The sequence below is a fragment of the Patiriisocius marinus genome (assembly GCF_008974325.1).
Classification (GTDB): Bacteria; Bacteroidota; Bacteroidia; order Flavobacteriales; family Flavobacteriaceae; genus Patiriisocius; species Patiriisocius marinus.
This window is the reverse complement of sequence record NZ_BKCG01000001.1, coordinates 1-461373: the sequence shown is the minus strand read 5'-3', so window position 1 is coordinate 461373 and position 461373 is coordinate 1. Positions and strand designations below refer to the sequence as shown.

The 461373-nt window shown below is 33.4% G+C and carries 408 protein-coding genes, 3 tRNA genes and 3 pseudogenes (1 of these 414 only partly in view); 235 read left to right on the top strand and 179 right to left on the bottom strand.

The window, feature by feature from the left end; translation table 11 throughout:
• Nucleotides 1-271, bottom strand: the 5' portion of a protein-coding gene (locus GBH57_RS02050; protein ID WP_151672387.1) for an SPOR domain-containing protein. The gene continues 119 nt to the left of window position 1, outside the view; 271 of the gene's 390 nt are visible here — the first part of the coding sequence; the start codon lies at nt 269-271; its stop codon lies off the left edge, out of view.
• Nucleotides 272-496: 225 nt separating this feature from the next.
• Here GBH57_RS02050 and GBH57_RS02045 point away from each other — a divergent pair, with 225 nt between their 5' ends.
• From GBH57_RS02045 to GBH57_RS02010, 8 genes are all read left to right on the top strand, one after another.
• Nucleotides 497-1831, top strand: coding sequence for a cytochrome c3 family protein (locus GBH57_RS02045; RefSeq protein WP_151672386.1), 1335 nt, complete (start codon nt 497-499; stop codon nt 1829-1831).
• 150 nt (nt 1832-1981) lie between these two features.
• On the top strand, nt 1982-5038 hold the full coding sequence (locus GBH57_RS02040) for a TAT-variant-translocated molybdopterin oxidoreductase (protein WP_151672385.1): 3057 nt from the start codon (nt 1982-1984) through the stop codon (nt 5036-5038).
• 23 nt (nt 5039-5061) lie between these two features.
• The gene (locus GBH57_RS02035; protein WP_151672384.1) at nt 5062-6840 is read left to right on the top strand and encodes a helix-hairpin-helix domain-containing protein; all 1779 of its coding nucleotides are present in this window, start codon (nt 5062-5064) and stop codon (nt 6838-6840) included.
• 2 nt (nt 6841-6842) lie between these two features.
• Nucleotides 6843-7379, top strand: a complete 537-nt coding sequence (locus GBH57_RS02030) for a DUF3341 domain-containing protein (RefSeq protein WP_151672383.1) — start codon at nt 6843-6845, stop codon at nt 7377-7379.
• Between the two features lies 1 nt (nt 7380).
• A complete protein-coding gene (locus tag GBH57_RS02025; protein WP_151672382.1) occupies nt 7381-8049 on the top strand; it encodes a c-type cytochrome in 669 nt (222 codons plus the stop codon).
• A gap of 27 nt (nt 8050-8076) precedes the next feature.
• Nucleotides 8077-9426 carry a quinol:cytochrome C oxidoreductase gene (locus GBH57_RS02020; protein ID WP_151672381.1) on the top strand — a complete coding sequence of 450 codons (1350 nt, stop codon included), beginning with the start codon at nt 8077-8079 and terminating at the stop codon, nt 9424-9426.
• A gap of 25 nt (nt 9427-9451) precedes the next feature.
• Nucleotides 9452-10519, top strand: a complete 1068-nt coding sequence (locus GBH57_RS02015; RefSeq protein WP_151672380.1) for a cytochrome c oxidase subunit II — start codon at nt 9452-9454, stop codon at nt 10517-10519.
• Nucleotides 10520-10537: 18 nt separating this feature from the next.
• The gene (locus GBH57_RS02010) at nt 10538-12364 is read left to right on the top strand and encodes a cytochrome c oxidase subunit I (RefSeq protein ID WP_151672379.1); all 1827 of its coding nucleotides are present in this window, start codon (nt 10538-10540) and stop codon (nt 12362-12364) included.
• A 204-nt stretch (nt 12365-12568) separates the two neighbouring features.
• On the opposite strand, the gene GBH57_RS02005 is transcribed toward GBH57_RS02010, so the two are convergent.
• A complete protein-coding gene (locus GBH57_RS02005) occupies nt 12569-13078 on the bottom strand; it encodes a peroxiredoxin-like family protein (protein ID WP_151672378.1) in 510 nt (169 codons plus the stop codon).
• Between the two features lie 169 nt (nt 13079-13247).
• Here GBH57_RS02005 and ruvB point away from each other — a divergent pair, with 169 nt between their 5' ends.
• From ruvB to tsaB, 26 genes and pseudogenes are all read left to right on the top strand, one after another.
• The gene (gene ruvB, locus GBH57_RS02000) at nt 13248-14270 is read left to right on the top strand and encodes a Holliday junction branch migration DNA helicase RuvB (RefSeq protein WP_151672377.1); all 1023 of its coding nucleotides are present in this window, start codon (nt 13248-13250) and stop codon (nt 14268-14270) included.
• Between the two features lie 2 nt (nt 14271-14272).
• Nucleotides 14273-15613 carry a cytochrome P450 gene (locus GBH57_RS01995; RefSeq protein WP_151672376.1) on the top strand — a complete coding sequence of 447 codons (1341 nt, stop codon included), beginning with the start codon at nt 14273-14275 and terminating at the stop codon, nt 15611-15613.
• Nucleotides 15614-15666: 53 nt separating this feature from the next.
• Nucleotides 15667-16596, top strand: a complete 930-nt coding sequence (gene queG, locus GBH57_RS01990) for a tRNA epoxyqueuosine(34) reductase QueG (RefSeq protein ID WP_151672375.1) — start codon at nt 15667-15669, stop codon at nt 16594-16596.
• A gap of 93 nt (nt 16597-16689) precedes the next feature.
• Nucleotides 16690-18987 (top strand): annotated as a pseudogene (locus GBH57_RS01985) (NADP-dependent malic enzyme).
• A gap of 242 nt (nt 18988-19229) precedes the next feature.
• Nucleotides 19230-19811 (top strand): Holliday junction branch migration protein RuvA, encoded by a 582-nt coding sequence (gene ruvA, locus GBH57_RS01980; protein WP_151672374.1) that lies wholly within the window; start codon nt 19230-19232, stop codon nt 19809-19811.
• A 3-nt stretch (nt 19812-19814) separates the two neighbouring features.
• Nucleotides 19815-27092, top strand: a complete 7278-nt coding sequence (sov, locus tag GBH57_RS01975; RefSeq protein ID WP_373865826.1) for a T9SS outer membrane translocon Sov/SprA — start codon at nt 19815-19817, stop codon at nt 27090-27092.
• Between the two features lie 23 nt (nt 27093-27115).
• Complete coding sequence (gene gcvH / locus GBH57_RS01970; protein WP_151672373.1) at nt 27116-27496, top strand: glycine cleavage system protein GcvH; 381 nt, start codon at nt 27116-27118, stop codon at nt 27494-27496.
• A complete protein-coding gene (locus tag GBH57_RS01965; RefSeq protein ID WP_151672372.1) occupies nt 27462-27857 on the top strand; it encodes a VanZ family protein in 396 nt (131 codons plus the stop codon). The genes gcvH and GBH57_RS01965 overlap by 35 nt, the downstream gene beginning before the upstream one ends.
• Before the next feature lie 70 nt (nt 27858-27927).
• The gene (locus tag GBH57_RS01960) at nt 27928-28653 is read left to right on the top strand and encodes an energy transducer TonB (protein ID WP_151672371.1); all 726 of its coding nucleotides are present in this window, start codon (nt 27928-27930) and stop codon (nt 28651-28653) included.
• 206 nt (nt 28654-28859) lie between these two features.
• On the top strand, nt 28860-29666 hold the full coding sequence (locus GBH57_RS01955) for an energy transducer TonB (RefSeq protein ID WP_161596052.1): 807 nt from the start codon (nt 28860-28862) through the stop codon (nt 29664-29666).
• Between the two features lie 105 nt (nt 29667-29771).
• Nucleotides 29772-31892, top strand: a complete 2121-nt coding sequence (remB, locus tag GBH57_RS01950) for a gliding motility outer membrane protein RemB (protein ID WP_151672369.1) — start codon at nt 29772-29774, stop codon at nt 31890-31892.
• A gap of 161 nt (nt 31893-32053) precedes the next feature.
• On the top strand, nt 32054-32947 hold the full coding sequence (gene cyoE, locus GBH57_RS01945) for a heme o synthase (RefSeq protein WP_151672368.1): 894 nt from the start codon (nt 32054-32056) through the stop codon (nt 32945-32947).
• Between the two features lie 59 nt (nt 32948-33006).
• Complete coding sequence (locus GBH57_RS01940) at nt 33007-33588, top strand: cytochrome c oxidase subunit 3 (protein WP_151672367.1); 582 nt, start codon at nt 33007-33009, stop codon at nt 33586-33588.
• 126 nt (nt 33589-33714) lie between these two features.
• Nucleotides 33715-34698, top strand: a complete 984-nt coding sequence (locus GBH57_RS01935; RefSeq protein WP_151672366.1) for a cytochrome c oxidase subunit 3 — start codon at nt 33715-33717, stop codon at nt 34696-34698.
• A gap of 62 nt (nt 34699-34760) precedes the next feature.
• Nucleotides 34761-35204: a cytochrome C oxidase subunit IV family protein gene (locus GBH57_RS01930; protein WP_151672365.1), complete on the top strand. Its 444-nt coding sequence runs from the start codon at nt 34761-34763 to the stop codon at nt 35202-35204.
• 224 nt (nt 35205-35428) lie between these two features.
• The gene (locus GBH57_RS01925; RefSeq protein ID WP_151672364.1) at nt 35429-36076 is read left to right on the top strand and encodes a hypothetical protein; all 648 of its coding nucleotides are present in this window, start codon (nt 35429-35431) and stop codon (nt 36074-36076) included.
• 13 nt (nt 36077-36089) lie between these two features.
• Nucleotides 36090-36881, top strand: a complete 792-nt coding sequence (locus GBH57_RS01920) for an SCO family protein (protein WP_151672363.1) — start codon at nt 36090-36092, stop codon at nt 36879-36881.
• Nucleotides 36882-36883: 2 nt separating this feature from the next.
• A complete protein-coding gene (locus tag GBH57_RS01915) occupies nt 36884-37405 on the top strand; it encodes a DUF420 domain-containing protein (protein ID WP_151672362.1) in 522 nt (173 codons plus the stop codon).
• A gap of 17 nt (nt 37406-37422) precedes the next feature.
• Complete coding sequence (locus tag GBH57_RS01910; RefSeq protein WP_151672361.1) at nt 37423-37653, top strand: CAMCR motif-containing small membrane protein; 231 nt, start codon at nt 37423-37425, stop codon at nt 37651-37653.
• 244 nt (nt 37654-37897) lie between these two features.
• Nucleotides 37898-38620, top strand: a complete 723-nt coding sequence (locus GBH57_RS01905) for an ABC transporter ATP-binding protein (protein ID WP_151672360.1) — start codon at nt 37898-37900, stop codon at nt 38618-38620.
• The gene (locus GBH57_RS01900; protein WP_151672359.1) at nt 38613-39857 is read left to right on the top strand and encodes an ABC transporter permease; all 1245 of its coding nucleotides are present in this window, start codon (nt 38613-38615) and stop codon (nt 39855-39857) included. The genes GBH57_RS01905 and GBH57_RS01900 overlap by 8 nt, the downstream gene beginning before the upstream one ends.
• A 1-nt stretch (nt 39858) precedes the next feature.
• Nucleotides 39859-41121, top strand: a complete 1263-nt coding sequence (locus GBH57_RS01895; RefSeq protein ID WP_151672358.1) for an ABC transporter permease — start codon at nt 39859-39861, stop codon at nt 41119-41121.
• Nucleotides 41122-41217: 96 nt separating this feature from the next.
• On the top strand, nt 41218-42381 hold the full coding sequence (locus GBH57_RS01890; RefSeq protein ID WP_151672357.1) for an efflux RND transporter periplasmic adaptor subunit: 1164 nt from the start codon (nt 41218-41220) through the stop codon (nt 42379-42381).
• Between the two features lie 69 nt (nt 42382-42450).
• Nucleotides 42451-43893: a TolC family protein gene (locus tag GBH57_RS01885; RefSeq protein WP_151672356.1), complete on the top strand. Its 1443-nt coding sequence runs from the start codon at nt 42451-42453 to the stop codon at nt 43891-43893.
• A 1-nt stretch (nt 43894) separates the two neighbouring features.
• Complete coding sequence (locus GBH57_RS01880) at nt 43895-45172, top strand: efflux RND transporter periplasmic adaptor subunit (RefSeq protein WP_151672355.1); 1278 nt, start codon at nt 43895-43897, stop codon at nt 45170-45172.
• A complete protein-coding gene (gene tsaB, locus GBH57_RS01875) occupies nt 45172-45843 on the top strand; it encodes a tRNA (adenosine(37)-N6)-threonylcarbamoyltransferase complex dimerization subunit type 1 TsaB (protein ID WP_151672354.1) in 672 nt (223 codons plus the stop codon). Before GBH57_RS01880 ends, tsaB begins: the two co-directional genes overlap by 1 nt.
• On the opposite strand, the gene GBH57_RS01870 is transcribed toward tsaB, so the two are convergent.
• Both GBH57_RS01870 and GBH57_RS01865 read right to left on the bottom strand, forming a co-directional pair.
• Nucleotides 45833-46558 carry a hypothetical protein gene (locus GBH57_RS01870; protein WP_151672353.1) on the bottom strand — a complete coding sequence of 242 codons (726 nt, stop codon included), beginning with the start codon at nt 46556-46558 and terminating at the stop codon, nt 45833-45835. The two genes, tsaB and GBH57_RS01870, sit on opposite strands and share 11 nt — an antisense overlap.
• A 173-nt stretch (nt 46559-46731) precedes the next feature.
• A complete protein-coding gene (locus tag GBH57_RS01865; RefSeq protein WP_151672352.1) occupies nt 46732-47769 on the bottom strand; it encodes an endonuclease/exonuclease/phosphatase family protein in 1038 nt (345 codons plus the stop codon).
• A 181-nt stretch (nt 47770-47950) separates the two neighbouring features.
• Here GBH57_RS01865 and GBH57_RS01860 point away from each other — a divergent pair, with 181 nt between their 5' ends.
• From GBH57_RS01860 to GBH57_RS01825, 7 genes and pseudogenes are all read left to right on the top strand, one after another.
• Entirely contained in the window at nt 47951-49423 is a 1473-nt protein-coding gene (locus GBH57_RS01860; RefSeq protein ID WP_151672351.1) for a T9SS type A sorting domain-containing protein, read from the top strand.
• Between the two features lie 19 nt (nt 49424-49442).
• Nucleotides 49443-50672 carry a BaiN/RdsA family NAD(P)/FAD-dependent oxidoreductase gene (locus tag GBH57_RS01855; protein ID WP_151672350.1) on the top strand — a complete coding sequence of 410 codons (1230 nt, stop codon included), beginning with the start codon at nt 49443-49445 and terminating at the stop codon, nt 50670-50672.
• Nucleotides 50673-50707: 35 nt separating this feature from the next.
• Nucleotides 50708-51109, top strand: a pseudogene (locus GBH57_RS16190) (DUF4174 domain-containing protein).
• A gap of 26 nt (nt 51110-51135) precedes the next feature.
• Nucleotides 51136-51693: a DUF1697 domain-containing protein gene (locus GBH57_RS01840; protein ID WP_151672348.1), complete on the top strand. Its 558-nt coding sequence runs from the start codon at nt 51136-51138 to the stop codon at nt 51691-51693.
• Nucleotides 51694-51730: 37 nt separating this feature from the next.
• A complete protein-coding gene (locus tag GBH57_RS01835; RefSeq protein WP_151672347.1) occupies nt 51731-52819 on the top strand; it encodes a diphosphomevalonate decarboxylase in 1089 nt (362 codons plus the stop codon).
• 143 nt (nt 52820-52962) lie between these two features.
• Nucleotides 52963-53901 carry a mevalonate kinase family protein gene (locus GBH57_RS01830; protein ID WP_151672346.1) on the top strand — a complete coding sequence of 313 codons (939 nt, stop codon included), beginning with the start codon at nt 52963-52965 and terminating at the stop codon, nt 53899-53901.
• 292 nt (nt 53902-54193) lie between these two features.
• Nucleotides 54194-55096: a geranylgeranylglycerol-phosphate geranylgeranyltransferase gene (locus GBH57_RS01825; RefSeq protein ID WP_151672345.1), complete on the top strand. Its 903-nt coding sequence runs from the start codon at nt 54194-54196 to the stop codon at nt 55094-55096.
• Here the strand turns inward: GBH57_RS01825 and GBH57_RS01820 are convergent.
• From GBH57_RS01820 to GBH57_RS01805, 4 genes are all read right to left on the bottom strand, one after another.
• On the bottom strand, nt 55061-55795 hold the full coding sequence (locus GBH57_RS01820; RefSeq protein WP_151672344.1) for a haloacid dehalogenase type II: 735 nt from the start codon (nt 55793-55795) through the stop codon (nt 55061-55063). The genes GBH57_RS01825 and GBH57_RS01820 overlap by 36 nt on opposite strands.
• Nucleotides 55796-55957: 162 nt before the next feature.
• On the bottom strand, nt 55958-56251 hold the full coding sequence (locus GBH57_RS01815; RefSeq protein ID WP_151672343.1) for a chaperone modulator CbpM: 294 nt from the start codon (nt 56249-56251) through the stop codon (nt 55958-55960).
• Nucleotides 56248-57141: a DnaJ C-terminal domain-containing protein gene (locus tag GBH57_RS01810; RefSeq protein WP_151672342.1), complete on the bottom strand. Its 894-nt coding sequence runs from the start codon at nt 57139-57141 to the stop codon at nt 56248-56250. The genes GBH57_RS01815 and GBH57_RS01810 overlap by 4 nt, the downstream gene beginning before the upstream one ends.
• A 53-nt stretch (nt 57142-57194) precedes the next feature.
• Nucleotides 57195-57641 carry a BLUF domain-containing protein gene (locus GBH57_RS01805; RefSeq protein WP_151672341.1) on the bottom strand — a complete coding sequence of 149 codons (447 nt, stop codon included), beginning with the start codon at nt 57639-57641 and terminating at the stop codon, nt 57195-57197.
• A 463-nt stretch (nt 57642-58104) separates the two neighbouring features.
• On the opposite strand from GBH57_RS01805, the gene GBH57_RS01800 reads away from it, so the two are divergent.
• A complete protein-coding gene (locus GBH57_RS01800; protein WP_151672340.1) occupies nt 58105-58575 on the top strand; it encodes a hypothetical protein in 471 nt (156 codons plus the stop codon).
• A gap of 100 nt (nt 58576-58675) precedes the next feature.
• Here the strand turns inward: GBH57_RS01800 and GBH57_RS01795 are convergent, their stop codons facing one another.
• From GBH57_RS01795 to GBH57_RS01775, 5 genes are all read right to left on the bottom strand, one after another.
• Nucleotides 58676-59176 (bottom strand): hypothetical protein, encoded by a 501-nt coding sequence (locus GBH57_RS01795; protein ID WP_151672339.1) that lies wholly within the window; start codon nt 59174-59176, stop codon nt 58676-58678.
• A gap of 95 nt (nt 59177-59271) precedes the next feature.
• Nucleotides 59272-60225: a Fic family protein gene (locus tag GBH57_RS01790; protein WP_151672338.1), complete on the bottom strand. Its 954-nt coding sequence runs from the start codon at nt 60223-60225 to the stop codon at nt 59272-59274.
• Nucleotides 60226-60810: 585 nt separating this feature from the next.
• A complete protein-coding gene (locus tag GBH57_RS01785; protein WP_151672337.1) occupies nt 60811-62010 on the bottom strand; it encodes an alpha/beta hydrolase-fold protein in 1200 nt (399 codons plus the stop codon).
• A 201-nt stretch (nt 62011-62211) separates the two neighbouring features.
• Complete coding sequence (locus tag GBH57_RS01780) at nt 62212-62901, bottom strand: hypothetical protein (RefSeq protein WP_151672336.1); 690 nt, start codon at nt 62899-62901, stop codon at nt 62212-62214.
• A 151-nt stretch (nt 62902-63052) separates the two neighbouring features.
• The gene (locus tag GBH57_RS01775) at nt 63053-63820 is read right to left on the bottom strand and encodes an abortive infection system antitoxin AbiGi family protein (protein WP_151672335.1); all 768 of its coding nucleotides are present in this window, start codon (nt 63818-63820) and stop codon (nt 63053-63055) included.
• Nucleotides 63821-64012: 192 nt separating this feature from the next.
• On the opposite strand from GBH57_RS01775, the gene GBH57_RS01770 reads away from it, so the two are divergent.
• The 6 genes from GBH57_RS01770 (at nt 64013) to GBH57_RS01745 (ending at nt 70814) form a co-directional block, all read left to right on the top strand.
• Nucleotides 64013-64969 carry a carbon-nitrogen hydrolase family protein gene (locus GBH57_RS01770; RefSeq protein ID WP_151672334.1) on the top strand — a complete coding sequence of 319 codons (957 nt, stop codon included), beginning with the start codon at nt 64013-64015 and terminating at the stop codon, nt 64967-64969.
• A gap of 151 nt (nt 64970-65120) precedes the next feature.
• A complete protein-coding gene (locus GBH57_RS01765; protein ID WP_151672333.1) occupies nt 65121-66002 on the top strand; it encodes a pseudouridine synthase in 882 nt (293 codons plus the stop codon).
• 637 nt (nt 66003-66639) lie between these two features.
• Nucleotides 66640-68031, top strand: coding sequence for an arginine decarboxylase (locus GBH57_RS01760; RefSeq protein ID WP_151672332.1), 1392 nt, complete (start codon nt 66640-66642; stop codon nt 68029-68031).
• A gap of 110 nt (nt 68032-68141) precedes the next feature.
• Nucleotides 68142-69071 carry an agmatinase gene (gene speB, locus GBH57_RS01755; protein ID WP_151672331.1) on the top strand — a complete coding sequence of 310 codons (930 nt, stop codon included), beginning with the start codon at nt 68142-68144 and terminating at the stop codon, nt 69069-69071.
• Nucleotides 69064-70038: a deoxyhypusine synthase family protein gene (locus tag GBH57_RS01750; protein ID WP_151672330.1), complete on the top strand. Its 975-nt coding sequence runs from the start codon at nt 69064-69066 to the stop codon at nt 70036-70038. The genes speB and GBH57_RS01750 overlap by 8 nt, the downstream gene beginning before the upstream one ends.
• A complete protein-coding gene (locus GBH57_RS01745) occupies nt 70038-70814 on the top strand; it encodes an RMD1 family protein (RefSeq protein WP_151672329.1) in 777 nt (258 codons plus the stop codon). Before GBH57_RS01750 ends, GBH57_RS01745 begins: the two co-directional genes overlap by 1 nt.
• A 7-nt stretch (nt 70815-70821) precedes the next feature.
• Here the strand turns inward: GBH57_RS01745 and GBH57_RS01740 are convergent, their stop codons facing one another.
• Both GBH57_RS01740 and GBH57_RS01735 read right to left on the bottom strand, forming a co-directional pair.
• Nucleotides 70822-72240, bottom strand: coding sequence for an MptA/MptB family glycosyltransferase (locus GBH57_RS01740; RefSeq protein WP_235904629.1), 1419 nt, complete (start codon nt 72238-72240; stop codon nt 70822-70824).
• 150 nt (nt 72241-72390) lie between these two features.
• On the bottom strand, nt 72391-73527 hold the full coding sequence (locus GBH57_RS01735; protein WP_151672328.1) for a TolB family protein: 1137 nt from the start codon (nt 73525-73527) through the stop codon (nt 72391-72393).
• Nucleotides 73528-73558: 31 nt separating this feature from the next.
• Here GBH57_RS01735 and GBH57_RS01730 point away from each other — a divergent pair, with 31 nt between their 5' ends.
• Nucleotides 73559-74794 (top strand): M20/M25/M40 family metallo-hydrolase, encoded by a 1236-nt coding sequence (locus GBH57_RS01730; protein ID WP_151672327.1) that lies wholly within the window; start codon nt 73559-73561, stop codon nt 74792-74794.
• Here the strand turns inward: GBH57_RS01730 and GBH57_RS01725 are convergent.
• Together GBH57_RS01725 and GBH57_RS01720 are read right to left on the bottom strand one after the other, a co-directional pair.
• The gene (locus GBH57_RS01725) at nt 74791-75177 is read right to left on the bottom strand and encodes a DUF779 domain-containing protein (RefSeq protein WP_151672326.1); all 387 of its coding nucleotides are present in this window, start codon (nt 75175-75177) and stop codon (nt 74791-74793) included. The genes GBH57_RS01730 and GBH57_RS01725 overlap by 4 nt on opposite strands.
• A 59-nt stretch (nt 75178-75236) precedes the next feature.
• Nucleotides 75237-76760, bottom strand: coding sequence for an aldehyde dehydrogenase family protein (locus GBH57_RS01720; RefSeq protein WP_151672325.1), 1524 nt, complete (start codon nt 76758-76760; stop codon nt 75237-75239).
• A 149-nt stretch (nt 76761-76909) separates the two neighbouring features.
• Here GBH57_RS01720 and GBH57_RS01715 point away from each other — a divergent pair, with 149 nt between their 5' ends.
• Nucleotides 76910-77830: an AraC family transcriptional regulator gene (locus tag GBH57_RS01715; RefSeq protein ID WP_151672324.1), complete on the top strand. Its 921-nt coding sequence runs from the start codon at nt 76910-76912 to the stop codon at nt 77828-77830.
• Here GBH57_RS01715 and GBH57_RS01710 read toward each other — a convergent pair.
• The 5 genes from GBH57_RS01710 to GBH57_RS01690 form a co-directional block, all read right to left on the bottom strand.
• Nucleotides 77827-79317, bottom strand: coding sequence for a cellulose synthase family protein (locus tag GBH57_RS01710; RefSeq protein WP_151672323.1), 1491 nt, complete (start codon nt 79315-79317; stop codon nt 77827-77829). The genes GBH57_RS01715 and GBH57_RS01710 overlap by 4 nt on opposite strands.
• Nucleotides 79314-80009 carry a glycosyltransferase family 2 protein gene (locus tag GBH57_RS01705; RefSeq protein WP_151672322.1) on the bottom strand — a complete coding sequence of 232 codons (696 nt, stop codon included), beginning with the start codon at nt 80007-80009 and terminating at the stop codon, nt 79314-79316. The genes GBH57_RS01710 and GBH57_RS01705 overlap by 4 nt, the downstream gene beginning before the upstream one ends.
• Nucleotides 80006-80515, bottom strand: coding sequence for a toxin-antitoxin system YwqK family antitoxin (locus GBH57_RS01700; RefSeq protein ID WP_151672321.1), 510 nt, complete (start codon nt 80513-80515; stop codon nt 80006-80008). Before GBH57_RS01700 ends, GBH57_RS01705 begins: the two co-directional genes overlap by 4 nt.
• A gap of 119 nt (nt 80516-80634) precedes the next feature.
• Entirely contained in the window at nt 80635-82227 is a 1593-nt protein-coding gene (locus GBH57_RS01695; RefSeq protein WP_151672320.1) for a 4Fe-4S binding protein, read from the bottom strand.
• A 10-nt stretch (nt 82228-82237) separates the two neighbouring features.
• Nucleotides 82238-83542, bottom strand: coding sequence for an NAD(P)/FAD-dependent oxidoreductase (locus GBH57_RS01690; RefSeq protein WP_151672319.1), 1305 nt, complete (start codon nt 83540-83542; stop codon nt 82238-82240).
• 216 nt (nt 83543-83758) lie between these two features.
• Here GBH57_RS01690 and GBH57_RS01685 point away from each other — a divergent pair, with 216 nt between their 5' ends.
• The 4 genes from GBH57_RS01685 (at nt 83759) to GBH57_RS01670 (ending at nt 87995) form a co-directional block, all read left to right on the top strand.
• Nucleotides 83759-84472, top strand: a complete 714-nt coding sequence (locus GBH57_RS01685) for a DUF547 domain-containing protein (RefSeq protein WP_151672318.1) — start codon at nt 83759-83761, stop codon at nt 84470-84472.
• Between the two features lie 128 nt (nt 84473-84600).
• A complete protein-coding gene (locus GBH57_RS01680) occupies nt 84601-85521 on the top strand; it encodes a hypothetical protein (RefSeq protein ID WP_151672317.1) in 921 nt (306 codons plus the stop codon).
• 138 nt (nt 85522-85659) lie between these two features.
• A complete protein-coding gene (locus GBH57_RS01675; protein WP_306424011.1) occupies nt 85660-86658 on the top strand; it encodes a glycoside hydrolase family 113 in 999 nt (332 codons plus the stop codon).
• Nucleotides 86659-86741: 83 nt separating this feature from the next.
• Nucleotides 86742-87995: a POTRA domain-containing protein gene (locus GBH57_RS01670; RefSeq protein ID WP_235904628.1), complete on the top strand. Its 1254-nt coding sequence runs from the start codon at nt 86742-86744 to the stop codon at nt 87993-87995.
• A 65-nt stretch (nt 87996-88060) separates the two neighbouring features.
• Here the strand turns inward: GBH57_RS01670 and GBH57_RS01665 are convergent, their stop codons facing one another.
• The 17 genes from GBH57_RS01665 to GBH57_RS01585 form a co-directional block, all read right to left on the bottom strand.
• Entirely contained in the window at nt 88061-88510 is a 450-nt protein-coding gene (locus GBH57_RS01665; protein WP_151672314.1) for a hemerythrin domain-containing protein, read from the bottom strand.
• Nucleotides 88511-88622: 112 nt separating this feature from the next.
• Nucleotides 88623-89390 (bottom strand): TIGR04283 family arsenosugar biosynthesis glycosyltransferase, encoded by a 768-nt coding sequence (locus tag GBH57_RS01660; RefSeq protein WP_151672954.1) that lies wholly within the window; start codon nt 89388-89390, stop codon nt 88623-88625.
• Between the two features lie 52 nt (nt 89391-89442).
• A complete protein-coding gene (locus GBH57_RS01655) occupies nt 89443-90243 on the bottom strand; it encodes a DUF547 domain-containing protein (protein ID WP_151672313.1) in 801 nt (266 codons plus the stop codon).
• Between the two features lie 97 nt (nt 90244-90340).
• On the bottom strand, nt 90341-91285 hold the full coding sequence (locus tag GBH57_RS01650) for a DUF547 domain-containing protein (RefSeq protein WP_151672312.1): 945 nt from the start codon (nt 91283-91285) through the stop codon (nt 90341-90343).
• 88 nt (nt 91286-91373) lie between these two features.
• A complete protein-coding gene (locus GBH57_RS01645) occupies nt 91374-92258 on the bottom strand; it encodes a sterol desaturase family protein (protein ID WP_151672311.1) in 885 nt (294 codons plus the stop codon).
• Nucleotides 92259-92330: 72 nt separating this feature from the next.
• On the bottom strand, nt 92331-93299 hold the full coding sequence (gene arsM / locus GBH57_RS01640) for an arsenosugar biosynthesis arsenite methyltransferase ArsM (RefSeq protein ID WP_151672310.1): 969 nt from the start codon (nt 93297-93299) through the stop codon (nt 92331-92333).
• A gap of 61 nt (nt 93300-93360) precedes the next feature.
• A complete protein-coding gene (locus GBH57_RS01635) occupies nt 93361-93558 on the bottom strand; it encodes a hypothetical protein (RefSeq protein WP_151672309.1) in 198 nt (65 codons plus the stop codon).
• A 1-nt stretch (nt 93559) separates the two neighbouring features.
• Nucleotides 93560-94372, bottom strand: coding sequence for a purine-nucleoside phosphorylase (locus GBH57_RS01630; RefSeq protein ID WP_151672308.1), 813 nt, complete (start codon nt 94370-94372; stop codon nt 93560-93562).
• 41 nt (nt 94373-94413) lie between these two features.
• Nucleotides 94414-95097 (bottom strand): TIGR04282 family arsenosugar biosynthesis glycosyltransferase, encoded by a 684-nt coding sequence (locus tag GBH57_RS01625; RefSeq protein WP_151672307.1) that lies wholly within the window; start codon nt 95095-95097, stop codon nt 94414-94416.
• On the bottom strand, nt 95097-95612 hold the full coding sequence (locus tag GBH57_RS01620; RefSeq protein WP_151672306.1) for a rhodanese-like domain-containing protein: 516 nt from the start codon (nt 95610-95612) through the stop codon (nt 95097-95099). Before GBH57_RS01620 ends, GBH57_RS01625 begins: the two co-directional genes overlap by 1 nt.
• Nucleotides 95613-95645: 33 nt before the next feature.
• Nucleotides 95646-96473, bottom strand: a complete 828-nt coding sequence (locus tag GBH57_RS01615) for a metallophosphoesterase family protein (protein WP_151672305.1) — start codon at nt 96471-96473, stop codon at nt 95646-95648.
• Complete coding sequence (locus GBH57_RS01610) at nt 96458-97792, bottom strand: sodium:solute symporter family transporter (RefSeq protein WP_151672304.1); 1335 nt, start codon at nt 97790-97792, stop codon at nt 96458-96460. The genes GBH57_RS01615 and GBH57_RS01610 overlap by 16 nt, the downstream gene beginning before the upstream one ends.
• 20 nt (nt 97793-97812) lie before the next feature.
• A complete protein-coding gene (locus tag GBH57_RS01605; protein WP_151672303.1) occupies nt 97813-99255 on the bottom strand; it encodes a SusD/RagB family nutrient-binding outer membrane lipoprotein in 1443 nt (480 codons plus the stop codon).
• Between the two features lie 57 nt (nt 99256-99312).
• Entirely contained in the window at nt 99313-102528 is a 3216-nt protein-coding gene (locus tag GBH57_RS01600) for a SusC/RagA family TonB-linked outer membrane protein (RefSeq protein ID WP_151672302.1), read from the bottom strand.
• A 99-nt stretch (nt 102529-102627) separates the two neighbouring features.
• Nucleotides 102628-103239 (bottom strand): TIGR04282 family arsenosugar biosynthesis glycosyltransferase, encoded by a 612-nt coding sequence (locus GBH57_RS01595; protein ID WP_235904627.1) that lies wholly within the window; start codon nt 103237-103239, stop codon nt 102628-102630.
• A gap of 85 nt (nt 103240-103324) precedes the next feature.
• Nucleotides 103325-104392 carry an arsenosugar biosynthesis radical SAM (seleno)protein ArsS gene (arsS, locus tag GBH57_RS01590; protein ID WP_151672301.1) on the bottom strand — a complete coding sequence of 356 codons (1068 nt, stop codon included), beginning with the start codon at nt 104390-104392 and terminating at the stop codon, nt 103325-103327.
• 104 nt (nt 104393-104496) lie between these two features.
• Nucleotides 104497-104835: an arsenosugar biosynthesis-associated peroxidase-like protein gene (locus tag GBH57_RS01585; RefSeq protein WP_151672300.1), complete on the bottom strand. Its 339-nt coding sequence runs from the start codon at nt 104833-104835 to the stop codon at nt 104497-104499.
• Nucleotides 104836-105017: 182 nt separating this feature from the next.
• On the opposite strand from GBH57_RS01585, the gene GBH57_RS01580 reads away from it, so the two are divergent.
• Nucleotides 105018-106028: a hypothetical protein gene (locus GBH57_RS01580; protein WP_235904626.1), complete on the top strand. Its 1011-nt coding sequence runs from the start codon at nt 105018-105020 to the stop codon at nt 106026-106028.
• Between the two features lie 31 nt (nt 106029-106059).
• Here the strand turns inward: GBH57_RS01580 and GBH57_RS01575 are convergent, their stop codons facing one another.
• Entirely contained in the window at nt 106060-106845 is a 786-nt protein-coding gene (locus GBH57_RS01575) for a DUF481 domain-containing protein (protein ID WP_161596049.1), read from the bottom strand.
• A 64-nt stretch (nt 106846-106909) separates the two neighbouring features.
• Nucleotides 106910-106982, bottom strand: a tRNA-Phe gene (locus GBH57_RS01570).
• A gap of 223 nt (nt 106983-107205) precedes the next feature.
• Between GBH57_RS01570 and GBH57_RS01565 the strand changes: the two genes are divergently transcribed.
• The 13 genes from GBH57_RS01565 (at nt 107206) to GBH57_RS01505 (ending at nt 119157) form a co-directional block, all read left to right on the top strand.
• A complete protein-coding gene (locus GBH57_RS01565) occupies nt 107206-107934 on the top strand; it encodes a type III pantothenate kinase (RefSeq protein ID WP_151672298.1) in 729 nt (242 codons plus the stop codon).
• Nucleotides 107934-109175 carry a BamG family beta-barrel-assembly machinery protein gene (bamG, locus tag GBH57_RS01560; RefSeq protein ID WP_151672297.1) on the top strand — a complete coding sequence of 414 codons (1242 nt, stop codon included), beginning with the start codon at nt 107934-107936 and terminating at the stop codon, nt 109173-109175. The genes GBH57_RS01565 and bamG overlap by 1 nt, the downstream gene beginning before the upstream one ends.
• An 18-nt stretch (nt 109176-109193) precedes the next feature.
• Nucleotides 109194-110555: a tetratricopeptide repeat protein gene (locus GBH57_RS01555; protein WP_151672296.1), complete on the top strand. Its 1362-nt coding sequence runs from the start codon at nt 109194-109196 to the stop codon at nt 110553-110555.
• Between the two features lie 3 nt (nt 110556-110558).
• Entirely contained in the window at nt 110559-111143 is a 585-nt protein-coding gene (gene lptC / locus GBH57_RS01550; RefSeq protein WP_151672295.1) for an LPS export ABC transporter periplasmic protein LptC, read from the top strand.
• On the top strand, nt 111124-111330 hold the full coding sequence (locus GBH57_RS01545; RefSeq protein ID WP_151672294.1) for a hypothetical protein: 207 nt from the start codon (nt 111124-111126) through the stop codon (nt 111328-111330). Before lptC ends, GBH57_RS01545 begins: the two co-directional genes overlap by 20 nt.
• A 202-nt stretch (nt 111331-111532) precedes the next feature.
• Nucleotides 111533-112111, top strand: a complete 579-nt coding sequence (locus GBH57_RS01540; RefSeq protein WP_151672293.1) for a hypothetical protein — start codon at nt 111533-111535, stop codon at nt 112109-112111.
• A 123-nt stretch (nt 112112-112234) separates the two neighbouring features.
• Nucleotides 112235-112543 (top strand): hypothetical protein, encoded by a 309-nt coding sequence (locus tag GBH57_RS01535; RefSeq protein WP_151672292.1) that lies wholly within the window; start codon nt 112235-112237, stop codon nt 112541-112543.
• A gap of 207 nt (nt 112544-112750) precedes the next feature.
• The gene (locus tag GBH57_RS01530; protein WP_151672291.1) at nt 112751-113380 is read left to right on the top strand and encodes a hypothetical protein; all 630 of its coding nucleotides are present in this window, start codon (nt 112751-112753) and stop codon (nt 113378-113380) included.
• A complete protein-coding gene (locus GBH57_RS01525) occupies nt 113380-113856 on the top strand; it encodes a hypothetical protein (RefSeq protein WP_151672290.1) in 477 nt (158 codons plus the stop codon). The genes GBH57_RS01530 and GBH57_RS01525 overlap by 1 nt, the downstream gene beginning before the upstream one ends.
• A 12-nt stretch (nt 113857-113868) precedes the next feature.
• Nucleotides 113869-114345 carry a hypothetical protein gene (locus tag GBH57_RS01520; RefSeq protein WP_151672289.1) on the top strand — a complete coding sequence of 159 codons (477 nt, stop codon included), beginning with the start codon at nt 113869-113871 and terminating at the stop codon, nt 114343-114345.
• Nucleotides 114336-115433 carry a T9SS type A sorting domain-containing protein gene (locus GBH57_RS01515; protein WP_151672288.1) on the top strand — a complete coding sequence of 366 codons (1098 nt, stop codon included), beginning with the start codon at nt 114336-114338 and terminating at the stop codon, nt 115431-115433. Before GBH57_RS01520 ends, GBH57_RS01515 begins: the two co-directional genes overlap by 10 nt.
• A gap of 141 nt (nt 115434-115574) precedes the next feature.
• Entirely contained in the window at nt 115575-116831 is a 1257-nt protein-coding gene (locus GBH57_RS01510; RefSeq protein ID WP_151672287.1) for a hemolysin family protein, read from the top strand.
• A gap of 202 nt (nt 116832-117033) precedes the next feature.
• Nucleotides 117034-119157: a peptidylprolyl isomerase gene (locus GBH57_RS01505; RefSeq protein ID WP_151672286.1), complete on the top strand. Its 2124-nt coding sequence runs from the start codon at nt 117034-117036 to the stop codon at nt 119155-119157.
• Between the two features lie 71 nt (nt 119158-119228).
• Here the strand turns inward: GBH57_RS01505 and GBH57_RS01500 are convergent, their stop codons facing one another.
• Complete coding sequence (locus GBH57_RS01500) at nt 119229-120140, bottom strand: GYDIA family GHMP kinase (protein ID WP_151672285.1); 912 nt, start codon at nt 120138-120140, stop codon at nt 119229-119231.
• On the bottom strand, nt 120140-121459 hold the full coding sequence (locus GBH57_RS01495) for a hydroxymethylglutaryl-CoA reductase, degradative (protein ID WP_151672284.1): 1320 nt from the start codon (nt 121457-121459) through the stop codon (nt 120140-120142). The genes GBH57_RS01500 and GBH57_RS01495 overlap by 1 nt, the downstream gene beginning before the upstream one ends.
• A gap of 191 nt (nt 121460-121650) precedes the next feature.
• On the opposite strand from GBH57_RS01495, the gene GBH57_RS01490 reads away from it, so the two are divergent.
• From GBH57_RS01490 to GBH57_RS01475, 4 genes are all read left to right on the top strand, one after another.
• Nucleotides 121651-123828 carry a S9 family peptidase gene (locus tag GBH57_RS01490; protein WP_151672283.1) on the top strand — a complete coding sequence of 726 codons (2178 nt, stop codon included), beginning with the start codon at nt 121651-121653 and terminating at the stop codon, nt 123826-123828.
• Between the two features lie 21 nt (nt 123829-123849).
• The gene (locus GBH57_RS01485) at nt 123850-125439 is read left to right on the top strand and encodes a peptide MFS transporter (RefSeq protein ID WP_151672282.1); all 1590 of its coding nucleotides are present in this window, start codon (nt 123850-123852) and stop codon (nt 125437-125439) included.
• A gap of 94 nt (nt 125440-125533) precedes the next feature.
• Complete coding sequence (locus tag GBH57_RS01480) at nt 125534-126079, top strand: thioredoxin family protein (RefSeq protein ID WP_151672281.1); 546 nt, start codon at nt 125534-125536, stop codon at nt 126077-126079.
• A 30-nt stretch (nt 126080-126109) separates the two neighbouring features.
• Nucleotides 126110-126649 (top strand): thioredoxin family protein, encoded by a 540-nt coding sequence (locus GBH57_RS01475; protein ID WP_151672280.1) that lies wholly within the window; start codon nt 126110-126112, stop codon nt 126647-126649.
• A gap of 5 nt (nt 126650-126654) precedes the next feature.
• Here the strand turns inward: GBH57_RS01475 and GBH57_RS01470 are convergent, their stop codons facing one another.
• From GBH57_RS01470 to surE, 5 genes are all read right to left on the bottom strand, one after another.
• Nucleotides 126655-128571 carry a ComEC/Rec2 family competence protein gene (locus GBH57_RS01470; protein ID WP_262714250.1) on the bottom strand — a complete coding sequence of 639 codons (1917 nt, stop codon included), beginning with the start codon at nt 128569-128571 and terminating at the stop codon, nt 126655-126657.
• A gap of 161 nt (nt 128572-128732) precedes the next feature.
• Entirely contained in the window at nt 128733-129236 is a 504-nt protein-coding gene (locus GBH57_RS01465) for a C40 family peptidase (RefSeq protein WP_151672278.1), read from the bottom strand.
• Nucleotides 129237-129290: 54 nt separating this feature from the next.
• Nucleotides 129291-130415, bottom strand: a complete 1125-nt coding sequence (lpxB, locus tag GBH57_RS01460) for a lipid-A-disaccharide synthase (RefSeq protein WP_151672277.1) — start codon at nt 130413-130415, stop codon at nt 129291-129293.
• Between the two features lie 23 nt (nt 130416-130438).
• A complete protein-coding gene (locus GBH57_RS01455) occupies nt 130439-130765 on the bottom strand; it encodes a hypothetical protein (RefSeq protein ID WP_151672276.1) in 327 nt (108 codons plus the stop codon).
• On the bottom strand, nt 130750-131529 hold the full coding sequence (surE, locus tag GBH57_RS01450) for a 5'/3'-nucleotidase SurE (protein ID WP_151672275.1): 780 nt from the start codon (nt 131527-131529) through the stop codon (nt 130750-130752). Before surE ends, GBH57_RS01455 begins: the two co-directional genes overlap by 16 nt.
• 214 nt (nt 131530-131743) lie before the next feature.
• Between surE and GBH57_RS01445 the strand changes: the two genes are divergently transcribed.
• From GBH57_RS01445 to GBH57_RS01435, 3 genes are all read left to right on the top strand, one after another.
• Complete coding sequence (locus tag GBH57_RS01445) at nt 131744-133912, top strand: carboxy terminal-processing peptidase (RefSeq protein WP_151672951.1); 2169 nt, start codon at nt 131744-131746, stop codon at nt 133910-133912.
• Nucleotides 133913-134084: 172 nt separating this feature from the next.
• Nucleotides 134085-135125 (top strand): ABC transporter permease, encoded by a 1041-nt coding sequence (locus GBH57_RS01440; RefSeq protein WP_373865830.1) that lies wholly within the window; start codon nt 134085-134087, stop codon nt 135123-135125.
• Between the two features lie 13 nt (nt 135126-135138).
• Nucleotides 135139-135942 (top strand): DNA/RNA non-specific endonuclease, encoded by an 804-nt coding sequence (locus GBH57_RS01435; protein WP_151672273.1) that lies wholly within the window; start codon nt 135139-135141, stop codon nt 135940-135942.
• 43 nt (nt 135943-135985) lie between these two features.
• Here GBH57_RS01435 and rodA read toward each other — a convergent pair whose 3' ends face one another.
• From rodA to purH, 6 genes are all read right to left on the bottom strand, one after another.
• On the bottom strand, nt 135986-137242 hold the full coding sequence (rodA, locus tag GBH57_RS01430) for a rod shape-determining protein RodA (RefSeq protein WP_151672272.1): 1257 nt from the start codon (nt 137240-137242) through the stop codon (nt 135986-135988).
• 2 nt (nt 137243-137244) lie between these two features.
• The gene (gene mrdA, locus GBH57_RS01425; RefSeq protein ID WP_151672271.1) at nt 137245-139110 is read right to left on the bottom strand and encodes a penicillin-binding protein 2; all 1866 of its coding nucleotides are present in this window, start codon (nt 139108-139110) and stop codon (nt 137245-137247) included.
• A 48-nt stretch (nt 139111-139158) separates the two neighbouring features.
• Complete coding sequence (locus GBH57_RS01420; protein WP_151672270.1) at nt 139159-139665, bottom strand: rod shape-determining protein MreD; 507 nt, start codon at nt 139663-139665, stop codon at nt 139159-139161.
• A complete protein-coding gene (mreC, locus tag GBH57_RS01415; RefSeq protein ID WP_151672269.1) occupies nt 139655-140479 on the bottom strand; it encodes a rod shape-determining protein MreC in 825 nt (274 codons plus the stop codon). Before mreC ends, GBH57_RS01420 begins: the two co-directional genes overlap by 11 nt.
• 108 nt (nt 140480-140587) lie before the next feature.
• Entirely contained in the window at nt 140588-141616 is a 1029-nt protein-coding gene (locus tag GBH57_RS01410) for a rod shape-determining protein (RefSeq protein ID WP_151672268.1), read from the bottom strand.
• Nucleotides 141617-141681: 65 nt separating this feature from the next.
• Complete coding sequence (purH, locus tag GBH57_RS01405; protein ID WP_151672267.1) at nt 141682-143214, bottom strand: bifunctional phosphoribosylaminoimidazolecarboxamide formyltransferase/IMP cyclohydrolase; 1533 nt, start codon at nt 143212-143214, stop codon at nt 141682-141684.
• 232 nt (nt 143215-143446) lie between these two features.
• Here purH and GBH57_RS01400 point away from each other — a divergent pair, with 232 nt between their 5' ends.
• Nucleotides 143447-144703 carry an ABC transporter permease gene (locus GBH57_RS01400; protein WP_151672266.1) on the top strand — a complete coding sequence of 419 codons (1257 nt, stop codon included), beginning with the start codon at nt 143447-143449 and terminating at the stop codon, nt 144701-144703.
• Between the two features lie 87 nt (nt 144704-144790).
• On the opposite strand, the gene GBH57_RS01395 is transcribed toward GBH57_RS01400, so the two are convergent.
• Complete coding sequence (locus GBH57_RS01395) at nt 144791-145246, bottom strand: XrtF-associated fRMsr-like GAF protein (protein ID WP_151672265.1); 456 nt, start codon at nt 145244-145246, stop codon at nt 144791-144793.
• Nucleotides 145247-145339: 93 nt separating this feature from the next.
• On the opposite strand from GBH57_RS01395, the gene xrtF reads away from it, so the two are divergent.
• From xrtF to GBH57_RS01360, 7 genes are all read left to right on the top strand, one after another.
• Nucleotides 145340-146257, top strand: coding sequence for an exosortase family protein XrtF (gene xrtF, locus GBH57_RS01390; protein WP_151672264.1), 918 nt, complete (start codon nt 145340-145342; stop codon nt 146255-146257).
• Nucleotides 146258-146339: 82 nt separating this feature from the next.
• Nucleotides 146340-146882, top strand: a complete 543-nt coding sequence (locus tag GBH57_RS01385; protein ID WP_151672263.1) for a DUF3347 domain-containing protein — start codon at nt 146340-146342, stop codon at nt 146880-146882.
• Between the two features lie 48 nt (nt 146883-146930).
• A complete protein-coding gene (locus GBH57_RS01380) occupies nt 146931-147338 on the top strand; it encodes an HYC_CC_PP family protein (RefSeq protein ID WP_151672262.1) in 408 nt (135 codons plus the stop codon).
• A 72-nt stretch (nt 147339-147410) separates the two neighbouring features.
• Complete coding sequence (locus GBH57_RS01375) at nt 147411-148148, top strand: heavy-metal-associated domain-containing protein (RefSeq protein WP_151672261.1); 738 nt, start codon at nt 147411-147413, stop codon at nt 148146-148148.
• The gene (locus tag GBH57_RS01370) at nt 148145-150376 is read left to right on the top strand and encodes a TonB-dependent receptor (protein WP_151672260.1); all 2232 of its coding nucleotides are present in this window, start codon (nt 148145-148147) and stop codon (nt 150374-150376) included. Before GBH57_RS01375 ends, GBH57_RS01370 begins: the two co-directional genes overlap by 4 nt.
• Before the next feature lie 38 nt (nt 150377-150414).
• On the top strand, nt 150415-150771 hold the full coding sequence (locus GBH57_RS01365; protein WP_151672259.1) for a heavy-metal-associated domain-containing protein: 357 nt from the start codon (nt 150415-150417) through the stop codon (nt 150769-150771).
• Nucleotides 150772-150834: 63 nt separating this feature from the next.
• Nucleotides 150835-151044 (top strand): hypothetical protein, encoded by a 210-nt coding sequence (locus GBH57_RS01360; RefSeq protein ID WP_151672258.1) that lies wholly within the window; start codon nt 150835-150837, stop codon nt 151042-151044.
• A gap of 590 nt (nt 151045-151634) precedes the next feature.
• Here GBH57_RS01360 and groL read toward each other — a convergent pair.
• From groL to miaB, 8 genes are all read right to left on the bottom strand, one after another.
• Nucleotides 151635-153263, bottom strand: a complete 1629-nt coding sequence (groL, locus tag GBH57_RS01355; RefSeq protein ID WP_151672257.1) for a chaperonin GroEL — start codon at nt 153261-153263, stop codon at nt 151635-151637.
• A gap of 101 nt (nt 153264-153364) precedes the next feature.
• A complete protein-coding gene (locus GBH57_RS01350) occupies nt 153365-153640 on the bottom strand; it encodes a co-chaperone GroES (RefSeq protein ID WP_151672256.1) in 276 nt (91 codons plus the stop codon).
• Between the two features lie 194 nt (nt 153641-153834).
• Nucleotides 153835-154188, bottom strand: coding sequence for a hypothetical protein (locus GBH57_RS01345; protein WP_151672255.1), 354 nt, complete (start codon nt 154186-154188; stop codon nt 153835-153837).
• 110 nt (nt 154189-154298) lie between these two features.
• Complete coding sequence (secG, locus tag GBH57_RS01340) at nt 154299-154634, bottom strand: preprotein translocase subunit SecG (RefSeq protein ID WP_151672254.1); 336 nt, start codon at nt 154632-154634, stop codon at nt 154299-154301.
• 39 nt (nt 154635-154673) lie between these two features.
• Complete coding sequence (locus GBH57_RS01335; protein ID WP_151672253.1) at nt 154674-155651, bottom strand: DUF8458 domain-containing protein; 978 nt, start codon at nt 155649-155651, stop codon at nt 154674-154676.
• A gap of 3 nt (nt 155652-155654) precedes the next feature.
• On the bottom strand, nt 155655-156170 hold the full coding sequence (locus tag GBH57_RS01330; RefSeq protein WP_235904623.1) for an LptE family protein: 516 nt from the start codon (nt 156168-156170) through the stop codon (nt 155655-155657).
• Nucleotides 156171-156223: 53 nt separating this feature from the next.
• The gene (locus GBH57_RS01325) at nt 156224-157501 is read right to left on the bottom strand and encodes a sigma-54 interaction domain-containing protein (protein ID WP_151672252.1); all 1278 of its coding nucleotides are present in this window, start codon (nt 157499-157501) and stop codon (nt 156224-156226) included.
• A 102-nt stretch (nt 157502-157603) separates the two neighbouring features.
• Entirely contained in the window at nt 157604-159037 is a 1434-nt protein-coding gene (miaB, locus tag GBH57_RS01320) for a tRNA (N6-isopentenyl adenosine(37)-C2)-methylthiotransferase MiaB (protein ID WP_151672251.1), read from the bottom strand.
• 136 nt (nt 159038-159173) lie between these two features.
• Between miaB and GBH57_RS01315 the strand changes: the two genes are divergently transcribed.
• From GBH57_RS01315 to GBH57_RS01280, 8 genes are all read left to right on the top strand, one after another.
• On the top strand, nt 159174-159947 hold the full coding sequence (locus GBH57_RS01315) for a hypothetical protein (protein WP_151672250.1): 774 nt from the start codon (nt 159174-159176) through the stop codon (nt 159945-159947).
• Between the two features lie 382 nt (nt 159948-160329).
• Nucleotides 160330-162864, top strand: a complete 2535-nt coding sequence (gene topA / locus GBH57_RS01310; RefSeq protein ID WP_151672249.1) for a type I DNA topoisomerase — start codon at nt 160330-160332, stop codon at nt 162862-162864.
• A 70-nt stretch (nt 162865-162934) separates the two neighbouring features.
• Nucleotides 162935-164098 (top strand): formimidoylglutamase, encoded by a 1164-nt coding sequence (locus GBH57_RS01305; protein WP_151672248.1) that lies wholly within the window; start codon nt 162935-162937, stop codon nt 164096-164098.
• A gap of 110 nt (nt 164099-164208) precedes the next feature.
• Nucleotides 164209-165588 carry a T9SS ring complex lipoprotein PorK/GldK gene (porK, locus tag GBH57_RS01300; RefSeq protein ID WP_151672247.1) on the top strand — a complete coding sequence of 460 codons (1380 nt, stop codon included), beginning with the start codon at nt 164209-164211 and terminating at the stop codon, nt 165586-165588.
• Nucleotides 165589-165659: 71 nt separating this feature from the next.
• Nucleotides 165660-166292, top strand: a complete 633-nt coding sequence (gene porL, locus GBH57_RS01295) for a type IX secretion system motor protein PorL/GldL (RefSeq protein ID WP_151672246.1) — start codon at nt 165660-165662, stop codon at nt 166290-166292.
• A 41-nt stretch (nt 166293-166333) separates the two neighbouring features.
• Nucleotides 166334-167911: a type IX secretion system motor protein PorM/GldM gene (gene porM, locus GBH57_RS01290; RefSeq protein WP_151672245.1), complete on the top strand. Its 1578-nt coding sequence runs from the start codon at nt 166334-166336 to the stop codon at nt 167909-167911.
• 19 nt (nt 167912-167930) lie between these two features.
• Nucleotides 167931-168833, top strand: a complete 903-nt coding sequence (porN, locus tag GBH57_RS01285) for a type IX secretion system ring subunit PorN/GldN (protein ID WP_151672244.1) — start codon at nt 167931-167933, stop codon at nt 168831-168833.
• 106 nt (nt 168834-168939) lie between these two features.
• Nucleotides 168940-170004, top strand: coding sequence for an NAD(P)/FAD-dependent oxidoreductase (locus tag GBH57_RS01280; RefSeq protein WP_161596048.1), 1065 nt, complete (start codon nt 168940-168942; stop codon nt 170002-170004).
• Here the strand turns inward: GBH57_RS01280 and GBH57_RS01275 are convergent.
• Entirely contained in the window at nt 170001-170372 is a 372-nt protein-coding gene (locus tag GBH57_RS01275) for a DUF983 domain-containing protein (protein WP_151672242.1), read from the bottom strand. The two genes, GBH57_RS01280 and GBH57_RS01275, sit on opposite strands and share 4 nt — an antisense overlap.
• A 159-nt stretch (nt 170373-170531) precedes the next feature.
• On the opposite strand from GBH57_RS01275, the gene GBH57_RS01270 reads away from it, so the two are divergent.
• The 5 genes from GBH57_RS01270 (at nt 170532) to GBH57_RS01250 (ending at nt 178460) form a co-directional block, all read left to right on the top strand.
• Entirely contained in the window at nt 170532-172448 is a 1917-nt protein-coding gene (locus GBH57_RS01270; RefSeq protein ID WP_151672241.1) for an ABC-F family ATP-binding cassette domain-containing protein, read from the top strand.
• A 123-nt stretch (nt 172449-172571) separates the two neighbouring features.
• Complete coding sequence (locus GBH57_RS01265) at nt 172572-173714, top strand: efflux RND transporter periplasmic adaptor subunit (protein ID WP_151672240.1); 1143 nt, start codon at nt 172572-172574, stop codon at nt 173712-173714.
• A 6-nt stretch (nt 173715-173720) separates the two neighbouring features.
• On the top strand, nt 173721-176927 hold the full coding sequence (locus GBH57_RS01260) for an efflux RND transporter permease subunit (RefSeq protein ID WP_151672239.1): 3207 nt from the start codon (nt 173721-173723) through the stop codon (nt 176925-176927).
• The gene (locus tag GBH57_RS01255; protein ID WP_151672238.1) at nt 176914-178233 is read left to right on the top strand and encodes a TolC family protein; all 1320 of its coding nucleotides are present in this window, start codon (nt 176914-176916) and stop codon (nt 178231-178233) included. Before GBH57_RS01260 ends, GBH57_RS01255 begins: the two co-directional genes overlap by 14 nt.
• A gap of 47 nt (nt 178234-178280) precedes the next feature.
• A complete protein-coding gene (locus GBH57_RS01250) occupies nt 178281-178460 on the top strand; it encodes a zinc ribbon domain-containing protein (RefSeq protein ID WP_151672237.1) in 180 nt (59 codons plus the stop codon).
• A gap of 40 nt (nt 178461-178500) precedes the next feature.
• On the opposite strand, the gene GBH57_RS01245 is transcribed toward GBH57_RS01250, so the two are convergent.
• On the bottom strand, nt 178501-179985 hold the full coding sequence (locus GBH57_RS01245; protein WP_151672236.1) for a hypothetical protein: 1485 nt from the start codon (nt 179983-179985) through the stop codon (nt 178501-178503).
• Between the two features lie 270 nt (nt 179986-180255).
• On the opposite strand from GBH57_RS01245, the gene GBH57_RS01240 reads away from it, so the two are divergent.
• The 5 genes from GBH57_RS01240 (at nt 180256) to GBH57_RS01220 (ending at nt 186323) form a co-directional block, all read left to right on the top strand.
• Nucleotides 180256-180328: transfer RNA gene (locus tag GBH57_RS01240), tRNA-Met, on the top strand.
• A 175-nt stretch (nt 180329-180503) separates the two neighbouring features.
• Nucleotides 180504-181715, top strand: a complete 1212-nt coding sequence (locus GBH57_RS01235; protein ID WP_151672235.1) for a site-specific integrase — start codon at nt 180504-180506, stop codon at nt 181713-181715.
• A gap of 56 nt (nt 181716-181771) precedes the next feature.
• Nucleotides 181772-184219, top strand: a complete 2448-nt coding sequence (locus GBH57_RS01230) for a DEAD/DEAH box helicase family protein (RefSeq protein WP_151672234.1) — start codon at nt 181772-181774, stop codon at nt 184217-184219.
• Between the two features lie 222 nt (nt 184220-184441).
• Nucleotides 184442-185317: an AAA family ATPase gene (locus tag GBH57_RS01225; protein WP_151672233.1), complete on the top strand. Its 876-nt coding sequence runs from the start codon at nt 184442-184444 to the stop codon at nt 185315-185317.
• Nucleotides 185289-186323, top strand: a complete 1035-nt coding sequence (locus GBH57_RS01220) for a DUF3871 family protein (protein WP_151672232.1) — start codon at nt 185289-185291, stop codon at nt 186321-186323. The genes GBH57_RS01225 and GBH57_RS01220 overlap by 29 nt, the downstream gene beginning before the upstream one ends.
• A 183-nt stretch (nt 186324-186506) precedes the next feature.
• Here GBH57_RS01220 and GBH57_RS16280 read toward each other — a convergent pair whose 3' ends face one another.
• Genes GBH57_RS16280 through GBH57_RS01190 form a run of 7 tightly spaced genes read right to left on the bottom strand, consistent with a single transcriptional unit; the run spans nt 186507 to nt 196051 of the window.
• A complete protein-coding gene (locus tag GBH57_RS16280; protein ID WP_262714248.1) occupies nt 186507-186629 on the bottom strand; it encodes a hypothetical protein in 123 nt (40 codons plus the stop codon).
• 18 nt (nt 186630-186647) lie between these two features.
• Nucleotides 186648-188111, bottom strand: a complete 1464-nt coding sequence (locus GBH57_RS01215; protein ID WP_151672231.1) for a DUF2779 domain-containing protein — start codon at nt 188109-188111, stop codon at nt 186648-186650.
• Between the two features lie 3 nt (nt 188112-188114).
• Entirely contained in the window at nt 188115-189350 is a 1236-nt protein-coding gene (locus GBH57_RS01210; protein ID WP_151672230.1) for an McrC family protein, read from the bottom strand.
• Nucleotides 189351-192119 (bottom strand): McrB family protein, encoded by a 2769-nt coding sequence (locus tag GBH57_RS16330; protein WP_151672229.1) that lies wholly within the window; start codon nt 192117-192119, stop codon nt 189351-189353.
• Between the two features lie 8 nt (nt 192120-192127).
• Entirely contained in the window at nt 192128-192508 is a 381-nt protein-coding gene (locus GBH57_RS01200) for a hypothetical protein (protein WP_151672228.1), read from the bottom strand.
• A 2-nt stretch (nt 192509-192510) separates the two neighbouring features.
• Entirely contained in the window at nt 192511-195744 is a 3234-nt protein-coding gene (locus GBH57_RS01195; protein WP_151672227.1) for an Eco57I restriction-modification methylase domain-containing protein, read from the bottom strand.
• Nucleotides 195745-195754: 10 nt separating this feature from the next.
• Nucleotides 195755-196051 (bottom strand): helix-turn-helix domain-containing protein, encoded by a 297-nt coding sequence (locus GBH57_RS01190; protein WP_151672226.1) that lies wholly within the window; start codon nt 196049-196051, stop codon nt 195755-195757.
• A 279-nt stretch (nt 196052-196330) separates the two neighbouring features.
• On the opposite strand from GBH57_RS01190, the gene GBH57_RS01185 reads away from it, so the two are divergent.
• The 5 genes from GBH57_RS01185 (at nt 196331) to GBH57_RS01165 (ending at nt 199721) form a co-directional block, all read left to right on the top strand.
• Complete coding sequence (locus GBH57_RS01185) at nt 196331-196726, top strand: hypothetical protein (RefSeq protein WP_151672225.1); 396 nt, start codon at nt 196331-196333, stop codon at nt 196724-196726.
• Nucleotides 196727-197391: 665 nt separating this feature from the next.
• Nucleotides 197392-197826 carry a JAB domain-containing protein gene (locus GBH57_RS01180; RefSeq protein WP_151672224.1) on the top strand — a complete coding sequence of 145 codons (435 nt, stop codon included), beginning with the start codon at nt 197392-197394 and terminating at the stop codon, nt 197824-197826.
• 133 nt (nt 197827-197959) lie between these two features.
• Nucleotides 197960-198310 (top strand): KTSC domain-containing protein, encoded by a 351-nt coding sequence (locus GBH57_RS01175; protein WP_151672223.1) that lies wholly within the window; start codon nt 197960-197962, stop codon nt 198308-198310.
• Between the two features lie 3 nt (nt 198311-198313).
• Nucleotides 198314-199432, top strand: coding sequence for a hypothetical protein (locus GBH57_RS01170; protein WP_151672222.1), 1119 nt, complete (start codon nt 198314-198316; stop codon nt 199430-199432).
• 79 nt (nt 199433-199511) lie between these two features.
• Complete coding sequence (locus tag GBH57_RS01165; protein WP_151672221.1) at nt 199512-199721, top strand: hypothetical protein; 210 nt, start codon at nt 199512-199514, stop codon at nt 199719-199721.
• On the opposite strand, the gene GBH57_RS01160 is transcribed toward GBH57_RS01165, so the two are convergent.
• On the bottom strand, nt 199718-199939 hold the full coding sequence (locus GBH57_RS01160) for a helix-turn-helix domain-containing protein (protein WP_151672220.1): 222 nt from the start codon (nt 199937-199939) through the stop codon (nt 199718-199720). The genes GBH57_RS01165 and GBH57_RS01160 overlap by 4 nt on opposite strands.
• A 521-nt stretch (nt 199940-200460) precedes the next feature.
• On the opposite strand from GBH57_RS01160, the gene GBH57_RS01155 reads away from it, so the two are divergent.
• The 17 genes from GBH57_RS01155 to GBH57_RS01075 all read left to right on the top strand — a co-directional run bounded on the left by GBH57_RS01155 (nt 200461) and on the right by GBH57_RS01075 (nt 214384).
• Complete coding sequence (locus tag GBH57_RS01155) at nt 200461-200964, top strand: hypothetical protein (RefSeq protein ID WP_151672219.1); 504 nt, start codon at nt 200461-200463, stop codon at nt 200962-200964.
• A gap of 67 nt (nt 200965-201031) precedes the next feature.
• Complete coding sequence (locus tag GBH57_RS01150; RefSeq protein WP_151672218.1) at nt 201032-201541, top strand: hypothetical protein; 510 nt, start codon at nt 201032-201034, stop codon at nt 201539-201541.
• Nucleotides 201538-202767: a DUF3127 domain-containing protein gene (locus GBH57_RS01145; protein WP_151672217.1), complete on the top strand. Its 1230-nt coding sequence runs from the start codon at nt 201538-201540 to the stop codon at nt 202765-202767. Before GBH57_RS01150 ends, GBH57_RS01145 begins: the two co-directional genes overlap by 4 nt.
• Before the next feature lie 10 nt (nt 202768-202777).
• Nucleotides 202778-203137, top strand: a complete 360-nt coding sequence (locus GBH57_RS01140) for a DUF3127 domain-containing protein (RefSeq protein ID WP_151672216.1) — start codon at nt 202778-202780, stop codon at nt 203135-203137.
• A 32-nt stretch (nt 203138-203169) separates the two neighbouring features.
• Nucleotides 203170-203574 carry a hypothetical protein gene (locus GBH57_RS01135; protein ID WP_151672215.1) on the top strand — a complete coding sequence of 135 codons (405 nt, stop codon included), beginning with the start codon at nt 203170-203172 and terminating at the stop codon, nt 203572-203574.
• Between the two features lie 6 nt (nt 203575-203580).
• Nucleotides 203581-203940 (top strand): hypothetical protein, encoded by a 360-nt coding sequence (locus tag GBH57_RS01130; protein WP_151672214.1) that lies wholly within the window; start codon nt 203581-203583, stop codon nt 203938-203940.
• A gap of 519 nt (nt 203941-204459) precedes the next feature.
• Nucleotides 204460-205125, top strand: coding sequence for a DUF6796 family protein (locus tag GBH57_RS01125; protein WP_151672213.1), 666 nt, complete (start codon nt 204460-204462; stop codon nt 205123-205125).
• Nucleotides 205118-206773 (top strand): CRTAC1 family protein, encoded by a 1656-nt coding sequence (locus tag GBH57_RS01120; RefSeq protein ID WP_208997611.1) that lies wholly within the window; start codon nt 205118-205120, stop codon nt 206771-206773. The genes GBH57_RS01125 and GBH57_RS01120 overlap by 8 nt, the downstream gene beginning before the upstream one ends.
• 12 nt (nt 206774-206785) lie before the next feature.
• Entirely contained in the window at nt 206786-207061 is a 276-nt protein-coding gene (locus GBH57_RS01115) for a hypothetical protein (protein ID WP_151672212.1), read from the top strand.
• A 34-nt stretch (nt 207062-207095) separates the two neighbouring features.
• Nucleotides 207096-207434 (top strand): hypothetical protein, encoded by a 339-nt coding sequence (locus GBH57_RS01110; RefSeq protein ID WP_151672211.1) that lies wholly within the window; start codon nt 207096-207098, stop codon nt 207432-207434.
• 335 nt (nt 207435-207769) lie between these two features.
• On the top strand, nt 207770-207985 hold the full coding sequence (locus GBH57_RS01105) for a hypothetical protein (protein WP_151672210.1): 216 nt from the start codon (nt 207770-207772) through the stop codon (nt 207983-207985).
• Nucleotides 207986-207989: 4 nt separating this feature from the next.
• Entirely contained in the window at nt 207990-208355 is a 366-nt protein-coding gene (locus GBH57_RS01100; RefSeq protein WP_151672209.1) for an arsenate reductase family protein, read from the top strand.
• 26 nt (nt 208356-208381) lie between these two features.
• Nucleotides 208382-210475 (top strand): phosphate acetyltransferase, encoded by a 2094-nt coding sequence (gene pta / locus GBH57_RS01095; RefSeq protein WP_151672208.1) that lies wholly within the window; start codon nt 208382-208384, stop codon nt 210473-210475.
• Nucleotides 210476-210490: 15 nt separating this feature from the next.
• Complete coding sequence (locus GBH57_RS01090; protein ID WP_151672207.1) at nt 210491-211675, top strand: acetate/propionate family kinase; 1185 nt, start codon at nt 210491-210493, stop codon at nt 211673-211675.
• Between the two features lie 94 nt (nt 211676-211769).
• On the top strand, nt 211770-212600 hold the full coding sequence (locus GBH57_RS01085; RefSeq protein WP_151672206.1) for a 5'-nucleotidase, lipoprotein e(P4) family: 831 nt from the start codon (nt 211770-211772) through the stop codon (nt 212598-212600).
• A gap of 116 nt (nt 212601-212716) precedes the next feature.
• The gene (locus GBH57_RS01080; RefSeq protein ID WP_151672205.1) at nt 212717-213103 is read left to right on the top strand and encodes a hypothetical protein; all 387 of its coding nucleotides are present in this window, start codon (nt 212717-212719) and stop codon (nt 213101-213103) included.
• Between the two features lie 6 nt (nt 213104-213109).
• Nucleotides 213110-214384, top strand: a complete 1275-nt coding sequence (locus GBH57_RS01075) for an MgtC/SapB family protein (RefSeq protein ID WP_151672204.1) — start codon at nt 213110-213112, stop codon at nt 214382-214384.
• Nucleotides 214385-214398: 14 nt separating this feature from the next.
• On the opposite strand, the gene GBH57_RS01070 is transcribed toward GBH57_RS01075, so the two are convergent.
• The 4 genes from GBH57_RS01070 to GBH57_RS01055 all read right to left on the bottom strand — a co-directional run bounded on the left by GBH57_RS01070 (nt 214399) and on the right by GBH57_RS01055 (nt 218164).
• On the bottom strand, nt 214399-215175 hold the full coding sequence (locus GBH57_RS01070) for an RNA polymerase sigma factor (RefSeq protein ID WP_151672203.1): 777 nt from the start codon (nt 215173-215175) through the stop codon (nt 214399-214401).
• Nucleotides 215176-215306: 131 nt separating this feature from the next.
• A complete protein-coding gene (locus GBH57_RS01065) occupies nt 215307-216071 on the bottom strand; it encodes a patatin-like phospholipase family protein (RefSeq protein WP_151672202.1) in 765 nt (254 codons plus the stop codon).
• Nucleotides 216072-216134: 63 nt separating this feature from the next.
• Nucleotides 216135-217571, bottom strand: a complete 1437-nt coding sequence (gene cls, locus GBH57_RS01060; RefSeq protein WP_151672201.1) for a cardiolipin synthase — start codon at nt 217569-217571, stop codon at nt 216135-216137.
• The gene (locus tag GBH57_RS01055) at nt 217568-218164 is read right to left on the bottom strand and encodes a DUF6134 family protein (RefSeq protein WP_151672200.1); all 597 of its coding nucleotides are present in this window, start codon (nt 218162-218164) and stop codon (nt 217568-217570) included. Before GBH57_RS01055 ends, cls begins: the two co-directional genes overlap by 4 nt.
• Nucleotides 218165-218367: 203 nt before the next feature.
• Between GBH57_RS01055 and GBH57_RS01050 the strand changes: the two genes are divergently transcribed.
• The 3 genes from GBH57_RS01050 (at nt 218368) to GBH57_RS01040 (ending at nt 224455) form a co-directional block, all read left to right on the top strand.
• Nucleotides 218368-220878 carry a cation-translocating P-type ATPase gene (locus tag GBH57_RS01050; protein ID WP_151672199.1) on the top strand — a complete coding sequence of 837 codons (2511 nt, stop codon included), beginning with the start codon at nt 218368-218370 and terminating at the stop codon, nt 220876-220878.
• 214 nt (nt 220879-221092) lie between these two features.
• A complete protein-coding gene (locus GBH57_RS01045; RefSeq protein ID WP_151672198.1) occupies nt 221093-223546 on the top strand; it encodes a DUF5916 domain-containing protein in 2454 nt (817 codons plus the stop codon).
• A gap of 84 nt (nt 223547-223630) precedes the next feature.
• Nucleotides 223631-224455: a universal stress protein gene (locus GBH57_RS01040; protein ID WP_151672197.1), complete on the top strand. Its 825-nt coding sequence runs from the start codon at nt 223631-223633 to the stop codon at nt 224453-224455.
• A gap of 41 nt (nt 224456-224496) precedes the next feature.
• Here the strand turns inward: GBH57_RS01040 and GBH57_RS01035 are convergent, their stop codons facing one another.
• Entirely contained in the window at nt 224497-225198 is a 702-nt protein-coding gene (locus GBH57_RS01035; RefSeq protein WP_151672196.1) for a Crp/Fnr family transcriptional regulator, read from the bottom strand.
• Between the two features lie 139 nt (nt 225199-225337).
• Between GBH57_RS01035 and GBH57_RS01030 the strand changes: the two genes are divergently transcribed.
• From GBH57_RS01030 to GBH57_RS16070, 12 genes are all read left to right on the top strand, one after another.
• Nucleotides 225338-227749: a heavy metal translocating P-type ATPase gene (locus GBH57_RS01030; RefSeq protein ID WP_151672195.1), complete on the top strand. Its 2412-nt coding sequence runs from the start codon at nt 225338-225340 to the stop codon at nt 227747-227749.
• Nucleotides 227750-227905: 156 nt separating this feature from the next.
• The gene (ccoS, locus tag GBH57_RS01025; RefSeq protein WP_151672194.1) at nt 227906-228109 is read left to right on the top strand and encodes a cbb3-type cytochrome oxidase assembly protein CcoS; all 204 of its coding nucleotides are present in this window, start codon (nt 227906-227908) and stop codon (nt 228107-228109) included.
• An 11-nt stretch (nt 228110-228120) separates the two neighbouring features.
• Nucleotides 228121-230325: a cytochrome-c oxidase, cbb3-type subunit I gene (ccoN, locus tag GBH57_RS01020; RefSeq protein WP_151672193.1), complete on the top strand. Its 2205-nt coding sequence runs from the start codon at nt 228121-228123 to the stop codon at nt 230323-230325.
• Nucleotides 230326-230329: 4 nt separating this feature from the next.
• Nucleotides 230330-230524, top strand: coding sequence for a CcoQ/FixQ family Cbb3-type cytochrome c oxidase assembly chaperone (locus GBH57_RS01015; RefSeq protein ID WP_151672192.1), 195 nt, complete (start codon nt 230330-230332; stop codon nt 230522-230524).
• Entirely contained in the window at nt 230524-231504 is a 981-nt protein-coding gene (locus tag GBH57_RS01010; RefSeq protein ID WP_151672191.1) for a cbb3-type cytochrome c oxidase N-terminal domain-containing protein, read from the top strand. The genes GBH57_RS01015 and GBH57_RS01010 overlap by 1 nt, the downstream gene beginning before the upstream one ends.
• A gap of 5 nt (nt 231505-231509) precedes the next feature.
• A complete protein-coding gene (locus GBH57_RS01005; RefSeq protein ID WP_151672190.1) occupies nt 231510-231809 on the top strand; it encodes a cupin domain-containing protein in 300 nt (99 codons plus the stop codon).
• A 6-nt stretch (nt 231810-231815) separates the two neighbouring features.
• Nucleotides 231816-232187, top strand: a complete 372-nt coding sequence (locus GBH57_RS01000) for a group III truncated hemoglobin (RefSeq protein ID WP_151672189.1) — start codon at nt 231816-231818, stop codon at nt 232185-232187.
• Entirely contained in the window at nt 232187-233608 is a 1422-nt protein-coding gene (gene ccoG / locus GBH57_RS00995; RefSeq protein WP_151672188.1) for a cytochrome c oxidase accessory protein CcoG, read from the top strand. The genes GBH57_RS01000 and ccoG overlap by 1 nt, the downstream gene beginning before the upstream one ends.
• Before the next feature lie 79 nt (nt 233609-233687).
• A complete protein-coding gene (locus tag GBH57_RS16075; RefSeq protein ID WP_162851977.1) occupies nt 233688-233825 on the top strand; it encodes a hypothetical protein in 138 nt (45 codons plus the stop codon).
• Nucleotides 233822-234268: a FixH family protein gene (locus tag GBH57_RS00990; protein ID WP_151672187.1), complete on the top strand. Its 447-nt coding sequence runs from the start codon at nt 233822-233824 to the stop codon at nt 234266-234268. Before GBH57_RS16075 ends, GBH57_RS00990 begins: the two co-directional genes overlap by 4 nt.
• Nucleotides 234268-234975 (top strand): sulfite exporter TauE/SafE family protein, encoded by a 708-nt coding sequence (locus GBH57_RS00985; protein ID WP_151672186.1) that lies wholly within the window; start codon nt 234268-234270, stop codon nt 234973-234975. The genes GBH57_RS00990 and GBH57_RS00985 overlap by 1 nt, the downstream gene beginning before the upstream one ends.
• Before the next feature lie 24 nt (nt 234976-234999).
• On the top strand, nt 235000-235155 hold the full coding sequence (locus tag GBH57_RS16070; protein WP_162851976.1) for a hypothetical protein: 156 nt from the start codon (nt 235000-235002) through the stop codon (nt 235153-235155).
• 100 nt (nt 235156-235255) lie between these two features.
• Here GBH57_RS16070 and GBH57_RS00980 read toward each other — a convergent pair whose 3' ends face one another.
• From GBH57_RS00980 to GBH57_RS00870, 23 genes are all read right to left on the bottom strand, one after another.
• Nucleotides 235256-235933, bottom strand: coding sequence for a bifunctional 4-hydroxy-2-oxoglutarate aldolase/2-dehydro-3-deoxy-phosphogluconate aldolase (locus tag GBH57_RS00980; protein ID WP_151672185.1), 678 nt, complete (start codon nt 235931-235933; stop codon nt 235256-235258).
• Nucleotides 235934-235951: 18 nt separating this feature from the next.
• The gene (locus GBH57_RS00975; RefSeq protein WP_151672184.1) at nt 235952-236992 is read right to left on the bottom strand and encodes a sugar kinase; all 1041 of its coding nucleotides are present in this window, start codon (nt 236990-236992) and stop codon (nt 235952-235954) included.
• Between the two features lie 190 nt (nt 236993-237182).
• Nucleotides 237183-237947, bottom strand: coding sequence for an SDR family NAD(P)-dependent oxidoreductase (locus GBH57_RS00970; RefSeq protein ID WP_151672183.1), 765 nt, complete (start codon nt 237945-237947; stop codon nt 237183-237185).
• Nucleotides 237948-237976: 29 nt separating this feature from the next.
• Nucleotides 237977-239260: an MFS transporter gene (locus GBH57_RS00965; protein WP_151672182.1), complete on the bottom strand. Its 1284-nt coding sequence runs from the start codon at nt 239258-239260 to the stop codon at nt 237977-237979.
• Nucleotides 239261-239478: 218 nt separating this feature from the next.
• The gene (locus GBH57_RS00960) at nt 239479-240186 is read right to left on the bottom strand and encodes a FadR/GntR family transcriptional regulator (RefSeq protein WP_151672181.1); all 708 of its coding nucleotides are present in this window, start codon (nt 240184-240186) and stop codon (nt 239479-239481) included.
• A 318-nt stretch (nt 240187-240504) separates the two neighbouring features.
• Nucleotides 240505-241818, bottom strand: a complete 1314-nt coding sequence (locus GBH57_RS00955; RefSeq protein WP_151672180.1) for a RagB/SusD family nutrient uptake outer membrane protein — start codon at nt 241816-241818, stop codon at nt 240505-240507.
• Between the two features lie 12 nt (nt 241819-241830).
• Entirely contained in the window at nt 241831-245010 is a 3180-nt protein-coding gene (locus GBH57_RS00950; RefSeq protein WP_151672179.1) for a SusC/RagA family TonB-linked outer membrane protein, read from the bottom strand.
• 312 nt (nt 245011-245322) lie between these two features.
• Nucleotides 245323-245694: a cupin domain-containing protein gene (locus tag GBH57_RS00945; RefSeq protein WP_151672178.1), complete on the bottom strand. Its 372-nt coding sequence runs from the start codon at nt 245692-245694 to the stop codon at nt 245323-245325.
• A gap of 24 nt (nt 245695-245718) precedes the next feature.
• Nucleotides 245719-247995, bottom strand: a complete 2277-nt coding sequence (locus GBH57_RS00940; RefSeq protein ID WP_151672177.1) for an alginate lyase family protein — start codon at nt 247993-247995, stop codon at nt 245719-245721.
• A 243-nt stretch (nt 247996-248238) separates the two neighbouring features.
• Nucleotides 248239-249006 carry an SDR family NAD(P)-dependent oxidoreductase gene (locus GBH57_RS00935; protein ID WP_151672176.1) on the bottom strand — a complete coding sequence of 256 codons (768 nt, stop codon included), beginning with the start codon at nt 249004-249006 and terminating at the stop codon, nt 248239-248241.
• Between the two features lie 20 nt (nt 249007-249026).
• Complete coding sequence (locus GBH57_RS00930) at nt 249027-250115, bottom strand: polysaccharide lyase family 7 protein (protein ID WP_151672175.1); 1089 nt, start codon at nt 250113-250115, stop codon at nt 249027-249029.
• 35 nt (nt 250116-250150) lie between these two features.
• Nucleotides 250151-251425 (bottom strand): Nramp family divalent metal transporter, encoded by a 1275-nt coding sequence (locus GBH57_RS00925; protein ID WP_151672174.1) that lies wholly within the window; start codon nt 251423-251425, stop codon nt 250151-250153.
• Nucleotides 251426-251446: 21 nt separating this feature from the next.
• Nucleotides 251447-253333 (bottom strand): NADP-dependent phosphogluconate dehydrogenase, encoded by a 1887-nt coding sequence (gene gnd, locus GBH57_RS00920; protein ID WP_151672173.1) that lies wholly within the window; start codon nt 253331-253333, stop codon nt 251447-251449.
• A gap of 9 nt (nt 253334-253342) precedes the next feature.
• Nucleotides 253343-254389 carry a polysaccharide lyase family 7 protein gene (locus GBH57_RS00915; protein ID WP_151672172.1) on the bottom strand — a complete coding sequence of 349 codons (1047 nt, stop codon included), beginning with the start codon at nt 254387-254389 and terminating at the stop codon, nt 253343-253345.
• A gap of 10 nt (nt 254390-254399) precedes the next feature.
• Nucleotides 254400-256715: a chondroitinase-B domain-containing protein gene (locus GBH57_RS00910; protein ID WP_151672171.1), complete on the bottom strand. Its 2316-nt coding sequence runs from the start codon at nt 256713-256715 to the stop codon at nt 254400-254402.
• A gap of 201 nt (nt 256716-256916) precedes the next feature.
• Entirely contained in the window at nt 256917-257543 is a 627-nt protein-coding gene (locus GBH57_RS00905; RefSeq protein ID WP_151672170.1) for a carbonic anhydrase family protein, read from the bottom strand.
• Between the two features lie 11 nt (nt 257544-257554).
• Nucleotides 257555-258400 carry a universal stress protein gene (locus tag GBH57_RS00900; protein WP_151672169.1) on the bottom strand — a complete coding sequence of 282 codons (846 nt, stop codon included), beginning with the start codon at nt 258398-258400 and terminating at the stop codon, nt 257555-257557.
• A gap of 15 nt (nt 258401-258415) precedes the next feature.
• Nucleotides 258416-260011 carry a SulP family inorganic anion transporter gene (locus GBH57_RS00895; protein ID WP_151672948.1) on the bottom strand — a complete coding sequence of 532 codons (1596 nt, stop codon included), beginning with the start codon at nt 260009-260011 and terminating at the stop codon, nt 258416-258418.
• Nucleotides 260012-260141: 130 nt separating this feature from the next.
• Entirely contained in the window at nt 260142-260468 is a 327-nt protein-coding gene (locus tag GBH57_RS00890; protein WP_151672168.1) for a hypothetical protein, read from the bottom strand.
• A complete protein-coding gene (locus GBH57_RS00885) occupies nt 260468-261136 on the bottom strand; it encodes a TetR/AcrR family transcriptional regulator (RefSeq protein ID WP_151672167.1) in 669 nt (222 codons plus the stop codon). The genes GBH57_RS00890 and GBH57_RS00885 overlap by 1 nt, the downstream gene beginning before the upstream one ends.
• Before the next feature lie 74 nt (nt 261137-261210).
• On the bottom strand, nt 261211-262641 hold the full coding sequence (locus tag GBH57_RS00880; RefSeq protein ID WP_235904621.1) for a TolC family protein: 1431 nt from the start codon (nt 262639-262641) through the stop codon (nt 261211-261213).
• On the bottom strand, nt 262638-263990 hold the full coding sequence (locus GBH57_RS00875; protein ID WP_151672166.1) for an HlyD family secretion protein: 1353 nt from the start codon (nt 263988-263990) through the stop codon (nt 262638-262640). The genes GBH57_RS00880 and GBH57_RS00875 overlap by 4 nt, the downstream gene beginning before the upstream one ends.
• Nucleotides 263983-265656 (bottom strand): peptidase domain-containing ABC transporter, encoded by a 1674-nt coding sequence (locus tag GBH57_RS00870; RefSeq protein ID WP_151672165.1) that lies wholly within the window; start codon nt 265654-265656, stop codon nt 263983-263985. The genes GBH57_RS00875 and GBH57_RS00870 overlap by 8 nt, the downstream gene beginning before the upstream one ends.
• Before the next feature lie 177 nt (nt 265657-265833).
• On the opposite strand from GBH57_RS00870, the gene GBH57_RS00865 reads away from it, so the two are divergent.
• From GBH57_RS00865 to GBH57_RS00835, 7 genes are all read left to right on the top strand, one after another.
• Nucleotides 265834-266049: a YgjV family protein gene (locus tag GBH57_RS00865; RefSeq protein ID WP_151672164.1), complete on the top strand. Its 216-nt coding sequence runs from the start codon at nt 265834-265836 to the stop codon at nt 266047-266049.
• Between the two features lie 172 nt (nt 266050-266221).
• On the top strand, nt 266222-267391 hold the full coding sequence (locus tag GBH57_RS00860; protein ID WP_151672163.1) for an imelysin family protein: 1170 nt from the start codon (nt 266222-266224) through the stop codon (nt 267389-267391).
• A 79-nt stretch (nt 267392-267470) separates the two neighbouring features.
• Nucleotides 267471-268880: a di-heme oxidoreductase family protein gene (locus tag GBH57_RS00855; protein WP_151672162.1), complete on the top strand. Its 1410-nt coding sequence runs from the start codon at nt 267471-267473 to the stop codon at nt 268878-268880.
• A 9-nt stretch (nt 268881-268889) separates the two neighbouring features.
• Nucleotides 268890-270014, top strand: coding sequence for an imelysin family protein (locus tag GBH57_RS00850; protein ID WP_151672161.1), 1125 nt, complete (start codon nt 268890-268892; stop codon nt 270012-270014).
• On the top strand, nt 270007-271332 hold the full coding sequence (locus GBH57_RS00845; RefSeq protein ID WP_151672160.1) for an HTTM domain-containing protein: 1326 nt from the start codon (nt 270007-270009) through the stop codon (nt 271330-271332). The genes GBH57_RS00850 and GBH57_RS00845 overlap by 8 nt, the downstream gene beginning before the upstream one ends.
• A 118-nt stretch (nt 271333-271450) precedes the next feature.
• Nucleotides 271451-273916, top strand: coding sequence for a TonB-dependent receptor (locus tag GBH57_RS00840; RefSeq protein WP_151672159.1), 2466 nt, complete (start codon nt 271451-271453; stop codon nt 273914-273916).
• Nucleotides 273917-273963: 47 nt separating this feature from the next.
• Nucleotides 273964-274425: an RNA methyltransferase gene (locus tag GBH57_RS00835; RefSeq protein WP_151672158.1), complete on the top strand. Its 462-nt coding sequence runs from the start codon at nt 273964-273966 to the stop codon at nt 274423-274425.
• On the opposite strand, the gene GBH57_RS00830 is transcribed toward GBH57_RS00835, so the two are convergent.
• The 14 genes from GBH57_RS00830 to GBH57_RS00765 all read right to left on the bottom strand — a co-directional run bounded on the left by GBH57_RS00830 (nt 274426) and on the right by GBH57_RS00765 (nt 287763).
• Complete coding sequence (locus tag GBH57_RS00830) at nt 274426-275901, bottom strand: cryptochrome/photolyase family protein (protein ID WP_151672157.1); 1476 nt, start codon at nt 275899-275901, stop codon at nt 274426-274428. It abuts the gene before it with no gap.
• Nucleotides 275898-276032, bottom strand: a complete 135-nt coding sequence (locus GBH57_RS00825; protein WP_151672156.1) for a DUF2256 domain-containing protein — start codon at nt 276030-276032, stop codon at nt 275898-275900. Before GBH57_RS00825 ends, GBH57_RS00830 begins: the two co-directional genes overlap by 4 nt.
• A gap of 1 nt (nt 276033) precedes the next feature.
• On the bottom strand, nt 276034-276663 hold the full coding sequence (locus tag GBH57_RS00820) for a flavin reductase family protein (RefSeq protein ID WP_151672155.1): 630 nt from the start codon (nt 276661-276663) through the stop codon (nt 276034-276036).
• 23 nt (nt 276664-276686) lie between these two features.
• Nucleotides 276687-277814: an FAD-binding domain-containing protein gene (locus tag GBH57_RS00815; protein WP_151672154.1), complete on the bottom strand. Its 1128-nt coding sequence runs from the start codon at nt 277812-277814 to the stop codon at nt 276687-276689.
• A gap of 39 nt (nt 277815-277853) precedes the next feature.
• Nucleotides 277854-279332, bottom strand: coding sequence for a malate dehydrogenase (quinone) (gene mqo / locus GBH57_RS00810; protein WP_151672153.1), 1479 nt, complete (start codon nt 279330-279332; stop codon nt 277854-277856).
• A 33-nt stretch (nt 279333-279365) separates the two neighbouring features.
• Nucleotides 279366-279647, bottom strand: a complete 282-nt coding sequence (locus GBH57_RS00805; RefSeq protein ID WP_151672152.1) for a DUF427 domain-containing protein — start codon at nt 279645-279647, stop codon at nt 279366-279368.
• 65 nt (nt 279648-279712) lie between these two features.
• On the bottom strand, nt 279713-280720 hold the full coding sequence (locus GBH57_RS00800) for an L-histidine N(alpha)-methyltransferase (RefSeq protein WP_235904620.1): 1008 nt from the start codon (nt 280718-280720) through the stop codon (nt 279713-279715).
• Nucleotides 280687-281853: an ergothioneine biosynthesis protein EgtB gene (egtB, locus tag GBH57_RS00795; protein ID WP_151672151.1), complete on the bottom strand. Its 1167-nt coding sequence runs from the start codon at nt 281851-281853 to the stop codon at nt 280687-280689. Before egtB ends, GBH57_RS00800 begins: the two co-directional genes overlap by 34 nt.
• A gap of 168 nt (nt 281854-282021) precedes the next feature.
• Nucleotides 282022-282450, bottom strand: a complete 429-nt coding sequence (locus GBH57_RS00790; RefSeq protein WP_151672150.1) for an energy transducer TonB — start codon at nt 282448-282450, stop codon at nt 282022-282024.
• A gap of 15 nt (nt 282451-282465) precedes the next feature.
• Nucleotides 282466-283317, bottom strand: coding sequence for a thymidylate synthase (locus tag GBH57_RS00785; RefSeq protein ID WP_151672149.1), 852 nt, complete (start codon nt 283315-283317; stop codon nt 282466-282468).
• Nucleotides 283318-283414: 97 nt separating this feature from the next.
• On the bottom strand, nt 283415-285142 hold the full coding sequence (locus GBH57_RS00780) for a nucleoside transporter C-terminal domain-containing protein (RefSeq protein WP_151672148.1): 1728 nt from the start codon (nt 285140-285142) through the stop codon (nt 283415-283417).
• 12 nt (nt 285143-285154) lie between these two features.
• The gene (locus tag GBH57_RS00775; RefSeq protein ID WP_151672147.1) at nt 285155-285778 is read right to left on the bottom strand and encodes a bifunctional nuclease family protein; all 624 of its coding nucleotides are present in this window, start codon (nt 285776-285778) and stop codon (nt 285155-285157) included.
• A gap of 172 nt (nt 285779-285950) precedes the next feature.
• Complete coding sequence (locus GBH57_RS00770) at nt 285951-286919, bottom strand: electron transfer flavoprotein subunit alpha/FixB family protein (protein WP_151672146.1); 969 nt, start codon at nt 286917-286919, stop codon at nt 285951-285953.
• Nucleotides 286920-287022: 103 nt separating this feature from the next.
• Nucleotides 287023-287763, bottom strand: coding sequence for an electron transfer flavoprotein subunit beta/FixA family protein (locus tag GBH57_RS00765; protein WP_151672145.1), 741 nt, complete (start codon nt 287761-287763; stop codon nt 287023-287025).
• 317 nt (nt 287764-288080) lie between these two features.
• Between GBH57_RS00765 and GBH57_RS00760 the strand changes: the two genes are divergently transcribed.
• The 7 genes from GBH57_RS00760 to GBH57_RS00730 all read left to right on the top strand — a co-directional run bounded on the left by GBH57_RS00760 (nt 288081) and on the right by GBH57_RS00730 (nt 298595).
• Nucleotides 288081-289079, top strand: coding sequence for a pyruvate dehydrogenase complex E1 component subunit beta (locus GBH57_RS00760; protein WP_262714249.1), 999 nt, complete (start codon nt 288081-288083; stop codon nt 289077-289079).
• A gap of 251 nt (nt 289080-289330) precedes the next feature.
• A complete protein-coding gene (locus GBH57_RS00755) occupies nt 289331-291817 on the top strand; it encodes a DUF5686 family protein (RefSeq protein ID WP_151672143.1) in 2487 nt (828 codons plus the stop codon).
• A 149-nt stretch (nt 291818-291966) separates the two neighbouring features.
• Nucleotides 291967-292494, top strand: a complete 528-nt coding sequence (locus tag GBH57_RS00750) for an inorganic diphosphatase (protein ID WP_151672142.1) — start codon at nt 291967-291969, stop codon at nt 292492-292494.
• Nucleotides 292495-292802: 308 nt separating this feature from the next.
• On the top strand, nt 292803-293723 hold the full coding sequence (locus GBH57_RS00745; protein WP_151672141.1) for a T9SS type A sorting domain-containing protein: 921 nt from the start codon (nt 292803-292805) through the stop codon (nt 293721-293723).
• 139 nt (nt 293724-293862) lie between these two features.
• Nucleotides 293863-294900, top strand: coding sequence for a T9SS type A sorting domain-containing protein (locus GBH57_RS00740; RefSeq protein ID WP_151672140.1), 1038 nt, complete (start codon nt 293863-293865; stop codon nt 294898-294900).
• 119 nt (nt 294901-295019) lie between these two features.
• On the top strand, nt 295020-297488 hold the full coding sequence (locus GBH57_RS00735; protein ID WP_151672139.1) for a sodium-translocating pyrophosphatase: 2469 nt from the start codon (nt 295020-295022) through the stop codon (nt 297486-297488).
• A 105-nt stretch (nt 297489-297593) separates the two neighbouring features.
• Nucleotides 297594-298595, top strand: a complete 1002-nt coding sequence (locus GBH57_RS00730) for an App1 family protein phosphatidate phosphatase (RefSeq protein ID WP_151672138.1) — start codon at nt 297594-297596, stop codon at nt 298593-298595.
• Between the two features lie 49 nt (nt 298596-298644).
• Here GBH57_RS00730 and ppk1 read toward each other — a convergent pair whose 3' ends face one another.
• The 7 genes from ppk1 to GBH57_RS00695 form a co-directional block, all read right to left on the bottom strand.
• Nucleotides 298645-300669: a polyphosphate kinase 1 gene (gene ppk1 / locus GBH57_RS00725; RefSeq protein ID WP_151672137.1), complete on the bottom strand. Its 2025-nt coding sequence runs from the start codon at nt 300667-300669 to the stop codon at nt 298645-298647.
• A 202-nt stretch (nt 300670-300871) separates the two neighbouring features.
• Nucleotides 300872-301384, bottom strand: a complete 513-nt coding sequence (locus GBH57_RS00720) for a hypothetical protein (RefSeq protein WP_151672136.1) — start codon at nt 301382-301384, stop codon at nt 300872-300874.
• 199 nt (nt 301385-301583) lie between these two features.
• The gene (locus GBH57_RS00715; RefSeq protein WP_151672135.1) at nt 301584-302078 is read right to left on the bottom strand and encodes a hypothetical protein; all 495 of its coding nucleotides are present in this window, start codon (nt 302076-302078) and stop codon (nt 301584-301586) included.
• A gap of 103 nt (nt 302079-302181) precedes the next feature.
• Nucleotides 302182-302796, bottom strand: coding sequence for a deoxynucleoside kinase (locus GBH57_RS00710; protein ID WP_151672134.1), 615 nt, complete (start codon nt 302794-302796; stop codon nt 302182-302184).
• 5 nt (nt 302797-302801) lie between these two features.
• Nucleotides 302802-303572 (bottom strand): hypothetical protein, encoded by a 771-nt coding sequence (locus GBH57_RS00705; RefSeq protein WP_151672133.1) that lies wholly within the window; start codon nt 303570-303572, stop codon nt 302802-302804.
• Nucleotides 303573-303640: 68 nt separating this feature from the next.
• Nucleotides 303641-304324: a response regulator transcription factor gene (locus GBH57_RS00700; protein ID WP_151672132.1), complete on the bottom strand. Its 684-nt coding sequence runs from the start codon at nt 304322-304324 to the stop codon at nt 303641-303643.
• Entirely contained in the window at nt 304324-305889 is a 1566-nt protein-coding gene (locus GBH57_RS00695; protein WP_151672131.1) for a sensor histidine kinase, read from the bottom strand. Before GBH57_RS00695 ends, GBH57_RS00700 begins: the two co-directional genes overlap by 1 nt.
• Nucleotides 305890-306041: 152 nt before the next feature.
• Between GBH57_RS00695 and GBH57_RS00690 the strand changes: the two genes are divergently transcribed.
• The 4 genes from GBH57_RS00690 to GBH57_RS00675 all read left to right on the top strand — a co-directional run bounded on the left by GBH57_RS00690 (nt 306042) and on the right by GBH57_RS00675 (nt 311578).
• Complete coding sequence (locus GBH57_RS00690; RefSeq protein WP_151672130.1) at nt 306042-306875, top strand: GLPGLI family protein; 834 nt, start codon at nt 306042-306044, stop codon at nt 306873-306875.
• Between the two features lie 144 nt (nt 306876-307019).
• The gene (locus GBH57_RS00685; protein ID WP_151672129.1) at nt 307020-307913 is read left to right on the top strand and encodes a GLPGLI family protein; all 894 of its coding nucleotides are present in this window, start codon (nt 307020-307022) and stop codon (nt 307911-307913) included.
• Between the two features lie 155 nt (nt 307914-308068).
• A complete protein-coding gene (locus GBH57_RS00680; RefSeq protein ID WP_151672128.1) occupies nt 308069-310843 on the top strand; it encodes a TonB-dependent receptor in 2775 nt (924 codons plus the stop codon).
• A 129-nt stretch (nt 310844-310972) separates the two neighbouring features.
• Nucleotides 310973-311578, top strand: coding sequence for a DUF4230 domain-containing protein (locus GBH57_RS00675; protein WP_151672127.1), 606 nt, complete (start codon nt 310973-310975; stop codon nt 311576-311578).
• A 2-nt stretch (nt 311579-311580) separates the two neighbouring features.
• On the opposite strand, the gene GBH57_RS00670 is transcribed toward GBH57_RS00675, so the two are convergent.
• From GBH57_RS00670 to GBH57_RS00655, 4 genes are all read right to left on the bottom strand, one after another.
• Nucleotides 311581-311817: a thermonuclease family protein gene (locus GBH57_RS00670; protein WP_151672126.1), complete on the bottom strand. Its 237-nt coding sequence runs from the start codon at nt 311815-311817 to the stop codon at nt 311581-311583.
• Nucleotides 311818-312014: 197 nt separating this feature from the next.
• Complete coding sequence (locus tag GBH57_RS00665) at nt 312015-312320, bottom strand: rhodanese-like domain-containing protein (RefSeq protein WP_151672125.1); 306 nt, start codon at nt 312318-312320, stop codon at nt 312015-312017.
• A gap of 68 nt (nt 312321-312388) precedes the next feature.
• Nucleotides 312389-312766, bottom strand: a complete 378-nt coding sequence (locus tag GBH57_RS00660) for a nuclear transport factor 2 family protein (protein ID WP_151672124.1) — start codon at nt 312764-312766, stop codon at nt 312389-312391.
• Nucleotides 312767-312807: 41 nt separating this feature from the next.
• Nucleotides 312808-314538, bottom strand: a complete 1731-nt coding sequence (locus tag GBH57_RS00655) for an aromatic amino acid hydroxylase (RefSeq protein WP_151672123.1) — start codon at nt 314536-314538, stop codon at nt 312808-312810.
• A 140-nt stretch (nt 314539-314678) separates the two neighbouring features.
• Here GBH57_RS00655 and GBH57_RS00650 point away from each other — a divergent pair, with 140 nt between their 5' ends.
• The 22 genes from GBH57_RS00650 to GBH57_RS00545 all read left to right on the top strand — a co-directional run bounded on the left by GBH57_RS00650 (nt 314679) and on the right by GBH57_RS00545 (nt 336038).
• Entirely contained in the window at nt 314679-315245 is a 567-nt protein-coding gene (locus GBH57_RS00650) for a TetR/AcrR family transcriptional regulator (RefSeq protein WP_174844025.1), read from the top strand.
• A gap of 126 nt (nt 315246-315371) precedes the next feature.
• The gene (gene paaE, locus GBH57_RS00645; RefSeq protein WP_151672122.1) at nt 315372-316445 is read left to right on the top strand and encodes a 1,2-phenylacetyl-CoA epoxidase subunit PaaE; all 1074 of its coding nucleotides are present in this window, start codon (nt 315372-315374) and stop codon (nt 316443-316445) included.
• 51 nt (nt 316446-316496) lie between these two features.
• Nucleotides 316497-317453 carry a 1,2-phenylacetyl-CoA epoxidase subunit PaaA gene (gene paaA, locus GBH57_RS00640; protein WP_151672121.1) on the top strand — a complete coding sequence of 319 codons (957 nt, stop codon included), beginning with the start codon at nt 316497-316499 and terminating at the stop codon, nt 317451-317453.
• An 84-nt stretch (nt 317454-317537) separates the two neighbouring features.
• The gene (paaB, locus tag GBH57_RS00635; protein ID WP_151672120.1) at nt 317538-317822 is read left to right on the top strand and encodes a 1,2-phenylacetyl-CoA epoxidase subunit PaaB; all 285 of its coding nucleotides are present in this window, start codon (nt 317538-317540) and stop codon (nt 317820-317822) included.
• Nucleotides 317823-317878: 56 nt separating this feature from the next.
• The gene (locus tag GBH57_RS00630) at nt 317879-318223 is read left to right on the top strand and encodes a four helix bundle protein (RefSeq protein ID WP_151672119.1); all 345 of its coding nucleotides are present in this window, start codon (nt 317879-317881) and stop codon (nt 318221-318223) included.
• A gap of 51 nt (nt 318224-318274) precedes the next feature.
• Complete coding sequence (paaC, locus tag GBH57_RS00625; RefSeq protein ID WP_151672118.1) at nt 318275-319030, top strand: 1,2-phenylacetyl-CoA epoxidase subunit PaaC; 756 nt, start codon at nt 318275-318277, stop codon at nt 319028-319030.
• An 81-nt stretch (nt 319031-319111) separates the two neighbouring features.
• Entirely contained in the window at nt 319112-319615 is a 504-nt protein-coding gene (gene paaD / locus GBH57_RS00620) for a 1,2-phenylacetyl-CoA epoxidase subunit PaaD (RefSeq protein WP_151672117.1), read from the top strand.
• A gap of 84 nt (nt 319616-319699) precedes the next feature.
• A complete protein-coding gene (locus GBH57_RS00615; protein WP_151672116.1) occupies nt 319700-320482 on the top strand; it encodes an enoyl-CoA hydratase-related protein in 783 nt (260 codons plus the stop codon).
• Nucleotides 320483-320562: 80 nt separating this feature from the next.
• Nucleotides 320563-321729 carry a 3-hydroxyacyl-CoA dehydrogenase NAD-binding domain-containing protein gene (locus tag GBH57_RS00610; RefSeq protein WP_151672115.1) on the top strand — a complete coding sequence of 389 codons (1167 nt, stop codon included), beginning with the start codon at nt 320563-320565 and terminating at the stop codon, nt 321727-321729.
• Nucleotides 321730-321753: 24 nt separating this feature from the next.
• Complete coding sequence (locus GBH57_RS00605; RefSeq protein WP_151672114.1) at nt 321754-322134, top strand: four helix bundle protein; 381 nt, start codon at nt 321754-321756, stop codon at nt 322132-322134.
• A complete protein-coding gene (locus tag GBH57_RS00600; protein ID WP_151672113.1) occupies nt 322134-322568 on the top strand; it encodes a PaaI family thioesterase in 435 nt (144 codons plus the stop codon). The genes GBH57_RS00605 and GBH57_RS00600 overlap by 1 nt, the downstream gene beginning before the upstream one ends.
• 69 nt (nt 322569-322637) lie before the next feature.
• Nucleotides 322638-323849 (top strand): 3-oxoadipyl-CoA thiolase, encoded by a 1212-nt coding sequence (gene pcaF / locus GBH57_RS00595; protein WP_151672112.1) that lies wholly within the window; start codon nt 322638-322640, stop codon nt 323847-323849.
• A gap of 9 nt (nt 323850-323858) precedes the next feature.
• On the top strand, nt 323859-326399 hold the full coding sequence (gene paaZ, locus GBH57_RS00590) for a phenylacetic acid degradation bifunctional protein PaaZ (protein WP_151672111.1): 2541 nt from the start codon (nt 323859-323861) through the stop codon (nt 326397-326399).
• A 24-nt stretch (nt 326400-326423) separates the two neighbouring features.
• Complete coding sequence (locus GBH57_RS00585) at nt 326424-327026, top strand: MarC family protein (RefSeq protein ID WP_151672110.1); 603 nt, start codon at nt 326424-326426, stop codon at nt 327024-327026.
• 38 nt (nt 327027-327064) lie between these two features.
• Nucleotides 327065-327817 carry an enoyl-CoA hydratase/isomerase family protein gene (locus GBH57_RS00580; RefSeq protein WP_151672109.1) on the top strand — a complete coding sequence of 251 codons (753 nt, stop codon included), beginning with the start codon at nt 327065-327067 and terminating at the stop codon, nt 327815-327817.
• A 90-nt stretch (nt 327818-327907) separates the two neighbouring features.
• Nucleotides 327908-328513, top strand: a complete 606-nt coding sequence (locus GBH57_RS00575; protein WP_151672108.1) for an acyltransferase — start codon at nt 327908-327910, stop codon at nt 328511-328513.
• 6 nt (nt 328514-328519) lie between these two features.
• Complete coding sequence (locus GBH57_RS00570) at nt 328520-329809, top strand: dihydrolipoamide acetyltransferase family protein (RefSeq protein ID WP_151672107.1); 1290 nt, start codon at nt 328520-328522, stop codon at nt 329807-329809.
• 56 nt (nt 329810-329865) lie between these two features.
• Nucleotides 329866-330225 (top strand): four helix bundle protein, encoded by a 360-nt coding sequence (locus GBH57_RS00565; RefSeq protein WP_151672106.1) that lies wholly within the window; start codon nt 329866-329868, stop codon nt 330223-330225.
• A gap of 148 nt (nt 330226-330373) precedes the next feature.
• Nucleotides 330374-332449, top strand: a complete 2076-nt coding sequence (locus GBH57_RS00560; RefSeq protein ID WP_151672105.1) for an alpha-ketoacid dehydrogenase subunit alpha/beta — start codon at nt 330374-330376, stop codon at nt 332447-332449.
• A 109-nt stretch (nt 332450-332558) separates the two neighbouring features.
• Nucleotides 332559-334487 (top strand): sensor histidine kinase, encoded by a 1929-nt coding sequence (locus tag GBH57_RS00555; RefSeq protein ID WP_151672104.1) that lies wholly within the window; start codon nt 332559-332561, stop codon nt 334485-334487.
• On the top strand, nt 334480-335199 hold the full coding sequence (locus GBH57_RS00550) for a LytR/AlgR family response regulator transcription factor (protein WP_151672103.1): 720 nt from the start codon (nt 334480-334482) through the stop codon (nt 335197-335199). Before GBH57_RS00555 ends, GBH57_RS00550 begins: the two co-directional genes overlap by 8 nt.
• Before the next feature lie 191 nt (nt 335200-335390).
• Nucleotides 335391-336038: a response regulator gene (locus tag GBH57_RS00545; protein WP_151672102.1), complete on the top strand. Its 648-nt coding sequence runs from the start codon at nt 335391-335393 to the stop codon at nt 336036-336038.
• A gap of 2 nt (nt 336039-336040) precedes the next feature.
• Here GBH57_RS00545 and GBH57_RS00540 read toward each other — a convergent pair whose 3' ends face one another.
• Both GBH57_RS00540 and GBH57_RS00535 read right to left on the bottom strand, forming a co-directional pair.
• Complete coding sequence (locus tag GBH57_RS00540) at nt 336041-336415, bottom strand: hypothetical protein (RefSeq protein ID WP_151672101.1); 375 nt, start codon at nt 336413-336415, stop codon at nt 336041-336043.
• Between the two features lie 47 nt (nt 336416-336462).
• Nucleotides 336463-340446, bottom strand: coding sequence for a T9SS type A sorting domain-containing protein (locus GBH57_RS00535; RefSeq protein WP_161596047.1), 3984 nt, complete (start codon nt 340444-340446; stop codon nt 336463-336465).
• A gap of 205 nt (nt 340447-340651) precedes the next feature.
• On the opposite strand from GBH57_RS00535, the gene GBH57_RS00530 reads away from it, so the two are divergent.
• Nucleotides 340652-342202, top strand: coding sequence for a helix-turn-helix transcriptional regulator (locus GBH57_RS00530; protein ID WP_151672099.1), 1551 nt, complete (start codon nt 340652-340654; stop codon nt 342200-342202).
• An 89-nt stretch (nt 342203-342291) separates the two neighbouring features.
• On the opposite strand, the gene GBH57_RS00525 is transcribed toward GBH57_RS00530, so the two are convergent.
• The 3 genes from GBH57_RS00525 to GBH57_RS15950 are packed head-to-tail and all read right to left on the bottom strand — an operon-like array spanning nt 342292 to nt 345044.
• Nucleotides 342292-342831, bottom strand: a complete 540-nt coding sequence (locus tag GBH57_RS00525) for a DUF4136 domain-containing protein (RefSeq protein WP_151672098.1) — start codon at nt 342829-342831, stop codon at nt 342292-342294.
• Nucleotides 342832-342835: 4 nt separating this feature from the next.
• Nucleotides 342836-344818: a urocanate hydratase gene (gene hutU / locus GBH57_RS00520; protein ID WP_151672097.1), complete on the bottom strand. Its 1983-nt coding sequence runs from the start codon at nt 344816-344818 to the stop codon at nt 342836-342838.
• A gap of 55 nt (nt 344819-344873) precedes the next feature.
• On the bottom strand, nt 344874-345044 hold the full coding sequence (locus tag GBH57_RS15950) for a C1orf53 family protein (protein WP_161596046.1): 171 nt from the start codon (nt 345042-345044) through the stop codon (nt 344874-344876).
• 80 nt (nt 345045-345124) lie between these two features.
• Here GBH57_RS15950 and GBH57_RS00515 point away from each other — a divergent pair, with 80 nt between their 5' ends.
• Nucleotides 345125-345487 (top strand): hypothetical protein, encoded by a 363-nt coding sequence (locus tag GBH57_RS00515; RefSeq protein WP_306424008.1) that lies wholly within the window; start codon nt 345125-345127, stop codon nt 345485-345487.
• A gap of 22 nt (nt 345488-345509) precedes the next feature.
• Here GBH57_RS00515 and GBH57_RS16180 read toward each other — a convergent pair whose 3' ends face one another.
• From GBH57_RS16180 to GBH57_RS00495, 4 genes are read right to left on the bottom strand one after another with little or no spacing between them, the layout of a single operon-like run.
• Nucleotides 345510-348620 (bottom strand): choice-of-anchor B family protein, encoded by a 3111-nt coding sequence (locus GBH57_RS16180; protein WP_151672096.1) that lies wholly within the window; start codon nt 348618-348620, stop codon nt 345510-345512.
• Between the two features lie 24 nt (nt 348621-348644).
• On the bottom strand, nt 348645-349466 hold the full coding sequence (locus GBH57_RS00505; RefSeq protein ID WP_151672095.1) for a phage tail-like protein: 822 nt from the start codon (nt 349464-349466) through the stop codon (nt 348645-348647).
• Nucleotides 349467-349483: 17 nt separating this feature from the next.
• A complete protein-coding gene (locus tag GBH57_RS00500; protein WP_151672094.1) occupies nt 349484-350278 on the bottom strand; it encodes a phage tail-like protein in 795 nt (264 codons plus the stop codon).
• Nucleotides 350279-350292: 14 nt separating this feature from the next.
• The gene (locus tag GBH57_RS00495) at nt 350293-351132 is read right to left on the bottom strand and encodes a phage tail-like protein (RefSeq protein WP_151672093.1); all 840 of its coding nucleotides are present in this window, start codon (nt 351130-351132) and stop codon (nt 350293-350295) included.
• Between the two features lie 247 nt (nt 351133-351379).
• Here GBH57_RS00495 and GBH57_RS00490 point away from each other — a divergent pair, with 247 nt between their 5' ends.
• The 3 genes from GBH57_RS00490 to hemL are packed head-to-tail and all read left to right on the top strand — an operon-like array spanning nt 351380 to nt 354420.
• Nucleotides 351380-352273, top strand: coding sequence for a 1-aminocyclopropane-1-carboxylate deaminase/D-cysteine desulfhydrase (locus GBH57_RS00490; RefSeq protein WP_235904619.1), 894 nt, complete (start codon nt 351380-351382; stop codon nt 352271-352273).
• Nucleotides 352266-353120: a glucosaminidase domain-containing protein gene (locus GBH57_RS00485; protein ID WP_151672092.1), complete on the top strand. Its 855-nt coding sequence runs from the start codon at nt 352266-352268 to the stop codon at nt 353118-353120. Before GBH57_RS00490 ends, GBH57_RS00485 begins: the two co-directional genes overlap by 8 nt.
• Nucleotides 353121-353130: 10 nt before the next feature.
• Entirely contained in the window at nt 353131-354420 is a 1290-nt protein-coding gene (hemL, locus tag GBH57_RS00480; RefSeq protein WP_151672091.1) for a glutamate-1-semialdehyde 2,1-aminomutase, read from the top strand.
• 58 nt (nt 354421-354478) lie between these two features.
• On the opposite strand, the gene GBH57_RS00475 is transcribed toward hemL, so the two are convergent.
• On the bottom strand, nt 354479-354823 hold the full coding sequence (locus GBH57_RS00475) for a hypothetical protein (protein ID WP_151672090.1): 345 nt from the start codon (nt 354821-354823) through the stop codon (nt 354479-354481).
• 308 nt (nt 354824-355131) lie between these two features.
• On the opposite strand from GBH57_RS00475, the gene GBH57_RS00470 reads away from it, so the two are divergent.
• Nucleotides 355132-356427: a prenyltransferase/squalene oxidase repeat-containing protein gene (locus GBH57_RS00470; protein ID WP_151672089.1), complete on the top strand. Its 1296-nt coding sequence runs from the start codon at nt 355132-355134 to the stop codon at nt 356425-356427.
• Between the two features lie 283 nt (nt 356428-356710).
• On the opposite strand, the gene GBH57_RS00465 is transcribed toward GBH57_RS00470, so the two are convergent.
• Nucleotides 356711-358153, bottom strand: coding sequence for a hypothetical protein (locus GBH57_RS00465; RefSeq protein WP_151672088.1), 1443 nt, complete (start codon nt 358151-358153; stop codon nt 356711-356713).
• Nucleotides 358154-358338: 185 nt separating this feature from the next.
• Here GBH57_RS00465 and yiaA point away from each other — a divergent pair, with 185 nt between their 5' ends.
• From yiaA to GBH57_RS00445, 4 genes are all read left to right on the top strand, one after another.
• Nucleotides 358339-358830, top strand: coding sequence for an inner membrane protein YiaA (gene yiaA / locus GBH57_RS00460; RefSeq protein WP_151672087.1), 492 nt, complete (start codon nt 358339-358341; stop codon nt 358828-358830).
• Nucleotides 358831-358916: 86 nt separating this feature from the next.
• On the top strand, nt 358917-360209 hold the full coding sequence (locus tag GBH57_RS00455) for a DUF2157 domain-containing protein (protein WP_151672086.1): 1293 nt from the start codon (nt 358917-358919) through the stop codon (nt 360207-360209).
• Complete coding sequence (locus tag GBH57_RS00450) at nt 360202-360765, top strand: GDYXXLXY domain-containing protein (protein WP_151672085.1); 564 nt, start codon at nt 360202-360204, stop codon at nt 360763-360765. Before GBH57_RS00455 ends, GBH57_RS00450 begins: the two co-directional genes overlap by 8 nt.
• 183 nt (nt 360766-360948) lie before the next feature.
• Complete coding sequence (locus GBH57_RS00445) at nt 360949-361443, top strand: hypothetical protein (RefSeq protein ID WP_151672084.1); 495 nt, start codon at nt 360949-360951, stop codon at nt 361441-361443.
• Nucleotides 361444-361528: 85 nt separating this feature from the next.
• Here the strand turns inward: GBH57_RS00445 and lysS are convergent, their stop codons facing one another.
• The 3 genes from lysS to GBH57_RS00430 form a co-directional block, all read right to left on the bottom strand.
• Nucleotides 361529-363220: a lysine--tRNA ligase gene (gene lysS / locus GBH57_RS00440; protein WP_151672083.1), complete on the bottom strand. Its 1692-nt coding sequence runs from the start codon at nt 363218-363220 to the stop codon at nt 361529-361531.
• A gap of 142 nt (nt 363221-363362) precedes the next feature.
• Nucleotides 363363-363779: a DUF1573 domain-containing protein gene (locus GBH57_RS00435; RefSeq protein WP_151672082.1), complete on the bottom strand. Its 417-nt coding sequence runs from the start codon at nt 363777-363779 to the stop codon at nt 363363-363365.
• A 100-nt stretch (nt 363780-363879) separates the two neighbouring features.
• A complete protein-coding gene (locus tag GBH57_RS00430; RefSeq protein ID WP_151672081.1) occupies nt 363880-364932 on the bottom strand; it encodes a response regulator transcription factor in 1053 nt (350 codons plus the stop codon).
• 106 nt (nt 364933-365038) lie between these two features.
• Between GBH57_RS00430 and GBH57_RS00425 the strand changes: the two genes are divergently transcribed.
• Genes GBH57_RS00425 through lipB form a run of 3 tightly spaced genes read left to right on the top strand, consistent with a single transcriptional unit; the run spans nt 365039 to nt 366738 of the window.
• Complete coding sequence (locus GBH57_RS00425) at nt 365039-365197, top strand: YqaE/Pmp3 family membrane protein (RefSeq protein WP_151672080.1); 159 nt, start codon at nt 365039-365041, stop codon at nt 365195-365197.
• A 5-nt stretch (nt 365198-365202) separates the two neighbouring features.
• Nucleotides 365203-366027 carry a hypothetical protein gene (locus GBH57_RS00420; RefSeq protein ID WP_151672079.1) on the top strand — a complete coding sequence of 275 codons (825 nt, stop codon included), beginning with the start codon at nt 365203-365205 and terminating at the stop codon, nt 366025-366027.
• Nucleotides 366028-366039: 12 nt separating this feature from the next.
• Nucleotides 366040-366738 carry a lipoyl(octanoyl) transferase LipB gene (lipB, locus tag GBH57_RS00415; protein ID WP_151672078.1) on the top strand — a complete coding sequence of 233 codons (699 nt, stop codon included), beginning with the start codon at nt 366040-366042 and terminating at the stop codon, nt 366736-366738.
• 59 nt (nt 366739-366797) lie between these two features.
• Here lipB and GBH57_RS00410 read toward each other — a convergent pair whose 3' ends face one another.
• From GBH57_RS00410 to rnhB, 6 genes are all read right to left on the bottom strand, one after another.
• Nucleotides 366798-367481: a TapB family protein gene (locus GBH57_RS00410; RefSeq protein ID WP_151672077.1), complete on the bottom strand. Its 684-nt coding sequence runs from the start codon at nt 367479-367481 to the stop codon at nt 366798-366800.
• An 8-nt stretch (nt 367482-367489) separates the two neighbouring features.
• Nucleotides 367490-368839: a tail fiber domain-containing protein gene (locus GBH57_RS00405; RefSeq protein ID WP_151672076.1), complete on the bottom strand. Its 1350-nt coding sequence runs from the start codon at nt 368837-368839 to the stop codon at nt 367490-367492.
• 207 nt (nt 368840-369046) lie between these two features.
• The gene (locus GBH57_RS00400; RefSeq protein ID WP_151672075.1) at nt 369047-370135 is read right to left on the bottom strand and encodes a T9SS type A sorting domain-containing protein; all 1089 of its coding nucleotides are present in this window, start codon (nt 370133-370135) and stop codon (nt 369047-369049) included.
• Between the two features lie 114 nt (nt 370136-370249).
• Nucleotides 370250-373207: a hybrid sensor histidine kinase/response regulator transcription factor gene (locus GBH57_RS00395; protein WP_151672074.1), complete on the bottom strand. Its 2958-nt coding sequence runs from the start codon at nt 373205-373207 to the stop codon at nt 370250-370252.
• Between the two features lie 106 nt (nt 373208-373313).
• Nucleotides 373314-375713 (bottom strand): hypothetical protein, encoded by a 2400-nt coding sequence (locus tag GBH57_RS00390; RefSeq protein ID WP_151672073.1) that lies wholly within the window; start codon nt 375711-375713, stop codon nt 373314-373316.
• Nucleotides 375714-375796: 83 nt separating this feature from the next.
• Nucleotides 375797-376396: a ribonuclease HII gene (gene rnhB, locus GBH57_RS00385; RefSeq protein WP_151672072.1), complete on the bottom strand. Its 600-nt coding sequence runs from the start codon at nt 376394-376396 to the stop codon at nt 375797-375799.
• Nucleotides 376397-376512: 116 nt separating this feature from the next.
• On the opposite strand from rnhB, the gene GBH57_RS00380 reads away from it, so the two are divergent.
• Nucleotides 376513-378426, top strand: a complete 1914-nt coding sequence (locus tag GBH57_RS00380) for a putative porin (RefSeq protein ID WP_151672071.1) — start codon at nt 376513-376515, stop codon at nt 378424-378426.
• A gap of 21 nt (nt 378427-378447) precedes the next feature.
• Here GBH57_RS00380 and GBH57_RS00375 read toward each other — a convergent pair whose 3' ends face one another.
• From GBH57_RS00375 to GBH57_RS00345, 7 genes are all read right to left on the bottom strand, one after another.
• Nucleotides 378448-380163: a hypothetical protein gene (locus tag GBH57_RS00375; protein ID WP_151672070.1), complete on the bottom strand. Its 1716-nt coding sequence runs from the start codon at nt 380161-380163 to the stop codon at nt 378448-378450.
• Between the two features lie 78 nt (nt 380164-380241).
• On the bottom strand, nt 380242-380766 hold the full coding sequence (locus GBH57_RS00370) for a hypothetical protein (protein WP_151672069.1): 525 nt from the start codon (nt 380764-380766) through the stop codon (nt 380242-380244).
• A 65-nt stretch (nt 380767-380831) separates the two neighbouring features.
• On the bottom strand, nt 380832-382073 hold the full coding sequence (locus tag GBH57_RS00365; protein WP_151672068.1) for a DUF6638 family protein: 1242 nt from the start codon (nt 382071-382073) through the stop codon (nt 380832-380834).
• Nucleotides 382074-382144: 71 nt separating this feature from the next.
• On the bottom strand, nt 382145-384100 hold the full coding sequence (locus tag GBH57_RS00360) for an AAA family ATPase (RefSeq protein ID WP_151672067.1): 1956 nt from the start codon (nt 384098-384100) through the stop codon (nt 382145-382147).
• 16 nt (nt 384101-384116) lie between these two features.
• The gene (locus GBH57_RS00355) at nt 384117-385178 is read right to left on the bottom strand and encodes a hypothetical protein (RefSeq protein ID WP_151672066.1); all 1062 of its coding nucleotides are present in this window, start codon (nt 385176-385178) and stop codon (nt 384117-384119) included.
• Between the two features lie 47 nt (nt 385179-385225).
• Nucleotides 385226-386605 carry an FG-GAP-like repeat-containing protein gene (locus tag GBH57_RS00350; RefSeq protein WP_151672065.1) on the bottom strand — a complete coding sequence of 460 codons (1380 nt, stop codon included), beginning with the start codon at nt 386603-386605 and terminating at the stop codon, nt 385226-385228.
• A 59-nt stretch (nt 386606-386664) separates the two neighbouring features.
• A complete protein-coding gene (locus GBH57_RS00345; RefSeq protein ID WP_151672064.1) occupies nt 386665-388014 on the bottom strand; it encodes a coiled-coil domain-containing protein in 1350 nt (449 codons plus the stop codon).
• 686 nt (nt 388015-388700) lie between these two features.
• On the opposite strand from GBH57_RS00345, the gene GBH57_RS00340 reads away from it, so the two are divergent.
• Nucleotides 388701-389768 carry a methyltransferase gene (locus tag GBH57_RS00340; protein WP_151672063.1) on the top strand — a complete coding sequence of 356 codons (1068 nt, stop codon included), beginning with the start codon at nt 388701-388703 and terminating at the stop codon, nt 389766-389768.
• 21 nt (nt 389769-389789) lie between these two features.
• On the opposite strand, the gene GBH57_RS00335 is transcribed toward GBH57_RS00340, so the two are convergent.
• The 6 genes from GBH57_RS00335 to GBH57_RS00310 form a co-directional block, all read right to left on the bottom strand.
• A complete protein-coding gene (locus GBH57_RS00335; protein WP_151672062.1) occupies nt 389790-390332 on the bottom strand; it encodes an STM3941 family protein in 543 nt (180 codons plus the stop codon).
• Nucleotides 390333-390413: 81 nt separating this feature from the next.
• The gene (locus GBH57_RS00330; protein WP_151672061.1) at nt 390414-392075 is read right to left on the bottom strand and encodes a serine hydrolase domain-containing protein; all 1662 of its coding nucleotides are present in this window, start codon (nt 392073-392075) and stop codon (nt 390414-390416) included.
• A gap of 64 nt (nt 392076-392139) precedes the next feature.
• Nucleotides 392140-392946 (bottom strand): helix-turn-helix domain-containing protein, encoded by an 807-nt coding sequence (locus GBH57_RS00325; protein WP_151672060.1) that lies wholly within the window; start codon nt 392944-392946, stop codon nt 392140-392142.
• A 162-nt stretch (nt 392947-393108) separates the two neighbouring features.
• A complete protein-coding gene (locus tag GBH57_RS00320; protein ID WP_151672059.1) occupies nt 393109-394287 on the bottom strand; it encodes an AlbA family DNA-binding domain-containing protein in 1179 nt (392 codons plus the stop codon).
• 213 nt (nt 394288-394500) lie between these two features.
• Nucleotides 394501-395094 (bottom strand): hypothetical protein, encoded by a 594-nt coding sequence (locus GBH57_RS00315; protein WP_151672058.1) that lies wholly within the window; start codon nt 395092-395094, stop codon nt 394501-394503.
• Between the two features lie 73 nt (nt 395095-395167).
• On the bottom strand, nt 395168-395527 hold the full coding sequence (locus tag GBH57_RS00310) for a DUF6567 family protein (protein WP_151672057.1): 360 nt from the start codon (nt 395525-395527) through the stop codon (nt 395168-395170).
• A 532-nt stretch (nt 395528-396059) separates the two neighbouring features.
• Here GBH57_RS00310 and GBH57_RS00305 point away from each other — a divergent pair.
• A complete protein-coding gene (locus GBH57_RS00305) occupies nt 396060-397916 on the top strand; it encodes a B12-binding domain-containing radical SAM protein (RefSeq protein WP_151672056.1) in 1857 nt (618 codons plus the stop codon).
• Between the two features lie 79 nt (nt 397917-397995).
• Here the strand turns inward: GBH57_RS00305 and GBH57_RS00300 are convergent, their stop codons facing one another.
• Together GBH57_RS00300 and GBH57_RS00295 are read right to left on the bottom strand one after the other, a co-directional pair.
• Nucleotides 397996-399144 (bottom strand): phage tail-like protein, encoded by a 1149-nt coding sequence (locus GBH57_RS00300; protein ID WP_151672055.1) that lies wholly within the window; start codon nt 399142-399144, stop codon nt 397996-397998.
• Between the two features lie 194 nt (nt 399145-399338).
• Nucleotides 399339-400481 (bottom strand): acyl-CoA dehydrogenase, encoded by a 1143-nt coding sequence (locus GBH57_RS00295; RefSeq protein WP_151672054.1) that lies wholly within the window; start codon nt 400479-400481, stop codon nt 399339-399341.
• A 138-nt stretch (nt 400482-400619) separates the two neighbouring features.
• Here GBH57_RS00295 and GBH57_RS00290 point away from each other — a divergent pair, with 138 nt between their 5' ends.
• Together GBH57_RS00290 and GBH57_RS00285 are read left to right on the top strand one after the other, a co-directional pair.
• A complete protein-coding gene (locus GBH57_RS00290) occupies nt 400620-401693 on the top strand; it encodes an anhydro-N-acetylmuramic acid kinase (protein WP_308640210.1) in 1074 nt (357 codons plus the stop codon).
• Nucleotides 401694-401802: 109 nt separating this feature from the next.
• A complete protein-coding gene (locus GBH57_RS00285) occupies nt 401803-402216 on the top strand; it encodes a DUF2452 domain-containing protein (RefSeq protein WP_151672052.1) in 414 nt (137 codons plus the stop codon).
• 95 nt (nt 402217-402311) lie between these two features.
• Here GBH57_RS00285 and GBH57_RS00280 read toward each other — a convergent pair whose 3' ends face one another.
• From GBH57_RS00280 to GBH57_RS00270, 3 genes are read right to left on the bottom strand one after another with little or no spacing between them, the layout of a single operon-like run.
• Nucleotides 402312-402815 (bottom strand): Spy/CpxP family protein refolding chaperone, encoded by a 504-nt coding sequence (locus GBH57_RS00280; RefSeq protein WP_151672051.1) that lies wholly within the window; start codon nt 402813-402815, stop codon nt 402312-402314.
• Entirely contained in the window at nt 402805-403062 is a 258-nt protein-coding gene (locus tag GBH57_RS00275; protein WP_151672050.1) for a hypothetical protein, read from the bottom strand. The genes GBH57_RS00280 and GBH57_RS00275 overlap by 11 nt, the downstream gene beginning before the upstream one ends.
• Nucleotides 403063-403080: 18 nt before the next feature.
• Entirely contained in the window at nt 403081-403596 is a 516-nt protein-coding gene (locus tag GBH57_RS00270) for an RNA polymerase sigma factor (RefSeq protein WP_151672049.1), read from the bottom strand.
• 351 nt (nt 403597-403947) lie between these two features.
• On the opposite strand from GBH57_RS00270, the gene GBH57_RS00265 reads away from it, so the two are divergent.
• The 8 genes from GBH57_RS00265 to GBH57_RS00230 all read left to right on the top strand — a co-directional run bounded on the left by GBH57_RS00265 (nt 403948) and on the right by GBH57_RS00230 (nt 411224).
• Nucleotides 403948-405174 (top strand): Glu/Leu/Phe/Val dehydrogenase dimerization domain-containing protein, encoded by a 1227-nt coding sequence (locus GBH57_RS00265; RefSeq protein WP_151672048.1) that lies wholly within the window; start codon nt 403948-403950, stop codon nt 405172-405174.
• Between the two features lie 57 nt (nt 405175-405231).
• Nucleotides 405232-406614 carry a sodium:proton antiporter NhaD gene (gene nhaD / locus GBH57_RS00260; RefSeq protein ID WP_151672047.1) on the top strand — a complete coding sequence of 461 codons (1383 nt, stop codon included), beginning with the start codon at nt 405232-405234 and terminating at the stop codon, nt 406612-406614.
• Nucleotides 406615-406662: 48 nt separating this feature from the next.
• Nucleotides 406663-407361 (top strand): MotA/TolQ/ExbB proton channel family protein, encoded by a 699-nt coding sequence (locus GBH57_RS00255; protein WP_151672046.1) that lies wholly within the window; start codon nt 406663-406665, stop codon nt 407359-407361.
• Nucleotides 407361-407753, top strand: coding sequence for an ExbD/TolR family protein (locus GBH57_RS00250; RefSeq protein ID WP_151672045.1), 393 nt, complete (start codon nt 407361-407363; stop codon nt 407751-407753). Before GBH57_RS00255 ends, GBH57_RS00250 begins: the two co-directional genes overlap by 1 nt.
• Nucleotides 407754-407777: 24 nt before the next feature.
• The gene (locus tag GBH57_RS00245; protein WP_151672044.1) at nt 407778-408608 is read left to right on the top strand and encodes an energy transducer TonB; all 831 of its coding nucleotides are present in this window, start codon (nt 407778-407780) and stop codon (nt 408606-408608) included.
• A 67-nt stretch (nt 408609-408675) separates the two neighbouring features.
• Complete coding sequence (locus GBH57_RS00240; protein ID WP_151672043.1) at nt 408676-409893, top strand: bifunctional folylpolyglutamate synthase/dihydrofolate synthase; 1218 nt, start codon at nt 408676-408678, stop codon at nt 409891-409893.
• Nucleotides 409894-410224: 331 nt separating this feature from the next.
• A tRNA-Val gene (locus tag GBH57_RS00235) sits at nt 410225-410299 on the top strand.
• A 244-nt stretch (nt 410300-410543) separates the two neighbouring features.
• Nucleotides 410544-411224: a hypothetical protein gene (locus tag GBH57_RS00230; RefSeq protein ID WP_151672042.1), complete on the top strand. Its 681-nt coding sequence runs from the start codon at nt 410544-410546 to the stop codon at nt 411222-411224.
• 45 nt (nt 411225-411269) lie between these two features.
• Here the strand turns inward: GBH57_RS00230 and GBH57_RS00225 are convergent, their stop codons facing one another.
• The gene (locus GBH57_RS00225; RefSeq protein WP_151672041.1) at nt 411270-412556 is read right to left on the bottom strand and encodes a UDP-N-acetylmuramoyl-tripeptide--D-alanyl-D-alanine ligase; all 1287 of its coding nucleotides are present in this window, start codon (nt 412554-412556) and stop codon (nt 411270-411272) included.
• Between the two features lie 87 nt (nt 412557-412643).
• On the bottom strand, nt 412644-414338 hold the full coding sequence (gene gldJ / locus GBH57_RS00220) for a gliding motility lipoprotein GldJ (protein ID WP_174844024.1): 1695 nt from the start codon (nt 414336-414338) through the stop codon (nt 412644-412646).
• 217 nt (nt 414339-414555) lie between these two features.
• Between gldJ and porU the strand changes: the two genes are divergently transcribed.
• The 9 genes from porU to GBH57_RS00175 all read left to right on the top strand — a co-directional run bounded on the left by porU (nt 414556) and on the right by GBH57_RS00175 (nt 428015).
• Nucleotides 414556-418452, top strand: coding sequence for a type IX secretion system sortase PorU (porU, locus tag GBH57_RS00215; protein ID WP_151672040.1), 3897 nt, complete (start codon nt 414556-414558; stop codon nt 418450-418452).
• A 38-nt stretch (nt 418453-418490) separates the two neighbouring features.
• Nucleotides 418491-419654, top strand: a complete 1164-nt coding sequence (porV, locus tag GBH57_RS00210) for a type IX secretion system outer membrane channel protein PorV (RefSeq protein WP_151672039.1) — start codon at nt 418491-418493, stop codon at nt 419652-419654.
• 134 nt (nt 419655-419788) lie between these two features.
• The gene (cdd, locus tag GBH57_RS00205) at nt 419789-420280 is read left to right on the top strand and encodes a cytidine deaminase (RefSeq protein ID WP_151672038.1); all 492 of its coding nucleotides are present in this window, start codon (nt 419789-419791) and stop codon (nt 420278-420280) included.
• A 144-nt stretch (nt 420281-420424) separates the two neighbouring features.
• On the top strand, nt 420425-421423 hold the full coding sequence (gene pdhA / locus GBH57_RS00200; protein ID WP_151672037.1) for a pyruvate dehydrogenase (acetyl-transferring) E1 component subunit alpha: 999 nt from the start codon (nt 420425-420427) through the stop codon (nt 421421-421423).
• A gap of 3 nt (nt 421424-421426) precedes the next feature.
• Nucleotides 421427-423046 carry a pyruvate dehydrogenase complex dihydrolipoamide acetyltransferase gene (locus tag GBH57_RS00195; protein WP_151672036.1) on the top strand — a complete coding sequence of 540 codons (1620 nt, stop codon included), beginning with the start codon at nt 421427-421429 and terminating at the stop codon, nt 423044-423046.
• Nucleotides 423047-423104: 58 nt separating this feature from the next.
• Entirely contained in the window at nt 423105-423788 is a 684-nt protein-coding gene (locus GBH57_RS00190) for an SDR family NAD(P)-dependent oxidoreductase (protein WP_151672035.1), read from the top strand.
• A gap of 959 nt (nt 423789-424747) precedes the next feature.
• Complete coding sequence (locus tag GBH57_RS00185) at nt 424748-425344, top strand: SprT-like domain-containing protein (RefSeq protein ID WP_151672034.1); 597 nt, start codon at nt 424748-424750, stop codon at nt 425342-425344.
• A gap of 149 nt (nt 425345-425493) precedes the next feature.
• A complete protein-coding gene (locus tag GBH57_RS00180; protein ID WP_151672033.1) occupies nt 425494-426573 on the top strand; it encodes a mannose-1-phosphate guanylyltransferase in 1080 nt (359 codons plus the stop codon).
• Between the two features lie 2 nt (nt 426574-426575).
• Nucleotides 426576-428015, top strand: coding sequence for a DUF389 domain-containing protein (locus GBH57_RS00175; protein WP_151672032.1), 1440 nt, complete (start codon nt 426576-426578; stop codon nt 428013-428015).
• A gap of 18 nt (nt 428016-428033) precedes the next feature.
• On the opposite strand, the gene GBH57_RS00170 is transcribed toward GBH57_RS00175, so the two are convergent.
• The 7 genes from GBH57_RS00170 to gcvP all read right to left on the bottom strand — a co-directional run bounded on the left by GBH57_RS00170 (nt 428034) and on the right by gcvP (nt 436207).
• A complete protein-coding gene (locus tag GBH57_RS00170) occupies nt 428034-428792 on the bottom strand; it encodes an ABC transporter ATP-binding protein (protein WP_151672031.1) in 759 nt (252 codons plus the stop codon).
• Nucleotides 428792-429529, bottom strand: coding sequence for an MlaE family ABC transporter permease (locus GBH57_RS00165; RefSeq protein ID WP_151672030.1), 738 nt, complete (start codon nt 429527-429529; stop codon nt 428792-428794). Before GBH57_RS00165 ends, GBH57_RS00170 begins: the two co-directional genes overlap by 1 nt.
• Nucleotides 429530-429592: 63 nt before the next feature.
• On the bottom strand, nt 429593-430702 hold the full coding sequence (locus GBH57_RS00160; RefSeq protein WP_151672029.1) for an alkaline phosphatase: 1110 nt from the start codon (nt 430700-430702) through the stop codon (nt 429593-429595).
• 63 nt (nt 430703-430765) lie between these two features.
• On the bottom strand, nt 430766-431614 hold the full coding sequence (locus GBH57_RS00155) for a glycosyltransferase family 2 protein (RefSeq protein WP_151672028.1): 849 nt from the start codon (nt 431612-431614) through the stop codon (nt 430766-430768).
• Nucleotides 431611-432132, bottom strand: a complete 522-nt coding sequence (locus tag GBH57_RS00150; RefSeq protein WP_151672027.1) for a class I SAM-dependent methyltransferase — start codon at nt 432130-432132, stop codon at nt 431611-431613. The genes GBH57_RS00155 and GBH57_RS00150 overlap by 4 nt, the downstream gene beginning before the upstream one ends.
• A 2-nt stretch (nt 432133-432134) precedes the next feature.
• Nucleotides 432135-433196, bottom strand: a complete 1062-nt coding sequence (locus tag GBH57_RS00145; RefSeq protein ID WP_151672026.1) for a 3-oxoacyl-ACP synthase III family protein — start codon at nt 433194-433196, stop codon at nt 432135-432137.
• 161 nt (nt 433197-433357) lie between these two features.
• The gene (gene gcvP, locus GBH57_RS00140) at nt 433358-436207 is read right to left on the bottom strand and encodes an aminomethyl-transferring glycine dehydrogenase (RefSeq protein WP_151672025.1); all 2850 of its coding nucleotides are present in this window, start codon (nt 436205-436207) and stop codon (nt 433358-433360) included.
• A gap of 356 nt (nt 436208-436563) precedes the next feature.
• Here gcvP and GBH57_RS00135 point away from each other — a divergent pair, with 356 nt between their 5' ends.
• Nucleotides 436564-437388, top strand: a complete 825-nt coding sequence (locus tag GBH57_RS00135; protein WP_151672024.1) for a UbiA prenyltransferase family protein — start codon at nt 436564-436566, stop codon at nt 437386-437388.
• Here the strand turns inward: GBH57_RS00135 and GBH57_RS00130 are convergent.
• Together GBH57_RS00130 and GBH57_RS00125 are read right to left on the bottom strand one after the other, a co-directional pair.
• Entirely contained in the window at nt 437362-437607 is a 246-nt protein-coding gene (locus GBH57_RS00130) for a glycine dehydrogenase (protein ID WP_151672023.1), read from the bottom strand. The genes GBH57_RS00135 and GBH57_RS00130 overlap by 27 nt on opposite strands.
• 2 nt (nt 437608-437609) lie before the next feature.
• Nucleotides 437610-438161 carry a sigma-70 family RNA polymerase sigma factor gene (locus GBH57_RS00125; protein WP_151672022.1) on the bottom strand — a complete coding sequence of 184 codons (552 nt, stop codon included), beginning with the start codon at nt 438159-438161 and terminating at the stop codon, nt 437610-437612.
• Nucleotides 438162-438290: 129 nt separating this feature from the next.
• Between GBH57_RS00125 and GBH57_RS00120 the strand changes: the two genes are divergently transcribed.
• A complete protein-coding gene (locus GBH57_RS00120; protein WP_151672021.1) occupies nt 438291-439733 on the top strand; it encodes a M20/M25/M40 family metallo-hydrolase in 1443 nt (480 codons plus the stop codon).
• A gap of 125 nt (nt 439734-439858) precedes the next feature.
• Here GBH57_RS00120 and GBH57_RS00115 read toward each other — a convergent pair whose 3' ends face one another.
• The 4 genes from GBH57_RS00115 to GBH57_RS00100 form a co-directional block, all read right to left on the bottom strand.
• Nucleotides 439859-440284 carry a hypothetical protein gene (locus GBH57_RS00115; RefSeq protein ID WP_151672020.1) on the bottom strand — a complete coding sequence of 142 codons (426 nt, stop codon included), beginning with the start codon at nt 440282-440284 and terminating at the stop codon, nt 439859-439861.
• Between the two features lie 11 nt (nt 440285-440295).
• Nucleotides 440296-442317: a M3 family metallopeptidase gene (locus tag GBH57_RS00110; protein ID WP_151672019.1), complete on the bottom strand. Its 2022-nt coding sequence runs from the start codon at nt 442315-442317 to the stop codon at nt 440296-440298.
• 69 nt (nt 442318-442386) lie between these two features.
• Nucleotides 442387-442872: a 5-(carboxyamino)imidazole ribonucleotide mutase gene (purE, locus tag GBH57_RS00105; protein WP_151672018.1), complete on the bottom strand. Its 486-nt coding sequence runs from the start codon at nt 442870-442872 to the stop codon at nt 442387-442389.
• The gene (locus tag GBH57_RS00100) at nt 442872-444029 is read right to left on the bottom strand and encodes a 5-(carboxyamino)imidazole ribonucleotide synthase (protein WP_151672017.1); all 1158 of its coding nucleotides are present in this window, start codon (nt 444027-444029) and stop codon (nt 442872-442874) included. Before GBH57_RS00100 ends, purE begins: the two co-directional genes overlap by 1 nt.
• Nucleotides 444030-444315: 286 nt before the next feature.
• Here GBH57_RS00100 and GBH57_RS00095 point away from each other — a divergent pair, with 286 nt between their 5' ends.
• From GBH57_RS00095 to GBH57_RS00005, 20 genes and pseudogenes are all read left to right on the top strand, one after another.
• On the top strand, nt 444316-444894 hold the full coding sequence (locus GBH57_RS00095; RefSeq protein ID WP_151672016.1) for an adenylate kinase: 579 nt from the start codon (nt 444316-444318) through the stop codon (nt 444892-444894).
• A 96-nt stretch (nt 444895-444990) separates the two neighbouring features.
• A complete protein-coding gene (obgE, locus tag GBH57_RS00090) occupies nt 444991-446007 on the top strand; it encodes a GTPase ObgE (RefSeq protein ID WP_151672015.1) in 1017 nt (338 codons plus the stop codon).
• Between the two features lie 96 nt (nt 446008-446103).
• On the top strand, nt 446104-446628 hold the full coding sequence (locus GBH57_RS00085) for a DUF4136 domain-containing protein (RefSeq protein ID WP_161596045.1): 525 nt from the start codon (nt 446104-446106) through the stop codon (nt 446626-446628).
• A gap of 88 nt (nt 446629-446716) precedes the next feature.
• Nucleotides 446717-447670, top strand: a complete 954-nt coding sequence (locus GBH57_RS00080) for a tetratricopeptide repeat protein (RefSeq protein ID WP_151672013.1) — start codon at nt 446717-446719, stop codon at nt 447668-447670.
• A 139-nt stretch (nt 447671-447809) separates the two neighbouring features.
• A complete protein-coding gene (locus GBH57_RS00075) occupies nt 447810-449165 on the top strand; it encodes a UDP-N-acetylmuramate--L-alanine ligase (protein ID WP_151672012.1) in 1356 nt (451 codons plus the stop codon).
• 235 nt (nt 449166-449400) lie between these two features.
• Entirely contained in the window at nt 449401-450444 is a 1044-nt protein-coding gene (locus tag GBH57_RS00070) for a DUF4932 domain-containing protein (protein ID WP_151672011.1), read from the top strand.
• Nucleotides 450445-450632: 188 nt separating this feature from the next.
• Nucleotides 450633-451082 carry a response regulator transcription factor gene (locus GBH57_RS00065; RefSeq protein WP_151672010.1) on the top strand — a complete coding sequence of 150 codons (450 nt, stop codon included), beginning with the start codon at nt 450633-450635 and terminating at the stop codon, nt 451080-451082.
• Nucleotides 451083-451386: 304 nt separating this feature from the next.
• Nucleotides 451387-451728 carry a TIR domain-containing protein gene (locus GBH57_RS00060; RefSeq protein ID WP_151672009.1) on the top strand — a complete coding sequence of 114 codons (342 nt, stop codon included), beginning with the start codon at nt 451387-451389 and terminating at the stop codon, nt 451726-451728.
• Nucleotides 451729-451752: 24 nt separating this feature from the next.
• Nucleotides 451753-452280, top strand: a complete 528-nt coding sequence (locus GBH57_RS00055) for a DinB family protein (protein WP_151672008.1) — start codon at nt 451753-451755, stop codon at nt 452278-452280.
• Between the two features lie 28 nt (nt 452281-452308).
• Nucleotides 452309-452437, top strand: a pseudogene (locus GBH57_RS16345) (hypothetical protein); the annotation flags it as partial.
• Nucleotides 452434-452751 carry a cupin domain-containing protein gene (locus GBH57_RS00050; protein WP_151672007.1) on the top strand — a complete coding sequence of 106 codons (318 nt, stop codon included), beginning with the start codon at nt 452434-452436 and terminating at the stop codon, nt 452749-452751. The pseudogene GBH57_RS16345 and the gene GBH57_RS00050, both read left to right, overlap by 4 nt.
• A 3-nt stretch (nt 452752-452754) precedes the next feature.
• Complete coding sequence (locus tag GBH57_RS00045) at nt 452755-453366, top strand: FMN-binding negative transcriptional regulator (protein ID WP_151672006.1); 612 nt, start codon at nt 452755-452757, stop codon at nt 453364-453366.
• 1 nt (nt 453367) lies between these two features.
• Nucleotides 453368-453811 (top strand): DinB family protein, encoded by a 444-nt coding sequence (locus GBH57_RS00040; protein WP_161596044.1) that lies wholly within the window; start codon nt 453368-453370, stop codon nt 453809-453811.
• Between the two features lies 1 nt (nt 453812).
• Nucleotides 453813-454115, top strand: a complete 303-nt coding sequence (locus GBH57_RS00035; RefSeq protein WP_151672004.1) for a DUF1330 domain-containing protein — start codon at nt 453813-453815, stop codon at nt 454113-454115.
• Between the two features lie 161 nt (nt 454116-454276).
• Entirely contained in the window at nt 454277-455179 is a 903-nt protein-coding gene (locus tag GBH57_RS00030; RefSeq protein WP_151672003.1) for an abortive infection family protein, read from the top strand.
• 157 nt (nt 455180-455336) lie between these two features.
• Entirely contained in the window at nt 455337-456533 is a 1197-nt protein-coding gene (locus tag GBH57_RS00025; protein WP_151672002.1) for a hypothetical protein, read from the top strand.
• 176 nt (nt 456534-456709) lie between these two features.
• Nucleotides 456710-457426: a hypothetical protein gene (locus tag GBH57_RS00020; protein ID WP_151672001.1), complete on the top strand. Its 717-nt coding sequence runs from the start codon at nt 456710-456712 to the stop codon at nt 457424-457426.
• Nucleotides 457427-457615: 189 nt separating this feature from the next.
• A complete protein-coding gene (locus GBH57_RS00015) occupies nt 457616-459067 on the top strand; it encodes a choice-of-anchor tandem repeat GloVer-containing protein (RefSeq protein WP_151672000.1) in 1452 nt (483 codons plus the stop codon).
• Nucleotides 459068-459271: 204 nt separating this feature from the next.
• Nucleotides 459272-460105 carry an EcoRI family type II restriction endonuclease gene (locus GBH57_RS00010; protein ID WP_151671999.1) on the top strand — a complete coding sequence of 278 codons (834 nt, stop codon included), beginning with the start codon at nt 459272-459274 and terminating at the stop codon, nt 460103-460105.
• A gap of 12 nt (nt 460106-460117) precedes the next feature.
• Nucleotides 460118-461212, top strand: a complete 1095-nt coding sequence (locus GBH57_RS00005; RefSeq protein WP_151671998.1) for an adenine-specific methyltransferase EcoRI family protein — start codon at nt 460118-460120, stop codon at nt 461210-461212.
• Nucleotides 461213-461373: the final 161 nt, after the last annotated feature.

Below are 461373 nucleotides of genomic sequence, written 5' to 3'. Positions count from 1 at the left end.
CATATTCAATTGATGCTGGCCAAGATCCATAAGCGCTTCGGTATTTTTTTTGGACACTATTGGCTTTTTCTAATTCACCATAGTATAATTGTATTGTATATCCATCACTAAGTTTATTGTCTTTTTCTAAAGACTTTTTAGTGATTAATAATTGCTCAATTTGAGAGTCAGCATTAATAGTCACATTTCCGCTTTGCGCTAAGCTGTCTTGTGTGAAAGAGACTATGAAAATACTGATAATAAATAAGTTAAAAAGAAATGATTTTTTCATATAATTTTTTTGAAAGTACAAATGTACACCTCTTTAACTTTTATAGAGGCGTTTTTATTATTTAGAAAGAGTATAAATTAGATGTTAACAGATTATTTAGATTTCTAAAATGGACTTAATATGCTACTTTTGCAACGTTATTTATGGCATTTGTAGACTGTGAAACAACAGTTGATTTAATAACTAATTACGTGCCAAACTATTGACGATATTTAACCATTCAGTATGCAAAAGGTGAATTTTACTAAGATACCCTCTATTTTGTCAGTATTAGCGTTAGCATTTATGTTAACTTTTTCTACTACAATTCAAGCTCAAGCAGATTCTGCTAACGAAGCAGCACAAACTGAAGCCGCAACTCCAGCTGCTGACGGTGTAGGTGACCCTGCAGTAGGGAAATCATTATTTAATGCTAACTGTGCAGCTTGTCATAAGTTGGATAAGAAAGCTACAGGCCCTGCCTTAAGAGGTGTTGCTCAAAAATACGATCGTGAGTGGTTGTATGCTTGGATAAAAGATAGTCAAGCGTTAATTGCTAGTGGAGATGCTCAAGCTATTGAAGTTTTTGAAGCGAATAACAAGTCTGTAATGCAGTCTTTCCCTGCATTAAGTAATGGGGATATTGATAATATATTGGCTTACACTAGTGAGGAGAAAGTAGTAGTTGTTCCTCCAACAGGTGCTGGTGAGATTGCTGCATCTTCAGGGAGTGGTGTTTCTAATAATATTATTTTAGGTGCTCTTACTGGGGTTTTCTTGTTGTTGATTGTAATGCTTGTTCTTGTTTCTAAAACTCTAAAGAAGATTGCGACTGCAAACGGTGTTGATTATGGTGAAAAGCCAAAAGGTACGCCAATATGGAAAAGTTTTGTTGAAAATCAATTTCTGCTTTTAGTAACTGCAGTATTATTGTTGTTGACGGCAGCGTACTTCATGTACGGTTTCTTTATGCAAGTTGGAGTTGATCAAGGATATGCTCCTGTTCAACCTATACATTACTCTCATAGAATTCACGCAGGTGCTAATGAAATTGATTGTAACTATTGTCACTCATCAGCTAGAAAAAGTAAGCACTCAGGAATTCCTTCCTTAAATGTTTGTATGAACTGTCATAAAAATATTGCTGAGGTGTCTGAGGATACACAGGCTGAAGGGTTAAATGAATATGGTGTTGATTATAATAAAGAGATTAAAAAATTATATAAAGCTGTAGGTTGGGATGAAACTACTCAGGGTTATACGGGAGAGTCTGAGCCTGTTAAATGGGTTCGTATTCATAACTTACCAGACTTTGCGTATTTTAATCACTCGCAACACGTAACTGTTGGAGGTATTGCTTGTCAGAAATGTCACGGTCCAGTTGAAGAAATGGAAATTATGGAACAGTTTTCTCCATTGACTATGGGGTGGTGTATTAATTGTCATCGTGAAACGAATGTTAATGTTTCTGGAAATGAATACTACGAACAGATTCACGAAGCACTTGCCAAGAAGTACGGAGTTGAGCAGGTTACTGCCGCTCAAATGGGAGGTTTAGAGTGTGGTAAGTGTCACTACTAGATGTCGTTTCGGTTAATACTGAAATAATAGTTAGATTAGTGAATGAGATAAAAACAATAAAAAGAGTAAAATTTTAGATATACAAATTTCATTTTTAGAAAGAAATTTCAATTAATTTAAATTGCATATCAAGAATCGTAAATAATAATTATGGCATCAAACAAGAAATACTGGAAAAGTGTTGAGCAGCTTGACGAAAGCAGCGCTATTGTTGAGGCGTTACAGCAAAATGAGTTTGTTACAGAAATACCAACAGACGAATTTTTAGGTGACAAGGAAACTTTAGAGGCAACTTCCACGACACGTCGTGATTTCTTAAAGTACGTTGGTTTTACTACCGCAGCGGCATCTCTTGCTGCTTGTGAGGGACCAGTTATTAAATCAATACCTTATGTTGTTGCTCCGGATGAAATAGTTCCGGGTGTTGCAAATTATTATGCAACTACAATTGCTGATGGTTTTGATTTTGCAAACGTATTAGTGAAAACAAGAGAAGGGCGTCCTATTAAAATAGAGCGTAACGATTTGTCTACTATGGGTGGGGCTAACGCTCGTGTTCATGCATCTGTATTGTCTTTATATGACAATCATAGATTAAAAGCTCCTTTAGTAGGTGGTAAAGAAGTTTCTTGGTCAGATTTCGATATCGCAGTAGCTGGGAAGATGAATGAAATGCAAGGAAAAGATATTGTGTTGTTAACACAAACTTTTGCTAGTCCTTCTACTTCAAAATTAATAAAAGAGTTTACGGCGAAATTTTCGAATGTTCGTCACGTAATATATGATACTGTTTCTTCTTCGGAAGCGCTAGATGCTTTTCAGTCCGTTTATGGTATGAGAGCTATGGCTGATTATGACTTTAGTAAAGCTGAAGTTATAGTGTCAGTAGGTGCAGATTTCCTTGGAGACTGGCAAGGTGGAGGCTTTGATGCAGGATATGCAAAAAGTCGTATTCCTAAGAATGGTAAAATGTCTCGTCACGTTCAATTCGAGGCAAATATGACATTGTCTGGGGCAAATGCTGATAAACGTGTTCCTGTAACTCCTAGTCAACAATTACAAGTTTTAAAAGCATTAACTGGAGGTTCTGCTTCTGGTCTTCCTGATCATATAGCTAAAGCTGTTTCTAGTGCAAAGGCGCAATTAGCTGCTGCTGGTAATAAAGCTGTTATTTTAACAGGTCTTCCGAGTGTAGAAGCTCAAACAATGGCGCTAAAGGCTAATGCTGGTAGTGTTGTTATGGACGCTGTTAAGCCTAGAATGATGAGACAGGGTAATTCTTCTGAAGTTGCTGCTGTAGTTCAAGGTGTTATTAATGGAAAGGTCAAAGGTTTAATTACGGTAGGGGTTGATCCTGTATATTCATTGCCAAATGGTGCTGAATTTGCAGAGGCATACGGTAATTTAGAAATGAAATTAGCTTTTGCTTCTAGAAAAGATGCAACAGCTGAATTGGCTGATATGGTTGCTGCAACCCCACATTATTTAGAATCTTGGGGTGATGCACAATTAAAGAAGGGTACGTTTAGTTTAATGCAGCCTACAATTCGTCCTTTATTTTCTACAAGACAATTTCAAGATACATTATTGCAATGGACTGGAAATTCAAAAAAATATTATGATTATATAAAGGATACTTGGTCAGGAGTATTGGGTGGAACATCTTGGAACAAAGCTTTAGAGGCTGGTGTTTTAGTTTCGAATGCTCAGGTTGATAATGAAGTAGTTTCTTTATCTACAGTGTTAAATTCTAGCACATCAAATGGAGCTTTAAGTGCTTCTCAAGATGGTGGTTTAGAATTAACATTATACACAAAAACTAGTTTAGGTGATGGTCAACAAGCAAACAACCCTTGGTTACAAGAGTTGCCAGATCCTATTACAAGAACATCTTGGGACAATTATGTAACTGTTTCTAAGTCTGATGCTGAGGCTATGGGCTTAACTAATGAAAATGTTGCAAATGGTGGTCTTGATGGAAGTATTGTTAATGTTAAAATGGGTAATGTTACTGTAAGTAATGTTCCTGTTTTGGTTCAACCGGGTCAAGCGAAAGGTTCTGTTGGTTTAGCATTAGGATATGGAAAAACCGCAGCTATTCAAGAAGAAATGCAAACAGGTGTAAATGCCTATGCTTTGTATAATAACTTTTCTTCTGTACAAAATGTTACTTTGGAAAAAGTTTCTGGTACTCACGAATTTGCTTGTGTTCAATTACACAATACAATGATGGGTCGTGATATTATTCGCGAAACATCATTAGAAATATTTAATACTAAGTCAGCTCACGATTGGAATCCGGTTCCTCAAGTTTCAAAGGATCACCAAGAGATTCCAGTAACAAGTCCTGATGCTGATTTATGGACAGAATTTGATCGTTCAATAGGACATCATTTTAATTTATCTATTGACTTAAATGCTTGTACCGGATGTGGTGCTTGTGTTGTAGCTTGTCACGCTGAAAATAATGTGCCTGTTGTAGGTAAGAGCGAGATGAGGCGTAGTAGAGATATGCATTGGTTGCGTATTGATAGATATTATTCTGCGGAAGAGTCTTTTGATGTAGATCAGGATAAAAAAGAAGGTTTTTCAGGGTTATTTGGTGATAATGGTTCATTAGGTGGTTTTGGAGAATTAGAGGATCCATCGGCTAATCCTCAGGTTGCTTTTCAACCTGTAATGTGTCAGCACTGTAATCATGCTCCTTGTGAGACTGTTTGTCCTGTTGCTGCAACCTCTCATAGTCGCCAAGGTCAGAATCATATGGCTTATAACCGTTGTGTAGGTACAAGATATTGTGCAAACAACTGCCCTTATAAAGTGCGTCGTTTCAACTGGTTCTTGTATAACGAAAACGATGAGTTTGATTATCATATGAATAATGATTTAGGTCGTATGGTATTAAATCCTGACGTAAATGTTAGGTCAAGAGGGGTGATGGAGAAGTGTTCTATGTGTATTCAGAAAACACAATTATCGATATTAGAAGCTAAGAGGGATGGTCGTCCAGTAAAGGATGCTGAGTTCCAAACAGCTTGTTCATCTGCTTGTGATAAAGGAGCAATGGTCTTTGGTGATATCAATGACCACGATAGTGAAGTTTATAAAGAGAAAAAAGATAAGAGAATGTATCACTTATTAGAAGCTGTAGGTACAGAGCCTAATGTTTTCTATAAGGCAAAAGTGAGAAACTCTAAAGAAGCATAATCAACTAAGAAATAGTATTAAATATGGCGTCGCATTACGAAGCACCTATTAGAAGACCCTTAGTTATAGGAGATAAAAGTTACCACGATGTTACAATCGATGTAGCTGCTCCTGTTGAAGGTAAAGCAAACAAATCCTGGTGGATTGTGTTTACCATAGCCCTTGTGGCTTTTGGATGGGGATTAGGTTGTATTATTTACACCGTCTCTACTGGTATTGGAGTTTGGGGATTGAACAAGACCGTAGGATGGGCTTGGGATATTACAAACTTTGTGTGGTGGGTAGGTATAGGTCACGCAGGAACATTGATTTCTGCGGTATTATTACTCTTCCGTCAAAAATGGAGAATGGCAATTAACCGTTCAGCAGAGGCAATGACAATCTTCTCTGTAATACAGGCAGGTTTGTTCCCAATTATTCACATGGGGCGTCCTTGGTTAGCTTATTGGGTTTTGCCTATACCAAATCAATTTGGTTCATTATGGGTTAACTTTAATTCGCCTTTACTTTGGGATGTATTTGCGATTTCAACATATCTTTCGGTATCATTAGTTTTCTGGTGGACAGGATTACTTCCCGATTTCGCGATGATTCGTGATAGAGCTGTAACACCTTTTACTAAAAAGATATATGGTATATTATCATTTGGTTGGAGTGGGCGTGCAAAAGACTGGCAACGTTTTGAAGAGGTTTCTCTTGTGTTAGCAGGTTTAGCAACTCCTTTGGTACTTTCAGTACACACGATTGTATCTTTTGACTTTGCAACATCAGTTATACCGGGTTGGCATACAACAATTTTCCCTCCATATTTTGTGGCAGGAGCAGTATTCTCTGGATTTGCAATGGTGAACACGTTGCTTATTGTGATGCGTAAAGTTTCTAGTTTAGAAGATTATATTACAATTCAACATATAGAATTAATGAATATCGTAATTATGATTACGGGTTCTATTGTTGGTGTAGCATATATTACTGAGTTGTTTATTGCTTGGTATTCTGGTGTAGAGTATGAGCAGTATGCATTCTTGAATAGAGCAACTGGACCTTATTGGTGGGCTTATTGGGCGATGATGTCTTGTAATGTTTTCTCTCCACAATTTATGTGGTTTAAAAAATTAAGAACTAGTATTATGTTCTCTTTCTTTATTTCTATTGTGGTAAACATAGGTATGTGGTTTGAGCGTTTCGTTATTATTGTAACTTCGTTACACAGAGATTATCTTCCATCTTCATGGACTATGTTCTCTCCTACATTTGTTGATATCGGTATTTTTATTGGTACAATTGGTTTCTTCTTTGTGTTATTCTTATTATACGCTAGAACTTTCCCTGTGATTGCACAAGCTGAAGTTAAGTCAATACTTAAGAGTAGTGGTTCTAATTATAAGAGAATGAGAGCTGATCACGGTGACAATGTAAAGCATTATAGTCCTGTAGTAAGAGCGCCAGAAGCTAATACTGCTGTGTCTAAACAGAACATTTCCAATGATAATCATAATCCTATGGTTAACGCAGATGCTATGTTAGATACTGAAGTTAAAAAAGATCAGGTAGATAGTTTGTTAAGCAAGTTAGGCTCATTTGATCCAAATACGCAAAAAGCAGATAATCTTAAAAAGATAAGTGGTGTAGGTCCAGTAATGGAACAAAAGTTACATCAACTAGGAATCTATACATTTGAACAAGTTAGTAAAATGGATGATTCAGATTACGATTTATTAGATGATATTATTGGCGAATTTCCTGGTCGAGCTAAACGCGATGATTGGGCAGGACAAGCTTCTAAACTTAAAAACAACTAAGTATGACTTCTAAAGTGGTACACGCAATTTACAATGATGATGACATCTTGATGCAAGCTGTAAAGCAGGTGCGTGGAGAGCATTATCATATCGAAGAGGTTTATACACCTTTTCCAGTTCACGGACTTGATAAGGTTATGGGTCTTGAGCCTACACGTATTGCTATAACAGCATTTATGTATGGTATTGTAGGGCTATCAGTAGCTGTTACAATGATGAATTTCATTATGATTGAAGACTGGCCTCAGAATATTGGTGGTAAACCAAGTTTTAGTTACATTGAAAATATGCCGGCTTTTGTTCCAATTATGTTTGAACTTACAGTCTTTTTTGCAGCCCATTTAATGGTAATTACTTTCTATATGAGAAGTAAGTTATGGCCATTTAAAAAAGCTGAAAATCCAGATGTAAGAACAACAGATGACCATTTCTTAATGGCTGTTGATGCTGGTAATCATGATATAGAAAAATTATCTAAGTTCCTTTATGATACTGGAGCTTTAGAAATAAGTATAGTTGAAACTGATGAAGATCATTAATATGAATAAGATACTTAAATTAAGTTTTACTCTAATTGGCTTTTTAGCAGTGGTTTCTTGTGCAAGTGACGGAAAACCAAACTACCAGTACATGAATAATATGTACGAGCCAGTAGGGTATGAAACATACGGAGAAGCTGATATTTTTCCTGGTGGACAGGAAGCTATGCTTCCGGCAGAAGGTTCTATTCCTAGAGGATGGCAACCTTATGATTATCCAAATACTACTGATGGTTTAAATCTAGCTAAAACTGATTTAAAAAATCCATTATTAGTAACTGAAGAAAGTTTAGCAGAAGGGGCAAAACTTTATACTATTTACTGTGCTGTATGTCACGGTGATAAGGGTGATGGAAAAGGAATATTAGTTCAGCGTGAGAAATTTTTAGGTATTCCTAGTTATGCTGATCCAGGAAGAGTTATTACTGATGGAGGTGTTTATCACGTTCAAATGTATGGTATAAACTCCATGGGTTCATATGCATCTCAAACTAACGAGTTAGAGCGTTGGCAAATAACTCAACACGTTATGAACTTAAAGGCTACATTAAAGGGTGAACCTATTATGAAACCTGCAAAAGTTGACGAAATTGATAATGCTTTAATGATGACAGCTTCAGATTTATCAGAAACTAATCATTCATTAGAAGTAGTTGGTCAAAAACACTAAATAAAGAATACAAAGAATAGCCAAGATATGTATACGCTACCTAGTAAATTAAAAATGTTTGCAATCATCTTTATGGTGATTGGTGCTTTGGGGATTGTCGCTAGTTTTTTAACGGCTCCATCAAATACGGCAGAAGTTAAGGAAATGATGGCTGCACACGGTGATAGTCATGGTGCTGAACACGCTACAGATACACACGAAGTTACTTCAGATGATCACGGCACGGAAGTACATGATGTTCATAAGGAAGCTAATGCTCACGATAGTGAAGAGGCTCATTTAGAGCATACTTTACATCAATTACAGAATAAACCTTGGGCAGCACTTTATATTGCTTGTTTTTTCTTTTTTATGATTGCTTTAGGCGTGCTAGCATTTTATGCTGTAAATTTTGCTGCACAAGCAGGATGGTCACCAGTTCTTTTTAGAGTTATGGAAGCTATTACCGCATACTTAGTCCCTGGTGGAATTATTATGTTTGTTTTATTAGCTTTATCCGGTTTTCATATAAATCATTTATTTGTTTGGGCTGATCCAGAAGTTGTTGCACATGATGCTTTACTTCAAGGTAAGGCAGGTTGGTTAAACGGAACCGGCTTAGTTATTAGAGCTGCTATATTCTTAGGTGGTTGGATACTTTACCGTATGTATGCTGTTAAGTTTTCTAGAGCTAGTGAACATGTTGATGATAATAGATATTTTAAAAAGACCTTTAGAATCTCAGCTGGATTTTTAGTTTTCTTCTTATATACTGAGTCTATGATGTCTTGGGATTGGTTAATGAGTTTTGATCCTCATTGGTTCTCTACTTTGTATGGTTGGTATATACTTGCTGGAATGATGGTTTGTGGTATAACAACAATAGCATTAATTACAATTTTCCTTAAATCACAAGGATATTTAGAATTTGTAAATGATAGTCATATACATGATTTAGCTAAGTTTATGTTTGGATTTAGTATTTTCTGGACATACCTATGGTTCTCTCAGTTTATGCTTATCTGGTATGCAAACATTCCTGAAGAGGTAACATATTATATAACAAGAATTGAGGACTTTAAACTTCCTTTCTTTGGAATGTTAATTTTGAATTTCTTATTCCCATTATTATTGTTAATGAACAGTGATTACAAAAGAGTAAATTGGTTTGTAGTCTTAACAGGAATTGTTATCCTTGCAGGACATTATGTTGATCTATTTGTTCTCATTATGCCAGGTACAGTAGGAACAAGTTGGTTTATAGGCTTACCTGAAATTAGCTCATTATTATTCTTCTTTGGATTATTTGTTTTCGTTGTGTTCACAGCGCTTACTAAAGCTCCATTATTGATGAAGAACAATCCTTTTATTAAGGAAAGTAAAAATTACCATTATTAATTAATCATTTAGAAGACAGATAACGATGACTGCATTTTTAGTTGTATTAGTAATTATTCTTTTCGGAATTACCGTACTACAGTTGGGCAAGATATTTAACATGTCTAAGTCTGCTGAAGAATTAGGTGAATCTTCAGAAATTGCTAATTTAAAAGATAACAACGTTAACGGATGGTTAATGTTAGGTTTAGCAATATTTACATATGTGTTAATGATACTTTGTTTCTGGAAATGGGGCGATGTATTATTACCAAAATCCGCTTCAGAACATGGAGTTGAAACTGACAATTTAATGTTGATTTCAATGTCTTTAATATTTATTGTTGGATTTTTCACACTTTGGTTATTAAGTTACTTCGCATTTAAGTATAGAGGTGCAGAAGATACTAAGGCATTATTTTTTGCGGATAATGATAAACTTGAATTCATTTGGACAATTATTCCAGTTATAGTTTTAGCAGCTTTAATTATATATGGTCTTTTTACTTGGACTGATATTATGAACGTTGATGCTGATGAAGATCCTATGGTTGTAGAACTATACGCTTATCAATTTGATTGGAGAGCTCGCTATAGTGGTTCAGATAATACTTTAGGTGAAGCTAATGTAAGACTAATCGAAGGGGCTAATCAATTAGGTGTTGATACTTCAGATCCAAACGCACAAGATGATATTGTTGTAAATGAATTACACTTACCTGTTGGAAAACAAGTATTGTTTAAAATGCGTTCACAAGATGTTCTTCACTCTGCTTATATGCCTCACTTTAGAGCGCAGATGAATTGTGTTCCAGGTATGATTACTCAATTTTCATTCACGCCAACAGTTACAACAGATGAAATGAGAATGGATGATGTAATTGTAGCTAAGGTTAAGAAAATTAATGAACTTCGTAGTGAAAAAAGTAAAGAACTTGCTTTAAAAGGAGAAGAAGCTTTAGAACCATACGAATTTGATTATATGTTACTTTGTAATAAGATTTGTGGTACAAACCACTACAATATGCAAATGAAGATTATTGTAGAATCTCAAGAGGATTATGATGCTTGGTTAGCAACTCAACCAAACATTGCAACATCTTTAAAGAAATAAAAAAAACAAGAATTAGATATGTCAGCACACGCTAATGACCACGCAGTAGATCACCACGACGATCACGGGCATCATCATAAACAATCATTCATTACTAAATATATTTTTAGTACTGATCATAAAATGATTTCTAAACAATACCTTTTAACTGGTTTGTTTATGGGAATTATAGGTATCGCTATGTCAATTCTTTTTAGAATGCAATTAGCTTGGCCTGAAGAACCATTCCAAATATTTGAATTACTTTTAGGTAAGTGGGCAGAAGGTGGAGTTATGGATCCTAGTGTATATTTAGCACTAGTTACTATTCATGGAACTATAATGGTTTTCTTCGTACTAACGGCTGGTCTAAGTGGGACATTTAGTAACTTATTAATTCCATTACAGATTGGAGCTCGTGATATGGCCTCTGGATTCCTTAACATGGTCTCTTATTGGTTATTCTTTTTGTCAAGTTTCTTTATGATAATGTCATTATTTGTAGAAGCAGGACCAGCATCAGCAGGATGGACAGTTTATCCACCATTAAGTGCATTGCCTCAAGCTATACCAGGTTCTGGTGCAGGTATGACTCTATGGTTAGTTTCTATGGCTATATTTATTGCTTCTTCTTTATTAGGATCATTAAATTATGTTGTAACAGTATTAAACTTACGTACTAAGGGAATGTCTATGACTAGACTTCCATTAACAATCTGGGCATTTTTTGTGACAGCTGTTATTGGTATTGTTTCATTCCCTGTTTTATTATCTGCAGCTTTGATGTTGTTAATGGATAGAAGTTTTGGAACTTCATTTTTCTTAAGTGACATTTATATTGCAGGTGAAGTATTGCATAATCAAGGTGGTTCTCCAGTATTATATGAACACTTGTTTTGGTTCTTAGGTCACCCAGAAGTATATATTGTAATCTTACCAGCAATGGGTATGGTTTCTGAAATTATGGCTACTAATGCACGTAAGCCTATTTTTGGATACCGTGCAATGGTTATGTCAATTTTAGCAATTGCATTTCTGTCTACAATTGTTTGGGGTCACCATATGTTTATTTCTGGTATGAATCCATTCTTAGGATCTGTATTTACATTTACAACCTTATTAATCGCCATTCCATCTGCTGTAAAATCTTTTAATTGGATTACCACACTATGGAAAGGTAATCTTCAAATGAATACAGCTATGTTGTTTTCAATTGGATTTGTATCTACTTTCATAACAGGTGGTCTTACAGGAATTATTTTAGGAGATAGTGCTTTAGATATTAATGTTCACGATACTTATTTTGTAGTTGCTCACTTTCACTTGGTAATGGGTATATCTGCATTATATGGTTTATTTGCAGGGGTATATCACTGGTTCCCAAAAATGTTTGAAGGTAGAATGTTGAATAAAAACTTAGGTTATGTTCACTTTTGGATTACAATTGTAGGAGCATACGGAGTATTTTTTCCAATGCACTTTGTAGGTATGGCAGGTTTACCTAGACGTTATTATACAAACACAGCATTCCCATACTTTGATGATTTAGCTGATATCAACGTTGTCATGACAATATTTGCCATTATCACTGCAGCTGCACAATTAGTATTCCTATACAACTTTATTCATTCAATGTATTATGGTAAAGTAGGACCTAAAAATCCTTGGAAAGCCACTACGTTAGAGTGGACGGCTGATGTTAAACATATACACGGTAACTGGTCAGGACCAATTCCAGAAGTTCACCGTTGGGCTTATGATTACAGTAAGTTAAACAAAGATGAAACAGGATATGTTATCGAAGGTCAAGATTATATTCCTCAGCACGTACCTCTTCAAGATAACGAAGAAGAAATGCATCATTAAAAAATTGTAGTATAAAAAAAGTCCTTTCAATTTGAAAGGACTTTTTTTATACAATAGTTAGAGTTCCATAAAAATACCCATCATTGGGTATTGTTCTTATTCTATACCCAATGTATATTTGGCTATACATAAGTCAGAAGTTTTGGGGAGAATTTCAGATTAAACATGTAAAAACGCCTTTATAAAGGCGTTTTTTTTTGGTGATTACTTTTCTCCTCTAGCTGGGTAATCTTTGTTTTGTATAAACTTTATAGCGTTAATTACATCTTTCGTACCTGGCCTTGCAAATGGCATTGTTTGTACAGAAGAGAAGAATAATAATCCTTCATTATCAATCAAAAACAAACCTGGTTCCGAAAATATTTCCGGTTCTTTTTTTGAAATACCTTCAGAAATATATAATCCCCACTCTCTAGCTTTTTTTTCATTCATACCATAGGCGATAGGTAAAGATGTAACGTCCCATTCATCACCTGCTTGTTTAGCTCTTTGTTGCGTATCCATACTTGCAGCTACTATATTTACGCCTAGTTCTACAAAGTCTTCTAAGTATTCGGTAATTTCTTCAAGTTGTAGTTTGCATTTTGGACAATGTAATCCTCTGTAAAATACTACAAGAGTAAATGAATCTGGATCTTGTTCGCTAAGGTCCCAAACAGTATCATTTATTAAATTTAACTTTAAATCCGGTGTTTTAGTTCTTGGTTTTGTCATTTTAAGGTTTTTATTTTAAAGGTATTGACTTCATTACTAAGTATAAAATGATACTTATTAATTGATTGTTAAACATATAAAAAATATTATAATTATTCTTTTGATTATTCTTTCTGAAATATCAAATAACCAACTCAATTAATAAACTTACACTTTGTATCTTTACTATATGAATGAGAACCTTGACCCATCTGAAGACCACTTGTCTTCTCAAGATATAGAAATTGAAAAACAATTAAGGCCTCTTAGCTTTGATGATTTTACAGGGCAGGATCAAGCTTTAGAAAACCTCCAAGTTTTTGTTCAAGCAGCTAATCTTAGGGGAGAAGCTTTAGATCATACATTGTTTCATGGTCCTCCAGGTTTAGGAAAAACAACATTAGCTCATATATTAGCTAATGAACTTGAAGTAGGAATAAAAGTTACTTCCGGGCCTGTTTTAGATAAGCCAGGTGATCTTGCAGGATTGCTTACTAATCTTGAAGAACGCGATGTGTTATTTATAGACGAAATTCATCGTTTAAGTCCTATAGTTGAAGAGTATTTATACTCTGCGATGGAAGATTATAAAATTGATATAATGATTGAATCTGGACCTAATGCACGTACGGTTCAAATTCACCTAGCTCCATTTACTTTAGTAGGAGCAACAACTAGATCTGGATTGCTAACAGCGCCTATGCGTGCTCGTTTTGGTATTGCTTCAAGACTTCAGTATTATTCAACTGAGTTGCTCACAACCATTGTGCAAAGAAGTGCCACAATTTTACAAGTTCCTATCTCTATGGAAGCTGCAATTGAAATAGCTGGCCGAAGTAGAGGAACTCCACGAATAGCTAATGCATTGTTGAGAAGGGTTAGAGATTTTGCTCAAATAAAAGGAAATGGAAATATTGATATTAGTATTGCTAAATTCTCATTAAAAGCATTAAACGTTGATGCCTTTGGCTTAGACGAGATGGATAATAAAATATTAACTACCATTATTGAAAAGTTTAAAGGTGGCCCAGTCGGTATTTCTACCATTGCTACAGCAGTTTCTGAAAGCCCTGAAACTATAGAGGAAGTGTATGAGCCTTTTTTAATTCAACAAGGTTTTATTATGAGAACACCTCGCGGTAGAGAGGTTACGGAAGCTGCCTATAAACATTTAGGGAAAATTAAAGGTCCTATTCAAGGGGGATTATTTTAAATATGACTAAAATCACATCAAATATTCCGGAAGTTTCATTATTGAAATTTTTAAAACATTCAGTTGATATACTAAAAAACCCATTACCATTTCACCGACAAAATTTTGAAGAGAAAGGTGATACATTTCAATTAAATATAAGTTTTAATGATTCAGTGGTGTTTAGCCGTGATGCTGGTTTTCTTCAATACGCACTTCAGAAAAACCAACGCAATTACACGAAATCACCCATTCAAACCGTAGAGGTGGCAAAGTATATTGGTAAAGGTCTGTTGACTTCAGAGGGCGAATTGTGGCAACGACAAAGAAAGCTTATTCAGCCAGCGTTTCATAAAAAACAATTAGCGTTGTTGATGGATAAAATTCAGGATGCAATTACTTCTGAAATATTAAAAATCAAACCAAATGTGCCTTTTGATGTATTTCCGTTATTTAACGATCTCGCTTTCCAAACTGTAGCTAAAGCACTATTTAGTGGAGCTATCACCGATACACAGGTTTCTGAATTACAAGACATTACTGAAAATGGCCAAAAAATGCTTGTTAGAGAGTTAAGACAACCTTATTTAAATTGGTATTTTAAACTTACAGGTAAAATTGAAGCAGCGATAGATAGATCTAAAGAAGGACGTGATATTGTGCTTAAATTGATAAATAACCGCCGTGAAAGTTCGATAAAAGAGTATGACTTGTTAGATATGCTTCTTGATGCAAGATATGATGATGGTGAAGCTATGGAAGATGAACAGCTGATAGATGAAATATTAATACTCTTTACCGCCGGTCATGAAACTACTTCAAATGCATTGTCATTTACTACACAACTAATAGCTAAAAATCCAAAGATCCAAGAAATCATCTTATCAGAAATAAATAGCGCTAAAAGTATCGCTGATGGTGATTTGATGATATTTCTTAAAGAATCACCATACACTAAAAATGTTATTGAAGAAGCAATGCGAATGTTTCCGCCAGCTTATTTTATTGATAGGGTGAACAAAGAGGATGATGAGTTCAATGGAATGAAAATACCAAAAGGCACAAGTTTATTGTTTTCAGTTATTGAAATCCAAAATGATAAAAGATTTTGGGATAATCCAGAAAAATTTGATCCAACTCGCTTCTCTCGAATGCAAGCAAAGGAATATTCAGGACATTATTTTCCTTTTGGAGCAGGTCCAAGAATGTGCATTGGGAACAATTTTGCTATGTATGAAATGGTATTAGCTATTACTACCTTACTTGAAAATTTCAGAATTAAAGAAAAGACTACGCCTATTAAAATCACTCCATTAATTACTTTAAAACCAAAAGATGCATTTCTAGAATTTGAGAAGCGATAAATTACATCTACTTAGAGTTTGCAAGTTGTTTTGAGATTAAAAAAACGTATCCCATTAATTTAGCCCAAACATATACTGATAAGATAAAAGCTGAGGCAAGTCGTCTTGGGTTTATGTCTTGTGGTGTAAGTAAAGCCGGATTTTTAGAGGAAGAGGCTCCAAGGTTAGAGTCTTGGCTAAATAAAAATATGAATGGCGAAATGGCCTATATGGAGAATCATTTTGATAAGCGCCTAGATCCTACATTGTTAGTGGAAGGTTCTAAAAGTGTAATATCATTACTTCTAAATTACTATCCTCAAGAGTTGCAAAAAGACACTTCTTATAAAATATCAAAATATGCTTACGGAACAGATTATCATTTTGTTATAAAAGATAAACTTAAAAAATTGCTTCATTTTATTCGTGAAGAAATAGGAGAGGTAAATGGTCGTGCTTTTGTTGATTCAGCACCAGTGTTAGATAAAGCTTGGGCTGCTAAAAGTGGTTTAGGGTGGATTGGAAAGCATAGTAATTTACTTTCTCAAAAAGTAGGGTCGTTTTATTTTATAGCAGAACTTATTGTAGACCTAGAATTAGAGTATGATTATGCTGTTACAGATCATTGTGGTAATTGCACTGCGTGTATTGATGCTTGCCCTACACAAGCAATAGTTGATCCTTATATTGTTGATGGTAGTAAGTGCATTAGTTATTTTACCATCGAATTAAAGGATGAGTTACCGTCAAGTTTTAAAGGTAAATTTGATGATTGGATGTTTGGGTGCGATGTATGTCAAGACGTTTGCCCTTGGAACCGCTTTAGTAAATCGCATAAAGAACCTTTGTTTAATCCTAATCCATCATTGCTTACTAATTCAAAAAAGGATTGGGAGGAAATAACGAGAGATGTTTTTGCTGAAATCTTTAAAAAAAGTGCAGTTAAAAGAACCAAATTCGAGGGTTTAATCCGAAATATTAACTTTTTAAATAATAGTGACTAACTATTATAAAAAGGTTAATTATTATAGAATATATTTACTTTTCAATCATCTCTGTTACATTTGTAAGTTAAGAGTATTAATTAATACATTTTTATGAGTAAACAATCAAGACGTCGCGAAGCATTATTATACCATGCTAAACCAAAACCGGGTAAAATTGAAGTTGTACCCACTAAAAAATATGCGACGCAAAGAGATTTGTCTCTTGCTTATTCTCCTGGAGTGGCAGATCCTTGTCTTGAGATTGCTAAAAATGTAGATAATGTTTATAAATATACTGCAAAGGGGAATTTAGTAGCGGTAATTTCTAACGGTACAGCGGTATTAGGTTTGGGAAACATAGGTCCTGAAGCATCTAAACCTGTAATGGAAGGAAAAGGATTGTTATTTAAAATATTTGCAGATATTGATGTATTTGATATTGAAGTAGGTACAGAGGATGTTGATGCTTTTATTGAAACTGTAAAAAATATAGCCCCTACTTTTGGAGGGATTAACCTTGAAGATATTAAAGCTCCTGAAGCTTTTGAAATTGAACGTCGCCTGAAGGAAGAATTAGATATTCCTGTAATGCACGATGATCAACATGGTACAGCAATTATATCTGCAGCTGCATTATTAAATGCTTTGGAAATTGCTAAAAAGAAAATAGACAAAGTGAAAATTGTTATCAGCGGAGCAGGTGCTGCTGCGGTTTCTTGTACGAGGCTTTATAAGGCCTTTGGTGCAAAAGACGCTAACATTGTTATGATTGATAGCAAAGGTGTTATTAGAAAAGATCGTGATAATCTTACTGATGAAAAAGCTGAATTTGCTACTGCTAGAAAGATTGATACTTTAGAAGAAGCAATGGAAAAAGCCGATGTATTTGTTGGTCTTTCTATAGCGAATATTGTAACACCAAAGATGTTAAAGTCTATGGCTAAGCGTCCTATCGTTTTTGCTATGGCAAATCCAGATCCTGAAATAGAATATGATTTAGCTTGTAAAACTCGCGATGATATTATAATGGCTACTGGACGAAGCGATCATCCTAATCAAGTAAACAATGTACTAGGGTTTCCTTTTATTTTTAGGGGAGCTTTAGATGTGAGGGCCACAAAAATAAATGAAGCAATGAAAATGGCTGCTGTAGAAGCACTTGCTGCATTAGCTAAAGAACCTGTTCCAGAACAAGTAAATATTGCTTATGGTGAAACGAAGCTAATTTTTGGCCGAGAGTATATCATTCCAAAACCTTTTGACCCTAGACTAATCTCAACGGTACCTCCTGCAGTTGCAAAAGCAGCAATGGAAAGTGGTGTTGCTACAGAACCAATTAAAGATTGGTAAAAATATATTGATGAGCTTAATGAACGAATGGGTAGCGATAATAAAATTGTTCGTTTGTTGTATAGTAGAGCTAAACGAAACCCAAAACGTATAGTTTTTGCAGAGGCAGATCATCTAGATGTTCTTAAAGCGGCACAAATTGTTCATGAAGAAGGAATCGGAATTCCTATCCTATTAGGAAGAAAAGAGATTATTTTGGAACTTATGTCTCAAATAGAATTTGATGAAGATGTTGAAATTATTGATCCTAAAGCAGATGATCAAGCCAAGACATTACTTAAATATGCCCAAAAGCATTTTGAAAATAGAAAAAGAAGAGGTGTAACACTTTTTGATGCTCAGCATTTAATGAAAAGCCGTAATTATTTTGCGGGTATGATGGTAAATGAAGGTGACGCAGATGCAATGATATCAGGTTATTCTAGAGCATACCCTTCAGTTGTTAGACCCGTTTTAGAAACAATAGGTAGGTTTGATGGAGTTAATAAAGTTGCAACAACTAATTTAATGTTGACTAAACGTGGCCCGTTGTTTATAAGTGATACGTCAATAAATATAGATCCAACCGCTAAGGAATTAGCGCAGATTGCACAAATGACAAACTACACCATGAAAATGTTTGGTTTGACTCCTGTAATAGCAATGATAAGTTATGCTAATTTTGGTTCGTCTAAAGATCCACACGCCACTAAAGTGAGCGATGCAGTAGCTTATTTACATCGTACAAATCCAGATATGCATGTAGATGGTGAGTTACAAACCAACTTTGCACTTAATCAAGAAATGCTTCAAAAAAAGTTTCCCTTTTCTAAGTTAGCGGGAAAAAAGGTAAATGCTTTGATTTTTCCAAACCTCGATTCAGGAAATAGTACTTATAAATTACTTAAAGAACTTAATGAAACTGAATCAATTGGGCCAATTATGCTTGGTATGAAAAAGCCGGTGCATATAGTGCAGTTAGGTGCAAGCGTTGAGGAAATGGTTAACATGGCAGCTGTTGCGGTTGTTGATGCTCAGCAAAAAGAGTCAAGGCTAAAGCATAGTGCTAAGAGTAAATAAATTAGAAATTTTAGTAACGTGTCTATCAATTTAATAGACATGTTACTTTTTGTTTAAAATCAACTAATTTTTTGATAGAATCTCAATTATATTGAAGTTTAAAATTTCAGTATATTAAAATAATTAAGGCGCTTATAAAGCAGGAAAATAATTCGTTTTTTTGAATTAATTTCCTGCTTTTTTGCCGTGGTAAAGCCCAATAAAATGTACTATATTTGGCGTCGTTAACAATTAATTAAGAGATGATTCACCACTTGCAAGGAAGGCTAGTAGAAAAAACCCCTACAGATGTAGTTATAGACTGCAATGGCGTAGGTTATTTCGTGAACATTTCACTAAACACATTTTCAGCACTTCCTAGTTCAGAAAGTGTAAAGTTATTCACCCATTTGCAGGTAAGAGAGGATGCTCATATTTTATATGGGTTTTCAACTGTTTCTGAAAGGGAAATTTTTAGGTTGTTAATATCTGTTTCGGGAGTTGGAACAAGTACAGCACGCACAATGTTGTCTTCACTTTCACCGCAACAAGTTAAAGAGGCTATAGCAAGTAGCGATGTTGCGACTATCCAATCTGTTAAAGGAATTGGTGCTAAAACAGCGCAACGTGTACTGTTAGACCTTAAAGATAAAATATTAAAAGTGTACGGCTTGGAAGATGTTTCTGTTGTTTCAAGCAATACGAATAAAAATGAAGCGTTATCTGCTCTAGAGACTTTAGGTTTTGCACGTAAACAGGCTGAGAAAGTTTGTGACACAATCGTTAAAAACGATCCTACGGCAACCGTTGAAGATATCATTAAGCAGGCTTTAAAAAAATTGTAACTATTGGAGGCAAAGATTTACGTTTGTACAAATAGCTTTATCAAGCATTTACTCGTTTTAACAATCATTCTTGGAGGATTCACTACTGCATTTGCACAGGATTCCACGGCAACTGGCTCATCTATGGGGCGAATTGAATTGCCACAATCAGGAAGTATTCAGGATTTATATACTTACGATCCCGTAACAGATCGCTATATCTATAGCCAGATGTTAGGGAATTTTGATATAGGTGTGCCTGTAATATTAACACCTGATGAATATCGTGATTTGATTTTGCGCCAAGAAATGCGTGAATATTTCAAAACAAAAATTGACGCGGCAGATGGTAGAAAAGAGGGAAGTGAAGAAGAACAGAAAAATTTATTGCCTAAATTTTATGTGAATTCAAGTTTCTTTGAGACTGTTTTTGGCGGAAATACTATAGAAGTAATACCACAAGGTACAGTTGAAATGGACTTAGGTATACTGTATACGAAACAAGATAATCCAGCATTCTCACCAAGAAACCGAAGCAATTTTTCTTTTGATTTTGATCAGCGAATTAGTTTAAGTTTATTAGGTAAAGTTGGAGAGCGTTTGCAAGTTAGTGCGAACTATGACACACAGTCTACATTTGATTTCCAAAATCAAGTAAAATTAGAATACACTCCAACGGAAGATGATATAATTCGTAAAATTGAAGTGGGTAATGTAAGTATGCCATTAAACGGAACGCTAATTACAGGTGCTCAAAGTTTATTTGGTGTTAAAACTGAATTGCAATTTGGTAAAACAACTATTACTGGAGTTTTCTCTGAGCAGAATTCAGAAACTAGAAATGTGACAGCAGAAGGTGGGGCAACAGTAACCGACTTTGAATTTTTCGCTTTAGACTATGATGAAAATCGTCACTTTTTCTTAGCGCACTATTTTAGAGATAATTATAACAGAGTACTAGAGCAATATCCTTTTATTAATTCTAATATACAGATTACACGTATGGAAGCTTGGATTACCAATCGTGGTAATCAAACACAGGATGTTCGTAATATTGTGGCAATTCAAGATATTGGGGAGTCTGATCCTACTAATGTTGGTTTAGCAATACCTCCAGGAGGTTTCATTAATACAGCACGTACTGCTTTTCCTGATAACTCAAACAATGATTTTAATCCATTTGGAATTGATCAAACTGGAGTTCAAACAATTCTAAACGAACAAATACGTGATATTGCAACAGTGCAGTCCGGTTTTGGAGGTGTTCAAGTTCAAGATGGTTCAGATTACGTAGCATTAGAAAATGCAAGAAGATTACAGCCTAATGAATATACTTTAAACTCTCAGTTGGGATATATTTCGTTGAATCAACGATTAAATAATGACGAGGTTTTAGGGGTTTCATTCCAGTTTACAGTCAACGGTCGTGTATATCAAGTGGGAGAATTCTCTACTGACGGTGTAGATGCAACTGGTGGGATTGTAGAACCGGGACAACCTGGCAATCCTGGGAATGTTGATATTGAAGGAATACCTCAAAATTTAGTTGTAAAGTTACTGAAAAGTAATATTACCAATGTAGGGGAGCCTATTTGGGACTTGATGATGAAAAATATCTATAGTCTAGGTGCTTTTCAATTAGAGCAAGAAGATTTTAGATTAAATATTTTATATAAAGATCCTTCTCCGTTAAACTATATTACTGCAGCAGAAGGAACAATTTCAAACCCAGCCGTAGCATTACCAGAAGATGTAGATAATACTATTCTATTAAAAGTTTTCAATCTTGATAGGTTGAATTATAATAATGACCCTCAACAAGGTGGTGATGGGTTTTTCGATTTTTTACCTGGACTTACAGTAGATCAACAAAATGGTCGAATCATCTTTACAAGTGTTGAACCTTTTGGAGAGTTTCTATTTGATAAGTTAGATGACACGCCAAATATGGCTGATGATCTTTATGATGTTCCATCTACTTATAATGCAAATCAAAACAAATATGTTTTTAGTGCACTTTATAACGCGACTAAAACTCAGGCTGAACAAACACAGAGTGATAAAAATAAATTCCAGATTCGCGGAAGTTATAAATCAACTGGTGGTGATGGAATTCCAATTGGGGCTTTTAATATTCCGCAAGGGTCTGTAGTAGTAACTGCTGGAGGAAGAACACTTTCTGAAGGTGTTGATTATACTGTAAACTATCAATTAGGTAGAGTACAGATTTTAGATCCGGCAATTTTAGCTTCAAATACACCTATTAATATTTCAGTTGAAAATAATACATTGTTTGGGCAACAAACTAAGCGATTTACAGGGTTGAATATTGAACATAAATTCAATGATAATTTTATTATTGGTGGTACGTATTTAAAATTAAATGAACGTCCATTAACGCAAAAGTCAACCTATGCTGTTGAGCCTATTAACAACCAGATTTTTGGTATTAATGCTCAGTACTCTACTGAGGTGCCTTTTTTCACTCGTTTAGTTAACAAGCTTCCAAACATCGATACTGATGTGGAATCAAATTTATCGGTTCGAGGTGAGTTTGCGTATTTGTTGCCAAGTGCTCCAGATGTTTCAGACTTTAATGGTAAAACAACTGTATATGTTGATGATTTTGAATCGTCACAAACTGAATTTGATATTAGTTCCCCATTGCAATGGTATTTAGGAGCGTCTCCATTTGGTTTCGGAGGGGAATCTGCAAATAGCGTATTGGCTTATAACTATAGACGTGCAAGATTAAATTGGTATACAATTGACCCTATTTTTTACAGTAGTCAGCGTCCAGATGGAATTACAGATGATGATTTGTCTAATCCATTTACACGTCGTGTTTTTAGAGATGAAATTTTCCCAGAGCAAGATATCATTCAAGGGCAAACGCAAGCATTGTTTTCATTAGATTTATCTTTCTATCCTGGAGAGCGTGGTGAATATAATTTTAATCCAGCTGCAAACGGATCTAATGAACTTCCAAATCCAGCACAAAATTTTGGAGCAATATCTCGTCAGCTTTCTACTACCGATTTTGAACGAAGTAATGTTGAGTATATTCAGTTTTGGGTAATGGATCCATTTATTTATGATGAAAATGCGACAAACCAAGGTGGAACTTTAAGTTTTAACTTAGGTAACATTTCAGAAGATATCTTAAAAGACGGGCGTAAACAATATGAAAACGGACTTCCAGATGAAGGGGGTGCGGTTAATACAACGCCAACAGTTTGGGGTCGTGTTCCTACAAACCAATCATTAGTATATACGTTTGATACGGAAGGTCAAGAGCGATTAAATCAAGATATTGGATATGATGGTTTAAACAATGCTGAAGAAGCAGGGATGTTCCCGAGTTTTGCAGGGTTAGGAGATCCAGCTAATGATAATTATCAATATTTCTTACAAGCTTCAGGTGATATTAGAAATAGATATAAGCTATATAATGGTACAGAAGGAAACTCTCCTGTTGATGTAACAAATGATAATCGTGGTTCTACAACTCAACCAGATGTTGAAGATATTAACCGTGATAACTCGATGAATACCGTAGATAGTTATTATGAATATAATATTCCTATTGAGCCAGGTTCTTTAGAGCCTGGAACAAATGATTATATCACTGATGTGCGTGAAAATAACGTAACACTTCCTAATAACAGTACTATTCCAGTTAGATGGGTACAATTTAAGGTTCCTGTTTCAGATTTTGACCAAGCAGTTAACGGTATATCCGATTTCAGATCAATTCGTTTTATGCGTATGTATATGTCAGGTTTTGAGCAGCCAACAACATTACGTTTTGGTACACTTGAATTAGTTCGTGGAGATTACCGTCGTTACCTTCAAACACTTGATTTGGTTAACTTAGAAGATCCAGATCTTGATGATACAACATTTGAGGTGGAAGCTGTGAACATTATAGATAATGAAAACAGACAACCTATTCCTTATGTACTTCCTCCAGGAGTAATTCGTGAACAATTAAATAACAATAATAATATTATTCGTCAGGATGAACAATCATTAGCATTACGTGTATGTGGTTTAGAACCTAATGATGGTCGTGGAGTTTATAAAAACTTCAATGTTGATATGCGTCAATACAAAAACCTAGAAATGTTTATTCATGCTGAGTCACTTCAAAATGAAACTTCATTAAGTGATGGTGATATGTATGCATTTATCAGATTGGGTAATGATTTAACCGAAAGTTTCTACGAAGTACAAATTCCTCTAAATACAACATCATTTGGTGCTACAAGTGCTGAGGAAATTTGGCCAATTGAAAACCGATTAAATCTACCATTAAAACTTTTACAAGAGGTTAAAACTAGGGTCTTAGGAGATCCAACGCTAAGTTCAACCGAATTAATTTTCTTTGACCAAGCTGATTTAGATGCAGAGTCTGCTGCTGGTGATGAGAATGATTTAAGAGTTGGTATTAAAGGTAATCCAAGTTTTGGTGATGTTCGTGTCGCAATGATTGGACTTCGAAATGCTACTAACACAGATATTTGTGGCGAAGTTTGGGTAAATGAATTACGCCTTTCAGAATTAAATAATCAAGGTGGTTGGGCTGCAGTTGCAAGTTTAGATACAAATTTTGCAGATTTTGCAAATGTTAGTGCAACAGGTAGAAGGAGTACTATTGGTTTTGGTTCAGTAGAGCAAGGACCTAATGAGCGTAGTAGAGAAGATGTGCAACAGTATGATATTGTAACAAATTTTAACCTTGGACAAATGCTTCCAAAAGCTTGGGGTATCCAACTTCCATTTAACTACGGAATAGGGGAAAAATTAATTACACCTCAATACGATCCAGAATTTCAAGATATTGAATTAGATTCTAGAATTGATAATGCTGAAACTGAAGAGGAGCAAGAAGCAATCAGAGCACAGTCTGTAGATTATACAAAACGCCAGAGCATCAACTTAATTGGTGTGAGGAAAGAACGTGTAGGAGATTCTAAACCGCAGATTTATGATGTAGAGAATTTCACATTTTCAGGATCTTATAATCAAATTGATCATCACGATTTTGAAGTTGAAGATGCATTAGATCAAAATGTTAGAGTTGGCGCAAACTATGCGTATAGCTTTAGACCAAAAACATTTGAACCTTTCAAGAAAAATGATTCAATATTTACTAATAAATATTGGCAGTTTTTAAAGGACTTTAATGTCAATTATTTACCAACAAGTATTGCTGTTAATTCTAATATTGTTAGACAGTATAACGAGCAAAAATTTAGAGAATTAAACTTACTTGATGGTAACATTGGTTTACCTGTATTATACCAACGTAATTACCTTTTTAATTGGGATTATGCTATAAACTACAATTTGACGAAATCGCTAAGATTTAACTTTACATCATCAAATGATCGTATTGTTTCTAATTTCTTGGATGATGATGGTAATGTTGATAATTCAATAGGAGTATTTGATGGTTTCTTTGATGTAGGTGATCCTAACAGACATTTCCAGTCACTTCAATTAAATTATGATTTACCATTTTCTAAATTTCCATTCTTAAAATGGATAAAAGCGACCTATTCTTATACTGGAGATTTCCAATGGCAAGATGGTAGTGATTTGTTTAATAGTATCGATATTACATTACGTGACGGAACTACAGAAACATTTGATTTAGGAAATTCAGTTCAAAATTCAAGTACTCATAGAATCAATTCTAATTTTGATATGAATGCTTTTTATAAGTATATAGGTCTTACTAAGAAAAAGAAAAGTAGATCTTCTACTAGAGGTGGATTGGAAAAAGGAGGAAATGGAACAAATGTGAAAGGTGGAAAAGTAGGTCGACAAGAAAAAGGAGATCTTTCTTCAAATGTTAATGATCCTAAAGGAGGCAGTCTTGGAGATACAAGAGGTAATACCGGTAACGCTGGAGGTCTCAGTACAGGCGATCAAGCATTAAATACTGTTGTAGGATTGCTAACTATGATTAAAAAAGTAGGAATCAATTATCAAGAAACTAATGGTACATTCCTTCCAGGATACACTCCTTCAATTGGTTTTGTTGGAACATTAAAACCAACTACAGGTTTTACTTTTGGAAGTCAAGCTGAAATTAGAGAAACTGCAGCTCGTAATGGATGGTTAACATTGTATCCGGAATTTAATGAGCAATATACAGAAACTGAAACAAGACAATTAGATGCTCAAATTAATTTAGAACCACTTCAGGATTTAAAAATAGACATTAACGGAAGTCGTATTTATGCAGAAAATTATTCTGAAAATTATATTATCGACGACGGTCTGTACAATTCATTAACTCCAGTAACATCGGGTAATTTTAATATATCAACTTTGTTAATTGGGACAGCTTTTGATGCTAGTTCAGATGATGAATCAGCTGCTTTTGAAGCTTTTAGAAGTAATAGATTGATTGTTGCTAATAGGTTAGCTAGAGATTTTTATGGTACCGATGCCTTCCCGGTAGATCCAGACACAGGATATCCTGTTGGGTTTGGAGCTACAAGTCAAGATGTGTTACTTCCGGCATTTATTTCTGCCTATAAGGGAACTGATGCGTCTAAAGAGAAGACAGGGATATTTAGAGACGTTCCATTGCCAAATTGGGATCTTAAGTATACGGGATTAATGAGGGTTTCTTGGTTTAAAAAGAACTTTAAAAGATTTTCATTACAACATGGTTACCGTGCAGGATATACAGTAAACCAGTTTCAGACAAACCTAGATTATGATAGAATAACTGATGGAGATCCATCTACAGCGCAAGTGGATCAGGCAGGTAACTTTAAAAGTCAACAATTTTTAACTAATGTGAACTTGACGGAGCAATTCTCTCCATTAATCAAAATTGATTTTGAAATGAAAAATTCAGTCAAAATTAGTGCTGAATATAGAAAAGATAGAGCGTTAGGGTTGAGTTTTGCAAACAACTTATTGACTGAAATAAAAGGTGATGAAATAATTTTAGGATTAGGTTATAGAGTTAAAGATTTGCGTATAGGAACAAACTTTGGAGGTAAAAAGCAAGTTCTTAAAAGTGATTTAAATTTCAAGCTTGATTTATCACGAAGAGATAACCGAACAGTTATACGTTATTTGGATATTCAAAATAACCAAACAACGGCAGGACAAACAATTTATGGAGTACAGTTTTTAATGGATTATGCTTTAAGTAAAAATTTAACAGCAGCATTCTATTACGACCATACTTTCTCAGAATATGCAATATCGACAGCGTTTCCTCAAACTACCATTAGAAGTGGGTTAACGTTAAGATATAATTTCGGAAATTAATAAACACTAAATAAGATTACAAGATGAATATTCCAGCGAACCTAAAATACACGAAGGATCATGAATGGGTACTAATTGATGGCGATGTAGCTACAGTTGGTATTACAGATTTTGCTCAAGGAGAATTGGGTGATATCGTTTATGTTGAAGTAGAAACATTAGACGAAACATTAGAAATTGAAGAAGTTTTTGGAACTGTGGAAGCAGTGAAGACGGTTTCAGATTTGTTTTTACCACTATCAGGTGAGATAATTGAATTTAACGAAAGCTTAGAGTCTGAGCCAGAGAAAGTCAATTCAGATCCTTATGGTGATGGATGGATGATTAAAATTAAGTTATCTAATCTTGATGAAGTTTCAACTTTAATGGATGATGCAGCTTACAAAGAACTTGTTGGCGCCTAAAAATATACTTTTAGCCGCAATTAGTTTTTCTATCATTATAACAATTGCACTACTTTCTCCTACGGGTGATGTCACTGAGACATCAATAAAAAACGTGGATAAAGTAGTGCATTTTGGTATCCATATGTGTCTAGTTGGTTTTTGGCTTTACTATTTCTATAGACGAAATTTAAATGAAATTTCAAATGGTTTAGTGGCTAAAGTTCTAGTTTTCATATTTTTATATGGCATAATTATTGAGTTTTTGCAAACCTATCTTGATTTTGGTAGAACAGGCGATGTTTTTGATGTGATAGCTAATACAGCTGGGTTAATTGCTGGCTTTATTGCATTTAGAATATTTCAGAAGAGAATTTTATAACTTTACGAGAGTATTGTTTTAGTTTACAATAGATTTTCTATATTTTTATAACTTATATAAATGAACAATTATGGAACTTAAAAAAAATCCAAAAGCAGATTTAAAGCAATGGAGCGCAGTCTACTTCGCTGCAGGTCTAGCTTTGATGCTTTTTCTTTCGTGGCAAGCGGTTGAATGGAAGTCATATGACAGAGATTTGTCGATGGACACATTAGATGTAGGAGATGAACTTGAAGAAGACATCCCAATTACTGAATTGAATGCACCACCGCCACCACCGCCACCACCACCGCCACCGCCAGCGCCGGAAGTTATTGAGGTAGTTGAGGATGAGAAAGAAATTGAAGAGACTATAATTGAGTCTACTGAAACAAATCAAACTGAAGAGATTGTTGAAATCGAGGAAATCGAAGAGGCAGTTGAAGAGATTATTGACGATGTGCCTTTCGCAGTTATTGAAAATGTGCCAATCTACCCAGGTTGTGAAACAGCAGGAGATAACAATGCTAAGAAAAAATGTATGTCTGATAAAATTCAGAAGTTCGTACAGAAGAAATTTAATACAGAACTTGCTAGTGATTTAGGACTTGAAGGAGTTCAACAGATATATGTTCAGTTTAAAATTGATAAAACGGGTAACATTACTAATGTTCGTGCAAGAGCACCACACCCAAGATTAAAAACTGAAGCAGTTGAAACTATCCAAGCGTTACCTAAAATGACACCAGGAAAGCAACGTGGTCAATCTGTAGGAGTATTGTACTCTCTACCAATTAAGTTTAAGATTGAAAACTAATTGATATTTATATTACTAAAAAGACCGTCTAATTTAGACGGTCTTTTTTTTGCTTTTATTTCAACTAAAACCATTGTAAGTTATTAATTAACCACCTTTTTTGCTTCTGTATTAAATTTATCTTAAGCTTTTGATTGTATTAATGTGAATAATTGGCATAGACATTGATAATGTTAACGTATTACGAACCCTTAATACAATACATTATGAAACCATCAAATAACAATGTAACTAGCAGCCATCCAAAAATGACTAGTAAAAGGGAAGATAAAAAAAGTGTAAACCGTAAATCTACGGGTACATTATTTTTTCAAATAGGATTAATTTTATCATTATTAGCGGTGATCTTTATGATGCAAGTAAAGATTGGCTATGGTAGAGTTGAAGAAAAAGCGAATACCGATGATCCCTTCTTTGAAATTCCAATTATGGATTTTACCATTGAAAAGCCACAGGTTGAAGTTAAAAAAGTTATCGCTAAAGTAGAGCCTGTAGTTAAACGACTTCCAACACGTGTGCTCTCGAAGGATTTTGAGCTAGTACCAGATACTACACCAGATGTTGAAGATACTTCTATAGCTACAAATGTAGACCCCCCTATTGCAAAACCTGCAATTGTGACAGAGCCGGCGAAACCTACTATTGATACTAATGCTCCAAGAAACATTAATCAAGTAGAGTTTGTCCCAGTGTTTCCAGGGTGTGAATCTTTAGGAACTAATGAAGAAAAGAAAGCTTGTATGTCGTCTAAAATTAGCGCTTTTATTAGTGATAAATTTAGAACAGATAATTTTAATGGATTGAGTAAAAAAGATGTTCATAAAATCTATGTTCAATTTAAAATTGATGCTTCTGGAAATGTGACGGAAGTGAAAGCAAGAGCTACTCAAAAAGAGATGCAAGATGAAGGAATACGCGTAATTGAAAAGTTGCCGCAAATGACCCCAGGTAGAATGGGAGATACAAATGTTGCTGTTTCTTATTTAGTGCCTATTAGTTTTAAAGTAGAATAATTAGTGATATTACGTTTTTTAAGCCCGCTATTGAAACTTCAATAGCGGGCTTTTCATTGGAATACTTTTATTAAAAACGTATCTTTCAAGCCCAAACATTCATAAATGAAACAACTTGTTGCGCTACTATTGATATTAAGCTCTATAGCTTCTTTTGCTCAAACTAGTACTAATTCTTTTGAGAAGTTTCCAGTTTTTAAAGCGTGTGAATCTGTCGCGTTTGATGAGGTAGAATCGTGTTTTTACAGTCAATTGAGGCAACATATTTACGAGAATTTCAAGGTTCCTGAAATTGTAGAAAAAGAATCATATAGCGGAATGATAAGTATTTTTTTTGAGGTAAATACTTCGGGTAATTTCAAAGTACTTTATGTTGATGCGGTATATCAAGAATTAAAAGACGAAACAAAACGTGTGTTTGAGGCAATCAATCCAGTGCAGCCTGCAACTTATGGTGGTAGTCCAACTTTTGTTCAGTTTACAATGCCATTAGATATCCCGTTAGTTAAACCTGGAAAAAATAGTTCTTCTCAAACAGGAGTGGTTGCTGTTTCTTCGGAAATTTCACAGAATCAAACTAGTCAAGTACAAGATCAAGTTGTTGATGAATATGATGCGATTAAGAAGTATTCATTTTCTGAACCTCAATACGAAAGCAATATTAATATTCCTCTGTCTCATCAAGAATATGCACGTTTTGATGCAGCAATGAATAGAGTGGGTACTAACAACCACACAGCCCAAAAGCCATATATTTTTAGTGAGGTTAATCGTTATTATAATTTCCGAAGTAAAAAGGATTCGCTAAAATTTGATAAATCATCTTGGTTTGGGAAAAAGTTTTGGAATGAAAACATGGTTCGTTTGCAAGGTGAAGACTATTGGTTAACCTTAGATCCAGGAGTTGATTTGCAGGTGGGTAAGGATACTGGTGACGATATCAATACATATAATAATACGCGTTTAGTAAGAATGCAAGGAGGTTTAGGGAAGAATATAAGTTTTGCTGCAGTTGTTTATGAAAGTCAAGGGAGGTTTGCGGGCTATTTTAATCGTATAGCAGAATCTAGAGCTCCAGCAGGAGGGAATCCAGCTATTATACCTGGGCAAGGAATTGCTAAAGAATTTAGATCAGACTCGTATGATTATCCAATTGCTACAGGGTATGTTTCATATTCGCCTAGTAAGTGGTTTAATGCACAATTAGGACACGGTAAAAACTTTTTGGGTGATGGTTATAGATCTTTACTGTTAAGTGATAATGCCAGCGCTTATCCTTTTATAAAGCTGAACACTACTTTTTGGAAATTGAAATACACAAATACTTGGATGAGTTTAAGAGATGTGCGAGCTGAAGTTCAAGATGGAGGTTCTTTTAGAACTAAGTTTATTGCAAATCATTATCTAAGTTATAATGTTACAAAGCGATGGAATATTGGACTTTTTGAAAGTGTAATATGGGAAAATGACAATGATCGGGGGTTCGATTTTAATTACATAAATCCAGTTATCTTTTATAGAGCTATTGAGTTCTCTACAGGATCGCGTGGCGGAAACGCTATTATTGGTCTAAGTACTAAATATAAATTTACTGATAAGATAAATGCCTATGGGCAACTTGTGATTGATGAGTTTTCATCAAGTGATGTTTTGGGAGGAGATGGAAGTTATAAAAACAAAACAGGATTTCAATTAGGGTTAAAGTATTACGAGCCTTTTAAAGTTAAAAATCTGATGGTACAGTTAGAGTATAATCGTGTGAGACCTTACACGTATTCTCATAACACAGTAACACTAAACTATGGTCATAATAACCAATCATTGGCACATACTTTAGGAGCTAATTTTCAAGAATTTATTGGGATAGCACGTTATCAAAATAAACGATTTTTTGGAGATTTAAAAATAATCTACGCAAAACGAGGTCTTGAGTTTGATGCTGATACAGATCCTTTGTTTTATGGAGGTGATATTTATGGAACCGAAAATGTACGTCCAGGTGATGATGGTAATGAATTAGGGCAAGGGAATACTTCTAATTTTCTGCACACTGAGTTACAGGGTGGATATGTAATTAATCCTACAACCAATTTAAAAGTATATGCCAGCCTTATTTACCGCAAACTTGATACAGAAGTGCAGCAAACTAACTTTTTTGATGAAAGTACTACTTGGGTAAACTTTGGAGTTAGAACCGATTTGTTTAATTGGTACTATGATTTTTAATGTGTAAACCGATATCTAGAGTTGTTTTGTATTATTGAAACCTAATAACCATTATAATTAACTGAATTGAGTAAAGTTACTTTAACGTCATTAAGTTTGTTATAATATACCGTTGTACTGTATCTTTGCAGCCTGAAATAACACACTATTTTTAATAGCATTTGGCATCTACTCAAGCACATACTTCGTCGCCTTCATTGGTAAAAAATTTCACCGAAATTACTAAGATTCGTTTATCTGTAAGTGTAGTGTTTTCATCGATTGCAGGATATCTGCTTGGAGCTGAAACCATAGATTTTATGGTGTTGCTGTTGCTATGTGTAGGTGGTTACTGTATGGTTGGAGCATCTAATGTGTACAACCAGGTCATGGAGAAAGACCTTGATAAGTTAATGGATCGCACAAAGGATAGACCTATTCCTGCTGGGAGAATGGGAGTTACAAGTGCAATGATTACAGCGGTTGTGCTAACTGTTATTGGAATTGGTACACTTTATACTATTAATCCGCAAACGGCAATGTTTGGTGCGATTTCTATATTTATGTATGTGTTTTTGTACACGCCTTTAAAAACTAAAACCCCACTTTCTGTATTTGTTGGTGCTTTTCCGGGAGCTATTCCATTTATGTTAGGGTGGGTTGCTGCAACCAATGATTTTGGTATTGAGCCTGGGACGTTGTTTATGATTCAATTTTTCTGGCAATTCCCTCATTTTTGGGCAATTGGTTGGTTCTTATTTAAAGATTACCAAAAAGGTGGTTTTGCAATGTTGCCTAATGGTCGTCGCGATAAAGGGACAGCTGTACAAGTAATATTGTATTCAATATGGACAGTTTTAGCGTCGCTCGTACCTGCTTTTGGAGTTACTGGTAGGTTGTATTTGACCCCTTTTTCTGCAGTATTAATTGGTGGTATTGGAATTTGGTTAGTGTATTACGCAGTCAGGTTATACAAATTGAAAACAGATAAAGCTGCGAAACAATTAATGTTAGTGAGTGTGAGTTATATTACACTTTTACAAATTATTTATGTTGCAGATAAGTTTATAAGATAACTTTAGCCGAAATGCTATGAGCCATACGATTTCGGCTAAAAAAAAATATTGATTGAATTATGAATTACACGATAAACGAACAGCAGAAAAACATTAGAAGAGCAAAAAAGAATATGTTGCTTTTTGGGATGATAAGTTTGAGTATGAGTTTTGCTGGATTAACAAGTGCTTACATTATTAGTAAGGAGCGTGAGGATTGGCTAACTGATTTTGAAGTGCCACAAGCATTTTTTATTAGCTTATTTGTAATAGCCCTTAGCAGTGTTACGTTTCATTTAGCTAAAGCTGCTATTAAAAAAGAAGCCAATAATCAAGGAATGGTTCTTTTGATTAGTACATTGGTACTTGGAATTACATTTGTGTATTTACAATTTTTAGGTTTTTCACAAATTATTGATAATGGCTATTTTTTCACAGGTAGTGAAAGCAGTATTACAACATCATTTATATATTTAGTGGTGTTAATGCACTTAGCGCATATTTTTATAGCATTAATTTCGGTTGTTGTGGTTATTTATAATCATTACAAATTGAAGTATATAAAAGGAAAAACATTAGGTGTGGAACTAGCCGTAACCTTTTGGCATTTCGTTGATATCTTATGGATTTACTTGTTTTTCTTTATGTATTTTGTGCGATAATTAAAACTAAGAAATATAAAATTGTGGTGTAAGCGTGCCATATTAGGCATAAAATGCGCAATCATCCTTAGAGATATAAAAAAATAAACTGTATTTTTGAACCCTATTTAAAACCTATTACTTTCTATGGAAGCTACTGTTGCAACAACAGAAACCCAAGGCAAAACTTGGGAAGGTGGAAACCAACCACTTAGAGCAAGTTATGGTAAAATGATGATGTGGTTTTTCATCGTTTCAGATGCATTAACATTTTCTGGATTCTTGGCCGCTTACGGTTTTTCAAGATTCAAGTTTGTAGATGCATGGCCTATTGCAGATGAAGTATTTACTCACTTTCCGTTTTTACACGGAGTACCAGCGCCTATGTTTTATGTGGCGTTTATGACGTTTGTATTAATATTCTCGTCTGTAACAATGGTACTTGCGGTAGATGCAGGACACAAACTACAAAAGAGCAAAGTTGCTACGTATATGTTTTTGACCATTATTGGTGGAATCATTTTCGTAGGATCACAAGCTTGGGAGTGGGGTACGTTTATTAAAGGAGAGTACGGAGCTGTTGAGACTAAAGGTGGTAAAATTTTACAATTTTTAGATACAGATGGTAATCGTGTTGCTATAAGCAGTTTTGCAACAGATATCCCTGTACCTTCAGATGAGGCACACGTTGATAGTAACGGTATTTGGTATATGGGTGGCGAGACTGCTACTACATATTCTTACGAAGAAGTTACAGCTGGTTTCTTAGCAAATGATAACCTGTTGATACGTACACAATACTTAGATGAACATGGTCATCCTACAGTATTATCTAGAGAGGCATCAATTGCAAAATTGAAGAATGACGGTAAACTGGTTGTTGAAGGTGCAAACTTGAGGCATAATGAATACGGTCATCCATTATTTGCTGATTTCTTTTTCTTTATCACTGGATTCCACGGATTCCACGTATTCTCAGGAATTGTAATCAATATCATTATTTTCTTCAACGTAGTTATTGGAACATACGAGAAAAGAAAAAGTTATGAAATGGTTGAAAAAGTAGGTCTATACTGGCACTTTGTCGATTTAGTATGGGTATTCGTATTTACCTTTTTCTACCTGGTTTAATAAAATTAAAAGGCAACTATTTCATTTAAATAGTTCAAGTATAAAATTATAAGTTTTTATAAATGGCACATCACGAACACAACTTAGCAATCTTTAGAGGTAAGCTTAAATTCAAATCGAATGAGCAGAAAATCTGGGGTGTATTTGTTTTCTTATCAGTTATTACAATTATTGAAGTAGTATTTGGTATCATTAAACCAGAATGGTTAATGGCTCCTTTTATGTCTTCTTTTGAAGGTGGTTTCTTTGCAACACTTGCAAATATCTTTTTGTCACCATTCATATATATGAAGCCTCTTAATCTAATATTTATAGTTCTTACTCTTGTAAAAGCTTACTATATTACTTGGGACTTTATGCACATGCGTGACGAAGCTAAAGGACTTAGAAGAATGGTAGTTTGGACTGCAATTTTCTTGATTTGTTACCTTGTTTTAATATTATTATTAGAAGGTGATTACATTTATGAAGTTTACAAAAATAACTTTATCAAGTTTGATTTCTAAAAATCACTTTAAATAACATATATTAAATCCCACTGTTTTCAGTGGGATTTTTTTTGCTCAAATTTTAACGAAACAAACCTTTTCCACAACTTGGCAATCCTTTTATTGTAACGTATTTTTGTAACGATTTTAAACGGATATAATAATTTGTATTCTATAGCAATAAGTTTAAGTGTAATCGCTAATACTATTCGTTTAAAATAAGATTTGTAACAACTCTCTTTATGAAAAAAAAGTTCGTTTTAGGTTTTTTATTTCTCTTGCCAATTGTAATTTATATGTTCTTTGCAACAGGAGTAAATAATTTTGGGAAATTACCTGTACTTGTAAACGGAGTTGAAGAGTTAGGTGGTTTTGTAGATTTAGAAGGAAATCCAGTCCAGCTTAAAGACAGAATAACAATTCTTGGTTTCTTCGGAAATGATCCTTTACAAACCAAAGCACTTACTTATAACCTTGCTCATAAAATTTATAAAAAGAATCATGAATTCTCAGAGTTTCAGTTTGTAATTCTTCTACCTGAAAACACAAGAAACCAAGCTAAAATATTGACGAACAAGATTGGTGAAATTGCACCAACAACAAGTTGGAAATTTGCTTTCGGTTCTACTGAAGCAATACAATCAGTTTTCGATTCATTGAAAAGTGGTTATACATTAGACGGTGGTATGACTAGTTCATATGTTTTTATAATTGACAAAGAACTCAATTTAAGAGGTCGTAATGATGATGAAGATGTGGCCGATGGTTTAGTTTATGGATATAACAGTGCTGATATAGGTGACATCAATAATCGTATGAGTGATGATGTTAAAGTAGTATTAGCTGAGTACCGCAGGGCATTAAAAAAATATAATAAAAGAGAAATATAATTAACTAGCTACTATGAAAACTAAATATATAGGCCTAGCAGCAGTAATTTTAATTTTTGCTGTCATCTTTATTCCAAGAATACACGATAGAATTAAAAATGGAACTGTAGTTGATGATAGTCGTAGTGGTTCAGTTATTGGAACAGCAGCAACTGACGCCGTAGAGAAAGAAAACGTTAGAACTTCAGAAAGCGATAAATCTACTCTTTTATCTAACGAGGAATTAGAAATTATCAATCTTGATAAGGAGGCTAATTCTTTAAGTAATGAGTCGACTACGCTTGAAACTCTTCAGCAAGTCCCAAACTTTAGTTTTATAAATCAAAATGGGGAAACTATTACAAACAACTTTTATAAAGGCAAAGTTTATGTTGTGGAGTTTTTCTTTTCTACTTGCCCAAGTATTTGCCCTATTATGAACACGAACATGCTTAAAGTTGAAGAACAATTTTTAGACAATTCAAATTTCGGAATTGCTTCTATTAGTATCGATCCAGAATATGATACTGTTGAAGTATTAAAAGAATATGCAGATGGTTATGAAGTGTCACACCCAAATTGGAATTTTTTAACAGGTGATAAGCAAGCTGTTTTAAAGCTTTCAAATGAAGGTTTTAATCTTTATGCCGCAAAGGCAGAAAATGAAGCAGATGGTTTTGAGCATTCAGGACTATTTGCTCTTATTGATGCAGAAGGAAATGTTCGTTCAAGAAAAGATAAACACGGAAATCCTTTAATTTATTACAATGGTCTAGAGGATAAAGGTGTTCAAATGTTAATCGAGGATATTAAAAAATTGCTATAATTATGAGTACAGACGTTACAACTAAATACAACAAATGGATTTGGATTTTATCAATCGTTATACCAGTCGCGGTTGCAGTTTTATTCACAATAAGAATACCTGGAGTTGATAGAATGGGCTTTTTACCCCCTATTTACGCTAGCATAAACGCACTTACTGCCTTTCTGTTAATTATGGCGGTAGTTATGATTAAAAAGGGTAATCGTACTTTACACGAAACGTTAATGAAGACAGCCATTAGTTTGTCTGTGCTTTTTTTAGTGTTGTATGTTGTATATCATATGACATCAGACTCTACACCTTTTGGTGGTGAAGGAGCGATAAAATATGTATATTATTTTATTCTATTTACCCATATTGTTTTATCAATTACGGTAATTCCATTTGTGCTAGTAACTTATGTTCGTGCAATCAGCGGAAATTTTCCAGCACATAGAAAGATAGCTCGCATCACATTCCCAATATGGTTGTATGTTGCTGTAACAGGGGTTATTGTATATGTAATGATCTCTCCGTATTATTAATTCTGAAATTTTACGTTTTGAAAAAAAGTGCTTTAATATTAATATTAATTCTGTTGGTAACAATACCAGCAGACGCTCAATGTGCTATGTGCCGTGCTGTGCTTGAAAGTGAAGATGGAGGAGCTACTGCTAAAGGAGTAAATAATGGAATTATGTATTTAATGGTATTTCCTTATTTATTAGTGGGTGCAATTGGATATATGGTATACAGCAGTAGAAAAAAGGATAAGAAAAAACTAAGTAATTAAATAGTTGTCTCCTTCTTTTGGAATGTATTAATCCAATCATATTTGACAACACCCTAAATTTTTCTGCTCAATAACTTCTATTGCATTTATTTAACATAACATTAAGAACCCTACTTGTAACAAGTTTCCAACTCAAAAGTCTTATTAATAAGACTTTTACTAACCAACCCCGTCTAAGTCTTAACAATATTTTCACATTCTAACAGCTATTAAGGCTGTTACTTTGTAATAATAAAGAAGACCAATGATAGAAATAAACGAATTACATAAATCGTATCAAACAGGTGCCAATTCATTGCACGTTTTAAAAGGCATTAATTTTTCGGTTAAAGAAGGAGAGATGGTTTCTATTATGGGGTCCTCAGGTTCTGGGAAATCTACTTTTTTAAATATTCTTGGAATGCTTGACGAAGCAGATGAAGGAACATATTTTCTTGATGGAAAACCAATACGTAATCTTAATGAAAAAGTAGCCGCTAAATACCGAAATCAATTTCTAGGTTTCATCTTTCAATCCTTTAACCTCATTAATTACAAAACAGCATTAGACAATGTTGCTTTGCCACTTTATTATCAAGGAGTAAAACGTGCTGAGCGTACTGAAAAAGCAATGCACTATCTTGAAAAAGTTGGTTTATCTCAATGGGCAACACACTTGCCAAACCAACTTTCTGGTGGTCAAAAGCAGCGTGTTGCAATTGCACGAGCACTTGCAAGCGATCCAAAAGTACTTTTAGCAGATGAGCCTACAGGAGCATTGGATACCAAAACCTCATATGAAGTTATGGAACTCATTCAGAAAATTAATGATGAGGGAAAAACAATCTTGTTGGTTACTCATGAGGATGATATTGCACATATGACTAAGCGAATAGTTAATCTTAAAGATGGATTAATTATAGACGATTCAATAGTAACACAAGTTCGCGCTGACGAAGCACAACGTAAAGCCGCTGCACATGTTTGATATTGAACGCTGGCAAGAAATATTTGAAACCATAGGTAAAAATAAACTCCGTACTTTCCTAACGGGGCTATCTGTTGCGTCCGGTATTTTTATTTTAGTAATTCTTTTAGGTTTTAGTAGCGGAATTCAAAAGGGAGTGAAATCACAATTTGAACGCGATGCTACAAATAGAGTTTCGGTTAGAACAAGAACTACAACAAAAAGTTACAAAGGATTAAACCCGGGAAGATATATACAGCTGCGAAATTCAGATTTTACAGAGATTAACAATAAATACGATAATGAGCTTGAATATAAAACCGCTATTTACAATATGTGGGGAAGTCAAGTAACGTATAATGGTGAAACAGGAAATTACAGATTAGAAGGAGCGAACCCTGATCAACAATGGATTGAAAATGCCACCTTAGTAGATGGTCGTTTTTTAAGCCAAGACGATATGGATGAAACTCGAAAGGTTGCTATTATTGGAAATATTATTAAAAAAGATCTCTTTAAAGGCAAAGATCCTATTGGGGAAATAATCTCCATTTTTGGAGTTAATTTTAAAGTGGTTGGAGTATACTCAGATCCAGGTGGAGATCGTGAAGAAGGGCGTGTATTTGTTCCATTGCCAACTTCCCAAATTGCTTTTAACGGAGGAGATAGAGTTCGTTCTTTAGCATATACCGTGAAAATGAGTGATGATTTTGATGAGGCAGTAGCGTTATCTGCAGCACTTTCAGAAAGTATGGAGCAAGACATTAAAGCAAAATACTCAGTTCACCCAGAAGATCGGAGTGCTGTTAGAGTCGATAATACTTTAGAAGAAGCTAAAAAAATATATAGTTTAATTGCTGTGATTAGAAATGTATTTTGGTTTATTGGAATATTTACAATTATTGCAGGTGTTGTAGGAGTGAGTAATATTATGCTCATTATTGTAAAAGAACGCACTAAAGAAATTGGAGTAAGAAAGGCGATAGGTGCACTACCATCATCAATTATCGCATTAATATTACAAGAAGCAATATTCATCACTGCCGTTGCAGGATTTATAGGTTTGTTTTTAGGAGTAGGGTTATTACAGTTAATAAGCCCTATGGTGGATAACGATTTCATAAAATCGCCACAAGTAGATTTCAATACAGCAATAACAACAGTTTTTATTTTAATAGCAGCTGGAGCGTTAGCGGGATATATTCCGGCTAGACGTGCTGCAAGAATAAAACCTATTGATGCACTAAGAGACGACTAATATGTTTAAAAAAGATCGCTGGATAGAGATTATTGAGGTGTTTAATGCAAATCCGTTTAGAACGTTTCTAACCGCTTTTGGAGTGTTTTGGGGTATATTTATTTTAGTTGTTTTACTTGCATTAACAACTGGATTGCGAAATGGAGTAAGTAAAGATTTTGGAGACTTTGCTACAAACTCTATGTTTATGTGGGGACAAGGTACTTCAAAACCATATAAAGGGCTTCCTAAAGGTCGCAGAGTACAGTTTAAACTAGAAGACGCTGCTGTATTAAAAGATAAACTTCCACAATTAAAATTTGTATCACCTAAAGGACAATTAGGGGGTTATAATGGAGCTAACAATGTAACTAGAAATGAAAAAACAGGTGCATTTACAGTGAGTGGTGATTACCCAGAATATATCGAGCAGCAGCCTATGGATATAACTGCAGGTCGTTTTATTAACTATTCAGATATTAACGAAAAACGAAAAGGCGTAGTTATAGGCGACGGTGTAGTTTCTAGTTTATTTGATGTAGGAGAAGATCCAATTGGTGACTATATAAAAATTAACGGCGTAAATTTTATGGTGATTGGAACTTTTCTCTCTCCAAGTAGTAGTGGAGGTAACGCAGAGGAAGAAGCTAATACTATTTATGTACCGTTTACAACATTCAATCAAGTATTTAATAGAGGAGATAACGTAGGTTGGTTTGCCATTACTGCACACGATGGTACAAGTATTACTGAGTTGAAGCCACGTATTCTCGAAATTATGCGAGAGCAACGAACTATTGACCCAACAGATGAAAGAGCGATAGGTAATTTTGACCGTTCCGAAGCATTTGGTAGAGTAACTGGACTATTCGATATATTGAAATTTGTAGGATTTTTTGTGGGAGGTTTAATCCTTGCATCTGGAATGGTGGGGATTATTAATATTCTCCTTATTTCGGTAAAAGAGCGAACTAATGAAATAGGCGTTCGCCGTGCATTAGGTGCTAGTCCTTGGAATATACGTGGACAAATAATTCAAGAATCATTGACATTAACGATTATTAGTGGAATGACAGGTATAGCAGCAGGAGCAGGAGTAATTTGGCTAATGAATTATGCCCTCTCGCAAAGTGGTCCCGTAGATAATTTTGCAAACCCATCAGTAAACATTTTTGTAGTAGTAATCGCGTTAATAATACTGATTATTTCGGGTATCTCTGCTGGATTAATACCTGCAGTTAGGGCAACTCAAATGAAACCCGTTGACGCTTTGAAAACAGAATAATATATAAAGTACTGCGGAAATTTTAATGAATTGAAAATTTCGGCTAAAAATTAAGTTTAACTAAACCATTTCCATACACGTTGTGGAAAACCAATTATGAAAAGAACAGGAACCATTATCACTCTAATAGTAATTCTTATCGCGTTTAGCGCTGGGATTTGGTATATCTATTCTAAAGATAAAACAGACCCTATAGTGTATGAAACTGAGCAAGCTTCTACTAAAACTATTGTTAAGAAAACAGTAGCTACAGGAAGTATTGTGCCTAAAGAAGAAGTGCTTATTAAACCTAATATTTCAGGAATTATAGACGAAATATTTGTGGTTGCTGGAGATGTAATTAAAAGTGGTGATCTTATTGCAAAAGTAAAAGTGGTGCCTAATGTGAACTCATTAAGCAGTGCTCAGAATAATATTAATAGTGCTAAAACTCAAGTTGAAACCAGTCGTCTTGCTTTTGAAAGCCAAAAGAGTATTTATAATCGCCAAAAGGAATTATTTGATAAAGGAGTAATTTCGGCAAACGAGTTTGATCAAGCACAATTAAGTTATGACCAAGCACAACAACGCTATAATCAAGAAAAAGTAAACTTAGGTGGAGCGCAACAAACGTATTCAATAGTAAAAACTGGAACTGCTAGAGGGTTAGGTGCCTCAGCAAATACTGAAATTAGAGCGACTGTTGGTGGAATGGTGTTAGATGTTCCTGTAAAAACAGGGAATCAGGTTATTGAATCTAATAACTTTAATGACGGTACAACAATCGCAACATTAGCTGATGTTGATAAAATGATATTTGAAGGTAAAGTGGATGAAAGTGAAGTTGGAAAAATTTCTGAAAATCTTCCGTTAGAAATTACTGTTGGTGCCATTGAGAATAAGAAGTTTGATGCAGTATTAGATTATATCGCTCCTAAGGGAATAAGTGAAAATGGCGCTATTCAGTTTGAAATTAAAGGTACATTAGCTAAAAAAGACACTACTTTTATTAGAGCAGGTTTAAGTGCTAATGCGTCCATTATTTTAGCTAAGGCAACTGATGTATTAGCATTAAAAGAAGCGCTTGTTCAATATGATACAGAAACAAAAAAACCTTACGTTGAAATTGCTACAGGAGATCAGGAATTTGAAAGAAAAGATGTTGAGCTAGGAGTTAGTGACGGATTATTTGTAGAAATAAAAAGTGGAATTACTAAGGACGATAAAGTCAAAGTATGGAACCAATTAAAGCCGGCAGGTCCAGGTGGACCAGGTTATTAATCAAATTTTAACATAAAAGTGTAACACTTTCAATACTTGAAAGACTTACATAGCAACTACAATCAAATTATGAAAAAGTTAGTACTCCTTTTAGGAATTTTCGCCATTGGCATTTCAGCTAATGCTCAAAAGAAATGGACACTACAGGAATGTGTAGCGTACGCTTTAGAAAATAATATTTCAATAAAACAAAGTGAATTAGACTTACAAGCAACAGATGTTGATAAGATGACTGCGGTAGGGGCTTTTCTTCCGTCGTTAAATGCATCAGCAGGACTGTCTGAAAATACAGGTTTAAGTTTTAATCCTGTAACTAATAATGCACAAACAACAACATTTCTTTCAGCTTCTGGGAGTATTAATGTTGGATATACTTTGTTTGACGGTTTGAGAAATTTCCGAACAGTGCAGCGAGCAGAACTTTCGCAATTAGCAAGCCAATACAGGCTAGATAAAATGAAAGATGATGTATCATTGTTTGTAGCGAATGGTTATTTACAAGTACTTCTTAATAAAGCAAATCTTGAAGTTGTTAACTCTCAAAATTTAGTAACTTTAGAACAATTAGACCGTACAAATAGTCTTGTAGAATCTGGAATGTTACCTCGTGGTGATCTATTAGAAATTCAAGCGCAAGATGCTAGTGAAAAGCAACGTATAGCAGTAGCAGAAAATGCTGTTAGAATTTCACTTATAAGTTTAGCACAATTGTTATTAATTAAAGATTATGAATCTTTTGATGTTGTAGATGAAGGGTATGCAATTTCAGGAACTGAGATGTTATTGAAAACAGTAGATGATGTTATAAATTCTGCAGAAGAGTCTAGATCTGAAGTTAAAATAGCACAATCAACTGTTGATATTGCAGAAAAGGATCTACAAATAGCTAGAGGTGCTATTTGGCCTACTTTATCTGCATTTTTTGGCTATAATACACGTTATACTGATGCAACATCTTTTACACAAGATTTAGATCCTGATAATCCTGTAAGTATACAGCCTATTGGAACAGTTCAGGAAACTGGTCAGACAGTTATAGGGGAGTTTCCAAATACTATAAACCGTTTGGTTCAACCAGATTCATTTGTTGACCAATTATATTTAAACGACGGTATTTCTTATGGACTTCAACTAAGTATTCCTATTCTAAATGGGTTTCAAACTAAAGGTGCAATTAAAAGAAGTCAAATCAATCTTGAGCGAAGCAAATTTCAACTAGAACAAGCGAAATTAGATCTTGAGTCAAATGTTTACCAAGCATTTGTAGATGCTCAAGGTGCGGGGAAAGCATACGAAGCTGCTGAGCGTTCATTAGAATCTCAGGAATTAGCGTATCAATATGCTAAGGATAGATATGATGTAGGTCGTACTAATGCATTCGATTTTAGTCAGTCTAAATTGCGTTATGATAATGCGCGTATTGAGGTAAATAGAAGTAAATATGATTATATTTTTAAAATAAAAGTGTTGGAATTGTATTTTGGAATTCCAGCAACTGAGTTAAAATTTTAATATGAAGAAAAAAACACTCTTTTGGATCTTAGGGATAGTACTTGTTCTGGTTGTGGCATTAATTGCCGCTAAAAAGGCAGGAATGCTAGGTGATAACAAGCGCGGTAAGGAAGTTAGTATAGCTAAAATTGTACCTATCGATATCGTTGAAACAGTTGCAGCAACTGGAAAAATACAACCCGAAGTAGATGTAGCTCTTTCATCTGAAGTTTCTGGTGAAATTATCGAGCTTCCTATAAAAGAAGGTCAACAAGTTGAGAAAGGGCAACTGTTAGTTAAAATCAATCCAGATTTAAGCCAAGCTGCAGTTAGTCAAAGTCAAGCCGGACTTCAAAATGTTCGTGCACAATTAGCACAAGCCGAAGCTAATGAGCGTAATGCAAAATCTGAATACTTGCGTAATAAAACCTTATTTGATAAGGGCGTAATTTCTAAAAGTGAGTGGGATAGATCTACGGCAGATTACGAAGGAGCTCAAGCTAATGTTAAATCTGTTTACTACAGTGTGCAGAGCGCAGCAGCGAGTGTTAAACAATCACGAGACAACTTATCAAGAACAGCAATCTATGCGCCAATGTCAGGAACAATATCACGTCTTGCAGTGGAGCTAGGAGAACGTGTGGTTGGTACAGCTCAAATGGCAGGAACAGAAATTGTACGTGTTTCAGATTTATCCAATATGGAGGTTGAAGTTGATGTCAATGAAAACGATATTGTAAAAGTTGCAGTAGGCGATGAAACAATTGTTGAAGTTGATGCATACCTAAAAAAACAATTTAAAGGAATCGTAACTGAAATTGCTAATAGTGCTCAAACTGCTTTATCTGCAGATCAGGTAACTAACTTTAAAGTAAAAGTTCGTATTCTTCCTGAATCGTACGCTGATTTAACCGAAGGAAAACCAGAAAGCTATTCTCCATTTAGACCAGGGATGACAGCAACAGTAGATATTATTACAAACAAACGTGATAAAGTTGTGGGAATACCCATTAGCTCTGTGGTAATTAAAACAGACACGACGTGTACTAAAAAGAAAGTTAGTGGAGATAAAATTAAATCTGCTAAAGAAGAAAAGTTTGAAGCTGTCTTTGTAAAAAGCGGAGATAAAGCAAAACTTAGAGTGATTAAAACGGGAATCCAAGATGATAGTAATATTGAAGTATTATCAGGGCTAGAAGAAGGAGAAGAAGTTATTACAGGTCCTTATAACACAGTAACAAAATTGTTAAAGTGTGATGATTTAATCGATATTAAAGACGATACTAAAGAAGAAGAATAATGGCAACAATACTTTGTATTGAAACAGCAACAACAAATTGCTCAGTAGCGCTTTCAATTAATGGAAGCGTTATTGCGTTAACAGAAGATAACCCTCTAAACGAAGGTGGGAAAAAGTTTTCACACGCTGAAAAACTACATACCTACATTGATGAGGTTTTAGGCAAAGCCGAAATATCCAAACACCAATTAGATGCTATAGCCATTAGTAAGGGTCCAGGGTCTTATACTGGTCTAAGAATTGGCGTTAGTGCAGCTAAGGGCTTGTGTTATGCTTTAGATATACCGCTAATTTCAATTCCAACATTAACATCGCTTGCAGCCCAAGTAAATGATGCAGTTACAGTCATTCCAATGCTAGATGCCAGGCGAATGGAAGTGTATACTGCAACTTTCGATACTGCTCGAAAACAAGTAACTGATACTGAGGCTAAAATTATTGATGAAACTTCATTCAATGACACTCTAGAAAAAGGGAATGTAACATTTATTGGAGATGGTGCAGCTAAATTTAAAGAGGTTTGTTTACATCCTAATGCTAGTTTTGTTTTAAATGCGTTGCCTTCTGCAAATGAAATGGCCATTTTAGCTGAAGCAAAATATAAAATAAGCGACATAGAAGATGTCGCTTATTTTGAACCTTATTATTTAAAAGACTTTATTACTGGTTAGCAATATCGGCTTTGTCGTAAAAATTAATAACCTTAATTAAATCTTGCTCTTCACTTAAGTCTAAAGCGTTTTGATCTACAAAGTCTTTAATTAGGTCTTTATTAATTCCAAACACTTTAAGTTTTCTTTTGTTAGATTCTGGTAGAGCATAAAATTTTCCAGAACGTGTTACAATATAATACTCAGGTCTATCTTCAAATTTCGCTTTCGAGCCAGAGGTAAGGGTAGATGTCGCTTTACGTTCTTTAGTGAATTTTTTGACGTGTTTTTTGTAAAGCTGTATTTGGTTTCCTTCAAAAAGAACCTCAAAATATCCTCCATTTTCAACTCCACCTTGATATGGTACAAAAACAAATATGTCGCCAGCGATTTTCACATAAATATCTTCGCTTTTAGTGAGTACTCTAGCATCATCTTTTGAAGCAGAAAGGTTTTCTTTTATTTCCATTTCATCGGCAATGCAATTGTATCTCAAAGCAACATTTGTAGCCAGTAGTGTATTGTTTTTATAAACGTTTCCATTAAGGTATTCTGAATTATTATAAGGGGTCCCTATGTATGTGTTCGTATCATCAAATGAAATACCTTTTTCATTTCGTTTAATGTATTCGTCAAGCATTAATAAATCACTTGAAAATTGCTTGTCCCAATATTGAGCATTAATAGTAGTTGTGCCCAAAACAGCAATTGCGAGTCCTAAAATTATTTTTTTCATAACTGTTTATTTTAAAGTTTAGGATAAAGCTAAAGGTATCACTGAATGTAAACAAGTTATGTAAGTCGGCTTTTATAAATTGGGGGTAACTCTAACTATAGTTTATAAATTAAGGGCTAAATAAGCTATAGTGGGTTTCAAAAAAAGAAAATTATTTATAAATCTAGAGTCTATTATTCAGTTTCTACTCTCTCAATAATTGTATCAATTAATTCAATATCTTCTTCGTGTAATTTTGGGTCTGGAGTTGTTACTACTTTTTTTTTACGTTTAATTTCATAGAACATAGCAAAGTGATCACTCCCAAAGTTTTCACTGCGTTCCATTTTATCTACAAACAAATCTTCTGTGTGAAATAAATGGTCTAAAGGAAAACGCATAAACGAGTATCCTGCATGATACGTTGAGAAAAAACCACGGCCAATTCTAGGATCAATCATACTAGTTATTTTTTTAAATAATCTAGTAACCCGTGACCAAACAACATCATTCATATCGCCTAAAACGACAATAGGAAGTTGGATGTCTTTCAATTTTTTAGCTGAAATAATCAATTCAGCATCACGCTCTTTTGAAGTTTCATTTTCTGTTGGACTAGGTGGAGCTGGATGTAAACATTGGAAAAATATATTTTCAGCTCCTACTTGTATTTGGAAGTGAATTGAAGGAACGTGATCTTCTATTACATAGGAAACTTCAGCCTCTTCAATAGGTTTTTTAGAATACAATAGCATTCCGTAAAACTTTTCGTTAGTTGCTTTTATGCGATGAGGATATATACTTTCTATTTCTTTTAAACCCTCATCCCAGGCAGTATTTGTTTCCATTGCTAAAACAATATCTGCATCGTATTTATTAATTAAATTTACAAAGCCTTTGTAATTTGTGTTAGTTTGCAAAACATTAGCGGCAAGTATTGTAATACGTCCGTCACTTTCGGCTTTAGTTTTTCTTCTTGGAAATAATGAGCTGTATCTAAAAACTTTAACTAGTTGATACATTGTTGCACCTATCAATCCAATAAACAGCACTACATCAAAGGTGTTATTAAAATTTCCGAAGTACATGAATAATCCAATGAGTATTATTTCAATTGCAATAGATTGCAAACGCACAAAATCTGCTGTTCGAAAAAACCAATGAGGATTTCCCGTTGCAGGTAGAAATGGCGTTGCAATAAAAATTATTGCAAAAATGTATAGGATAATCATAACGTAAATCTACGTTTTTTAAGAATGCGAAAAATAACCTTAACAATGTTTTTGCTTTTAATACTTTTAGAAATGTACTTTTGTAGTGCTATTAATAGGAATTAATCTTGAAGTTTAAATGGTAGAGGAGTCCTTATGTCATTTTTCTATAGAGTTTTAATCCATCTTTAAAAAAATAATTATGAAAAAAATTACCACACTACTTTTAGTATTCATTTTTAGTTCAACCGCAATATTTTCGCAAACGTACACAACACCAGATACAGGGGTGGATTGGACTCTAGCAGATATAGCAAATGCTAGTCCAACTACAGTTTTAGTAAATGGCGACACATTTACATTACAAGAAAACCTTGTGATAGCCGCAAATGATAAATTACGAATTGATACAGACGCTACAGTATTATTGGCGCAAGATATATTAATAACTGTTTTTGGTGAGTTTGATGTTACAGCAAATGAAACTCAATTTTTAGCGTTAGATACGGCACAACCTTACGAAGGTTTTAGATTTGAAGAATTCTCCGTAATTAATATTGAAAATGCCACTATTAAAAATGGTGGTGGATTAAGAGTTTTAACCGAAACGTTCGCGATTGATAATTCGGTTATTACTGAAAACGTAGAAGGTGGTGCTACTACAAGTGGTGTGATTTCTCTTTCTAGAGGAACTCCTCTGATAACAAATAATACCATTACATTTAATGACTTGCCTGCAATTAGTTCAGCTGCAAATTCTGAAGTTTCAGCAACTATTTCTGGAAACTATATTGAAGGAAATAATATTTTAAATGCTAATAGACCCCAAATCAACTTAGGAACTACAAGTGTTACAAGTGATTTGCAAATTTTAAATAATGAAATTATTGGTAATATAGCCAATACTGAAGCTGGTGGTATTGCAATTGCTAACTTTGTTGGTGGCGCTATAAGAGCTGTAATTGATGGTAATACTATTAGAAATAATCGCTACGGAATTACTATTTTAGGTGGTAATGCTATAGTGCAAATTTCTAACAATGTAATTGAAGATAACAATATTCAAGACAACCCAAACCTTGGAGGTAGTGGGATCAACTTAAATTCTACTACAAGCGATAATGAGATAACAGCATTTTTAAACCAAGTACGAGGTAATTTATGGGGAATTACATTACAGGGTGAAGCGACTATCAATTTAGGAGATGATTCTGGAAACGTTGGGTCTAATGTGTTTTCTGAAAATGGAAATAACAATATAGTATATGCATTGTATAACAACACACCAAACACAATTAGCGCATTACGTAATTGCTGGGTTGAAGGTGAGGAAAATACTCTTGCAACAGCCGAGGAAGTAATCTTTCACCAACAAGATGATGCTAGTTTAGGTGAGGTGCTTTTTGATCCTGTAGATTGTGTTTTTTTAAATACAGATTCAGTTGCAATTGAGAATTTCAGTTTCTATCCTAACCCTGCAATTAATAAATTGAACTTTTCATCTAATGTTACAGTGACGGCAGTTGAGATTATTACAACAAACGGAACTTCAGTGTATAGTATAGAACTTGCTAATAATGAAACAGAAGTACCATTTAACCTATCTTCGGGATTGTATTTTGTAATTTTTAAAACAGAAAATAACCAGATAGTTAGAAAACTAATAGTACAATAAACGGTACAAAATAAAGCGATTGGAAAATACATACGACATACTTATAATAGGAGGCGGTGCAGCTGGCTTTTTTACAGCTATCAATGCCGCCTCTATGAATTCCAATCTTAAAATTGCGATTTTAGAACGGGGTAAAGAGGTTTTAACAAAAGTAAAAATCTCTGGAGGTGGAAGGTGTAATGTAACTCACGCCGAGTTTATACCACAGGAACTAACACAAAACTACCCACGTGGCGAACGTGAATTGTTGGGGCCGTTTCATACATTTATGACAGGAGATACTATTGCTTGGTTTGAAGAGCGAGGTGTTGAGTTGAAAATTGAAGAAGACGGCAGAATGTTTCCTATTAGTAATAGTTCGCAGACAATTATTGATTGCTTTTTAGCCGAAACATCCCGACATCAAATTTCGGTTTTAAAAAATGAACCTGTTATTACTTTAAGTAACAACAATTCGCAATGGGACGTTGTAACTAAAAATGGAACGCTTACGGCAAATAACGTAGTTGTTGCTACTGGAAGTAACCCAAAAATATGGCGCTTACTTGAAGGATTAGGTCACACAATTGTCGATGCGGTACCGTCACTTTTTACGTTTAATATTAAAGATGAACGCATAGCTGATTTGCCTGGCGTTGCAACCAATGTAAGCGTAAAAGTTTTAGACAACAAAAAGAATACAGTTTTAGAAAGTGAAGGACCATTACTCATTACCCACTGGGGAATGAGTGGGCCTGCCATTTTAAAACTATCTGCTTGGGGAGCCCGAATTTTAGAAGAAAACAAATATAAATTTTCAATAAAAATCAATTGGCTTTTAGATGAAACCGAAGACGAGGTAGTGCTTCAATTACTATCATTAAAGTCTAAAAACCCCAAACAAACACTTCAAAAACACGCGCAGTTTGATTTACCTAAAAGATTGTGGCAAGTTCTATTGCGAGCATCAGGAATTCAGGATGATGAAATATGGGCAGATATTTCTAAAAAGAAATTGCAGAATATGGCAAACCAATTAGTGGGTTCTCATTTTGATGTTAATGGAAAAAGCACTTTCAAGGAAGAGTTTGTAACCGCGGGAGGTGTCAATTTAAAAGAAGTAAATTTCAAGACTTTCGAAAGTAAGCTTATTCCATCCCTTTATTTTGCTGGCGAGGTTTTAAATATCGATGCCATTACAGGAGGATTCAATTTTCAAAATGCGTGGACAGGTGGTTATATTGTTGCACAAAGTTTGGCAAAGCATTAGAACAATTTTAAGAGTTACAACCGTATCTTTAAAATATGAAATTGAAAGTACTCTTTCTATTGTTAATACCTTTTGTTATGAACGCACAAGATTTACATAAACACCAATGGGAAAGTCGCATCATTGTGATTTCCACACCTACTTTTGAAAGCTCTGAAGCAGCGTTGCAAAAAAGTTACCTACAAACGGAAGTTGAAAAGCTAGCGGAACGTAAAATCAAAGTGTATCACGTCACAAATACGGGATATACGGTAGATTTTAATTCTGAAATTTTAATGAGTCAAAATAGTGATTCCTAAATTTCAGGTTTTAATGTTTCATTAGTGGGGCTTGATGGCACTCAAAAATATCAATTCACTTCTCCACAACCAGCCGAATTGTTTTTCAACCTCATAGACTCGATGCCTATGCGACAGGCTGAAATTAAGAATAAGTAATTATTAAATAGTACTTTAGTGGTCGAATACAAATAACACTAAAAGCTATCAGCCAGCAAACATACATCGCTCTATTAAGAGGTATTAACGTAAGCGGACATAAAAAATTCCCTAAATCTGAGCAATTAGAGATGCTCGATAACTTAGGGTTTGATAGCCCCGAAGTTTACATCCATACAGGTAATTGGGTTTTTAAATCGTCACTAACAGAACAAGACTTACGATTAAAAATATCTAAAGCCATCTTCGATAATTATGGTTGGGAAGTTCCAGTTGTAGTTATTTCAGCAGTTACATTTCAAGAAATATTTACAAGTAGCCCATTTCCTATTGAAAAAAAAGAGAAAAGCTATTTTACCATTTTAGCCGAAATACCTTCCGAAGAAAACCAAGTGACGTTTAATAAAATTTCATTTCCCGAAGAAGAGTTTGTAATGGATGGAGTCTGCGTGTATTTCTATTCGACTATAAGTGCGGGCCGTGTTAAGATGAATAATAATTTTATCGAAAAAAAGCTGAAAGTGAGCGCCACATCGCGCAATTACAAAACGATGCATAAATTAATGATACTAGCGAACTGCTAAAGTCAAAATAGTATCTTTGTGAGGCAAAATGAACACTATGTCTACCATAAATTTTCTTCCAAAAACATACACTAACTTTCCTGAAAATGGCAGTATTTCCTGTCAATCCCCTAGCAACATTGCGCTTGTAAAATATTGGGGAAAGTACGGAGAACAGTTGCCTCAAAATGCTTCGGTTAGTTTTACCCTTAATAATTGTAGAACTGAAACAACATTAACTTATAGTAAGAAAACGAATGATGGTTCATTTAAATTTGAAGTGTTTTTAGATGGTAAGAGAGAAGAGGGTTTTGAGCCAAAGATTAAAAAATTCTTCGAGCGAATTGAGCAGTACGTTCCTTTTGTAAAAGAGTTTACGTTTAAGGTTGAAACTATAAATACATTTCCACATAGCAGTGGAATTGCAAGTAGTGCAAGTGGAATGAGTGCATTAGCAATATGCTTAACTTCATTAGAAAGTTTGTTATTGGGTAGTAAGGTAGTTTCGGCAAAGGATCAAAAAGAAAAAGCTTCTTTTTTAGCACGCTTAGGATCGGGTAGTGCAGCGCGTAGTCTAGAAGGGCCATTAGTGGTCTGGGGAGAGCACGATGCTATTAAAGGAAGTAGTAATCTATTTGGAACAAAATATCCATTAGAAGTACATGAAAATTTTGCGAATTATCAAGATACTATTCTTTTAGTTGATAAAGGAGAGAAACAAGTAAGTAGCACTGTTGGACACGATTTAATGAATGGTAATCCATATGCTGATGCTCGTTTTGCAACTGCAAATAACAATTTATCTCGCCTTATTCCAGTATTTAAATCTGGTAATATTTCGGCATTTATTAAAATTGTAGAGAGCGAAGCGTTGCAGCTACACGGCATGATGATGGCGAGTATGCCTTATTTTATTTTAATGAAACCTAACACGTTAGAGATTATAAACCGTATTTGGGAATACCGTAATAATAGTGATAGCCAGGTTTGTTTTACCCTTGATGCTGGTGCAAATGTACATGTGTTATATCCTGAAAGTGAGAAAGTTTCAGTGCTTGAGTTTATTAAAAAGGAATTAGCTGCTTTTTGTAAAAATGGTGAGTTTATTGAAGACCATTTAGGGCAAGGAGCATCAATTATTGGATAATTTTTTTATTGTTTAAATAGCGACTATTCAAGTTGTTGCGGTACTATTTGGTTGTTAAAATTTCGGCTATGCCTACTATATAATTTAACACTTTTAGACTATCTTTGTAATAATATGTATATTTAACATATAAATGCACCCCTATGCACGGCCCACTTTTTTATTCTAAAATCCTACTTTTTGGTGAATATGGTATCATCAAAGATTCTAAAGGACTTTCTATACCCTATAATTTTTTTAAAGGAGCTTTAAAGGTTGATAAACATCATACCATTTCTACAACCAAGAGTAACGATAGCCTACGTCGTTTTTCATTGTATTTAGAGAATTTACAAAAAGAACAGCCAGAATTAGTGGCCTTTGATATCGACACATTAAAAGCCGATGTTAAAGCAGGAATGTATTTTGACAGTAGTATTCCACAAGGATACGGTGTGGGTAGTAGTGGCGCTTTAGTTGCGGCTATTTACGATAAATATGCTACCGATAAAATTACCATTTTAGAGAATCTAACAAGAGAGAAATTACTTGAGTTAAAAGGTATTTTTGCAGCAATGGAATCTTTTTTTCACGGAAAATCTTCTGGTCTTGATCCTTTAAATAGTTATCTAAGCCTACCTATTTTAATTAATAGCTCAAGTGATATTGAAAGTGCAGACATCCCTTCGCAAGCCGTAGATGGTAAAGGTGCTGTTTTTTTATTAGATAGTGGTATTACTGGGGAAACTGCCCCTATGGTGAACATTTTTATGGAAAACATGAAGCAGGAAGGTTTTAGAAAAATGCTTAAAGATCAGTTTATAAAACAAACGGATGCTTGTGTAGCAGATTTTCTAAAAGGAGATGTTAAGTCGCTCTTCGGAAATGTGAAAGAACTAAGTAAAGTAGTTCTAGATAATTTTAAACCAATGATTCCTAAGGAATTCCATAAACTTTGGAAAAAAGGAATTGACACAAATGCATATTACTTGAAGCTTTGTGGTTCTGGTGGAGGTGGTTACATGTTAGGTTTTACCGAAGATATTGAAGCTGCTCGTACAGCATTAAAAGGGCATAACCTAGAAGTAGTTTATAACTTCTAAAATCATTTTATTTACTTTATTAAGATAGCAAAATGCTAATTGATGCTTAACAGAATTGTTAGTTCTGTTTCGTCGTCCATTTAAATAGTGCGTATTAATTACCGCTATATGCTAACTTGAAATTAGTAATACCTTTCTAAAGGTTATGTATTTAGAAAAAATTAACGTTCTATAATAGCGCTTTAAAGTTGAAAACGACACATAGCAATCCATAGATAACTTACATTTGTAATTAGCTTTTTAGACGCAATTTTCTAAAATATTAGCAACTTGAGCTTTTCAATAAATATGAATGAATAGAAAGCAAAAACATCTTTTACTAAAGTTCTTTAGCCTATTCTCCATTGTGCGTGGGTATAATATTTTGGTGATCGTTATTGCGCAGTATTTAACTTCAATCTACATATTAGCACCAGAACTTCCTTTACGAAAAGTGCTATTCGATATTAATTTGTTGATGATTGTTTTAGCTTCCTCTGCTGCCATTGCAGGTGGTTACATTATCAATAGTTTTTATGATAGTGAAAAGGATTTAATAAATAGGCCTTTAAAAACAAAGCTTGACAAGATTGTAAGTCAACAAACTAAGTTGACTAGCTATTTTATATTGAACTTCCTCTCGGTAATTTTTGCCAGTTATGTTTCGTTTAAATCAGTAGTGTTCTTTTCGCTATATATTTTCGGAATATGGTTTTACTCACACAAGCTTAAAAAGTATCCTTTTGTAGGGAATTTTGTGGCAACCACCTTAGCGGTAATTCCGTTTTTTGCAGTCTTCATTTATTATCTAAATTTCAATACCGTCATTTTTGTTCATGCAACATTTTTATTTCTGTTGATTTCAATGCGCGAACTCACTAAAGATTTAGAAAATATAAAGGGAGATCTCGCTCAAAACTATCGCACCATCCCAGTAGTTTATGGAGAGAATGTTTCTAAGAAAATGCTTTCAGTGTTGAGTGTAGCAACTTTAATTCCCGTTATATTATTACTCACACAATATGAAACAGGCTATATGAATTTGTTTTTCTACGGCAGTATTATAGCCTTGATTGTATTCAATATTATGTTGTGGAAATCATCTCAAAAACTTCACTACGTAGTATTGCACAACATCCTCAAACTAATTATTGTCGCAGGAGTTTTTAGCATCATTTTATTAAATGTTGATGTTGTGTTGAGCAGGGTTTTTTAAGAGATATTTATAGCTAATTAAAATATCTGCAACCTTCTGTAAATTGGTAGTGACAATTTCTGTTTTTGGAGCTAAAGGAAAAAGCTGTTGTCCAGGTCTTGCTATAAAAGCAGCACGCCATCCTGCCCACATTGCTCCAGCAACGTCCCATCCGTGAGCTGCAATCAACATACAATCTTCAGGTTGTACCTTCATTGTTTTTGAAGCCCATAGATATGTTTCAGTAAAAGGTTTAAATTTTCCAACATCTTCAACACTTAGCATATTGTCAAAATAGCTGGTGAGTCCAGCACTTTCAAACTGTTTTTTTACACCTTCGTTAGACGAGTTTGTAAATGATACTAATGTATAACCGTTTTCCTTTAATGCGGTTAGCGCACCTTTCACTTCAGTATGTGCAGGCAAGCCTCTTAAGGCATTAATAACCGTATTTCTGGCATCTTCTTCGGAAATTTTAATATCGTTATTAGCAGCTACCATTTGAAGTGTTGCAGCACCTATATTTCCAAAATGCTCATATTGTCCGCTAGCTGATGTTACTAGAGAATATTGCAGCATAGTTGTAAACCATAAAGACAATAAATCTTCCCTACCACCTAAAGCTTCTCCAACCTGTTTTTTCATTTGGGTTAGATCTAGCAATGTTTCGTTAACGTCAAAAAACAATACTTTTGGGCGTGTTTCAGTTAAATGCTTCATAGATGCTTTTTAATGTGCTAATTTATAAGTGATTATAATAGTAATTGTTGACACTTATACAAATCTAACCAATCGGTTAGTAATATGAAAAATTTTAATAAATATTTAAAATTTCATCTTTAATTGAATACTTAACGGAGTGAAATAAAAGCGAACTGAAATTTAATCTTCGTACAATCTAAGCCTGTTTTTTACTGAGACCAATTCAGATTGTAGAGAGTTTATTTTCTCTAATAAATTGAAAATAGTGTCAATGCCTTCAGGATTTATGTCAAGTTCATTATGCATTCTAATAATTTTTTCGACATCGCTCGCTTTGTCTTTATGCACACACAAGGATTGTTCGACAGTGGTAATTTCAATCAAGCCAATTTCATTTAAAGTTCTGAAAAATGACATTTCAACTTTATAATGCGTGCATAAATTATCTAGTGGAATAAAATTTTCTAAACTCATGCCTGTCTTAATTTAGTTAGTTCCTTGAATAAATCTTTTTCTTTATCGGTTAGCTTTGTTGGTAATACTACATTATAGGTAATATATAAATCGCCAAACTCCCCCTCTTTTTTATAAACAGGGAATCCTTTTCCTTTCAGTTTTACTTTCGTGCCACTTTGGGTTTCGGGTTTTACGTTCAGTTTTACTTTGCTGTCAAAAGTGTTAACAGTGATTTCGCCACCTAAAAGTGCTGTATATAAATCAATATCTACAGTACTATAAAGGTTGTTTTTGTCTCTTTTAAACGCTGTGTTATTTGCTACATTAAAGCGAATTATTAAATCGCCATTTGGGCCATTATTTACACCTTCGCCACCTTTTCCTTTAATTTTAATTTCTTGACCGTTTTTTACTCCAGCCGGTATGGTTAGTCTAATGTTTTTACCATTAACTGTAAGCGTTCGTTTATGTGTAGTGTAGACCTCTTTTAAATCGAGTTGTAATTCGGCATTAAAATCTTGACCTCTAAAGGTAGCATTACCGCCACGTCTTCCAGCACCACCAAACATAGATTCAAAGAAATCTGAATAATCAGATCCCGAAAAATCACCAGCACTTTGTCCTTGTCTTTGATAGCCTTGTCTAGATTGTTGTTGTTTTCTAGCCTTTTCTATTTCGTCTGCATGTTTCCAGTCTTTACCGTGCTCATCATATTTTTTCCTATTTTCAGGATTGCTCAATACTTCATTAGCTTCATTTATTTCTTTGAAGCTTTCTTCGGCTTTTTTATCATTCGGGTTTAGATCTGGATGATATTTCCGAGCTAATTTCCGATAGGCTTTTTTTATATCACTCTCGGTAGCATTTTTGTCGATGCCTAATATTTTGTAATAATCTATAAATGCCATTTAGTTGCTTGTTTAATAGTGAAATAAATACATATTAAATTGACGGGTAATTACTACGATGCTTCAGCTCCATAAATTTGTTCCTTTGTTAGGTTTTTGTGGATATAACTTGCTACTTCTGGGAGACGGTCTAATAGATCGTCAATAAACTGTGGGTTTGTAAACTCATTACTAATTCCTGGAATTAGACTCAAAGTAGGGTCTTCAAAATCTGCACAGCCCATGGACCAACCTGGGAAAAGTCTTTGTTCAACTAAAGCATCATTAATTATTTTAATATCGTCGTGTCGCGTATCATTGGCAATGCGTTTAACTAAATCGTCCACAAGGCTGTCTTCTCCTTCAATAATTTGTAGAAAATAACCATCGCGGTACATCAATACACCACTAATATTGTCAATACTATTATACCCGCGCGACTCGTGAAGTAAATCTAGTAAGTCTCGTTTATTGTATTCATTAGTTGCGTGACTGGTATAGATAATACGACGTAAACTCATAAGCTGAAAATTTAATACATAAGTAAGCTATAAAATTAGCTCTTTTAAAGATATAAAAAATTGACTTTTATCAGTTTAAGTAACAGAAAAATATGATTTGTGTTTATTCTGAAATATTACAAAAACTATTGAAACACAAGCTATATAGTCTCACTTTTAGCTTTAATATAACCCCAGCTTATTTTAACAGTTTTGTCTATAAATATTTTAATTTTTCAATTACCATACGTTGAGTAAAATACTGTATTAACTAGTTTGGTGTTTATCTTTTTACAGCACTTTAGTAATTCATTTTTTTTTACAAAATACTATAAATGAGTTAATTACCCCTTAGTAATTGGGGCTTTCAACCCTGTTGTTCTGTTTGATACTATAATAGATTTGTATTGTTATTTAGAATATAGCAGTGGAGAAAACTGAAAATCCAAATATGAAATAGAGTAGGTAAATTAAATATATTGTTATGGCAGAATGTGCTTGTATCGCTTTGAGCGTAGAAAAATCAATTTCAGAAGTAGAAAGTGTAATAAACTTTGACCCAAGACCTGAAGTTAAAGAATATGTGAAAACTAATTCAAATTGGAATGGTTCACATTTCAGAGTTCAACAATCAGGAATGTATCATATTTCTTGGGGTTTTTATAGAGATGGGACAGATGTTAGTAAAGATGATCTTTCATTACATTTAATGAAAAGTCCTATTCCTCAAATACAAGATGTAGTTGTAGCAACTGCTTTTGCAGGAGAAGATCAAGAAAATAAAAATGGTAGGAAGTCTGGACATCATGTAATAATAACTAATCTCATTGTTGGTGAAGATCTATACTTAAAAGCATATATTGATGGTAATGGTCATAGTCATTTAAGAGATGTATACTTTACAATTTTTAAAATCTGTTGCGACCCTAGTATTGTAGTTGGTGGGGCTTGTTAAAATTTGATTAGATATAATTAATGTTTATTTTTTAAATAAGATTAGAAGGTGTCCAAACCATCTAGTCTTTTTTTAGTAGTATATTGAATTTACATCACTATTATAAAAGAGTAAATTTTATAGTATTCATTAGCCTCCAGTAATCACGTATTTTATAGGTTTTTCTTAGTGTGATTAAAAACTTTTTGTTTTTGCTGCTACATACTAAAATAATGTTCCCTCTCTCTATAGCTATATTAGGGTCTGGATTAGCTTCATAACGAACGTTTTCTAAAACAATAGCATCCCATTGAATCCCAAAAGTATTTCCTTTTTTGATCACTTTTTTAAAATTTTCAATAGCTGCCTTTTTAAAATTGGCAATTATGGTATCCACTTCTGGTATATTTTCCTCAGTATTTGCAACCCTTGCTAATGGGATGAGGAAATTAATGTCGTCCTTAGTAGGTAAGGTTTTTAATACCTTTTTTTCGTTCTGTTTTTTTAAGGCTTTAAATACTGTTGTAACAATTTCTGTTTTTCTAAAATTTTCCTGAGTAAAGGCAGTTTGAGATACAAGAGAGAAACTCACAAAAAAGAGAAGTACTATGCTGGTTTTCATGTTGAAGATTGGGGGAGTTTTATACTTTTATTTGGATTTCAAATTTGTAAGAATTCCTGTGGGAATTTATTAGTTATATCCCATGTTGTGCCCAGTTATTTTAAACGATAGATTGTTTTATTTTTTTCTCCTATTTTTTTAAATAAATCTAATTCAGCACCTTTCTTTAAATCTCTACTGGCAGTTGCAGAAGAAATATCTTTAAAAATATCCATATAATCTTTTCTTGTAAATTCAGTTTTATTTAATGAAACATAATATTCTAATCTGTCTTTTTCATTTAACGTTCGATTATTATAATCTAATAATTCACTTATTGAAATGTCAATCACGTTTAGCATATATTCAATAAACTTGGTCGATTTACCAGATTTATCACTTTCAGCCAAAGCTTTATAATATTTTTCCTGGTCTTTACTAATTAAAGTTTCAAAAGGCAAAAACTCAAAGATTGGATATTTTTCCATTAAAATTAAAGTTTGCCATAATCTTCCCATTCTCCCATTTCCATCTAAAAATGGATGTATAAATTCCATTTCGTAATGGAAAACACAACTTTTAATTAATTCAATTTCATCAGACTTTTTCAAATATTCAAAAAGGTCTTTCATTAAGTACGGCACATTTCCAAAAGGTGGTGCCAAATGCTCAACTTTTGAGCCTTTTACAATTCCGACACTTTGATTTCTATATTTTCCAGAATTTTCAATTAAACCTTCCATTAAGTTTTGATGTGCTTTTAAAAAGGATTTTTCATTTGAAGGATTGTAATCATCTAAATTTTCATATATTTTAATTGCATTTAAAACTTCAAGAACATCTTTTTTAGGACCGATAACTCTTTTGTTTTCAAGAAGTGCTGTTATTTGTTCTTCTGTGAGTGTGTTTCCTTCTATTTTTAACGAAGAATGAATAGTTTTAATTCTATTCTGTTTTCTTAATTTCGGTGAAGGTTTGTTTAATAAATTAGCATTTACTTCTCCTATTTTCTCTGAAATAGAAGTTATTAATTTTAGAATAGAAGATGTTATTTCGTAAGGTGGTTTCATTCGTGATACTATCATTTGATACTATCAAAGATACAATCATTTAATCTGAATTATCTTATGAAACGGAAATTTTTAATTGGGCACAACGGTTGTGTATATGATTTGTGGCGAAATGGAATTAACTTCAATTCCGAATTACAAATCTTTTTTTAAAGTTACTCAAATTTAAAAGCTGAGCAAAAACTCGCCATAAATTATATGCTTTGTTAGCGTTTTTACTGACGCAGCCGAGTGAGTCATCCGAGTAAGTTTTCCGCAATCCAATCGGTTTAGCGATTCCATTATTTAGTTCGCGATCTAATCTGCTTTAGATAATCGGATATACATTTATGCAGCAACATTTTCGCGCGATATAAATTCAGCATTTTATTCCATCAAAATTCCTAACTGATTCCTCATAAAATACCTCCGAATTAAATCCGCAGGATTCGATTCGGAGGTATTAATGCTAACGTATTTGTGTATGGTTAGTTGCGAGTTTTAAGCACCAAAGTTAGCAAATAAACACAGATAGAAAGTCCGCAAGGACTTTCGTAAATTGGCAGAAACCAAGCAATTAATTATACACGGTGTTAGCAAACGTTTTTATTCTTCTTCAATTTTTTTAAATAGTTCAGTTTTTTCTCGTTCACTAATATCCTTTCTTGACATAACTTTATTTCTATATTCTGTTTTATAATATTCTGACATTTTGAGATTATTGAGCTGATTATAGTATCCAATAAGTTCTAAATCAAAATCAGGATAATTAGGATAATACTTTTGCCCTAGTTTAATAAAGTCAATAGCTGTTTGAATGTCTTTTTTCTCATATCCAAAAGAACTCGCTAATGAAAATATATGAGTTAGGTTAGGATTTACCTCAAACCCTAATTTTTTACCTGTTTGTTCTAAATCAGATTTAAATTCCTCTATTGGCTTTTCGATAGTATCTTTTTTTAACTTGATATAAAACCAGTTATTTAGGATTGAATTATAATCAGCGTATGCGTCCATAAAAATAGAAGGTGCTGAAACCCAATAGTTGGTCATATGGTTAGCGTTTTTGCTTTCGGTAAAACGTCCTACAAAGTTTTTTGGCATTTCGGTTTTGGAAATATAATCAGATACATCTTTACATTCAGTTAGATATGTTTCTTCTTCCAAAGTGCTTCCAGCAGTAAAATAATAATTAAACTTATTAAGAAAATTAGAAGAGTCTGAAATATAAGATTTGAAATTTTCAATAGACAAAGGTTTATTATTGTAAAATCCACTTAACGCAATTGCGATATCAATTTTTTTACTTTGTTTTGTGGTTAAATAATTGACTAAAAAAGCAGTCCTTGAATGTCCAACAAGAGTTATATAGTCGTTTGCTTTAAACTCTTTTTGAAGTTTTGGAATAAGTTCATTAAAAAGAAACCTTTCCATTCTTTCAATACCTGATAAAGAATCGTTTTTATTTTTCTGACTAGAAGTTAAGTAATACCTATTATTGCGATTAAAAGGCACTCCAATTATAATTGTTTCTGGTATTTGAGATTCATTAGTCAATAAATCAATTGAATTTATTATTTGAGGATACGTTCTTTCGTGTTGACTATCAAAAATTATTGTGATTGGATATTTTGTTGATTTTGCTGAAAAGTTAAATGTTTCCGGAATATGTAGGTTAAGACTTACTGTTTCTTTTAGAAAAACGGATTTAATTTTTAAGCTATCATTGGAATAACCTAAATAGTTTTGACCAAGTGTAATGTTTGTAAAAAACAAAACAATTATTATAAGTTTTACTATTTTCATTTTAATGTTTGCTAACGGTCTTGTATATGGCTCGTAGCGTGTAAATTAAATAATTATTTTCAAATTAAGCACAAGCCAGATTTTTAAATTTTCCTATTTATCTTTTTTATTGGAAAGTCGTCAAATTTAAAAATTTGGCGACTTTCCAAATATGCCTTAACTTCGATTGAGCAACTAATTAGCTATGAGCTATATACGTTGTTAGCCACTGGCTTTTCTCCGTTCTATAATTATTTTTCCAATTAATTCAGTTCCGTTTTGATTGAAAAAAAAGGTGATTGAATTTCTTGGGTTTTCTTTCTCTGATAAATGCAAACTCAAGAGTTCGTATTCAGCTTTAAATTCAGCGGTATTTTTCCGTAATTCTTCAATTCCGATAACATTTATTAATTTAGAGCTTGACATAATTAGAGCATCATACATTTTTAAAATCAATTCAATACTTTGCGAACTAATATGATTTTTACTTTCATAGTCAATTTTATGTTTTTCTATTGTCCGTTGAATTAATGGAAGGTTTATTCTTTTGTCAGGATATAAATCTTTACGTTTTAAATATATTTCAAGTACTTTCTTAAACATATTTGTATCGTATTCTATGTCAGTACTTTTATATTGCAATTTGTCTCTAGTAACTTTTAAATTATTCAGAATTGTTTTGCCATTATTTTTCTCAAACCCTACTTTGAATATACAATTGTCAGTCCAGCTGCGTACAAAGAAAATAGAACTATCCTCGATGAATATATTCCATTTTTCATCCATACTTGCTGCGAAAACTCCTTTTTGAAATAATCCAAACTCATTTTCGTTAAGTTCGATATTCAATTCGGTCTCTGCATATTTGTGAAAGAATGATTCGGCTATTTTTTTTTGGATTTCGGGTGTCATTTTTCAGCTTGTGGCTAACGGTCTCGGCTATGAGTAGTTGCGTGGTTTAGCACTTAACTTTACAAGTACACACAAAGTTGGAAATTCCGCAGGAATTTCCAAAGTAGGCGAGAACAAGCAATTACTTATAGCCATTGTTGTGCATAGTTTTTTAAAAGTCCTCTTTTATTTGTTCGGTTGTTATAATCTTTGATGTCAAAACATCAATTTCCTTCCTGCTGAATCTGGATTTAATATTGCGTAATTCCTCCATCATTGGATGTATTTCTTTTTCGCTTTCTACAAAAATGTATTTTATATCACTAGGTTTAAACCTTAATCTATATTCAAATAATTTATTGTTCTCATTTTCTAGAATTGTAGGATTTGAGAATTCCTTTTTGGTCAAGTTGCTTTTTATTTCAGAGTCAAATTCGATTTTAGGAACATATCTCCATTCACGTTCATTATAAAATCGGACATTTTTATGGATTTTATTTCCTCGTTTAAAATCTCCGTCATATGGCTTGAGGAAATTGGACAAGTTCATATATTCATCTGAAATATTTTTTGTGATTTCACTGCAATGTTTATCTAAAGCTTGATATATATTTTCTGCCATTTGGCTTACAGATTCTGAAATATTTGAATTCGGATTAACATAAATTATAGGGTTTAGCTTTTTTCTAATTCCCCATTCTTTTGTCATTCCTAATCCATAACCTCCATACATCTTTATATGATTTGCCATTTGACTCAATGAAATGTCACAAAAACAGACCATTGGAATAGCTGATTCAAATCCAGCTCTTTCAAGTTCGTCACCCAACTTAATTTCTTCATAGCAATATCTAGGAACAAAAGTCTGCTGTAAAATACTTATCAAATATTCCCTTTTTGGTGTAAAATGAAATAGACTATTTGAACTAATGTTACTCATTAAAATCTGTTTTTCTTAAATTATGCACAACTCGTTATATGATGACATTTGTCATGGTTATCCCGTAAATTAAACAGGATAACAATGGAAAGTCGTCATGGTTATCCCGTAAATGTACAAGTTAATTTTATAAAGTTATTTACGGGAAACCGTAACCTTTAAAATTTCCGAAGAAATAATTAAATTCACCATATGAAAAACTCTTCCCAACTTAAAGTTGCCCTAGCCCAAATTGCTCCCGTATGGCTCAATAAAAAGGCCACATTAGATAAAATTTATACTCAAATGGAAGCCGCTGCTGCTGAGAAAGCAGAGCTCATTGTTTTTGGCGAAGGCTTGTTGCCAGGCTATCCGTTTTGGCTTGCATTAACAGGCGGCGCAGAGTGGAATAAAACAATAGTAAAAGAGCTCCATGCGCATTATGTACGTAACTCGGTTACCATTGAAGAAGGCGATCTCGATACCGTTTGTACACTTGCTAAAAAATATAAATTAGCTACCTATTTAGGGATTATTGAACGCCCACTCGATAGAGGAGGCCACAGCGTGTACGCATCATTAGTGTATATCAACCAAGAGGGCGAAGTAAAATCAGTACACCGCAAACTACAACCTACTTATGATGAGCGTTTAACTTGGGCGCCAGGCGATGGTAATGGATTGCAAGTGCACCCATTAAAACAATTTACGGTAGGCGGTCTCAATTGTTGGGAAAACTGGATGCCGCTTCCACGCGCTGCCCTATATGGCCAAGGCGAAAACTTGCACGTAGCAGTATGGCCAGGAAGCGATCACAACACCAAGGACATAACGCGTTTTATAGCAAGAGAATCTAGAAGCTATGTCATTTCGGTTAGTTCATTAATGGATAAAAATGATTTCCCAGAAAACACGCCACATATAGCCAAAATTTTAAAAAACTGCCCACAAGTGCTAGCAAATGGAGGTAGTTGCATTGCAGGACCAGATGGCGAATGGCTTGTGGAACCAGACATTACAACCAATGGGAACATCTATCACACTCTCAATGTTGACCGTGTGTATGAGGAGCGACAAAACTTCGATCCCGTTGGACATTACTCTAGGCCAGATGTTACTAAACTAGTAGTAAATAGAGAGCGACAGTCCACTGTGAGCTTTGAGGATTAGCACATTAATGTATTTGCAAAAACTAAGTCAAGCTGTAATCGGAAATCGGAAATCTAAATTGTATCTTTGCAAAAATTTTAAAATAATAATACACTAGCTTTTAGTGTTTTAAACAAAGTAAGCCGTGGCAAATTAAACACGGAGTCGAAACATGGGTAGAAACGATAATAAAGGAAAAGGAAAGCCAGCAGGGAAAGCAACAGGAAAGCCTAAGTCTAAAGGTGGAGATCGTAGCAATGCATCTTTAAGTAAAAAAAATATAGGAAAGCCAAAGTCTAAAACGGAAGCACCTGCAGCAAAAGCAAAGGCGCCAAGTAAAGGAAAAAATACCGTTGAAGGTATTAGGTTAAATAAATACATATCAAATAGTGGCGTGTGTTCACGTCGTGAGGCAGATACATTTATCGCTACAGGTTTAGTTTCGGTTAACGGAAAAATCATCAATGAAATGGGCTACAAAGTGCAGCTTAATGATGATGTACGTTTTGACGGTCGCCGTCTTAACCCTGAGCCTATGAGCTACGTGCTTTTAAATAAGCCAAAAGGTTTTGCAACCACTACAAGTGAGAGTAAAGGTAGTACCGTAATGGATTTAGTAGCAAATGCTTCTAACGCACGTATTACACCTATTGGTCGATTAGGACGTAACGCAACAGGATTGTTATTATTTACTAATGATGATAAGCTGAAGGAAAAATTAAGCAAAAAAGGAATGGAACGTTTGTTTCACGTTGAGCTTGATAAAAACCTGAAAGCGGCAGATATGCAACGCATTAAAGATGGAATGACCATCGCTGGTAAAAAGATTGAAGTAGAAGAAGTAAGCTACGTAGCTAACAAAGCTAAAAAGGAAATCGGTATTAAAATAAAGCATATGGGTAACAGTGTTATTCGCGATATTTTTGCAGACCTACATTATGACATAGTTCGTTTAGACTGTGTATCGCTTGCACACTTAACTAAAAAGGACCTTCCAAGAGGTAAATGGAAAATTTTGACAACCGAAGAGTTAAACCTTTTCGCAATGTTGTAATACCACTCCATTAAAAAGTATCAACCTGCCTTTTGTTTCTATAAAGGCAGGTTTTTTTTAGCCGAAATTTTAAGTATTCAACAATTTTCTGGTTCATTTTAAACGGTCAAAGTGTTTAAAAGTCAATGAAATATGGGGTTTCTGAAACGCTATTAATTTTTTGTTATTTTTTTTGTCACCCTATTTGTCAATTCAAAAAATAGATTAAATTTGCTTCGTAATTCTGCTTCATTTTAGCAGGATAGCTGAACAAATTGAACCGTGTTTATATGTTCGGGTTTTTGAAGATTAGAAAGTCATATTCAAAAACATCTCGCCAGGCGGGAAACCGGAATCTAAAGCTAGCTTTCGCTGTGCCATTGGCACTTGCTACAGTCCTTGGACCTGTGCGCAAAACTATGGGACCTCTCCATAGATTGGCGTATTGGCTCAATCCATTCCTTATCTAATTAGTACTATATCGCTTTCGATAAGAAGAAAGTTATAGATCATTTTTTATTGATCTGTGATCGCTATTCCATAGCATTCAAAACTCTTCGAACCATTTAGTCCATGACTAAAATTTCACCCATTCAATCTATTTATTTTTAAGGCATATAGCCATAACTATTATTAAGCGCATTTTCATTTTACAACTATGAACACCAAATATTTTGATTTAATAAATCAAACCTTTGACTTCCCACAGGAAGAGTTTAAACTAGAAGACAACCAGTTACAATTTCACGACATCAATTTAATGGCACTTGTTGAGCAATACGGAGCTCCATTAAAATTTACCTATTTGCCTAAAATTTCAGAAAACATTTTGAGAGCAAAAAAGTGGTTTGCAAAGTCGATGAAAGAGCAGGACTATAAGGGAACTTATAACTATTGCTATTGCACAAAAAGCTCACATTTTAAGCACGTTTTAAACGAAGCTTTAAAAAATGATATTCATATTGAAACATCATCTGCTTTTGATATTGATATTGTAGAAAATCTAAAAGCTGAAGGTAAAATAACAGACAAAACATATGTTATTTGCAATGGTTTTAAACGTGAACAGTACATAACAAATATCACTAGACTAATAAACGGCGGACAAGAAAACTGCATTCCTGTAATTGATAATTACGAGGAGTTAGATTTACTTTCTGAAGGTATTGAAGGAGATTTTAAAGTAGGTATTCGTATTGCAAGTGAAGAAGAACCAAAGTTTGAATTCTACACTTCAAGACTAGGAATAGGCTACAAAAACATTGTTCCTTTTTACGAAGATCAAATAAAAAATAATGACAAAGTAGAGCTAAAAATGCTTCACTTTTTTATCAATACAGGTATTCGCGATAACGCTTATTACTGGAACGAATTGGTTAAATGTTTAAGAGTTTACACTAAGCTTAAAAAGGTGTGTCCTTCATTAGATAGCTTGAACATTGGTGGAGGATTCCCAATTAAAAACTCGTTAGCATTTGACTATGATTATCAATATATGATTGACGAAATTATCAATCAAATAAAGATTACCTGCGAAGAAGAAGAAGTTCCTGTTCCTAACATTTTTACAGAGTTTGGAAGTTTTACAGTAGGAGAAAGTGGCGGAGCTATTTATGAAATTCTATACCAAAAACAACAAAACGATCGTGAAAAGTGGAATATGATTAACTCATCGTTCATCACAACATTGCCAGATACGTGGGCTATTAGCAAGCGTTTTATAATGATGGCAATAAACCGCTGGAATGATACTTATGAGCGTGTGCTTTTAGGAGGACTAACGTGTGACAGTGATGATTATTACAACAGTGAGCAGAATATGAATGCTATTTATTTACCTAAATATAAAAAAGAACAGCCTTTATATATTGGTTTCTTTAATACAGGAGCGTACCAAGAAAGTATAGGAGGTTTTGGAGGCTTACAACACTGTTTAGTTCCAAGTCCAAAACATATTTTAATAGATAAAGATGCTGACGGAAATATAACAACAAAGCTATTTAGTGAGCAACAAACTAGCGAGCACTTACTTGGTATTTTAGGATACTAAGCTTTTTTGAAATTATAATTGAAATCAAAAAAAACGATAACATCGAAATTGAAAAATTTCAAAATAAATACTACTAACACAACAGTAAAATTAAGTAACAAATAATTAAAATGAACTCAAAAACGTACGCAGGCATTCCAAAAGAAAACGCTGCATTAGAAACAGCAAAAATTGTTTTAATACCAGTACCGTATGATGGAACAAGCACATTTCAGAAAGGAGCAGATAAAGGCCCAGAGGCTTTTTTACACGCTTCAGAAAACATGGAGCTTTATGACATAGAAACAGAAACCGAAGTTTACAAACAAGGGATCTGTCTATTAGACCCAATTACTGAAAATAGCTCACCAGAAGCAATGGTAGCGGCAGTACACGCGCAAACTAAAGAAATGATTTTGCGTAACAAGTTTGTAACTGTATTTGGTGGAGAACACAGTATTTCTATAGGTACTATTCGTGCATTTAATGAATGTTTTGACGATTTAACAGTGTTACATATTGATGCGCACGCAGATTTACGTAAAGAGTACGAAGGTACAGCATGTAATCACGCTTGTGCAGTCTATGAGGCTAGCCAAACAACTAACTTGATACAAGTGGGTATTCGTTCAATGGACGTTGCAGAAACAACGGTAATGGATCCTGAGAAAACGTGGTTTGCACACGATATGGTAAACGATGAGTATTGGATTGATAATGTTATTGAAGCGTTAGGAAATAACGTGTTTATCACTTTCGATTTAGATGCTTTCGATCCTTCAATAATGCCATCAACAGGAACTCCAGAACCAGGAGGATTATTCTGGTACGAAACACTAGCGTTTTTAAAGCAAGTGTTTGAAGAGAAAAACGTAGTAGGTTTTGATATAGTTGAATTAATGCCTCGCGAAGAAGATAAATCTAGCGATTTCTTAGCAGCTAAATTGTACTACAAAATGCTAAGTTATAAGTTTGCTGGGCAGGAAGAGGATGACGAGTTTGAAAGTAATGTTTCAGACAAAAACAAAGTTTCAAAATTTAAAGACAACGACGATGAGTAATAAAGGAGCGATTTCAAATTTTATAGAAAAGTACTATTTACACTTTAATGCAGCTGCATTAGTTGATGCTGCTAAAGGGTATGAGGACCAATTAAACAAAGGTTCTAAAATGTTAGTGTCATTAGCAGGTGCTATGAGTACTGCTGAAATAGGAAAGATTTTTGCCGAAATGATTCGTCAAGATAAAGTCCAAATCATTTCTTGTACAGGTGCGAACCTAGAAGAAGATATTATGAATTTAGTGGCACACAGTCACTACAAGCGTGTTCCTAACTATCGCGATTTAACACCTCAAGATGAGTGGGATTTATTAGAGAAAGGACTAAACCGTGTAACTGATACGTGTATTCCAGAAGAAGAGGCTTTCCGTAGAATCCAAGAACATATTGTAAAAATATGGATGGATGCGGAAGCTAAAGGTGAACGTTATTTACCGCATGAATATATGTACAAGTTGTTATTAAGTGGCGTGCTTGAACAGTACTACGAAATTGATATTAAAGACTCGTGGATGTATGCTGCAGCAGAAAAAAACCTACCTATTATTTGCCCAGGTTGGGAAGACAGTACTATGGGGAATATTTTTGCAAGCTACGTTTTAAAAGGAGAGTTACAAGCTTCTACTATGAAAAGCGGTATTGAGTATATGACATTCCTTGCAGATTGGTACACGAACAATAGTGAAAATGGTATTGGTTTCTTCCAGATTGGTGGAGGTATTGCAGGAGATTTCCCTATTTGTGTAGTGCCTATGTTGTATCAAGATATGGAACGTACTGATACGCCTTTTTGGAGTTATTTCTGTCAAATATCTGACTCAACAACAAGCTACGGTAGTTACTCAGGTGCAGTACCAAACGAGAAAATTACTTGGGGTAAATTAGATATCAACACACCTAAGTTTATCATTGAAAGTGATGCAACTATTGTCGCGCCATTGATATTTGCTTATTTATTAGATATGTAATGTATAAAGTTCAATCACACCAGATTGCGCAACACATCAATATCCGGTTAGCTCGTAAAAGTTTAACCGGATCATTGCTCTTTAGTGATAGCGATGAATTGTTCTATAAAATTTCAGAAAAAAAATATGTCTATGTATTTCAATTTGGAATCATTAGTTATTTCAATGTTTCTTCTTCTGAAATTTTAAATATTGAAAGTCAGTTAAGTCCATTCATAAAGGGTAATGTTGAAGGAGATCTCTCTGAAGATATTGACGTTTCAGTAAAAGAGAATATTCAGAAAGTAAGCTTTGATAAGGTAGTTATCCCTACAATGAATGATGAGATGATACGGTTAATAATGCTTCATACTTCGCAATCTGTAGCACTTGATCGTTATTCAGATATTACAGAGCAATTGCTAGAAGAAGCGAGTGTACATACTAAGTCGCTTGAGCTGCGAGGGAAATTAAATATTTCGAGTTCAAAGCTTAAAAAGTATATAGGGAGAACACTAAATATTAAAAACAGTATTTACGAAAACCTATATATTTTTGATTCACCGGAAGCAACTTGGCAAGATGAGCAATTAGCAAAATTAGATATCGAGTTAAAACAGACCTTTGATTTAAAAAATCGCTATCGAAATATTCAAGATAGAATAACAATTATTAAAGAGAATTTAGAGCTGTTTAAAGATATTTGGAATCACAGAGAAAGCAGTATGCTCGAGTGGATTATTATCATACTTATTGTTATTGAAGTAATAGATATGTTTATCAATAAAATATTCTAAAAGTAATTTAAACCTCTTTTGTTGTTAAAAATGGAAGAGGTTTTTTTGTGCTTAGTTCGTAAATAGCTACGCTAATTACTACTATATATTCCATAGCAACTAACCCTAAGTTTTCACTAAAACCAGCTGCACCATAAGCGGAGTAACTAAACAAAACCATAAAGCTCCAAACAATTGGGAATTTATAGCGCGTAAAAACTGACAGTATTAAAGGCGTTGCAACATACCAAGGGTGTACTGTTGTTGAAAGTAAAAAGTAGAACGAAACTCCTAGAAGTATTGCTGTAATTAAATGTTGTGTACGGCTAATGGAATTATCCTGAGTGGAGTTGAGGGGTCTTAAAAAAGCTGAAATTACCAAATAAGCAATTACAATTATAGGAAGAATTTTTCCAACAGTACCTATAATATTCCAGCCTATAGTTTGAAAACCAACCCACCTAATCACATAATATACACTAGCATTAAATTCAAAATTTTGAAACCATAAACCAATAGTTGCTGTAAAGTTTGAAATAAAATCACTTGACATAAATGGTGTAAATGTGAGTACTACAGTTCCTAATACAACCACGTAGAATTTAAATGATGAGGTTACATTATATAAAGCCGAACCCTCTTTTTTGAAAAACCATTTAAAGAACAAAGGCAAAAACAATAAGGGTAACAATTTAACTGAAACCGATATCCCTAAAAGTACTGCTGCCCAAAACCACTTTTTTTGATGAAGTAAATACAATGACCAAACAACAAAAAATAACATCACTCCTTCAAAATGAAGATTACCTGTAAGTTCAATTAGTATAAACGGATTTAAGAAATACCAAAAGATGTTTCTAACTGGTAGGTTGAGTTTTTCAAGAAGTTTCTTCCCAAAATAGAGAACACCTATGTCTGCAGCAATAATTAATATTCTTAACACAATCACAGACCCCAAAATAGTACCCTTTGCAAATAGTGCTGCAATTGCGAAACAGAGTTGGTTAATAGGAGGGTAATTACTATAATGACTGGCATTAAGTTCGCCCATTCCTAGAAATAGCTCTTTGGCTTGTAAAACTGTTTTGCCTGAAGTAATTTCAAGAGCACTAGGAAGATCTGTAAAAAAAACAGAAGGCGTAATAATATAAGGGTTCACTCCTTGAATTAGTAATCGTCCATCCCATAAAAAACGATAAAAATCCTGACTTAAATTAGGGATAGCTGGTAGAAATAAAACTCTAAGTAAAATGCCTATTCCTGCAATAGTCCAAAAGCTAAAATTTGTAGCATTAATTATTTGCCAAGCAGCGTAAAACAATCCTGAGTAAAGTAACAGCAGATTTAAAAAATCACTTCGTTCTAGGTTGTAGGCAAATAATAGATATAAAATAACAGTCCCAATAATAGGGACAGTGTTATTTATATATTGTTTTGTAATGTTCAAGACTTAGAAATTGTTAATTGCAGTCCTGAAATAATTGAATTACGATTTGTAATAGTCTCGACTGCGCTCGACCGTTGTTTAAATATTCACAAATTAGTCTAAACTTTAATGGAACATTACAATTAACCTTACTAATAGTTGCAACTCAATTTAATCTTGCCATTCTGCAATAAAAAGATTTGTGTCTCTTCCGCCGCCATTATTTCGGTTCGAAGAGAAAGCTAAATACTTTCCATCGTTACTAAATACTGGGAATGCATCAAATGTTTCTCCGTGCGTTACACGTTCAAGATTTTTTCCGTCAAGATCAATTAAGTATAAGTTAAATGGAAATCCTCTTACAGCTTCATGGTTACTGCTGAAAAGTATTTTATCACCGCTAGGATGAAAAAATGGACTCCAGTTTGCATTTCCTAAGTTGGTTAGTTGCTTTAGGTTGCTTCCGTCAGCATCACAAATGTAAAGTTCCATATCTGTAGGTTCTACTAAACCATCAGCAAGAAGGTCTTTATATTTTTTAATTTCAGCTTCAGTTTTTGGTCGAGATGAACGGAAGATCAATTTAGTTCCGTCAGGTGAGAAAAATGCGCCACCGTCATATCCTAATTCGTTGGTAATTTGCTTTACATCGCTTCCGTCAATATTCATTGTGTAAAGCTCAAGGTCACCACTTCTTGTTGAGGTAAAAACTATTTTATCTCCTTTTGGCGATACTGTAGCTTCAGCGTCATAACCAGGTTCATTTGTTAGTTGTGCTGTTATATTACCTTCAAGATCTGCAACAAAAATGTCAAAGCTATCATAAACAGGCCATACGTAATTTCCGTTTTTTCGTAATGGAACTTCTGGGCAATTAGCATCAACAAGATGTGTGCTTCCGTAAACAAAATGTTTATTATCTGGTAAAAAGTAGGCGCAAGTTGTTCGCCCTTTTCCTGTTGAAATCATAGGTGGTTGTGTACCATTAAAATTTTCATTGGCATTCATTAAAAACATTTGATCACAATCAACACCCCAATCTTTATAATTAGATTGAAAAACCAATTGCTTATCATCAAAACTCCAGTAAGCTTCTGCATTATCTCCACCAAAAGTTACTTGGCGTATGTTCTTAAAGTGACGTTCTTCAGGATAGATAATTGTGTCGTTAGTAACAGTGTCAAGTAGCGCTTCTCTGTTTTTTGTAGCTGTTGTTTCGTTGTTTGATATTTCAGCAGAAGTTTCCTTCACTTCATTTTTGCAACTTGCTAAAACAGAAATAAATACTAGGGCTATTAGAATTCTCATTTTTAAAGTAGTTTTGCGCAAAAATAATGATATGCGTGGATATGTAACACTATTAATTGCACTTGTTGTAATTTCTTGTAAAAATGAACCAATAAAAACGGTTTCAATGAAAGAAGATGTCGTTGCACTTGCAGATGATGCAATGGGAGGACGCCAAACGGGAACGGAAGGTGAACTGATGGCAGCAAAATATATAGAGGACAGAATGGTTGCTATAGGTTTAGAACCTAAAGGAGATGCTGGTGTTTATACACAGGCATTTACTTTTAAGAAAAGTTCAAATCCACATGAGCAAGCTGAGTTTACAAACCTTACGGAAGATGGAGCTGTTACGGGTGTAAATGTTATTGGCTATATAAATAATAATGCAGAAAATACTGTAGTAATTGGAGCGCATTATGATCATTTAGGTACTGGTGGTGAGGGATCTTTATACAGAGATGATGATACTTCTATACACAATGGAGCAGATGATAATGCAAGTGGTGTTGCGATACTTTTGGCTCTTGCCAAAACGCTAAAGGCTGAACAGTCTGCTAATTCAAATTACCTTTTCATTGCTTTTTCAGGAGAAGAAATAGGGCTTTTGGGGTCTAATTACTTTGTTAAAAACCCAACGATAGATACTAAGAAAGTAAGCTATATGATTAATATGGATATGGTAGGGAGATTAAATGAAGAAAAAGTAGTTGCTGTATATGGAGTGGGAACTTCACCAAGATTTAAGCAAACGTTATTTGCAAATAATGACCAAGGTTTAAGTATTAGCGAACACGAAAGTGGTGTAGGACCAAGTGATCATACATCTTTTTATTTAGCTGATATTCCTGTACTTCACTTTTTTACAGGACAGCATAGTGATTATCATAAACCAGGTGATGATTCAGATAAATTGAACTATGAAGGAATGGAGAAAATTTCGGCATATATATTAAATATTGTGAGTGATCTTGATGGTGCTGGGAAGTTAGCTTTCAGAAAAACTAAAAATGAAAGTGAAGAAGTTCCTGCATTTAAAGTTGCCTTAGGGGTAGTGCCAGATTATTTATATAGTGGTGAAGGAATGCGCATAGATGGTGTGAGTGAAGAAAAGGCTGCGCAAAAAGCAGGAATGCAAAAAGGAGACACTGTTATAAAATTAGGCGATTTAGATACGCCAGATATGATGAGTTATATGAAAGCACTCGCTACATTTGACGTAGGACAATCGACAATTGTTACCTTTAAAAGAGATGGTGAAATTAATACGGTTAAGGTTACTTTTTAATCAATACCCAAAGTCGCTTTTTCTAAATTGTTGAAATAAGTGTTTTCTTCTTCGGTTAATAACCTAGAATGAATAATAAACCGAAGACCTAATGGAATTTCTACTGAAAAGCTAGAACCTCTTCCTTCAATGATATCTACCGTTAAGTGAGTATGTTTCCAATAGTGATATTGATCGATATTCATATAAAAAGGGATGGAAGCAATGATGTTTAATAGTATATCGCTTTCGTCTAAATAGAAGTCGTCTTTTGGTAAAAGCATAGGGGAAGAGCCATCACAGCATCCACCACTTTGATGAAATATCAATTCGCCATGTTGCGCTATCATTTGCGTAACAATATTAGCTGCTTTAGGTGTTATTTCTACTCTAGATTTTTTCATACATATATTTTAAAAGGGCTGAATACAGGTGTGTCCAGCCCTTTAGTTAAGGTTAAATTCTAAAAGAAACCTAGTTTTTTCTTATCGTAAGAGATAAGCATGTTTTTAGTTTGTCTGTAATGATCTAGCATCATTTTATGGTTTTCGCGACCAATACCAGATTTTTTATATCCTCCAAAAGGAGCGTGAGCAGGGTATGCATGGTAGTTATTAACCCAAACACGACCAGCTTGTACTTTTCTAGCAATTTGGTAAGCTTGGTGTGTATCGCGAGTCCAAACTCCAGCACCAAGTCCATAAAGCGTATCGTTTGCAATTTCGACAGCTTCGGCTTCATCTTTAAAAGTAGTAACACAAACCACAGGTCCAAAAATTTCTTCTTGAAATACTCTCATTTTGTTATTTCCTTTTAAGATTGTTGGTTGAATATAATATCCTCCTTCAAGCCCTTCATTATAAGCAGCCTCACCACCAGCTAAAACTTCACAACCTTCTTCTTTTCCTATTTTTATATAGCTTAATATTTTTTCAAATTGATCGTTAGATGCTTGTGCTCCAAGCATTGTATCTAAGTCTAATGGATGTCCTATTTTGATTGCTTTAGTTCTTTCTATTACACGTTCCATAAAGGCATCGTAGATACTTTCTTCCACTAAAATACGAGAGGGACTTGTACATACTTCTCCTTGGTTAAAAGCAAACATAACAGCACCTTCAATTGCTTTGTCAAAGAAATCATCGTCTGCATCCATTACGCTTTTAAAGAATATGTTTGGAGATTTACCTCCTAATTCTAAGGTTACAGGAATAATGTTTTTTGAAGCATATTGCATGATAAGTTGCCCCGTTGTAGTCTCACCAGTAAAAGCAATTTTATTAATATCTGGGTGGGATGCAAGGGGTTTTCCAGCTTCAACACCAAAACCGTTTACAACATTTAAAACCCCATCTGGTATTACATCTTTTATTAATTCGGCAAGTATCATGACACCTACTGGAGTTTGCTCTGCAGGTTTTAAGACTACACAATTACCTGCAGCTAGTGCTGGTGCTAATTTCCAAGTTGCCATCAACAATGGGAAGTTCCAAGGAATAATTTGACCAACAACTCCAAGCGGTTCCCAAATATTTAATGAAAGCGTGTTTTCATCAAGTTCACTTGCTCCACCTTCTTCACCTCTAATTACTCCTGCAAAATATCTAAAATGGTCTACTGCTAATGGAAGATCAGCATTTAGTGTTTCTCTTAGCGGTTTTCCGTTATCCCAAGTTTCAGCTCTTGCTAAAACATCGATGTTTTGTTCGATGATATCAGCAATTTTTAATAAAACATTACTACGTTCTGTGGCTGAGGTGTTGTTCCATTGAGGAGCAGCTTCCCAAGCAGCTTTTACAGCCAGGTCAATATCTTCTTTAGTTGAACGTGCAATTTTTGTAAAGGTATTTCCATCTACAGGCGAAATACTATTAAAGTATTCTCCTTTAGTAGGTGCGACCCATTTACCTCCTATAAAATTATCGTATTGGTCTTTAAATTTTGGTTTAGCTATGTTTTTTCCTGTAGCAGTTTCTGTAGTGCTCATAATGATAAATATTTAATGATTATTTTGATGTATATTTAATAATCATAAAACTATATTATTAATAATGTATTTGTTTGAACAATTCTGTAGATATATAACACAAATCTCTCAACTCAATTGAGGGAGCGATAAATTTTGTATTATTGGTTATGAGCAACTTACTTTCTAGACATAAATCCACTCGAAAAATATACACGCTGGTTGAAAATAGAACAACCTATAACGCTGCATATTCTGAACTTAACATCTTTGAAACCCATAAAGTTGCTGATGAAGTCTCGCTTACGTTCGACTTTCCTGTAATAGCAAGTATGCTTACGGGAAAAAAAGTTATGCATTTAAATGAAATGTCACCATTCGATTTTTTACCGGGTGAGTCTGTTGTTATGCCTGCCCATCAAGAGATGGTAATTGATTTTCCAGTTGCAACATTAGAAGCACCCACACAATGTTTAGCACTTGGTATAGATCCTGAAAAAATACACGAAGTTGCTTATAGGTTTAATGAGAAAATATCATTAAATGATGAGAAAGAGGTTTGGACTTTAGAAGAAGGGCTTGCTTCTCACTTAACAAACCAAATAGAAGTAAACTATTTAATTGAAAGGCTAGTGGATACTTTCACTAAGAACACAATGTCTAAAGATGTTTTGTTAGATTTAATGATACAAGAACTGATAGTACGTCTTTTACAAACTAAAGCTAAGCAAACTATATTAAACGATTTGCAAATGTTTAGTGATACGCGTATAGGTTATGTGGTTAAGTTTATAAGAGAAAATCTAACCGATAAAAATATTAATATTGATTTACTTGCTGAAAAGGCTTATATGAGTACTTCTAGTTTTCATAAAAAGTTTAAAAACACCTTAGGTATTTCTCCAATTGATTTTATTAATTCTGAAAAAATAAAGTTTGCTAAAAAGCTAATGAAACGAAATAAGAAAATGCTTATTTCTGAAATAGCTTATAAATCAGGATTCAATAATGTGAGTTATTTTAATAGACAGTTTAAAAAGCTAGAATTTATGACTCCACAACAGTTTAAAATATCACTACAAAGTTATTAAGCTTTACTTGTTAGGCTTTTAAAGAACACGAATCCAAATCCTATAAATAACATTAGGTGAAATGGAAACAAACCAAAATCTCCTCCTTGGTCACCAACTACAAATGCTGAGTACATTCCAAAGGCGAAATACAACATCAACATTCCTTCAAAAATTACATTAGTAGAAATGTTTTTCTTTAAGTATTTATTGCCCTGCCATTTGTCTTTTATAGTACTAATATTGAATTTAGGTGTGCGTACAAATTCACTTTTCTTTCCTATATGACCTTCAATAACTGCTATAGTATTATGCAATGAAAAGCCCATTGCAACTGAGAAGAATGTGAAAAACATTCCTATATAGCGTATAAATTGTTTGAAACCTCCTCCGTAAATACTCTTATAGGTGTACCAATAACAGATAAAGAAAATTACGGTGCTTAGAACAAAGAAACTCATTACTAAAAAGTAAGATTTTAAATGCTCATATTCATTTTTAATATACAACATTGGGATACTTAAAATGGCAACCAGAAAAATGTTTAAAAACATGGTGCTGTTCAGTAAATGAAGTAAACTATGTATTTTAGTTTTTTTAGAAACAGAATCGCTTGCAAGAACGCGTCTCGCCATTTTCTGAAAGTTCTCTGCTCCACCTTTGTTCCATCTAAATTGTTGTGAACGTGCAGCACTAATCACTACAGGTAACTCGGCTGGAGTCTCTACATCTTCAAGATATTTAAATTTCCAGTTTTTTAATTGTGCACGATAACTTAAATCAAGATCTTCAGTTAGAGTATCACCTTCCCAGTTACCAGCATCGATAATACACTCTTTTCTCCATACGCCAGCTGTTCCATTAAAATTAATGAAATGTCCTTTACTATTTCTACCTACTTGTTCTAATGTAAAATGCGCATCTAAAGCAAAAGCCTGTACTTTAGTAAGTAGCGAGTAATCTTTGTTAATGTGTCCCCACCTAGTTTGTACAACACCTATTTCTGCATCCTTAAAATAAGGAATCGTGCTATAAAGCCAATTTTTTTGTGGAAGGAAATCAGCATCAAAAATGGCGATAAATTCACCTTTTGCTACTTTTAAACCTTCTTTAAGAGCTCCTGCTTTAAAACCAGATCTATCAGTTCGTGTAATATGTTTTATGTCTAGACCTGTTGCATTTAATTTTTTAATATGTGCTGCTGTTGTAGCAAGTGATTCATCTGTAGAATCATCTAAAACTTGTATTTCTAACTTATCTGAAGGATAGTCCAATAGAGCAATATTCTCCAATAAACGATCCATAACGTATAACTCATTATACACTGGAAGTTGTATGGTTACTACTGGAATTTCATCTGGATTTGAAAAATCAAATTTGTCGCAAACGCCTTTTTTTTTCTTTGAGCTGAGATAATTGAAAAGTAGATTTAGTTGCGCTAATGCATACATTAATATGAGCAATAGCGAAACTGAATAAATTACCATGATGATGGTTTGCCAAATCATTTTTTAAAGGAATATTTAAAAATCCAACTTAATATTTTAATGCCAGCAAAGATAGCACCTTTTACGGTACCCGAAACTTTAGAGACACCTATTCGGTTCCTATATTTCATTGGGATTTCCACGTATGTGTACTTCTTTTTTAAGGCCTTTAATTGCATTTCTACTGTCCATCCGTAGGTTTTGTCTTCCATTTGTAAAGCCAATAATTTACTATATTTAATAGCTCTAAACGGACCTAAATCTGTAAATGTAGATCTGAAAAATAATGACATTAATGTAGTTGCTAACCAGTTCCCAAATTTTTGAGGAACCGTCATAGCTCCATCTTCTCTTAACGATGTAACTCTTGCTCCAATAACAAAATCGATATTATTTTCAATAATAGGAGCTACTAGTTCAGTTAGCTGTTCTGGGTAATCACTATAGTCTCCGTCAAGAAATACAATAATATCTGGAAGTTTTTGCTTTGTTGCAACATAGCGCATACCTTCAAGGCAAGCATAACCGTAGCCTTTTCTAGATTCTTTTAAAACAGTTGCTCCAGCTGCTTTTGCTACTTCCTCAGTAGCATCTGTAGAGTTATTGCTAACCACAATAATTTCATCAACAATACTTGGAATGTCTTTAATAACATGACCTATAGAACCTGCTTCATTATAAGCAGGGATAATTACATTTATGGTATGGCTCATCGTAATGAAATGGTTGGGTTATCTAGTCTAAATGCAATCAATGAAGTCCATTCATCTATTTTTTGCCCATTTTGATATTCTTCAGCTTTCACAAGTTTGTTTTTATTGTAACGTAGTGCAAATCCGTTTTTTTGATTGTTCTTAAATTGAAACTTGCTTTTGTTGTTTGTCGCAATATCGTAAAAAATCCACCATTTTTCTGCACTACCATTTTCAAAATGCCCTTCTTTTAGTAATTGTCCTTCATCATTATAGAAATACCAATAACCGTGCTTTTGATTATTGCTGAAATGCCCTTTAGATAAGACCTGTCCATTTTGATGATAAAAAGTCCAATAATCTATTTTAATGTCCATTGATTTCCAACCTTCAGCTTTTAACCTTCCGTTGGTATCATATTCTTTTATGTACGTTTTTTCAACCGTTAATATTTCCGAAGAAAAACCCAATTGCGTATTTCCGAAGAAAAACAAGAATATAAAAACTAAATGCATTTTAATTGACATAGGGTATTAGACGCACACATGTTTTAGAACTAACTTTTAAAACAAAAAAAAATCTCTCAAGTTTTAATCACCTGAGAGATTTAAATTTGCTACTAAAAAGTAGTGGTAAATAATTGACTTTATTTATCTGCGTTCATTAATTTCATTAAGTCTACATCGTTTCCTAATAATACATCTGTAGGATTGATACGTCCTTCTAATGAGCCGTTTTCTAGTTTAAGAACTCCACGTGGGCAAACGGCAGAACATACTCCACAACCTACGCAAGAACTACGAACAATGTTTTCACCTTTTTGGGCATAGGCTCTAACGTCAATTCCCATTTCGCAACTGTTAGAACAGTTACCACACGAAATACATTGACCACCATTTGTAGTAATTCTGAATTTAGAAAACATACGTTGTTGAAACCCTAATACTGCTGCCATTGGGCAACCAAAACGACACCAAGCTCTGTTTCCTAGAATTGGGTAAAAACCTGTTCCAATAACACCAGAGAAAATGGATCCAATATAAAAGCCATAAGCTGAGCGCATTCCGCTGGCTGGAAGGTAAAATACTTCGTTTGTTGTTCCTGTATAATGCATTGCTATTAATGAAACTATTACAAGGGCATAGCCTATGGCTCCATAACGTGCATCTTTTCCTAATTCGTGGCGTTTAAAAACCATAATTACAACAAATACAAGTGTTAGAAAACCTCCAACAAATATTAAGAAATTGTCTTTATTGAACCAGTACTTTTCAGCGTCATATCCTAAATATGTATAAATGACGGCTGTTGTCATCACTACTGAAAACACAAGTACCGTGTGGATTAACCAGCGTTCTAATTTCCAAGCTGACATTTTTTTAGACGATAAATGTCTAAAAGGATCACCAGCAGTTTCAGCAAGTCCACCGCAACCACACACCCAAGAGCAATACCACCTTTTACCATATTTGTATGTTAGAAAAGGAGAAATTACAAAGATTGATAGAATTCCAAATATTAGAAATGCCATCCCTATTGTCCCAGAGTTTATAAACTGATCCACGCGCCATTGGTCAAAAGCATAATAGTTTAATGGCCACATATTTTTAATATCGTTATAAGGAACATCTGAGTTTAAACGATACATAAATTCAGGAATCAAAAATGCAAATGCCATCTGGAAAAACATCACAGATGCTGTGCGAAGTTGTTGGTATCTATTGTGGCGATACTTAAGCATAAACTTATAGCCAAAAGCTACAATTGCTACTGTATATAAAGTTCCGTAAACAAACCATTGGCTAGCATTTCTGCCGCTTAATAATTGACTTAATGGATCGAAAAGTGCAATAAGTCCGGTGTTTGGTTCGCCATCAGTACCAAGTCCTAGTAATTCAGCGAAAAAATATAGCACAATATAAAATAAGGTGAGTACAACTCCTAAAACCCAACCCCAAGTTCCGCGCGATGAAATTGATTTAAACCAAGCTTCATCATTTTTTATTCCTTCAAGTTTTGTGAGGTATTCATCTCTAGCGTAAATAACGACTCCTGCTATAATTAGTCCTAATGATAATGCTAAAAATATTCCGTTATTGGGCAAATTTACATTTGCTAGTGCTAGGACTAAAATAAATAAGCCTGTAAAACCAATCCCTAATGCTACTTTTTTCTTTGTTGAAATGTCCTGTGCATTTGGTTTAGCAAGTGACATGCTTTCGTTTGTCTTTGAATTCATTATAGAGGGATTAAACGGTTTGTAGTTGATTATTGTATGCAGCTAAAATTTGATTTTCAAATTGCTTATAGAATTCTGGGTCAAAATTGGCTTCGGGTAGATGCTTTATTACATAATCGACATTGCGTTTTTCGGTCAGCCATTTGTCAAAATTTTCGTGACGCATTCTAATTCCAAAAGTGTTGATACCTAAAAATAGCTTTGAATCTTTTTCATACGCTACCGTAATACATTTGTCTTCCTCTGGATGCATCCAGTGAAAATGTACCTCTTGCTCACTTTTGCTACGTTCGCTGAAAACCCAACCATAGGTCTGGTATTCAATGTCTAGAAACTTAGCGCTGTTAAACCAATGTCCAGGTTTATATTCAATTCTATTTCCGCAGATAGTTTGAGCCAGTGTTTCGCCCATCATTCTACCTGTGTACCAAACTGCTTCTATAGGGCGGCGCATGCCTATAGGTTCGTGCTGCTCAGCACAATCACCAATAGCATATACATCTTTAATGTTTGTCTCTAAAAAACGATTCACTTTTACACCTCTACCTAATTCAATACCACTTTCTTTTAGAAAGTCAATATTTGGTGAAACTCCAGCAGTTAGTCCAACTACATTACATGGTAATTCTTCTCCAGTTTCAGCAATAACTACTGCTTTCGCTCGGCCATTTTCGTCACTAATAATTTCTTTTAAATTAGTTCCTAATCGTAAATCTATGTGATGGTCAAGTATATGTTTGTTGATTAAACCACTTTCTCCAGCTGGCAAAACGCCATTCCAAAAACTGTCTTCACGAACTAAAAATGTAACTGGGATATTTCGAGAGCGAAGCATTTCTGCCATCTCAATTCCTATTAATCCTCCACCTACAATTACAGCTCTATTACAAGTTTCTTTATCTGGAGCATTTGCTTCTAGTTTTTCTAAATCCTGATATGAATATAATCCTTGTACTCCTTTAAGATCTTGTCCAGGCCATCCAAATTTATTTGGTTTAGAGCCCGTTGCAATAATTAAAGAGTCATAGGCCATTTTTTCACCTTCTGAAGTGACTAGTGTTTTGTTTTCTGTAAGTACTTGTTTAATATAAGCACGTTTTAAATCAATACGGTTTTTCTTCCAGAAGTAATCCTCATATGGTTTTGTGTGTTCATATTTCATATGTCCCATATACACATACATAAGTGCGGTACGAGAGAAGAAATGATCTGTTTCTGCAGAAATAATTGTGATTTTATTATCTGATAATTTACGAATATGTCTTGCGGCTGTAACACCAGCAATTCCATTTCCTATAATAACAATATGCTTCATATTAATTGCCCGAAGAGTCGGGTACTGTATTGGTAAGTTCTACACTGAGTCGTATTTCAAGTTACAAACTTTACAAAAAGAGTGTGGTTTTTATTATTAAAATTTTTTTTTGGCTTCGGAAGCCTATAGTTTAAAGGGATTTTGAAATTTTTAAGAATGTGTGTTGTAAGTAAGCTGAAATTTGAATGACTCAACTTGCATCTATAAAATATTATTATGAAAAAAATACTTCTAGTACTAACATTGCTTTTTACAACAAGCCAATCAATAATATACGCACAATCCACTGAAACATTTTTTAATGATGCCAATACTTTTTTTAAGTTATATGTGTCAAACGGTAAAGTAGATTATAAGGGAATAGTTGCTCATCCTGAGGCATTAAATAAATTGATGCAACAGGCACAAGGAATTAAAGTTTCAGAAAAAAATGTGACTGAGTTTCAATCGTTTTGGATTAATGCTTATAATATTTCGGTGATTAAAGGAATTGTAAATGAGTTTCCAATAAGTTCACCGCTTGATAAAAAAGGCTTTTTCGACAAGACTACTTATGAGATAGCAGGACAAAAAATTACATTAAATGATATTGAAAATAAGATGTTGCGTGCAAAATTTAAAGATGCTCGTTTTCATTTTGTGTTAGTTTGCGGTGCAAAAGGATGCCCTCCATTAATTGCCGAAGCGTATAACCCTTCAACATTAGAAAAGCAATTAGAACAGCAAACGGTAAAAGCTTTAAATAACGACTCATTTATAAAAGCTTCAGGTAAAAAAGTAGCCATTTCTGAAATCTTCAAATGGTACAAAGAAGATTTTGTACGTGATGGAAACGAAGTGGATTATCTAAATAAGTATCGAACTAATAAAATTGATGCAGGAGCAAAAGTCACTTATTATACTTACGACTGGAGATTAAACGCTAAATAATACTCAGGCTACATTCAATAACCATTTTACAATAAATCACTAATTCATTTTAAGTCTTCCTATGTCAGCTAAGCCCATTATTGCTTAGTTGACAAGTGAAGCACAACCTAAAACTAAAATTATATTCTATGAAAAATTTAAAATTTACATTGCTTTTTGCTATTCTATTAGCACCATTTTTATCTATTATAGCACAAGAAGATTCAGATACAGAATTAAGCAATGTGCAAGAGTTTACACCTTCTAAACTATTGAAAAAAGGACAATGGGATATTAAATTTTTTAATAGTATTTATACACAAACAGAACGTACAGATGAAGGTTCTAATCGCGTAGATATTCCAAGAGAAACGTTTTTTACAAATACTACGGAGGTCTATACAGGAGTTAGTGAAAATCGTCGTATCAATGTGGGACTTATTTTTCAAGTTAGAGCAAATAACTTTGGCGGTAGTACTTTTGATGCATTATCATTTAATGACAATACCACAGACTCACGAAGTGGTTTGACAACAGTTGCGCCTTCAATTAGAGTGCAGCCTTTTGCAAGCATTTCAAATTTCTCTATAACAAGTTCGTTATTTATTCCACTATTTGAGGATGTTGCAAATGCTCCTTATTTAGATAAGCGTAGTTTTTTTTGGGAAACTAAATTTTTCTACGATAAAACTTTTGGCGGAGACAAATGGCAAATATTTACTGAAGCAGATTTAGGATACAACTTTGGGGAAGATGCTATTGATGCAAATCCATTGACTGAAAACGTAAGCGAACGTTTTGCAAATGAGAGTTTGTTTTTACCAGTAAGTGCTTTTTTAAGTTATTTTCCAACAAGTAAATCGACTGTTTTTGTAAATGCGCAACAAGCTTTTTTAATAGATTTAGGAAACAATTTTTCTCAAAACTATACACAATTAGGTTTAGGAGGTAAGTATCAATTAACTGATGTTTTAAACGTTGAAGCATCGTACGGAAAGTTTATTAGAGGTGAAAGTTTTCAAGGGCTTGGAGAAACTTTTAGTTTAGGATTGAGAGCGATTATCAACTAATAAAACGCATTAATTACCAGAATGATTTATGAAACCTTTCAGCTTTTAATGAGCTGAAAGGTTTTCTGCATAATATCTTAGATTAACTTCCTATCTTTAAATCAAAAAATTAGCATCCTTTTATAGCTTATGAAAAACATGATACTCCTATTATTTGCTTTTGTGTTATTAGCAAGTTGCGATGCACAGCAATCTAAAATAAATGCGGTGAGTTTTGTTGCTGCTGGAATTGAAGCTGCAGAAGAACACGTGGTTGCTGTTAAACGAATTAATGCAAATTATGCAACCGTTATGCCTTTTGGGTTTATAAAAGATTTAGAAACTCCAGAAATAATGCATAATACAGATAGGCAATGGTTTGGTGAGACTAAAGCAGGTATTATGCAATATGCACGCATGCTTCAAAAACAAAATATTTCAGTAATGGTAAAACCTCAAATATGGATTTGGAGAGGTGAGTTTACCGGTTATTTAAAAATGGATTCTGAAGAAAAGTGGAAACAACTTGAAGATTCATATACAGCATTTATACTTACATATGCTGAAGCTGCGCAGGAAGTAAATGCCGAAATTTTCTGTATTGGAACTGAGTTAGAACAATTTATAAACCACAGACCTGAATATTGGTCAACGCTTATTTCAGAAGTTAAAAAAGTGTATAAAGGAAAGTTAACCTATGCTGCAAACTGGGATGAATATAAACGCGTGCCTTTCTGGAAAGAACTTGATTACATAGGCGTTGACGCCTATTTTCCAATTTCGGAAAGTAAAACACCTTCAGTTGAAGAAGCAAAAAAAGGATGGCAAAACTGGAAAAAAGAATTGTTTGAAGTTTCAACAATACATGAGAGACCAATTGTATTTACTGAATATGGATATCGAAGTGTAGATTTTGCAGGTAAAGAACCTTGGAAAAGTGATCGCTCTATGCCGGGAATAAATATGGAAGCACAAACCAATTTGACTAAAGCGCTAATTGAAGAGTTATATCCTGAATCTTGGTTTAAAGGTGGATTTATTTGGAAATGGTTTATAGAGCACGATAAAGTTGGTGGTGCTGAAAACAATCAGTTTACGCCTCAAAATAAACCTGTAGAGGAAGAATTGAAAAGGTATTTTAGTCTTTATTCTAAATAATTTAAGATTTTAAATAAATTGTCCTTAAAAGTATTTATACCTTTTTTTTGTTAGGAATACTTCATTTGTGCTACTAAGTGCTTGTGAAAAATGTTCTCCACATCCTACTTTTTATTATTACTTCAAGTGCTTGGAGTCAGCAAATTTCAGAAATTGTTATCCAAGGAAACAAAAAAACAAAGGCGAGTTTTATTAGAAAAATCACACAAGTCAATGAAGCAACAAAATTAGATTCGCTTCAACTAGAACAAGATATTTCAAGATTAAAACGGTTACCTGCAATAGCGCATGCGTATTTTCAAGTTCAGGCTAAGGAAGATGGGTCAGTTAAAGTGGTGTATGGCGTTGAAGAGAATTTTACCATCATTCCATCTGCGAATATTTATACTACAGATGATGATGAATTTGCATATAGATTAGGCCTTTATGAATTTAATGGATTAGGGAGAAATATTATTTTTGGAGGATATTATCAACGAGATATCTATAACAGTTATGGGGTTAATTTTAGAGCACCTTACCTGATTAATAAGAAAACCGGTTTGGCGCTCAATTATCAAAATTTAACAACATCGGAACCTGTATTTTTAGAAAGTGGTACGGCAGATTATAAGTACAATAATGAATCCTATGAACTTTTAAGCTTGTATCAATTTAATTTTACTAATAGAGTAGAAGCTGGCATCAATTATTTTACAGAAAACTATGAGTATAAAAGTGGTGCTACTAGTGCAGATGTTCCTCAAAATCTAGAAGTTAAAAAGTTGCTTTATAAGCTAATTTATGAGTACAATAACGTAAGCAGTTTTTATCATTATGTAGCAGGTTTTAAGAGTATACTAAACTTTCAATATGTTACTAGTCGAGATGATACTTTGCCTGAATTTTTAATAGGATTTAATGATTTTGTGTATTACAAGCGTGTAGGTAAAAAGGGAAACTGGGCAAGTAGATTGCGACTTGGTATTGCTACTAATAATGATAGTCCATTTGCTCCATTTGCTGTTGATAATAATTTAAATATTAGAGGAGTAGGGAACACCATAGATCGTGGTACTGCAGCAATTGTTTTAAACACAGAATACCGCCATACACTTTTCGAAAAAGGTTGGTTTGTATTACAAGGTAATGCTTTTGTTGATGGTGGAAGTTGGAGAAACCCTGGTGGTGATTTTGGTGATTTTAGCGACAATCAAAATTTGAGGGTTTATCCTGGAGCTGGACTTCGGTTTATCCATAAAAAAATATTTAATACAATTTTTAGAGTCGACTACGGTATTGGCGTTACGCAAAATGCAACTCAGGGTTTTGTGATAGGAATAGGGCAATATTTTTAGAATATGAAAAAAGCACCTTTAAGTTTTATTAAACCTAAAAGTGCCGTACTGAAAACTTATTTTTCTTATCTCATTTCCTTTCTTTGTGCTTCCATTTCAGCGTTGTATGCTTTTGCGAGATCTGTTTTTTGTTTCTCGTTAAAAACTTTACCCGCCAATTGAAAAAAAGCTTTTTCTTCATCTTCTAAATGGTGGCGTACCTGATGGTCAAGTGCTTTCATATGTGCTAGCCAAGCGCTACTATCCATATCAGATTCATCAACTTTTTCAATCAATTCGTCAATTTCGTGGTGTTCTGCAATGCCGTGACGCGTATGTTCTACCATCATATCGTTATCAATCAATTGTTTGTAAAAGTTACGTTCTTCGGCAGTTTCGTGGCCTTTTAATTCAACTTTGAGTTTGTCCCAGATTTCTTTTCTTTCACTTGATTTCCCAGAAGTTTCTAAAGCTTTGTCTAATAAGTCTCTTTGGATATCGTGATCTGCACGAATGGCTTCAAATATGTTTTGCATGATGTTGGTTTTTTAGTTTCCTCTAAATTACAATCAATTAAAACACAATTGTGTTTAGGAAATATTAAAGTTTTACTTGCAAATTGTTAATAGTAAAGTGAATAATGATTAGTTACTCGTCTGCAAAAGCTTTTTTTGAAAGTGTAGCTTTTTCTGCTGAAATTTTAGCAACTCGACAATCCTTAATATGTTTTAGATAGTAAGCATACAATTCATTAGCGTCCGCTCCAAACCATTTTTTTAAATAAATTATATAAAAATGATATTGAACAAACCAAACTCCTTTGTCTTGGTACATTCTAGCAGATGAACCTATCCATTCCTGAATTACCACAAATTTGTTTCGTTTGTATAATTCGTTAATAAGAATGTTATCCTCATAAATAATGAAAGTTTCGTCGAAACCACCTATTTCCTCAAATAGTTCGCGAGTAATAAACTGACTTTGATCTCCTCCACGGCAGGCACGCCAAGAAAATTTTGTAAACCAACTTGCTAATTGTAGCCACCAATGATCACTGTCAAATTTCATTTTAAAACAGCCAGCGGGATTTCCTTTTTTAACTTCATTGATAATTAATGCATCAAAATTTTTAGGAGGATACGAATCTGCGTGCAGAAAATATAAAATACTTCCCGTTGACTTTCTAAAACCTGAATTCATTTGTTTTGCTCGCCCTTTTTCCGAAGAAATAACGAATATTGAAAATGGAGTTCTTTCAGAAAAATCTAATGCAAGTTGTACTGTGTTATCTTCACTACCACCATCAACTAGTATGATTTCTGAAGTAGTTTCAATAGAGCTGCTTTCAGTTAAATGACTGAGCACAGATATAATATTTTCTGCTTCATTTAGTACGGGGATGATTACACTTAACATATATGGTAAACTTACGAAAATTGGCTTTGTTAGGTTTTCAATAGTTTGAAAACTATTGCTCATTTAAGTTCCAATTGTACTCTTTATAATTTAAAGTAGCATCGTTATTTATTTTAACGCTACTGTATTTATTAATATATTCTGCAATATTTTGCGCTCCATCTATTTTAAAATCTTTTGGATAGAATTTAAAAATGGATGATATTTTAGGGTTTGTGGCATTGATGTCATTCTTGTTTCCATTAATGAAATCTACAGTTACCTTTTCTAATTGTTCATTAATTTTGGCCGCAGTGTAAGCTTCATTTAATAATTTAGGACAAGATATCGAGGCACAATTAATAGCAAAATGTATTCGAGGTTCGTTCATTTTTCTAAGAATTCCGTTTTCAATTCCTCCTAAGGATAATTCGCGATTACCAATTGTTACTCTTCCTTCCGTCCAAGCCCCTTTTATATTTTTAATGCTTTTAGTGGGGTAATTTTCAACAATTAACTTAACCGTTTCTGCATTGTATAAATTAATGTAGTATGCCAGTAATTCCTGGACGCTCCATTTATTTGAAGGGTCTAAATTAGCTAATTGGTCTAAATAACTATCTAAGGTAGTCTTGTCTTTTTTAAACCCATTATATGAAACTAAACCGTTGTTTTTTACATGTTTTTTAAGAAGACTGTTCCAAAGGCTGTGATCTACATTTACAGCGCTATTTGCAGTAGTTGAGGTAAGAGTGCCTTCAACCTGTTTTACCGGTTGTCCTTGGCTAATGATGCCTGCGGCAGATAATAAGTTACAACTTTGTAAAGTAACTGCCACAATTAATATTGTTATTGATATTTTTAAAAGTTTCATTGATGGTATTTTGAATGAAAGTAGCTTAAAAAAATAACACCTACTGTACTGTTAACAAATGCTTGGGCTAATTTTAATATAAGATTAGTAAGCCTGCTTATTTATTAAGTTCCCAATTGTAATCCATATAACGCACTTTAGCATCTTCGGAAATTTTAACTTCTGAAAACTTGTTCAAATAATCAATTACACTTCCGTTTTGTTTAAAATCCTTTGAAAACCAATCAAAAATTTTAGAAATTTCGATGCTGTTTTCCGAAATCATATTTCGGCTAGAGTCATTTATAAATTTTGTAGCAACAATATTTAATTGGCTAGCTACTTTGGCCGCTGTAAAGGCTTCGTTTAATAAAGGTGGGCAAGAGAATGATGCGCAGTTTATACCAAAGTGAATACGAGCATCTCCCATTTTACGCAATATTTGGTGTTCAATTTCCTCCAGATTGTAATATTTGTCGCCCAGTTTCCAATAGCGTTGATCCCAAGGTTTTTTAATATCCTTAATGCTTTCTACTGGCCAATTACGTAAAATTAAATCGATAGTCATTGCATTATAGGCATTCATCCAATAAGCAAGTTTCTCGTTTTGTGTCCAATCATCCTGAGGTATATTTTCACCTAAAGCTTTTATATAATTTGATAGCACTTTTCGGTTACGTTTAAAACCTTCGTAATTGACATTTCCATTAGCACTAACATTGTTTTGTAATAGAGTGTTAAAGGATTGGTGGGCAAGAGTGATATTTTTAACTAGCGGTAGAGTCATTGGTTCCACTTTAGGTTGAGGTACCACTTTAGGAGGGTTTATTTCAACTGTAACAGGTGTTATGTTTTCTGGAACTTGAGGAGCAACGCTTTTTTTATCTAATTCTGAAACAGGCCGAGTTTTAGCAATAAGCCTTCCATTGCTTACTGTTATGTTATCGTTAATAACACTTTTATCAAAATCAGAAGGTTTTGGAGTTTCTTCGACAACTTTTTTTGTGTTGTTACAAGACAGTAATGTTATAAACGCAATTGAAAGTAATAATAGCTTTTTCATATGAAGAAATTTGTTGATGAAAGTATATGAGACGTGTTGTATTGACAACAATTACAATCATTATTCCAAAAAGATATGATAGCCTTTTTTATTTCTCTTGTGATAGAGGATATGCTTCTTGCTTTAAAAAAGTTTTTGGAAATTTTTCATCATCATCAAATCCTAATTCGATGTCACGTCCATTATAGGGTACATGATTAGTGCCAAAAAGGTAATCCCAGATACTTAAAGATATTCCATAATTAATTCCATTTTTATGGTTTTCAGGAAGCTCTTTTACGTGATGCCAAATATGCATTTTGGGGTTGTTGAAAACATATTTTAAAACACCGTAATCCCAGCCTAGGTTTGCGTGATTTAAATGCCCAATAGTTAGTGCTGAGAAATGAACAATCGCAACTTGCTCTACATTAAATCCACCAATAATGGCAAGCGGTATGTATAAAATAGATTTGTAAACTATAGGTTCCATCCAGTGATACCTTAGGTGGCCAGCAAAGCCCATCTCTTTAATTGAGTGGTGAACTTTGTGAAAATTCCAAAGGAAAGGTACGCGGTGTAAAAGCCTGTGTGTATTCCATTGTACAAAATCTGTTATTATAAAAAAGATAAGTAAACCTACTCCAAAAGGTAAAGCGTTTAAATCTAATAATTGAAAATCACTTAAATTTAAATTAACTAATCCAAGGGCATCGTTAAATAAACTTTCGGCTGTATTTGAAAGAACTATTAACACTATTAGGTTCAGTAAGAAAAAATTGAAAAACATATAGAAAGTATCCAACCAAAAGTCTTTTCTGAAAATCTTTTGATTTTTTCGCCACGGGAATGCAATTTCAAGTCCCCATACAATTAGTGAAACTATAATCAATCCGTAGAAATAGTTGTCCCAATGGAATGATGTGATTTCACTTATTAAATAATTGAAATATCCTTGATAGGAATCTTTAAATATGTTGATGTATTTATTCATAAAAAATAGTCTGTTATTCAGACGAACAACAGACTATAAAATTACAATTTTAATATGACAATTTTGTTTAATTTAACAACATCCACCACCGTCATAATGGAAAGTAGATTCACTAAAGTAGATATCATTTCTTCCTAGTTCTTTTAAAGCCCCTGCTGTTTTATCACAAATAGCTAAGGGTTGGTTTTTTAATAAAATGTGTCCTAGGTCATCATCAAAGAAATCTTGGTCACCGTAATAAATAGCTGCTTTTCCAGTAAAAATACAAGGGCCGTCTTCTGGCATTGGGTCTTTAATTGCTGCAACTTCTATAGATTCGATATAGATTAACTCGTCTGTAGGATAATTTTTAGGATCTAAAATTCTATAAGGTTTTCTAGCTCTAATTTCAATAGTTCCAAAACCAACATCGGTTAATGCTTTTACATATTCTGCAATAGGAAGACTTCCGCTTAAGCACAATGCTCGTAAACGATCGTCATCACGTAATGTTTGATTCATTTCTTGTTCACAAGTAGGATCGCTCATTACTAATTTACCGTGAGGTTTTAAAACTCGGTACATTTCCTTAATGGCCTTTTTAAGATCTTCTGCTTTAAAAATATTGAATAAACAGTTTTGCGCTGCTACATCAATAGAGTTGTCTTCCACAGGAAGGTTAAGTGCATCCCCTTTTTTGAGGTCAACAAATTCGCTTTTAAACCAATCGTTTTGTTCTTCTGCTATTTTGAAGTTTTTACGTGATGCTTCTAGCATTTCGTCAACAACATCAATACCCACAACGCCATTTTTTTGACGATTGAAATAAGAGAATTGTAATAATTCCATTCCTCCACCAACGCCTACATAAAGCATTTTAGGGTTGTTTGATAAATCGCGTGCGTGAACAGTACTACCACAACCGTAGTTCATTTCCTGCATAATTTTAGGAATTTTTAAACCTGGTAACTCCCATATTGGGTTTGTAGTGCAGCATAATCCAACATCTGGAGTTAAGGCTGCTTTTTTGTAAACATCGTGTGTAGCATCTAAATAGCTCATGTGTATTTGTTTTATTTTAGTGATTATCTACCTTTTAAAGAAGTTGATAGGTACAAGTATTTTAATTTTCGGAGGTTTTGTTGCGCTCCTTATTGATAGAATATACTGATAGCAAACCGGCAGAAAGCCATATTGCCCGGTAAATCCAAATATTAACTTCTGCACCGAATAGCGTTACAATTTCATTAGGATTTAAAATTGAAACAGTGAGTTTAAAAAAAGCAACTCCAATTAATAACACTGAAAAAACATTTTTCATTTTAAAGTGTTTTAATTAATTCTGTAAAAAGTGTAATCATTTGAGGTTCTGCTGTTCCTGCATGTGCGATAATATCAGCAATATCTACTGGCTTCAAATTATCTGGGTCGCATTCATCAGTTAAAACTGATAATGCAATAACAGGAAGGTTTAAGTGGTTTGCAACAATAATTTCAGGAACAGTACTCATCCCAACAGCATCAGCTCCTATAATTTTTAAATAGCGATATTCAGCACGAGTTTCAAGTTGTGGTCCAACAACACTTGCATATACCCCTTTGTGTAAATTGATATTGTTTTTAGAAGCAATTTCTTCAAGAGAAGCATTCATTTTAGCATCATAAGGCGCGCTTAAATCTACAAAGCGCTCACCAAGTTTTTCAACTCCTTTAAAAGCTAGGGGAGATCCTCCTTGTAAATTGATGTGATCATCAATTAACATGATTTCTCCCTTTTTAAAGTTAAGATTTATTGCTCCAGAGGCATTGCTTACAAGAAGTTTAGAAATACCAAGTTCTTTCATTACACGTACAGGGAAAGTAACATCAGTTAAAGAATATCCTTCATAAACATGAAAACGACCTTGCATTAACACCACTTTTTTACCAGCTAATTCTCCATAAATCAATTTTCCTTTATGAAATTCAACCGTTGCTGTAGGAAAGTTAGGAATGTGATTGTAGCTCATTTCAGCTTCAATAGTAACTTCATCAATAATTTTCCCTAAACCTGTCCCTAGAATAATTCCTACTTCTGGTTTTCCGAAGCCTCTACTTTGTAGAAACTCTACTGCTTCTTTAATATATTTTTTCATATGTGTTTGTATAATTTAAATCTCTTTAAAAAGAGCTATTGTTATTTTTTTAATTCCGCCGGAAAAAATTGTTGAAATACTTCTATATCAGCAATATCTTCATAATAATCCACATCATTTTTTTTATCTAATAATGCGATTTTTTTATCTTTTAAATCTGCAAGTGTGCTTTCTAAAACGGTATCTGTACCCCAAGTTTTATTTTTAAACACAGCTTGTTGCACTTCTTTCATTCCTAGTAAATAATATCCTCCATCTTTTGCTGGGCCTACAACAGCGTCACTATCAATTAATTTATTGAAGGCGTTTTGTAAATCGTTTGTAGTCATATCATACATATCACTACCAATGATAATTGCTCGAGAATATCCCATTTCAAAAACATCGTCAAAAGCATTTTGCATTCTAATTCCTAAGTCGTCACCGTATTGTGTTTTCTTTCTAAAAATCGTTTCATCCCAAAGGTCATTATCACGTTTTTTTACAGAATAAAAAACAAATTTATCTACATTCAATGGTGTGGTAATGTCCACAGTATGTCGTAATAAAAATTTATAAATCTCTAAAGCCGATTCATCACCAACAGTAGCTGCTAAGCGAGTTTTGCATTTTCCTAATTCTGCATTTCGAGTAAAAATAATAAGTGCGTTTTTAGAAGTGGGATAGTGAAATACATCATTATCTTTTCTGGCATTATCATCATTTTTAATTCCTAATATAGCCATTAATTATTATCTGTTTTATAAACTTTAATACCTCGGTTTAACCATTTGCTCCATCCTTTTGAAAACGTGTGGACACTATCCGTTTCAACTGATGCGTTGTTTACAATAGGGTAGTCGTTATTTTTCCATTCAAAGATACCACCGTATAAGTTTTTCACATTTGTAAATCCAGCTTTTTTGAGTTTTTCTCCTATTTCTTCACTTCTAATTCCAAGGGAACAATACACAATAATGGGAGCATCTTTATCTTTTATTTCTTCGGAAATATCATCTGCCGAAAACTTGTTAAACCCAATTAAAGTTGCACCATCTATATGGCTTACTTCATATTCGTTTTGCTCTCTTGAATCTAATATTGCAATATCACTATTAAGTTGGAGCATTCTCAGTTCTTGCACCGAAATATATGGGATACTTTGCGTGTTGTATTGATTTAATAATGCCTCTAAAGTTTTCTGAGCAAAGCCATAGCTTACTGAAAATAGAAAAGTTATTGTAATTATAATTTTTGTCATTTTTTAGTACTATTCAAATTATGCCTTACTGAGTTAAATACGTATTCCAAAACCTTGTAAGCCACTTTCTACAGCGGGTAAAATTTCGGTATTGTCCCAAATTCCTGTTACTATTGTTCTAGCGTATTCTTCAGGTAACAAACCGTTTTTCATAAGTTGGCTTGTAAGTTGATGATTGTAATTCATTGTATAATGTGATGCAATCATCTTGCCATTTATTTCTTCTAAAACAGCATACCATACGTGCGGTTCACCATCATTTGCAGGCATTCCTATTACACCAGGATTAATCCACTGTTTTTTATTTTGTTCATCTTTAAAAGGCAGTCCACAATGCCCTGCAATTATGACATCACTTTTAGTGTCATTAAAAGAAGTTTCTTTTAAACTCCAAGGGGTGCTTTTAAATATAAACTCAGATACATTGTTGTATGAACCATGTACAACGGTATTAATATTTCCGCCGAAACTAAAGGTAATATGATCTGGTAGTGTTGCGATAAAATCTAATGAGTTTTGGGTTAATTTACTTTGGGCAAAAGGGTACCATAATTGTGAAAAACCATCACATCTGCTTCCTTCTCTAAAGTCACAGCCACAGTCTGTTTCATTGTCTCGTAGTTGGATTTCAACATTTCCAACAATACTTCGTGCTCCCCACAATTTAAACAACTGAATTGTTTCTTCGGGTTGTGCACAATAGCCAATTATATCACCCGTGCAAATGCAGTTTTCAGGCGCAATATTTAATTCTTCTGAAATATGTTTCAGTTTTTCGAGTGCTTGCAGATTGCTGTAAACACCACCAAAAATTAATATTTTACCGTCTAAAATTCCTAAATTTTCTATCTTTTTATCCACAATGGTGCTATATATAAAATTATACAAGTTGCTATTCCCCAAACATTCACCCACAATAGGTCTGCGTATCTTCCTTTAGTTAAAATTAATGCCTCTGGAAATGTATTAAAGAGAAGCAAGAAGCCGAATACCAAACCAGAAATTACACTTAAATAAAAACTGATTTTCGGCACTTTTAAATTCCAAAATAAAAATACAGGAGTTAATCCAATAACCATTGTTCCAGAAATTGTTGTGGCACTTAATATTTCGGCATTTAAAAACACTGGGATTGTTCCTAAAATGGCAATTATAGCCATTGATAATCTTCCAAAGGTTAGGTTGTTTCCTAGCTTTAAATCTACCGCTAGTAATTTTGAAAAGGATGAAAATGTAGAGTCTAGTGTGGAAGCGGCTGAGGTTATCATAATAAAATTAATAACAAGCAGTATTACTACACCAAATGCTTTTCCAACTTCAACTGCTGCTTGTCCTTTCATTCCTTCGCTTTGAGCATACACGCCAATAACACTAAAAAGTATAATACATATAGCGCCTAAAACACTTGCCCATAAAAAACTGCGTCTTGTTACCCTTGGTGAGCTTAAAAAGGCACGATCTGTCAATACGGGGTCATGGAAAGGGTAACTAAAGGATTGGATTATTGCAGCAAAAAATAGGTTAAGTCCAAGTTCAAAAGTCCAGCTGCCCGAAAGTGCAACTTCTGTAACCGAAATATCTCCCTTTGTAAATACAGCTCCTAAAATAATAATTAATAATACCGAAAATAATACCATTTGTATTACATCTGTAAAAATTGAACTACTTAGTCCACCTTTAATTGCATATGCTAAAGTTAGGGATGTAAAAACAAGAATTGCCCAATAATAAGCTGCAGTTCCAGAATCTCCAAAATAATTACCAATAACCATCGTATTGCTCCATACTTCATTGAAAAGCCTAATGGCAATTAAAATAGAAAATAGTGCCATTGCCCCTTTTCCAAAACGTGTAGTTAAAAAATGATGAATACTTGAAAACCCACCTTTAACTCTTAGTTGATATATAAGTACTCCCGCCACAGCAAAGGATAAATAATATCCCGCATACGCTACACCACCAACAATTCCAAAATCTAAACCTAAGTTGGCAGCATTGGTAATACTCTTTGCGAAGATCCACGATATAATCAAACTCCCTGTTAACCATAGAGCAGAAGGCGCTTTCTTTTTATGATTCGCCTTAAAAAACTGATCTGCATTTTTTGCTAATGGCGACAAAAAAAACAGTATCAAACTTGATACGATTATTAGAAGCCATTGCCAGATAATTGTTTCCATCTTTTTTTGTTATTCTACAATTATTCGTCCCACCAAACAGGTGTATCTAAACTATTACCATTAGTAGCAGTAGCAGCCTGTTGGTAATTTTCATTGTTTAAAGCTTCTTCCTCTGAAGGGTAAGGCATTCTAATAGGAATTAAACCTCCATTTAAACTAGATTGTACATCTAGAAATGTTGGAAATCCAGTTCGTTTCCATTCAATCCATCCTTCATATCCATTAATAATTTGTGCTATCCATTTCTGAGTGACAATTTGTTCAATAGGCGAAGTCCCAATAGCATTATATGCTGCGGCTCCTGATAAGTAATCTGATGGGAGTTCAGTTTGCCAATATTCAAATGCTAAGGCAACTCCAGTCTCATAAAGTGATTGTGGGTCTGCATTAATGATTCCTCTTTCGGCTGCTTCAGCTAGATTGAAATAGGTCTCCCAAGCCGTTAGAAAATTAGCGTCTAATGAAGAAGTATCTTCTCTAAAAGCGGTACCTGCTAATGATAGTGAAGCCAACTCTATTGAGGTAGTTGATGCGTCAATTCCGTTAATTAAACCTTCAAATTCAATGCCATTTGAGTTTTCTGTTGGGCGAAAAAATTGTCTTATACGAGTATCGTTTAAGTTCTTTAATACGTTTTCCATTGTTTCAGATAACACAAAATTATTGAAATCTCCCACACGTAGTTGGGCAAGTCTAAAGCTATTAGGGTCTGTGTTTGTGAAATTGAAAATAGCATTTTGACTGTTTGCCGTAAAGTAATTTCCGCTTTCAAAAATTGCTTGCATTTCTAGTGAAACATCTACCTTATTACTAATGCGAAGGAGCTGTTTTATTTTTAGAGAATTTCCGAAGGTAATCCATGCGTTTAAATCGCCATTAAATAATATATCGCCATCGAGGGGAATCACATCATTATAGGCTTCTATTGCCGCTATACCCTTGTCAATATTATCTAAAATGCCATCTTCATTGAGATAAATATGTTCTTGTAAATCATAACGCGGAGTTACGGTGCCATTAACACCATTAAATGCTTCACTGTACGGAACATCACCAAACATGTCAGTCAATCCAGCAGTCATATATGCTTTTAATAGCAGCGCAGGACCTTCGTAAACAGCATAGGTATTTACGCTTTGTGCTTGTTCTAGTATTATTTGATTGTCACGAAGATTCGTGTAAAATATAGGCCAAGGATTTCCCCCCAATTGAGGCGATTTTAATGCGTGACGATCAAATAAATTAAAGTCTAAAGCGGTTCGATGTTGTGATAATAAATCGCCAGCTACAAAACCTTCGTAACTCATTTGTTCACCAAAATCATAAATAACTTGTCTAAGCAACAGGCTTGGTTGCACGTTATTAGGGGCATTTGGATTTGTATTTATTTCTTCAAAATCTTTTGTACAACTCGATGCTAGTATCAAGCAAAGCAAGCTGAATATTTTAAATGTTATTTTCATACTATATATTTTAAAACTGCTACACCTTATAAAGGTGTAATTCAAACAGCCATTTAATTAAAAATTAATACTAGCTTTTAAACCAAAACTTCTTGTAGTTGCATAGCTCATATCTTCAACACCACTAACAAAGCCATTACCTTGAACTGCTAATTGTTCAGGGTCAAAATGAGGGTTTTCAGTAATAGCAAATATGTTTTTACCAATAAATGAAACACTAATATCACCACCTTCTTCAAGCCCTAAAGCTCCTTTGTTTAAGTCAAAAGTATAGCCTATTGAAAACTGACGTAGCTTTAAATAACTAGCATCATATACGTTGTTCTCTTCATGATTTCGATCATAAAATTGACGGTAATAACTTTCAGCAGAAACTGCTGTCGTGTTAGGTACATAATTTGGGTTCTCTACAGTTCCTGTATTTACAACTCCGTTTGCAACAATACCTTCTTCAGGTCTGTATGCTGTTTCGGCTAATTGACCACCTACGTTACCTAATGCACTCGTTCTTGATACAATTTCTCCGCCTTGTCTCCAATCTAAAAGAAATGATGCATTCCATTTTTTGTAAGCAAATTCATTATTCCATCCCAATACAAAATCTGGATTATAGTTCCCTAATAATTGAAGCTCGTTATCTGCTATGTATTTACCTTCGTTATCAATGATAAAGCCGCCATTTTCGTTTTTTAAATAACCGGTCCCGTAGATATCTCCCACTTGTCCGCCTTCTTCCACTTGAAACCAAACTGTTTGATTTGCACTATCGTAAATACGGCTATAAGCAAGTGTTAATCGACCTTCTTCTTGTGGTAAGCTTTCCACAACAGCTTTGCTTGTGCTAAAATTGAAAGTAGAATTCCATTGAAAATTATAGGTTTTCACAGGTGTTAATCCTACAATAGCTTCAAGCCCTTGACTTCTTACATTTCCACCATTTACAACCTGTTGATTATACCCAGATGAAATAGCAATTGGCAATGAAATAATTTGATCTTTCGTTAATGCATTGTAATAACTAACATCTAGCTTTACTTTGCTTTTAAATAATCTAACATCAAAACCAACCTCATAATTTGTTACACTTTCTGGACGCAGATTCGCATTTGGAATAAAATCTTGATCACTAAATGTAGGCTGACCGTTAAATGGTGTTTGCGATACAAAAGCACCCGTAGTTTGATATGGCTGAGTATCGTTTCCCACTTGCGCATAGCTCACTCTCAACTTTGCAAAGGAAACTTGAGAAGGGAGATCAAAAACTTCGGAAATTATAAAACTCGAAGATATGCTAGGATAAAAGAATGACGTGTTATCAACCGAAAAAGGTGTAGCTAACGCACTTGACCAATCATTTCGACCTGTGATATCTAAAAATAGAAAGTTTTTATAACCAAATTTCGCAATTCCATATACCGAATTTATCCTCTTTTGAGACTGAAATTCAAACACCTCTAAAGGAGAGGCGGCATTGTTTAAACTAAAAATACCTGGTTGTGCAAGGTTAACTGTTTGTGTTTGTTTTGTAGAAGCGGTTTGATCTAATCTATTTCCACCTAAAGAGAAATCTATTTTAATACTACCAAGGTCTTTTTTGTAATTCAATAAATAATCAGTGTTAATTTCACGGTATTTTACGTCGTGTTCTGCATATGCGCCGTTACTAAATCTATTACTACTAAAAGCCCTTCTTAGTTGGCGTTGTTCGCTAGAGTAGTCCATTCCTGTGCGGAGTGTTGCGCTAAATGCTGGAGTGAATTGGTGTTTCAAACTAATATTTCCGAAGACACGATCACGATCAAAACTATTTCGGTTTTCAAATAATATGAAATATGGATTATCAAAAAAGGTATAGTTAAATGAATATTGCTGCACACCTTCAAGACCGGGTTGCCAGTAGTCACGCAAACTATTAATATTAAGTGAGCGAGGTCCCCAAGCCACTAGAGAATAATTTACATTTTCACTTCCATATCCATTACTTGGACGATTATCACTACTGGAATTAACGTAGCTAATCGATGCGTCAATATCAGTTTTTTCGGAAGGGTCAAAATGTAGTTTTGTTGCTACTGTTTGACGATCTAGATTGACTCCTGGAATTATGGATTCACTTCTTAAATCGGTGAACGATAGTCGATAATTACCATTTCCGAAGCCAGTTGCTACACTAATATTATTGATAGTTGTTACTCCAGTTTTATAAAAGTCTTTCAAATTATCTGGGTTACTATTAAATGGCGTTGCGGTAATAGGAAGGCCATTGTATAAAGCGGTGTCACCACCACGAACAAAGGTTCCGTTGGGCAATTCTACAGGGCTGTCAAATTGTGGAATAAGTAAACCACTATCTAATCTTGGCCCCCAAGAATAGGTAATGTTATCATTTGTTCCACCGCCAAGGCCATCAACATATTCAAACTGTCCTGAGTTTCCTTGGCCATATTGATTTTGAAATTCTGGGAGTTTAAAAGCACTGTCAATAAAGGTTGAAGTATTAATGCTAATTCCCATTCCTTCTGAATTTCCACCTCCTTTTGTTTCAATAACAATAACACCATTTGATGCTCGAGTTCCATAAAGAGCTGCGGCACTTGGGCCTTTTAGAACAGTAACACTAGCAATATCGTCTGGGTTAACTTCCATCGCTCCATTTCCAAAATCAATTTCCTGAAATCCAGCAGCAGCTTCGTTTGTAAAGTTGAAAACAGTTTCGTTGTTTATAGGTACTCCGTCAACAACAAATAGTGGATTATTATTTGAAAAAGAAGCTTCACCTCGAATAGTTACTTTAGATGAAGAGCCTACTCCTGTGGCACCTTGAGAAACTGTTACTCCTGCTAGTTTTCCAGATAAGTTATCTAAAAAATTTACAGCTTTCACTTCATTTATGTCTTCAGCTTTTATAGTTTGAACAGTATAGCCAAGTTCTTTTTCTTCACGTTTAATACCAAGTGCTGTAATAACAACTTCATTAAGGGCTTCTTCTGAAACCGGTAATAATATGAATAAACTACTTTCATTAAAATACGTGTATTCTAATGTTTTAAATCCAATTGCAGAGACTGTAAAAACAGTTTTAGACATAGGTGCTATCATTGAGAAATTACCATCGATGTCTGTTGTTGTTCCTTGGTCTGTGCCTTTGGCGCTAATGTTAGCAAAAGCAATAGGTTGATTGTCAAAAGCACTTTTTACAGTACCCGAAATGGTATTTTGAGTATAGCCAATAAAACTGCAAAGCAGTAATATAGCAACATATAGTTGTTTCATTAATAAGGAATTGGTTTGAGTAAAACAATTTGAAACTCCGTTTATAAATCGAAATTCAATAAACCCTTTCTATTATGGCAAAAGGGAATTTGTCTGTAATTATAAAGAAGGAAAAGGAGATCCTTTGTTGAAGTAGATTTTTTGATGAAACATGTTGTCTCTAAAAGACAGTATTCTCAGAGGAAGCTTTTCAGAATAAAAAAAAGCACGAAGTATTTTTAGGAGTTCTTCCGAAATTTTCTGGAATCCATCAATAAAGCTCTTTGCATCATCAATATTATCAATATCGTTAAGGCTTTCAAGTAGGGTAACTTCTATGTTTTTAGTGCTAAATAGTCGAGTGATATTTTGTGTAAGTCTTGATGTTTGCCACGGTAATTTTAAAAATAATGCAGCATTAAAATGAGACTTGTTTAAACCTAATAAATAGTATCCACCATCACGAGATGGTCCTAATACCATAGCTTTTTTTTCTAACTCTTTTGCAGCCTTTAAAAGTTGTGATGTTTTTAGCCTCGGGGAATCATTACCAATTGTGATAACATTTTCAAATCCCTGAGCATATACTTGCTTTATGGCATTTGTATATCGCTCACCAAATGAATTTCCTATTTGTTCAGTTTCAGAAATATGAAAATAGGGAAGGCCAGTTTTTTCAACTTTAGCAATAGTTTTCTTATTGAGTTCATTGAAAAGTACAGCCGATTTCAAAAAGGGTTTTGAAACTCCTTCTTGCTTGCCAGATTGGGCAAAGATTAATATGGCTGTTTTTTTATAGATAACTTTTTTCTTAGTGTTAGTTAGCAACAGTACCTTGACAACTACTTCCTGCTCCTGCAGTACAGCCGTAACAATGTTGCGAAATCATTATATTTCTATCGTTTAGTAAATCTTCATTATAATCTTTAATATGCTTCACTTTGCTAGCAACAGGTAATTTTAGCATTTGGTTAAAATCGCAATCATATAAAAAACCATCCCAGCTAATTGAAATTGTATTAGTGCACATAACATTTTCTACAGCGGCTGGATTGTATGCTTCCACAAGTTGATACATGTAATCTTCATAGTTTTCACTTGCAATTAAGTAATCAAGAAAACGGGCAATTGGTAAGTTAGTAATGGCGAAAAGGCTGTGAAAACGAATATCAAAATCTTCTAATAAAGCTGCTTTCATTTCCTTTTCCATACTCGCTTGGTCTCCTGGAAGGTAAGCACCATTAGGATTGTAAACTAGGTCTAAACGCAAATCGCTATCTGGCATTCCGTAGCCTACTGCATTAAGTTCTTGTAAGGCTTTAATACTCATGTCAAAAACACCTTCACCACGTTGTTTGTCAGTTTTTCCTCGCGTCCAGTGTGGCATAGAACTCACAACATGTACATTGTGTTTCTTGAAAAATTCTGGTAAGTCGTGATATTTTTTATTAGCTCGAATAATTGTCAAATTACTTCTTACAATAAAATCCTTAATTCCTGCTTTACTAGCTTCCTCAACAAAACGACGAAAATGTGGATTCATTTCCGGGGCACCACCTGTCAAATCTAATGTATGGGCTTCGGTGTTTTTAATTACTTCAAGACATTGCTCCATGGTCTCCCAAGTCATAATTTCTTTACGATCTGGACCTGCATCTACGTGACAGTGTTCGCACACTTGATTACACATATAGCCTACATTAATTTGAAGAATTTCAAGTTTTTTAGGGCGAAGAGGAAGCTGATTTGTTTCCTTAATTTTTTTAGCAAAAGTGGGTAGTTCTCCATTTTGAAAAATACCATTGCTTAAAATTTCGAGTTGGCGTTTTGCATTTGCAAGTTCGGCATCTCTTTTTTGTAGTGACTGTTGTTTTAATTTTGCCATATGTAATACCCGCAAAGGCGGGGGACCTTAGTAAATTGATAATAACTATCTGCTTACTGCTTGCGGGTTTAATTTTTTATCGTTCTCAATTTCCGTTGAGTAACTTACATTTCTAATTTATTTACTTTGTTCATCATCATTGTTCCGTGCACTAATGTCGCTCCACTTTTAATTGCTGCACCTACGTGAATTGCCTCCATCATTTGCTCTTTAGTTACACCACGTTGTAGTGTGTCTTTAGTGTAAGCATCTATACAATAAGGGCATTGTTCAGTGTGAGCTACAGCGAGTGCTATTAAGGCTTTCTCTCTTGCTGTTAAAGCTCCTTCTTCAAAAACTTTACCGTAGTAGTCGAAAAATTTGTTCCCAAGTTCTTCACTCCATTCTGTAATTTTTCCGAATTTTCGTAAATCTGCTGGATCGTAATAATTATTTGCTGCCATAAATATCTTATATAAAATAAGTACGCAATTTTGCGCCTTTCAGTTTTAAAAAAGTAAATATACCATAAAGTAGTCTTGTGTAATTGAAGATGCTTACAACAATATGTAACTTATAGAGAATGCTGTTAAAACTATTCCTTATCGAATAAGAATCAGCTATTTTTGGCAAAAAGTTAGTTTTTATGAAAATTACTCAGGTAAAAGGTGTTTATGCACTTTTAAGTATCTCGTTTTTTTTGAGTACTTATATCAATGCGCAAACTCCACAAGTTCCATCGGGTTTTAAGGAGTATTATCCTATTGCTCAACGATCGTATTTGTCCGGAGGTTTCGGGAATAATGAGTATGAACAAATTCTGCTTGACGCAAAACCCTCTGTTTATTATAGCTTTTATAATGATATTCGTGAAGCTGTAACAGCAGATGAAAAAACACCGGGTTATGCTGTTTATTTGAGTTTTCAACCTCAAATTAGAATTTACAATGAAGAGTCTAAGCCTGTAAAAACACCATCTTATAAAATTCTTTTTGGTTGGCAACCTATTATTAAAACGTCAAATAATAACTTTTTAACTTTAGGTATTGAGTCGGGTCATTATTCTAATGGTCAGTCTAATAGTGCGTTTAGTGCTGAATTTGAAGACGAAAGTCCAGAGGGACAAGCGGTCTACAATACCATTACTGATGATACCGATTTATCTGAAATTTTAAATCGTGAAACAGGTAATTTTTCAACGAACCTTACTAAAATTTCATTTAACTATAGGCAGAATAAATTCACCGATGAGGTAATCCCTAAGCGTATTCATTCTTATACTGTGGCTTATCAAATTTTTCATGATAAGTTTTTTGGTGTAGTTGATTTTGGAGGATATAATCCAAAAGATAGGGATATTTTAGGGCGTCATCGTTTTGAAGCACAATATGAATTTACTTTCTACTGGAAAGGTATGCGCCTTGTTGCTGGTCAAGATGTATTTTTACAATTAGGAGCACATCCTTCGGTAACTCCATATAGAACTCAAACAAGATTGATAGTGCATCCTTGGAATACTGACTTAGGTTTTTATAGCCAGTTTGATTACGGTTTTGATGATTATAACTATCGCTTTGTAGATAGTTATCCGAGACTTTCTTTCGGAATTTCTTGGGATTGGTTTACACCATTTTTGTTAGAATCTAAGCGAAAGTAAAAATGGCTGTAAATTTTCCGAAGTATAATTACTAGTCGAATGAGTAATTTATTCCTGTGCTAAAATTATATTGGCTATTTGGAATTCCAACCGCAGGAGAGTTGTCATAAGTGAACGTGTAACTAAGTTTAAGTCCGAAATTTTTATACACTGAAGTTACTAAAGATGATTGACTTGAAATGCGGTAATCTGATATCTGTTTATACAAAGGTTGATAATAAGTAGTGCTTACAAAGCTGATGTTCTCTAATGGAAATAATGAGCAAGATAGATATGCGCTACCTCTAATATCTCTTTGAATACCTGTCGCTCCATCGTCCACTTCTTCGTATTCAAGCATAGTTAATGTTCCTGCGTAAACGCGATAGTTTTCTTTTCCTGAAATTTTAAATCGTGGTCCTGTGCCTAATAAACCTCTGAAGTTTATTTTAGAAATCTTATTGTATTGCGACTGTCCAAAAACTTCCCAAGTTATTATTGGTGTTATTTTATAATTATAGCGTAGGTGTTGAATTCCGCTATTTTCAAAATTGTCTCCTTCGATTTTCTGAAATGAGATATCATTTTTAAATAACACCAAATGATTGTTCATTTTATATTGAACGTGAATTTGATTTGAAAGCGTAATGAAGTCGTTAGTATTTCTTTTTAAAGCAAAGTTGAAGTTTGCATTTCCTGAAAACCCTGAGGTGTCGGTCACTTTTCTTAAAGACTCAACATTAAGTATTTGTGCATTAATACTGTTAATTGTAAAAAATAATACTACAAGTAGTGCTAATGATTTTACGTTTAATGATAAAGCGTTTGGCAATTTCACGATAATGAATTTTATAATGATGTAAAACAAAAAACCCCGAAACTTACGTTTCAGGGTTTTAATGTGGTGCCTCCAGGAATCGAACCAGGGACACATGGATTTTCAGTCCATTGCTCTACCAACTGAGCTAAGGCACCATTTACTAAAGCCGTATAACGAGTTTAGCGGCTGCAAATATAGTACTATTTAGAATTAAGCAAAATTTATTTTAGGAAAAATAGCATTTTTATTTACAATTTTTTCAAACTACTTCGTTTCTAAAGGTTTGAGGATCGAAAAATATTTTAAATAAATTCAAATTTGAAACTAATTGCTACCTCTTGAAATAACCTTGTATTTTTGTCGTCTTTCCGTTAGCCTATGAATTTAATAATCGATGTGGGGAATACCCGAAACAAAATTGCCGTCTTTGATGATGGGCAAATGCTGTACCAGGATGTGTACACTTCAAGTGAGGTAAAAGAGGCGCTGCTTTATATAACAGTGCATTTTCCTAAAGTTGATAGGTGTATTATTAGTGCTTCGGGAAAATTAAATGAAAATGACTTGGCTTTACTTAAACGCGAATATAAAGTTCACGAACTAAGTCATAAAAGTAATATCCCTTTTGAAAATTTATATGCTACCCCAACAACGCTAGGAGTAGATAGAATTGCACTAATTGCTGGCGCCGCATTAAAATTTCCGAAGAATAATGTGTTAGTTATTGATGCTGGAAGCGCAATTACATATGATTTTTTAAATTCAGAAAATGAATACTTGGGAGGTGCCATTTCACCAGGGCTTTCCATGAGATACAAGGCTTTAAATGAATTTACTGCCAACTTACCTCTATTAAAATCTGAATTTCCAAAAACATTTGTAGGTAATTCTACAAATAATGCCATACATGTGGGTGTGATTTTGGGTACAATAGACGAGATTGACGGGGCAATTTCACGATACAAGGAACAATATGCCGATTTAACAATTATTTTAACTGGTGGAGACACTGATTTTTTGCGAGATAGATTAAAAAATGACATCTTTGCCAACTCAAAATTTCTGTTAGAAGGCTTGAATTACATTTTAGAACAAAATAACGATTGATGTTGAAGCGAATTATTTTAGGAGTATTTATACTCATTACAAGCATATCTATAGCTCAGGAAGGAACAACCTCTCCATACTCATTCTACGGAATTGGTACGTTGAAGTTTAAAGGAACTGTTGAAAATAGATCGATGGGAGGCATAAGTGTCTTTAGCGATAGTATCCACACGAGCATCCAGAATCCTGCAGGATTATCAGATTTAGGTTTGATAAACTATTCAGTAGGTGGAAGTCATAAATATGTGACTCAAAAAACAAGCTCTGAAGAGCAAAAACAATCTACAACAAGTCTTGATTATATAGCTGTTGGTATTCCTATGGGGAAATTAGCTGCTAGTTTTGGTATTATACCTTATACATCAGTTGGGTACGATTTAGAAACTACAGATGGTGATATAACTTCTCGATTTACAGGAGAAGGTGGTTTAAATAAAGCGTTTATCACTTTTGCTTATAAGGTAACTCCTAAACTTAGTTTGGGTATAGATACCAATTATAACTTCGGAAATATTCAAAACACATCATTTAGTGAAACTGAAGGGCTTGAGTTAGCATCACGCGAAACTAATAGATCTGACTTATTAGGTTTTAGTTTTAATTTTGGTGCACGTTACAAAACAATGGTGACGGACAATTTACAATTAACTGCTGCGGCAACTTACACACCTGAAACTAATTTTAGTAGCGATAACTCAAGACAAAGAGCTACGGTTTTTGTTCTTGAATCTGGCGCTGAGGTTGTTAGGAATGAGGTGGAAGTGGATGTTGCAAATACAGATTTTACATTTCCATCACAATACACATTAGGTTTAGGGATTGGGAAACCAAAGCATTGGTTTGTTGGTGTTGAATACAACGACCAAAAAACAAGTAATTTTACAAATAGAACGTTTGAATTAGAAAATGTAGAGTTTACTGATGCTTCTAAGTTTAAGATTGGTGGTTTTTTTATTCCTAACTATAATTCTCTTGGAAACTACTATAATAGAGTTGTTTATAGGGCTGGAATACGTTTTGAAGAGACTGGTATTAACATCAATGGAGAGGGGATAAATGAGTTTGGCATATCTTTTGGGTTAGGACTACCAGTTGGGAGATTATTCTCTAATGTTAATGTAGGATTTGAGTTAGGAAGACGAGGTACTACAGATGCAGGATTGATACAAGAAAACTTTTTCAACACATTCTTAAGTTTATCATTAAATGATAAATGGTTTGACAAACGATATTTAGATTAACCTATTAATACCATCACTATGAAAATTAAAGCAATATTAACACTAGCATTATTCGCAGTTACATTTAGTGGCTCACTCTTCGCTCAAGGGCAAGACTGTATCGCTAAGGTTTCTATGTTTACTGAACCAGCAAAAGCAAAAAATTATCAAGAAGCATATAAGCATTACGACAAAGTAGTGGCAGAATGTCCACAAAGCACTATGGCTATCTATCAATATGGTGCTAAAATGTTTGAAGACTTTATTGAAAAAGGAGATAAGTCTAAAATAACTGAGCTTGAAAAAAATATGCGTTTGCGTATGCAATACTATCCTGCTAAAACCAAAGAAGGAGATGTATTAGCTGATCTTGCTCAAGTTCGTTACGATAATGAAATAGGAACAAAATTAGAGCAGTTTAATGCATTTGATAATGCTTATAAAACTGATGCAGCTAGTTTTTCTAGCCCTAAAGGTTTATATACTTACTTTTCATTAGCAAAAGATTTATTTACTGAAGGTCAAAAAGACTTACAAGATGTTTTTAATCTTTACGATGTGGTAAAGGAAAAAATGGAACTTGAAGAAGGTAAGTTAGCTCAAAAACTTACTCAGTATATTGATAGAGAAGAAGCTGGAGAAACTTTAAGTTCTAAGGATAAGAAGCGTATGAATGCTTACGAAAAAAACTTAACTATTTTTGGTAAAGTAAAAGGTAGTGTTGATACTAAATTAGGTAACGTTGCAGACTGTCCTAACTTAGTTCCATTATACAGAAAAGACTTTGAGGCTAAGAAAAATGATATCAACTGGATTCGTGGAGCAGCTGGAAGACTTTCAGGAAAAGATTGTACTGATGACCCATTGTTTATTCAATTAGTTGAACAGTTAGATAGATTAGAGCCTTCTGCAGATACTAAAATGTATTTAGGTCAATTAGAAGCCCAAAAAGGAAATGGAGCGAAAGCTTTAGAGTATTTTGAGCAGTCTGCAGGAATGCAGTCAGACCCAAACAAACAAGCGCGTATCTACTACAAAATAGCAGAAGAAAAGCGTAAGGCTGGAACTTACGGAGAAGCAAGAAAGTACTATAATAAAGTACTTGATGTACGTCCAAGTGATGGTAGATCATTATTGAAAATAGCTCAAATGATTGCTTCAAGCTCAAACAGCTGTGGTGGAACACCATTTGAAAAAAGAGCAGTTAACTGGAAAGCAGCTGAGTTTGCAGATAGAGCAGCACGTGTTGATCCTTCAATTGCAGCTAATGCGAGAGCAGCAGCAGCAAGTTATAGAGGTAGAGCGCCACAAAAGGTTGATATCTTTAACGAAGGTATGCAAGGAAAAACAATCTCACTTAGATGTTGGGTTGGTGGTAGCGTAAGAGTACCTAATTTATAATATATGAGTGCAATAGCACATTCACTAAAAAGCGTGATAGCCATTTCTATGGCTGTCACGCTTTTTGCATGTGATGGTAGCTATAAGGACAAACAGCAATTGTCTATTAAAGATGACGCTCCATTAGCCATGGGAAAGGAAATTAATTTGAAGTACACAGATAGTGGTAAGGTGGTTACTAACCTTCTAGCTGAAGCGTTACTTGATTATTCTAATTACGATTTTCCTTATCAAGAATTTCCTGAAGGTATAGAAGTTCGTTTTTGGCAGGATGGAAAACGTAGTACGGTAACATCAGACTATGCTATTAGGTTTAATGGCACAGGTATGATAGATCTTCGTGATAATGTAGTGTTGGTCACAAGTGATAGTCTTGTTTTAAAAGCATCTCAGTTATATTGGGATCAAAATAATAAATGGGTTTTTACAGATCAGCCTTATCAAATCAAGTTTAAAGATGGATCGTATAACGATGGTGCACGTTTTGATTCAAGTCAAGATTTTACCGAGTTTTTATCACGTAAAAATACAGGAGTACAATTAATAGATCAAAAAGAAATACAAGAAGATGGGAAGCAAGATTTATAAATTATTTGAATACGCATATATAATAATGGCTATCGCGGCTGGTTATTTAGTTTTTACCCTTTGGGATGAAAATCGTGGTAGAGCGTATATGTTTATCTTTTTTGCAATTGTAGCGGTATTTATGTTCTTTTTTAAACGCAAGTTTAGAAAAATGACTGAAGAACGATATACAAAGAAAGATGAATAATTTTTTAATTACTTGTCAATAGGCTAGGTGTAAAAACCTTTTGTTTTAGTTTATGAAATCTATGATTACGGAAAACCGTAATGGAGGTGTTTTATTTAGTGATAAATTGCGATCAACATAAATTTTATCTAAATAAATATGAAAAAATCTCCAAAAATGTTTTATCTTAATGGCTTAATGGCTTAATGGCTTAATGGCTATTATGGTACTTTTACTCCTTTCCAGTTGCACACAAGACGATTTACTTCCTGATAATGAAAATGGGCAATCTCCAACTAATTTTGATCCTTACGCAGGAGGTGTGCAATTACAAAATCCTTATGATGTGAATAATATGAAGGATGCTTTGCAGATAATTAAGGATAAAATTGAAGCAGGCACTTACATATTGTTTGATTACACACCAGACCAAAGAAATCCTTACGGTTTTGATGATTTTGAAATTTCAACTTCTCATAAATATGTTAAATTCACTCCACAATCTGAGACAGAATTTGCGATTTTAAAGCGAGATAGTACCTTATTTTTAGCGGATTATCCTTTAGACTATATTTTTGCAGAATCTTATTTTGAATCTCGAACAGTACCGTTTGAGGATTATATGCCAGAGTATTTTGCAACAATAGCAGTTGATAAAACAATACCAAATGTTACTCACGAAGTACTGGGTGATTTATATTTACCAGAACAAGATTTATATTTTGAAGAAGAAGGGCAGTTTCTTACTAGAGAAACGGTAATAGGTAATAAGGAAGATTTATTGCATCATCTTTTATGCTAAGCCTATTCTTTAAGAGGTCAGGAAAATTTACTGTTAGAAGATGGAGGTTGTTTTACTACAGATGGAACAGCAAATCGTATTTTTATTTTTGGAAGAAAATGGTATCCTTCAGGGAGCATAAGTATGTTTGATCAACATGCTGGTATCACCCCTGGTGGTGAAGAATGCACAACGCTTGCTTACGCAGATTATTCAGAGTGCCCAGAAAGTCAAAGAATGCCTGATGGTGGTGTGATTGATATGGATTGTATTATATGGACGTATGTTACGGAGTGCGAAACGTTACCTGATACTCAGGGATTAGTAATACCTTTAGACGGAGTGCAAGTGTTGATGAGACAACTATTTACCGTTAGACAGGCTATTACAGATATAAACGGATATTTTTCAACTGATTATGTTAGAGGGAAAGCAAGGTATGTTGTGCAGTAGGAGCGTTATCACTTTAGTATTCGTGACGGTCTTACATTACAGGCAGAGTTAAGAGGGCTTAACGTAAAGCAGCAAAATTGGAATAAAGTTATTACAGGAGGTGAGGATGCGTATCACGCTATAATCCATGAAGCAACCCACGAATATTATTACGGAAATACTTTAGGTACACATAGACCTCAAACTAATGGAGCGGGGCGTTCTCAAATGAAAATTGCTGCATTAGAACAAGATGGTCCTTCTTCTCATATACCAGAGTTTAACTTTTTGTTGTTTCCTTTTCAACCAAAAATTAAGATTAAGGAATGGAGCGATAATACAGAAGAAAGATATGGAACAACCATTCACGAATTAGCTCATAGTGCACACAGAAGTTTAGATCCTACACGCTATTCTTCATTAGTTTCCAGAGGTTATGTATTACCCTGCGTAACTTTTTCAGGTTGTAATGATCCAAGTAATTCAGATCATCAATCGGCACGTCGTTTATTAGAAACTTGGGCAACTACCGTAGAAATAGAAATAGTTCTTAATAGATATGTAAATCAATTTGGACAGAATAATTATAATTATAAGAATGATAATCATCAATTTGTTACAACTGCTGGAGAAGAATACTATACTTCAGCTGGTAGGGATATGATAGATGATGAAAATCAAAGACAAGATTATGGTGGGGCTTTCCCAATAGATAATGTTTCAGGTTATACTCTAGGTCAATTAGAAAATGCTATAGATGGTGCTAACACTTTTTTACAATGGAGGTTAATCTTAGCAAATCAAACGGCCAATATTACTGAATTATCTTTACCACAACTTTTTAATAATTGGGAATAATGAAATTATTTATTTTAACATTAATGGCTTCAATTTTTATATGTTGTCAGCCATTTCCTGAATCAGAAATGTTTAATCTTACTTGTATTATCAAAAACGATACTGATAAACAGGTTTCTATACAAAGAACATTTAAGACTAATCTCGAAGAAATTGAGATTAGTTTTTTACAACCTCAAGAAAATTTTAGGGGTGATAATATTGAATCTAGTAATGAAGATTATTACGTAGACCCTTCAAGTATTATGCCTATAACTTCTTTAAAAGGAGATTCTATAATTTTTGTATTTGATAACAATAGAATAATAAGCTACTCATTTGATATAGTTAATGGAGAGAATATTTTCACTAATCCAATAGACAGAAACCCTACAAGAGTTGGGTCTTATGAGCAAATAGGTGATGATGAGTTGTTGTATACCATCACCCAGGAAGATATTAATAACGCAGCGCCCTGTGCTGGGCCTTGTTTATAATAATTGGGAATAATGAGGAATTTAATAAAATTATTTATTGGTTTATTTGTGTTTAGTTGCCAGCCTTTTCCTGAAACATCAATGACTAAGAAAATATTTTCTGTTAAAAATGTTTCTCCTGAAAACGTTAAACTTGTCATTTTTTTATTTGCTGATGAAGAGCCAGAATTAATCAATTTGATGCCGTTAGAAGTTTTTGTAGGTGATGTAATTGAAACAACTGGACCTTTGCCAAATGAAATTCCTAATGAAAGTACAGCTGCGTCATCTCTAAATGCTAGTGAAATAATAATTTTGTTTAATGAAGAAAAGATGCTGACTAGTAGTTTTAGCGAAGAAGATGTAGGTTTTGGATTTTTCTCAGAACCAATATTAAGAAATCTTCTAAGGAATGGCAACTACGTTTCAATAGGCAATAATGAATTTCAATTTGAAATTACCCAAGAAGATTTTGAAAACACAATACCCTGTGAGGGGCCTTGTTTATAAAAATAAACTATGAAAAAGATACATTTAGTTTTTATTACACTATTATTTGCCTTTACCATCAAGAAATAACTCCCCAAAACCTTGGGGAGTTATTTCTTGATGGTACTACATTAATACGCAGCGGTCTTAATCAAGAGGCTGCTTTAGTAGCTATAGATAATCCAAATTTTCCTAGTGCAGTTATTGCTTCTGGGCTACTTACAGATAACTCATTTTTGAGAGCAGCGATTAATGAGGATGCGACACAAATGTATTTGTCAGATTTTAACGGGCAACTATGGGAAGCACCATTGAATGGTAGTGCTGTCCCTAATTTTACACCTTTAGGTACATTTGAGTTAGAGGTTGCCGGAATGGATTATTATAATGATAAGGTGTATTTTACTACAACGGCTCCTCAAATAATCTCTTTTAATCCAGATGATGCAGATAACTCCCTACAAAATTTTTACGAACCATCTTCGCCATTGCCTATTTTTAATACAGAAATAATTGGCGACTTTTTGTATTACAGTTCGCAATCAAGCTTTACGGCGCCTATAGATTTTGAAATATTTAGATTGGATTTAACAAGTGCAAATCCACAACCAGAATTGGTGGCTATAACTCCAGACAGGATAATTACTATTGCTAAAAATGGAGGCTTTCTTTACTTGGGTTCTAATGAAAACAACGCTGTGTATCGTGCTGATATTAATGGAGTATTTCCAGCAACAGTAGCAACGGTATTTACATCAATTATTCCAGAAAATGAAAGTACATTGTTTTCTATAGTTCACGATGGAATATTTTTTTATTTTTCAACGGATGATGGTTTGTATCGTATTAATGACCCATTGCTTAGTGTTTCAAATTTTGATATTTCAGAAATAAAAGTATACCCAAATCCTGCATCAAGCATCGTGTCATTTTCTAAAGATGAACAAATAGTAAATGCTCGTGTTTACGATTATCAAGGTAAATTAGTTGTTTCTTGCACAACCTGTAATGAAATAGCTATTGATAATTTAGAAGAAGGTGTTTATCTTTTAAAAATGAAAACAATTACAGGAAACATTACAACAAAAATGCTTGTAATTAAAAAGTAGTTTTTCTGAAATAGTAAACATCAATAATATTAACAATGCACTTCTTATAAATGAGGAGTGCTTTTCGCATTAATACCAAAACACATGCTATCTTTGTCGAGTACTTCAAAAAGCTGACCTAATATTTTTGTCGTCAACCAAATGGAATACCATTTAATTATTATAATACTCTCTTTAATCTTCTCCGCATTCTTTTCGGGGATGGAGATTGCGTATGTTTCTTCTAACAAGATCCATATTGAAATTGAGAAAAAACAAAATAACTTTCTCGCTGGTGTATTAAAGAAAATTACAAAAAGGCCGTCGAAGTTTATTGCTACAATGCTTGTTGGTAATAATATAGCGCTTGTTGTTTATGGTTTTTTTATGGGGGAGTTGTTAATGGATTATATTCCCATTGATGGAGCGACAGGATTGTTGATACAAACCGTTGTTTCTACCATTGTGATATTGTTGACTGCCGAGTTTTTGCCTAAGGTGTTTTTTCAAATTTATGCAAACGACTTAGTTAAAATCTTTGCAGTGCCTGCTTACTTTTTCTACATTTTCTTTACGTTTATCTCTGAGTTTATTATTTGGATATCAGATTTAGTTCTAAAATATATTTTTAAAATAGAAGGCGATACTGTCCAGCTTAGTTTTAGTAAAATTGAATTGGGAGCTTATATTAGTGAGCAAATGGATTCTGTTGAAGTAGAGGATGAAATTGATACAGAAATTCAGATTTTTCAAAATGCATTAGATTTTTCTGAAATTAAATCTCGCGAAACAATGATTCCGAGAACAGAGGTTATTGCCGTTGATTTAAAAACTACACCACAAGATTTAAACAAGATTTTTTCTGAAACAGGACTTTCTAAAATTCTTATTTATAAAGAAAACATCGATGATATTTTAGGGTATGTACATTCTTTCGAATTGTTCAAGAAACCGGAAACCATTAAAGAGGTATTGATGCCAGTGGTGTTTGTTCCTGAAACCATGTTAGCTAAAGATGTGCTGAATATTTTAAGTAAAAAGCATAAGAGTATAGCTGTAGTGGTAGATGAATATGGTGGTACCAGTGGTATTATTACTGTGGAAGATATTATTGAAGAGCTTTTTGGTGAAATAGAAGATGAACACGATAGTATTGAGCTAATTGAGGAACTTTTGGAAGAAGGAGTTTACATATTGTCTGCACGACATGAAGTAGATTATTTAAATGAAATGCTAAAACTAGATCTTCCTGATAGTGAGCATTATGAAACCCTTGGTGGAATGATAGTTCATATAACGGAAGGAATTCCGGAAAAAGGCGAGTTAGTAAAAATTTCAGATTATGAAATTGAAATTCTTGAAGTTTCAAACACTAAAATAGACCTTGTGAAGTTAAGTCCTGCCACTTCTGAATCATAGCAATCTTCTAATATTTAAAATTTCAGAAGTACTCCGTTACTAGTGATGTTTGCTGCACTTTTTCTCTAATTATTTTATTCCCTTTTTTAAGCAATCATTTTTTAGCTATTCTGTTTTTATAAATGCAGGGAAAATGGTATTTTCGCCCACTAAATTAATGTGGGCTGCTATATGATATACAGTCTGTAATAGAAAATTTAAAATGGCAATATTAAATAGTATTCGTAAAAGAGGAGTGTTCTTGATTATTATAATCGCGCTAGCGCTTTTCTCTTTCATCCTAGCAGATGTAATTAGAAATGGTGGTTTTTCAACTGAAAAGTCATTAACGACGGTAGCTACTGTTAATGGTGAAAATATGCCTAGAGAGGCGTTTATGAAAAAAGTGGAGACAACTCAACGTTCTTTAGGTCCAAATGGAACGACTGCGCAAGCAATTAACTCAGTTTGGGATAGAGAACTAAGAACTGTGCTTCAACAACAGCAGTATGAATTATTAGGTTTAACTGCTCAGCCAGAAAAATTAGAAGATGAAATGCGTAATGGACTTGCAACTAACGCAACGTTTCAAGATGCAAATGGAAACTATAGTCCTGGGAAAGTTCAGGAATATGTGGCTAATGTGAAATTGACAAATCCTTCTGCTTACCAATCTTGGTTAGATTACGAAGAAAGTATTAAGTCAATTACACTTCAAAATACGTATTATAATATGATACGTGGTGGTTTACGCAGCACATTAAGTGAGGGTGAAAAGCAATACCGTTTTGAAAATGATAAACGTAACTTAGAATTTGTTTTTGTTCCTTATACAAAAATTCCAGATGCTGATGTAGAAGTTACAGATGCTGACATTACAAGTTACGTTAAAAATCATGCAAGTGAATTTGAAGTTGCCCCACAAGTTGATATTCAATATGTATCATTTAGCGAAGCACCTTCTAGTGCAGATATCGCAGACGCAGAAAAAGATATCTTATCATTCTTAAATGATAAAGAGGTTTATAACAAAGCGACAAACCAAACAGAAACAGTTTTAGGGCTTAAGAATACTACTAACTATGCTGAATTTGTTAATGCAAATAGTGATGCAGCATTTCAGGATCGTTATTTCTTTAAAAAGGATTTACCGGCATCAATCGCTGATACATTATTCGCAACTCCTGTAGGAGCTATCTATGGTCCATACAAGTTTGGGAATACAAATAACATAAGCAAAGTGATTGCTGAGAAGACAATGCCAGATTCAGTTCAGTCTAAGCATATATTAATTAGATATAGTGGTTCTTTAAGAGCTTCAGATGCAATTACTCGTTCTAAGGCAGATGCTAAAAAATTAGCTGACAGCTTAAATGCAGCTATAAAGAGAGCTCCTTCTAAATTTAAAGAACTTGCTATTGCTTTTTCTGATGATAAATCTAATAGTGAAAAAGGTGGTGATCTTGGTTTCTCTGGACCAGGAAGAATGGTTCCTGCTTTTGATAAATTTATATTTGAAAATCCAACAGGAACAGTAGGAGTTGTAGAAACTGATTTCGGTTTTCACGTAGTTGGTGTTGAGGATCAAAGAAATAAGCAAAAGGCAATTAAAGTAGCGACTATTACTAAAGAGGTTGAGGCTAGTGAGACAACTTTAAATGATGTTTTTGCTCAAGCTTCTAAATTTGAAGTTTCTTCTCAAAAAGGAGATTTTGCAGAGGTTGCTAAGTCACAAGAATTAGCATTAAAGCCAGTAAATAAAATTGGTGCCTTAGATGCTAATATTCCAGGTGTTGGTAACAACCGTACCATAGTAAACTGGGCTTTTAATGAGGAAACTGAAGTAGGAGATGTTAAAAGATTTAGTACTGCAGATGGATATGTAATTGCTCAATTAACAAGAAAAAGCCCTAAAGGCTTAATGAGTGTTGCAGAAGCTTCAGCAATTGTTTCTCCTAAATTACGTAACGAGAAAAAAGCAGCGAAAATTAGAGCAGCTATTTCAGGTGAGTCGCTTCAAGATGTTGCGTCAAGTCAAAGTGTTACTGTACAGAATGCTACAGCAATTACAATGGCTGCACCTACATTACCAGGAGCAGGAGCAGAACCAGCAGTAGTTGGAGCAGCTTTCGCTAAAAATGTTGGTGAAACTACAGGATTAATCAATGGAGAAAAAGGAGTATTTAAAGTAAAGGTTGTTGCAGTAAATAATGCGCCTGATCTTGAAACATACTCAATGTATGCTAACCAATTGAATAACGCAGCTACTCCTGCTGTAAATACTAAAGTATATCAAGCGCTTAAAAAAGCATCTGATATTGAAGATAACAGAGCGAATATGTTTTAATAACAATAGCACATACTAAAAAAGCCTTCTCAAAAATTGAGAAGGCTTTTTTAGTATGTGCTATTCTGAGTTTATTTATTCAAAATCATTTCGTTAAAAGGGATGATAGTGGTGTATCCTTTATTTCTGAAATATTCTAAATTTTGATTTGGAGAAACGACAAGTATAAAATCACCACCCCAAGCTCCTAAACTTTTAATTGTGTGCGGATAATCTGAAAACAGTCTGCTTTTAGTTGTTGCTAAGCCTGTAAGTTTTGAAATATGTGTTTCGTGTGCTTGCATTAAAGTTTCGAAGTCTTTTAAGGTGTAACACATTAAAAGTTTATTTGTAATTGCTGAAATAGCTTCTATAACTTTTAAGTCCTTTGGCTTTGTTCTATAAGTTGAAATCCCTTCTTTACTATCTTGTTTTTTGTTTAGGTGAACAAAATAAATACTGTCTTTAAAATCCCAATCTAAAAACACATTACGTATATCAACTGACTTTTTTCTTTTTGTATAAATGATAGGAGTATTGTTTTGAGCAGCAGCAATGTCATAACCACTACCGCCAAAACTTTTTTCTAATAAGGTAAATGCATCAACACCTGCCCAGCTGGCAATACTGTTAATAAGGGTGGAAGAAGAGCCTAATCCCCAAGATCTGTCAAAATCTAATGTTGTTCTTACTTCAAAGCCAATATTGTCTATTAGAAATGAAGAATTTAAAGATCTTGCACTTTTTAAAATAACAGTTAATGTCTTTGCAACCGGATCTGTAGATGTACTCTCTAAAGTAGAGAGTACAAAAAATGCTTCAAACCAACATTGGTTTTTGTTGGTAAAACTTTTCCAATGTAAACCAGGAGTGTCAACAATTGAAACTTTGAGATTTTGCCCTAGTTTTGTAGGGATTGCTAATGCGTCTGCACCATCTAAAACAACATACTCTCCAGTTAAAAGGAGTTTTCCGTTACTGTAATATGTAGTTGATTTAGTCATTATTTTATATCGCGTAAGTTGGAAATAAATGTAACTACATTACTATGCGAAACTGGATTAGTTTTATAGTGCTCTATTGCTTGTTCTTTTTCTGTGCTTGTTGCATTAAGTCCATTTAATATATTCATTAAGTGCATTTTCATATGCCCTTTTTGAATTCCCGTAGTGACTAATGATTTTAGTGCAGCAAAGTTTTGGGCTAAACCAGCAACTGCTACTATCTTCATTAATTCTTTAGCATTTGGTTTTTGTAATAAGTCGAAAGCAAATTTCACTAAAGGATGTAAAGAGGTTAATCCTCCCACGGTACCAAGTGCTAGTGGCAACTCAATCCAAAATGTGAATATTCCATTTTCGATAGCTGCATGTGTTAAGCTAGAATAGTTTCCATTTTTTGCAGCGAAGGCATGAACTCCCGCTTCAACGGCTCTAAAATCGTTTCCCGTGGCGAGTATCACTGCATCCACACCATTCATAATACCTTTGTTGTGTGTAACTGCTCTTCTAGGTTCGGCTTTTGCAATTGCAACGGCTCTAGTTAACTTTTCGGCAAATACTTGACCTGAAATCTTACCAACTGTTAAAGACTCAACAGGGCAAGAAACTGATGCTTTAACGGTGCATTCAGGTACAAAGTTTGACAAAATACTCATCACTATTTCAGGTGTTTTTTCTGAAATTTTAAAGGGTGTGTATTCTTGTGTTTTTGATTCAAATATTGTCGCTATTGTTTCAAGACAGCTATTAATAAAGTTAGCTCCCATAGCATCTAATGTTTCGAAAGTACAATGTAATTGATAGTATCCTTCGAGTTTTTTAGTGCTATCAACAAGTGTAATGTCGATTAGACCGCCACCACGTTTTTTCATGTTGGTTTGAAGTGTCTCTATTCCTGAAATTAATGCGGGCTTTGTTTCATTGAAGAAAGTTTGCAAATCATTAAAATTTCCGAAGTAATTAAAATGAACTTGCCCATTTTTAGTTGTGGATATTATTTCGGCTTTAAAACCGCCCTTTTCTAACCAAAATTTAGCTGCGTTACTTGCGGCAGCAACAACTGAACTTTCCTCGATGACCATTGGGATGGTGTACAGTGTATCGTTAATTAGAAAATTAGGAGCCACGCCCAGGGGCAAATAATAATTTGAAATGGTATTTTCTATAAAATCATCGTGTAGTTTCTGCAATGATAAATTAGTGTTCCAATATTGTTCTAAAGTGTTTTTAGCCGAAATATTGCCTTCAAAATAATGCGTAGTTAGCCAATTTATTTTTTCGGTTTTTGTTAATTTGGAAAATCCAGAAACGGGGTTCTTCATGGTGCCTTTGTTATAGATTACAAAGATACTGAAAATGCGATGCTTGTGAGGCAGTGGTGTCGAATTCTCAAATATTGAGATTAAGTTGCTTTCGAAAGTTTCGGAACAAGGGCTAATAGTGGATTTAACAGTAAATCTAAGGCTAGTTTGCTTAAAATTTGTTAAACTTGTGAGAACAAAATTTTAACAGTTTGAAGTACACAATCCTCAGTCGTTTATTCCTACTATTTTTAGTAGTTACCTCTACAGCAACGGCGCAACAAAAAGACATTACATTAGAAGAAATATGGGGGGGAGCATTCAGGACCGAACGTCTAGATGTTTTACGTTCATTACAAAACGGGAAAGAATATGCTGTTTTGAATTATGATAGAAGCCTTGCTGCATCGACAGTAGATGTTTACGATTATAAGAGCGGTGAGAAAGTTCGAACCTTAGTTTCTTCAAAAGATCTTGACGGTATAGATTATATAATTTCGTATGAGTTTAGTGATGACGAGTCTAAGTTAATCATAGCTACTCAGCTTGAGCAAATTTATAGAAGGTCATCGTTAGGTACTTTTTATGTTTATGATTTGGTATCAAAAAAGCTTACGTTGATTTCTGAAAAGAAAATACAAGAGCCGACGCTTAATGCAGATGGGACAAAGGTTGCATATGGTCGTGACAATGATTTGTTTATAAAGAATTTAGCTTCAGGTATAGAAACTCAAATTACTACAGACGGATTAAAAAACAGTATTATAAATGGTATTACTGATTGGGTATACGAAGAGGAATTTGCTTTTGTAAGAGCTTTTGACTGGAGTAAAGATGGAAAGAGATTAGCCTATGTAAAGTTTGATGAAAGTGAAGTGCCTCGATTTTCTATGGATGTTTATGGAACTGAATTGTATCCTTCGCAGCAAGTATTTAAATATCCTAAGGCTGGAGATGCTAATGCTAAAGTAAGTTTACATCTTTATGAATTAGCGACGTCTAAAACAACTAATGTTGATTTAAGTAAATACAACAGTTATTACATTCCTAGATTAGAGTGGACTATGGATGCTACTATTTTAAGTGTTCAATTAACTAATAGAAAACAGAATGTAATTGATCTTGTTTTTGTTGATGCAAGAAAGAATAATACAAATTTAGTGCGTCAAGAGAAAGATGCTGCTTATGTTGATGTAACAGATAATCTTACGTTTTTTGATGATAATAGTTTTATTTGGACAAGTGAGAAAGATGGATGGAACCACATTTATCACTATGATAAAAATGGAATGTTAAAAAAGCAGATCACTTCTGGAGATTGGGAAGTGACTAACTATTATGGTTTTGATAAAAAATCGAAAACAGTTTATTATCAAAGCACTGAAAACGGAAGTATTAATCGTGGTGTCTATAGTATAGGTGTAGATGGAAAAAATAAAAAATTACTATCTACTAAAGCGGGAACAAATAGCGCAGCATTTAGTGCAGATTTTACTTACTATATAAACACATTTAATGATGTAAATACACCTTATATGTTTACGTTAAATGATGCTAAGTCGGGTACTGTTGTAAGAGAAATCAAGAACAATAATAAATTGAAAGAACAATTGTCGAATTATAAAATTTCGGCTAAAGAATTTTCTACTATTGCTGTAAATGGCAATGATCTTAATATGTATATGATTAAGCCATTAGATTTTGATGCTTCAAAAAAGTATCCACTTTTTATGTATCAATATTCTGGACCAGGATCACAAAATGTTTCAAATAGCTGGAATGGTTCAAATGATTATTGGCATCAAATGTTAGCGCAACAAGGATATATTGTTGTTTGTGTTGACGGTAGAGGGACAGGTTTGAAAGGACGTGATTTTAAAAAAGTGACTCAAAACGAACTTGGGAAGTATGAAGTTCAGGATCAAATTTCAGCAGCTAAAAAATTAGGAGAGTTGTCTTATATTGATTCTGAAAGGATAGGAATTTGGGGATGGAGTTATGGAGGTTTTATGTCTAGTAATTGTTTGTTTCAAGGAGCTGATACTTTTAATATGGCTATTGCTGTTGCACCAGTTACAAGCTGGAGATTTTACGATACCATTTATACAGAGCGTTACATGACAACGCCACAAGAGAATGCTAGTGGATATGATGTTAATTCGCCAATGTCTCACGTAGATAAATTAAAAGGGGATTTTTTACTAATACATGGTAGTGCTGATGATAATGTTCATGTTCAAAATACTACAAGACTTGTTGAAGCTTTAGTGCAAGCAAATAAGCAATTTGATTGGGCAATTTATCCAGACAAAAATCATGGTATTTACGGTGGAAACACTCGATTACACTTATATACAAAAATGACTAATTTTATTAAAGAGAATTTATAATCAACTATAATCAATTAAACTATGGAATTTAAATTTGGAGGTTCAGAAACAAATCAGCGTACGGTGCTAGGGCATCCGTCAGGTCTGTTTGTTTTGTTTTTCACAGAAATGTGGGAGCGATTTTCATACTACGGTATGCGAGCACTTTTAGTGTTATTTTTAGTGGCTTCAATGCTTGACGAAGGTTGGGGATGGGAACGCTCTGAAGCATTAGTGTTATATGGTATTTATACAGGGCTAGTTTATATTACTCCAATTTTTGGAGGTTTAATCGCAGATAAACTAACAGGTTATAGAAATGCTATTTTGATAGGTGCTCTATTAATGACATTAGGTCATGCATCTATGGCATTAGAAGGTATTGCAAATCCATTTTTTTACTTGGGCCTTGGTTTGTTGATTTTAGGAAACGGTTTGTTTAAGCCGAATATTTCTTCAATGGTAGGACAGTTATACAAAAACCAAGGAAAAGAGAAGGATGCAGGATATACTATATTTTATATGGGTATTAATGCAGGAGCTTTCTTAGGAATTCTATTATGTGGTTACATAGGTGAATCTGTGGGATGGCATTATGGATTTGGATTAGCTGGTATTTTCATGTTTTTTGGAATGCTACAGTTTTATTTCGCACAAACTATCTTTGGAAGAATAGGACTTTCTCCTAAAAACTCACAAGATTTTGATGATGCTATTGAGAATACTTTTGAAGATACAAAGGACGCTATTGAGGATACAATGGAAGAGGCGGCTTCAAGCAAAGTAACAAAGGATAGATTAATTGTAATTGGTATATTAGCCTTCTTTACAATATTCTTCTGGTGGGCTTTTGAGCAAGCAGGTGGTTCTATGACAATTTTTGCTGCAGATTATACAGACCGTTTATTGGTAGGTGATGGAGCAATGATTTTTAAAGTTTTTAACACGATACTTACTGTTGTGCCAATGTTAATTATTACTTGGGTGTTAGCGATGCTATTTAAACAGACATATTCAAAATATTCAATTTCTAATATTTTATTAGGAAGTAGTTTTGTTATTATTTGGGGTATTGTAATCTGGATGTTAGTAAGAGAGTTTAATGCTGATTCTTCAGAGGTTCCAGCGTCTTGGTTTGGTATTTTAAACTCATTCTTCATCATTGCCTTTGCACCACTATTTTCTAAATTATGGCAAAGTAAATTGAACCCAACAGGACCAGTTAAATTTGCTATTGGTTTAATTTTATTAGGATTAGGTTTTGGTGTATTAGCTTACGGTTCAATGGGAATTCCATTAGGAGCTAAAACGGCATCAGTAAGTATGATTTTCTTGATTGTAGCTTACTTGCTACATACTTTAGGAGAGCTTTGTGTATCTCCGGTAGGACTTTCGTATGTAAGTAAATTAGCGCCAGTTAAGCTTATTGGTTTAATGTTTGGAGTTTGGTTTGTTGCTAACTTTATTGCTAATACTGCTGCCGGTATAACGGGTAGTTATATGGATCCTATTCTAGAGGAAAAAGGATTGTCATACTTCTTTTTAATATTCACCCTAATTCCTATAGGAGCTGGTGTAATAATGTTGATACTTAATAAGTTTCTACTTAAAAAAATGCACGGTATTAGATAATTATAAAACACAATTATTTGTTATAAAAAACGTTCCATTTTGTGGAACGTTTTTTGTTTCAGTACATTTAGTATTTAAAGATCAAATTTTGTTTATGAAAAATATATTCGTGCTAATAGCGCTATTCACTGCCACTTCGATGATGGCTCAAAAGCAAATTAATTGGATGTCAATGAATGATGCATTAGCGGCTCAAGCTGAAAATCCAAAGTTAATTTTTATTGATATGTACACTAACTGGTGTGGGCCCTGTAAGCTTCTCGATAAAAAAACTTTTAGCAATACGGATGTAATTGATTATATGAACGATAACTACTATGCAGTAAAATTTAATGCTGAAGGTGATGAGCCTGTAGTATATATGGAAAATGAATTTGGAAACCCAAATTACGACCCAGCTAAAGCAACACGAAGAAATTCGCAGCATCAATTTGCTAGACATTTAAGTATTCGTGCTTACCCTACAGTTGTCTTTTTAAACGAAAAAGGTGAACTTCTTACTGCACTTAAAAGTTACCGAACACCACAACAACTTGAAGTGTATCTAAAACTCTTTGCTGAAGGGACTTATTTAAAATTAAAAACTCAGGAGGAATTTAATACCTATACGGAGAATTTTGTGCCTGTATTTAAAGGGTAAGTATTGATAAATGTTAACGACTCAGTAACTATGAAAAAATTACTATTAATTACAATAATAGGTTTGTTTGCAATTACAGTAAATGCCCAAGAAGGTATTAATTGGATGTCAATGGACGAAGCATTAGCGGCACAGGAAATAACTCCTAAAAAGATATTTATGGACGTCTATACTTTGTGGTGTGGACCTTGTAAAATGTTAGACAAAAACACTTTTAGTGATAAAAAAGTAATAAAGTATATTAACAACAACTATTACGCAGTAAAATTTAATGCTGAAGGACCAGACGAGATTACACACAAAGGCTTTACCTATACAAATCCTAGATATAGAGAAGATAAAAAGGGAAGGAATTCTACACATTTTTTTGCTGATGCACTCAAGTTAAGGGGATATCCAAGTTTAGTTTTTTTTACAGATGATGGTACTTTAATCCAAGCATTGCCAGGGTACAAAACACCAGAGCAATTAGAGATATATCTTAAAATGATAGCAAGTGATGATTATAAAGAATTGACTACAAGAGAAAGTTGGGAAGAATATCAAAATAATTTTAAAGGTACTTTTTAGTATTCTCAATCAATATTATAAGCACCCTTTTCGTACGTGCTATGAAAAGGGATTTTTTTATTTAAGCAAGTCTTTTTCCATCGTTCAACATAGCTTTGGTAATTGTTTCCATCTGCGATAACTTGTAATGGTTGAAGGCCGTCAATTAAACGTTCTAAATTTACTTTTGGACTTTGAGTTAAAACTACTATTGCGTTTTGGAATTTAGCACAATAGACCGCTGTACTATCAACTATGGTGTATAATTGATTCTTATATGTAAATATATTCTGAAATTTTAAATATTTTATTTCTGTGATGTTTCGTTCTATTATGTAACTTTTTAGTGGATACTCATGTTTCAGATTTATTGAATCAGTTGAGATTACTTGTAGATTATTTCCTTCTTTAATAGTTATTAGTGAATTTTTAGATTTATGAAAAATGACTAATTCGCTTTCTAAGTCTTTATGATTTTGCCAATGAAAAATTCCAGTTATCATTAATATGCTAACTAAAATTAATGTTATTCTTTTAAATGATTGTTTGTTCCAAAATAATATAAAATTGAAGAGTAAAAAGTATGAAGCTATGAGCATTTCAGCAGAGAAAAAGATGTCAGTAAACAGAAAGCTGTCTTGTTGAGAAATCCATTTAATAAAGTTATTTAGTTGGCGTACAATCCATCCATACGATAAGTAAACCCAATTCCAACTAAAATTAACGGCTGCTAGTAGTATAATTAAAATTCCACCGCCTAGAATTAAACTTAGAAAAGGAAGAATCACTAAGTTAGATATAAAAAATAATCCAGGAAATTGATGGAAATAATATAAGCTTAAAGGCATAATGCCTATTTGTGCTGCAATTGTAACAGTGAGGATTCCCCAAAATAGTCTTTTAAAATAATTGCGAGGTGTATAAAAGTTGTAGAGTTTAGGTTGAATGATGATTATAGCTAACACTGCCATATAGCTCATTTGAAAACCAACATGAAATATGAGCATTGGGTTGTAAACTAAAAGAAAAATGAATGATAATAATAGGGTGTTAGCAGTGTTAGTTTTGCGTTTTGATAGTGTTGCTAAGCCTAGGAATGAAAACATCGTTACAGCACGGCAAACCGAAGGCGATAGCCCCGTTATGTATGCGTATGTCCATAAACTTGTAATGATGCACAAGGATTGAATAACGCGCCCGTAATTTATATACTGTAAAGGCTTTGTGATAAATAATAGTATGAAATATATAATTCCAACGTGAAGTCCAGATACGGCTAAAATATGTATAGCTCCTGCCGCAGCAAATTCTTGATATTGTGTTTTGTCAATATCTCTCTTTTGTCCCAGTACTAGCGCTTGTATTATTGCTCTTTCTCTAATTGGTATTGGTGTAGCAGAAAGTTTATGGATTAAAAATTCTCTTGCACTTTCAGCGGTACCTCTAATGGTTTTTTCAGTGGTTGAAATTTTTAAAATTTCCGAAGCTTTAATTCTTGTTTGGTGATATACATCTAAAGTTTTTAAGTAGTTTTTATATTCAAATTGATAAGGGTTTTTTGAGTAGGGGGCTCTTTCAATTAAAGTTTTAACTAGTATAGAGTTGTCTATGTTTAGTGGCGTGTTTAAGCTGTCTTTTTGCAATGAAAGCAAAACCTTTCCAGTAGTTTTAAAAGATCCTACTTTGTTAATTTGTGCAATATATTTGAAATTGTAAGTGTCACTTTTTAATATTTCAAGCACTTTAAATTCAACCAATTTTTGGTTTTCGTCAGATAAAAAACATTCGAAATGTTTTGGTTGATGCGCAGGTAGTCTAGCTTGAAATGAGAGTATTCCAATTAATAGAAACAGCACCATTGCTAAAGCACCAAATAATATATTCCGAAAGTAAAATTTCCGAAGTAATAACCAAAGTATTGTTAAACAGGAAATCGTCCCAATGATAGTCCAAATAAGAATTTCTAGACTTTCAAATACTATAAAATTGCTAGCAACAATACCTGTAGCGTAATAAATAGCAATTAATAAAATAACTTTATTGAGGTGGATAAACAGTTTGGTTACTGCGTATAAAGTAGGGAGCTGAGTTAAATGTACAAAATTTATAGAATTTTGCGTGCTTGAACAAATGCATTTTTCCAGTAACGTTCATCTAAAGAGGACTCTATAACTCCTTTTGAAGTGGTGGAGTGAATAAATTTAATACCTCCTCCGTTAGTTTCTGTAACGATACCAACGTGGTTAATATTTCTGCTATTTTTGTTTGTTCTAAAAAACACTAAATCTCCTTCGGCTACATTTGAAAGTGAAATTTTAGTTCCTCTTTTTGCCATTTCTCTGGAAACACGTGGCATTTGAATATTCTCATTTCCGAAAGAAACATATACTAAACCAGAGCAGTCCATACCTCTGGAGGTTGTTCCGCCATATTTATATCGTGTGCCTCTAAAAGTTCTAGCATAATCAATAATATTATTTGAAGCGGCTTTGTGCGAAGTTCTTGATGAAGTTCGTTCTTTTTTGTAAGTATTGTTTGATGTAGATTTAGAACTACCACATGAAGTTATTAAGAGTAGAAGTAGTATTAGTGGTAATAATCTTTTCATATGGAACAGCTAGTTTTTTGTGTTTAGAATTTAGTCCTTATTAGAAAACGACTTTTAGTCAACTTTATTTTTAAGACTGCTATAAATTAATTGAGCAGTTTTGTCGCTAGCACCTATTCCACCTAGTTTTTTCTCGAGGTTGTAATATTCTATAAAAAGTGCAGCTCTGTTATTAGGATCTAATATTTTGTCTAATTCAACTTTTAAACGTTTTTCGTTAAATTCGGTTTGTATTAACTCCGTTACAACTTCTTTGTCAAGTATTAGATTTACTAGTGATATATATTTTAGTTTTATTACTCTCTTTGCAATTTCATATGAAATTCTATTTCCTTTGTAGCACACCACTTGTGGTATTTTAAAGAGTGCGGTTTCTAATGTTGCTGTTCCAGAAGTTACTAAAGCAGCTTGAGAGACTGAGAGTAGCTCATATGTTTTATTTTGTAGTAAGTATATTTTCTGCTCTTTAATAAATTGTCTGTAAAAAGCTTCATCTTGGCTTGGTGCACCTGCAATTACAAATTGGTGATTTTCAAATTGCTTAGTTACTTTAAGCATTACATCAAGCATTTTACTAATTTCTTGTTTCCTACTTCCTGGTAGTAATGCAATAATAGGGCGATCATCTAAGCCGTGTTCTTGCTTAAATTTAGTTGGGTTTACAGCGTCTCTATTTGCTATAGCATCAATAAGTGGATGCCCTACAAAGTGGACGGGAAATTTATGTTTGTCCTCGTAGAAATCTTTTTCAAATGGGAGAATAACATACATTTCATCAACATCTCTTTTTATTTCTTTAATACGTCCTTCTTTCCAAGCCCATATTTGAGGTGAAATATAATAGTGTGTTGGAATTCCTTTTTGTTTTGCCCATTTTGCAATACGAAGATTAAAGCCTGGATAGTCAATAAAAATTATCGCATCAGGTTGATAAGCTTCAATATCTTTTTTGCACGTTGTAATATTTTTTAAGATTGTGCGAAGATTCATTAGTACTTCAGCAAAACCCATAAATGCAAGCGAACGGTAGTGTTTAACAAGGGTGCCACCTTGTGCTTCCATTAAATCGCCTCCCCAAAACCTAAACTCAGCATGATCATCTTTTTTATTGAGTGCTTTCATGAGGTTTGCGCCGTGCAAATCTCCTGATGCTTCTCCTGCGATGATATAGTATTTCATTGGGTAGTTTTGGTTATTTTTTATTACGTAAAGTAAATAATATATGCTGTAATTGCTACAATAAAGGTGGCTAAAATAACACCACGCGCTTTGTATTCTTTATTAATCTTTAAGAAACCAAAAAAAGCAGCTAAATTAGGTAAGGCACCTAAAGTAAGTACTGTCCATAATTTACCGCTATTGATATAAAAATTGAACGTATCAACAATGCCAGTGCCTTTGAGTATTGAAATTACAACTAGGCAGATAAAAACTCCTAAGCAAGTAGCAAGTAATCCAACTATGAATCCTATAAAAATTTCTTTAAATAGGTATTGTTTTTGTTTTTTTTCGGTTAGTCTAGGCTCCATGTGTTGATGTTTTGTATCGCATGATGTGCAGTTAAATCATATTGAACAGGTACTACAGAAACATAACCATTTGCTAGTGCCCATTCATCAGTATCTTCTCCTTTGTCTTTATTAATAAACTCGCCAGTTAACCAGTAATAATCACGACCAAGAGGATTGGTGCGTTTGTCAAATTTTTCTTCCCAATGCGCATTTGCTTGTCTACAAACCTTTACACCTTTAATTTCAGATTCAGGTAGTTTAGGGATGTTTACATTTAAAACAACTCCTTCTGGTAGTCCGTTTTGCAAACATTCATTAACCATTAATTTAATGTATTTTTTTGCAGGTTCGAAATCTGCCTCTAACGAATAGTCAAGTAATGAAAAACCAATTGAAGGAATCCCGATGGTTCCAGCCTCAACAGCAGCACTCATTGTACCACTGTAAATAACATTAATAGAAGAATTGCTTCCGTGGTTAACACCACTTACACATAAATCTGGGGTTCTATCAAGTAATTCATTTACTGCTAACTTTACACAGTCTACGGGCGTTCCACTACAAGAAAACTCAATTTGAGGTTCATGCTCTGCTACTTTAATACTGTTGCAGTATAAAGTGTCATTGATAGTTATTGCGTGACCCATAGCACTTTGAGGAGTATCTGGGGCTACAACAACAACTTCACCAATAGTGTTCATTACTTCAATGAGTGCTCTAATTCCTGGTGCAGTAATTCCGTCGTCATTCGTCACTAGGATTAAGGGCTTTTTTTTGGACATATTCTGAAATTTTAAAGAACAAAAATACAGTTAAAATTTTTATAAAATAAACCTGTTTTTGTCGCAGGAGCTAATGGGTTTCGTCATTTAACTTCAATTATAAACAGGAATATTTCGGATATATCCAATTAACAAAAATTTACAAGTCAGACTTCGGTATGGCACGGTTTTTTATATATTTTTAACAATCTAAAGAATGAGCGATATGCAATTAATGAAAAAGAATTTAAAAATATTATTGTTAGCAGTATTTGTTGCTGCTGCATCTTGTAGTTTTACTACAAAATCATTTGATGACCCAGATAAAGATAAGCTGCTAATCGACCTTATCACTTATGTTTTAGAAAAAGGACATTATGAAGCTGCTGAAATAGATGATGACTTTTCAAAGGAAGTTTATCGTAAATTTATTGACGGCTTAGATCCTGTTAAACGATTTTTCTTAGCTTCGGATATAGAGGAGTTTAGTGCTTACGAATTTGAAATTGATGATCAAATTAAAGCCAAAGACCTCACTTTCTTTAATTTAGTGTATTCCAAACTTGATAGACGTATGGAGGAAGCTAAGGAGTTATATGAAGAAGCATTAGAGAAACCTTTTGATTATACAGAAAATGAAACTATTAATGTTGATTACGATAAATTAGCTTACGCATCTTCTAAAAAAGAATTGAAAGCTAGATGGAGACAACAACTTAAATTTTCTACAATTTCTAACTTTTATGATCTGTTAGAAGAAAAAAATACATTCGAATCTAGAAAAGCAACTGCTGAAGAGGAAGGAAAAGAATTTATACCAACCGGTAACGAAACACTTTCAGAGGAAGAATTAGAAGCAAAGTCCCGTAAAACTACACTCACGTCCTTATCTGAATATTTTGATTTTGTTGATGATTTAGAGAGTAAAGATTATTTCGCAATTTTCTTGACAACAGTTGTAGAACAATTTGATCCCCATACAAACTACTTAGCACCACCAGATAAAGATAGATTTGACCAGCGTATGTCTGGAAAACTTGAGGGTATTGGAGCTCGTTTACAAAAGAAAAACGATTACATTAATGTAATGGAAGTTATTAGCGGTGGACCAGCTTGGAGAGGTGAGCACATTGAAGTGGGTGATATTTTAATGAAAGTACGTCAAGCAGATGAAAGTGAAGCTGTCAGTATTGTAGGTATGCGTATTGATGATGCTGTAAAGTTAATAAAAGGACCTAAAGGTTCTAAAGTAGTTTTAACTGTTAAAGGTGTTGACGGTTCTCTTCGCGAAGAAACCATTTCTAGAGATGTGGTTGAGCTTGAAGAAACTTATGCTAAAAGTTCTATTATTGGAAAAGACACTAAAAAATACGGACTTATTAACTTACCGTCATTTTACTTTGATATGCAGAATTACAAAGAACGTAATGCTGCAACAGATATTAAAAAAGAAATCATCGAACTTAAAAAAGAAGGTGTTGAAGGTCTAGTGTTAGATTTAAGAGATAACGGAGGTGGGTCCTTACGTACTGCTGTAGATATAGCTGGTTTGTTCATTAAAAATGGCCCGGTTGTTCAAGTTGCAAGTAGTGGTGGAAATAAAGAGGTGCTTGATGATAAAAGTAATGAAGTTGTTTGGGATGGTCCGTTAGTTATATTAGTTAATGAATTATCTGCCTCAGCTTCCGAAATTCTTGCAGCAGCAATGCAAGATTATAAAAGAGCGATTATTATTGGTAGTACTCAAACTTACGGAAAAGGAACTGTGCAAAACATGGTTGACCTTAACCAATGGTTGCGCCAAAGTGATATGGGCGATATGGGAGCTTTAAAATTAACTACTCAGAAATTTTACAGAGTTAATGGAGGTTCTACTCAATTGGAAGGTGTTAAGAGTGATGTGGTTATGCCAGATCGTTATTCTTATTTTGAAGTTGGAGAACGTGATTATGATAATCCATTGCCATACGATAAAATTAGCCCAGCAGATTATAAAGTTTGGGACGGTTATATCGATTTTCAAGAAGCAATAGATAAAAGTAAGGAGCGTATTGAATTAAACGAACAATTAAAGTTGATTGATGCTAGTGCTAAATATATTAAGCAACGCCGTGATGAAATGGATGTTACTTTAAACCTAGGTGCTTACAGCGAACAAATTGCTAAAAACAAAGCAGAACTTGAAAAGTTCGACGCAATTGATACGTATGATAATAAAATGAATTTTATCTCACTGCCAGGTGAGGTTAACTTAATGAAGCAAGATACAACGTTAAGAGAAAAACGTAAAAGATGGCATACTAATTTAGCTAAAGACGTTTACGTTGAAGAAGCTGTAAATGTATTGCAGGATTTAAAACTGAATAACATTACAAAATCTAAAATGGCAAAAGTGAAAAATTAATTTTATCAATACACAGTATATTTCAAGCCTATCTCAAAAGAGATAGGCTTTTTTATTTAGCATACTATAAACTCATTATTAAGCTGAAATTTTCCCTAAATTTACTCCTGTGAAAAATGCCACATCCTTATCGAAATTAGCACTTAGAAAGTTCAAGAAAAACTTATGGGGAATGCTTAGTTTTGTTTTTCTAATATGCTGTATTCTAGTTGCAATATTCGCATATGCTATAGCTCCAGACTCAAGCGAAAATGCAAATCAAATGCATTTGTCTATTCATTCAAAATCTCCCGGATTTAAGGTCACTTTGTTAACTATTCCTGTAGCATTAGAAAAGCAATCGAGTATTTCGTCTTTTTTTTTAGGAAGTAAAAATGCAGATACTGAAATACCAATTAGTGATTTTTCAGTAACAAAAGAAGGATTATTAGTAACTGAATATGCCGGAGGAGAAACTAAAGGTTTAGAAAAATTATATCCATTACAATTATTCCCTAAAGTAACTTCCATTGATCAAATAGCGCCTAATTATATATCAAACAAAACGTTTTATTGGGGTACAGATAAATATGGTAGAGATTTATTAAGCAGAATGCTTATAGGAATCCGAATCTCATTATCTATAGGTTTTGTTGCTGTATTTATATCTCTTGTAATAGGTATAACTTTAGGTTCAATTGCAGGGTATTACGGTGGAAAAGTTGATGTAGTTATAATGTGGATAATAAATGTTACTTGGTCTATCCCAACATTATTATTAGTTATAGCAATTACATTAGCACTAGGGAAAGGCTTTTGGCAAGTATTTATAGCTGTTGGACTCACAATGTGGGTAGAAGTGGCAAGAGTTGTTAGAGGGCAAGTGTTAGGGGTTAAGGAGCAGCAATATGTTACCGCAGCTAGGGCTTTAGGATTCAATAATTTTAGAATTATTACAAAACATATTTTACCCAATGCAATGGCACCAGTAATTATTATAAGTGCCGCAAACTTTGCAGGAGCTATATTAATAGAAAGCGGTTTGAGTTTTTTAGGAATAGGAGCACAACCACCAATGCCTAGTTGGGGAGGTATTATCAAGGATCATTACAGTTACATCATTTTAGGGAAACCATTTTTAGCATTAATCCCTGGGTTAGCTATAATGAGTTTAGTTACCGCATTTATGTTAATAGGAAATGCGCTTAGAGATGCACTTGATGTAAGAAATTAAAAACATTGTTTAAATGAAAAGAAAATACATCTATCCATTATTGATTGTTCTTGTTACGGTAGTCCTATATTTTTTAGAAATGAAAGTTTCCGAAGAAACAAAAGATTATCCTTCGCCAGCTAAAGATGGGATTTCAGCTGAATTTGGGAATAATTTACTACCAAGTTCAACCACAGGTGCAATAGTTGCTCATAGTTATTATACATTATCGTACAGTGAAATACACGAACAAGCTGAGTGGGTTGCTTACGAGTTGCGTAAAGATCATATTAGAAAAAATGATTTTGATCGTCCCTACTTTATTGAAGATAAAGACGTGAACACTAAGTCTGCTCACTGGCGTAATTATAAAAAGAGTGGGTATGATAGAGGCCATCTTTGTCCAGCAGGAGATAGAGGTTTTGATTATGAAGCATATTTTGAAACATTTTTAACAAGTAACATAAGTCCGCAGAACCACGAGTTTAATGCTGGGGTTTGGAACAGCCTTGAGCAGAAAGTGCGCTATTGGGCAGGACGTTATAACGACGTATATGTTGTTACGGGTGGTGTGTTAAAAAACGGATTAAAAACTATAGGTACTGAAAATGTTTCTGTTCCTGAGCAGTTTTATAAAATTGTATTAGATAAGAGTAAAGGTCGATATAAAGTGGCTGCGTTTTTAATTCCTCAATCTGCTGGAAAAGATTCTTTTTACAAATACATGACTACAGTAGATAAAATTGAAGCGCTTACTGGAATTGATTTCTTTGAACAATTACCTGATGATATTGAGAATAAAATAGAGGCCGAGAGCGATTCTAAATTTTGGAAATAATATTATAGGAGTTGTTTTTTCTTAATTTTGAATTCAGCTTAAATCAAGTATAGTAGTAGTTAGCTGCGTCAAGCCTAACGAAAATAAAGAGCAGAATTGTAAACCCCCAAAGTCCTGATCCTCCATAACTAAAAAAAGGCAAGGGTATTCCTACTGTAGGGAAGAGGCCTGTAACCATACCTACATTTACAAAAAAGTGGAAGAAGATTATAGCCGCAACACTGTAGCCATAAACTCGAGCAAATTGGCTTTTCTGCCGTTCAGCTAAAACTAATATTCTAATTATTAAGAATACAAATAACGCTACAACTCCTAAACTTCCTAAAAAGCCCCATTCTTCCCCAACGGTACTGAAAATGTAATCAGTGTGTTGTTCAGGGACAAAATTACCTTTGGTTTGCGTTCCTTGAGTCCAGCCTTTTCCAAACCAGCCTCCGCTACCAATAGCAATTTCACTTTGGTTGGTATTATAACCTATTCCTTTTGAGTCAGTTTCTTTACCTAATACAATATTAAATCTGTCGCGGTGACGTTGTTCAAATACATTATTGAATATATAGCTAACTGAAAAAGAAAAAGCAACACAAGCTATTGCAATAATTGCGTATTTAGATCGCGAAGGTTTCCGTTTTCTATTTTTCAGAAATACTGCAGCGGTAATAATCAATACCATTAAACTCACCCAAGTTGCACCTAGAACTAGTGTTCCTACAAATAAGGCTGCGGCAAAAAATCCAAGTAATAAATAAACAAAATGAAGTCCTTCTCTATATAGCGGAAATATGAATGCGGCATAAATTAGTGCGCTTCCAGGATCTGGTTGAGGTACAATTAATAAAGCTGGAATTGCAAGGATTAGAAATGCTTTAAGTTGATCTTTAAACAAACTCATATTAGTTTGAATGTCACTTACATATTTAGCTAATGCAAGAGCAGTAGCTGCTTTAGCGAACTCACTGGGTTGAATACTTGCTGGGCCAATTAAATACCACGATGTAGCCCCATTTACATTATTCCCAAAAAGATATAAACCGGCCAAACTAACTAGTGAGACCAGATAGATGATACTAGAAAATCGTTCGTAAAATTTCTCATCGAGGGCGAGTATTATTACTATTAAAACAACGCTTAAGCAAATCCATAATAATTGTTTAGCATAAGGTTGTGAAAAATCTAGTAGGCCAGTAGCGTCACTTGAATAAGATGCCGAATATATATTGAACCATCCAGCAGTTACCAACATTGCAAAAAGCAACATGATAATCCAATCAAACTTTAATGCGGTTTTACCAAATGCCATTTTTATTGATTGATGTTAAATGGTTCGCCAGAATAGGGTTTGGCATATTCTTCTTCAAGACTTCCGTTTATAACGTAGTCTTCCATTGCTTTCAAGGTTACTTCACCTTTAATGTATTTTTCAATCATTAAACTTGCCATACGTCCTGCCCATCGTGCGCCCCAATATCCATTTTCGACAAAAACAGCTATAGCTATTTTTGGATCATCTTTAGGAGCGAAAGCAATAAAAACAGAGTGATCAGTTAGCTGCCTAGTTACACCATCAATACGTTTAAAATTTTCTGCGGTACCTGTTTTTCCGCATATGTCTATACCTGGAACTTGTAGAAAAGTGGCTGTTCCATTTAGATAAACTTGGTGCATACCTTCTACAACGGGGTCAAAATGTTTAGGGTCTATTGTTGTTTTATTGACTGTAGTGTACTTAGATGGAATAGTGTCAGAATCCTGAATATGTTTTATCATATGTGGTTTAATATACCAACCTCTATTTGCAATAGCAGCGGTAAAATTTGCCATTTGCATAGGAGTTAATAAAACTTCACCTTGTCCTATTGCATTGGATATAGTTGCTGTCGCATACCAATTGTTATTGGGGTACATTGCATTATAGGTTTTTGAACTAGGGATTTTACCTCTTCTTCCCTCAGGCAAGTCGTATCCCATAAATTGCCCTAAACCAAAACTCATTAAATGATTCCGCCAGTTATCAATACCTTCTTGTGGTGTATCGTATTTTTCAATTACACGTCTATAAACAGTGCAGAAATATGCATTGCATGATTTTGCGATACCACCTTCCATATCTAAGGGCGATTTGTGAGCGTGACAGCCTAGTTTTCTCCCTCTTGTTCCGTAATAATAACCCCCTCTACAGGCAATTGTTTCGCTAGTGGAAACTACATTTTCTTGTAGGGCAATAAGTGCGGTTAATGTTTTGAAAGGGCTCCCAGGGGGATATTCTCCTTTTAATCCTCTATCAAAAAGAGGCAGTGCAATAGAGTCGTAGTATAATTTATTGAAATTTGCAGATCGTTCTCTTCCTACTAATAACTCAGGTTTATAATTTGGTGCTGTTACTAGTGATAGAATTTCGCCTGTTTTAGGCTCTATAGCAACTATACCACCACGTTTATTAGTAAACAGTTTTTCAGCGTAGGCTTGTAGTTCTTTGTCTATAGTAAGGGTAATGTCTTTTCCACGTTGAGGTAAGGTGTCAAATATTCCATCTTTGTAACTACCTATATCTTTATTGAATCTATCTTTTTGAATATATTTTACACCTTTTTGTCCTCGTAAAATATCTTCATATTGACTTTCAATTCCTGTCATCCCAATAATCTCACCCATGGCATAATCTGAGTTTCTATTAATGATGTTTTGATCTACTTCTCTAATGTATCCTAAAACATTTGCAGAGTGTTCAACTTGGTAATCTCTAAGGGAACGTTTTTGAATGTAAAAACCATTGTATTTGTACATTGTTTCAGAAAGAGATGAATATTCTTCTTTCGTTAATTGTGGTATTACTACAGAGGGTAATCTTGGAGAATAGTGCTTTGCCTTTGCAAGTTTATCTTCTAATTGCTCCTTAGTAATTTTTAAAACCCTGCAAAACTCAATAGTGTCAAGGTTTTTTATTTCTCGAGGTATTACCATCACATCATACGATGGTTGGTTTTGAACTAATAGTTTGTCATTACGGTCAAAAATATAACCTCGTTGTGGATAATCGTATGAGGTTTTTACAGCGTTACTTTCAGATAATTGAGCGAATGATGTATCAAGAATTTGGAGATAGAAAAGTCTTCCGGCAAATAAAAAGCCAGTAACGATAACTAAAAATAAGAGTAATAATTTTCTCAATGTAAAAAGTATGTGCCGAAATATTAAATGATGAAAATTTCGGATTTGCTATGTTTTACGGCTAAAAAGCACTAACGAACATAGAATTAATATAATGCTGAATATTCCTGAGAATAACGTTGATTTGAGTATAAGAAGTATGCGTGAAACGCTAAATATTTCTAAAGAAAATAATACAAGGTGATGCAGTATTACCATTAATGAGATATAAATGAGGCGTTCACTAAAGGTAACTTTACTAAGTTTAATTGCGTTGTATTCATAACTAACACCAAATGAAAACTTTAATAAAAATGGACGTAAATAGGCTATAAATACTGAAGCAGCAGCGTGAACACCGCCAGAATCACTGAAAAAATCGATACTTAATCCAAGTAAAAATGAAAGTCCTATTAACAATGATTTGTTTCCAGTAAATGGAAAAATGAGTATGAATAATATATAAAGGTACGGGTTTATGTATCCTAAAAAATTTATATTATTAAGCACAAGTACTTGTAATAGGAGCAACCCTAAAAACCTAAGAGCGTTTATGAAAATAGCGTTATTCTGCATTGTCGTTAGCTTCTTCTAAGTTTTTTATTTCTATTAAATTCGGGTTTTTAATAAGGTATACGTGGGACAATTTTGTCATATCATTAAAGAGTTTTACATCTACTATAAATGTATCCTCACTACTTACACTAAAATTTTCAACTCTTCCTACTAATATTCCACGTGGAAAAATAGAAGAGTTTCCACCAGTAATAATTGTATCGCCAACTTGAAGGGGTGCTAGTTTTGGTATTTCAGTTAGTTGAACAACGTTTGGGTTTTTACCATTCCAAGATAAAAAACCAAAATGATTAGATTTTTTTAATGCTGCGTTAATCTGGCTATTCGTATTTAGAATTGATTGAATCCTACCATAATTTGCACTAACTCTATTCACAATTCCTACTAAACCTTTTGAAGTTATTACGCCCATATCAACCTCTATAGTGTCATTAGCACCTTTGTTTATGGTGAGTTGATTATTAGTTTTGCTGTAGCTGTTTTTTATGACCCTTGCACCTTTGTAAACAAATCCACCTATGGTGCTATCAACAATAATTGGAGCTATTTCTTCTGAAATTTTAAGAGTTGAAAGGCTGTTCCGTAATCTGCTATTTTCGTCTGCAAGTATTTCGTTTTGTTCCTTTAAATGAAAATAATTATTAATGTTAGATGTGATTTCAAAAAGACTGCCACTAAAAAAGTTAGTAGAGCTTACCATTTTACTATTATGAAACGAGTGTGATTGAATCGTCAATAAAAATGAAAAAAAGAAAAGCACAGCGAAGAGCAAAAAGTTCTTGTTCTTAATAAAGAAGTTAATAATTTGCTGCATTAGGTATTCTCAAGGTCTTTAATTCATGGTCTATTTTATATGTGCAACAAATTGCATTGAAGTCACATTTCCGAAGTAAAACAACTTCTGTTTAATTTAAACTAGCTGTTATTTAATCAGTACGCTTTTAAATTTTGGAAGATTTTTAAGACAAATACCTGTCCCTCTAACAACTGCTCTCAGTGGATCCTCAGCAATATATACTGGTAAATCTGTTTTTTGAGAAAGTCGTTTGTCAAGACCACGTAACATAGATCCACCACCTGCTAAATAAATACCTGTATTATAGATATCTGCTGCTAATTCTGGAGGAGTTTGCGATAATGTTTCCATTACTGCATCTTCAATACGCAAAATAGACTTGTCTAGTGCTTTAGCAATTTCTCTATAGCTTGTTTGTACTTGCTTAGGCTTTCCTGTTAATAAATCACGTCCTTGAACATCCATTTCATCTGGAGGTAATTCAAGGTCTTCAGTAGCTGCACCTATTTGGATTTTAATTTTTTCAGCAGTACGGTCACCTACATAGAGGTTGTGTTGTGTACGCATATAGTAAACTATGTCACTAGTAAATACATCACCGGCTACTTTTACAGATTTATCACACACAATACCACCAAGGGCAATAACGGCGATTTCTGTGGTACCACCACCTATATCTACAACCATATTTCCTTTTGGTTGCATAATATCTACACCAATACCTATGGCAGCAGCCATAGGTTCGTGTATTAAATAAACTTCTTTTCCATTAACACGCTCTGCACTTTCTTTTACTGCTCGCATTTCAACTTCAGTAATTCCACTAGGAATACAAATTACCATTCTTAACGAAGGTGTAATCCATTTTTTCTTTAATGCTGGAATGTCTTTGATAAACATGTTTATCATTTTTTCACTTGCGTCAAAATCTGCGATTACTCCATCCTTCAATGGACGAATGGTTTTAATATTCTCGTGGGTCTTTCCTTGCATCATTGCGGCTTCCCTACCAACAGCTATAATTTTACCTGTAGTTCTATCGCGAGCCACAATAGATGGCGCATCAACTACTACTTTATCATTGTGAATGATAAGCGTGTTTGCGGTTCCTAAATCAATGGCTATTTCTTCGGTGAGGAAATCAAAAAATCCCATGTGCTTATATGAGGTATTATAAATATTTCTAAATCAGTATTGTTGCTTAACAAATGTACAAATTTTTAATGCTTAAAATGGCGCGTTCCGGTAAATACCATAGCCATTTTGGATGAGTTGCAATAATCGATGCTGAGTTGATCTTTTATTGATCCTCCCGGTTGGATTACTGCAGTTATTCCCGCATTTTTTGCAATTTCTACACAGTCTGGAAATGGGAAAAATGCATCACTAGCCATTACAGCTCCATCAAGATCAAAATTAAAGTTTTGAGCCTTGTGTATCGCTTGGTTTAAAGCATCTACACGTGATGTTTGCCCTGTTCCACTTGCGCATAATTGCTTGTTCTTAGCAAGTACAATTGTATTACTTTTTGTATGCTTACATATTTTAGATGCAAACATTAAATCATCTAACTCCTGAGAAGTTGGTTTATTGTCAGTTGCATTACTTAATTCCAAAATATTATCTGTCTTAGCATCTTTGTCTTGAACAAGAACACCATTTAAACAAGTTCTAACGGTAGTTGTAGGTAATTTCGCATCTTTTTGAATTAATAAAATACGATTCTTTTTACCTTTTAAAATTGTAGTTGCTTCTTCGCTAAATGAAGGTGCAATAACCACTTCACAAAATAATTTGTGTATTTCGTCTGCGGTTGGGGCATCTATCTCTGTATTCGATATTAATATTCCGCCAAAAGCCGAAACAGGGTCACCTGCAAGAGCACTATTGTATGCCTCTAATAATGTTTCGCGTTGTGCAATACCACAAGCGTTATTGTGCTTTAATATTGCAAATGTAGGAGCGTCGCCTTTAAACTCGTTCATTAAATTAACAGCTGCGTCTACATCAAGTAAATTATTGTAGCTCAGCTCTTTTCCGTGAAGCTTATCAAACATTTCATCGAAGTTTCCGAAGAAGAAACCACGTTGGTGTGGGTTTTCACCATAACGAAGTACTTGTGCATTTGTCTCGCTAATTTTTAAAGCAGGAATTTCTTGATTGCCATTAAAGTAATTAAAAATTGCAGTGTCGTAATGTGATGAAACATTAAATGCTTTTGCAGCAAAATGTTTTCTTGTCGTTAAAGAAAGTGTTCCATTATCTTCTGAAATAGCTTCTAAAAACTCATTGTAATCATCCATTGATGAAACACAAACGGTATCTTTAAAGTTCTTTGCGGCAGCTCTAATAAGTGAAATACCACCTATATCAATTTTTTCAATAATATCTTGTTCAGAAGCGCCAGATGCGACTGTTTTTTCAAAAGGATATAAGTCTACAATTACTACATCAAGTTGTGGAATGTTGAATTTGTCCATTTCGCGAACATCACTCTCATTATCTTGGCGATTTAATATTCCACCAAAAACTTTAGGGTGAAGTGTTTTTACTCGTCCGCCTAAAATTGAAGGATAATCAGTTACATCTTCCACAGGGATTACTTTAATTCCAAGATCTGTGATAAATTTTTCTGTACCACCAGTTGAGTAAATTGTAACACCAAGTTCGTTCAGTTTTTGAACAATAGGGGCGAGGCCGTCTTTGTGAAATACTGATATTAAAGCCGATGTTATTTTTTTTGAAGTACTCATAAAATGTAGATTGTTTGTAGTGCTTAAATGATTGAAATTTATAAATTCACTATTTTATGCTTCATAATAGTGAATTAAAGCTGCAAAAGTACAGAATCATGTCTCATTTATGTAACAATTGTTAACACTTTGCGTCTTACTTTTCATAACTTTAAAATCTTATTTTTGATTCAAGATTTTTGAGTTTTAAAATTTCGGCTTTGCCATTCAACATTTGCAATAAACCAACCCAATGTTAATCTATTTTAGAGTTTTAAAGGAGAGTTTTAATTTTGCTATTAACGCATTGACAAATAATAAGTTGCGTACTTTTTTGTCTTTGTTGGGAGTAACAATTGGGATTTTTTCAATAATTGCGGTGCTTGCTGCGGTTGATTCGTTAAAAAAAGAAATTGAAGGTAGTTTGAGTGGTATTGACAACAGTACGATTATTGTTATGCGTTTTCCATTTACATCTACAGATATTCCACAATGGAAATGGCGACAATTTCCTGATGTAACTTATGAAGAGTACGAGTATTTAAAACGTTCTCTTCCGGATGCAAAAGCTGTTTGCTATGTGTTAAATGTACCTTCGGAAACTTTAAAGTATGAAGACAGAACAGTCTCTAACGTTGATATTGCGGCTGTAACCTATGAGTACCCAGAAATAGAAACTCTCGAATTAAGTGGAGGACGTTTTTTTACAGAATCTGAATCTGGTGGAGGTGCTCCTGTGCTAATTATTGGTGATGAAATTGCAAATAGTTTATTTGGATCGCCAGATGAAGCTTTAGGAAAAAAAATACGATTATACGGTAGAAAATTTACTGTAATTGGGGTGCTTAAAAAAGAAGGAAATGCATTAGGTGGTGGTTCTAAAGATACTGCTGCGCTTGTCTCTGTAAATGTAGCGAGAAGAATTTATGGAGATAATAGTAAATCGGTTTTTCCTCAAATAACAATTAAGCCAGAAAAAAATATTGATCAAGATGGGTTTATGGCAACTATTTCTTTAAGACTTAGAACTATAAGGGGTATTCGTGCTGAAGAAGGAGATACTTTTTTCGTAAATCAATTTCAAGGTATTGCAGATATCATTGACAATATAACAGGGCAAATGAATGTTATTGGTCTTGTGATAAGTCTCTTTTCTTTATTGGTTGGTGGCTTTGGTATTGCTAATATTATGTTTGTGAGTGTAAAAGAGAGAACAAACCTTATTGGAATTCAAAAATCACTTGGAGCTAAAAATAAATTTATCTTATTTCAGTTTCTATTTGAAGCAGTAATTCTTGCAATCATTGGAGGATTAATTGGTCTCGTTTTAGTGTATCTAGTCTCGCTATTAGCATCTTCTATGACAGGGGAATTCAATTTTGTATTGTCAATTGGAAATATGGTCATTGGTACTGTTATTTCTGCTGCAATAGGTTTGATTTCTGGAATATTACCAGCTATTTCTGCTTCAAGGTTAGATCCGGTTGAAGCCATTAGAACAGGGATGTAATAGAAAAAAAACTATATATACTTAAAATCTCAAATCAATAATAATGTTATCGATTTGAGATTTTTTAATTTTAGAAATGACTTAGTTTTAAAGAATTTTAGCAACTTGTTCACAAACCCATTCTAGAAAACGTTCGTCTTCCTTAGTAAAAGGATCTGGAGTGTTTGAGTCAATATCTATTTGTCCAATATTTTTTCCATCTTTAAAAATAGGAATAACAATTTCGGCTTTAACGGTAATGCTACATGCAATATAATTGTCCTGTGCTTTTACGTCAGGTACTACAAAATTGGAGTTAGATTCAGCAACCTGACCACAAATTCCTTTGCCAAATGGGATAACTGTATGATCAGTTTCTTCACCTACATAAGTTTCTAAATGAAGTGTGCGTTGTTCGTGGTTTGCAAAATAAAAACCAACCCAATTGTAATACTCAATTTCGTTTTCAAGTAATACACAAACTTCGTGCATGCGTTTTTTAGCTGTTGCAGTAGTGTTATTTAAAGCAGATGTGACCTTAAGTTGTAGGGAATTAAATGACATAGGGATATTTTTTTTGTAAAAGTATTTCAAGACTCTGTATGTGCCAAATGCAAATGGTTTATTTTTGTTATATCATAGTGTTAAATAAATGCCATGATAATCCCCCATTTGAAAAATCTAATAAACACATATCGTCCAGTTTTAATTTTTGTCGGGCTATTTTTTAGTACTTACATCGCGATGAGTTTATTATATGGTGCGTATTTAAATTATTACGCCTCAGCAACTGGTACTGCAGATCCTATTACAAATCTTGTAGCAATACAAAGTACTGCGCTGATTAATAGTTTTGGGTATGATGCGCAAATTTTGCCAGATACATCTGCACCGCATATGAAGCTGATAATAAATGACCATTATACCGCTAATATTATTGAAGGTTGTAATGCTCTGAGTATTATTATATTATTTATTTCATTTATTCTTGCATTTGCCCAAGGATTTAAAAAGACTTTCTTGTTTTTGTTAGCTGGAACATCATTGATTTATGCGGTTAATTTAGTTCGTATTTGCATTCTTGCGATCGCTTTATATAAGTATCCTAATCAAAGTGATTTTCTTCATGGTGTTGTGTTTCCTGGAATTATCTATGGAATGGTTTTCTTGTTAATAGGGCTTTTAGTGCTAATTCGTACATTTGAAAGCCAATTGTTTTATGATCCACTACTGCTATTTTTTAAAACTGATCATACAATAAATGCCTTACCAATTTTAGATTATTCTAAACTATATCTAGGTCTTACATTTAGATTTTTATTGAATACTTTAGTATCATTAGCGATATTGTGGTTTGTGTTTAAAAACAAAAAAGTACTCAAGTTTTCAGTACTATTATATGTTATGTTTTTTATAATTTGTGTTGGTTTTTTTACATTTTTCATAGTCGTTTATAGTGATGGACCACATCAACCTTTATTCTATGTTCGTAGATTTTTGATACAACCGTTAATGTTATTTCTATTGGTGCCAGCTTTTTATTTCTTCGGAAATGCGCCCTCTTTAAAAAAGTAAACCAATTATTATAAATACTTTATGCAGTCATTTTTCTGAAATACAATCTCATTTTGTATTTTTGCAGTTAAATTATAGCATTATGAAATTTCAGAAATTTTTATATTTATTCGCAGTAGTGATTGCTTTTACAGCTTGTAAAAATGAAAACTCATCAAATCCTGAAGTAATTGAAGTTGCTTCTAACGAAGGCGCAGATTTAGATGTAAGTGAACGCTCTGGGGTTACTTTTAAGGATAATAGAGTGACTACGAGTTTTAAATTATACAATGCAGTTAGAGCTGCTTTGGTAAATACTAACTCTGAAGATGCTGCAAAATATGCCGATATTCTTTACAGATCTGAAATTATGCAAGAAGCTGACGAAAATGTAAAAGAAGCAATTAAGTCAATAATGGAGAGTACTGATGTTGAAGATCAACGAAAGCATTTTATGACCGTTTCTGCTGCAATAGAAAAATTAGTGGAAGGTCAAGTTGAAAGTGGAATCGTTTACAAGCAATATTGCCCAATGGCTTTTGGAAATACAGGGGCATACTGGATAAGTGACTCTAAAGAAATTAGAAACCCATATTTTGGTGATAAAATGCTAAAATGTGGTCGTGTCGATGCTAAAATAGAATAATTTTTAATTGATAAGGCGTGTTAAATTATAAGCCTTAACTTTATATTAATGAAACAATTCATTTCAATAACGTTATCTCTACTGATGCTTTTAAGTAGCTCAGGGATAACCTATGCACAACATTTTTGTGGCGATTTTGAAATGTTAGCTAAAGTTACATTAGGGCAAGAACATTTATCTTGTGGAATGACCATTAGTGAATCCACTTGCGATAGTGAAACTCAAGAAGACCACGATTGTTGTGATAATGAATATTCACAAATCAATACAGACGAAAACTATACTGCTTCAGACTTCAATTTCCAAGTAAGTCCTATTTTTGCAGCCACTTTTGTTTCAGTTTTTATTCTTCAAACAGAAACATTTATAAACGATCAAAATACCCTTTTTGCTCGATATCAACCACCTCCTCTCATAAAAGACATACCAGTTCTTTTCGAGACTTTTTTAATTTGATTTTAGATTATGGTAACGCCTATACTTCCACTAATAATGGAAGGATGATACTATTAATTTAAAGTTAAAAAAATGACACACACATATAGTATACAAGGGATGACTTGTGGCGGATGTAAAGCATCTGTCGAAAAACATCTATCAACTCTCGATGATATAACATCAGTTGATGTAAATCTAGAGCTAGGCAAAGTCGAAATAGGAATGAAAAATCATATTCCTACAAACGTTTTGAAAAATGCCCTACCTAAAAAATTCACCTTATCTGAAGCTACTGTTAAAGCCGAAAGTGGAAATATATTTAAAGTTTCCGAAGAAGAACAGTTAACTAAGTTACAACAATTAAAGCCGCTATTCTTGATTTTTGGTTTTATTGCTTTGATGACTATTGCAATCAATTATAATAGTTGGAATAGTGCAGATGCAATGCTCGATTTTATGGGCTTGTTCTATTTTGTATTCAGTTTGTTTAAATTTTTCGATTTGAAAGGTTTTTCACAATCTTTTGCAATGTACGATCCGCTAGCAAAAGTACTTCCTGCCTATGGTAAAATATATCCTTTTATAGAGTTGACTTTGGGTATTTGCTTATTAGCAAGAGTTCAAATTTCAGTTGTTTTAATAGTAACAATTCTCATTTTAGGTGTTACCACTATTGGTGTATTAAGGTCGCTACTAAGTAAACAGACAATTCAATGTGCATGTTTAGGAACAGTATTAAAACTACCTATGACGCAGGCAACATTTATTGAGAATGCGATAATGATTATTATGGCTACAGTATTGTTAGTTAAAAATTTCGTTTTATGAAAAAGTTACTATTTATAGCGATGTTTTTACCAATGATGGTATGGTCGCAGGAAAAGGTAGAAGGTATTATTCTTAAAATTTCAGGAGATAAAGAAGTTCCATTGCCTGGTGCTAATGTATTTTGGTTAGATACAAGTATTGGTACGGTTACAGATTTTAATGGCTTGTTTGAGATTCCATATAGTGAGGAGAATAATAAGTTAATTATTAGTTATGTTGGGTATGATAATGATACGTTGACAATTTCGGCTCCTAGAAAGATTAGGCATACGCTACAATCAAATGGAACCTTAGATGAGGTTTTGCTTACAAAGCGAAAACTAGCTACATCTAGGTCATTTTTGAAAGCTGAAAATGTAATTAATGTAAGTAGTGCAGAATTATTGAAAGCTGCTTGTTGTAATCTTTCGGAAAGTTTTGAAACCAATCCTTCTATTGATGTAAATTTTGCAGATGCAATTACAGGAACTAGGCGTATTCGAATGTTAGGTTTAACAAGTCCGTATACATTAATCACAACAGAAAATATTCCAGCAATTAGAGGAGCTGCACAGTCATTTGGACTTAGTTTTATTCCAGGTACTTGGGTTGAGAGTATACAAATAACCAAAGGTGCGGGAAGTGTTGTAAATGGTTTTGAAAGTATTGCTGGTCAAATTAATGCTGAGTTTGTTAAACCTACTACAGATGCTCCTTTGTTTGTAAACGCATACGGAGCTGTTAATGGTAGGTTTGAGTTAAATGCACACGCAAATACTAAAGTTTCGGATAAATGGAATACAGGAGTTTATCTCCACGGAAATACTCGTACCATTAAAAATGATCGAAATGATGATGGTTTTTTAGATACACCTTTAGCTGAACAAATTAATGTAATGAACCGTTGGCAGTATACAGATCCTGAAAATGGTTTTGTAAGTTTTATCAATCTTAATTTTTTGAAAGATAATAAACAAGTAGGGCAGACAGCTTTTAATCCAGATACAGATCGAGGAACATTAAATGCTTGGGGTGGAGAAATTGACACACAGCGTTACGGTATTTCAGCGAAACTAGGTTATGTATTTCCTGAAATACCCTATCAAAGTATGGGATTACAAGTAGCTTATAGTAACCACGAGCAAGATTCCTATTATGGTTTACGTGATTATAATATTAAGCATAATAGTTTATATGCAAATGCAATATTTAACTCTATTATAAGTGACTCTCGACACAAATTTAAAACAGGTTTTGGTGCTACTTATGATAAGTATGAAGAGTTAGTTGAATCTACTGATTACGGGAGGATAGAAAACTCTGTTGGAGCATTTTTTGAATACTCGTATGATGATTTGTCTAATTTCACGATGACAGCCGGTGTAAGAGTTGATAATCATAATTTACTTGGTACCTTTATTACGCCTAGAATTCACGCACGTTATACTCCTTGGGATAAAGCTGCTTTAAGAGTTTCTGCAGGTAGAGGTAAACGATCTGCTAATATTTTTACTGAAAATCAATCATTTTTTGCAAGTTCAAGACAAATAGTGATTGATGATGAAGGTGGTTCTATTTATGGTTTAGATCCAGAAATTGCTTGGAATTATGGAGTATCATTTTTACAAGGCTTTAATCTTTTTGGAAGAAAAGGGGATGTAACTTTCGATTTTTATCGTACTGATTTCACAAATCAAATAGTCGTTGATTGGGGAAATCCTAATGAAATTATTTTTTCAAACTTGAACGGTAAGAGTTTTGCAAATAGCTATCAATTAGAATTTAATTATAATATTATAGACAATGTAGATTTAAGAACAGCCTATAAATATTACGATGTTAAAACTAATTTCGAAAACGGTTTTATGCAAAAGCCATTAACACCTAGTCATCGCATATTTGCAAATGTTAGTGTTGAGACGTCAAATAAAAATGGAGCTTTCTGGAAGTTTGATACAACCTACAATTGGTTAGGGAAACAACGCTACCCAGCTACTTTGTCTAATCCTGAACCATATAGACGTGATGAGTTTTCTCCCTCAATTGGTACGCTCAATGCTCAGGTAACTAGAGTATTTGGTCCAGCATTTGAAATTTATTTAGGTGCGGAGAATATTACAGATGAACGACAGGATAACCCAATTATTGATGTTGAGAATCCTTTTGGTTCGAACTTTGATACTACATTTGTATACGGTCCTATTTTTGGAAGTAATTATTATATGGGACTAAGGTACACTTTAAACTAATTGATGAAAAAACTGTAATTTTATATAAAACAATGAATATGAAAAATTTTTTAATAGTTTGCGCCATAGCGCTAATAGGGTTGACAGCAACAGCACAAAATAAAAATGCTCGTGCTGTAATGGACGTTGATGGTGTTTGCGGAATGTGTAAAGTGCGCATCGAAAAAGGAGCTATAAAAACTAAAGGTGTAAAATCTGCTGTTTGGGATATAGAGTCTAAACAATTGAGTGTAATCTATGATGAGCGTAAAACAGACTTAGCTACAATAAGTCAAAGTGTTGCAAATGTAGGTCACGATACTAAGGAAGTTAAAGCAACAGATGAAGCTTATAATAGTGTACATCCTTGTTGTCTGTATAGAGATGAAAAAGTACAAGAAGACCATAAAAATTAATGCTTCTCAATTATAACATTAAGCCATTCATATTTGTGAATGGCTTTTTTATATCTTTAAAAAATGATACTAAAACCTAAAATATTATTATACATAATAACTGTTGCGGTGCTTATTGCTGCGGTAGTTTGGGAATATTATATGCAAGAGTGGCTAAGCTATCAGCCAGATGGTGGTGAAGATGTTTTGCGTGTAGATTTGTTTGTAATTTGGCCTGTTGTTTTAACGTTAGTTGGTGTGTCCTTGTTCAGACTTTTTGGACCTAAAAAATAAATGCTTTTTTTAGTTAAATTTTAGCTAAGAAAAATACAACATACGGTTTCTTAATTTACTTTTATATCGTTATTAAAACATATAAATATGGCAACAAAGTCAAGCGGAAAGTCTCAAGCAAAATCAGCTCCTAAAAAAGCTCCTGCTAACAAGACACCTCAGGCTGCTTCAAAAAAGAAGTAACCTGTTTACTGAAGTTCTACTGAACTTCTTCACTTTTGGTAGCCAATCCAAAAGATTTGCAAATAACTATTTAATTTGTATTACTATGGCAACAAAGTCAAACGGAAAGTCTCAAGCAAAGCCAGCTCCTAAAAAAGCTCCTGCTAACAAGACGTCTCAGACTGCTTCTAAAAAGAAGTAACTTGAAGTTGAGTCTTGATAATTTGAGACAGTAACTATTAATCACAAGGTGGTTAGTAGCATAAAACAAAAATTAAGAAACCACCTCTAAAAGGGTGGTTTCGTTTTTTTAAATATGGATCTGTATAAATTGCTAAAAAATAGTTTTAGAAATAAATAGATAAAAAAAAGCCTCACTTATTTCATACGAAACAAGTGAGGCTGTTAAAATTTTGACTTACGTCTTATTACATCATTCCTGGCATTCCGCCTCCCATAGGTGGCATAGCAGGTGTGTCCTCTTTAATGTCGATTAATGCACACTCAGTAGTTAAGATCATCCCGGCAACTGAAGCTGCATTTTCCAATGCAATTCTAGTAACTTTCTTTGGATCAATAATACCAGCTTTAAGCATGTCTACATATTGTTCAGACTTAGCGTCATAACCAAAGTTTTTCTTTCCTTCAGCTACCTTACTAATTACTACAGATCCTTCACCACCAGCATTCTCAACAATGGTACGTAATGGTGCTTCGATTGCTCTAGCAACAATTTGTACTCCAGTAGTTTCGTCTAAATGGTCTGTTGTAATTTTACTTAATACTGCTTTAGCACGCACTAATGCAACACCACCACCAGCTACAATACCTTCTTCAACTGCAGCGCGAGTTGCGTGGAGTGCATCGTCTACACGATCTTTCTTTTCTTTCATCTCTACTTCACTAGCAGCACCTACGTAAAGTACAGCAACACCACCAGCTAATTTAGCTAGACGTTCTTGTAGTTTTTCTTTATCGTAATCGCTGGTTGTAGATTCGATTTGTGATTTAATTTGTCCAACACGAGTTTTAATGTCGTTTTTATTACCAGCGCCATTTACTATTGTAGTGTTGTCTTTATTGATAGTTACAGTTTCAGCGGTACCTAACATTTCAATAGTTGCGTTTTCTAATGTGAAACCACGTTCTTCTGAAATTACAGTACCTCCAGTTAGAATAGCAATATCTTCAAGCATTGCTTTTCTACGATCTCCAAAACCAGGAGCTTTTACTGCTGCAATTTTAAGTGACCCACGCATTTTGTTAATTACTAAAGTAGCTAGCGCTTCGCCATCAACGTCTTCAGCAATAATTAATAGAGATTTTCCTTGTTGTGCTACTGGTTCAAGAATAGGCATCAAATCTTTCATTGATGAAATTTTCTTGTCGCATAAAAGAATCATTGGATTCTCTAGTTCAGTTTGCATTTTTTCGCTGTCTGTTACGAAATATGGAGACAAAAACCCACGGTCAAACTGCATTCCTTCTACAACATCTACGTAAGTATCTGTTCCTTTAGCTTCTTCTACAGTGATTACACCTTCTTTACCAACTTTTCCGAATGCTTGTGCGATCAAATCGCCAATTTGGTCATCGTTATTAGCAGAGATTGAAGCAACTTGCTTAATCATCTCGCTATCGTTACCAACTTTAGTTGCTTGTTTTTCAAGGTCTTTTACAATTGCTTCAACAGCTTTGTCAATTCCTCTTTTTAAATCCATTGGGTTTGCACCTGCAGCAACATTTTTAAGTCCTTCTTTAACGATTGCTTGAGCAAGTACTGTAGCTGTAGTTGTACCATCACCCGCAAGGTCATTAGTTTTACTAGCCACTTCTTTTACCATTTGAGCTCCCATGTTTTCTAATGGATCTGCTAGCTCAATTTCTTTTGCTACTGATACACCATCTTTTGTTACTTGTGGTGCGCCAAAACTTTTACTTATTATTACATTACGTCCCTTTGGTCCCAATGTTACTTTTACTGCATTTGCTAATGCATCCACACCGCGCTTAATTCCGTCACGTGCTTCTAAGTCAAATTTTATATCTTTTGCCATTTCTTTAAATTTTTGATATTTCCGCGAAAGCGAAAACGTTGTTACTTGTTATTAATTGTAATAGTATGCCTAGGTTTCAATCTAAGGCAATCTTCAATGATTTAAACTATTGCAAGGATATCGTCCTCACGCATAATAAGGTAATCGTTACCGTCTAATTTAAGTTCAGTACCTGCGTATTTTCCGTAAAGAACAGTGTCACCAACTTTAACAGTCATATCGTGATCTTTAGTTCCTTTACCAACAGCAGCAACTTTTCCTTGTTGAGGTTTTTCTTTAGCGCTATCTGGAATGTATAATCCAGATGCAGTTTTAGTTTCAGCCGCTTGAGGCTCGATAACTACTCTGTCTGAAAGAGGTTGAATTTTTAATGCCATAATACTGTTATTTTATTATTGATTATTCTGAAATAAGTACTTCAGAAATTTTATAGATTCGTTACTCCCCAATAGGCACAAAGTATGCCACCACCATTAAACTGACATTTTGAAAGTTGCGGACAAAAAAAAACGCCAGCTTAGTGACAAGCTGGCATTTTAAATGTAGTTCTGTAAGTTTTAATAATATTTTTTTATCCTCCAAAACTTGGAGACCAACTTGCGATTGCTATAATTATTCCTACGGTTATGGCAGCTCCTAATGCAATAACTCCGCCTAACCACGTTGTTTTTCCCTTTGAATAAGTAGCCTCTTCAATGGTCTTAATAGTATCAATAGCGATTTCTTTATTCTTGTTATGATAGAGTGTGTTTGCAAACAGGGAATCTACCAAAACAATCATTTGTCTACCATTATATAAATCAAGATGATATTTTTTGTTTGCTACCATTTTATATGGTTCGTTTTTAATTTTTTTATAACTAGAGCAATTTGTGAATAGAGCAAATACTAATACTAGCGAAGTAATATCTTTTAGTTTGTTCATATTCAATAATGTAGGGTTGGTTGTTGTAACGCTATCAAAAATAATATATTACAAAAAAAAAATACCGATTCATTTCTGAATCGGTATTTTAATATGTTGTGTAGTAAGTCTTACTCGTTATCCGTAGTAGTACCTGTTGCATCTGGAGTAGCTGCTGGTGCTTCAATTTGAATTGCATCTTCAACAGTAGATGATTGTACTGTTGTAACACTGCTCATTAATGGAATACTTGAAAGTAAAATTAATACTAAAAGTAAACCACCTAAAGTCCAAGTAGATTTGTCTAAAAAATCAGTAGTTTTTTGTACACCACCCATTTGTTGTGTTCCACCACCACCAAATGATGATGATAATCCACCACCCTTAGGGTTTTGAACCATAATAACTACCACTAGCAAAAATGCTACGAAAATGATAAGGACTAAAAATATTGTAAATACGCTCATGTTTTTAATTTTTTGGCTGTTTCCCTTAGGCTGTGCCTCTTATTTATCACTCAATTTTTCGATTGCTCGAATTTGGTCTGCAAAGAAACCACTTTTTTCGGGATATTTCAAAATTAATATTTTATATGCTGTGATTGCTTTTTTATAGTTTTTTTGTTGAACATAAACCTTCGCTAAAGTCTCTGTCATCAAGGAGTCTGATGATTTTGTGAAAGGTTCAGCTAGATTTTTTTGTGGGCTAAGTTGTACCTTAGGAGAAAGTTTAGGCTTTTCAGTAATAAATTTTTCAATCAAATCAAACTTACGTTCTCGCTCTGCATTAATCGTTTCGTCATTTTCTGTTACGTTTGATTCTCGAATAATAGGTTGTGCTGAAGTGAGCTTTAGCCACTCACTAAAGGAGTGTGTGTCTTCCTTTTTAAAATCAAGTGGTTTGTCAATTTCTAAAACTTCTTTTAAAGCTTCTTCTTCTTCTTCTTCTTCTTCTTTTGATTCCTCAATTTCAGCGTTAGGCAAAGCCGAAATTTTCTGAATTTCAAGTTCGCTAGTTTTTTTTTCAGTTTTTAGCGTTTCCGAAGCATCAATGATTTGAGTTACTTCTTGCTTTTTCTTTTCAAACAGGGTAGGATCTAATATTGCTTCAGCCTTTTTGAGTTCGGCTTTCATTTGCATATCGAGCTCTAGGCTAATTGTATTAGAAACATCTTCTGCAATTGTAACTTCTAATTCATTAGTTGCTTCATCATGTTGAATTATTTTCCTAGCAATTTCATTTTGTGAAAAACTTTTTGAAGTAATATATTCAAAAAGAATATCGCGGTTTGTTGTATGCGCTGCAGTCACTTTTAAGGCATCGTTGTATCTAAAGCTATTTTCGTTTTTAAGTCCTTTTAGCCATAAAGCACGGGCGCTTTGAAAATAGGGGTAAGTATCAATTATGCTTGTTAAAGCAGATAAGTCTTCGGTTTTAACAGACTGAGGATTAGTTAGGAGCGATATGTATTTTTGAGTGTTCAATGGTTACCAGTTAGCTAGTGATTTATTGAAAATATCCTGTGTAATACGCTCGAATATTTCAGATAAAATATCATCAAGTGTTGATCCTGTTGGTATCGATTGACCGTCTAAATCTTTATAAAATGAGAAACGTTGTTCAAACCCTTTTTCTTCATTATTTCTATTGAAAAATCTAACATTTACTGAAATGGTCAATCTATTCTGTGCTGCAGTAGTTTGAGATGTTGCGGTTATAGGTGCTACGTAATATTCAGTTATTTCTCCTTCGTATAATAAATCGCCATTATTATTTACAAGGTCTAAACTTGTTTGGTTTAAAAGTATTTCTTGTAAATCTAGAGTGAATGTTCTTGAGATTCCTGGTTCGACTATTTGCGCTACATTTTGAAAGTAATTAACTTGAAATGTTTTTGTCTTGCTGTAGTCTATATCTGCTCCTGTAAAAGAGTATACGCCACATCCTGATAGGCTTATTGAAATAAGTGTAAAGATGGATATGAAAATTAGGTTACGTTTCAAGGGTGTATTTTTATAGAGTTTCAAAAAACCAGTTCAACAAATGTACTTAATATTTAAAGGTTGTACTGCTTGATTTTGCGGTACAAGGTTCTTTCTGAAATTCCTAATTCGTCTGCGGCATCTTTTCGTTTACCGTCGTATTTTTCTAAAGACTTTTTAATTAATTCAAGTTCTTTGTCTTGAAGTGATAAACTTTCTTCTTCTTCAATTTCTTCAGCAAAATCGTAATTTCTTGTTCTTTTTTCGACTTCGGGTTGATGCATGTCCATTACTTCGATATCGTGCGAATGGTTTTGATTTTCATCTTCTACAATAGCAGCTAGTTCAGCTTCGTGGTTTTGCTCGTCGTTGTAAATTTTTTCGATAAGCCCAGAATTTTCTTCTCTCACTTTGCTTCCTGTTCCGTTTTTCATAAGTTCCATCGTGAGTTTTTTCAAATCGTTAACATCACGTTGCATATCAAACAATACTTTGTAGAGTATTTCACGTTCGTTGCTAAAGTCGCTTTCGGCTTTTTTGTTACCAATAACGGCGGGTAAGTTACTGCTCATATTGGGTAAGTATTGGCGCAGCTTTTGGCCGTTAATTTCACGTTGTTGTTCTAAAACGGATATTTGCTCGGCTACATTTCTTAATTGGCGAATATTTCCGCTCCAGCGATAGTTTAGTAGTAATTGTACGGCAGTTTCATCTAAACGAACCGTTGGCATTTTATATTTCTGAGCAAAATCTGCAGCAAATTTTCTAAATAATAAATGGATGTCTTCAGCACGTTCTCTAAGAGGAGGGAGGTTTATGTCAACTGTGCTCAATCTATAAAAAAGGTCTTCTCTAAACCTTCCTTTTTCAATTGCTTCAACCATTTTTACATTTGTAGCTGCGACAATTCGTACGTCAGTCTTTTGTATTTTAGATGAGCCTACTTTCATAAACTCACCGTTTTCAAGAACTCTTAAAAGTCGTACTTGAGTTGGCAGGGGTAATTCACCTACTTCATCAAGAAATATAGTTCCTCCATCTGCGACTTCAAAATAACCGCTTCTAGTAGTTGTGGCTCCTGTGAATGATCCTTTTTCATGTCCAAAAAGTTCACTGTCTATTGTTCCTTCAGGAATTGCACCACAGTTTACAGCAATATATTTTCCGTGCTTTCTGTGGGAAAGTGCGTGAATTATTTTTGGAATATTTTCTTTTCCCACACCACTTTCACCAGTTACAAGTACTGATATATCTGTAGGTGCTACTTGGATTGCTTTTTCTATTGCACGATTGAGCTTAGGATCATTTCCTATAATTCCAAATCGCTGCTTTGTTGCCTGAACTGATTCCATATTTAAATGAATTTTGAACTCGAAATCGACATCGAAACTGAAGCCGAAGATGAATTCGAAAATGTTATTTTATAAACGTATTAAAAAGCTATTTGTTACGCTTTATTTTATAGCCTCACCAATTAGGGTTGCGCTTGTGCAATCTTTAATTTTAACTTGAACAAAGTCACCAGGTTTGTAGCCTGCTTTTGGGAAAACCACTACAATGCTTTGTTGGTTTCTACCACTCCATTGGTCTGGATTTTTTTTAGATTCACGCTCAACAAGGACTTCAACAGTTTTGCCAATAAATTGTTGAGTTCTGTATGCTCCGTGTGCTCTTTGTGCTTCTACAATTTCAGTTAAGCGACGTTTTTTAGTTTCTTCGGGAATATCATCCTCAAACTTTCGAGCAGCCATTGTGCCTGGTCTCTCTGAGTATTTATACATATACCCAAAATTATATTTAATAGTTTCCATTAACTTAAGTGTATCTTGATGATCCTCTTCAGTTTCAGATGGAAATCCTGTAATCATATCTTGCGAAATGCTACAGTCTGGTAAAATTTCCCACATTCTATTTACTAAACTAATGTATTCCTCCACTGTGTGCTGGCGGTTCATTTCTTTTAATATTCTATTACTTCCACTTTGCACTGGAAGATGAACGTGGTTACATATGTTTTTGTATTTTGCCATAGTATGAAATACTTCTTCCGTCATGTCTTGAGGGTTAGACGTTGAAAATCTAATACGCATATTAGGCTGAGATACTGCAACCATTTCTAGTAGCTGAGAAAAAGAAGTAGCTGTTGCTTTTTCCATTTCGGTAGCATTTTTATAATCTTTTTTAAGTCCACCACCATACCAAACATAACTATCAACATTTTGACCTAAAAGAGTAACTTCTTTATAGCCATTTTTAGCTAAATCATTAATTTCTGCAAGTATGCTTTGAGGGTCTCTACTACGTTCACGTCCACGTGTAAATGGAACTACACAAAACGTACACATATTATCGCAGCCTCTTGTAATACTTACTAAGGCGTTAATTCCATTAGTGTTTAGTCTAACAGGAGCAATGTCGCCATATGTTTCATCTTTAGATAACACAACATTTACAGCGTCATTGCCAGCTTCAACTTCGGCTAATAAGTTTGGTAAATCTTTATAGGCGTCTGGGCCTACTACCATATCAACAATTTTCTCTTCATCAAGAAATTTCTCTTTTAGTCTTTCGGCCATACAACCCAGAACTCCCACTTTCATTTTTGGGTTGATGTCTCTTTTGACCGCATTATATTTTTCAAGGCGCTTGCGTACTGTTTGTTCTGCTTTGTCTCTAATAGAGCAAGTATTGACTAGTACTAAGTCTGCTTCTTCAAGAATATTAGTAGTGTTGAACCCTTGCTCGCTGAGTATGGAGGCTACAATTTCGCTGTCGCTAAAATTCATAGCGCAGCCGTAACTCTCAATATAGAGTTTGCGTTTGTTTTCATTTTTGTGAGATACAACTATTGTATCTCCTTGTTTTGTCTCGTCAATTGTCTTTTCCATAGAAGCTTGTGGATTGCCACGCTAAAACAGTGATGGCAATTATCGTACAAAGATAAATATTTAAATGCGTTCTGACATTGTGGCAGATGTTTTTTTGTTATTTTAGTGAAAATTATTTAACCAACAAACCAATATTATGTATCAACAATTAGTATCTAAAATTGAGCAATCCAAGTCTTTTGATTTTGGAGATGTTCTTAGTCGTAGTGTAGAATTATTTAAAAAAGTATGGGTAGAGGGCTTTGTACATTTACTGCTAATGATGGTAATTACAATGCCAATAATTATTGTAACCTATATCGCGATGTTTGCAATGTTTGGTGCAAATTACTTAATTGCAGGAGGTGGCAATCCTGAATATATGAGTCAGGATTTTGATCCAGCGATGATCCCTAGTATGATAGGTTTTGGGTTGTTATTGTTACTCGTTTCAGCAATAATGCAAACATTCAATATTGCTATTATGGCTCACTTTTATCAAGTTTGTAAAAGTAAAGATATGGGTACTCCTCTTCCTCAAGGAGGGTATTTTACATATTTAAAAAATGGAAACTTTAAAAAGTTATTGATCCTCTCGTTTGCTTTAATGGGAATCGCAGTAGTAGCGATGATGTTATGTTATATTCCGTTATTTTATGTAATGGTTCCTTTAACTTTAGTAATGGTTATCTATGCGTTTAACCCAGATTTGACTGTGAAAGAATTAATTTCAGCATCATTTAAATTAGGTAATAAATATTGGTTAATGACATTTTTAATGCTAATTGTGGCTGGTTTTATAGCATACCTTGGAGTGCTTGCTTGTGGTATAGGATTCTTTTTTACAGCTATGTTTGCGCGTATTCCTTTGTACTATATTTATAAAGATACCGTAGGTTTAGATGCAGCTGATTTAACAGAAATAGCATAGCAGTAGTAGGTTATTCGGAAATTCTCAAACGTAAAAACCGTTAAGGAAATTAATTTTTCTTAACGGTTTTTAAAATTAATAGCATACGGAGTGTTTTGTTTGCATAATATATAGGTATGATTTCTATTTTTTTGGTGTTGAATTGAGGAAAATTAGCTTATCTGTTAAGTTAAAAGTTTTATTTGGGCACAATTTTAGTTTATTTAAAATTTCGGCTTTGCCTTAAAAATAAAGGGATTAGGCGTGAGTTTTATCTTGTGTTTTCGTTTATATGTTGTTAAAATAGTAGTGTCGAAATTTAGTATAAAAAAAATTCACATACTTTTGTAGCCCAAATCTAGATTCCCGCCTCTATGGGAATTTTTTAATCAAAAACAGAAAGATGGCGAAAAATTTAGTGATAGTTGAGTCCCCTGCGAAAGCGAAAACCATTGAAAAATTTCTAGGAAAAGATTTCAAGGTGCAAAGTAGTTTTGGGCATATTGCAGATTTACCATCTAAGGAATTAGGTGTTGATGTTGAAGGTGATTTTTCTCCTAATTATCAAGTCTCTCCAGATAAGAAAGCCTTAGTTCGCGAATTGAAGAAAGAAGCGAAGAAAGCTGATATGGTTTGGCTAGCAAGTGATGAGGATCGAGAGGGTGAGGCTATTGCTTGGCACTTAGCGGAAGAGTTAGATTTAAAAGATGAAAATACAAAACGTATTGTTTTTCATGAGATCACAAAAACTGCAATTTTAAAGGCAATAGAAAATCCTAGAAAAATTGACTACAACTTAGTAAATGCTCAGCAAGCTAGAAGAATATTAGATCGATTAGTAGGGTATGAGCTTTCGCCGGTTTTGTGGCGTAAAGTAAAAGGTGGACTCTCGGCAGGTCGTGTGCAAAGTGTTGCGGTACGATTAATTGTAGAGAGAGAACGTGAGGTTGAAGCGTTTACTGCTGTAGCTAGTTATAGAGTAGATGCTGAGTTTACAACAGCTGATGGTAGTAAGTTTAAAGCAAAACTTGCTAAAAATTTCACTACTATAAAGGAAGCGAAAGCATTTCTAGAAAAGAATGTAAATGCAACTTATGATGTAGCTGACTTGGTTAAAAAGCCAGCAAAGAAATCTCCTGCAGCACCATTTACAACTTCAACACTACAACAAGAAGCGGCTAGAAAATTATACTTTTCAGTAGGTAAAACAATGACAATTGCACAGCGATTGTATGAAGCCGGTTTGATCACGTATATGAGAACGGATAGCGTAAATCTATCTAACGAAGCGCGAAATGCAGCAGCAGCTGAAATAACAAAATCTTATGGTGAGCAATACAGCAAGCCAAGAACTTATAAAGGAAAGTCTAAAGGAGCGCAAGAGGCTCACGAAGCAATTAGACCTACCGAAATGTCTCGTCATTCAATTGAAGGAGAGCACGATCAAACAAGATTATACGATTTAATTTGGAAACGTACATTGGCTTCGCAGATGAGTGATGCGCAACTAGAACGTACCAATGTTAAAATCGGAATTAACGGTGCTATTCCTGTTAAGCAGCAATTTACTGCGAACGGGGAGATGATTAAATTTGATGGTTTTTTGAAAGTATATCTTGAAGGGACAGATAATGAAGATGATGTACAAGATGGAATGTTACCTAACTTAAATACGGGTGATGTTTTAGGAAACGAATACATAACAGCAACTGAACGTTTTACAAGACCACCTTATCGATTTACTGAAGCATCTTTAGTGAAGCAGCTTGAGGAGTTAGGTATTGGTCGTCCGTCAACGTATGCACCAACTATTTCTACAATTATTAGTAGAAACTATGTGGAGAAAGGAGCTATTGAAGGAGTTGAAAGAAGCTATATTCAATTAACTCTTGCTAATGGACAAGTTAAGGATAATCAATTAACTGAAACCGTAGGTAGTGATAAAGGAAAATTAGTACCTACTGATATTGGGATGATTGTAAACGATTTCCTTGTAGAGCATTTTTCAAATATTTTGGATTTCAATTTTACGGCTAAAGTAGAGCAAGATTTCGATGATATTGCCGAAGGTAAAGAAGAGTGGAAGTCGATGTTGAAGGAATTTTACGGAAAATTTCATCCAACAGTTGAAGATGTTAAAGAAAATGCAGACCGTGAAAGTGGGGAGCGTATTTTAGGAGAAGATCCTGTTTCGGGACGAACAGTTTTAGTTCGTTTAGGGAAGTATGGTCCTATGGCTCAAATAGGTGCTCCAGATGATGAAGATAAAAAGTTTGCGAGTTTACGTCCAGATCAACAATTGCATTTAGTAACCTTTGATGAGGTGATGGATTTGTTTAAGCTGCCTAAAACATTAGGTGTTTATGATAATGAAGAAGTAGAAGTGAACAATGGTCGTTTTGGTCCATATGTGCGTTTAGGAAAAACCTTTATATCGTTGCCTAAAGGTCAGGATCCGCTAGAAGTGGATATGGCAATGGCAAAAGAGCTTATTGAAGAAAAGAAAAAAGCAGATGCTCCTATTTATATGTATGAAGATCTTCCAGTTCAAAAAGGAACTGGTCGTTTTGGTCCTTACATAAAATGGAATAGCATGTTTATCAATGTTAATAAGAAATATGACTTTGATAATTTATCTGATGCGGATATTATTGAATTGATTGAGGTTAAAAAGCAAAAAGAGATAGATAAGGTTATACATAACTGGGAAGAAGAAGGAATAAGATTGGAGAAAGCCAGATGGGGCCGTTTCAACTTGTTAAAAGGGAAGACTAAGATAGAATTGCCGAAAACTACTGAAGCAGAGAAAATGACTTTAGAAGAAGCGCAAGGAATTTTAGAAAAGAAAGCGCCTAAGAAAAAAGCAGCAGCTAAAAAGAAGCCGGCAGCTAAGAAAAAACCTGCTGCTAAAAAGAAACCAGCAGCAAAAAAGAAATAATCATTAGCATATAAAGCTTTTGTATTTAGAAAATAAAAAATAACTATAGTATAATTTCAATTATTAATACTTGATAGAATTTCTTTCTCCCGTTTCCAAATCAATTGTCTCGCATTGCGAATTACTTCCTGATGGTACATTAGGAAAACAAATTTCAATGCATTCAGAAATAGGCATTTTACCTGATTTGAAGAATATCAAATTTGCAATTTTAGGTTGCAAGGAAAATAGACGTGATATTAATTATACGGGTGATATTTTAAATTTAGAGCCTTTCAGAAAAGCTTTTTACTCTTTGTATCCAGGAAATTGGAAGCACGATATTGTTGATTTAGGTGATATTGAAAAAGGGAATAGTGTAGATGACACTTATTTTGCAGTAAAAACAGTTGTCGAAGCTTTGCTTAAGAAAGATATTATTCCACTAATTTTAGGTGGAAGTCAAGATGCTGTTTATGCTCAATATAGAGCTTACGATGCTTCAAGCAATATGCTTAATTTAGTAAATGTTGATAGTAGATTTGATCTTGGAGATACTGAAAAGCCTATTAATAATAAATCCTATTTAGGAAGAATAATTGTAGACGAACCTTATAACCTTTTTAATTATAGCGTTTTGGGTTATCAAAGTTATTTTAATCCGCCGCAGGAAATTGCTTTAATGGAAACATTATACTTTGATGCATATCGATTAGGATATGTTATTAAAGATATAACGGAAGTAGAACCAATAATGCGTAATGCAGACTTGGTGACATTTGACGCTTCGGCAATAAAAGGGTCGGAACTTAGTTTTAAAAACAGTGATAGTCCTAATGGATTTGATGGAAGAGAAATATGTGCTATTTCTCGATATGCAGGAATAAGTAACAAAGTGCTATCCTTTTCAATGTTTGAATTAAACGAATTAGATGGGTCAAAAGTAGGAGCAACACTGATTGCGCAGATACTTTGGTATTTTATCGAAGGAGTTAATTTTAGAATTAAAGACGATGATTTTAACGATGAAAAGTGCTTTATAACGTATAAAGTACCCGTAGAGGATGAAGTATTGACATTTAAGAAAAGTAGTAAAACAGGGCGTTGGTGGGTAGAATTACCTTTTATTTCAAATCTTGATAATAAAATAAAAAGACGTACGTTATTACCTTGCACCTATGGCGAATATGTGGGAGCAACAAATCAGGAAGTTCCTGAAAGGTGGTTAAAAGCCCGCCGAAAGAATGAAGTTTGACCAATTAAAATAGTATAATAAGCTTTAAGGGATTTTTAAGAAATAAGTTGTATTTCTGAAATATTATAGATAGGTTTACGCCCTTAAATCTTGAATTTAACCTAATACCTATGAAAAAATTAATTGCATTAACTGCGATGGTAGCCTTTTTATACAGTTGTAACTCTGGAGACAGAGGTGAAGTTGTAGGAGCAAAAGGTAAAAAGTGGTACCCTGAAAAACCATATGGAATGACTTTAATTCCTGGTGGATCTTTTATTATGGGTAAATCGAGCGACGACTTTGTAGCAGTAAATGATGCTCCTACTAAAACGGTAACTGTTCGTTCATTCTACATGGATGAAACTGAAATCACTAATGCTGAGTACCGTCAGTTTGTTGAATGGGTACGTGATTCAACTATTCGTTTAAAATTAGCAATACTTGCTGATGAGGTTGGCGCTACTCCTGGAGACGGTGAAGGTAGTATAGGAGATTTTGCTTTTGTAGATAATACAGAAGAGGAAAAGTCGCCATATGACCAGTACATGGAAGATAACTACTATGGTATGGGAGATGATTTCTATGCTGGTAGAAAGATTAACAATGACATCGATATTATTTGGGATAAGCAAGAGTATCCTGATGAATACTACGTTGAGGTTATGGATAGTATGTATATTCCTGCTGAAGAAGCTTATAATGGACAAAGTACTATTGATGTGTCTAAATTGAATTTCCAATATACTTATATGGATATTCAAAAAGCAGCTAGAGATAAAACTAAAAGTAGAAAAGACTTTATCAAAAAGGTTGATTTAAATATCTATCCTGATACTACAGTTTGGATTAGAGATTTTAATTATTCTTATAATGAGCCAATGCATAATGATTATTTCTGGCATCAAGCTTACGGTGATTATCCTGTAGTAGGTGTTAGTTGGGCTCAAGCGAAAGCCTTTTGTGCTTGGAGAACTTTGTATAAAAATTCATACCAAAAACAAAAGAAAAGAAATCACGTAAATTCATTCCGTCTTCCTGGTGAAGCTGAATGGGAATATGCAGCAAGAGGAGGTCTTCAAGGTGGAGATTACCCTTGGGGTGGACCTTACACTAAAAATGATAGAGGTTGTTTCTTGGCAAACTTCAAACCATTACGTGGTGATTATGCTGCGGATCAAGCATTGTATACTGTAGAGGCTGATGCTTATGAGCCTAACGATTATAATTTATATAATATGGCTGGTAATGTAGCAGAATGGGTTGATAGCTCATACGATGCTGCTTCATATGAATATACTTCAACAATGAATCCTAATGTAAACGACGAAACTAATATGCGTAAAGTTGTTCGTGGAGGTTCTTGGAAAGATGTTGCTTATTTCTTACAAGTATCTACTCGTAACTACGAATATGCTGATTCTTCAAGAAGTTACATCGGTTTCAGAACTGTACAAGATTATATGGGTACAGATGTTACATTGAATGCTAATTTTGGTGACGCTCGTTAATAACGACACCATTTCTACATAAAATTATTACACTTAACTTAACTTAAACTAAACTTAAAAAATTACTTATTATGGCACAGTCAAAAACTGGAAAGAAATTAATGAATATGGTATACGGTCTTGGTGCCGCAATTGTAATCATCGGAGCATTATTTAAAATTATGCACTGGCCTTTTGGAAATGAAATGTTAATAGTTGGTCTTGTAACAGAAGCAATCGTATTTGCTATCTCAGCATTTGAACCAGTAGACAATGAATTAGATTGGTCTTTAGTATATCCTGAATTAGCAGGTGGTGCTAGTAACTCAAAGAGTAAAAAACAACCTGAAGATGCTCAAGGTATGTTGTCTCAAAAATTAGATGCAATGTTAAAAGATGCACGTATCGATAGTGAGTTAATGAGTAGTCTTTCTACTAGTATTAGGTCATTTGAAGGTGCAGCTAAAGGTATTGCTCCAACAGCTGAAGCAATGAGTTCTACTAAAAAGTACAGTGAAGAGATGGCAATGGCAGCTGCTCAAATGGAATCATTAAACAGTCTTTATAAAGTACAGGTTGAATCTACAAGTCGTCAAGCAGAAGCTAACGAGCGTGTAGCAGAAAATGCTGAGCAATTAAAAGCACAAATGGAAAATCTAACAACAAACCTTTCTTCTTTAAATGGAGTTTACGGTGGTATGTTGTCAGCAATGAATAGAAACTAGGTCGTTTTTCAACTAATATTAATTTTAAAAATTAAAATATAATGGCTGGAGGAAAACAATCCGCAAGACAAAAGATGATTAACCTAATGTACTTGGTTTTCATCGCGATGTTGGCATTAAATATGTCAAAAGAAGTGCTTTCTGCATTTGGTTCAATTAACGAAAAGTTAGACCGTGCTAATACTAACTTTTCTGCAAAGAATGATGTAGCGCTACTTGGTTTAAAAACTAGTGCATCAACAAATGAAAAAGCAAAAGCAACTGCAGCGAAAGCTGAACAAGCTCACACGCTTTCAAACGAATATTATGCATATATAGATTCTCAGAAGGCTTTACTTTTATCTGAAGTAGAAGATCCTACGGATTATGAAGCAATGGATAAGTCTAATTTTTTAGATGAATTATACTATAAAGGAGGAAAGCTTACTGATGCTGGTAAAGAATATTTAGCTAAAATGGATACATACCGTAATGGTATGCTTGCATTAACTGAAGCTAATAACCCAGTTCTATCTGCTCAATTGAAATCTGATTTTAGTACTGAACCTATTAAAATTAAAGACGGAAGTACTACTGTGACTAAGGATTATATTAGCCACAATTTTGTAGGGTTTCCATCAGTTTCTTCTTTAACTAAGATGACTCAAACTCAAAATGATATCAAATCTGTTGAGAATGAATACTTATCTAAGTTATTAGCTGGAGATTTAAAATCTTTATCTGAAGTATCAGAAGCTAACTACGAAACTGTAATGACTACAACTAAAGGTGCTTATTATTCGAGCGATAGTTTTGATGGAATTATTTCATTAGGACGTGTTGATGAAACTACAAAGCCTGAAAGAGTTGAATTAAAAATTGATGGAAGACCTATCCGTGAAGATCAGTATGAATTTCAAGGTGGTAGAGTAGCTCTTAAAGTTGGTGCTGGTGGTGTTGGTGAACACAAAATTACAGGTAACTTAATTTTCTTACAAGACGGTGAAGAAGTTCCTGTTAAAGTTGAAAAGAGCTATACAACTATTGGTAAGCCTAACTCTGCAACAATCGCTGCAGATAAAATGAATGTAGTTTATCGTGGTGTTGCTAACCCAATGACAATTGATTTTGCAGGTATTAACCCAAGTAAGGTGAATGCTTCTGCGTCAGGTTTATCTAAAAAATCTGGTACGTCATATACAATGACACCTGGATCAGGTAGAGAAGTTAAAATTAACGTTAGTGCAACATTACCAAACGGTGGTGGATCAGTTAGTGATTCTAAAACATTCCGTATTAAAGATATCCCAAGACCAACTGGAACTATTCGTGGTGAAGATGGTGACGGTGGATGTGTAAGAATGCAACGTGCAGGACTTGAAAAGTCTTCAATTGGTGCAGCATTACAAGATTTTGATTTCGACCTTAAATTGAACGTTACTGGATTTAGCTTTAAAGTATCTGGTCAACCTACAATTAAAGTAAGTGGAAGAAAATTAAATAGTCAAGCTTCAGGAGCATTGCGTAGAGCAAAACGTGGAGAGACTGTACAAATATTTGACATTAGCGCAAATATCGCTGGAAACAGTGGATACAAATTGAAGAAAATTTCTCCAATCTGTATTGAATTAACAAACTAGTAGTTTTAAAATAAGATAGATGAATTTGAGAAACGTAATTTTAGGAGCCTCTCTTCTTGTTGTTGGGTTGGGTACGTCAAGTGCACAGTTAAACATCTTGAATGCAACGACTCCAGAGGAAATAGGTCAAAAAACATTAGCGCAAATTGCTTATGATAATGATGAGCCTTTACCTTATGGATACATTGACGAACGCGACGTATTGTGGTCAAAAGCCACTTGGGAAATTATCGATCTCGATGAGCGTGTAAACTTTCCATTATACTACCCAATTGATACAAACAATATAGGTAGCGAAAGAAGATCATTATATGACGTACTCGTTAAAAATATGCGAGATGGTTCAATTGATGAAGTTTATGCTGATTCATATTTTACTGAAAAACGTACTCTAGAAGATTTAGATGCTTCACTTGTTTACCGTGATACAACAGATTATGGTATTGAACAATTTAACGCAGAAGGTCGTGTAGATGACGAATATATTCGTGAGTTTACATTAGATGCTGCTGATATTGAAGAGTGGAGAATACGTGGACTTTGGTTTATTGATAAAAGACAAGGTGAGTTAAAGTATCGTTTATTAGGTATTTGTCCTGTTGCTGGTGAAGCACGTTCAAAGGCTTTTGAAGATGATGGATTTGATAGCCGTGTTGAGTTGTTCTGGGTGTATTTCCCTGCAGCTAGAGAGGCATTACACAATGCAAAAGCATTCAATCGTAAGAACACATCACAACCCATTACGTATGATCATTTACTAAACTCTCGTCGTTTTAGTGGAGTTATCTACAAAGAAGATAATGTTCAAGGAGATAGAGGAGTAAAAGATTATATCAATGATAATGCACTTATGCAATTGTTAGAATCTGATCGTATTAAAGACCAAATTCGTAACATTGAAATTGATCTTTGGAATTACTAAGGATTAACATATTTAATAAGAGCCCACTTTTCAAGTGGGCTTTTTTTTGCTTTTTTCTCTCGTACATATATTTATTTTCAATCTTTTTAAAAGGTATATTTACCTCGTGAAAAATGTAGATTATATAATTGTTGGATTAGGAATCGCTGGTTTGGCTTTCGCCGAAACATTACGTTCTAATAACAAATCATTCGTTTTATTTGAAGATGCTAATAAAGGGGCTACAACTGCATCTGGAGGAGTATTGAACCCAACGGTACTTAAGCGATTTACAGCAGCTTGGAATGTAGAGCAATTTCTCACCTATGCTATCCCCTTTTATCAAAGACTTGAAGCTGTTTTGTCTGATAAGGTAATTGAGCCTATAGCTATACATCGAATTCTTAAAAGTGTTGAGGAACAAAATAATTGGATTGTAGCTTGTGATAAAGACCAGTTAAAACACTATTTAAAAAGTGATTTAGTTAGTAACGATAATAAAAGTATCTCAGCACCATATAAACTTGGATCTGTTAATAAAGCATACCAAATTCGTCCTGCAACATTAGTACAGGACTATAGAATTTTTTTGGCCTCAAATAATTGCATTATCGCTGACTATTTTGATTATTCTTTATTGGAAATCCAAAATGATAATGTTGTATATAAAGATATAAGTGCAAATCATATAGTATTTTCTGAAGGTGCGGGTGTAGTAAATAACCCATTATTTCCACTAGCTATTAGTCCGGAGTTACCTAAAGTGTTTGTTCCAAATAAAGGGGAGTATATTATTGTTAATGCTCCGCTCTTAAAATGTACATCAGTTTTAAAAGGTCCTGTAATGGTTATTCCTTTAGGGAATGATTTGTACAAGGTAGGTGCAAGCTATGGACGCGATGAGTTGTCAATGGATATAACAGAAGATGCGCGTTTTGATCTTTCAGATAAATTGAAGACAATGATTACTTGTGATTTTGAAGTTGTAGATCAAGTTGCAGGGATTAGACCAACTGTAAAAGACAGAAAACCTCTGATAGGTGTTTTGCCAGCTTCACACAACGTAGCCTTTCTAAATGGATTAGGTACTCGAGGACTTACTATGGCACCTTTATTAGCAAAACAACTTTTCGACTTTATAGAGAATGATACCGAAATACCATCGGAATTAAATTTAGCGCGTTTTCTTTAAACTTTTGTTTTATCATATGTAAAGAATCCATTAATCCAAATGTTTCTTGAAATCCTCGTAATAATTGGTAAAAATAGTACAAGCGTAAGGATGATGATAAAAAATGAATTTAAACGTGAAAGACCAATCATCCAATACGAAATTACAAAAGCTGCTGTAGCAAAAGCAATACCAACAGCGTAACTCACATACATAGCACCGTAAAAAAATGAAGGTTCAATTTTGTATTTAGTGTTGCAATTAGAACATCTTTCAGGCATTATTAATGTTTCTGAAATTTTATAGGGATTTTTATTTTTATATAAATCGCCCTTGTGGCAAACAGGACATTTGCTATTTAATATGCTATAAAGTTTTGTTCCCTTCATTTTTTAAATGCTTAAAATTTCAGAAGTAAAAATGGAGTAACCAAATATCTTGGTATCGCTTAAAAATTGGGTGCTAGTCCATTTTTTTTCCACTCCAAAATTAAGCATCTTTGCAAAAAAATTAGACTGCAAAAGCGTTCAAGTCAATCAAATTAATTTATGCTCAATATACATAACCTATCTGTTTCCTTTCAGGGAGAATATTTATTCGAAAAAATCACATTTCAGCTTGGTGCTGGAACGCGTGTGGGACTCGTTGGAAAAAACGGAGCAGGAAAGTCTACTTTGTTAAAAATTATTTCTGGTGAGCAAGAATATGACGAGGGTGCTATTGCAATGGACAAAGAAGTGTCTATTGGGTTTTTGAAACAGGATATCGATTTTGTGAAAGGCCGTACAGTTTTAGAAGAGTCATACCAAGCTTTTACGGAAATTAAAAAATACGAAAAGCAGCTTGACGAAATAAACACGCAATTAGCTACCAGAACCGATTATGAAAGCGCAAGTTATAATCAGTTAATGATAGATTTAAACGATGTGCAAGAACAGTATGAAATTCACGGTGGTTATAATTACCAAGGTGAAACTGAGCGTATTTTACAAGGTTTAGGATTTCAAAGAGAAGATTTTAATAAAATTACCGAAACATTCTCGGGAGGATGGCGTATGCGTATTGAGCTAGCTAAGTTATTGCTTCAAAACAATGATATATTGCTTCTTGATGAGCCTACTAACCACCTTGATATTGAATCGATACTTTGGTTAGAGGAATTTTTATCTGCTTATGCAGGTGCTGTTGTAGTGGTAAGTCACGATAAAATGTTTTTAGATAACATTACTAATAGAACTATTGAAATTTCGTTAGGGAAAATCTATGACTATAATAAACCTTACACACAGTATTTAGTTCAACGCCAAGAATTGCGTACACAACAATTAGCTTCTCAGAAAAACCAGCAAAAGCAAATTGAACATACGGAAAAATTGATATCTAAGTTTAAAGCAAAAGCAAGTAAGGCTACTATGGCACAGTCTTTAATGAAAAAGCTAGATAAAATTGATCGAATTGAAGTTGATGAGGATGATAATTCAGTAATGTCATTACGTTTTCCTATTAGTGTAATACCTGGAAAAGTAGTGATTGAAGCTAAAAATATATCTAAAAGTTACGGAGATAAAAAAGTTTTGCAAGGTGTAGATTTAATGATTGAACGTGACTCTAAAGTAGCATTTGTAGGTCAGAATGGTCAAGGAAAATCAACATTAGCTAAAATTATTGTTGATGAAATTCCTCACGGAGGTGTAATGAATTTAGGGCATAATGTTCAGATAGGATATTTTGCACAAAACCAAGCAGATTATCTCGATGGGACTAAAACAGTTGAGGATACAATGCTCGATGCTGCAGATGAGCGTACACGACCATTAGTACGTAATATATTAGGTTCATTTCTTTTTAGAGGGGATGAAGTGGATAAGTTTGTACGAGTATTGAGTGGGGGGGAACGCAACCGTTTGGCGTTGGCCAAGTTGTTATTACAGCCTTTTAATGTGCTTGTAATGGATGAACCTACAAACCACCTTGATATTAAATCTAAAAATGTATTAAAAGACGCCTGTAAAAACTTTGAAGGGACATTACTATTGGTAAGTCACGATAGGGATTTTTTACAAGGTTTAACTGATAAAGTTTACGAATTTAAGGATCATCAAATAAAAGAATATTTAGGGGATATTGATTATTTCTTAGAACAACGAAATATTCAGAATTTAAGAGAAGCAGAGAAACGTACAGTGGTCGCAACCGAAGCGAAAGCTGAAAATGCTGGAGGTAAACAGTCTTACGAAGATCAAAAGAAGCTTAAATCACTTACAAATCGTTTAAGTAAAATTGAATCGAAAATTAATAAGTTAGAGCGCGAAGTGAAGGAAATTGATGTAGAGCTCGCTGTTAATTATGAAGCGACGATAGCTAAAGATGATTTTTTTGAGAAATATCAAGGAAAAAAAGATGAAATTGTTAAGTTAATGGAGGACTGGGAAAAAGTCACTAACCAATTAGAGCAATTATCTTAATGTACAATTATAAACGCCGAAATACTAAAACTTTAGTATTTCGGCGTTTTTTATTAAGATAGTTTTAACGGTACATGGGGAATAGCAAAACTATTTTTGTCGTCTAACCAATAAAACAGACTTGTGAGAAGATATGTATTTATTATTTTAGGTGTCCTACTTGTAATAGGTACTTATTTTATAGCAACTAAAATTATTGATAGTAAAAACAAGCCTAAACCTAAGGTTGAAAAAGTTGTAAAAACAGTTTATGTTAAAGCTGTCACTAATGGTACGGTTCCTATATTAATTCCTTCTAATGGTACTATAACTGCAAAAAATAAGCTTGAGCTTTATGCGGAATACCAAGGAATTTTTAGAGGTAGTTCTCACGACTTTAAAGCAGGGCAAGAATACAAGAAAGGCCAAACCTTAATAAGCCTCGATGCTGGAGAATTCAATGCTTCGGTTTTAGCTGCTAAGAGTGAGTTTTATAATTTGGTTACTTCTATAATGCCAGATTTAAGACTTGATTATCCTGAAGTATTTCCAGTTTGGGATTCTTATTTAAAAAACTTTGATGTAAATAAAAGAGTGCCAGAGTTGCCAAACATTGCTGATGAGAAGGCTAGCTACTTTATTACAGGTCGTGGAATCCAAGCATCATATTATAATATTAAAAACCTAGAACAACGTTTAGGTAAGTACAATATATACGCTCCGTTTACAGGGGTACTTACCGAAGCTTTAGTTAATAAGGGGACTTTAGTTCGTCCAGGACAAAAGTTAGGAGAGTTTATCGACCCATCGGTTTATGAAGTAGAATTAGCTATTGAAAAAGAATATAGCGATTTGTTAAAAGTAGGGGAGTCGGTTGATCTTTCTGCTTCTGCTTCAGATAAAATTTACGTAGGGAAAGTTTCTAGAGTTAATGGTAAAATTGAACAGACTTCACAAACGGTAAAAGTGTTTGTAGAAGTTAAAGGAGACGATTTAAAGGAAGGTATGTTCCTTGAGGCTCAACTTGATGCTCGTAGTGAAGAAAGTGCTATAAGTGTAAATAGAAAACTATTAATAGATGAGTCACAATTATTTATTGTGAAAGATTCTGTTTTAGAATTGATAGATGTGCAACCTGTTTACTTTTCTGCAAAACAAGTGGTATTAAAAAACATACCAGATGGCACTACTATATTAGCACAACCTATTTCTGGCGCATATGCTGGGATGTTGGTTAAAACAATAGATGAGTCTGCTAAACAGGCTAAAACAACTTCCAAAAACTAAAATAGCATGCGCAAACTCGTTGAATTTTTTATACGATACCATGTAGCTGTTAACGTAATTGTTTTGGCTTTTGTAGGGTTTGGTGTTTTTGGATATTTAGGATTAAAGTCATCTTTTTTTCCATTAGTAGATTCTAAAAACATTACTATTTCTGTTGCTTATCCAGGTGCTTCTCCTCAGGAGGTGGAAGAAGGGATAGTTTTGAAAATTGAAGATAATTTAAAAGGATTAAATGGAGTAGAGCGAGTAACTTCGACTTCTAGAGAAAATAGTGGAAGCATAAATGTTGAAATCGAAAAAGGTAAAAATATCGATTTCATGTTGCTTGAGGTTAAGAACGCTGTAGATAGAGTTCCTTCATTTCCTGTTGGGATGGAGCCATTAGTAGTGGCTAAGCAAGAAGCGATTAGGCAAACTATCACATTTGCCATTAGTGGAGAAGATATCCCTTTAGTTACGTTAAAGCAAATAGGTAGAGATGTAGAAAATGATTTAAAAGGAATTGAAGGTATTTCTCAAATTAGTATAAGTGGTTATCCAGACGAAGAGATTGAAATTGCAGTAGATGAGAATGTATTGTTGGCTTATGGGTTAACCTTTGACGAGGTAGCACAAGCCGTAAGTAGTGCTAATATACTAGTCACTGGAGGTACTATTAAAACCGATGCAGAAGAGTATTTAATTAGAGCAAACAATAGGTCTTATTATGGCGACGAATTAAATAATCTAATTGTTAGAGCTAATTCTAATGGGCAATCTGTAAGGTTGAAAGATGTTGCGAAAATAAGAGATCGTTTTTCTGAAACACCTAATGCTCGTTATTTCGACGGGAAATTAGCAGTGAATATTACAATAACGAGTACAAATAGTGAAGATTTAATTTCTTCAGCTGAAAATGTAAAGGAATATATAAAAGACTATAATGAAAAATACACGAGCGTTCAATTAAGTGTCGTTAGTGATTTGTCAACAACACTTGTACAACGTACCGCATTATTAGCCGAAAATGCAATAATAGGGATGCTGCTTGTGTTACTGTTTTTGTCAATATTTTTAAATACCCGTTTAGCCTTTTGGGTGGCTTTTGGGTTACCCGTTGCATTTTTAGGAATGTTTGCAGTTGCAGGCTTTTTCGATGTTACAATTAATGTATTATCGCTTTTTGGGATGATTATCGTAATTGGTATTCTAGTAGATGATGGAATTGTAATTGCAGAAAATATATACCAACATTATGAAAAAGGAAAGGATCCTATTCAAGCTTCAGTTGATGGGGTGATGGAGGTGATTCCTCCTATATTGTCTGCTATTACTACAACTATTTTAGCCTTTGGAATCTTTTTGTTTCTAGATGGAAGGATAGGTGAAATTTTTGGTGAAGTCTCCGTAATTGTAATTCTTACATTAGTAGTTTCACTTGTTGAAGCACTTATTATTTTGCCAGCCCATTTAGCACATTCTAAGGCATTAAGAAAACAAGATAATAGACCAAAAACAGGTATTTCAAAAGTGTTTGCAAAGCTTCGATATATAAATATGTACGGAGATCGTGTTATGGTTTGGTTACGTGATAAGTTATATGCCCCTGTTTTACGTTTTACCCTTCAGAATAAAATTTTTGTATTTCTAATTTTTGTATGTGTAATGATGCTTTCTATTGCTAGTGTTGGCGGAGGAATCATTCGTACTGCTTTTTTTCCGCGTATCGCTAGTGATCGAGTTCAAATTGATTTAGAAATGCCGCAAGGTACTAACCAGACAATCACAGATAGTATTATAAGTTATATTGAATCGAAAGCAATAGAAACTAATAATGAATTGACTGCGGAGTATTTAGGTGACAATGAAGAGTATGAGGATAAAAAAATGTTTGAAAATATTATTAAAAATATTGGTCCTGGTTCGTCATCAGCTTCATTAACGATTAATCTATTGCCAGGAGAAGAGCGTCCAAACGCTGTAACATCAGATATTGTTACGCGAAGTATTCAAAAGAAGGTTGGCCCTGTTTTAGGAAAAGAAAGTCTTGTTTATGGTGGTGGTGGTAACTTTGGAGGAAGTCCAGTGTCCGTTTCTTTACTCGGAAATAATATAACCGAACTTAAAGCTGCTAAAAAAGAACTTAAGGACAACTTAGAGGCTAATCCGCTTTTGAAGGATGTTACCGATAATGATCCACTTGGAATCAAGGAAATTAAACTAGAGTTAAACGAAAATGCATATTTGCTTGGTCTAAATTTAAGAACAGTGATGGCACAAGTACGTTCTGGGTTTTTCGGAGTTCAAGCACAACGTTTTCAGCGTGGACAAGATGAGATTAGAGTTTGGGTTCGATACGATAAGGAAAATAGATCTTCAATTTCAGATTTAGATGCAATGAGAATTACGGCTCCAAGTGGTGCTCAAATTCCGCTAAGTGAGGTTGCGACTTATAGTATTGAACGAGGAGAAGTAGCTATAAATCACTTAGATGGTAGACGTGAAATTCAAATTTCCGCAGATATAGAAAATCCTGATGAAGTAAGTGCTACAGATGTTTTAGAAGAACTGCGTAATGAAATAATGCCAGAAATATTATCTAAATACCCTACGGTTTCTCCTTCTTACGAAGGTCAAAATAGAGAAGCAGGGAAGTTAACAAAATCATTAGGGCCTGTGGGCTGGACGGTTTTAGCATTAATTTATATGACTATTGCATTTACTTTTAGAAGTTATAGTCAGCCGTTACTGCTATTATTGCTCGTGCCTTTTAGTTTGCCAGCAGTTGCTTGGGGTCACTGGATTCACGACTTTCCAATTAATATTCTTTCGATGTTAGGGATTATTGCTTTAGTGGGAATTATGGTTAATGATGGACTTGTTTTTATAGGTAAATTTAATCAGAATTTAAAGGAGGGAATGCTATTCGATGATGCAGTTTTAGAAGCAGGGAAATCTAGATTTAGAGCTATATTTTTGACATCAATAACAACAATAGCAGGTTTAGCGCCATTAATATTTGAAGAAAGTAGACAGGCAAAATTTTTGATACCAATGGCAATTTCAATTGCATACGGAATTGGTTTTGCAACCATATTAACGTTAGTATTACTACCAGTATTTTTGTCATTTGGTAACCGTACTAAGAAATGGACTAAATGGTTGATCACTGGTAAAGATGTAACCAATGAAGAAGTTGAACGCGCAATAAAAGAACAAAATGAAGCACATTAAATTTTTACTAGTTGCATTACTTTGCTTCGGAAATATGCTTGGGCAATCTAATGGGCTGCTAACAAAACAAGACGCTATCGCCGAAACTTTACAGAATAATTTTGGTATTACGATTGCTGCTAAAAATCTTGAAATTGCAGATAATAACCAAGGGATTTTGAATTCAGGTTATTTACCATCACTTACAGGAACTGCGGGTGCATCTTATGATATCCAAGATCAAGAAGTTACTTTTCAAAGTGGAGAGGCTAATATTGTTGATGGTGCTGAGACAACTCGTTACAACGCTTCATTAAATCTTAGTTATACATTGTTTGATGGTTTAGGAAGGTATTGGGATTATAAAACATTTCAAGAGCAGTACAACGTTTCTAAGCTTCAAGTAAGGGAGACAATGGAAACTACTATTATACAAATGTTTTCTGTTTATTTTGAAGTAGCAAGAATCACTGAAAACATTACTGTGCTCGAAGATGTTTTTTTTAATACAGAGCGTAGATTAAAACGTGCAGGTTATGCTTTTGAATATGGTCAAAATAACAAATTAGATGTGTTAAATGCTGAAGTTGATTTAGTAACTGATAGTATCAATTTGTTGAATGCAAGACAGCTTTTAGCTAATACAAAACGTGATTTAAATGTAATTTCAAATTTAGATTTAGAGCGTGATTTTACTGTAGATACTACGGTTGTTTTTATTCCTCAATTGGTTCTTGAAAATTATATTCAAGAGGCAGATACAATGAATGTACGTGTGTTACAGGCTAAAAAAAACAAAACTATTTCAGAGAACAATTATAAGTCGAGTAAATCGATTTATCTTCCTACGGTAGGGCTTACGGGTAGTTATGGATGGAATGAGGGTAATTTTCCTTCAACTAGTTTTTCTCAAGCAAGTGTGTCGACAGGTTTTTCTGCTGGACTAAATTTGAGTTGGAGTTTATTTGATGGTGGAAGTGGTATAACTTCGGTTAAAAATGCTAAAATTCAAATAGAGAGTCAAGAGACATTAATTGAGCAAATTGTAAAAGAAGTTGATCGCGATATTTTAAATGCTCAAGGTGATTATATTAATAGGTTAAAAATCTATGAGCTACAAACCCAAAATGTACTTACTGCAACTAATAATTTTGAGCGTAGTAATGAGCAATATAAATTAGGCCAAATAAGTTCAGTAGAGTTACGCCAGGCGCAAGTAAATTTATTGAATGCAAAAACGAATAAAAATTTAGCTAAATATCAAGCAAAATTAGCCGAGCTTCAAGTGCTTCAGCTTACTGGTCAATTGCTAAATGTTGATTTGTAGCTGCGTTTAAATGGTTAAAATTTCGGCTTAAATTAAATACTATTTTCATGCACGAACATTTTTTTCAATGCCCACATTGTTGGGAAGAGGTGTCGATGCTTCTTGATCCTTCAGTAAATTCTAGTTATGTGGAAGACTGCGAGGTTTGTTGTAATCCTATCCAAATTACAGCCAAGTTTGAAGGTACAGATTTAATTGAATGTAGAGTAGAGAGTATCGAGCAGTAAATTTTATTTAAATTTGAAATAAGTCTGTTTCAAAACATTTTTAGTTTTCGTCTTTACCAGTTAAGGTATTTAGTAGACCGCTCTTTATATTAAGCCATAGGTAGTTGAAAAAGGACTTTGTTTTATCTCGAGTTGCAGTAGCTGAGCCATCGCTAAATACTTGATTATTATTTTTACTATCTTCAATTATAAAAATGTTTGCTATGGCAGATAGGAATTTGTTTTTCTTATTTCCTTTTTTATTTAAAATATTGACTTTAAAGTTGTCGTAGCTCATTCGCATACTAATATTAGAGGTATTGTTTGTTCCGCTAATTGTGAAGTACGTTTTATTAGTAACACCTTCTAATTGTATTTTTAAATTAGGTTTCATAAAGGTGTTTAAATCACTGGCTTTTAGACTTCCTATTTCGGCTTTAAAAATAAATTGGTCATTTGGTTTCGTGGCGTCAAACTCCCAGTTGGCTTTAAGCGGAGTGTTTTTCATAAATATAGCTTCAATATCTATAGTTGTTTTTTCATTAGAGGTGTAAGTGTTACTTGCATTCAAAATAGTTGCAGATAGGTTTTTAAAATCTATTGTACCACCTGTGTTATCTTGTTTTACGCGCTCTGTGTAAATTACTGAACCATTATTCAAAGCTATTTTATCTATGGTCAAGTCTATAGAGGTTTCTCTAAGCATTTTGCTATAAAGTTTTTTTATTGTTGTGTCGTCACTCACTAATTTGTCTCTATAAATAGATGCGACTGGTTTTTCAATAGAAATATTTGAACTTTTTACAAATAGTTTTTTATTATCAATGAAACCAAAGTCTATGTCAGCTAAAGTTATGTTCTTAATATCTAAATCAATGTGATCACGTTCTTTAGTGATAATTTTAGATAGTTCTGTACGCGAATATTTTGTTTTTAAGGCAATGTTTTCGAGAGAAACTTGCTGATTTTTAATGGTAAGATTTTGAGCAGTTACGTTCTCGTAAGGACTAATTTTTACAAATATGGAATCCGTATTAACTTCGTATTCACTGAATGTTGCTGGTATTTTTTGAAGTAATGTTTCCTTACTTATTAGTATATCGTCAATTTCAATTGTGGTATTAGTAGTATGAATAAGAACACTGTCCTTGCCTTTTTCAAAAATTGTAAGTGTAGTATTGTCGATACTTAGCTCCTCAATAATAATAGGTTTAAACAGCTTAATAGGCGCTATTCGTTCAGAGTCTTTATTAATGATTACTTTATCTTTGTGGTATGTAATTATTGGCGATTTAAATTTAATATCCTCAATATGAATTTCGTCATTAAAAAGATATTTCCAATAGCTTACATCTTCAATAATCAATTTATCCATTCCAATTGTTGTATGAGTAATGGTATCGCTCTTGTTTTTTAAGTGTACTAGCAAATCACTAATAGTAATTGTGCCTTCAAAGGTATCTACATTCATAGTATTGTGTGACTGCGAAATGTTTTGTGGAAGTCTAGTTTGAAGAAAATTTTCAACTTTTTGTTGTATTTTCATGTTCACTAAGATTGTTAACCCTATAAAAAGGCTTAGTGTTGTAAGGCTTATAATTAATAATATTTTGATAGTTTTTTTCATAACAGCTTAAAAGTAAGCAACCTGATTTAGGTGAAAAAACATTTAAGATTTTCTGTTAAAATATTTTCTGAAATTTTATTCATTTAGTGCTTGTAAGGATAAAAAAGGTTTGTATCTTTGCAGTCCAATAATTTCGGCGACATTATGAATCGCAAGTTAAAAGCTAAGAGAGACGATTGGGTATTACATCGCGGGATAGAGCAGTAGGTAGCTCGTCGGGCTCATAACCCGAAGGTCACTGGTTCGAGTCCAGTTCCCGCTACTAGAAGAGGAATTAACATTGTGTTAGTTCCTTTTTTTATGCAGTAAAATCAGCTGTTTGGCAATTATTTTAGATTCTTACTAAAGTACAGATTACCTTCATTTAACTAAAAAAAGGCACAGAAAAAGGCATACCCTAATTTAAAAAAGGCATACCCTTATAAAAATACATCATTATGAATAACAGTAAATTAAGCATATTGTTTGTGTTAGATAAAATAAATGCAAACTCAAAAGGTACAGCACCATTAAGGTGTAGAATTACATATTTAAAGAAAAGAAAGGTATTCTCTACAGGCTTATTTACTGTTGTAGATTGTTGGAACAGTAAAAAACAAAAAGCAATACCTCTCAATAAAGAAAATGAAAACATTAATACTCATTTGAGCCTGATTAAGCAAAAAGTTAATCAGGCTTTTTTGTTGCTACAAGTTAACAATGAGAGTTTTGATGTAGAGGACATCTACTTACAGTATGTAGGAAAGAATGTAAAGGCAAATAAAACGCTTTTAGAGGTGTTTGAATTGCATAACAATAGAATGAAGAAGCTAATAGGTGTTGAGTATTCAAAGTCTACTTATAACAAGTTTACAGAGGCTAGAAACCATGTTTCAAACTTTATAAGATTCCAATACAAGAAAGGAGATATACTACTGGAGTCTATCAATCAAAACTTTTTAGACGATTTTGATTTCTATTTAAAATCTGAAAAGAAACAAAAGCAGATTACTATTAATAAGAGTATTCAACGTGTTAGAAAGATTATCAAATTAGCTCTAGCAAAAGGCTATTTGAAGAAAGACCCATTCATACTTTACAAACCTAAAAAATATGAAAGTAAAGTAGTTTACCTAAATCAAAAAGAATTAGATAAACTCGAAAATCACACTTTCAGACAGACTAGATTGAATCAAGTAAAAGATATGTTCATTTTCTGTTGTTATACAGGATTGGCATATCAAGAAATGTCTAGCCTTAGAGAAGAGCATTTAATCAAAGGTTTTGATGGTGGTGTTTGGATTCAAATGATGAGGCAAAAAACTAAATCAAAAATATCTATTCCTTTATTACCTACAGCATCAAGTATAATAGACAAATACAAAGATGAAAGTAAGTTGTTGCCTATAATAAGTAATCAAAAATTCAATTCTTATTTAAAGGAGATTGCAGAATTAGTAGAAATAGACAAAAGGTTAACTCATCATATAGCAAGAAAGACATTTGCTACTACAGTATTGTTGTATAATGATATTCCAATTGAGATAGTTTCAGAACTGTTAGGTCATTCAAGTATTTCAATAACTCAAAGGCATTATGCTAAGGTGGTTCAGCATAAGGTAAGCAGTCAGATGAGTAAGTTGAGTAAAAAACTAAAGAAAAAGAAGTGATTAATAACTGTGTTGTAATACATTTATGGCACAGTTAAATTTTAGATGTAAACCAAATGACACCAAAAATAATAGAATCTGATATTATCTATAAAAAAATCCCTGCTAATGATTTTGATATAGGTTTTAATGTTAAATCTAAAGAGATATTACCAGATGAAAATGGTTTTGTCAGCAAACAAGTTTCAAATCATTTTATAGATAACAAAGATAATTTTAATAAATCAGAAACAGTTTTATTAAATTTTGGAGTTGGTCAAGGCAAATCAACTACTTTAAACAGCCTAGTTAACAGTTATTTATCAGAAAACTATCTGGCTATAATTCTGGTGCCTTTTAAGTCTTTAATAGATAAATACTATAACGAGTTTGACAATCTTGGAGATAATAGATTTAACTACAGAATGTTTGAAGAAGAAGACTTTAGTAGTGCTGATATAAAACTATCTGTTATGAAAGACCTACATATTCTTTCAGTGAATGCATTTCTGCGAAATCCTGGAGATAATTATGTAGCACAAAGTTACTTAAAGCAAGAGTTTTTAAATAGCCTATATAAAAGATGTAAAGAAGAGAATAAAAAAGTTGTTTTATTTATAGATGAAATACACGCTAGTATACACAATTTTCAACGCGATAAAATATTTCATCTTCTTAAGTGGTCAGATGTTATACACAAATCCTTTATTGCAAGTGCGACTTTTACTGAAACAAGTATTCAGGTTTCAAAATATATTTCTCTACTAACACAAAAGAATATTTTAATCCTCAGAGGGGAAAGATTTAAGAGTAAACAAAGAAGAGCTGAGGTAAAATTACTGTTAAGTAATATTTCCTATTTCGCAAATAATATTAGTAGTCTAGATAAATTAATCCCCATAATTAAGAACGGGTTAGAACAAGGAGAAAAAGTAAATATTCTATCTTACTCTAAGAATCTAGCTAATAAAATATGGAAAGATTATAAGGAATTTTATAATGATTTTAATGTAGAACTAAAACTTTGTACTTCAGAAACTAATTATGAGTTTAATGAAGAACATCAAGCTCATGTAGGAACCAATTTTTCTACAGGTGTAAATATTAATGGAGGAATATTTATCATATTATTACCACCTCATAATATGATTGAAGGTCTTGGTAGTTATGGTGTTTTTACAGGAGGTTACATTGCCTTAATTCAATCTATTGCTAGAATGAGGATAAAAGGAGTGATTTATATTTGTTCTTCTATTCCTACTAAATTAATTGAAGGTGATTATCTAGAGAATATCAAACCATTTTCTTCTGAATATACAACCATCAAGAATTATAATTTAAGTCAACAAGCCTATTTTATAAAAGATTATTATAACAAACTTAAAGAGGAACATAAAAAGCCTATAGAATTTATAAACTCTATAAAAGATAGTTCTGAAAAGATTAGAAATTACGAATATTTACATCATTTAGGTATTGAATTGAATTATCCAACTTATGAAGAGTTTTTATTGAAACATGGGGATAAATTACTCTACACAAAGCACTATTCATATGGTAAAAAAATTCTACCCTATCTGTTTTGGGCACTGTTTAATGACCAATTTCAAAATGCAAAATTAACTGAAGTTATTGTTGAGGAATGCAAAGACCTAGAGTTTAATGATGATAACATAATTGATGTAATTTATCAAACACTTTCAGCGGAATATAATGCAGCATCACCTTTTGGTAATACCTTGAGTGGATTAGTTCTCCACAATACAGAAAATGAGATTTTATTAGAATTTCAAAATGTATTGTCTTCTTATGTTTTAAAATTAAATGGCAAGAAAATATCTTCTAAAAACATTAAATTAACTAGGGTTTTATTAAGCATAATAGCATGTAAGTTAATGGGAAATATAACCTACCTAGATAGAAACTATTTTAATGATTGTATTCAGTTTTCAGAAGAAAGTAAAGTTCAAGGTACTTTAATTAACTTATATAGAGAATTTGGAAGATTGAAAAACTTGTTTGTTGAATTTACAGAAAATCGTAAAAAAGAGATAGATGGTGATTTTTATATAGCAACCACATTAAATAATAAATCCGTTTTACCTAAGCCTATTTACACTTTAGCAAAAACGCTTATTCTAAATTTAAACAAAGAAGATGTTTTTGTAAAAAAAAGAGTTTTTGGTTTATTAAGAGGTAAAAATAACCCATCTGAAAAACAAGTTTTTAGTAAGTTATGTGATTTGTTTTTATGTGTTGATGCTAATGTTGATTCACAAAAAAGAATTAATAATAAAAGGTACAGTAAGTATTTAGGTGTATTTAATTCAGAATATCCAATGAATTTACAATTTAATGAAACAAGAGACCCAAGGGATTTTATAGAAACGGCTATTTTTAATGAGATGTTTGAAGTTCCTGTAGATATACCTTCTGAGATATTAAAAGATAATATAGATGATTTTAACTATGATAGTGAAATAGAAGAATTAGGCTTTAATCCTAATGAACTTGATAAGAGATAAAGCAATACTTAAAAAAAATATCAATCCTAATTTATAAGTAAGAAAAATAAATTATGCCAGTTGTGTCAAAGTACACATATAGGTTTTGACAGAACTGGCATAAAGTAGTAAATATTAAAAAAGCACCATCTTAAAGATAGGTGCTTTTTCATTATAGAATGTATCCATTAAGATACAACTGAAACAATTCAAATTAATATTAACCTTCAAAAATAAAAAATGATGGAATTAAAACAGAGTAAAAGAAAGAATGTAAAACTCAGATTAGGAATATCTGGAGCATCAGGATTTGGCAAGACACATAGTGCTTTATTACTAGCCTATGGAATGACAGGTAATTGGAAGAAAATTGCTGTGATAGACACTGAAAACAGTAGTGCAAGTCTGTATTCAGATTTAGGTGAGTTCAATGTTTTAGACTTATCTGCTCCATATAGTCCAGAAAGATATATTGAGGCAATAGAGGTATGCGAAAAAGCTAATATTGAAGTGATAATCATTGATAGTGTTACCCATGAATGGAATGGAACAGGAGGATGTTTAGATATTCACTCAAAATTAGGAGGTAGATTTCAAGATTGGGCAAGGGTTACACCTATGCATCAGGGATTCATTGATAAGATTTTACAATCTACTTGTCATATTATTACTACAACAAGAAGAAAAGTAGATTACTCTTTAGATGTTGGAAGTAATGGTAGAACACAAGTTATTAAACATGGAACTAAAGAAATTACAAGAGAAGGATTTGAGTATGAATTAACTGTAAATTTTGAACTCGTTAATGATAATCATTTAGCAAAAGCATCAAAAGATAGAACAGGACTTTTTATGAATAGACCTGAATTTATTATCACTTCTAAAACAGGAGAAAGATTATTAAAATGGTGTAATTCTGAACCTATGACAGTTAAAGAAATGGTTGGTAGAATTAATAATTCATTATCTGTTTCTGAATTAACTAAACTATATAATGAAAATCCATTTTTTCAACAGTCTTTAGAACCTCAGTTTAGAAGTAAAAAAGAGCAATTAGAAAAATTAATTAATCCTCAAAATTTTAGTCAAAATGGAACTAGTATCAATAACAGAAATTAATGAACAGCATAATGAAGTATTTAATTTGCCTGAAGGTCAGTTACAAATTGTACCTCATTTAGAAAAACCTTCAGAAAATAAAGTATATCCACATAACCCATTTATAGAGGCTAACACAAAAGAGGTTAGCCTTTCTACCTTAAAACATGATTGTATTATACCTGTATTCTCAAAAGATAACGAAAAGACATTAGCACATCAAGAGTTTATAGAAATAGCTCAAAATTGTGTTAGCAAGGTGTTTTCTCATCATACTATTGAAGTGCCAGAAGTGAGAGTTTCACATCAAATTAAAGGTAGAACTGCTGATGCAATATACAAGCCAGTAAAAGAACTTTTAGAACATGAGAAAACGCAGTATTTTGAAAGAATGGCATTCATCATTAGAATTCCTTCAATTACTGAAAACATCAATGGTAATGATGTTGCTTTAACTGTTGGTGGTGTAAGAAGTTACAATTTAGAGAACCTGTATAACAGGAAAACTTATGAGAAATTCAAGTTCTTCATTGGTTTTCAAAATATGGTATGCTGTAATTTATGCATATCTACAGACGGTTATCAAGATGAAATGCGAGTGGGTAATTATACAGAATTACAATCTAAAATATTAGATTTAATTCAAGGTTATAATGCTCAGAATCATTTACAAGAAATGAAGCTGTTATCTCAGCAAAATTTAACTGAACAACAGTTTGCACAACTTATAGGCAGAGCTAGATTATACCATTATTTACCAAAACAGGAAAAATCTCAAATCCCAGAATTATTACTCAATGATGGGCAGATTTCTACAGTAGCAAAAGACTATTATTTAGATGATAGCTTTTGTAGAAATGACAATGGAGATATTAACTTATGGAATGTGTATAATCTCTTTACAGGAGCTAATAAGAGTTCTTATATAGACTCATTTCTATCAAGAAATGTCAATGCCTTTGATTTTTCAAAAGGATTGGCTAATGCTATCAATGGTGATTCTAACTACCATTGGTTTTTGAAGTGAGTGATAAGGCTGTCTTAAATGGCAGCCTTATTTAAAATCTACCATCAAAGGTAATTTCAAAATTTTCAACATCATTTTCATAGTCTAAAGCTACTGCAATTATATTTTTCCTTACTGACTCTTCTATATATTTATCAACTGACTCATCTTTTGAGTAAAAGGAACTATCAAACAAAGTAATAATTAAAAATTTTTTTTTATCGTATAACTAGCAATGTTTTTATATAGTTCCATACAGAAAAATGTTTTTTTATCTACTAAAATACTTGTATAGTCCCAAATTGCTTTTAATTCTTCTATTGTCATTTTTTTAGTTTTAAGTAATTATAACTGTTTTAAAACCTTATAAATCTCTACCATAGCCAAAGTGTCTAATTTACAATAGGCTAATAAATTTTTTCTGGTCTGCTCAACATCTTCATTAAAATTAGGGTCTGTTACCATTCTTCCCCAAGTGTCTAATGCCATTGTGCCATCTTGCACTGCTAAATCTGAATACGAAAATTGTGGGCATAAAACAGGCAATACTTTTTTAATAGAAGTAGAACCATGAAACCTATAATCTACATAGTCTGTTTTAAAAACATCCATTAAATCAAACATATTAGCATTCATATAGTTTAGGTAATCTTCAAAACCAGAAATCCAATTTGCCATATCTTCATTTCTACCTCTTTCAAAAGGGGCATACCAAGAAATAAAAGTACCTGTTGCATCTGTGAAATCTTGCATTTGTTGTAGCATTTCAGCAGGCTGTTCTATTTTTTTACCTAACCATTCAAAATGAGTTAATTCTCCATTTTCTTGCATGGTATGGATAGATACCTGAAATGTTAAATGGTTATGAGGACTCATATTATCTAACTTAGGAATAGCAGTAGGAAAAGTTTCATAATCTACAAAATGTAGAGGAAATTTAAGATTGTCTAAGGTTTTATCTATTGCAGGTTTATTGATTATTACCAATTCTTGCCTAACAGATTCTACTTGTAATTGTTGTTTTGTACTTAACTCAAAATCTAAAGGAATATCTAAAATACTTAAATGACTATTATCTACTAATTGCCCTATTTTTTTGGCTGAAATTCTACCTATTTCATAAATGCTATATTCTGGAACATCTTTATTAAAGTATTTAAAAGTATCACAATGATTAGACCTTGTTTTATATCTGCTACTACATTCAGCTTCATTAATAACTTCTTTGTTAATTAAATTTGAAGCTGCATTAATCTCATTTACTACAGAAGAATAGATACCTTCTATTTGCTCTGTAACTTCTGTAATTTCTAATAAGTATTCAGGGTTAATAGTGCCTTGCCTAACATATTCCTTGTTTAAATGAATGATAGACACTTTTGAAACTGTATAACCACATTCTTGCAACACATATTTTTGAAAACAAGCATCTTCTAATTTTTCTTTCTTTACACTTACAGCAGATTTTATTTCATAAATATGATAACTACCATTAGCCAACTTTTCTAATACATCAATTCTTGCAAACACACCTTTTGGTGTAGAAAATGAGGGTTGAAAAAACACAGTATTAATAGATGCTAATTGCTTTTTAGTAAATTCTGGTGTGGAATTTTCAGGTAGATTTATACCATTAGAAAATAATAACTTAGCATACTCCTCAACTTCATAACCCTCTTTTATAAGCTTTTCAAGAAACAAAGAAAACTTTCCTTTGTATTGGCTGTAAGCTTCTGGTTTGTTTTTAAGCAACCACAAAGATTCTGGGCAGTTTAGGTAGTGTATAAAATCTGTTTTGGTGATTTGCATGTTTTATAATTTATCAAAAATTTCATCACTTAATATATTCCCTTTTTTTATGCTACCATTTTCTAAAACACTAACAAATCCTAATTTGCATTGATTTTGACTGTTTTCAAGATGCTTATAAAAGTAATTCCCAAACTCACTATCTCTCTGATTAACCTGAGGGTAAAGCAATATGCTTTTTTTAGATTTCCAATGAAGATTATATACAAACATTTGTTTTAAATCATTATCAGAAGGGTTATTAGATTCTACAATTTTCCACTTGGTATCAATTACAAAATTTTCACTTTTAGTATTTGTTATTACTATATCTGGTCTAATGGTTTTATGCTCCCAAAAGGTGTCAGAATTTTGAAAAGAAACTTCATAACCAAAAGGTTTATGTTTATTTAAGGTTCTAAAAATATACTCTTCCCAAAGCATATTCATATCAAACAAAAGTGTAAGCATGTTATCTTGACCAAAACTTATATTTGGGGAATAATTAAGAATTAACATTTTTGCAATACTCAAAGCTCTATCATAAGGTTGAGATTTTCTGTTTAGCTTTATTTTTTTAAAATGATTAGCATTAACAGTTATGTGTTTTACCTCATCAAACTGAAATAATAGCCTATTAATTTTATCTGATAAATGAGAGGTGTTTAAAGATTCTAAAACCTGTAACCCTCTTAATAAAATTTGATGAATTAAATGGTCTTTGTCATACACTTGATGCTCACAATAAAATCTTTCTTTGTGAACTGTGTTTTTTTGTATGTTTTGTGCAAATACAAGTTTGCCCTTTATGGCTAATTGATTGCTTTTAACTCTTCTGTAATTTTTAACTAAGCCTCTTTTAACAAGATGTTCTATTTCTTCTAAATACATAGCAAAATAGGCTTCTAAAATAGAATGGTATCTTTTTTTAAGTTGTGTTTCTGAAACTGTTTCTACTTGAATTTTATTACATACTCTAAGCATATGTAATAAAACACTTTGCCAAGTATCTTTTTCTTGTTGGTTACTATTATCAATTTTGTCTGCCTTTGGTAATATCTCAATAGTTAATCCTCCTATTTGAAGAACTCCTACATAACTTCCAAACTGAATACCATTGTAAATAGGTTTAAAATACTTATTGTCATTTTCTTCATTAAATTTTACCAATGCTTTAAAATGATGTTCTTTAAAATCATTTGTATCAGTAAATCTTAATTTTTGATATTCAAAAACTTGTATAAGGTTTTTGTTTGGCATTTATGACTCTGCTTTTTGGTAAATTGAAATAAAATCTAAAACTTCCATATTATCAATAGGTTTTAGCTTGAAAATCTTTTTATCAGCAACAAAATCTAAATCATCATAATTTTTAAATGGGGCTAAAATAGATTTGTTCTTAACATTTTGTTGTTCAATAAAATTTTCACCCAGTACCAAACCAATTTTACCAAAATCACCATAAAAATATTCTTCTAAAAGAGGAATAATTTTATCTTTAAAAACCAACTTTAAATCATCAAAATTATTAATGCTAAAAAAGTAAGAATGTCCTATTTGGTGGTCTTTATCTACTAGAATTTCTATTCTTTGGTTTATAGCATAAAGTAGTTTTTCTAAATCAACTTCTTTGTAGTTTAAGCCTATTAGCAGTTGTGGGTTAGGTGCTATTTCTTCAAAAGAAAACCTTCTTCTTAATGCTGTATCTAAAGCTTCTACACTTCTGTCTGCTGTATTCATTGTGCCAATAATAAACACATTATTAGGAACAGAAAACTTAGTTTTAGAATAAGGTAATGTAATACTAATAGCTTCATTTTCACCTGTTCTTTTATCTGTTTCAATAAGAGTAATTAATTCTCCAAAAATTGCAGACACATTTCCTCTATTTATCTCATCTATAATAAGAACATAGTTTTGATTTTTAGTAGGAATATCAGTTATTTCTTCTATGACTATTTTATCTTGGTTTTCTTCAATCCAATGATGTAAGTAATTTAGAACACTCCAATAAGCAGTGGAATTTGAACCACCAATAACCTGCCTAAATTCCTTATCTATATTATTTATAAGGCTTAAATCTGGAAATGCATTAAATAACTTTTTTGTTCTATTATAGGATATGATATATTCTAAATCACTACCTGCTGATGGTTTAAAGAGTAAATTACCTTTGTCTGTAATACCAACAGCATTAACCTGCTTATGGGTTAATGTATTAAATGTTGGAACTTCAGTATTGGATAACTTTTCTGTAATATATTCTACTAAATAATTCCATGCTGTATCAAAAGGTTCAATTTGCAGTATTGTACCAGTATCTTTTTTTATACTGTTTTTATTTTTTTTTGCTTGATTACAAATTGACTTAAAAATTCCATCTTGTATTTCATAACTTAATTCTTTTTCTTCATCTTCATTCAATGTAGGTTTAATGCCCTCAATAAAATCTTCATAACTCATGCTTTGGTGGAAAGTGGTAAAGTGGATGTTCTCACTTTCTACATATTTAGAATATTTTTCTAAAATGATTTCTCTGTCTTCTGGTGCATCTGAATACTCTTGATTTTCAATAATTTCTACTGCTAACTTTTTAGTTTTATAGGTCTTTCCTGTGCCAGGTGGACCATAAAGAATTTGGTTTAAAGTATATTGTTGAGTTTCTTTGTTTTCATCTTCAATTAATTCTTCATCAGTATCATTTTTGTAAAAAATTGCATCAATATTAGTTTGGTTATGTACTTTGCTTATAGTGCTTCTATAGCCTCCTTTTCTTTTTAATATAAATGATTTAAAGTTTTTTTGCCAATCTACATTTAAGTGTTTCCCATCCTTGCTGTTTCCAGAAACTTCACCTATGCAATGAACCTCTAAAACAGAAATAGTTTTGTCATCTTCATTCATAGTATATGATGTTTTAGCTGCAATTAGTGAGCCTATTGGAACTTCATTTACAACATTAACAAATTTGTCATCATAGCCATTAATCCAAATATTGTTCTCTATAAATGTTGGTAATTGATTTGTGGGGTTCTCACCATAAAAGTGAAATCCTACACAATAATAAGCAGGTACTTTAGCATTCATAATTTGTCTTGTTATATAGAGTAAAAAATCTTGTGTAATAAAATTCCAATGTAATTCTGTGAGTGTTTCAACCTGTAATAGGTCTGTAAAAGCAGTTGTGTTTAGGTGACTTTCTTTTAGATGCTCTTTTATGTTTTTATAAAATGTTTGATAAAATTGAAAGGCTTTATAATTTCTTTTTGGTGCTGTATTGGTATTTGTACTGCCTTTAGATAAATATTCATAAGCTGGTATAGATTCTCCATCATAAGCCATAAATCTATTGGGTGCAAACAAGCATAAATAAGCACTTGTTTTAGGGAAACTGCCAAAAGATAGAGTTAGATTCTCCTTGCTTTCATGTACTTCATTGGCAATTATATGTCTTAATTTTTCTATGTCCTCTATGGTAATATAATCATCTTGGTATCTGGTAATGGTCTGAATAAAATTGACTCCTTTTGTGTTAGAGTTTGGACTAAAAGCTTGTTGCTGAGATTCTTCAATCTTTGATTTAATAGCTTCATTGGTGTCATTTTCAAAATCTATATTATCTTCAAGCCATTTTATAAAATTGAATTTATAGCTTTCATGAATTTTTAACCAATCTGTTGTATCTATGGCATTTTGATACTTTCTAATTTGTGGTTGTAAGATAGAGGCATTAAAAAATGGGTAATCTTGATTGTTTACTACTTTATACCCCAATGCTTCAAATGGCTTATTAGTTTGTCCACCAAAAAGAGTACCTTCATCAATAGAATAGTTTTTTAAGTTAGCTATAACCCTAATAAAATCTTTAGGAGGAAAAGGCATGTTATTTACTAAAACAGAATATTTGGTTGACTGTTTTAAGCTAATAGTATTATTTGTAATATGGCTATATGCTTCTTGAATATCCTCTTTAGTAATCAACTTAAAAAAGGCTGATGCTGTAATTTTTTGTAATTGTTTTTCTGCCATTTGTTAACTCATATTTTTTTCAATTCTTCTTCTAACTCTGATATATCCATACCTAAGGCATTTGCCCAATTATAGGTATCTATATCTTTGTTTTCATGTGTTACATAGAGTATTAATAAACTTTTTATAATGTACTTATAATCTTCATGCACCATTACAGGATATAAACTCATTACATTATTGTATTCTCCTTGCATTTTTATATAAGCTTCTCCAATAGACCTACTGTATTTAGAAGTTTTATCAACTCCTGCTATGCCTAAATCTTCATATCCTATTTCTTGGGTGCTATGGTAATACCACTCTTGGTTTTTGGCATCTATACATTGGTATAATGCAATAGAACCTCCTTCAGCTCCCATTTCAAATATTTTGGTGTGGTTTTTCATATTTAACTATTTTCTACAATTGCTATTTCTTCCTCTGTTAAGCCATACAGCTCATACACCATAGCATCTATTTCTTTATCTGTTTGGTTTATTTGGGTTTGTAAAGCTTGTGCTTTTTGTTGTTCTGCTAAAAAATAATCTTCCCATTCTGCTTCTTCTCCTAGACTTAATTTTATTTTTTTCTTCTTTAATTCTTTTGTAAAACCTGCAAAAGATAACTCATACCAATTTTCTAATTTTTTAGGTAGTTTTTCTAGTTGTTCAAACTTTCTTTGTAGCGTTCTTTGGAATTTACTAGATACCTCTTGTAAGGTTATGTTTTGATTCAAAATAGTTTCAACTGTTCTAGAAATATTTGAGTTTTCAAAATTTTCAGGTATTGGAAGATTTAATATATATTGATTCTTTAATCTTAAATAGCCACCTCTTGCTTTCACACAAACAATTTCTAAAATTGTTTTTATTAGTTTAGAATTTAATATACCTAGTAAAGACTTTGAGTTTGAAGGGATGCCAAAACAAGTCATATCCATTAATGAATCTTTAACTAAAGTGAAATTAACATCAGAAGATATGTCAGGATAAATTATATATTCATTTTGATAATCAAAATCTGTTTTTATCTGTTGATACTCATACCAAGATTTATTGCCTTTTTCAATACCTTTATCGATTATTGCTCTACTAGAAAGTTTATCTCTAAAAGAAGATAAATACTCCCAGACATTATTGTCAAAATTTTGTATTAGTTTAATTTTTTTATCAACAGTTTCATAAGGGAATAAAATTTTGTTTTGCTCATTTATGTTGTTATATCGTTTAACTTCTCTACCAACAACATAACTAGATAATAACTCGTTTTCAACAAGTATTTCTGGAATTTCTTTAGCATTAAAAATATATACAGAATTTAAACCTGTTTTTATTCCAACTTGTGGCTTTATTCCAAAATCTTCCAACTTTAAGTTATTGGTGTTTATTTTTTTTAAGAGTTCAAAGAGTTCATCATTTGAGCCTTTAGAAGACCAACTTCCAAGCTTATTAAATATGTCTTTTTGATTTACTTTTGTTGAATTAATAAATTGATTTTCTATCTCTGAATAATTATCATTGGTGACTACTAATAGATTGCTTGAAATATTTGTTTTATACTCTTTATTAAATAATATTATAGAGGGGTAAGCGACTATACCTTCAAAAACATCTAAATCTTTAAAATCAATAAATGTGCTGATATGTGTGTTGTTCAATAAAAAATCAATTAAAATCTTTCCATATTTTGTTTTAGTATATTTACTTGAAACAATAAAACCTACTTCACCTTTTTTGTTGATTAAGTGATATGCCTTTTCAAAGAAGAATACATACAAATCAGATTTCCCTGTAAAGGTTTTATAATTCTTATTTAGAAACTTTTTATCAGATTGTGAAATTAATTCATTCCTTACATAAGGAGGATTCCCTACAATTACATCAAAACCACCTTTTTTAAATACTTGTGGAAACTGTTCTTCCCAATTAAAAGCTTTATCTCCTGCTACTGCTTTGCTGTCTATTAAAGAATTACCACATTTTATATTGCTACTTAAATCATTTAATTTTCTACGTGGTTGTGCTGTTCTTAACCAAAGAGATAGTTTTGCAATTTCTACAGATTCTTCGTTTAAATCTACACCATAAATATTGTTTTCTAATATGGTGTTTTCTATATCGCTAAATTGTAAACCACCACCTAATACTTTTGTTTTTAACTCGTCTATATAACTATGCTCTTTTATTAAAAAATCTAAAGCTTGGTTTAAAAATGCTCCAGAGCCACAAGCTGGGTCGCATATAGTGAGTTGTAGTAGCCAATCTCTGTAATTATCTAGTGTGGCTACTAAATTTGTAATGGTACTTTTATTTCTGTTTTTTCTGCCTTTAAAGTATTCTTCTTCTTTAAGGTTTAGTGCTGTTTTCTTTTCTGTACAAAGCTTTCCAATAGTGTTTTCTACAATGTATTTGGTAATGTATTTTGGTGTGTAAAACACACCATCTTTTTTACGTTTAGATTTTTGTTTATCAAAATCACCACCTTCAATTTCTGCATTTACACTTTCAATTTCATTTAAAGAGTTTTCAAAAATATGTCCTAGTATATTAACATCTACTTGGCTTTCAAAATCATATCCTGCTAGTTTTTTAGTGTATGTGTAGAGTAAATCATTGTCTAATTCTAAACTATCTAAAATGGTGTCTTCTTTAAATAAACCTCCATTGTAAGCGTAAATTTCTGCTCTACTACTTGTGCCTTGCCTACCTTGGTCTAAAAACCTAAAGTATTGTTTAAATAGGTTGTATAAAGGTCTTTCATCTCCAAAGTCTATATCTGCTTTCCATTTGTCTAATATCTGCTCAGTACTATTTGCTGGTAACAAACCTCTATCTTCTGCAAAGAAGATAAACAGGAATCTGTCTATTAATTTTTGAGATTTTTTAAAAAGTGTGAGTTTTACATTTTTTTCTAAACGTAATAGTTCTGCTTGTTGTTCTTGGGTTAAACTATCTGAATTTTCAGTTTGGTTTTGTGTGTTTTTAAGTCTTTTAGAATTTCGTTTTACTAAATCTCTATATAACTCACGTTTAAATAAAGAATAATCTTTATAAAATTGCTTTGTAATTTGTTCTTCTTCTACAACAGAAGCTTCCTTTGTTTGTAGTGGTATATTGTTTAGTAAATTATCTTTTTGTAAGCATAAATAGAATAAGGGAAACTGCTCTCTAGTTAACTCAAAAAGGTTAAACTCTTCAAACTCTGTAGCATCATTGATATAAAAACGTAATTTTTCAAAATTTGAGGTAATAACATAAATACTACCTTTTTGATTTGCTTTATAATCAAATGCTTGTTTACGAATACTTTCTAAATCTTTGGTATTTGTTCCTTTTAGTTCTATTACACCAACAGCAATATTATTGTGTAAGATAGCACCATCTGCTTTACGTGAATTAGTTTGATTTTTATACTCTGCTACTAGGTTAAAATCTGCTTTTGGCTTTAAAGTATAATCTAATACATTTACAAAGAGTTCTGTTAGAAATATACCTTGGTATTCTTCTTCTTTAGAACTACGTATATTGTCTTGTATAGTAGGGTTTAAAAAATACTTAACGTACTTTTTATAAGCTTTATTTACCTTGTCTTTATCTTGTAAATTAAGTTGCTGTTTTAGTACAGAAGTTTGAAATAATGACATATAAGTTGGCTTATGTATTTTTTAATTCTTGTTTAATTCTTTTTTCGGCTACCTTCAAAATCTTTAATGCTAAAGATTCCTCTTTAATTTCATGGTATATTTTATCACTATACCAAAGGGTTAACAATTTGTTGTAATCAATATCTAAAGCAGTGGCATATTTTAGTAATTGTTCTTTTGTAGGTCTTCTATCTCCTTTTTCAATTTTACTAATAATAGCAGTATCAACATCTACCAATGAGGCTACTTCTCTCATTAATAGTTGCTTTTTTTCTCTTTTCTGTTTTAATAACTCAGATAGTTGCATTGTCTTGTCTTTTTAATTCTTGTCAGAATATGTCAAATATAAGATAAATTATTCAAGAAAAAATTTTAAAAATTATTTTTTTTGATGCTTTGTGAGTGCCTGCCATACCTTGTGCAAAACCCCCACGAATTTCTGGGAAAGGAAATACCTCCCTACCACATTAATAGAAAGAAAATTTTACAGGCAGGATAACAAACTCAAGGTGATAGTTGAGGTGTATATGTTGTACTGTTATAATTTTCTTCGTGGTTATTTATCAACTCAAAAATTCATAAAACTATGGTAAGAATTATTAATTACAAACAAAGAGACAAAGAAGATGGAACTTCATTCTTTGTTTTGGAACTACAAGGAGGCATTGAAATGGTTAAGTCTCAAGAGACAGGCAATTTCTACGCAACTGCAAAAAGAGCATTTATACCTTCAACATTTGATGAAGATACTTGTTCAGCCTTAATAGGTGCTGAAATGGAAGGCAGAATCTTTAAAGAAGAATGTGAGCCTTTTACGTATCTAATCCAAGATACAGGAGAAGAAATTACTCTAAATCACAGATGGGTATACACAACTGATGAGGTAGTACAGCCAAAGAAACAGGCTATTAAGTATGAGCAGAATGTTATTGCAAATTCAGAAGTATTCTCGTCTAATGGTATTTTAGAGCCAGTAGAATAAAAATTTCAGTCCAGTCTATAATTTTATAGGTTGGACTGTTTTTATTTAATGTGTAGAATACCTTAACTAATTTATTCTTATTTGTTACAGACCTACATAAATAAAAGTAGTTGTTTTTGTATGAGTTAGGTTTTATTTAAAAAGAATAGCCAAAAAAAAGTATACTATAAATGCCACTTGTGTCAAATTACTATACTAGTGTTTGACAGAAGTGGTAAAATAGACCTTACTTGCTCATACCTACATAAATAAAAAATAGTAGGATAGTTAAATTCTAATCCTATTACTATACATATTAATATTGTGTGATGGTATATTATTTATCATGAAGGTATTAGTATCTATATGCAATAAAGTGTACTTCTTTGCACTTACCTCTAGGATTTAAAATATGTTATTATTAGTAGAGATATTAATTGTCTTGAAGGTAAGAATGTGTAGGATTAATAATAGAGTTCTTCAGTTTTAATTCTGCTTAAGAAAGAAAAAGAACCAAAAAGAAAGAAACCTTACTTCTCTTTCCCTCCTCCTATGTAATAAAAGTTTGGGAAGAATTTCTCTGATACGTTTCAGAAAGAAACCTTCTTGTGCAAAGTTATATGTTCTAAAATTAATATGCAAGCATTTTAACAATTATTTTCCTAGGAATATAAAATTAAAAACAAATGAAAATTTCAGAGATAAGTATTTCATATACAAACAGTAATCAAAAGAAACTAAAGGTAAAAAACAGTCAAGATAGTTATGCTATTTTATTAGAATCTTGGGATAAGAATATCATAGAATTACAAGAGGAATTTAAAATTTTACTATTAAACAGAAGTAATACTGTATTGGGTGTGTATTCATTATCAAAAGGCGGAGTAGCCTCAACTGTAGTTGACCCAAAATTAGTATTTGCTGTAGCCTTAAAATGTAATGCTTCAAGTATTATAATTTCACATAATCATCCTTCTGGAAATTTAAAACCTAGTGAATCAGATAGAAAGTTGACAAAAAGGCTAAAAAAGGCTGGTGAATACCTAGATATTACAATATTAGACCACATTATAGTAACCAAAGAAAACTTTTATAGTTTTGCTGATAATGGTATTCTGTAAAAGTTCTTTTTCGATGATTTAGATGTGTACATGAAGTTAATTGACAGTATTTATGAGTATATAATTAAACTTAAAAATAGTACAGATTAATATTAATAGCCAAATTTTAATCTTAAAGTATTAATTTTACAAGATGAAAAAAATGTTATTCGTTTTGGTATTGGTAGGATTTGTATCTTGTAATTCACAAAATTGTGAAACCTTACCAGCAACTTACACAAGTTATTCTCAGGCAGTATCTAAAATTACAAATGCAACTTTTAATTTTACAGATTCAGTAAACACTTCAACAAGTTCTTGGATTACAAATGCTGATTTTTATAGTTGTGATGGTACACAAGGTTATTTAGTTTTAAAAACGACAAAGAAAAATTATTTATTTAAAAATGTACCAAAACAAGTATGGCATAATTTTAAAGCTGCTAGTTCATTTGGAAAGTTCTACAACAATTATATAAGAGGTAAATACCAGTTAGTTCTCTAATCTATGGATACCTTCAACCCATTAAAAATAGATAGATTTACTACTGATTTTTTTCAACGAGTAGATTTAAGTGACTATGTTATATTTATAGATAATGGCAATCAGGAAGATGTTGTTAGTTATATAAAATCCAACTATAATGCTATTCAAGAAACTTTTAAAACTGAAGGAAAACGGTTTTTACTCTTATCAGAAATAACAAACATATCCAGCATACTAAAACCATTAAGGTACCACTATCCTAGATTGACTTTAGATGATGTATGGAGAAATTTAGATTTTAAAACGCTTAAAAATTATCTAGGTTATAAAGGTAATATTACAACAGGTTTACTATCAATAGATGCCAATTGTGAATTTATACAGTTTGAATCTACTTCTATTGCTAGTTTTAGAAAGTTGATTGATGGCTACCTAAATGACTACAAACAAAAGAGACTAAGTATAGAAGATTGTGATGAACTGCCATTTTATTTTGGTGAATCTGATTCAGATGATAACATTAAATTAGACGATGAAACCAAGAAAACTGTAGATGCTATCTTAGAGCAATTTGAAACACTAAAAAATAAAGGTAATTTATTGCAAATATTACCTATAGTAGAAGGTTATTTAAAAACACAACACACAGCCCATTTAGACAAATTAAGTACACTCAAAATTGATAAAAATTTTACAATATTCTTAAGAGATTATAATTTAGAAATTAAGTTAAGCCATCTAACAAAAAGTATTTATCTATTATTCTTAAATCATCCTGAAGGTATTTTATTAACAGAATTAAATTCTCATAAAAAAGAACTATTGGAATACTATAAATCAATTTCTAATAGATTAGATTTTGATAAGATAAATGAAAGTATTGATGATATAATTAACACAAGTTCTAATGCAATTTATGTGCATTTGTCACGAATTAAATCTGCCTTTACAAAAGTGATGCATCATAGTATTGCACAGTATTATTTTATTGATGGAGGTAAAAATAAACCTAAAAAAATAGATTTAAGAAGCGATTTGATTATTTGGAAAAACTCAATTGGAAACACTTCAGAAATATCAGAAAGAAAAATAGGATTTTCAGGAATGGATGCTGTATTAAATATGGATGCTGATGAATAAATTATTAGTTGCAAGGTTGCAAAACCTCTAAGTGTACTTATTTGTGGGTTATTTTTGCTTTAGATTTAAAAGCAGAAATATGAAACATATAGTATTTATATTAGGAATTGCGTCATTACTATCATTTACAAGTATTGATAATTCACAAAATAATGATAGTCAATACTCTAATTACAGTTTTGTAGAGTGTAAGTATAGCCAATGTCAAGCCACAGCAAAAAGCACAGGAAATCAATGTAAACATTGTGTTTCCAATGATGGAGATTCATATTGTTGGCAACATGATTAATCTATTTTTGTCAATTCAGACACAGAAACATCTAAGTTTTCTGCAATTTTATAAAGCGTGTAAATTGTAGGGTTAGTACCTCCAGCCTCTAAACGACTAAAGTTAGATTTTTCAATATTGCATTTAGCAGCCAAGTCTTGTTGAGGTATATTCTTTTGCTCCCTTAACAATTTAATTCGTTTACCAACCAATAATTGAAGTTGCTTTTTATCTATCATCTTGACTTGTATATTCTCTGCCAGTGGTGTCAAACCCAATATGAGTACTTTGACACAGTTGGTAATAAGTTGTCAAAAATGATAATTAAGTGAGTTGTATTGGTTATCATAAATGATAAAAAAGTATTTTTGTTTTAAATTTTAAAAAAAAAATCCAAGATGAACTACTATTACATATTATTTGCAGTATCATTTATAATATTTGGTATTTATAATGCAATTTTATCAAGAATTAAAGAAAATGACCCTCTAATAATTTCATTTCGAGCAACTATTATTATAGGATATATTGTTTTGGCAATTAACATCTTCAATGAATTCTATTGGATTTATAGCCTATTATTGTTTGTTTTTGGTTGGTTTTTATTCCCAGCTATAATTATAAAAATATTGAATTTCATTATTCCAAGTAACATTCTTAAATATATGATTAACCCGTATATAAAAACTATTTGGGTTTATTTAGTGTTATCAATTTTAATGATAGTTTTACTAACAATACACTTATTATAAAAAAAATTATGAATTACGAATTTAGATTAGCTCAAACAGGAATTAAAAGAATATATTATTATGGAAATCCAATTTTTGGTTCTCTTCAAAGTGCTTTACTTCCGACTTTTGTATTAGTCTTAATATATAAATACATTTTGATTAAATACATTCAATTTTTTCAAGGTAAACAATCAATGTTCATAATAGTTTCAGCAATTACATATTTAGTGTCATTTTTATTGTTGTATAGAAAAAAGAAATATATTCAATGGGATGAAAGAAATATTAGATTTAAAAATATTAATGGCTATACTGCAATTGTAGGTGTGGATAAAATCAAATCAATAAAAATTGAAAGAGGTAAAGGAATCTACGTTACTCATGACAACTTTATTGACGAAACAAGAAATGGCACATACTTAATTCCATTTGAAAATTTAGGTAGAAATTATAATATTGATGTAGATATTATAACCGAAGATTTTAAAAAACTATATCCAAACTTAATACTTGAAGATAAAGAACTTTAGAACTCTTTAGTAAAATATCTAGCTCAAAACCCTAACTAATTCCAGAACATTCAAAAACAACTCAAAGATGAAAAAGATAATAATTCCATTTGTTTTAATACTACTTTTTAGTTGTAATCAAGAAGAAAAGCAAAAAGTAGAAATACAAGAAAAAAGAACTTCCAAAATTGAAGAAATAAAGTCACAATATGGAATTAAATATTCAATGACAGATTTGAATAGATTTGATTATTCTTATCAATTTAACCCAGTAATACAATCTGGTAAACAATTAATGAAATATTACACTATTCATGATATTTACACAAAAAACAACAAGAATTATGTGGCAATAGAGACATATAAATTCTATTTTGATTTGTTAGTTGAAAATGAAAAAATTCTAAATGAATTAAAAAATAATGAAGATGAGTATCATAGGGTAGAAAATAAAATATTGGTTCTCGAACTTAAAAATATTAGAAAGATGCCATTTGTAATAGATATTACAGAAAATGGTGAAGATACTTATATGGAGGTTATAGGAGGTGACAGATTTATTGGTAAAGGTAAAGTATTGGAATTAATAAAAATATGACAAGCAAACTACAGTTCATTCAGCACATTAGTGAAATGAATACTAAGTCGCTAAAAGAAATTTTAGTAAAAAATGCTTTCAAAAAATATTCTAACAACTCATTTCTAGAAAAACTAAACGAAATATTTATAAAGATAAAAGCAAGTGGTAATACTCATTTAGAAATTCATAAAGGTATTGGTGTATGTACTTGTAATAAAGATAAAAAAGTGTTTTGCTTTGTTGGGAATGTAACTAAAGACTACTTTACTTTGACTTACCTAGAAGATGAAAATAAGTACTACAATTTTCAAACTTCTTGCAGTGAAATATTGTATGAAAGTAATCCAACATTAAACAAATTCTATTACTTTTCTATAAAGCCAGAAGAAACTTCAGCATATAAAAAACATACTCAAATTTCTAACCCAATACAAGAATACAAAGTGTTTTGTACTAAAGAATTTTGTAGTATGGAAACTATAGAGTTATGGCTAAAAAAACATAAAAACAATTATAAAATAACTGCTGAACTATTGGAAAATAAAAACAATAGACTCAAACTAAATTCAGTAGAATTATTAGTAAAAAGGGAATTTGAGAAACTATATGGTAGCATGTCTATTTTAAGTAAAATCTATCATAAAGAAACTTATTTCAAGGAACAGTTAAAAGAGTATAGTTCAATAAAAGATAGTATTTCTAAACTAGAAAAATGGTTTTATTTTCAAGAAGAAAATAAAAATGAGTATCAATTATTTTCATCAGTCTTTTATGATAATAGAGAACTCACTCACTTTAGTTTAAAATTAAATGATTTGATTTTAGACCCAAATGATTTTAAGTACACGCTTAAATATATGAGTATTATTGAAGATGCTCAGGCTATAGAATTTAAAGGAACTATAGTCTCAATTAGCGAAATAGAATTTATTGAAAGGAAATATGCAGAAAGTTATCCAATACAAAAAATAGTGCTTTCAATTAATGATTTCTGTTGTAGTGAGTATCAAATAACTTTTTCTAAAGAAAGAGTAAAACACCTAGATAATTTATCTGTAGGTCAGTTTGTAAAAGTATTTGCAAGACTTACTGGAGGTGAATATGAAAATACTGAGGGCATTAAAGATTTTAAGTATAATTTATATGGTTGGCGTATAGAAAAATTAGATGCTAAACCAAAAGTAAAGAAAAACACAAAAGAGATGGATTTGTATTATAAATACATCTTACCACCACCATTTTAAAACAAAAAATATGGAAATAACAGGAAAAATTAAAGTCATAAATGACACACAAAATATAGGTGCTAATGGTTTCAGGAAACGAGAAATAGTTATAACCACAGAAGACCAATATCCTCAGCATATACTAGTAGAATTCATTCAAGATAAATGTGATTTGCTAGATAACTTTGATGTAGGTCAAGAAGTGAAAATAGCTCTTAATTTAAGAGGTAGAGAGTGGATTAACCCTGAGGGAGTTGCTAAATACTTTAATGCTATTCAAGGTTGGAGAATAGAGCTTGTAAATAGTGAACAGCCTACACCTCAAATACAAACACAGCAAGAACCTGTTAGCTTTTTAGATGAAGCAGATAATGACTTGCCATTTTAATAAAAAATCAATTAACCAATAAATAATAAATTATGAAGAATATTTTTTTAGCATTAATAGCCATTTTAGCATTTACAGCTTGTTCTAGTGATGATGATAGCAGTAATAATATTCCAACACCAGATTCAATTAATCAAACAGAATGGAAGCATGAAGAAAGTAATAGAGGATACTATATTTATTTCTCTGTAGGTAATGATATGAGAATTAGTCATCCATTTTATGATGTAGGTTCAGAAGAATTTCACAACGAAGATATTTTTGGAGACTTTACCTATGATAAACCTAATGTTACCTTAAACTTTTATGGACAATGTAGCAATAGTGGTTTTGTCTTTTCTAGTTGTAATGTTACAGGTACAATTAATGGAACTACATTAACTATAAATGATAATGGTACAGATTATACTTTTGAAAATATGTACCCTAATGAATAGCTTATTATGAACTCAGATAGCATTCAAAAATCTTTATTAAAAGAATTGCCATTTAAGATTGGAGAACAGTATGAGTTAAATGAATTTAATCTTAAGACTTTAGAATCAACTTTTAGTAATGGATTAGAATTAGAAAACTATGAGTATATAAAAGGAGATTTTAAAACACTTTTTGGAATACCATTTTCAAGTAATGTAATTTTACAATATAATGGAGATATACTCCATAGTGTAATTTGCGAATTTGAGCTAACTCATTACAGTTATCTAAAATCTAAAGTTAATCAGTGTGCATTTAAAGAAGTAACTATTGAAGTTCTAATCAAAGATAAATACCATTGCCAAATAGTATTGCAGAGTAAATAAGGCACACTTTTCGGCATCACTTTATAAATGGCTATTAATATTTATGAAGGTCTATGATAAATATAGAGTGATAAAGTGTTGATATTTACAGGGATAGAGCAGTAGGTAGCTCGTCGGGCTCATAACCCGAAGGTCACTGGTTCGAGTCCAGTTCCCGCTACAAAGTTTGAAAGGCTTCACAGAAATGTGAAGCCTTTTTTTGTTTCTACTATTTTCGATTCAAAATTTGATTCATTTTTATTCCATTAAACCTCTTGTTTATTTTAATAAATGAATATGTAAAACAACTATATTTTGATAAAGCCTATTTATAGACCCCAGATCTAAATCAATTTATAGCCTCTTTTATTTTTTTAACTGGATTACAATACTTAAAAATTACAAAATGTGAAGTTTTAAATGACTAGATGCTTTTAAAGTTAAATACTAATTAAATATCTAGATGAGAGACTTTTATTTTTTTTGAAAGGATTTTTAACATTTTACGACAAAAACTGAAACCAACCTATTAACAAATAAATGAAACTAACCAAAAAATTAGGCTATCTAGGCCTTATGGCGTCTATTCTTGTTGGGTTAGGCGAGTATTTTTTACATTATTCTCCTGATATTTTAGAACACTCAAAAGACTATGAGTTTTTCGAATTTGTATCTTTAAATCATCTTACAATAGGTCATTTTCTATCTGTTATTGGCTTGCCGTTCTATTTTGCTGGATATATCCACATTTATAAAATGCTTAAATCTGGAAATGAATTATTAGCTAGAGTTGTTTTAGCTGTAGGTTTTATTGCTTTTGCTGTTGGTGGAATATGGATAGGCTCTCGAGCATCAATAGGAAATATCGTCCACTTAAAGGATGCGATAGACCCTTCTACATATAAAAACTTACTAACTCACTATACAGATCATATGGAAGTATTGGTTAAGATACTTCGTATAGTTATCGCTACACTCTCAATTGCTTTTGTAGCTGCTATATTAAAAGGAGGAACTTTTTATAAAAAATGGATGGCTATTTTCAGTCCAATTGCGATACTCATATTGTTAGTGATTATTGGTAAACTAATTCCAACACTAGGGAAACATATGCTTCCTATACTTATGAATGTAACACACTTCATATTATTTACACTTTCACTTATTCAATTAAAAAACTATACAAAACAACATTCAAATGCTTAAAAAAACACTTAAAATAATAGGCGTCATTCTTCTCTTTCTAATCATTTTGATTTTAGGATTTTTTTGGAGAGACTCTGTGTCAGACAAGTATGATATTACAATTTCAGAAGAAAAAATCCCAACATTTACGCCGGTTTCAATAGATTTTAATCATCAATACAATGGTAGTAAATCATTGCCTATTGCACCTTCAGCGTTAATTGATATTGATAATGATAATATAGATGAAGTGTTTTTTGGAGGAGGAATGAATCAAGAAGATGCCATTTTTGCTTACAGGAATAATGAATTTGTTAATATTTCATCGGAAGTTAATTTACCTAAAAAAGGAAGTACAACTACAACTGTAGGAGTAGTGTCTGCAGATTTTGATAACAATGGTTTTGCTGATATAATTTTGGGTAGAGAAGATGGACTTCGTATTTATTATAATACAGACGGGAAGTTTACCGAAAAGATAATTGATACTTCTATGAATGAGAAATCTAATCCTGCAGGGATTACCGTAGGAGATATTGATAAAGATGGTGATTTAGATATTTTTCTAGCGACGTATCTTAAAAAAGAATTAATGGAAGGTCAAACCATTTTTGAAGATTACACTTATGGCTCTACAAGTGAATTGCTTTTAAACACAGGAAACGAAAATTATGTTAGCATTACTAAGCAAGCCGGTTTAGATTATGTTCATAATACGTTTCAAGGGGTATTAGTTGATATTGATGATGATACTTGGTTAGACTTAGTGGTAGTTCACGATACAGGAGAAGCTAGAACGTATAGAAATAACGGAGATTTGACTTTTACGATGAAACCAAATCCGCTCACTAAAAAATTTGCTTACCCAATGGGATTAGCTGTTGGTGATTATAATAATGACGGCTTAGTAGATTTTATGTTTTCTAATACAGGAAGCACATTACCAAGAGCATTAGCTAAAGGAGATATTAAAGATGCTTCTTTGTTTAATGAGAAGTGGATTCTTTTTAGAAATGATGGTGACTTCAAGTTTACAGATACAGCTGAGGAGACTAAAATAGCAGATTATGAGTTTTCTTGGGGTTGCACTTTTGCAGATCTTAATAATGATGGTCTTCAGGATTTGATGGTTGCAGAAAATTATGTTGACTTAGCGCCTAATAAGCTTTTCAAATTGCCTAGTAGAGTTCTTATTCAAAAAGAAGATGGAACATTTGCACCAACCGAAAAAGAAAGTGGACTTGTAAATCCTCACTATGCTATTACTTCATTAGTAAGTGATTTTAATCAAGATGGTTATTTAGATATGATTTGGGTAAATATTGATTCCCCAGCTTTAGCGTATTTAAATACAGGAGGAACTAATAATTACCTACAAGTAGATTTAGGTGAGTCTGTTAGTGTTCAAGGTGCTAAAATAACTATTACGACACCAACAAAGAAATTAACCGAGTGGTTAGTGACTGGTGAAGGCTTAGCTAGTGATCAAACTGCATTAGTTCAGTTTGGGTTAGGTAAAGAAACTACTATTCTAAACCTTAAAGTTCGCCTTTCAAACGATAAAGTGATTAGTGTTGATAATCCAAAAATTAACAGTGTTGTTGATTTAAAACCGCTACTTGTTGTGGAAGATGATGTCTCAGGAATTAACGTTGAAACTGAAAAATAAAGTGAACTTATAATGAAATTTATTAAACACCTCTTAGGAACTAAAAGTGAAAAAGAAATCTCTGAACTGTCTAAAAATTATTGTCCTAACTGTTGGGGAGACCAAGAGTATGATAATCTAATAAGAGAAAAATATAAGGATACTCAAATTAGTGTTAATAATCATAAATCGAATTACGCATTTGTACAAGACTTTATAGTAACACATATGGATGGTATAAAACTTAAAAGCAGTGTTAAGGGAACCGAGTGTTCTACTTGTAGAACAGTAATAACAAATAATGTATAGGAGGTTTGCGTATTACTTGATCTTGCTAATCCTTTTGATAGGAGTATATGGAGCTGGTGGGTTAGTAGTTGATGAATTTAAAACGGGGGATGGCTGTCCAAAAATAATGCACATACCTATGTGTCTTGTTATTCTCATCTGTTTTTTTATTCCGCTAATAGCGCATCTCTTAAAGAAATGGAGTGTTCTCTATTTTCTATTTACAGGATTAGCAGGTAGTATAGCATTGATCGCTTCTATTATGCAATATATAGGAAATGCTGAATGCCCTAAAACTGGTTCAGGAACACCAATGTGTTACTATTCCTTAATACTATTTAGTAGCTTAATTATTTTAAAAATATTTTATCTAAAATCTAAGATTAAGCAATAACAAATAAAACCTCAATCTAATTAGGATTAATCAATTAAGTTATTTTAAAAAAAAATATTTCTCAATTCTGTGAAGCATTTTTTTATGTTTCTAATTGCTTCATAGATTATTTTTTTAGCTACTATTTTACTGCTGATAAATGTCATTTCTTTTACACATAAGCATCGTTAATTTTACACCTTTAAACTGCTGCCAACTCTAACTTACTAATAGTATTTTTGATTGAAACAGTATTTGATATTTTCATTTCTGAAATATTTAATGATCGATACATTTAGTACCACTTTAAAAAGTAGTATCTTATTAGTTAAACAATACTAACAAACTATATTGCTATGAAAGATTTACAAAAAATAATGCAAGACATTACTCAGCTTACTACCAATATTGAGACTAATTATCCTGAATTATATCAGTTTTTAGATGAAAATCCAATGACATTACCTGTTAGTGAACATCCACATATGGATAAAAAAGTAATGCAGGAGTATCTCGAAAGTTTAAAGCAGTTATTACATCACCATCTAGAAACACATAAAAGTAAAAAATAATATTATGGGAGATATTGCAACTTCAGATAGACAAATTACCTTGTATTACAGCTCTAAATCTGTAAGAGCAAAACAAACTTTAGCATATGCGAAAGCTGAAGGACTGGCTATACAAGAAATAGATATTTTAAAACAAAAACTTACTGGAACACAATTAGTAGAGCTAGCTCATAGATTACAAATAGATGTGGTCGATTTAGTAAACCAAGAACATCCTTCGTATAATTCCAAATTTGAGTCACATAACTTTTCTACAGATGATTGGGTTAAGATGATACAACATAACCCAGAAATAATGAAGCAACCTATTGCTTTAAGAGGTGATAAAACAATTTTAGTAGAAACTCCAACCGATATAATTAAAATTTAGAGTATTAGTGTATGACCAATAAATCAATGAACAAAGCTGTATATATTACTACAATCGAACCCAATAGCGGAAAATCAATTGTATCCTTAGGTTTAATGCAGCTGTTGCTGGGTAAGGCAGCTAAAGTAGGATATTTTAGACCTATAATAGATGACTTAAAGAATGGTGAAATTGACAACCATATTAATACTGTAAATACCTATTTCAATCTAAATTTAGATTTCGAAGATGCATATGCATTTACTCGAAGTGATGTGATTACAATGAAAAATAATAATCAAGATGATTTGATTATTAGTAAAATCATTGAAAAGTACAAAACTATTGAAGAACGATTCGATTTTATATTAATTGAAGGAACTAGTTTTATAGGTGAAGGATCAATTATTGAATTTGACATTAATATTCTTATCGCAAAAAACTTAGGAGTTCCAGCGATAATACTTGCTAGCGGTTTTGGGAAAACTATGAGGGAACTTGTTGGGAGTATGCAAATGGCCTATGACTCATTTAGAGATAAAGGAGTTGAAGTGCTATCTGTTATTGCAAATAAAGTTCAGTTAGAAAATCAACGTGATGTTGTTAATGAATTGGAGAAAAATCTACCCTCTGAAGTAATAGTTAATGCAATACCTTTAAACCCACTTTTAGCAAATGCATCAGTAAGGGAAATTGTAGAAGAACTAGATGCTACCATTCTTTTTGGCGAATCACATATCAACAATCAAGCTGGTTATTTTAGTGTAGGAGCTATGCAGCTTAGAAACTACCTGACGCATTTAAAAGAAAATGGCTTAGTAATAACTCCGGGAGATCGTGCTGATATTATTTTAGGCGCATTGCAAGCCAATATTTCTGCTAATTATCCTTCAATATCCGGTATTGTACTTACTGGAGGTTTAGTGCCAGAAGACTCAATTATTAAATTAATTGAAGGTCTTTCTGATGTAGTGCCTATCATTTCAGTGAAAGAAGGAACATTCTCTGTTACTAATAGAATTGGCGCTATTAAATCACAAATATATGCGCAGAACACTCAAAAAATTATCACGTTAATAAAGGACTTTGAAAAGCACGTAAAAGTAGCGGCTTTAGTAGAGCGATTAATAACGTTTGAGACCAAAGGGATAACACCTAGAATGTTTCAGTATAACTTATTGAAAACAGCAAAATCTAATAAAAAACATATTGTGTTGCCTGAAGGAATAGATGAGCGTGTGCTAAGGGCGACAAAGCAATTGGTCGATTTAGATGTAGTTGAAATATCTATTCTAGGTGATAGAAAACAAATAGAGGAAAAAATTGCAACGCTAGATATTGCGTTAGATTTAAATAAAATTTCAGTAATAAATCCTAGAGAATCAGTCTATTTTGACTCCTTTGCTAAAACCCTCTTTGAGCTAAGAAAACACAAAAACGTGAATTTAGCAATGGCTGAAGATTTAATGGAAGACGTCTCTTACTTTGGGACAATGATGGTTTATATGGGTAAAGCTGACGGAATGGTTTCGGGAGCAATACACACCACGCAACACACCATTCGTCCTGCGCTACAATTCATTAAAACTAAACCAGAAACATCATTAGTTTCATCCATCTTTTTTATGTGTTTAGAAGATCGTGTATCTGTTTATGGCGATTGTGCGATTAACCCAAATCCTACTGCTGAACAGTTAGCCGAAATAGCTATTTCATCAGCAATGACCAGTTTGTCATTTGGTATTGAACCAAAAATTGCGATGCTTTCATACTCATCGGGAACTTCTGGAACTGGAGAAGATGTTGAAAGAGTGAGAAAAGCAACTGAAATTGTAAAACAAAGAAGACCAGATTTAAAAGTGGAAGGGCCTATACAATATGATGCCGCGGTAGATATGAATGTTGGTAAAACTAAAATGCCAGATTCTGAAGTTGCTGGTCAAGCAAACGTGTTTATTTTTCCAGATCTTAATACAGGGAATAATACCTATAAAGCAGTGCAAAGAGAAACGAAGGCACTTGCGATTGGACCTATAATTCAAGGGTTAAATAAACCAGTAAACGATTTAAGTAGAGGTTGTACTATTGATGATATTTTTAACACTGTAATAGTGACTGCTATACAAGCACAAGGAATTTAATAAAACCGTTGAAATATGAATATATTGGTAATTAACTCTGGAAGTTCTTCTATAAAGTTTCAGTTAATACAAGAGCCTTCAGGAAACTTAATTTGTAGTGGTCTTATAGAACGTGTAGGTGATCACAAAGCTATTTTAAAGTACAAAACTGATCGCTTTGATATAGAAGAAATAGACAGAATAGATAATCATAAGGAAGGGCTAAAAAGAGTTGTAGATTTATTACTTCATCAGGAAAATGGAGTGATTAAAGATACTGACGAAATTCAAGTCATTGGGCATCGTGTAGTGCATGGTGGTAATTTTTTTTCAGATACAACTTTGATTACTTCCGAAGTGAAAAATAAAATTAAAGAATACGATGTACTTGCACCTTTGCATAACCCAAATAATCTAGAAGGAATACTTATTGCAGAACAACTTTTTCCTAACGCAAAACAGGTAGCTGTTTTTGACACAGCTTTTCACCAAACTATTCCTGAAAAAGCTAAAAAGTTTGCAATCCCTAATACCTTTTATGAGGATGAGCATATACAGCTTTATGGCTTTCATGGAACAAGCCATAAGTATGTTTCTAAAAAAGCTATTGAATATTTAGGGATTAAAAACTCTAAAATTATTTCTATCCACTTAGGTAATGGATGCAGTATGACGGCAATTTTAGATGGAAAAAGTATAGATCACAGTTTAGGTTTTGCTCCTGCAAATGGCCTTATTATGGGTACTCGAAGTGGAGATATTGATCACTCCATTATTTCATATATGGTTAATACGCTTGGTTATACACTTGAGGAAGTAGATACTTTACTCACTAAAAAAAGTGGAATGCTTGGACTTACAGGGTATAGCGACTTGCGAGATATACAAAGAGAAGCAGAGAATGGAGATCCATACTGCATTTTAGCTTTGCAAATGAATGCTTACCGAATTAAAAAATACATTGGGGCTTACGCGGCGTCAATGAATGGATTAGATGCAATTGTATTCACAGCCGGTATAGGAGAAAACTCAAGTGTGATTCGTACACTAGTTTGTGATGAAATGGAATACTTCGGAATTGCGCTAGATGAATCTAAAAACGAACAAAGATCTAGTGGGATAAACGAAATCAATACCACGGCATCTAAAGTTAAAATTATAGTGGTCCCTACTAATGAAGAATTAGAAATAGCGAAACAAGCTTATAAATTAATACACTAACTTTTTTAAATTACAGCTCAGTTATTTATGTGAATTATAGATATTGAGTTTTTCAAAAGGATGTCAGTTTTTATAATTTTGAATTAAAAATACTATGAAACAGAAATTGCTCATTACCCTTTTTAGTTTTGGATTACTTATAGGTTGCAAAACTCAAGTAACACAAACCGAAAGTAGCAAAATAACAACTATAAACACGAATATTCCTGTTCGTGAGCACTCCATTCAAGCAATACTTTGGCAACAACAATCAGCTGAGTATAGAGCTTTAACATATCAAGCTTTTAACTTAGCGAGATTACAGTTAGACAATATTTTAAATGCTAAAAACGAGTTTGATAAACCAATTGCTATCGTAACAGATATTGATGAAACTATTTTAGATAATAGTCCATATAGTGGTAAACAAGTTGAGCTAGATGAAGAGTACACCTCATCACGATGGAAAGAATGGGTAACACTTAAAAATGCAAAAGCAATTCCGGGTGCGGTTGATTTTTTCCAGTATGCAAAGAGTAAAGGAGTTGAGGTTTTTTACATTTCAAACAGAAAAACACTTCAGAAAAAGGAAACAATTGCTAATCTAATAAAAGTAGGTTTTCCTTTTGCAGATCAATCACATGTATTTTTAAAAGATGCCACTAGTGGAAAATTAGACAGGCGTCTTGAGGTTATGAAATCACATAATATCGTGATGTTTCTAGGGGATAATTTATCCGATTTTTCAATTGTGTTTGAAAAAAGTACCACAGAGATCAGAAATAAAAATGCTGATAGTTTAAGATTAGACTTCGGAAAAAAATTCATTGTGCTGCCAAATCCTTTATATGGTGATTGGGAGACTAATGGAGTTTATGAAGGAAACTATAAATGGAGCACATTTCAGAAAGATTCAATTCGAAGAAAGAAAATTACGTCATACTAATACCGCTGAAACAACTTTAGCGAACTGATTTAAATCAGTTTATATATTGTTTTTATTACAAACCTTTACGTTGCTTTTTAAAGTGATTCTAAAGTTTAATTTTAAATACAATTAATATGAAAAAAGATGTTTTAGAAAATGCGAGTATGCACTTTGAACACGAGCAGTGGAAAGGGGAACTTGCATTTTGGAAAGATGAGTTAAAGTTTTTCAATAGCAAGTTAAGTGAACTTGTTTCACGATGGACAAATAAGGATGTTCTTGCGCAATTAGAGCACTATCAAAACGAGTTTATACTTCACGGAGGAGTAATTCAAGATTTACAGGAAACTATAGATAAACACGAAACTCGTATTGCTGGACAAAGCAAAACAGGTGAAGATGCGCTTGATATACATTTAACAAAAGAGCATGTGGCGTTTAGAAATAAAATAGAAACACAAAGACATATATACTCTGAGCTTAAAAAAGAGTTTTTCAGGTTTCTTGAGAAGTATATGTAATACTAGATGCAGACATACCAAGATATAAATGTACTAGTTGGGCCCTATATGTTAGGGGTTTTGATAAGCTTAGGAATAGGCCTTATCATTGGCCTAGAAAGGGAATACGACAAACTTAAAGAGGAAAAGGGATTTGCAGGAATAAGGACATTCCCTATTGTTGCAATCCTTGGTTTCTCAATAGCTAGTCTTACTCAATTATTTACTCCTTGGCTATTAATAACAAGCCTAGGTACGTTTATTTTATTTTTAGCGCTTTATCATTTTTCTCAAAAACAAGAGGAATATGGTCAAGGGTTAACGACTAATTTAGCCTTAATAGCAACTTTTGTTTTAGGGATAATGGTCTCGGCTGAATACTATAGAGATGCTGTTGCAACAGCAGTAATTATTGTTACGTTACTTTCATTAAAAACAAGGTTTAGATCTGTTATAAGTAATATAACTTCTCAAGAGCTTTTTGCGTTTATTAAGTTTACTATTATAGCGTTATTAATACTCCCTTTCCTTCCTGACAAACCATATGGGCCAGATGGTTTAATAAACCCTTTTGAGATAGGTTCTATAATTGTAATTGTATCCTTTCTAAACTTTATTGGATACTTTTTAGTGAAATTTGTAGGGTCAAAAAAAGGCATTATACTTACGGCCATCCTTGGAGGACTCATATCTAGTACAGCCGTTGCCTGGAATTATGCCTCAAGTAGTAAAGAGTCTCCAGAACTTTCTAAAAAATACAGTGCAGGAATAATTGTCGCATCGGCAATTATGTTTCCTAGGCTTGCTTTGTTAGCCTATATATTCAACAATACTATTTTAATAAACCTCGCAATCCCTTTTGGGATTTTGACAGTAATTTGTGTTACGGCAACCTTATTATTAATGAGAAAGGATGACCCTAAACCAGATACCAATATTAAATTAGGTAACCCATTAAATGTACTGAATGCTATAAAATTTGGAGCTGTATATGTTATCATACTTTTCGCTGTTTTTTATAGCAATCAGTTTTTTGGTGAAAGCGGATTGTATTATTCTGCTTTAATTGCTGGTTTAGCAGATACTGATGCAATTACCATTAGTATGGCGAAATTCTCTCTCGAAGGAGATAAACTTGCTCTTGCGTCATCTGTTATAATAGCAGCAACCATTAGCAATATGCTTGTCAAATTAGGTATTGCGATATTTAAAGGCTCAAAGACTACTGCTAAGTATGTGGGTTTTGCTTTTGGTAGCGTAATTATAATAGGAGTTATTTGGGTGTTAGTTAGTGTCTTTTAATAAAGAAGTTTAGCTTAATAATCCTCTTTAGGATATCTGTTTAAAAGACTAAGTTGTAATGCTTTTTTAGCATCTTTTAATAACTGTTTAGCCTTATCAATAGTGATATTTTTAATTTGAGCTATTTCTTCTATTTCCAAATGCTGTTTAGTGAAAAGTTCAAAAATGTTCCGCATAGAAGTTGGAAGATTATGTAATACCATTTCTATGTGTTTTTGCACCTCCTCATCTTTTAAATTTTTATCTATTTTTTTAACTAAATCATTTTCTTTTTCTTCAACAAACACATGATTTAAACTATAGTCATTGTGGTTGTATGACATATCGTCTAAGTCTTCAATCATTAGTAAATCGCCACCACCATCAGTGCTATACTTTTCCTGTAGCTCATCCCACTCAGGTTTAGAGTAATCATCAATGTTATTGAAAAACAATTCGTCAAATTCCTCATTGACAAAAACATCATCAAGTAATTCGTTTGTTTTTTTCAAAAGCCAAACATAAAATTCATCCTCATGATTTACTTCTTCAATATGATTGTATATTTCAATAAAAAGCTGATCAATAATATCATCTGCTTTATACTTGTTTTTTGGAAAGTGACCTTTTTTAATTGCAGTGTTAAATTGCCCGTTAATATATTTTCGGATATCGGGTGTAATTTTTAAAACTTGCTGATTAAAAAATTCTTGATTGCCTTCCTTTTTAGATTTAACTAATTCTGGGAAAGTTCTTGTAAAGGATAAACGAAACTCTTGTTTGTTTTTGTAGAGTGAGATATTAGGTTTCATAGTCAAATACTTTATAAATTATATATAAAGGTGACTACTTTCTGTAATATAATAAATGATAAATATCAGCTGTTAGAAATGAATTTTATTACTGAAATTTCACAATTTTTACAAAACATTTTTTTTGAATATTAGATAAACACGGACTTGTTTTCTTCTAGCATTTTAATTGTTGAAGTATAACCTACGTTAAAAATTGCATCTACGTTTTTCATATCAAAAGTCCCAAATTTTAATAAATCTTCAGGGTATATTACTAAATCACAATCAGGAAATTTTAGCATAGACTCTGAGGCAACTTTAATTTTATAAGCTCTTTCTACAACTGCAAAAGAGTATTTTAAGTCTTTAATTGTTATCTTTTTTAAAGGGTTGACGTAAATACCTATTATTTTGTCGCACTCTTCCTTCAGTGGTTCTACAGGAAAATTATTTAAAGTCCCACCGTCTATATAAAACTTCCCATTAATTTCGGTAGGAGTAAACACACCAGGAAACGAAGCTGAAGCTATAATGGGTTTTATAAGTTGTCCTTTGCTAAAAGTTTTAGAAGTACCATCAATTACGTTAGCAGCGGTTATAAAAAGCTCTTTCCCTAGTGCATTAAAATTGTCATCAGGAAGAAACTGTTTTAAATCATCATAAAACTTACCCGAATTTATAAAACCAGGCATATTCCGTGCATATCTAGTTGTTTGAAAAATAGAGATGGTTTTAAAAAAATTTAAAATTTCAGACCAAGGTATTCCCGCAGCGTATAATGCGCCAACAATCGCTCCTGCACTTGTTCCTGAAACATGTGTAGGCGAAATACCGTATTCTTCAAATGCTTTAATTGCCCCTATATGTGCTGCTCCACGAGCTCCTCCGCCAGATAGTACTAATCCTAATTTCATTATAATGGTATTGGGTGATTCAAAGATATGAAGTTGAATTTTAATAAGAAATGCTACATTACATTATAATATAGGGCTAAAAACTTTAGCGAGCCCTTCTTTTATTCGGTCTATTTTTGACCTCTTTAGATATAGGTTATAATCTATCTGACTACTTTTATCGCAGTCCTTTAAAAAATCACTTTTAAGTTTTTTGGTTATTTTAGTATCATAAATAAGTGCATTTACTTCATAGTTTTGCTCAAAACTTCTAATGTCTAAATTAGCGGTGCCAATGGACGTTAACGCATTATCTGAAACGATCACTTTACTATGTAGAAAACCATCTGGATATAAATATATTTTAACTCCAGCTTCAAGTAACTGCTCGAAGTGTGAACGCACATTCCATTTAACTAGAAAGCTATCTGAATTTTTAGAAAGTAATAACCTAATATCTATACCACTCATTGCTGCAACTTGTAACGCTTCTAAGAGAGCTTCTCCCGGAATGATGTATGGGTTTGTAATATAAACGTACTCTTTAGCACTATTAATTATTGAAAAATAAAGTTGTTGTATGGAGGAGAAATCAGAGTCAGGACCACTTGCGACAATTTGAGCAATAACGTTTCCTGTTGTAGTCTGTTTTACAATATATTTTGTGTTTAAAAGAGTGTCATTTCCACTTGCAAAAGTCCAATCCATTGCGAAAACAGCTTGTAAACTATTAACAATAGCTCCACTTAATTGAAGATGCATATCATACCAATTGCCTAAATCTGGATCACCTTTTATATATTTGTCTGATACGTTGATGCCACCCGTAAACCCAACAATACCATCGACTATAATTATTTTTCGATGGTTTCTATAATTAATGGAAGATAAGAGTCTACCTAATCGCATCGGTAAAAAACTGTAAACCTTTATCCCTTCTTTTTTAATACTATTTATGTAGTTGTTGCTTAAAGTTCTACTACCTAAAGCATCATATAGAAAACGTACCTCTACACCTTCTTTTGCTTTACTAATTAATAAGGTTTTGAACTTTTCGGCTAAATCGCCTTCTTCAAAAATATAATACTGAATATGTATAAATTTCTTAGCAGTTGATAAAGCGGTAAATATAGCATCGAAGGTAGCTTTTCCATTTTTTAATGGAATTAACTCATTTCCTAGAGATGGAAGAAATTTAGATCCTTTAGTAATTAGCTTAGCTAGTTTAATATGTTTTTTAATCGCAAGTGGTACATTGCTATTTTTGGCACTATCAAGAGTATTATAATAGGTTTCAACTTTTTTATAGTATTGCGATATTTCTTTGGTTTTTTTGAGTGTATAGAATTTGTTTTTTCTTCTATTTCGCCCAAGAATAAAGTAAAAAAGCATTCCACCCACAGGAACTGTGAATATAGCTAACAACCAGGCGAGTGTTTTAGTAGGCCTTATTCCATAAAGTAATAACTTTCCCATTATTATGAAAGCTACAAGAAAATACAAAATAAGAAAGAGCGTCATATTCTAGTGCTTATAATTTCAAACTTTATAAGTCCTCCGTCAATTGTTGCTTTTTTCAAAGTCCCTTTTTCATAAAAATAAAGATTTTCATTTCCTTTTGAGTTCACTTTTTTATAGACGTGATCTCCCATTGATACAATGGTATTAAAACTAGCATCTTGCTCTGAGTAGCAAGATTTAATGTTTTTAGGTTCTTTAAAATACAACTGTATAGTCGCGTAATTAATAGTCTTGTTTATTGGGTTTTCTACAGTGTTATCTTTTACAATTTGGTAATTTGTGTTGTTCCATTTTGTTAGTGTTTCAGCATGTGGCTTATCATTTACAGTAATGTGAACGTCAGCTTTTTCTAAATTTTCATTATAAAATTGCACATTGTATGTGTAGTTGACACTAAATTCTCTTATAATTTTAGTTTTGATAGTTGTAGAACTTTCATAATAGGTTTTAGAATCAAAAACACGCTTAGAGGCTATTAAATCTCCAACTATATTGTTTTTATGAACAATATCAAAGTGAAGTGTTTTGTCTGAAATGCTAATAGGATTTAACGAAAACACGAAAAGATTAATAAATATTAAGTTCCAAATCATAGTGATAGTAATGGTTTTAGCGAATGTTCTCTCAGGCAAATTTCAGCATATAAAAGCCTTTTTTAACTGATTTTAATCATATTAAGGTAATGCCGCTATCTCTAATTTTGATGCGCAAATATTTCTTGTAAATAAAGTTACAAGAAATTAAAAGGTTCAAACTCAAATAGCACTAGTTATTTAGAATCAAAATATTGAAGTGAATGTCCATAGAAAATCAAAATATAAAAGGCCTTACTAGTGACCAAGTACTAGAATCACGTAGAGTACACGGTGAGAATGTATTAAATTTTAAAAAAGAAAGTGGGTTGTGGTTTGCATTAAAAAACTTGCTAAAAGAGCCAATGGTAGTGTTGCTTTTAGTTACCTCATCAATTTATTTTATTACAGCAAATTACGATGATGGTATTTTTTTAGCCATCGCAATTGTATTTGTTTCAGCAATTTCATTGTACCAAGATTCGAGAAGTAGAGACGCTTTAGCAAAGCTGAAAATTTACACACATCCTAATTGTAAAGTAATAAGAGATGGTGAAGTAACCGAAATAAAAACTACCGAAATTGTAGTGGGTGATAGTATGATGGTGGAAGAAGGCACAACAATACCAGCCGATGGGGTAATTGTACACTCAAATGATTTTTCAGTGAATGAGTCGATTCTCACAGGAGAATCTTTTTCGGTTTATAAAAATCCTGATTTAGATAATAGCACCATTTATATGGGAGCAATGGTGACTAGTGGTTTAGCGATTGCAACCGTAACTAGTATAGGGCTAAATACTAAATTAGGAAAAATAGGGAAAAGCCTTGAAGATGTACTTGACGAGAAAACACCTTTAGAAGTTCAAATCAACAATTTTGTAAAGAAAATGGTGGTTGGTGGAGTGTTGGTTTTCGTGTTAGTGTGGGCAATCAATTATTTTAAATCATTTAACGTGTTAGATAGTTTACTTAAGGCGCTAACACTAGCTATGAGTATTTTACCTGAGGAAATTCCAGTTGCGTTTACAACGTTTATGGCCATGGGAGCCTGGAGATTAATGAGGATGGGAGTGGTAGTAAAACAAATGAAAACTGTCGAAACTTTAGGAAGTGCTTCTATTATTTGTGTTGATAAAACAGGTACAATAACCGAGAATAAAATGACGCTCGCTAAATTGTACACTTTTAAAAACAAAAAGATAATTTCAACTTCCGAAACCTTTACTAAAGAGGATAAAAAATTAGTTGAAATTTCAATGTGGGCGAGTGAACCTATTCCATTTGATCCTATGGAAATTGCTTTGCATGAAAGTTATAGTAATCACTTTTTAAATGATGAAAGACCAAATTATAATATATATCATGAGTATCCATTAGAGGGGAAACCTCCAATGATGACACACGTTTTTCAAAATAATAACGGAAATAGAATAATAGCTGCAAAAGGTGCGCCTGAAGCTTTAATAAAAGTATCTAAGCTTTCTGCAATGGAAAAGGAGGAAGTACAACAGGCTATTACAATACTCTCTAGTGACGGGTATCGTATTTTAGGAGTAGGTAAAGCTGATTTTGAAGGAGATAACTTTCCAGAAAAACAGCAGGATTTTAAATTTGATTTTATTGGGTTAGTGGCTTTTTATGATCCACCAAAAAAGAATATCCAATCAGTTTTTGAAGCTTTTCATAAAGCAGGAATCAATGTGAAAATTATCACGGGAGACAATGCTGCAACAACTACAGCAATTGCTAAACAAATAGGTTTTAGAGGCTATGAACGGAGTATTTCTGGCGATCAATTAATGAAATTGTCGCCAACGGAACTATCTAAGACTGTATTAGAAAAACAAATTTTTACAAGAATGTTTCCAGATGCGAAACTTAAAATTGTTAATGCCTTAAAAGCGAACGGAGAAATTGTGGCAATGGTGGGAGATGGTGTAAACGATGGTCCAGCATTAAAAACAGCTCACATAGGTATTGCTATGGGTAAAAAAGGAACAGAAATAGCGAAAAATACAGCGTCACTGATATTAGTCGATGATGATTTTTCTAAAATGGTTGATGCAGTTGGTATGGGGAGAAAAATTTATAGTAATTTAAAAAAGGCAATTCAATATATAATTTCAATACATATACCAATCATCCTTACGGTGTTTATGCCTTTGGTTTTAGGATGGGTATTTCCTAATATATTATCGCCAGTTCATATTATTTTGTTAGAGTTAATAATGGGACCTACCTGCTCAATTGTGTATGAAAATGAACCAATGGAGAAAAATACAATGCACCAAAAACCAAGACCTTTTACAGCGTCTTTTTTTAATAGAAAAGAATTAACTACTAGTGTTTTTCAAGGGTTGATGATAACTTTGGGTGTGTTATTGACGTATCAATATGCAGTGTCGCAAGGTTTTAATGAATCAGTTACTAGAACGATGGTATTTACGGTACTTATTTCGGCTAATATATTTCTAACCTTTGTGAATCGTTCTTTTTTCTATTCAGTATTGACGACTATAACTTACAAAAATAAATTGATACCAATAGTAACTGGAATTACTGTGTTTATAGCAGTACTATTATTGTTTTTCAAACCAATAAATCAATTTTTTCAATTCGAAATATTACCAATTTCACTCATAGCTATAAGTGTTGGGATGGGATTTTTATCAGTTATTTGGTATGAAATTGTCAAGTTTATTAAACGTCAAAAGATGAAAACCATTAACTAATAATTAGTTTAGAAATTAATCATAAATAAGCCTCGTTAAAAGAAAACTTTCGCAGAAATGTGAAGGTTTTTTTAGCTCTTGACAATTGTAAATGAATGATATGATTTGTTAAATTCTTAAAATTTCAGAAGAACTTTTAAAAAGAAATATAGGTTTTAAGTGTAACACAAATAGAATTTTAGTGTCTATAATGTAACAACCAACCACTAAACCAATGAAATTCAATTTTTTATTAGCGCTTGCCATGCTGTTTTCTTTGAGCAGCCTGGGTCAAGAAAAAAAATCGCTTATCATTTCTAGAACTGATAATGCGCCTAAAATAGATGGTGTTTTAGATGACGTTGCGTGGAAGAATGTAGATGAAGCAAAGGGATTTACACAGTTTAGACCCAATGTAGGAGTTGAGGATACGGAGGCAAATAAAACAATTGTTAAAATGACGTATGATGATGCTGCACTTTATATATCTGCTTTTCTATATGATGACCCATTAAAAATTGATAAACAGCTTTCGTCAAGAGATAATTTTGGGAATGCTGATTTTTTTGGAATTGTAATTAACCCCAATAATGATGCTCAAAATGATACTGAGTTTTTTGTTTTTGCATCCGGTACACAAGCCGATGCCATTGCAAATCCTAGTGTAGGTGAAGATTTTGGTTGGAATGCTGTTTGGGATAGTGCTGTTAAAATTAATGATAATGGTTGGTCACTTGAAATGAAAATACCATATCGTTGCTTACGATTTGACAATAATAATTTAGAAACTTGGGGAATCCAGTTTCATAGGAGATTTAGACGTGATGAATCGCAGTATACTTGGAATCCATTAGACCCTACTATTGGGAATATTGGTTTATATCACGGGGAGTTAAATGGACTTAAAGATCTTGAACCTCCAGTGAGGCTATCTTTTTATCCTTTTGTTTCGACCGTTCAAAATATATATGATGGAGATCACGAATCTAATTTTAATGCAGGATTAGATATAAAATATGGAATCACCGAAAACTTTACACTAGATGCCACACTAATACCAGATTTTAGCCAAGCTGGTTTTGATGATGTGTCGCTAAACTTGGGTCCGTTTGAGCAAACCTTCAGTGAGCAACGACAGTTTTTTACTGAAGGGGTGGATCTTTTTAATAAAGGAAATCTGTTTTTTTCAAGACGTGTAGGTAGTTCGCCAACAAGAGATCCAGATTTAAATGAAAATGAAGAGGTGATTGAATATCCTGAAACAGTGAAAGTGTTAAATGCAATTAAAGTTTCAGGAAGAACAAAAAAAGGACTCGGTTTGGGTATTTTTAACTCATTTACGGAACGTGCTAGAGCGACTATAGAAGATGCCATAACTGGCGAAATTAGACAAGTAGATGTGGAACCATTTGCAAACTATAACATTTTAGTTGCAGACCAACAATTTAATGGCAACTCATCTGTAGGAATTATTAATACGAACGTTATGCGTGAAGGGAGCTTTAGAGACGCAAATGTTACAGGTTTGATATCAAGTATCACTAACAAGCGTAATACCTATAATGTTCGCGCTGAGGTGAAAATGAGTAACCTCAATCTAGAAACAGGAACCCAAACTGGATATAGTTCATTTTTATACATAAGAAAAATACACGGTAAATACCGTTATAGTTTTGATCATAGTTATGCTGATAAGGATTATGATATTAATGATTTAGGATTGTTGTTTAGAAACAATTATAACAACTTTGGTGTTGATGGTAGCTATAGAATTTTTGAACCTGAAGGAATTTTCAATAGTTACTATATAGGAGCATACGTTAATTATACACGATTGGCTGATCCAAGTACGTTTACTGGATTTGGATTTGGCGGAAATTTTAACGGAACAACAACTAAGTTAAATTCATTTGGGATTAGTCTAAATCTTCAACCGGGAAAGCAATACGATTATTTCGAACCCCGAAAACAGGGAAGCTATTTTATTACTCAAGATGGTGTAAATACAAATTTATGGTTTGAGTCAAATGCTAATAAAAAACTAGCGATAAACTTGTATAGTGGGGTAGAAACCTTTTTAGACGAAGGACGTGATTATGTGAATTACTGGATAGGTTTTGGACCAAGGTACCGTATAAGTGACAAGTTTTTAATTTCTTATTTTATTGATAGAGAGTATTATAGTGGCGATAGAGGTTTTGTTACAAAAACGGATGATGATGTAATTTTTGGCGACCGAAAGCGTATTGAAGTTGAGCAGTCAATAAGTGCAAATTATAACTTTAATCCATACAATACTTTAGCATTGTCATTGCGAAATTATTGGGGAGTTGTAAAGTATGATCAACAATTGTTTTCACTAAATGATGACGGTACAGTTTCTTCAACTTCAGGATATACTACAGAGAGTATCGAAAATAATCCAGATATTAATTTCTCTACATGGAATTTAGATTTGAGTTATTCTTGGCAATTTGCGCCAGGTAGTTTTCTAACGGCTCTTTATAGAAACCAATTGTTTAATCAAGATAACGAGGCAAGAGACTCGTACACTCAAAGTATTGGAACTTTGTTTGATCAGCCCATAAATCATACTTTATCTATTAAACTGCAATACTTTTTAGACTATAACCAAATCCCAGCTTTGTTTAGAGGTAAAAAAGGAAGTAGGAGTAGTGTTATAAATTAAACAGTTTATTAAAGATGATTTTTATCATTTTTAGGAGTGTATGAAGAAAGTACCTTTGGCGTATAACCTTCTAATATATTAAAGATGAAAACAATTATCGTACCCGTAGATTTCTCAGAATATTCAGAAAATGCACTTAAAGTAGCTGCGCAAATAGCTAAAAAACAAAATGCAGAACTTGTTGCTGTGCATATGATGGGTTTAAGTGAAGCAAACCTTACCAAAGAAAGTGATACAATGGAAGGTGTGTTTTTTGTGAAGCTAACACAGAAAAGATTTGAAGAACTTTTAGATAAAGATTATTTAGAGGGTTTAACTATACATACCACAGTAAAAAATTATAAAATTTTTAGTGAACTTGATGATGTGGCTCAGGAATATGAAGCAGATTTAATAGTAATGGGTTCTCACGGTAGTAGTGGTTTTCAAGAAGTATTTGTAGGATCAAATACTGAGAAAGTTGTTCGTAGCTCAAAAGTACCTGTATTAGTTATTAAAGGTGGAGACACATTTACACCAACTAAAGCAGTGTTTGCTTGCGATTACAAAACGGAAAGTATTGTTTCTTTCAAAAAGGCAATGTCATTTTTCGAATCTTTAAATATTGAAGTGAAAAATGTATTCATCAATCAACCTGGAGAGCAATACTTAAGCACAAAGGAAATCGATCAGCGTATTGTAGACTTCATTGTACAACTTACAGGGTATAAATTACTTCCTGAAGATGTAGCAATTTATTCAGATTACAATGTTGAGAGAGGAATCTTTAACTATGCTAAAAAAGTAAAAGCCGATATTATTGGAATCCCTACACACGGTAGAAGAGGATTAGCGCATTTTTTCACTGGAAGTATAGGAGAGGATGTAGTAAACCACTCAAAATTACCAGTACTTACAGTTAAAATTTAAGATTACGCTTACGGAAAATAAGCTATTATTTAACTCATAAATTAAAGGCCCTCTATCAATCGATAGAGGGCTTTTTCGTCTACTATTTTAATACGTTTTCCATCTGTTACAATCCATCCTTCTTTTTTGAAAGTAGCAAGTGTTCTAATGCAAGCTTCTTTAGCAGTACCAACAATATTAGCAATGTCTTCTCTAGTTAAGATGAGTTTTAGGTAACCATCATCGTCTAATCCAAAATTATTCTCAAGATATCTTAAGGTTTCAGCAATACGTTGTTTTACGGTTTTCTGCGCCATGTTTACCACAAGCTCATCAGCAAACTTTAAATCTTCAGCCATTTGCACTAATACTGCTTTAGTGAATGATATATTACTATTTAAACTATCATATAGATGTTGTTTAGGAATAAAACAAACTTCCATATCATTTAAAGCTACAGCACTGAGGTTTGTCTTCTCTTCAGTAATAACTGAGCGATGTCCCATCACTTCCCCTTTAGTGGCAATTTTTAATATTTGGTCTTTTCCGTTATCACTTAGTTTAGACAATTTTGAAACACCTGATCGAATACAAAAAACACCGTTTAGTTTTTCACCTTCTTTAAAAATAGCTTCTCCTTTTTTTATAAACATGCTAGTTTTGCTATCGGAAATTCGCTTTAATTCTTCTTTGCTAAGTTCCTTAAGTGTGTTCAATTGTCTTACTACACAATTTTCACATCGACTTTCATTGAAATCGTTCATTTTATTATTTTTAGTATCTACAAAGGAACTAACATTATTAAATTAGTTATGTGACATATATCACTTTATGAGTGCTTTTAGTTAGCAATCTTTGCAGTAGGTATAATGAGCGTTGAGCGCTTGAGCAAATTAATATTTTATGTCAGCTTGTTTCCATTGTGGTGATGAGTGCAGAACAACTGTAATCTCACACCAAGACAAAACTTTTTGTTGTCATGGTTGTAAAACTGTTTTCGATATTCTAAACGATAACGATCTATCGTACTATTACGATTTAGAGCGTACTCCAGGAACAACTCCATTGGAACAAGAAGGGAAATTTGACTTTCTTGAAAATGAACAAATCGTTGCTAAGTTGCTTGAATTTGATGAGCAAGATACTCAAGTTGTTTCGCTGCTAATTCCATCAATTCATTGCAGTTCGTGCATTTGGGTATTAGAAAACTTAAATAAGCTTAATCCAGCTGTAAAAACTGCACAAGTTAACTTTCCGAAGAAAACTGTACGAATCACATATTCTTCTGAAATATTATCACTTCAAGATTTGGTAATTTTATTATCAAGAATAGGCTACGAACCATATATTTCATTAGACGATGCTTCCGAAAAAAAATCAAATATTGATAGGAGTTTAATTTACAAATTAGGACTTGCAGGTTTTGCCTTTGGAAATATTATGTTTCTTTCCTTTCCGGAATATTTCGAAGTCAATGAATTTTGGTTAGAAAAATTTAAACATGTTTTTAGATGGTTAATGTTCTGCTTTGCACTTCCTGTTGCTTTTTATTCGGGGCGTGATTATTTTATTTCAGCGTATAAAGGACTTCGATCTAATATTTTAAATATCGATGTACCAATTGCAATTGGTATTTCGGTATTATTTATAAGGTCTACTGTAGAAATTATTATGGATTGGGGATCTGGCTTTTTTGATAGTATGGCGGGGCTAGTATTCTTCCTATTGTTAGGGAAATTTTTTCAACAGAAAACCTATGCATTTTTATCATTTGAGCGCGACTATAAATCATATTTCCCTATAGCGGTAACTCGTCTTGTTAAAAACGAAACCAATGATTCTTCAATTAAAAAAGAAGAGCAAACACAGGTATACGAATTAAAAAAAGGAGATCGTATTTTAATACGAAATAGCGAGTTGTTACCAGTAGATGCTATATTAATAAAAGGGAATGCTTTAATAGATTATAGTTTTGTTACAGGAGAAGCTGAACCTGTAAATAAAGTTTCTGGTGACCAACTTTTTGCTGGAGGTAGACAGCAAGCTGGAGTAATTGAAGTGGAGGTTTTAAAGCCAGTTGAGCAGAGTTATTTAACCCAATTATGGTCTAATGTTATTTTTAGCAAAAACAAACAAAGTGCTTTTGAGAATATTACTGATAGTATAAGTAGGCGATTTACTGTGAGTTTATTAGTCATCGCTATTTTAGCAACAATTGTGTGGATGTTTATTGACATATCAATAGCATTAAATGTTTTTACTGCAGTGCTAATAGTTGCTTGTCCTTGTGCTATTGCACTGGCGGCACCTTTTACTTTAGGGAACTTACTTCGCATTTTTGGAAGACATAAGTTGTATTTAAAAAATAGTTCAGTTATTGAGCAATTAGCTCATATTGATACTGTAGTTTTTGATAAAACAGGAACACTAACTACAAGTGTTAAAAACACTATTACATATGAGGGTGTGGCATTAAATGATGAAGAAAAAGCATTGCTAACTAGTACTTTAAGGGCTTCAAATCACCCTCTAAGTAGATCATTGTATGCAATACTTGATAAAAATAATATTCAAACTCTAGACAACTTTAAAGAGGAAGTAGGGCAAGGAATTACTGGAGTAATAAATAATCGCAAGATTAAGGTAGGTTCTTTTGGCTTTGTAGATGCTTCTCATAAAAAAACACAAGAAGATGCGCATCAACGTACTGCGGTGCATATTAGCACAGACAATATTTACAAGGGATGTTATGTGTTTTATAATGAGTATCGCGAAGGTGTAAAAGAAGTTTTCGATACCTTGAAAAAGACTACAGGTATTGTTATTCTCTCTGGAGATAATGATGGTGAGAAAGAACATTTGTCTACGTTACTTCCTAAAAACACTACAATACTTTTCAATCAAAAACCTGAAGATAAATTAGATTACATAAAAACACTTCAAGATAATGGTAAGAATGTTTTAATGATTGGTGATGGACTTAATGATGCTGGAGCACTTGCACAAAGTAATGTGGGAATATCAATTTCAGAAAATGTGAATGTTTTTTCACCTGCTTGCGATGGAATTTTAGATGCTTCAAAGTTTAAAGAAATTACACAGTTTTTAAATTTATCTCGCAAAGGTATTAAAGTGATCAAGTACGCATTCATTTTCTCTCTTTTCTATAATTTAATAGGTTTAGGTTTTGCAATTACAGGAAACTTAGCTCCAGTAGTGGCTGCGATTCTAATGCCTTTAAGTTCAATAAGTATCGTGGTGTTCACAACAATTGGGACCCATATTTTAGGAAGAAGATTTAATGAATCTAAATAACAGGCTATAATTGATTTAAATAGCTAGTTTTCAGCTTTTTGTGAATTTTAAATAACATTTATTTAACAGAAATCAATGAGTCAAAACCTAAAGATGATAAATGTCATCTTTTAAAAGTGCCATCGATGGTAGTTTTGTAATATAATTCAGGTAGGTATGAGTATTATTTATATGCTTTTGGCAATTAGTGTAGTTGTTGCACTCGGCTTTTTTGCGGCATTTGTTATGTCAGTAAAAAGCGGACAGTATGACGACACCTATACGCCATCTGTGCGCATGCTTTTTGACGACGAACTTGTTAAGGAAAGTAAGACCTCGATAACTACATCAAAAGAGGAATCAATCAAAACCAAAGAATAACTTAAGTAATTATGGAAGTACAAAAGTTTTACTACGATAACAAAATCGTAAGCAAATTCATCATCGCCACTATGTTTTGGGGTGTTGTTGGTATGAGTGTAGGTTTATTATTAGCCTTTATGTTTTTATTTCCTAACCTTACAGATGGTATATCCTGGTTAAGTTTTGGTCGTTTAAGACCATTACATACCAATGCGGTAATTTTTGCCTTTGTAGGGAATGCTATTTTTGCAGGGGTTTATTATTCAACACAACGACTGCTTAAAGCAAGAATGTGGAAAGATTGGATGAGTAATCTAAACTTTTGGGGATGGCAAGCTATCATTGTAGGAGCTGCAATAACACTTCCATTGGGTTATACAACAACAAAAGAATATGCCGAATTAGAATGGCCTTTTGATATTGCTATTGCACTTATTTGGGTTGTTTTTGGAGCTAACTTGATTGGAACAATTTTAAAAAGGAGACAACGTCACTTATATGTTGCAATTTGGTTTTACCTAGCAACATTTGTTACAGTAGCTGTATTGCATATTGTAAATAGTATGGAGCTGCCTATTAGCGCTTTAAAAAGCTACTCTATGTATGCGGGAGTGCAGGATGCACTTGTACAATGGTGGTACGGGCATAATGCAGTAGCGTTTTTCCTTACAACTCCATTCTTAGGATTAATGTATTACTTTGTACCTAAAGCAGCAAATAGACCTGTATATTCATACAGACTTTCTATAGTTCACTTCTGGTCATTGATATTTATATATATATGGGCAGGACCTCACCACTTATTATATTCAGCATTACCAGATTGGGCACAAAACTTAGGTGTTGCTTTCTCTGTAATGTTAATCGCTCCGTCTTGGGGTGGAATGATTAATGGTTTATTAACATTGCGTGGAGCTTGGGATAAAGTACGTACAGATCCTGTTTTAAAGTTTATGGTTGTTGCGATTACAGGTTATGGTATGGCAACTTTTGAAGGACCAATGCTGTCACTTAAAAATGTAAATGCAATTGCTCACTTTAGTGATTGGATTATTGCACACGTTCACGTAGGAGCATTAGCTTGGAATGGATTTTTAACTTTTGGTATGGTGTACTGGATGGTTCCAAAATTGTTTAAAACAAAATTATGGTCTACATCACTTGCAAATGTTCACTTTTGGATAGGTACTTTAGGTATTATTCTATATGCATTACCAATGTATGTTGCAGGATTTGTTCAAGCATCAATGTGGAAGCAATTTAATCCAGATGGTACGTTAACTTACGGTAACTTTTTAGAGACAGTAAGTGAGATTATGCCAATGTACTGGATGAGAGCTATTGGTGGATCAATGTTTATTACTGGTGCTTTAATAGGTATTTATAACCTTATAATGACTGCTCGTTCTGGAGTTAGTGTAACTGATGAACTTGCAGAAGCAGCACCACTTGCTAAAGTAACTAAAAAACGTACAAGCTCTGAAGGATATCACACTTGGTTAGAAAGACGCCCTGTTAAACTTACCATATTTGCAACTATAGCAATATTAATTGGTGGTATGGTTCAAATTATACCATCACTAATTGTAGATGATTATGTGCCTGTAATATCTAGTGTAAAACCTTACACACCATTAGAATTAGAAGGACGTGATTTATATATTAGAGAAGGTTGTGTTTCCTGTCACTCTCAAATGGTAAGGCCATTTAGAAGTGAGGTAGAACGATATGGTGAATACTCTAAAGCAGGAGAATTTGTATATGACCATCCATTTTTATGGGGTAGTAAACGTACGGGTCCAGATTTACATCGTGTGGGTGGTAAGTACAGTAATAACTGGCATTTGAATCACTTCTATGATCCACAGAGTACTTCTTCAGGTTCTATTATGCCATCTTACAAATGGTTTATTCAAAATGAATTAGATAAGAGCGCAACAATAGATAAGCTAAATGCAATGGTAACTTTAGGAGTACCATATACCGAAGAGGATATTGCAAATGCTTTACAATCTATGGATGAGCAAGGAACTAAAATTGAGAAAGACCTTTATTCAGATCCTGATTTTGCTAAAACTTATGAAGCTGATAAAAAATATGCACAAGAAAATGGTGTGGAATTTGTTGAAATGAGAAATCGTGAAGTAGTAGCTATTATATCATATCTACAAAGATTAGGAACAGATATTAAAATCAAAAACAAAGAAGAGACTCCAACAAACTTAAACGAATAACACTATGTTGAAATTTATAAAAGGAAACTTAGAAAATATAGATGGTGTTGAAATTTATCCAATGATTTCATTGTTGATATTCTTCATCTTTTTTACAGCTCTTTTTGCTTGGGTATTCACAGCAAAAAAAGCACATATAATTGAAGTAAGCAACATCCCTCTTGAAGACGATAATACAATCCTAAACGAGACAGAATAATGAAAACAACAGCATCATATTTAAGAATAATAGGATTATTTGTAATAATTACGGCCCTAATGGAATGGGTTTATGAAACAGGTGCCGAGTGGGCAATGTTTACAGAACCATATTTCTGGGGAATTGTAGGAATACTAATGTTATTTGCCATTTCTTTTGAAGTTTGTTTAGAAGCGTTAAAAACAATACTTTTTAAAACGTTAACCGAAGAACAACAAGCTACGTATGTCGCTAATGAATTGAAAGAAAAAGAAGGTCAGTTCAAGTGGATTAAAGAAAAATACAAAGCATCACTAGGTAGTAAATCTATTGAAGAAGAACACGAAATTGTTCTAGATCACAACTACGATGGTATTAAAGAATTAGATAACAACCTTCCGCCTTGGTGGGTATATATGTTCTATGCAACAATCATATTTGCAGTAGTTTACTTAGTGCGTTTTGAGGTGTTTAAAGAGTATAATCAAGCCGATGAGTATGAACTTGCTGTAACAGAGGCTAAAGCTGAAATAGCTGAGTGGAAAAAAACTGCTAAAAATTTAGTAGATGTTAATACAGTAGAATTACTTACAGAAGCATCAGATTTAAAAACGGGACAAGCAATTTTTCAAAGTAACTGTGTAGCTTGTCACAAAGCAGATGGTGGTGGAGGTATTGGACCAAACCTAACAGATAACCATTGGATATTAGGAGGAGGTATTAAAAACGTATTTAATACTATATCTGAAGGTGGACGTGATGGTAAAGGTATGGTTTCTTGGAAATCTGACCTTAAACCATTAGAGATGGCTCAAGTTGCAAGTTACGTGTTAAGTTTTCAAGGAACAACGCCAGCTGATCCTAAAGATCCAGAAGGAGATATTTGGGTAGATCCTAATGCGCCTAAAGCTGAAGGTACTCAAGTAGATAAAGTACAAGACTCTATTTCAGTAGAAACAAATGTTAAAGCTTTAAAAGATCATTTAACAGCAAGTAATTAGTGCTTATGAATCTCTTTGATATTGAAAAGGCGTCGCTAGAATCTAACAAACCAATAGTAGAGAATATCTATACTAATGAAGGTACTAAATTGATTGCTATTGCCATGAAAAAAGGGGTGGAATTGCCAGATCATAAAGCACCATCTAGAGCAAAATTAATGCTGATAAAAGGAGAAATAGATTTTAATACTTTAACTAAAAGTTATCGTCTTGCAGTGCCAGACAGCCTAGAGATTCCTCTAGACGAAATGCACTCAGTACGAGCTTTTGAAGATGCACTTTTTCTTCTAATACTATCTAAATAATAAGAAATGAAAGACATCACTAGTAGAGCAGATATTGAATTATTAGTGAATTCTTTCTATTTTAAAGTAAAGAAGGACCCTACTATTGGATACATATTTAATGATGTAGCTAAAGTTAATTGGGATGATCATTTACCTAAAATGTATTCCTTTTGGGAATCTATATTATTCAATGTAGCTTCATTTAAAGGAAACCCTATGTCAGCACATATAGTACTTAGTAAAAAAACTACTATAGCGTCGGAACATTTTGATAAGTGGTTATTATTATGGGAACAGACAATAGATGCCCACTTCAAAGGAGAAAGAGCATCTAATGCTAAACAGCGAGGTAAAAATATAGCAGGAGTTATGTTATATAAAATTCAGAATAACTAATGGCAGAACAAGATCAAGATAATTTTAGAGATTCAATAGGGACGCTTAACAAGGATGGAAAACGTGCTTGGGTTTTCCCTAAAAAACCTGATGGTAAATGGTACGAATATAGAAAATATGTTAGCTATGTTTTATTAACATTCTTTTTAGCTGCACCATTCATTAAAATAGGAGGAAACCAGTTTTTAATGTTCAATGTTCTTGAGCGTAGGTTTAATATTTTTGGATTCCCATTTTGGCCTCAGGATTTTCATTTGTTTGTAATAATGATGATTATTGGAGTTGTATTTATCATCCTTTTTACAGTAGCATTTGGACGTTTATTTTGTGGATGGATTTGTCCTCAAACTATCTTCTTAGAAATGGTATTTCGACGTATAGAATACTGGATTGATGGAGATCGAGGTAAGCAAATTCGTTTGCAAAAAATGCCTTGGAATAAGGAGAAAATAAAAAAAAGAGTACTTAAATGGACGATATTTTTCATCATTTCGTTTATAATAGCAAATGTGTTTTTGGCATACTTGATAGGAAGTGATCAGTTACTTAGATACATTTCAGATGGTCCTACTAAACACTTTAGTACTTTAATTTCATTACTAATTTTCACGGGTGTTTTCTATTTTATATTCGCTTGGTTTAGAGAGCAAGTTTGCATAATAGCGTGTCCTTACGGAAGATTACAAGGAGTTTTACTAGATAATAAATCAATCGTAGTTGCTTACGACCACAAACGTGGAGAGAAAGAAGAGGGTCGTGCTAAATTTAAGAAAAACGAAGATAGACCATCTACTGGAAAAGGTGATTGTATCGATTGTTTTGCTTGTGTTCACGTTTGCCCTACAGGAATTGATATTCGTAACGGTACACAACTTGAATGTGTAAACTGTACCGCTTGTATTGATGCTTGCGACCATATGATGGAAGCAGTAAATCTACCTAAAGGCTTAATACGCTATGCAAGTGAAGACAATATTGAGAAGAAAGAAAAATTCAAATTCACACCTCGATTAAAGGGTTATACAGCTGTTTTAGGGATATTAATTGCAGTTTTGATAGGAATGCTATTTTTACGTAACGACGTTGAAGCACGAATACTCAGATTACCTGGTCAACTTTATGAGCACAAAGGAGATAATATAATTAGTAATGTATACACCTTTAAACTAGTAAATAAAACGGTTGACGATATCGAAAATATACATTTTGAACTGTTATCTCATAAAGGAACAATTAAGTTAGTTTCTCATGATGATTTTACTATAGCAGGTCAAGGTTTAGCCGAAGGAACACTATTTGTTGAAGTTGATGCAAGAGCTTTAAGTGGCGATAAAGATCGTTTAGAAATTGGAATATACAGTGGAGATGACCTAATAGAAACAACTACAGCGGCATTTTTGGGCCCACGTAGTTACAAATAGACCAATAAAATGAAAGCTTCTTTTTTCTGAAATTTTAATATACCAAAATCTGAAGCGAAGCATAATAAAATAGTAAGCTATGGAAACATCAAAAAAAGAGAATTGTTGTCAAGATTGTGAAAACGGAAACCCAGGACAGAATGAAAGTTGTGCAGCAAAATTGATACTCGATAGTATTAAACAAAAAGTAGAAACTAATAAATCTGAAGTCTTATGAAATGGAATTGGGGAACTGGTATTGTAGTGGGAATGGTAGCATTTATGGCTTTCATATTATATATGGTAATTACAATGAGTACCAACAAAAAGTTCAGTTATGATTTAGTAACTGAAGAGTATTACGCGAAAGAAATGGCATATCAAACCGAAATTGATGCTGAAACAAATATAAATGACCTCAGTGGTCAATTTGAAGGTAAAAAAACAAAAGATGGATGGTTGCTTACTTTTCCAAATGAGATAGAAGCATCTAAAGTTAAAGGAAAAGTGTTCCTATATAGACCGTCTAATCAGAAACTAGATTTTGATTTACCATTAGTACTTTCAGGGTCTAATTTGCTCATACCTGACAATAAGCTGATAGGCGGTCGTTGGAACATTACGATTGAGTTTGAACAAAACGGAACAGAATATTTATACAAAAAATCGATAACTTATTAATGTTACTTTCGGCGCTCATATTTGGTCTTTTAGGTAGTTTTCACTGTGTGGGAATGTGCGGACCTATCGCATTTTTATTACCGGTAGATCGTAAAGATCCTCTTAAGCGTGCCTTTCAATTATCAAGTTATCATCTAGGCCGTATTTTAATGTATTCTTTTTTAGGGGTTATATTCGGTTTTGTGGGTAGAAGTTTAAATCTATTTGGAATACAACAACAGTTGTCAATCGGGATAGGGGTTTTAATGATTATTACAATACTTATACCTACAAAACTTTTTAACCGCTATAACTTTTCTAAACCTATTTACAAGCTAGTTGGAAAGTTAAAAAGTGCAATGGGAACACAGCTAAAAAAGAAAGACCCTGGCACTTTCTTTACAATGGGATACCTTAATGGATTATTGCCTTGTGGATTAGTCTATATGGCTATATTTGGTGCCTTAGCAAGTAGTAGTCCTTGGGAAGGTGGTTTGTATATGGCACTCTTTGGGCTTGGTACAGTACCATTAATGACTACTGCGATTTATTTGGGAAATTTCTTAACAAGCAATGTAAAACAACGAATAGTAAAAATGATTCCTGTATTTGTTGTTATTGTTGGTGCGCTATTTATAGTAAGAGGCCTAGGCTTAGATATCCCTTATTTGTCACCATCTAAAATGGTAGCAGTAGAGCAGGTTTCAGGAAATTATAATTGTCATTAAAACTAACCTTAAAATATTATTTATATGAAAAATCTATTAGTAACACCATTGGTTAATTGGGGAATGGGAGCGGCTATTATTGGTGTTTTTGCACTAGTTTGCGTTGTGTTGGTTTTTGTTGTTTACAGCATGGCTAGTAGCGATAAAAAAGCAAAAGATTCTTCAGAAGAATCTCATTAATTTTAGCAATTTCAGCTTTCAATAATTAAGCTGTTTGATTAAGAAAATTTTATTAAAAAAGAAAAGCCATAACTTTTAAGTTATGGCTTTAAATATTTAGTTAAGAGTTCTTCTGTTTAAGCTCTGAAATTATTTCCATCGCCTCTTTCGTAAGTGCCTTAATTTTAGGATAATCAAAGTTTCCTTCAGAATCTTTAATCATCAATTTAGAGCCCATTCCTACACAAGTAACACCAGCATTGAACCAACCTGTAAGATTTTCTTTAGTAGGCGATACACCACCCGTAGGCATTATACTAGTCCATTGACAAGGTCCTTTTATAGCTTTAACAAAGTCAGGACCATAAATACCACCAGGAAATAGTTTAACGATTTCACAGCCTAATTCTTCGGCTCTTGCTATTTCAGTTAAAGATCCACATCCTGGAGACCAAAGCACTTTTCTTCTATTGCATACTAAAGCAATATCTTCTCTTAGCACAGGAGTCACAATAAAATTTGCACCTAACTGCATATATAATGAAGCCGCTGCTGCATCAGTTACAGAACCTACACCCATTATCATTCCTGGTAATTCTGCGTTTGCATATTTTATTAATGAAGTAAAAACTTCAAATGCAAAATCACCTCTACTTGTAAATTCCATTAAACGTGCACCACCGTCATAACAAGCTTTTAAAACTTGTTTTCCAATTTCAACATCCTTATTATAAAAAAGTGGTACCATACCAGTAGTTTGCATCGTTTGTGAAACTTCTAGTCTTGAGTATTGAGCCATAGTTTTAGTGTTATTTTATTATCTGGCTACACGACCTGAAGAGTCGCCACCCATTAATTTTTCTACTTCTGCAACTGTTGCTAAGTTTGCATCTCCTTTAATAGTGTGCTTTAGGCACGAAGCAGCAACTGCAAAATCTAATGCATTTTGATCATCTTCTGGGTATTTTAAAAGTCCATAAATTAGACCTCCCATAAATGAATCTCCACCACCAACTCTATCAACAATATCGGTGATTTGATATTCATTAGATTTGTACATTTGCTTTCCGTCATATAAAACGCCAGCCCACGTATTATGTGATGCTGAAATAGATCCTCTTAAAGTTGTAATTACTTTTTTAGCTTTCGGAAATTTTTCCATCATTTGTTGACAAACAGATAGAAAAGCTTCAGCTTTTACATGTTGACCTTGTGTTGTAATATCAAGTCCTTCAGGTTTAATTCCAAAATGCTTTTCGGCATCTTCTTCATTTCCTAAAATGATGTCACAGTAAGAGGTAAGCTCTGTCATTATTGCTTCTGGTTCAACGCCATATTTCCAAAGTTTGGCTCTGTAGTTCAGGTCTGTAGAAATTGTAATTCCCATTTCGCTAGCTACTTTGACTGCTTCTAAACAGGCATCTGCTGCTCCTTGCGAAATTGCAGGAGTAATACCTGTCCAATGGAACCAGCTAACTCCTTCAAATGCTTTTTTCCAATCAATCATTCCAGGTGTAATTTCTGAAATAGCCGAGTGTGCACGATCATAAACAACTTTACTACCTCTACTAACAGCACCAGTTTCAAGAAAATAAATACCTAAGCGATCACCACCGTATATTATTTTATCTACTCCAACACCCCTTTTGCGCATTTCCATCATGGCACATTGCCCAATATCATTTTGGGGTAATCTTGTTACAAAATCTACAGGAACGCCATAGTTAGCTAGGGATACTGCTACATTTGATTCACCACCACCGTATACAACATCAAATGTATTTGTTTGTGAAAATCTTAGAAAACCAGGTGGAGATAACCGAAGCATAATTTCTCCAAAAGTTACAACTTTACTCATCATTATATTTTTTGTGGAATCAAGCTAAATGCGTGATTTCCGTTGATATCAATATTTTTTACAGCCACTTTTAAACTTTTTTGTTTTTAGTTTATTAGCAACAAAAATTTATTATTTCTTTAGGTGTACGTAAAACCTTTTAGTTTAACAATTACACTTTTAAAAGAAATTAGAATGGTTAGACCTAAAATTAAATTCCTAACGCTTGTCCACCACCAATTTGGATAGTTTCAGCAGTAATAAAGGCAGCATCTTTGCTTGCTAAAAAAGCAACTACAGAAGCAACCTCTTCAGGTTGACCTAATCTACCTAGCATAATATTGTTTTTCCAAGAAGCAAACACTTCTGGCTTAGTAGATTTTATTTGTGCGTGGAAAGGAGTGTCAATTGTACCAGGAGATACTGCATTTACTCTAATTCCGTATTCAGCTAAATCTTTAGCTAATGCTCTTGTAATTGCATGAACTCCAGCTTTAGACGTTCCATATATCCCTGCACCTGGTCCACCAGCATTCCATCCTGCATTTGACGTATAGTTAATTATTGTTGGGTGTTCACCGTTTTTTAAGTAAGGTATAGCAGCTCTTGAAGCAAAAAATACAGAGTCTAAATTTAACGCCATTACATTTCTGTAAAATTCCGTTGTCATTTCTTCAAATCTTGATCTTCCACCTAGTCCACCTGCATTGTTTACTAATACGTCAATACGGCCATATTTGTCACCAATTGCTTTTATGTTTGAAGATACTTGTTCCTCATTAGTCACATCAAATGGATAGAATTCAGCTGTGATACCTTCATTAGTAAGTTCCTTAATTTTTTCAGGTCCTTTTTCAGTATCGATACCATTTAAAATAACAGTATATCCATCTTTTCCTAATCTTTTAGCTACTTCAAAACCAATTCCACCAGTTGCTCCAGTTACAATCGCTACTTTATTTTCCGTTTTACTCATAATTATTTTTTTTGCTAGTTTTAATTCGTTTAATGTTCTGTATTTACTACTAATTTTACTTTTCTTATTAAAAAGAATATTGATAACACTCCAAGTATAACTGATACTGTAATGGCTATAAATGCGGGAGTATATGATCCTTCTGTTGTTATTCTTCCAATAAACCAATTCATTATTATAGGAGATATTGCTGCAATAGTTCCAGCCAATCCTGCTAATGTACCTACTGAAGGTCCTCTAAATAAATCACTTGATAATGTTTGAATATTTCCGATAGCGAATTGAAATCCAAATAACGCTAGTCCGGCTAAGTATATAAATGTCATATAATTAGAATCGTCAACGAAGAGTATAATTGAAACAAACCCAATGATAATCATTAGACTTCCTAAAACAATACTTGCTTTTCTTCCAATATCTACATTTGTACGTTTGATTATAGCTCCTGTAAATAGACCACCTAAAATTCCTCCTGCTGCTGCCATTAAATAAGATATCCACATTGTTTTTCCTATTTCTTCAATACTCATGTCGAATTTTGCGTGTAAGTAAATTGGCATCCACCCAGCAAAGAACCACCATATTGGTTCGATGAAAAATCTACATAATAAAACACCCCAAGGTTGTTTGTAGCTTAAAATTTTTCCTACACTTAAACTTTTAGCTCCTTCAATATCTACGTTGTTGTTTTTAATACGATCATTCAGCAATAAATTTCTTTCGTCTTCTGTAATCCAAGGGTGATCTTTTGGTTTTGATTTATTAAGTATTAACCAAGGAATAATCCATAATAATCCTAAAACTCCTAATATGATATAGGTTGATTTCCATCCAAAATGGGCATATAAATAAACAATTACAACTGGTGCAATAACATTACCAATAGATGCACCTGAGTTAAAAATACCTTGTGCTAAAGCCCTTTGTTTTACTGGAAACCATTCTCCATTATTTTTAACGGCTCCTGGCCATAATCCAGCTTCACCGAGCCCTAGAAGTCCACGAACTATTGATAGTGTTACAATACCTCTTGCTAGTGCGTGAAATGCTGCTGCTGCAGACCAAACTACAATAGAGACAACAAAACCTAGTCTTGTTCCTATTTGATCATACAATCTACCTGATAAAAACTTACTTGCTGCATATGTTACCATAAAGATATTTAGCATTAATGCATAATCTGAATTATCCATTCCTAAATCTTTCCCCATTTGAGGCCATAACAAAGCAAATGCTGTTCTGTCAATGTAATTAATTACGGTGGCAATAAATATCAAGCCGATAATCCACCATCTAAGTCCTTTTACTTTCATTTTTTTTTTGTTGAATTAAATGTCATATAATTTAATATATGGCACATAATTATTATGTCAAACTATATTTATAGTTCGATTAAGGGGGTAAATTAAATACTTAAGGAAAGTTTACTTTTGAGTAGAAAATTATTCTACATAGTGAACTTTACCTCCCTCCATTTTTTTTTTTTTCTAATTCGTGAAACAAAGTGTGCATCAGTGTTTCAGTGTTTAACCTATAACTCTACATTATAGCAATATTTGTAAAGCTCTTTAAAGTGCTGCTTCATTCTTTTCTTTGCAAGCTGTGGGTTTTGTTCTTTAATAGCCATGTAAATTTGTCTATGCTCTTCAATTCCAGATTGTGCTAATGTTTTATCACAAACATGATATTTTTCAAAATTTGTTATTATTTCCGGAGTAATAATTAACATAAATGTATTCATTGTACTATTTCCGCTCGCTTTAGCAATAGCTAAGTGGAAAAGTAAATCTTCTTGAACTGCATCTTCACCATTATTAACTTTTGAAGCATAAGCATCAAGAGCATTTTTCATACTTATCAGGTCTTCTTCAGTTCTTCTAATAGCTGCTAATCTTGACGTTTTTAATTCAAGTAAAATTCTTGTTTCAACAAGCGATTTGAAATCTGGGTCTTCAAGACGTAAAATATCGTCTATCATTCCGTTCATAGCAACAACGCCAATATTTGCCACGAAAGTTCCACTTTGAGGAATAGATTTTAATAAGCCGTATAATTCTAACTTCTGAATTGACTCACGAACCATATTTCTAGAAACCTCAAACTTTTCAGAAAGCATTCTTTCAGAAGGAAGTTTATCTCCAGGCTCAAGATTTTTATTATTTATCAGATTCCTGATTTTAACTATTACTTGCTTCTGAAGAGAGTAGTTTTCGTTTACGTTAAGAACTTCTACTTTCATAAATTTTATTTCTTCGATAATTGGTTAACCAAATTTATATTGTTTAAAGTTATAAAAACTAAAATGAACTAATTAATAATTATAATACTATATACTTTAATCTTAAAATAAGTTTTACTGATCTATAGAAGATCAGTAAAACTTTTAACAAAATTCAACGACTAATTAAATAACTGTTATTTATATTTTTTTGATTTAGTATACTGTAAATGATTTAAAAAATTGTTTTGATGCTTTTAGTATTATAGTTCTGATAACACTGATTATTTATACTTACTCACATCAAAACAAACTCACAACAATATCTTTTCATTTTTTTTAGTAACCAGCGTTTTGAGTAATAACTCCGTCACTTGCAAGTACTTCAGAAATAGGCACTGGAAATAAATGATAATTAGGGTTTATTACTTGTCCCATTTCAGCATCTACAGTTCCAGTTCTAACTAAATCAAACCATCTTTGTCCTTCAAAAGCTAATTCTAGTCTTCTTTCATCTTGGATAGCTTGTCTAACTAACTCTTGGGTATTAATTACTGTATCATCTAATGGATCAACTCCAGCTCTTGTTCTAATAGGATCTAAAAGGTCAAGTACTTCTTCAGCATCAGTTCCATTTTCATTTAAAGTTTCAGCATATAAAAGGATAACATCTGCTAATCTTATTTCAATCCAATCAACATCAGCACCTCCCGTTTGAGGATATTTTGGCGAAGCCGAAACTGTCTCATCGATAGTAACAGCTCTCCTTAAATCTCCTGGGCTAGCATCAAATGCTGCAATTAAATCAGAATCTAATGGATCTAATGCTTTTGTGTCTAGACCAAAAAACCATTCCCAAAATTCAGAGAAACCATACTCATCTTCTACTGAACTAGAAACTTGTGTTGAGAAGATAATTTCTGAATTTAAATCGTTAACAAAGATATCAGCGAAGTTTTCTTGTAAGCTTACATCTGCATCATCAGCTCCACTAATTACACTAGCTAAAAGTGGTTCTGCACTAGCAAAATTACCCATATGCACATAAACTTTACCTAATAATGCTTGAGCAGCAATTCTAGAAGCTCTTCCGTTTTCAATTGTAACACCTAAAGTATTAATAGCATCTTGTAAATCTGGAATGATTACATCATTATATACTTCAATAGCTGGTTGTCTAGTTAAATCGAAAGTAGGGATGATATCAATATTTGCAGTAGTAAGTATTACAGTAACATCACCAAATACTTGGACTAGTTTAAAATATGAAAGTCCTCTTAGAAATTTAGCTTCAGCAACATGTGTAGCATCTGTTGAGTTTTCAATTACATTATTTGCACTCAATATAGATTTATATAAAGCTGTGTAGAAAGGTCCAAAAAATTGATCCTCCATTACAGTTAAATCTGGTCCGTATTCATCAAATTCTGTATAAGGAGATTCATCCATAAGTGCATTATCTGCTCTAAAGTCTCCCATTACTGCCATTGGAGTAACTGCTCCTAGTTGATAGTAATATGCAGCATTTAAAACTCCTTCAAAATCTGTTAAGGAATCTGCACTAGCAACATTAGATGGAACTTCATCTAAATCTGTACTGCATGACATTGTTAAAAACAATGATCCTAATAATAATATATATACTTTTTTCATCTTGTCTTTAATTTAAAAATTAACATTAATACCAAACGTAAAGCTTCTTACAATTGGACTTGCACCTACTTGAACTCCGTATGTAGTAGGTCCTAAGTAACCACCATTTGAAGTTTCAACACCTTCTGGGTTGAAAGATGTATAATCATCTCCCCATAGGTAAAGTAAGTTAGTTGATGCAACATATACTCTTGCTGAACTAATACCAACTTTGCTAACTAAATCTTCTCTTAGTGTATACCCTACAGTTAAGTTTCTTAATGCTAAGTATGATGCGTCTTGAATTTGTGCATCTAATTGATTTCTTGATTGTGTGTAGTGTAATCCATTGTGATCTGCAATACCATCACCATTTTCATCAAAACTATCACGTAATCTTCCTCCAAATTCTGAGTTATAGTAGATAGGGTCTACATTAAATACATCACCACCTTGTGATCCTTGAACCTGGAATGACATATCAAAATCTTTATAGCTAAATGTACTATTGAAACCATAGTAGAAATCTGGTGTGTTTTGACCTATTTTAACTAAATCTCCACCTTCTTCAACAGTTTTAGTTCTGTCAATTACTCCATCACCATTTTGATCAACAACATAGTATTCTGAACTATTAATACCAATTGCTCTTGTTGGATCTTCAATGAAACTATCTTCAACAGCTCCAGTTGTTTCTAATCCCCACATTTCACCAATTTCTCCACCTACATAATTTCTAAATACGGGACCTCTACCACTTTGACCATAGATAGTTTGTGGTAATTCAGTAAGACCACCAAGATCTGTAATTTCGGTATTTACTGTAGAAATGTTAGCTCCAAAGTCCCAAGTGAAATCATCTCCACGTACAACTGCAGCATTTAATTCAAGTTCAAAACCTGAACTTCTAACATCTCCAGAGTTAAGTCTAATTGATGTAGTACCGAATACTTCAGAAACACTTTGGTTAATTAGGATATCTTCAATATCAGATGTGTAGTAATCCATTCCTAATTTAATACGATTGTTGATAAATCCTAAATCAATACCGTAGTTAGTTTCTGTGTTTGTTTGCCAAGTTAAATCTGAGTTAGCAACTTCCGAAGGAATTAAGAATCCTGTTCCTAATTCCGTAGATTGAGGGTTTAATAAACTCAATGAACTATAGGCTCCTAAATCTGATGTAGTTCCTAAAGAACCAGTACTAAATCTTGGTTTTAATAAGCTTAAAAATTCTAAGTTATAGAAAGATTCGTTATGTACATTCCATCCTAATGAAAGTGCTGGGAATGTTTTGTATCTATTATTAGCTCCAAAACGTGAATCACCATCTCTTCTCACAGATGCTGATATTAAGTAACGATTGTCATATGCGTAGTTAATTCTACCGAAAACACTCCATCTTGAGATTGCTTCATCTCTTTCGGTTACAGTGATATCTTCTGGGTCTAAAAGGTTGTAGTTAATAATTGCGCTAAATGGAACGTTAGTACCGCTTATAGAAGTTCCTTTAAATTTGATTTTTTGAAATTCAATTCCCGCAACACCAGAAACATCGTGGTTGCCTATTTGTTTAGCATAGTTAAGTGTAGTTTCACTTAAAGTTGAAGTTTGTTTTACATCAGTTTCATCTAAAGCAGTTTGATTAGATCGTGCTCTTGAATCAAATTCTAGACCTCTGTAGAAATAATCTTTTGTATCTCTAATGTCAGCACCTAAAACAGCTTTAATATTTAAATCCTCTGTAATGTTGAATTTCAAATATGAAGTAACATTAGCAAAGAAAGTTTTTTGCCATCTGTCTGTGTTGTCTAATTTGGTTGCTGGTCCTGCATCTCCAGATCCACCAATACCATTTCCGCTTCTTCCATAATGCCAGTCTTGTGCAGTATCACCAGGTTGTAATGTGTAAATACTGTTGTTGAAAGGAGCATCGCCACCTCTGTAACCGTCATCAAAAGGATCAAGACCTAAACCTTGTGCTTGTTGATCTAAACCTTGTACGTATGCAATAGAAGCTGCAGTGTGATAAATAGGACTGATGCTATATGCTCTAAGTAAATCTCTCATATCGTGACCTACTATATCTCTGTCCGAGGTAAAACCATTAAAGTTTAATCCTGTTTCAAATTTGTCGCCTAGTTTAGCTTCAACATTTAAACGAGCATTAAGTCTTTCATAAGCTTGAGTTTGAACAATACCTTCTGTGTTTTGGTATCCAACTGAAGCAAAGTAGTTTGCTTTTTCAGTACCTCCACTATAACTAAAGTCGTGGTTAGTACTGTATCCATTTTGGAATAACCAATCTTCTACAGCTACAACATCTGGTGCGTTTCTGTATGCGTTAATTTTATAATTTACGAAGTCTGGGTCTAATTCAGAAACATCATAAGTACCATTTGCAATACCTGTTTCTAATGTGTTAGCCCATTCTCCAGCTGTCATATTTATATTGTCTCTTCTATATCTACTTGAAATACTGGTGTAAGCATTGTAGCTAAAAGTAGGCTCTCCAGTTTTACCTTTCTTTGTGGTAACTAATATAACACCATTTGCACCTCTTGAACCGTATATGGCTGCAGAAGCAGCATCTTTCAATACTTCAATGCTTTCAATGTCGTTAGGGTTAACTGTAGCTAAACTTCCTGAAATAGGATATCCATCAACTACAATTAATGGGCTAGAATTACCATTAATAGATGACGCAGCTCTAACTTGGATCTTAGGATCTGCACCAGGAGCTCCATCTTGATTTTGAATTAAAACACCGGCAAGTTTACCTGCAAGTGCGTCATCTACACGACTAGATTGAATAGCAGCAAGATCTTCACCAACTACTTTAGCAACTGATCCAGTCACGTGACTTTTTCTCTGTGTTCCATAACCAACTACTAACACTTCATCAAGTGTATTTTCATCTTGTTTCAAACTTACATTTAATGTTGTTTGATTTGTTATTTTGACTTCTTGTGTTAAAAAACCTACATATGAAACTGATAATACATCTCCGCTCTTTACACTTACAGAAAAATTTCCATCAAAGTCTGTAATTGCACCAGTAGAGGTTCCTTTTACAATAACGTTAGCTCCGGGAATACTCATTTGATCGGCAGCTGAAACTACAGTACCTGAGAGGGTGTAGTTTTCTTGTGCAATAATTACAATGCTGCTAAAGAGCATCATGATTAAAGTTAGCTTCGTTTTTAAATTCATAATCGAATAATTTAAATTTTTAATGATTAGTTAATCATAGAAACTTAATAATACAGATTGCGTTTATTGTTAAAACTAATTAGTAATTTTACGAATCATGTATTAGTAAGCTACTACGTGAAATTTTACTTCCCTCCAAAGAAGTATTTTGTTAAAAAGGATAGGTGTGCACCTGTCCTTTTTTTTGGTTTACCAAATTGGTAAACCACTTTGGTAAACCAAATATATTAAGTTTTATTTAACAAAAAAATAATATTAAGTTTATTTTCATTTTATTTCGCAAGATTTTTGCGGATTGTATAATTTATACTATCATTTATTACCAAAATACGAAACTTCACCTCCAGTTAAGAAATCTTCTCTAACTGGACTAAATGTATCTATTAACATTCCTTCCTCAAGACAGACTGCGCTATGTAATAGATTTGGCTCAATATAGACCCCGTCACCTGCTTCAACAATTTTCTTCACTCCATCAATTTCAAATTCAAATTTCCCAGACACACAAAAAGTTGCCTGTGTATGAAAATGTTGATGTGGAGAACCTAATGCACCTTTTTCAAATTTTACTTTAACCATCATTATTTGGTTATCATACCCTAAAAATTTTCTTGAAACTCCTCCTCCGAGTTCTTCCCATTGCATTTCTTTTGTAATGATGTATTTTTCGCTAAATCTTTTCATAATGTATATTTTATTCGTTTTTAGTTATTTGAAATAATAAGTACCAGTCCACTGGTAATTAGTATCATTAATTTTTAAAATATGTTCTGCATCTTTTGAAGCGTTAATGTTTGATGTAATAAACAATTTAGTTTTTCCATCTTCATTAGTTATTGTTACTGCTGTATAGTCTATTGTATCTATAACGACTTTTAACTCCTTTATACTACTGTTAGAATTTACTGCGGATTCTGTAACTGGACTATAATTACCATGTGCTTCTATAATAGAAACAAAAGTTGTGTTTTTTGTATTTTTTCTTCTTAGCATTAAAGCCGCTTCTCTTCTTAGATTGAAGTCTGGATCATTTGCGCCTATTCTTGTAAAGAGTATTTCATCATTAGTATTGGCTACAGATGTTAGACTATAAAACTTCCCTTTGTTTAACCAAGAAAATTTAGTGTTGTTATTCTTTGGTTTTGCTGAACCTTCTAGATATAAATGTTGGTAACCGTTCTTGCTTCCTAAAGCTTTTAAGGTTTTTGGAGTATTATACTCAAAATTAGCAGCTAACACTTGGCCAAAAAAGTAAAATGGGAAGTCATATTGATTTGCTTTACTAGAAGTTATCTTCATAATATCTAATAAATAGGGTTTTTCAAAATCTTCATCTTTTATGATAGCCATAGTTCGAAGCATTTCGGTTCCAGGATAGGCATTGTCTTCTTTTGCACTTACTACATGGACGTTTTCATTTTCCGAAGAAAAATAATGTAATATAGAATGATGTTTACTTCCTATTTCATATTTCCCTTCAAAATGAGAAGTTTCATTTTGTGTTACTGTGTTATGTGCAATTGTTTGTTTTGCCCAAGTCTTATTTTCTTTTAAATAATTACCGCCACCTTTTTGTTCTATATTTACAAAACGAGCTAAGCCGTAATCTTGAAGTACCTCTTCACCTTTTTCATATAATGAATATGAAAGCTTGTCATAATGACCATGACTTGAGCCTTGTGCTGCATATTTAAATACAAGCTCAATGTCTTCATTTCTTAAAATACTTACACCACCTTGAGTACCTTTTGGCCCATCAGCTAAATTTATTGACTTTTTATTGAATGGTTTTGTTTCTCCGTTTTTAATGCCAAGAGCAACTGCTAATCCAGAGTCGTCTAATAAAACACGGTTTTGTTCTTTAGCAATACTTAATAATCCAGGGTCTTTGTTACCATATTTGTATGATATGTCTACGGCTGTAACTAGAGCAGAGGTGTAATAAGACATTCCTTTTTGACCATCATTAAGTGGGAAAAAGTCACCATCTGCATCTGTTAAATTTAATAGTGCATTAATTGATTTAAGTAATACACCTTCTTTATAGTCAAATATTTTATATTCAGGTTTAACATTGTTGAGTCCTTCAGCAAAAACTAAAAATGGATACATAGCATAACGCTGATAGTAGGGTCCTTCGTTATAATAACCATCTGGTGAGAAAGGTTCTTCTATATTGGCTAGGAAACCAGCTTTACCATCTTTATTAATAAATCCACCATCGTTATCTTTAGCTGTTTTATCTAATTCTGCTCCTTTAATTCCGAAAAGTGCACGGTCAATTAAAACGGAATCGTTCATTACTAAACCAATCATCCCAACAGCTGCATTACCCCAAGTACTGTGGTTGTGTACTCTATTATAAAATTGAGGGTTTTCAACAGAAATGTAATCTGCAAAAGGTCTAAATAAATTAGTCTCTAATTTGTTGCGTTCTTCTTTTGATAAGTAATTATAGATACAATCATATGCTTGACTTACATATACTAACCAGTTAGAATCGTTTAAGCATTGCCAAAACAGTTTACCTCTAGCGTATGATCTTGTTTTAGGGTGTACGGGTAATGTTTTGTACATTTCCTCATATTCCATAAGCATGTCTTTTACATACTTGGCATACTTTTCATCATCTAGAATTTGGTATAAAACTCCTGCTTTTTGAAGTGTTTGCCAATTCCTCTTATGTCTAGAATGAGTGTATCCACCTGAATAATCTTTTGGAATAGGAACTTCAATTCCAAGTGCAATTTCAGCATCAATTTCGGCTTTAACTTTTTCTAGTGTTTCATCAAATATTGGAATGCTTCCTAAGTTAGCGCGTATTTTTTCAACCCCTGCTTTAGTTATAATTAATGAAGGATGTTGGTTGTTTGATATTTCCGAAGAAGAAAGTGTAGGGGAGGATGTTTTTTCTTTTGAACAAGAAATAAGAGTAAATAGAATTGAAATGAAAATTGCTTGTACACGATACTTAAAAATACTCATTTTATTGATTTTGAAATAACACCTAGGCCCAATTGAGTTAGTACCTCTGCTAAAATAAAGTAGCATCTAAAAATGCTTTAACAAGCTGATTTAATACTAAATATTAATAGTATAATAAATTGGTAAACCAGATTGGTAAACCAAATATACACATATATTATTACTGACCAATAATTTGGATATCAACTTTACTCTTAAAGCTGTCTAGGTGTTACGTTTTTCAAAAATCAATTGTACGTATGTTTACATGTTGTAAACACCACCATTGATATCTAGTGTAGCGCCTGTAATAAAGCCATCGTATTCTGAGGCTAAATAGATTATTGCTCTTGCAACATCATCTGCGTTTCCTGCTCTTTGAATAGGAATCCCTGCGGTTGTTTTATCTGCGGACTCTTTTGTAGTGTGCGTATTATGGAATGAAGTTCCAAGGATTAATCCTGGAGAAACTGCGTTTACTCTAGTTCCTTGTGGTCCTAACTCAGCAGATAATGCTCTTGTAAATGTTAAGATAGCGCCTTTACTTGTTGAATAAGCAAGTGAACCTGGGTGACCACCTTTACGTCCAGCGAGTGATGCTAAGTTGACTATGCTACTATTTTCATTTTTAGCTAGATATGGTGCTGCTGCTCTTGTGACAAACATCATCGAAGTAAGGTTGATATCCATCACTTTTCTCCAAAAGTCCGTCTCCATTTCGTTAAGCATTTTACGAGCAACGAGTGAACCAGCATTATTAATTAATATATCAAGTTTTCCAAACGTTTCAACTGTTTTGTCAACCATGGTGTTTGCGTCGGCTTCTTTTGTTAAGTCGCCACCTATAGCAATTGCTTTTTGACCTTTACTCGTTGCATAATCAACTAATTGGTTTGCTGTTTCAGCACTAGAAAAATAGTGTATGGCAACATTTGCACCGCAATCAATAAAATGTTTGGTAATTGATTCTCCAATTCCTTGTGCGCCAGCAGTGATTAATACATTTTTACCAGCTAGTTTATTGTTGTTCATAATATTCTTAATTAATTAATTTAATCGTTTTTAGTGAAATAACCTTCGTTTGAAACTGCATTATCACTTACTGAAATGCTGCCAGTTTTAAACCATACTTCTGCATAGTTTCCGTCTGCATATTGTTTTATAATATCGCCATCATGTGTTTCAGCACCAGAACACCAGTTTTTGTTTACTTCGGGAGATTTTCCGTTGGTTTGATTGTAGCAACCAAGCTTGAAAAAACATCCTTCACCTGTGTAAGCTTCTTCACGTTCTACGCCATCTTGACCAATAGGTACAAATAAGTTTTTTGTTTGTTCAGGAATGTCAGCAGTTGTGGTGTATTCAGATTTAATCAGGTTTTTTGTGAATGTTTTTGTTTCGTGGCCATCGCTCATAAACTTTAATGTCATAATACCATTTTTAACTTCAATTTCATAACTGAACGCTTCTCCTAATTCAATACCTTCTTTTGGTTCTTCTGGAGATGTATTTGCTTCAGTACCAACTATCGAAAAATCGTTACCCCAAACGGCTGTAGAGTAATCCCATCTTCCAGAGTTATCATCACCTGCAGTGTTGATTTCATAATGCCAAAAAACAGAACCTTTAGTGTGCCCTGGGAATTTCTTATAAAATATTTTTAGAGGTTCATTTTCGTGTTTGTCCGCACTATGTATTTGACCAACAACCACCGAGTGAGAAGCTGCAACGCGAGCATCACCTGTTGCCGAAACATTCATTACTTTAAGAGTAGCGGTCAATTTATCATTGGCTGTTTTAGGATACCATTTTTTTGTTTGTGCTAATTCGGTTCTGGTATTATTAGAGGTTCCGTGAGTATCACCTCCATTTGGTGATTTAAAAACAACCCAATTTGTTGTTCCATCGTTTGTAGTATAAAAGTAGTCTTTGTTTTCAAAATTATTTATAATTCCTGCATTAGAGCCGTCACCTAATATTAATTTCCAGTGATCAAAAAATGGTATCACGTCATTTGCATAAGCTGTTTTTGCAACCTCCTTGTTGTTTGTTTTTTTAGCTTCATTCTTGCAGCTAGTAAATACTAGAATAAGACTAAGTATTATAAGTGATAACGTTGGTGAGATGTTTCTTTTTTTCATAGTATGATAATTTAGTTTTTTATTTTAATTGATTCCTAGAAATACTCTAACAATGCCACTATTCCAGTATATGATATGACTAGTGCGAAAAATAGAGCAGCATATAACCCGATGTAAACTCCCGTGCTAGTTTTGTAATCTTTCATTACTTTTTTACTGCTAAGCATTAGAATAATTCCTAGTACTACAGCGGGCAGTACAAACACGTTAAATACTTGTGACAGGATTTGAACTTCAACAGGATTTGCACCAAAAGCAGGGCCAATTAGTGCTACAAAACAAGCAATACCAGTAATAACTCTAAACTGGCGTGAGCTAGTGTCTAAAGTTCCAGATTGATAATCTGCTACTAATAATGGTGCGATTAATAAACATGGAAAAATAGATGACAAGCCTGCACTAAGCGCTCCAAAAAAGAAAATAGTTACAGCCCATTTACCAGCAACTGGCTCTAAAGTGTTCGCCATATCTAGTACTTGTGTAACTTCTTTTCCTTGATAATATAAAGCTCCTGCAGCTACAGCCATAATAACTCCACTAATAACAAAAATTAGCATAGCAGCCGTAATAGAATCTTTCTTTTGTTGGTTTAAATTTTTAATAGTCCAACCTTTTCCTTTTACAAATAATGGGCGTGATAAAAACGTAGCTGAAGCCATAGTAGTCCCCACAAACGCTGCGACTAGCATTTTTCCTCCAGGAACATCAGGAATAGTTGGTATTAATCCTTTAACCACATCTAATGGTAGTGGCTGCACAAAACATAAGGAAAGGATAAAAGAGAACCCCATTAGTGTAACAAAAACAACAAGTATTTTCTCGAAAAAGGTATACTTACCTACTAGCATTAATAAGTAAAATGTTACAATGATTATAACTGCAATAGCTAAAACCGTTTCATATTTATAGGCGCCTAACCCATCAAAATTGATAGCAAGTATTTCATATATAATATTTGATGAAATTCCTAAAATACCCATTAGCGAGTTCCATTGTCCAAACGTAATCCCTATAATTATTAATATTGCTAAAGCTTTACCGTATTTTAAATGTTTTTTAAACCCAAACAACGCTGTGTCACCTGTTAAAAGAGCATAATTTCCGTATGCAAACATTAAGACTCCGGAAAAAATACAGCTTAACAATAGTACCCATAAAAGCTCCATATTAAACTTGCTTCCAGCAACAATCATAGAGGTTACACTTCCTGTACCTATAGTATAACCTATGGCAAAAATACCAGGACCAAAACCTAAAATGACGGCTAGTATTTTCTTCAAAAATGATTTATTAGGGGCAGACGCTTCCATAATGTTATTGTTGGTTTGTTATTATTTCCAGTTGGTGTGATGATTCATTATTCCATTATCATCGTTTCTTTTGTAGGTGTGAGCTCCAAAATAATCACGCTGGGCTTGTAGTATATTTGCTGAAGAATTTTTAGTTGTAATCCCGTTAAAAAATTGAATAGATTCACCTAAACAGGGTACAGCTATATCATTAAGTACACATTGTGAAACCACTTTTTTTATTGAGGGTTTGTATTGGCTAAGTGTGGCTATAAATGTAGCATCGTTCAATATATTTGGCGTCTCTTTAAAGACGCTAACTAGCTCTTGCATTAAAGTAGATTTAATAATGCAACCGCCAGTCCATATTCTAGCAATCTCACTCAAGTTTAAATCCCAAGAATAAGTTTTTGATGCTTGAGAGATCAATTTAAAACCTTGATAATGATTTATTATTCTGGCAAATTGATATGCTTCATGTACGACTTCAATGTTAATATTGCCTATTGTATTATTAGTGTTTCTGAAATTTTCAGCATTTGAAACTCGCTCTTCTTTATGAAATGAAGTATAACGGGCAAATAGGGCAGAGGCTATTAAAGTGCTTGGAACACCTAGTTCTGCTGAAGCAATTGTAGTCCAGTTTCCGGTACCTTTATTACCTGCCTTATCTAAGATCTTTTTGACTAAATAGTCATTACCTTCTTTTTTCCGAAGTATGTCAATAGTGATTTCTAGTAAATAACTATAAGAGCTTGTTTTCCAGTACTCTAAAGTATTAGCAACTTCATCCAGATTTCTGCCTGATAGTTCTAATATTGAACTTACTTCAGCAAGTAATTGCATCTCAACGTACTCTACACCATTGTGAACCATTTTAATAAATTGGCCACTTCCTTCAGGCCCTATATAGGTACAACAAGGCAAATTATTTTGATCCTTTGCAGCAATCGTTTCTAAAAATGGTTTTACATTGTTATAAGCGTTTAAATCTCCACTAGGCATTATTGATGGACCTATTAATGCACCTTCTTCTCCACCAGAAACTCCAGTTCCTATAAAGTGAATACCTTTTGTTTTTAAATAATCAAACCGTTCTTTAGTTTTTAAATAGTTAGAATTTCCTCCATCAATTAAAATATCATTTTCAAATAAATGTGGGAGTAAATCTTCTATTACAAAGTCTATTGTTTTACCTGCATTAACCATTAACATAATCTTTCTAGGTTGTTGCAAAGAATTTACAAAAGCCGCTAGGTCATCAAAAGCAGCTGCACTTGACAACTCAGCAAACTGTGCTTTGAAATTTTGAGCGACATTTTCTTCAACACCTTCAACATGTCTATTGTACATGGATATTTTAAAGCCATTGTTGGCTAGGTTTCTACATAAACTTTTTCCCATAACACCTAATCCAAAAAGTCCAAATTGAGATGTATCCATGATATCTGATTTAATAATTTTAATAATGTTTTCTGGAGATAAACTAATATCAACTTTTAATGAATCATTAGGTTCTTCTAGTGTATCAAATTGCGATTTTAATAATGCAGAAGGCATAAAATGATTAGATCTACTTTGTAGTCTATCAAAAATTTGCTCCATAGATCCTGATAGAAATACCCATTTAATATCGTTTTGAACTTCGTTACTCAATGTATCACGATACTTTTGTTTTAATGCAGAACAGGCTATTACACAACCGCCATTAGACAATTGTTTTTTCGCTAAATCATTAAGTGTTTCTAACCAGCCTTGTCTGTCAGTGTCGTTTAGCGATTCGCCATTGGACATTTTTTTTATATTACTTTCAGGATGAAAATCATCACCATCAAAGAATGAAATATTTAATTCTTTGGCTAGTAGTTTTCCTATGGTGCTTTTTCCACATCCAGAAACTCCCATTACATATATAATGCTATTTGTCATGGTTAAAAACTACTTGTTAGTAGGTTCACTACCAGCGCCAACAGTTGCTTCTTTAAACCAAACTTCTGCATAACATCCATTTGCATATTGCTTTGCGATGTCACCACCATAGGTTTCTGAACCCGTACTCCACACTATATTATCTTCTGGATTTTTACCGTTGGTTTGATTATACGCACCTTGTTTAAAGTATTGTATCTCTCCTGCGTATGCATTTTCTCTTTCAACACCATCACGACCTATAGAGGCATATAACGACCATATTTGTTGAGGTATATCAGTTTTTTGAGCAAAATCTGATTTCAATAAATTCTTTGTAAACTTTACTGTGTCATGACCCTCGCTTGAAAATGTGAGGTACATAATACCTTTGTAAACATTTATTTCATAACTAAACTCTTCTCCTAATTCAATACCATCTTTAGGTTCTTGAGGATATTCGCTTGGACTTGTACCAACAACTGACATGTCATTTCCCCAAACTGCAGTAGAGTAGTCCCACCTTTTAGAATTAGCTCCTTTGGTATTTATTTCATAGTTCCAAAAAACAGAACCTTTGGTATGCCCTGGAAATTTCTTATAAAATATTTTTATTGGTTCATTTTCGTGACCTTCATCGCTATGTATTTGACCTACCACCACAGAATATGAAGCAGCAACTCTGGCATCTCCAGAGGTTGAAACGTGTTGTACCTTTAATGTACCAGTTAGTTTGCCACCTGTTTCAGGAATCCAATGCGCTTTTTGACCTAACTCGGTCCTTGTATTACTTGAAGTTCTAGATGTAATTCCGGCATTAGGTGTTTTGTACACTACCCAATCAGTGCCATTTTCATTTTCAACATAGAAGAAATTTTGCTTCTCATAATTTGTTAATGTGTTTTTATAAGTGCCATCGCCTAATAATATTTTCCACTCGTCCATAAACGAAATAACGTCGCTTGGAAAAGTTGCAACAGCTTCTGTTTTTATGTTTTCTTCGGAAATGTTCTCCGTTTTATTTTTGCACGCTACGATGGCCATAAGTGCCACTAATGTAAATAATGATTTTTTCATCTTTGTTTTATTAATACATTAACTTCTGTTTCAAATTCTCTTCGGTTGCAATCTTTCCAGAATTAGAAATTTGGTTATCAGATGCTACATTATTTTTCGCTCCCCATAAAGTAGATATAAATTGGACAGGATTGTTTTCGAAGGTGTTTTTAGTAATGTTAACGTTAATAATACCTCTATGGTTTAGAAGAGTTTTATTTTGCTCTTTTGCGCCACAATTAGTAAATGTACTGTTGGTAACTAAAAGGTTTCCGCCTATGGTGGACTCATCATATCCGCCTCTGTAGTAGTCTATTACGTTTTGTTTTATATCTGTAAATAGGCAGTTATCAATAGTTAAATACTCTGTGTTATAATCTCCTCTGTCATTTGTTTCTTCGGATAATTCTATTCCGTTTTCACAATTAGAAATTGTTGTATTTTTAAAAATGATTTCTTCAGAAAAAGACTGTTTGTAAACCTTCAAAGCATAATTGAAATTGCTAATTTCAGAATCAATAACAGCTAGTCCAAAATGATTAGACATATTTTCTTTCAAACTCGCAAAAGCAAATTGAGTAGTAGTCCCTTTTAGGTTTATATTTTGAAGTGTTAATTTTCCGTAAGGATGTAATTCTATTGCCGGAGTACTTGCTGCACCGTTATATATTATTTCGGCTTTGCCTTCAGATTTAATAGTGATTGTTTTATTAATCACTAAAGATTTAGGAAGTTGGTAAGTTTCATTAATTAAGTTAATAATATCTCCGCTTTCAGCTTCATTAAGTGCAGTAACTAATGCTTCAGTAGATTTTACATTAAATGTTTTTACTTCCTTAGATTCTTTTACATCAGAAAACCAATATGCACCATATTTCGATTTATCTAGTAGGTCTAAATTTACATTTGCTGCATTTAAAATTGCTCCAATTTTATTTGATTCATTTCTAGAATTACCTAATAAATCGTTTGTGATAGACTCAAAGTCGAAACCCTCGTAAATGACTACATCATCAAACCCAGTTATAGGAACTGAAAGGTCTTTCCCTATTTCAGTTAAACTTAATTCTTTTGCTATTAAACCGTGATCATTTGCTATTGCTACTCCGTTGTTATAAATAATATTACTTTCAAAAGTAACTCCGTCTGCTTTATCGTGTTCAATAATAGGATTTGGATCTCCTTCTGAATTATAAATTACGTTGTTTACGACCTCAGTTCTTAAAGGTCTTGCAGAACGAATTTCAGATTTTGGTAAAACATCGGCTTGTGCAATATTTGTACCTACCCCAAACTGCCAAGGCGAGCTTGAATCAACATAAGTATTGTAGGCAACCACAACATCTGTAACTTGGTTGTATCTATTTAATGGCGATTTAGGAATACCATTCATTACTGCTAAAGGACTTCTAAAACTCTTTCCTTTCAATTTGTAGAAAAGGTTATTTGTAACCCAATGACCCGTGTTAATAATACGAATACCTCCATATTGCTCGTTTACCCCATCACCAATAAAGTAGTTTCCATCGATAGTAACATAATTTCCGTGACGAGTAACTACAGAGCCTTCGCTTTTGTAAAACACATTGTTTTTAATGATATTAAAATTTGTCTTACTTGAAATAATTTCAACTTCACCATTACACTCTTCAAATAAGTTGTTTGCGATAGTGGTATTACTTGGCGACATAGATGTAAAGCTACTTCCTAATTGAATTGTTTCTCCTCTAGCTCCACCTTTTCTTGGTCTAGGTCCAAAATGATTATTACTAATCTTGTGGAAATTTCTTATGCTTTGATTTCCTTTTAAATCAACTCTTACGGTTGGTCCTCCATTCGTTTTTCCAGCGATATAACAATTACTTAATTCATTGTGTTTTCCGTAAAATTGTACCCATAAATTATCTTGATCTCGTTCAAGATTATTAAAGTCTAGAATTACACAGTTTGTTACTTTAGCATAATTTGCAACCTCTTTTTCATTTGTTCTAAATGAAATAACATTTTCAGAAGGAGAATGTCCATTTCTGAAAAACAAGCCATGTACTTCTAAGTGATTACCGCTAATTTGTAAGTTAGAAACACCTTCTATAAATACTTCTCCAGCAATTTCTGCTTTAAGAGTTATAGGTTTTTTTTCAGTTCCTTCTCCTTTAAAAATTAATTCAGCATCTTTCCAAATTCCATTTTTTAATATAATAACATCACCAGGTTTAGCATTAGAAACAGCATTGTTAAATGCTGATATATCTTCTACTAAAGTTCCATTGTTATTGGCTTTGTCGCAGGAAATAAATAATCCGCTGGTAATTATTAAAAGGTAAAATATGGCTGTCTTAATTGGCATTTTTAGAGATATTTATAATTGGTTAACCAAATTGGTTTACCAAAACTAGGATTAATTATCAAACAGACAAGTTAATATGAAGAAATTTTATGACATAAGTTTTAACAGTAGGATGGTTTTTTCTGTTTTAATCTTAATAATTACAAATAAAAAAAACCACGCAAATAGCGTGGTTTTTAGAAGTATATATTTGCGAAGTATTTAGTAGAAATCTACAACTCCTGTTGAAATGTCATACATTCCACCTACAATAGTAATCTCTCCATTTTTCTCCATTTCGGCAAGAACTTCACTTCTTGAACGAATGTTTTCGATAGTCATTAAAACATTTTTAGCAGAAACTTCATCAACAAATTCCATGTTTTTAGAATTTCTTAAGCTTTCGTCAGCAGGTTCTTTTACTGCTTCTACTGCAGGCTCAATTTTATTGATAAGTGCAGTTAGATTACCTAGTCTCGCGTGATCGCAAGCTCCTTTGATTGCTCCACAAGCTGTATGGCCTAAAACTACAATTACTTTAGTACCTGCTAGTTTACAACCAAACTCCATACTACCTAGGATATCTTCATTCACAAAATTTCCAGCAATACGAATACTAAAAATATCACCTAATCCTTGGTCAAATACTAGCTCTGCTGAAACTCTAGAGTCAATACAACTTAGAATAGTAGCAAATGGATATTGACCATCTGATGTATCATTAACTTGTTCTAGTAAATTACGATTTGCTTTTAAGTTTTGTTGAAAACGCTCGTTTCCTTCTTTTAAAAATTGCACCGCTTTAGCAGGTGTCATTGTTGCTTGAGTTTCTTTAGTATGTGCTTTCATATAATTTATTTTTAGTTGTTGTTTAATACTAGAACGGGAGTGTTCGTTTTTTCGATTGTTTTTGTTAAAGTATTGTTTAATGTACTTAAAAAAGATTGATTTTTTTCCTCATTATTATTTATACATAACAAGGCTAGATTGTTTTTTGAAATAAAATTAGCCATATCATCCGTGCTTTTATTTGCGTCAAACTCAAAGATAATGTTATCCTTGTTAGCTGTTTGGGTACTGCCAGATTCTAAAGTTAAATCTACATTAGTTAAGTTACCAGGATCCTTGTTTCTAAATATTTTCAAAGGTTTTTCGGTAAGCCTTCTAATATCTTCAACAAATGATAGCTTTTCTAATCCGTAATGGTTATTTAAAAATCCAATAGATTGATCGCTATATGAAGTAGGAACTTCTTTTTTGCTACATATTAATATTCCACCATTATGAGTTTTAAGCAATTCTTCAGTTACTTGATCTCCCAAAATGTTTATGATCTTGTTTTTGCGCTTTCCTAAAACGATGATGTCTGGCTTCGTTTTATCTATATGCTTTTTGATTTCGTTTTTCACGTTTCCGATAGTAAAACTATAGTTAATCGCTACATTCTTATCTTTGTTTGCAATGGTATCAACAAGTTGCTGAAGCTCTTTTTTTTGCTTTGAAGCTTCTTCACCTATAGCTGCCATTGAAGCAATTTGATTTTCCTGAGTAACAACGCTTGTAGGTGATGTTACTTGCAATATATCAATACTACCGTTAATTAATTTAGCAAGGCTAACAGCATTTTTGAGTCCGTTATACGATGCTTTTGATTTATCAATTAGTACCAAAAACTTATACTTCGATGTTGTTTTATCTGAATTCATAATTTCCGTTTTTGATTAAGCTGTTTTTGGTCTCAATTTGAAAAACTGGATAAAACTATCAGGGTTCGTTACACTTCCTCTTTCTGAAATAATCGTAATATCAATATTTCTGTTTCTTGCTTTTTCAGAAAAATCTTCAAGAATTTCTACAATATCATTGTCTAAAAATCGTGTTTTTCTAACATCTAATTCTAAAAACGTATCACGAGGTAAACTGTCTAACTCCTTTAAAATAGCTCCTTTATTGAAGAAAGTTACTTCTTCGGCTAGTGTCATTTTAATTTTATGAACCCCATTACTCTTGTCTTCAATATGTAAGAAATGTGAATTCTGGAAACTCTTAATAAGAATAACAACAATACCTACAGCAAGTCCTAAACCAATTCCAACAAGCAAGTCTGTAAAAACAATACCTACTACAGTAACAATAAAAGGAACAAATTGTTTCCATCCTAACTGATACATTTGCTTGAAAAGTGCAGGTTTTGCAAGTTTGTACCCTACAATTAATAATATAGCTGCTAATACTGAAAGTGGTATTTTGTTTAATAGATTAGGAATTAATATTACTGATATCAATAATAATCCACCGTGAATAATAGCTGACATTTTTGTTTTACCTCCAGATTGGATATTTGCTGAACTACGTACAATTACTTGTGTAATTGGTAATCCACCTACCATACCTGATAAAATATTACCAGCTCCTTGAGCAAGTAATTCGCGATTTGTGGGTGTTACTCTTTTTCTAGGGTCTAATTTATCAGTAGCTTCAACACACAATAGTGTTTCTAAACTTGCTACAAGTGCTATTGTAAATGCAGTAACCCATATTGCAGGATTTGTAATAGCACCAAAATTAGGTGAGCTGAATTGTCCTAAAAATGAATCTACACTATCTGGTACTGGAACACTAACTAAATGTTCAGATGAAATACCCCAAGTTTCATTATCCTTAGTAACAATAAAATAGATAATACCTGCAGCAACAGCAACAAGCGGTCCTTGGATTAAAGTGAAAATTTTTCCTTTTTTAGAAAGGTAGTTACTCCATAATAATAAAATACCAAGTCCAATTATTGCTATAATAGTTGCTCCTGGACTAATGAAGTTAAATGTGTTGAAAATTTCAGAAAAAGTATTTTCTCCATCTATTTGGAAAAATGCGAAATCTCCTTCTGGATCTGCATCATATCCAAAAAAGTGTGGAATTTGTTTTAGAATAATAATAATTCCAATTCCAGTTAGCATCCCTTTAATTACTGAAGAAGGAAAATAATATCCAATTACTCCGGCTTTTAAAAAACCAAAAATTATTTGAATTACACCTCCAAGAACAACAGCTAAAAGGAAGTTTTCAAATCCGCCTAGAGAGCCTATTGCGGTTAATACAATTGCAGCAAGACCCGCTGCTGGTCCACTTACCCCTAATGGTGATCCACTTAAAGATCCCACAACAACACCACCAATAATTCCAGCAATTAGACCTGAGAATAATGGTGCTCCACTAGCTAATGCAATACCAAGGCATAATGGGAGGGCAACAAAAAATACTACAATACTAGCCGGAATATCCGACTTAAAATTTTTAAATGGGTTTGAATTATTCATACGTAAAATGATATAATGCGCTTCTGTTTTATTTAACGAAGTCGCATTAGTTAATAAGCTAAAAATTGTTCTCCCTGTAATGGAAGGAACGTTGTTTAACATTAGTATTAATGCTAAACTAAAATTTCAACTATACGTATTTAGGAGGGGGGATTTGTATTTCTAAGGTATAATCCAATACGTTTTCATCAGCTTTAAAAAGTGATTTTAACGCGGTATATGGAGCATTATCAGTTAAGTCCGTATTTGAACTTGGGCTTATTCTAATGTCTTTAATTTTTTTCTCTGTACGTTTTTCCTCTTCAGGTTCCTCCTCAGCACTCATAGCAATGTTATCTACATTGATATCTAATAAAAGGGATATCGTTTGAAATGTAGATAAAAACATGACTCCAAAAACCATAACGATTATCATCGCATAGTTAACTATTGAAATATGTTCTTGCTGTTCTCTCATTACGAAATTGACTTAAATACTAAATCTGTGTAAAAACGAACAATGTTATTTTTACCTTTAACTACGTCTGTTAAAGCAGGAATGTGTTCTGAAAAATAACGCTGATGATGAGCTCCTTCAATAACTGTAGAAACTAGCATATGAGGAAATTCAAAGGAAGGGTTGATTTCAAGAACCATACTGCTAACACGTTGTACAACTCGTTTATAGGTTTTGTAAAATCCTTTCTCATTTTCAGCATCAATATCGCAAGTGTGGTATGCTTTAGATGATTCTGAAATAATAATTTTATGTAACAATACCTCATTAATAAAAGACACATTAGTATCTTCTATTGTTTCTTGTGTTAGAAGAACAATAGCATTATTTAATTTTTCTTTAGCCGAAGGTATATTAGTAGTTACAAAGACTAGTTTGTACTCAATCCAACTCCAATACCAATTTATTAAATAAACTAATAATGCGTGCTTGCTTTCAAAATAACGATATATCGAACTTTCGTTAGATCCTATCGCTACACCAAGTTTTCTAAATGTAAATGCTTCGAAACCTAATTCGTTAATCATTTCAATACTATGACGCACAATTTTTTTACCTAAGTCCGTAGAAGCGGGATCCTTAGTGAAAAAGTGTGGTTCAATCGTGATATTTATATTAAGTGCTTGCATTTATCAGACAAATATAATAGTATTACTTTCATCTTAAAAAGTATTTATATTAATTTTAAGATTTATATGTAATTTTAGTTAGTTAAAATAGGTTCAACAATCCCTAAAGCGTTGTATAAATTAGCAGTTGCATACAGGTTTTTAACTTGTAATTTATTTTCTTTTAATTGGGCATCAATCAATTTTTGCTCTCTTGAATTTATTAAAAATAACGAGCTTTCTCCTAAGCTAAATTTGCGTTCTTCTGCATTCACTAAAGCAATGTAGTCTGTAACAATCGAATCAATTAATAGTGTTTGTTTTTCTAGTGAAACTATTTCGGCTTGTGTGGCTTCAATTTTATTTTTGAGAGCTAAGTTTGTTGATTTTCTTTCAAATGAAACATCATTTATTTTCAATGTAGCTAATTGTACATCACCTCGCTCTTTCCTTAAAAATAAAGGGATACTAAAATTGACAAACGCTTTATAATTTGCTGTGTTAAAATTATTAAGTTGATCGTAATCTTGTGATAGAAAATTATATTGTAGATCAAGTTTTGGCAGAAGCTTGTTTCGTTTTAAAGATCTAGCCACATGTAAACTTTCAATTTTCGCGTCTAAACTTTTCAATTTTGGATGTGTCGCTAATACCATTTCTATATTAGTAATACCATCTATTAAAAGGGATGTTTCTAAAGTTTCAATTGAAGGCAATGATGGAGAGATTGTACTTTCAATTTCCATTGGGATGTCGTTTAACCAAATAAAGTTGCTAGCTGCTAAAACTGCTTTTTGTTTTTTTAATGTAGCAGCTTCTAAGTTTAATTGTCGAGTTTGTAAAATTATACGAGCTTCTGTAATGTCTATTGCAGCTTTGTCTCCGGTTTCTACACTGCGCTCTATAGCTTTAAGTCTAGTAGTAGCGTTGTCTAAAAAATTTTGATAAATGGTTTGTTCATTAGTAGCTTCAATCCAATTAAAATAAGCTTGACTCGCTTCAAATAAAAGGTTGTTGACTAATAAATCTCTATCAGCTTTAGTTTGTTCTTTAAAAAAACGTGCTTGCTTTAAAGTGGCCATTCGTTCGTTTATTAGTAACCCTTGGGCTAATGAAAACGAAACTCCAGCACTATACAATCCATCTTCAGGAACAGTTAAACTTGGGTTTAAAAACTGTCCTGAATTTTCTTCAAAATTAGCCTTAAACTCTATTCCGTACCAAGTAGGTAATTTGAATGTTGCGTTTAATTGATCGTAATACTCTGTGTCTTTAAACTTCTTACGATCGTAATCCACTTCAATTTTAGGGTCGAAACCACCTCTAGATTTTAGTAAGTTAGCTTCACCCATTTTTAAAGTGAGTTCAGCTTGTTTCATTAAAGGGTGGTGCATCTTCACATAACCCAAATACTCTTCAAAAGTGAGGGTGTTTTGTAAATTTGTTGCCGTTGTTTGCCCTATTAATATTTCGGATAAAAACAAACAAAGCATTAATAATGTATGGTTAAATATGCTTTTTATCATTTTTTTGCAGTTTTAGTACCAGTGGTTTCTGGTGTGTAATAGTTAGGAGGGAAGCCATTAAGTTGTCTCCATATTTCAAACCAAATAGGCACATCTTCTAGTAATGAAATAGTGTATGCTCCAGATCCTACTCGAACATTTTTAGGCCACTCATTTTCTTCTGTGTCTGGAGCAATTAACATTCTGAATTTTCCGTTTTCACTAATAAATGTTTCGATTGCTACAACTTTACCTGCGTAGGTTCCAAATGAAGCATTAGGCCAACCACTAAAGAAAATTGCAGGCCAACCATCAAATTGAATTCGAACATTTTCACCTATGTGCATTAAAGGTAAATCGATGGGGTCTACAAAAGTTTCAACAGCAAGGTCATAGTTAGAAGGCATAATACCTACAAGACGTTCCCCTTCTTTAAAAGTCTCGCCAAGACCACCTTTTATAGCTTTATTTATGTAACCATTTTGTGGAGCAGTTATATAATACATAGCATTTCGAATTTCATAATTAGCAGATTGATTCTCTAATTTAGAAACTTGTGCTTCAGCCTCAAATTGATTTGATTCTGCTGTAAAACGATCGCTTCTCGACTTAGATATTTTATCTGCATACTCAGCACTAATGCGGTTTATTTCTAATTGTGCATTAATAATTTCGTTCTTACTAGCCAGTAATTTATTTTCTTGTCCTATTAATTTCGCCTGAGTTTCTTGTAGTTTTAATCGTTTAGATTCAACATCAGTCATTGCTTTTAAGCCTTCGTTTTGTAAGGTAACTGTACGGTCAAACTGGCGTTGCGCAATTTCTAAATTAGTTTTAGCTGCTTGAAAATCAATACTATCACTTTTTACCTTATAACGCGATTGTTTGAGTTTGTTTTGCGCTTGAGATAACTTTAATTGGCGTTCGTTTGTAAGTGCTCCAACTTGGTTTTCAAGTGCTTTTATTTTTTCTTTATAAGATCCAACCGATCTGCTTTTAGCATCTCTTTGTTGATTAGTGCGCTCCACTAATCGTGGATCTTGATATTCGGTTTTTATTTCCGAAATAAATAAAATGGTATCTCCTTTGGTGACAAAATCACCTTCCTTTACAAACCACTTTTCTAATCTTCCAGGAATAGGAGATTGGATAGTTTGAGGTCTTTGATCTGGTGTTAATGTGGTAACAAAACCGTTTCCGCTAACATTTTGAGTCCACGGTAAAAACAGGATAATAATTACAATAATCGCAAATACTCCAAGAAATCTGCTAAATAAGTTGTTGTATTTAGACTTAAATACTTTGTTGAAAGATGTGTACCCTTCCAGCGAAACCTTTTTATTTAATTGGTTATGAGAAATATTAAGCATTTGTACTGTTTTTAGATGTTATTATTCCTTCTGAAATTTTAATGGTTTGTCCACAGTGCTTTTTCCATTGCACATTTCGGCTTGAAACTACAAGTGCCCAAGGTCTTTCTGGAGCTGTTAGATAAGTTATAATTTTTTCAGTCTCTTCTTTTTCAAAATGCTCTAAAGGATCTTTAAGTAACAGAAGTTTAGGGCTGTGAATAATTGCACGAGCAAGAACAATTCGCTTTGATACGGTAAACGGAATTTGTTGTCCTTCAGGATATAAGAGTGTATTTATTCCGTTAGGTTGCTGTTTAATAAAACTGTTTAAGCCCACTTCTCTAAGTACATTATGTAAGTGTTCTTGAGAAATATCCTTACGACCAAAAGTGATGTTTTCTAAAATAGTTCCTTCAAACGGAAGTTGATCAGGTAATACTTGACCTATGTTTGCTCTGTATTTATTGGGCCAAATTCCTTTGATAGAAACATCATTAATATATAATGAACCACTTGTTGGCCTGATAAGCCCAGATAGTATTTTTAGCAAAGTTGTTTTACCACTTCCCGAAGCTCCATCAAATAAAATACGGTCATTACTATTGATGATAAAGTCAATATCTGATAATATTTCTTGTCCTTCTTGCGAAACATATTTTAAGTTCTCAAGTTCAACCGTAAAAGGTTGTTGTGAATCAAAAGGGTTTTCACCTTCTTGCATTTCTAATTCTTTATCTACAATTTGGCCTATTTTTTCAAGAGATGTAAGTACGTCATAAAAGGATTCTAATCCCTGAATTAATTTTTCAACTGAGCTAATTACTAAAAGAATGATAATTTCAGCAGCTACAAATTGCCCAATATTCATTTTTTGATTTAGTACTAATAAACCACCTATTACTAAAAGTCCTGCAGTAACAAGAACCTTGAAACCAATAAGCTGGATAAACTGAATAACTAAAATCCTAAAATGACTTTCGCGAGCTTCTAAATAATCGGATGTTAAATGATCATTTCTATTCATTGCTAAATTAGTGCTTCCAGATAGTTTGAAACTAATTAAAGAGCGAGAAACTTCCTGTATCCAGTGAACAACTTTGTATTTCTTTTTAGACTCCATCAAGCTGGTGTCTAACCCTCTTTTTGCGGTAAATGTGAATACTAAGTAGATTAGTAGTACAAGTAAAAAACCATAAATAATAAAGAAAGGGTGGTAAAATGAAAGTAGCGCAAGCCCAAAAACAATTTGTAAAACTGCAGCAGGAAAGTCTAATAATATTTTAGAAAGACCTTTTTGGATTGTCAAAACATCAAAAAACCTGTTGGCTAATTCTGGTGGATAGTAATTACGTAATTCTTCCATTTTGATTTTAGGAAATCTGTATGCAAATTCAAATGAAGCTCGAGTGAATATTTTCTGTTGCATATTTTCTAAAATGCGAATCTGCATTAATTGTAATATACCTTGAAAAGCGACGCCTAGAGTTACAAGTACTACTAATACAATCCAAGAACTAGATACTTGAGCACCTTGAATTAGATTAATGATTGCTTGTATTCCTAGCGGAAGTGAGAGGGCAACAATACCAGCGAATATGGCATAATAGAAAATTTGGCGAATATCTTTTTTGTCGAGTTTTAATAAACTCATAAACCGTTTCCAAGGTGACATCACTTCTTTCATAAACTGAATATTTTTTACCACGCAAATATAATAGTATTACTATCATTAAACAATGTTTAACTTTTATTTATGAAAGTTAAACCATTTTTTATTTTACTATTTGTGTTAGATTAGAGTTCAGAAGGAGGGTAAATGGGCTATTTTTGTAAATAATATTTTTAATAAACTTTATATTTTATGGAGCTTAATCCTACCGAACTAGTTGGTTACCTTGCAAGTTTCTTTGTATTACTATCTTTCTTTAATAAGGATATGCGCAAGTTGCGCATAGTAAATTCAGTAGGTTGTGCACTATTTGTTACTTATGGAGTTTTATTAGTGAGTATTCCTATCGTTATTACAAACGTTGCTATACTTCTAGTAAATGGTTATTATCTTTTTGTGAAAAAATAACCAAAAATTCGTACTACTTAATTTGTTGATCTACTAATCATTACCAGTGGATTTCTTGTGTTCAACACTATGCTTATTTAGAATAAATAAAAATAGCTTTGATTATTCGTATTCACTTTATATATTTGCGCTTTATTTAAATCAAGTCTAAATAAGGATAATTATAAAACAGATGAGAAAACAACTTAAAGCTCTAGGATTATTAACTGTATTTGCCGCAACTTTTGTTGCTTGTGATTCAGATGACGATAACGTAATAATTCAAGAAAATACTATTGAGAGATCTTCAGTGACTGAGAACTATGCGAGTATAGTATTTGCTAGTTACAATGACGCATTAACTGATGCAACTGCACTAGAGAATGCTATTAACACATTTGTTGCAGACCCAACGGAGTCTAATTTTACAGCTACTAAAGCAGCTTGGTTAACAGCTAGAGAAAGTTACGGTCCTACTGAAGCTTATCGTTTTGCAAATGGACCAATTGATGATAGTGATGGGCCAGAGGGATTATTAAATGCTTGGCCTCTTGATGAAAACTATGTTGATTATGTAGATGGTGATGCAAATTCGGGAATTATTAATAACCCAACCACTTTTCCTGTAATTGATAAAGCAATTTTAGAAGGATTGAATGAAGTAGGTGGAGAAGCTAATATTAGTGTTGGTTACCATGCAATTGAATTTTTACTTTGGGGACAAGATTTAACGGCTCCAGATCAAATGCTAGCTGGACAACGTCCATATACTGATTTTATTGACGGAGGAACTGCTGCAAATCAAGACAGACGTAGACAATATTTAGCTGCTTGTGGTGATCTATTGACAGATCATTTGCAATTAATGATTAATGAATGGCAAGTAGGTGGAGCATATCGTAATACTTTTTTAAGTCTTGATACAGATGTTGCATTAAAAAATATGTTAACTGCAATTGCTACACTATCTAAATCTGAATTAGGTGGTGAGCGTATTTTTGTTGCTTATGATAACCAAGATCAAGAGGATGAACATTCTTGTTTTAGTGATAATACACACCGTGATATTCGTTTAAATCTTGAAGGTATTGCAAACGTTTTTAGAGGTAGTTACGGAGTTATTAGTGGGGCTTCATTTGAAGATTTAATTACGGAGGAGAATCCAACTTTAGGTGCAGAGGTTTCAGCTTTATTAGCTAGCGCTGAGGCGGCTGTTGATGCAACTGGAATTCCATTTGATTTAGCGATATCTAACCCTACACAACGTCCTGCAGTATTAGCTGCAGTAAATGCATTACAGGATTTAGGTGATGGTTTTGTTGAAGGTGGGTCTGCCATTGGACTTTCAATTACAGCAGAATAAATAATAGAATTACATTGATAGTTTAAAAATCAGAATCTACTTAATTTGTAGATTCTGATTTTCTATATTTTATAAATTTATGACATTTCAGAAGAAAAAATACTTGCCTTTATTATTTACAATTTCAGTATTGTTTTTTACAAGTTGTAATAATGATGAAGATGTATATGTGCCACTTTCAGCAGAGGATGGAGAAGAATTATCTGGTGGTGCAACAACAATATTTGATGTCTCAGAAAATGCTTTTGGATTTCAAGCTGCAAATCTTGAAGGAGATGATGCTTTGTTTTTCTTTACAGGAAACTCATTATTTAATCAAAATTGGGTTACTGCCCCTGCATCAACAACCGCAAGAGATGGACTAGGACCATACTTTAATGCAAAATCTTGTTCGGCTTGTCACTTTAAAGATGGACGTGGTAGAATGCCAGCTTTTGATGGAGAAATTAATCACGGCCTTTTATTGAGATTAAGTGCTTCAGGTATTCAGGAAAATGGAGCTAATTATCCAGACCCTGTTTATGGAGGACAACTTCAAGATCAATCTGTGCTTAATGCAGAAACAGAGGGTAATTTTAAAATTCTTTTTGAAACAGTACCAGTAGTATATGCAGATGGAACTACTGTGAACTTAAGGAAACCTAATTATACTTTAACTGATTTAGCTTACGGTGCTCCTGGAAGCGATTTGAAAATATCTCCTAGAGTTGCTAACCAGATGATTGGTTTAGGATTGCTTGATGCTATTGAAGAGAGTACATTACTAAGTTTTGCAGATGAAACTGATGCTGATGGTGATGGAATTTCAGGAAAAGTGAACATTGTTTGGGATTTTGAAACTCAGTCTAATGCTATTGGGCGTTTTGGGTGGAAAGCAAATCAACCAAATATTCGCCAGCAAGTGGCAGCAGCTTTTGCTGGTGATATAGGTATAACATCGTCACTTTTTATGGATGAGAACTGTCCCACAGGTGTTGATTGTAATGACTTTCCCAACGGAGGGACTCCTGAAATTACAGATGAGAATTTAGATAAAGTAGCACTATACTCTAGTGCACTTGCCGTTCCGGCTAGACGTAATGTAAATGATCAGGATGTGTTAGAAGGGAAAACATTATTTAATAATATGCAATGTATTTCTTGTCATAAGCCTAAAATTGTAACAGGTTCGCACGCTATTTCAGCATTAGCGAATCAAACTATTAGACCATATACAGATTTACTTTTACACGATATGGGCCAAGGTCTAGCAGATAATGTTACAGATTTTAAAGCTACTGGAACTGAATGGCGAACTCCACCTTTATGGGGAATTGGTTTGATTGAAACTGTAAACGGTCATAGTAATTTATTGCACGATGGTAGAGCACGTACAATAGAAGAAGCAATATTATGGCACGGTGGTGAAGCTGAAACTTCTAAACAAGAATTCACTGCATTAACAAATGTAGAAAGAGCACAAGTGCTTAAATTTTTAGAGTCTTTATAATAGTAAACTATGAAATTAAATAAAAATAAATTTGCCAAACTAACGATTCTATTTGCTGCAATCATAACATTGGCTTTTATGGGTTGTGACGAAGGAAGTATTTCTGTAAATGAACAAGAAGTTCAATATAGAAGGCAAGCGCAACTAACCAATGTTTATAAAAATGGAATTGCTGTATTGAATAATCAGTTTATTGCTGAAACGTCAAATTTAAATCAAATAGCAAGATTGTTTTCTGAGTCTCCTACGGTAACAAATTTAGAAGCTACTCAAGCCCAATGGGTTGAGGTGTTGAAAGTTTGGAAAAATATGGAGCTCTATAATGTGGGTGTTATTGAAGATAGTTTTATACATTTTGAAATAAATAGATGGCCTTCAAATACTGAGACTATCGATAATTTTATAGCAAGTGATGAAACAATAAATGAAGCGTTTGTTACTGGTAATGGATCTTCAACTAAGGGTATTTCGGCAATTGAATATTTATTGTTTTCTCAGGAAACTACTACTGAAACATTAAACACCTTTACAAGTACTCCAAATGCGGCTAGGCAAATGCAATATCTAATAGCGCTTACTGAAAATTTATCAACTAAAGCTATTGAGCTAGAGGCGTTATGGTTGGGCTATGAAACAAAATTTACAAATTTGTTGCAAAACGGTTTAAGTGGATCTCAAAATCAATTAGCAAATGCAATGGTAACGTTGTCTGAACAAATGGTAATTAGAAAACTAGGAAATGCATTGGGTGAAGCTAATGGAGGAGTTGTTGATATAACTGCATTAGAAAATAATAGAAGCAAATCATCGTTACTTTCATTAAAAGAAAATTTACAGACGTTAAGTAATTGTTATACTGGTAATTATGGACAGGGTGCTATTACACTTGGGTTTAATGATTATTTGGATCTTGTTGGTGCTGAGGTTTTAAGTGATGTAATTGAACTAAGCTTTGAAGAATGTACTCAAAAGTTAAATGCCATTACTGGAAGTTTAGAAAATGAAATCGTAGTAGATACTACAAAGGTACTTGAGTTGCAAGAAGCATTAAATGAATTAGAGGTTCTTATTAAGGTAGATATGTCTAATGCTATTGGGGCTACTGTAACCGTAAATAGTAACGACGGTGATTAATAAGGTTTCTGCATATCTAAACAATCCTACATCAATTTTACCGCTTGCCATTTTTAGAATGGCATTCGGTTTTATAATGGGTTTATCAATGTTGCGTTTTATGCGTAATGGGTGGATTGAAGAAGCATATGTAAATCCTACATTTCATTTTACGTATACTAATTTTGAATGGATACAACCTTTTAGTGCTTCTACAATGTATATTTTAGTTGTACTGTGTGCTGTAGCTGCTTTTTTAATAAGTATAGGCTTGTTTTATCGTATTGCCACGGTGAGCTTTTTTCTGTTATTCACCTACTTAGAACTTATTGAAAAATCCTGGTATTTAAACCACTATTATTTTGTTTCATTAATAGCATTTCTTCTTATTTGGTTACCAGCCAATGGAAAGTATTCGTGCGATTCTTCAATATTCAAATCATTAAAAAAGGCAACCGTTCCTACTTGGACTATTGCTATTATTAAATTTCAACTTAGTATTGTTTATTTCTACGGAGCAATAGCAAAGCTGAAACATGACTGGTTGATAGAAGCACAACCATTAAAAATATGGCTCAATGCTAAAACAGATATACCATTAATAGGGGTAATATTTGAAAACGAATTAACACCTTTTGTTTTTGCTTGGGGTGGATTTCTGTATGATTTGATAATACCATTTTTATTATGGAATCGTAAATCAAGACCAATAGGTTTTATTCTAGTATTAGTGTTTCATATTCTTACTCATATACTATTTAATATAGGTATGTTTCCTTGGTTGATGATATTTGGTTCGTTGATTTTTATTGAATCTAACGAATGGAGGAGGCTTTTTGGACTTTCGCCAAATATTTCAACCATTAAATTTTCGGCTTTAAAAACTTCAAGGAATTTATTAATAAAAGGAGTGTTCGTTGTATTTGTCACTATCCAAATTTTAGCTCCACTACGTCATTTCTTATTAACTGATAACGTATTATGGACTGAACGCGGTTTTAGATTTTCTTGGCACGTAATGGTAATGGAGAAAACTGGAATTGTCAAGTTTACTGTAAAAGATCCTGTTTCAGGGAAAAAGTGGGTAGAGTATCCTTCTCAACGCCTTACTAAAATTCAAGAAACACAAATGAGTTTTCAGCCTGATATGATATGGCAATATGCTAAATATTTAGAGAATACTTATAAAGTAAAGGGTGTTGAAAATCCATCTATTTCTGTATTTTCTAGAGTTTCATTAAACGGTAGGCCTTCTCAACAATACATTGATGAGAATTTGGATTTAACTCAATTGAATAATTCGAATGCTATTTATAAGTATATTAGTCCGTTACGTTAAGTCGCTCCCGTGTTTTAAATTGCGTTACATTTAAACCTTTGTTAATTAACAAAAGATTAAGTAGGCATTAGTAGAACAATTTCTTACAAGTAAATACCTTGCCCAAAATTTATTTATTATGAGAGTAATCACTACTGCTATTTTTCTTCTATGTAGCATTTTATCTTTTGGTCAAGAAAGAGGTTCTTCACCATCAATTGACATCACTATTTCAGGTAAAATTTTAGAAAAGGAAACAAATGCTCCTTTAGAGTATGCAACTGTGGTAATAACTAATACAGCTGGAAGTATTGTGACAGGTGGGATAACAGATGCAACTGGTCAATATAATGTAGAAGTTTCATCTGGTACTTATGTAGTATCGTATGAGTTTATTGGTTTTGAAACTAAAGTGCTTGAAGCTCAAAAATTTCAGAAAAACACAACCTTACCTGTGCAGTATTTAGCAGAGGATGCACAAAGCTTAGACGAGGTAGTAATTAGAGCAGAAACAACTGAAGTTCAAGTTAGATTAGACAAGAAAATTTATAATATAGGTAAGGATTTAACAACTAGTGGAGCAACAGTAAGTGATGCACTTTCAAATGTTCCTGCGGTTACAGTAGATGTTGATGGGGCAATTGCACTTCGAGGAAATGAAAATGTTAGAATTTTAATAAACGGCAAACCATCTGCAATTGCTGGATTTGGTTCGACGGATGCCCTAAGGCAATTACCCGCTGAAGCGATAGAACGAGTTGAGGTTATAACATCTCCATCTGCTAGATATGATGCTGAAGGTACTGCCGGTATTTTAAACATTATTCTTAGAAAAGAAAAAACATTAGGTCTTAATGGATCAATTCAAACAAATATAGGGTATCCTAACAGTGCTGGTATTTCAGGAAACATTAACTTACGTACTAACAAATTCAATATTTTCAATACAACAGGATATCGATATAGAGATGCGCCAGGAAATGCAAATTTCACCAATCAATATAAAGATGCTAGTGTGATTAATCCACTTGTAATTGAAGATAGAGAATATTTAAGATTAAGTCGAAATTTTAATACTAATTTAGGTATTGAATATTTTTTATCAGATAAGACTTCGATTACTGCTACAGGTTTTTTTCAATTAGGAAATGATGATGATGAAACTATTAATGAAACAAGAGAATTTGATGCTAACAATGACCTATCAACATTTAGACTTAGAACTGAAGATGAAACTGACGATGGTAAAAGATATCAGTTTTCATTAAACTACGTTACTAAATTCGATACCAATGGTCACGAATTAACAGCAGATTTACAATATGAAAATGATGATCAAGAAGAAACATCTTTCATTGGAGAAAAAAATACCTTCCCGAATAACTTAGAGCTTCCAGCCGAATTTATCACAAGTGAAGAGACGCAAAATGAATACTTAGCTCAGATTGATTATGTAAGGCCAATAGGAGAAAATGCACAGTTTGAAGCAGGATATCGTGGTAATTTTAAAGAATCTATAACAGATTATGAGTTAACAGAACAAGCTATTGTAGGAGGCGCTTTTATTAGAAACGATAGTTTGTCTAATGAGTTTACTTACAATGAAAACGTACACGCAGTTTATACGCAATATGGTAATAAATTTGGAAAGTTTTCATTTTTAGCTGGTTTACGATTTGAAAATACTCAGTTAAAAGGAAAAGTAGACGCCATACAAGCAGCGGGTAGTGAAGAGTTAAATATTGATTTTGATAAAAACTATGCAGGATTGTTCCCAACGCTAAACCTTATCTACGAATTAGGAGAGAGCGAAAATATAAGTTTAGGATATAATAGACGAATTAACAGACCAAGAGGGAGATTCATTAATCCATTTCCATCACGTTCTAGTGAAGCAAACGTTTTTCAAGGAAACCCTAATCTCGACCCTGCTTATGCAAGTGCATTCGATTTGGGATACTTAAGAAGATGGGGTAAAGTGACCTTAACATCATCAATATATTACCAATATGAAACTGATGCTTTCGAAAGAATTCAAGAAGATACAGGGGAGTTAACACCTAACGGAATTCCAATTATTAGAACAATTCCTATTAACCTAAGCACAAATAAAAGAATAGGTGCAGAGGCAGGGATTCTTTATAACCCAAACAAATGGTTGCGCTTAAACGGAAGTTTTAACTTCTTCCAGTTCGAAACAGAAGGTGCATTCGGAGGTGTTGATTACGGTACAAAAAATACTAGTTATTTTGCTAGAGGTAGTGCTAAAGTTAGTTTACCATACAAAATCGATTGGCAGACAAATGTATTCTATAGAGGTCCAAGCAACAATGCACAAACCGAAAACAAAAGCATCACTTCAGTGAGTTTAGCTTTCAGTAAAGATATTATGTCAGACAATGGAACCATTGGTTTAAATGTGAGCGATTTGTTAAATTCAAGAAAGCGTCGTTCATTTACAGACACTACTACATTTACTAGCGATAGTGAGTTTCAATGGAGAGAACGTTCTATAAATCTTTCATTTACATATAGATTTAATGAAAAGAAAAAACGAGGTAGACCAAGTCAAAACGGTGGTGGAGACGATGAGTTTGAAGGTTAATTTATAAATGTTTTCCTCGGAAATATTAAGAATTATATCTTTGCTAAATGCAACCAGATAATTTTACCACAACATATTTTGGCATTGGAATAATGAATGGAAAAACTCCCGAAAATTTGGGAGTACTCTGGAGGACAGCTCAAAACTTAGGAGCAAGTTTTATTTTCACCATTGGAAAACGTTATGCAAATCAAGCTAGCGATACACATAATGCTGTTAAATCAATGCCTTATTTCCATTATAAAGACTTCAACGATTTTTTCGAACACTTGCCAAAAGGGGTTCGTATTGTAGGAATTGAAAAAGATGATCGTTCAGAAAACTTAGAAGATTTTAATCACCCACGAAGGTGTGTGTATCTTTTAGGAGCAGAGGATCACGGAATGACTAAAGAGGCTATTGATAAGTCACATTTTTTGGTGCAATTCCCATCTGAGTTTAGCCTAAACGTAGCTGTAGCAGGAAGTATAGTCCTTTACGATCGCTCTAGAAATAAACCTTTACAATAATTAATCTAACGAGCTTAAAAAGGTACTAGCGTTTTCTAAATGAGTAGTGCGTTTTTCTTGATCCATTTTATCGAACATCCTAAGTAGCATTCCTATTCGTGGATTTTGTTCAAAAAAGTTTCTGTTTTTGTCCATAAAGTTCCAAAACAGTCCATCCCATATTTCTTGCCAATCTCCCTTCTTATAATCACTCATTTTTAGAATATAATTGCTGGCACTTATGTAGGGTTTTGTTGCAAAAAATCCGCCATCTGCAAATTGACTCATTCCATAAACATTAGGCACCATTACCCAATCGTAAGCATCAATAAAAAGTTCCATAAACCATTTATATACTTCTTTTGGGTCAAACTCGCATAACAACATAAAATTACCAAGTACCATTAATCGTTCTATGTGATGGCAATACCCTGTAGCTAACACTTTTTTAATTGTAGTGTCTAATGCTGGAATTCCTGTAGTTCCGTCATAAAATGATGCGGGTATTTTACGTGTATGTTTCCAAAAATTAGAAGTTCTTGAAGCGGTTCCTTTTGAAACATACATACCTCTCATAAACTCACGCCATCCAATAATCTGTCTAATAAATCCTTCAGTCGAGTTTAGTGGGATCTCATTATTTGCAGCGAAGCTTAGTGTTTTTTCAATTACTAACTCGGGAGTTAATAAGCCAGTATTTAACATTGGGGTTAATATACTGTGGTTTAAAAATGAATTATGAGAAACAATAGCATCTTCATAAGGCCCAAATTCAATAAAACGTTGCTCTAGAAATTGATTTAACCAAGCTTCACTTTCTTTAAATGAAATAGGATATAACGGAAATTGTTTAACTTCCCCTAAGTTCTCTTTAAAATGTTCTGAGACATATTCCTTAGCCTCTGTGAAAAAATCATTAGTTTCTGGGAACTGTATGGAAGGCGGTATTTTATTACGTGGATATTTCTTTCTGTTTTCGTGATCGTAACTCCATTTCCCACCAGTGGGTTTTCCATTTGTTACAAGTATATCAAGTTTTTTACGCTGAGCAGTATAAAAGTGAGATTGTTGAAATTTCTTCTTTTCTGATGTGAAATAACGTTGTGTTTCTTCAGTTGTATTTATAAACTGCGGACTTTCAAAAAATTGAATTTCAATATTTAATTTCAAGCATGTTTCAGTAATACGATTATGAAGCCAGTTGTCTACAACTTCAAATAGCTGAATTTTTTTGAGACCCTTTTTATGAAGTTTTTTTAATAATATTCTAATATCACAATCGTTACTAGTACTCTCAATATAAAAAGTCTTTTTTTCTAAAGAATTTAAATAACTTTCATACCATTTCATTGAAGCGCGATGGAAAGCTATTTTTTGTTTGTGAAATTTATATTGTTTAAAATATAACCATTCTTCCACGAGATAACACTCAAAATTATTTTCAAGTAATTGCGAGTTTTTGAATAATTGATGAGGAAAAATAAGGTTTAAAATCATATGTTTTTAGTTCTTCTGCAGCGTTCACTGCAATAAATTACAGTCTCCCAATTTAGCTTCCATTTTTTTCGCCAAGTAAATGGAAGTTTACAAACGGGGCATATTTTTTTAGGTAGATCTTGTTTTTTCATCTTAAAATTCAGGAGTTTCTTTTACTCGAGCATACGGGTGTTCCGCAATTTTATTTAAACTATAATAGCTGTTTAGTCCAGAGATACCTACAGTGTTTGAACTTGTTAAATCGATATTTGAGTTCTTACCAAAGACATTATCAGGAATGATGAGGTGTTCAATTTCACCTATGATAAGTGAAGTATTGTTGATGTCAATTTTAATTTCCTGCTGAAATTTTAATCCTATTTTAAAGGTGCTTTCTTTTACAAATGGTGCCTTAAAACCATCAACGTATTCTTCAGTAAGGTTGCAACGTTCAAACTCAGATACCAACGCATCAAATTTAGCCGATGTATAATGTGCGCGTTCTACAAATTCAGGATGTATATGATTAATTGTGTAAAACCCTTTATCAATTATATTTTGATAGGTATTTCTTGGAACATTTCCTTTTGGGCGCATCATAAAACCAATTAGCGGTGGATTACTCCCTAAATGTACAACAGAGCTAAAGATGGCTACATTTGTGATGCCATCTTCGCTAACGGTCCCTATGAGGTTAGCTGGTTTTATTCCACTAACGGAATTAATTATTTTTAAACGTGTAACTCTATCTAGTTGTTCAATTGCTTCTTTATTCAATTCCATAGCGTTTCTCGCTTTTAATAGTCTTAGTTAATGGATCTATTTTTCAATTCCTTTTTAGCTTTATTCCAAAATTTAAAAAACGATGGGTAATATCCTTTAACTTCAGTCATCCAATCTCTATTATGCATTGTTCCTTGGTAGTGATTTGATGTAGGATGTTCTTTGAAATGAATTTCATTAAGTCCTTCATATTTTAGAAGTTCATCAAATTCCCCTACAAATAGCTGAATATTTGGAATGTTTTTAGAAAGTGAAATAACAAAATCCAACACTTTTTTCGAAACAGGGTATGCGTTAAAATACGAGGGTTCTAATAGCAAAATACGATTAGCTTTTACATCATTTAACCATAGTGGATCTAAATTGTAATAATTGTAAATAGTTGTGGGTTGAGTTTTGTTTATAGTAATGTTTTTACTTTGAGGTAGCTCGGTTTTTAATTCAAGTTCCTTTATTTCTTTTAATACTTGAGGTGTTTCAAATTCAGAGAACATTTCGTAAGGCACATCAATCCACGTGTTTTTTTGATTTGTATAGCAATATTTGTTTATATTTTCCTGATTAGCAACATATTTTTTATTGCTATTTGTTCCTGCAACCCATTGCCAGCTAAGTGCATTGCTTGCCCAATCTCCATCAAGTAAATGGTAGTACATCCATTGTGCAGGTAATTTCCAATGTGAACGTCCCATATTGCAAGCTATTGCAGCAATATACATTCTAATGTGGTTGTGTAAATAACCAGTATTGTAAAACTCATTGGTGGCAAGATCAATAGCGTCAATTCCAGTAGTTCCATCGGTAATAGCAGCAGCTATTTTGTGGTTCGTTACTTCTGTTTGTTCGTTCTTTAAATCAGTGTCAATAAGGTTGCCTTTTTCAATCCACACTAACTGCCAATAATCTCTCCAAGCAAGTTCCTGTGATATTTTTTCTATAGTTTCAAAAGCATATTTTTTGTCAAGTAATTTTTCAAAAATATATTTTGTAGAAATAACACCTCTTGAAATATACGGGGATAATTGTGTAACTGCGCCATCGATAAAATTACGCGTTCGCCCATATTTTTCAGGATCGATTGCGTCAATTCGCTTTAGAATTTCTGTCAATTCTGTTGGGAAGATATATTTTATGGTTGATGGGACTTTCATTTGAAATAGCTTTTTTATCAAAAACTGATTAGTTATGCTCTAAAGTTGAAGGTGTTTTTTCGATCGTTCTAGATTTTCGTTAAATAATTCTGGTGTGATTTCGGTTTTGTAGGTTGGAACAATAGACCTAAGTTTTTCTTTTCCTTCAGGGCTATTTATGACTTCTGGAAATGCTTTTTCTAAAACATCTAGCATTATATATACTGCCGTAGATGCCCCAGGCGAAGCACCTAGCAAACAAGTGATACTTCCGTCATTACTACTAATTACTTCGGTTCCAAATTGTAGCTCACCACCCGTATAATCATCTTCCTTTATTATTTGAACCCGTTGTCCCGCATGGATAATTTCCCAATCCTCATTTTTGGCTCCTTTTGCAAATTTTCGAAGCTCATCCATTCTATCTTCGAAGGACATTGCAAGTTGCTCAATAAGATATTTAGTAAGTGGCAAGTTTTTCCAGAAAGCTCCTAACATAGGAGAAATATTATCCAATTTAACAGATTTAAATAGGTCTAAATTTGAACCTTCTTTTAAAAATTTAGGGCTGAACCCTGCGAAAGGTCCAAACAGTAACTCTCTTTTTCCGTTAATGTAACGGGTATCTAGATGTGGTGTTGACATTGGTGGATCACCAGGTCCAGCTTTACTATACACTTTAGCATTATGTTGCTTAATAATTTCTTCATTTTTACAAACTAACCATTGACCACTTACGGGAAAACCGCCATAACCTTCTTTTTCATCAATCTCTACTTTTTGTAATAATAAAAGGCTTCCACCACCTGCACCAATAAAAATATGGTGTGCATCAAAATGGAACAGCTCATCGGTAACAGTGTTTTTTACTTTGGCGAACCATTCTACTTTTTCATCTGGATCTACATCTAGTACATCCATATTACATTGAACAGGAGTGTCAAAATCATTCTCAAGTATAGCAAAAAGCTGTTCGGTTAATGCGCCGTAATTCATTTCGCATCCTCTGTCCATTCGTGAAGCCGCCATAACATCGTCTTCCGTTCGGTCTTCCATAATTAGTGGAAACCATTCTCTCATTTTGTCAATCTCATCAGTAAACTCAATGCTATCAAACATAAAATGCTCTTTCATTTCTAGAAAGCGTTTTTTGAGATAAATCACATTGTCTTCGCCGTGAACCCAGCTATGATGTTTAACAGGGTTAATAAAGCTTTTAGGATCTTTCAACAGCCCTTCCCTTACAAGAAATGCCCAAAATTGTTTTGAAATTTCAAACTGATTACAAATGTCAATTGCTTTAGAAATATCAACTCCTCCGTCACTTTCAGGGCAATAGTTAAGTTCGCAAAGAGCGGAATGGCCTGTTCCTGCATTATTCCAAGCAGCAGAACTTTCTTGTGCAACCCTGTCTAAACGTTCTAATAGTAAGATATCTAATTCAGGTTTTAGCAATTTTGTAATAAGGGCTAGAGTGGCACTCATTATTCCTCCACCTACACAAATTAGGTCGAAATTTTTAACGGATTTGTTTATCATGGTAATGGTTCAGTTGTTAAAATTTCGGCTTTATTATTCTGTTATTTCCACGCCTTTCCAGAAAGCTATGTAACCCTCAATTGGTTTTGCTGCATGTGAAGTTGTAGGGTAATACCAAGCTGCATCTGCATTTGATTTTCCATCGACTTCCAAAGTAAAATATGATGCAGTACCTTTCCAAGGACAATGGCTAGCGGTGTCACTAGAATTAAAAAACTTCTTATTTATTGAGCTAGGTGGAAAGTAATGATTGTTTTCAATGACAACGGTGTCATTACTTTCTGCGATAACTTGATTGTTCCAGATTGCTTTCATATTTTTTATTTTAAAAGTTTTTGTTATTTCTGGCTTTCGCCAAAATTTTAAAGCGGGAAGATTTGTTATTTCTTTTTCATAAAAAGATAATTTTTATAATATCCTTTATTGTCTGTAAATGAATCTACAATTGTTAAACCAGCTTCATCTGCTAACCACGATACTATTTTGTCGTCGTATTTTTGAGATATTTCAGTATGAATTGTTTCCCATTCTTCAAAGTTGATAGTAAGCGCTATTTCGCCAATGGTCACTTCTTGTTTTTTAGTAGAAACCAAGTAACTTTTTGCAGTTCCTGTTTCTGGATCGTAAACTTCCCAATGTTTGAAAGCATCTAAATCAAAATTTGCTTTCATTTCAGAATTGATACGTGCTAACAAATTTTTATTGAAAGCTGCAGTAATTCCTTCAGGGTCATTATATGCATCAAGTATAGTTTGTGGGTCCTTTTTCTGATCAAAACCTATAAGAACCATATCTTCAGATGACATGGCATTTTTAAGTTGTGTTAAAAAGTCGATAGCTTTTGGGTGTAATAAGTTTCCAATGTTAGAACCTAAAACCATTATAGCTTTCTTTCTAGAGTCATATGATTTTAATCTTTTTAGGACATCAAAATATTCTCCAATTTCTGCTTCGACTTTTAAAGCAGGATTTTCAGCTTTTAAGTTTGATGAAAGACTATCGATTGCGTTTTGACTAATATCGATAGGTTTGTATATGAAATTAGTTTTTTTTGAAACTAATTCATTAAGCAGTACTTTGGTTTTTTTACCGTCTCCAGCACCTAATTCAATAAGGTCGAAACCTTCTTCTTTATTGTCAAAATATGTTGAAATCGCTGTAACGTGATTTGTTAGAATTTCAAATTCGCAATTAGTCAAATAATATGACGGCATCGCCATAATATCTTGAAATAATTTATCTCCTTTTTTGTCGTAAATATATTTTGAATAAAGAAATTTAGGGAAGGTGTTAAGTCCTTCGAAAACATCTTTTTTAAATGGTGTATTTGGCATTTGTAGCTGTATGTTCAGTGTTATTTGGCAAGACGGATCCCAGTGTATTGCCATCTTAAATTTGTATGAAAAAAATTTCGGTAGGTTGGTCGTGTATGTTTCGATGCGGTTACAACAGATGCTCCTCTAAGTACTTTTTGATTTACCATAAACTTCCCATTGTATTCACCTATAGCTCCTGGTGCCTTTTTATAGCCGGGATAGGGTAAGTATGCGCTTTCTGTCCATTCCCATCGTTGTCCCCATTTAAAGTTGTTTTGAGAGGCTTCCCACTCGAACTCTGTAGGCAACCTACAACCTTTCCATTGTGCATAAGCAAATGCTTCGAAGTATGAAATATGTTTTACTGGTGAGTCCATGGTTAATGGTTTGAGGCCATTTAAGGTGTAGTGATGCCAATTCTCATCAATTTTGTGCCAATACATAGGTTGAGATATTCCAGTTTCTTTTAGCCATTCCCAAGCTTCAGCATGCCAATAGTTGAAGTCATTGTATATGCCAGCTTTTATAAATTCTAAATATTCAGCATTAGTTACAAGCTTGTTTGCAATTTCGTATTTGTGGAGATATACTTTGTGTCGTCCTATTTCATTGTCATAATGAAACTCTTCTAAATTAGTGTGACCTATTTCATAGATTCCCTCACCCATTGAAATCCATTTAAACTTTTCCTTCTCCGTAGTGCTTTCAATAAAATGGTCGTCGTACTTTGGCTGGAAAGAATTATTTCCAAGAATATATTTAATATCAGTCATTAACAACTCCTGATGTTGTTTTTCGTGATGAATTCCCATTAATAATAGGTGTTCGATTTCCTTTGAAATATCAATAGTTTCTAGAAAATCTTTTAGTTCATTAGTAACGTAATGTCTATAATCATAAACTTGTGCAACTCCAGGGCGAGACATATTTCCTCTATCCGTTCTAACGACTCTTTTGCCAATAGATTCATAATAGCTGTTAAAAGCAAAAGCAAAATCTGGATGAAATAACTTGTAGTTTGGTTTATGATGTTTTAGGATAAATTCTTCAAAAAACCATGTAGTATGTCCTAAATGCCATTTTGGTGGCGAGACGTCAACTATGGGTTGTACAACGTAATCTTCAATCTCTAAAGGTTTGCAAAGTTGTTCTGTTTTGCTTCTTGTTTCAGTAAATAAAGTTACAAGGTTTTTAGTAGCAATCATAATAGTGAAATTTCTGTGTATGTTATAAAGATACAGAAACATTTTTCCCTTTCTGAAGCCCTTTCATGTTAAAAGGTGTTAATTGTTTGGGGTTAGGGTATATGTGTTAAACAAAAAAGCCTCAATAACATTGAGGCTTTTTTAAATTTTGTATAATAATAACTACTGTTACTTACCAGTTTTGAAAGTAAAAGGAACTGTCATTTTAATAGCTCTCGGTTTTCCACCCATCATTCCAGGTTTCATTTGAGGCATTTTCATTATGTTATCTTTTGCTGCTTTTTGAAGACCCGCATTTCCGCCAGTTACGCTAGTTACTTCAACGTTACCTAATTCATTAATTACAAAGTTAACTGTAACGCGACCTTGAATATTTTTTTTATATTCTTCAGTTGGATATTTGAAATTTTTTACAATGTGCTCTGTAAGTTTTGTATTAAAACAAGCATCTAATTGAGAGGTGCTTCCTTTACAGCCTGGCCATACTGGTGCAATCTCTTTCATTGTTAGTTTGTTTTTATTTACATCACCCCATTCTTCTTGGGCTGTAGATACTGTAACTGCTAAAATTGCAAATAGAAAGATAAGTTTTTTCATAAGTAGTATTCGGGGTTAAATGGCAACAACACCTTTAATGTGTGGATGCGGATTATAGTCTGTTAATGTAAAGTCATCAAATTTAAAGCCAAAGATGTCTTTTACCTTAGGATTGATAATCATTTTCGGTAAAGGTTTTGGATCTCTAGATAATTGAAGCTCAATTTGCTCCATATGGTTCGTGTAAATGTGTGCATCACCAAAAGTGTGAATGAAATCTCCTGCTTGATATCCACATACTTGAGCCATCATTTGAGTAAATAATGCATATGATGCGATATTGAAAGGTACTCCTAGAAAAATATCTGCGCTTCGTTGGTATAATTGACAGGATAATTTTCGTGTACTATCATCTCCTTCAACCTCAGGGGCGCTTACATAAAACTGAAAAAATGCGTGGCAGGGTGGAAGTGCTGCTTTACCATTAGCGACATTTTCTGAAAATGGCTTAGAAGTATCTGGCATTACACTTGGGTTCCAAGCGCTAACTAGCATTCTTCTGCTATCTGGATTGGTTTTAAGTGTATGTACTATATCTGAAATTTGATCGATTTCTTCATTGTTCCAGTTTCTCCATTGATGGCCATAAACGGGTCCTAGATTACCTTCTTCATCAGCCCATTCATTCCAAATTCGGACACCATTTTCTTTTAAATATTTTATGTTTGTATCTCCTGCGAGAAACCATAACAATTCGTGTACAATAGATTTTAAGTGTAATTTTTTAGTAGTTACCATAGGGAAACCTTCACTTAAATCAAATCGCATTTGGTATCCGAATACACTTTTAGTACCTGTACCAGTTCTATCGCTTTTAAGACTTCCATGCTCGAGCACGTGTTCAATAAGGTCGTGATATTGTTTCATAATTTCTGAAAATATAGAACGCTAAAAATAGTGAAAGATTATAGCTACAGGAAAAAGCTGATTTTGCATTTATAATTAGTTATTAACTAAACGTAATTTAGCCAATTAACATCCCTGCAATTGTCGCGGTTAGAAGCGCTGCAACAGTACCTCCAATTAAGGCTTTAATACCAAATTTAGCTAAAGTACCTCTCTGTTTTGGTGCAAGAACTCCAATACCTCCAATTTGAATTCCAATTGAGGCAAAATTTGCAAATCCACATAAAGCATAAGTTGCAATAACTATTGAGCGGTAATTTGTAATTGCACCACTAGCTTTTAATTTACTAAGTGAAGCATATGCGTAAAATTCGTTCAAAATTGTTTTTTCACCTAATAACTGACCTACTGTTGTGATATCTGTTGCGGGTACACCAATAATCCAAGCGACAGGAGCGAACACGTTACCTAGAATGTATTCCATCGATAATGAAGCATATCTTCCATCTGAACTACTTGCAATAAGACCATTGAGACCTGTGAAATCTCCAATTAAATCTCCTAGCATCCAGTTGAGAACACCCATTAATGCTGTAAATACTAAAAGCATTGCACCAACATTTACAGCAAGTTTAAGTCCGTCAGTTGTACCTCTTGAGATAGCGTCTAGTATATTAGTGCCTACTTTTTCTCTTGAAATGTCAAGTTTGCTATTAACCTCTTCGGTTTCTGGGTATAGAATTTTAGCAATTACAATAGCTGCAGGGGCTGACATTATTGAAGCTGTCAATAAATGTTTTGCGAAAATTGCTTGCTCAGCAGGGTTGTCTCCTCCTAAAAAAGCAATGAAAGCGGCAAGTACTCCACCTGCTATTGTAGCCATTCCACCTACCATAAGACAGAGCATTTCAGACTTAGTCATTTTATCTAAGTATGGTTTTACAACTAGTGGTGCTTCAGTTTGACCTATAAAAACATTTGCTGCTGCCGCAAGACTTTCTGCACCAGATAAACGCATAGTTTTACTCATTACCCACGCTAGTCCTTTTACAACAACTTGTAAAATACCAAGGTAATATAACAATGAAGTAAAGGCTGAAAAGAAAACAATTGTTGGCAGTACTTTAAACGCAAATATGTATCCCATACTAGCTGATGGATCTACTAATTTTCCAAAAACAAATAGAGCTCCTTGTTCTGCGATGTTCAAAAAGTCTACAACTTTACGAGATATCCAGTCAAAACCGTAAGCTACAAAATCAACTTTTAATACTAATATTGCAAACAATACTTGAAGAATAAGTCCTGTTAGTACAAGACGCCAGTTAATTTTACGTCGGTTTGCACTTAATAAAAAGCACACTGTAATTAAAAACAGCATTCCTATTAATCCTCTACCTATACTGTTTGCGGAGATACCCAATCCTAAATTAGAATCGAGAGCAATGTTGTTCTCCGTTGGTGTTTCGTCTAATACTTCTACAGGAGTTTCAATTGCACCTATTAATGAATAGATTGTGTTGTTTTCAGTAAATTTTAATGTTGTATCAGTTAGTTCTGTAACGTGATATCTTCTTATAGTATCGTTTGGTGTATTAAAGAATAATACTAATAAGTTGTTTTGAAAGATGTAATCTCCGGAGGCGTTATAGTTATTTTCAGCTTTCAATGAATACTGAAATGTTCCATCTTTAAACTCGAACACGTCATTTTGTTTGTCAATGTCGAGCAGTGAAGTTTCACTTGCATCTGTTATTGCGTCAAAATTCCATTGTTTTTCAATAGTTTGACCTAGCGCATTTCCGAAGAAAAAAAGAGCGCACAATAAACTTAAAACTGATTTCATAAAGGACTTGTATTAGTTTCTTTTAGAGATTTCATCTCTAATTTTAGCTGCTTGCTCGTAATCTTCATTTTCTACTGCTGCATCTAACATTTCGTTTAATTCCTGAAGAGAAACATCGATTAATTCATCTGTATCTGTTGTTACAGATTCAGCATCATCACTCAATAAAAGTTCCTCAATAACGGCATCTTCATCTACTTTTTTATCTTTCTTCTTTTTGCCAGATTTCAAGAAGATTCCAGCTTTTTCAAGAATGCCTTTGTAAGTAAAAATAGGGGCTTTAAAACGTAGTGCTAATGCAATTGCATCACTGGTTCTTGCGTCTATAATTTCTTCAATACCTTCTCGTTCGCAAATAATACTAGAGTAAAAAACGCCATCCACTAGTTTGTGGATGATAACTTGTTTAACTACAATTTGGAATCTGTCAGAAAAGTTTTTGAAAAGGTCGTGAGTCAATGGCCTTGGAGGCATTATCTCTTTTTCTAATGCAATCGCGATAGATTGTGCTTCAAAAGCTCCAATAACAATTGGTAATTTTCGGTCTCCATCAACTTCACTCAAAATGAGGGCGTAGGCTCCATTTTGCGTTTGGCTATAAGAGATTCCTTTTATGTTTAAGCGAACTAAGCTCATTGTCAATAATACGTTTTCAGTAGCAGTACGCAGAGGTGCGGACTCAAATAGAAAAGGCTGTTTAGACAGGATGTTTCCATGTTTAAACAGCCTTTTTCAGTGGCACAAATTAACAAAAAATAGTGTCGAAACAATTCCTTTTTAATAAAAAGAAAATGCTTAACGTCTGTTCTTAGTTGTTTTGGGCTTTAAAAGCTTTTAATTTTTCGTTTAGTTGTGGTACAATTTCAAAGGCATCACCTACAATACCGTAATCTGCTGCTTTGAAAAAAGGTGCCTCAGGATCATTGTTAATTACAACTTTCACTTTAGAAGAGTTGATTCCGGCTAAATGCTGAATTGCTCCACTAATTCCAATTGCAATATATAATGTAGATGCTACTGGTTTTCCTGTTTGCCCTACGTGTTCACCGTGTGGTCTCCATCCCATATCACTTACAGGCTTAGAACAAGCTGTTGCTGCTCCAAGAATTTCTGCCATTTCTTCAATCATCCCCCAGTTTTCAGGACCTTTTAAGCCACGACCAGCTGAAACAACAATTTCTGCATCAGCAATAGTTACTTTATCTGTTGCCTTATCTACGGAAACAACTTTAGTATTAAAGTCGTCGTCTGATAATGATGGGCTGAAAGCTTCAGCAGCAGCTGCTCCAGCGTTTTCTTTTAATCCAAAAGCATTTTTACCTAATCCTACAACTTTTACATCTGTTGAGATTTCAGTTAATGAAAATGCTTTGTTTGTAAAAACACTGTGCTTAACTTTAAAAGGCGAAATACTTTCTGGTGCTGCAACTACATTAGGTACGTAACCTGCTTCGAGATTAACAGCGACTAACGGAGCCATGAATTTTGCATCTGCACTAGATGTTAATACAACAACTTTAGCACCTTCTGCTTTTGCTGCTTGAGCAACAACATCAGCATAAGCTTCTGCATTAAAATTGTTTAATTTATCATTAGAAACTTCTAGTACTTTATCTGCACCGTATGTTCCTAATTGTGATGCATCACCTCCGTTTACAGAAACAGCAGTAACTGTTGTTCCCATTTCGTTAGCAATTGCTTTTGCGTAAGAAACGACTTCAAACGCTGTTTTTTTGAATGAACCATTTTCAGATTCTGTATATACTAAAACACTCATAGTTTTATATAAATTTCCAAAATTCAACTCTTAATTCTCTTTTGAAAAAGTATTAAGAAATTACATTTTGTGATTTGTAATTCATTTTTGTTACGCGCAATCCTTAGATTACTTTCGCTTCATTGTGTAATAAGTTAATAAGATCATCAACATTATCAACTAACTTAACTGCTCCTTTAGGTGCTGGTTTCTCAAAAGAAACTGTTTTAGTTTCAGAGTTAGCATCTACTGGTTCTCTAACTGTAAGTGGCTTGCTACGAGCTTGCATAATACCACGCATATTAGGAATACGAAGATCACTTTCTTCAACTAATCCTTTTTGACCACCAACTACTAGAGGTAATGATGTGCTTATAGTTTCTTTACCACCGTCAATTTCTCTAATTGCAGTTACATTGCTATCAGCTACTTCTAGGCTAATGCACGTGTTAACAAAATTAGCATCAAGCATTTTGGCAAGCATACCAGGAACCATTCCTCCATTATAATCAATTGACTCACGTCCACCAATTACAAGGTCGTAACCTCCATCTTTTACGACGGCTGCTAATTGTTTCGCTACAGCATAACCATCAGTAGCAGGTGTGTTTACTCTAATTGCTTCATCTGCACCAATTGCTAATGCTTTTCTCAAAGTAGGTTCTGTTTCTGGACCTCCTACGTTTACAACGTGCACACTAGCACCTTGCTTTTCTTTGAACCACATTGCTCTGGTTAAACCAAATTCATCATTAGGGTTAATTACAAAGTTTACTCCATTTGTGTCAAATGCAGTGTCACCATCTGTAAAATTAATTTTTGAAGTTGTATCAGGCACGTGGCTAATACATACAAGAATCTTCATATATATTTTCTTTTAATTAGGTATTTTATTTAGCGTATTGTTTAAATGTAAAATATTCAATAATACGGTCGCCAAAGATAACGAAATAAAACCTAATTTACTATGCGTGCATAGTATTTTTTTGATCTGAAATGTTATTGATTTGAAATTTCCTTAGTTTTTACAAGGGGTAAAGTGATTGAATAGTAGCGTGTGCTTTTTGGGAAATAAATACTATTTTTGTTTTCCTTAAAATTTCAGAAGAAGTTGTGACTTAATTAAAGTTTCGGCTTTGCCAGAGATATTTAGAATTAATATAAAAACAAACCGCGAAAATTATTAAGCGGAGTCGAAATATGAAAACAATTCAATTTAGAGAAGCTATTTGCGAGGCGATGAGCGAAGAAATGCGCCGCGATGAGTCTATTTACTTAATGGGTGAAGAAGTTGCCGAATACAACGGTGCTTATAAAGCTAGTAAGGGAATGTTAGACGAGTTTGGTGCTAAGCGTGTTATTGATACTCCTATTGCGGAACTTGGTTTTGCAGGTATAGCTATAGGTAGTGCAATGAATGGTAACAGGCCAATTGTAGAATATATGACGTTCAATTTCTCATTAGTGGGGATTGATCAGATTATAAATAATGCAGCTAAAATACGTCAAATGAGTGGTGGACAATTTAATTGTCCTATTGTTTTTAGAGGTCCTACAGCAAGTGCAGGCCAATTAGCAGCAACTCACTCACAAGCTTTTGAAAACTGGTTTGCAAATACTCCAGGTTTAAAAGTGGTTGTTCCTTCTAATCCAGCGGACGCTAAAGGATTATTGAAAAGCGCTATTCGTGATAATGATCCAGTAATTTTTATGGAAAGTGAGCAAATGTATGGTGATAAAGGTGAAGTTCCTGAAGGAGAATACTTGATTCCACTTGGTGTTGCTGAAATTAAAAGAAAAGGGACAGATGTAACTATCGTTTCTTTTGGAAAAATAATTAAGGATGCTTATAAAGCAGCAGAAGAATTAGCGAAAGAAGGTATTGAATGCGAAATTATCGATTTGAGAACTGTTCGCCCTATGGATCACGATGCAATTTTGACATCGGTTAAGAAAACTAACAGACTAGTTATTCTTGAAGAGGCTTGGCCTTTTGGGAATGTAGCTACAGAAATTACATACCAAGTGCAAAGTCAGGCGTTTGATTACCTAGATGCACCTATTGTAAAAATAAATACAGCAGATACTCCTGCGCCTTATTCACCAGAACTTTTAAAAGAATGGTTGCCTAATAGCGATGATGTTGTTAAGGCTGTGAAGAAAGTGATGTATCGTGATTAATTTTTAGAAATTAGTAAGCATTACTGACGGTTTAATAGCCGAATAAAATTAAAATTAAAGCTTGTTACATAACTGTAACAGGCTTTTTTGATTGAAAATTAGTTCAATTTTTAGTGTTTCTTGTGGTTATAATGGGCGCTTTCTGTTATTAATTCATCTTGATGTAATTTTAGGATTCCTTTACCAACTAAGACACAACTATTGTATGTAAATTTGCAAACTCTATGAAGCAAAGGAAGAAAGCAATTTCTATGAAAAACTTATTTACGTTATTACTTGTGCTCATCACGGCAACAGTTTTCTCTCAAACAAAAGTGAGTGGATTTGTAACAGATGACAAAGGTCAAGGAGTGCCCTTTGCTAATGTAGTTTTTAAAGATAGTTTTAAAGGTACTATAACTAATGAAGAAGGTAGGTTTTATCTAGAAAGTGATACTAAATATTCTACTATAGTAGTTTCTTTTGTTGGTTATGTTACTAAGGAAATTGAACTTTTAGAACGAAGCAACTACAAGATGGAAATTGTTCTTGAAGAAGAAGCAGCTGCGCTTGATGAGGTTGTTATTGTTTCTGGAAAACAATCGAAAAAGAATAATCCTGCAATTGATATACTTCGTAAAATTTGGGAGAATAGACGTGATAATGGGGTTAAGAAATTTGATCAATATGCTTACGATAAATATGAGAAGCTAGAATTTGATTTAAATACAATTGATAGTGCATTAATTAAAAGTAAGATTTTTAAAGGCATGGAATTCATCTTTGATGAGGTGGATACATCAAGAGTTACTGGTAATACATACTTGCCAATTTTTATCAATGAGGCATTTTCTAAAGTTTATGGAGATAATAAACTAAAAGATGTTAAAGAGGTTTTAGAAGGAAATAAAAATTCGGGTTTTGATAATAATAATACGCTAATTGCTTATTTAAAAGATCTTTATGCGGATTATGATATTTATGACAACTACTTAAAATTTTTCGACAAAGCATTTACAAGTCCGCTTTCTAGAACTGGAATTGATGTATATAATTATGCATTAATTGATAGTACTTTTAGAGGAGATAAATGGTGTTATAACATCGTGTACTATCCACGTCGTAAAAACGAACTCACATTTAAAGGTGATTTTTGGGTAAATGATACTACTTGGGCAATTAAGGAAATTAATATGCAGGCCACTAAGAGTGCTAATCTAAACTGGGTGCGTGATGTGTATATTGAACAAGAATATGATGTGCTTAACGACTCAACATTTTTAATAACTAGAGATTACTTTATGAGTGATTTTAGTTTTAGAGATAAAGAAGAAGCTCGTGGTATTTATGGTAAACGAACTACGTTATATGATAACTATAAATTTGATATTCCTAAACCAAAGGAGTTCTACAAATCTCAAGTAGATCCTTATCAATATGAGGTGTATAATAGGCCAGATGATTTCTGGGAACAAAATCGTTTAGAAAAATTAAATGGCGATGAGCAAAGTGTTTATAAAATGCTCGATACGCTAAAAACTGTACCAAGGTTTAAGGCTTTATATAGTATTGGGTCTATTTTAGCGAGTGGCTATTACGAAGTTGATAACTTCGATGTTGGACCTGTATTTTCAATTTTTGGATTTAATGAAGCAGAAGGATTTAGAGTCCGCTTGGGGGGTCGTACTTATTTTGGACAAAATGACCCTTGGAGATTAGAAGGTTTTGGAGCGTATGGTTTTAGAGATCAGCGTTTAAAATACGGTCTTTCAGGGAAAATACTTTTAGATCGTAAAAGCCGACTTACTGCATATGGTGGTTTTAGAAAAGATGTGGAACAGACAGGTGCAAGTTTAACATCCACCACAGATGTTTTGGGTAGAAATCTAGCATCTTCCTCATTAGTTACTGTGGGAGCAAATGACAGGTTAACACGTATCAAATTAGGAACAGTAGGGTTTTCAATAGAACCAGCTAAAAATTTTAATGTCCGTTTAACTGGATCTTATAGAGTATTACGTACAGCTACTGAAACGTTTTCAATTAATTATCTAAAAGAAGATGGTACAATAGGCGATGACGTACATCAACCTGAAGTAGAACTTGGGTTTTTCTATACACCAAAACGTAAAACCACAGGATATGGAGTTGAGCGTACAACAATTAATTCTGGTGACTTTGCAAGTATTTACTTAGGATATACTAAAGGTTTAAAGGATGTTTTAGGTGGTGATTTCGATTATCAACGTATTCAAGGTTTATACACACAACCTTGGAATATAGGAGGTATAGGTAGGTTAACAACAACAGTTGAGGCTGGTAAAACTTTTGGTGATGTTAACATTAGTTTATTAAATCCTATTCCTGGAAATCAAACGTTATTTAGTATTTATAATACCTTTTCTCAGTTAGATTTTTACGAATTTGTAAGTGACGAATATGTGTCTGTACATTTTCAGCACAATTTTGGTGGACGTATTTTCCAGCGTATTCCTTGGATTCGTGATTTAAACTTACGAGAGGTAATCGGTTTTAGAACGGTGATAGGAAATATAAGCCAATCTAATATTGATTTAAATAGGTCGAACATCGTTTATCAAGCGCCAACTCAGCCATACTATGAGTATAGTGTGGGTATTGGAAATATTTTCAAAGTATTCCGTATCGATTTTAATGTACGTGGAAATTACCTAAACGAAGTTTCTCATCCAGATGCTCGTAAATATGGATTTACGGGAAGTTTTGGATTTGATTTTTAAATCAGGCAAGATTATTGCTTAAGGGTTTTATGTAAATATTTCTTCGGAAATTTTAAGAAACCACAATAGTTATTAGAAATAAAAATTTTAGAAATAAATAGAATCAAAATAGAATTTCGGCTTTGCCAAAATCTTAATTAAATTATAATATGACACTTTCAGAAAACAAATCTTTTGATGTTCTAATCGAAATCCCAAAAGGGAGCAGAAACAAATATGAATACGATTTCGACTTAAAGAAAATTCGTTTCGACCGTATGCTTTTTTCATCTATGATGTATCCAGCAGACTATGGTTTTATTCCAGAAACATTAGCACTAGATGGAGATCCATTAGATGTATTAGTATTAGGAGGAGAGCCTACATTCCCAATGTGTGTGGTAGAGGTTAAGCCTATTGGGGTTTTCCACATGGCAGATGAAAAAGGACCAGATGAAAAAGTAATATGTGTGCCAGTTTCAGATCCAGTATGGAGTAGACTTAACGATTTAAGTGATATGAACCAGCACACCCTAAAAGAAATCGAGCACTTTTTTCAAGTTTACAAAGACTTAGAGAAAAAACGTGTTGATGTAGGTGGATGGGGAGATGCTACTAAAGCAATCGAGATTTTTAATAAATGTGTTGAGCGTTATGATAACAGTGAGCACAAAGCAAATGGAAATTTCACGATATAAGCTCTGAAATTTTATAGATTACAAAAACCCTGTCAAAAATTACTTTGACAGGGTTTTTTGGTTTGTTACACTTATACAATTTATAGCAACAGATACTAATTACTGATTAGCGGTTAACTACTTACTATTTTATATTAAATGTTATTAAGGTAATATTGGGAGTTGATAGGTTAATGAGGTTTGATGCATTGCTTATAAAGATTCTTAATTAATAAATTTTGATTAATTAAGTGGTAACCTTTTATAAGACTTTACTGAATTTTTTATAGCATCACTTTAGAGTAGTATTAACTTTTAAATTCTTTATTATGAAAAAAATTACATTGTTGTTATTGCTTTTAAGTAGTGTAACTACATTTAGCCAAACGGCATTATTCCTTGCTGAGTCTGAAGATTCTTTAAATATTGAGTCAATTATTGAAAATCAAACAGCTGAATCTTCCTCCTATTTAAAAACTCCTTGTGCTGAAGAGGTTACTAGTGATGCTATTGAGTTGTTTTATAATACGTACAGTACAACACCTCAAGTACTAGCAAATGACATTACTATAGCAGCAGATACAGATTTCACGGTAACTCGATTGACGTACAATTTTCTTGTTGAATCTGGTGTAACAATTACTAACATAGATTTGTCTTTTTATAGCGATTTAGATTCTCTTCCAGGTCAATTAATAGAGACTCAGTCTGTAGTTCCTGTTTCAAACACTATACTTGTTTCATATTCAACTCAAGATTTAATTCAAGTTGTTTATGAAATAGATCCTGTTTTGTTAGAAGGTCAAATAGGAATGTCAACATCGTATTGGTTAAGTTATCATGTCGAAATTTCAGGAGGTGAATTGGGAGCGGTTCAAGCTACTAATAATTCATTTAGTGGTAATATAGCAGCCTATTCTCCTAATAATGGTGCTACTTGGGGTTATATTAATCCAGATGCTGAGATTTTGTATCTAATAGAAGGGGAGTGCAATCTTCTTAGCAGTCCATCTCATAGCCTTAACGGGTTTACATATTATCCAAATCCAGTAAGCGATATTTTGTTCTTTGATGCACCTATGGTGATTAACTATGTTACGATTTTTAACGCTCTGGGTCAAAAAGTTACAGAAAGTGTAATTGATGCTACATCCTCAGAAATAGACTTGTCTTTATTAAATACAGGGATTTATTTTATAACGGCTAAATCCGCAGATTCTTCAAGCACATATCAATTGATAAAGGATTAAATTAATGTTATTATAAGCTTCAATATAGTTTATAATAAAAAACTTTAATCACTTATTAATCATTACATCATTAATTCAGTAAGTCTTATAATTAATAGGGACTTATTTAAAAACATTTTAATCTTTCGATTAACTTATTATGAAAAAAATTACACTTTATATTTGTCTTTTTATTGTTACTTTATCAACTGCACAAAACAATTCTTTAAACTTTGATGGTTTTGAAGATACCATTGAACTAGGTCAAAATTTCGCTTTCGAGCCTACTGATACTTTTACTTTAGAAGCGTGGGTTTACCTTGAAAGTAATGCTGGTTTTCAACAAGTAATATCAAAACTTGGCGTGGAAGATGACTTTTTTAGAGGTTGGGGCCTACAAATTAGGGACGATAAAAGGTTAAGTGCATATGTTAGTGAAAGTTTTACAATAAATGCGCGTTTCGTAAATGGAACACAAGTTCTTGAAAACAACGAATGGTATCATGTTGCGATGTCCTTTAATATCGATAATACTATTTCTTTGTATGTCAATGGAGTTTTAGAACCATTATCTTTAGAGAATTATACAGGTACTGTGACTACACTTAGTACAACAGCTACTACACAGATTGGGAGTTATGATGGAACTGATTCTCCTGATGATGAATTTTTTAAAGGTAACATCGATGAGGTTCGTATTTGGGATGTCGCAAGAACATCTACTGAAATTGCAGACAACTATAATACTGAACTATCAGGGACAGAATCAAATTTGATTGGATACTACAAAATGGACATTAGTAACTCGTCTTGCGATATTCAAGATTGTAGTGTAAGTCAGTTTCAAGGAACGCGTTCAGGTAATGCAGGTCAAAATAATTTACCTCAATTCTCTGATAATATTCCCGCTATTATTGATGTAGAATGCGGTAGCGATAGTACTTGCACTCTAAGTGTAGATGAGGTAGCTTTAGAAAATTTTATAATTGCTCCTAATCCAGGAAAAGCTTTTGTCTCATTAATTGGTGTTAATATTGTAGATACTGAGATCACTATGTATAATGCCTTAGGTGCTCGTGTTAAAACGTTTGTATTAGTTAATAATAATATGGATGTCTCAAATCTAGCTAAAGGAGTCTATTTTATTAAAATAAGGCTAGGAAATAATGAAGTGACTAAAAAATTAATAGTTAACTAAGACAGACGATTTGAGTCTACTTTTAAATACTTAGAACCCCTTTTTATATGTAATTAGGGGTTTTTTATATGTAGTTAATTTTGTTACTTTTAGATACTTAATTAAACCAATTAAATTATATGGAAGCAATGATGATTTATGTGCCAATAATCTTGGCGATTTTAGGTTTGATCTACATGTGGATCAAGCAATCTTGGGTGTTGAAACAAGATGCGGGAGATGGAAAGATGAAGGAGATTAGTGATCATATTTATGAAGGTGCATTAGCATTCTTAAATGCTGAGTATCGCTTACTAGCAATATTTGTTGTGATAGTAAGTATTTTGTTAGCAGTGGTGTCTTTTGTGGTTCCTACAACACACTGGCTAATTGTAGTGGCTTTTATTTGTGGAGCAGTATTCTCTGCCTTTGCGGGTAATATAGGTATGAAAATAGCCACTAAAACAAATGTAAGAACAACACAAGCGGCTCGTACCAGTTTACCTCAAGCACTTAAAATTTCTTTTGGTGGTGGTACAGTAATGGGTCTGGGTGTCGCAGGTCTTGCAGTGCTAGGATTGACGGCATTTTTCATCTTTTTCTTTCACTATTTTATGGGAGGTGTTTGGACTAATACAATGGATATGACAATCGTTCTTGAAACATTAGCAGGTTTCTCCCTAGGAGCTGAGTCAATTGCATTGTTTGCTAGAGTAGGTGGAGGTATCTACACAAAAGCAGCAGATGTTGGAGCAGATTTAGTAGGTAAAGTAGAAGCAGGGATTCCAGAAGATGATCCTCGTAACCCAGCAACAATTGCTGATAACGTAGGAGATAACGTAGGGGATGTTGCCGGAATGGGAGCAGATTTATTTGGATCATACGTTGCAACAGTACTTGCTGCAATGGTACTAGGAAACTATGTAATTAAAGATATGGGTGGAAATATCGCTGATGCTTTTGGCGGAATTGGACCTATTTTATTGCCAATGTCTATTGCAGGTGTTGGAATAATCATTTCTATTTTAGGAACGATGCTTGTAAAAATTAGCAGTAATGATGCGAAAGAAGCCCAAGTAATGGGAGCTTTAAATAAAGGAAATATTGCATCTATATTATTAGTTGCAGTAGCTTGTTTTGGTTTATGTAAATGGATGTTGCCAGAAACAATGCAAATGGAATTCTTTGGTGAAGGTCTTCAAGAAATTTCTTCAATGCGCGTATTTTATGCAACCTTAGTTGGTTTAGTAGTGGGAGCAGTAATTTCTGCGGTGACAGAATATTATACAGGTCTAGGTAAAAAACCAATTCTTAAAATTGTTCAACAATCATCAACTGGAGCAGGAACAAACATTATTGCAGGTCTTGCAACTGGTATGATTTCTACATTCCCATCTGTATTATTATTTGCTGGAGCAATTTGGGCATCATATGCATTTGCAGGATTTTACGGTGTAGCATTAGCAGCATCTGCAATGATGGCAACAACAGCAATGCAGTTAGCTATTGATGCGTTCGGACCTATTAGTGATAACGCTGGTGGTATTGCCGAAATGAGTGAACAAGAACCAATTGTTAGAGAGCGTACAGATATTTTAGATTCGGTAGGTAATACAACTGCAGCAACTGGAAAAGGTTTTGCTATTGCATCTGCAGCATTAACTTCATTAGCATTATTTGCAGCATACGTTACATTTACAGGAATCGATGGAATTAACATTTTTAAAGCACCAGTTTTAGCAATGCTCTTTGTAGGTGGAATGATACCAGTAGTATTCTCAGCATTAGCAATGAATGCAGTAGGTAAGGCAGCAATGGAAATGGTGGAAGAAGTTCGTCGTCAGTTTAGAGAAATTCCAGGAATTATGGAAGGAACTGGAAAGCCAGAATACGATAAATGTGTTGCAATTTCTACAGAGGCTTCACTAAAAGAAATGATGTTGCCAGGTTTATTGACTATTGGTTTTCCACTAGTTATTGCATTTGTTCCTTTATTATTTGGGATGGACAAATTAGCTATCGCCGAAATGTTAGGTGGTTATATGGCTGGTGTAACGGTTTCAGGTGTATTGTGGGCAATCTTCCAGAATAACGCTGGTGGAGCTTGGGATAATGCTAAAAAATCGTTTGAAGCAGGTGTTGAAATTAATGGTGAGATGACCTATAAAGGTTCTGAAGCTCATAAAGCTGCGGTAACTGGAGATACAGTAGGAGATCCATTTAAAGATACTTCAGGACCTTCAATGAACATTTTAATAAAGCTTACATGTCTTATCGGTTTAGTTATAGCACCTATTTTAGGTGGTCATTCAGCTGTTGATGTTAATGCAGATAATGTTTCTACTGAAATGTTAATGATTGATGAAAATGGAAATACGATGTCACTTTCTGCAGATAAAGCTGATGCAGTAAACAAAGCAGAAGTTACTAGAGAAGTAATGGTAGAAATGAGTGTAGATGGAGATGTTACTACTGCTGAAGTAATTACTGAAACAACTCGTAATGGAAAAACAACTAAAGAAGTTCAGGTTTTTACAGGAACTGAGGAGCAAGTTTTAGCTGATATTGAAAAGTTAAAAAGTGTTGATGTAAAAGTTAAAAAAGACTAGATATTTTTTTATAAATTTTAAATTTAACCCTGCCTCAATGGCGGGGTTTTTTCTTTAAGTGCGTATCTTGAAATTAAATAATACGCTAAAGTTAGGTTGCAACGTATGGGCATTTTTAAAAAAGATCCTCTTCAGATAATTACATTTTATAGCTATGGAAAAGCAAATCATCTCTATGCACGTGGTCGTGCTATTGATGATGAGGCTATTGATCTTTCAAATAAAGGATTATTTAAACTTATGATTAATAGTTTTAAAAGGTTTAAAACTGATCAAGTTAAAAATACGCAGCTAACTTTAACGTTGCCAGATGGACGGACTTTTAAAACAATTACTGATTCAAAAGGATATTTTTTAATAGATGAACAGGTAACTGGATTAGAATTGTTAGCTAATGATGAAGGATGGTTGGAATACAAAATTAGTTACACCAGGATTCCAAAAGGTAAAACTGTAAATAAAAATAACAGCTTTCTAGGCGAAATGATTATTCCTTGCGATGCTTGTGAATATGGTATTATTAGTGATATTGACGATACTATTTTGCACACTGGTGTAGTTTCTAGGTTTAAATGGAGGCTTTTAGTTAATACTTTTTTTAAAAGAGCAGAAAGAAGAATCCCCTTAGAGGGTGCGGCGGAGTTTTATCATAAGTTGCATAAGGGAACAACTGGAGCTAAGGCAAACCCCATTTATTATGTAAGTCACAGTCCGTGGAATCTATATCGTTATTTAGAGTTTTTCTTAACACTAAATGATTTTCCAAAAGGACCTATACTACTTCGTAATTTTAGTAATATTTTTAAAAAGAAAAGGGGAGAAAAACCTCAAAAGCAAAAGGAAATTATTCAACTTTTAGAAATGTATCCTCAACAGCAATTTATACTCATTGGAGATAGTGGTGAACACGATGCAGATATTTATATAGAAATTGCAGAGCAATTCCCTAATAGAATTAAAGCTATTTATCTAAGAAGTGTAAAACACGAAAAACGAATGTTACGCATAAAGGGGCTTTTTGAAGAATATAAATCAACCCCAGCTTTGCTTGTAGATTCAAGTAAATTGGCAGAAGCACACGCTAGGGAAAACGGCTTTATTGCTTAATAAAATACTTAGCTAAAATTAAACCATTAAAATTTCCGAAGTAAAATTACTATCTAAAAAACTCGTAAGTTGCTAACTGCGATTGCACTCTTGGGTTATTGTTAGTTACATAGTTGTTTTTTTGCTTTTCATCAATCACTCTCGCTTTTACATTATCTGCAATTTGAATGTTAATTAAGTTGCGTAAACGTCTTTTTAAGCTTATGTCAAGAATAGGTGTCACAACTTCAATACGGTGGTTTAGATTGCGTGTCATCCAGTCTGCAGAACCGATATACACTTGTTCGTCACCTTGATTTCCAAAAATGTATATACGGCCATGTTCTAAATATCTATCGATAATTGACGTGATATAGATATTTTCACTTTGACCTTTAATTCCAGGAACTAGTGAGCAAATACCTCTAATAAGGAGTCTTATTTTAACTCCCGCTTCACTTGCGCGATATAATAGTTTAATCATATCCTTGTCCTCTAGGCTATTCATTTTTAATATAATATAAGCTTCTTCGCCAGCTTGGGCTAATGCAATTTCATTATTTACTAATTCAGTAAACTTTACACGGGTTGTAAAAGGAGACACTAAAAGGCGACTCGTTTTAGGAATTATTATTGTGCGGTCAAGTACAAGAAATACTTTGTGAAGCTCTTTAGTGATTTTTTTGTGAGATGTCATAAGTCCAAAATCTGTATATAAAGCAGCGGTTTTTTCGTTAAAATTACCTGTTGCTATATAGCCGTAACGTTTTTGTACTCCATCAATCTCTCTGCTAATTAATAGAATTTTGCTATGAACTTTAATATCCGGATAGCTATAAATAACTGTAGCTCCTTTTTCTTCAAAGATTTTCCCCCATTTAAGGTTGTTTCGTTCGTCAAAACGAGCTTTTACTTCAATGAAAACAGTAACTTCTTTTCCGTTTTCGGCAGCTAAAGCAATAGCATCATTTAGACGAGATTTAGATGCAGCGCGGTAAATTGTTATACGTATTTTCTTAACGTATTTATCTACGGCAGCTTCTTCTAAAAGTCGAATAACAGGTTCAAAAGTTTGATAAGGATAATGAATCAATTGATCACCCGCATCAATGGCATCAAACATATTCTTATGTGATGATAACATTTTGTGTGGTAAAGGTGTTAGTTTTTCATTAGATAAGTTGATTTCTGTTGGATTAGGAAACCCAAAAAAGTCTTTAAAATTATGGTAAGTACCACCAGCAACAATATCAGTTTTATTAATATCAAGAGCAGTTTTTATTATTTCTTGTAATGATTTAGGTGTGTTTTGGTCAATTAGCACACGTGTTGCTTGCCCGGTTTCTCGATTTGAAAGTGATGCCTCAATTTTATCTTTTAAATCACCAGAAAATTCATCTTCAATATACAACTCAGCATCACGTGATATTTTAATGGAGTAGTATTCTAATTTAGTTTCTCCTTTGGGTGTTTGTCTTAAATTATATCTAATTATATCATCAATGAAAGTGATATAATGTTTTCCGTTTTGCTTCGGAAATGTGAAAAATCTAGGAATTTCAGCTGGAATTTCAACAAATTGAAACCAATCCTTATCCTGTATAGTAGTTAGGTATAAAGCTTCATTTTTAACAAACACAGCGTCTTTAGCACTAGTTTTAAATACCTGAACTTTTAAAAGTGGGCTTATTACTTCGTCAAAGTAATTTTTTGCAGCAAGTTTTTGAGTGGGTGAAAACTTTTTATTGTCAATTAAGTAAATATTATGTTTGGCTAAATCTGGAATTAAGTCTTCTTTGAAAACACGCCCAAATTCAGTTTGCTGAAGGTCCACTTGCGCCTTTATTTCTTTGAGCACTTTATTAGGCTTACGAATAAGACGTTTACGCAGCGATTTTTCAACATCTTTAATTTGACGAATATCAGAAACACGCACCTTAAAAAACTCGTCTAAATTTGACGAAAAAATAGCTAAAAATTTAATGCGTTCGTAGAGTGGGTTTCGAGCATCTGCAGCTTCTTGAAGTACGCGATGATTGAAGCGTAGCCAAGAAAGGTCACGGTGAAAATATTTAGTATTGTATAATGATGACATGTGAAAGCCGCGTTCGCGGTATGCAATTTTCTGTTATATTGTTATTAGTTATAGCTTAGAAATAAGGCTATAAATTACATTGCAAAATACGTCAATTGCCAAGCCATTGTATGTTTTGGAAATGTTAAGTTTTAGTAAAAATAAAGCATAAAAAAAAGCCACCGTATTAGGTAGCTTTTTCAATAATATATTAGATAACGAATTATCTTGTAAAACGTAATTCCTCTGTATAGGTATAACTTTCATCGCCATCAACTCCATTTTCATTATATTGAAGTCTTAAGTCTGTAGCATTAAATAAAATTACATCATTTAGCTCACCGTCAATTGTAATTGTTTGATTAGCATCATTTACAGTATATGATCCTGAATTTTCATCACTAATTATATACGTTTCAACAACAGGGTCATTTCCTTGTAGTGTTGTAGTTTCAGTAATACGAAACTGAAAAGAAGAAGTAAAAGTTCCATTTGCATTAAAAGTTACGTTTGAACCTCCAAAAGTGTCACCTACCTCAGTAATAGTAGTTGTTACTGTACCTCCAGATACTGTAGTTACAACAACATCAGTTGAGTTGTAGAAGTTTAAATTATAAGTTCCTGCTAATAGTTCGTTTGTTAATGTTGGTCCTGCAGGGGTATTGTCATCATCACTTCCACAAGAAAAAGCCATTATTGAAACAGCTAGCACTAAAATTAATTTAAAAGTTTTCATCTATTTTTTTGTTTTAATTGTAATTAAGTCGCAAAACTAATCTTTTAGCTTGTATTGCGAAAGCTTTATAACGTGATATATAACAGGTTGGTGATTAGTATTCTTTTATTTGATTTACTAATTACCTATTGAGTTCAGTTTTCTAAATTAAAAAAGCCGCTAATAGATAACGGCTTTTTTAATTGTATGTTATGTGTAGTTATCTAGAAAACGTATATGTTTCTTCTATAACAGTTATCTCAATAGTTCCATTTTGATTGTTTTCTTCAGTTCTATTTAATGTGTATATCAATGCATTCTCCTCAAGTTTAGTAATAGTGTTAACTTGATTTCCAGTCTCCCAAGTATAGGTAAGTTGATTGCCTTCTAAAGTCCAGTTAGAGGTTGAACTACCAGCAGTACCTATAGAGTGTTTAGTAGTCTCGCCGTTGCTAGTAGTCGTTAAATCAAGAGCGAAGCTTCCCTCAGAAATAACTTCGTTGGGATTTTTCTGAAAGGTATAAGTATAATTTATATCTCTTCCAACTCCAACAGTGCTAGAGTTAATTTCAATTCCTGTAATGGTGCTAGTGTGATGAAGGCTTACTAAATTCCAAGTTCCAATTAATAAGGAATCACTTGAAGCGTCATCACTTTTACAAGATTGAATAATTACTAAAATACAAATTACGAGTATTATTTTAAAATTTTTCATTGGGGGATGAATAGGGGTAAACTCAATAATAAAAGTACTGCTGTTAGGTTAATAAATTAAACAGAAGTAGGTTTTTTAAAAATGTAAATACAGTTAAAACGAACTAGAAAAGACCGTTAATTTCTGCGTCTATTTTATTAATTACTTGTCCTAAATGCTCTTGGTTATCTACAAAATCTAAATCATCAACATCTAGTATAATAAGGTTTCCTTTGTCGTATGTTGTTATCCACGCTTCGTATCGTTCGTTTAATCTGCTTAAATATTCTATACTTATAGAATTTTCATAGTCACGACCACGCTTGTGAATTTGTTTTACAAGATTAGGAATAGAGCTGCGTAAGTATATAAGTAAATCTGGTCCTTTGGTAACGCTCTCCATTAAATCGAATAATGACTTGTAGTTTTCAAAATCACGATTAGTCATTAATCCCATTGCATGTAAGTTAGGCGCAAAAATATATGCATCCTCATAAATGGTGCGATCTTGAATAATATTTTTACCACTTTCTCTTATGTCTAAAACTTGGCGAAAGCGGCTGTTTAGAAAATAAATTTGCAGGTTAAAAGACCAGCGTTCCATAGAATTGTAAAAATCATCTAAGTAAGGATTGTCTTCAACATCTTCAAAATGAGGTTTCCATTTGTAATGTTTAGCTAATAAACGAGTTAGTGTGGTCTTTCCAGAGCCTATGTTTCCTGCAATTGCAACGTGCATATGTGTTATTTCTTGGGTTTGTTTATGGCAAATATATGAAGTTTTTCGCCGTCATAAATATACAAGAAATCTTGAGTTAGCTGCAAGTCCTTAATACTTATTTCAGGGTTGAAAAACGGAATGACTTCAGTGTTTTTATCTGAAATTTTAAATAATTGGTTATCGCGCAAAATTACTACATCTTCATCGTATTGGTATATGTTTTCGCCTTTTTCAAATGGCATTGTAAATAGTACCCCTCCAAAAGGATTGTAACCTATTAATTGCTTTTCGGTTAGCACATAACAATAATTGAAATTACTTACTTGACGCTTTAAAGTTTCGGCTATAGGCTGCGAAAGTTCTCTTGTTTGGTTAGTGCGGTAATTGTATAATTCTAATTGTTGATTGTCTTGATTGAAAATCCACAGTTTATTTCCGCCCGCATTAGTGGCTGCACTTGTGTTTGTAAATGGCGCTAATGTGTTGAAGTTAATACGTTCAATTTGTGTAAGTCTATTGTCTAATAAAACAGCTGTGTTTGTTTGTTCGTAATAGACAACAACATTAAGTGGGTTAATTATATCTACAGAAGAAATAGGCCCTAATTGAAAATCTGTGAACTCAAAAATACCTGTAGGACCTGTTTTGTAAAGAACCATCCCCTGAGTAAAAAACAAGTTTTTATAAGAGTCGTACCCTATAAAATGTTCAGCTTCAATGGGCTTAGCTTCAATAAATTGCTGGCTATATCCAAGGCTGCTTACAAGAAAAAGTACTATTAAAAGTTGTTTCATTTGTAAAGCAAGATACAAAAAGAGTGCCTTATAATTATGAGGAACTTGAACCTGAATAATCTTTTAAATTAATATACTAATTTATAGCCAAAACCTCTCACGTTAATAATCTCTATTCGTTCGTCTTGTTTTAATTTTTTCCTGAGTTTAGAGATGAATACATCCATACTTCGGGCACTAAAAAAATCGTCGTTATTCCAGAGCTTGTTTAGAATTGTTGAACGGTCAAGGACTTCGTTTTTATTTTGGTTTAAGTGAAAAAGTAAATGCGCTTCGCGATGTGTTAACTTTATGCAAGCCTCTTCTTTAAATTGAAGGGTTTGTTTTTTAAATTGAAACGTGTAGTCACCTATTAAAATTTCGGCTTGCTCATTTTGAAGTTCCTTTCGATTAAGTAAATTATTTATACGTACAATAAGCTCCTCCATACTGAAGGGTTTTTTTAAGTAATCGTTTCCGCCACTTTCGAAACCTTCTACAACATTTTTAGTTTGCGATTTTGCTGTTAAAAAAATGATAGGTACTTGCGCGTCAATTTCTCGTATTTCTTTAGCAAGTGTAAAGCCATCTTTTTTAGGCATCATCACATCAAGTACTAATGCATCAATTTCTTGGCTTTTAAATTTCTCATAAGCGGTACTACCATCAATGCAATGTGTTACTTGAAAACCTTTTGTTTCAAGACTTTCTTTTACAATCATCCCTAATGCGGGTTCGTCTTCTGCAAGTAGTATTTTAGGTGCGTTGCTCATTAGGATAGTATTATTTTAAAAGTAGTTGGTTTCACTTGAACTGTAATGGTTCCACCATGTTTTTCAATTATGGCTTTTGTATAGTATAACCCAATCCCAAAACCTTTTATGTCGTGTGTATTTCCTTTTGGAACACGATAAAATTTTTCAAAAATCTGTTTGCTTTGAGTATTTGTGAGTTCTTTTCCATTATCTGAAATTATTATTTCTATCTCATTTTTAGTTCTTGAAATAGAGACTTCAATATGGTTTCCGCCATATTTAATTGCGTTGTCGATAAGGTTGTTGAGTGCATTTTCAAAATGAAATGCATCAATAGGGTACGATAGAATAGGCGCAGTTGTGTTAAAAGTTACTTCTTTGTTACTTGCAAGTACGGACTCCTTTGTGGTCGCCGTTTCTAATAAATGGACAAGATCAGTCTCCTCAATATTTAACTCTAAATTTTCACTATCAAGCGTTGCTGTTTCGAGAAGTTTTTCAACCATTGTAGTTAGTTTTTTTACTTGTGTTGATGAAACCTCTGCATACCGTTGTGTTTTTTCTATATCATTATTTTTGTTAAATAATTGGATTCCCTCCATTGCAGCGCCAATGGTTGCTAAAGGCGTTTTAAATTCGTGGGTGATATTACTTATTAAATCGTTTTTAATTTCGGCAAGTTGTTTTTGGTTTTTTATCACTTTTAATAAGTAAAGTAAACATCCAGAAATGGCTAAAATGAAAAGTAATGATATAATGAGTCCTATGATATTTCTCTTTAAAATAGTTTCGGGAATATTAGAGAAATTGATTTGCAAGAATGAATGCTTGGGTAGAAAAGCACTATTCGATTTTGCTGTTAAATATGATCTAGTTTCAGGAATAAAACCACTGCTTTGATCATCTGCAAATGCATTTTGAAAGTACAGACTAAAATTTACGTGAATATTTTTACTATTCAACTCTTTCATTAAAAGTTGGTCAATTTCATTTAAATCAATTTTTTTAGCAGCCATCGAGTACATTACTTGAGAAGTAAGTTGTGCTAATGGGTGACTAAATAAGGAATCATTTTTGTTTTCCAAATTAAAAAAAAACTCGTTTATGGTATCATTCAATTTAAATATTTTGTAGATCGTATCTTTACTTCTAGTATTTCCTTTTTTGAAACTCATTGAAGTGAATTTCCCACTTTCTCCTAGAGCAGTGTTTTCCTGAAGCTCAAGAATAATATCTACACTTGCATCATCTACTTTAGAAATTGAATCTATTCTGTCAAACTCTATGAAAATACTGTCATTTCTAAATCTATTAATTATAGAATCTGCAGATTTTAATTCTTCAACAAAAGCGAAATCTTTAAAACGTTGCTCCGTTTTGTTTGCATAATAATTGTTCACGGCATTATCTAAACTAACCTGAACATCATTGATAAGTTGTTGCTTTCCCGTTTGGTAATTTTTATAATTCCAATATCCTTGTATCGCTAGCGTACCAAGTATCGCAGCGATAATAAAGTATAAAATTGTTTTGTAGTGTCGTTCTTGCATAGTACAAATAACAACCATAAATATGTGTTCCACAAACCGCTTAACACACGTTAACGTTCGTTAACTATTGTAGCTAAACAATTAGTACATCTTTGTGGTGTGCAATAATAGCTTCGGAAATATTAATGAAGTAAAAACTGTACGTTTATTTAGAACCAACTTATTATCATTAAAATTTCAGAAAAATGAAAACACTTATTACACTACTACTCACAATTGTACTTTCGTTAAGCACTGCAATTGCTCAAGAATTCAATGGAATAGCTACTTATAAAACCGATAGAAGTTTTGACATTCCTGAAAATGACGCAAAGGAATCTGGAATTGATGATGCGATGATGGAGCAACTTCGCGCACAAATGAAAAAACAATTTCAGAAAACTTACACGCTTAATTTTACAACTACCGAGTCATTATATGAGCAAGAGCAATCACTTGCACCACCTGCAGTAGGGGATGGAATTCAGATTATAGTTTCTGGAGGAAATGATTTAGTGTACCGAAATACTAAAGAAAAAACCTATACCCAAGCAACCGAAATAATGGGTAAAGAATTTTTAATCCAAGATGCTCTTGTGGATCAGGAATGGAAACTCGAAAAGGAAACGAAAAACATAGGGGAGTATGTATGTTTTAAAGCAACAAAAACAAAAACTAGAAACGATAGAATTTACAATGAAGAAAAGCAAGAATATGAGGATAGTGAAAAAGTGATACTACTGACAGTGTGGTACACTCCTTCAATACCCGTACAACATGGGCCAGACGATTATTATGGATTACCAGGATTAGTACTTGAAGTGAATGATGGCGATTTAACCATACTTTGTTCAAAAATTGTCTTGAATCCAAAAGAAGGAGTCTCAACAGAGCGACCTAAAAAAGGGAAGAAAGTTTCTCAAGATGAGTTTGATAAAATACAAGAGAAAAAAAGAAAAGAGATGCAGGAGCAGTTTGAAAGTCGAAAGGGGAGTAAAGGCAATACTGGTTTTACCATCGAAATTGATGGTGGGATGTAGATTAGAAACGCTTTAAGTGTTAAAGATTTCTTAACATGGGAGGGTTGCGGTTTTTATAGTAGTCTAACAGATAGTTAGACAAATTTAAAGTTGCTGTAACATAACAGAAACTTTAGTACTAATACTAAATAAACAACAACCCTTATGAAAACACTTTTAATTGCATTAGCCGTCTTTTTTACTATTAATATTTCGGCACAAAACATTAGCGGACAGGCATTTTACGAATCTAAAACCACTATGGATATGGACGGTTTTGGAGGTAGAGAAATGAGTGAGGATATGAAAAAAACGATAGCTGATCGAATGAAAAGCTATTTAGAAAAAACATACATTCTCACATTTAATAATAACGAGTCTATTTACAAAGAAGAAGAAAAACTTGACACCAATGCTGGAAGAGGTGGTTTTGGGATGATGATGAGTAGTTACACACCTGGAGCGCAGTATAAAAATTTAGAAACTAATCAATTAATTGAAGAAAATGAATTTTTTGGAAAAGAGTTTTTAGTAACAGACGAAGTTCCACAATTAGAGTGGGTGATGTCAAAGGAGTCTAAGCAAATTGGTCAATATGTAGCATTTAAAGCAACTGCAGTAAAAGCTGTTGATCCTAATGATTTTAGTATGGCTCGTCCCAGAGGGCCAAGAGGAGGTAGAGGCGATAATAATGCTAAAGAAGAAAAAAACGATTCGCTAACAAAGAAGGAAAGTGATGACCCAATGGATAATATTGAAGTACCTAAAGAAGTGACTGTTACGGCGTGGTACACACCTATGATTCCTGTGAAAAATGGTCCTGGGGAATATGCAGGCTTACCGGGATTAATCCTTGAACTAAATGCACATAGAACTACATTGTTGTGTTCTAAAATTATAATGAACCCTAAGGATACTGATAAAATTGAAGCTCCAACTAAAGGTAAAGAAGTTACAAGAGAAGAATACCAAAAAATTGTAAAAGAAAAAACTGACGAAATGCGTGAAAACTTTAGAGGTCGTGGTGGCCGAGGAGGTGGAAGAGGCGGACGAGGTTAATTTAATTTTAGTTTCTCAATAAATTATTGAATGCGCTTACCTGTATAAAACTTTTGAGCGCATTTTTCTTTCGAAATTTTGAAGAGTTACAAAATTTCAACAAAAAAAATCTTGCAAATTGTCAATTTAAATTAATAATCAACTAATTAATAAAAATGAAAAAGATACTATTAATTGCAGTATTGTTGTGTGGAGTAGGAGCCTCTGCGCAGTCAATAAAAGTAAAAGGTTTTATTAGGGATAGTATAGGGGAGCCCCTCTCTTTAGCTAACGTTATTGCAACCGTACAATCTTCAGGAGCTATTGAAAGTTATGGGATAACTAATGATGATGGTAAGTACCAATTAGATTTGCCTAAAGGCGAAACATATGTATTGAAGGCAAGTTTTTTAGGGTATAATCCAGCTGAGAAAGTGCTGGTTGTACCTGCTGATGGTGAAAATGTAGACTATAACTTTAAGCTTTTACAGCAAGATAATTTACTGGACGATGTTGAACTTATTTATGAAATGCCAGTGACTGTAAAAGGGGATACTATTATTTATAATGCAGATAGTTTTACTAGTGGAGAAGAGCGTAAACTTGGGGATGTACTAGATAAACTTCCAGGTCTTGAAGTGAACGATGATGGTGAAATACAGATTGAAGGTAAAACGGTTTCTAAAGTAATGGTCGAGGGAAAAGACTTCTTTGATGGTGATTCTAAATTAGCCACTAAAAATATTCCTGCTGATGCTGTGGGTAAAGTTGAAGTGTTGCGTAACTACAATGAAGTTGGGCAATTAAAAGGCCTTGGTAATGACCAAGACAGTTATGCAATTAATATAAAATTAAAAGAAGGAAAGAAAAATTTCTGGTTTGGAGAAATTACTGCAGGAGCAGGTGTTGCTGAAGCAAATTCAGATCAAGATGACGGGAGTTATTTGATTCATCCTAAACTTTTTTATTACAATCCTAAGTATAGTATTAATGTTATTACAGATTTTAATAATATAGGGGAAGTGCCATTTACTTTTAGAGATTACTTTAATTTCACTGGAGGATTTAGAAATTTTAATAGAGGTGGTGGTACCACATTTAATGTTAGGGATAGCGACCTAGGTTTTACAACAACACAAAACAATCGTGCAAATAAATTAGACACAAAGTTTTTAGCGGCTAACTTTAGCTATGCTGTTAATCCTAAGTTAGATGTAAGTGGTTTTGCCATTTTAAGTGATAACAAAACGAACATTGTAAATAATTCGGTTAGGCAATTTGCTTTAAGTGGTATTACTGAAAATACAAACAGCAATAGCGATACTCGCAATCAACTTGCGATGATGAAACTAAGTAGTGTGTATAAACCAAGTACAAACTTCCAGTTAGATTATGATGCTTTAATAAAAACCTCAAAGCAAACTGAAGACTCAAACACACTTTCAGTTGTTCAAGGTTTTACTAACGATGTAACTGAAGAATTAGAAAACAAGCCTTTCTCAATCAATCAAAATCTAAACGCTTATTATACGCTTAATGATAAAAATATTTTCGCAGGTCAAGCACAATACCTGTATCAAGATGAAGATCCTTTTTATCAGGCAGTACAAGATGCCGTTCCATTTAGAGGAGTATTTACAGATATCGATGAGACAAATGCAGACCCTTCTGATACAAGTACTGATACTTTTGATCCATTATTTGATGCAGATAGATTTAGCATCAATCAGCAAAAAAATGTAATCACTAACAAGTTTGATGGAAAAGTAGATTATTACTACGTTTTAAATAATGTGAGTAACTTAAATGTAACGTTAGGAAGTACTTTTAGTAAGCAACAATTTGACTCTGGTATCTTTCAATTGTTAGATGGCGAATCTACAAATACATTTACTGGAGCAGACTATAATAATGACGTAGCTTACACATTTACTGATGCATTTTTAGGCTTACATTACAAATTGAAAACAGGAGCATTCACATTAACTCCTGGTGCGACATTACATAATTACGGTCTTAAAAATGAGCAACTAGGCACAGAGGTAACTCAAAATGACTGGATGGTTTTACCAGATTTAAATGTAATTTGGGAATTGAAGAAAAGTGAAAACATTAGATTTAACTATTCTATTAACGCACAATACAGTGATATTAATGACTATGCAAGAGGCTATGTTTTTAATAGCTACAACAGGCTTTTCCGTGGAAATAGAAATCTTGAAAACTCTTTAGCTCACACATATAACTTATCGTATTTCAGTTTCAATATGTTTAATTACACAAATATTTCGGGTAACATAAACTATAGCCGTAGTATCGATGCGATTAAGCAAACTACAGACTTAGAAGGTATTAGTCAAGTGAGTTCTCCTTTTAATATTGACAGTAATTTTCCAGATGAATCACTTTCTGTTTTTGCACGATTTAGCAAGCGAGTGAAAAAAGTGCAGTTTAGATTAAACGCAAATGTTTCTTGGAGTAATACTTTTAATAATATCAATGAAGAAATTTTAGAGAGTTCAAGTTTCACCCAAGGTTATACAGCAAGTGCTCAAACAAGTTTTAAAGAGTTTCCTAATTTTGAAGTAGGGTACAGGCTTACTTTAAATGAGTATGATAATGGTGCAGGAGAGCAAAAATTTACAACACAACGCCCTTATGCAAATGTTGATTTTAAATTTTTAAAAGATTTTACATTTAATGCCGAATGGGATTTTTACGATTACTCTAATCAAGAAAATACTATCGAAAACAGCTACTCATTTTTTGATGCAAATTTATATTATCAAAAAGGTGAAAGTCCTTGGGAGTTTTCAGTTCAAGCAACAAATATTCTTGATACGGGAAGTATAAATAACGATAGTTTTAACGAGCAACAACAACTTAGTAGTACTTCAGAATATTTTGTGTTACCTAGAATTGTAATGCTAGTTGTTAAGTATGATATCTAAAATGTTTTCTTCGGAAATATCATAAATTTGATATTTTGGCGAGAAAAATTAAAATAATATGGAAGCCATTGGTTAATTAGCCAATGGCTTTTATCGTTTAATTATTTACCTTTCATTAAAATTTCAGAAATGAGAAAAATACTTTTAGGTGTTTTTATAGCGGTAGTACTTTTTGGTGTGGTTCAATATTTTAGTCAAGAAAGGGACCGTAGAAATGAGCTTAATGAAACTAGTGCCTTAATTGAAAAAGAACTTAGAAACGTAGGTAAATTGATAGTAACAGAGGGGACCTATTCTCAAATTTATACTTATAACGATACTAAAAGCTTATTAATGGGCTTGGTAGATTCTAAAAAGAAAGCGCTTGTTGTAGTTAACGCTGAAGCATTTATTAGCTATGATTTAAGTAAAATTGAAACCGAAATTTTAAAAGAAGAAAAAATTGTTCGAATTCTAAATATCCCCGAGCCAGAACTAAAAATTAATCCTGATATTGAGTATTATGATATTACTCAGGAATACTTGAACCAATTTGAAGCTAAGGATTATAACGAAATTAAAAAACGCGTTACAAAGCTCCTACGTAAAAAAATCGAAGCTTCAAGTCTAACAGCCAATGCAGAAAATAGGCTCATTTCTGAACTTCAGAAAATCTATTTATTAACCAATGCAATGGGATGGACATTAGAATATAACAATCAACTAATTCTAGAAGAAACCGATTTTAAACTTTAGAATTAAAGTAAATAAGACGCAGCGTGGCCATTATCAATAAGCCATTGGTTGAGGTTGAGTTCGCCAATCATATTAGTTGCAAGATAACGTCCAAAATTCCTACGTTTGTCCTTGTAAGAGTGGATTTCTACCTCTTTGTTAAGTATCATTTCTCTCACAATATTACGAACAATTAAACCTTGTTCACGATCAGGACCTCTAAGCTCTAAAGTGTCAATAACAAAAAGTCTCAGTTTCATTATTTGAAAATGTAGAAACCCTAAATCTACTTTTACTGTAACAGTATCGCCATCGTAGAAAGCGATATTTTCTGCTTTATAATTTCACATATTATATATATTATTTACTAGTTAGTTTTTAAAGCTACTAAAAAACAAAAGTATATGCGAGTTTAGATCTGTACTATTTTACCTTAAGGTGGCTTGATAAAGCTCGATTACAATTTTTGGTAAAGTGATTGCCATCCTCCACCATTCATAGCTTCAATGCCATTACTTTTTAATATAGCAGCGGCGCTTCCGCTTCGCATACCACTAGCGCAACAAGTTATTACAGGCTTGTTCCATTTTTTAATTTCCGAAATTTTAGAGGCAACTTGTTGAAGAGGGATGTGTTTTGAACCAGGGATTGCTCCGCTATTATATTCCGCTTTTGAACGAACATCTAAAATAACTGCATCACGACTTGTGAAATCTTGAATTTTCTTGGTTTTGTTACCAAATAATAAATCTAATAATCCCATTTGTATATTTTTTTAACGCTCGTATTTATGAAGCTTTAATTATTATTTAATTCTGAAATATTCCTGAATTAATACATGGTATTGTTGTTTGTAGCGCTTTTAGGAACTTGCTGTATGGCATCCCAATGCTCACAAATTTTTCCAGAGTCATCAAATCTAAAAAAATCCATTGTTATGTATTGGTCATTATCAGGCCAAATTTGATGTGTATGTAAGGAAACTAAATGTCCTTCGGCAACTGATCTTACAAAATTGATTGACTTATTAGGATAATCTCTTTTCATTCTCTCAAAATAGTCAATAAACCCTTGTATGCCATCTGCCACGTCTGGATTGTGTTGTATATATGTTTCTCCTACATATAATTCAACTGCTTTTTTTGGATTTCCCTCGTATGCCATTTTGTAAAAAGCAATTGCATTTTCTTTATTCTTTGCTAAGTTCATATCTCAAAAATTGTCAAATGTTATTTCAAAGGTTATACTTATTATTTAATAAGTTCAAGTCCTGCTTTAATTAAGTGAGAAACTTCAGGTCTTGTTTTTTCTAACGATTTTAAATGTAGTAAAATTTCCGAAGCTTTTGTGAGTTCATACATTTCTAATGCTAAAAGCCAATCCTTTGGAAAATCACTTTTAAGCGTATTGAAGATAGCCTCAATAGCAGTTGTGTCCACTGAATTATTGTGTCTAATACTTCTAACTTTTTGGTATAAACTGTTTAGGTTTTTATCAGAAATACTCATTTCCGAAACATCCCCTAAAGTGCTTAATTCATGCTCTACTAAATCAAACGACAGGTAGTCTGCTGCACCTGCAAATGCTGAAATTACTTCTTTACCAACAGCCATGTCAAAATCACCATCTTGTGGCGTAAATAATACTTCGTCTTTATATGTTACAGTGCAATCATTAAATTGAATAAGCATAAGCTCTCCTTTCAAATTACGCATTCCAGTAACGTTCATACCTTTTACTTTGATTCCGCTTTCAAACTCAAATTCAATGGGTTTTCCATCGTAAAAATCATAAGCTGCCAGATCACGAGGGCCCATATTTTCAATAGAAAGATTAATGCCGCGTAGCTTTCCTAGCGGACTTCTAAATCCATTAATATGTCTTGAAGTTCCGTGCCCAATAACTTCAGTTTCTCTATACGCAAGAGCAGTTTTTCCTTCTGTTTCAAAGTAAACAACTTCATTGTCTTCATTGCGAATCATTCGTTTAAATACTCCTGAAATTTGCAAGCCTGTCGATATTTCAATTGTCCCTAATTGCTTAGACTCTATTAGTTTGTTTAGGCCTCTCCATCCACCTTTTCTTACTGCCATAGTATTAGCAAACTCTTCTAATACTTGTTGTAAATAAGCGAAATCTGGTGTTACATATAATTGAGGTTGCGGCTTAGTGATATCAAAATCTTGATAAGCTGCATCTATAGAATAAGGTAGTTTTTTTACTTCATCCTTCATACACCATTCGCTTTCGCCTATTGAGGATAAAAGACCAGCACCATATATTTTTGGGTTTTCTAAAGTTCCCACCATTCCATATTCAACAGTCCACCAATGAAGGTTTCTTATTAGTGAAATTTCGGAAGGAGTAACTTCTTTGTTTTGTAATTCTTCAACACGCTTTTCAGCTAGTTCAATTTTTTGCAAAGAAATACCTTCAGCTTCTTTTAAAATTGATAATTCTCTAACAGCTTCATACATTTCCATGTCGTGCGCACTAGAAATTGCTTTAGCGCCTATTTCTCCAAAACGTCTTAAATATTCTGCATAATCAGGGCTAGCGATAATTGGTGCATGTCCTGCGCCTTCATGAATAATATCTGGAGCAGGTGTATATTCAATATGGTCTAATTGTCTAATATCACTAGCAATTACAAGCACTTTGTATGCTTGAAATTCCATAAAAGCATTTGGGGGAATAAAACCATCTACGGCAACTGCTGCCCAGCCTATTTCTTTCAATATGCGATTCATTCCATACATGGATGGAATTTCGTCAATTGAAATACCAGTTTGTTTAAGGCCGTCGAGATAACTTTCGTGTGCTACTTTACTTAAATAATCTACATTTTTACGCATTACAAATCGCCATACCGCTTGGTTAATAGGCGTGTAATATTCATAGTTTTGTGGCTTAATATATTGCTTTAAATGTGGTGGCAATCTATCGAGTAGCTCGTTGCTTTCTATACGTCCTTCGTTCATACTTCAAAAGTAGCAAAATGATTGCCGATAGTTGTTTGTAGAAAGAAGTTTTCACCTTTAATTAACAACCTACTTACGAAGCTTAAAATTCAATTTCAATTTGGGCATTAATTCGATTTCAAAATTTATCTTTACATTATATGGGTATTACGCGCAAACAAGAAATAATCCAGATTGCTTCACGTCTATTTAAAGAGCGAGGTTATAGCGCTGTCTCTATGCGCGATATAGCACAAGCCTTAGATATCAAAGCTGCTAGTTTATACAACCACATTTCTGGAAAACAAGAAATACTAGCAACATTAATTATAGAGGTTGGAGAGGAATTTACTTCTCAAATGTCTCAGGTAATGACTGCTTCTTTAAATCCTATTGAAAAAATCGAAAAGGTGATTGAAATGCATATTGATGTAACAGTCAATTTCCCTGATAACATCGCGACGCTTAATAACGATTGGATGCATCTTGAAGGAATAGCTCTAAATCGGGTAGTGAAGATGCGGGAGGATTATGAAGAAAATTTCAGAAAAATAATAAAGTTGGGTATTTCCGAAGGAAATATTAAATCGCAGCACCCCGAGGTTATTTTATTTTCAATTCTGTCAACTTTAAGAACGTTATATCTATGGAATGAGAAACGTGGAAAAATGGATGTTAATGTGCTTAAAAAAGATATGGTTTCAGTCTTAATTAATGGAATTATCTAACTTATTTAAAAGCTGATTTTAACATAAAAAATCCATCTATTTAAACAGAATTATAAGCATTAATTAATGATTTGCAATTCTAACTAACAATCGTTAGTTTTGTGATAATAAAACTAATAAATACTAGTGGCTACATTTCACAAACTTAAAATAAAGGACATTTATAAAGAGACGGATGATACATCGGTTATTAGCTTTGATGTTCCTTCGGAAATTAAAAGCGAATTCCAGTTTCGCCAAGGGCAACATTTAACTCTAAAAGCCGAAATTGATGGTAACGATACAAGGCGTTCATACAGTTTATGTTCAAGTCCTGTTGATGGAGAATGGAAAGTTGCTGTAAAGCAAATACTGGGAGGTGCCTTTTCGACTTTTGTAAATGAAAAGCTGAAAACTGGGGACGAATTAGAAGTAATGGCTCCTAGTGGAAATTTTGGAGTTGAATGTCAACCTTCCGAAGAGAAAAATTATTTATTTTTTGCAGCAGGTAGTGGAATCACGCCAGTGCTGTCTATGGTAAAAGCGCATTTAGCAGCAGAGCCAAAGTCTACTTGCAAGCTTTTTTATGTAAATAAAACGGCAAAGTCTATTATTTTCAAAGAAGCGTTAGAGCAATTACGTAACAAGTATTTTGGACGATTTGAAATCTATTATTTCTTAACAAAAGAGAAAAGAGATATCGAGTTATTCAATGGTCGTTTTGATGATGATAAAATGCAAGTGTTAACTAAAACGTTTATCGATATACCTGATACTAACGACGTATTTCTTTGTGGTCCAGAAACAATGGTGAACTATGTAAGTAATTACTTGGTCAATGCAGGATTGCCTAAAGAAAATATCCACTTTGAGTTATTTGTAACTGGATTAACGGAAGAAGATAAAGCTAGACAAGAACGTTTGGCACAACAAAATGTAGAGGGTACTGAAGTTACCATAGTTGACGGAGGTAAAGAATTTTCGTTTATAATGACTAAAGAATATGATAATATTCTTGACGCAGCTTTAGGTGCAGGGGCAGATTTGCCATTTGCTTGTAAAGGTGGTGTTTGTAGTACATGTAAATGTGAGGTAATTGATGGGAATGTAGAGATGAAAATTAATTATGCGTTGAGTGATAAAGAAGTCTCTCAAAACCTTGTTTTGAGTTGTCAAGCTGTCCCAACAACAGATAAAGTAATAGTAGACTTTGATGTGTAATTTATAGTAAATAGATTCACTTAAAGTTTATGAGTTTTTAAATATATAATTATGAGCAACGAACAAATTAAAAATTTAGAAGAAATTTTTGAGGCACGCATAGCGCGAGACGAAAAAATTGAGCCTAAAGATTGGATGCCAGAGAAGTATCGTAAAACACATATTAGGCAGATGTCGCAACACGCACATAGTGAAATTGTAGGAATGTTACCGGAAGGAAACTGGATTACTAGAGCTCCTTCTTTAAGACGAAAAGCTGCATTATTAGCAAAGGTTCAAGATGAAGCTGGGCATGGGTTGTATTTGTATTCAGCTTGTGAAACCTTAGGGGTTTCTCGTGATGAGTTATATGAGCAGTTGCATTCAGGAAAGGCAAAGTACTCTTCAATTTTTAATTACCCAACAGTCACTTGGGCAGATATGGGAGCAATAGGTTGGTTAGTTGATGGAGCAGCCATCATTAATCAAGTGCCACTTTGTAATACTTCATTTGGTCCTTATGCAAGAGCAATGGTTCGTGTTTGTAAAGAAGAAAGTTTCCATCAAAGACAAGGTTTTGAAATTATGTTAAAACTCTGTAATGGGTCTCAAGAGCAAAAGGACATGGCGCAAGATGCATTAAATAGATGGTGGTGGCCAAGTCTAATGATGTTGGGGCCAACAGATGCAGAAAGTATACATACGGAGCAATCTATGAAATGGAAGCTAAAAAGAAAATCTAACGATGATCTTCGTCAGCAATTTATAGATCAAACAGTACCTCAAGCAGAACTTCTTGGTTTAACAATACCAGATCCAGATTTAAAATGGAACGAAGAGAAAGGTGTTTATGATTTTGGAGAAATTAACTGGGATGAGTTCTGGCAAGTTGTAAAAGGTCACGGTCCTTGTAACAAAAAAAGAATGAAAGACAGAGTGAATGCTTGGGAAAACGGAGAGTGGGTTCGTGATGCAGCAATGGCGTATGCAGATAAAAAAGAAGCAAGAAAATTAAAAGAAGCGATATAAATAGTAGGGAGTTTTCAATCTTGAGTTATTAGAAAATATTCTTAAACTCAATACTAACAACTCACATCTCAATACTTTAAAATTATGAGTAAGAATTGGCCCTTATGGGAAATCTTCGTAAGAAGTAAAAACGGATTAGAGCATCGTCATTTTGGGAGCTTACACGCATCAGATGCGGAGATGGCTCTAGAAAATGCAAGAGATGTATATACTAGAAGAAGTGAAGGAGTAAGTATTTGGGTAGTTGAAAGTAGTAATATTACAGCAAGTAACCCAGAACATAATGGCGAGTTATTTGAACCAGCACAAGATAAGGTGTATCGTCATCCTACTTTCTATGATTTACCAGACGAGGTAAAACATATGTAACGTGGCTTCGCCTTGAAATCGAAACTGAAACTGAAATCGAAAATGAAGTATAGCTTATGAAGAAATATGATTTAGATGGAAGATTTGAAGATTTTGCAGCTTCGGTTATTGTGTTGTTTGATAAACAACCAAAATCATTCTCAGCAGATTATTTAGCTAAACAATTAATAAGATCTGCTTGTTCGTCAGCTTTAAATTTTGGCGAATTTGCAGGAGCTGGTACTGATAAAGATAGAGCCAATAAATTAAGAATTACACTGAAGGAATTACGTGAGTCTTTAAGAAACTTAAATATCCAAATTAAAGCTAATATCTTAAAAAAAGATAATGCTGTTGGGATACTAAAAGAGAATGATGAGTTAATAAGAATTGTTGTGACACTTATTAAGAAATACAGTTAAATAACTAAAACCTTCGATTTCGATTTCATTTTCGATTTCGTTTTCAAAAAAATGAAAAATAACAATCTATACAATTATATAATATCAATAGCAGACAACAGTCTTATCCTAGCGCAACGCTTAGGTGAACTGTGTGGCCACGGTCCAACGCTTGAAACAGATATAGCAGGTACCAATATTTCATTAGATTTAATTGGTCAGACAAGAAATTACTATCAATACGCAGCGAAAATTCAAGGTGAAGGAAAGACAGAAGACGATCTTGCTTTTCTAAGGTTAGAACGCGAATATAAAAATGTGTTATTAGTAGAACAGCCAAATGATCATTTTGGTTTTGTCATGGGGCGTCAATATTTATTTGATGTGTTTCACCTATTATTTATGACAGAAATGCTAAATAGTAAAGACGAAACACTCGCTGCAATTGCAAAAAAAGGAATTAAAGAAGTAAGCTACCACAAGCGTTTTTCAGGCGACTGGGTAAAAAGATTAGGTGACGGTACAGAAGAAAGTAATGCTAAAATGCAAGAAGCAATTGATGATTTGTGGGTATACACAGATGAGCTTTTTGATCTAACCGAAGCAGATAAAGCAATGATCGCTGATGGTATAGGTGTTGACACTTCAAAACTTAAGGAGCTTTATTACGCTGAAATTTCAGAATTATTAAAAGAAGCAAATCTAACTGTTCCAGAAGGTAAATACTTTACAAGAGGTGGTAAAAAAGGAATTCACAGCGAGCATATGGGGTATATATTAAGTGATTTGCAATATATGCAACGTACTTATCCTAACATGGAATGGTAATCCTGTGAAACCGAAACTGATGAACTTTTGTTTGTCTCATCGAGCGCAATCGAGAAGTTAAATGAAACTACATAAATTGTAATGGCAGTAACTCAAACCGTAAATATCGACCAACACTTAATTCCAATTTTGGAACAAGTAAGTGATCCGGAAATTCCCGTGTTATCAGTGTTAGATCTGGGAGTTATTAGAGAGGCGATTGAGGTAGATGGAGTCATTAAAGTAAAGTTAACCCCAACCTATAGTGGTTGTCCAGCAATGGACGTAATTGGTGATGATTTAAAAGCTGCTTTTAAGCCTTTGGGGAAATTAGTTGAGGTGGAGTTAATTTTAAGTCCAGCTTGGAGTACAGACTGGATAAGTGAAGCTGGATTGCTAAAGATGGAAGAATATGGTATCGCAAGACCACTATCAGAAACAGCAGACAAAGAGGTGTTGTTGGGAAATGCTAAAAAGGTAATTTGCCCGCAATGTAAAAGTACAAATACGCATTTAGTGAGTCAATTTGGATCTACCGCATGTAAAGCATTATTTAAATGTGATGATTGCCAAGAGCCATTTGATTACTTTAAATGTTTGAAATAAATAATAACCTAAAAATGTAAATTTTAGGCGTAAAAATTAACCTTAGTTTTTGCACCTAGAATTTTTCAGTTTTAAAATAATACTATGGATCAATCAATAACGAAAGAAATAAAAAACGGAGTTGCAACTTTAACTCTTAACCGTCCAGAGGTTTTTAATAGCTTTAATAGAGAGATGGCTTTTTTGCTTCAAGATGAACTTGATGCTTGTGAAAAAGATGATGCCGTAAGAGCTATTATCTTAACCGGAAACGGAAAAGCTTTTTGTGCGGGACAAGATATTGGTGAGATTACAAATCCAGATTTAAACCCAGGATTTAAAAAAATACTTGACGATCATTATAACCCTATCATTAACAGAATTAGAGCTATTGAAAAACCAATAGTTTGTGGTGTTAATGGTGTTGCAGCAGGTGCTGGAGCAAATATAGCATTAGCTTGTGATGTAGTAATTGCAAGTGATAGAGCAAGTTTTATACAGGCTTTTAGTAAAATTGGCTTAGTGCCAGATAGTGCTGGGACATTCTTTTTACCTCGATTAATAGGCTTCGGAAAAGCATCTGCAATAATGATGTTAGGAGATAAAATTTCCGCAGAAAAAGCAGAGCAGATGGGTATGATTTATAGTGTGGTTGCTTCGGAAACTTTAATGGAAGAAGTTAATTTAAAAGCATTGACATTAGCTAATATGCCAACAAAGGCATTGGGCTTAACAAAAAGATTGCTTAATCAATCAATGAATAACAATCTTGAAGAGCAATTGAAATTAGAAAGTAAGTTACAAATTGAATCAGCTTCTACAGAAGATTATGCAGAAGGTGTAGCCGCGTTTGTAGAAAAAAGAAAACCCGTATTTAAAGGGAAGTAAAATTTAAAATATCAAACCGAAAAATTTAAAATGTAAAAGTGAAATATACTTTTGAGTTTTAAATTTTACATTTTTCATTTATGATTAAAAAAATAGGAATAATAGGAGCAGGAACAATGGGTTCTGGAATTGCGCAAGTTGCAGCTACAGCAGGTTGTGTTGTAAAATTATTTGATCTTAATCAGGCAGCTTTAGATAAAGCAAAAGCTTCTTTAGAGAAAATAATGACACGCTTAGTTGAAAAGGGTCGTATTGAATCAGAAGAAAAAATGCGTATTCAACGTAATATTAGTTACGTTAATTCTTTAAAAGAGCTAGCAGATAGTGATTTGACTATAGAGGCTATTGTTGAGAATCTTGATATTAAAAAGAAGGTTTTTCAAGAGTTAGAAAGTTATGTTTCTGACGCCTGTATAATTGCATCAAATACTTCTTCTTTGTCAATTGCTTCAATAGCATCGTCATTACAAAATCCTGAACGCTGTGTGGGAATTCACTTTTTTAATCCTGCGCCATTGATGAAACTTGTTGAAGTTATTCCTGCAATTCAGACAAGTGGTGAAGTGCTTAAAATTTCAGAAGAAACAATTAAGAGTTGGAAAAAAGTAGTTGCAGTAGCAAAGGATACTCCAGGTTTTATTGTAAATAGAGTTGCACGCCCATTTTATGGTGAAGCACTCCGTATTTATGAAGAAGGAATAGCCGATTTTGTAACCATTGATTTTGCAATGAAATCTGTTGGGGGTTTTAAAATGGGACCTTTTGAATTAATGGATTTTATAGGTAACGATGTGAATTATACTGTTACTGAAACTGTTTTTACAGCATTTTATTATGACCCGCGTTATAAGCCAGCATTTACTCAAAAACGTTTTGCAGAAGCAGGATATTTAGGTAGAAAAACTGGAAGAGGTTTTTATGATTACTCAGAAGGAACTGTTAGGCCAGAACCATCTAAAGATCAAAACCTGTTAGAAAGTATAAAGAATAGAATAGTGGTGATGTTGATCAATGAAGCTGCAGATGCTTTATTTTTAAATATTGCTAGTGCTCAAGATATTGATAATGCAATGACTAAAGGTGTTAATTATCCAAAAGGATTATTGGCTTGGGCAGATGAGTTTGGTATTAATAATTGTGTGCATGCGCTAGACGCGTTGTATGAGGAATATAGCGAAGATAGATATCGTTGTTCTCCATTATTGAGGAGAATGAATAGAGAGGATAAAATGTTTTTTAGGAATTAGGCATTTGGGATTAGAAAAAATAATATGAAAAGTAAATACCATTTTAAGTTTGAAGATTTGAATGTTTACCAAAAGGCCTTGGATTATGGAGAGGTTGTAAACGAGCAAGTAAAAATTTTCTCAAACTACGAGTTATATGCGCTTTCATCACAGTTTAGAAGAGCCTCAGATTCTATAGCACTTCATATCGCAGAAGGATATTCAGGTTCTGATGCGCAATTTGTGAAACACATTAATCACGCAATTCATAGTGCAAATGAATATGTAAGTTGTAGTACTAAATCGAGAAGAAGATCTTATATCGATTTTGAAATGGACGAAGAAAACAGGAGAATGGTTTCTGAAATTACTAAGATGCTATCTTCTTTAAGAAGTACAATTACTAAAAGAATAAATAAAAACTAATGTCTAATACCAAATCCCTAGTACCTCTCGCAGGAGAAAGAATACCACATAAAATGCTAGCTCAAGATGCTTACTCAACTTGGTTAGGAATTGAAATACTAGAATGTAAAGTTGGGCACGTAAAAGTAGGCATGACCATTCGTAAAGAAATGCTAAATAGTATGGATAAAGCACACGGTGGTATTAGTTATTCGCTTGCAGATACTGCTTTTGGATTTACAGCAAATACCCACGGAAAATATGCTGTATCTATTGAAACAAGCATCAATCATATTGAGGCTTTAAATGAAGGAGATTATATTACCGCTGAAGCAACATTAGATGTACAAAAGAATAAAGTAGGTTTTAATATCGTAGAAGTTAAACGCGATGATGAGTTAGTAGCGCTCTTTAAAGGAGTCGTGTATAGAACGAATAAAGACTGGGAAGAATAAAAAAAATAATTAGAAATTTGTTTTCGAAGCATTCGTTTTCGATTTCAATTTCGATTTCAATTTCATAAAATGGAAGCATATATAATTGACGGAGTAAGAACTCCAATAGGAAACTATAAAGGAACACTTAGCGCTGTGAGAACAGATGATTTAGGTGCACTTGTTATAAAAGCGGTAACTGATAAAAACCCGAACATTCCATTAGATGCGTATGAAGATGTGATTATGGGCTGTGCAAATCAAGCAGGTGAAGATAACCGTAATGTTGCTCGTATGAGTTTACTTCTTGCAGGATTGCCTTTTTCGGTTCCTGGCGAAACAGTAAACAGATTATGTAGTAGTGGTTTGTCTGCAATTATTCATGCTAACAGAGCAATAAAAGCTGGAGACGGTGACTTATTTATTGCTGGTGGTGTTGAGAATATGACACGTGGGCCATACGTGATGGCAAAACCTTCAACAGCTTTTGGTGGTGATAGTAAAATGTACGATTCTACATTTGGATGGCGTTTTGTAAACCCAAAAATGCAAGAGTTATATGGTGTCGATGGTATGGGAACGACGGCAGAAAACTTGGTTGAGAAATATAATATTTCAAGAGAAGATCAAGATGCATTTGCTTATAACAGCCAGATGAAAGCTACCGCGGCTCAAAAGTCTGGTCGATTAGCAAAAGAAATTGTTGCTGTTGAAATTCCGCAGCGAAAAAAAGACCCAATTATCTTTAAAGATGATGAGTTTATAAAACCAAATTCTTCAAAAGAAATATTGGCAAAATTACGACCAGCATTTAAAAAAGAAGATGGTAGTGTTACTGCTGGTAATGCCTCTGGATTAAATGATGGAGCAGCAGCTACTATTATAGCTAGTGAAGCTGCGGTAAAAAAATATAACCTAAAACCAATGGCTAGAATAGTTAGTTCTGCCGTGGTTGGAGTGGAGCCAAGAATTATGGGAATTGGTCCTGTCAACGCATCAAATAAAGCGTTAGCAAAGGCTGGTTTGAAAATGGAAGATATGGATGTAATTGAGCTTAATGAGGCATTTGCTTCGCAAGCTTTAGCATGTATTAGAGAATGGGGCTTAGCTGATAATGATGCAAGAATAAACCCTAATGGAGGTTCTATTGCAATAGGACACCCACTAGGTGTTACTGGTGCAAGAATAGCTTATTCAGCGGCATTACAATTACAAGAAACAAATAAAAGATATGCACTTATTACTATGTGTATAGGTGTAGGGCAAGGATATGCTGCTATTATTGAAAATGTGAATTTATAATTCTTTATAATGAATAAAACACAACATTACATACAAGGGCAATGGCAATCTGGAAACGGTGAAGGAATTCCTGTTTTTGATTCTATCACCGGAGAACATTTTACAAGTACAACAGTAGAGGGATTAGATGTTCCGTCTATTTTGCAATATGGGCGTGACCAAGGAGCAACACTTCGTAAAATGACATTTCAACAACGTGGTAACATGCTAAAAAGCCTAGCGCTATATCTTGAAAAAAGAAAGCAAGCTTTTTACGAAATTAGTTACCGCACAGGTGCGACAAAACGTGATAGTTGGGTTGATATTGAAGGGGGGTTTGGTAATCTTTTTGCCAATGCATCTTTACGTAAATTATTTCCTAATCAGACGTATCACGTAGAAGGAGATCCTATAGATTTATCTCGCGGGGGTCGTTTTATGGCGCATCATATTATGGTGCCTCGTGAAGGAGTTGCTGTGCATATTAATGCATTTAACTTCCCTGTTTGGGGAATGTTAGAAAAATGCGCAGTAAACTGGATGGCAGGAATGCCAGCAGTTGTATTGCCAGCGCCACAAACAGCATATTTGACGGAGGCCGTAGTAAGAGAAATCATTGCTTCGGGTATTTTACCCGAAGGATCTTTGCAACTTATTTCAGGAACAGCAAAAAATATATTAGATACAGTAGAATCTCAAGATGTAGTAACCTTTACTGGATCTGCTAAAATAGGTCGTATTCTTAAAAATCATCCACAATTGACTGCAGAGTCGGTGCCATTTACAATGGAAGCTGATAGTTTAAATGCGGCGATTCTAGGAAAAGATGCAGTGCCAGGAACACCCGAATTTGACTTATTTGTAAAAGAAGTTCGTAATGAAATGACAACAAAATGTGGTCAAAAATGTACGGCAATACGTCGTATTGTTGTTCCTCAAAATTTGGTTGGAGATGTGCAAAATGCATTGATAAAACAACTTGATAAAGTGACCATTGGTGATCCAAGATTGCGCGAAGTGCGTATGGGTTCATTGGTGAGTGATGCTCAAAGAAATAGTGTAAGGGAACAAGTTGCTAAAATTTCAGAAAGTGCAGAAATTGTCTACGGAAATTCTAATGACTTTGAAGCTATTGGTGCAGATGCTCAAAAAGGAGCATTTATGAAGCCTGTGTTATTGCGAGAAGATAATCCCTTACAAAATGAAGCAGCTCACATTACCGAAGCTTTTGGTCCTGTAAGTACAATAATGCCGTATGACACACTTGAAGATGCAATCACATTAGCTAAGATGGGTAAAGGTTCATTAGTGAGTTCTATTGTTACAAATGATGATAAAATCGCAAAAGAATATGCCGTAAATGCAGCAACGCATCACGGTCGTATTTTAATATTAAATAGAGAATCTGCAAAGCAAAGTACAGGGCATGGTAGTCCATTACCAGGATTAATTCACGGTGGTCCAGGACGTGCAGGTGGAGGAGAAGAAATGGGTGGAATGCGTGGTATTAAGCATTACTTACAACGTTGTGCCATTCAAGGAAGTCCAACCACATTGACAGAGGTTACGGGTATTTACCAGCCTAAAGCAGCTTATAAAGAAGCATCGCAACATCCTTTTAAATATCATTGGGAGGATATCCAACCGGGTATGTCTCTTAAAACGCATAATCGTACTATTACAGACACAGATATTGTAAACTTCGGAAATATTACGTGGGATCATTTTTATGCTCACACAGATACAACAAGTCTTGACGGAAGTATTTTTGAAAAACGAACTGCTCATGGATATTTTATCATATCTATGGCAGCAGGATTATTTGTATACCCAAATAAAGGGCCTGTAGCGGCTAATTATGGTTTAGAAGAAATCAGATTTTTGCGCCCTATTTATGATGGTGATACATTATACGTGCGTTTAACGTGTAAGCAAAAAGTAGACAGAGATAGTAGAGGGCAAGAACACCCAAGCGGAATAGTAAAATGGTATGTTGAAATATTTGATAAAAATGTAGACAACGCCAATGCTATTTTGCCAGAAGGAGCAGAAAAGGAAGATCCATTAGTTTGTATTGCAACCATTTTGACAATGGTAGAGAAAAAACAAGAGGTTTTTACCGAAATGACTAATGAAACGATCCAGTCGTGTCTCCATAAACTTTCAGAAGACAGCAAACCGCTATGGGGAATTATGACTCCACAGCATATGTTAGAGCATTTAGAATACACCTACAAAATTGCTTCGGGAGAAATTCAAGATTTTGATATTGCAACACCAGAAAAGTATTTGGATGTTGTCCACGATAGCCTTTATAACTTTGAAAAATTTCCGCAGAATTCTAAATTTCCAACATTAGAAAAAGATACGTTGGCACCTTTAGTTCACGAAGATTTGCAAACAGCAAAAGATAAATTTTTAGAACAACGTTTTAAATATTTAGCATTTTTTAAGGAAAATCCAGATGCTGTTTTAAAGAATTTAGTGTTTGGTGAATTAAATAAATACGAGTCTTATTTATTAGAACGAAAACATTTAAATCATCATTTTGAACAATTCAATTTAATATAAATAGATTTAATAACTATAGATTAAATGACTGAAATACTCACTTCAATATTTTTTCTTTTTGCAGTAATTGATCCAATAGGTACTGTACCTGTTTATCTAGAAGCAACAAAAGAATTAGATAAAAAACATAAAAAGAAAGTAGCTATTAGAGCATCTTTTATTGCGTTTTTAATTCTGTTGTTTTTTATAATAATTGGACAATTAATTCTCGAAGGAATGGATGTGTCATTAGATGCATTTCAAATATCTGGAGGTGTTATTCTGTTTCTATTTGCATTGACTATGATATTTGGTGACGGAAAACCTGAAACCGAAAAAAATGTAATAACCGATTATAAACACGTCACAATATTTCCAGTTGCAATACCGTCAATTGCTTCGCCAGGAGCAATAATGGCTGTTGTGCTGCTTACAGATAATCATATTTATAGCATAGAGCAACAAATGTTGACTACAGGTTTAGTGTTAATAGTAATAGTACTAACATCACTTATGTTATTAGCAGCAAGTTCAATTCAAGAAAAAATAGGATCATATGGTATAACTGTAATAAGTAAAGTGATGGGATTAATTTTAGCATCATACGCAGTACAAAGTATATTAACAGGAATAAAAGATTTCTTTTAAAAAGAACGATTAAATAATAAGTATTTACAATTAAAACGATGACAGCACCATACGTAAAAGAACATATAGAAAACGGTATCTCAACCATAGAATTTTTTCACCCAGCACATAACAGTTTGCCAGGCGATATTCTTGAAAAATTACGACAAACTATTACAGCAGCTGGAGAGAACGATGCTGTAAAAGTAATTATATTAAAAAGTGGAGGTGAGCGTACTTTCTGTGCAGGAGCAAGTTTTAAAGAATTAATAAGTATTGACGATGCAGAAACAGGACGTATTTTCTTTAGCGGATTTGCAAACGTAATTAACGCAATGCGAAAATGCCCTAAATTCATCATTGGTCGCGTACAAGGAAAAACTGTAGGTGGTGGAGTAGGTGTTGCAAGTGCAACAGATTACTGTATGGCTAGCAAATTTGCAAGCATTAAACTAAGTGAATTGAACATTGGGATAGGACCTTTTGTTGTTGGGCCAGCAGTAGAAAGAAAATTAGGTTTAACTGGGATGAGTCAAATTGCTATTGATGCAAATACTTTTTATGATGCCGAGTGGGCAAGACAAAAAGGATTGTATGCAAGTGTTCATGAATCTACAGAAGCTTTAGACGAAGCTGTTCAAGCTTTTGCTGAAAACCTTTGTACGTATAACCCTGAAGCAATGAAAGAAATGAAAAAGATAATGTGGTCAGGAACTGAAAACTGGGATACATTACTTGCTGAAAGAGCAGTCATTTCAGGAAGACTTGTGCTTTCAGATTTTACAAAAGAAACTCTTAAAAGATTTAAATAATAAGAAACAGCATAATGTAAAACTGAAAAATGTAAAAGTTTAAAGTTTGATACATTTTCAATTTTTTTAGTTTGAAATTTTATATTTAATATGATATACTCCTTCAAAGGTCACATACCAGTAGTACACGAATCTAGCTTTGTACATCCTTTAGCTGCAGTCACGGGTAACGTGATTATTGGCAAGAATTGCTACATAGGTCCTGGCGCTGCAATACGTGGTGATTGGGGAGAAATAATACTTGAAGACGGAGTGAACGTACAAGAAAATTGTACTGTACATATGTTTCCGGGAAAAAGTATTGTTTTAAAAGAAGGAGCACACGTAGGTCACGGCGCGGTAATTCACGGAGCTAATTTAGGCCGTAATTGCCTCATAGGTATGAACAGTGTGATTATGGACGATGCAGAAATAGGTGAGGAGTGTATCGTGGGAGCAATGGCTTTTGTAAAAGCAGAAACCAAGTTTGAGAAAAGACAGTTAATAGTTGGGAATCCTGCTAAAGCGATTAAAGAAGTTTCAGATGCGATGATTGCCTGGAAGACTGCGGGGACAAAGTTGTACCAGCAATTACCAGCAGATTGTCACGAGAGTTTAAAAGAAGTGGAACCACTTAGAGCGGTTCCAGCAGATAGACCAAAACAAGAAGATTTTTATAAAACGCTTCAAGAGATGAAGTCGAACAATAAAGCATAAGACGAAATGTCAAAAATAGAATTTAGAATGCCTAAAATGGGCGAAAGTATCACAGAAGGAACAATCCTTAATTGGTTGGTTCAGGAGGGCGATACGTTTGAAGAGGGAGATATTTTAGTTGAAGTAGCAACAGATAAAGTGGACAATGAAGTGCCTGCTCCATCTTCCGGTACAATGTTGTCACATAAAGTTTCGGCTAAAGATGTGGTGCCTGTGGGTGATGTTATCGCTATTCTTGAGTTGAGCGATACAGCTTCCGCGAAAATGTCACAGGCTGAAAAAATGCCAGATAAAGGAAGCCCAGCTACTTCTGAAAAGAAACCTAAAAAAGCAACGAATTCAAATTCCAGTTCTAAAGCTTATAAGGTTAATGAAAACCTATTTATATCTCCTTTAGTAGATGCCGTAGCTAGAAAAAATCATATTTCGTATGAAGAGTTAGCTCGCATTACTGGAACAGGTAAAGACGGAAGATTACGTAAAAGTGATGTTACTAATTATTTAAATGAAGGTAGACCATTTCAGTTTGCACAACCAGTTGTTGAGCCATCAGGCTTTCAAGTTCCAGACTTAAAGTTTGATAAAGGAACAGGTAAAATTGTTGAGATGGATCGTATGCGCGAGATGATTGCAGACCATATGGTGTATAGCAAACACACTTCACCACACGTTACGGCTTATGTGGAAGCAGACCTAACAGATATGGTGACTTGGCGAAATGCAAATAAATTAAAATTTCAGGAGAAACACTCTGAGAGACTCACATTTACACCGCTCTTTATTGAAGCTGTAGCAAATGCTATCAAAGATTTTCCGATGATAAATTCGTCATTAGATGGTAAAAATATTATAGTAAAAGAGGATATTAATATAGGGATGGCAACCGCTTTGCCTTCGGGGAATTTAATTGTTCCTGTAGTAAAAAATGCAGATAAGAAAGACTTAAAAGGTTTGGCAGCTGCAACAAATGAGTTAGTTGGTAAATCTCGCGAAGGAAAACTAAAAGGCGATGATATGAAGGGTAGCACATTTACCATTAGTAATGTAGGAACTTTTGGCAGCTTGATGGGTACTCCAATAATCAACCAGCCAGAAGCAGCAATTCTAGCTACGGGGATTATTAAAAAACGTGCTGAGGTAATTGAAAAACCAGAAGGTGACACTATTGAGATTAGAAGTATGATGTACTTGTCGCTATCATTTGATCATAGAATTGTAGATGGGTATTTAGCAGGTTCTTTCTTAAAGAGAATAGCAGATAATATGGAGAATTTTGATGTGGAAAGGACGTTTTGACTCACGACCGTTCGCTGACGCTCACTACACGATACACGACAATTAACGATTAATAAATGAGAAGGCATAATTTTAAGAAGTTAAGGATTTGGACGGAAGCGATGGATTTGATTGATGAGAATTATGTCTTAACAAAGACTTTACCAGACTATGAGAGGTTCGGGTTGAGAACACAAATGAATAGATGTTCAGTTTCTATTGCCTCAAATATTTCTGAGGGTTCAAGTAAAAGGACAGACAAGCATTTTTTAAAATATTTAGATGATAGCTTGGGTTCTGCTTTTGAATGGGAGACGCAATTAAATATTTGTTTAAGGCAAGGCTTTATTTCAGAGGAACGTTTTAAAATTCTTGAAGATAAGGTTCAGGCAGTTCAAAGTAAGATTTCTAATTTTATGAGCACATTAGATGCTTAAAATTTAAAAAAAAACGTTTTGAGTCACGACCTCTGGCAAAGCAAGCTGCACGACCCACGATAAAAATTTAATAAGTCGTGTTTCGTGCAGCAAACGCAGTTTGCGATCGTGATTCAAAACGTCCAACAATAGAATAATATTACAACAAATGAATAGATTAGTATCCAAAGACCTAGTTTTAAAAGCCTTTAAAAACCTAGTCACTGCAAAAGCAATGACAGAGTTATATGAGGAGAATTTTAAAATAGTTTCAAAATATGTGCACGCAACTTCTCGTGGTCACGAGATAATACAGACAGCTGTTGGTATGCAATTGCAACCACAGGATTATATGTTTCCGTATTACAGAGATGACTCAATGTTGCTTGCTATTGGGATGACTCCTTATGAGTTAATGTTGCAAGTATTAGCTAAAAAAGATGACCCATTTTCTGCTGGACGTACCTACTATTCGCACCCAAGTTTAAACGATATTGATAAACCTAAAATACCTCACCAAAGTAGTGCAACTGGAATGCAGGCAATCCCTGCAACTGGAGTTGCATTAGGATTTAGATATAAAGAGTCTTTAGGGGTTAACGAAGCAATTGCTAAGCAGGTATTTGAAGATAAACCTATAGTTGTTTGTTCTTTAGGTGATGCGAGTGTGACAGAAGGTGAGATTGCTGAAGCTTTCCAGATGGCTGCTTTAAAGCAACTTCCTATACTTTATTTAGTACAAGATAATGGTTGGGATATTTCAGCTAATGCAGCAGAAACAAGAGCACAGAATGCAGCAGAATATGCAGCTGGATTTCACGGTCTTGAAGCAATATCTATTGACGGAACTGATTTTGAAGAAAGTTATAAAACGATTAATGAAGTTATTGAGAAAATAAGAACTGAGCGAAGACCATTTTTGGTTCATGCAAAAGTGCCTTTATTAAATCATCATACTTCAGGTGTTAGGATGGAGTTTTATCGCGATGATCTAGATGAAGCTAGATCGCGAGACCCATATCCTAAAATGCTTAAATTACTTTCAGATTATAATATTTCCGAAGAAGAAATCAGAGACGTCGAAACTAAAATAAAGTCTGATGTTAAAGATAGTTTAGAGCGTGCTCAAGCTGCTGAAGATCCTAAACCTGAAGATTTATTTACGCATGATTTTGCGCCAACTCCAGTTACGAAAGAAGTGGGAGTACGTGCTCCTGAGGGTGGTGATAAAGTGGTAATGGTTGATTGTGCATTGTTTGCAATTGAAGAGTTAATGGCAAAACACCCTGAGTGTTTGTTATATGGGCAAGATGTAGGAGGACGTCTTGGTGGTGTGTTTAGAGAAGCAGCAACTTTGGCTCAAAAGTTTGGAGACAATCGTGTATTTAATACGCCTATTCAAGAAGCATTTATTGTTGGTTCTACGGTTGGTATGAGTGCTGTGGGATTGAAACCTATTGTTGAGGTTCAGTTTGCAGATTATATTTGGCCTGGGCTTAATCAATTATTTACAGAGGTTTCTAGGAGTTGTTATTTATCAAATGGTAAATGGCCAGTTTCAATGATTTTAAGAGTGCCTATTGGTGCTTACGGAAGTGGTGGTCCTTATCATTCTTCATCTATGGAGAGTGTGGTGAGTACTATTCGCGGAATTAAAATTGCATATCCGTCTAATGGAGCAGATTTAAAAGGATTAATGAAAGCGGCCTATTATGATCCTAACCCTGTGGTTATTTTTGAGCACAAAGGTTTGTACTGGAGTAAAGTAAAAGGAACAAAAGGAGCAACTTCTATTGAACCAAGTGAAGATTATATGCTGCCTTTTGGTAAAGCATGGGTGTTACAAGAAATCTGGCCTCAAGAAGAGGAAGAAACCCTTTCTATCATAACTTATGGAATGGGAGTGCATTGGGCATATAACGCCACAAGGGAATTGGGAATTACTGACCGTGTAGAGATTGTAGATTTAAGAACATTACATCCATTAGATTATGACACAGTTTTCAAGTCTGTAAACAAATGTGGTAAATGTCTAGTAGTCACTGAAGAGCCAAGCGAAAATAGTTTTAGCAGAGCTTTGCAAGGAAGAATACAAGAAGAATGTTTTCAGTCGCTTGATGCACCGGTTATGATTATTGGTTCTGAAAATATGCCTGCAATTCCATTGAATTCTGTTTTAGAAGAAACAATGATTCCTTCAACAGAAAAAGTGAAAGCTAAAATCAATGCAATTTTAAATTACTAAAATATTTGTTATAAATTGGGTGTTATTAAACAACAGTTACTTTTGTAATTTAATACCCCCTTAGTTTATTAAAAAAGTACTCTACATTATAGCCTTTTTTGCATTTTCAATGCAAGCCCAACAAACGAAACGAGAGTTAGACTCTTTGTTGTCGATACTTCCTGTTGAAATAAACTCGACAAAAACGTTCAATAAGTTGATGCTTATTGATTTTGGGCAATTTCAGACTTACAATCAATTAGACAAGGAATACCTTCGTCAAGAAAATCAGTTTTCTAGTGCAGTAAAATGGGCCATGAAATACGGAAATGAAGAGTTAGTTATTAAAGCCAAACTCGCCTTGTTCTTTTTTTATTCAGCTAATAGAAAAGATGAATTATCGATTGAGAAAGGTACAGAATTACTAAAGTTTGAGAATTCATTAACAGAAGATGAGATGCTTAAGCTTGTTTTACGATTACAAGGAACATATAAAAGTATTGAAGCGTACAATGAAATAGTAAAGCTATTACCTTACTTAGAGAAATATGTTTACAATAAAATGGATTTAGGGCTAGAAGAACCTAGAAAAAGTGCAGAGCTAGGTTGGGCTTTTTTCCATACACGAAATTATGCTGCAGCTGCGGAACAGTTTTTAGCCGAGGCAAACTATTTTGATAAAAGAAATTTAAGCAAAGTAGTAGTGGCTAGTATGATTAATAATGCAGGGCTGAGTTATGCTAAAATAGGCAACTATGAGAAGGCTAAAGAGAGTTATACTTTAGCATTGATAAAATTAAATGAAGCAGAAGTAGGGAGTGATAAATTGAATAGCAAAGAGTATATATCTTATTTTAAGGAAGTTGTGTTAGGGAGTTCTGCCGAAATCGATTTTAAAAATGGCAATTACGAGAGTGCTTTGCCAGTTTTTAAGAGGTTAATAACCTTATCAAGATCTCCTGATATTAAAGACAAATTTAAAGAGCACCAATCTCAATTTTTTGTTTCTGAAATTTATTCAAATATGAATTATCCTTCATTAGCATTAAAGTACTTAGATAGTGCTGCTACAAATGTTGAAAATATTACAGATAGAAGAATTAAAATTGAAGAGCTTAGAGGTAAAATTTATCTACAACTTGGTGATACTAATGCGTCTGTAGCAGTTTTTAGAAATGCACAAAGACTAAGTGATTCTATACAGCAAGTCCAGATATCTAGGGATAATATGGTAGCGCAAGCAAAGTATCTCAGCTTAGAAAGAGATAAAGAGCTTGATGAAATTAAAGAGGAAATAATACTGAAGGATAAGTTAAATAAGTATCAATGGTACGCTATTTTTCTTTCATTGTTTTTAATAGCCATTATTGGCTATTATTACTTTATATCATTACGATCAAATAGAATAATTAATGGTCAAAAAGTGAATCTTGAAGCAAGTGTAAAAGAGAAAGAAATACTTTTAAAAGAAATACATCATAGAGTAAAAAATAATCTTCAAGTAATTACAGGCCTATTACAATTACAATCAAAAAAAACAGATAGCCCTGCTATGCTATTGGCTTTGCAAGATTCGCAACGGCAAGTAAATAGTATGGCTTTAGTACATGAAATGTTGTTTCAACAAGAGGATCAATCTTTAGTTCCTATGAGTACATATTTAACAAAGCTTACAAACCAGCTTTTGTATAGTCTTTCAAGTAAAAATATTACTGCAAAAACTTCGATAGAAGAAACTATTGAGCTTTCAATAAATAAGGCAATTCCGTTAGGATTAATTTTGAGTGAGTTGTTAAGTAATACCTATAAATATGCTTTCGACGAAAATGAAGGTTTAGTTACGGTTGCTTTGGTGAAAAATGCCCCATTTATGTATACTTTTAAATACTCAGATAATGGAAAAGGACTTCCGAGTAATTTTAATATGAAATCACAAAAAACATTAGGATTTAGATTATTGCATATGTTAGCTGAAGAGCTAGGTGGTGAAATATTAATTGACGGTATTTCTGGGTTGAAAATTGAAGTGAACTTTAAAGACGAAAATAGTAATGGCTAGGAAAATTTATGTAGTTGAGGATATGGCCATCTCAAGAGCAGCATTGATAAGCACACTTGAAGATAATGATTTTGAAGTGGTAGGTAGTAGTGCTAGTGGCGATAAAGCTTGGATTGAAATTAAGGAGTTAGATGTAGATATAGCCTTGTTAGACATTAATCTTGTAGGAGATAGAGATGGAGTCTGGTTGGCTAAAATGATACGTAATTATAAAAATATGCCTATCATTTTTTTAACGGCATATGGTGATGAAAAGACCTTAGAAGAAATAAGAGAAGTTGAACCTAATGGCTATCTAATGAAGCCATTTAACGCGCCTACATTAGTAACATTAATTGATATAGCTAGTCGTTCATTTAGAAAATCTGAACAACATAAAAACTTAAAGGATGAGAGTAGTCCAACAGTAATTATTAAAGAAGGGAGTGACTTATTAAATATTAAAATATCTCAAATCCAATACTTCAAAAGTGAAGGTAATTATCTAGAGGTTGCTGTACATGGAAGAAAACATATTACTAGAGAAAAGCTAGTTGATTTTCTAGATCAGATTTCAAATAATGATTTTGTACAGGTGCATAGAAGATATGCAGTTAATTTAAATTGCGTTACACGAATAGCTACAAATACAGTTTTTGTAGATAGTATTGAAATTCCCATTTCCAGATCTTTTAAGGAAAATTTATCTAAAGCGCTCGCTAAAAGAGGGTAACATTTACTTGTGCTTAAGTATTTTAGTTACATACTTACCATTTTATTGTTTATTCGTCACATATTTTTGTGAATAGATGCTTTTTTATAGAATTTGAAAATACAATTTGTATGTACAGCAAGTTGTGTGCTCAAATATCTGTTTTAGAGGTTTTTGGGTCTAAGTTAATGTAATTAAATATACTCTTATTTATGTCATCCCCCACAAAAGTATTTATAGCACATAGCAATAGCGCAAGTTTAAATTCTTTAAATGAGTTGCTGAAAAATAACACTGTAGAAGTAATAAATTCTACTAAATATGGTGGTACAGCACTTAGAACAATTATTAGGGAGAAACCAGATTTTGCTATTCTTAATTATTCATTAATCAATGCATCAGCTTTTGATGTAATTGCTGATATCAATAAAAAAGGAATCAATACTAGGTTCTGCGTATTGTATAATGAGGCAACTTATGAAGATTATTTAATCGCAAAATCGTTAGATATTAATAGTAATATTGTTTTTGATATTTCTAACGATCACATGAAAGTTGAGCTTCAACATTTTCTAGAAGGATCTTGCTCATTAAATGCTTTTAAAAATTTATCAGTTAATGATTCTCATAAAGAGAAACTGTCTGGATTAAATGCTGGAAGTCTTGAAGTTTTAGTTTTACTTACCCTCTATGGTGAAATGAAATCAATTTTGAAAAAGACAGGAATGGATAAGGATAGTCTAAATAACAAAGTAAAAGAAATTTGCGACACACTCAAGTTTGAAAATTTCACTCAACTTGTACACTGGGGCAAAAAGAATCAAAAGCTAATATTTGATCTAGCCGTTAAAGCTTCTTAATATTATTTCATTCTCAATGTTTCTATACGTTGAGATTTCTTTTTTAAAATTATAGGTTCTTCATTTTCTCTTGTTATATAAAACATTAAAATTTCCGAAGAACTTTTTAAAAACTCATTATAAGGTGTTGTTATCTCTATTTGATATTTCCCCACATCAAGAGATACAGCACTTGTTAATGAAATTGCCGAATCTAAATTAACGCTGTGAAATTTTAATGATTCATCTAGCGCATTTTCAAAGACAATTTTATCAATTTTTATTTTTTCTGAAGTACTTAAACGGGCTATATATTTAATATAAATAACTCCAGACGGTCTGCCTGGAGTTATTATTTGCTTATGTACTGTGTCAATTTGGACTGTTTTACAACTCATGCAAAGTATTGATAGTAGTATTAAAGCTTTTTTCAAATTATAGAAATTTAATTTTTAATTACTCTTTTAGTTTTTATCCCATTTTCAGTAGTAACTTTTACAAAATAGATGGCATTACCATAGGAAGAAAGATCAACCTGAATGTTGTTTAACTTATCAGTATTGATTTTCTCAAGGATTCTCCCTCTAACATCTATAATTTCAATATTAGAAATAATAGCGTGTGGAGAGTTAACATTTATTATCCCATCTGCCGGATTAGGGTATATCGAAATAGACGATAAAGTAACATCATCAACTCCTAATGGATTGTTTTGAAATATAATAATAAAACGATTATTGAATGTTCCAGCAGTACTAGTAAATGTGTAATTTTCCTCATTCATATTAGTAGTAGTGCCTACTAAATTGTCAATTAGATATACTGTAGCATTAGAAATAAGGTCACCTTCTTTATCTAAGGATGAAATAGTATAAGATAGTTCTTCGTCTAATAATGTCGAGAAGCCCATAGATATACTCATTTCATCATTAAAAGCTTCTCTAGATTGTATGCTTAATTGTTCTGTACCATCTTGTAAATGAGTGTATAAAGAAACCTCGGTTCCAATTTTTTTAGTGTCAAAACCATAATCAAATCCTTCACTTGCAGCAGAAGTAAAACCTATTAAGTTAGAACTACCCTTATCGCTTTGTGTTTCTCGAACTGAAAACCATAAACGATTTGCATCTTCAAGTGAAGAACGCAAAGTTGTATTTCCTGAGCTTACACGCATTGCATTGGTGAATTTTATAGTTCCGCCTGCATTTGCTTTGATTCCAAAACCTTGAGCTGTAGCAATAATATTTGTAGGAGTAGTCCCGCCATTTGCTGCGGGAGCTGTTCCTCCCATGTTATTATATGTTGAAATATCTTCCATACTAAAATTTTGCTCACCATAAGGTCCATTCATAACTCCTGGTGGCGTTAAGTGTTCCCAAAAATATAGCTCACTAATAATACCGCTATTTTCTGATAAAAACAGATTTGCGTCTATTGCAGACGGATATGGATTAGATAGGAAATTAGCGCTGTCATCTTTATTAGTATTGTTGAATCCTGCAGTGTAGTTGATTTCTCCACTATTTAAAGTTCCACCGTCAAAAGTGTAATTATAGATACCACTATCAGTATATGATGGTCTTACAATATACCCTTCAGCAGGGTTTAATAGACCTGTGTAATATGATAAGTCATCTCCTTCTTGATCGTAAAAATTGATACCATCAATTGAATTTGTAGTATACATTTCATAAGAATCTGTATCGTGATTTAACACTTGATATGCACTATTGAATACTGTCTCAGAAGTTGCCGTCATTGGGCTACCTAAAATCATAAACTCTCTTTCATCTAATGATGGAGTGGTAACCATTACGTTAATTGATCCATTATTAATGACAGTAGCATCGTCTTCAACTTGTACAAAACTACCTTGATGTAGTACGTTTAATGTTGCGTTTGTTTCTATTGTAGCGCTATTTTGTAATGAAATGTATGTTTCAGCAGCAACATTTACAATACTTGTTCCCGAAATTATTAGTGAGCAAGCATCAATAGAGCCATCAGTATCTGTGTTGTAGTTTCCATTTATTACAGCTATATCAGTTGAATTAGGTATTCCTGATGGAGTCCAACTAGAGCCGTCCCAAGTTTTTGTAATTCCTGTGCAACGAGCTTCAATAGCTATTTCCCATAAACCACGACCAAATGTTCCTATGTATAATTTTTGATCTGTGTAGTTAATATCTAAATCGTCTACTCTAACGTTTGGTAATCCTGTGCCGAGTTTTGTCCAGTTTGCTGACGAGTTATCTTTAATATAAGGTCCTAGTTCAGTTCCTAAATACAATGTTTCATTTGTAAGCATCGTATTTAGCTTAACTTTTTTCATAATAATGTTAGGAAGTCCATCACTAATATTAGTCCAACTACTACCATTATTAGTGGATTTGTAAACTTTTTTCCCAGCTTCGTAGCCTCTTACAGTTGCGTATACAATATTTGTATTTGGCAAAGCCGAAAAGCTATTAAAAAGTTGTCCAGTAGGAGGGGTTACGGTAGTCCAAGTTGCCCCATCATTAACGCTTAACCTTGCTGTGCCTTCTTCATTAATAGTAAATATTTTAACTGAAGTACCATTAGAAACAACTTCAATAAAATTAGTTTCTGAAATACCTGAATTTAAAGCAGTCCAAGAGACTCCTCTATTTGTTGATTTTTTAATGTCGCCATGACAAGCATAAATTGTTTCGGCAGTTGTTGGGTGAAGTGCCATAGGTGAAACAAAAGCGGCAGTTGTTGAGCTAGGTAAAATTTCATCGTAAGAATCATACGAAATAGAGAACCCATCATAGGATACTCCTAAGGAACCATTAGTTCCACCAAGATATCTAATATTAGAATCACTAATATCAATAGCTGTAGATGTTCCATCTCCTGCTAAACAAGATACCCATTGCCTAGTTCCATCTTTTAGTATTCTTGAAAAACCATCATTATCTTGATTTGCCATCATAAAATTATCGCCATTTGTTTCTTGCGTTACTGCAATATTATATGGTTGTGTGATAATTAATGTATTTGATAGATCATCCCAAGGGGTTGTACTAGTTGCATTAAACGGCCCTTTGTGAATTCCTCCATCGTGTCCATTTAAAACGGTTACACCATCTGCTAAAAAAGAAAGATGATGGTGGTCTGCGTGAACATAAAACCCTGCGCCTGGAGGGCTATCATATGCATTAAGCAACGTAGAAAATGTTGTTCCACCATTTGTTGAGCGATATCCATTTACACCAGCTACTACAATGTGGTTTTTGTTAGTAGGTGAAATAGCAAGACATTGATCATAGCCTTCTTGCGAACTAAAACCTGCTATTGTAGTAGTTGAAACTAAATCTGCCGAAGTGTAATCAATTGCAAATCTATATTTTCGGAACTCTCCGTCTTGGCTTAGACCATAGAAATGATCTAAATCATTAGCTGTAGTTGTTAGTTTCAATAATTTTTTATCATTTTCACCTTCAAACACATCGTGTGTTTCGAAAGTTGCGCCCCCATCAATAGATACATAAATAGCATCATAAAAGTCTGATAAAATAACTTTGTTAGGATCATTAGGGTCAAATACAATGCTTTGGAACTTTTCAGTAAAAGTTACAGCTGGAACAACAACATTATTCCAAGTAGTCCCGCTATCTGTAGTGACTTTTACATCAGTATTTGTAAGTGCAAATATTTTAGTGCTACTTCCAGGAGCAAATTCTAAATCTCTAATAAATTCATTTTCTTCTAATCCAAATGTAAGTCCTGTTGGATTCCAAGTTTCTCCAGCATCAATCGATTTAAAGACACCAATTGATGAAATATGTTCTCCATCTTCATCTCCTGTAGCTATATAAACAATATCAGTATTGTTTGGGTCAACTAAGATATCTGTAACTCCTAATCCTGCTAGAAAATCAGATTTCGGAGTCCATAAAACTCCATTGTTTGTTGTCTTCCAAACTCCTCCAGCAGCAGAACCGGCATACATAATATCTGTGTTTGTTGGGTCCTCAGCAATTACATTAATTCTTCCTTTCCCAGGATAGCCTGTATAATTATTTTCTGCTGGTCTGTCAATAGGTCCTATTTGTGTCCAAGCATTTGTATTTGCAATTCTATTTTGTTGTTGGGTTTCCAATAATAAATTAATAAAAGTTTCTTTTGAACTTCTATTATTAACTTGAGTAGGGAAAGACCCATTAGCATTTATTTTATCTCTCCAGATATATGCCCATCTTTCAAATTGTTTATAAGCTTTTTTATTATCTCTATTAGATAAATCCATCAAAGCAAACTCAGCTCTTTTTTGAGCTACAAGTTCAAAGAAGTTAGCATTAGGGTCTGTCACTTTAGATTTGTAAGTATCACTTTTAGTTGTGAGTTGAGCTACACTAATACTAGTGATAAAAAATGTAGCAACAATGAGTAGGTGTTTAGTCATAAGATGAAAAGGTTTCATAACATTTAATTTAGTTTAGTAAAACAAAAATATCCATTAGCTCTACCCAACATTATTTTTAATAGTTAAAACAAATTTTAACAACTACGCAACTACTACGCAAGGTATAAATACCTTACTTTTGATAGCCTCAACGTATCATTTGCTCACTTTAGAGCAAGTATCTATAAACACGGTAATTGCTTTTATGAGATTAACTTTTACAGGGATTTTTTTATTATTTACAGCACTAATTTCGGCTCAATCAAATTCTAGTTATGTGCGATTAATTGACTCTGCAGATATTTATGTTCTTGAAGATGCTCGAAGAGCTTTACAGTTTCTAGATAGCATCCCAACGCCAATTAAAAAGTTTTTAAACGGTAGGGTGGGAGAATATTACTTACTTCAAGGTCATGCATTCGATCGTGAAAAAAATCAATCTAAAGTTTATGGGAGTTACCTTTTATCTTTAAGAAATGCTGAAATAGAAAACGATTATGATACCGCAGGAGATGCTAGCTTAGAATTGTTTTCTAATTTATATTTTGTAAAACAAGATAGTACGGCTTTTAAATATCTCGACTTAGCTAAAAAATATTATACACTTTCTGGAAATGATAATGGTTTAGTTGAGGTGAGTCAAATGCCTGCATACGTCGCTTTTTTAGCTCACGAATATGAAGAAAGTAATGCTTTGATTTTAGCTGATTTAGACCAGTATAAAAATGTTGCAGATGATGCCTATTATTATCTGTTTGCAAACTTTATGTTAGCTTCTAATTATATACACCTTAATGATGATGCTAATGCTAATAAGTATTTACATATTTTCAGAAGTCTAAAAACGAACCCAACAATAGCTCCGTTTAATTACAATAGTTATGAGGCTGCGCTAAATATATGCATGTCTCACTTGCATTTAAAACGAAAGCAAATAGATTCTACACTTCAATACTTGTCTAATGCGAAACAATTACGAGATTTAATTTCATTAAATTCAGTTGGAGAATATTATTCATTATATGCTGAAGCACTTGAGCTTGCTGGAAAAAATGATGAAAGTCACATGTATTTAGATTCCATTCAAATTTACCAACAGAAACTATTAAATGATAATATTAATGCTAGTTTAGAAATAAATGATAATCTTTTAGATACTGAAGAAGCGCTGCACGAGCAAACAGTAAAAGTACATGAAAACGAGAATAGGTTATTGCTATTAGCTCTACTATTGTTAGGATTACTGATAGTATTTGTTTTGGTTTATAAAAAATATAAAACACAATTAAAAGGATCTATACATCAGAAGAACGACTACTCTCAGCTTCAAACTAAAAATGAAAAACTAAAAGTTAGAACTCACGAATTAGAACTTTATATAACCGATATTAAAAATCAAGTAAAACAAATCGCTTCCATTGGTGGTGAGGATTTGCAAAAAGAGAAAATTAGAGGATTGTATAGGACTATCAATGCAGATTCAGCTAACTTAAAAAACAGTGAGGAGTATCATTTGAACGTTTTAAAACAATTGAATGAGCCTTTCTTTTTAACTATAAAAAAGGATCATCCTGATCTTTCAGATACTGATTTTCTAGTGTGTTATTATCTTAAGCTTGGTTTTATGAATAAAGAGATTGCATTTTTTCTTGAGCGGTCTCTAAGGGCAATTGAGAGTCAGCGATATAGAATAAGTAAAAAGATGAATCTCAAAAGTAGTAAAGATTTATTGACCTATCTAAATGATAATTATTAGAATAATTTATAAAAAAAGAGCCCAAATATGTATATGATATTTGGGCTCTTTTAAATTAGATGTTTTCTGATTGTTATAGAAAAGAGTGGTTATTTATTTTCTTGACCAGGTGGGTATTGCATTAAAATTTCAGAAACAATGGTATTAATTTTTTCTTCTTTCTTATCAATGTCGTTTCCAGTATACAATGAAGAACGACCTATGCCTTGCCAAACTAACTCATTTGTTTTAGCATCAATTAAATCAATGTACAAGCTTCCTTCTGTTGTTGTTGAAACGTTGTTTCCGTAAAAACCTGGTCCCCAATAAGGTCCCCATCCCCAACCACGACCATAATAGTTGTTATAAACATCAACGCGTTCGTTTTCTTTAGTGAAGATGCTTACAAGTAAATCTGGCGATGCAGATTTAGTCATCCCCTTTAAAGCCATTTGAGACTCAATTGATCTAAGAATACGTTTTTTGTCTAAGTCACTAATTTTAGCTTTATCTATACCGGGTTTGAAAAAAGCAAATGAATTGTAACTATCAAAGTTTGCCTTTCTATCGTAATCTGTAGCAACCCTTACTGAGGAGCAAGAAGCTAGTAATACGATGGCAAACACTGGTAATAATTTTAAGATTTTCATAGTGTTAATTTTTAAAAAGTGAATCATCAACAAAATTAGGGAGTGTTACTTTTAAAGTTGGATTACGATCCATTTCTCTTTTAATAGCAAAAACAGCTTCCTCATTTCGAGCCCAACTACGTCTTGCAATTCCGTTATTTACATCCCAGAAAAGCATAGATTCTAATCGTCGTTGCGCGTCCTTACTACCATCAAGTACCATACCAAAACCGCCGTTAATTACCTCACCCCAGCCAACGCCACCACCATTGTGTATACTTACCCAAGTTGCACCTCTAAAACTATCTCCTATTACGTTATGTATAGCCATATCTGCTGTAAATCTACTTCCATCATAAATGTTGCTAGTTTCACGATATGGAGAATCTGTTCCAGATACATCATGATGATCTCGACCAAGTATAACAGTTCCAATTGTACCTTCGGAAATATTCTTGTTAAAAGCACTTGCTATTTTCATTCTACCTTCAGCATCTGCGTATAAAATGCGAGCCTGGCTACCAACTACTAATTTGTTTTCTTGAGCACCTTTTATCCACGTAATGTTGTCTTGCATTTGTTGTGTAATTTCTTCAGGAGAATTTTTCATAATCTCTTCAAGAACTTCACAAGCTATTTGATCTGTTTTAGCTAAATCTTTAGGGTCTCCGGAAGCACAAACCCATCTAAATGGTCCAAAACCATAATCAAAACACATAGGCCCCATGATATCTTGAACATAACTTGGATATTTAAAATCAATGCCGTTTTCTGCCATAATATCTGCGCCAGCTCTTGAAGCTTCTAGTAAAAACGCATTACCATAGTCAAAAAAGTAGGTTCCTTTTGCGGTGTGTTTATTTATTGCTGTAGCATGACGTTTAAGCGATCGCTGTACTTCCTCTTTAAACTTGGTAGGATTGTTAGCCATCATTTCAACTGACTCCTCATAAGATAGCCCAACAGGGTAATAACCTCCAGCCCACGGATTGTGTAAAGAAGTTTGGTCACTACCTAAATCGATGTGTATATTTTCTTTGTCAAAATGTTCCCAAACCTCAACTATATTTCCATCCCAAGCTATTGAAACGGTCTCCTTTGCAGCTAAGGCAGCTTTTACTCTTGTAGCAAGCGTGTCTAGATTGTCAATAACCTCATCAACCCATCCTTGCGTATGTCTAGTATGCGTTGCTTTTTTATTAACCTCACCACAAACTGTTACGCATCCTGCAATGTTTCCTGCTTTTGGTTGAGCACCACTCATTCCTCCAAGGCCAGATGTAACAAATAACCCACCTTTAGGAGATTTTTTAATTTTTCTGAAACCATTTAATACTGTAATTGTTGTTCCGTGAACAATACCTTGAGGTCCTATGTACATATAACTACCAGCCGTCATTTGTCCATATTGCGTAACTCCAAGAGCATTAAATTTCTCCCAATCATCAGGTTTAGAATAGTTAGGGATCATCATTCCATTTGTAACTACAACGCGAGGCGCATCTTTATGTGATGGGAATAACCCAAGAGGGTGACCAGAATAAACAACTAAAGTTTGCTCATTAGTCATTTGTGCTAAGTAGGACATAATTAAACGATACTGCGCCCAGTTTTGGAAAACAGCTCCGTTACCTCCATAAGTAATTAACTCGTGAGGATGTTGTGCTACAGCGTGATCTAGGTTATTCTGGATCATCAACATGATAGCTTTAGCCTGTTCACTTTTACCAGGATATTCGTTAATAGGTCTAGCGTAAATTTTATAATCTGGACGAAAACGATACATGTAAATACGGCCGTATTCTTCAAGTTCTTTTTTAAACTCGGGTAGGAGTGTAGCATGATGTTCAGGTTCAAAATATCTTAAAGCATTTTTTAAGGCTAAAATTTCTTCTTCTTCAGAAAGTATTTTTTTCCTTTTTGGTGCGTGATTAACTTCTAAATCGTAGCTTTTAGGATTGGGAAGTTGTGCTGGAATACCTTGTAATATTTCGTCTTTGAAATTCATATATGTTACTTTATGTGCTTATTATTTAATGCTAAACGCTCAAAATAATAGTAGTTTATTTAGTAGCTCCTGTTTTTTTATTGAAACCATATGGACAATGACGGCAGCCACTTTCACAACAATAACCACGTTTTAAATGGTACTGTTCTGTAAAGCATTTGTAGCCTTCAGGGGTGAGATAAAAATCACCTTCTTCAATTTCTATTTTTTTCTTTGGAAACAACATCAAACAAAAATAAACATTTAATATTTCAGTAGTAATATTATAAGATACTGATGCCGATATTATTCTGAAATATTAATGGTATGATTTCTGTTATATTTCATTTAAAATTAAATGAAATGATTCCTGTAGTTAACAGATTTTTAATTCATAAGTATTATAATGGTGTCACCGTATGGCCTTTTGTGCTAATGAGACATAAGGCTTTAAAAGACAACCTTGTATTTATGAATCATGAAAAAATTCATTTACGTCAACAAATTGAATTATTAGTATTGCCTTTTTATATATGGTATTTACTAGAGTTTATTGTTAGATTATTTCAGTATAAAAATTGGGATCTTGCTTATCGAAATATCAGTTTTGAAAGAGAGGCTTATGCAAATGAAAAAGACCTCAACTATATAAAGAAGAGGCCTTTTTGGGTTTTCAGAAATTATTTGTGATTTCTGTGGGGAACTTTTAAAATTACATTTTAATTATTTTCTTAGTAACTGAACCATCCTTAGTGTTAATTGTAATATAATAAACACCAGTTTCTAATGCAGATACATCTAGTGTGTGCTTGTTACTTTCAGTTGCAATAGTTTTAACAATTCTTCGGCCTCTTACATCATAAATTTCAGTGTTTAATATTTCAGAATTAAAAGAATCAGCAATAATAATATCTGAAGTTGGATTAGGGTGAACAATTATTGAATTCTCTAGTGCAGCATCGTTTAAGCCTGCTATAAAAGGACTGAATATTAATGTAAACCTGTTGTCGTAATCTCCAGTAGCGGCGTTAAATCTATAATTTCCTTCGCTTAAGTTGGTAGTTATTTGAGTAAGATTATCTCTTAAGAATACTGTTGCAGTGCTAATATTAGGACCTTCTACAGCGCTTAGTGATATAGTGTACTCGTGATTATCTTGATCAACTAGTGTTGAGAATCCAAATGGAATTTCAGACATTGGGTCAAAATTTGACATTCCTTGGATAGATAGTTTTTCACTTCCATCCTGAAGGTGAGAGTATAATGAAACTATAGTACCAAGTTTATCAGAATCATAACGTGCATCAATTCCATCAGTTGCTTGAGATAAAAACCCTAAGCCTGCTGTACTTCCTAGATTGTAAATTTCTTCTTGAACTTTTAGCCATAATAAATCTCTGCTATCTGGTGCTCTTAGTGTTGTGTTTCCAGATGTTAATCGCATATCATTAGTAAAAGTAACTAAGCCTCCACTATTAGCTTTAATCCCAAAACCTTGTCCTGTTGCAATTACACCATTAGGGGTTGTTCCTCCGCTTGAAGCAGGTGTTCCCATAGTTCCATTATATATTGAAACATCTTGCATATTGAAATTAGCAGTGTCTGGTCCAGGAATAGATCCACTTGGTGTTGTGTTATGTTCCCAAAAATATACTTCACTTACAATTGGGTTATTGTCAATGAATAGCGAAGCATTTATTGCAGATGCATATGGATTTGCTAGGATGTTTGGGCTGTCTTGTTTGTCATCGCCAAAGTACGCATTATAAGATATGTTACCAGAGTTAAGTGTTCCAACAGTATAATTATAATTGTAAGTACCGTCGTTAACATATGATGGTCTTACGTAATAACCTTCCGCGGGATTTAAGATTCCTGTTTGCACTTCGAAATCGTTAAAATCATTGTCTAAAAAATTAACTCCATTAACAGGTGGTGTGCCAATGTAGGGATCAAAATCTTCAGTATTATGCTTAAAAACACCGTGTGCATTATCAAAAGCTACTTTAGTTTCGGTATCCATTGGGCTACCTAAAACCATAATATCTCGAGCTATTAAAGCAGGAGTCGTTAGTGCTACATCAATAATAGCGCCCGCTTCTCTAATAACTTCAGCATCTGCATCAGTTTGAACAACATTAGCTGTATGAGCAACAATTAATGATCCATCAGTTTTAACGGTAATATCTTTTTGCACTTTTATATAATTGCCGGCATCTACTTGTAATGCGTTGTTAGCATCTACTTGACAAGTACAAGCATCAATATTACCATCGTCGCTAGTATTGTAATTTGAAGTAATTCTAGCTAAAGAACCAATGCCTGGAGTTCCATCATCCCATGAGCTACCTGTCCATTTGGTTTCGTTAGGGATTACTGTAATAGTAGCCATAATGCTATCTTCAAAACCGTAGTCATCTTTAACTGTTAGTAAAACTGATTTTGGTGTATCAACATCATCACAGGTAAAAGTCATTGAGTTAACACCATCTATTTTATATGAAATAATACCCTTGTTATCTGTAGATAAACTACCTACTTGAGCAGCAGTAACGGTTACACTTCCTGAATTTGCAAGCGTAGCTATATAGTTTTGTGTAACAGCAACAGGAGCTTGGTTGTCATAATTAGGATCTTTTAAAATATAAACTCCTCCATCTGTATTAGATGATATTTCTCCGAAACCAGTTGCTAATAAATTTCCGCTTTCAAAATATGGATATACATTCCATAAACCATTTGTCCCTGCAGAATTAGAATTAGGTAAAGTGTCAAAGTAATTAACCTCTGTCATACTTGGTGGTGAATCATACAATCCATCAACTTTTAAAACTCTCATACCTGCACGATAATTAGCTAGATAATATCTATTTCCTCTAACATATCCATTGTGGTCAGTTGAAGGAGTATTTCCGTTATGTGTATAATGTAATGATGGATTGTCTAAATCATTTAAATCAAAAACAAGAGTTCTTGTGTTAAACCCTGAAGCACCTTCATCTAATTCATCTCCAACTATAAAGAATCTTTTATCCTCTGTAAACCAACCTTGGTGTGTATATTCTTGATCTGTATAGGTAATTTGACCAATAATTGTACCTGGGTTATCTACGTCAATGATAATAACATCATTAGAACCGCTGAAGCTACCAATCATTATTTCTTTTCCTTGATGGTCTGGATCTGGCCCATTATAAGTTAATACTTGAGCATCATGACAATAACCATATGTAGAAATGTTTCTTACTAATGTTGGATTAGTTGGGTTTGAAAGGTCAAGTACTCTAGGTCCACCGCCATTTCTATTTGATCCTAAAAGATATAACCTACCTGAAGCTTCATTAATAAAAATATTATGCACAGTTCTTAAACTATCAGCACTATATAAACCATCTTGTGTGAAAGTTAGAGGAGGATTGTTAACATTTCTTAATTTAGTTAAATCAAATATTTGCATACCTGGAGCTCCTGCATCGTCACTTACAATATAGGCATGGTTATTGTAAATCTTAACATCACTGTAATAACCGGCTCCACCATGATTAGGGAGTTTACCTAAATAAATTGGACTTGTTGGATTTGAAATATCAATAAAAGCAGTACCGTTATTTAAACCAACAATTGCATATTCCTTTCCAGTTGTTGAATCTGTCCAACCCCAAGAGTCTTGTGCCTCAATTGCACCCATTGATGCTACTGTGATTTTACTTTGCAATGTGATTCCATCGCAAGGGTATCCTGCTGCAGTACCACCAGAACAAGGGCTTTGAGCAATTAATATTGAGGATAATAAAAGGAGTGTTAATGTGTAGAGTTTTGTCATTTTAATAGTTTGCGGGGTTAATTTTTAATTTTCTTCTAAATAAGTAAATTCAACAGTACAGGGGATTCCAATTCCTACATGAGCTCTACCATCACCTGAATTACCAGAGTTTTCAAATCCTGTAGAAGAATGAACATCTATTTGTAATCTAAAATCATAGGTGGTGCCAGCATCTAAATCTAAATATAGTACTAGTGATGAATCATGTCTAAAACTATCTTCAAATTGATCTGCAGCAAGTAATTCATTATTATGTAACGAATAAGCATGGGTATATATATTATTCGAACTACCGTCAAAAATGAAACGGAAATACCCTTCTTGTGTCTGCATACGAACATCTCCATTTGAAGATGGTAATAATTTTCCTGCGCCAAAATTAAAATTTGCTTTCACTCTATAGGTTCCCGTATAATTAGCTGTGAATTGTGTTCCAGAACCAAGCCCTGGTATATCTACAAATCCTCCAGAAAAAGTAGGTCTAAAATCCAGGCCTGACTGTTCATAAGTTTCGGCTTGTTCTATTAAATATTGAGGAGTCCATTTAGCTCCATCCCAAGCATAAATTCCTGGGTAAACATCGTTGTTGCCAGTTGAAGTATTGTTAGTGTTAAAAACAACCGTCCCTTCAGCTAAATTTCCACCTTGTGGATTTAGTACAGGAAAAGCAATAATAGAAGAAGTTAAGGCAGCTTTTGGAAAAACAATACCAGCTAAATTACTATTTTGAACATCTAGCATTCCTTGTGGTTTATCAGTTGCAATTCCTATTTGCGCAGAACTTACAAAGTATGAAGTTGATAACAATAACGTTAAGATGAATGTTTTAAAGTATTTTGATTTCATAGTAATGTAGGTTAAAATTATCTTTCTAAATATGTGAACTCAATACTACAAGGGACCTCTGTGCCAAGATAACCACGACCTCTACCAGAGAGAGCATTATTTCTAAAACCTTGATTAGATGATGTTGTTGTTTGTAAAAAAGTAAGACTAAAAGGATATGAAACTCCTGCAACTAGATTAACAAATTTAATAATAGTTGTTTCCTTCATTGCATTCGTATAATCAGTAGCGCTTGGGTGGTAGCTAGAAAAAGATTTAGTAGTTGCAGAGTATACTGTTCCATTAAAATCTAGATTATAGTCTCCCTTTCCAACCACTGTGTGCATTCCTCTATTTATTTTTACTTCGCCAGCTCCAAAATATCCACGCATTTCTATTTTATAAGTTCCTGTATAATTTGGAATAAATATATTTCCGTCTAAGGCTCCTAATCCTGGAACATTTTCAGGAACTCCTAATGATGAAGTTCTTAAACCAGTGCTCTGAGTAAATAAAGTAGATTCTTTTTTGTAAAAGTGAGTAACCCATTTTGTTCCATCCCAAGAATAAATTCCTGGTTCAACATCATTTAAACCTGTGCTTGTTAAGTTTGTGTTGAATATAGTCGTTCCAATAGCTAAAGCCCCACCCTGTGGATTTTGAACTGGATTTTGGTTAACGGTAGAGGTTAATGCTGCCGTAGGGTAAACAAACCCCATCGTACTACTGTTAATATCCAACATACCTTCTGGTGTTGTAGTTCCTATTCCCACTTGAGCAGAAGTCGAAAAAGAAAGTGCTATAAAACAAATTAATTGTATAATTTTTTTCATCTTTTATTCTTTTATTATTCAGTCAAATAAGTTATTTCTACAGAACAAGGAATATCAAATCCTATCCATCCAGTTCCTTGAGTGTATTGATCACTGTTTGAGCTATTGTGGTTGCCGGAATTAACAAATTCTGGTGCAGGTAATTGATCAAATTCTAAGTTTAGGTTGTATGTTTGTCCTTGTGTGCAATGTTTGTAGATTACTACTGAATACTGTTCCCAAATCAAATAGTAATTAGATGTTCCCGATGTAGTTGCATCACCAGTTACACTATATGAAAGTGCTTCGTATAAATTTACGTCTCCGTCGAACGTAAATCTAAAATTTCCTTTTTGTGCAGCGACATCTGTCATTGAATTATCTCCATCGACATCCCTAAGATAACCACCTCCATAATTTACACTTAGCTCTATTTTGTAATTGCCAGTATACTCTGCTGTAAAGGTTCTGTTTGTTAAGCCTGGAATATTTTGATATCCAGAGGAAGACTGTGTACGTAAATGACTTGTCTGAGTTAAAAATTCTGATTGTTTTTTAGAAAACTTATTAAACCATTTAGTTCCAGTCCATACATATATGCCTGGAACAACATCATTAGAACCAGTGCTAGTAGTATTTGTATTATAGACTACGGTTCCAACGGCTAAACTACCACCTTGTGGATTTATAACAGGTGAAGCGTTGTTTAAACTGTTTAATGAAATTCTAGGTAACACGACTCCGTAAGTACTACTGTTTACATCAATGATTCCTTCCGGAGTGGTCGTATTTATTCCTACTTGAGCATTACCCACATAAGTATGTGCGAATAGTGCTATTAAACACAAGAAAATTAGGGGGTAGTTTGTCTTCATATTTAGGTTATTTCCGTTACTTCTAACAATAGTACACAAAAAGAACGTTTAAAAACATATTTATTCGTTGAAATGCATAAAATTTTAACAAAATAGTATCGATTAACGGTGTATTAGATGGTTAAAGTGTTTTTTTGATTATAAGTTAATAGTGAAATAAAGATTTAAATTGACTGATTTATATTCTTAATTAGGCATTTCTAATAGGAACTTAAACTGTATATTTAACCTAAAGCACTATAAAATTTTGAAGTCTATAAATCAGCCTATTACATTGTTGAATAATTGGGAACTTTCTATTAAGAGGGAAGATTTGTTAATGCCTGAAATAAGTGGTAATAAATTTAGAAAACTGAAATACCAACTTCAACAAATTAAAGGCTCAGAAATTAAAACAATAATAACTTTTGGTGGAGCTTTTTCAAATCACATTGCTGCTGTCGCTACTGCGGGTAAAAAATATAATTTGAAAACGATTGGAATAATTAGAGGTGAAGAACTTCGTTCAAAAATTTCAGGAAACCCTACACTTAGTTATGCTGAAAAGCAGGGTATGCAACTCGAGTTCATTTCCAGAGAAGCATATAGGATGAAAGAAAATGAGGAATTTATTTCTCAACTAAAGGAAACATATGGTCAGTTTCATCTTATTCCAGAAGGTGGTACAAACGACCTTGCAATTAAAGGCTGTGCCGAAATATTAACACTTGAAGATACTGCTTTTGATTATATATGTGTCGCTGTTGGAACTGGAGGCACAATGGCCGGAATAGTTTCTACATTAGCCTCCAATCAATTTGCACTTGGTTTTTCTGCATTAAAAGGAACATTTCAGAAAAAATTTGTCGCTCAACAAACTACACAAGAAAATTTTGAGATTACAGATTCGTATAATTTTGGAGGCTATGCTAAAATAGATTCAGATTTAGTACGTTTTATCAATACATTTAAAGCACAACACGGTGTATTGTTAGACCCTGTATATACGGGAAAAATGATGTATGGTATTTACGACTTGATAGAAAAACAATATTTCAAAAAAAATAGCCGTATTTTAGCAGTCCATACGGGCGGACTTCAAGGTATTGCTGGTATGAACTTAATGTTGCAACGAAAAAATCTTCCTTTGATAGATGTTTAAAAAACTTCCAAATACACTACTAGTCCTATTAACAATCACATTATTATTAGGTGGTTGCAAGGCAAAAAAGAAAACAGTAAAATATGCTAAAAAGCCAAAAACTGAAACTGTAGTTAAAAATACTCCAACTCCTGTAAAGGAGGATACTAAGACTGTTGTAACTCCTAAAGTGACACCTGCTAAAGTTGTAAAGACGGGTACCTATGAAGAGGTGGTTTCTAACTATGTTTATCAATATGCCGCAATTGCTAAAGAAGAAATGTTACAATATGGAATTCCTGCTAGTATTACACTTGCTCAAGGAATTTTAGAAAGTGGAGCTGGTAGGGGTGAACTTAGTAATAGGGCTAATAACCATTTTGGTATTAAATGTCATACTAGTTGGGAAGGTGAACGAGTGTATCATGATGATGACGAAGCGCAGGAATGCTTTAGAAAATACAAGGATCCTAAATATTCTTACAGAGATCATTCGCTTTTTCTAACAGGACGTAGTAGATATGCATCGCTATTTAAATTAGGAAAAGATGATTATAAAGGTTGGGCGCGAGGCCTAAAAAAAGCCGGATATGCAACAGATCCTAAATATCCTAATAAACTTATTTCAATAATCGAACGCTACAATTTACAGCAATACGATGATGATGTTCTTGGGAATGGCCCTAGTGTAGTAACTAAATCTGATAATTCTACTATAAGCTCTTATACTGTAAAGAAAGGCGATACATTATATAGTATCTCAAGAAAGTTTAATATTCCAGTAGATTCATTAAAACGTTATAATGGGCTTACTAGTAATGCTTTGTCAATTGGGCAAGTGTTATATTTACATTCAGTTAAAAACTAATTTTATCACAATGATATATAAAAGAAGCAGCGCACTTTTCGCTGAAGCACAAAAAGTAATTCCTGGGGGAGTTAATTCGCCTGTTAGAGCTTTTAAAGCAGTGGGAGGTGACCCAATATTTGTTAAAAAAGCAAAAGGAGCATACCTTTATGATGAAGATGATAATACCCTAATAGATTACATTAATTCTTGGGGACCTATGATTTTAGGGCACGCTTTTGAGCCTGTAGTTAGTGCAGTTGTTGAAAAGGCAAAAAAAGGGACTAGCTTTGGTATGCCAACAGAAATTGAAACTAAAATTGCAGAACTTGCTGTAAAGATGGTTCCTAATATAGATATGATTAGGTTTGTTAATAGTGGAACTGAGGCTTGCATGAGCGCAGTTAGATTAGCACGTGGATATACAGGGAGGGATAAAATTATAAAATTTGCTGGTTGTTATCATGGACATAGTGATTCATTTTTAATTCAGGCAGGTAGTGGTGCTGTTACATTTGGAGCACCTAATAGTCCTGGTGTAACAGAAGGAACTGCAAAAGATACTTTACTTGCTAGCTATAACGACTTAGAGAATGTAGCGGAGATTATAACAAATAATAAAAATGAAATTGCTTGTATAATAATAGAGCCAGTTGCAGGTAATATGGGGTGTATTCCACCTCAAAAAAACTTTTTACAAGGACTTCGAACATTATGTAATGATAATAATATCCTCTTAATTTTTGATGAGGTTATGACAGGTTTTAGATTGGCTGCAGGTGGTGTGCAAGAATTGTATGACATTAAAGCCGATATTGTAACTTATGGTAAAGTAATAGGTGGTGGACTTCCAGTAGGTGCCTTTGCAGCTAGGAAAGAAATAATGAGACATCTTGCTCCATTAGGACCGGTTTATCAGGCAGGTACGCTAAGTGGAAATCCATTGGCTATGGCAGCGGGTCTAGCGATGTTAACACATTTAGATGAAAATCCAGATGTTTTTAAAAGCTTGAATAAAAAAACTGCCTATCTACATAATGGGTTGAGTGATGTACTAACAACTCAAAATGTACCACACACTATAAATAGAGAAGGGTCAATGATTTCAGTGCATTTTTCCGAAACACCTGTAGTTGATTTTAAAACTGCAGCAAATGCAGCTAATAATGGGAAGTTTAATATTTTCTTCCATTCAATGCTTTCGCAAGGAATATATATAGCTCCTAGTGCTTATGAAACTTGGTTTCTATGTGATGCATTAACATATGAAGACTTAGATAAAACAATTGAAGCAGCAGCTGTTGCTGCTAAAAGTTTATAACATAAAAAAATCCCTTGCATTGCAAGGGATTTTTTAAAATATGATGTGTAAAATACGATTACTGCATCGCTTCCCAAGCAGTAAATTGCTCAGCAGTCAATGTTTTCTTCATAGATTTAACTAATAAATCGTCGTATTTCTTTTTGTTAGCTATAACCTCAGGGTTAGTAGCATCTTTACCGTTTATGTGCTTTCTGTAATTTACCTCTTTAGCTGTTAAAGCTCTAAAGATATAGCGTTGTTGGTCTCCAGTTAAGTTTAATGCATCGCTTAAATCACTTGTTTTTTGCTTAGCAATCACCTCTGGTCTATCTTGATCCTGTGACAACGTTTGTGCAGTAGTGTTTTGCATTCCTAATAAGAACACTGCAGCTACAGCAATTACTTTAAATATGTTTTTCATGACAATGGGTTTAATTTGTGGATACTAATGTAAATAATTTGAAAACAATAAACCAATAATTGCGCCAAAAAAGAACGAATAATAGACTAAGTGCTATAATTTAGATTTAATAAGGCTTTCGTCGAAAATTTCAGAAACCGAAAAATAGCGCATACTCAACCAAAATACAATCTTACTCATCAAGAGATACCGTTTACTAAAAGTATATTTTTAGAGCGCGTATTCAAGAGTATTTTTAGATTAAATAATAGCTAGAACGATGATCTGACAAATCATTTAATTCTTATTAATCTTTAAATAATAGTACTATGAAAACTAAAATCTTATTAATATTAGCGCCTTTAGTATTGCTAACAGTCGCTTGGAAAATTTTAGAAACCGCACCTGATTATTCCGAAACAAGTAGAACCTTAACTCCAGAATCCGGTTGTGTATTTATGACAGTTATGGGAGAACAGTCTTCTGAAAATTTTTCAATGTATAAAAACAATGAAAATTTACAGTTAGCTGTTCGTGACGGACTCTCGTGGCTTTCTAAGGCACAAAGTTCAAATGGTGGCTACGGCGCTGGAAATCACAGTGCTCAGCACATTATGGATCCACACGCGGTAGTAAGTGATCCTGCAACTACGGCAATGGTAGCAGCAGCTTTTTTAAGAAGTGGAACAACTTTAAAGAAAGGTGTTTACAGGGATCATCTAAAAAATGCAATCGAATATCTATTAAATGAAGTTGAGAGAAATCAAAATAATGAATTTATTGCTGAAGCTCGCAATACTCAAATTCAACGAAAATTAGGAGACAATATTGATGTGGTGCTTACTACTCAGTTTTTATCAAGCTTGCTAGACAGAGATTTAAAAGGTTTAGACAAAAAACGTGTTAAACGTGCCTTGAATATGTGTGTTGATAAAGTACAACGATCTACAGATCAAGAAGGAAAACAACGTGGAGCAGGATGGGCTGGAGTATTACAAAGCGGACTTGCTAATAGCGCTTTAGAAGCAGCGCAATCTGTAGGTGGAGCTGTTAATAGTGACGTTTTACAAACTATGAGAGATTACCAAAAGTCTAATTATTCAGATGACGGTAATGTAAACACTGCTGATGGTGCGGGAGTAATGTTATATTCAGTTAGTGGAAGTGTTAGGGCAACAGCAAAAGACGCTCGAAAAGCCAAAAAAATGATTAAAGAAGCGAATCAATCTGGAGCAATAAATGACGAGGTAGTTACTGTTGAAAATTTGAAAAAAGCAGGAATGACAGAAACTGAAGCAATAGAATATAATACGTCATATAACGTTTATCAATCTGCGAAACAGACTGCGCAACGCGAAGATGTAGTTTCAGGTTTTGGTAATAATGGTGGGGAAGAGTTTCTTAGCTTTTTACAAACGGGAGAGTCGTTAGCGGTAAATGATGATAATGATTGGAGAAAATGGTACGACGATATGAGTGGTCGTATTTTAAAAATTCAGAATCAAGATGGCAGTTGGAATGGACACCACTGTATTACTAGTCCTGTATTTTGTACTGCAACAAGTTTATTGCTACTTACAATTGAAAACGATATTAATTACCTGAAAGAAATGGGTGAGGAATAGTTAACAACAATTTATAAATGACGGGTACTATTACTTTTGATTTAATTAAAATTAAGATATCTTGAATAAAAATAACACCGTTTATATTTATGGTAGGGATAGAGTGCCGCTTAAGCCAAAAAGCAGGCATCTAATATAAGCGAAAAGACCCCGAAATTAGTTCGGGGTCTTTTTTTGTGTTGACGATTATAAATATTTAAAAATTAGCTTTTTATATTATAATTTAAGATTGATTATGCACTTATTTTTGATTTTAAATCTCAATTTTCAAATGGTAGTTGAGTTATTGTTTAGTAACTAAACGGAGTGTTGTGTCATAAATATTTGTTCCTTCCATTTTAGATTTTAGCCATGCATAGAAGCTCATTATAAAAATATCTTCTTTTTCTGTGCCTATCCATTCAAATGATTTTTCAACAATGTCGTGAAATTTTGGACTAGTAACTTCCTTGGGAGATTCATAATAAACTGCTACTAACTTAATAAAACGGACTACTCGATGTTCACCAATACTGTTTAGTTTTTTAGAATACTTAATATTAAAAGTCTTTAATCTTGAAAGCACTAAATCTAGTTTGTCTAATTCAATAAGTACCAGAATTTCAATAATACATTTTTTTACTACCCAAATCCACCCATTTTTTTTCTCATACCAAGCATCGCTATGATTAAAGCTTTTAATAATGTAATATGCATTATTAAATTCCTGTTGCTGAAAATAACACATAACTAATGTGAGTTCTATATCGAGTGACTGCTTAGTGAATCCTTTCAATAATGCGATAGCTTCGTTAGGTTTGTTTGTGTAGTTTAAAAGGAGACCTTTGTTTAGGTAAAGTTTCTCTAGAAAGCGAGTATGATATTTATTGTTTTGTTTCGCCATTTCAACTTCCATTTTCTCTGTAAAGTGTTGACTAGTTTTAAATTTCTTATTTCTAAAACTAGCAATAGCCATTAAATTTAGAATTTCAATATGATAAAATAAGTGTTTATCAACTTGATGTTCTTTTTCAGAAATAATAGCATACAATTGTGTCATAAAAGGCATACTCTCATAAAAGTTGCTTTGTAATTTAGAGGCAGTCGCCGAAATATTCAACAATTGAAATAGTGATTTATAACTTAAACTGGCATCAAGATTTATGTCAAAAGCTCCAAAAGCCGAAGTGATTATCTGCTCAATTGATATAGCTTCTTGTTTTTTCAAATCCCTTTTTATGGTTGCATACACCATATTGAGTTGCTGCTCCTGTGTAAATAGTTTTAGGTTTAAGTTAGATGCATTTATAGTTTCGGTAAATGATGCCTTTTTGTTTAAATGCGCGTACTGAACTTTAGTGTGGTAAATTTCTGTGAGTATTGAGTATAAGTCTAATTCTAATGCTTGCTTTTCGGCTTTGTCTAAAGTTTTAAATGCAATTTTATATTTTTTGTGTTCAAATAAAATACGAGCAGCGAGTATTAGTTTGAAAATTTCTAACTCATCACTAGCTTCTCTTTGAAAACTTTTTGAAGCAATGAAATCTATTAATGAATAGTGTAGTCGGGATGATAATGCGTGAAGTGCATTGCTCGACTTCTCGCCATAAAGTTTAATGTCTATGTCTTGTGATACACCTGAAGCTAATAATTTGAAAAGCTTTTGATTTTTAGTATCACCTCTTCGGTTCTTTTTATTCAGAAATAATAAGAATTCATTACACTCTTCTGGTGATAAAATTTCCATAATTTCAAAAAGACTATTCATTTAATCGTAAGTATTATTGTGTTAAATGGCAGTAAATATAAGTTTTAATGTGATTTTTAGTATTATTAAATCGTAAGTAATTTTAAAAATTAGTATTTCGGCTATGCCTAAATCACCACATCTTTGTGTCATCATAATTTAATAATCATCAAAATATAAACATTATGGAAACGCAAACATTTAATGAAAAGAAACCGGTAAATGCACCTTTAATTGATAGTATAAGCCAAAAGAAATCTAAAAAAGTTAAAAGGAATTTTAGTTGTAAACCTAGTCCAGCTTTTATTGGTGCCTCGTGGTCGGCACTACTAATTGGGATGGTCTCCTATTGTATAGGATTATGGAATGTGGGGATGGAACTAAATGAGAAAGGATATTATTTTACAATATTGTTATTTGGATTATTTTCAGTAGTCTCAGTTCAAAAAAGTGTTCGAGATCGAGTGGAAGGAATACCAGTGACTGATATGTATTATGGTATAAGTTGGTTTACAACCATAGCCTCTATTGCACTTTTAGTAATAGGATTATGGAATGCAGATATTGAATTGAGTGAAAAAGGGTTTTATGGGATGTCATTTACTTTAGCACTTTTTGCAGCAGTTGCAGTACAAAAGAACACTCGTGATGTGAGGTTTTTAGAAGAAAAAGAATAATTTTAAGAGGTTGCGTGCTTACTTTCTAGTGGGTGCGCAATCCACAAATTAATTAATGGGTATTTTGTGACCAATATGTAGAAACTATGAAATCAAAAATAGCAAACGATCTTGATGAGTTATTGACAGCTAATGTCATTAATCAAGAGGTCAAAGAAAACATAATGCAGTATTATTTGCATAAAAAAGATGCGCAACCTAATAGGTTGTTCGCCATTTTTGGAGTGCTTGGTTCCTTACTCGTGGGTTTAGGAATTATATTAATACTTGCGCATAACTGGGATGATTTTCCTAGAAGTGTAAAAACGATTTGGGCATTTGTTCCATTAGTGATTGGACAAATGTTTGTAGGCTATACTTTATTGAAAAACCGTAAACCAGCTTGGAAAGAAACTGCAGCGACATTTCTGTTTTTTGGGATTGGAGCTAGTATATCATTGGTAAGTCAAGTATATAATATTAAAGGCGAAATGTCATCTTTTTTATTGACATGGATTGTACTTGCGATTCCATTAATATACTTAATGAAATCCTATGCAGTCACTTTACTGCATTTGCTCTTTGCAACAATTTATGCTTGTAATTTAGGGTATTTCAATAGCGATATTCCATGGGATTATGTCCTATTAATCTTAGCGGTATTGCCAGTTTATTTAGGTAGGTTGAAAACGATGCCAAAGGCTAATACAACAGTAATTTTACATTGGTTATTTCCATTAAGTGTACTTATCTCATTAGGAAATTTTATCTCGGGAAATGACAGTCTTGGTTTTGTCTTGTACATATTACTATTCTCAATTTTTTATAATATTGGAAAGTTGTCGTATTTTAAAAATGCCTCTTTAAGAGGAAATGGATACCTAATATTAGGCTCTGTTGGTACCATTATAACTTTGCTTATTACAAGCTTTAGTTGGGTATGGGATGAGTTCCATTTTTCTAATTATACTACGCAAGATTACGCAATAACTATTGTGTTAGTAATAATAGTTGTTGGGTTGATAGCAAATATGTTTAGAGCTAGCACTTTAAAAGAATTTAATTTATTTCAGTTTGCTGGTTTAATTTTTACGGGTATTTATATATCCAATGCAACTCTAGTTGGGCTTTCTCCTTTATTAATAAATTTATTAATAATTGCTTTAGGTATTATTGCAATTGTAATAGGTGCTAAACGAAATAAGTACAGTATTCTTAATTATGGTTTAGTAATCATTACAGCATTAATAACCTGTCGTTTCTTCGATACAAATATTTCTTTTATAGTTCGTGGATTGCTGTTTATGGTAATTGGTGCAGGCTTTTTTGGAGCAAATTATTTTATGTACCGCAAGCAATCTCAATTACAATCTCAATTAAAACTTAAGGAAGATGAATAAAATAATAATCATACTCGTTTTTGGTGTTATGGTTCTTGCACAATTATTTGTGCCAGGAAATATGATATACCAACAGGAAGCTGTTTTAACGGAAGGAACCGCTTATAAATTTAAAACGCGTCCTATTGATCCAACCGATCCGTTAAGAGGGAAATACATATTTCTAGATTATCAAATGAATTTTGTAGCAGCAAATAATGATTCTATAAGCTATGGGGATACTATTTATGTATATATTGAAAATGACGAAAATGGATTTGCAGTCGCGACTAAAGCTAGTAAAACACCCTTAGATACCGAACAGGATTTTATTGTTACAACAGCAACTAATAGTTACGATGATTCAGTGCATTTTAATCTTCCTTTTAATGTTTTTTATATGGAAGAGTCAAAAGCTTATGAGGCTGAAGTATATGTTCGTGAAGCAAATCGTGATGCAGATTTAGAAAATTGCTATGGTTTGGTTTATATAAAAGGAGATAAAGCAGTATTAAATGATGTAATTGTAAATGACATATCTATTAAAGATTACGTACTACAAGAACGATTGGATTAATAGAAAACATCTGCTTAAACTATGTGGATGTTTGTTTTGATGATGGAGAAACGATCTTACTTTGAGGTCGTTTTTTTATTGCGAAAATGAGCTAAAAAACATCTTTACACTTTATTATCAAATAGATGCGGAATTAAGTTCTAAAAAATTAAATTTGCACAACAAAAATTCAAAAATATTATTATGAAAAAAACATTACTTTTTTTAGCAATTTCTTTAGCTAGTTTATCGACACTTTGTGCGCAAAATGTACACGTAGGTGTTGGTGGAGGAATACCTGTAGGTGATAGTTCAGAAACCTATAGTGCATCAGTTGAAGCAACTTTTTCTTTTCTATTTGACGTAAATGAAACTTTTAAAGTAGGTCCTATGGCTTCTGTGCATCACTATTTCGGAAAAGAAGCAGGTAGCGGAGATAATACTTTTGTATATGAAAATGTAACGTTTATTCCTGTAGGTATGGAGGTTCGTGCTAAGTTATCTGAAAAAATGTATTTAGGTGGCGAAGTCGCTTATGGTTTAGGTTATTCGCCAGCAGAAAATGGACTTTTTTATAAGCCATTTTTAGGATATAAAATTTCAGAAAGTTTAGGTGTAGTTGCCTCTTTTTCAAGAATCACTAGTGATAGTAACAATATAAACTCAGTAAACTTAGGAATTAACCTTCTTACTTTTTAAGTTTAGTAAAATCTAAAGTGTACTAATTAATGTGCACTTTAAATATAAAAAAAACGACCTTTTTAATTAAAGGTCGTTTTTTTATTTATATAACTGAAACAAATAATCCTTCTTCGGTTTTTTCAACCTTAGCTATCTTGTTTTTAGTTAAACCTTTAATGGTTTTATCCCATTTCTTATTGCTTAATCCACTTGCTTCTTTAAGGGCATTAAGTTCCATTGGATTACTTGTTTTTAGCATTTTTACAACAGCTTTTTCATCTTCACTCATTGCAACAGTTTTCTTCTCTGGTCTCATTTGAGGGAAGAATAATACTTCTTGAATAGACGGGTTGTTAGTTAGATACATTATTAATCTATCCATCCCAATTCCCATTCCACTTGTAGGAGGCATACCATATTCTAATGCACGTAAAAAGTCGTAATCAATAAAGGCAGTAGCTTCGTCGTCACCTTTTTCAGCTAATTTAAGTTGTGCTTCAAAACGTTCGCGTTGATCTATTGGATCATTTAATTCGCTATATGCGTTTGCAATTTCTTTACCACAAACCATCAACTCAAAACGCTCTGTTAATTCAGGATTGTCTCTGTGTTCTTTGCAAAGCGGACTCATTTCTTTAGGGTAGTCTGTAATAAAAGTAGGTTGAATGTAGTTTCCTTCACATTTCTCACCAAAAATCTCATCAATTAATTTTCCTTTCCCCATTGTTTTGTCAACGGTAATTCCCATTTCAATACAAGCAGCTCTTAACTCATCTTCACTTTTACCAGTAATATCAAAACCAGTAAAATGCTTAATTGAGTCTGCCATAGTTACACGGGCATAAGGTGCTTTAAAGTTTATAGTGTGTTCGCCAAAAGTAGCTTCTGTCGTTCCATTAACTTCCATTGCACAAAATTCTAATAATTGCTCACAGAAATCCATCATCCAGTTATAATCTTTGTATGATACGTATATTTCCATAGCTGTAAACTCTGGATTATGCGTGCGGTCCATACCTTCATTTCTAAAGTTTTTAGAAAACTCATAAACTCCATCGAAACCACCAACAATTAATCGCTTTAAGTAAAGCTCATTTGCAATTCTCATATATAATGGAATGTCAAGTGAGTTGTGGTGAGTTATAAATGGTCGTGCTGCTGCACCACCAGCTATAGGTTGTAAAATAGGAGTTTCTACTTCAAAGTATTCACGTTCATTAAAGAAGGTACGCATTGCATTAAACAATTTTGTACGTTTCATAAAAACTTCTTTCACCTGTGGATTCACAACAAGATCTGCATAACGTTGTCTGTATCGTTGTTCAGGATCTGTAAAAGCATCGTGTACTTTTCCATCTGCATCAACACGTGGTTGAGGTAGTGGTTTTAATGCTTTAGAAAGTAGCTTGAAGTTTTTAACCATTACGGTTTTTTCACCTACCTGCGTAGTGAATAACTCACCTTCAATACCAATAAAATCACCAATATCTAATAATTTTTTATACACTTCATTATAAAGTGTTTTGTCTTCTCCATCGCAAATTTCGTCGCGATTAAAGTACACTTGTATTCTTCCTGTGCTGTCTTGTAATTCTGCAAATGAAGCTTTTCCTTGAATACGACGAGACATTAATCGACCAGCGATAATTACCTTTTTACCTTCTTCAAAATCCTGTTTTATCTGTTTACTTGTGTGATTTACAGGAAATAAATCTGCTGGATAGGGGTTGATACCCATCGCTCTTAGTTGGGCTAATTTTTCTCTACGTACAATTTCTAGTTCGCTTAATTGCATAATTTTAAAAGGGTTTTATCTTTAATAAAAAGCTTTTGCAAAATTATGGTTTTTGTAGCTATTATAACATATAATAAAACCTTTCTGATAAAGGAATTATCAAAAAGGTTTTAAGACCAAAAATTAGGAGTTGTACCTGAAACTATTCCGTAACCATTCCTGTTATTTTGAAAGTTTGTTGTGGAGTGGTTGCATTAGAGGTGATTGTGATGTTTTTAGAGAATTTCCCAATTCTTTTAGTATCATATTTTACTGTAATTTCACCTTTCTCATTAGCCATAACTGGTGTTTTTGAAAAACTAGGTACTGTACAACCGCAGCTAGATTTTACTTTTGTTATAATTAATGGAGCATCGCCAGTGTTTGTAAATTGAATAGTGCGAGTCCCATCACTATTCTTCTCGATCACTCCATAGTCGAGCGTTGTGGTCTCTAAAGAAATTTCGGCAATTGCTACTGGTGCTTTTTCAAAAGCGAGTTGGCTAAAGCCTGTTACTGACATTGCTAAAAATAATACGGTAATTAAACCTGTTTTTACTGTTGAGTTAATTGTTTTCATACTAAATTAATTTTGTGATTAATAATGAAACAAACTTCTTGTAAAAAACAGTAAAGTCAATTAAATATAGGGTTGAAGAAGGTACTAGACCCCCGTGGAATTATTTTAAATATAGTTTTTTAACCTCATCTCGAGAGGAAACATTCAGTTTTTTGTAGATGTTGTTGATGTGCGTTTTAACAGTGCTAACACTTACAAATAACAACGAAGCAATTTCTTTATTTGTTTTATTGTCTAAAATAAGAGCGAGTACTTTTTCTTCTTGATTAGAAAGTGAAGCTTTTGTTTGTGGAACAGGTTTATTTCTTTTTTTTCTGAAATAATACAGGTTTATCAATAGCGATATAATAACTACAATTATTAATAACGATTGCTGCCAAGGTATTGCATCCTTTTTCATAGCTGAAGCGAAAACTGTATCGGCTTCCAATTCGGCTTCATATTGTGAGGTGTAGTAGCTGTTAGGATATTTAGTTTGTAATCGCTGAAGTAAATCATCGTAATAAGGATTAGTCCTAATATCTTCTAAATAATAAGAATGTAAACTACTGCTTCGCTCACTTAAAAATGAAAATGCATATAGTTCCACTAAAGGTTCATTCATATCTGCACCAAATTGTTGCAGTTTTTCGAACCATTTTTTCGAATTCAATTTTCTATTCGCTTCACTTCGGTAGGTGCCGAAAGCATATTTCATATCATTTTTAAGCGAGTCTAATTTTAAAAGCGCATTTGCACTTTCGTTTTTAGAGAGTACGCGACAAAACATTTCATTTTCGAAAGAAAAAGGAAGTTCAATTTGTGTTGAGTTATTTGCAATAAACACAATTTCTTTGCTGTCATTACAATGCCCTGTAAAGTGGGAGCTTTGTTGTTCTTCTTCAGTGCAATTATCAATATGAATTCGATATAACTTATTGTCTTTTGCTAGCTTATTTCCGCTGAAATTAAAATTTCCGAGGGAATCAGCTTTTGTTTTATCGAGTATTTGCTCCGGGAAAACTCCTGAAACTTTTCGGTAATCATCTACTAAGGATAAGTAAATGGTACCGTTATCATACTCCTTATTTACCTTTCCTGAAAACTGATATTGCCCAAAAGCTCCAAAATAGCTGAGAGAGATTAATACAATAAATAGAGTTTTGATATTCATTAAAAGCTAAACTAAAAATATTAGGCACTAAGATACAAGATTGCAAAGTGTAACAAAATTAAAAAGTGACTACTCATTAGGTGTATTAAATTGTAATTTTGCTACTATGAGTATTTGGAGAGTAATTCTTGCTATCATTTTTCCACCACTAGCCGTAATTGGTAAAGGATGTGGTTCTATTTTAATTGTGTTAATACTAACATGTTTAGGGTGGATTCCTGGAGTAATTGCGGCATTAATAATATTAAATAATCCAGAAAATTAATTAAGATGAATCAACTTTTTAAATTGTTTATTGCGGTTGTTGTACTAACTGTTTCGAGCTGCACTGTAACTGAAAGTATCGTGTTTAATGAAAACATGGGCGGTACTTATAAAAACAGTTATGACCTCTCTACCATAATGAAAATGGCTGGCGGAATGACCCCACCTTCTGAAGGGAAAGAGAAAACAAAGATGGATACTTTGATTAATTTTAATGACTTTATGGTCGCATTTAAAGATAGTATAGCGACACTTCCTGAAGAAAAGCAAGCGCAACTTTTAGAAATGAAAGACATGACTTTGCACTTAAATATGGATGAGGATACTGGCATTTTTGTTATGGAAGTAAGTAAGCCGTTTAAGAATTTTAGTGATATTGAATTTGTATCCTATCAAATGGATGATATGTTCGCAATGGCAAAAGAACAAACAGGACAAAGTAAAACTGGAAATGATAGTTCTGGCTCTATGTTAGAAGCTGATAAGGTAACTTATAAGTTTACTGATAATACCTTTAGAAGAGTTGACCCTAAATTGTTGATAGAGGAAGGTGATACTTTTGATAGATTATTAGATACAGATGAGAATCAAACTGAAGAAGAAAAGAAATCTCAGGAAATGATGGATGAAATGTTGGGGCAGTTTGATGAAATGTTAGAGGAGTCTAGTATGACTCTAACCTATACATTTCCTAAAAAAATCAAATCAGTTTCTCATAAAAATGCTATTATTTCCGGAGATGGGAAAACAGTAACATTTACCACAGATATTAAGACGATTACGAAAGACAAGAAATTATTAAGCAATTTTGAGGTTGTTCTCGAAGAATAAAGAACTCGCATTTTGAATAAATTACTTACAGTAAAAGATCTAGGATTAAAGGACTACAAGGAAACTTGGGAGTATCAAGAGGAATTGTTTCAAGAAATATTAAATATTAAAATTAAAAATAGAAGGGAAGAGACTACCCTTGCGACACCTAACTATTTTTTGTTTGTGGAACATCCACATGTGTATACTTTGGGTAAAAGTGGAGATCTTGATAATTTATTAATTTCAGAATCTAAACTTGTTGAAATAGGCGCTACTTATTATAAAATAAATAGGGGTGGGGATATTACTTATCACGGTCCAGGGCAAATTGTAGGATATCCTATTTTAGATCTTGAAAATTATTTTACTGACATCCATAAATACCTTCGTCTTTTAGAAGAAATGGTAATTTTAACGCTAGCTGAATACGGTGTAAAATCTGAACGATCTAAAGGTGAAACTGGAGTTTGGTTAGATGTAGGAACACCATTTGCGCGTAAAATATGTGCTTTAGGTGTTCGCGCTAGTCGTTGGGTAACAATGCACGGTTTTGCTTTAAATGTGAATGCAGATTTGGGTTATTTTGATAATATGATTCCCTGCGGAATTAAAGGAAAAGCAGTTACTTCATTAAATGTAGAATTAGGCAAAGCCGAAATAGACCTTGAAGAAGTAAAAGGAAAATTAATGAAACATTTTCTAGCCTTATTCGAAGCTGAGAAAATATAAAAAAAGCCGAAGCATTAAAATTCTTCGGCTTTTAAGAAAAAAGTAGGTCAAGCATAATGTTATTTATTGAAACGTGTTAACAAACTACTGCTTGTAATTTTTCCGCGTCTATTGTAATCTTCTTGTTTTACCATTCCCACTCCTTCGGCAATCCATTGTTTAGAGGTGCTTGTGCGACTCATTCCCATTTCTATTGTATTTGTGTAACTTATAATATAGCAGTAAAATGAACCAGCAGGAGTTGTAATAGTATCTTGGTCAATTACGTTCCTATTAGTCATTAGTACATTCATTTCCATTTGTATACCGCTCATATCTATATTCATTTTCATAGTAGCATCAGGTAACTCTTGTCCTATTTGTAGGTTGTTAGGGAGTACAATATTAGTTCCAGAGATAGTAGTTTCAAAATCGCGATATTGATCAAATAATTGCGGATTTAATAATGATTCTAAGTTCATCGTTATTCCATTGTTTTCGCAATTGATTTTAAAGTTTCCTTCGTTTAATACTTTTTGGTTTTTATCTTTTAAAATAGAATTATAAGTCGCAGAATTATTAGTAACCTGCGAAACGGTGTAGTCAGTAATGGCAGCAACTTTGTTGTTTTTTCCATAGCTTGTAATTTGAAAATTAATGCCTTCTTCAAATGGATAAAACTTACTACAGTTATTTTGTGATATTGCTGAAACAGTCATTAACAATGTAATAACACTAATTGAGAGTACGTGTAGAGATTTCATAAAGTGATCTATTTTTTTTGTTCTAAATTTTTAATACGTTGTTCTAATTGTTCAATAAGTACTTGTTGATCTTGGATAGCATTTGTGAGTACAGGTATGATATCACTGTAATAAACACCAAGATATTTATTCTCTTTTTTTATTGTTGGGCCATCTTCTTTTTCAAGCTCGTAACTATGTGTTACTACAACTTCGGGAATTGTACTTAGTAGTTCTTCGGCAGAGAACCCTAACTTAGTTGAAGTATCAATACCATCTTTCCATTGATAGCTTATTGGGTTTAGTTTTAATATTTCGGCAAGACCATAATCAAGCGATTTTATATTTTTTTTAAGTCGGGTGTCACTAGTTTGAACTGTTCCATTAACTGCCCAAACGCTAGTCCATCTTTGAGCAGCATTACCAAGGCTAAATGGGGAAGTGGAACTCATTGGGTAATATGGAAGCCAACTGCCATAAACTGACATTTGCAAATTTCCAGAGTCCATTATATACTCCGTAGTACCTATTTGTACAGCGGTACCATTTGTAAAATTAGGTGTGTAAAAAGCTGCAACATAATCTACTGGGCTGCCATTAATTATATCTCCATCATTTGCAAGTCCTGCTGAAGCATTACCCACAAACATGACATCTTCACCCGCATTTATTCTAAACGCATTGGGGTTATTATTTGACTCAATAACAAAGTCTACATCCAATCCCTGCTCATTAAATACGGTGTTAAAGCCGGCGTCAATTCTATGTTGTACAGTGTTATTTCGGTATAGTAACAAAGCACCGTCTTGGTCTGCGACATTAAATAAACGAGCAACTCTTGTACCTGAAACCGCATCTTCTGTGACAACAACTTCACCGCCAAAATAACTATTTCCATTATCATTAACTTGAAAATGTGTTGTTCCATTATCCTGAACATTAAAGTCGCCAATACCAGATAGATTAAAATTTAAACTATTATTGCCATGATTAATTGAAGAATTTTGATTTAAAGTGCCGCCTAAAACAATTTCGTTTCCAGCTAATGTTAAACCATTACTTGCACTAATGTTTTCGGTTGAAATTTTCTCCCAAACGACACCTGTAAATACATAAAACCCTATACCGTCACCACCTGTTGTAGCGGTATTTGTATTCCAAATTAATAGTCCAGTTGCAGCTGTATTACTACCGTCTAACATAGTTGTTGTTACATTAGTTAAGGAAACCCTTGGTGCAAGTATTCCCTTATCTACAGCTGTTATATCTAGTATTGAAGATTCGTCTGGCATCACTGTGCCAATACCCACTTGTGCATTTAAAGTTACGTGAATAAAAAGTCCCACGAAACATACTATTGAAGCAATATTTTTCATCATTTTTTTTTAAAAGTTATGGTTTCGACTACCTTATTATTATCTACAATCTTTAGCAGATATTCGCCTTTTTTAAGGTGCGCAATATTCAAATAGATTTGTGTAGACAAGTATTGGGGCAACTCGCCTTCAAGTATGTTTGTTTTTTTTGGCATTGAAAAAAGGCGAATCTGATAGATCGCAATTGGGAGTTTATAGGACGTTATTTTTTTATTTTTTCTGAAATTTTATGGATTGTGTAGCATCTTCAGAAACAACTTTAGCAATGTAGATTCCTTGTGGTAAATGTGAAATATTTATAGTTTCGCTGTTGGAATCTCCTTGATGTTTTAATACTTGTTGTCCAAGGATATTGAAAATTGATATTGATGTAAGTTCCGTGCTACCGTTAATTTGAATGTTATCAATAGCTGGGTTTGGATACAAAGCAATTGTGTTTGTTATTTCGGAAGTTTCTACGGCTAAAATTTCTCTATCCATAATAGCAATATCAAATACAACGTTTTCAGGCATAACCCCTAAGTCTTCTCTGAAAATACTCCAGTGTGATCCATCGTAATAAATACCTAAAGGCGAATCTAAAAGAACTTCACTGCTAGCACCTCCTAGTCCATAATAATGTGTAAATACAAACAACGCGTTTGGATTATTATTTAAATATGGATTATCAATCACAGAACCATTGCCAGAAATACTTGCTACGCTTGTAGTGTGTGAGTCATTTTCTGTAGCTGAAGTAGCAATTAGTATTTTATAAGCAGAGTCTTCGGGAATAGTAGTTATCGACTCAGAAAATATTGAGCGTTTATTTGTAGAACTTACATAATTCATCCCATAATTACTTGGGTTGTAAATTGCGTTAGGATTGTAGTAGCTGCTAAAAAAAGTATACGGTCCCGGATTTGAATTGTTTAATTCAGGATGATCAATATCTGTTTCTGCTCCAAATATATTAGCTGGAACCGCAATATGGTCGAAGCATTTACCTTCATCAGCAATGTAGATTGCAAAACTTGCATTTTCTACCATCACCTCGCTAAAGTTTTCATTATAGATAGTCCATTTTGAAGCTCCAGAGTTATACCATAATCCGTCAATATTATTGTTATAAACTCCTTCAGGGTTAAAGTAGTGATTATAGGTTAAGCAGGCATTTGGATTTTCGTTTAAATCTGGATGATCTATAATTGTGAAGTTTCCGTTTATGTTTTCCGAAGTTGCGGTATGGACAAACATTTTTTCCTGAGCCATTACACTCAAAGTGATTAAAAATGTGAAAAGTGATACTAGTGTTTTCATAATATAAGGTTTAATTAGTTAGACAGTTCAAATCTAAAATGTTTAAAACCATACTGTTATGAGGTATGTAACGAAAACTAGTACTAATGTAACAATACTTGTGTGTAGTTGATTTTACTGGGTGTTAAGGGAGTTTATTTCGGCATATTTCGTAGGACTTAAACCATATTCTTGCTTAAAACACTTCGCAAAATACGATGGGTCGTTAAATCCTACTGTGTATCCAACTTCAGAAATAGAGATTTTATCTTGTTTCAATAATAAGGTAGCGGCTTTTAATCGCTGACTTCTTAAAAACTCAGTTGTTGACTGTCCTGTAAGTGCTTTCAATTTGCGGTGAAGTTGCATTCTGCTCATAGCCATAACCTCGTGAAAACGAGTCGCGTTAAATTCAGCATCTGTAAGATGTTTATCCATCGTTGATTGTAGCTGATCTAAAAATTGTTCTTCTGCTGATGTTATTTCAATTTCCTTAGGTCTTAAAATTACTTCTTGTGAAAATCGCTCTTGTAGTTTTCTGCGGTTTTCAAGTAAATTATGTACTTGCGCTTTCAATAATTGTGAATTGAAAGGTTTAGAAACATATGCATCTGCTCCTATATTGTTACCTTTTATTTTATCTGCATCTTCCACTTTAGCGGTCAATAATATAATAGGAATATGCGCTGTTATTGGATTGCTCTTAAGTTGTTTTGTAACTTCAAAACCATCTATTCCTGGCATCATGATATCACATATAATAATATCTGGGATATTAGTAGTTGCACTTTCAATTCCATCGTTTCCATTTGCAGATTCATTGACAATAAAAGTTTCATTAAAAATAGAATTCACGTAATTTCTAATGTCAATTGTATCTTCAATTATATGTAATATAGGAGCATCTTCCTTAGAAGTTGATTTTGATAATAATGTTTCATCAATGTTTTTAGCAATTTCTGATGTAAATTCAATATGAGGCGAGTCTACTATTTCATCTATGTTAAAAGCGCTTTTTTGATAAGGTAAGTAGATGATAAATTCTGTTCCTGTTTCGTGGTTACTCGTTACTTTAATAATTCCTTTATGTAGCGTAATCAATTCTTTAGTAAGGGCAAGTCCTATTCCTGTTCCCGGATTATTTGGATCTGTTTGATAGAACCGTTCAAATATTTTAGAAGTTTCATCATCATTTAAATAAGTGCCGCTATTTTTAACCGAAATTTTATAAATCCCATCTTCTAAAGTGCCATTAAAGTGAATGCTTCCATTTATAGGAGTATATTTAAAAGCATTACCAAGTAAATTAACGCAAACCTTTTCTAAAACATCACGATCAAACCAAGCCATTTCATTCAATGTACTAATTGATGAAACAAATTTGATTGCATTTTCCTGACTTTTATAAATAAAAAATGCTGCTTGAGCTTTTAAAAATTCAGATAAATTTCCGGCTTGTACTTTCAATTTAAAAGTACCGCTTTCTAACTTTGATAAACCTAGTAACTGTTTTACTAAGCTTTCTAAACGTTGCGCGTTTTGCTTAGCTGAAGTAAGATTTTTTCGTTCCGAAAAGGTTAATGTGCCATTTTCTAATTGGTCTTCAATTGGCCCTTTTATTAATGTCAATGGAGTTCTAAACTCGTGAGATATATTGGCAAAGAATGTTGACTTAGCAATATCTAACTCTTGAAGTTTTTTATGAATTTTTTGTCTATTTTTATATTGAAAAAAGAAAAATAATCCTAGGATGCTTGTAATACATAATCCGCCAAGTAATAAATTTCGCTGATTTGTTTTTTGTTGTTCAGCTAATTTTTTTTGAGAGGTGAGTAACTTAATTTCACGATCCTTACTTTCGGTTTCATAGATGGCTTCAATTTCTTTTATTTTTTCAGAACTCTGTATTCTTTGAAGTGAATCTTGAAGTCTTTTAGCCTTATTGCTATACGCATATGCTTCTTTAAAGTTTCCTTGTAAACTCAATATTTGAGCTTTATAAAATAACAACTCCTGTGTAAGCTTACTATTTTGAGCATCTATATTTAAAACCCTTGCTTCTTCTAAATAATAGCGTGCTTTTTTTAGATTATTTTTAGAGAGTTCTAGTTTTACTATTTCTAATGCTCCTTGTGCAGCTTCAAAAGGCCTATTGTTATCTTTATGATTAGTGAAACTTTCGGTAAAGAATATTTCGGCTTTTTTTAGATTATTTTTTTTAAGTTCTAATTGCCCTAGATAGTGGGCTATTTCAGCAACTAAACGTTGGTCTTCTGCTTTTTTAAAATATACATAAGATGTAGAAAGTAAACTATCTGCGATTTTTATTTTTTCGGTTTGTAAATAGGCTTTTCCTAGAAAAATATTCGTTGTGTTTTTGTAAAATTGAGAAGCACCTTCAGGTAGTTTAGTGAATTCACTATTCGCTTTTTCAAATTGATTAATTGCGGTAGGATACTCTTCTAATTCTAAATAAATATTCCCAAGATTTTGATAAGCTGCCGCAATCACATCTGGACGTAAAGCTGCTTTTTGATGCATAGAATCTACCTTTAGCAACTGTGTGATGGCATTATTCATATCATTTTTTCTTGAATATGCTGTAGCTAAAGCGGTATGGGAATCTGCAATAATCATATCTTCAGTGGGGCCACTATTTTTTATACTTGCGATAGCATTTTTACTTGCGGTTATGGATTTTTCCATTTCACCCAGTAAATAATAAGTACGTCCTAAATTATTATAAGCTCGCCCTTTTCCAATGTTGTAATCTAATTCTTTCGAAAGTTTAAGCGATTTATTAAAATAGATTAATGCGCTATCATTTTGTTGAACTCGCTTAAAACAAGCACCTAGTAAATAGTCTGCATCTGCAATACCTTTTCCGTAATTTAGGTTTGTAGCAGTTGTTCTTATTTTTCGTCCGTAGAAAAATGCACTATCAGGAATAGGATTTACATATTGGGCCAGTTTAGTGCGATAGTTAATTATTTCTAAAGAATCTTGTTCGCTAATTATTTCAACGTAAGGTTGCTTTTGAGCAATACAAAATACCGAAAGTAGTAGACTGCTAAGGTAAAGAAGCTTTTTCACTGGTTGTTCTATTTACATACATTAAATATACGCAATAGTAAGTAAACCAAATACTTATGGCTATTACATATGTAACAAACATAAGTTACGTACGTAACAACAGGTGTTAATTTATTTGGTAAAGCAGCAGTTGCTTGTCATTACCAAGTGTGAGTAGTTGTAGTTTTTTAGCTGTAGTTCTGTACAAAACCGCAGGAGTAGTTCCATAAACAGGGAAGCCTTCAAGTAGTCTGCCTGTTGAATCGTAAACGTAGACTTGATTTTCCTGAGTTTCAGTGACTGTGATATAGGTGTTTTTATTCGATGTGTGTATGTGTGGTGCGGTATAAATACCAAAAGGAAGTTCAATAATCTTCCCGTCAATATTAAGAATATTGTCATTTAATAAAACAATTAGATTATTTTCAGTGTCAAGTCTAAATTGCCCTGCGCCATCAAGTTTTTTTCGCTGAATTTTTCCGCTTTGCGATATCGTTACTTGCTCATTTTTCTTAGTGATAAATGCAAATTGAGTCCCTTGCTTATGAATGCCATCTTCAGATATATCAAACTTATCAGAAACGGAAATCCTTGATTTACCTGTTCTGCTTAAAAAGTTGATTTTACCAGTGTCTTCAGTTATTAATATGTAATCTTTAGATCCAAGTCGAAGGTGTTTAGGTGAAGATGCAATGGTGTTTTTTGTTTTTTTAAACGTGAACCCTTTAACTGTTTTTGCTTTTTTATCGTACATTAATACTTCTTTTCCTTGAACTACTAAAAAACGATATTTTCTATTTCCGTCGTAATCAAAAACTGAAAGTGGTTGTGTTACTTCATCTTTAAATCTAATAGGAAATGGCGCAACATCTTTCCCTCTATTGTCAATAACATAAAACCCATCCTTTGTTGTAAAAGCAAGTTGTTGTTTTCTGTTTTTATTTAAATCAATAACTGTAATTTCTCCTAACACAGGATTGTCAAAATTTCGTGACCATACTTTAGTGCCATTGTCGCTAAATGCATAAAGTGTATTCTCAATATCCTGAGTGATAATATTAGTTTTTTTAGAAGATGTATTATTTAGAAAAATCGCTTTTCCTAATATAGTATTGGGAATATCTATTTCAGAAATCTGACTTACAGGTATTTGTGGCGCATTACTTTTCTGCTCTTTTATGCTCGCAAGTGCAACATTAGCATAATCTTTCTCAACGATTAATTGCTTTACAGTAAGTAGTCCTTTTCTGTTTGTATTGTTATTTCTATTTGGTTCAAACGTCGTGACTAAAATATCATTACTAATGTTGTTTCTACCTATGTAAACAATAGTAGCAGCATTGCTAAGCACGTTTTGTAGAGCTATGTAGTTTTGGTCTTTTGCAAGTACTATTGAAGCTTGTAATGCTCTAATATAATCTTCGGCAGCAGTTACTGAGCTGGTTGCAATAAGGTAATTTTCAAATCTAAATAAGGTGTTTAATTCTTCTGAAATATTCAAAACTGAAACCTTGTTATTTATAAAATCACCATCTTCTTGAATGGTATATAACATTACACCTCTGTAATCAACATTTTCAGTTAGGTACATTTCTATACTTTCTAATGAAAGAGAAGCATCTAGACTTTTAGCTACCACAAATGAGTCAGTACCCACAGTACCTGAAGCAAACTCTTGAAGAGTTTCGAAAAAAGTACTTTGAGCTATAGAAACTTTTTCTGAACTTTTAAGTAACTGAACACTGTCCGAAAAGCTAATTATAGTAGCACCATCAATGGTAACGGGTAATACTTGTGGGATGGTTATCGGTTGAGGTTTTTGATTTTTAAATGAATCAATAAAATAAGGAAGCGTGTCATTAGATTTCAAAATACCGTGAGCAGAAAATAAATCGTTATCAGTAGTGTAGGCATAACCCTCCCAATAAGAGCCAAAACTCAAACTGTCGTTAAGTGGGTTATTTTTAATATGCTTAGTGAAAATAGCTGTACTATCTACAACAGCCTTATTAATACTATTTAACGCAGGTTGTATGTTAATTGAATTACGCATCAACGTTGTTAAATGTTGTTGTGAAGAGCTTAATATATAGATGCTATCTTTTATAGCGGAGAATAAAATAGCGTCATCAACTGTTATTTTTTGAAACTCAAATTTTTCAATTTTAAGTGTTTCAATTAAGCGATTGGGTAAGCTGTCTATTTTTAAAAGACTATCAGCCCATTTAGTGTGGATACTAAAATCTCCTTTTGAAGTAATAGCAATTAGAGTTTCATCACTAGGGTTAAAATACTGGAGTAGATTTTCACTCTTTAGAATTTCGGCTATGCCATTTGTTGCAATTGACTCTTGAGAATTATCTTGTTTTAATGCTGCTAGAAAGTTATTGAAATTTTCTGTTTTGACAACACTTGTACTGTTTTGCGGAATAGTGTCCCAAACTGTTTTTGCAGTTGAAGATGGATCTGTACAATTGTATAAAACAAGTGTGCTTATAAGTAACAGGTATTTTAGAACAGTTTTCACAAAACAAAAATACTAGCTTAAATAATGTAATGGTTGCTAATTGCGTATACTTTATTGACGTGTTTTCAACAAAAATTTATGCTTTAAACATCTAGTTTTAATTGTTCGGGTAGTAGTCTAAAACTCATTCTGTGAAAAGGGGTTGGGCCATATTTTTTAATTGCTTCACGATGTACTTTAGTTGGGTAGCCTTTATTTTGTCTCCAACCATATTCTGGATATTTAGCATCGAGTTCTTCCATATAAATATCGCGATATGTTTTAGCAAGAATACTAGCTGCTGCAATGTGTAAAAACTTTCCGTCACCTTTTACTACGGTTTCGTAGGGCGTATTTCCATAGGGTTTAAACCTATTTCCATCAATAGCAATAAATTGTGGTTGCGGGGTTAGTTGCGCAATACTTCTATGCATTCCTAAAATTGAAGCATTCAAAATATTAATTTTATCAATCTCCTCCATCATTACATGTGCAACACCGTAGCTAATTGCTTCTGCTTCAATAATGGGTTTTAATTGCATTCTTTTTTTATGCGTGAGCTGTTTTGAGTCTGTTAGCCAAGGGTGTGAAAAATCGTCTGGCAATATAACGGCTCCAGCTGTAACTGGTCCTGAGAGGCAACCACGACCTGCTTCGTCTGTGCCACATTCAATTAATTCGTTATGTATTTTAAGTTGAAGCATTAGTGTATGTAATGTCGTCTTTGATTTAGAACAATATAATATTAGCAAATATTAAAATTTTCGCTGTAAAGCAAGAGACAAAAAAAATATACCTTTGTCATTATCGTTAACAAACTATGAAGCACTGCTTATTTTTATTGATAGTTCTTACTTCCTTCGGAAGCGCTTTCGCACAAAAACCTGAACGTGCAAAACCAGAGCGTACAAAGTCAGCGCCAAAAAATGAGAAACCACCAATAACCGATTATTTGATAATCTCTGCAGAAAGAGATACTACCTATGTAGACACTACACTCAATATTAAAAAATTATACAAGTTTAATTATTTGCGAAAAGACGATTTTGAATTACTCCCTTTTGCAAATGCAGGGCAGACTTATAATTCACTTTCGGTAGATTTATCAAAGAATAATCTAAAGCCGTTATTCGCAGCACAATCACATCATTTTAATTATAAACATATTGAAGATGTTAACTACTATAATGTTCCCACGCCACTTACCGAATTATTTTACAAAGGTGCTTTTGGGCAAGGGCAAATGCTTGATGCTTTTTTTACCGTAAACACATCGCGCCAGTTTAATTTTTCTATCAATTACAAAGGATTACGTTCTTTAGGTAATTATCAACAGAGCTTGACAAGTACAGGTAACTTAGTTTTTACTACAAATTATCATACTAAAAATAACCGTTATAACATTAAAGCTCATTTTGCTGCTCAAGACGTTTTAAATAGAGAAAATGGAGGTTTAACAGATAACTCTTTACTACTTTTTATTAATGATGATAGCGAATTTAGTGATAGGGGTCGATTAGATGTAAACTTTGAAGATGCTGAAAACAAATTAGAAGGTATCCGTTTCTATGGAGAACAAGAATATGAACTTATACAAAGAAAGGATAGTACAGATGCACTTTCTATAAAACTAGGAAACATTCTATCGTACGAAGATCGATTTTTTGAATATCGCCAGTTAACTGCTTACAGCCCTTATGGGGAATCATTTGAAGCAACTAATCTACTTTCTACAACCAAGCTTGAAGATTTTAATGCGAAGGTGTATGCAAGTGCAAATCATTCGCTCTTCGGAAATATGACTGTTTTTACAGGATACACAGATTTTAATTACGGCTATAACACGGTCCTAGAATTAGACTCTGGGAGAATACCAAACAGAATTAAAGGGTCTATTTTAGAAGCTGGAGCAGCTTACCAAAAAAAATATCGCGGTTTTGAATTAAATGGAAAAGCTGCCATTAATATTTCGGGCGAGTTTGATGGGAATTATATAGAAGCTTCTGCTGGCTATAAACTTAATGAAGATTTAATGGGGAAAGCCTCCCTCCATATTCACTCTGCTGCACCAAATTTTAATTTTCTATTATATCAGAACGACTATATTAACTATAATTGGAAAAACGAATTTAATAATGTGAAAACACAAGAGCTTAGGTTTGATTTACAATCAAACAAACTAGCTAATGTTTCTGTGAGCTATACGGGTGTTGATGATTACACGTATTTCGCAATCCAAGCAAACGATTCTACACCCACGCCACAACAAGCTACCGAACGTGTAGATTACTTAAAAATAAAAGCAGAACGTACATTTAAATGGAGAACTTTTGCTCTTGCAAATACAGTTATGTATCAAAATGTAGTAGGAGGGAATGATGTTTTTAATGTCCCAGAATTTACAACAAGACAATCATTATTTTACCAAGACGAGTGGTTTAAAAAAGCTTTGTATTTAGAAACAGGGGCAACATTTAAGTATTTTACTAAATATAATATGAATGCCTATGATCCCGTTCTAGCAGAGTTTTATGTTCAAAACGAACAGGAGCTAGGTGGTTTTCCTTTGGTAGATTTATTTTTCAATGCTAAAATTAGACAAACACGAATCTACTTTACTTGGGAGAATTTCAATTCAATGTTTAATAGTAGTAATAATTATTTTTCTGCTCCTGGATATCCATACAGAGACTCAACTTTTAGATTTGGCTTAGTTTGGGATTTCTTTTTATAAATTAAGTGTAATTCAGTCTTCTTAATTCAAACTATCTAGTACTCTTTGAGCAGCTGCTCTTAATGAATCACGGCGATTTATATTCTTAATCGAATCTCGTTTGTTTACACTAATTGTTTCAATAATTTCATTTGAAATTGCAATAGAGTCAGTAGCTACATCAATATCTTTTCGAGTAGGGTATAACTGTTCATTTGTTAAGTTTTCACTTGTTTGCCATGTTTCGCCCATCTGCGCTAATATTTGAGTTTCCCATTGAGATGGGTGTTTTGCATCTACCCAAATTACATCGCGATATTCCGTGTCCACTAAAGCTAAATCTGGGGTTGCTGCACCATCAAACTTTTTACTGTCATCACGTTTTGCTGCAATAGTACTAATTACAAAAAGCCTTTTTCTGCCAGCAATTTCTTTGATAAAAGGTCTAAATTCTACAGGTTTATTAACAGACCAATCGTATTCTTTTTTAGATTCAATTACTTTTAAAGGCATTGCACTAACTCCTGCAAGTCCTTCTTTTTTAGCTCCGTGATTATAATAATAAAGTTTATCAGTTCCATCTGCAGGAATCAATACGCTAAATGATAAGCTAGTTCTTTCTTCCCCTATTGGTTCAAGACCAAACCAATGATACAAGCCACTAAAGGCATCTGTCGTCATTCCGCTAAAATTGAAATCGGTTACAAATGGTTGCTGATTTTCATCGTCTTTTAAATCTGGAATTTTTACAGCCGTTTCCATATTCCAAGGTAATGGGTCTGTAAACCCACCAAGAAATTGTAATGATTCTGCTTGCAATCTCGATACACTTTCGGCAAGTGTATTTTGTCTAGTTAAAAATGGATGTTTCTGTGTCTCTTCAGGCGAAACATAAGTTCCTTTTCCTATGGTGATTCGTTCAATATAATCACTTGTATCGTGTTCTCCAGGTTCAATAATCATAACTCCACCGTATGACGGATAAGGGAAAAAGAAGCCTTTCCATTTTATAAGACTTACCACTTGCACCCATTTTCCGCTGTCATCTTTCATATAGAAAACCTCACTAGGTTCTAGCGTAAACAATTGTAAAAAATTAAAGCGCTGTACTACGGCGTTGTAGGTATTTCGGCTAAACGCAAGCGATTCTCCTATAGCAAATGTTACCGGTATTCTATTCGCATCTGCAAATCGCGGAAATGGCGAAGTACTTGCAACCGCGAAAATCTCTTCGGTATTATCACTCATACGCTGCCACGAATATTCCTTTGCGGGTTGTACTGCCATAGTCCATTGATTAGTACTGTCAACTCTTACAAGCTGCGGTGGCGACACTTCTTGTGTCTCGCCAATAGATTCGTAGGCCATTGTTACAATGTTATTGTATGGCTGTATACGTTCGTTTTGGGTTAAAGGTAATTCGTCAATTTCAACAAGGTCAAGATTATTGAATACATTATAAGTTTGCATGTACGCATACATGTCATTTTTCCATCCTATAAACCATCCTACGCCAAAAAATAATACAATACCTAACAGAATAAAAACACGTTTTCCTGTGGCTGCTGTGGCTCTAAATTTTCGCAATATAAACCAAAGGAATAGCCCACTCAATATTAATATGAAAATGTATTTTCTAAGAAACAATAATGCTGGTTGATAGTCATCTCTTAAAAAAAACAATAAAAGCAATATTACGATTGCGCCAATAATAACGATTCGTTTTTGTTTGCCTCCTTTTTGCCAGTATGCTTTCATCTTTTGAGTTTATAGTTTGTAGTTTGTTGTCGAAATTTTAAAAATAAATACCAACAATCCTCAATCGTTAATCAATACTTACTTTATCATTCCTTTATCCTTAAAGCGATCTCTAGCGCTTTTTTTAGGAGCTTCGGAAATATTCTTTTGGGAAGGTTGTTTAGTTTCAATTACCTCTGGTTCAAACCTATCTTTTACATCTTCCACTAAATCTTCAACACTTTCCTTTCCTTTTTCGTAAGCTTCAACCAAGGCTTCTTTCTTTGTTTTTTCTGAAACAAAAACAATAAGTCCAGCTAAATAAGTTCCTATTAATGTCCCCACAATTGCCGAAACGAAGTATTGAATGTAAAAAGCGTTTATTGGTGTTGCGAAACTAACAACAGCTCCTACCACAACAAATAATAATGTTAAATAAACTAGTCGCCAAATAAAAGGTTGCAAGTGGAAAAACCCTTTTCTATTGTCAGCCTTCATTTGAATGTCCTCATTATGTGTAAGGTGGTTGATCCATCGATAAACACGGTTACTTTTAGATTCACTCCAGTATAAAATCATTCCAAAAAGGATAGCGAGTACAAATACAATAATTTCTAGTGTCATAATTTATTGGAGTTTAGACTTTTAGTGTCTATTAGTTGCTAAAGCCTTATTATTGTTACAATCTATTAATGGGAGATTGCTTTTGAAATAGTATCAATGACCCAATCTTGATAACCAGGTTTCCATTTTTTATATTCTTCATAAAATTTCTCTTTATCATACCAATATAAATGTAATGGGTCGACAGGGGTAATTTTAGTGAGTAATTTCCAAATGAGTTCCTGATGTTCAATTTCTAAAGAGGTATGTGGTTTGTGTAGCGATTTTGAATATCGTTCATCCACAATGTCTTCCATTTTTGTTTGATTGCTTAATGCTAGTTTCTCTAAATATAGCTCAACACCCATTAATTTTTTTCTGGTGTCGAGATCAAGTTCGTTTAAGTATTTTTTAAAGAGAAATTGATTTTCAAAAATCTCATTAATTGGGTGTTCGTTGTCAACAATTGCTTCACTAAAAATATGCGTTTTTATTCGTTGATAGTTTGGTGAATTTACAGCACTTTTTAAATCTAGTTCTGCAATAATATGATCTCTAAGTACGTCCATCAATTCGTCGTGATCCTTATGGAAAAGCATAACGTCGTGATCTGTATCTTTAATCGCCTTTTTGAAAACTTCTAGATTTTCAAAAATCATTATAGGTTTAATAAAATCACGTAATAGAAATACTCCACCAAAGGCACGAGTATAAAACGAGCTAACTTCTAAGGATAGATTTTCCAAGTCTAATTTCCGAAATCTTAAATCTCCAAACTCTTTAGCCGATTTTAATAATTTGTTGTGCAATTCTCTATCGATAAAATTGTTTCCTTTTTCGAATGTTGCAATTAATCGTTGTTGTTCTTTTTGCTGTTCTTCTAATTTATGTAGTAAGCTAAAACTAACGGTAATGTTTTTGTATTTCAGTAAATCAAAGGGTTCATAAAAGGCATCAACGTGTTGGTCTAAGTGAACAACAATAGCAGCGTCTTTTGTAATATCTCTTATCTGTTTGCTATATGCAGTGAAAATAGCGTGCATTAAATCGCGATCAAAACTATGCGAGGGCATAAAAACAGGTTTCCCTTTTTGAGCTGGCGAAATTATAATTGCATTAGGATTTGCATCACCAATGTTAAGGTAATAATTTTCTTCTTTTTCCTCTGCAATTTCGGGGCTCCATCCCATAGCATCCACTGAAAAGTGAGATAAACCAGTGGGTTTCACACCTAGCATCGCTAAGCATTCATTATAACGCTTTGCTAAGGATCCAGAAAGTGGAACGAGTCCATTACCAAATAATTTTGCTGCTTTTAATTTTATCATAGATACTGCCCACTATAGTGGGTAAGGTTATTTTTGTTGTTTTTAGTTTAATAATTTACAAACTCGAATTATTAATCTTCAAATCGTTTTCTTGCTGCTTGTTGTACTTCCATGTCATGAATACGTCCTTCAACTTTACGTTTAAAATCAGTATCAGCAATAGTGGCTACGTTATCTAAATAACGAACAACTTCTTGCCTACGGATATCACTAAAGTTTAATCCTTTCATATTAGATTTCATTAACTCTTGTAGCATCCCATACTTTGTGTCATAATCTTTTTTGAAATAACGCATTGGGTCTTCAAACCAATCTGTTGGTAAATCAAAATCTGTCAATCGTAAACTAATGGCACTTTGAATGTTTCTTATATCTCTTGAAGAGAAAAAAGGAAACTGTGCTTGTATATTTTTATACAATTCAGCATAGAATAGATGCTCGTTCGTATTATAAGTGTCTTCTGTTTTTTGATAAATTTCTAGTACTTTTTGTTCGGTTGGCTTATCTGAGACATTTAATATTTCGCCTAAATTTTTAGCTAATCCTTGTGCAGATAGAAACTGGTAATCTTTCGGGTTTTGCATTTTTACAAAATCGGGCATTGTTTTTTCAAACTTGCGCCACCAGATATAATCTTGATCTATAAAATCTGGAATTGATCGTGCTCCGTCAATTTTAAAACGCCCTTGCACACGATTAATCACAGCCTTGTCTAGCATTTCGGGTAAGTTGGTAAATAACCCTATGCTACTATTACCGTAATTAATGGCGTAAGCACCTTCTGTATAACGTAAAAACACACCAATCACTTCCTTTACTCCAGCCGAAACGCCTTGGGCGGTACGTTCTTGTAAGTTGTTTTCAGCATCGTCAATAGGTGCAAATATAAGTCGTGTTGGATCACTCAATGGTTTCATCCATTGCACCATCTTTTCTGCAGATCCTCCTTGAAATGTCGAAATCAAGGTATCAGGTAAAGGATGGAATAAAAACGGAATTTCTAATTCCTCACTATGTTTTTTAAGTTTAGTTGCAATGGCGGCGATCAACATACTTTTTCCAGTTCCTGGAATTCCATAACCCATAAATACGGGCATAAAACCTCCTAGTTCTTGAAAAGGATTTTTCTTTGCAGTAAAATCATAACTCAACATTCGCTCTGTCAATCTTCTTGCAAAGTGTTTAGCATCTCGGTTTCCTACAATTTGTTCAAATTCAATTTTATTGAATTCAACACTTGCAGCCATTCCTTCTTGAGCATATTCCCAACCTGAAATGGCATAGTTGCTTTTTTCAAGTTTATAGGTTCGGTCAGTGATAGTTTCAATATACTCTAGCGAGCCTACACGCATTAAAATTTCGGCTATAATAGCTTCAAAATAAACAACGGTAAAGTTAATTACATCTTCGTCATTTGTAATGATTTCTGGGTGACCTAAGTATTTATCGTAATAGTATAACAGGCAAGAAACACCTTTAAGTGGCGACATCAATGACAATTCAGGAATACCAGCAAACTTGTTTTTCATTACTGATAAGTCGTCTGAGGCAGCAGGTAGTAAATCAAACAATGCGCGTGTAGCAATACCAAAAAGCATATAAGCTGTGGCTGTTTGTTGTTTAGATTCATATTCACGGCGTTGCTCAACATCTAGGCTCGATTTGCGTTCATTTAATCCAGAAAGTCCTGAGCTATCATAATACGAATCTTTTAACCAAATTCCCATTGTTAGCCCTTCTTGTAAAGCAAGTAGACTTTGGTTTAAGCGAAGTGGGATAGCAACACTATCTGGCAATAATCGTTTTTTGAGACCTAAAATTGTTTTAGAAACCGAAGTGATATCTGTAGTTCCAGAACCATTAGCTTTAGACAAATAGAGTAGGATAGAGGAGTCTTTTTGATCCTTATCACGGCGTTGCGCTTTGCCTCCTTGTTCCCATTGAACTCCTTTTAAGTAAGAGGAAGCTTCGTCACGGAGTGCTTCGAGTTCGTTGTTTTTTATAGGAAAAGTGCTGTTGTGTTCCATACGTAATGTGTCTTTTTTATTTTAAGGTTTCCATTTCAATAGGCGCTTGCGTTAGCGAGTTTAAAAACTCGGGTATTTCATCATAGAGTACTTGAATTACTCTATGTGATGTAAAAACATACCGCGCTGGTTTTTTAGATTTCCATACTTGTAAGTGTTGCTTGTTAAAAAAGCTGCCTTCAGTAAAAGTATCTGTACTTATTATTTCTTCTATTTTTAGTGATATGGCATACGCCGAAATATCAAGTGTTTTATCAATGATTCCTTTTAAAATTACATGTGTTACTTCAAGTTCATCTTTTGCAAACACACTATGTAAAGGTCCTAAGTCTACTTTTTTAAGTTTCTTAGGCAATACTTTTGGTAATTTTTTATCAAGTGCATACGCCATCATATCGAGTGACATATTTCTATCTGCTACTTGTTCTAATACAGTATATATTTCCTCAGTGTATTCAGCAAGTGTTGTTTTGTGTAAATCGAAATACATAAAACATACAAAAGGCCGGTTGTGTGTTACGTCGTAAAATGACCAACTAACCATGTATTCTCCTTCTGATACTTTGCCTGCAACCTTCTCATTTCGAATTATTTTTCCTTGAATGTATTTTTTAAAAATATAACGTTGCTCTACTGAGGTATAATAAATTATCGAAGCGGCTTGATGCAATTTAAAATCGCTTATAGGTTGCTTGTCCTTTAATAACGATTCTAGAAATTGAGCTTTTAATACCTCTACCTTTGGCAAGCGCTCTATGTACTCGTGTTTAAGTGCTAGATCATTGTATAGATATCTAAATTCAAGGAAATTGGGATAGCCGCTTTCGGTTAAATCAATTCGCATTTTTTCTTCGTCATCAAATAAATATTTGATTCTAAAGGCTTCTAAAGAGTACGTAATAAGCTCCGTGTATTGTTCAATAAAAGTAACTTCCATTTCACCACAAATTTGCTTTTTACTCAAGCTTGCGACTAAGGAGTCGAAAGCGTGGCTTACAATTTTAAAGTAGACTTTGTATTGTTCTTTTGTTTCAAGAACAGCGCTGTCAAGTGGAGTTTGGATTTGGTTAATGGACATAGAAATACACTTCTTTTTTTAGTGTTGCTTGTAATACATTCAAAAAATTAATTGTCTTTTATCAGTTTTTGAATTCCGTAGTTAGCATTAGCATCTTTTACCTTTACAAGGTAAATAGCAGATTGTAACGTTGAAATATCTACTTTATTAATACCATTTTCATCGTCTTTTTCTAATACCATTTGTAGTAGCTGATTAAAAATCTGAACCTTCACTATGGGACTAGTAGACTTTAAATTGATAGTATTTCTAGCAGGGTTAGGAAAAACACTGTAATTAAATACGGTATTGATATCAACTCCTAACGGACTTAAATTTTCATACCATACAATTCCATTTCCTTGCCCTGATGCAGAGACTACATCTACATCACCATCATTATCAATATCAACAGCATATACTGATTGCGCTCCAAGAGCATCTTCCGAAATGATTAACTGAGGTCCAAAAGTTCCTTTTCCATCTGTGTTTTGATACCAAGCAATTTTGTTATCTGAAAATGAAGCTGATAACACATCATTATCACCGTCACCATCCATGTCAATTGCAAAAACCGATTTAGCTCTTCCGGTTTGTCCTGTGATAATTCTCTCAGCACCAAACTTTCCTTTTCCGTTTGTATTTTGATACCAGATTATTTCATTGCTACAAAGAGATGAAGTAACTACATCAAGATCATTGTCACCATCAATATCAATGGCAAAAATTTTATTAGCACCGTGTGCAGTATTAGTTACTACTTTTTCTTCACTAAAAGTTCCTTTTCCATCAGTATTTTCAAACCAGATAATTTTACTATTACTAGCAGATGTAGCTATAATATCTTTATCTCCATCATTATCTAAATCTGCTGTGTGTACAGCGTATGGAAGGTAGACTTCAGTTGAAATCGTTTTCTGTTCACTAAAATCTCCTTTACCATTAAGGTTCTCATACCAAGCTACTTTGTTATCCTTTAACGAGCCAGAAATAACATCCATATCACCATCGCCATCTACATCATTAGCATAAACTGAATACGCCCTTTCAGCTTCAGTAGTAATAACTTGTTGATTGCTAAAGTTTCCTTTACCATCATTTTGATACCACGCTATTTTATTGTCTAAGCCTGATGCAGATAAAACATCCATTGTGCCATCTAGATTTATATCTGCAGCAAAAATGGAATAAGGTGTTTCAGCTTTTGTTGAAATAATATGTTTTTTTTCAAAAGCTCCTTTACCATCTACATTTTCATGCCACGTTAGCGTATTGTTTGTTCCAGAAGAAGAAACAACATCAATATCACCATCGCCATCCACATCAACAGCATATACCATATTTGTGTTATTCGACGTGTCTGAAATAATATGGGGCGCAAAATCAATTTGTGCAAATGCGTTTGCGCACCCTAATATTGCTAACGTTACTAGTAGTTTAATTTTCATTATAATTTTAAATTTAAAAGGTAAATGAGATTTTTAAATTTTAAGCATAATTGATTTGATTACCCTAATAGGTCATCCTCAGCCGCTGGCTTTGGAGGTGTAGGTGTAGCGTCTCCATCGTTTGAAGGAGCAGCATTTCCTTCTGTAGCATAGTACTCTTCAAAAATTTCTTTCATATCGATACCATATCGATCTGCGAAATTTTTCTGAATCTCACCATCCTTTTTGCGTATTTCGTGTAAGCTTTCAGCATAACTTCCATACACGCCTTGCATCACTTTTTCGTGTACCGGAATGTTGTCCATCATATCTTGTCTAGCTTTAGCACTTGCTGTATGCATAGCTGCTAATGTTTGCCCAATGTGTTCATCTGTCTTCACACCTAAGTGTTCTAAAATGGCAGCAAACTCTTGGTCAGTTCTAGCTTTTAATGCTACGATATAACCATCGTAATATTTTAAACGCTCGTCAGTATCACTCTTTAACTTAGCTCTATGCGTTTGTAAATTACTACGTAGCGATGTTAAAACTTTAATAGTTAAGTTATGCTTGTGTACAAAACTGTCCTTACTTGCAGCAAGTGTAGTATACGCATTTTTCAACCCTTCAAGTTCTTCCACCTTTTGCTCAATAGTGGTAACAACTCCTATTGCCTCAGAATATGCAGATGACTGCTTGTCGCTTACTTCTTCTAGTGCCTGGCGCGCTTGTTTAAGTAAAGCATATTGCTCTTCTAATTTGTCCTCAGTTTCTTTCTTTTTCTCTAAAGCTTTCGTGTGGTTTTTACTAGCCTCAACAATAGCAACTTGAAGTTTTTCTTCTACTTCCTTAATTTCTACTTCACGGTTTTTCAATCTAGAAACAGCTGCTTGAGATTTATACGAAAGTTCATTTAATAATGTTTGTACATCTGCACTTTCGATACGTTCTTGAAACATAGCTTTTGCTTTCATATCTGCTCCATCACGAACAGCTTGTGCAGCTTTTAGTTCCTCTTCACGTTTTTTAATTTTCGCTTTGCGTCCCCATAAGTTATTCCACCAAGTATCTTCTACTTTTTCAGCATCTTCAAGTTCGTATGTTGCTTTGTCAAGCGCTTTTTGAGCACTATCAATTACCTTTTGTTCGTCTGCATTAAGTGTCGAAAATTTTTCAAAAATAATCCCTACTTCGTCTTGGTAATCTGTTAGATCTTTAATGGCATCTAACAAAGTGCTTCTATCTTTTTCGGCCATCCCAACAACATCGTCAAGTGTAGCGTTTAAAATTTTCTGGCGCACTTCTGGATCGTCTTCTTGAGCAAGCTTAGACTTCATTTGGTCTACTGCTTTGCCCCAGTTAACATCTACTTTTTCTTGTTTTTGTTGTGCATTAGAATCTGTTTCTAATAAGTCAAAATCGTCAGACATAGGTATAGCTTTTTTTAGAGGGTTATTTAGTGATTTACTAATTTACGAATTGGCCGTGTAAACCGCTGTAGTATTGCAGCAGTATTTGTGCTAAAAAGTAGCATATGGCTTATCTTAAAATTAGATGGTTCAATTTCGTGAAAAAAATCGAGTTTGGAAATACTGTTGTGTAAAGCTTTCGATAATAAGTCGCAGGTTAAGGTAAAATGTTACTGTAATGTACTTCGGAAATTTTAAAAGGGTGATTATTGCTGCTGTTAGTTAAGGTTTAGGCTATATTTTCTACTAATAGAATTCATAAAAAATATGCTTCATAATTGATATAATACCAATGAAACTTAACAAATGAATTTGAAATTTAATATTTCCGAAGCTATCCTATTTCCGAAGGTTTTGAGAGATGGAATAAATACCTAGTTTAGACAGAGGATAATAGCGTATCTTTGCCTCTTTAGTACTTATTTATCGATATTAATAACTAGTTCGCAGTACTTCAGCGAATTGTGTAGGCTGTTTCTTTAGCTGTTTTCTATTTGTAAATCGCTAGCAGCCAATTTAATGCCTGACTGCTAGAGTGAAAATTAATAGTAATTATAACCGTACGTTCTGCAAAGGTCATTGCGCTGCAAATCGTTTCAAAGCCATAATTGTGCTTTGTTCATTTTGTGCGAAAACAAGACCAACTAATGAGTACAGCTATCCAAGTGCAAAAACCAATGCCTAGTACAATTAATGATCAAATAACATTGTTTGATCGTGATACAGAAAAAAATCCAACTATTAGAATTTTAGAGGCTGGTAAAAAGGTGCTTATTTCAAGTTTTTATAGTGATGGTTTGTTGTTGCTTCGTACTATTAAGAAACATCTTTTTCGTACAATGCCTAATGAAACTTTTAGAGAACAACGTGAGTTTCGTACAGCGTATCAAAAACTGTCTAACCTTGTTATTATTGAAATTATTGATCACAACCTAGCGGTAAAAAAAGCACCGTCAATTGGTTGGCTTAAAAAATTATATCCCGACACAGCAGATTTCTTTTTAACATTTCCGCAGGTACAAGGACTTAATAGCTCTTGGCAATGGTTTGAAAATGGAATAAAAATTCCAGCACTACGTAATAAAATACATCCGTATTACGGAACGTATTTCCCTACACGTTTTGAGCATTTAGATCTATTTGATAATTGGTTAAAACGGTATGATGGTCCTAAGAAAACGGCTATTGATGTAGGTATTGGTAGTGGAATATTATCATTCCAATTAGTGCAGCACGGTTTCCAAAAAGTGTTTGGTACAGATACAAACCCAAATGCTATTGTAGGTTTAAAAGAATCGATGGGTACAACTAAACTCTCACGTAAAATTGCCTTAGACCACGCATCGTTATTTGGAAAATTTGATAAGCAAACCGAACTTATTGTTTTCAATCCACCTTGGTTACCACAGTCTCAAAATCTAGATAAGATTGACGAGGCAATTTATTATAATGATCAACTATTCCCAGACTTTTTTGCAGCAGCTAAACAGCAGTTGTTGCCTGACGGTAAACTTGTAATCATTTTCTCAAATTTAGCTCAAATAACTAAAACAGCGACGCAGCACCCTATAGAACAGGAATTGTTAAGTGGTGGTCGTTTTAAATTAGAACGTTGTTTTAAGAAACGGGTAAAAGCGGCATCAGAAAAAACAGATCGCGATCAACACTGGAGAGCCGAAGAAGAAGTAGAGCTTTGGATTTTAATTGAGGCGTAAAGTAGATAATTGTATTCTCAGCTAGTTTAATGAATTCTCAAGATATTGTTTTTCAATCAATTTTTTTAATGCTGTAAAATCAGTTTTTAAGGAATTTGCAGATATACTTATGGGCGTACCATACTTGTTATAATTGGCTTTCATAGCCATTTTTCCTATTCGGTTTTTTTGTAGATTGATATAGTATTGTGGATTTGAAACCTCAATCATTATAAATTTTTGTGAGTGTACTTGTTCCATTCCTATTCCCGTAATATCAGTCCATTTTACTAAGCCAATACTTGTACCACTAGCGTTGTCAATTATTCCATCTTGATTGATTATCAAGCCGTCTTTTTCGTCAAACAATTTTTTGAAGGCGAAGAGTCCACATACACCAAAAAAGACCACAGCGACAATCCCTATAATTTGAATAAATACAGAACTTCTTGGGCGATATGAACTATTGGCTAATTTTTCAGGATCATTCAGAAACCAAATGCCTAAGGCTACGAACATTAAAGAGCCAAGAACAATCAATAAGATTTTGTTTTTACTCAGTGGTATTTTAATCTCGTTGTTCATTTGGTTTTTCTGAAATTAGTTCATCCTTAAAATTAGAATAGTTTTTTGTTAGTTATATCCAATGTTGGCAACTGGCTTTTTTCAATTTTCAAGGTAGGGTAAAATGTGTTTTTCAAAAATCTCTTCTGGTTGTTGCGTTTTTCCATTTCTATAATTTCCAGATGTAATAACTACAACTGTTTGTAAACAAGGAATTACAAAAATATATTGTCCTCCATTTCCTCTTGCCTCAATAGATTTTATATTTTTTCCATTAATTTGATAAGTATTATGCCACCATAAATATCCATAACCATTTTTATCTATTACATTTTCTAAATTACGATAGTTTTTAAATGATTTTTTAACCCATTTTTTAGAAATAATACGATTTGATTGCCATTTTCCTTTATTCAGATAGAGTTCTCCAAATTTCAACATATCTTTTGGAGTAAGGTACATTCCACCTCCAAAATATGGCTTATCTCTTAAGTCCGTTTGTATAATGTAATTTGAAATTTTCAATTTCTGAAATAAAAACGTATCAATAAATAATTCCAAAGGTTCTGAAATAACTGAATCCATAGCAACACCTAGCAAAGCAGGGTTTGCTGAACCATAATTAGCATTAGTGTTTGGCTTATGAATCATTGGAGCTTTTAGAATTGCTTCAATCCAATCTGGTGTCCTTTGATAATTTTGCTCTGTTGCAGAAGATTTTGGATTTGCATTGATACCATAATCTATAGCATCTATACCAGAACTCATTGTTAAAAGACTCTGAATATCAATTTCAGTTTTTAAACTGTCTTTTAGAGTTTGATATTTATTCGGTAGAAAATCAAAAATAGATTGCTCAACATTTGTAAATAAAGATTTGTCTTTTGCAATTCCAACTATTGCAGATGAAATGCTTTTTGATGCTGAACGCAGATCGTGTGGTATATTTGCATTGTAACCATCAAAATAATTTTCATAAATAATTTCTCCTTTTTTTGAAATTAAAACGGAATGTGTGTTAGGTAATGAATCCTTTGAAATAAGCTTTTCCATTTCTGTCAATTTGAGAATAGAAACTTTATTCTTATTATTAAAACCACCAATTTTCCAATCAGTTGTAGATTTTTTTAATGATACCTGTGTAATTGAGTTTTTACCTAAATAGATATCTAATTGAATTTCATCAGCTGTTAATTTTCCTTTAAAATGTAAGCCAGTTTTAAAATCGGTAAACGAAATAGAGTCATTTTCTTTTTGAAAATTGTCACACCAAGTTCCTGTAAATCGGTTATCTCCAAAAATCGGATAAGCTTCATATTCATTTCCTGCTCCGTTTTCAACACTTAAATAAAAATTTAGTGATTTTAACTCGTCTACCATTAATATATTCCAAACACCTACAAAAATATTATTGTCTGATTGAGTAAGTTTTAAGTGATAAAGAAGCATTCCAGACTTGATAAACCCATTAATTTCTTTTCCATTTTCAGAAAGTACGCCTTCAAAAGAATAATTTTCTGTAAAAGGCACTTTTAATATTGAAGTACTTCTTGAATCAAATGGATAGTCAATAATGCTTTTACTATTAGAAATTTTTAATCTAGCTTTTTCAAGTCCAAAACTTTCTATTTCCACCTTTAAGTTAAATACTTTCGAACCTACTATTTTTCCTTCCCAGCCACTCGTGTATTCTGCCATATCTTGACCGAAAAGACTAATTGTAAGAAATGTAAAAAAGAGAAGTAAAATACTTTGTATTTTCATTTTTTAATTGATTTTTGATGAATTACAAAGGTGAAATTATTCCATTTCCGAAAATTGTATATAATTAACATCGGGAAATATTCTTTAAAATTTTTGTTGGTGTTGTATTGTAGATTTTCTTAAAATTTGAGATGAAATGACTTTGGTCATAAAAATCACATAGATAACAAATTTCTGTCATTGAAAACTTGTTTGAAGTAAGTAGACAAAAGGCTTTATTAAGTTTTATTAATCGAATATAATTACCAAGACTTGTTCCAAAATAGCGATTAAATTCTCTGGACAAATGAACAGGATGTATTTCTAACTTTGAACTTAAACTGTTTAGAGAATAGTCTGTTTTTTCCTCATTCAACAATTCTTTTAGTTTATTTGCCCAATCTGGTTTTCTTAAATTTCTTTCTTTACAATCATTAATTGTGTTGAAAATTTCAATCAAATTACTCTCAATACTTAAGTTTGAATACTGGTCATTAATTTTAGTCTCATTAAATATCTGATTCATTAAGTTCTTTATGATTGGATTCTTTAGATTGATACTACCTTCAAAATCGGTTATTTGAATATCAAAATTTGAAAACCAATCTTCATTTAGTTCAATGTGAAAGCCTCTGGTATATTCAGGTGGTTTTATATTGTAATGTGAGTCCTGCCAATTATGAAATAGTAGGTTTCCTGGCTCTAAATAATAGGATTCTTTTTTGTTAGATTCAAATAATTTTCCTTGAAGTAAATAAGTAAAATATGGATTTTCGTGATAATGCCAATCAACTTTACTGTGTGTATATTCTGTATCGGTAATTATTAGATTTTCAAAAGCTGATTTCTGGAAATGTGTTCCGTAAAACTCTCCTGTTTTTAGTTTATTCATTCTGTTTTTTCAGCTTGTTGCCAACGGTTTAGGCTAGGAAAAGTTGCGATTGGTAAACCGTAATTTTTCCGATGTTTGTTATGTCGTATAAAGTTAATCGAATTTTCGTATTTAGCATAGTGTAGCAATTTTTTTTAGCCATTGTTAGCAAACGTATTTACTTTAAAAGATTAAAATTAGTTCTTCTGTTATTGGTGTCTTTAAATTTTTTCCAAATATCTTAATTTGAACGAATGCTTTTTTTTCTGTTGGGTCTGGATTTAATAAAATCCTTAAAGGAACAGTAAAAACATCTTGTTCAATTTGATGTTTTAAGTCTCCTATAATTTCTGTTATAATATACTCTTTTTCAGTTTCCTTTACTGTTGGATAATTCATATTTTCATATGAAAAACTATTAGTTGGACTTGAATGTAAATCTAAAAAATGATTGTATTTGACAGGCTTGCTTATTATTTTATTACAAACAAAAATATTTTTCTTATCTATTTTTAACTCGATAGAAGCATCCTCAATATATTTCTCGGAATGATTGAAAATTTTAAAATTAAACTTATTGGCACTTTCCTCATAGATAAAATATTCATCATCATCTTCATATGTTTTATCTAATTGCTCAAGGTTTTCTTTTAAGGTTTCTAAATTTCTTTTTTCGTATGGAGTAGGTACAATGTAAGAATGGTTAAAATTTAATCCTTTAAAAAGAAGATTTTTATCATTTGAATTTTCTACTATTTCTTTCTCTTTAATAAGTTTGGTAATCTCTAAACGTGCTTTCTCAGATGGTTTATCTTTAAAAGGAATATGCTTTATATTAAATTCTTTATTTCCTAACTGATGAGTATAAACAGAAATTTCCCCATTAAAATATCCTTTTGAGATTTTTCTTTCTATGAAGTAATCTATATCTTTTCTTAAAATTCTAGTTTGATGTGAACCTTTTCTGATAAAAGATTCTCCAGCCTTAAGTTTGCCAAAATCTTTTTTCATCATATAAGGTGGATCAATGCAACCAAAAATTTTGAAAACACCAAATTTTTTGTCTTTAAACTCAAAAGGGAAGTAATCAAAATTCAATTCTGGCTCAATATTGTTATGTACTAATTGTTGATATGATGCCTCGTCAATAAAATCATTATTTATTCCTAAAAATTGCCTTTCTCCGTTTGGTTTATGTTTTAATCCAACTATTATAAATCTATCATTTTCAGTTTTTGCATTAGCCATTGAAATTAAATCTTTCAATAAATTTTCAAATTTAATTTTATCATACTGAATGGCTTTGAAATCTAATTCAGTATTTTCATTTTCAAATTCAATAATTTCTTCTAAGATTTTCATTTTATGTTTGCTAACGGTCACGTATATGAAAAGTAGCGCTGTAAATAGGCGGTAATTTTCGGATAATACACAAGCCGAATTTTTAAATTTTACTATTTATTTTTTTATTGGAAATCGTCAAATTTAAAAATTTGGCGACTTTTCAAAAATGCCCAAACCTTTGTGTTAGCAATGACTTGCGCTATTTTTTATATACATTGTTAGCACACGTATTTATTCATCCAATTTGGTTTCTTTATATTCAATCGTCATTGGTGGCGGTGGTGGTATTGGTATTGGCGTGAAATATTCTTTTCTATATTCAGCCATTTCTTCTGGGTATAATTTAGCCATTATATTTTGGTATCGCTCAATATTAAATCCACGATTCCCAAGTCCAGTTGTTCTCAATAAAAGAGTGTCATTTTCCTTTGGGTTGTTAATTATAAAAAATGGACTACTTATCTGTTCTTGATAATTTATATCAAAATCAATTATCATCTTTTCTAAATTCAAAGTGTCATTTTTTAAATCATAAAAGACTTTACTAAAATGAAGTGGTTCATCGTCCATTACTCTTTTTTCTTTTAGCTGAAGAAATATACTGTCATTAGATTTAGTTATTTGTAGATTATCATATTCGCTCCACATACACATTGATAATAAAACTCCGATATTCAGCGTATCATTATTTTCCATTTTGCTTGTAAATTCCGCATAATCTTTAGCAACTTTAAATTTAGATTTTTTTGGTTCAGGTTTTTGTTCGCAACCAAATATTAGGATTGCGAAAACCAAAGTTAATATGCCGAACGATTGTTTTTTCATATGTGTGCTAACACGTTATATAATTAAATTTATCATGGTTATCCCGTAAAGTTAGTTTAAAAATTGAACTCATTTAATTTTTAAACTCAATAATTTCTCCAGAGATAGTAGCTGAGATTCTTTTTTTTGTTTCAATAACATCTACCGATACATTTATAAGAGTTCTACTTCCTGATAAATCTATACCCGATGCTTTTGCATTCTCTAGTAAATTAGTTTTTGCTAATGAGATAATACCTTCTTTGTTTTTTATGTTGTAAGTTTTAATTTTATGAGTCGCAGTACCTTTAAAACTTCCTAATACATTAAAGTTAGCTGTTGATAGTACTGTTTGTGTTTGATTTAGTTGATTATAACCACCACGGTGTAAACTTGGAGTTCTGCATGAGGAACATAATGCAATGATGGCTAATAGCGATAAAATTTTTTTCATTCATTTATGGTTTTAGAGGTTATGTTGTTAATTAAACTCAAAGTAACAACACCGTGCAATAATCACCTTACGGGTTTCCGTAAGCGAGGCGAAAAAAAGCGCATTAATAGAAAAACCCCAACATAATATGCTGGGGCTAAACTATCTAAAATTATATTTGAGCTAATTACAAACTCAAATTTTTTCATTGTATAGTATTGCTTAAACGAAACAGCTATTTATATACTTTCAAAGCAGTAGGTATATAGCTTCAGAAAAATACCTTCCTAATCTTTCTATGTTTGTTTCAACTGTGAGATTAATACTATACTCAAAGTAACAATAAAAAATTAGCATTCGGTTACGGTTTTCCGTAATGGGGTTAAAAAAAATGTTTTTGACAGCTTGTTTTCATTGTATAGCAAGGTGTAGGTGGATACTATTTCAGCAGAAATAGTAATAATGTAGAAACTATTTCTTTTAAAATGTCAAATATATTAAAATTGTATGAGCAGAGCATTAAGTTGATTGTAGAGAGCTTTATCTTTACACCATGCAACCCAAAATACTTTTTATAACGCCTCCATTTACTCAGTTAAACACTGCATATCCTGCAAGTGCTTATCTAAAAGGTTTTATGGAAAGTCAGGACGTCGTATTTTCGCACTGCGATCTAAGTATAGAGTTGTTTACAGCTATTTTTACAGGCGATTTTCTACGTGCTATTTTCAAAGAAGCTGAGGAGTTAGGTAATTTTTATTACCCTGATGTTAGCAGCATGAAAACGAAGTATATTTCGCGAGTTGATGTGGTAATTCCTTTTTTGCAAAAGCAAGATATTGAAACCGCTAAAACAATTTTAACGCCTAATTTTTTACCCTTGGGGCACCGTTTGCAAAAGGTGAATACGGCTATTAAATGGGAAGCTGGCGAAATAGGCATAATAGATAAAGCAAAGCATTATGCAACGCTTTTTGTGGAGGAAATAGGCGATTTTATACAAGCGAACGTAGATGAGTTTTTCGCCTTTACAAAATATGCTGAGCAGATTGCAACTTCGGCAAGTAGCTTTAATCACTTGTACGAGTTGCTAAGTTACCAGCCTACGCTTATTGAAGATGAAATGATCAATATTCTCGAGGAGCAAATTAATAAACACACTCCAGATCTTGTATGTTTTACCATTCCGTTTCCTGGAAATCTAGTCGCAGCATTGCGTTGTTCGCAATTTATAAAACAGTTTTTTCCAGAAATTCATATTGCTTTTGGTGGTGGTTATTGCAATACCGAATTGCGTTCATTAGAAGACTCACGAATTTTTGAATTTATAGATTTTATTACCCTTGATGATGGGGAAGGACCCTTATTAAAAGTGGTGAAATATCTTGAAGGATTAGTCACTATTGATGATCTTGAGCGAACATTTGTGCTTGAAAATGACCAAGTAGTTTATAAAAATAAATTGCCAAACACCATTTATCATCACCGTAATCTACCTGCGCCAGATTATTCAGGATTGCCATTTGATAAGTATGTTTCTTTTTTAGATGTGGTAAACCCAATGCATCGTATGTGGACAGATGCACGATGGAATAAGTTGACCATCTCTCACGGTTGTTATTGGAAACAATGTTCGTTTTGCGATGTAACTTTAGATTATATAGGAAATTATCAAAATACAACGGCGGAAGATTTAGTAGATAAGATTGAAAAAATTATAGCAGATACTGGCATTACAGGTTTTCATTTTGTAGATGAAGCTGCGCCGCCTAAAATGTTACGTGCATTGTCTAATAAGCTATTAGAACGAAACTTGAAGATTACGTGGTGGACAAACATCCGCTTCGAGAAAACTTTCGATTATGAGTTATGCGATTTAATGGCAAAGTCTGGTTGTATTGCTGTAACGGGTGGGCTTGAAGTAGCATCAGACAGATTGTTGTCTAAAATGAAAAAGGGAGTTGATATTGCTCAAGTGACTAGAGTGACTAATAACTTCTCTAAAACGAGTATTATGGTCCATGCATACCTTATGTATGGATTCCCAACACAAACGGAACAAGAAACGATAGATTCGTTAGAAGTGGTGCGACAGTTATTTGAGAAAAATTGTATTCAATCGGCTTTTTGGCATCAATTTACAACTACAATTCATAGTCCAATAGGCCAGAAGCCAGAAGATTTTGGAATAGAAATCACAGGGCCAGTTTTTGAGGGCTTTGCTCAAAATGATTTGATGCACGTGGATCCTAAAGGTGCAGATCATCCTAGGTATACAAAGGGATTAAATACTGCGTTACATAATTATTTAAATGGTGTTGGATTTGAAAAACCATTACAGGATTGGTTTGATTTTCCAGTGCTTGAAGTAAGTCATTCCGAACACTTAATTGAAAGTTTTCTCTCTTAATAGTGTAAACAGTATTGAACAATAAACCCCAATACAAAGTATTAGGGTTTAGAATATATTGTTATCAATAGTTATCTTATTACCTAATAAATAGTTGAATGCTATCAGTAGATCCTGTGTTAGCCGGAATACCTCCACTGTATGGATTTACACTTCCAATAGAGTAAAACCAATTACCACTGTTTACAGATCCGTCTAAATAAGTAGAACCTCCAGAAAATTCAAGTCCGCCCCAAAAACTGTTTGTCATACTTACATTTATTGCAGTATATCCCGCTACTGGTCTTGTAGGTGATGCACCACTTCTAGGGTCAAATGTTTGACTCCAGTGATTTGTGAGTCCTAACGAAGGGAAGTGTAATCTAAACTCATATGGAGCACCACTATTTTTTAGTTCGTCTAGTTTGCTAAGTATGGAGTATTTATTAGTTGTTATTCCAGGCGATGTACTGTTAAAAAAGCTAGCTTCCGTATCATTTGCCCAATAACCACCAATAATATTGTGGTTAAAAACTAAAGTCCAACCACCACCATCATTAGTCATGTCGCAATAACAGTCATAGGGAGCGATAGGTCCAGTACCACCGTCAGGATCAATAGTGTAAACACCGTCACTTGTAACTCCAGAGTTGTAATATTCAAGGCAATTTGCTAGGAACAGACTTACATTTACATCTACTGTGCACGTAGCTGAACTTCCATTAAAAGTGATTGTAAAAGTGTCTGTTTGTATAGCTCCAGGAGTTCCTGTTCCTTGAAGTGTTATAGTATTTGAACCAATACTGCTAAATGATCCTGTAGCTGAAAAGCTATAGCCATTCACTGTGTTTGTAGTGATGGTGTAGGCTTCAATTACATTAGTAAGCACATCAATAGTTATTGTGTTACTAGTTGTTAGAGCGCTTCCCATTGTGTAAGCCCCATTAACAGTTGCTGAGCTACAGTTTAAAGAGTTGGTTGGGAATTCGCCTAAGCAACCTGACCAACCTGTGGTTTTATAGAATTGAAAACAGCTACTGTCTAGATTGTAAATAAATAGGCCTTCTTGTGGGCTAGTAATATTATCCCTTTGTGTAGTAGTCATCCTTGGCATTAATAAGCCTGCGGTTGTAGATTCAATATCTAAAATGGCAGATGGATCTGGGGAGTTAGTGCCAATACCTACTTGGGAAAAACTTGAGATGCTAAAAATTAGGGCAATTGTGAGGGCTATAGAAACTTTATTCATTACTAGTAAGTTCGGGGGATTAGTAATATTGGTCACAAAATAAGGTATTCAGTGATTAAATTACAAGTTTTAGCGATAAATTCTGTTTATTTTTCAGTTAATATCGTTAAAAACTAAATTTATGTGATTAAAACAAAAAAATCGCCTTGAAATTAATCAAGACGATTTTAGTAATACTGTTTTTATAAACTATACTAATCTTTAAGTAATCCTCTAGAAATTACTATTTTTTGAATTTCACTAGTTCCTTCATAGATTTGTGTAATTTTTGCGTCACGCATCATACGCTCTACGTGGTATTCTTTTACAAATCCATTTCCACCGTGTACTTGTACAGCCTCTACAGTAACGTCCATTGCAACTTTACTAGCTTTTAATTTCGCCATTGCGCTAGACATGTCGTAGTTGTTTCCATTGTCTTTGTCCCAAGCAGATTTGTACACAAGGTAACGAGCTGCTTCAATTTCAGTATGCATATCTGCTAATTTAAAAGCGATTGCTTGATGATTGCAAATTTCAGTGCCAAATGCTTTTCTTATTTTAGAATAGTCGCGAGCCATTTCGTAAGCACCACCTGCAATACCTAATGCTTGAGCAGCAATACCAATACGTCCACCACTTAAGGTTTTCATTGCGAATTTGAATCCAAATCCATCTTCACCAATTCTATTTTCTTTAGGAACTTTTACATCGTTGAAGTTTAATGTGTGCGTGTCACTACTTCTAATTCCTAATTTATCTTCTTTAGGTCCAACTTCGAAACCTTCCCATCCTTTTTCAACGATGAAAGCGTTAATTCCGCGGTGCCCTTTTTCTTTATCTGTTTGTGCGATTACAAGGTATGTATCTGCACTACCTCCGTTTGTAATCCAGTTTTTTGTACCATTTAATATGTAGTGATCACCCATATCAATAGCAGTAGTTTTTTGCGATGTTGCATCACTACCAGCTTCTGGTTCACTTAAGCAAAATGCTCCAAGGTGTTCTCCTGTTGCAAGTTTAGTTAAGTATTTTTCTTTTTGTGCTTCATTAGCATAAGCATCAAGACCATAACATACAAGTGAGTTATTTACACTTACAATTACTGAACAAGAAGCATCAACTTTACTTAATTCTTCCACAACAATTGCATAGCTAATAGCATCCATTCCGCCACCGCCGTATTTGGGGTCTACCATCATACCCATAAATCCAAGCTCTCCCATTTTTTTTACTATTTCCTTAGGAAACTCTTGCTTGTTATCACGTTCAACAACGGTAGGTAAAATTTCTTGCTTCGCGAAGTCACGCGCAGCATCACGAATCATTAAGTGTTCTTCAGATAAAGTAAAATCCATAGTAATATTGTTGTTTTTTGAGATTGCAAAGATAGTTTTAAAAAGAGTATTTTGAAAGTGCACTTTTCTTAAAATATGTTATAGTTTTAAAATTGGTAAATCAAAAATCTGCGGTACCTTTAAACCTCTAAAGTTTCAGTGTTGAAAAAAGAACATTATAAAGTATTAGGGGTAATGAGTGGTACGTCGCTAGACGGTGTAGATCTTGCTATTTGCGAGTTCGTTCCACCAGAAAGTTCGGCTACTGGAAAATGGGAATATAGCATAGGCAAAGCCGAAACGCTACCTTATAATTCACAATGGAAACAAAAATTACAACAGGCTATTAGCCTAGATAGTGAAGCGTTAGAAACAATTAATGAAGATTACACATCGCTTTTAGCCGATTATATTAATGCTTTTATAACAAAACACAAAATCGAAAGTCTTGATGCTATTTGTAGTCATGGGCATACTATTTTACATCAGCCTAAAAATGGAATTACTTTACAAATAGGAAATCTCCCTAAAATTTCAGAATTAATACAACAAAAAGTGGTTTGCGATTTTAGAGTGCAAGATGTTGCAATGGGTGGTCAAGGAGCACCTTTAGTACCTATTGGTGATCAATTGCTTTTTAGTGAATATGACTATTGCTTAAACTTAGGAGGTTTTGCGAATGTTTCACTTAATAAAGATGGTAACCGATTGGCATATGATATTTGCCCTGTAAACATTGTGCTTAATGTATATGCAGAAAAAACAGGAGTGCCTTATGACGATGGTGGTAATATAGCAAAAAGCGGAAAGGTTTTGTTAGCTAAATCTTCATTGTTAAATGCTTTGCCTTTCTACAAATTATCTGCGCCTAAATCATTAGGTTTAGAGTGGGTTTTAAAAGAAATTTTTCCTGTTTTAGATGCTAGTTATGCTTTGCCAAAAGATACATTAAGAACTTTTACTGATCACACAGCATTCCAAATTGCACGCCAATTTAAAAAGGGGAGTACTGTACTAGTTACTGGTGGCGGTGCTTATAACAAGTATTTGCTTAATAGAATATGTTCATACAAAGATGTCGAATTAATTGTTCCTTCTGCTCAATTACTTGAGTTTAAAGAAGCGCTAATATTTGGTTTCTTAGGTGTGAGAAAGCTAAGGGGAGAAGTCAATTGTTTAGCGAGTGTAACTGGTGCGAAAGAAAATCATTCGAGTGGGGTGATTTATAACTAATCTATTGCTGTTTTTAAGGTTTTTGCTACAGCATAATTTATTTCCTTAAAATTTTCTAAACTTATATTTTGTTTAGTGTCTAGATGTTACCTTTGAACAAAACCTAGCAATGGCGGAAGAAAAATCTAAAAAACCAGATCAAGTAGTATTTGACGAGAAAACTCAGAAATACACAGCAGCACTTACTCCGTATGCAACTAATTTAGGAGCTCCGGCAATAATTCCGGATGATATTACATCTTGGAAAAATAGTAATATAAGCAAGGTGAATCATCAGTTTAAATCGCAGTTTGATGATATCAAATTGCAATATGAAGTAATGATGAAAAAGTTTGAACAGAATAATTTAATTTATTCTGCTAAGTTTAGCTTTGAGCCAGTACTAGGTGAAATCTATTATCTATACAGAAAACAATCTGGTGAAGTTTGGTTATCACTAATATCTCCACACGAATGTAATTGGGACTATGTGGGAACTTTTAGATTGAATAGTGGTAAAATTTGGGAAGAAGTTTTAGATTAAATTGAGAGTTAAATAAAAAAGTGAAAAAAAAGCAACTCAAATTAATGGGTTGCCTTTTTTGGGATTGCTAACTAACTATTTAAAAATTATTTCTGCTATTCTTTTTTTTCTCTTTTCTCTTTGCGCATCATTGGTTTTCCTCGTTTTTGGTCAAACATTTTGCAAAGATCTTTGCTTAGTTTGTTAAACTTTTCAACTTGGTCTCCTTTGCAAAGACTTTTTACATTTTTAAAGTGATTAAAGTGCAGTACCTCAATTTCTTTTTGATAAGCAGCTATGTTAGTAGTTAAGCTATCTACTGTACTAGGTGAAGTTACTTCTTCGCTTAGCAAACTAAATAATTCTTGTTTATCGTTTCTTATTTTTTCATCATAAACAATCACTGCTTTTTGATGAGTTTCAACTAAATCTGTAAACGTTTTACTTTGTTCTTCGTTTAAGTCAAGTCGTTTAATCATTCGTTGCTTTGGGCCATTTTCACCAAATCTCCCTCCATTAGGGTTACGGTGATTAGGTTTCAGCATCATAAAAGACAATACTCCAAGATTAGCGACTAATAGCGCAATAATAATAAAGGTTATTTTCTTTTTAGTACTCATTGTATAAAGTATTAGAGTTGACAGGTACTAATGCGCTCAAGTCATCACTGTCAGTCAATGACGTAGCGGTTGTAATATAAATTTGTGCTGCAAGCATTACTACAAATATTGCGGCAACTGCGCGAATAAAAGACCATGGTACAAACTGTTCCTGTTTTTGTTTGATGCGTTGTTTTATAGCTGCATATAACTTAGGGTCCGGCTGCACTTTATGTATGGTGCTTAAAAGTTTTAATTGTGATTCCATTATACTTATTAGACGGTATTAGTTTTGTTTTCCTTCGGTTTTATCTAAAATTTTCTTCAAGTTTTGTTTCGCTCGTTGAAATGTTGACTCTACAGCTTTTTGTGATTTGTCTAAAATTTCGGCTACCTCTTTTTGAGAGAGCTCTTCTACCTTTAACAAAATTAGAACAGAACGTTGTACTTCTGGTAATTGGTTAATAGCTTCAAACAATAAAGCTAATGCTTCTTTATTTTCTAAGGCTGCTCCAGGGTGATTAAAATCACTAATTTTTTCTAAAGCTGCATCATCTCGATTAGCAAAAGCAGCTCGTTTTTTTCTAGATTTAGCCTTAATAGCATCAAGTGATGTGTTGATAGCTATTCTATATATCCACGTTTTTAAAGCAGACTCTCCTTTGAAGCTATCATGTTTTTCATAAACTTTTATAAAAACATCCTGTGTTATTTCCTCGGCATCAGGAACATTCTGAACATATTGTAGCGCCACGTTATATACGAGGGATACATACTTTAAATAAACAGCGTCAAAATCCAAATAGAGCTTGTTAAAGGTTTGCAAGTTAAAAGTTATAGTCTTTTTTCTGAAATTTTAATGTGACTTAATAGTGTCAATAGATTCACTCATAAATTTTACATAAAAGAAACATAAACCCATACCCATTTTTTTATATTTGTGTTTAGAAAGCGTGTGTGTTGTATGCGCAAGATGAACAACTAATTACTAATTACTATTCTATAAATTAGTTAGACGATTATAAAATTAAATTCCTTCGGTATGAATCAATTATAGCTACGCTAAAAATGATTATTTTTTCGTTTTAAGCGGAAACAGAGAGATTAAGATGTATAATTGAATTTAAAAAATTCTCTTTTTAGAGAAAATAATATGAAAGAATTACTTAAAAAGTACGAAGACAAAGCTCCAGAAATCGTGTTTCATTGGAATGATGCTGAAACTGAAGCAGAAGGATGGACAGTTATTAACTCATTAAGAGGTGGCGCTGCCGGTGGAGGAACTAGAATGCGTGTAGGATTAAATGAAAATGAAGTGCTTTCTCTAGCTAAAACAATGGAAGTGAAGTTTACTGTTTCTGGTCCAGCAATTGGTGGAGCAAAATCAGGAATTAACTTTGACCCGCATGATCCTCGTAAAAAAGGAGTTTTAGAGCGTTGGTACAAAGCTGTGTCGCCACTTTTAAAGTCGTATTATGGAACAGGTGGAGACTTAAATGTCGACGAAATTCACGAAGTAATTCCAATTACTGAACAAAGTGGGGTTTGGCATCCGCAAGAAGGTGTTTTTAACGGTCACTTTACGCCTACTGAAGCAGATAAAATTAACCGTATAGGTCAATTACGTCAGGGTGTAATTAAAGTTTTAGAAAATGTTACTTATTCTCCAGATGTATCTAGAAAATATACCGTAGCTGATATGATTACAGGTTATGGTGTTGCTGAAGCTGTACGTCACTACTACGAAATTTATGGTGGAGATGTGAAAGGAAAGCGTGCCATTGTACAAGGATTTGGAAATGTGGGAGCTGCTGCTGCATATTATTTAGCGCAAATGGGTGCTAAAGTTGTTGGTATTATTGATAGAGCCGGTGGTATCGTAAGTAAAGACGGTTTCAGTTTCGAAGAAATCACAAACTTATTTTTAAATAAGGATGGTAATACCTTAGTGGCTGATAACATGTTATCTTTTGAAGAAATCAACGAGCAAATTTGGAATTTAGAATGTGAAATCTTTGCACCTTGTGCAGCTTCACGTCTAATCACTAAAGAGCAAATTTCATCTATGATCGATACTGGTCTAGAAGTTATTAGTTGCGGTGCAAATGTGCCATTTGCAGATAAAGAAATTTTCTTCGGAAGCATTATGGAATATACAGATGAGCGTGTAAGTCTAATACCAGATTTTATTAGCAACTGTGGTATGGCTCGTGTATTTGCTTATTTTATGGAACGCAAAGTACAAATGACAGATGAAGCTATTTTTAATGATACTTCCATGACTATTCGTAATGCTATTCAGAATACATTTGATCACAATAGTACCAAGACAAACATTAGTAAAACTGCATTCGAGATTGCACTTAAGCAACTTGTTTAAATTGTAGTTTTAAAATAAATTACTCAGTAAATTTTATATTCATAAATCAACCTCATTATGACGTCTATTATTATTTTAATTTTTATAGTTGGTTACTTATCAATTACGTTAGAACATCCCCTAAAACTAGATAAAACAGTTCCGGCTTTAATCATGGCGGCTTTAATTTGGGCAGTCCTTGCTGTAGGTTTTCATGCTGGTTGGTTTGATGTGATTGACACTTACGAAAATGTGTTTAGTTATGCCACTGGAGGTCATGATGCAGAGCATGGTTTTGAAAATACGCTTTTACATCATTTAGGTAAAACAGCCGAAATTTTAATATTCTTAATTGGAGCTATGACTATTGTGGAAATCATTGATTTACACCGTGGTTTCGAGGTTTTAAAAGGTGCTGTTCGTACTAAGAGCAAAAAAAGGCTATTATGGATCATTGGTATTTTAGCATTTATTCTATCAGCTATAATTGATAACCTTACAGCTACAATTGTATTAATTACGTTGTTACGTAAGTTGATAACAGATCGTAATGAGCGTTTATGGTATGCAGCTTTAGTAGTAGTAGCAGCTAACGCTGGAGGAGCTTGGTCTCCTATTGGAGATGTTACAACTACTATGTTGTGGATTGCGAAAAATGTTACAGCTATGGGATTAATAGAATATGTAGTACTACCTTCTATTGTATGTTTTGTTGTACCATTTGTAATTGCAAGTTATTTACCAGCTTTTAAAGGTAATATTATTGTAGATACTACTGAAGATGAAGAGGCGGGACGTTTACTTAGTAGCAAAACAATGCTTTTCTTAGGATTAGGAATGATAGTTTCAGTACCAGTATTTAAAACTATTACTCATTTACCACCTTATATAGGGATGATGTTAGCATTAGGTGTTGTATGGCTTGTTTCAGAATACATTCACCCAGAAGAAGATTTCAGTAAAGAGCGTCGTCATTTATACAGTGCTCATAAGGCGTTATCGCGTATTGAAATTTCATCGATCTTATTTTTCTTAGGAATTCTGATGGCAGTAGCTGGGCTAGAAAGTTTAGTTTTTGGAGTTGCTGAAAATGGTGACCCAGTAGGAACACTACGTTACCTTGCTGAGGTTTTACAAGAAGTAATACCTAATCAAGACGTAGTTGTTATATTACTAGGTATATTCTCTGCAATTATAGATAATGTGCCATTAGTCGCTGCAAGTATGGGAATGTATGACGCGCCTACAGATTCAGTTTTATGGCATTTCATCGCTTACTGTGCAGGAACAGGTGGTAGTATGTTGATAATTGGTTCTGCTGCAGGTGTTGCTGCAATGGGAATGGAGAAAATCGACTTCATCTGGTACCTGAAAAAAATAACGTGGTTAGCGTTTATTGGTTTTATTGCAGGAGCAGGAGTGTTTTTACTAATTGAGCGTGTATTATTCCATAACGTATAACAATTTAAGTAACCAATCATCGTTATTATCTAAAACCTAAACCTATTTATGCTTAACGCTTTTATTCAAGACGTGGCCGAACAAACGCCAGAGTTAGATCCTGAAACTACAGAGAAAACACTCTCAATTATTGAGTTAGTTGTTAATGGTGGTACTGCCAGTATGATTATTATTGGTACACTTGCTATATTACTTTTCGTAGCCTTATATGTATATTTTGAACGTCTGTTTGCTATAAAGGCGGCATCTAAATACGATGCTAATTTTATGAATCAGATTAGGGATAACGTCGCAAGTGGAAATTTGCAAGCGGCAAAAATGTTATGTGCTCAAAAGAGTACACCTGTTTCAAGATTAACAGAAAAGGGAATAAGCCGTATAGGAAGTCCTTTAGATGATATTAATACAGCTATTGAAAACGCAGGTAGATTAGAAGTTTATAAACTAGAGAAAAACGTAAGTGTATTAGCAACTATTGCTGGTGCTGCACCTATGATTGGGTTTTTAGGAACTGTTATAGGAATGATATTAGCATTTCATACATTAGCATCAAGTAGCGGTCAAGCAGAGATGGGCCTTCTAGCTGAAGGTATATATACTGCAATGACAACTACAGTTGCGGGGTTAATTGTGGGTATTATAGCTTATATGGGGTACAATCACCTTGTAGTAAAGACGGATAAAGTAGTACACCAAATGGAAGCTACAGCAGTTGATTTCTTAGATTTACTAAACGAACCAGCTTAATGAATTTAAGAGGAAGAAATAAAGTAAGCCCTGAGTTTTCGATGAGTTCGATGACGGATATCGTATTTCTGTTATTGGTATTCTTCTTGCTAACTTCACCTGCAATTACACCAGATGCTTTAGATTTAATTTTGCCTAAAGCAAAAGGAAAAAGTACAAATACAACTAAAGCAAGTGTAAGTATTACAAAAGATGGTGCTTATTATGTAAATAAGGAGCGAGTTACTGAGTATACTATTGAAAATGCTATTAAAACTGCATTAGCAGGGCAAGATACTCCTACGCTTATATTGCGAGCAGAAGAAGGAGTGCCTATTGAAGATGCGGTCTTTGTTATGGATATAGCTAACAGAAATAGCTTCAAAGTGGTACTAGCTGTTAGACCAAATTAATTTAATTTTTTACTTACAATCTCAATGGCACTGTTAGATACAGAACATAAAAAGAAAAGTATGATCATCACAGTCATTTTGTACTCGTTGATGATTTTATTGCTATTCTTTGTTGGGATGAAATATCTAGATCCACCTTTAGAGCAGGGTATTGCTGTAAATTTTGGAACAATGGATACTGGGAGTGGTGATATACAACCAACTGAACCTGTTGCGTCCGCTCCTAAAAATACAGTAGTTCCAAAACCCACTCCTCCAGAACCAGAAGTGACTGAGAAAGTTGTTACTCAGGATACAGAAGACGCTCCTGTAATCGAGGAAAAACCAAAAGAGAAGCCAAAACCTAAGGTTGAAAAACCAAAGGAAAAACCTGTTGAGAAGCCTAAAGAAGTAGTGAAGCCTGATCCAAAACCAGATCAATCTACAACAAGTGCTCTTGACGCTTTAATAAATGGTCCAAAAAAAGATGGTGCTTCGCAAGGTGGTGAAGGCAATGATGCATCAGGAGGTGATAAGGGAGATCCAAACGGAGATCCAAATGCGCAAAGCTATTACGGAACAGGAAAAGGACTTGATGGCGATGGAAACTATCAATTAGGTGGAAGAAAAGCCCTTAATAAAGAGAAATTTGTTCAAGATTGTAATGAAGCTGGTACCGTTGTAGTTAGTATCGAAGTTGATAAAACTGGACGTGTAATAAGTGCAACTCCAGGAGTAAGGGGTACAACTAATAATTCAAAATGTTTATTAGAACCTGCAAAGCGTGCAGCACTTGCTACAAAATTTAATAGTGATGATAAAGCACCTTCTAAACAAATAGGGAAAATTGTTTACCGCTTTAGCCTTTCTGAATAATATTGGGTCATTCAATTTAGTTGATCCTTCTCTACATACATTCTAACCGCTTAAAGAAAAAAACGTTATCAACTATCAAGAAGCAACCACTTGGCTCTTTAAACAGCTGCCAATGTATCAACGTCAAGGTAAAGCTGCTTATAAGGCAGATTTAAGTAATACTGAATTACTAGCTATGTATTTGGGTAATCCAGAAAATAACTTTAAAAGTATTCACGTAGCTGGAACTAATGGAAAAGGTTCAACTAGTCATATGCTAGCTTCAATTTTACAGGAAGCAGGATATAATGTGGGACTTTATACATCGCCACATTTAAAAGACTTTAGAGAACGTATAAAAATAAATGGTACGATGATCCCCAAGAGGAATGTTTCTGCCTTTGTTACTAAAAATCAAGATTTTTTTGAAGCCAATCAGCTTTCGTTTTTTGAAATGACGGTAGGATTAGCTTTTGATTATTTTTCTAAGTCTAAAGTGGATATTGCTATTATTGAAGTAGGGTTAGGAGGGAGGCTTGATAGTACAAATATTATCACACCAGAGTTGTCAATTATTACTAATATAGGATTCGATCATACACAGTTTTTAGGAAATACACTACCTGAAATTGCAAAAGAGAAAGCCGGAATTATTAAAGTAGGTGTTCCTGTAATAGTAGGGGAATATAACACCGAAACAATCTCAGTTTTTGAAGAAATCGCAACAGACCTAAATGCTGTTTTGTATAAGGCGTTTGAAACAAAAGGTGCAGTAATGCAATCAGATTTAAAAGGAGATTATCAAAAAAGTAATATTCGAACAGTTCAAACAGCGATTAAAGTTTTACAAAAGAAAAATTATAGTGTTGGAATTCAGCATTTGGCAAAAGGATTACTGAATGTTGTAAAAAATACCGGATTGTTAGGAAGGTGGCAGATACTGCAAGAGCAGCCAAAAATTATATGCGACACTGCACATAATAAAGAAGGTTTGCAATTTACATTAAGGCAATTAGAAAAGTTAAATTATAGAGTGCTTCATATTGTTTTGGGTTTTGTAAGTGATAAAGACTTAGAGCAAGTGTTGCCATTGTTTCCAAAACAAGCTCGTTATTATTTTTGCCAACCTGAAATTGAACGCGCTATGGATGTTTCAGTCTTAAAAGAACATGCAGAGAAACTAGGGTTAAAGGGATATGTTTATGATTCAGTTCAAAAGGCATTAGAGGCAGCGAAAAAGGAGATTTTTAATCACGACGTTATTTATGTGGGTGGAAGTACTTTTGTGGTTGCAGAAGTAGTGTAATATGAAATGAATGTGTAATTGTTTAGAGATTTGTTGTTTTCAATTGTATTATTAATTTTTTTTCTGAAATATTAAAAAATAGAGACTTTTTAAGTAGTTCAATTTTTTTTTCAAACCCCTAAAAAGTTGCTTTTTTCAATATTTCTATTCATTTTCAATTATTTGCTTGTTTCTGTCAAAATAAAATAAAATTTTATTTTGTTCTAACTTGCTCTCTTATAATGAGTTTTGTTATTGTATTTTATGTAATTAAAAATTATTTAAAAAAAGTTGTTTTTTTTGTTTGTGTAAATGAAAAACAGCCTTATATTTGCAGCCGCTAACAATGTTAGGGCAATTAGCTCAGTTGGTTCAGAGCACCTCGTTTACACCGAGGGGGTCGGGGGTTCGAATCCCTCATTGCCCACTTAACTACAAATCCCGATTCAGAAATGAATCGGGATTTTTTTGTTTAAAATATTTTTGTCAAATCGTTTTTGAGTGGTTTTTAGCACTTATTTCTTCTACTAGTTTTATTGTGTTTTGAATCGTATTTTGAATCATTGTTAAGCTTGGAATTAATCACAAATGCTTGTTAATTGATACTTGTCTTATGAGTTTATATAAAACTTAAAACTACCTTTAGAATTAGCTATAAAATATACTTCCAAATGAAAATTACTTTTGATGTTTCGGTACAAAACTTTAAATCTATTGATGTTTTGCCTAAAAGTTGGGTGACTGAAGATTATATAAAACTACTTGATGTTTTGGAGTATGGTGATACAGATGGTTTGACTGATAAAGAGTTGGAGGAGATGTGTTTGCTTTCATTGGCTGATTTGGAGCCACACGAATCTGCTGAAATTGTTTTGCGATATGTTTTCAAAAACCAATTTAATGACGGTCAATTTGAAAGTCTTTCTTACGAAATTATTGAAGATCAGTCTTGGGAAACATATTCTGATTTACATAAGCATCAAGATTTTTTTAATGTTGGTCAATTGCTTTACAAAGCATATAACGGTAAGTTTAAGCATCCTACTGCTATGTTGTTTGAAGTTGTTTTTAAGGCAAATAGAGCTGAAAGTTTAAGTGTGTTTGAAAATGAGCTCGAGGCAACTATTATTAGGTTATTGGCACAGGGTATGCCTTCCAACACTTTGCTTAAGCGTTTGTTGAAAGATGAGCTTAAAGGGGCGGACTTTCCAAGTGCTAATGATATACTTTGGCAATTAGATAGAATAGATTCGTCTACTTCCAGTTTTACTTATAGAGTTCTAAGCTCTAAGCGTTGGTTTGATGATATTAAGTACGTGGAAGATTTTACTGCTATTTTAGAGTTAGAGTAGTGATTTTTTAATAAGTTTCGATGGGTACTTTTTAAATAGGGTGGATTAAAGAAGTGGTACAATTCGTTCTAGGGCCATTCCTCTAGATGCTTTGATAAGTATCGTGGCTTCTGAAATAGTGCTATTTTTTAACACTTTTTCTAATTCATTAAATGATGTGTGTTTTTCTATACTTTTATTTGAAACTTTAACATTTCCGAAGTTCTCTCCAATTAAATAAACTTTGTTGAAGTTAGCTTTCGCTACATAATCTGCAATGGTTTGGTGTTCTTCTTTAGCTGTGTTTCCCAGTTCGAACATATCCCCTAAAAAAAGTATTTTAGAAGTGTTGTCCATTTGTTCTAGATTTTTTAATGCAGCCATCATACTCGTTGGGTTTGCATTGTAGGCGTCTAAAATAATGGTGTTAGAACCTTGGTTTATTAATTGTGATCTGTTGTTTGAGGGAGTGTATTCTTCAATTGCATCTTTAATTAAGGAGTCGTCAACACCAAAATAATGTCCCATAATAACAGCTGCGCAAATATTTGTAAAATTGTAAGCCCCTATTAATTTAGATTCAATATCAATTCCGTTAAAGTTCAATGAAACGAATGGAGACGCTTTGGTGAATGAAATATTAAAATAAGTACTAGCTGTTTGACTAAACCCAAATTTATTTATATACCCGTTTAAAATATTTTTTTGGATAGAATCGTCAGCATTAAGAAAGATAGGGAGCTTATTTTTTGTTAGGTAATTGTACAGTTCGCTTTTTCCTTTAATAACTCCTTCTTCGCTTCCAAAGCCTTCTAAGTGTGCGCGGCCAAAGTTAGTTATGTAGCCGTAGTTCGGTTTTGCTATTTCGCAAAGGTTTTCGATTTCTTTTAAATGGTTTGCGCCCATTTCGACAATTCCCATTTCAGTTTCTTTTGTCATACTTAAAAGAGTAAGTGGGACACCTATGTGATTATTGAGATTGCCTTTAGTAGCAGTTGTTTTGAATTTTTTTGAAAGAACAGCGTTAATTAATTCTTTTGTAGTTGTTTTTCCGTTACTTCCTGTTAATGCGATTATTGGGACTTCTAAATAATCACGATGAAATGTTGCTAGTTTTTGAAGAAGACCTAATACATCCTTGCATAAAATAGTTTCGCCAGTATTTTTATGGTAGCGTAAATCGTCTATAACGACTTTGAAAGCTCCATTGTCAAGTGCTTGTTGCGTAAAAGTGTTGCCGTTGAAATTATCACCTTTTAAAGCAAAGAAGAGGCAGTTTTTCGTTATTTTTCGTGTGTCTGTACAAATTCCTGTGCTTTGCAAAAAGTCTTTGTGTAGCGTTTCTATATTCAATGTAGTTGGATTTCAGTTTAAAATAAAAGTATAAAAAAACCCGCTTTTGAAAGAACAAAAGCGGGTTGATTTTATATGCTGAGAAGATTAGTTTCTAGCACGTTTTCCTTTTTGTGATTTTGAACCTACACGAGACATTGCGCATCTAAATCCAATATAATCTGTTGCCATATCCTGTGGGAAGTAGCGACGTTGTGCTGGGTCTAACCAGTAATCTCTATCTCTCCAAGATCCACCTTTGTAAACTCTAACTTCGTTATTTACTAATGTAGTTCTGTTTGATGATTTGTCATATTGACGATCTAAACCTGATTCACTTGCAATTGAATCTTGGTATTTGCTAGCTACAGTGTGCTTAGGAGAGTTGTACATACGTTCTCCTTCGTCTAATTCTTCTTCAGAATCTTCACCAAATGATTGGTAGTAACGAGTTGAGCGCTTATCACCATCTCTATAGTCACGGTTGTCACTTTTAGAGAACTGAGTTCTTAAGTAAGTTTCTTGTTCATCAACTGGCACTTGTAAAATCTCACCTGGTAAGTCTCTTGCGACAACTTTACCATTACTTAATGTGTCATAAACTATTGAGTCAACTGAAACTATTTTCACTTTACCATCTTTGTCAATTGCGTTTTTAGTGTAAACGTTACCACGGTAGTAGTTGAAATCATTGAATTCATCATCTACAATAGGTCTGTAAACATCAGCAACCCATTCGGCTACGTTACCAGCCATATCGTAAAGACCGTAATCGTTAGGTTCGTAGCTTTTTATTTCAGCAGTAATGTCAGCTCCATCATCACTCCATCCAGCGATACCACCATAATCACCATCACCTTGCTTAAAGTTAGCTAATTGGTCACCACGAGATCTTCTAGATCCAGAACGAGTGTATTGTCCATCCCAAGGATATTTCTTTCTACCTCTGTATACGTTATAGCTACGTAAACTTACTAATCCTAATGCAGCATATTCCCATTCAGCTTCTGTTGGAAGTCTGTATGAAGGCATTAATAAACCATCTTTACGTTGGATAAATAGGTTTGTACTATCCTTACTTTTCTTAGCGATTGATTGTGATTTTTTGCCACCACGAGTAATTGAGTCATTACCGCCATACGTTTGAGTAGGTGCATTTAAATAGGTTTCTGTGCTAAAAGTTTCACCAACTTTAACATCGTAACGGGAGTTACGAGCAGTGATTCCTTCATCTTCAAGAATTTTTTCGTTGACACGATCTGTTCTCCAGTTACCAAATTCAACTGCTTGAATCCAGCTAACTCCTACTACAGGGTATTCAGCATACGCAGGGTGTCTAAGGTAATTGTTAGTCATTACTTCGTTGTACCCTAAGCGGTTTCTCCATACTAATGTATCTGGGAGTGCACCTTCGTAAATTTTACGATATTCTTCTTGACTTGGAGGGAAGACTTCCTTAATCCAGTCTAGGTATTGCATATACATGAAGTTAGTAACTTCGGTTTCATCCATATAGAATGATTGCACGTGCTGTTGGTTAGGGCTGTTGTTCCAATCGTGCATTGGATCATCTTGTACTTTACCCATAGTAAAAGTACCCCCTTCTACAAATACAAGACCTGGTCCAGTTTCCTGTTCAGAGTATTTGCTGTTTTTTTGAGGACCACCTTCTTTGGAGTTTAACTTCCATCCGGTAGCTCTAGAGCTATCTTTGTAGTCTCTTGTTTTGTTGCAACTTACTAATACAGTAGTTGTCATTAATACAATAAGTAGCTTGTAAGCTAGTTTTTTTGTCAAGTTCATAGTATAAATTATGAAGAAATTGGGTTTGCAATATAATGATTAACGTTAAAAATGCAATATTATTTTGTTATTTATTGTGTGAAAGTTTATTGACATTTTTGCCACTAACCTTTAAGAAACGCTTTCAGTCAAAAAATATTATCTCAAATTTTAAGATTATTTTAAAAACTTAAAAAAGCTCTATACTAAGCGTATATTTGGAACGTTACATTTATTCATGAAAAAGATACTGTTATTATTTCTATTATTAGGGTTCTTCGGAAACGCTATTTCACAATCTAAAAGTATAACTATTGATTGGGAAAATGCCTTGGATTCTAGAGTTAGCACATTTCAGAAGGCATCAAAATCTATTTTAGATATAAAATCTAGAGCGGGTGAGCGCACAAAAACTTTAAAGGAGAAAGCTTTTAGTAAGCTCAATTTGTCATTAACTAAGGAGCAGCAAAAAAACTTCACTCAATGGGAGGATAGTAATTTTGCGAATCCTTCTTCGTTGAAAGTTACTAATATAACTTATAGTAATGCTACGCAAGAAGAACTTGATATGGTTACTTTAAATGACATTCCTACAAGTGTCAAATCCTCTATTGTTAGTCATAAAGGTAGAAATACTATATATACCATTTTTGAAATTTCTCCATTAGTAAAGATTAATGGACAGGTTAAAAGGGTGACTTCTTTTAAAGTGAATTATACCTATGATGGCGGAAACCGAAATTCTAATTCAAGGGCTACTTTAACTAATTCGGTTCTTGCGTCTGGTAATTGGTACAAGTTTAAAGTTGCTGAGACTGGGGTGCATAGAATTACTCAAAGCTTTTTAGAGAATCTAGGGATTAATACTGCTTCAGTTGATCCACGAACAATTAAAATATATAGTCACGGAGGTAAATCTTTGCCTTTGTTGAATTCTGCAAATGATGGTTTGTTTGATATGCCTCAAAATGCTATTAAGGTTGTTGGTGAACAAGATGGTTCGTTTGATAGTGGTGATGCTATATTGTTCTATGGTATAAGTACTATAGGGTATGATGAGCAAAACGACAGTCATATTAACCCGTATAGTGATGACTCGTATTATTATATTACAACCGGAGGTGCTAATGGTTTGAGAATTGGAACGATGAATGAGCCAGCGACTGCTGTTACAACTATTACTACTTTTAATGATTATCAGTTTCACGAACAAAATGAATTTTCACCTGCTAAAGTAGGACGTAAATTAGTTGGAAATAGATTTGATATTGAAGATGATCAAACATTTGAATTAAATTTCCCTAACATCGTTTCGGGGTCATTAATGGATGTTAAAGTAACGGTGGCTTCAGCTTCAGAAAGTGTAACTTCATTTGCGCTATCTGTAAATGGTACTGCATTGAATCCGCAAACTTTTGGAACGTTGAGCGGACAGTTTTTGTTGAATACTCGTGAGTTTGAGGAAAGTGTGCCGGCTAGTGGCGAAACAGTTACGTTAAACTTATTGTATAATAATGGTGGTAATCCTTCAAGTGCAGGTTTCTTAGATTATATTAGAGTGGGGGCAATTAGGCAATTATCTCAAGTTGATGGTCAATTTGGATTTAGGTATAATGATGCAGCAACACTTCCAGGAGCGGGTGAATTTGTGATTAGTAATGCAAGCGCTGTAAGTGAAGTTTGGGATGTTACAAATACAGGGGCAATAGTTTCAAAAGTAAATACTGATGCGGTTTCCAATTTCAGCTTTAAAGCTCAGTTAGGTAGTGTTAGAGAGTATGTTGCGGTTGTGAATACAGATTTTTTAACTCCAGTGAGTATTGGTGATCCAATTGTTAATAATCAGGATATAAAAGGGTCGATTTTTAGAAATGGATCTGGTGAATTTGTAGATGTCGATTATTTAATTGTGACAGCTCCTTTTATGTTGCAGCCTGCATTAAGGTTAGCAGATCATCATCGTCAAGTTCGTGGTCTTAATGTGAAAGTTGTTACGACAGATAAAATTTACGAAGAGTTTAGTAGTGGTAAGCAGGATGTTGTTGCTATTAGAAACCTTGTTCGATATATATATGACAACGCTTCTTCTCCGGATAAACGAATTAAATATGTAGGAATCATTGGTGATACATCTGTAGATTATAAAGGGACTTATATTAAAACAGGTAATGATAATATTGTGCCGACTTACCATACATTGTTGAGTGAGAACACATTTTCACATTTTATGAGTGATGATTTTTTTGGGATTATGGATCCTGAAGAGGGGATGATGGAAAATTCAGAGAAAGCTGATGTGGCTTTAGGTAGAATTCTTGCAGATGACGTTGTTTTAGCAAATGAAATGATTGATAAAATTATAGCTTATGAGTCAAAAGCTTCCTATGGAAACTGGCGTAATGCTATTGTAATGATTTCAGATGATGCAGATGATAATAGTGATAGTGATCTTCAATTTACATTAAATGACTTGGCGGATCAAATTTCAACTAGTAAGCCATTTATTAATGTAAAAAAAATCCATACGGATGCATTTGAACAACAAACTTCTGCTGGTGGAAATAGATATCCTCAAGTTAATGATTTGATTAAGAATGATTTTGAAGTGGGGGCTTTGATTCTAAATTATTTTGGTCATGGAGGTGAAGATGGTTTGAGTAAGGAGTTTATTTTTACAAAGGAAACTGCGAATACTTTAAAAAATCAAAATCGATATCCAATGGTAATTACAGTTACTTGCGAGTTTACGAAGTTTGATTTACCAACAAGAGTAACTGCTGGGGAGTTAACTTTTTGGAATAAAGAAGGAGGTGCTGTCTCATTAATAACAACGACTAGGTCGATAACAGTAACGACAGGTTCAGCATTGAATGTAGCGCTAGCGGATGAGATTTTTGGTGTAGGGCAAAATTTACCTGAACCACCGGCAATTGGTTTGAGAAAAGCTAAAAACGAATTAGCTAATTTCGATAGACGCGTTGTGTTTTATATTGGTGATCCTGCAATGCCATTAGCATTTCCGAAACCAGATATTAAGTTAACTACGATAAATGATCAGCCAATAACTTCTTCTACGGAGGTTCTTCAAGGATTGGATTATGTAAAAATGGGTGGGCAGGTTACAACTCCTACTGGGGCGTTATTGAGTTCTTATAATGGTGTTGTTGAAGTGAAGATATTTGATAAAGATGTCGCGCGACAAACTTTGGGTAATGATGGTGTTACTGATGGCGCTAATAATTTAATTCTCTTAGATTTTAATACATTAGGTGAGGTGCTGTTTAATGGACAGGCAACTGTAGTTAATGGAGAATTTGAATTTGATTTTGTAGTTCCGCAAGATGTACAAATACCTGTCGGAAATGGGAAAGTAAGTTTCTATGCACAACAAAATAATACTTTGTTAGATAATAATGGGTATAATCTAGATATTCAGGTGGGTGGTTTAAATGAAAATGCAGGTACAGACACTACTGGGCCAATTATTGAGCTATTTATGAATGATGAAAACTTTGTAAATGGTGGAATTACAAATGATTCGCCTAACTTTATTGTGAAACTAGAAGATGGAAGTGGTATTAATACTGCAAGTGGTATCGGCCACGATCTTGTTGCTATATTAGATGGTGATGAGGCGAATCCATTTAAACTAAATGATTATTATCAGGCGTCAGTGGATGATTATACCAAGGGTACAGCATCTTATAGGTTAAGAGATTTAGAAGATGGTTTGCATACTATTTCGTTTAAAGCTTGGGATACATATAATAATTCTTCTACTGCCGAATTACAATTTGTTGTTTCTGGTGGAGATGGGTTGACTATTGAGCGTGTGTTGAATTATCCTAACCCATTTGTGAATTATACTGATTTTTGGTTTACTCACAACAGAAATGGAGAGTCTTTTTTAGATGTTCAGGTTCAGGTTTTTACTGTAACTGGAAAAGTTGTTTGGTCTGAGCAAGGCTCGTATCCTACTAATGGTAGTAATTTATTTAAGGACCAAATTACTTGGGATGGCCGTGATGATTTTGGAGATAAAATAGGAAAAGGTGTCTATGTATATAAGATTACTGTAAAATCTCCGTTAACTAATCAGCAAACTGAAAAGTTTGAAAAATTGGTTATCCTATAAAATAATAAAAATTATATTTGCTAAAAATAATAAACCTCATGAACAAATTACTTTTACTCATTTTTATTTGTCTTATTTCAATTAAAGGTTTCGCACAAGATCCTGATCCTAACTCTAACATCGATCAACGTGTTATAACAACAGGTGTACCTTTTATGTTAATAGCAGCCGATGCTAGATCTGCTGGTATGGCGGATATGGGAGTTTGGACTTCATCTGATGCATTTGCTCAGCAATGGAACCCAGCTAAATATGCTTTTGCAATTTCTAAGCAAGGTGTTGGTGTTACTTATACCCCTTATTTAAGCCAATTAGTAAATGATATATTTTTAGGGAATATCGTTTATTATAACAGAATTAATGAAAGAAGTGCAGTAGGTGCATCTTTTAGATATTTCAGTAATGGTGAAATTGAATTGCGTGAAACTGCAGATCAAGTGCCATTATATGTTAAGCCAAACGAATTGTTGTTTGACCTTTCTTATTCCTTAAGACTAAGCGAGCGTTTTTCTATGGCAGTTGCAGGTCGTTATATTAGAAGTGATTTGAAATTACAAACTTCAAATGCTGATGCCAATGCAGCTAATACATTTGCGGTTGATATCGCTGGTTACTACCAGAGTGAAGAAATTGCTTATGATAGCTTTGATGGAAGATGGAGATTGGGTTTCAACTTTTCTAACATTGGACCTAAGTTAAAATATGACGAAACAGGTCAAGAAAACAACCTGCCTACAAACATGGCGTTAGGTGGTGGATTTGATTTTATTCTTGATGAATATAATAGAGTTTCTGTAGGTCTTGAAGTGAATAAACTATTAGTGCCAACTCCAAGTGATTCTAATGACGATGGGACAATTAATAGTCAAGATGATTACTACAATGAGAGTTTTGTAAGTGGTATCTTTTCTTCTTTTGGTGATGCGCCAGATGGTTTAAGTGAGGAACTTAAGGAATTTACTTGGGCATTAGGAGCTGAGTATACCTATTCAGATGCATTTGCTTTTAGAGCTGGTTACTTCAATGAAAGTGACGAAAAGGGATCACGTAAGTTTGCTTCTTTAGGAGCAGGTTTTAAATACACGTCTATAGGTATTGATTTATCTTATTTATTCTCAACTTCAGCTGTTGTTAGTCCATTAGAAGGAACACTTCGTTTTGGGTTAACGTTTAACTTTGGTGATGAGTACGATGAGTATTAATAAATACTAGTTGTAATATTAAATTCCAAATTTGAGATTCGCTCTTGAATTTGGAATTTGTTATTTAAGGTAGATTAGACTACTTTTCGAAACGTATTTAGAAGTATTAAAATTTCAGCTAAAATTATAAGCATTTGAAAAAACTTACTATTGAAACAGTCCTTGAGGTATATGATTCGGTTAGCGAATTGCCACAAGATGTTCAGGAGCTAATGCAACAAGCTCAGGAAGCACGTGAAAAAGCGTATGCGCCTTATTCTTCTTTTAGAGTAGGAGCCGCAATGAAATTGCAGAATGGAGAAGTTGTATTGGGTAATAATCAAGAAAATGCAGCATATCCTTCTGGCTTATGCGCAGAGCGTGTAGCTGTATTTTATGCAGGTGCAACGTATCCAGGAGTGGCAATTAATGTTATTGCGTTGACAGTGAGGTCGCTAAACCACGTAGTTGATACACCTACGCCACCTTGTGGCTCTTGTCGTCAAGCTTTAGCAGAATATGAGGTTAATCAAGGCACTCCTATGGTGGTGTATTTTATGGGTGAAAAGGGGAGTGTTGTTAAGGCGGCTTCTATAAAAGATTTGCTTCCTCTTATCTTTGATAGTACTTTTTTACAATCAAAATAGATTTAATTACTTTTTAAAAAATGAGTAATCTTATCTAAATCAATCTTTTAATAATTAGATTTTAAAGGTTTTTTTCTCGCTAATTAATTGCTATTTTTGTTATTCGTGCTTTTTTGAAAAAGCATAATTTATAGCAACATTACAATGAAAAAAATCACCAAAAAAACATACCTTGACTGGTATGAGAACATGCTGTTTTGGCGTAAGTTCGAAGACAAATTAGCACAGGTTTACATCAACCAAAAAGTTCGTGGATTCCTGCATTTATACAACGGTCAAGAGGCAGTACTCGCTGGAGCTTTGCACGCAATGGACCTAACAAAGGATAAAATGATTACAGCGTATCGTAATCACGTACAACCTATAGGTATGGGTGTAGATCCTAAAAAAGTAATGGCCGAACTTTATGGTAAGGCAACAGGTACATCTCAAGGTTTGGGAGGTTCTATGCACATATTTTCAAAGGAACATCGTTTTTATGGAGGTCATGGTATTGTAGGGGGGCAAATTCCTCTAGGTGCAGGACTTGCGTTTGGTGATAAATACCAAGGGAATAACGCAGTTACTTTATGTTATATGGGGGATGGTGCAGTAAGACAAGGTTCACTTCACGAAACTTTTAACATGGCAATGTTGTGGAAATTACCGGTTGTATTTTGTTGTGAAAATAATGGTTATGCAATGGGTACATCTGTAGAAAGAGCTGCAAACCATACTGATATATGGAAATTAGGTTTAGGGTATGAGATGCCTTGTAAACCAGTTGACGGTATGAAGCCAGAGGTTGTTGCAAAAGAGATGGATGAGGCTATGGAGCGTGCTAGACGTGGAGAAGGTCCCACTTTTCTTGAAATTAGAACATATAGATACCGTGGACACTCTATGAGTGATGCACAGCACTATCGTACCAAAGAAGAAGTTGCTAAAAAGCAAGAAGAAGATCCTATTGATTACGTACTTCACCAAATCTATGATAAGAAATGGGCTACTGAAGCAGAAATTAAAGAGGTGAACAAAAGAGTTAAAGATCTTGTGTCTGAATGTGAAAAATTTGCAGAGGAGTCTCCTTATCCAGACAAAAGTGTTATGTATGACGTTGTGTACGATCAAGATAATTATCCATTTTTACCACATAAATTATAAGCCATGGCAACAGTTATTACAATGCCGCGATTAAGCGACACGATGGAAGAAGGAACCGTAGCATCTTGGTTAAAAAATGTAGGCGATACTGTAGCTGAAGGTGATATTTTAGCTGAAATAGAAACAGATAAAGCCACTATGGAGTTTGAATCCTTCCACGAAGGAACATTACTTCATATTGGTATTCAAGAAGGTGAAACTGCTAATGTAGATGCACTTCTTGCGATAATTGGTGAAGAAGGAGAAGACATTTCTAGTTTGCTAAATACTGATGGAAGCGCTAAAGATAAAAATGATTCTAATGAAAATGAATCTTCAGAAAGTTCAGATGAAGCGACAGAAGATTCAGATACAAGTAACGATGATAAAACTTCAAATAGTCTTCCTGATGGTGTTACCATTATTACAATGCCACGTTTAAGTGATACGATGGAAGAAGGTACTGTAGCAACTTGGTTAAAGAAAGAAGGTGATGCTGTAGAAGAAGGCGATATTTTAGCTGAAATAGAAACAGATAAAGCTACTATGGAATTTGAATCATTCCATACTGGAACTTTATTAAAAATAGGAATCCATGAAGGTGAAACTGCTAAAGTAGACGCGTTACTTGCAATTATTGGACCTGAGGGAACTGATGTTTCAGGTATTAGTGGAAATACTCCTGCGAAAAAAGAAGCGCCTAAAAAAACCGAAACTCCAGTTAAAAAGGAAGAGCCTAAAAAACAAGAAGTAAAAAGTACCCCTAGTACTAAAATTGCTTCAAAACCAAATTCTGATCAACGTATTTTTGCTTCTCCATTAGCTAAAAAAATGGCAGAGGATAAAGGTATATCATTAAATCAAGTTCAAGGAACTGGAGAAAATGGACGTATAGTAAAAAGCGATATTGAAAACTATCAACCATCAGCTGGTGGTGCGCAAGCATATACTCCTGTAGGTGTTGAAAGTTTTGAAGAAGTGAAAAACTCGCAAATGCGTAAGACAATTGCTAAGCGATTGGGTGAATCTAAATTCTCTGCACCACATTATTATTTAACAATTGAGTTAGATATGGATAGCGCAATCACTTCACGTGCTGCGATAAATAGCGATCCAGACGTTAAAATAAGTTATAATGATATGATTGTAAAAGCTTGTGCAATGGCGCTTAGGAAGCACCCGCAAGTAAATAGTCAATGGACGGACGGAGTTACTAAAATTGCAAACCACATTCACGTAGGTGTTGCAGTTGCAGTTGATGAAGGTTTGTTAGTTCCTGTATTAAAATTTGCAGATCAAATGACTTTTTCTCAAATAGGGGCAAATGTAAAAGAACTTGCAGGTAAAGCTAGAAATAAAAAAATAACCCCTGCTGAAATGGAAGGAAGTACATTTACAGTAAGTAATTTAGGGATGTTTGGTATTAAGGAGTTTACTTCTATCATCAACGCACCTAATTCTGCTATCCTATCAGTAGGAGCGATCATTCAAAAACCAGTGGTTAAAAATGGAGCACTTGCAGTGGGGAATATTATGACGGTAACATTAGCTTGTGACCATAGAACAGTTGATGGAGCAACGGGTGCAAAATTCTTGCAGACCTTGCGAAATTATATTGAGAATCCAGTAACAATGTTTGTTTAACAAACACTATAAACCTCTCTGGATGTAAAAATCTTGAGAGGTTTTTTTATACATACACATGAAGAAAAACATCGTAGTAACAGGAACAAGTAGAGGTATAGGCTATCAATTAGTAGCCTTATTAACTAACGCAGGGCATAATGTGCTTGCGCTATCTAGAGACGCAGCACCTGTCTCTGGGATGGATATAACTAACTGTCATTGTTTTTCTTGTGATATTACTGAACCTGGCGATATTAAAAGAGCAGCTAAGTTTGTAAAAGAAACTTGGAATCATGTAGATATAGTAATTAATAACTCAGGTTATTTAATTTCTAAGCCTTTTGCAAAGCTGAAATATGACGATTTTAAAACCAGTTATGAAGTAAATGTATTTGGCGCTGCAATGCTAACACAGGCTATGTTGCCATTTATGAAAAAGGATGGTCATGTGGTGAATATTAGCAGTATGGGTGGTGTTAGAGGAAGTGCAAAATTTGCAGGACTTGCCGCTTATAGCAGTAGTAAAGGAGCGATAATTACACTTACCGAAGTCCTTGCCGAAGAATATAAAGAAACTGGTCCTAGCTTTAATGTATTGGCCCTTGGTTCAGTACAAACCGAAATGCTAGAAGAAGCTTTCCCAGGTTATAAAGCGCCGCTTACAGCTAAAGAAATGGCAAGATATATAATGGACTTTTCAGTAAATGGGAATAAATTTTATAATGGAAAAGTGTTAGAAGTTTCTAGTTCAACGCCATAATTATCATAGAGAAAATTCAATTTTAAACAATAAGAATGGGTTGTTTATAGTGTATGATCTATTACTTTCCAAAATGTCGTTTATCAAATTGTTTTCTATTATCGCATTTTGAGATGTAATGTTTTTAGAGATGATTGAATATGTGAATTTTTTGGATATTGAAGTATAGGATAGATCGAAATCTAAAAAATAAAAGTTACTACTACTATTTAAATCGGGATGATAATTTTCAAGAGTAGCACCTAATTTTATTCTGTCCTTCGGCTTAATGTATAAATGAAGATTGTTAGTTATACCATAAATTTCAGAATTATTTATTGCTTTGAATTTTAAATTGGTATTAGTAATTGTATTTTCAAAATTAAAAATTCCAAAAAATCCAGACTTAATAGTTAAGCTATTATTATTTGAATAAGAATTTACATTGCGTATAACTGCATTGTTCAATGAGTTGTTGTAAGACTCAAAGCCTACATTACTATTAAGTTTAACATTTGATTTAATAAAAGGAGCGTAGATGTCAATTCCAGTATTAAAGGAAACATTGTTAGTACTCAGGTTTCGTAAAATTTTTGTTGTAGACGTTTCATTAGGGTCAATAGATAGTTCAGATACAAAGTTATTAAACCGTTTGTTATAGTCTAGTGTTAAGTTTAAATGAGTTAATTCTAGTAAATTAAAATACGAATACCTTAGTTGTAATGATAGTCTTTTTAGAGGTTCAATATTAGATCCATTATTTAACTGTTGTGTTGGTGATGCAAAAATTGTATTGCTGTATTGATTGCTTAGAGAAAGGTTAGTTTCAGAATATAATCCTATTGATAAAATACAATTAATAATAAATTTTAATAATAAAATTGTTTGTTAGTTAATAATTACTCAAAATTGAAAAAAAAAAATATGAATTATCAAGTGTTTCTTAGACTTTTTTTAATTTAAAAACTATATTAGCTTTTGTGGATAAAACTCTAGAAAAATACATTCCTTCAGCTTCAGTAATTCCTGCGTTTGAGCTTATAAAAACGAACAATGTTCATTTAAAAATTGTTAATGAGCGTGTAACTAGGCACGGTGATTATCGTAAAATGTCTAATGGGCAGCACCAAATTACAGTAAACGCTAGCTTAAATAAATACCGCTTTTTTATTACTTTAATTCACGAAATAGCCCATTTAGTGGCATTTCAAAAGTTCGGGCGTACTATAAAACCGCACGGCAAAGAATGGAAATTCACATTTCAGCAATTAATGTTGCCATTTATTAATCCTGCAATATTTCCGTCACACTTACTTCCTTTAATTGCACTTCATTTTAAAAACCCAAAGGCATCAAGTGATACTGATGCGCGTTTATCTTTAGCATTAAAGCAATTTGACCCGCCAAATGATAAAAATTATATCTTTGAAATTCCAGATGGTGGATTGTTTAGATTGTACAATGGTAAAATATTTAAGCGAGGGAATAGGCGTGTAAAACGATACGAATGTGTTGAAGTGGCAACAGGAAGAGTGTATCTTTTTAACCCAAATGCCGAAGTTGAGTTTCTTAAATAATTCGGTTTATCACAGGGTATAAATCTTGATGGTTCGCTTTTATTTTTAAAGCAAAATTTTAAATATATTGTATCTTTAAATTAATAGCAAAATCTATAACGATATTACTATTTCGGTTTACTAAAAGAAGTACTTTAATAATAAATATTATGAGCACAAACTACTACGCAGTAATAATGGCAGGAGGAATAGGGTCACGTTTTTGGCCTGTGAGCACAGCAGATTTTCCCAAACAATTTCACGATATGTTAGGGACTGGGAAATCCTTATTACAGCAAACATTTTCAAGATTAAGTAAGCTCATCCCTCAAGAACAGATTCTGATATTAACAAACGAACGTTATTTAGATCTTACTCTCGAACAATTACCTGAAATTACGGCTAGCCAAGTTGTGTTAGAACCAGCAATGCGAAATACATCGCCTTGCATTGCACTTGCTGCAATGAAAATAAAAAAAATGAATCCTGATGCCTTAATGCTCGTAGCGCCTAGTGATCATTGGATTGAAGATGAAGATGCTTTTATGGCAGATGTACAAGCTTGTTTTGATGCAGCTCAAAGGGACGATATTTTAATGACATTAGGTATTGTGCCTACATTTCCTAATACAGGATATGGATATATTGAAGCCGAAAATTTAAGTGCATCACCCATTGCGCCAGTAAAACAATTTAGAGAAAAACCAGATTACGATACAGCGAAGACTTTTGTAGAAGCAGGGAATTTTATGTGGAATGCAGGTATTTTTATCTGGAGTGTAAAAAGCATTTTAAAAGCGTTTGAAACACATTTACCGGTAATGCACGCATTGTTTTCAGAAGGGGTTCCTGTGTACAACACAGATACTGAAAAGGCCTTTGTCGAAACAAATTATGAACTTGCCGAAAATATTTCTATAGATTTCGGAATTATGGAAAAAGCAACAAATGTATTCGTTAAAAAAGCGACTTTTGATTGGAATGATCTTGGAACTTGGGGAGCTTTACACGATAAACTAACTACTTCAGATAGTGAAAATGCTGTTGTTCGTGCCAAGCCATTTTTTAATGATGCAACTGGAAATATGGTTTTTTCGGAAACAGAAAAGCTGATTGTTGTAGATGGAATAAGTGATTATATTATAGTTGATAAAGAAGATACGTTATTACTATTTCCGAAGTCTAAAGAACAAGATATTAAAAAATTAGTCCAAGATATCAAAGCTCGCTTTGGTGAAAAATATAATTAAGAATGGATAATAACGATATACAAGATAATCCTTCAACTCCTCAGGACGAGAAGTTTGAACATATGAAATTATCTGCTTGGGAGAGTGTTAAAAGTTTTTTTATAGAACTTTTCGATATCCAAAGTGATACAGATAGAGATGCCACCATCGAGGCTGTAAAAAAAGATATATCTTTCAAGGGGCATACCGCTTGGATTTTGATATTTTCCATCTTTGTTGCCTCTATTGGGCTAAATGTAAGTAGTGCTGCTGTTGTTATTGGAGCGATGCTTATTTCTCCATTAATGGGCCCAATTGTGGGTATTGGATTATCAGTGGCGATTAATGATGTTGATACCATGAAACGTTCGTTTATTAATTTAGGCGTAATGGTAGTTTTAAGTGTAATGACAGCTTTTTTTTATTTTTCAGTATCACCACTTACAAAGGAGACGGCTGAGTTAGTAGCTAGAACTTATCCAACAGTATTAGATGTTTTGGTTGCTATTTTTGGTGGATTAGGATTGATTGTAGCAAAGACAAAAAGCGGGACTATAGCGAGTGTTATTTTTGGTGTTGCAATTGCAACTGCATTAATGCCACCTTTATGTACTGTAGGTTATGGGCTTGCTGTAGGCAATTTTAGTTATGCTGGTGGAGCCTTATATTTGTTTTCAATTAACGCTGTTTTTATAGCCTTAGCAACATTTATTGTAGCAAAAATTTTACGTTTCCCACTTGTTAGATATGCAAATAGTCAGCGTAGAAAAAATACTGCTCGTATTGCGTCATTAGTAGCGTTGATTGTTATTGTGCCAAGTATTTATTTGTTTATTAAATTGTTAGATCAAGAAGTTTTCACCAATAAAGCTGAAGAGTTTGTAGATACACAAATAAAATATGAAGGTGCTGAAGTTGTAAAGTTTACTCAAAATTATGAGTCTAAAATGATTGAAATATACTTGATTGGTCGCCCTGTGCCTCAAGATGAAATTTCAGTTTGGATTAAAAAATTACATGAAACAGACCAATTGGGTGATGTAGATTTAAGAGTGTATCAAGGTACTGATCAAAGTGATGAGTTGACTGAGCGTATTTCTGGGAGTTTAAAAGCTGATATTTTAAGCGAGTTGTATGTGAATAATGAGCAGCGTATTAGGGATAAAGATGAGCGTATTACTTTTTTAGAGGATGAAGTTGCACGACTTAGTGTAAAAGAAACGGTGCCGTTTGAAGAGGTGAGTAAAGAAATGAAAATTACTTACGAGGGGTTAGAAACATTTGGTTTTTCAAGAAGAATCAATACTGACTTTTCTAAAATTGATACTATTCCTGTTTTTAATATTTCTTGGAATAAAGCTGTTAAGTCTAAAGACAGAGCTGTAAACGCAGCTAAAATTTCTGAAATTTTAAAAATACGTATGAAGCTAGATACCCTTCTAGTTGTAGAAATGTCTAAGTAAAAGAAAGTAGTTGACAGCTTATTTATTTTGAACAGCGCGTATTTTTTTAAATAAATCTGAAGAGTACACGAAGTCTGTTACATCTTTATTGTCGGTTTTGAAAATATCCTCTTGGGTTCCTTTCCAAACTAATAATCCATTTTTCAAAAAGTTGATGCGTTCGCCTATTTCCATGACGGAGTTCATATCGTGTGTTACCACTACGGTAGTAATATCAAACTCGTGTGTAATTTCTTGAATCAGATTGTCAATTACTGTTGCTGTTTTTGGATCTAAACCTGAGTTAGGTTCATCACAAAATAGGTATTTAGGTCTGTTAACGATAGCGCGTGCTATTGAAACTCGCTTTTGCATTCCGCCAGATATTTCGGCTGGAAATTTTTTGTTATTTCCTTCTAGATTCACTCTGCTTAACACCTCGTTAACGCGATCAATCATCTCGCTTTTTTTCTGGTTTGTAAACATTCGAAGCGGAAACATTACATTTTCTTCGATAGTCATAGAGTCGAATAATGCGCCACCTTGAAAAAGCATCCCAATTTCTTCACGGAGCACTCTCTGTTGCTCATCGTTCATGTCTTGGATTGATTTGCCGTCAAATAAAATACGTCCTCCTTCGGGCTTAAATAAGCCAATTAGGCATTTTAACATTACAGATTTACCACTACCACTTTGTCCAATAATTAAGTTGGTTTTTCCTTTCTCAAAAATGGTTGATATACCTTTAAGTACTTCTTGATCGCCAAAGCGTTTTTTTATGTTTTCAACTTCTATCATTAACTTAAAAGCATTTGGGTGATAATATAATTAGCAAGTATGATAAGTACACTGGTCCAAACAAAACTTTTTGTGCTCGCTTTTCCTACTTCAAGTGCACCACCTTTCATATAATATCCATGCCACGATGGTACGGTTGCTAGTATAAAGGCAAAAATGAATGTTTTAATAAATGCATATGCTAAGTGGAATGGAATAAAATCTTGTTGTAGTCCCATTACAAACTCGTCCATAGATACAAAACCTCCATAAACACCTGCTAAAAGTCCTCCGGTCATTCCTAAAAACATAGCAATGGCTATTAAGAAGGGGAACATAAGCATAGCGATTATCTTCGGAAATACTAAATAATTTAATGAGTTAATTCCCATTACTTCAAGGGCGTCAATTTGTTCGGTTACCCTCATTGATCCTATGCTTGATGTTATAAATGACCCTACTTTTCCTGCCATAATTATGGAAATAAATGTAGGGGCAAACTCTAGCATTATAGACTGTCTTGTTGCAAAACCAATAAGTGTTTTAGGTATTAATGGATTTGTTAAGTTTAATGCTGTTTGTAATGTAATTACACCACCAACAAAAAAACCTATAAAACCTACGATACCTAGAGATCCAATGATTAGATCATCTATCTCTTTAAATATAAGTTCTCTTAAAACCGATCCTTTAGTGAAACTGCTAAAAGTGCGTTTAAGCATTAAAAAATAAGTTCCTATGTCCTCTAAATATCCCATATGGTTGTACTACGAAGGTACTAAATTATTGCGGTACGTTTGTTAAGCTACTTTTAATGTATTTTATTTATCAAACAACTGTAGCATTTTGTTAAATAGCTCTGTGTTTTTAAAAATTCCATTAAAGTTATTTTCTCCAGGGCCTTTTGCAAAAACGGGTACTAATGTTCCAGAATGTCCACTTGTAGAAAACGTAGGTTTAATTTTGTTATAGTCTTTTCCATCTGCAGATAATGTAAATCCACCTGTTTCGTGGTCTGCAGTAACAATAACTAACGTGTTTGAATTGTTTTTAGCAAAATCTAAAGCAACACCAATTGTATTGTCAAAATCGATTAGTTCACTAATTAGATAATCAGCTTCGTTGTTATGTCCACCCCAATCAATTTGAGATCCTTCTACCATTAAAAAAAAACCGTTAGGGTTTTTTGAAAGTTTTTCAAGAGCTAGTTTAGTAGCGTTTGGCAGATAATCTCCTCGTCCTTCAATCATTTTTGGCATTCCATCAGGAGCAAGAATGATAGCTTGTTTTTTGTCTCCAACTGTTGTTGGGAGTTGTTTTGTGTGAACTTCGTAACCATTTTCTACAAGTTCATTGTATAATTTTCTTTTGTCGTTTCTGTTGTCAAAAAAATCATCACCACCTCCAGCTATAAAGTCGATGTTTGAAGTAGGTAGAGCGGCAGCGATATCGTCGTACATTCTGCGTTTTTTAACGTGTGCATAAAAACTAGCGGGAGTTGCGTGAACCACTGACGATGTTGATATGAGTCCTGTACTTATGTTACGAGGTATTAAATGCTCTACAATTGTTTTTATGGCAACTGTATCTTGGTCTACACTAATTGCTCCATTGTAAGTAGAAACACCCGTAGCGTATGCTGTTGCACTTGCTGCACTATCTGTGATAAGATGGCTTGCTGCACTTGTTTTAATTAAGCCTATTGTTTCAAACCTATCAAAATTAGGTTTGTTTTCGTTGTAATAATAGCTCGCTGAAACTTCACTTAATCCCATTCCATCACCAATAAGAAGAATAATGTTTAAAGGTTTATCTTGATTGGTTTCAGAAACTTCTGAATTAGGAGTTGTTGTAGCTTCTGTAGAAACTTTACAGCTTAATGTGCTAAAAACTAGAGCTAAGGCTAAAACGTGATAAATTTTTAATCGCATCAGATTTCGGTTTATTAAAAATCAAAATTACAATTATTTATAGTGCTATGTGTTAACGCTTCGTTATAGTATTTTCTTTTTAATTCCTTGCCAGCGTGTTTTGTTTATAAAATCACCTTCTTCTTTAGTGACAATGCGTTTTAAAGAAGTTTTTTTAGCGTTATCAAATCCTCGCATGCAGTTAAAATATGCCGAAAAATCATTCTTTGCTATTGCTAATTTGAGTGCAGCAATACGAGCTAAATTTTTAGAATAGCGCATTTTATAAAAAGCTTCTCCTTGTTTAAAAAGTGCTGTTTTAATATATTTTTCTCCTGTAGATTTTAAGTGCTTTACGTGCGCAGTTGTGTCAGTAGAAATAATCCAACCGTGAAATTGTGCAAGCATTCCATCAACGGTATCCCAGCCAATAGATTTTTTTAAACCGCCTATTTGCTCAAAACAGGCTTTTCGATAGAGTTTTATAGGACCTCTTACTTTTGTTTTTTCTGAAATAGCTTCAAAAACCCAAGTATCATTTTCTTTGATGTATAGATTACCACCAGCGATTCCTACTTTTTCATCCTCTTTAAAAAGTGCGATGATCTTTTCAAAATAATCATTTGGTAAAATAAGGTCGGCATCAAATTTTCCTATTAAATCAAAATCTTCAGTTATAGTTTCAAAACCCTTATAAAAGGCGTTGATTATTTTAGCTCCAGGAATGTGTGTGTCTTCTGAAATATTATGAATCGATGTAATAAATGAATGATTTGAAGAATAGCCATCAATTATTTCTTGGCTTCCATCAGTTGAGTTATCATTCACGATAAGTACTTGATTGGGCTTTATAGTTTGTGCAACTATTGAATCAAGCATTTGTGGGAGGTATACTTCTTCGTTATGTACGGGTATGATGATACAAATTTTCAAACTCTCTCTGCATATATAAGATAATATCGAGGAGTGAATCTACGAAGAATTGGTCTAAAACCAATTTTCTTAACTGGATTTGTAAACTTAACACTGTCTTTTATACGCCACCCAGACTTTTCCAAAAGCCAATCAAATTGCCAATCTTCAAATTCGTGATAATGTCTATCCCATTCATCTGTTTTACTTCTATAAGCTGAAGCGAACCAAAGTTTTAATGGGATTGATGCTATTAGTTTATTAGTTTTAATGTCGTTCAATACATTGAAAGGGGACACTAAATGTTCAAAGATTTCAAAGGCTGTAACTACATCAAACTCTTCTGTAGTTACTGCATCTGTGGTAAGGTCTAAATCTTCACCTTTGGTGTTTGAAATGTTATATCCTTCAGATTTTAATATTTCAGAAAATGGATTTGGAATCCCTAAATCTAAAATACGATCATCTGTGGTTGCATGCTTTTCTAAAAATGCTTTGGTAATTTTATATCTTTTTTTCGGGTATTTACCTTCGTACATCTTTATACTTTATAAACCATTGCATTAATGTTCATTCCTGCTCCAACACTAGCAAACATTATAATGTCTCCTTTGTTTATTTCGTGTCCAGGTAATCGCCCTTTCATTATTAAATCGAATAGGGTAGGTACTGTTGCTACGCTCGAGTTACCTAATTTGTCAATAGTCATTGGCATAATACCATCAGGCATTTCCATAGAATATAGTTCGTAAAAACGTTTAAGGATAGCCTCATCCATTTTTTCGTTTGCTTGATGTATAAGTACTTTCTTTAAGTCCTTAATATCATAACCGCTCTCGTCAAAACAGGCCTTCATTGCTTCAGATACATTGGTTAATGCAAAGTTGTAAATTTTACGGCCGTACATTTTAATGTATTTACGGCGATCAGTTATTTCTTGATTATTACTTTCTCCAAAGTAAATAAAGTGTGCTTCATCATAAGTATAAGTGGCACTTTTATGAGTTATAATTCCAGTGTTTTCTTCTTCACTTTTTTCAACGACTGCTGCTCCAGCTCCGTCACTGTAAATCATTGAATCTCTATCATGAGGATCAACAACTCTTGATAGTGCTTCAGCGCCAATCACTAAACATTTTTTAGCCATTCCTGCTTTGATAAAAGCATTGGCTTGTATCATAGATTCAACCCATCCAGGGCAACCAAAAAGCATGTCGTAAGCAACGCAATAAGGATTTTTAATACGTAATAAGTGTTTTACTCTTGAAGCTAAACTAGGTACAGTGTCACTTTGTAAATCACCGTGTTTTATATCGCCATAGTTATGTGCTACAATAATATAATCTATAGTTTCAATATCAATTCCAGCATTGTCAATTGCATTTTGTGCTGCAATTGCTGCAATACTGCTAGTTGTAAGTTCGTCTTTAATGTAACGACGTTCCTCAATACCAGTAATAGCTTTGAATTTTTCAATAATCACGTCGTTTTCTTGACCAAATTTTGATCCGTCTTGATTACGAAAATCGTGGTTTTTAAAATCTTTATTGGCAGCAACACCTTGGGGGATATAGCTTCCTATGCCAGTGATGGTAACACTCATAGTACTTGGTTTTTGGCTAAATTACTTAAAACAGTTGTTTAACCGTCTTAAAAACTAGTGAAATGTATTCACTTTTAGATATTGATAATATTTATCCGAATAAATCGAAAATCCTCATTTTAAACGGCTTAAAATGAGGATTTGGAAAAATAACATTTCGGCTATGCCTCCATGTAAGCTTCGATTGGTGCGCAAGTACAGATTAAGTTTCGGTCACCGTATGCATCGTCAACACGTCTAACACTTGGCCAAAATTTATTGTCGCTTACATATTCTAATGGAAATGCAGCTTGTTGCCTTGTGTAAGGGAACTCCCAAGTGTCTGCTGTGAGCATTGCTTGTGTATGTGGTGCGTTTTTTAATAAGTTGTTTGCTTCATCTTTATTTGAGGCATCAATTTCTTTTCTAATAGAAATCATAGCTTCACAAAAACGATCAAGTTCTTCAACACTTTCGCTTTCGGTAGGTTCAATCATCATAGTTCCTGCAACTGGGAATGAAACTGTAGGTGCATGGAATCCATAATCCATTAAACGCTTAGCGATATCAACTACTTCGATTCCGTTTGCTTTAAATGGACGACAGTCAATAATCATTTCGTGAGCTGCGCGACCTCTTTCTCCAGCATATAATACTTCGTAAGATCCTTTTAAGCGCTCTTTAATATAGTTTGCATTTAAAATAGCATACTGAGTCGATTTTTTTAGTCCATTTTCTCCTAACATGCATATGTAAGCATAGCTAATTAAACAGGCTAATGCGCTTCCCCAAGGTGCTCCTGAGATAGCGGTAATAGCGTGGTCACCACCAGTTTCAATTACTGGGTTAGTTGGTAAAAATGGGACTAATTGTTTTGCTACACATATTGGGCCTACACCGGGTCCACCTCCTCCGTGAGGAATAGCAAAGGTTTTGTGTAAGTTTAAGTGACAAACATCTGCGCCAATGGCTCCTGGATTAGTTAGGGCTACTTGTGCGTTCATATTTGCACCATCCATATATACTTGACCACCATTATCGTGAATCAAGCTTGTAATTTCTTTAATTGCACTTTCATAAACTCCGTGTGTTGATGGGTATGTTACCATCAATGCAGCAAGATTGTCTTTGTGTTCTTCAGCTTTTGCTCTTAGATCATCAACATCAATATTTCCTTCTTCAGTAGCTTTAGTAACAACTACCTTCATTCCTGCCATAACAGCACTTGCAGGATTTGTTCCGTGAGCAGAAGATGGAATTAAGCAGATGTTTCTATGAGTATCTCCACGAGATTCGTGGTAAGCTCTAATAACCATGAGTCCTGCATACTCACCTTGAGCACCACTGTTAGGTTGTAATGAAGTTCCTGCAAAACCAGTGATTTCAGTTAATTGCTCTTCTAATTTTTTAAGCATAAATTGGTATCCACCTGCTTGTTCTGTTGGGACAAATGGGTGCATATTACCCCACATAGGGTCACTCAATGGAAGCATTTCTGCAGCTGCATTAAGTTTCATTGTACAGCTACCTAAAGAAATCATAGAATGATTTAACGCAAGGTCTTTACGTTCTAAGCGCTTGATGTAACGCATTAGCTCCGTTTCACTGTGGTAGCTGTTAAAGACATCATTAGTTAAAAAAGCACTATGTCTTGCTATACTTTCTGGAATTCCAGTTCCTTCTTTAATATCTGTAATTTTAAAAGAATCTTTATTTGTAGCTTCAGCAAAGAGAGCTACAATTTTGTTAAGGTCTTTAAGTGTTGTTGTTTCGTTAATAGAAATAGCAACCGTTTCGTCATCTGGGTAGTAAAAGTTAATTTCTTTTGCTTCAGATAAAAACTTAATTTTAGTGGCATCTGTTTTTATAGCGATTGTATCGAAGTATGTTTCATTAGCTTGATATAATCCTAATTTTTCTAATGCATCTGCTAATGTAGCTGCGTGGTTATGTACTTTAGAAGCGATATATTCTAAACCGTTTGGTCCGTGATAAACACCATACATACCTGCCATTACCGCTAGTAAAACTTGAGCAGTACAAATATTACTTGTCGCTTTGTCTCTTTTAATATGTTGCTCTCTAGTTTGAAGCGCCATACGCAAAGCACGATTGCCATTAGTATCTTTAGTTACACCAATAATACGTCCTGGGATATTACGTTTGTAAGCTTCTTTAGTAGCAAAGTAAGCTGCGTGTGGTCCACCGTAACCAAGTGGAATTCCAAAACGCTGTGTAGTTCCAACAACAACATCAACTCCAAAATTCCCTGGTGCTTCTAGCTTTACTAAGCTAAGAATATCTGCTGCTACTGCTACTTTAATTTGGTGGTCATTTGCTTTTGCTACAAACGATTTATAGTCGTGAACTTTTCCGCTTTTTCCTGGATATTGAAGGATAGCTCCAAAAAATTCCTCTGAAAAATCAAAATCTTCATGATTACCAATAACCAATTCAACACCAATAGGTGTAGAGCGAGTTTCTAATAATGATAAAGTTTGTGGTAAAATTTCCTCGCTAACAAAAAACTTGTTTGCGTTGTTTTTCTTTTGTTCTCTTTCTCTTACAGCAAATAACAGTGCCATTGCTTCAGCAGCAGCAGTACTTTCATCAAGTAGTGAAGCATTTGCAAGTTCCATTCCTGTTAAGTCCGTTACCATTGTTTGGTAATTTAATAGTGCTTCAAGTCTACCTTGTGCTATTTCGGCTTGATAAGGAGTGTATGCGGTATACCAACCTGGATTTTCAAGAATATTTCTTTGTATAACAGGGGGTGTTATCGATTGATGATATCCTAAACCTATATATGTTTTAAAAACTTGGTTTTTAGAAGATAACTCCGTAATGTGTTCAAGATACTCTTGTTCACTCATTGCAGTGTCAAGTTTTATATCTTTTTCAAGACGGATATCATCGGGGATAGTTTCAAAAATGAGTTGATCAATAGTTTCAACACCCACGGTTTTGAGCATTTTGTCAAGGTCCTTTCTACGAGGTCCTATATGTCTAAGAGCAAATGAGTCAGTATTCATAGTACTTTTTCTATGTGGAGATACAGTTAATTAAACGTATTGTTATAGTCGTTTTACTTCGGAAATTTTAAATAAAAACCACCTTTTTAAACGGGTTTCAAAAATACAACTTATTTGAATTAATTGAACCGCGTTTTAACGAACTAAAATCATAACTTTTCAACCGAAATACGAGGTTACTAACAACACTGAAAGAGTAATCCATTTTTGTCAAGTACCAACTATTAATGTGAATAGGAGCGAACTAGTATCTATTGTTGGCTTTTGCGAGGAATGGACTTATTTTGATATCGCTTTTATGCTAAACGAATTGATTATAATGTTACTACTTCATTTGTAATAACTAATTTTACGAAGTGCGAATTATAAAAAATATAGTAGATTTTTATATAAAGTCAAGTATCCATGTGGCGCTTGCTGTTACAAGTTTTGTAAAAGTGTGGTCTCTTGAGTTTAATTCTAGTTTAAGTATTTACTTTTACGGTCTTGTTTTTTTTGCGACAATTTCTGGATACAATTTTGTTAAATATGCTAAAGCTGCTGGATTGCACCATAGAAGTTTGACAAATTCATTACAGGCAATACAGGCATTCTCTTTTGTAAGCTTTTGTTTATTTCTGTATTGTTTGTTCCACATAGATTTTAAAACGATAGTGGGTGGGGTTGCTTTAAGTGCGCTTACTTTTTTCTATGCTGTCCCATTGTTTAGGAAGACTAGTTTACGAACTTTAGCAGGAATAAAAGTTGTTATAGTTGCAATTGTATGGGCTGGTGTTACTTGTGTATTGCCTTCACTTGAGAATGGAGTTCCTTTTGATACAGATGTTTGGTTAACATTTACACAACGAATAGTACTTGTACTTGCGTTAATGATTCCTTTTGAAATTAGAGATTTGAAATTTGATGAATTAGCATTAGGTACAATGCCGCAGCAATGGGGAATTAATAAGACTAAAATATTTGGGATAGGGCTAATAGTTTTCACCATACTATTAGAAGGTTTTAAAGATGTGATTTCAGCCAAGCATATTTCTGCATTGAGTATCACATGTGTAGTTTTAGGATTTGTAATCCTTATTTCTAAGAAAAAACAATCGGAATACTTTGCAGCCTTTTGGGTTGAAAGTATTCCGATTTTCTATGTAGCTATACTATTATTGTTTAGCCATTTCCTTTTCTAAGCGCTGCTTTAAAGATTCTTTGTCTTGTGATGACATAGTTTTTACTTTATTACGCTTAATAAATTTTGTAAGCTTTGCATTTCGTGCCGAATATTCTCGACAGGCTCTACAAAAAATAACGTGAATGTTTAATTTTATCATTTCAAGAAAGCTAGCTTCCTTGTATTGATTTTTATCACAGGTGTGATTTGCTTCTTCGCATTTTAAAAAGATACTCATTTCTATAACCAATTTTTTTCTAGACAATTAGCCATAGCAGTTCTTGCTCTGTGGATAATTACCCATAGGTTAGACGGCGTTATATCAAATTCATTACAAATTGCTTCGGTATCAAAATTATCTATGGTTTTCATTTTAAAAATGGTAGCCTGCTTAATGTTCAATGTGTCTAGACAATTGTGGATAGCCATCCCTAATTCTTCATTTTCCATAGTCTCTTCAGCAGTTTTATCAAAGGGATCACTCACTCTTTCTTCAAGCCAATCACCTTCAGAATCTTCATCTGAATAGTTCATTCTAACTTCTGCTTTTCCTTTTTTGCTATTTGTCTTTCGGTAATGATCAATGATTTTTCGTTTCAAAATTGAAATTAGCCAAGTTCTTTCACTAGCTTCTCCTTTGAAATTTTCAGCAGATTTAAGTCCTGCCAAGAATGTTTCAGAAATTAAATCCTGCGTTACTTCGTGATCATTTACACGAACTATCGTGTAATTGTAGAGATAATCGCTATAGCGATCTACCCATTCATTAGTGTTAATTACGTGTTTTGACATAAGCAAATTCAAAAATAGCTAAAGTTTTTTTAACAGTTACATTTTTTATAATAATGTAAAGTACTGATTTCTAAAAACTGAATGTAGAAGTTACTAGCATCTAAATTTGTATTTTCGTGAAAAAAAGAGATGAAAAAATTATTATTATTGTTTGTTCTTACTGTCACAGTAGCGCAATCACAAGAGATGAATTCTGAACGTTTTTATGCTAAAATGGCTGTTCAAGATGCTGAAGAATTATCAAACGACTTTCCAAACGAAGTTTCAATTTTAGCAAAAAAAGGAAATGAAGCGGCTGTTTATATGTCTCAATTAGCAGCGCATAAACTTCACGATAGAGTTTTAGTTCACGGCCCTGGTTATGTTTATAAAGCTTCTGAAGCTGCGGTTTTACAAAGTTTAAATAAAGAGCCAAATACAGTTCGATCAGTAATAGACTTTACAATTACAGAAGATGCAATTGTAGCTGAAGCTTTAGGGGTAATTAATACATCAAGAATAGAAGATCATATTTTAGAGCTTGAAGCTTATGGTACACGTCATCATTCAACTACTAGTGGATCACAAGCAGCTGAAGATTTGAAAGTAAAATGGGAGGCTCTTGCAGCTTCTTTTGGAAGAACCGATGTTAGTGTTCGATTATTCGATCATAACAATACGAATATGCCTTCTGTAATAATGACAATTGAAGGAGCAGATTTTCCTGATGAGTATGTAATAGTAGGTGGGCATTTAGATTCGACTTCATCACAAGCACAAACAAATGCACCTGGAGCAGATGATGATGCTTCAGGAATAGCTACTATAACAGAATCTGTTAGAAGTCTTTTTGAAATAGGGTATGTGCCACAACGTACTATTGAAGTTATGGCATATGCTGCTGAAGAAATTGGGTTAGTTGGTTCTGCAGAAATTGCAGAAGACTATAGTAGTAATGGTGTTGATGTAGGAGCAGTTGTTCAATTTGATATGACAAACTTTAATGGTTCTGCAAACGATATCTCATTTGTAACGGACTTTACTAATGCGACTTTAAATAATTATTTAATGAGTTTGTTAGATCATTATAATGCAAGTGGACCACACGCTGTTACTTATGGTACATCAGTTTGTAACTACGGATGTTCAGATCACGCTAGTTGGACTGCTGAAGGGTATATGGCATCTTTTCCTTTTGAGGCTAATTTTGGCGATCACAATGGAGCAATACATACCCCTAATGACACTTTTAGTGTTTCAGGAACTGCAGATCACGCAACTAAATTTGCAAAGCTTTGTGTTGAATTTTTAATTGAAGCTTCTAAGAGTGTTATTTTAGGATTAAACGACGTTTTGGCTAGTACGGTAAGCGTTACTACAACTAGAGGGATTCTTAATTATACACTAGATAAATCAAATCAAGATTTCAATCAAGTAATTTTATATGATGCTTTAGGAAATAAAATTTTTCAAGAGGATGTTACTTCTAATCAAGGGATAATTTCAACCACTAGTTTATCTCAAGGATTGTATATTTTATCTTTCGTAACGGAAGGAAAAGGTATGGTGTCTAAGAAAGTTGTTGTTAAATAATTTTCAAAACATACTGCTTATAAAAAAAACGCCCTTTAGTTAAAGGGCGTTTTTTTGTGTTTCAATTTTCAATAATTATTGAAAGTTTAGTTCGGTCTTTTTAAAAAGACTTATTTTAAATGTGGTTAAATTTTCTTGAAAGTTAAATCAATACCGCCGTTCAGGAAATTGAGCATTAAGTTATTTTTATCAATTTTGTTGATGTAATAACAATCTGGAAATTTTCCTTTTACTGAAATATAACGATCTGGTTCACTAGCTCTACTAGGATCAGGGTTAGCTAAACATCGATCGCTCAATTCAATTCTAACTCCGGGTCCTGCACTTATACCGCTGTAATAATTAGAAATTACATCACCTTTAATCTTTATAACACTTAGCGTATCAAGCGTGTTTTGCCAAGAGCCTTGAAGTAGTTTTAAGTTAGCCGAATTCACAACATCATCTTTCACTTCTTCAGTGGGTTTGTTTTCAATAGAAACGTTGTTAGTTGTTACTTCTTTACAACCAATAAACAATAGTAAAACGAAAATGTATTTAAATGAATTCATAACAGTATGTATTATTTTACTAGTAAACCTGCTCTTTCTAATAATGCATCTGGATTAGGTTCTTGTCCTCTAAAGGCTTTATAAAGCTCCATTGGATCAACTGTTCCTCCTTGTGAAAGTACGGTGTCTTTAAATTTAGAAGCTACTTTTTTATTGAAAATTCCTTCTTGTTTAAAATAAGCGAATGCATCTGCATCAAGTACTTCGGCCCACTTGTAACTGTAGTATCCAGCGCTATATCCACCTTGAAAAATATGTGAAAATGCTGTACTCATGCAAGTTTCTGGAGTTTCTGGATATAAAGTAGTATCACCAAAAGCTTCCGTTTCAAATTTCTTTACTTCTGAAATATTAGAAGGATCACTACCGTGCCAAGACATATCTAAAAGTCCAAAACTCAACTGGCGCATAGTCTGCATTCCTTCGTGGAAGGTAGCCGATTCTTTAATTTTCTTTACCAATTCCATTGGTATTACTTCGCCTGTTTCATAGTGCGTTGCAAAAAGCTCCAAAGTCTCTTTCTCATAACACCAGTTTTCTAAAATCTGACTCGGTAATTCAACAAAATCCCAATACACATTAGTTCCTGATAACCCCTTATAAGTTGTGTTAGCAAGCATTCCGTGTAAGCCGTGACCAAACTCGTGAAACAGGGTTGTTACTTCGTTAAACGTTAATAAAGAGGGTTTGCTAGCTGTAGGCTTTGTAAAATTACAGACATTTGAAATATGTGGGCGATCATTAATGCCATGAAATTTCTGTTGAGGTTTGTAGCTTGTCATCCAAGCGCCTCCACGTTTTCCTGCTCGAGGATGGAAATCTGCATAAAATATAGCAACTAGTGCGCCTTCAGCATCGGTTACACGATAGGTTTTTACATCTTCATGGTATTTTTCAATGGTATTATCTATCTCAAATTCAAGCCCAAATAATTTATTAGCTACCGTAAAAACTCCGTTTATTACGTTTTCAAGCTTAAAGTATGGCTTTAGTTTTTCGTCATCTAGACTAAATTTTTGTTGCTTTAACTTTTCGGCATAAAAAGCACTGTCCCATTTTTGAAGTTGATCAATTCCGTCAAGCTCTTTTGCAAAAGCCTCTAGTTCGTCAAATTCCTTTTGTGCAGCAGGCTTCGCTTTTACAAGTAGTTCATTTAAAAATGATTGTACTTTTTGTGGCGTTTCGGCCATGCGTTCTTCAAGTACAAAATGCGCGTGACTTTCATAACCTAATAATGCAGCACGTTGATGACGTAGATTTACGATGTCAATAACATTTTGCTCGTTATTATGCTCATTTTTCTGAAACGCTCTAGCACCAAACGCTAATGATAATTCTTTGCGTAATGCTCTGTTTTCAGCATATTTCATAAAAGGAACATAGCTAGGATAGTCTAGTGTGAATACCCATCCTTCTTTCTCTTTTTCCTTTGCGGTTTGTGCTGCCGCTTCTTTTACACCTTCAGGAAGTCCAGCTAAATCACTTTCTTCAGTTAGGTGCATTTGATAAGCATTTGTTTCTGCTAATACATTTTCTCCAAATGTTAATTTAAGTTTAGAAAGCTCAGTGTCAATTTTACGAAGCGCTATTTTTTTCTCTTCCGAAAGATTAGCACCATTTCGACTAAAGCCTTTATATTGCTTATCGAGCAACATTTTTTGCTCGGCCGTTAAATTATATGTTTCACGAGCGTCAAATACAGTTTTTACTTTTTTGAAGAGTGCTTCATTTAAAAGTAAATCGTTACCAAACTCAGTTAAAAGTGGAGATAATTCCTGTGCTATCTTTTGGATTTCCTCATTTGTTTCAGCACTATTTAGGTTGAAGAAAATACTTGTAGCTCTGTCTAGCTGGTGTCCAGTATTTTCAAGCGCTTCTACAGTGTTAGCAAATGTAGGAGCGTCATTATTTTCAACAATAGCATTCACTTCTTTCTTTGTGTCTTCAATCAATTGCTTGATAGCAGGAGCGAAGTGTTCATTTTTTATTTTTGAAAATGGTGCTTGGTCGAAGGGTTGTAGTAATGGATTCATTTAAATGTAAAATTTTAAATTTAAAACTGAAAAATGTAAAAGGATCTGTTGACGAGTCGGTTTATCATTTTAAATTTTGACTTTCTTTGCTCCTTCTTCAACTTTCATCTTTAGACCTTCTTTGTAAGCAATTACTTTATCTAGAACACATTTATCTGCGGTGCTTACTATTTGTGCTGCAAGTATTCCAGCATTCTTGGCTCCATTTAAAGCGACAGTTGCAACTGGAACTCCTCCAGGCATTTGTAGAATAGATAAAACTGAATCCCATCCATCAATACTATTGCTAGATTTTACAGGAACACCAATAACTGGTAATGGAGTAAGTGACGCTACCATTCCTGGTAAATGCGCTGCACCACCTGCACCTGCAATAATTACTTTAATGCCACGAGTGTGTGCGTTTTTGCTAAAATCAAATAATTTTTCTGGTGTTCTATGGGCAGAAACAATATCTACTTCAATTTCAATATCAAACCCTCTTAGGATGTCAATGGCATCTTGCATCACTGGCATATCGCTAGTGCTTCCCATTATTACTGCTACTTTCATAATTATTTGCTTATCACTTTAATATTATTTTTTACTTCCTCTGCAATTTCTCGCGCTTTATCAATGTCTTCATTTACAATAGTAACGTGTCCCATTTTTCTAAAAGGACGCGTTTGTTTTTTACCATAAATGTGTGGTGTTACACCTTGCATTGCCATAATCTTTTCAATATTTTCATACACAACTTCGCCGGTATGCCCTTCAGCACCTACAAGGTTTACCATTATCCCGCCCACTTTAGAGTCAGTATTTCCTAAGGGTAAATCTAGGATGGCTCTTATTTGTTGTTCAAATTGGTTTGTGTAACTTCCTTCAATACTATAATGTCCACTATTGTGTGGTCTAGGCGCTACTTCATTTACAATAATTTCATCGTCTTCCGTTTGGAACATTTCAACTGCTAAAAGGCCTACGTGTTTAAATGCTTCGGAAACTTTAACGGCGATATCTCGTGCGTTTTTTGCAACCTTGTCATCTATTCTAGCGGGGCAAATTACGTATTCCACTTGATTTGCTTCTGGGTGAAATTCCATTTCCACAACGGGATATGTTTTTACCTCTCCCGAAGGATTACGAACCACAATTACTGCTAATTCATTTTTAAAAGGAATTAATTTCTCAGCAATGCATGAACCTTCAGCTAGTGGAATGATATCTTCTTCAGTTCTAATTACTGAAACGCCATTTCCATCATAACCACCTGTGCAACTTTTCCAAACAAATGGAAGTGTTAGTTCTTTTCTAACAATTGCTTCGGTTAAATCATCTTTAGTTTTAAATACTAAAAATGGCGCTGTTGGAATTTTATGGAGCTTATAAAAGTTTTTTTGAACGCCTTTATCTTGAATGTTCTTTAATGTTTCGGAAGAAGGATATACCTTTTTTCCTTCGCTTTCAAGTTTTGCTAATGCTTCGATATTAACGCCTTCAATTTCAAAAGTGAGTACATCTACGTTTTTTCCGAAGTTGTAAACAGTGTCAAAATCCATTAAATCTCCTTGTTCAAAATAGTCGCAAGAAATTCGTGAAGGTGCTTCTGCACTTGGATCTATAACGTGTGTAGTGATATCAAATTTACGTGTTTCGTAAAGCATCATTTTACCTAGTTGGCCACCGCCTAATATTCCTAAAGTAAAATTTGAAGAAAAATAATTTGCCATAACACAAAGATAAGGTTTGATGGCGAAATTGAAATCTAAATTTAAGAGGAAATAGCAGCAATTGTTAATTATATAGTTGAACTAACATTTCTGAACACAAGGTTCTTAACTCTTGTCTCGAATAAGTATCTTTGCGCCGACTAATTTTTATGGAACACTTATTGAAATGTGGGAATTTATTAAATCATTATTTGGAATAAAAAATTCGAGCGAATTAAAAAGTGATATTTCCGAAGAAAGAATAGAAGTTAAATTAAATAAGAGCCCGTTTTCGCGGGAAAACAACATGACAAACATCGTATTATTTGGCCCTCCGGGAGCAGGAAAAGGAACACAAGCTGAAGTATTAAAAGAGAAATACCAACTCATACACTTGTCTACGGGCGATATGTTTAGGTACAACATGAAAAACAATACCGAGCTTGGTAAACTTGCAAAAACCTATACCGAAAAAGGTCATTTAGTGCCTGATAGTGTTACAAACGAAATGCTTAAAGCTGAAGTAAACCGTCGTTTAGAAACTAATCCAAAAGGTTTTTTGTTTGATGGTTACCCACGTACAAAGGAACAAGCGAAAGTGCTTACTGAGTTTATGAAAGAGAAAGGAACTGAGGTTGCTGCAATGATAGCACTTGAGGTTGATGATGAGGTATTGGTTGGAAGATTGCTTGAACGTGGAAAATCTAGCGGAAGAGCAGATGATGCAAACGAAGAAGTAATTAGAGAGCGTATTGCAGAGTACTATCGTAAAACAGATATCCTAAAAGAATACTATCAAGCTGAAGATAAATATTACGGTGTTGATGGTGTAGGTAGTATTGAAGATATTACAGAGCGTTTAAATAAAGTGATTGATAAATTATAATTGAAATGAAGTTGTACGCCATTGTGGTGGTGTTTCTTTATTTTAAATTAAGTGTTTGCTATTAAAATCGGTCTCTCTTTTTAGAGGGAAAAGAATATGACAGAAGGAAATTTTACTGACTACGTTAAAATTCACGTAACATCTGGAAAAGGTGGTGCAGGAAGCGCGCATTTACGTCGCGAAAAATATATACCTCAAGGTGGACCTGATGGAGGAGATGGAGGTCGAGGAGGTCATATTATTTTAAGAGCAAACCACAATATGTGGACCTTACACCATTTAAAATTTAAACGCCACTTTAAGGCAAGTGAAGGTTTAAATGGTAGTAAGCAAACAAGTACTGGTGCAGATGGTGAAGATGTTTATATAGATGTGCCATTAGGTACACTTGTTATAAATACAGACACTAACGAGCGAATGAAGGAATTGCTTGAAGATGGTGAGGAATTGATTATCGCTAAAGGTGGAATGGGTGGTCGTGGAAACAACCACTTTAAAAGTTCTACAAACCAAACACCACGTTATGCACAACCAGGTACTCCTGGAGAAGAAGGTAACTTCACTCTTGAGATGAAAGTACTTGCAGACGTTGGTTTAGTAGGTTTCCCTAATGCTGGTAAGTCAACATTACTTTCTGTAATTACAGCAGCAAAACCAAAAATTGCGAATTACGAGTTTACGACACTAAAGCCTAACTTAGGTATTGTAGAATACCGTGATCATAGAACTTTTGTAATGGCAGATATTCCTGGTATTATAGAGGGTGCAGCAGAAGGTAAAGGTTTAGGACATTACTTTTTACGCCACATTGAACGTAACTCTAGCTTACTGTTTTTAATTCCTGCAGATGCAGACGATATTAGAAAACAATACGATATTCTTTTAGACGAATTAAAGCGTTATAATCCTGAGTTGTTAGACAAAGACAAACTAGTCGCTATCTCAAAAAGTGATATGTTAGACGAAGAGCTAAAAGCTGAAATGAAAGTGGAACTTGATAAAGATTTTAAAGGAATTCCATATATGTTTTTCAGTTCAGTAGCACAAACGGGGTTAATGGAGTTGAAAGACAAACTGTGGTCAATGTTGAATGAAAAGTCGGTGACGGACTAATTTTTGAATTCAGTTTCTACTAAAAAAATCATAAAACAATAAAAGCATTAAATCTATGGTTTACTTTTTGCTATCTTAATGCAAAAAGTAAACCCTATGAAATTTTTATATGTTTTTATCACTGCTATACTGTTAACTTCTTGTGGTGCTAGTGTTGCAATAGATTACGATAAAAAAACCGACTTTGATACCATTAAAACCTTTCAGTTTTACAAAGCTGAAAACACCGGTTTAAATGATCTTGATAATAGGCGTATTGAAATAGCTGTCGATAGCTCACTTGTAGCTAAAGGATGGCAGCTTACAGATTACAACCAATTTTATATTAAGTATTACGTCAACGAAGCTTTGACGAGCTCTCGTAATACACTAGGTATTGGTGTAGGTTCTGGAGGAGGTGGGATTTCAGTAGGTGGAGGAGTGGGTATCCCAATTGGCCCAAAACAACTAGAGCAAGAACTAACTATAGAAGTTTTCCAAGCAACAGCAAACGAGCCCTTAGTGTGGCAAGGTAGCTTAGTGGAATCTATAAGTGAACGCGCTACGCCTGAGCAAAAAGAAGCGCATTTTACTAAAATGGTTTTTAAAATTTTAGCTAAATTTCCACCAGAAAAGAAATAATATTTAAGCGTATATGCTGTTAATACTTCAATAAGTAGCCACAGTTACATGATAAAAGAATATTTTTACTCTTCGGAAATAGCACAAAATGAAATACCTTTTTTTACTTTTATGTATCCCCTCACTTTTAGTCGCTCAGTCTTCTTTTGAAAAGGCAGAACAATTATTCAAGCAGGAAAATTTCAGCAAGGCAAAACCACTTTTTAAAACCTATCTTAAAGCAAATCCAGATCACGTTAAAACAAGAGAGTACTTAGGTGATATTGCAGGATATGCAAAGGAATGGGATGACGCTATTGATTATTACGAAGATCTTAAAGACGAGTTTCCAAATAGCGCAAATTTCCACTTTAAATATGGTGGCGCAATGGGTATGAAAGCACTCGAAATTAGCAGGCTGCGTGCGGTACTTTATATTAATGATATTAAAGACTCCTTTGAAACTGCAGCTACATTAGACCCAAAACATATTGATGTTCGCTGGGCATTAGTAGAATTCTACATTCAGTTGCCATCTATAATTGGTGGAAGTGAAGAGAAGGCTATTGGTTTTGCAAATGAGTTGTTGGAAATTTCGGCAGTAGATGGTTACTTGGCTAATGGCTACATAGCAGAATATAATAAGCGCCCAAAAGATGCCGAAACTTTCTACAAAAAAGCCATCGAAATAGGCGGTTCGCCACATACGTACGAAAAACTTGCTACCCATTACGAAAATAATAACCAACCTAAAGAGGCGATTGAAACGGCACAAAAATCGTTAGAAATACACAAACGCAATACGTTAAACTACCAGATAGGGAAAGTCGCGGCACAATACAATCTCGATGCGCAATTGGGGCTGCAATGCCTACAGGCTTATGTAAAAAACCACTCTATTAAAGATGGTGTGCCTAAGGATTGGGCGTATTTTAGGATGGCACAGATTTACAAAAACATTGGAGATAAGCAACAAGCTTTAACTTGGATTGATAAAGCATTAGCTAGCAGGCCAGACTTTAAAGAAGCTCTTGAAGAGAAAAAAGTACTTCAAGTAATGTAACTTCTTTTCTGAAATTTTAAGTGTTTTACTCATGAGCTATGGTGTTTATAAAAGCTCAAATCTTCCAATGTAGCATATTTCGGAACTCAAGAAATACCGTAACTTTGAATTATAAATTTTAATTACTGAATTACATTCTATGAAAATTCATTTTATAGCTATTGGCGGAAGTGCAATGCATAATCTTGCGCTGGCATTACATAATAAAGGAGAACAGATTACAGGAAGTGATGATGAGGTGTTTGATCCCTCTAAGTCGCGCCTAGAGGCTAAGGGGTTATTGCCTGAAGCTTATGGATGGTTTCCAGAAAAGATAACGGCAGATTTAGATGCTATTATTTTAGGAATGCACGCAAAAGCAGACAACCCAGAGTTGCTTCGCGCTAAAGAACTAGGACTTAAAATTTATAGCTACCCAGAGTTTTTATACGAGCAGTCTAAAAATAAAACACGTGTGGTAATAGGTGGCTCCCATGGTAAAACCACCATTACATCTATGATACTGCATGTGATGCATTATCACGACAAGGAAGTAGATTATATGGTAGGGGCACAACTGGAAGGTTTTGATACAATGGTGCACTTAACGGAGGAAAACGATTTTATGGTTCTAGAGGGTGATGAGTACTTATCGTCGCCTATAGACAGACGCCCAAAATTTCATTTATACAAACCTAATATCGCCTTATTAAGCGGTGTAGCTTGGGACCATATTAATGTGTTTCCTACCTATGAAAATTATGTAGAACAGTTTGAGATTTTTTTAACCGAAATTACAAATGGTGGCGCCATTATCTATAATGAAGAAGACCCAGAAGTAAAACGAATTGTTGAAGCGACCGAAAGCCAAATTAAAAAATATCCATACACCACTCCTGCTTACGAAGTGGTGGACGGCGAAACATTACTAGAAACTTTTGATGGGCCAATGCCAATTGAAGTTTTTGGAAAACATAATTTAAACAATCTGGAAGGCGCACGATGGGTCTGCCAATTGATGGGCGTTCAGCAAGAAGATTTCTATGAGGCAATTGCTACTTTTAAAGGAGCGAGCAAGCGTTTAGAAAAAATAGCCGAAACTAAAACGGCAATCGCTTATAAGGATTTTGCACACTCGCCAAGTAAAGTGCGTGCCACCACACAAGCGGTTAAAAATCAATATCCAGAGCGCAAGCTTGTTGCTTGTTTAGAATTACATACTTACAGTAGTTTAAACCCTGAGTTTTTATCGCAATACAAAGGCGCACTCGATGCGGCAGATACGGCAGTAGTATTTTACTCTCCGCACGCAGTAATGATTAAAGGGTTGCAGGATATAAAACAGGAACAAATAGAGGCAGCTTTTGATAGAGACGACTTAACTGTTTTTACAAATCCGGCCGATTTTAAAACATACCTATACACGCAAGATTTTAAGGACACCTCTTTATTGCTAATGAGTAGCGGAAACTACGGTGGGCTAGATTTTGATGAGGTTAAAAACTATTTAAAGTAATCGAGTAGTTTGTAGTACTTCGGAAATTTTAAGGGGTTGTAAATGGTTATTTAATTTATTTTTTGGCTGTTACGGATTCCCGTAAATAACTTTATAAAAATAACATGTACATTTACGGGATAACCATGACGACTTTCCATTGTTATCCTGTTTATTTTACGGGATAACCATGACAAATGTCATCATATAACGAGTTGCCAGTAATTTAAGAAAACGACCAGAATTCAATAACAATATGAAAAAAACTATTTTCCTAATTCTACTTTTAGTTTCATTAAAATGTATCGGACAAGAATCGGAATTGAACATAACAATTGACGAAAGGATAGAGACCATCTATTCAATAGCATTTTTAGACAATTACTTTTTAATCAATAACCACGATAATCTTTACAAATCAAAGCTGAACAATAAATTTAAAGCACTTAAAAACCATAAGGCAGTAGCTTTGTTTGATACATTATCAAAAAAACACGATTTTAATTTTAATAATGTTACAGATTGGGTTCTACAGTTCGGAGAATTTCCCGAATTGACTAAAGTAAGAGAAGTCGTAAATCCAGCACCTTTTGATGAAAGCAAAGGAGTCTATTTAATTAGAAAATTCAAAAAAGAACTTATTTCCTTTAATCAAGATTCATTATTTCAAGCCTACTTAAGTGAAATAAAAGCATTGAATGAGAAAGTAATTAATCAAGTTAAACAATCTAAATCTATTCAACATCTTCCAGCTTATTTAGAAGAATATTACGGAAGTGAATTGGGTTCCTACAATTTAATTCTATCACCATTAGTTCATTCGGGAGGTTTTAATTCAAAATTCATTGCAGATGGAAAAATTGAAGTTTATGCTATAATTGGACCAAATGGAGAAATTGAACATATACCATATTTTGAGAAAGAATATCTTGAAATGGATATGATATTACACGAATTTGGTCATTCATTCGTAAATCCTCTAACGGAAAAATTTCAAAAAGAAATTGAGACTATTAAAGAGAAATATTACAATGAAAGATTAAAAAAAGATGGAAAATCCCAGGCTTATGGAGAATGGAAATATCTATTTAACGAACTTGTAATAAGGGCAATAACAATAAGAATAGCAAATAAATATTTTGGAACAGAAAAGGCTAAAAAACTTTTAAACTACGAAAAATCAATTGGGTTTTCATTAGTAGAAAATATAGTAGAAATTTTAAAAGAATATGAAAATACCAGAGAAATGTATTCGAAATTTGGTGAGTTTTATCTCATTTTAATTGAACGAATGAAATAAAAAACTACTGGCAACAACGTATAAAATTAATTGCTTGGTACGAGCCTACTTACGAAAATCCTCGCGGATTTTCTATCTGTGATTTATTTGCTAACTTTAGTGCTTAAAACACGCAACTAATCTTATACAAAACCGTTGTGTGTCATTCCCAGATCAAAAAAAATTAGAATAATTGAACCTTAATTAAGATGAATTTGGAAAAAATTTTATCAAAATATCAAAAGTTTCTTTTAGTAATTGCGATTGTATTATCATCCATAGCAATTTCTATAAGGTCAAATGATGGGGAAATCAAATTGGTTTTGGGCAATTACCCAGTCCTAATTTTTGCAATGGTGGTTGTTAGCTCATTCTTTGTTGCACTTTATTTTCAAGTTAACAGAAGGAAAATTTCAAGCCTTTCAAACCAAATCAGAGAACATTCCAAATCTAAAAATGAAAGAATTAGTGAACTGCTTAATGATTTGACCGAGAGACAAAGAGTGGTTTATGATCTAATTATTTTGGGAAAAACGAATAAAGAAATAATGACCAAGCTATTTATCGAACAAAGTACTCTCAAATCACACATTAACCAAATATATAAAAAACTGAACATCCAAAGCAGGAACGAATTGAAGTCAAAAGCAAATTATTGATATTCAGTTAATCAGAAAATGTTCAACCCTTTATCAACCCCCCAATATTTGTTCAACTTTGTTCTAATATAGATATTGCGTGCCATAAATTTTTACTTAAAATTAAATGTATTATGAAAAGTAATTTATTGTACTTCGCAATGTTTCTATTAATCATTTGTGTACCATTCAAGGGTAATAAAGATGGAGTTCATTGGTTATGGGTAGACACAATTTGGATACCCACCTCTTTGATATTTATTTCATTGTTGTGTATAGGGTTTTACTTGTACAAAAAAGAATTCATTCGGAAAAACGACCGCTAATGTATATAATGATTGCAGGACCATATACTTCAGGTTCAAAGAACAGAGAGAAATGGAAACAAAACCATAAAAAAATGAACAAAGTTGCATATGAAGTTCATCTAAAAGGTCATATTCCAGTTATAGGTGTTAATGTGGCATTGCCAATTATTGAAACTGTAGGCTTTGATAAATTTGAAGAATTAATGATGCCAATATCATTGGCAATGGCTCATAAGTGTGATGCTGTTCTGAGAATTGGAGGTGCTTCAATTGGAGCAGACCAAGAGGTTGAAATATTTAAAGGAAAAGGATTACCCGTTTATTACAACATCGACCAAATCTCACTTGAGAAAGTATAAAAAATAATCAAAACCTAGTTAAATATGAACAAAACTGAATTAAGAGATACTCTTAAAAATTCACATAGAACTTTTATAGAATACATACGTGGGATGACAATTGATGAATTTGAGTTTTCCCATCAAACCAAATGGTCAGCAGGACAACAATTAAAGCATATTGTACTTTGTATATATCCAGTTGTGCAAGTATTTGGAATGCCTAATACATTAATTAAAAATAAATTTGGGCTAACAGAAACCAATAGTCTGTCCTACGAGAAGATATTAACTGACTATCTAGAACAACTCAATATAGGGGGAAAAGCACCAAGCCCATATGTTCCTGGAGTCATATCAGAAAATGAAAAAGAGGAATTGCTCAATACCTTGAGCAAATTAATTGACCAATTAAACGTGGAAATAGAGAGATTTACCGAAAAAGAATTAGACACACTGTGTATTCCTCACCCACTTTTAAAAAAAATTAGCTTACGTGAAATGTTGTACAATGTGATTTATCACGTAAAACATCATCAAAATCAAACGAAAAATAACTTAAACTACAAATAGCGATTTTCACCCATACGACTTCGTTTCGGTTTTGTTCTTAGTAATCAATATCTACCCTATTCTTTTGCAAAGACATAACAGGATAAGAGTTTTGAATATTTTTAAAAAAATGGTAAAGAATCCCCTGACAAAATACAATTATATTGAGACAATATGAACAAGTATAGAATTGATTTTAAGAACATAGAATGGGAAACCCCCGACAAAGGCGTTAAACAAAAAATATTTTCAAAAGGAAACCAAAGCGTAAGACTTTTACGGTTTTATGATGATTTTATTGAAGAAAATTGGTGCACTAAAGGGCATATTGGTTTTGTTTTAGATGGTGAAATGACTATTGATTTTAATGGCAAAACACTTAGGTATAAAAAGGGAGATGGTCTTTGGATTGAAAGTATAGAAGACAATAAGCATAAAGCAATAATCGCAAAAGGAACATTTGTCGAATTAATATTTTTTGAAAAAGAGTAGTATATGTTTACACCAAACCACTATAAGAACGAAAATATTGATGATGCAATTGCATTTATTGAGCGATTTAATTTTGGAGTTATGATAAGTGCTAAATCAAATAAGCCAATAGCAACACATCTGCCTTTTATAATTACAAAAAAAGACGATAATATTGTTCTCGCTTCTCATTTTGCAAAAGCCAATGAACAAACCATTAATATTGAAGAAAATATAATATTAACTATTTTTTCAGAACCTCACGCCTACATTTCCCCAAAATATTATGATAACAAACAGAATGTACCTACTTGGAATTATATAGCGGTTCATACATACGGAAAGGTTGAAATAGTTGAGGATGAAAAAGAAGTTTTTCTTATTTTAGAACAGATGATTAGCAATTTCGATTCTGCATATTTAAAGCAATGGAATGATTTGTCCTACGATTATAAATCGAAAATGGCTAGAGGTATAATTGCTTTCAGAATTACAATTGATGAAATTCAGTTTAAAGAAAAGTTAAGCCAGAATAAAACAGAAAAAGAGCGAAAAAGGATTATTTCAGATTTCTCAAAAAGCAATAGTTTTCACGAAAAAACTATTGCAGAATTTATGGATAAGAATGAACAGTAATATGATAAACTTCTTTACAGATATTTTTGACTTTCATCTAAAAATGAATCAACTTTTTATCAATCAAATGGTTAAAAATCCTAATAAGGTTTCTCAAAAAGCTACTTTATTATTGTGTCATTCTCTTAATGCACATCAAATTTGGAATTCAAGAATTACTAATAAAAAGCCTATAGGTGTATTTGATATACATCCTCTCAACGATTGTATTGAATTAGACAAATCTAATTTTGAAACAACAAAGTTTATCCTTCAAAATATGAATTTTCAGGTGAATATTTCATATCAAAATTCTAAAGGAGTAGATTATAATAATACTATTCAAGAAATTTTATTTCACATTTCAAATCATTATTCTCATCACAGAGGACAATTAACTTCTGAATTAAAACATCAAGGAATTGAGCCTATAATTAGTGATTACATTTATCATAAAAGAACCTAAAATGATATACATAACTCAACTAATTTTCCTCAAACAAGGGAAAGAAAAAATCTTTTTAGAATTTGAAAAATTTGCTATTCCATTAATGAAAAAATATAATGGTAAAATGATTTACAGATTAAGACCTGACAAAAACTCTTACGTTTCTTCAACTGCAGGACATCCCTATGAGATTCATTTCATATCGTTTACTTCTGAAGAAGATTTGAATGCTTTTATGAATGATGATAGTCGGTTGAGTTTTATTCATTTAAAAGAAGAATCAATCAAATCAACTATTTTAGTGAAAGGGGTGAAAATGTAAAACGCCACACAACAATGCATATAAAAAATAGGCGAAATAGCGCTAAATTCAAAGGTTATGGCTCGTATCAAACTTTGTGCTTAACTGAAAGTTTCGCGCTTCGAAATCGCCTACTTTTCATATACTAACCGTTGTAGCCAATTAAAAAAAACCGAAACTCATTGAATAAAATATCTCAAATAACAAGACAAAATATATTTGACTTTATCCAAGTCGAAGGATTTTGGTATGCTGGAAGACTTGAAGAATCAAATTTTTTATCACGAATGTTTGATTTGGAAAATATGGTTTCTAAAGACGACCGTTTTCCCAATGCAGCTGGAGATATTTGGCAACATCGAGTAAATAATTATGATTGGGAAGATGATTGGATTTTTAATGATGACAGGTTTAATCTTTTAAATTGTGACGACTCAAAATTTCTGGATTTTCTGTGCGAAATGATTCATCCTTTAGTCAGAGCAGATAAGTCAGAAGTTAGCAAATTACTTCAGATTTTTAACGACAATTTAACCGATGATAATTTCGAAATTGTTGAAAAGACAAGAATATCAAATAAACCAATTTTTGTCGGTAGAATTAAAATAAACGGAAAAGAATCTATCGAGAAAAAAGGAAATGAAATAAAAAAGATTTTAAACGCAGATTACGTTTCTCAACAAATTAATTTAATGGAATCTTCAATTGAGAATTCCCCACATATTTCAATTGGTTTAGCAAAAGAATTAATTGAAACTTCTTGCAAATCAATATTTGACGAAAGAAAAGAGGAATATGACAAAAATTGGGACTTGCCGAAATTAATGAAAGAAACGACTAAATTATTGAAACTAACACCAGATGATATTCCGAATGAAGCAAAAGCTGCAAGTTCAATAAAACAAATTTTAGGTAGTTTATCATCAGTCGTACAAGGAATTGGAGAAGTTCGAAATGAATATGGAAGCGGACACGGAAAAGACGGAAAATTTAAAGGTTTACAACCAAGACACGCAAAATTAGCAGTTGGAGCAGCTTCTACTTTGGCTATTTATCTATTAGAAACACACGAACTGAAAAAATAACTGGCTACAACACCGTATAAAATTAATTGCTGGTTATAGCCTACTTACGAAAGTCCTCGCGGACTTTCTATCTGTGATTTATTTGCTAACTTTAGTGCTTAAAACACGCAACTAATCTTATACAACAACGTTAGCTTTAATTTAAAAAAACCACGAAATGCCATTTGTAACTGAATACAATACGAGTTTAGTTTTCAAAAAACTTATCGGAGAAATTCCAGATGACATACGAAATTGGGAACCATATAGAAAGTCAATTTACTTCTTGAATAGACTTGATAAAACAAATCTTCTTTACTTTAAAAAGTTTTGTGAGAATCCAATAGATAATATTGATAGTATCTATAAAGCTATTGAGGTTGTAGATAAAAAAGTTTTTGTCTACGAAGGCTCAAAACCATCTTATCATAAATACGAAAATTGCGATAGACTTTCATCAAATTTCGTGAATTACAGAATCCCAACACAAATTAAAGAAAAAGGCGAAGAAGAAATCGAAAAATATAGAAATTGGTTTAAGGAAAACGAATCTTCATTTACTGACAGACCTGACGTTTATCAAATGAGACTTCAAGCAAAATTTGGAATTATAGAGGGAATTCAAAAAGTTGATTATAAAAATAGTGGAAATGTTTACAAAGAGAACCTAACACTTGAGGAAATTCAAGCCAGAATTGACAGTTTACTTCATAATGCTGCTCAATTTTTTAAACGCAATGAAAAGAGACAAGAAGTTATTAAACGATTTCAGACAGCAACATTTTTAGCTTTTAAAGAAGAAGAAATTGAGAATAACACAACCGAGTATTCAGATGGAGAATTAAAGAATATTTTAAAACTGTACTATTATTTGTTCATAGAACCAACTATTCACTATTTAAAAGAATTTTTTAAGACAATTTACAATGCAGATATTGAGATTAACGAGAGAATATTTGAAGCATTAAATTTTAAAAAATGCGGATATTGTTATTCAGACAAATACGAAAAGGAATCTAACAGACTTGCCTACAAAAGACAAAAATTAGTTGAAAAATTTGGAGAGTTTGAATTTCCAATTGAGCCAACTAAATTTCATTTCACAGATATTATAGAAACTAACAAAAGAATTGCATTTATTTATTGTCGAGTTTACAGATTAATAAGTGATGAATACAAAGAAGATAAAGGTGGAAAATATAAACAGTTCAAAATTGAATATATAAACCATAAGAATAGGTTTATTTATCAAGTCACTAAAATTTATGAATCTGACATTCCAGAAATTGAACTATTTAGAAAATATATCACTAAAATAATACAGGACAAAGAGACAAAAGTTGCTGAATTTACAACCTACGCTTTTGAAATATGAAAAAAAAACTAAAGCTAACACCGTATATAATTTATTGCTGGCTTTTTGCTTACTTGCGAAAGTCCTCGCGGACTTTCTTGGTCGGTAATTATTTACTAAATTAGGTGCTTAAAACACGCAACAAACCATATACAACAACGTTGTATGTCATTTGACGAAAAAACCAAATTAAGAATATGAAAATAAAAAATGTACTTCTAACAGCTGTAATGATAACAGCCACAGTTTTAAATGTTAACTCTCAAAGTAGAGAAAATAAAGTAACGGTTGAATTTAGTTCAGAATCTCAAAAACTGACAAAAGCATCAGGTTGGGAACAGAATGAAAAAACAGGAAAATGGGTTGAAAACAAAAATGTGATAGACGATAGAGAATGTCCTTCCTATTGGGTAAGTCACGTTTCACAAAACTTTAAATGGATACAATTCCGTACAATTAATCAAAATGACAAAAAGTATTATGTTTTTCTTTACGAAAGATTAGGCGGAGAATATAAATATCCGAATATTCAAGAAGATTGGGAAGCCGATAAAAGAACATATTTTTTTATAATTTCTTCAACCGAATACGAAGACTTAAAAACTAAAATTGACCTAAAATCAGGAGAAAATATAAAGTTGACAAGCAAAATGAATGGCTATATATCTGACAGATATAAAATTTTGGGTGGAGAACATTTATATAATGAAGAAAACCTTTTGGCTAAAATCACAAAAACAATTGAAAAACCAAGTTATTCCGAATCTTGTTTAGTAATTAATTCCCAGACGACTGACGGGAATGATGTTTTAAGATTTAGACTTCCTGAAAGCTGTTATTTTGCCGAAAAGTATATGAAAACAGCTTACTTTGAAGTGAAACTTGAGCAATATAAAACAATATTAACTGAATAAAAAACGCCATACAACAATGGCTATAAGTAATTGCTTGTTTTCGCCTATTTCTGAAAATCCGCGAGGATTTTCAGTTTGGTGTGTACTTGCGAAGTTAAGTGCTAACCCACGCAACTACTCATAGCCTAGACCGTTGGCATTAATAAAAAAAATCGTATTTTTAAATCTTAATCTTATTAAAAAATAGTTATGAGAAAAATTTTACTTTTAGTTCTCAGTGTTATTACGCTTCAATTACAAGCGCAAACTTACATGTATGGAACAACTTATGAAGGAGGAGCGAATGGGCGTGGAATCATTTACAGAGTTGATCAAAACGGCCAAAACTTTCAAAAAGTTTTTGATTTTACAACGAGTACGGGTGGTAAACCATTAGGAGGTTTAACACTGGCGAATGGTAAACTTTATGGCTTTACTACAGAAGAAGGGCCTGTTGACAATCCGGGAGCTACTATTGGCTTTGGTTCTTTTTTTAGCTTTGACCCTCTAACAAATAACTTAACTGTAATTGAATCACTTGATGATCAATCTACTATTGGTAATGATATTAATCACAGTCCACTTCTTGCTAATGATGGAAAGCTCTACTTTATTTGTGCACAACAGGAAGTCGGTGTATTTAATAGTGTATTATCAACTTATGACCCAGTTACGCAAACCATTTCTGTTTTAGATACCTTAGATCAAACTATTCATGGTGAAGCAAAATCAAAATTAATGCAGGCTAGCGACAACCATTTTTATTTTGCTACAGCCAATGGTGGAACAAATGGTTTTGGAACTATCACCCGTTGGAATACATCTACTAATCAACTTGAGGTGATGTTTAATTCACCTGGCTCAGGTGCAAATCATGGATTTAGAAATTGTCAGAATCAGTTGTTTCAAAGTAGTGATGGCTTGCTTTATGGAACATCACAACAAGGAGGAACGGTTAGTGATGTTGGTGTGCTTTTTAGAATTCAACTGGATGGGTCCAACTACCAAGGCTTCAAACCTTTCTTCGCTGGTATAGCAGATGAAGGTTATTACCCATATAGTGGATTAATTGAGGTGAATGGTTTAGTTTATGGAAATACATCTGAAGAAAATATTAATAATGTAAATTCTGGTACAATTTTCACCTATAACGTTAGTACAGGTGTTGTATCGTTTATTCATACATTGGACCTTGAAGGAGTTAGACCTAAAGGAACTATGACATTGTCACCTAATGGAAGACTTTACTTTACTGCTACAGGGGAGCCAAGTGCAAATTTAGGTAGTTTAATAGAGTACAATCCTGCGAATGGTAATGTAACCCAACGTCATTCATTCAACGGAACTGATGGTTCTAAACCATATTTTGATGAATTAGCTATCGTAGATTTCACTTCCTTGAGTATTGATGAAACTTCTTTACTAGATAATATTGTCAATACATACCCGAATCCATTTCAGGACATAGTTAATATTAAAGTTGAGGGGGCACATCTGATTGAAACTATTAAAATATTAGATCTTAAGGGTTCCGAATTGTATATTGACAATTCTAAGTCAAATGAATCTAATGTTAATACATCTTTTCTGTCATCAGGTGTTTATTTATTGTACATCCAAACAGATTCAGGAAGTACAACAAGAAAGATAATAAAAGAATAACTAATGCCAACAAGGTATAAAAGCAATAGCGGTTTGAGTGCATACTCAAACCGTTTTTTTTGTGTAAATAAGTATAATGCTTCCCAAAAGGTAGTTAAAATAAATCCGCTACTGCTCTTATACTAAACGTTACCTGCAAGCTGAAAAAACCGAACTAATTGAAAAAATTGTAACTTTGTGAAATTGAATAGTGATAAATAAAATATGGCAAAAAAGAACCAATCAAAAAGATTAACAAATCAACATAAACAGTCGCAAGGTGTCGTTGGTATATTTGGAGATGAAGCAAAATTACACGACTTAACAGTTGGTAAAATATCAAACCTTATTATTGAACAACTTGAAAAAGAATATCCTCAATTATCTTTTCGTTACAGAAAAACTATAAAAAAAGAAGAAATAAACGAAGCTCTACAAAAAGTTGATAAAGATTTAGGACAAACTCTCTTTGTTTCAAATTCAAGCATAAAACCAGATGGTGGTATCATTGAAGTAAAAGACGATAATGACAATTGGAGGATAGTGCTAGTTTCAGAAGCTAAACACCAAGGAAAAGATATTGAAAACATTCTGAAAGGAAAATTAGTAGGAACTGCCAATAATCAAGACTTAATGGCTGCTGGTAATGCAATAGAAAGGTCTCATAAAAACATATCTGAAATCGCTAATTTTATGTTATCCGAATCTCATTTTCCTTATGTTTTATTTTTAGAAGGCTCAAATTTCTTAACAGAAACAATTTCTATTAAAAGACCAGATGGAAGGATTGTAAAACTTGAATACAATTCAGGAATGATAAATAGATTAGACAGATTGACATCTGCAAACTATGGAATGCCTATTAATACCAATTTATGTAAAAATAAATTTGTTAAACATAAAGATAAAACAATTATGCTTCAAGCAACATCTATTTATTCTCAAGGAAATGGAGGAAAATGGGATGCGAAAAAGATGTTTGATATTATGATTGAAGTTTCTAAAACATCTCTTAAAGTTTTGGGTAGCGATATATTTAATCAAATAACCAAAAAATAAATAGAAGTTAAAATGGCAAGAAACGCAACAAATAAATTACTACAAAAAGCTAAAAAGTCAAAAAGTGATGAGTTCTACACTCAACTTTCCGATATAGAAAGTGAATTGCAACACTTTAAAAAGCATTTTGAAAACAAAGTAGTTTATTGTAATTGTGATGACCCAACAATTAGCAACTTCTTTAATTATTTTGCTCTAAACTTTAAGGAATTAGGGTTAAAGAAGTTAATCGCTTCTTGTTACAGAGAACAAAAAATAGACTTGTTTAATACCGAAAAAACTGAAAATGGTTTTTATTATGAATACACAGGTGCAGAAAATGAAAATATTAAACCAAGTTCAACTGACATTGTTCATTTTAAAGGTGATGGAGATTTTCGCAGTGCAGAAAGTGTTGAACTATTAAAACAAGCGGATATTGTTGTTACAAATCCACCATTCTCACTTTTCAGAGAATATGTTGCTCAACTCATAGACTATGATAAAAAGTTTTTAATAATTGGTAACATTAATGCTATTACATACAAAGAGATTTTTAAACTAATCAAAGAAAATAAAACTTGGTTGGGAATAAATCTAGGTAGAGGTGTCTCTGGTTTTATTGTACCCGAACATTATGAACTTTACGGAACTGAAGCTAGAATTGACGAATTTGGAAATAGAATAGTTTCACCAAATAATTGTCTTTGGCTAACAAATTTAGACACTTCTAAACGACACGAAGATATTGAACTTACCAAAAGATATTATGGAAATGAAATAGAATACCCTAAATACGACAATTACAATGGAATAAATGTCAATAAGACTAAAAACATTCCATTAGATTATAAAGGTTTTATGGGAGTTCCAATAACATTTTTACATAAATTCAATCCTGAGCAATTTGAAATTGTCAAATTCAGAAAAGGAAATGACGAAAAAGATTTATCCATAAATGGAAAATGTCCATATTTTAGAATTCTAATTAGAAATAAAAGAATACAATCGAAATTAACTGAAAAAGAACAAAGCCTGCAGGTAACACCGTATAAAAATAATAGCGGTTTTAGTGCTAAATCCAAAGTAAGTGAATCTAAAAAAAGTCTGTACTTAACCGAAAAGTAGTGCATATTAATCCGCTACTATTCTTATACAACAACGTTGTCTTTAATGCTGAAAAAAATGTTAACCATCAAAATACAGGGAAATAACTTTTCAAATCTTGCTGATTTTTTTGATGAAGTCGAGCGAAAAATGACGAAAGGATTGGATTGGAAAATTGGGCA

Excerpts from the sequence above, each read along its gene's own strand:
- GBH57_RS02045 (WP_151672386.1), top strand. The coding sequence starts at position 497 with ATGCAAAAGGTGAATTTTACTAAGATACCCTCTATTTTGTCAGTATTA.
- GBH57_RS02040 (WP_151672385.1), top strand. The coding sequence starts at position 1,982 with ATGGCATCAAACAAGAAATACTGGAAAAGTGTTGAGCAGCTTGACGAA.
- GBH57_RS02035 (WP_151672384.1), top strand. The coding sequence starts at position 5,062 with ATGGCGTCGCATTACGAAGCACCTATTAGAAGACCCTTAGTTATAGGA.
- GBH57_RS02030 (WP_151672383.1), top strand. The coding sequence starts at position 6,843 with ATGACTTCTAAAGTGGTACACGCAATTTACAATGATGATGACATCTTG.
- GBH57_RS02025 (WP_151672382.1), top strand. The coding sequence starts at position 7,381 with ATGAATAAGATACTTAAATTAAGTTTTACTCTAATTGGCTTTTTAGCA.
- GBH57_RS02020 (WP_151672381.1), top strand. The coding sequence starts at position 8,077 with ATGTATACGCTACCTAGTAAATTAAAAATGTTTGCAATCATCTTTATG.
- GBH57_RS02015 (WP_151672380.1), top strand. The coding sequence starts at position 9,452 with ATGACTGCATTTTTAGTTGTATTAGTAATTATTCTTTTCGGAATTACC.
- GBH57_RS02010 (WP_151672379.1), top strand. The coding sequence starts at position 10,538 with ATGTCAGCACACGCTAATGACCACGCAGTAGATCACCACGACGATCAC.
- GBH57_RS02005 (WP_151672378.1), bottom strand. The coding sequence starts at position 13,078 with ATGACAAAACCAAGAACTAAAACACCGGATTTAAAGTTAAATTTAATA.
- ruvB (WP_151672377.1), top strand. The coding sequence starts at position 13,248 with ATGAATGAGAACCTTGACCCATCTGAAGACCACTTGTCTTCTCAAGAT.
- GBH57_RS01995 (WP_151672376.1), top strand. The coding sequence starts at position 14,273 with ATGACTAAAATCACATCAAATATTCCGGAAGTTTCATTATTGAAATTT.
- ruvA (WP_151672374.1), top strand. The coding sequence starts at position 19,230 with ATGATTCACCACTTGCAAGGAAGGCTAGTAGAAAAAACCCCTACAGAT.
- gcvH (WP_151672373.1), top strand. The coding sequence starts at position 27,116 with ATGAATATTCCAGCGAACCTAAAATACACGAAGGATCATGAATGGGTA.
- GBH57_RS01965 (WP_151672372.1), top strand. The coding sequence starts at position 27,462 with ATGATGCAGCTTACAAAGAACTTGTTGGCGCCTAAAAATATACTTTTA.
- GBH57_RS01960 (WP_151672371.1), top strand. The coding sequence starts at position 27,928 with ATGGAACTTAAAAAAAATCCAAAAGCAGATTTAAAGCAATGGAGCGCA.
- GBH57_RS01955 (WP_161596052.1), top strand. The coding sequence starts at position 28,860 with ATGAAACCATCAAATAACAATGTAACTAGCAGCCATCCAAAAATGACT.
- remB (WP_151672369.1), top strand. The coding sequence starts at position 29,772 with ATGAAACAACTTGTTGCGCTACTATTGATATTAAGCTCTATAGCTTCT.
- GBH57_RS01940 (WP_151672367.1), top strand. The coding sequence starts at position 33,007 with ATGAATTACACGATAAACGAACAGCAGAAAAACATTAGAAGAGCAAAA.
- GBH57_RS01935 (WP_151672366.1), top strand. The coding sequence starts at position 33,715 with ATGGAAGCTACTGTTGCAACAACAGAAACCCAAGGCAAAACTTGGGAA.
- GBH57_RS01930 (WP_151672365.1), top strand. The coding sequence starts at position 34,761 with ATGGCACATCACGAACACAACTTAGCAATCTTTAGAGGTAAGCTTAAA.
- GBH57_RS01925 (WP_151672364.1), top strand. The coding sequence starts at position 35,429 with ATGAAAAAAAAGTTCGTTTTAGGTTTTTTATTTCTCTTGCCAATTGTA.
- GBH57_RS01920 (WP_151672363.1), top strand. The coding sequence starts at position 36,090 with ATGAAAACTAAATATATAGGCCTAGCAGCAGTAATTTTAATTTTTGCT.
- GBH57_RS01915 (WP_151672362.1), top strand. The coding sequence starts at position 36,884 with ATGAGTACAGACGTTACAACTAAATACAACAAATGGATTTGGATTTTA.
- GBH57_RS01905 (WP_151672360.1), top strand. The coding sequence starts at position 37,898 with ATGATAGAAATAAACGAATTACATAAATCGTATCAAACAGGTGCCAAT.
- GBH57_RS01900 (WP_151672359.1), top strand. The coding sequence starts at position 38,613 with ATGTTTGATATTGAACGCTGGCAAGAAATATTTGAAACCATAGGTAAA.
- GBH57_RS01895 (WP_151672358.1), top strand. The coding sequence starts at position 39,859 with ATGTTTAAAAAAGATCGCTGGATAGAGATTATTGAGGTGTTTAATGCA.
- GBH57_RS01890 (WP_151672357.1), top strand. The coding sequence starts at position 41,218 with ATGAAAAGAACAGGAACCATTATCACTCTAATAGTAATTCTTATCGCG.
- GBH57_RS01885 (WP_151672356.1), top strand. The coding sequence starts at position 42,451 with ATGAAAAAGTTAGTACTCCTTTTAGGAATTTTCGCCATTGGCATTTCA.
- GBH57_RS01880 (WP_151672355.1), top strand. The coding sequence starts at position 43,895 with ATGAAGAAAAAAACACTCTTTTGGATCTTAGGGATAGTACTTGTTCTG.
- tsaB (WP_151672354.1), top strand. The coding sequence starts at position 45,172 with ATGGCAACAATACTTTGTATTGAAACAGCAACAACAAATTGCTCAGTA.
- GBH57_RS01870 (WP_151672353.1), bottom strand. The coding sequence starts at position 46,558 with ATGAAAAAAATAATTTTAGGACTCGCAATTGCTGTTTTGGGCACAACT.
- GBH57_RS01865 (WP_151672352.1), bottom strand. The coding sequence starts at position 47,769 with ATGATTATCCTATACATTTTTGCAATAATTTTTATTGCAACGCCATTT.
- GBH57_RS01860 (WP_151672351.1), top strand. The coding sequence starts at position 47,951 with ATGAAAAAAATTACCACACTACTTTTAGTATTCATTTTTAGTTCAACC.
- GBH57_RS01835 (WP_151672347.1), top strand. The coding sequence starts at position 51,731 with ATGTCTACCATAAATTTTCTTCCAAAAACATACACTAACTTTCCTGAA.
- GBH57_RS01830 (WP_151672346.1), top strand. The coding sequence starts at position 52,963 with ATGCACGGCCCACTTTTTTATTCTAAAATCCTACTTTTTGGTGAATAT.
- GBH57_RS01825 (WP_151672345.1), top strand. The coding sequence starts at position 54,194 with ATGAATAGAAAGCAAAAACATCTTTTACTAAAGTTCTTTAGCCTATTC.
- GBH57_RS01820 (WP_151672344.1), bottom strand. The coding sequence starts at position 55,795 with ATGAAGCATTTAACTGAAACACGCCCAAAAGTATTGTTTTTTGACGTT.
- GBH57_RS01815 (WP_151672343.1), bottom strand. The coding sequence starts at position 56,251 with ATGAGTTTAGAAAATTTTATTCCACTAGATAATTTATGCACGCATTAT.
- GBH57_RS01810 (WP_151672342.1), bottom strand. The coding sequence starts at position 57,141 with ATGGCATTTATAGATTATTACAAAATATTAGGCATCGACAAAAATGCT.
- GBH57_RS01805 (WP_151672341.1), bottom strand. The coding sequence starts at position 57,641 with ATGAGTTTACGTCGTATTATCTATACCAGTCACGCAACTAATGAATAC.
- GBH57_RS01800 (WP_151672340.1), top strand. The coding sequence starts at position 58,105 with ATGGCAGAATGTGCTTGTATCGCTTTGAGCGTAGAAAAATCAATTTCA.
- GBH57_RS01795 (WP_151672339.1), bottom strand. The coding sequence starts at position 59,176 with ATGAAAACCAGCATAGTACTTCTCTTTTTTGTGAGTTTCTCTCTTGTA.
- GBH57_RS01790 (WP_151672338.1), bottom strand. The coding sequence starts at position 60,225 with ATGAAACCACCTTACGAAATAACATCTTCTATTCTAAAATTAATAACT.
- GBH57_RS01785 (WP_151672337.1), bottom strand. The coding sequence starts at position 62,010 with ATGAAAATAGTAAAACTTATAATAATTGTTTTGTTTTTTACAAACATT.
- GBH57_RS01780 (WP_151672336.1), bottom strand. The coding sequence starts at position 62,901 with ATGACACCCGAAATCCAAAAAAAAATAGCCGAATCATTCTTTCACAAA.
- GBH57_RS01775 (WP_151672335.1), bottom strand. The coding sequence starts at position 63,820 with ATGAGTAACATTAGTTCAAATAGTCTATTTCATTTTACACCAAAAAGG.
- GBH57_RS01770 (WP_151672334.1), top strand. The coding sequence starts at position 64,013 with ATGAAAAACTCTTCCCAACTTAAAGTTGCCCTAGCCCAAATTGCTCCC.
- GBH57_RS01765 (WP_151672333.1), top strand. The coding sequence starts at position 65,121 with ATGGGTAGAAACGATAATAAAGGAAAAGGAAAGCCAGCAGGGAAAGCA.
- GBH57_RS01760 (WP_151672332.1), top strand. The coding sequence starts at position 66,640 with ATGAACACCAAATATTTTGATTTAATAAATCAAACCTTTGACTTCCCA.
- speB (WP_151672331.1), top strand. The coding sequence starts at position 68,142 with ATGAACTCAAAAACGTACGCAGGCATTCCAAAAGAAAACGCTGCATTA.
- GBH57_RS01750 (WP_151672330.1), top strand. The coding sequence starts at position 69,064 with ATGAGTAATAAAGGAGCGATTTCAAATTTTATAGAAAAGTACTATTTA.
- GBH57_RS01745 (WP_151672329.1), top strand. The coding sequence starts at position 70,038 with ATGTATAAAGTTCAATCACACCAGATTGCGCAACACATCAATATCCGG.
- GBH57_RS01735 (WP_151672328.1), bottom strand. The coding sequence starts at position 73,527 with ATGAGAATTCTAATAGCCCTAGTATTTATTTCTGTTTTAGCAAGTTGC.
- GBH57_RS01730 (WP_151672327.1), top strand. The coding sequence starts at position 73,559 with ATGCGTGGATATGTAACACTATTAATTGCACTTGTTGTAATTTCTTGT.
- GBH57_RS01725 (WP_151672326.1), bottom strand. The coding sequence starts at position 75,177 with ATGAAAAAATCTAGAGTAGAAATAACACCTAAAGCAGCTAATATTGTT.
- GBH57_RS01720 (WP_151672325.1), bottom strand. The coding sequence starts at position 76,760 with ATGAGCACTACAGAAACTGCTACAGGAAAAAACATAGCTAAACCAAAA.
- GBH57_RS01715 (WP_151672324.1), top strand. The coding sequence starts at position 76,910 with ATGAGCAACTTACTTTCTAGACATAAATCCACTCGAAAAATATACACG.
- GBH57_RS01710 (WP_151672323.1), bottom strand. The coding sequence starts at position 79,317 with ATGATTTGGCAAACCATCATCATGGTAATTTATTCAGTTTCGCTATTG.
- GBH57_RS01705 (WP_151672322.1), bottom strand. The coding sequence starts at position 80,009 with ATGAGCCATACCATAAATGTAATTATCCCTGCTTATAATGAAGCAGGT.
- GBH57_RS01700 (WP_151672321.1), bottom strand. The coding sequence starts at position 80,515 with ATGTCAATTAAAATGCATTTAGTTTTTATATTCTTGTTTTTCTTCGGA.
- GBH57_RS01695 (WP_151672320.1), bottom strand. The coding sequence starts at position 82,227 with ATGAATTCAAAGACAAACGAAAGCATGTCACTTGCTAAACCAAATGCA.
- GBH57_RS01690 (WP_151672319.1), bottom strand. The coding sequence starts at position 83,542 with ATGAAGCATATTGTTATTATAGGAAATGGAATTGCTGGTGTTACAGCC.
- GBH57_RS01685 (WP_151672318.1), top strand. The coding sequence starts at position 83,759 with ATGAAAAAAATACTTCTAGTACTAACATTGCTTTTTACAACAAGCCAA.
- GBH57_RS01680 (WP_151672317.1), top strand. The coding sequence starts at position 84,601 with ATGAAAAATTTAAAATTTACATTGCTTTTTGCTATTCTATTAGCACCA.
- GBH57_RS01675 (WP_306424011.1), top strand. The coding sequence starts at position 85,660 with ATGATACTCCTATTATTTGCTTTTGTGTTATTAGCAAGTTGCGATGCA.
- GBH57_RS01665 (WP_151672314.1), bottom strand. The coding sequence starts at position 88,510 with ATGCAAAACATATTTGAAGCCATTCGTGCAGATCACGATATCCAAAGA.
- GBH57_RS01660 (WP_151672954.1), bottom strand. The coding sequence starts at position 89,390 with ATGTTAAGTGTAATCATCCCCGTACTAAATGAAGCAGAAAATATTATA.
- GBH57_RS01655 (WP_151672313.1), bottom strand. The coding sequence starts at position 90,243 with ATGAAACTTTTAAAAATATCAATAACAATATTAATTGTGGCAGTTACT.
- GBH57_RS01650 (WP_151672312.1), bottom strand. The coding sequence starts at position 91,285 with ATGAAAAAGCTATTATTACTTTCAATTGCGTTTATAACATTACTGTCT.
- GBH57_RS01645 (WP_151672311.1), bottom strand. The coding sequence starts at position 92,258 with ATGAATAAATACATCAACATATTTAAAGATTCCTATCAAGGATATTTC.
- arsM (WP_151672310.1), bottom strand. The coding sequence starts at position 93,299 with ATGAGCTATTTAGATGCTACACACGATGTTTACAAAAAAGCAGCCTTA.
- GBH57_RS01635 (WP_151672309.1), bottom strand. The coding sequence starts at position 93,558 with ATGAAAAATGTTTTTTCAGTGTTATTAATTGGAGTTGCTTTTTTTAAA.
- GBH57_RS01630 (WP_151672308.1), bottom strand. The coding sequence starts at position 94,372 with ATGAAAAAATATATTAAAGAAGCAGTAGAGTTTCTACAAAGTAGAGGC.
- GBH57_RS01625 (WP_151672307.1), bottom strand. The coding sequence starts at position 95,097 with ATGGCTATATTAGGAATTAAAAATGATGATAATGCCAGAAAAGATAAT.
- GBH57_RS01620 (WP_151672306.1), bottom strand. The coding sequence starts at position 95,612 with ATGACAAAAATTATAATTACAATAACTTTTCTATTTTCAGTAAGCTAT.
- GBH57_RS01610 (WP_151672304.1), bottom strand. The coding sequence starts at position 97,792 with ATGGAAACAATTATCTGGCAATGGCTTCTAATAATCGTATCAAGTTTG.
- GBH57_RS01605 (WP_151672303.1), bottom strand. The coding sequence starts at position 99,255 with ATGAAAATAACATTTAAAATATTCAGCTTGCTTTGCTTGATACTAGCA.
- GBH57_RS01600 (WP_151672302.1), bottom strand. The coding sequence starts at position 102,528 with ATGAAACAACTATATGTTGCTATATTACTGCTTTGCAGTTTTATTGGC.
- arsS (WP_151672301.1), bottom strand. The coding sequence starts at position 104,392 with ATGGCAAAATTAAAACAACAGTCACTACAAAAAAGAGATGCCGAACTT.
- GBH57_RS01585 (WP_151672300.1), bottom strand. The coding sequence starts at position 104,835 with ATGGCAGCAAATAATTATTACGATCCAGCAGATTTACGAAAATTCGGA.
- GBH57_RS01580 (WP_235904626.1), top strand. The coding sequence starts at position 105,018 with ATGAAAATTACTCAGGTAAAAGGTGTTTATGCACTTTTAAGTATCTCG.
- GBH57_RS01565 (WP_151672298.1), top strand. The coding sequence starts at position 107,206 with ATGAATTTAATAATCGATGTGGGGAATACCCGAAACAAAATTGCCGTC.
- bamG (WP_151672297.1), top strand. The coding sequence starts at position 107,934 with ATGTTGAAGCGAATTATTTTAGGAGTATTTATACTCATTACAAGCATA.
- GBH57_RS01555 (WP_151672296.1), top strand. The coding sequence starts at position 109,194 with ATGAAAATTAAAGCAATATTAACACTAGCATTATTCGCAGTTACATTT.
- lptC (WP_151672295.1), top strand. The coding sequence starts at position 110,559 with ATGAGTGCAATAGCACATTCACTAAAAAGCGTGATAGCCATTTCTATG.
- GBH57_RS01545 (WP_151672294.1), top strand. The coding sequence starts at position 111,124 with ATGGGAAGCAAGATTTATAAATTATTTGAATACGCATATATAATAATG.
- GBH57_RS01540 (WP_151672293.1), top strand. The coding sequence starts at position 111,533 with ATGGTACTTTTACTCCTTTCCAGTTGCACACAAGACGATTTACTTCCT.
- GBH57_RS01535 (WP_151672292.1), top strand. The coding sequence starts at position 112,235 with ATGTTTGATCAACATGCTGGTATCACCCCTGGTGGTGAAGAATGCACA.
- GBH57_RS01530 (WP_151672291.1), top strand. The coding sequence starts at position 112,751 with ATGAAAATTGCTGCATTAGAACAAGATGGTCCTTCTTCTCATATACCA.
- GBH57_RS01525 (WP_151672290.1), top strand. The coding sequence starts at position 113,380 with ATGAAATTATTTATTTTAACATTAATGGCTTCAATTTTTATATGTTGT.
- GBH57_RS01520 (WP_151672289.1), top strand. The coding sequence starts at position 113,869 with ATGAGGAATTTAATAAAATTATTTATTGGTTTATTTGTGTTTAGTTGC.
- GBH57_RS01510 (WP_151672287.1), top strand. The coding sequence starts at position 115,575 with ATGGAATACCATTTAATTATTATAATACTCTCTTTAATCTTCTCCGCA.
- GBH57_RS01505 (WP_151672286.1), top strand. The coding sequence starts at position 117,034 with ATGGCAATATTAAATAGTATTCGTAAAAGAGGAGTGTTCTTGATTATT.
- GBH57_RS01500 (WP_151672285.1), bottom strand. The coding sequence starts at position 120,140 with ATGACTAAATCAACTACATATTACAGTAACGGAAAACTCCTTTTAACT.
- GBH57_RS01495 (WP_151672284.1), bottom strand. The coding sequence starts at position 121,459 with ATGAAGAACCCCGTTTCTGGATTTTCCAAATTAACAAAAACCGAAAAA.
- GBH57_RS01485 (WP_151672282.1), top strand. The coding sequence starts at position 123,850 with ATGGAATTTAAATTTGGAGGTTCAGAAACAAATCAGCGTACGGTGCTA.
- GBH57_RS01480 (WP_151672281.1), top strand. The coding sequence starts at position 125,534 with ATGAAAAATATATTCGTGCTAATAGCGCTATTCACTGCCACTTCGATG.
- GBH57_RS01475 (WP_151672280.1), top strand. The coding sequence starts at position 126,110 with ATGAAAAAATTACTATTAATTACAATAATAGGTTTGTTTGCAATTACA.
- GBH57_RS01465 (WP_151672278.1), bottom strand. The coding sequence starts at position 129,236 with ATGAAAAGATTATTACCACTAATACTACTTCTACTCTTAATAACTTCA.
- lpxB (WP_151672277.1), bottom strand. The coding sequence starts at position 130,415 with ATGAAATACTATATCATCGCAGGAGAAGCATCAGGAGATTTGCACGGC.
- GBH57_RS01455 (WP_151672276.1), bottom strand. The coding sequence starts at position 130,765 with ATGGAGCCTAGACTAACCGAAAAAAAACAAAAACAATACCTATTTAAA.
- surE (WP_151672275.1), bottom strand. The coding sequence starts at position 131,529 with ATGTCCAAAAAAAAGCCCTTAATCCTAGTGACGAATGACGACGGAATT.
- GBH57_RS01445 (WP_151672951.1), top strand. The coding sequence starts at position 131,744 with ATGAAAAAGAATTTAAAAATATTATTGTTAGCAGTATTTGTTGCTGCT.
- GBH57_RS01440 (WP_373865830.1), top strand. The coding sequence starts at position 134,085 with ATGCTTAGTTTTGTTTTTCTAATATGCTGTATTCTAGTTGCAATATTC.
- GBH57_RS01435 (WP_151672273.1), top strand. The coding sequence starts at position 135,139 with ATGAAAAGAAAATACATCTATCCATTATTGATTGTTCTTGTTACGGTA.
- rodA (WP_151672272.1), bottom strand. The coding sequence starts at position 137,242 with ATGGCATTTGGTAAAACCGCATTAAAGTTTGATTGGATTATCATGTTG.
- GBH57_RS01420 (WP_151672270.1), bottom strand. The coding sequence starts at position 139,665 with ATGCAGAATAACGCTATTTTCATAAACGCTCTTAGGTTTTTAGGGTTG.
- mreC (WP_151672269.1), bottom strand. The coding sequence starts at position 140,479 with ATGCAGCAAATTATTAACTTCTTTATTAAGAACAAGAACTTTTTGCTC.
- GBH57_RS01410 (WP_151672268.1), bottom strand. The coding sequence starts at position 141,616 with ATGGGATTTTTTGATTTCCTCACCGAAGAAATAGCCATTGATTTAGGA.
- purH (WP_151672267.1), bottom strand. The coding sequence starts at position 143,214 with ATGAGTACTTCAAAAAAAATAACATCGGCTTTAATATCAGTATTTCAC.
- GBH57_RS01400 (WP_151672266.1), top strand. The coding sequence starts at position 143,447 with ATGTTAATCTATTTTAGAGTTTTAAAGGAGAGTTTTAATTTTGCTATT.
- GBH57_RS01395 (WP_151672265.1), bottom strand. The coding sequence starts at position 145,246 with ATGTCATTTAATTCCCTACAACTTAAGGTCACATCTGCTTTAAATAAC.
- xrtF (WP_151672264.1), top strand. The coding sequence starts at position 145,340 with ATGATAATCCCCCATTTGAAAAATCTAATAAACACATATCGTCCAGTT.
- GBH57_RS01385 (WP_151672263.1), top strand. The coding sequence starts at position 146,340 with ATGAAATTTCAGAAATTTTTATATTTATTCGCAGTAGTGATTGCTTTT.
- GBH57_RS01380 (WP_151672262.1), top strand. The coding sequence starts at position 146,931 with ATGAAACAATTCATTTCAATAACGTTATCTCTACTGATGCTTTTAAGT.
- GBH57_RS01375 (WP_151672261.1), top strand. The coding sequence starts at position 147,411 with ATGACACACACATATAGTATACAAGGGATGACTTGTGGCGGATGTAAA.
- GBH57_RS01370 (WP_151672260.1), top strand. The coding sequence starts at position 148,145 with ATGAAAAAGTTACTATTTATAGCGATGTTTTTACCAATGATGGTATGG.
- GBH57_RS01365 (WP_151672259.1), top strand. The coding sequence starts at position 150,415 with ATGAAAAATTTTTTAATAGTTTGCGCCATAGCGCTAATAGGGTTGACA.
- GBH57_RS01360 (WP_151672258.1), top strand. The coding sequence starts at position 150,835 with ATGATACTAAAACCTAAAATATTATTATACATAATAACTGTTGCGGTG.
- groL (WP_151672257.1), bottom strand. The coding sequence starts at position 153,263 with ATGGCAAAAGATATAAAATTTGACTTAGAAGCACGTGACGGAATTAAG.
- GBH57_RS01350 (WP_151672256.1), bottom strand. The coding sequence starts at position 153,640 with ATGGCATTAAAAATTCAACCTCTTTCAGACAGAGTAGTTATCGAGCCT.
- GBH57_RS01345 (WP_151672255.1), bottom strand. The coding sequence starts at position 154,188 with ATGAACAAACTAAAAGATATTACTTCGCTAGTATTAGTATTTGCTCTA.
- secG (WP_151672254.1), bottom strand. The coding sequence starts at position 154,634 with ATGAGCGTATTTACAATATTTTTAGTCCTTATCATTTTCGTAGCATTT.
- GBH57_RS01325 (WP_151672252.1), bottom strand. The coding sequence starts at position 157,501 with ATGGAATCAGTTCAGGCAACAAAGCAGCGATTTGGAATTATAGGAAAT.
- miaB (WP_151672251.1), bottom strand. The coding sequence starts at position 159,037 with ATGGAAAAGACAATTGACGAGACAAAACAAGGAGATACAATAGTTGTA.
- GBH57_RS01315 (WP_151672250.1), top strand. The coding sequence starts at position 159,174 with ATGTATCAACAATTAGTATCTAAAATTGAGCAATCCAAGTCTTTTGAT.
- topA (WP_151672249.1), top strand. The coding sequence starts at position 160,330 with ATGGCGAAAAATTTAGTGATAGTTGAGTCCCCTGCGAAAGCGAAAACC.
- porK (WP_151672247.1), top strand. The coding sequence starts at position 164,209 with ATGAAAAAATTAATTGCATTAACTGCGATGGTAGCCTTTTTATACAGT.
- porL (WP_151672246.1), top strand. The coding sequence starts at position 165,660 with ATGGCACAGTCAAAAACTGGAAAGAAATTAATGAATATGGTATACGGT.
- porM (WP_151672245.1), top strand. The coding sequence starts at position 166,334 with ATGGCTGGAGGAAAACAATCCGCAAGACAAAAGATGATTAACCTAATG.
- porN (WP_151672244.1), top strand. The coding sequence starts at position 167,931 with ATGAATTTGAGAAACGTAATTTTAGGAGCCTCTCTTCTTGTTGTTGGG.
- GBH57_RS01275 (WP_151672242.1), bottom strand. The coding sequence starts at position 170,372 with ATGAAGGGAACAAAACTTTATAGCATATTAAATAGCAAATGTCCTGTT.
- GBH57_RS01270 (WP_151672241.1), top strand. The coding sequence starts at position 170,532 with ATGCTCAATATACATAACCTATCTGTTTCCTTTCAGGGAGAATATTTA.
- GBH57_RS01260 (WP_151672239.1), top strand. The coding sequence starts at position 173,721 with ATGCGCAAACTCGTTGAATTTTTTATACGATACCATGTAGCTGTTAAC.
- GBH57_RS01255 (WP_151672238.1), top strand. The coding sequence starts at position 176,914 with ATGAAGCACATTAAATTTTTACTAGTTGCATTACTTTGCTTCGGAAAT.
- GBH57_RS01250 (WP_151672237.1), top strand. The coding sequence starts at position 178,281 with ATGCACGAACATTTTTTTCAATGCCCACATTGTTGGGAAGAGGTGTCG.
- GBH57_RS01245 (WP_151672236.1), bottom strand. The coding sequence starts at position 179,985 with ATGAAAATACAACAAAAAGTTGAAAATTTTCTTCAAACTAGACTTCCA.
- GBH57_RS01235 (WP_151672235.1), top strand. The coding sequence starts at position 180,504 with ATGAATAACAGTAAATTAAGCATATTGTTTGTGTTAGATAAAATAAAT.
- GBH57_RS01230 (WP_151672234.1), top strand. The coding sequence starts at position 181,772 with ATGACACCAAAAATAATAGAATCTGATATTATCTATAAAAAAATCCCT.
- GBH57_RS01225 (WP_151672233.1), top strand. The coding sequence starts at position 184,442 with ATGGAATTAAAACAGAGTAAAAGAAAGAATGTAAAACTCAGATTAGGA.
- GBH57_RS01220 (WP_151672232.1), top strand. The coding sequence starts at position 185,289 with ATGGAACTAGTATCAATAACAGAAATTAATGAACAGCATAATGAAGTA.
- GBH57_RS16280 (WP_262714248.1), bottom strand. The coding sequence starts at position 186,629 with ATGACAATAGAAGAATTAAAAGCAATTTGGGACTATACAAGTATTTTA.
- GBH57_RS01215 (WP_151672231.1), bottom strand. The coding sequence starts at position 188,111 with ATGCAAATCACCAAAACAGATTTTATACACTACCTAAACTGCCCAGAA.
- GBH57_RS01210 (WP_151672230.1), bottom strand. The coding sequence starts at position 189,350 with ATGCCAAACAAAAACCTTATACAAGTTTTTGAATATCAAAAATTAAGA.
- GBH57_RS16330 (WP_151672229.1), bottom strand. The coding sequence starts at position 192,119 with ATGGCAGAAAAACAATTACAAAAAATTACAGCATCAGCCTTTTTTAAG.
- GBH57_RS01200 (WP_151672228.1), bottom strand. The coding sequence starts at position 192,508 with ATGAAAAACCACACCAAAATATTTGAAATGGGAGCTGAAGGAGGTTCT.
- GBH57_RS01195 (WP_151672227.1), bottom strand. The coding sequence starts at position 195,744 with ATGTCATTATTTCAAACTTCTGTACTAAAACAGCAACTTAATTTACAA.
- GBH57_RS01190 (WP_151672226.1), bottom strand. The coding sequence starts at position 196,051 with ATGCAACTATCTGAGTTATTAAAACAGAAAAGAGAAAAAAAGCAACTA.
- GBH57_RS01185 (WP_151672225.1), top strand. The coding sequence starts at position 196,331 with ATGGTAAGAATTATTAATTACAAACAAAGAGACAAAGAAGATGGAACT.
- GBH57_RS01180 (WP_151672224.1), top strand. The coding sequence starts at position 197,392 with ATGAAAATTTCAGAGATAAGTATTTCATATACAAACAGTAATCAAAAG.
- GBH57_RS01175 (WP_151672223.1), top strand. The coding sequence starts at position 197,960 with ATGAAAAAAATGTTATTCGTTTTGGTATTGGTAGGATTTGTATCTTGT.
- GBH57_RS01170 (WP_151672222.1), top strand. The coding sequence starts at position 198,314 with ATGGATACCTTCAACCCATTAAAAATAGATAGATTTACTACTGATTTT.
- GBH57_RS01165 (WP_151672221.1), top strand. The coding sequence starts at position 199,512 with ATGAAACATATAGTATTTATATTAGGAATTGCGTCATTACTATCATTT.
- GBH57_RS01160 (WP_151672220.1), bottom strand. The coding sequence starts at position 199,939 with ATGATAGATAAAAAGCAACTTCAATTATTGGTTGGTAAACGAATTAAA.
- GBH57_RS01155 (WP_151672219.1), top strand. The coding sequence starts at position 200,461 with ATGAATTACGAATTTAGATTAGCTCAAACAGGAATTAAAAGAATATAT.
- GBH57_RS01150 (WP_151672218.1), top strand. The coding sequence starts at position 201,032 with ATGAAAAAGATAATAATTCCATTTGTTTTAATACTACTTTTTAGTTGT.
- GBH57_RS01145 (WP_151672217.1), top strand. The coding sequence starts at position 201,538 with ATGACAAGCAAACTACAGTTCATTCAGCACATTAGTGAAATGAATACT.
- GBH57_RS01140 (WP_151672216.1), top strand. The coding sequence starts at position 202,778 with ATGGAAATAACAGGAAAAATTAAAGTCATAAATGACACACAAAATATA.
- GBH57_RS01135 (WP_151672215.1), top strand. The coding sequence starts at position 203,170 with ATGAAGAATATTTTTTTAGCATTAATAGCCATTTTAGCATTTACAGCT.
- GBH57_RS01130 (WP_151672214.1), top strand. The coding sequence starts at position 203,581 with ATGAACTCAGATAGCATTCAAAAATCTTTATTAAAAGAATTGCCATTT.
- GBH57_RS01125 (WP_151672213.1), top strand. The coding sequence starts at position 204,460 with ATGAAACTAACCAAAAAATTAGGCTATCTAGGCCTTATGGCGTCTATT.
- GBH57_RS01120 (WP_208997611.1), top strand. The coding sequence starts at position 205,118 with ATGCTTAAAAAAACACTTAAAATAATAGGCGTCATTCTTCTCTTTCTA.
- GBH57_RS01115 (WP_151672212.1), top strand. The coding sequence starts at position 206,786 with ATGAAATTTATTAAACACCTCTTAGGAACTAAAAGTGAAAAAGAAATC.
- GBH57_RS01105 (WP_151672210.1), top strand. The coding sequence starts at position 207,770 with ATGAAAGATTTACAAAAAATAATGCAAGACATTACTCAGCTTACTACC.
- GBH57_RS01100 (WP_151672209.1), top strand. The coding sequence starts at position 207,990 with ATGGGAGATATTGCAACTTCAGATAGACAAATTACCTTGTATTACAGC.
- pta (WP_151672208.1), top strand. The coding sequence starts at position 208,382 with ATGAACAAAGCTGTATATATTACTACAATCGAACCCAATAGCGGAAAA.
- GBH57_RS01090 (WP_151672207.1), top strand. The coding sequence starts at position 210,491 with ATGAATATATTGGTAATTAACTCTGGAAGTTCTTCTATAAAGTTTCAG.
- GBH57_RS01085 (WP_151672206.1), top strand. The coding sequence starts at position 211,770 with ATGAAACAGAAATTGCTCATTACCCTTTTTAGTTTTGGATTACTTATA.
- GBH57_RS01080 (WP_151672205.1), top strand. The coding sequence starts at position 212,717 with ATGAAAAAAGATGTTTTAGAAAATGCGAGTATGCACTTTGAACACGAG.
- GBH57_RS01075 (WP_151672204.1), top strand. The coding sequence starts at position 213,110 with ATGCAGACATACCAAGATATAAATGTACTAGTTGGGCCCTATATGTTA.
- GBH57_RS01070 (WP_151672203.1), bottom strand. The coding sequence starts at position 215,175 with ATGAAACCTAATATCTCACTCTACAAAAACAAACAAGAGTTTCGTTTA.
- GBH57_RS01065 (WP_151672202.1), bottom strand. The coding sequence starts at position 216,071 with ATGAAATTAGGATTAGTACTATCTGGCGGAGGAGCTCGTGGAGCAGCA.
- cls (WP_151672201.1), bottom strand. The coding sequence starts at position 217,571 with ATGACGCTCTTTCTTATTTTGTATTTTCTTGTAGCTTTCATAATAATG.
- GBH57_RS01055 (WP_151672200.1), bottom strand. The coding sequence starts at position 218,164 with ATGATTTGGAACTTAATATTTATTAATCTTTTCGTGTTTTCGTTAAAT.
- GBH57_RS01050 (WP_151672199.1), top strand. The coding sequence starts at position 218,368 with ATGTCCATAGAAAATCAAAATATAAAAGGCCTTACTAGTGACCAAGTA.
- GBH57_RS01045 (WP_151672198.1), top strand. The coding sequence starts at position 221,093 with ATGAAATTCAATTTTTTATTAGCGCTTGCCATGCTGTTTTCTTTGAGC.
- GBH57_RS01040 (WP_151672197.1), top strand. The coding sequence starts at position 223,631 with ATGAAAACAATTATCGTACCCGTAGATTTCTCAGAATATTCAGAAAAT.
- GBH57_RS01035 (WP_151672196.1), bottom strand. The coding sequence starts at position 225,198 with ATGAACGATTTCAATGAAAGTCGATGTGAAAATTGTGTAGTAAGACAA.
- GBH57_RS01030 (WP_151672195.1), top strand. The coding sequence starts at position 225,338 with ATGTCAGCTTGTTTCCATTGTGGTGATGAGTGCAGAACAACTGTAATC.
- ccoS (WP_151672194.1), top strand. The coding sequence starts at position 227,906 with ATGAGTATTATTTATATGCTTTTGGCAATTAGTGTAGTTGTTGCACTC.
- ccoN (WP_151672193.1), top strand. The coding sequence starts at position 228,121 with ATGGAAGTACAAAAGTTTTACTACGATAACAAAATCGTAAGCAAATTC.
- GBH57_RS01015 (WP_151672192.1), top strand. The coding sequence starts at position 230,330 with ATGTTGAAATTTATAAAAGGAAACTTAGAAAATATAGATGGTGTTGAA.
- GBH57_RS01010 (WP_151672191.1), top strand. The coding sequence starts at position 230,524 with ATGAAAACAACAGCATCATATTTAAGAATAATAGGATTATTTGTAATA.
- GBH57_RS01005 (WP_151672190.1), top strand. The coding sequence starts at position 231,510 with ATGAATCTCTTTGATATTGAAAAGGCGTCGCTAGAATCTAACAAACCA.
- GBH57_RS01000 (WP_151672189.1), top strand. The coding sequence starts at position 231,816 with ATGAAAGACATCACTAGTAGAGCAGATATTGAATTATTAGTGAATTCT.
- ccoG (WP_151672188.1), top strand. The coding sequence starts at position 232,187 with ATGGCAGAACAAGATCAAGATAATTTTAGAGATTCAATAGGGACGCTT.
- GBH57_RS16075 (WP_162851977.1), top strand. The coding sequence starts at position 233,688 with ATGGAAACATCAAAAAAAGAGAATTGTTGTCAAGATTGTGAAAACGGA.
- GBH57_RS00990 (WP_151672187.1), top strand. The coding sequence starts at position 233,822 with ATGAAATGGAATTGGGGAACTGGTATTGTAGTGGGAATGGTAGCATTT.
- GBH57_RS00985 (WP_151672186.1), top strand. The coding sequence starts at position 234,268 with ATGTTACTTTCGGCGCTCATATTTGGTCTTTTAGGTAGTTTTCACTGT.
- GBH57_RS16070 (WP_162851976.1), top strand. The coding sequence starts at position 235,000 with ATGAAAAATCTATTAGTAACACCATTGGTTAATTGGGGAATGGGAGCG.
- GBH57_RS00980 (WP_151672185.1), bottom strand. The coding sequence starts at position 235,933 with ATGGCTCAATACTCAAGACTAGAAGTTTCACAAACGATGCAAACTACT.
- GBH57_RS00975 (WP_151672184.1), bottom strand. The coding sequence starts at position 236,992 with ATGAGTAAAGTTGTAACTTTTGGAGAAATTATGCTTCGGTTATCTCCA.
- GBH57_RS00970 (WP_151672183.1), bottom strand. The coding sequence starts at position 237,947 with ATGAGTAAAACGGAAAATAAAGTAGCGATTGTAACTGGAGCAACTGGT.
- GBH57_RS00965 (WP_151672182.1), bottom strand. The coding sequence starts at position 239,260 with ATGAAAGTAAAAGGACTTAGATGGTGGATTATCGGCTTGATATTTATT.
- GBH57_RS00960 (WP_151672181.1), bottom strand. The coding sequence starts at position 240,186 with ATGAAAGTAGAAGTTCTTAACGTAAACGAAAACTACTCTCTTCAGAAG.
- GBH57_RS00955 (WP_151672180.1), bottom strand. The coding sequence starts at position 241,818 with ATGAAAAAAGTATATATATTATTATTAGGATCATTGTTTTTAACAATG.
- GBH57_RS00950 (WP_151672179.1), bottom strand. The coding sequence starts at position 245,010 with ATGAATTTAAAAACGAAGCTAACTTTAATCATGATGCTCTTTAGCAGC.
- GBH57_RS00945 (WP_151672178.1), bottom strand. The coding sequence starts at position 245,694 with ATGAAAAGATTTAGCGAAAAATACATCATTACAAAAGAAATGCAATGG.
- GBH57_RS00940 (WP_151672177.1), bottom strand. The coding sequence starts at position 247,995 with ATGAGTATTTTTAAGTATCGTGTACAAGCAATTTTCATTTCAATTCTA.
- GBH57_RS00935 (WP_151672176.1), bottom strand. The coding sequence starts at position 249,006 with ATGAACAACAATAAACTAGCTGGTAAAAATGTATTAATCACTGCTGGC.
- GBH57_RS00930 (WP_151672175.1), bottom strand. The coding sequence starts at position 250,115 with ATGAAAAAAAGAAACATCTCACCAACGTTATCACTTATAATACTTAGT.
- GBH57_RS00925 (WP_151672174.1), bottom strand. The coding sequence starts at position 251,425 with ATGGAAGCGTCTGCCCCTAATAAATCATTTTTGAAGAAAATACTAGCC.
- gnd (WP_151672173.1), bottom strand. The coding sequence starts at position 253,333 with ATGACAAATAGCATTATATATGTAATGGGAGTTTCTGGATGTGGAAAA.
- GBH57_RS00915 (WP_151672172.1), bottom strand. The coding sequence starts at position 254,389 with ATGAAAAAATCATTATTTACATTAGTGGCACTTATGGCCATCGTAGCG.
- GBH57_RS00910 (WP_151672171.1), bottom strand. The coding sequence starts at position 256,715 with ATGCCAATTAAGACAGCCATATTTTACCTTTTAATAATTACCAGCGGA.
- GBH57_RS00905 (WP_151672170.1), bottom strand. The coding sequence starts at position 257,543 with ATGAAAGCACATACTAAAGAAACTCAAGCAACAATGACACCTGCTAAA.
- GBH57_RS00900 (WP_151672169.1), bottom strand. The coding sequence starts at position 258,400 with ATGAATTCAGATAAAACAACATCGAAGTATAAGTTTTTGGTACTAATT.
- GBH57_RS00895 (WP_151672948.1), bottom strand. The coding sequence starts at position 260,011 with ATGAATAATTCAAACCCATTTAAAAATTTTAAGTCGGATATTCCGGCT.
- GBH57_RS00890 (WP_151672168.1), bottom strand. The coding sequence starts at position 260,468 with ATGAGAGAACAGCAAGAACATATTTCAATAGTTAACTATGCGATGATA.
- GBH57_RS00885 (WP_151672167.1), bottom strand. The coding sequence starts at position 261,136 with ATGCAAGCACTTAATATAAATATCACGATTGAACCACACTTTTTCACT.
- GBH57_RS00880 (WP_235904621.1), bottom strand. The coding sequence starts at position 262,641 with ATGATAAAAAGCATATTTAACCATACATTATTAATGCTTTGTTTGTTT.
- GBH57_RS00875 (WP_151672166.1), bottom strand. The coding sequence starts at position 263,990 with ATGCTTAATATTTCTCATAACCAATTAAATAAAAAGGTTTCGCTGGAA.
- GBH57_RS00870 (WP_151672165.1), bottom strand. The coding sequence starts at position 265,656 with ATGAAAGAAGTGATGTCACCTTGGAAACGGTTTATGAGTTTATTAAAA.
- GBH57_RS00865 (WP_151672164.1), top strand. The coding sequence starts at position 265,834 with ATGGAGCTTAATCCTACCGAACTAGTTGGTTACCTTGCAAGTTTCTTT.
- GBH57_RS00860 (WP_151672163.1), top strand. The coding sequence starts at position 266,222 with ATGAGAAAACAACTTAAAGCTCTAGGATTATTAACTGTATTTGCCGCA.
- GBH57_RS00855 (WP_151672162.1), top strand. The coding sequence starts at position 267,471 with ATGACATTTCAGAAGAAAAAATACTTGCCTTTATTATTTACAATTTCA.
- GBH57_RS00850 (WP_151672161.1), top strand. The coding sequence starts at position 268,890 with ATGAAATTAAATAAAAATAAATTTGCCAAACTAACGATTCTATTTGCT.
- GBH57_RS00840 (WP_151672159.1), top strand. The coding sequence starts at position 271,451 with ATGAGAGTAATCACTACTGCTATTTTTCTTCTATGTAGCATTTTATCT.
- GBH57_RS00835 (WP_151672158.1), top strand. The coding sequence starts at position 273,964 with ATGCAACCAGATAATTTTACCACAACATATTTTGGCATTGGAATAATG.
- GBH57_RS00830 (WP_151672157.1), bottom strand. The coding sequence starts at position 275,901 with ATGATTTTAAACCTTATTTTTCCTCATCAATTATTCAAAAACTCGCAA.
- GBH57_RS00825 (WP_151672156.1), bottom strand. The coding sequence starts at position 276,032 with ATGAAAAAACAAGATCTACCTAAAAAAATATGCCCCGTTTGTAAACTT.
- GBH57_RS00820 (WP_151672155.1), bottom strand. The coding sequence starts at position 276,663 with ATGGAATTGAATAAAGAAGCAATTGAACAACTAGATAGAGTTACACGT.
- GBH57_RS00815 (WP_151672154.1), bottom strand. The coding sequence starts at position 277,814 with ATGAAAGTCCCATCAACCATAAAATATATCTTCCCAACAGAATTGACA.
- mqo (WP_151672153.1), bottom strand. The coding sequence starts at position 279,332 with ATGATAAACAAATCCGTTAAAAATTTCGACCTAATTTGTGTAGGTGGA.
- GBH57_RS00805 (WP_151672152.1), bottom strand. The coding sequence starts at position 279,647 with ATGAAAGCAATCTGGAACAATCAAGTTATCGCAGAAAGTAATGACACC.
- GBH57_RS00800 (WP_235904620.1), bottom strand. The coding sequence starts at position 280,720 with ATGGCAATACACTGGGATCCGTCTTGCCAAATAACACTGAACATACAG.
- egtB (WP_151672151.1), bottom strand. The coding sequence starts at position 281,853 with ATGATTGCTACTAAAAACCTTGTAACTTTATTTACTGAAACAAGAAGC.
- GBH57_RS00790 (WP_151672150.1), bottom strand. The coding sequence starts at position 282,450 with ATGAAAAAACTTATCTTTCTATTTGCAATTTTAGCAGTTACAGTATCT.
- GBH57_RS00785 (WP_151672149.1), bottom strand. The coding sequence starts at position 283,317 with ATGAAACAATATCACGACCTTATTGAACACGTGCTCGAGCATGGAAGT.
- GBH57_RS00780 (WP_151672148.1), bottom strand. The coding sequence starts at position 285,142 with ATGAAATCAGTTTTAAGTTTATTGTGCGCTCTTTTTTTCTTCGGAAAT.
- GBH57_RS00775 (WP_151672147.1), bottom strand. The coding sequence starts at position 285,778 with ATGAGCTTAGTTCGCTTAAACATAAAAGGAATCTCTTATAGCCAAACG.
- GBH57_RS00770 (WP_151672146.1), bottom strand. The coding sequence starts at position 286,919 with ATGAGTGTTTTAGTATATACAGAATCTGAAAATGGTTCATTCAAAAAA.
- GBH57_RS00765 (WP_151672145.1), bottom strand. The coding sequence starts at position 287,763 with ATGAAGATTCTTGTATGTATTAGCCACGTGCCTGATACAACTTCAAAA.
- GBH57_RS00755 (WP_151672143.1), top strand. The coding sequence starts at position 289,331 with ATGAAAAACTTATTTACGTTATTACTTGTGCTCATCACGGCAACAGTT.
- GBH57_RS00750 (WP_151672142.1), top strand. The coding sequence starts at position 291,967 with ATGACACTTTCAGAAAACAAATCTTTTGATGTTCTAATCGAAATCCCA.
- GBH57_RS00745 (WP_151672141.1), top strand. The coding sequence starts at position 292,803 with ATGAAAAAAATTACATTGTTGTTATTGCTTTTAAGTAGTGTAACTACA.
- GBH57_RS00740 (WP_151672140.1), top strand. The coding sequence starts at position 293,863 with ATGAAAAAAATTACACTTTATATTTGTCTTTTTATTGTTACTTTATCA.
- GBH57_RS00735 (WP_151672139.1), top strand. The coding sequence starts at position 295,020 with ATGGAAGCAATGATGATTTATGTGCCAATAATCTTGGCGATTTTAGGT.
- GBH57_RS00730 (WP_151672138.1), top strand. The coding sequence starts at position 297,594 with ATGGGCATTTTTAAAAAAGATCCTCTTCAGATAATTACATTTTATAGC.
- ppk1 (WP_151672137.1), bottom strand. The coding sequence starts at position 300,669 with ATGTCATCATTATACAATACTAAATATTTTCACCGTGACCTTTCTTGG.
- GBH57_RS00720 (WP_151672136.1), bottom strand. The coding sequence starts at position 301,384 with ATGAAAACTTTTAAATTAATTTTAGTGCTAGCTGTTTCAATAATGGCT.
- GBH57_RS00715 (WP_151672135.1), bottom strand. The coding sequence starts at position 302,078 with ATGAAAAATTTTAAAATAATACTCGTAATTTGTATTTTAGTAATTATT.
- GBH57_RS00710 (WP_151672134.1), bottom strand. The coding sequence starts at position 302,796 with ATGCACGTTGCAATTGCAGGAAACATAGGCTCTGGAAAGACCACACTA.
- GBH57_RS00705 (WP_151672133.1), bottom strand. The coding sequence starts at position 303,572 with ATGAAACAACTTTTAATAGTACTTTTTCTTGTAAGCAGCCTTGGATAT.
- GBH57_RS00700 (WP_151672132.1), bottom strand. The coding sequence starts at position 304,324 with ATGAGCAACGCACCTAAAATACTACTTGCAGAAGACGAACCCGCATTA.
- GBH57_RS00690 (WP_151672130.1), top strand. The coding sequence starts at position 306,042 with ATGAAAACACTTATTACACTACTACTCACAATTGTACTTTCGTTAAGC.
- GBH57_RS00685 (WP_151672129.1), top strand. The coding sequence starts at position 307,020 with ATGAAAACACTTTTAATTGCATTAGCCGTCTTTTTTACTATTAATATT.
- GBH57_RS00680 (WP_151672128.1), top strand. The coding sequence starts at position 308,069 with ATGAAAAAGATACTATTAATTGCAGTATTGTTGTGTGGAGTAGGAGCC.
- GBH57_RS00675 (WP_151672127.1), top strand. The coding sequence starts at position 310,973 with ATGAGAAAAATACTTTTAGGTGTTTTTATAGCGGTAGTACTTTTTGGT.
- GBH57_RS00670 (WP_151672126.1), bottom strand. The coding sequence starts at position 311,817 with ATGAAACTGAGACTTTTTGTTATTGACACTTTAGAGCTTAGAGGTCCT.
- GBH57_RS00665 (WP_151672125.1), bottom strand. The coding sequence starts at position 312,320 with ATGGGATTATTAGATTTATTATTTGGTAACAAAACCAAGAAAATTCAA.
- GBH57_RS00660 (WP_151672124.1), bottom strand. The coding sequence starts at position 312,766 with ATGAACTTAGCAAAGAATAAAGAAAATGCAATTGCTTTTTACAAAATG.
- GBH57_RS00655 (WP_151672123.1), bottom strand. The coding sequence starts at position 314,538 with ATGAACGAAGGACGTATAGAAAGCAACGAGCTACTCGATAGATTGCCA.
- GBH57_RS00650 (WP_174844025.1), top strand. The coding sequence starts at position 314,679 with ATGGGTATTACGCGCAAACAAGAAATAATCCAGATTGCTTCACGTCTA.
- paaA (WP_151672121.1), top strand. The coding sequence starts at position 316,497 with ATGAGCAACGAACAAATTAAAAATTTAGAAGAAATTTTTGAGGCACGC.
- paaB (WP_151672120.1), top strand. The coding sequence starts at position 317,538 with ATGAGTAAGAATTGGCCCTTATGGGAAATCTTCGTAAGAAGTAAAAAC.
- GBH57_RS00630 (WP_151672119.1), top strand. The coding sequence starts at position 317,879 with ATGAAGAAATATGATTTAGATGGAAGATTTGAAGATTTTGCAGCTTCG.
- paaC (WP_151672118.1), top strand. The coding sequence starts at position 318,275 with ATGAAAAATAACAATCTATACAATTATATAATATCAATAGCAGACAAC.
- paaD (WP_151672117.1), top strand. The coding sequence starts at position 319,112 with ATGGCAGTAACTCAAACCGTAAATATCGACCAACACTTAATTCCAATT.
- GBH57_RS00615 (WP_151672116.1), top strand. The coding sequence starts at position 319,700 with ATGGATCAATCAATAACGAAAGAAATAAAAAACGGAGTTGCAACTTTA.
- GBH57_RS00610 (WP_151672115.1), top strand. The coding sequence starts at position 320,563 with ATGATTAAAAAAATAGGAATAATAGGAGCAGGAACAATGGGTTCTGGA.
- GBH57_RS00605 (WP_151672114.1), top strand. The coding sequence starts at position 321,754 with ATGAAAAGTAAATACCATTTTAAGTTTGAAGATTTGAATGTTTACCAA.
- GBH57_RS00600 (WP_151672113.1), top strand. The coding sequence starts at position 322,134 with ATGTCTAATACCAAATCCCTAGTACCTCTCGCAGGAGAAAGAATACCA.
- pcaF (WP_151672112.1), top strand. The coding sequence starts at position 322,638 with ATGGAAGCATATATAATTGACGGAGTAAGAACTCCAATAGGAAACTAT.
- paaZ (WP_151672111.1), top strand. The coding sequence starts at position 323,859 with ATGAATAAAACACAACATTACATACAAGGGCAATGGCAATCTGGAAAC.
- GBH57_RS00585 (WP_151672110.1), top strand. The coding sequence starts at position 326,424 with ATGACTGAAATACTCACTTCAATATTTTTTCTTTTTGCAGTAATTGAT.
- GBH57_RS00580 (WP_151672109.1), top strand. The coding sequence starts at position 327,065 with ATGACAGCACCATACGTAAAAGAACATATAGAAAACGGTATCTCAACC.
- GBH57_RS00575 (WP_151672108.1), top strand. The coding sequence starts at position 327,908 with ATGATATACTCCTTCAAAGGTCACATACCAGTAGTACACGAATCTAGC.
- GBH57_RS00570 (WP_151672107.1), top strand. The coding sequence starts at position 328,520 with ATGTCAAAAATAGAATTTAGAATGCCTAAAATGGGCGAAAGTATCACA.
- GBH57_RS00565 (WP_151672106.1), top strand. The coding sequence starts at position 329,866 with ATGAGAAGGCATAATTTTAAGAAGTTAAGGATTTGGACGGAAGCGATG.
- GBH57_RS00560 (WP_151672105.1), top strand. The coding sequence starts at position 330,374 with ATGAATAGATTAGTATCCAAAGACCTAGTTTTAAAAGCCTTTAAAAAC.
- GBH57_RS00555 (WP_151672104.1), top strand. The coding sequence starts at position 332,559 with ATGCAAGCCCAACAAACGAAACGAGAGTTAGACTCTTTGTTGTCGATA.
- GBH57_RS00550 (WP_151672103.1), top strand. The coding sequence starts at position 334,480 with ATGGCTAGGAAAATTTATGTAGTTGAGGATATGGCCATCTCAAGAGCA.
- GBH57_RS00545 (WP_151672102.1), top strand. The coding sequence starts at position 335,391 with ATGTCATCCCCCACAAAAGTATTTATAGCACATAGCAATAGCGCAAGT.
- GBH57_RS00540 (WP_151672101.1), bottom strand. The coding sequence starts at position 336,415 with ATGAGTTGTAAAACAGTCCAAATTGACACAGTACATAAGCAAATAATA.
- GBH57_RS00535 (WP_161596047.1), bottom strand. The coding sequence starts at position 340,446 with ATGACTAAACACCTACTCATTGTTGCTACATTTTTTATCACTAGTATT.
- GBH57_RS00530 (WP_151672099.1), top strand. The coding sequence starts at position 340,652 with ATGAGATTAACTTTTACAGGGATTTTTTTATTATTTACAGCACTAATT.
- GBH57_RS00525 (WP_151672098.1), bottom strand. The coding sequence starts at position 342,831 with ATGAAAATCTTAAAATTATTACCAGTGTTTGCCATCGTATTACTAGCT.
- hutU (WP_151672097.1), bottom strand. The coding sequence starts at position 344,818 with ATGAATTTCAAAGACGAAATATTACAAGGTATTCCAGCACAACTTCCC.
- GBH57_RS15950 (WP_161596046.1), bottom strand. The coding sequence starts at position 345,044 with ATGTTGTTTCCAAAGAAAAAAATAGAAATTGAAGAAGGTGATTTTTAT.
- GBH57_RS00515 (WP_306424008.1), top strand. The coding sequence starts at position 345,125 with ATGATTTCTGTTATATTTCATTTAAAATTAAATGAAATGATTCCTGTA.
- GBH57_RS16180 (WP_151672096.1), bottom strand. The coding sequence starts at position 348,620 with ATGACAAAACTCTACACATTAACACTCCTTTTATTATCCTCAATATTA.
- GBH57_RS00505 (WP_151672095.1), bottom strand. The coding sequence starts at position 349,466 with ATGAAATCAAAATACTTTAAAACATTCATCTTAACGTTATTGTTATCA.
- GBH57_RS00500 (WP_151672094.1), bottom strand. The coding sequence starts at position 350,278 with ATGAAAAAAATTATACAATTAATTTGTTTTATAGCACTTTCTTTTTCG.
- GBH57_RS00495 (WP_151672093.1), bottom strand. The coding sequence starts at position 351,132 with ATGAAGACAAACTACCCCCTAATTTTCTTGTGTTTAATAGCACTATTC.
- GBH57_RS00485 (WP_151672092.1), top strand. The coding sequence starts at position 352,266 with ATGTTTAAAAAACTTCCAAATACACTACTAGTCCTATTAACAATCACA.
- hemL (WP_151672091.1), top strand. The coding sequence starts at position 353,131 with ATGATATATAAAAGAAGCAGCGCACTTTTCGCTGAAGCACAAAAAGTA.
- GBH57_RS00475 (WP_151672090.1), bottom strand. The coding sequence starts at position 354,823 with ATGAAAAACATATTTAAAGTAATTGCTGTAGCTGCAGTGTTCTTATTA.
- GBH57_RS00470 (WP_151672089.1), top strand. The coding sequence starts at position 355,132 with ATGAAAACTAAAATCTTATTAATATTAGCGCCTTTAGTATTGCTAACA.
- GBH57_RS00465 (WP_151672088.1), bottom strand. The coding sequence starts at position 358,153 with ATGGAAATTTTATCACCAGAAGAGTGTAATGAATTCTTATTATTTCTG.
- yiaA (WP_151672087.1), top strand. The coding sequence starts at position 358,339 with ATGGAAACGCAAACATTTAATGAAAAGAAACCGGTAAATGCACCTTTA.
- GBH57_RS00455 (WP_151672086.1), top strand. The coding sequence starts at position 358,917 with ATGAAATCAAAAATAGCAAACGATCTTGATGAGTTATTGACAGCTAAT.
- GBH57_RS00450 (WP_151672085.1), top strand. The coding sequence starts at position 360,202 with ATGAATAAAATAATAATCATACTCGTTTTTGGTGTTATGGTTCTTGCA.
- GBH57_RS00445 (WP_151672084.1), top strand. The coding sequence starts at position 360,949 with ATGAAAAAAACATTACTTTTTTTAGCAATTTCTTTAGCTAGTTTATCG.
- lysS (WP_151672083.1), bottom strand. The coding sequence starts at position 363,220 with ATGCAATTAAGCGAACTAGAAATTGTACGTAGAGAAAAATTAGCCCAA.
- GBH57_RS00435 (WP_151672082.1), bottom strand. The coding sequence starts at position 363,779 with ATGAAAACAATTAACTCAACAGTAAAAACAGGTTTAATTACCGTATTA.
- GBH57_RS00430 (WP_151672081.1), bottom strand. The coding sequence starts at position 364,932 with ATGAATATCAAAACTCTATTTATTGTATTAATCTCTCTCAGCTATTTT.
- GBH57_RS00425 (WP_151672080.1), top strand. The coding sequence starts at position 365,039 with ATGAGTATTTGGAGAGTAATTCTTGCTATCATTTTTCCACCACTAGCC.
- GBH57_RS00420 (WP_151672079.1), top strand. The coding sequence starts at position 365,203 with ATGAATCAACTTTTTAAATTGTTTATTGCGGTTGTTGTACTAACTGTT.
- GBH57_RS00410 (WP_151672077.1), bottom strand. The coding sequence starts at position 367,481 with ATGAAATCTCTACACGTACTCTCAATTAGTGTTATTACATTGTTAATG.
- GBH57_RS00405 (WP_151672076.1), bottom strand. The coding sequence starts at position 368,839 with ATGATGAAAAATATTGCTTCAATAGTATGTTTCGTGGGACTTTTTATT.
- GBH57_RS00400 (WP_151672075.1), bottom strand. The coding sequence starts at position 370,135 with ATGAAAACACTAGTATCACTTTTCACATTTTTAATCACTTTGAGTGTA.
- rnhB (WP_151672072.1), bottom strand. The coding sequence starts at position 376,396 with ATGCTTCAACTTAAAATACATAACGAATTAATTGAATGTGGCACAGAC.
- GBH57_RS00380 (WP_151672071.1), top strand. The coding sequence starts at position 376,513 with ATGAAGCACTGCTTATTTTTATTGATAGTTCTTACTTCCTTCGGAAGC.
- GBH57_RS00375 (WP_151672070.1), bottom strand. The coding sequence starts at position 380,163 with ATGAAAGCATACTGGCAAAAAGGAGGCAAACAAAAACGAATCGTTATT.
- GBH57_RS00370 (WP_151672069.1), bottom strand. The coding sequence starts at position 380,766 with ATGACACTAGAAATTATTGTATTTGTACTCGCTATCCTTTTTGGAATG.
- GBH57_RS00365 (WP_151672068.1), bottom strand. The coding sequence starts at position 382,073 with ATGATAAAATTAAAAGCAGCAAAATTATTTGGTAATGGACTCGTTCCA.
- GBH57_RS00360 (WP_151672067.1), bottom strand. The coding sequence starts at position 384,100 with ATGGAACACAACAGCACTTTTCCTATAAAAAACAACGAACTCGAAGCA.
- GBH57_RS00355 (WP_151672066.1), bottom strand. The coding sequence starts at position 385,178 with ATGTCCATTAACCAAATCCAAACTCCACTTGACAGCGCTGTTCTTGAA.
- GBH57_RS00350 (WP_151672065.1), bottom strand. The coding sequence starts at position 386,605 with ATGAAAATTAAACTACTAGTAACGTTAGCAATATTAGGGTGCGCAAAC.
- GBH57_RS00345 (WP_151672064.1), bottom strand. The coding sequence starts at position 388,014 with ATGTCTGACGATTTTGACTTATTAGAAACAGATTCTAATGCACAACAA.
- GBH57_RS00340 (WP_151672063.1), top strand. The coding sequence starts at position 388,701 with ATGAGTACAGCTATCCAAGTGCAAAAACCAATGCCTAGTACAATTAAT.
- GBH57_RS00335 (WP_151672062.1), bottom strand. The coding sequence starts at position 390,332 with ATGAACAACGAGATTAAAATACCACTGAGTAAAAACAAAATCTTATTG.
- GBH57_RS00330 (WP_151672061.1), bottom strand. The coding sequence starts at position 392,075 with ATGAAAATACAAAGTATTTTACTTCTCTTTTTTACATTTCTTACAATT.
- GBH57_RS00325 (WP_151672060.1), bottom strand. The coding sequence starts at position 392,946 with ATGAATAAACTAAAAACAGGAGAGTTTTACGGAACACATTTCCAGAAA.
- GBH57_RS00320 (WP_151672059.1), bottom strand. The coding sequence starts at position 394,287 with ATGAAAATCTTAGAAGAAATTATTGAATTTGAAAATGAAAATACTGAA.
- GBH57_RS00315 (WP_151672058.1), bottom strand. The coding sequence starts at position 395,094 with ATGAAAAAACAATCGTTCGGCATATTAACTTTGGTTTTCGCAATCCTA.
- GBH57_RS00310 (WP_151672057.1), bottom strand. The coding sequence starts at position 395,527 with ATGAAAAAAATTTTATCGCTATTAGCCATCATTGCATTATGTTCCTCA.
- GBH57_RS00305 (WP_151672056.1), top strand. The coding sequence starts at position 396,060 with ATGCAACCCAAAATACTTTTTATAACGCCTCCATTTACTCAGTTAAAC.
- GBH57_RS00300 (WP_151672055.1), bottom strand. The coding sequence starts at position 399,144 with ATGAATAAAGTTTCTATAGCCCTCACAATTGCCCTAATTTTTAGCATC.
- GBH57_RS00295 (WP_151672054.1), bottom strand. The coding sequence starts at position 400,481 with ATGGATTTTACTTTATCTGAAGAACACTTAATGATTCGTGATGCTGCG.
- GBH57_RS00285 (WP_151672052.1), top strand. The coding sequence starts at position 401,803 with ATGGCGGAAGAAAAATCTAAAAAACCAGATCAAGTAGTATTTGACGAG.
- GBH57_RS00280 (WP_151672051.1), bottom strand. The coding sequence starts at position 402,815 with ATGAGTACTAAAAAGAAAATAACCTTTATTATTATTGCGCTATTAGTC.
- GBH57_RS00275 (WP_151672050.1), bottom strand. The coding sequence starts at position 403,062 with ATGGAATCACAATTAAAACTTTTAAGCACCATACATAAAGTGCAGCCG.
- GBH57_RS00265 (WP_151672048.1), top strand. The coding sequence starts at position 403,948 with ATGAAAGAATTACTTAAAAAGTACGAAGACAAAGCTCCAGAAATCGTG.
- nhaD (WP_151672047.1), top strand. The coding sequence starts at position 405,232 with ATGACGTCTATTATTATTTTAATTTTTATAGTTGGTTACTTATCAATT.
- GBH57_RS00255 (WP_151672046.1), top strand. The coding sequence starts at position 406,663 with ATGCTTAACGCTTTTATTCAAGACGTGGCCGAACAAACGCCAGAGTTA.
- GBH57_RS00250 (WP_151672045.1), top strand. The coding sequence starts at position 407,361 with ATGAATTTAAGAGGAAGAAATAAAGTAAGCCCTGAGTTTTCGATGAGT.
- GBH57_RS00245 (WP_151672044.1), top strand. The coding sequence starts at position 407,778 with ATGGCACTGTTAGATACAGAACATAAAAAGAAAAGTATGATCATCACA.
- GBH57_RS00230 (WP_151672042.1), top strand. The coding sequence starts at position 410,544 with ATGAAAATTACTTTTGATGTTTCGGTACAAAACTTTAAATCTATTGAT.
- gldJ (WP_174844024.1), bottom strand. The coding sequence starts at position 414,338 with ATGAACTTGACAAAAAAACTAGCTTACAAGCTACTTATTGTATTAATG.
- porU (WP_151672040.1), top strand. The coding sequence starts at position 414,556 with ATGAAAAAGATACTGTTATTATTTCTATTATTAGGGTTCTTCGGAAAC.
- porV (WP_151672039.1), top strand. The coding sequence starts at position 418,491 with ATGAACAAATTACTTTTACTCATTTTTATTTGTCTTATTTCAATTAAA.
- pdhA (WP_151672037.1), top strand. The coding sequence starts at position 420,425 with ATGAAAAAAATCACCAAAAAAACATACCTTGACTGGTATGAGAACATG.
- GBH57_RS00195 (WP_151672036.1), top strand. The coding sequence starts at position 421,427 with ATGGCAACAGTTATTACAATGCCGCGATTAAGCGACACGATGGAAGAA.
- GBH57_RS00190 (WP_151672035.1), top strand. The coding sequence starts at position 423,105 with ATGAAGAAAAACATCGTAGTAACAGGAACAAGTAGAGGTATAGGCTAT.
- GBH57_RS00180 (WP_151672033.1), top strand. The coding sequence starts at position 425,494 with ATGAGCACAAACTACTACGCAGTAATAATGGCAGGAGGAATAGGGTCA.
- GBH57_RS00175 (WP_151672032.1), top strand. The coding sequence starts at position 426,576 with ATGGATAATAACGATATACAAGATAATCCTTCAACTCCTCAGGACGAG.
- GBH57_RS00170 (WP_151672031.1), bottom strand. The coding sequence starts at position 428,792 with ATGATAGAAGTTGAAAACATAAAAAAACGCTTTGGCGATCAAGAAGTA.
- GBH57_RS00165 (WP_151672030.1), bottom strand. The coding sequence starts at position 429,529 with ATGGGATATTTAGAGGACATAGGAACTTATTTTTTAATGCTTAAACGC.
- GBH57_RS00160 (WP_151672029.1), bottom strand. The coding sequence starts at position 430,702 with ATGCGATTAAAAATTTATCACGTTTTAGCCTTAGCTCTAGTTTTTAGC.
- GBH57_RS00150 (WP_151672027.1), bottom strand. The coding sequence starts at position 432,132 with ATGTACGAAGGTAAATACCCGAAAAAAAGATATAAAATTACCAAAGCA.
- GBH57_RS00145 (WP_151672026.1), bottom strand. The coding sequence starts at position 433,196 with ATGAGTGTTACCATCACTGGCATAGGAAGCTATATCCCCCAAGGTGTT.
- gcvP (WP_151672025.1), bottom strand. The coding sequence starts at position 436,207 with ATGAATACTGACTCATTTGCTCTTAGACATATAGGACCTCGTAGAAAG.
- GBH57_RS00130 (WP_151672023.1), bottom strand. The coding sequence starts at position 437,607 with ATGAGTATCTTTTTAAAATGCGAAGAAGCAAATCACACCTGTGATAAA.
- GBH57_RS00125 (WP_151672022.1), bottom strand. The coding sequence starts at position 438,161 with ATGTCAAAACACGTAATTAACACTAATGAATGGGTAGATCGCTATAGC.
- GBH57_RS00120 (WP_151672021.1), top strand. The coding sequence starts at position 438,291 with ATGAAAAAATTATTATTATTGTTTGTTCTTACTGTCACAGTAGCGCAA.
- GBH57_RS00115 (WP_151672020.1), bottom strand. The coding sequence starts at position 440,284 with ATGAATTCATTTAAATACATTTTCGTTTTACTATTGTTTATTGGTTGT.
- GBH57_RS00110 (WP_151672019.1), bottom strand. The coding sequence starts at position 442,317 with ATGAATCCATTACTACAACCCTTCGACCAAGCACCATTTTCAAAAATA.
- GBH57_RS00100 (WP_151672017.1), bottom strand. The coding sequence starts at position 444,029 with ATGGCAAATTATTTTTCTTCAAATTTTACTTTAGGAATATTAGGCGGT.
- GBH57_RS00095 (WP_151672016.1), top strand. The coding sequence starts at position 444,316 with ATGACAAACATCGTATTATTTGGCCCTCCGGGAGCAGGAAAAGGAACA.
- obgE (WP_151672015.1), top strand. The coding sequence starts at position 444,991 with ATGACAGAAGGAAATTTTACTGACTACGTTAAAATTCACGTAACATCT.
- GBH57_RS00085 (WP_161596045.1), top strand. The coding sequence starts at position 446,104 with ATGAAATTTTTATATGTTTTTATCACTGCTATACTGTTAACTTCTTGT.
- GBH57_RS00080 (WP_151672013.1), top strand. The coding sequence starts at position 446,717 with ATGAAATACCTTTTTTTACTTTTATGTATCCCCTCACTTTTAGTCGCT.
- GBH57_RS00075 (WP_151672012.1), top strand. The coding sequence starts at position 447,810 with ATGAAAATTCATTTTATAGCTATTGGCGGAAGTGCAATGCATAATCTT.
- GBH57_RS00070 (WP_151672011.1), top strand. The coding sequence starts at position 449,401 with ATGAAAAAAACTATTTTCCTAATTCTACTTTTAGTTTCATTAAAATGT.
- GBH57_RS00065 (WP_151672010.1), top strand. The coding sequence starts at position 450,633 with ATGAATTTGGAAAAAATTTTATCAAAATATCAAAAGTTTCTTTTAGTA.
- GBH57_RS00060 (WP_151672009.1), top strand. The coding sequence starts at position 451,387 with ATGTATATAATGATTGCAGGACCATATACTTCAGGTTCAAAGAACAGA.
- GBH57_RS00055 (WP_151672008.1), top strand. The coding sequence starts at position 451,753 with ATGAACAAAACTGAATTAAGAGATACTCTTAAAAATTCACATAGAACT.
- GBH57_RS00050 (WP_151672007.1), top strand. The coding sequence starts at position 452,434 with ATGAACAAGTATAGAATTGATTTTAAGAACATAGAATGGGAAACCCCC.
- GBH57_RS00045 (WP_151672006.1), top strand. The coding sequence starts at position 452,755 with ATGTTTACACCAAACCACTATAAGAACGAAAATATTGATGATGCAATT.
- GBH57_RS00040 (WP_161596044.1), top strand. The coding sequence starts at position 453,368 with ATGATAAACTTCTTTACAGATATTTTTGACTTTCATCTAAAAATGAAT.
- GBH57_RS00035 (WP_151672004.1), top strand. The coding sequence starts at position 453,813 with ATGATATACATAACTCAACTAATTTTCCTCAAACAAGGGAAAGAAAAA.
- GBH57_RS00025 (WP_151672002.1), top strand. The coding sequence starts at position 455,337 with ATGCCATTTGTAACTGAATACAATACGAGTTTAGTTTTCAAAAAACTT.
- GBH57_RS00020 (WP_151672001.1), top strand. The coding sequence starts at position 456,710 with ATGAAAATAAAAAATGTACTTCTAACAGCTGTAATGATAACAGCCACA.
- GBH57_RS00015 (WP_151672000.1), top strand. The coding sequence starts at position 457,616 with ATGAGAAAAATTTTACTTTTAGTTCTCAGTGTTATTACGCTTCAATTA.
- GBH57_RS00010 (WP_151671999.1), top strand. The coding sequence starts at position 459,272 with ATGGCAAAAAAGAACCAATCAAAAAGATTAACAAATCAACATAAACAG.
- GBH57_RS00005 (WP_151671998.1), top strand. The coding sequence starts at position 460,118 with ATGGCAAGAAACGCAACAAATAAATTACTACAAAAAGCTAAAAAGTCA.